At 50.8% G+C, this 456,220-nt stretch carries 410 protein-coding genes, 10 pseudogenes, 2 riboswitches and 1 other annotated feature (1 of these 423 only partly in view); of the genes and pseudogenes, 100 read left to right on the top strand and 320 right to left on the bottom strand.

Annotation, left to right across the window (positions count from 1 at the left end):
- From nagZ (M2108_RS01855) to M2108_RS01915, 13 genes are all read right to left on the bottom strand, one after another.
- Window positions 1–417 carry the 5' portion of a beta-N-acetylhexosaminidase gene (gene nagZ / locus M2108_RS01855; RefSeq protein ID WP_277467603.1) on the bottom strand. The gene continues 1,197 nt to the left of window position 1, outside the view, so only the first 417 of its 1,614 coding nucleotides appear in the window; the start codon lies at window positions 415–417; its stop codon lies beyond the left edge, outside the window.
- Between the two features lie 29 nt (window positions 418–446).
- Window positions 447–1,997 (bottom strand): glycoside hydrolase family 3 N-terminal domain-containing protein, encoded by a 1,551-nt coding sequence (locus tag M2108_RS01860; RefSeq protein ID WP_277467602.1) that lies wholly within the window; start codon window positions 1,995–1,997, stop codon window positions 447–449.
- Window positions 1,994–3,295 carry a 6-phospho-beta-glucosidase gene (locus M2108_RS01865; protein WP_277467601.1) on the bottom strand — a complete coding sequence of 434 codons (1,302 nt, stop codon included), beginning with the start codon at window positions 3,293–3,295 and terminating at the stop codon, window positions 1,994–1,996. The genes M2108_RS01860 and M2108_RS01865 overlap by 4 nt, the downstream gene beginning before the upstream one ends.
- The gene (locus tag M2108_RS01870; protein WP_277467599.1) at window positions 3,280–4,272 is read right to left on the bottom strand and encodes an N-acetylglucosamine kinase; all 993 of its coding nucleotides are present in this window, start codon (window positions 4,270–4,272) and stop codon (window positions 3,280–3,282) included. The genes M2108_RS01865 and M2108_RS01870 overlap by 16 nt, the downstream gene beginning before the upstream one ends.
- 24 nt (window positions 4,273–4,296) lie before the next feature.
- The gene (locus M2108_RS01875; RefSeq protein ID WP_277467598.1) at window positions 4,297–5,973 is read right to left on the bottom strand and encodes an extracellular solute-binding protein; all 1,677 of its coding nucleotides are present in this window, start codon (window positions 5,971–5,973) and stop codon (window positions 4,297–4,299) included.
- 24 nt (window positions 5,974–5,997) lie between these two features.
- Window positions 5,998–6,891, bottom strand: a complete 894-nt coding sequence (locus M2108_RS01880) for a carbohydrate ABC transporter permease (protein ID WP_277467597.1) — start codon at window positions 6,889–6,891, stop codon at window positions 5,998–6,000.
- A gap of 23 nt (window positions 6,892–6,914) precedes the next feature.
- Entirely contained in the window at window positions 6,915–7,778 is an 864-nt protein-coding gene (locus M2108_RS01885; protein ID WP_481856845.1) for an ABC transporter permease, read from the bottom strand.
- 169 nt (window positions 7,779–7,947) lie between these two features.
- Window positions 7,948–8,880, bottom strand: a complete 933-nt coding sequence (locus M2108_RS01890; protein WP_277467594.1) for an AraC family transcriptional regulator — start codon at window positions 8,878–8,880, stop codon at window positions 7,948–7,950.
- Window positions 8,881–9,109: 229 nt separating this feature from the next.
- Window positions 9,110–9,904, bottom strand: coding sequence for an ABC transporter permease subunit (locus M2108_RS01895; protein WP_277467592.1), 795 nt, complete (start codon window positions 9,902–9,904; stop codon window positions 9,110–9,112).
- A gap of 39 nt (window positions 9,905–9,943) precedes the next feature.
- Window positions 9,944–10,744 carry an ABC transporter permease subunit gene (locus M2108_RS01900; protein WP_277467591.1) on the bottom strand — a complete coding sequence of 267 codons (801 nt, stop codon included), beginning with the start codon at window positions 10,742–10,744 and terminating at the stop codon, window positions 9,944–9,946.
- Window positions 10,745–10,748: 4 nt separating this feature from the next.
- Window positions 10,749–11,630, bottom strand: a complete 882-nt coding sequence (locus tag M2108_RS01905) for an ABC transporter ATP-binding protein (RefSeq protein WP_277467590.1) — start codon at window positions 11,628–11,630, stop codon at window positions 10,749–10,751.
- A 26-nt stretch (window positions 11,631–11,656) separates the two neighbouring features.
- Window positions 11,657–12,271 carry a TetR/AcrR family transcriptional regulator gene (locus tag M2108_RS01910; protein ID WP_277467589.1) on the bottom strand — a complete coding sequence of 205 codons (615 nt, stop codon included), beginning with the start codon at window positions 12,269–12,271 and terminating at the stop codon, window positions 11,657–11,659.
- Between the two features lie 160 nt (window positions 12,272–12,431).
- Window positions 12,432–13,481: an NAD(P)-dependent alcohol dehydrogenase gene (locus M2108_RS01915; protein ID WP_277467588.1), complete on the bottom strand. Its 1,050-nt coding sequence runs from the start codon at window positions 13,479–13,481 to the stop codon at window positions 12,432–12,434.
- Window positions 13,482–13,629: 148 nt separating this feature from the next.
- Between M2108_RS01915 and M2108_RS01920 the strand changes: the two genes are divergently transcribed.
- Window positions 13,630–14,031 (top strand): MerR family transcriptional regulator, encoded by a 402-nt coding sequence (locus M2108_RS01920; protein ID WP_277467586.1) that lies wholly within the window; start codon window positions 13,630–13,632, stop codon window positions 14,029–14,031.
- Here the strand turns inward: M2108_RS01920 and ppsA are convergent.
- A complete protein-coding gene (ppsA, locus tag M2108_RS01925) occupies window positions 14,023–16,638 on the bottom strand; it encodes a phosphoenolpyruvate synthase (RefSeq protein ID WP_277467584.1) in 2,616 nt (871 codons plus the stop codon). The two genes, M2108_RS01920 and ppsA, sit on opposite strands and share 9 nt — an antisense overlap.
- A 523-nt stretch (window positions 16,639–17,161) precedes the next feature.
- On the opposite strand from ppsA, the gene M2108_RS01930 reads away from it, so the two are divergent.
- The gene (locus M2108_RS01930) at window positions 17,162–17,605 is read left to right on the top strand and encodes a hypothetical protein (RefSeq protein ID WP_277467583.1); all 444 of its coding nucleotides are present in this window, start codon (window positions 17,162–17,164) and stop codon (window positions 17,603–17,605) included.
- 179 nt (window positions 17,606–17,784) lie between these two features.
- Window positions 17,785–18,111, top strand: a complete 327-nt coding sequence (locus M2108_RS01935) for a hypothetical protein (RefSeq protein WP_277467582.1) — start codon at window positions 17,785–17,787, stop codon at window positions 18,109–18,111.
- Window positions 18,112–18,316: 205 nt separating this feature from the next.
- Here M2108_RS01935 and M2108_RS01940 read toward each other — a convergent pair whose 3' ends face one another.
- Both M2108_RS01940 and M2108_RS01945 read right to left on the bottom strand, forming a co-directional pair.
- Window positions 18,317–24,715, bottom strand: coding sequence for a rhamnogalacturonan lyase family protein (locus tag M2108_RS01940; RefSeq protein WP_277467581.1), 6,399 nt, complete (start codon window positions 24,713–24,715; stop codon window positions 18,317–18,319).
- A gap of 447 nt (window positions 24,716–25,162) precedes the next feature.
- Window positions 25,163–25,309: a lmo0937 family membrane protein gene (locus M2108_RS01945; RefSeq protein WP_139171896.1), complete on the bottom strand. Its 147-nt coding sequence runs from the start codon at window positions 25,307–25,309 to the stop codon at window positions 25,163–25,165.
- Window positions 25,310–25,513: 204 nt separating this feature from the next.
- Between M2108_RS01945 and M2108_RS01950 the strand changes: the two genes are divergently transcribed.
- Entirely contained in the window at window positions 25,514–27,226 is a 1,713-nt protein-coding gene (locus tag M2108_RS01950) for a glycoside hydrolase family 13 protein (protein WP_277467580.1), read from the top strand.
- 60 nt (window positions 27,227–27,286) lie between these two features.
- Here M2108_RS01950 and M2108_RS01955 read toward each other — a convergent pair whose 3' ends face one another.
- The 3 genes and pseudogenes from M2108_RS01955 to M2108_RS01965 all read right to left on the bottom strand — a co-directional run.
- On the bottom strand, window positions 27,287–28,003 hold the full coding sequence (locus M2108_RS01955) for a transglutaminase-like domain-containing protein (RefSeq protein ID WP_277467578.1): 717 nt from the start codon (window positions 28,001–28,003) through the stop codon (window positions 27,287–27,289).
- A 30-nt stretch (window positions 28,004–28,033) separates the two neighbouring features.
- Window positions 28,034–28,798, bottom strand: coding sequence for an AraC family transcriptional regulator (locus M2108_RS01960; RefSeq protein ID WP_277467576.1), 765 nt, complete (start codon window positions 28,796–28,798; stop codon window positions 28,034–28,036).
- A gap of 168 nt (window positions 28,799–28,966) precedes the next feature.
- Window positions 28,967–29,641: pseudogene (locus M2108_RS01965) on the bottom strand (aldo/keto reductase); the annotation flags it as partial.
- Window positions 29,642–29,795: 154 nt separating this feature from the next.
- On the opposite strand from M2108_RS01965, the gene M2108_RS01970 reads away from it, so the two are divergent.
- Both M2108_RS01970 and M2108_RS01975 read left to right on the top strand, forming a co-directional pair.
- The gene (locus M2108_RS01970; protein WP_277467575.1) at window positions 29,796–30,749 is read left to right on the top strand and encodes an AraC family transcriptional regulator; all 954 of its coding nucleotides are present in this window, start codon (window positions 29,796–29,798) and stop codon (window positions 30,747–30,749) included.
- Window positions 30,746–30,982, top strand: coding sequence for a hypothetical protein (locus M2108_RS01975; protein WP_277467574.1), 237 nt, complete (start codon window positions 30,746–30,748; stop codon window positions 30,980–30,982). The genes M2108_RS01970 and M2108_RS01975 overlap by 4 nt, the downstream gene beginning before the upstream one ends.
- A gap of 8 nt (window positions 30,983–30,990) precedes the next feature.
- Here M2108_RS01975 and M2108_RS01980 read toward each other — a convergent pair whose 3' ends face one another.
- The 3 genes from M2108_RS01980 to M2108_RS01990 all read right to left on the bottom strand — a co-directional run bounded on the left by M2108_RS01980 (window position 30,991) and on the right by M2108_RS01990 (window position 33,500).
- Window positions 30,991–31,710, bottom strand: coding sequence for a gamma-glutamyl-gamma-aminobutyrate hydrolase family protein (locus M2108_RS01980; RefSeq protein WP_277467572.1), 720 nt, complete (start codon window positions 31,708–31,710; stop codon window positions 30,991–30,993).
- A 169-nt stretch (window positions 31,711–31,879) separates the two neighbouring features.
- Window positions 31,880–32,518 carry a serine/threonine-protein kinase gene (locus tag M2108_RS01985; protein WP_277467571.1) on the bottom strand — a complete coding sequence of 213 codons (639 nt, stop codon included), beginning with the start codon at window positions 32,516–32,518 and terminating at the stop codon, window positions 31,880–31,882.
- Window positions 32,519–32,588: 70 nt separating this feature from the next.
- Entirely contained in the window at window positions 32,589–33,500 is a 912-nt protein-coding gene (locus tag M2108_RS01990; protein ID WP_277506075.1) for a glycerophosphodiester phosphodiesterase, read from the bottom strand.
- 277 nt (window positions 33,501–33,777) lie between these two features.
- Here M2108_RS01990 and M2108_RS01995 point away from each other — a divergent pair, with 277 nt between their 5' ends.
- Complete coding sequence (locus M2108_RS01995) at window positions 33,778–34,953, top strand: serine hydrolase domain-containing protein (protein ID WP_277467569.1); 1,176 nt, start codon at window positions 33,778–33,780, stop codon at window positions 34,951–34,953.
- A gap of 147 nt (window positions 34,954–35,100) precedes the next feature.
- A complete protein-coding gene (locus tag M2108_RS02000) occupies window positions 35,101–35,298 on the top strand; it encodes a hypothetical protein (RefSeq protein ID WP_277467567.1) in 198 nt (65 codons plus the stop codon).
- 103 nt (window positions 35,299–35,401) lie between these two features.
- Here M2108_RS02000 and M2108_RS02005 read toward each other — a convergent pair whose 3' ends face one another.
- Genes M2108_RS02005 through M2108_RS02055 form a run of 11 tightly spaced genes read right to left on the bottom strand, consistent with a single transcriptional unit; the run spans window position 35,402 to window position 47,883 of the window.
- A complete protein-coding gene (locus M2108_RS02005) occupies window positions 35,402–37,159 on the bottom strand; it encodes a M28 family peptidase (protein WP_277467565.1) in 1,758 nt (585 codons plus the stop codon).
- Complete coding sequence (locus M2108_RS02010; protein WP_277467563.1) at window positions 37,113–38,315, bottom strand: M20 family metallopeptidase; 1,203 nt, start codon at window positions 38,313–38,315, stop codon at window positions 37,113–37,115. The genes M2108_RS02005 and M2108_RS02010 overlap by 47 nt, the downstream gene beginning before the upstream one ends.
- A gap of 55 nt (window positions 38,316–38,370) precedes the next feature.
- Window positions 38,371–39,600: a M20 family metallopeptidase gene (locus tag M2108_RS02015; RefSeq protein WP_277467562.1), complete on the bottom strand. Its 1,230-nt coding sequence runs from the start codon at window positions 39,598–39,600 to the stop codon at window positions 38,371–38,373.
- An 18-nt stretch (window positions 39,601–39,618) separates the two neighbouring features.
- A complete protein-coding gene (locus M2108_RS02020; protein WP_277467561.1) occupies window positions 39,619–40,725 on the bottom strand; it encodes a CapA family protein in 1,107 nt (368 codons plus the stop codon).
- Between the two features lie 26 nt (window positions 40,726–40,751).
- Window positions 40,752–41,738, bottom strand: coding sequence for an ABC transporter ATP-binding protein (locus tag M2108_RS02025; RefSeq protein ID WP_277467560.1), 987 nt, complete (start codon window positions 41,736–41,738; stop codon window positions 40,752–40,754).
- A 13-nt stretch (window positions 41,739–41,751) separates the two neighbouring features.
- Window positions 41,752–42,717 carry an ABC transporter ATP-binding protein gene (locus M2108_RS02030; RefSeq protein WP_277467559.1) on the bottom strand — a complete coding sequence of 322 codons (966 nt, stop codon included), beginning with the start codon at window positions 42,715–42,717 and terminating at the stop codon, window positions 41,752–41,754.
- A gap of 50 nt (window positions 42,718–42,767) precedes the next feature.
- A complete protein-coding gene (locus tag M2108_RS02035; RefSeq protein WP_277467558.1) occupies window positions 42,768–43,670 on the bottom strand; it encodes an ABC transporter permease in 903 nt (300 codons plus the stop codon).
- A 12-nt stretch (window positions 43,671–43,682) separates the two neighbouring features.
- Window positions 43,683–44,627, bottom strand: a complete 945-nt coding sequence (locus tag M2108_RS02040; RefSeq protein WP_277467557.1) for an ABC transporter permease — start codon at window positions 44,625–44,627, stop codon at window positions 43,683–43,685.
- 24 nt (window positions 44,628–44,651) lie between these two features.
- Window positions 44,652–46,328, bottom strand: a complete 1,677-nt coding sequence (locus tag M2108_RS02045) for an ABC transporter substrate-binding protein (protein WP_277467556.1) — start codon at window positions 46,326–46,328, stop codon at window positions 44,652–44,654.
- A complete protein-coding gene (locus M2108_RS02050) occupies window positions 46,328–47,692 on the bottom strand; it encodes an amidase (protein ID WP_277467555.1) in 1,365 nt (454 codons plus the stop codon). Before M2108_RS02050 ends, M2108_RS02045 begins: the two co-directional genes overlap by 1 nt.
- A gap of 20 nt (window positions 47,693–47,712) precedes the next feature.
- Complete coding sequence (locus M2108_RS02055; RefSeq protein WP_277467554.1) at window positions 47,713–47,883, bottom strand: hypothetical protein; 171 nt, start codon at window positions 47,881–47,883, stop codon at window positions 47,713–47,715.
- Between the two features lie 457 nt (window positions 47,884–48,340).
- On the opposite strand from M2108_RS02055, the gene M2108_RS02060 reads away from it, so the two are divergent.
- The gene (locus M2108_RS02060) at window positions 48,341–49,660 is read left to right on the top strand and encodes a helix-turn-helix domain-containing protein (RefSeq protein ID WP_277467553.1); all 1,320 of its coding nucleotides are present in this window, start codon (window positions 48,341–48,343) and stop codon (window positions 49,658–49,660) included.
- Between the two features lie 201 nt (window positions 49,661–49,861).
- Here M2108_RS02060 and M2108_RS02065 read toward each other — a convergent pair whose 3' ends face one another.
- The 9 genes from M2108_RS02065 to zwf all read right to left on the bottom strand — a co-directional run bounded on the left by M2108_RS02065 (window position 49,862) and on the right by zwf (window position 58,063).
- Window positions 49,862–50,041 carry an S-layer homology domain-containing protein gene (locus M2108_RS02065; protein ID WP_277467552.1) on the bottom strand — a complete coding sequence of 60 codons (180 nt, stop codon included), beginning with the start codon at window positions 50,039–50,041 and terminating at the stop codon, window positions 49,862–49,864.
- A 231-nt stretch (window positions 50,042–50,272) separates the two neighbouring features.
- Window positions 50,273–50,728 carry a substrate-binding domain-containing protein gene (locus tag M2108_RS02070; protein ID WP_277467551.1) on the bottom strand — a complete coding sequence of 152 codons (456 nt, stop codon included), beginning with the start codon at window positions 50,726–50,728 and terminating at the stop codon, window positions 50,273–50,275.
- Window positions 50,729–50,744: 16 nt separating this feature from the next.
- On the bottom strand, window positions 50,745–51,260 hold the full coding sequence (gene paiA / locus M2108_RS02075) for a spermidine/spermine N(1)-acetyltransferase (RefSeq protein WP_277467550.1): 516 nt from the start codon (window positions 51,258–51,260) through the stop codon (window positions 50,745–50,747).
- Between the two features lie 29 nt (window positions 51,261–51,289).
- Window positions 51,290–51,742: a MarR family winged helix-turn-helix transcriptional regulator gene (locus tag M2108_RS02080; protein ID WP_277467549.1), complete on the bottom strand. Its 453-nt coding sequence runs from the start codon at window positions 51,740–51,742 to the stop codon at window positions 51,290–51,292.
- A gap of 187 nt (window positions 51,743–51,929) precedes the next feature.
- Complete coding sequence (locus M2108_RS02085; protein ID WP_277467548.1) at window positions 51,930–53,147, bottom strand: MFS transporter; 1,218 nt, start codon at window positions 53,145–53,147, stop codon at window positions 51,930–51,932.
- A 177-nt stretch (window positions 53,148–53,324) separates the two neighbouring features.
- Window positions 53,325–54,233, bottom strand: a complete 909-nt coding sequence (locus M2108_RS02090) for an ROK family transcriptional regulator (protein ID WP_277467547.1) — start codon at window positions 54,231–54,233, stop codon at window positions 53,325–53,327.
- Between the two features lie 130 nt (window positions 54,234–54,363).
- The gene (gndA, locus tag M2108_RS02095) at window positions 54,364–55,782 is read right to left on the bottom strand and encodes an NADP-dependent phosphogluconate dehydrogenase (RefSeq protein WP_277467546.1); all 1,419 of its coding nucleotides are present in this window, start codon (window positions 55,780–55,782) and stop codon (window positions 54,364–54,366) included.
- A gap of 34 nt (window positions 55,783–55,816) precedes the next feature.
- Window positions 55,817–56,485 carry a fructose-6-phosphate aldolase gene (gene fsa, locus M2108_RS02100; RefSeq protein WP_039873301.1) on the bottom strand — a complete coding sequence of 223 codons (669 nt, stop codon included), beginning with the start codon at window positions 56,483–56,485 and terminating at the stop codon, window positions 55,817–55,819.
- Between the two features lie 66 nt (window positions 56,486–56,551).
- Complete coding sequence (gene zwf / locus M2108_RS02105; RefSeq protein ID WP_277467544.1) at window positions 56,552–58,063, bottom strand: glucose-6-phosphate dehydrogenase; 1,512 nt, start codon at window positions 58,061–58,063, stop codon at window positions 56,552–56,554.
- 105 nt (window positions 58,064–58,168) lie between these two features.
- Here zwf and M2108_RS02110 point away from each other — a divergent pair, with 105 nt between their 5' ends.
- On the top strand, window positions 58,169–59,053 hold the full coding sequence (locus M2108_RS02110) for a LysR family transcriptional regulator (RefSeq protein ID WP_277467800.1): 885 nt from the start codon (window positions 58,169–58,171) through the stop codon (window positions 59,051–59,053).
- Window positions 59,054–59,156: 103 nt separating this feature from the next.
- On the opposite strand, the gene M2108_RS02115 is transcribed toward M2108_RS02110, so the two are convergent.
- From M2108_RS02115 to M2108_RS02160, 10 genes are all read right to left on the bottom strand, one after another.
- Window positions 59,157–60,197 (bottom strand): dienelactone hydrolase family protein, encoded by a 1,041-nt coding sequence (locus M2108_RS02115; RefSeq protein WP_277467543.1) that lies wholly within the window; start codon window positions 60,195–60,197, stop codon window positions 59,157–59,159.
- A gap of 58 nt (window positions 60,198–60,255) precedes the next feature.
- Window positions 60,256–61,611, bottom strand: a complete 1,356-nt coding sequence (locus M2108_RS02120) for a glycoside hydrolase family 28 protein (RefSeq protein WP_277467542.1) — start codon at window positions 61,609–61,611, stop codon at window positions 60,256–60,258.
- On the bottom strand, window positions 61,604–63,229 hold the full coding sequence (locus tag M2108_RS02125; RefSeq protein ID WP_280776881.1) for a glycoside hydrolase family 43 protein: 1,626 nt from the start codon (window positions 63,227–63,229) through the stop codon (window positions 61,604–61,606). The genes M2108_RS02120 and M2108_RS02125 overlap by 8 nt, the downstream gene beginning before the upstream one ends.
- A gap of 56 nt (window positions 63,230–63,285) precedes the next feature.
- The gene (locus tag M2108_RS02130; protein ID WP_277467540.1) at window positions 63,286–64,443 is read right to left on the bottom strand and encodes a glycoside hydrolase family 88 protein; all 1,158 of its coding nucleotides are present in this window, start codon (window positions 64,441–64,443) and stop codon (window positions 63,286–63,288) included.
- A 180-nt stretch (window positions 64,444–64,623) separates the two neighbouring features.
- Window positions 64,624–66,234, bottom strand: a complete 1,611-nt coding sequence (locus M2108_RS02135) for an ABC transporter substrate-binding protein (RefSeq protein WP_277467539.1) — start codon at window positions 66,232–66,234, stop codon at window positions 64,624–64,626.
- Window positions 66,235–66,298: 64 nt separating this feature from the next.
- Window positions 66,299–67,180: a carbohydrate ABC transporter permease gene (locus M2108_RS02140; RefSeq protein WP_277467538.1), complete on the bottom strand. Its 882-nt coding sequence runs from the start codon at window positions 67,178–67,180 to the stop codon at window positions 66,299–66,301.
- 21 nt (window positions 67,181–67,201) lie between these two features.
- Complete coding sequence (locus tag M2108_RS02145) at window positions 67,202–68,116, bottom strand: ABC transporter permease (RefSeq protein WP_277467799.1); 915 nt, start codon at window positions 68,114–68,116, stop codon at window positions 67,202–67,204.
- Between the two features lie 204 nt (window positions 68,117–68,320).
- Window positions 68,321–70,627, bottom strand: coding sequence for an AraC family transcriptional regulator (locus M2108_RS02150; RefSeq protein ID WP_277467536.1), 2,307 nt, complete (start codon window positions 70,625–70,627; stop codon window positions 68,321–68,323).
- 159 nt (window positions 70,628–70,786) lie between these two features.
- A complete protein-coding gene (locus tag M2108_RS02155) occupies window positions 70,787–74,212 on the bottom strand; it encodes a COG1470 family protein (protein WP_277467535.1) in 3,426 nt (1,141 codons plus the stop codon).
- Entirely contained in the window at window positions 74,209–77,388 is a 3,180-nt protein-coding gene (locus tag M2108_RS02160) for a heparinase II/III domain-containing protein (RefSeq protein ID WP_277467534.1), read from the bottom strand. Before M2108_RS02160 ends, M2108_RS02155 begins: the two co-directional genes overlap by 4 nt.
- 270 nt (window positions 77,389–77,658) lie before the next feature.
- Between M2108_RS02160 and M2108_RS02165 the strand changes: the two genes are divergently transcribed.
- Complete coding sequence (locus M2108_RS02165; RefSeq protein WP_277467533.1) at window positions 77,659–78,075, top strand: GNAT family N-acetyltransferase; 417 nt, start codon at window positions 77,659–77,661, stop codon at window positions 78,073–78,075.
- 332 nt (window positions 78,076–78,407) lie between these two features.
- Window positions 78,408–79,747 (top strand): annotated as a pseudogene (locus M2108_RS02170) (IS4 family transposase).
- 303 nt (window positions 79,748–80,050) lie between these two features.
- Here M2108_RS02170 and aldA read toward each other — a convergent pair.
- Window positions 80,051–81,496 carry an aldehyde dehydrogenase gene (gene aldA / locus M2108_RS02175; RefSeq protein ID WP_277467532.1) on the bottom strand — a complete coding sequence of 482 codons (1,446 nt, stop codon included), beginning with the start codon at window positions 81,494–81,496 and terminating at the stop codon, window positions 80,051–80,053.
- Between the two features lie 166 nt (window positions 81,497–81,662).
- Here aldA and M2108_RS02180 point away from each other — a divergent pair, with 166 nt between their 5' ends.
- The 5 genes from M2108_RS02180 (at window position 81,663) to M2108_RS02200 (ending at window position 87,316) form a co-directional block, all read left to right on the top strand.
- The gene (locus tag M2108_RS02180; RefSeq protein ID WP_277467531.1) at window positions 81,663–82,418 is read left to right on the top strand and encodes a (Fe-S)-binding protein; all 756 of its coding nucleotides are present in this window, start codon (window positions 81,663–81,665) and stop codon (window positions 82,416–82,418) included.
- Window positions 82,415–83,842, top strand: a complete 1,428-nt coding sequence (locus M2108_RS02185) for a LutB/LldF family L-lactate oxidation iron-sulfur protein (RefSeq protein WP_277467530.1) — start codon at window positions 82,415–82,417, stop codon at window positions 83,840–83,842. The genes M2108_RS02180 and M2108_RS02185 overlap by 4 nt, the downstream gene beginning before the upstream one ends.
- Window positions 83,839–84,522 (top strand): LutC/YkgG family protein, encoded by a 684-nt coding sequence (locus M2108_RS02190; protein ID WP_277467529.1) that lies wholly within the window; start codon window positions 83,839–83,841, stop codon window positions 84,520–84,522. The genes M2108_RS02185 and M2108_RS02190 overlap by 4 nt, the downstream gene beginning before the upstream one ends.
- Window positions 84,523–84,879: 357 nt before the next feature.
- Window positions 84,880–86,196: a hemolysin family protein gene (locus M2108_RS02195; RefSeq protein WP_277467528.1), complete on the top strand. Its 1,317-nt coding sequence runs from the start codon at window positions 84,880–84,882 to the stop codon at window positions 86,194–86,196.
- A gap of 52 nt (window positions 86,197–86,248) precedes the next feature.
- Window positions 86,249–87,316 (top strand): hemolysin family protein, encoded by a 1,068-nt coding sequence (locus M2108_RS02200; RefSeq protein WP_277467527.1) that lies wholly within the window; start codon window positions 86,249–86,251, stop codon window positions 87,314–87,316.
- Window positions 87,317–87,437: 121 nt separating this feature from the next.
- Here M2108_RS02200 and M2108_RS02205 read toward each other — a convergent pair whose 3' ends face one another.
- The 4 genes from M2108_RS02205 to M2108_RS02220 all read right to left on the bottom strand — a co-directional run bounded on the left by M2108_RS02205 (window position 87,438) and on the right by M2108_RS02220 (window position 91,432).
- Window positions 87,438–88,232, bottom strand: a complete 795-nt coding sequence (locus M2108_RS02205; RefSeq protein WP_277467526.1) for a DUF817 domain-containing protein — start codon at window positions 88,230–88,232, stop codon at window positions 87,438–87,440.
- 182 nt (window positions 88,233–88,414) lie between these two features.
- Window positions 88,415–89,566, bottom strand: coding sequence for an NAD(P)/FAD-dependent oxidoreductase (locus M2108_RS02210; protein WP_277467525.1), 1,152 nt, complete (start codon window positions 89,564–89,566; stop codon window positions 88,415–88,417).
- The gene (locus M2108_RS02215; protein WP_277467524.1) at window positions 89,563–90,288 is read right to left on the bottom strand and encodes a methyltransferase domain-containing protein; all 726 of its coding nucleotides are present in this window, start codon (window positions 90,286–90,288) and stop codon (window positions 89,563–89,565) included. The genes M2108_RS02210 and M2108_RS02215 overlap by 4 nt, the downstream gene beginning before the upstream one ends.
- A complete protein-coding gene (locus M2108_RS02220; protein ID WP_277467523.1) occupies window positions 90,275–91,432 on the bottom strand; it encodes a type III polyketide synthase in 1,158 nt (385 codons plus the stop codon). The genes M2108_RS02215 and M2108_RS02220 overlap by 14 nt, the downstream gene beginning before the upstream one ends.
- Before the next feature lie 98 nt (window positions 91,433–91,530).
- Here M2108_RS02220 and M2108_RS02225 point away from each other — a divergent pair, with 98 nt between their 5' ends.
- The gene (locus tag M2108_RS02225; RefSeq protein ID WP_277467798.1) at window positions 91,531–91,920 is read left to right on the top strand and encodes a TetR/AcrR family transcriptional regulator; all 390 of its coding nucleotides are present in this window, start codon (window positions 91,531–91,533) and stop codon (window positions 91,918–91,920) included.
- Between the two features lie 97 nt (window positions 91,921–92,017).
- On the opposite strand, the gene M2108_RS02230 is transcribed toward M2108_RS02225, so the two are convergent.
- Window positions 92,018–92,191, bottom strand: coding sequence for a hypothetical protein (locus M2108_RS02230; protein ID WP_167360643.1), 174 nt, complete (start codon window positions 92,189–92,191; stop codon window positions 92,018–92,020).
- A gap of 155 nt (window positions 92,192–92,346) precedes the next feature.
- On the opposite strand from M2108_RS02230, the gene M2108_RS02235 reads away from it, so the two are divergent.
- The 4 genes from M2108_RS02235 (at window position 92,347) to M2108_RS02250 (ending at window position 97,722) form a co-directional block, all read left to right on the top strand.
- A complete protein-coding gene (locus tag M2108_RS02235; RefSeq protein ID WP_277467522.1) occupies window positions 92,347–93,021 on the top strand; it encodes a response regulator transcription factor in 675 nt (224 codons plus the stop codon).
- A complete protein-coding gene (locus M2108_RS02240; RefSeq protein WP_277467520.1) occupies window positions 93,018–94,094 on the top strand; it encodes a HAMP domain-containing sensor histidine kinase in 1,077 nt (358 codons plus the stop codon). Before M2108_RS02235 ends, M2108_RS02240 begins: the two co-directional genes overlap by 4 nt.
- Before the next feature lie 116 nt (window positions 94,095–94,210).
- Window positions 94,211–95,962, top strand: a complete 1,752-nt coding sequence (locus tag M2108_RS02245) for an ABC transporter ATP-binding protein (RefSeq protein WP_277467519.1) — start codon at window positions 94,211–94,213, stop codon at window positions 95,960–95,962.
- Window positions 95,962–97,722 (top strand): ABC transporter ATP-binding protein, encoded by a 1,761-nt coding sequence (locus M2108_RS02250; protein ID WP_277467518.1) that lies wholly within the window; start codon window positions 95,962–95,964, stop codon window positions 97,720–97,722. The genes M2108_RS02245 and M2108_RS02250 overlap by 1 nt, the downstream gene beginning before the upstream one ends.
- A 57-nt stretch (window positions 97,723–97,779) precedes the next feature.
- On the opposite strand, the gene cls is transcribed toward M2108_RS02250, so the two are convergent.
- The 11 genes and pseudogenes from cls to M2108_RS02305 form a co-directional block, all read right to left on the bottom strand.
- Window positions 97,780–99,222, bottom strand: coding sequence for a cardiolipin synthase (gene cls / locus M2108_RS02255; protein ID WP_277467517.1), 1,443 nt, complete (start codon window positions 99,220–99,222; stop codon window positions 97,780–97,782).
- 267 nt (window positions 99,223–99,489) lie between these two features.
- A pseudogene (locus tag M2108_RS02260) lies at window positions 99,490–100,400 on the bottom strand (metal ABC transporter solute-binding protein, Zn/Mn family).
- On the bottom strand, window positions 100,397–101,239 hold the full coding sequence (locus tag M2108_RS02265) for a metal ABC transporter permease (protein WP_277467516.1): 843 nt from the start codon (window positions 101,237–101,239) through the stop codon (window positions 100,397–100,399). Before M2108_RS02265 ends, M2108_RS02260 begins: the two are co-directional and overlap by 4 nt.
- Window positions 101,232–101,975 (bottom strand): metal ABC transporter ATP-binding protein, encoded by a 744-nt coding sequence (locus tag M2108_RS02270; protein ID WP_277467797.1) that lies wholly within the window; start codon window positions 101,973–101,975, stop codon window positions 101,232–101,234. Before M2108_RS02270 ends, M2108_RS02265 begins: the two co-directional genes overlap by 8 nt.
- A 265-nt stretch (window positions 101,976–102,240) precedes the next feature.
- Window positions 102,241–103,281: an NAD(P)-dependent alcohol dehydrogenase gene (locus tag M2108_RS02275; RefSeq protein ID WP_277467515.1), complete on the bottom strand. Its 1,041-nt coding sequence runs from the start codon at window positions 103,279–103,281 to the stop codon at window positions 102,241–102,243.
- 28 nt (window positions 103,282–103,309) lie between these two features.
- A complete protein-coding gene (locus M2108_RS02280) occupies window positions 103,310–104,308 on the bottom strand; it encodes a sugar ABC transporter substrate-binding protein (RefSeq protein WP_277467514.1) in 999 nt (332 codons plus the stop codon).
- A gap of 51 nt (window positions 104,309–104,359) precedes the next feature.
- Entirely contained in the window at window positions 104,360–105,385 is a 1,026-nt protein-coding gene (locus tag M2108_RS02285; protein ID WP_277467513.1) for an ABC transporter permease, read from the bottom strand.
- 14 nt (window positions 105,386–105,399) lie between these two features.
- Window positions 105,400–106,899 carry a sugar ABC transporter ATP-binding protein gene (locus M2108_RS02290; RefSeq protein WP_277467511.1) on the bottom strand — a complete coding sequence of 500 codons (1,500 nt, stop codon included), beginning with the start codon at window positions 106,897–106,899 and terminating at the stop codon, window positions 105,400–105,402.
- A 307-nt stretch (window positions 106,900–107,206) separates the two neighbouring features.
- Window positions 107,207–108,334, bottom strand: coding sequence for an ROK family transcriptional regulator (locus M2108_RS02295; RefSeq protein WP_277467510.1), 1,128 nt, complete (start codon window positions 108,332–108,334; stop codon window positions 107,207–107,209).
- A gap of 410 nt (window positions 108,335–108,744) precedes the next feature.
- On the bottom strand, window positions 108,745–109,296 hold the full coding sequence (locus M2108_RS02300) for a GNAT family N-acetyltransferase (protein WP_277467509.1): 552 nt from the start codon (window positions 109,294–109,296) through the stop codon (window positions 108,745–108,747).
- 55 nt (window positions 109,297–109,351) lie between these two features.
- On the bottom strand, window positions 109,352–110,227 hold the full coding sequence (locus M2108_RS02305) for a LysR family transcriptional regulator (protein WP_277467508.1): 876 nt from the start codon (window positions 110,225–110,227) through the stop codon (window positions 109,352–109,354).
- A gap of 112 nt (window positions 110,228–110,339) precedes the next feature.
- Between M2108_RS02305 and M2108_RS02310 the strand changes: the two genes are divergently transcribed.
- On the top strand, window positions 110,340–111,716 hold the full coding sequence (locus M2108_RS02310) for an MFS transporter (RefSeq protein WP_277467507.1): 1,377 nt from the start codon (window positions 110,340–110,342) through the stop codon (window positions 111,714–111,716).
- Here M2108_RS02310 and M2108_RS02315 read toward each other — a convergent pair.
- The 7 genes from M2108_RS02315 to M2108_RS02345 all read right to left on the bottom strand — a co-directional run bounded on the left by M2108_RS02315 (window position 111,652) and on the right by M2108_RS02345 (window position 115,894).
- Window positions 111,652–111,990, bottom strand: coding sequence for a LysR family transcriptional regulator substrate-binding protein (locus tag M2108_RS02315; protein ID WP_277467506.1), 339 nt, complete (start codon window positions 111,988–111,990; stop codon window positions 111,652–111,654). The two genes, M2108_RS02310 and M2108_RS02315, sit on opposite strands and share 65 nt — an antisense overlap.
- A gap of 66 nt (window positions 111,991–112,056) precedes the next feature.
- Window positions 112,057–112,755, bottom strand: coding sequence for a bacillithiol biosynthesis deacetylase BshB2 (gene bshB2, locus M2108_RS02320; RefSeq protein WP_277467505.1), 699 nt, complete (start codon window positions 112,753–112,755; stop codon window positions 112,057–112,059).
- Window positions 112,752–113,099 carry a YojF family protein gene (locus M2108_RS02325; protein ID WP_277467503.1) on the bottom strand — a complete coding sequence of 116 codons (348 nt, stop codon included), beginning with the start codon at window positions 113,097–113,099 and terminating at the stop codon, window positions 112,752–112,754. Before M2108_RS02325 ends, bshB2 begins: the two co-directional genes overlap by 4 nt.
- A gap of 47 nt (window positions 113,100–113,146) precedes the next feature.
- Window positions 113,147–113,455, bottom strand: coding sequence for a hypothetical protein (locus M2108_RS02330; protein WP_068724345.1), 309 nt, complete (start codon window positions 113,453–113,455; stop codon window positions 113,147–113,149).
- A gap of 220 nt (window positions 113,456–113,675) precedes the next feature.
- Window positions 113,676–114,419, bottom strand: a complete 744-nt coding sequence (locus M2108_RS02335; RefSeq protein WP_481856834.1) for an amino acid ABC transporter ATP-binding protein — start codon at window positions 114,417–114,419, stop codon at window positions 113,676–113,678.
- A gap of 15 nt (window positions 114,420–114,434) precedes the next feature.
- Entirely contained in the window at window positions 114,435–115,094 is a 660-nt protein-coding gene (locus tag M2108_RS02340; RefSeq protein WP_277467501.1) for an amino acid ABC transporter permease, read from the bottom strand.
- A gap of 29 nt (window positions 115,095–115,123) precedes the next feature.
- The gene (locus M2108_RS02345; protein WP_277467500.1) at window positions 115,124–115,894 is read right to left on the bottom strand and encodes an amino acid ABC transporter substrate-binding protein; all 771 of its coding nucleotides are present in this window, start codon (window positions 115,892–115,894) and stop codon (window positions 115,124–115,126) included.
- Between the two features lie 269 nt (window positions 115,895–116,163).
- Here M2108_RS02345 and M2108_RS02350 point away from each other — a divergent pair, with 269 nt between their 5' ends.
- Entirely contained in the window at window positions 116,164–116,877 is a 714-nt protein-coding gene (locus tag M2108_RS02350) for a YwiC-like family protein (RefSeq protein WP_277467499.1), read from the top strand.
- A gap of 86 nt (window positions 116,878–116,963) precedes the next feature.
- Here the strand turns inward: M2108_RS02350 and M2108_RS31535 are convergent, their stop codons facing one another.
- From M2108_RS31535 to M2108_RS02410, 13 genes and pseudogenes are all read right to left on the bottom strand, one after another.
- Window positions 116,964–117,419: a thiamine pyrophosphate-dependent enzyme gene (locus M2108_RS31535; RefSeq protein ID WP_481857200.1), complete on the bottom strand. Its 456-nt coding sequence runs from the start codon at window positions 117,417–117,419 to the stop codon at window positions 116,964–116,966.
- A pseudogene (locus tag M2108_RS31540) lies at window positions 117,388–117,849 on the bottom strand (thiamine pyrophosphate-binding protein); the annotation flags it as partial. The pseudogene M2108_RS31540 and the gene M2108_RS31535, both read right to left, overlap by 32 nt.
- Before the next feature lie 100 nt (window positions 117,850–117,949).
- Complete coding sequence (gene moaA / locus M2108_RS02360) at window positions 117,950–118,966, bottom strand: GTP 3',8-cyclase MoaA (protein ID WP_277467498.1); 1,017 nt, start codon at window positions 118,964–118,966, stop codon at window positions 117,950–117,952.
- 27 nt (window positions 118,967–118,993) lie between these two features.
- Window positions 118,994–120,241, bottom strand: a complete 1,248-nt coding sequence (locus M2108_RS02365) for a molybdopterin molybdotransferase MoeA (RefSeq protein WP_481857201.1) — start codon at window positions 120,239–120,241, stop codon at window positions 118,994–118,996.
- 53 nt (window positions 120,242–120,294) lie between these two features.
- Window positions 120,295–121,785, bottom strand: a complete 1,491-nt coding sequence (locus M2108_RS02370) for a nitrate/nitrite transporter (RefSeq protein ID WP_277467495.1) — start codon at window positions 121,783–121,785, stop codon at window positions 120,295–120,297.
- 259 nt (window positions 121,786–122,044) lie between these two features.
- Window positions 122,045–122,173: a hypothetical protein gene (locus M2108_RS02375; protein WP_277467494.1), complete on the bottom strand. Its 129-nt coding sequence runs from the start codon at window positions 122,171–122,173 to the stop codon at window positions 122,045–122,047.
- Between the two features lie 29 nt (window positions 122,174–122,202).
- Window positions 122,203–122,850: a response regulator transcription factor gene (locus M2108_RS02380; protein ID WP_277467493.1), complete on the bottom strand. Its 648-nt coding sequence runs from the start codon at window positions 122,848–122,850 to the stop codon at window positions 122,203–122,205.
- Between the two features lie 8 nt (window positions 122,851–122,858).
- Window positions 122,859–123,890, bottom strand: a complete 1,032-nt coding sequence (locus M2108_RS02385; protein WP_277467795.1) for a sensor histidine kinase — start codon at window positions 123,888–123,890, stop codon at window positions 122,859–122,861.
- A 32-nt stretch (window positions 123,891–123,922) separates the two neighbouring features.
- Window positions 123,923–124,381 carry a GAF domain-containing protein gene (locus tag M2108_RS02390; RefSeq protein ID WP_277467491.1) on the bottom strand — a complete coding sequence of 153 codons (459 nt, stop codon included), beginning with the start codon at window positions 124,379–124,381 and terminating at the stop codon, window positions 123,923–123,925.
- 48 nt (window positions 124,382–124,429) lie between these two features.
- Window positions 124,430–125,116: a respiratory nitrate reductase subunit gamma gene (gene narI / locus M2108_RS02395; RefSeq protein ID WP_277467490.1), complete on the bottom strand. Its 687-nt coding sequence runs from the start codon at window positions 125,114–125,116 to the stop codon at window positions 124,430–124,432.
- Window positions 125,113–125,679: a nitrate reductase molybdenum cofactor assembly chaperone gene (narJ, locus tag M2108_RS02400; protein ID WP_277467488.1), complete on the bottom strand. Its 567-nt coding sequence runs from the start codon at window positions 125,677–125,679 to the stop codon at window positions 125,113–125,115. Before narJ ends, narI begins: the two co-directional genes overlap by 4 nt.
- The gene (narH, locus tag M2108_RS02405; protein ID WP_277467487.1) at window positions 125,672–127,249 is read right to left on the bottom strand and encodes a nitrate reductase subunit beta; all 1,578 of its coding nucleotides are present in this window, start codon (window positions 127,247–127,249) and stop codon (window positions 125,672–125,674) included. Before narH ends, narJ begins: the two co-directional genes overlap by 8 nt.
- Window positions 127,239–130,913 (bottom strand): nitrate reductase subunit alpha, encoded by a 3,675-nt coding sequence (locus tag M2108_RS02410; protein ID WP_277467486.1) that lies wholly within the window; start codon window positions 130,911–130,913, stop codon window positions 127,239–127,241. The genes narH and M2108_RS02410 overlap by 11 nt, the downstream gene beginning before the upstream one ends.
- A gap of 321 nt (window positions 130,914–131,234) precedes the next feature.
- On the opposite strand from M2108_RS02410, the gene M2108_RS02415 reads away from it, so the two are divergent.
- Window positions 131,235–131,654, top strand: coding sequence for a hemerythrin domain-containing protein (locus tag M2108_RS02415; protein WP_277467485.1), 420 nt, complete (start codon window positions 131,235–131,237; stop codon window positions 131,652–131,654).
- A gap of 232 nt (window positions 131,655–131,886) precedes the next feature.
- Complete coding sequence (locus M2108_RS02420) at window positions 131,887–132,423, top strand: flavin reductase family protein (RefSeq protein ID WP_277467484.1); 537 nt, start codon at window positions 131,887–131,889, stop codon at window positions 132,421–132,423.
- A 110-nt stretch (window positions 132,424–132,533) separates the two neighbouring features.
- On the opposite strand, the gene M2108_RS02425 is transcribed toward M2108_RS02420, so the two are convergent.
- From M2108_RS02425 to M2108_RS02435, 3 genes are all read right to left on the bottom strand, one after another.
- On the bottom strand, window positions 132,534–134,156 hold the full coding sequence (locus M2108_RS02425) for a glycoside hydrolase family 5 protein (protein WP_277467482.1): 1,623 nt from the start codon (window positions 134,154–134,156) through the stop codon (window positions 132,534–132,536).
- Between the two features lie 57 nt (window positions 134,157–134,213).
- A complete protein-coding gene (locus M2108_RS02430) occupies window positions 134,214–134,867 on the bottom strand; it encodes a hypothetical protein (protein ID WP_277467481.1) in 654 nt (217 codons plus the stop codon).
- Between the two features lie 132 nt (window positions 134,868–134,999).
- Window positions 135,000–136,757, bottom strand: coding sequence for a methyl-accepting chemotaxis protein (locus M2108_RS02435; protein WP_277467480.1), 1,758 nt, complete (start codon window positions 136,755–136,757; stop codon window positions 135,000–135,002).
- A 220-nt stretch (window positions 136,758–136,977) separates the two neighbouring features.
- Here M2108_RS02435 and M2108_RS02440 point away from each other — a divergent pair, with 220 nt between their 5' ends.
- Window positions 136,978–138,168 (top strand): ROK family protein, encoded by a 1,191-nt coding sequence (locus tag M2108_RS02440; RefSeq protein ID WP_277467479.1) that lies wholly within the window; start codon window positions 136,978–136,980, stop codon window positions 138,166–138,168.
- 147 nt (window positions 138,169–138,315) lie between these two features.
- Here the strand turns inward: M2108_RS02440 and M2108_RS02445 are convergent, their stop codons facing one another.
- From M2108_RS02445 to M2108_RS02460, 4 genes are all read right to left on the bottom strand, one after another.
- Window positions 138,316–139,191: a hypothetical protein gene (locus M2108_RS02445; RefSeq protein ID WP_277467478.1), complete on the bottom strand. Its 876-nt coding sequence runs from the start codon at window positions 139,189–139,191 to the stop codon at window positions 138,316–138,318.
- A 138-nt stretch (window positions 139,192–139,329) separates the two neighbouring features.
- The gene (locus tag M2108_RS02450) at window positions 139,330–142,137 is read right to left on the bottom strand and encodes a glycoside hydrolase family 2 TIM barrel-domain containing protein (RefSeq protein ID WP_277467793.1); all 2,808 of its coding nucleotides are present in this window, start codon (window positions 142,135–142,137) and stop codon (window positions 139,330–139,332) included.
- A 288-nt stretch (window positions 142,138–142,425) separates the two neighbouring features.
- Entirely contained in the window at window positions 142,426–143,421 is a 996-nt protein-coding gene (locus M2108_RS02455) for a Gfo/Idh/MocA family protein (RefSeq protein WP_277467477.1), read from the bottom strand.
- Window positions 143,421–144,440 (bottom strand): Gfo/Idh/MocA family oxidoreductase, encoded by a 1,020-nt coding sequence (locus M2108_RS02460; RefSeq protein WP_277467476.1) that lies wholly within the window; start codon window positions 144,438–144,440, stop codon window positions 143,421–143,423. Before M2108_RS02460 ends, M2108_RS02455 begins: the two co-directional genes overlap by 1 nt.
- Before the next feature lie 146 nt (window positions 144,441–144,586).
- Here M2108_RS02460 and M2108_RS02465 point away from each other — a divergent pair, with 146 nt between their 5' ends.
- A complete protein-coding gene (locus M2108_RS02465) occupies window positions 144,587–145,453 on the top strand; it encodes a MurR/RpiR family transcriptional regulator (protein WP_277467475.1) in 867 nt (288 codons plus the stop codon).
- Window positions 145,454–145,556: 103 nt separating this feature from the next.
- Here M2108_RS02465 and M2108_RS02470 read toward each other — a convergent pair whose 3' ends face one another.
- On the bottom strand, window positions 145,557–146,711 hold the full coding sequence (locus M2108_RS02470; RefSeq protein WP_277467474.1) for a PQQ-dependent sugar dehydrogenase: 1,155 nt from the start codon (window positions 146,709–146,711) through the stop codon (window positions 145,557–145,559).
- A gap of 116 nt (window positions 146,712–146,827) precedes the next feature.
- Window positions 146,828–147,184 (bottom strand): MmcQ/YjbR family DNA-binding protein, encoded by a 357-nt coding sequence (locus M2108_RS02475; protein ID WP_277467473.1) that lies wholly within the window; start codon window positions 147,182–147,184, stop codon window positions 146,828–146,830.
- Between the two features lie 154 nt (window positions 147,185–147,338).
- Between M2108_RS02475 and M2108_RS02480 the strand changes: the two genes are divergently transcribed.
- The gene (locus M2108_RS02480; protein ID WP_277467472.1) at window positions 147,339–149,000 is read left to right on the top strand and encodes a ribonuclease J; all 1,662 of its coding nucleotides are present in this window, start codon (window positions 147,339–147,341) and stop codon (window positions 148,998–149,000) included.
- Window positions 149,001–149,108: 108 nt separating this feature from the next.
- A complete protein-coding gene (locus M2108_RS02485) occupies window positions 149,109–149,744 on the top strand; it encodes a LysE family transporter (protein ID WP_277467792.1) in 636 nt (211 codons plus the stop codon).
- Here the strand turns inward: M2108_RS02485 and M2108_RS02490 are convergent.
- The 6 genes from M2108_RS02490 to M2108_RS02515 form a co-directional block, all read right to left on the bottom strand.
- Window positions 149,741–151,186 (bottom strand): amino acid permease, encoded by a 1,446-nt coding sequence (locus M2108_RS02490; RefSeq protein ID WP_277467471.1) that lies wholly within the window; start codon window positions 151,184–151,186, stop codon window positions 149,741–149,743. The genes M2108_RS02485 and M2108_RS02490 overlap by 4 nt on opposite strands.
- A gap of 88 nt (window positions 151,187–151,274) precedes the next feature.
- On the bottom strand, window positions 151,275–151,508 hold the full coding sequence (locus M2108_RS02495; RefSeq protein WP_277467469.1) for a DUF2188 domain-containing protein: 234 nt from the start codon (window positions 151,506–151,508) through the stop codon (window positions 151,275–151,277).
- A 129-nt stretch (window positions 151,509–151,637) separates the two neighbouring features.
- Window positions 151,638–152,123 carry a nitroreductase family protein gene (locus M2108_RS02500; RefSeq protein ID WP_277467467.1) on the bottom strand — a complete coding sequence of 162 codons (486 nt, stop codon included), beginning with the start codon at window positions 152,121–152,123 and terminating at the stop codon, window positions 151,638–151,640.
- Between the two features lie 27 nt (window positions 152,124–152,150).
- Window positions 152,151–153,281, bottom strand: coding sequence for an NAD(P)/FAD-dependent oxidoreductase (locus tag M2108_RS02505; protein ID WP_277467465.1), 1,131 nt, complete (start codon window positions 153,279–153,281; stop codon window positions 152,151–152,153).
- 44 nt (window positions 153,282–153,325) lie between these two features.
- A complete protein-coding gene (locus tag M2108_RS02510) occupies window positions 153,326–154,195 on the bottom strand; it encodes an amidohydrolase family protein (protein WP_277467463.1) in 870 nt (289 codons plus the stop codon).
- Between the two features lie 26 nt (window positions 154,196–154,221).
- Window positions 154,222–157,368 carry a GNAT family N-acetyltransferase gene (locus M2108_RS02515; protein WP_277467462.1) on the bottom strand — a complete coding sequence of 1,049 codons (3,147 nt, stop codon included), beginning with the start codon at window positions 157,366–157,368 and terminating at the stop codon, window positions 154,222–154,224.
- A 245-nt stretch (window positions 157,369–157,613) separates the two neighbouring features.
- Window positions 157,614–157,716: riboswitch (purine riboswitch) on the top strand.
- A 109-nt stretch (window positions 157,717–157,825) separates the two neighbouring features.
- Here M2108_RS02515 and M2108_RS02520 point away from each other — a divergent pair.
- Window positions 157,826–158,872, top strand: coding sequence for an aromatic ring-hydroxylating oxygenase subunit alpha (locus tag M2108_RS02520; protein WP_277467460.1), 1,047 nt, complete (start codon window positions 157,826–157,828; stop codon window positions 158,870–158,872).
- Between the two features lie 96 nt (window positions 158,873–158,968).
- Here M2108_RS02520 and M2108_RS02525 read toward each other — a convergent pair whose 3' ends face one another.
- From M2108_RS02525 to M2108_RS02580, 13 genes are all read right to left on the bottom strand, one after another.
- A complete protein-coding gene (locus M2108_RS02525) occupies window positions 158,969–160,255 on the bottom strand; it encodes a cellulase-like family protein (protein WP_277467458.1) in 1,287 nt (428 codons plus the stop codon).
- A 157-nt stretch (window positions 160,256–160,412) separates the two neighbouring features.
- Complete coding sequence (locus M2108_RS02530) at window positions 160,413–161,894, bottom strand: Lsa family ABC-F type ribosomal protection protein (RefSeq protein WP_277467457.1); 1,482 nt, start codon at window positions 161,892–161,894, stop codon at window positions 160,413–160,415.
- Window positions 161,895–162,195: 301 nt separating this feature from the next.
- Complete coding sequence (locus M2108_RS02535) at window positions 162,196–164,517, bottom strand: histidine kinase (protein WP_277467456.1); 2,322 nt, start codon at window positions 164,515–164,517, stop codon at window positions 162,196–162,198.
- A 73-nt stretch (window positions 164,518–164,590) separates the two neighbouring features.
- Complete coding sequence (kdpC, locus tag M2108_RS02540) at window positions 164,591–165,211, bottom strand: potassium-transporting ATPase subunit KdpC (protein WP_277467453.1); 621 nt, start codon at window positions 165,209–165,211, stop codon at window positions 164,591–164,593.
- A 40-nt stretch (window positions 165,212–165,251) separates the two neighbouring features.
- Entirely contained in the window at window positions 165,252–167,285 is a 2,034-nt protein-coding gene (gene kdpB / locus M2108_RS02545; protein WP_277467452.1) for a potassium-transporting ATPase subunit KdpB, read from the bottom strand.
- A gap of 18 nt (window positions 167,286–167,303) precedes the next feature.
- Complete coding sequence (gene kdpA / locus M2108_RS02550) at window positions 167,304–168,980, bottom strand: potassium-transporting ATPase subunit KdpA (RefSeq protein WP_277467451.1); 1,677 nt, start codon at window positions 168,978–168,980, stop codon at window positions 167,304–167,306.
- 35 nt (window positions 168,981–169,015) lie between these two features.
- Window positions 169,016–169,093: a K(+)-transporting ATPase subunit F gene (gene kdpF / locus M2108_RS31545; protein WP_481856844.1), complete on the bottom strand. Its 78-nt coding sequence runs from the start codon at window positions 169,091–169,093 to the stop codon at window positions 169,016–169,018.
- Window positions 169,094–169,307: 214 nt separating this feature from the next.
- Window positions 169,308–169,487 (bottom strand): hypothetical protein, encoded by a 180-nt coding sequence (locus M2108_RS02555; protein ID WP_280776850.1) that lies wholly within the window; start codon window positions 169,485–169,487, stop codon window positions 169,308–169,310.
- Between the two features lie 233 nt (window positions 169,488–169,720).
- Window positions 169,721–170,440 (bottom strand): response regulator, encoded by a 720-nt coding sequence (locus M2108_RS02560; RefSeq protein WP_277467449.1) that lies wholly within the window; start codon window positions 170,438–170,440, stop codon window positions 169,721–169,723.
- Entirely contained in the window at window positions 170,433–173,123 is a 2,691-nt protein-coding gene (locus M2108_RS02565; protein WP_277467448.1) for a sensor histidine kinase, read from the bottom strand. Before M2108_RS02565 ends, M2108_RS02560 begins: the two co-directional genes overlap by 8 nt.
- A 178-nt stretch (window positions 173,124–173,301) precedes the next feature.
- On the bottom strand, window positions 173,302–174,123 hold the full coding sequence (locus tag M2108_RS02570; protein WP_277467447.1) for a methyl-accepting chemotaxis protein: 822 nt from the start codon (window positions 174,121–174,123) through the stop codon (window positions 173,302–173,304).
- A 100-nt stretch (window positions 174,124–174,223) separates the two neighbouring features.
- Window positions 174,224–175,423, bottom strand: coding sequence for an MFS transporter (locus M2108_RS02575; RefSeq protein WP_277467446.1), 1,200 nt, complete (start codon window positions 175,421–175,423; stop codon window positions 174,224–174,226).
- A gap of 109 nt (window positions 175,424–175,532) precedes the next feature.
- Entirely contained in the window at window positions 175,533–175,775 is a 243-nt protein-coding gene (locus M2108_RS02580) for a hypothetical protein (protein WP_277547118.1), read from the bottom strand.
- 150 nt (window positions 175,776–175,925) lie between these two features.
- Between M2108_RS02580 and M2108_RS02585 the strand changes: the two genes are divergently transcribed.
- Together M2108_RS02585 and M2108_RS02590 are read left to right on the top strand one after the other, a co-directional pair.
- Window positions 175,926–176,783, top strand: coding sequence for a helix-turn-helix transcriptional regulator (locus tag M2108_RS02585; RefSeq protein ID WP_277467444.1), 858 nt, complete (start codon window positions 175,926–175,928; stop codon window positions 176,781–176,783).
- 8 nt (window positions 176,784–176,791) lie between these two features.
- Window positions 176,792–177,037: pseudogene (locus M2108_RS02590) on the top strand (C40 family peptidase); the annotation flags it as partial.
- 333 nt (window positions 177,038–177,370) lie between these two features.
- Here M2108_RS02590 and M2108_RS02595 read toward each other — a convergent pair.
- Both M2108_RS02595 and M2108_RS02600 read right to left on the bottom strand, forming a co-directional pair.
- The gene (locus M2108_RS02595) at window positions 177,371–178,828 is read right to left on the bottom strand and encodes a DUF4179 domain-containing protein (protein ID WP_277467442.1); all 1,458 of its coding nucleotides are present in this window, start codon (window positions 178,826–178,828) and stop codon (window positions 177,371–177,373) included.
- 13 nt (window positions 178,829–178,841) lie between these two features.
- Complete coding sequence (locus tag M2108_RS02600) at window positions 178,842–179,354, bottom strand: sigma-70 family RNA polymerase sigma factor (protein ID WP_277467441.1); 513 nt, start codon at window positions 179,352–179,354, stop codon at window positions 178,842–178,844.
- Between the two features lie 197 nt (window positions 179,355–179,551).
- Here M2108_RS02600 and M2108_RS02605 point away from each other — a divergent pair, with 197 nt between their 5' ends.
- Window positions 179,552–180,073 (top strand): hypothetical protein, encoded by a 522-nt coding sequence (locus tag M2108_RS02605; protein WP_277467440.1) that lies wholly within the window; start codon window positions 179,552–179,554, stop codon window positions 180,071–180,073.
- Between the two features lie 217 nt (window positions 180,074–180,290).
- Here M2108_RS02605 and hydF (M2108_RS02610) read toward each other — a convergent pair whose 3' ends face one another.
- From hydF (M2108_RS02610) to M2108_RS02675, 14 genes are all read right to left on the bottom strand, one after another.
- Window positions 180,291–181,571 (bottom strand): [FeFe] hydrogenase H-cluster maturation GTPase HydF, encoded by a 1,281-nt coding sequence (hydF, locus tag M2108_RS02610; RefSeq protein WP_277467439.1) that lies wholly within the window; start codon window positions 181,569–181,571, stop codon window positions 180,291–180,293.
- A 1-nt stretch (window position 181,572) separates the two neighbouring features.
- Window positions 181,573–182,991 carry an aspartate ammonia-lyase gene (locus M2108_RS02615; protein ID WP_277467437.1) on the bottom strand — a complete coding sequence of 473 codons (1,419 nt, stop codon included), beginning with the start codon at window positions 182,989–182,991 and terminating at the stop codon, window positions 181,573–181,575.
- Between the two features lie 12 nt (window positions 182,992–183,003).
- The gene (gene hydF, locus M2108_RS02620) at window positions 183,004–184,203 is read right to left on the bottom strand and encodes a [FeFe] hydrogenase H-cluster maturation GTPase HydF (RefSeq protein WP_277467436.1); all 1,200 of its coding nucleotides are present in this window, start codon (window positions 184,201–184,203) and stop codon (window positions 183,004–183,006) included.
- A 24-nt stretch (window positions 184,204–184,227) separates the two neighbouring features.
- Window positions 184,228–185,652 carry a [FeFe] hydrogenase H-cluster radical SAM maturase HydG gene (gene hydG, locus M2108_RS02625; protein ID WP_481857202.1) on the bottom strand — a complete coding sequence of 475 codons (1,425 nt, stop codon included), beginning with the start codon at window positions 185,650–185,652 and terminating at the stop codon, window positions 184,228–184,230.
- Between the two features lie 30 nt (window positions 185,653–185,682).
- Window positions 185,683–187,419 (bottom strand): NADH-dependent [FeFe] hydrogenase, group A6, encoded by a 1,737-nt coding sequence (locus tag M2108_RS02630; protein ID WP_280767941.1) that lies wholly within the window; start codon window positions 187,417–187,419, stop codon window positions 185,683–185,685.
- A 17-nt stretch (window positions 187,420–187,436) separates the two neighbouring features.
- Window positions 187,437–189,314: an NADH-quinone oxidoreductase subunit NuoF gene (nuoF, locus tag M2108_RS02635; RefSeq protein ID WP_277467434.1), complete on the bottom strand. Its 1,878-nt coding sequence runs from the start codon at window positions 189,312–189,314 to the stop codon at window positions 187,437–187,439.
- A gap of 41 nt (window positions 189,315–189,355) precedes the next feature.
- Window positions 189,356–189,856 carry an NADH-quinone oxidoreductase subunit NuoE gene (gene nuoE, locus M2108_RS02640; RefSeq protein ID WP_277467433.1) on the bottom strand — a complete coding sequence of 167 codons (501 nt, stop codon included), beginning with the start codon at window positions 189,854–189,856 and terminating at the stop codon, window positions 189,356–189,358.
- Between the two features lie 25 nt (window positions 189,857–189,881).
- Window positions 189,882–192,173 carry a thiamine pyrophosphate-dependent enzyme gene (locus M2108_RS02645; RefSeq protein ID WP_277467432.1) on the bottom strand — a complete coding sequence of 764 codons (2,292 nt, stop codon included), beginning with the start codon at window positions 192,171–192,173 and terminating at the stop codon, window positions 189,882–189,884.
- A 22-nt stretch (window positions 192,174–192,195) separates the two neighbouring features.
- Window positions 192,196–193,188: a 2-oxoacid:acceptor oxidoreductase family protein gene (locus M2108_RS02650; protein ID WP_277467431.1), complete on the bottom strand. Its 993-nt coding sequence runs from the start codon at window positions 193,186–193,188 to the stop codon at window positions 192,196–192,198.
- 312 nt (window positions 193,189–193,500) lie between these two features.
- Entirely contained in the window at window positions 193,501–194,550 is a 1,050-nt protein-coding gene (gene hydE / locus M2108_RS02655; protein WP_277467429.1) for a [FeFe] hydrogenase H-cluster radical SAM maturase HydE, read from the bottom strand.
- Window positions 194,551–194,884: 334 nt separating this feature from the next.
- Window positions 194,885–195,784, bottom strand: a complete 900-nt coding sequence (locus M2108_RS02660) for a fumarylacetoacetate hydrolase family protein (protein WP_277467427.1) — start codon at window positions 195,782–195,784, stop codon at window positions 194,885–194,887.
- A 159-nt stretch (window positions 195,785–195,943) separates the two neighbouring features.
- The gene (locus M2108_RS02665; RefSeq protein ID WP_277467426.1) at window positions 195,944–196,210 is read right to left on the bottom strand and encodes a hypothetical protein; all 267 of its coding nucleotides are present in this window, start codon (window positions 196,208–196,210) and stop codon (window positions 195,944–195,946) included.
- Window positions 196,211–196,714: 504 nt separating this feature from the next.
- Window positions 196,715–199,021: an amylo-alpha-1,6-glucosidase gene (locus tag M2108_RS02670; protein WP_277467425.1), complete on the bottom strand. Its 2,307-nt coding sequence runs from the start codon at window positions 199,019–199,021 to the stop codon at window positions 196,715–196,717.
- A gap of 31 nt (window positions 199,022–199,052) precedes the next feature.
- On the bottom strand, window positions 199,053–200,909 hold the full coding sequence (locus tag M2108_RS02675; protein WP_277467424.1) for a glycoside hydrolase family 13 protein: 1,857 nt from the start codon (window positions 200,907–200,909) through the stop codon (window positions 199,053–199,055).
- 419 nt (window positions 200,910–201,328) lie between these two features.
- Between M2108_RS02675 and M2108_RS02680 the strand changes: the two genes are divergently transcribed.
- A complete protein-coding gene (locus M2108_RS02680) occupies window positions 201,329–201,751 on the top strand; it encodes a VOC family protein (protein WP_277467423.1) in 423 nt (140 codons plus the stop codon).
- Between the two features lie 291 nt (window positions 201,752–202,042).
- Entirely contained in the window at window positions 202,043–202,525 is a 483-nt protein-coding gene (locus M2108_RS02685) for a helix-turn-helix domain-containing protein (protein ID WP_280776855.1), read from the top strand.
- Window positions 202,526–202,696: 171 nt separating this feature from the next.
- On the opposite strand, the pseudogene M2108_RS02690 reads toward M2108_RS02685, so the two are convergent.
- Together M2108_RS02690 and M2108_RS02695 are read right to left on the bottom strand one after the other, a co-directional pair.
- Window positions 202,697–202,953, bottom strand: a pseudogene (locus M2108_RS02690) (DUF1801 domain-containing protein); the annotation flags it as partial.
- 153 nt (window positions 202,954–203,106) lie between these two features.
- A complete protein-coding gene (locus tag M2108_RS02695; protein ID WP_277467421.1) occupies window positions 203,107–204,090 on the bottom strand; it encodes an LLM class flavin-dependent oxidoreductase in 984 nt (327 codons plus the stop codon).
- A gap of 264 nt (window positions 204,091–204,354) precedes the next feature.
- Here M2108_RS02695 and M2108_RS02700 point away from each other — a divergent pair, with 264 nt between their 5' ends.
- The 3 genes from M2108_RS02700 (at window position 204,355) to M2108_RS02710 (ending at window position 207,281) form a co-directional block, all read left to right on the top strand.
- Entirely contained in the window at window positions 204,355–205,404 is a 1,050-nt protein-coding gene (locus M2108_RS02700) for an ArsR/SmtB family transcription factor (RefSeq protein ID WP_277467420.1), read from the top strand.
- Between the two features lie 151 nt (window positions 205,405–205,555).
- Window positions 205,556–206,455 carry an ABC transporter transmembrane domain-containing protein gene (locus M2108_RS02705; RefSeq protein WP_277467419.1) on the top strand — a complete coding sequence of 300 codons (900 nt, stop codon included), beginning with the start codon at window positions 205,556–205,558 and terminating at the stop codon, window positions 206,453–206,455.
- Window positions 206,439–207,281, top strand: coding sequence for an ATP-binding cassette domain-containing protein (locus tag M2108_RS02710; RefSeq protein WP_277467418.1), 843 nt, complete (start codon window positions 206,439–206,441; stop codon window positions 207,279–207,281). The genes M2108_RS02705 and M2108_RS02710 overlap by 17 nt, the downstream gene beginning before the upstream one ends.
- Window positions 207,282–207,371: 90 nt before the next feature.
- Here M2108_RS02710 and M2108_RS02715 read toward each other — a convergent pair whose 3' ends face one another.
- Genes M2108_RS02715 through M2108_RS02725 form a run of 3 tightly spaced genes read right to left on the bottom strand, consistent with a single transcriptional unit; the run spans window position 207,372 to window position 209,279 of the window.
- Complete coding sequence (locus M2108_RS02715) at window positions 207,372–207,935, bottom strand: 5' nucleotidase, NT5C type (RefSeq protein ID WP_277467417.1); 564 nt, start codon at window positions 207,933–207,935, stop codon at window positions 207,372–207,374.
- Between the two features lie 26 nt (window positions 207,936–207,961).
- On the bottom strand, window positions 207,962–208,774 hold the full coding sequence (locus M2108_RS02720; protein ID WP_277467416.1) for a GNAT family N-acetyltransferase: 813 nt from the start codon (window positions 208,772–208,774) through the stop codon (window positions 207,962–207,964).
- A 19-nt stretch (window positions 208,775–208,793) separates the two neighbouring features.
- Window positions 208,794–209,279, bottom strand: a complete 486-nt coding sequence (locus M2108_RS02725; RefSeq protein WP_277467415.1) for a GNAT family N-acetyltransferase — start codon at window positions 209,277–209,279, stop codon at window positions 208,794–208,796.
- A gap of 130 nt (window positions 209,280–209,409) precedes the next feature.
- Here M2108_RS02725 and M2108_RS02730 point away from each other — a divergent pair, with 130 nt between their 5' ends.
- The 3 genes and pseudogenes from M2108_RS02730 to M2108_RS02740 all read left to right on the top strand — a co-directional run bounded on the left by M2108_RS02730 (window position 209,410) and on the right by M2108_RS02740 (window position 210,497).
- The gene (locus tag M2108_RS02730; RefSeq protein ID WP_277467414.1) at window positions 209,410–209,997 is read left to right on the top strand and encodes a P-loop nucleotide/nucleoside kinase family protein; all 588 of its coding nucleotides are present in this window, start codon (window positions 209,410–209,412) and stop codon (window positions 209,995–209,997) included.
- Between the two features lie 57 nt (window positions 209,998–210,054).
- A pseudogene (locus M2108_RS02735) lies at window positions 210,055–210,259 on the top strand (nitroreductase family protein); the annotation flags it as partial.
- Window position 210,260: 1 nt separating this feature from the next.
- Window positions 210,261–210,497 (top strand): MarR family winged helix-turn-helix transcriptional regulator, encoded by a 237-nt coding sequence (locus M2108_RS02740; RefSeq protein WP_277467413.1) that lies wholly within the window; start codon window positions 210,261–210,263, stop codon window positions 210,495–210,497.
- Here M2108_RS02740 and M2108_RS02745 read toward each other — a convergent pair whose 3' ends face one another.
- Both M2108_RS02745 and M2108_RS02750 read right to left on the bottom strand, forming a co-directional pair.
- Window positions 210,498–212,162, bottom strand: a complete 1,665-nt coding sequence (locus M2108_RS02745) for a DUF6138 family protein (RefSeq protein WP_277467412.1) — start codon at window positions 212,160–212,162, stop codon at window positions 210,498–210,500. It lies immediately after the preceding gene.
- Window positions 212,163–212,267: 105 nt separating this feature from the next.
- On the bottom strand, window positions 212,268–213,179 hold the full coding sequence (locus M2108_RS02750; protein ID WP_277467411.1) for an NAD(P)/FAD-dependent oxidoreductase: 912 nt from the start codon (window positions 213,177–213,179) through the stop codon (window positions 212,268–212,270).
- Window positions 213,180–213,336: 157 nt separating this feature from the next.
- Here M2108_RS02750 and M2108_RS02755 point away from each other — a divergent pair, with 157 nt between their 5' ends.
- Window positions 213,337–213,561: a DUF6199 family natural product biosynthesis protein gene (locus M2108_RS02755; protein ID WP_277467410.1), complete on the top strand. Its 225-nt coding sequence runs from the start codon at window positions 213,337–213,339 to the stop codon at window positions 213,559–213,561.
- A 59-nt stretch (window positions 213,562–213,620) separates the two neighbouring features.
- Here M2108_RS02755 and M2108_RS02760 read toward each other — a convergent pair whose 3' ends face one another.
- Window positions 213,621–214,445: an AraC family transcriptional regulator gene (locus M2108_RS02760; RefSeq protein ID WP_277467409.1), complete on the bottom strand. Its 825-nt coding sequence runs from the start codon at window positions 214,443–214,445 to the stop codon at window positions 213,621–213,623.
- Window positions 214,446–214,553: 108 nt separating this feature from the next.
- On the opposite strand from M2108_RS02760, the gene lacZ reads away from it, so the two are divergent.
- Window positions 214,554–217,667, top strand: coding sequence for a beta-galactosidase, LacZ type (lacZ, locus tag M2108_RS02765; RefSeq protein ID WP_277467408.1), 3,114 nt, complete (start codon window positions 214,554–214,556; stop codon window positions 217,665–217,667).
- 51 nt (window positions 217,668–217,718) lie between these two features.
- Here lacZ and M2108_RS02770 read toward each other — a convergent pair whose 3' ends face one another.
- Entirely contained in the window at window positions 217,719–219,500 is a 1,782-nt protein-coding gene (locus M2108_RS02770) for an ABC transporter substrate-binding protein (RefSeq protein ID WP_277467407.1), read from the bottom strand.
- A 114-nt stretch (window positions 219,501–219,614) separates the two neighbouring features.
- On the opposite strand from M2108_RS02770, the gene M2108_RS02775 reads away from it, so the two are divergent.
- The gene (locus M2108_RS02775) at window positions 219,615–220,856 is read left to right on the top strand and encodes an MFS transporter (protein ID WP_277467406.1); all 1,242 of its coding nucleotides are present in this window, start codon (window positions 219,615–219,617) and stop codon (window positions 220,854–220,856) included.
- Window positions 220,857–220,913: 57 nt separating this feature from the next.
- Here the strand turns inward: M2108_RS02775 and M2108_RS02780 are convergent, their stop codons facing one another.
- Together M2108_RS02780 and M2108_RS02785 are read right to left on the bottom strand one after the other, a co-directional pair.
- On the bottom strand, window positions 220,914–221,339 hold the full coding sequence (locus M2108_RS02780; RefSeq protein ID WP_277467405.1) for a VanZ family protein: 426 nt from the start codon (window positions 221,337–221,339) through the stop codon (window positions 220,914–220,916).
- 261 nt (window positions 221,340–221,600) lie between these two features.
- Window positions 221,601–222,977 carry a sedoheptulokinase gene (locus M2108_RS02785; protein WP_277467404.1) on the bottom strand — a complete coding sequence of 459 codons (1,377 nt, stop codon included), beginning with the start codon at window positions 222,975–222,977 and terminating at the stop codon, window positions 221,601–221,603.
- A 136-nt stretch (window positions 222,978–223,113) separates the two neighbouring features.
- On the opposite strand from M2108_RS02785, the pseudogene M2108_RS02790 reads away from it, so the two are divergent.
- Window positions 223,114–223,254 (top strand): annotated as a pseudogene (locus M2108_RS02790) (SDR family oxidoreductase); the annotation flags it as partial.
- A gap of 123 nt (window positions 223,255–223,377) precedes the next feature.
- Here the strand turns inward: M2108_RS02790 and M2108_RS02795 are convergent.
- The 7 genes from M2108_RS02795 to nirB form a co-directional block, all read right to left on the bottom strand.
- Window positions 223,378–224,055, bottom strand: a complete 678-nt coding sequence (locus tag M2108_RS02795; protein WP_277467402.1) for a DsbA family protein — start codon at window positions 224,053–224,055, stop codon at window positions 223,378–223,380.
- Window positions 224,056–224,073: 18 nt separating this feature from the next.
- Window positions 224,074–225,225, bottom strand: a complete 1,152-nt coding sequence (locus tag M2108_RS02800) for a stalk domain-containing protein (protein WP_277467400.1) — start codon at window positions 225,223–225,225, stop codon at window positions 224,074–224,076.
- Window positions 225,226–225,539: 314 nt separating this feature from the next.
- The gene (locus tag M2108_RS02805; protein WP_277467399.1) at window positions 225,540–225,869 is read right to left on the bottom strand and encodes an iron-sulfur cluster biosynthesis family protein; all 330 of its coding nucleotides are present in this window, start codon (window positions 225,867–225,869) and stop codon (window positions 225,540–225,542) included.
- Between the two features lie 99 nt (window positions 225,870–225,968).
- Window positions 225,969–226,748, bottom strand: a complete 780-nt coding sequence (gene cobA / locus M2108_RS02810; protein ID WP_277467397.1) for a uroporphyrinogen-III C-methyltransferase — start codon at window positions 226,746–226,748, stop codon at window positions 225,969–225,971.
- Window positions 226,745–227,620, bottom strand: a complete 876-nt coding sequence (locus M2108_RS02815) for a formate/nitrite transporter family protein (RefSeq protein ID WP_277467396.1) — start codon at window positions 227,618–227,620, stop codon at window positions 226,745–226,747. The genes cobA and M2108_RS02815 overlap by 4 nt, the downstream gene beginning before the upstream one ends.
- Window positions 227,621–227,650: 30 nt before the next feature.
- Window positions 227,651–227,962, bottom strand: a complete 312-nt coding sequence (nirD, locus tag M2108_RS02820) for a nitrite reductase small subunit NirD (RefSeq protein WP_221801661.1) — start codon at window positions 227,960–227,962, stop codon at window positions 227,651–227,653.
- 19 nt (window positions 227,963–227,981) lie between these two features.
- The gene (nirB, locus tag M2108_RS02825) at window positions 227,982–230,414 is read right to left on the bottom strand and encodes a nitrite reductase large subunit NirB (protein WP_277467395.1); all 2,433 of its coding nucleotides are present in this window, start codon (window positions 230,412–230,414) and stop codon (window positions 227,982–227,984) included.
- Between the two features lie 344 nt (window positions 230,415–230,758).
- Between nirB and M2108_RS02830 the strand changes: the two genes are divergently transcribed.
- Window positions 230,759–231,355: an ANTAR domain-containing response regulator gene (locus M2108_RS02830; protein WP_277467394.1), complete on the top strand. Its 597-nt coding sequence runs from the start codon at window positions 230,759–230,761 to the stop codon at window positions 231,353–231,355.
- 12 nt (window positions 231,356–231,367) lie between these two features.
- Entirely contained in the window at window positions 231,368–232,423 is a 1,056-nt protein-coding gene (locus M2108_RS02835) for an anthranilate phosphoribosyltransferase (protein WP_277467393.1), read from the top strand.
- Window positions 232,424–233,198: 775 nt separating this feature from the next.
- Here M2108_RS02835 and M2108_RS02840 read toward each other — a convergent pair.
- The 13 genes from M2108_RS02840 to M2108_RS02900 form a co-directional block, all read right to left on the bottom strand.
- On the bottom strand, window positions 233,199–233,702 hold the full coding sequence (locus M2108_RS02840; RefSeq protein ID WP_277467391.1) for a DMT family transporter: 504 nt from the start codon (window positions 233,700–233,702) through the stop codon (window positions 233,199–233,201).
- A gap of 22 nt (window positions 233,703–233,724) precedes the next feature.
- Window positions 233,725–234,150, bottom strand: a complete 426-nt coding sequence (locus tag M2108_RS02845) for a DMT family transporter (RefSeq protein WP_277467390.1) — start codon at window positions 234,148–234,150, stop codon at window positions 233,725–233,727.
- 168 nt (window positions 234,151–234,318) lie between these two features.
- Window positions 234,319–234,720, bottom strand: a complete 402-nt coding sequence (locus M2108_RS02850; protein ID WP_277467389.1) for an NUDIX hydrolase — start codon at window positions 234,718–234,720, stop codon at window positions 234,319–234,321.
- Between the two features lie 91 nt (window positions 234,721–234,811).
- Entirely contained in the window at window positions 234,812–236,776 is a 1,965-nt protein-coding gene (locus tag M2108_RS02855) for an elongation factor G (RefSeq protein WP_277467387.1), read from the bottom strand.
- Window positions 236,777–236,918: 142 nt separating this feature from the next.
- Window positions 236,919–237,098, bottom strand: coding sequence for a hypothetical protein (locus M2108_RS02860; protein WP_090714123.1), 180 nt, complete (start codon window positions 237,096–237,098; stop codon window positions 236,919–236,921).
- A gap of 103 nt (window positions 237,099–237,201) precedes the next feature.
- Window positions 237,202–238,011: a GNAT family N-acetyltransferase gene (locus M2108_RS02865; RefSeq protein WP_280776858.1), complete on the bottom strand. Its 810-nt coding sequence runs from the start codon at window positions 238,009–238,011 to the stop codon at window positions 237,202–237,204.
- Between the two features lie 20 nt (window positions 238,012–238,031).
- On the bottom strand, window positions 238,032–238,244 hold the full coding sequence (locus M2108_RS02870; protein WP_277467385.1) for a hypothetical protein: 213 nt from the start codon (window positions 238,242–238,244) through the stop codon (window positions 238,032–238,034).
- Between the two features lie 39 nt (window positions 238,245–238,283).
- On the bottom strand, window positions 238,284–239,150 hold the full coding sequence (gene sigJ / locus M2108_RS02875; RefSeq protein WP_277467788.1) for an RNA polymerase sigma factor SigJ: 867 nt from the start codon (window positions 239,148–239,150) through the stop codon (window positions 238,284–238,286).
- Between the two features lie 32 nt (window positions 239,151–239,182).
- On the bottom strand, window positions 239,183–240,370 hold the full coding sequence (locus M2108_RS02880; RefSeq protein ID WP_277467384.1) for an NAD(P)/FAD-dependent oxidoreductase: 1,188 nt from the start codon (window positions 240,368–240,370) through the stop codon (window positions 239,183–239,185).
- A gap of 198 nt (window positions 240,371–240,568) precedes the next feature.
- Window positions 240,569–241,849, bottom strand: a complete 1,281-nt coding sequence (locus M2108_RS02885) for a sensor histidine kinase (protein WP_280776860.1) — start codon at window positions 241,847–241,849, stop codon at window positions 240,569–240,571.
- Window positions 241,836–242,516 carry a response regulator transcription factor gene (locus tag M2108_RS02890; RefSeq protein WP_280767942.1) on the bottom strand — a complete coding sequence of 227 codons (681 nt, stop codon included), beginning with the start codon at window positions 242,514–242,516 and terminating at the stop codon, window positions 241,836–241,838. The genes M2108_RS02885 and M2108_RS02890 overlap by 14 nt, the downstream gene beginning before the upstream one ends.
- A 70-nt stretch (window positions 242,517–242,586) precedes the next feature.
- Complete coding sequence (locus M2108_RS02895; protein WP_277467380.1) at window positions 242,587–243,363, bottom strand: ABC transporter ATP-binding protein; 777 nt, start codon at window positions 243,361–243,363, stop codon at window positions 242,587–242,589.
- Window positions 243,364–243,380: 17 nt separating this feature from the next.
- Window positions 243,381–245,732 carry an ABC transporter permease gene (locus M2108_RS02900; protein ID WP_277467378.1) on the bottom strand — a complete coding sequence of 784 codons (2,352 nt, stop codon included), beginning with the start codon at window positions 245,730–245,732 and terminating at the stop codon, window positions 243,381–243,383.
- A gap of 83 nt (window positions 245,733–245,815) precedes the next feature.
- On the opposite strand from M2108_RS02900, the gene M2108_RS02905 reads away from it, so the two are divergent.
- On the top strand, window positions 245,816–246,340 hold the full coding sequence (locus tag M2108_RS02905; RefSeq protein WP_277467376.1) for a YfiT family bacillithiol transferase: 525 nt from the start codon (window positions 245,816–245,818) through the stop codon (window positions 246,338–246,340).
- Between the two features lie 81 nt (window positions 246,341–246,421).
- On the opposite strand, the gene M2108_RS02910 is transcribed toward M2108_RS02905, so the two are convergent.
- The 8 genes from M2108_RS02910 to M2108_RS02945 all read right to left on the bottom strand — a co-directional run bounded on the left by M2108_RS02910 (window position 246,422) and on the right by M2108_RS02945 (window position 252,786).
- A complete protein-coding gene (locus M2108_RS02910; RefSeq protein WP_277467374.1) occupies window positions 246,422–247,591 on the bottom strand; it encodes an alanyl-tRNA editing protein in 1,170 nt (389 codons plus the stop codon).
- On the bottom strand, window positions 247,584–248,042 hold the full coding sequence (locus tag M2108_RS02915) for a GNAT family N-acetyltransferase (protein ID WP_277467373.1): 459 nt from the start codon (window positions 248,040–248,042) through the stop codon (window positions 247,584–247,586). Before M2108_RS02915 ends, M2108_RS02910 begins: the two co-directional genes overlap by 8 nt.
- A 24-nt stretch (window positions 248,043–248,066) precedes the next feature.
- Window positions 248,067–248,831 carry a TSUP family transporter gene (locus M2108_RS02920; protein ID WP_277467372.1) on the bottom strand — a complete coding sequence of 255 codons (765 nt, stop codon included), beginning with the start codon at window positions 248,829–248,831 and terminating at the stop codon, window positions 248,067–248,069.
- A 65-nt stretch (window positions 248,832–248,896) separates the two neighbouring features.
- Window positions 248,897–249,331, bottom strand: coding sequence for an NUDIX hydrolase (locus tag M2108_RS02925; RefSeq protein ID WP_277467371.1), 435 nt, complete (start codon window positions 249,329–249,331; stop codon window positions 248,897–248,899).
- An 87-nt stretch (window positions 249,332–249,418) separates the two neighbouring features.
- Window positions 249,419–249,598, bottom strand: a complete 180-nt coding sequence (locus M2108_RS02930) for a hypothetical protein (protein ID WP_277467811.1) — start codon at window positions 249,596–249,598, stop codon at window positions 249,419–249,421.
- 62 nt (window positions 249,599–249,660) lie between these two features.
- Entirely contained in the window at window positions 249,661–250,377 is a 717-nt protein-coding gene (locus M2108_RS02935; protein ID WP_277467787.1) for a YebC/PmpR family DNA-binding transcriptional regulator, read from the bottom strand.
- A 92-nt stretch (window positions 250,378–250,469) separates the two neighbouring features.
- On the bottom strand, window positions 250,470–252,029 hold the full coding sequence (gene lysS, locus M2108_RS02940) for a lysine--tRNA ligase (protein WP_277467370.1): 1,560 nt from the start codon (window positions 252,027–252,029) through the stop codon (window positions 250,470–250,472).
- A 60-nt stretch (window positions 252,030–252,089) separates the two neighbouring features.
- Window positions 252,090–252,358 (bottom strand) — a binding site (T-box leader).
- Between the two features lie 71 nt (window positions 252,359–252,429).
- On the bottom strand, window positions 252,430–252,786 hold the full coding sequence (locus M2108_RS02945) for a hypothetical protein (protein ID WP_277467369.1): 357 nt from the start codon (window positions 252,784–252,786) through the stop codon (window positions 252,430–252,432).
- Between the two features lie 60 nt (window positions 252,787–252,846).
- Here M2108_RS02945 and M2108_RS02950 point away from each other — a divergent pair, with 60 nt between their 5' ends.
- Window positions 252,847–253,572: a thermonuclease family protein gene (locus tag M2108_RS02950; RefSeq protein ID WP_277467367.1), complete on the top strand. Its 726-nt coding sequence runs from the start codon at window positions 252,847–252,849 to the stop codon at window positions 253,570–253,572.
- A gap of 457 nt (window positions 253,573–254,029) precedes the next feature.
- Here M2108_RS02950 and M2108_RS02955 read toward each other — a convergent pair whose 3' ends face one another.
- The 11 genes from M2108_RS02955 to M2108_RS03005 all read right to left on the bottom strand — a co-directional run bounded on the left by M2108_RS02955 (window position 254,030) and on the right by M2108_RS03005 (window position 270,629).
- Window positions 254,030–255,148, bottom strand: coding sequence for a 5-methyltetrahydropteroyltriglutamate--homocysteine S-methyltransferase (locus M2108_RS02955; RefSeq protein WP_277467366.1), 1,119 nt, complete (start codon window positions 255,146–255,148; stop codon window positions 254,030–254,032).
- A 15-nt stretch (window positions 255,149–255,163) separates the two neighbouring features.
- Entirely contained in the window at window positions 255,164–256,096 is a 933-nt protein-coding gene (locus M2108_RS02960; protein WP_277467365.1) for a LysR family transcriptional regulator, read from the bottom strand.
- 84 nt (window positions 256,097–256,180) lie between these two features.
- Window positions 256,181–257,317: a phosphodiester glycosidase family protein gene (locus M2108_RS02965; RefSeq protein ID WP_280776862.1), complete on the bottom strand. Its 1,137-nt coding sequence runs from the start codon at window positions 257,315–257,317 to the stop codon at window positions 256,181–256,183.
- Between the two features lie 177 nt (window positions 257,318–257,494).
- Window positions 257,495–258,754, bottom strand: coding sequence for a TPM domain-containing protein (locus M2108_RS02970; RefSeq protein ID WP_277467364.1), 1,260 nt, complete (start codon window positions 258,752–258,754; stop codon window positions 257,495–257,497).
- Between the two features lie 539 nt (window positions 258,755–259,293).
- A complete protein-coding gene (locus tag M2108_RS02975) occupies window positions 259,294–263,775 on the bottom strand; it encodes a coiled-coil domain-containing protein (RefSeq protein WP_277467363.1) in 4,482 nt (1,493 codons plus the stop codon).
- Window positions 263,762–264,520, bottom strand: coding sequence for a DUF6063 family protein (locus M2108_RS02980; RefSeq protein ID WP_277467362.1), 759 nt, complete (start codon window positions 264,518–264,520; stop codon window positions 263,762–263,764). Before M2108_RS02980 ends, M2108_RS02975 begins: the two co-directional genes overlap by 14 nt.
- Before the next feature lie 11 nt (window positions 264,521–264,531).
- A complete protein-coding gene (locus tag M2108_RS02985) occupies window positions 264,532–266,040 on the bottom strand; it encodes a hypothetical protein (protein WP_277467361.1) in 1,509 nt (502 codons plus the stop codon).
- A gap of 218 nt (window positions 266,041–266,258) precedes the next feature.
- A complete protein-coding gene (locus M2108_RS02990; protein WP_277467358.1) occupies window positions 266,259–266,579 on the bottom strand; it encodes a hypothetical protein in 321 nt (106 codons plus the stop codon).
- Window positions 266,580–266,799: 220 nt separating this feature from the next.
- On the bottom strand, window positions 266,800–267,396 hold the full coding sequence (locus M2108_RS02995; protein ID WP_277467356.1) for a GNAT family N-acetyltransferase: 597 nt from the start codon (window positions 267,394–267,396) through the stop codon (window positions 266,800–266,802).
- A gap of 206 nt (window positions 267,397–267,602) precedes the next feature.
- Window positions 267,603–269,516, bottom strand: coding sequence for a threonine--tRNA ligase (thrS, locus tag M2108_RS03000; protein WP_277467355.1), 1,914 nt, complete (start codon window positions 269,514–269,516; stop codon window positions 267,603–267,605).
- Window positions 269,517–269,954: 438 nt separating this feature from the next.
- The gene (locus M2108_RS03005; RefSeq protein ID WP_277467354.1) at window positions 269,955–270,629 is read right to left on the bottom strand and encodes an HAD family hydrolase; all 675 of its coding nucleotides are present in this window, start codon (window positions 270,627–270,629) and stop codon (window positions 269,955–269,957) included.
- 142 nt (window positions 270,630–270,771) lie between these two features.
- Between M2108_RS03005 and M2108_RS03010 the strand changes: the two genes are divergently transcribed.
- Window positions 270,772–271,257: a DUF6803 family protein gene (locus M2108_RS03010; protein WP_221799945.1), complete on the top strand. Its 486-nt coding sequence runs from the start codon at window positions 270,772–270,774 to the stop codon at window positions 271,255–271,257.
- 103 nt (window positions 271,258–271,360) lie between these two features.
- On the opposite strand, the gene M2108_RS03015 is transcribed toward M2108_RS03010, so the two are convergent.
- The 7 genes from M2108_RS03015 to M2108_RS03045 form a co-directional block, all read right to left on the bottom strand.
- The gene (locus M2108_RS03015) at window positions 271,361–271,786 is read right to left on the bottom strand and encodes a MaoC family dehydratase (RefSeq protein WP_277467353.1); all 426 of its coding nucleotides are present in this window, start codon (window positions 271,784–271,786) and stop codon (window positions 271,361–271,363) included.
- Between the two features lie 76 nt (window positions 271,787–271,862).
- The gene (locus tag M2108_RS03020; RefSeq protein ID WP_277467352.1) at window positions 271,863–273,221 is read right to left on the bottom strand and encodes a glycoside hydrolase family 64 protein; all 1,359 of its coding nucleotides are present in this window, start codon (window positions 273,219–273,221) and stop codon (window positions 271,863–271,865) included.
- Between the two features lie 239 nt (window positions 273,222–273,460).
- Window positions 273,461–273,973 (bottom strand): peptide-methionine (S)-S-oxide reductase MsrA, encoded by a 513-nt coding sequence (gene msrA, locus M2108_RS03025; RefSeq protein WP_277467351.1) that lies wholly within the window; start codon window positions 273,971–273,973, stop codon window positions 273,461–273,463.
- An 82-nt stretch (window positions 273,974–274,055) separates the two neighbouring features.
- A complete protein-coding gene (locus tag M2108_RS03030) occupies window positions 274,056–275,090 on the bottom strand; it encodes a Gfo/Idh/MocA family protein (protein WP_277467350.1) in 1,035 nt (344 codons plus the stop codon).
- A 40-nt stretch (window positions 275,091–275,130) separates the two neighbouring features.
- The gene (locus tag M2108_RS03035) at window positions 275,131–276,219 is read right to left on the bottom strand and encodes a Gfo/Idh/MocA family protein (protein ID WP_277467349.1); all 1,089 of its coding nucleotides are present in this window, start codon (window positions 276,217–276,219) and stop codon (window positions 275,131–275,133) included.
- An 18-nt stretch (window positions 276,220–276,237) separates the two neighbouring features.
- The gene (locus M2108_RS03040; protein WP_277467348.1) at window positions 276,238–277,002 is read right to left on the bottom strand and encodes a sugar phosphate isomerase/epimerase family protein; all 765 of its coding nucleotides are present in this window, start codon (window positions 277,000–277,002) and stop codon (window positions 276,238–276,240) included.
- A 26-nt stretch (window positions 277,003–277,028) separates the two neighbouring features.
- A complete protein-coding gene (locus M2108_RS03045; protein WP_277467347.1) occupies window positions 277,029–278,192 on the bottom strand; it encodes a Gfo/Idh/MocA family protein in 1,164 nt (387 codons plus the stop codon).
- A 378-nt stretch (window positions 278,193–278,570) separates the two neighbouring features.
- On the opposite strand from M2108_RS03045, the gene M2108_RS03050 reads away from it, so the two are divergent.
- Complete coding sequence (locus M2108_RS03050) at window positions 278,571–279,503, top strand: helix-turn-helix domain-containing protein (protein ID WP_346780527.1); 933 nt, start codon at window positions 278,571–278,573, stop codon at window positions 279,501–279,503.
- 52 nt (window positions 279,504–279,555) lie between these two features.
- On the opposite strand, the gene M2108_RS03055 is transcribed toward M2108_RS03050, so the two are convergent.
- A complete protein-coding gene (locus M2108_RS03055; protein ID WP_277467784.1) occupies window positions 279,556–280,656 on the bottom strand; it encodes a YeiH family protein in 1,101 nt (366 codons plus the stop codon).
- Window positions 280,657–280,832: 176 nt separating this feature from the next.
- Between M2108_RS03055 and M2108_RS03060 the strand changes: the two genes are divergently transcribed.
- Window positions 280,833–281,720 carry a LysR family transcriptional regulator gene (locus M2108_RS03060; protein ID WP_277467783.1) on the top strand — a complete coding sequence of 296 codons (888 nt, stop codon included), beginning with the start codon at window positions 280,833–280,835 and terminating at the stop codon, window positions 281,718–281,720.
- Between the two features lie 36 nt (window positions 281,721–281,756).
- On the opposite strand, the gene M2108_RS03065 is transcribed toward M2108_RS03060, so the two are convergent.
- From M2108_RS03065 to M2108_RS03125, 13 genes are all read right to left on the bottom strand, one after another.
- Window positions 281,757–282,437 carry an ABC transporter ATP-binding protein gene (locus M2108_RS03065; RefSeq protein ID WP_277467345.1) on the bottom strand — a complete coding sequence of 227 codons (681 nt, stop codon included), beginning with the start codon at window positions 282,435–282,437 and terminating at the stop codon, window positions 281,757–281,759.
- Window positions 282,434–283,552: an ABC transporter permease gene (locus M2108_RS03070; RefSeq protein WP_280776865.1), complete on the bottom strand. Its 1,119-nt coding sequence runs from the start codon at window positions 283,550–283,552 to the stop codon at window positions 282,434–282,436. Before M2108_RS03070 ends, M2108_RS03065 begins: the two co-directional genes overlap by 4 nt.
- A 69-nt stretch (window positions 283,553–283,621) precedes the next feature.
- On the bottom strand, window positions 283,622–284,998 hold the full coding sequence (locus M2108_RS03075) for a sensor histidine kinase (protein ID WP_277467343.1): 1,377 nt from the start codon (window positions 284,996–284,998) through the stop codon (window positions 283,622–283,624).
- Window positions 284,995–285,672, bottom strand: coding sequence for a response regulator transcription factor (locus M2108_RS03080; protein ID WP_277467342.1), 678 nt, complete (start codon window positions 285,670–285,672; stop codon window positions 284,995–284,997). The genes M2108_RS03075 and M2108_RS03080 overlap by 4 nt, the downstream gene beginning before the upstream one ends.
- Before the next feature lie 93 nt (window positions 285,673–285,765).
- Window positions 285,766–286,584: an SDR family oxidoreductase gene (locus M2108_RS03085; protein ID WP_277467341.1), complete on the bottom strand. Its 819-nt coding sequence runs from the start codon at window positions 286,582–286,584 to the stop codon at window positions 285,766–285,768.
- Between the two features lie 105 nt (window positions 286,585–286,689).
- Window positions 286,690–287,139 (bottom strand): MarR family winged helix-turn-helix transcriptional regulator, encoded by a 450-nt coding sequence (locus tag M2108_RS03090; RefSeq protein WP_277467340.1) that lies wholly within the window; start codon window positions 287,137–287,139, stop codon window positions 286,690–286,692.
- Window positions 287,140–287,212: 73 nt separating this feature from the next.
- A complete protein-coding gene (locus M2108_RS03095) occupies window positions 287,213–287,455 on the bottom strand; it encodes a DUF3977 family protein (protein WP_277467339.1) in 243 nt (80 codons plus the stop codon).
- Between the two features lie 73 nt (window positions 287,456–287,528).
- Complete coding sequence (locus M2108_RS03100; RefSeq protein WP_277467338.1) at window positions 287,529–288,719, bottom strand: metallophosphoesterase; 1,191 nt, start codon at window positions 288,717–288,719, stop codon at window positions 287,529–287,531.
- Window positions 288,720–288,877: 158 nt separating this feature from the next.
- On the bottom strand, window positions 288,878–289,288 hold the full coding sequence (locus M2108_RS03105; RefSeq protein ID WP_221799914.1) for a bacteriohemerythrin: 411 nt from the start codon (window positions 289,286–289,288) through the stop codon (window positions 288,878–288,880).
- A gap of 254 nt (window positions 289,289–289,542) precedes the next feature.
- The gene (locus M2108_RS03110) at window positions 289,543–290,406 is read right to left on the bottom strand and encodes a TIGR02452 family protein (RefSeq protein WP_277467337.1); all 864 of its coding nucleotides are present in this window, start codon (window positions 290,404–290,406) and stop codon (window positions 289,543–289,545) included.
- A 19-nt stretch (window positions 290,407–290,425) separates the two neighbouring features.
- On the bottom strand, window positions 290,426–291,325 hold the full coding sequence (locus M2108_RS03115) for an NUDIX hydrolase (protein ID WP_277467335.1): 900 nt from the start codon (window positions 291,323–291,325) through the stop codon (window positions 290,426–290,428).
- Between the two features lie 171 nt (window positions 291,326–291,496).
- On the bottom strand, window positions 291,497–292,360 hold the full coding sequence (locus M2108_RS03120; RefSeq protein WP_277467334.1) for a cation diffusion facilitator family transporter: 864 nt from the start codon (window positions 292,358–292,360) through the stop codon (window positions 291,497–291,499).
- Between the two features lie 326 nt (window positions 292,361–292,686).
- Window positions 292,687–293,190, bottom strand: a complete 504-nt coding sequence (locus M2108_RS03125; protein ID WP_277467333.1) for a ferritin — start codon at window positions 293,188–293,190, stop codon at window positions 292,687–292,689.
- Between the two features lie 116 nt (window positions 293,191–293,306).
- Between M2108_RS03125 and nagZ (M2108_RS03130) the strand changes: the two genes are divergently transcribed.
- Entirely contained in the window at window positions 293,307–294,644 is a 1,338-nt protein-coding gene (gene nagZ, locus M2108_RS03130) for a beta-N-acetylhexosaminidase (protein WP_280776867.1), read from the top strand.
- Between the two features lie 77 nt (window positions 294,645–294,721).
- On the opposite strand, the gene M2108_RS03135 is transcribed toward nagZ (M2108_RS03130), so the two are convergent.
- The 5 genes from M2108_RS03135 to M2108_RS03155 form a co-directional block, all read right to left on the bottom strand.
- Window positions 294,722–295,819 carry an efflux RND transporter periplasmic adaptor subunit gene (locus M2108_RS03135; RefSeq protein ID WP_277467330.1) on the bottom strand — a complete coding sequence of 366 codons (1,098 nt, stop codon included), beginning with the start codon at window positions 295,817–295,819 and terminating at the stop codon, window positions 294,722–294,724.
- Between the two features lie 52 nt (window positions 295,820–295,871).
- A complete protein-coding gene (locus M2108_RS03140) occupies window positions 295,872–297,248 on the bottom strand; it encodes an ABC transporter permease (protein WP_277467329.1) in 1,377 nt (458 codons plus the stop codon).
- Window positions 297,245–297,958, bottom strand: a complete 714-nt coding sequence (locus tag M2108_RS03145) for an ABC transporter ATP-binding protein (RefSeq protein ID WP_277467328.1) — start codon at window positions 297,956–297,958, stop codon at window positions 297,245–297,247. The genes M2108_RS03140 and M2108_RS03145 overlap by 4 nt, the downstream gene beginning before the upstream one ends.
- A gap of 34 nt (window positions 297,959–297,992) precedes the next feature.
- Complete coding sequence (locus tag M2108_RS03150; RefSeq protein WP_277467327.1) at window positions 297,993–300,566, bottom strand: hypothetical protein; 2,574 nt, start codon at window positions 300,564–300,566, stop codon at window positions 297,993–297,995.
- A 183-nt stretch (window positions 300,567–300,749) separates the two neighbouring features.
- Window positions 300,750–301,583, bottom strand: coding sequence for a helix-turn-helix transcriptional regulator (locus M2108_RS03155; protein WP_277467326.1), 834 nt, complete (start codon window positions 301,581–301,583; stop codon window positions 300,750–300,752).
- 143 nt (window positions 301,584–301,726) lie between these two features.
- Here M2108_RS03155 and M2108_RS03160 point away from each other — a divergent pair, with 143 nt between their 5' ends.
- From M2108_RS03160 to M2108_RS03170, 3 genes are all read left to right on the top strand, one after another.
- Window positions 301,727–303,781: a beta-galactosidase gene (locus M2108_RS03160; protein WP_277467324.1), complete on the top strand. Its 2,055-nt coding sequence runs from the start codon at window positions 301,727–301,729 to the stop codon at window positions 303,779–303,781.
- A gap of 742 nt (window positions 303,782–304,523) precedes the next feature.
- Window positions 304,524–305,261, top strand: a complete 738-nt coding sequence (locus tag M2108_RS03165) for an AzlC family ABC transporter permease (RefSeq protein WP_277467322.1) — start codon at window positions 304,524–304,526, stop codon at window positions 305,259–305,261.
- The gene (locus M2108_RS03170; protein ID WP_277467321.1) at window positions 305,252–305,578 is read left to right on the top strand and encodes an AzlD domain-containing protein; all 327 of its coding nucleotides are present in this window, start codon (window positions 305,252–305,254) and stop codon (window positions 305,576–305,578) included. Before M2108_RS03165 ends, M2108_RS03170 begins: the two co-directional genes overlap by 10 nt.
- Window positions 305,579–305,635: 57 nt before the next feature.
- On the opposite strand, the gene M2108_RS03175 is transcribed toward M2108_RS03170, so the two are convergent.
- The 11 genes from M2108_RS03175 to M2108_RS03215 all read right to left on the bottom strand — a co-directional run bounded on the left by M2108_RS03175 (window position 305,636) and on the right by M2108_RS03215 (window position 312,089).
- The gene (locus M2108_RS03175; RefSeq protein WP_277467320.1) at window positions 305,636–306,979 is read right to left on the bottom strand and encodes a hypothetical protein; all 1,344 of its coding nucleotides are present in this window, start codon (window positions 306,977–306,979) and stop codon (window positions 305,636–305,638) included.
- Window positions 306,976–308,058, bottom strand: a complete 1,083-nt coding sequence (locus tag M2108_RS03180; RefSeq protein WP_277467319.1) for a DUF58 domain-containing protein — start codon at window positions 308,056–308,058, stop codon at window positions 306,976–306,978. Before M2108_RS03180 ends, M2108_RS03175 begins: the two co-directional genes overlap by 4 nt.
- A 3-nt stretch (window positions 308,059–308,061) precedes the next feature.
- A complete protein-coding gene (locus M2108_RS03185) occupies window positions 308,062–309,039 on the bottom strand; it encodes an AAA family ATPase (RefSeq protein ID WP_277467318.1) in 978 nt (325 codons plus the stop codon).
- Window positions 309,040–309,133: 94 nt separating this feature from the next.
- The gene (locus tag M2108_RS03190; RefSeq protein ID WP_277467317.1) at window positions 309,134–309,640 is read right to left on the bottom strand and encodes a GerAB/ArcD/ProY family transporter; all 507 of its coding nucleotides are present in this window, start codon (window positions 309,638–309,640) and stop codon (window positions 309,134–309,136) included.
- A 220-nt stretch (window positions 309,641–309,860) separates the two neighbouring features.
- Window positions 309,861–310,088, bottom strand: a complete 228-nt coding sequence (locus tag M2108_RS03195) for a hypothetical protein (RefSeq protein ID WP_277467316.1) — start codon at window positions 310,086–310,088, stop codon at window positions 309,861–309,863.
- 22 nt (window positions 310,089–310,110) lie between these two features.
- The gene (locus tag M2108_RS03200; protein ID WP_277467315.1) at window positions 310,111–310,422 is read right to left on the bottom strand and encodes a Ger(x)C family spore germination C-terminal domain-containing protein; all 312 of its coding nucleotides are present in this window, start codon (window positions 310,420–310,422) and stop codon (window positions 310,111–310,113) included.
- Between the two features lie 77 nt (window positions 310,423–310,499).
- Window positions 310,500–310,628: a hypothetical protein gene (locus M2108_RS03205; protein WP_280776869.1), complete on the bottom strand. Its 129-nt coding sequence runs from the start codon at window positions 310,626–310,628 to the stop codon at window positions 310,500–310,502.
- Complete coding sequence (locus tag M2108_RS31550; protein WP_277467782.1) at window positions 310,613–310,798, bottom strand: spore germination protein; 186 nt, start codon at window positions 310,796–310,798, stop codon at window positions 310,613–310,615. The genes M2108_RS03205 and M2108_RS31550 overlap by 16 nt, the downstream gene beginning before the upstream one ends.
- Window positions 310,765–310,938 carry a spore germination protein gene (locus M2108_RS31555; protein WP_280767944.1) on the bottom strand — a complete coding sequence of 58 codons (174 nt, stop codon included), beginning with the start codon at window positions 310,936–310,938 and terminating at the stop codon, window positions 310,765–310,767. Before M2108_RS31555 ends, M2108_RS31550 begins: the two co-directional genes overlap by 34 nt.
- Window positions 310,910–311,188: a hypothetical protein gene (locus M2108_RS03210; protein ID WP_277467314.1), complete on the bottom strand. Its 279-nt coding sequence runs from the start codon at window positions 311,186–311,188 to the stop codon at window positions 310,910–310,912. The genes M2108_RS31555 and M2108_RS03210 overlap by 29 nt, the downstream gene beginning before the upstream one ends.
- A gap of 37 nt (window positions 311,189–311,225) precedes the next feature.
- Complete coding sequence (locus tag M2108_RS03215; RefSeq protein ID WP_277467313.1) at window positions 311,226–312,089, bottom strand: DUF421 domain-containing protein; 864 nt, start codon at window positions 312,087–312,089, stop codon at window positions 311,226–311,228.
- Between the two features lie 217 nt (window positions 312,090–312,306).
- Between M2108_RS03215 and M2108_RS03220 the strand changes: the two genes are divergently transcribed.
- Complete coding sequence (locus M2108_RS03220; RefSeq protein WP_277467312.1) at window positions 312,307–312,513, top strand: DUF1657 domain-containing protein; 207 nt, start codon at window positions 312,307–312,309, stop codon at window positions 312,511–312,513.
- A gap of 100 nt (window positions 312,514–312,613) precedes the next feature.
- Here M2108_RS03220 and M2108_RS03225 read toward each other — a convergent pair whose 3' ends face one another.
- Together M2108_RS03225 and M2108_RS03230 are read right to left on the bottom strand one after the other, a co-directional pair.
- Complete coding sequence (locus M2108_RS03225; protein WP_277467311.1) at window positions 312,614–313,687, bottom strand: Gfo/Idh/MocA family protein; 1,074 nt, start codon at window positions 313,685–313,687, stop codon at window positions 312,614–312,616.
- Between the two features lie 12 nt (window positions 313,688–313,699).
- Complete coding sequence (locus M2108_RS03230; protein ID WP_277467310.1) at window positions 313,700–314,587, bottom strand: sugar phosphate isomerase/epimerase family protein; 888 nt, start codon at window positions 314,585–314,587, stop codon at window positions 313,700–313,702.
- A gap of 124 nt (window positions 314,588–314,711) precedes the next feature.
- Here M2108_RS03230 and M2108_RS03235 point away from each other — a divergent pair, with 124 nt between their 5' ends.
- Window positions 314,712–315,599 carry an AraC family transcriptional regulator gene (locus M2108_RS03235; protein ID WP_277467309.1) on the top strand — a complete coding sequence of 296 codons (888 nt, stop codon included), beginning with the start codon at window positions 314,712–314,714 and terminating at the stop codon, window positions 315,597–315,599.
- Window positions 315,600–315,673: 74 nt separating this feature from the next.
- Here the strand turns inward: M2108_RS03235 and M2108_RS03240 are convergent, their stop codons facing one another.
- From M2108_RS03240 to M2108_RS03250, 3 genes are all read right to left on the bottom strand, one after another.
- Window positions 315,674–316,456, bottom strand: a complete 783-nt coding sequence (locus M2108_RS03240; RefSeq protein WP_277467308.1) for a DUF3221 domain-containing protein — start codon at window positions 316,454–316,456, stop codon at window positions 315,674–315,676.
- Window positions 316,457–316,552: 96 nt separating this feature from the next.
- A complete protein-coding gene (locus tag M2108_RS03245) occupies window positions 316,553–317,713 on the bottom strand; it encodes a Gfo/Idh/MocA family protein (protein ID WP_277467307.1) in 1,161 nt (386 codons plus the stop codon).
- A gap of 74 nt (window positions 317,714–317,787) precedes the next feature.
- Complete coding sequence (locus tag M2108_RS03250) at window positions 317,788–318,666, bottom strand: LysR family transcriptional regulator (protein ID WP_277467306.1); 879 nt, start codon at window positions 318,664–318,666, stop codon at window positions 317,788–317,790.
- Between the two features lie 127 nt (window positions 318,667–318,793).
- On the opposite strand from M2108_RS03250, the gene M2108_RS03255 reads away from it, so the two are divergent.
- A complete protein-coding gene (locus M2108_RS03255) occupies window positions 318,794–319,696 on the top strand; it encodes a DMT family transporter (RefSeq protein WP_277467305.1) in 903 nt (300 codons plus the stop codon).
- A 77-nt stretch (window positions 319,697–319,773) separates the two neighbouring features.
- Here the strand turns inward: M2108_RS03255 and M2108_RS03260 are convergent, their stop codons facing one another.
- Window positions 319,774–320,541 (bottom strand): stalk domain-containing protein, encoded by a 768-nt coding sequence (locus M2108_RS03260; protein ID WP_277467303.1) that lies wholly within the window; start codon window positions 320,539–320,541, stop codon window positions 319,774–319,776.
- A gap of 235 nt (window positions 320,542–320,776) precedes the next feature.
- Here M2108_RS03260 and M2108_RS03265 point away from each other — a divergent pair, with 235 nt between their 5' ends.
- Entirely contained in the window at window positions 320,777–321,787 is a 1,011-nt protein-coding gene (locus M2108_RS03265; protein WP_277467301.1) for an ABC transporter substrate-binding protein, read from the top strand.
- Window positions 321,788–321,810: 23 nt separating this feature from the next.
- Here the strand turns inward: M2108_RS03265 and M2108_RS03270 are convergent, their stop codons facing one another.
- The 3 genes from M2108_RS03270 to M2108_RS03280 form a co-directional block, all read right to left on the bottom strand.
- The gene (locus M2108_RS03270) at window positions 321,811–322,581 is read right to left on the bottom strand and encodes a M15 family metallopeptidase (protein ID WP_277467300.1); all 771 of its coding nucleotides are present in this window, start codon (window positions 322,579–322,581) and stop codon (window positions 321,811–321,813) included.
- Between the two features lie 167 nt (window positions 322,582–322,748).
- The gene (locus M2108_RS03275) at window positions 322,749–324,203 is read right to left on the bottom strand and encodes a DHA2 family efflux MFS transporter permease subunit (protein ID WP_277467781.1); all 1,455 of its coding nucleotides are present in this window, start codon (window positions 324,201–324,203) and stop codon (window positions 322,749–322,751) included.
- Window positions 324,204–324,266: 63 nt separating this feature from the next.
- Window positions 324,267–324,836, bottom strand: coding sequence for a TetR/AcrR family transcriptional regulator (locus M2108_RS03280; RefSeq protein ID WP_277467780.1), 570 nt, complete (start codon window positions 324,834–324,836; stop codon window positions 324,267–324,269).
- A gap of 204 nt (window positions 324,837–325,040) precedes the next feature.
- Here M2108_RS03280 and M2108_RS03285 point away from each other — a divergent pair, with 204 nt between their 5' ends.
- Entirely contained in the window at window positions 325,041–325,484 is a 444-nt protein-coding gene (locus tag M2108_RS03285; protein ID WP_277467299.1) for a DUF4395 domain-containing protein, read from the top strand.
- Window positions 325,485–325,510: 26 nt separating this feature from the next.
- On the opposite strand, the gene M2108_RS03290 is transcribed toward M2108_RS03285, so the two are convergent.
- The 7 genes from M2108_RS03290 to M2108_RS03320 form a co-directional block, all read right to left on the bottom strand.
- A complete protein-coding gene (locus tag M2108_RS03290; RefSeq protein ID WP_277467298.1) occupies window positions 325,511–325,849 on the bottom strand; it encodes a DUF6054 family protein in 339 nt (112 codons plus the stop codon).
- Between the two features lie 49 nt (window positions 325,850–325,898).
- Window positions 325,899–326,435, bottom strand: coding sequence for a hypothetical protein (locus tag M2108_RS03295; RefSeq protein WP_277467297.1), 537 nt, complete (start codon window positions 326,433–326,435; stop codon window positions 325,899–325,901).
- A 79-nt stretch (window positions 326,436–326,514) separates the two neighbouring features.
- A complete protein-coding gene (locus M2108_RS03300) occupies window positions 326,515–327,486 on the bottom strand; it encodes an ROK family protein (RefSeq protein WP_277467296.1) in 972 nt (323 codons plus the stop codon).
- Window positions 327,487–327,685: 199 nt separating this feature from the next.
- Window positions 327,686–328,471, bottom strand: coding sequence for an ABC transporter permease (locus M2108_RS03305; protein WP_277467295.1), 786 nt, complete (start codon window positions 328,469–328,471; stop codon window positions 327,686–327,688).
- Window positions 328,472–328,475: 4 nt separating this feature from the next.
- Window positions 328,476–329,270, bottom strand: a complete 795-nt coding sequence (locus tag M2108_RS03310) for an ABC transporter permease (RefSeq protein ID WP_277467778.1) — start codon at window positions 329,268–329,270, stop codon at window positions 328,476–328,478.
- A gap of 43 nt (window positions 329,271–329,313) precedes the next feature.
- Complete coding sequence (locus M2108_RS03315; protein ID WP_277467294.1) at window positions 329,314–330,369, bottom strand: ABC transporter ATP-binding protein; 1,056 nt, start codon at window positions 330,367–330,369, stop codon at window positions 329,314–329,316.
- 75 nt (window positions 330,370–330,444) lie between these two features.
- Window positions 330,445–331,227 (bottom strand): GTP cyclohydrolase II, encoded by a 783-nt coding sequence (locus M2108_RS03320; RefSeq protein WP_277467292.1) that lies wholly within the window; start codon window positions 331,225–331,227, stop codon window positions 330,445–330,447.
- 161 nt (window positions 331,228–331,388) lie between these two features.
- On the opposite strand from M2108_RS03320, the gene M2108_RS03325 reads away from it, so the two are divergent.
- Window positions 331,389–331,715: a winged helix-turn-helix transcriptional regulator gene (locus M2108_RS03325; protein WP_090715774.1), complete on the top strand. Its 327-nt coding sequence runs from the start codon at window positions 331,389–331,391 to the stop codon at window positions 331,713–331,715.
- A gap of 199 nt (window positions 331,716–331,914) precedes the next feature.
- A complete protein-coding gene (locus M2108_RS03330) occupies window positions 331,915–332,127 on the top strand; it encodes a hypothetical protein (RefSeq protein WP_277467777.1) in 213 nt (70 codons plus the stop codon).
- A gap of 118 nt (window positions 332,128–332,245) precedes the next feature.
- Here M2108_RS03330 and M2108_RS03335 read toward each other — a convergent pair whose 3' ends face one another.
- Window positions 332,246–332,560 carry a hypothetical protein gene (locus M2108_RS03335; RefSeq protein ID WP_277467290.1) on the bottom strand — a complete coding sequence of 105 codons (315 nt, stop codon included), beginning with the start codon at window positions 332,558–332,560 and terminating at the stop codon, window positions 332,246–332,248.
- A 222-nt stretch (window positions 332,561–332,782) separates the two neighbouring features.
- Here M2108_RS03335 and M2108_RS03340 point away from each other — a divergent pair, with 222 nt between their 5' ends.
- Window positions 332,783–333,664: a glycosyltransferase family 2 protein gene (locus tag M2108_RS03340; RefSeq protein ID WP_277467289.1), complete on the top strand. Its 882-nt coding sequence runs from the start codon at window positions 332,783–332,785 to the stop codon at window positions 333,662–333,664.
- A 109-nt stretch (window positions 333,665–333,773) separates the two neighbouring features.
- Here M2108_RS03340 and nagE read toward each other — a convergent pair whose 3' ends face one another.
- From nagE to M2108_RS03365, 5 genes are all read right to left on the bottom strand, one after another.
- Window positions 333,774–335,234 carry an N-acetylglucosamine-specific PTS transporter subunit IIBC gene (nagE, locus tag M2108_RS03345; protein WP_277467288.1) on the bottom strand — a complete coding sequence of 487 codons (1,461 nt, stop codon included), beginning with the start codon at window positions 335,232–335,234 and terminating at the stop codon, window positions 333,774–333,776.
- Between the two features lie 47 nt (window positions 335,235–335,281).
- Window positions 335,282–335,788 (bottom strand): PTS sugar transporter subunit IIA, encoded by a 507-nt coding sequence (locus M2108_RS03350; protein ID WP_277467286.1) that lies wholly within the window; start codon window positions 335,786–335,788, stop codon window positions 335,282–335,284.
- A gap of 22 nt (window positions 335,789–335,810) precedes the next feature.
- Window positions 335,811–336,677, bottom strand: a complete 867-nt coding sequence (locus M2108_RS03355) for a PRD domain-containing protein (RefSeq protein WP_277467285.1) — start codon at window positions 336,675–336,677, stop codon at window positions 335,811–335,813.
- A gap of 186 nt (window positions 336,678–336,863) precedes the next feature.
- A complete protein-coding gene (locus M2108_RS03360) occupies window positions 336,864–339,644 on the bottom strand; it encodes a CHASE3 domain-containing protein (protein ID WP_277467283.1) in 2,781 nt (926 codons plus the stop codon).
- A gap of 130 nt (window positions 339,645–339,774) precedes the next feature.
- Window positions 339,775–340,158, bottom strand: a complete 384-nt coding sequence (locus M2108_RS03365; RefSeq protein WP_277467281.1) for a DivIVA domain-containing protein — start codon at window positions 340,156–340,158, stop codon at window positions 339,775–339,777.
- Window positions 340,159–340,346: 188 nt separating this feature from the next.
- On the opposite strand from M2108_RS03365, the gene M2108_RS03370 reads away from it, so the two are divergent.
- A complete protein-coding gene (locus M2108_RS03370; RefSeq protein WP_277467280.1) occupies window positions 340,347–340,910 on the top strand; it encodes a TraR/DksA C4-type zinc finger protein in 564 nt (187 codons plus the stop codon).
- Between the two features lie 2 nt (window positions 340,911–340,912).
- Here M2108_RS03370 and M2108_RS03375 read toward each other — a convergent pair whose 3' ends face one another.
- The 20 genes from M2108_RS03375 to M2108_RS03470 all read right to left on the bottom strand — a co-directional run bounded on the left by M2108_RS03375 (window position 340,913) and on the right by M2108_RS03470 (window position 365,094).
- Window positions 340,913–341,272, bottom strand: coding sequence for a replication termination protein (locus tag M2108_RS03375; RefSeq protein WP_277467279.1), 360 nt, complete (start codon window positions 341,270–341,272; stop codon window positions 340,913–340,915).
- Between the two features lie 643 nt (window positions 341,273–341,915).
- A complete protein-coding gene (locus tag M2108_RS03380) occupies window positions 341,916–342,575 on the bottom strand; it encodes a general stress protein (RefSeq protein WP_277467277.1) in 660 nt (219 codons plus the stop codon).
- A 461-nt stretch (window positions 342,576–343,036) separates the two neighbouring features.
- Window positions 343,037–345,532, bottom strand: a complete 2,496-nt coding sequence (hrpB, locus tag M2108_RS03385) for an ATP-dependent helicase HrpB (protein ID WP_277467275.1) — start codon at window positions 345,530–345,532, stop codon at window positions 343,037–343,039.
- A 347-nt stretch (window positions 345,533–345,879) separates the two neighbouring features.
- Complete coding sequence (locus M2108_RS03390) at window positions 345,880–346,269, bottom strand: DnaJ family domain-containing protein (RefSeq protein WP_277547114.1); 390 nt, start codon at window positions 346,267–346,269, stop codon at window positions 345,880–345,882.
- Between the two features lie 324 nt (window positions 346,270–346,593).
- On the bottom strand, window positions 346,594–347,403 hold the full coding sequence (locus M2108_RS03395) for an SDR family oxidoreductase (protein WP_277467271.1): 810 nt from the start codon (window positions 347,401–347,403) through the stop codon (window positions 346,594–346,596).
- A 564-nt stretch (window positions 347,404–347,967) separates the two neighbouring features.
- Entirely contained in the window at window positions 347,968–348,834 is an 867-nt protein-coding gene (locus M2108_RS03400) for a transglutaminase family protein (RefSeq protein WP_277467270.1), read from the bottom strand.
- Window positions 348,831–349,784 (bottom strand): alpha-E domain-containing protein, encoded by a 954-nt coding sequence (locus tag M2108_RS03405; RefSeq protein WP_277467269.1) that lies wholly within the window; start codon window positions 349,782–349,784, stop codon window positions 348,831–348,833. Before M2108_RS03405 ends, M2108_RS03400 begins: the two co-directional genes overlap by 4 nt.
- A gap of 72 nt (window positions 349,785–349,856) precedes the next feature.
- Window positions 349,857–351,320, bottom strand: a complete 1,464-nt coding sequence (locus tag M2108_RS03410; protein ID WP_277467268.1) for a circularly permuted type 2 ATP-grasp protein — start codon at window positions 351,318–351,320, stop codon at window positions 349,857–349,859.
- A 384-nt stretch (window positions 351,321–351,704) separates the two neighbouring features.
- Window positions 351,705–352,709: a signal recognition particle-docking protein FtsY gene (gene ftsY, locus M2108_RS03415; protein WP_277467267.1), complete on the bottom strand. Its 1,005-nt coding sequence runs from the start codon at window positions 352,707–352,709 to the stop codon at window positions 351,705–351,707.
- 29 nt (window positions 352,710–352,738) lie between these two features.
- Window positions 352,739–356,308, bottom strand: a complete 3,570-nt coding sequence (smc, locus tag M2108_RS03420) for a chromosome segregation protein SMC (RefSeq protein WP_277467265.1) — start codon at window positions 356,306–356,308, stop codon at window positions 352,739–352,741.
- Window positions 356,309–356,513: 205 nt separating this feature from the next.
- A complete protein-coding gene (rnc, locus tag M2108_RS03425) occupies window positions 356,514–357,218 on the bottom strand; it encodes a ribonuclease III (RefSeq protein ID WP_277467264.1) in 705 nt (234 codons plus the stop codon).
- A gap of 15 nt (window positions 357,219–357,233) precedes the next feature.
- Entirely contained in the window at window positions 357,234–358,472 is a 1,239-nt protein-coding gene (gene fabF, locus M2108_RS03430; protein WP_221799807.1) for a beta-ketoacyl-ACP synthase II, read from the bottom strand.
- A 223-nt stretch (window positions 358,473–358,695) separates the two neighbouring features.
- On the bottom strand, window positions 358,696–358,929 hold the full coding sequence (locus M2108_RS03435; protein ID WP_019911228.1) for an acyl carrier protein: 234 nt from the start codon (window positions 358,927–358,929) through the stop codon (window positions 358,696–358,698).
- Window positions 358,930–359,051: 122 nt separating this feature from the next.
- Complete coding sequence (gene fabG / locus M2108_RS03440) at window positions 359,052–359,801, bottom strand: 3-oxoacyl-[acyl-carrier-protein] reductase (protein ID WP_277467263.1); 750 nt, start codon at window positions 359,799–359,801, stop codon at window positions 359,052–359,054.
- A 41-nt stretch (window positions 359,802–359,842) separates the two neighbouring features.
- Window positions 359,843–360,766 carry an ACP S-malonyltransferase gene (gene fabD / locus M2108_RS03445; protein ID WP_277467262.1) on the bottom strand — a complete coding sequence of 308 codons (924 nt, stop codon included), beginning with the start codon at window positions 360,764–360,766 and terminating at the stop codon, window positions 359,843–359,845.
- Window positions 360,767–360,840: 74 nt separating this feature from the next.
- On the bottom strand, window positions 360,841–361,830 hold the full coding sequence (locus tag M2108_RS03450; protein WP_277467261.1) for a beta-ketoacyl-ACP synthase III: 990 nt from the start codon (window positions 361,828–361,830) through the stop codon (window positions 360,841–360,843).
- A gap of 8 nt (window positions 361,831–361,838) precedes the next feature.
- Window positions 361,839–362,828, bottom strand: a complete 990-nt coding sequence (gene plsX, locus M2108_RS03455; protein WP_277467260.1) for a phosphate acyltransferase PlsX — start codon at window positions 362,826–362,828, stop codon at window positions 361,839–361,841.
- Window positions 362,812–363,408: a transcription factor FapR gene (fapR, locus tag M2108_RS03460; protein ID WP_068725862.1), complete on the bottom strand. Its 597-nt coding sequence runs from the start codon at window positions 363,406–363,408 to the stop codon at window positions 362,812–362,814. Before fapR ends, plsX begins: the two co-directional genes overlap by 17 nt.
- Window positions 363,409–364,345: 937 nt before the next feature.
- Entirely contained in the window at window positions 364,346–364,519 is a 174-nt protein-coding gene (gene rpmF / locus M2108_RS03465; RefSeq protein ID WP_019911234.1) for a 50S ribosomal protein L32, read from the bottom strand.
- Between the two features lie 53 nt (window positions 364,520–364,572).
- On the bottom strand, window positions 364,573–365,094 hold the full coding sequence (locus M2108_RS03470; RefSeq protein ID WP_277467247.1) for a YceD family protein: 522 nt from the start codon (window positions 365,092–365,094) through the stop codon (window positions 364,573–364,575).
- Between the two features lie 150 nt (window positions 365,095–365,244).
- Between M2108_RS03470 and M2108_RS03475 the strand changes: the two genes are divergently transcribed.
- The gene (locus tag M2108_RS03475) at window positions 365,245–366,483 is read left to right on the top strand and encodes a nucleotidyltransferase (protein WP_277467245.1); all 1,239 of its coding nucleotides are present in this window, start codon (window positions 365,245–365,247) and stop codon (window positions 366,481–366,483) included.
- On the opposite strand, the gene M2108_RS03480 is transcribed toward M2108_RS03475, so the two are convergent.
- A complete protein-coding gene (locus M2108_RS03480; RefSeq protein WP_277467243.1) occupies window positions 366,461–367,510 on the bottom strand; it encodes a SepM family pheromone-processing serine protease in 1,050 nt (349 codons plus the stop codon). The two genes, M2108_RS03475 and M2108_RS03480, sit on opposite strands and share 23 nt — an antisense overlap.
- Window positions 367,511–367,647: 137 nt before the next feature.
- Here M2108_RS03480 and M2108_RS03485 point away from each other — a divergent pair, with 137 nt between their 5' ends.
- Window positions 367,648–368,877: a nucleoside recognition domain-containing protein gene (locus M2108_RS03485; protein ID WP_277467242.1), complete on the top strand. Its 1,230-nt coding sequence runs from the start codon at window positions 367,648–367,650 to the stop codon at window positions 368,875–368,877.
- Here M2108_RS03485 and coaD read toward each other — a convergent pair.
- The 12 genes and pseudogenes from coaD to M2108_RS03540 all read right to left on the bottom strand — a co-directional run bounded on the left by coaD (window position 368,849) and on the right by M2108_RS03540 (window position 376,655).
- Window positions 368,849–369,367, bottom strand: coding sequence for a pantetheine-phosphate adenylyltransferase (coaD, locus tag M2108_RS03490; protein WP_221799791.1), 519 nt, complete (start codon window positions 369,365–369,367; stop codon window positions 368,849–368,851). The genes M2108_RS03485 and coaD overlap by 29 nt on opposite strands.
- A pseudogene (rsmD, locus tag M2108_RS03495) lies at window positions 369,351–369,965 on the bottom strand (16S rRNA (guanine(966)-N(2))-methyltransferase RsmD); the annotation flags it as partial. The gene coaD and the pseudogene rsmD, both read right to left, overlap by 17 nt.
- Before the next feature lie 385 nt (window positions 369,966–370,350).
- The gene (locus M2108_RS03500; RefSeq protein WP_277467241.1) at window positions 370,351–371,031 is read right to left on the bottom strand and encodes a stalk domain-containing protein; all 681 of its coding nucleotides are present in this window, start codon (window positions 371,029–371,031) and stop codon (window positions 370,351–370,353) included.
- A gap of 91 nt (window positions 371,032–371,122) precedes the next feature.
- A complete protein-coding gene (locus tag M2108_RS03505) occupies window positions 371,123–371,509 on the bottom strand; it encodes a LytTR family transcriptional regulator DNA-binding domain-containing protein (protein WP_277467776.1) in 387 nt (128 codons plus the stop codon).
- Between the two features lie 26 nt (window positions 371,510–371,535).
- Window positions 371,536–371,697: a cyclic lactone autoinducer peptide gene (locus M2108_RS31560; protein WP_481857203.1), complete on the bottom strand. Its 162-nt coding sequence runs from the start codon at window positions 371,695–371,697 to the stop codon at window positions 371,536–371,538.
- Window positions 371,639–372,199: an accessory gene regulator ArgB-like protein gene (locus M2108_RS03510; RefSeq protein ID WP_277467240.1), complete on the bottom strand. Its 561-nt coding sequence runs from the start codon at window positions 372,197–372,199 to the stop codon at window positions 371,639–371,641. Before M2108_RS03510 ends, M2108_RS31560 begins: the two co-directional genes overlap by 59 nt.
- A complete protein-coding gene (locus M2108_RS03515; RefSeq protein ID WP_277467238.1) occupies window positions 372,192–372,704 on the bottom strand; it encodes a hypothetical protein in 513 nt (170 codons plus the stop codon). The genes M2108_RS03510 and M2108_RS03515 overlap by 8 nt, the downstream gene beginning before the upstream one ends.
- A gap of 241 nt (window positions 372,705–372,945) precedes the next feature.
- Window positions 372,946–374,655 carry an alpha/beta fold hydrolase gene (locus tag M2108_RS03520; protein ID WP_277467237.1) on the bottom strand — a complete coding sequence of 570 codons (1,710 nt, stop codon included), beginning with the start codon at window positions 374,653–374,655 and terminating at the stop codon, window positions 372,946–372,948.
- Window positions 374,656–374,913: 258 nt separating this feature from the next.
- Window positions 374,914–375,066 (bottom strand): hypothetical protein, encoded by a 153-nt coding sequence (locus M2108_RS03525; RefSeq protein ID WP_277467236.1) that lies wholly within the window; start codon window positions 375,064–375,066, stop codon window positions 374,914–374,916.
- Window positions 375,067–375,182: 116 nt separating this feature from the next.
- Window positions 375,183–375,491, bottom strand: coding sequence for a hypothetical protein (locus M2108_RS03530; RefSeq protein ID WP_277467235.1), 309 nt, complete (start codon window positions 375,489–375,491; stop codon window positions 375,183–375,185).
- 79 nt (window positions 375,492–375,570) lie between these two features.
- Window positions 375,571–375,852 (bottom strand): holin, encoded by a 282-nt coding sequence (locus M2108_RS03535; RefSeq protein ID WP_277467775.1) that lies wholly within the window; start codon window positions 375,850–375,852, stop codon window positions 375,571–375,573.
- Window positions 375,853–375,857: 5 nt separating this feature from the next.
- Entirely contained in the window at window positions 375,858–376,655 is a 798-nt protein-coding gene (locus M2108_RS03540; RefSeq protein ID WP_277467233.1) for a glycoside hydrolase family 73 protein, read from the bottom strand.
- A gap of 252 nt (window positions 376,656–376,907) precedes the next feature.
- Here M2108_RS03540 and M2108_RS03545 point away from each other — a divergent pair, with 252 nt between their 5' ends.
- Window positions 376,908–377,033: a hypothetical protein gene (locus tag M2108_RS03545; RefSeq protein WP_277467231.1), complete on the top strand. Its 126-nt coding sequence runs from the start codon at window positions 376,908–376,910 to the stop codon at window positions 377,031–377,033.
- A 121-nt stretch (window positions 377,034–377,154) separates the two neighbouring features.
- Here the strand turns inward: M2108_RS03545 and M2108_RS03550 are convergent, their stop codons facing one another.
- Window positions 377,155–378,786 carry a sensor domain-containing diguanylate cyclase gene (locus M2108_RS03550; protein ID WP_277467230.1) on the bottom strand — a complete coding sequence of 544 codons (1,632 nt, stop codon included), beginning with the start codon at window positions 378,784–378,786 and terminating at the stop codon, window positions 377,155–377,157.
- Window positions 378,787–378,996: 210 nt separating this feature from the next.
- Between M2108_RS03550 and M2108_RS03555 the strand changes: the two genes are divergently transcribed.
- A complete protein-coding gene (locus tag M2108_RS03555; protein ID WP_277467228.1) occupies window positions 378,997–379,281 on the top strand; it encodes a hypothetical protein in 285 nt (94 codons plus the stop codon).
- Window positions 379,282–379,370: 89 nt separating this feature from the next.
- Here the strand turns inward: M2108_RS03555 and M2108_RS03560 are convergent, their stop codons facing one another.
- A complete protein-coding gene (locus M2108_RS03560; RefSeq protein ID WP_277467227.1) occupies window positions 379,371–379,976 on the bottom strand; it encodes a pentapeptide repeat-containing protein in 606 nt (201 codons plus the stop codon).
- 126 nt (window positions 379,977–380,102) lie between these two features.
- Here M2108_RS03560 and M2108_RS03565 point away from each other — a divergent pair, with 126 nt between their 5' ends.
- Entirely contained in the window at window positions 380,103–380,480 is a 378-nt protein-coding gene (locus M2108_RS03565; RefSeq protein ID WP_280776875.1) for a PilZ domain-containing protein, read from the top strand.
- Window positions 380,481–380,564: 84 nt separating this feature from the next.
- Here the strand turns inward: M2108_RS03565 and M2108_RS03570 are convergent, their stop codons facing one another.
- Genes M2108_RS03570 through M2108_RS03590 form a run of 5 tightly spaced genes read right to left on the bottom strand, consistent with a single transcriptional unit; the run spans window position 380,565 to window position 384,090 of the window.
- Window positions 380,565–381,299, bottom strand: coding sequence for a hypothetical protein (locus M2108_RS03570; protein WP_277467225.1), 735 nt, complete (start codon window positions 381,297–381,299; stop codon window positions 380,565–380,567).
- Window positions 381,293–381,994 (bottom strand): ABC transporter ATP-binding protein, encoded by a 702-nt coding sequence (locus tag M2108_RS03575; protein ID WP_277467223.1) that lies wholly within the window; start codon window positions 381,992–381,994, stop codon window positions 381,293–381,295. Before M2108_RS03575 ends, M2108_RS03570 begins: the two co-directional genes overlap by 7 nt.
- A gap of 2 nt (window positions 381,995–381,996) precedes the next feature.
- Complete coding sequence (locus M2108_RS03580; protein ID WP_068725831.1) at window positions 381,997–382,377, bottom strand: GntR family transcriptional regulator; 381 nt, start codon at window positions 382,375–382,377, stop codon at window positions 381,997–381,999.
- Window positions 382,377–383,126, bottom strand: a complete 750-nt coding sequence (locus M2108_RS03585) for an ABC transporter permease (RefSeq protein ID WP_277467222.1) — start codon at window positions 383,124–383,126, stop codon at window positions 382,377–382,379. Before M2108_RS03585 ends, M2108_RS03580 begins: the two co-directional genes overlap by 1 nt.
- On the bottom strand, window positions 383,119–384,090 hold the full coding sequence (locus tag M2108_RS03590) for an ABC transporter ATP-binding protein (protein ID WP_277467221.1): 972 nt from the start codon (window positions 384,088–384,090) through the stop codon (window positions 383,119–383,121). Before M2108_RS03590 ends, M2108_RS03585 begins: the two co-directional genes overlap by 8 nt.
- A 212-nt stretch (window positions 384,091–384,302) precedes the next feature.
- Here M2108_RS03590 and M2108_RS03595 point away from each other — a divergent pair, with 212 nt between their 5' ends.
- Both M2108_RS03595 and M2108_RS03600 read left to right on the top strand, forming a co-directional pair.
- Complete coding sequence (locus M2108_RS03595; protein ID WP_277467220.1) at window positions 384,303–384,674, top strand: hypothetical protein; 372 nt, start codon at window positions 384,303–384,305, stop codon at window positions 384,672–384,674.
- A 100-nt stretch (window positions 384,675–384,774) separates the two neighbouring features.
- On the top strand, window positions 384,775–386,145 hold the full coding sequence (locus M2108_RS03600; RefSeq protein ID WP_277467219.1) for a cryptochrome/photolyase family protein: 1,371 nt from the start codon (window positions 384,775–384,777) through the stop codon (window positions 386,143–386,145).
- A 522-nt stretch (window positions 386,146–386,667) separates the two neighbouring features.
- Here M2108_RS03600 and M2108_RS03605 read toward each other — a convergent pair.
- Window positions 386,668–387,681, bottom strand: a complete 1,014-nt coding sequence (locus tag M2108_RS03605) for a phosphotransferase enzyme family protein (RefSeq protein WP_277467218.1) — start codon at window positions 387,679–387,681, stop codon at window positions 386,668–386,670.
- A gap of 230 nt (window positions 387,682–387,911) precedes the next feature.
- Between M2108_RS03605 and M2108_RS03610 the strand changes: the two genes are divergently transcribed.
- On the top strand, window positions 387,912–388,439 hold the full coding sequence (locus M2108_RS03610; RefSeq protein ID WP_277467217.1) for a hypothetical protein: 528 nt from the start codon (window positions 387,912–387,914) through the stop codon (window positions 388,437–388,439).
- An 85-nt stretch (window positions 388,440–388,524) separates the two neighbouring features.
- Window positions 388,525–389,415, top strand: coding sequence for a sulfurtransferase (locus M2108_RS03615; protein WP_277467216.1), 891 nt, complete (start codon window positions 388,525–388,527; stop codon window positions 389,413–389,415).
- A 467-nt stretch (window positions 389,416–389,882) separates the two neighbouring features.
- On the opposite strand, the gene M2108_RS03620 is transcribed toward M2108_RS03615, so the two are convergent.
- From M2108_RS03620 to M2108_RS03630, 3 genes are all read right to left on the bottom strand, one after another.
- Window positions 389,883–390,923: a serine/threonine protein kinase gene (locus tag M2108_RS03620; protein WP_277467774.1), complete on the bottom strand. Its 1,041-nt coding sequence runs from the start codon at window positions 390,921–390,923 to the stop codon at window positions 389,883–389,885.
- A 476-nt stretch (window positions 390,924–391,399) separates the two neighbouring features.
- Complete coding sequence (locus M2108_RS03625; RefSeq protein ID WP_277467215.1) at window positions 391,400–392,593, bottom strand: site-specific integrase; 1,194 nt, start codon at window positions 392,591–392,593, stop codon at window positions 391,400–391,402.
- Window positions 392,594–393,928: 1,335 nt separating this feature from the next.
- A complete protein-coding gene (locus tag M2108_RS03630; RefSeq protein ID WP_277467214.1) occupies window positions 393,929–394,954 on the bottom strand; it encodes an S-layer homology domain-containing protein in 1,026 nt (341 codons plus the stop codon).
- A 180-nt stretch (window positions 394,955–395,134) separates the two neighbouring features.
- Between M2108_RS03630 and M2108_RS03635 the strand changes: the two genes are divergently transcribed.
- Both M2108_RS03635 and M2108_RS03640 read left to right on the top strand, forming a co-directional pair.
- Window positions 395,135–395,830: a Crp/Fnr family transcriptional regulator gene (locus M2108_RS03635; RefSeq protein ID WP_277467773.1), complete on the top strand. Its 696-nt coding sequence runs from the start codon at window positions 395,135–395,137 to the stop codon at window positions 395,828–395,830.
- 441 nt (window positions 395,831–396,271) lie between these two features.
- A complete protein-coding gene (locus M2108_RS03640) occupies window positions 396,272–396,544 on the top strand; it encodes a hypothetical protein (RefSeq protein WP_277467213.1) in 273 nt (90 codons plus the stop codon).
- Window positions 396,545–397,174: 630 nt separating this feature from the next.
- Here the strand turns inward: M2108_RS03640 and M2108_RS03645 are convergent.
- From M2108_RS03645 to M2108_RS03665, 5 genes are all read right to left on the bottom strand, one after another.
- Window positions 397,175–399,346 (bottom strand): hypothetical protein, encoded by a 2,172-nt coding sequence (locus M2108_RS03645; protein ID WP_277467212.1) that lies wholly within the window; start codon window positions 399,344–399,346, stop codon window positions 397,175–397,177.
- A 12-nt stretch (window positions 399,347–399,358) separates the two neighbouring features.
- The gene (locus M2108_RS03650; RefSeq protein ID WP_277467210.1) at window positions 399,359–399,715 is read right to left on the bottom strand and encodes a hypothetical protein; all 357 of its coding nucleotides are present in this window, start codon (window positions 399,713–399,715) and stop codon (window positions 399,359–399,361) included.
- Between the two features lie 231 nt (window positions 399,716–399,946).
- Window positions 399,947–400,336: a hypothetical protein gene (locus M2108_RS03655; protein WP_277467209.1), complete on the bottom strand. Its 390-nt coding sequence runs from the start codon at window positions 400,334–400,336 to the stop codon at window positions 399,947–399,949.
- A gap of 267 nt (window positions 400,337–400,603) precedes the next feature.
- Window positions 400,604–401,164 (bottom strand): hypothetical protein, encoded by a 561-nt coding sequence (locus tag M2108_RS03660; RefSeq protein ID WP_277467208.1) that lies wholly within the window; start codon window positions 401,162–401,164, stop codon window positions 400,604–400,606.
- A gap of 132 nt (window positions 401,165–401,296) precedes the next feature.
- Window positions 401,297–401,605 (bottom strand): hypothetical protein, encoded by a 309-nt coding sequence (locus M2108_RS03665; protein ID WP_277467206.1) that lies wholly within the window; start codon window positions 401,603–401,605, stop codon window positions 401,297–401,299.
- 514 nt (window positions 401,606–402,119) lie between these two features.
- On the opposite strand from M2108_RS03665, the gene M2108_RS03670 reads away from it, so the two are divergent.
- Window positions 402,120–402,443, top strand: coding sequence for a hypothetical protein (locus tag M2108_RS03670; RefSeq protein WP_277467204.1), 324 nt, complete (start codon window positions 402,120–402,122; stop codon window positions 402,441–402,443).
- A 39-nt stretch (window positions 402,444–402,482) separates the two neighbouring features.
- Entirely contained in the window at window positions 402,483–403,169 is a 687-nt protein-coding gene (locus tag M2108_RS03675; RefSeq protein ID WP_346780530.1) for a sulfurtransferase, read from the top strand.
- 142 nt (window positions 403,170–403,311) lie between these two features.
- On the opposite strand, the gene M2108_RS03680 is transcribed toward M2108_RS03675, so the two are convergent.
- Entirely contained in the window at window positions 403,312–404,193 is an 882-nt protein-coding gene (locus M2108_RS03680; RefSeq protein ID WP_277467203.1) for an alpha/beta fold hydrolase, read from the bottom strand.
- Between the two features lie 16 nt (window positions 404,194–404,209).
- Window positions 404,210–404,872: a TetR/AcrR family transcriptional regulator gene (locus M2108_RS03685; protein WP_277467202.1), complete on the bottom strand. Its 663-nt coding sequence runs from the start codon at window positions 404,870–404,872 to the stop codon at window positions 404,210–404,212.
- Between the two features lie 86 nt (window positions 404,873–404,958).
- Here M2108_RS03685 and M2108_RS03690 point away from each other — a divergent pair.
- From M2108_RS03690 to M2108_RS03705, 4 genes and pseudogenes are all read left to right on the top strand, one after another.
- Window positions 404,959–405,108 (top strand): annotated as a pseudogene (locus M2108_RS03690) (sulfurtransferase); the annotation flags it as partial.
- Between the two features lie 497 nt (window positions 405,109–405,605).
- Window positions 405,606–405,830 (top strand): hypothetical protein, encoded by a 225-nt coding sequence (locus M2108_RS03695; RefSeq protein ID WP_277467200.1) that lies wholly within the window; start codon window positions 405,606–405,608, stop codon window positions 405,828–405,830.
- Between the two features lie 222 nt (window positions 405,831–406,052).
- Window positions 406,053–406,517, top strand: a complete 465-nt coding sequence (locus M2108_RS03700; protein ID WP_277467198.1) for a hypothetical protein — start codon at window positions 406,053–406,055, stop codon at window positions 406,515–406,517.
- Window positions 406,510–406,665, top strand: a complete 156-nt coding sequence (locus M2108_RS03705; protein WP_277467197.1) for a hypothetical protein — start codon at window positions 406,510–406,512, stop codon at window positions 406,663–406,665. Before M2108_RS03700 ends, M2108_RS03705 begins: the two co-directional genes overlap by 8 nt.
- Before the next feature lie 328 nt (window positions 406,666–406,993).
- On the opposite strand, the gene M2108_RS03710 is transcribed toward M2108_RS03705, so the two are convergent.
- From M2108_RS03710 to M2108_RS03725, 4 genes are read right to left on the bottom strand one after another with little or no spacing between them, the layout of a single operon-like run.
- Complete coding sequence (locus M2108_RS03710; protein ID WP_277467196.1) at window positions 406,994–408,091, bottom strand: GerAB/ArcD/ProY family transporter; 1,098 nt, start codon at window positions 408,089–408,091, stop codon at window positions 406,994–406,996.
- Between the two features lie 12 nt (window positions 408,092–408,103).
- A complete protein-coding gene (locus tag M2108_RS03715) occupies window positions 408,104–408,328 on the bottom strand; it encodes a hypothetical protein (protein WP_277467195.1) in 225 nt (74 codons plus the stop codon).
- Window positions 408,329–408,330: 2 nt separating this feature from the next.
- Complete coding sequence (locus M2108_RS03720) at window positions 408,331–409,575, bottom strand: Ger(x)C family spore germination protein (RefSeq protein ID WP_277467194.1); 1,245 nt, start codon at window positions 409,573–409,575, stop codon at window positions 408,331–408,333.
- Complete coding sequence (locus tag M2108_RS03725; protein ID WP_277467193.1) at window positions 409,559–411,154, bottom strand: spore germination protein; 1,596 nt, start codon at window positions 411,152–411,154, stop codon at window positions 409,559–409,561. Before M2108_RS03725 ends, M2108_RS03720 begins: the two co-directional genes overlap by 17 nt.
- A gap of 295 nt (window positions 411,155–411,449) precedes the next feature.
- Here M2108_RS03725 and M2108_RS03730 point away from each other — a divergent pair, with 295 nt between their 5' ends.
- From M2108_RS03730 to M2108_RS03740, 3 genes are all read left to right on the top strand, one after another.
- Entirely contained in the window at window positions 411,450–411,665 is a 216-nt protein-coding gene (locus M2108_RS03730; protein ID WP_277467192.1) for a hypothetical protein, read from the top strand.
- A gap of 229 nt (window positions 411,666–411,894) precedes the next feature.
- Window positions 411,895–412,101, top strand: a complete 207-nt coding sequence (locus M2108_RS03735; RefSeq protein ID WP_042176301.1) for a helix-turn-helix transcriptional regulator — start codon at window positions 411,895–411,897, stop codon at window positions 412,099–412,101.
- A gap of 37 nt (window positions 412,102–412,138) precedes the next feature.
- A complete protein-coding gene (locus M2108_RS03740; RefSeq protein WP_277467191.1) occupies window positions 412,139–414,424 on the top strand; it encodes a preprotein translocase subunit SecA in 2,286 nt (761 codons plus the stop codon).
- A 38-nt stretch (window positions 414,425–414,462) separates the two neighbouring features.
- Here the strand turns inward: M2108_RS03740 and M2108_RS03745 are convergent, their stop codons facing one another.
- From M2108_RS03745 to M2108_RS03755, 3 genes are read right to left on the bottom strand one after another with little or no spacing between them, the layout of a single operon-like run.
- A complete protein-coding gene (locus M2108_RS03745; RefSeq protein WP_277467190.1) occupies window positions 414,463–414,759 on the bottom strand; it encodes a hypothetical protein in 297 nt (98 codons plus the stop codon).
- A complete protein-coding gene (locus tag M2108_RS03750) occupies window positions 414,756–415,112 on the bottom strand; it encodes an amidohydrolase family protein (RefSeq protein WP_277467189.1) in 357 nt (118 codons plus the stop codon). Before M2108_RS03750 ends, M2108_RS03745 begins: the two co-directional genes overlap by 4 nt.
- Window positions 415,100–415,606 carry a hypothetical protein gene (locus M2108_RS03755; RefSeq protein ID WP_277467188.1) on the bottom strand — a complete coding sequence of 169 codons (507 nt, stop codon included), beginning with the start codon at window positions 415,604–415,606 and terminating at the stop codon, window positions 415,100–415,102. The genes M2108_RS03750 and M2108_RS03755 overlap by 13 nt, the downstream gene beginning before the upstream one ends.
- Window positions 415,607–415,827: 221 nt before the next feature.
- On the opposite strand from M2108_RS03755, the gene M2108_RS03760 reads away from it, so the two are divergent.
- From M2108_RS03760 to M2108_RS03770, 3 genes are all read left to right on the top strand, one after another.
- A complete protein-coding gene (locus M2108_RS03760; RefSeq protein ID WP_277467187.1) occupies window positions 415,828–417,174 on the top strand; it encodes an AAA family ATPase in 1,347 nt (448 codons plus the stop codon).
- Window positions 417,175–417,202: 28 nt separating this feature from the next.
- A complete protein-coding gene (locus M2108_RS03765; protein ID WP_280767950.1) occupies window positions 417,203–418,198 on the top strand; it encodes a 5-methylcytosine restriction system specificity protein McrC in 996 nt (331 codons plus the stop codon).
- A 115-nt stretch (window positions 418,199–418,313) separates the two neighbouring features.
- Window positions 418,314–419,075, top strand: coding sequence for a DUF975 family protein (locus M2108_RS03770; RefSeq protein WP_277467185.1), 762 nt, complete (start codon window positions 418,314–418,316; stop codon window positions 419,073–419,075).
- A gap of 84 nt (window positions 419,076–419,159) precedes the next feature.
- On the opposite strand, the gene M2108_RS03775 is transcribed toward M2108_RS03770, so the two are convergent.
- Entirely contained in the window at window positions 419,160–420,263 is a 1,104-nt protein-coding gene (locus M2108_RS03775; RefSeq protein ID WP_277467184.1) for a metallophosphoesterase, read from the bottom strand.
- Between the two features lie 266 nt (window positions 420,264–420,529).
- Here M2108_RS03775 and M2108_RS03780 point away from each other — a divergent pair, with 266 nt between their 5' ends.
- Entirely contained in the window at window positions 420,530–421,777 is a 1,248-nt protein-coding gene (locus M2108_RS03780; RefSeq protein WP_277467183.1) for an MFS transporter, read from the top strand.
- Window positions 421,778–421,885: 108 nt separating this feature from the next.
- On the opposite strand, the gene mnhG is transcribed toward M2108_RS03780, so the two are convergent.
- From mnhG to M2108_RS03815, 7 genes are all read right to left on the bottom strand, one after another.
- Entirely contained in the window at window positions 421,886–422,266 is a 381-nt protein-coding gene (gene mnhG, locus M2108_RS03785; RefSeq protein WP_221800025.1) for a monovalent cation/H(+) antiporter subunit G, read from the bottom strand.
- Window positions 422,241–422,534: a Na(+)/H(+) antiporter subunit F1 gene (locus tag M2108_RS03790; RefSeq protein ID WP_277467182.1), complete on the bottom strand. Its 294-nt coding sequence runs from the start codon at window positions 422,532–422,534 to the stop codon at window positions 422,241–422,243. Before M2108_RS03790 ends, mnhG begins: the two co-directional genes overlap by 26 nt.
- Window positions 422,531–423,010, bottom strand: coding sequence for a Na+/H+ antiporter subunit E (locus M2108_RS03795; RefSeq protein WP_277467181.1), 480 nt, complete (start codon window positions 423,008–423,010; stop codon window positions 422,531–422,533). The genes M2108_RS03790 and M2108_RS03795 overlap by 4 nt, the downstream gene beginning before the upstream one ends.
- A gap of 6 nt (window positions 423,011–423,016) precedes the next feature.
- A complete protein-coding gene (locus M2108_RS03800) occupies window positions 423,017–424,495 on the bottom strand; it encodes a Na+/H+ antiporter subunit D (protein WP_277467180.1) in 1,479 nt (492 codons plus the stop codon).
- Window positions 424,492–424,827, bottom strand: a complete 336-nt coding sequence (locus M2108_RS03805; RefSeq protein WP_277467179.1) for a Na(+)/H(+) antiporter subunit C — start codon at window positions 424,825–424,827, stop codon at window positions 424,492–424,494. Before M2108_RS03805 ends, M2108_RS03800 begins: the two co-directional genes overlap by 4 nt.
- Window positions 424,827–427,697 (bottom strand): Na+/H+ antiporter subunit A, encoded by a 2,871-nt coding sequence (locus M2108_RS03810; RefSeq protein WP_277467178.1) that lies wholly within the window; start codon window positions 427,695–427,697, stop codon window positions 424,827–424,829. Before M2108_RS03810 ends, M2108_RS03805 begins: the two co-directional genes overlap by 1 nt.
- A gap of 67 nt (window positions 427,698–427,764) precedes the next feature.
- Window positions 427,765–428,373: an adenine nucleotide alpha hydrolase family protein gene (locus M2108_RS03815; RefSeq protein ID WP_090719909.1), complete on the bottom strand. Its 609-nt coding sequence runs from the start codon at window positions 428,371–428,373 to the stop codon at window positions 427,765–427,767.
- Between the two features lie 193 nt (window positions 428,374–428,566).
- On the opposite strand from M2108_RS03815, the gene M2108_RS03820 reads away from it, so the two are divergent.
- Window positions 428,567–429,118: a DUF1697 domain-containing protein gene (locus M2108_RS03820; protein WP_277467176.1), complete on the top strand. Its 552-nt coding sequence runs from the start codon at window positions 428,567–428,569 to the stop codon at window positions 429,116–429,118.
- 100 nt (window positions 429,119–429,218) lie between these two features.
- Here the strand turns inward: M2108_RS03820 and M2108_RS03825 are convergent, their stop codons facing one another.
- Window positions 429,219–431,375 (bottom strand): M56 family metallopeptidase, encoded by a 2,157-nt coding sequence (locus M2108_RS03825; protein WP_277467175.1) that lies wholly within the window; start codon window positions 431,373–431,375, stop codon window positions 429,219–429,221.
- Window positions 431,376–431,377: 2 nt separating this feature from the next.
- Window positions 431,378–431,740, bottom strand: coding sequence for a BlaI/MecI/CopY family transcriptional regulator (locus tag M2108_RS03830; RefSeq protein ID WP_277467174.1), 363 nt, complete (start codon window positions 431,738–431,740; stop codon window positions 431,378–431,380).
- Between the two features lie 339 nt (window positions 431,741–432,079).
- Here M2108_RS03830 and M2108_RS03835 point away from each other — a divergent pair, with 339 nt between their 5' ends.
- The gene (locus M2108_RS03835) at window positions 432,080–432,949 is read left to right on the top strand and encodes a hypothetical protein (RefSeq protein WP_280776878.1); all 870 of its coding nucleotides are present in this window, start codon (window positions 432,080–432,082) and stop codon (window positions 432,947–432,949) included.
- Window positions 432,950–433,071: 122 nt separating this feature from the next.
- The gene (locus M2108_RS03840) at window positions 433,072–433,356 is read left to right on the top strand and encodes an alpha/beta fold hydrolase (RefSeq protein ID WP_277467172.1); all 285 of its coding nucleotides are present in this window, start codon (window positions 433,072–433,074) and stop codon (window positions 433,354–433,356) included.
- 69 nt (window positions 433,357–433,425) lie between these two features.
- Here M2108_RS03840 and M2108_RS03845 read toward each other — a convergent pair whose 3' ends face one another.
- From M2108_RS03845 to M2108_RS03875, 7 genes are all read right to left on the bottom strand, one after another.
- Complete coding sequence (locus M2108_RS03845; protein ID WP_277467171.1) at window positions 433,426–435,810, bottom strand: polyprenyl synthetase family protein; 2,385 nt, start codon at window positions 435,808–435,810, stop codon at window positions 433,426–433,428.
- Between the two features lie 188 nt (window positions 435,811–435,998).
- Window positions 435,999–436,358: an MDR/zinc-dependent alcohol dehydrogenase-like family protein gene (locus M2108_RS03850; RefSeq protein WP_068725772.1), complete on the bottom strand. Its 360-nt coding sequence runs from the start codon at window positions 436,356–436,358 to the stop codon at window positions 435,999–436,001.
- 134 nt (window positions 436,359–436,492) lie between these two features.
- The gene (locus M2108_RS03855) at window positions 436,493–437,260 is read right to left on the bottom strand and encodes an SDR family NAD(P)-dependent oxidoreductase (RefSeq protein WP_277467170.1); all 768 of its coding nucleotides are present in this window, start codon (window positions 437,258–437,260) and stop codon (window positions 436,493–436,495) included.
- Between the two features lie 313 nt (window positions 437,261–437,573).
- Window positions 437,574–438,533: an ABC transporter substrate-binding protein gene (locus M2108_RS03860; RefSeq protein ID WP_277467169.1), complete on the bottom strand. Its 960-nt coding sequence runs from the start codon at window positions 438,531–438,533 to the stop codon at window positions 437,574–437,576.
- 510 nt (window positions 438,534–439,043) lie between these two features.
- On the bottom strand, window positions 439,044–439,958 hold the full coding sequence (locus tag M2108_RS03865; protein ID WP_277467168.1) for a class I SAM-dependent methyltransferase: 915 nt from the start codon (window positions 439,956–439,958) through the stop codon (window positions 439,044–439,046).
- Window positions 439,959–440,406: 448 nt separating this feature from the next.
- Window positions 440,407–441,354 carry an EamA family transporter gene (locus M2108_RS03870; protein ID WP_277467772.1) on the bottom strand — a complete coding sequence of 316 codons (948 nt, stop codon included), beginning with the start codon at window positions 441,352–441,354 and terminating at the stop codon, window positions 440,407–440,409.
- 364 nt (window positions 441,355–441,718) lie between these two features.
- Window positions 441,719–443,191 carry a stalk domain-containing protein gene (locus tag M2108_RS03875; RefSeq protein WP_277467166.1) on the bottom strand — a complete coding sequence of 491 codons (1,473 nt, stop codon included), beginning with the start codon at window positions 443,189–443,191 and terminating at the stop codon, window positions 441,719–441,721.
- Window positions 443,192–443,456: 265 nt separating this feature from the next.
- Between M2108_RS03875 and M2108_RS03880 the strand changes: the two genes are divergently transcribed.
- Both M2108_RS03880 and gdhA read left to right on the top strand, forming a co-directional pair.
- Window positions 443,457–444,641, top strand: a complete 1,185-nt coding sequence (locus M2108_RS03880; protein ID WP_277467165.1) for an L-threonylcarbamoyladenylate synthase — start codon at window positions 443,457–443,459, stop codon at window positions 444,639–444,641.
- A 255-nt stretch (window positions 444,642–444,896) separates the two neighbouring features.
- Window positions 444,897–446,276: an NADP-specific glutamate dehydrogenase gene (gene gdhA, locus M2108_RS03885; protein ID WP_277467163.1), complete on the top strand. Its 1,380-nt coding sequence runs from the start codon at window positions 444,897–444,899 to the stop codon at window positions 446,274–446,276.
- A gap of 366 nt (window positions 446,277–446,642) precedes the next feature.
- Here the strand turns inward: gdhA and M2108_RS03890 are convergent, their stop codons facing one another.
- Window positions 446,643–447,626, bottom strand: a complete 984-nt coding sequence (locus M2108_RS03890; RefSeq protein WP_277467162.1) for a diaminopimelate dehydrogenase — start codon at window positions 447,624–447,626, stop codon at window positions 446,643–446,645.
- A gap of 236 nt (window positions 447,627–447,862) precedes the next feature.
- Between M2108_RS03890 and M2108_RS03895 the strand changes: the two genes are divergently transcribed.
- From M2108_RS03895 to M2108_RS03910, 4 genes are all read left to right on the top strand, one after another.
- The gene (locus tag M2108_RS03895; RefSeq protein WP_277467161.1) at window positions 447,863–448,714 is read left to right on the top strand and encodes an alpha/beta fold hydrolase; all 852 of its coding nucleotides are present in this window, start codon (window positions 447,863–447,865) and stop codon (window positions 448,712–448,714) included.
- A gap of 256 nt (window positions 448,715–448,970) precedes the next feature.
- A complete protein-coding gene (locus tag M2108_RS03900) occupies window positions 448,971–449,714 on the top strand; it encodes a hypothetical protein (RefSeq protein ID WP_277467160.1) in 744 nt (247 codons plus the stop codon).
- A 15-nt stretch (window positions 449,715–449,729) separates the two neighbouring features.
- Window positions 449,730–451,418 carry a VWA domain-containing protein gene (locus M2108_RS03905; RefSeq protein ID WP_277467159.1) on the top strand — a complete coding sequence of 563 codons (1,689 nt, stop codon included), beginning with the start codon at window positions 449,730–449,732 and terminating at the stop codon, window positions 451,416–451,418.
- Between the two features lie 28 nt (window positions 451,419–451,446).
- A complete protein-coding gene (locus M2108_RS03910; RefSeq protein WP_277467158.1) occupies window positions 451,447–452,586 on the top strand; it encodes a toxic anion resistance protein in 1,140 nt (379 codons plus the stop codon).
- Between the two features lie 217 nt (window positions 452,587–452,803).
- On the opposite strand, the gene M2108_RS03915 is transcribed toward M2108_RS03910, so the two are convergent.
- Complete coding sequence (locus tag M2108_RS03915) at window positions 452,804–453,802, bottom strand: ketoacyl-ACP synthase III (RefSeq protein WP_277467157.1); 999 nt, start codon at window positions 453,800–453,802, stop codon at window positions 452,804–452,806.
- A gap of 37 nt (window positions 453,803–453,839) precedes the next feature.
- Complete coding sequence (locus M2108_RS03920) at window positions 453,840–454,199, bottom strand: hypothetical protein (protein ID WP_277467156.1); 360 nt, start codon at window positions 454,197–454,199, stop codon at window positions 453,840–453,842.
- Between the two features lie 188 nt (window positions 454,200–454,387).
- A riboswitch (cyclic di-GMP riboswitch) is annotated at window positions 454,388–454,478 on the bottom strand.
- Between the two features lie 545 nt (window positions 454,479–455,023).
- Between M2108_RS03920 and trpS the strand changes: the two genes are divergently transcribed.
- Complete coding sequence (gene trpS, locus M2108_RS03925; RefSeq protein WP_277467155.1) at window positions 455,024–456,031, top strand: tryptophan--tRNA ligase; 1,008 nt, start codon at window positions 455,024–455,026, stop codon at window positions 456,029–456,031.
- Window positions 456,032–456,220 lie beyond the last annotated feature (189 nt).

Genomic DNA, 456,220 nt, shown 5'->3' on the forward strand with positions numbered 1-456,220 from the left:
GGCCGGATTGTTGTTCACATCGACACATGGCGCAAAGTTCATATTAATCCCCAGATGGCGCAGCTCTGCTCCGGCAATTGCCGCAGCCTGCCGGACTCCTTCCGGATTGCGGGTCGCCCCCAGTGCCATATTGCCGGGCATCAGCGTGACCCCGTCCTCAATCCGGGCAACCATGCCCCCTTCCTGATCGATGGCGATCAGCAGGGGCTCGGCTGCAGCCCGCTGCAGCGCCGCTGAACAGGCATAAACCTGCTCAACAGTTCCTATATTGCGCCGGAAATAGATAATGCCGCCAATGCGATATTCCTGAATCAGTGTCAAAATATCCTTGTTCGGGGATGTGTCCATAAATCCGCACATGAACATCTGTCCGACCTTATGGCGGATACGAAGCGTTTGGTCTTTTGCAGCATCCATTGATGAGCTACAGCTCCTTTGTTCTCGGGTTATAGTGTTGTTCCATTTGTCAGGACATCGGCCAGCGACTCCAACGAATAAAAAGAGGTTCCGCAGACCAGGATGACAGACGCAGAGGACGGCAACCGTCCAGCGTCATACGGATTGCGGAGAACGGCGGCAATTAGCGGCTTTTTGCGGTTAATGGCTCCGGCCAAATCCAGCTGTCCGCTGAAAATATGGGCATTCCAGGTGCCAAAGATGACTGTGTCGTATTCCTCAAGCCCGGCTATGATCTCATTAATCATACCGGAAGCAGGATTGTTGTGAATATACTGAACTGAAAGATTAAATCCCCGGTCTGCCAGAAGCGCCCCCAGCTCAAGCTCCTTGCTGTCAGTGTTATCCGCCAGGGTTAACCTCTCCGGCTGCGGCAGCAGCAGCAGGTACCGCAGCTCTGGGGAGAGCGGCAGCTGCTGCCGGGGATCGCGCTGCAGCTTCACTGTTGCGCGGGTCAGCTCAGCTGTCCTGCTGTCCCACTCTGCACGCGGCACCGGAGACGCGTGCCTGCTGTGCAGCTGCATTCGCTCCTGAAGCCGGTCAATCCGCTGCAGAGATTCATCAATTCTGGCCTCGGCTATCCGGCCTTTGTGGACTGCATCCCCAATCCCCCGGATGACCCGGTTCTGGAATTCAGGCGTATGACACATCAGGAGCATGTCATTGCCGGCAGTGACGGCCAGCTCGCCGATCAGCTCCGGCTCAAAGGTGTTCCGGATAGCTCCCATCTCTACATCATCTGTGCAGATGATACCCTGGAAACCCAGCTCATTACGCAGCAGGTCTGTAACAAAGTAAGGACTTAGAGAGGCCGGGAGGCCTACAGCCTGCGGGATTTCCGGGAAGACGATATGCGCCATCATGATTGCGTCGCAGTCTGCGGCTATGGCAGCCTTGAACGGAATAAGAGGTCCGCTCTTTAGCTCCTCCAGGGTCAGCCCGCATGCCGGAAGCTCGAGATGTGAATCGCCATCCACCTGTCCGTGGCCGGGAAAATGCTTGGCAGTAACGGCTATGCCTGCTTCATGCATCCCCTTGATAAATGCGGTGCCAAGCTCTGCTACCATAGCCGGCTCTTCACCATAAGAGCGGACACCGACTACGGGATTCAAGATATTCGTATTCACATCCAGCACCGGTGCCCAGCTCATCGGGATGCCCAGTGCGGCCAGCTGGCTGCCGATGAGTCGGCCCTGCAGAAAGGCGGCTGCGGGATCTCTGGTCAGGCCAACCGCCCGGTTGCCCGGCACATGCGGGTAAAACGCCTTGAGGTTGGCTAGGCTTCCCCCCTCTTCATCAATAGAGAGATAGTAGAGGGAACCAAGCCCCAGCCTCCCGGCAGTGTCTTTCATACCCCGGATAAGACAGCGCAGCTGGTCTTCGTGCTCTATGTTGTGCGGAAATAACCCCATTCCGCCCGCAGGCAAGGCTTTAAGCCTTACCTCAGTCTGCAGGTCTGCTTGCTTGGCTGGCAGACCGGTGACGCACATCCGGGCAATTTTTTGTTCCAGTGTCAGGGATGCTGTTCCGGATGGTTTCATGTATAGAACCCTGGAAGATACGCCTTATTCTGCTCCAGCATCTCATCCAGCATCGCCTCTGCAGCATTGACTGAAGGCACGAGCGGATGATGGGCAAGCGCCAGCAAGGCGGTAGCGCGGCTTCCGCTGACAGCAGCTTCAATGGCCAGCCCTTCATAGGTTTTGACCGCATGAATCAGACCCTTGGCCGCTTCCGGTACGACAGTAACCGGCATGGCAACTGGTCCATTCTTATGCACTTTGCAATTGACCTCAATGCAGGCATCGTCCGGAAGGAATCCGAGAATGCCCTGATTAGGTACATTCAGAGTCTGAATATCACCGGAATCATTATAGAGCGAATTCATCAGCCGGACTGCGGCTTCTGAATAATAGGCTCCACCCCGCTGCTCCAGCTGCTTCGGCTTTTCGGCCAGCTCCTCGTCCTTGTACAGCTCGAACAGCTCATCCTCAAGGCGCTGCACGGTTTCGGCCCGTGTCTCTCCCCGGGCTGCAGCTTCCTGCTGCTCCGCCAGAATTTCGCGGTGCAGATAGAAATACTTCAGATAATAGGAAGGAATCGCCTTAAGCGCTGACAGCAGCGTCGCATTCCAATCATACTGCGGAACATTGCGGGCAGAATAGCCGTCCCGGTTCGCCAGCAGCTCAGGCAGCTTGGATTCCCCGTCAATAGTAATGGTGCTGATCCAGTGCAAATGGTTCAGGCCGGCAAATTCACAGTATATCCGCTCAATCGGCACCTGGTACAGCTCCGACAGCCACTTATAGGCGGCTATAGGAGAATTGCACAGGCCGATGGATTTGATGCGGGAATGCTTGTGAATGGCTTCGGTTACCATACCTGCGGGATTCGTAAAGTTAAGCAACCAGGCATCCGGACAGAGCTGCTCCATGTCCCTGGCGACTTCCAGCAGTACCGGAATGGTGCGCAGCGCCTTCATCATCCCTCCCGGGCCGGTCGTTTCCTGACCGATCATCCCGTATTTCAGCGGAATGGTCTCATCCCAGCCGCGGGCTTCGAGCCTGCCGACACGCATCTGCGTAGTGACAAAGCTGGCATCCGTAAGTGCCGAGCACCGGTCCAGAGTGAGACTAAGCTCAATCGGCAGCCCGGATCTGGCAATCATCCGCCGGGCCAGCTCCCCGACGATGGACAGCTTGTGAAAGCCCTCCTGTATATCAACGAGAACAATTTCTGTTACCGGAAAAGTAGCGTAGTTCAGGATGAACCCCTCAATTAATTCCGGAGTATAGGAGGAGCCTCCCCCGATTACCGCCACTTTCAGTCGCTCTGCCATACTGCATTCGCCGCCTTTACGGATAAGGTATGTTGTAACTGCTCATAGACCGCTTCCTCCACCTGAATCCCTGATTTCTCCATTGCTATTAGCAGCGCTCCTGCTACCGGCTCTTGTGTCAGCATTTGCAGGGTACAGCCGGGAGCAACAAGGGATACTGTCTCTGCAATATAAGGGACTACATACCTACTCTCCCCGCGGGTCAAAATGCTGCCGGCCAGCACCAGATCGAAGGTCTCCTTCTGCATACCGAGCCTGCTGATCACCGCACTGGCTGCAAGCCCCAGCTCCTCTCCTTGCTTTTGCAGAATATTACGCGCGGTTTCATCCACTGCAGCGACCTCGAAGATCAGCTTGGCGATCTCATGCGGTACACGCAGTCCGTGATCGAGATAATAATGAAACATCGCTTCTTCAGAAGCGTAGCCAAGTTTGCCCAAGACTGCCTGGGCCAGCCGGGTAGGCCGGCCGCGTCCTTCCCAGGCGCGGATCACGCTGCGGAAGGCTTCCACTGCCAGATCCGAGCCTCCGCCGAAATCGCCGAACGTATACCCGAAGCCGCCAACCTGCAGCTCCTGCCCGCTGCGGTTGATACCGTAGCAGTTGGTTCCGGTCCCGCAGATCACCACGGCGCCGTAGGACTGCCGGGTCCCGGCCCGAAGGCCGATAACGGTATCGCATACGATAGAATGGGGTTCCAAGCCCATTCCCGCTATCATCGGACGCAGAATTTTAAAGTCAGCTTCCCGGTCAGCTCCAGCGAGTCCGAATACTGAATAGGTGACTTGCTCTTTGCGGAGGCCCGCTTGGAGGAGAGCTTCATCCACCGCTTCCCGGATGTTGACCTCGGCCCTTGCGGCCCCTGTCTGATGGTTACCGCATCCGCTTGCGCCGCGTCCGGCAATCCGGCCCGCGGCATCGGATATGACGGCCAGTGTTTTGCTGCCTCCGCCGTCAACGCCCAAGTAATAGTTCACAGTCTCCCGCTCCTGTAGATCAGTTTATTTTCCTAATTTGCTGCGGTTCTCCTGCCATTTTTCCGTTTTATATTTGAGCAGCTCACTGTATCCAACCTGCTGGGCATCCGCTTCAGCCTTATCCAGAATGGCCAGTACCTCAGCCTCATTTTTGGCATTTAGCACAGCCTGCGCTCTGGCTTTTTCGTAAATTTCGCCAACGCTTTGCGAGATGATCCCTTCCTGGGAGTCGCCTGCCGGAGCCAGGTTTACGAATTCGGTTGTATCATATTGCGTTTTCCACGTAATCTCGGACTGCCATTTGGTTTCCCAGCTCTTCTGGTCTTCCGGCAGCGTGGATTCGAATTTCATCTTGGATTTGTCTACATACACCGTGTTGCCGTTCCATTGCAGATTGACTGTAGCGTTCATCAGCTCATCGCGGCCTTTTGTATCCGTTGTGAAAGCCTCAGTGAACAGCGGAGCCCCTTCTTCATCTGTTCCGTCCCAGTACTTGCCTTCAGGTCCCCACATAATAATCCGCTGGCCTTCCGGTCCGGTGAACCAGTCGAGGAAAGCAAAAACAGCTTCCGGGTCTTTGGCCGCGGTGGTAATGACACTCACGTTCCAGCCAAGCTGATTATACGCACCCGGGAAGATCTTGTTCTTATCCAGGCCGGCCTTATGAATCGGCCAGACCATGATGTAGCCGGCTTCCGGGTCCTGCTCCTTCAGCAGCGAGTTGCCGATTGCACCGTATTCAGTTGGACTGGAAGCGGCGTATACCGCAATGTTGCCGGTAATGATCTTCTGCTCCACCTGCTCAAGATTCTGGGTGAATGCATCCTGGCTGATCAGTTTATCCCGGTACAGCTGATTCGCATACACCAGCGAGGAACGGAACGCATCGTCTTTGAATACGGAAGTCATTTCATTGCCGTTTGGAATCGCCATCATACTGAGGGCGCTGTACACATAAGGACGGTTCTCGGCAAAGGCTGACGACAGGACATCAATGCCTTCTGCGCCTTGTCCGACCTCAAACGGAACCACGTCAGGGTACTTCTCCTTGACCAGCTTCAGGTAGGCATACAGATCGTCGGTAGTCTCCAGCGGCGGTGTGCCCAGCTCATTATAGATTTTTTTGTTAACCAGATAACCGGTATTTCCATTCGGCTGAGTGGTGTACCAGTTTGGGAACTGGTATAGCTTGCCGTCGGAGGAGCGCAGCATATCAAGCGTCTCTTCGCCTGCCCATTCCTTCAGATTCGGGTATTTGTCGAGATAATCATCAAACGGTACCAGTGCTCCGGCAGCCCGCAGCTGCTCCACATCCGCTCCGCGTTCCATCCAGATGACATCCGGCAGCTCACCGGAGACGATCATGGTGCTGAGCTTTTGCTTGGCATTGCCTCCAGAGCTGACAGGCAAGACATTCACCTTTTTATTATCCTTAATCCATTTGGAGGAGAGATCCTCACCCCAGTTAGGCATTGTATACCAGTCATAATGGCCATAGAAGGAGAATTCCAGCGGTTGCTCACCAAGCACATATCCCCCGCCTCCGGCAGCATCCGGATTGTTACTTTCTGATGCATTAGCGTTGTTTGCGGAATTGGAAGGATTTGAAGGACTGTTGTTGCCGCCTGTACAGCCAGTTATACCAATCATAAGACTAAGAACAGCCGCCAAAGCGGACACCTTTGTTTTGCCTGAGATCATTGGTTAATTCCCCCTTGAGTTCCTTTATTCTTTTAGTGAACCGACCATAACGCCTTTAACAAAGTACTTTTGCAGGAAAGGATACACACATAGAATCGGAATGGTTGCGACCATCATTGTAGCCATGGACAAGGATTTGGTTGTGACAGCGCGCATTTTATTCATCCGGCTCTGTGCAGCCGCGTCCAGCTGGGCCATCTGTTCAGACATGATGTTAGAGTTGAGGATCTGCTGCAGCTTGGTCTGAATCGGCATTAAATCGACATTGCTGAGGTAGATGCTGGGTGTGAACCAGTCATTCCAGTGATAGACAGCGGTAAACAGCGACAAGGTAGCGAGTACCGGGCCTGATAACGGAAGCACAATACGAATCAGCACTCCCCAGTTGGAACAGCCGTCAATCCGCGCGGATTCCTCCAGCCCTGCCGGTATGCCTTTGAAGAAGGTCCGGAAAATAATCATGTTCCAGACACTGATCAGCCCGGGGATAACCATAACCCAGAAGGAGTTGAACATGCCCAGTTCGCGGATCAGCAGAAAGCTCGGAATCAGTCCGCCGCTGAAATACATCGTGATGATACAGAAAACCATATAAAACTTGCGCCCCATCAGCTCCGATTTGCTCATACCATAAGCAAAAATTGCAGTGGCGGCAATCGAGGCGAAGGTACCGATTACGGTCCGCAATACGGAGATCACGAAGCCGTTAATCAGACGGCTGTCCTGGAATACCACCGAATAATTCTCAAGTGAAAACTGTCTCGGCCAAAAAGTAACTCCGCCGCGCATTGTATCGGTACCGTTGTTAAAGGAAATAACTGTTGCGTTCCAGAAAGGATAAAAGGACAGAAAGGCTAGTATTGCTAGTAAAATGTAGATCACCGTTACGAGTACCCGGTCCCCTCCTGACAGCTTCATCTATATCTGCCCCCTTTCATGCTTCACCATAGGCTGTTTCCGGATTTGCGTGCGGCATAGTTCGCCCCGATCAGGAGGAACACGCCGATCAGCGATTTGAACAGGCCGGCTGCCGTAGCATAAGAGTAACGGTTGTTCTGGATACCGATCCGGTATACATAGGTGTCGAGGACATCGCCCACATCGCGCAGCACGGGATTTGCGCCGAGGAGCAGAATGTCCTCAAAGCCAGCGCTGAGCAGATTGCCGATTGCAAGAATCAGAAAGACGATAATGACCGGCAAAATGGACGGCAGTGTAATGGAAAACATCTGTCTCAGCTTGCCTGCACCATCTATTGAAGCCGCCTCGTGCATATGCGGATCAATTCCGGCAATTGCTGCGAGGTAGACGATGGAGGAAAAGCCGATTTCCTTCCAAACTCCGGTTGTGACGAGGATGGTCCAGAAATATTCCGGCAGTGACAGGAAGTTAACCGGGTCCTTGATCAGATTCAGCTGCTGGAGCAGCATGTTCACACTGCCGTTCTCTGTGGAGAGCATGGACATTACGAAGCCGGAGACAATGACCCAGGACAGAAAATGCGGCAGATAGCTGATGGTCTGCACAGTTCTTTTGAACACTCTGCTGCGGACCTCATTCAGCATCAATGCCAGCAGAATCGGTGCCGGAAAGCCGACCAGCAGCTTAAGTAGACTGATTACAATCGTATTGCGCATGACTGTCCAGAATTCAGGTGCGGCAAAAAACATTTCAAAATGCTTGAGCCCTACCCAGGGACTGCCTGTAAACCCCTTGAACAGGTTGTAATCCTGAAATGCCATCAGTACACCGTACATCGGAATGTAACTGAATACAAGAATAAAGAATAAGGCCGGCAGCACCATCAGCTGAAGATCCCACTGCCGGGCAAAGCGTTTGAAGGCATTTGGCTTCCGGGTCTCCTCTTTTGTCTTAATGTGATAGGCGATCTTCTGCATTTTAACCTCCTTTTCCATATACTTCTTGTTAATCCTAATAACTAATGCTGTTATATTTACTGACTTGATCATAACCCTATTCTGTTTCAGGCACTCCGCCTAATCGCTCAAATACTGATACTATCTTACTGTCGGGTAGGGTTTTCTGTGTGCGGACGTTCCGCGGCTCTGTTCCAATATGCCGTTTAAACAGCCGGTTGAAATTGGATAAGGTGCGGAAACCGCATTCCATGGCGATATCGAGGATTTTACGGTCCGTGGTCTGTAACAGGGTATAGGCGTTCTCCAGGCGCAATTGGATTAAATACAGCAGCGGGGACATGCCGGCTGTGCGGCGGAAGATATCACTGAAGCGTGAAGGGCTTAAATAGACAAGGGCCGCGAGCTCTTCAAGCGTCCAGGGGTAGGCAGGCTGCTCCTCCATGATGCGGGTGACCTGCCAGACTTTTTCGAGCTGGGTGGTAGTTACTGTCGATTTGCCGGGTTGCAAGGAGTCCATGCGGAAGTAGCGGTTCACATAAACAAAAAATTGCAGCAGAAGGGCATACACAACCGAGGTGTAAGACCTGCTTTCTGTCTCATGCTCCTCCTGAATCTGCAGCAGCAGTGCGCGCAGAGAGCCGATCTGCTCGTTCTCCCGGTCCAGCAGATTGCTGAAATGCAAGCCTATATCCTTAAAGGGGGCCAGCACATCCGGATCACAGCGCACCATGCCCATGAACCAGGCAGCATCGAACGTAATGACCTGCATAATCAGATTTCCGGTTTCATAAGCACAGTGCAGATCATTGGAGTTAATCAGCAGAATGTCCCCCTCCCGGAAATCATACCGCTCCCCGTTGATCATGTAATACCCGGTCCCTGATTTAATCATATTGATCTCAAGCGCATCATGGGCGTGCAGTCTTTGATAAGTTGAGGTGACTCCGACGGTATCGCCCAGGATGACGGGATATTGCCGGGAAAATACAACCTTTTCCCTGAGACTGTTCTGAACGCGCGGCTGCATCAGTTGGCCCCTCCTTATTTAAGCTGTGTGAATCCGGTGAAAACATACTGTATCTTGCTGGAATATAGGCAAAATTAACTTATATTTATCCTAGTAGAACCGGATTTAAGTGTCAATAATACTTACATCAATATTCTGATTTACATAGAAAAAGTGCAATTCAGGCTGACAAGCCCGAACTGCACCTTCGGTTCGATTATAGTATTTATGCCAAAAGATTTCGTTAACCTTAAAGCTTAAGCTCGCGCCTTCCGTACACGTAATAAGCCGATGCCGCCAATCCTGCGGCCAGCAGGACAGACAGGAGCAGAATCACGGCGTTTAGCCCGTCCCCCTCCACAATCCGGTTATAGCTGAAATATTTGAAGGGTGACAGTACATTCAGCACAGACAGCTGATCTGCCAGATCTGTTATTTTGGATATGATAAAGGAGGCAACCAATATACCCGCAGCAGCTGCACCCGAAGATTTCGGATTGCTTATTCCGGCTGCAAGCAAAGCGCCAAGCGTGAGAAAGAGCAGCTGTACGATGAACATGCTGATCAGGAACAGGACGATTTCACCCGAAATCTCCGTGCCCTTGTTATACGCAGAAACCATTATGATTGAGGAAATCAAAGTTACAAGATTAAGAACCACAATCTGAACCAGGGCAGCAAGAAGCTTGGCGGTCACTATGGCTGACCGTGAGACCGGCTTGGCAATCAGGAACTCGGCGGTCTTCTCCTTTTCCTCCTTGGCGATGATGCTGCTTCCCAACAGAACAGCGTGTATAGCGGCAGTCAGCTCAATATACAGAAACAGCATGGCATAAAATCCGCTCATGACCGTAACATCCAATGTGCCGATTCCTAGCAATGCCTTTACGGAAGACGGCATCTGGTTAAAGATGTCACTGCCTGCTCCTCCCGAGGAATAGGCGGTGTATTTGCCCATACCGCTGACGACTAGCAATAGCATACATATACTCCAGATGATTAATGCTTTACGGCCCGCCGTAAGCTCTCTGCAGAACATATTCATATACTGTCCTCCTTGGCGTTGAATCCATTATCCGCCCAATTACACTGCATGGACGTCTTTTTTGATATACACCTGGTAACTTACGGATACCGCAGCTGCAACAATAAGCGTGCCGGCAATCAGGTACTTCAGCTCAAAGGCGTTATTCTCGATGATATAGATACTGTCAAAATACTGGAACGGAGAGAGATAGCGTGCTATATCCCCCTCTGATCCCGCAGCAAGCAGGGCACCGGCCATATACAGCCCGAAAACGACGCCCAGCGTAAGAGGCAGCACATTTTTTAGCCTGCTGAAAAACACGGAAGCAGCCAGGCCCACCGCCAGAAAAATAAGCTGAATAAACAGCAAGGGCAGGTTGAGCATGAGGAACAGAGGAAGACTATAATTTGCAGTGGCCACGGCACCGGCTATAATCGCTGTTACTAAGAAGAAAACAAGATCGGTGACCAGGATCACCGTTAAGGCTGCGAGCAGCTTGGCGCTGACAATCCTTGCCCGTGAGACAGGCTTGACGAGGAGGAAATCTGCCGTACGCTCCCGTGCTTCCTTGGAAAGTATAGAAGCTCCAAGGTGCATAGCCTGAACACCTCCGCATAATGCAATATAAGCGAACACCATTGAATAGAAGCCCAGTATTGAGGTTATATACTCCAGATTAATGCCAAGCATGGCTCTTACAGAGGTGGGATAGCCTTCCAGCAGACTGGTGAAATTGGCTGAGTCGCTCACCATGCTGGGATAAAGGGACAGAAACAGCGCGGCGAGTGCGATCATGGCACAGGCCCAGCCTCCGCCTGATTTGCGGAGGGCTTTTAGCTCATGCAGATACATATTCATGCCGCTAATCCTCCTTCACATAATAATGCATGAAGATTTCCTCCAGGTCGGGTTCATCAATGGAGATGTTACGCAGCTCTGTTTCTGATAGCCTCTGCATAATGGTGTTGATGTTCCCTTTGAAAATAAAGGATGCCGCAGTTCCATTAACCTCCAGCCTGCTCACACCGCTGATATCGAAAGCTTCCTTACTGATGGTTGAGACCCCTTCGATATTGATCCGTTTGTAATTGTTCTCGTGCAGGGTGCTCATTTTTTCCAGCTTGATGATTTCCCCTTCTTTGATGAAGGCTACCCGGCTGCACATTTTCTGGACCTCGCTGAGGATGTGTGAGGAGAAGAAGACGGTAGCCCCTTTACGGTTCTCTTCCCTCAACAGATCAAAGAACTTCTGCTGCATCAGCGGGTCAAGCCCGCTTGTAGGCTCATCCAGGATGATCAGCTTCGGTTCATGGAGCAGTCCCTGCACAATGCCCACCTTCTTTTTGTTGCCGAAGGACAGATCGTCGATTCGCTTCTTCAGGTCAAGGTCCATGATCTCCGCCAGCTCCCGGATCCGTTTCGTGCAGTCCTTTTTGTAGAAGCTGGCTGAATATTTGAGCAGGTCGATCACCTTCATATTGTCATAATAAAATACCTCTGACGGCAGATAGCCAAGCTCCTTGCGGATTTCGGGATGCTCCGTGCAGTTCCGGCCAAAAATAGCGGCACTTCCGCTTGTCGGATAGATCAGTCCAAGCAGTGTGCGGATGGCTGTTGATTTTCCGGCACCGTTAGGTCCGATGAATCCGAAGATCTCCCCCTCCTCCACACTAAGGTTAATGTCCTTAATGCCGCGTGACTTGCCGTAATTTTTAGTCAGATGATTCATTTCAATGACACTCATAGTGGCACCCTCCCCAAGGTAGCTAATCAGAGATATTCCTCTTTATACAGATTATTTCTGAGCAGACGGATACACGCTTGAAACTCATTATTAATGACTTCCACGTCTACCGCAGCATGATTCGGCAGCTCATTGATATGCCCTTCCGTATACCTCTGCAGCAGCTTCATGACCAGCTGCGGATCAACGCCCTCCTTGAATTTATGAAGGTCTATTCCGTCATACGCCAGACTGCTTCTAAAGCCTTCTCCTGTTGCCAGAGCGGCTTTGATCTCCTGCTTCACTTCAGGGTCCTGTTCAAAATAGATACTGCTCAAAAAAGACAGGCTTGCCGGATGCTTCTCCATCGCCGATATTTTGATGCTGGCAGTCATGGTGATCCGGTCAAAAAAGTCCGTGACACTGTGGTCGAAGTTCTCCCGGATTTGGTTCATAATCAGACTGGTGCAGTAACCGATCAGATAAAGATACAATCCCTTTTTGGTGCCAAAATAATGAAATACCATCGCTTTGGAAATGCCGGCCGAGCCAGCAATGTCACTGACCGATGTTTTCTTGTAACCGTTCTGGCTGAAGGATGCCAATGCTCCATTGATAATCTTGCTCTGCTTCTCCTCCGGCAGGCCTGTGAACTTTTCCAAATCGTCACCTCTATCCTTTAGCGTCAACCGAATCGGTTTATGCCACCAGTATATTCCTGTAAACCGAATCGGTCAATAATAAAAAACACCTTCAAGAGAGAAGGTGCTTGCTCTGCGGCAAGGCCTCTTCACCTGAAGGTGTCTTGTGATAAGCTGATTATTATTCCTGGTTCATTGTGCTGATGTCAATTACGAACCGGTAGCGGACATCAGAAGCAAGCACACGCTCCCAGGCTTCATCAATCTGGCTGGCGGAAATAACCTCAATCTCGGAGGCAATGTTGTGTTCTGCACAGAAATCGAGCATTTCCTGTGTCTCACGGATGCCGCCGATCATAGATCCGGCGAACGAGCGGCGGTGGCCAATCAGCGAGAATGCGTTAACCGCCAACGGATCTGCAGGCGCACCGACATTGACAAGAGTTCCGTCCAGCGCAAGCAGTGAAAGGAAGGCATCAATATTAATCTGTGCACTTACAGTATTGATGATCAGGTCGAACGATCCGGCGAGCTGCTTGAAGGTCTCCTGATCGCTGGTAGCGTAATAGTGATCCGCTCCCAGCTGCAGGCCGTCCTCTTTTTTCTTCAAGGATTGTGAGAGTACGGTAACCTCAGCACCCATAGCGTGGGCGATCTTCACTGCCATATGTCCAAGCCCGCCCAGTCCTACTACGGCTACTTTTTTGCCAGGGCCGGCTTCCCAGTGGTGCAGCGGGGAGTAGGTGGTAATTCCGGCACACAGCAGCGGTGCTGCAGCATCCAGCGGAATGTTGTCCGGAATGCGGACTACAAAACTTTCTGTAACGACGATATGCGTGGAATATCCGCCTTGGGTATAGTGACCATAACGGTCAGTAGCTCCATAAGTGCCAGTATTTCCGTGCAGGCAATATTGCTCTTCCCCTTTATGGCAGCTGCTGCATTCTCCGCAGGAGTCAACCATACAGCCTACACCTACACGGTCGCCAACTGCATATTTGGTTACTTCTGCTCCAATCTGGCTGACAATCCCGGCAATTTCATGCCCTGGTACGAGCGGATATGTGACCGGTCCCCACTCTCCGCGGGCGGTGTGGATGTCAGAGTGGCAGATGCCTGCATATTTGATTTCAATAAGCACATCATGCGGCTGAAGCTCGCGGCGCTCGATCGTTGTCAGCTTGAACGGGCCTTCTGGATTGAATGTGGCGCGTGCATTAACTAGAATCATAAGTGTGAACCTCCTGAAATGTTAAGTTGTGATCCTTGGCTATAACCGTTTATAAAAAGCTTCCGGCATATCCGGCCTTTACAAAACCTATGTTATTACTTAGAGTTAACTCTAAGTCAAGAAGTAATTTGAACATAGGAGACAGAACATGAAAACCTATACCATTAACGAAGCAGCGAAGCATTTCAATCTGACCCCGCATACCCTGCGGTATTATGATAAAGAAGGTCTTATGCCCCATTTAGAGCGCACTACCGGCGGCAAACGGATTTTTAAAGATTCCGATCTCGAGGCGCTGAAGATCATTGAATGCCTGAAGGCTTCCGGAATGCCGATCAAGGAAATCAAACATTTCATAGAGTGGTGTTCAGAAGGTGATGCAACGCTGCAGCTAAGATATGATATGTTCCTGGAACGAAAGGCATCCGTAGAAGCACAGATGGAAGAATTGAAGAAAACCATGGAAGTCATTGAGCATAAGTGCCACTATTATGAGACAGCCCTTGAGTGCGGCACAGAGGATATTCACAAAAAGAAAAAACTACAATAACTCAATATACCCCTCTGTTCCATGTACACGAATCATCTGCCCGTCTTTAATCCGCTTAGTAGCCTGATCTACACCGACAACGGCAGGCAAGCCGTATTCACGGGCAATAACAGCTCCATGAGTCATCAGTCCTCCGACTTCGGTAACAAGGCCCTTAATGGATACAAATAAGGGTGTCCAGCTGGGGTCCGTGAACAGCGTGACCAGAATATCCCCCTCTTCGAGATCCGCATGCTCCATATTGAAGATGATGCGTGCCCGGCCCTCAATGACTCCGGAGGAAACCGGGAGGCCGACAAGGGCATCGGCCGGAAGATCATCGCGCTTATAGTCACCGTTAATCCGTTCGCCGTCAGAGGTAATGACCCGCGGCGGAGTAAGCTTTTCATACAGTCTGTAGTCTTCCCTTCGTTTCTCAATCATCCCGTAATCCAGCCGGCGTGTGCAGACCGCTTCGCGCAGTTCTTCAAACGTAAGATAGTAGATATCCTCGGTTTGCTTGATTATGCCAGCTTCAACGAGCTGTCCGGCTTCCCGAAGCAGGGCCTGCTTATAGATAAAGTAGCGGCTAATCATTCCGTATTTCGGATACTCCCGGTAACCGATGAAGCCCCGGAGCAGGCGGATGACCCGTTTCGTTTCTGCGGCTTTCTGTACGCCATCAGGAAGCTGCTCAAGGCGCTCCAGGAGCTCCCGCTCCTTAATTACGGCTTCCTGCCGGCCCTGTTCGAATTTCTGCCTGCTTGCGCCCCGGCTGAAATGCTTGATATGATTCAGAATCATCGGCACAAGGATTAGCGGGTTTTCGCTCCAACGGGTTCTGGTCAGATCAATTTCTCCGCTGCAGCGCATTCCGTACTGCTCCAGATAGGAATGGATAGCATCGCCGGCTTCCTGGCCCCCTTCTATTTTCATTAGCTCATCCAAAAAGTCGTCCTGTGCGACATGCTCTAAATACCGGATAACTTCATGATGTGGCCGGATAACATCTGCAACATCAAGCAGCGCCAGACCCATTTCAGAAGTGACGTTGTCCGCTACCGATTGAGAAAGCACATCGGCAGCATTTTTATCACCTAACCATTCGTTCATCCGGTCATTGATCCAGGAGGAAGCATCCATAGCAGTCATAATGACGGCCGAGCTCTGCGGATCAAAGAGCAGCTTCTTCAATTCCTGCATATCCTCGATAATAAAATCAAACAGAGCTGGTCCGGTTTGCGTCCGGATACGCAGCTTTAGTTCTTCAACGGATGCCTGATTACGCTTGATTAAGGCAGGTACAATTGCCGGGTCGAATTCGATCCGTGCGTTGAACACTCCGGGATCGGCATTTTCATTGTTTTTCAGTGAATAGGGAACTTTCGTGTTCTCTAGTGAAGGCTGGATGAAATCTCCGCGCTCTACAAGGGACATAAGGGCATTTTTAATCAGCGGATCGGATTTGCCGAGGGCGTTAACGACAGCTGTTCCGGTGTCCGGTGATGCCAGAAGGGGTGTCACATCGACAAACAGTCTTCCGCCGGCGGTACGCATAGGTGCAGGTGTTGTCAGCAGGTAAAAGGACAAGCCGAGCGGCTTCATGGCATCCGTCATCATCTGCTGGTGGCCAACGGACAAGTAGACACGGTTCACCTGGTCTCCCGCTTCAGGGGCCGGAAATAAGGTAGTGATTGGCCGGCTCTGGACAATATAAAAGACGCCGTCAGCCAGACACCATTCTATGTCCTGAGGGTAGCCGAACCGGGCTTCAATCCGCCTTCCGAGAGAGGACAAAGCTATAATCTGGAGATCGCTAAGCGTCTGGGTGGTCTGCTGTTCCGGGTCAAGCTCGCATGTAAACGTCCCGCCATCCTGGCGGCCATACATAGCCAGCTGTTTAGCGGTTATTTGTTTATTGATGATTACCCCGTCCCGGACTTTGTAGCTGTCGGGAGATACCAGGCCGGAAACCAGTGCTTCGCCCAGGCCAAAGCCGGCATCGACGGATACCACCTTCCGGCTGCCGGTAACCGGATCTGCAGTGAACATGATTCCGGAAGCCTGCGGCGTAACCATCCGCTGGATGATAACGGACAAAAGCACCTGAGTATGGTCAAAGCCATTTTGTATCCGGTAGATTACTGCACGGTCTGTAAAGAGCGAAGCCCAGCATTTGCTGATGTGCTCCAAAATGGATTTCGTCCCGCGTATATTTAGATAAGTGTCCTGCTGTCCGGCAAAGGAGGCATGCGGCAGATCTTCAGCGGTTGCACTGGAGCGGACCGCATAGGCATGCTCCTCTCCCAGCACGGAGAGATATTGAGTGACAGCCGAGGCAATGTCCGCAGGCATTTTCACAGCCAGAATGTGCTGGCGGATTTTCCCGCTGATCTCAGCGATCTGTTGCCGGTCTTCGGCTGTTAGTGTCTTCAACTGTTCCAGCAGACTCTGGTAAGTCAGGTTATGCGCAACAGCCTGCCGGAAGCCGTCGGTGGTCACACAGAAGCCATCGGGCACCAGTATCCCTTCAGCTCTGGATAATCTGGCCAGATTCAATGCTTTTCCGCCAACGAGACTAAGCTGCGTATCATCCATTTCCGCAAAGCCGAGAACCAAAAAAGGCATTCCATATCTCCCCTAACATTTGATTTGAGAAAAAAATATTTGACAAGAGCATTTCTGCGTGATAAATTAAAATATAAGATGAGATTTTTATGACCAATTTTTTATGAATAAATAAAGGTAGGCTGATTATATCACCGCTCCTGTACATATGCAATAAGAAAGAACCTGGCCTTTTGGTCAGGTTCTTTTATTTTCCTTCTATAAGTTTTGAGCTTCATATATTATTGATAATAAAGCATTAGACTGCCGCCGTTGTTGAATTATCGTTTCCTGTTAATTGAATAAGCACTCTTTCTTTAATACACAGTATCTTCGTACTGCGCAACAGTACTATGACTCGCGATAAAAACAAATCAAGCTTTTATGTAAATTGGTTAAATAACATATTTATACACGCTATTAGCTCAATCTAATTTTTCTATGACAAATTTCCTATTTCTATTCATTTATATTGTAAATCTAGTTAAAATATGAAATGATATTTACATATCATGGTTATATTAATTTTTATTGGATGTGAAACATGAAGTTGGCAAAATCTTTAACTTCAATACTTTTAACACTGGTACTTGTTTTTTCTTCATTTGACCTAATAGCTGCAGCAGAATCCGATGAACAAACTGGCACACACTTTGAATTGTTGAATCCTGATCTAGATAGTTTAAGTCCAGAAGGCGATCTCCTATTTCCACAAAGCTTCAATACAACTGAAATCAAATCTTGTGGTGCGAGTACATGGGGCTCTCTTGGACTCACAAATTTCATTTCACAAATGTCGATTACAAACACCTTATCTTGGGCATTAGTGCTTTCACCCACTGGAATAGCTGCTTTTGGGCCAACTGTTACAGTTAAAGCAGTTAATGGTTCTGTAACCTCTGCTGCCGGACTTACAAGTTTTATAAATGGCCCAAATATTTACCCACCTCACACACAGCCATCCACCTATCAATTCACGGAAGTATAACGACTTACCCTAGCAGCTTTGGGGGTACTGCGCACCTTCAATCAGGTGACACCGTAGGTATCAATTTTAGCATTGATAGCCCACGTGCTGGCGGGTTAGTGTCGGTTTCATGCTTAGTACCGTAAAACACTTTAATTGGCACTCTATAAATCACTTCTATTCGGCAAGGAGGCTATAACTTGAACACAGAAGAAAACAGAGAGGAATATTCTTCTCATTTCATAAGAGATGAAAATCAAAGAACGCACAAAAAAGATATACGCTGGTTTAAAGAAATGATCAATTTTGATACTTTGCGTGAGGCAGAACAATGGGTTTATAATGGTGATGCTTTCAATAAAATTAGGACTGAATTTGAGGGTTACATTACTGGAGACCCTAAACTTGCTTTTGCACTGCTTTACAATCTAACAAGAGAAAATACCCTTAATCAACGCTTTAACGGTATATTTGCTGATGAAGAGTACAAAGATGGACATACACTATATATGATTTGGGTTAATTAATAAACGGCTTTTCCTGGGTGAAGATATGAAGGTTAGGGAAATGCCCATAGAAGTGTTAAAAAGCATTCAATCGAGATTGGACAAATACTGCACATAACCCCGTTTGAACACCTGCACCTGTAAAAAAGCCCGATGAAACGGTTAAACCGTCTCCTCGGGCTGTGGAGCGTAAATTCAGTTTAGCTCCGCAAGCTGTCTCCCGTACTTATTTCCGTACCTTTACAGTCATCTTCACGGTCCGGGTTTCACCCGCAGCGTTGCTCAGCACCGCTTCGTATTCGTAAGTGCCAGCCGCTTTGCCGGAAATGGCCGTTACTGCCGACTGGGCACCAGGTGTACGGGCCTGAAGCGATTGCGTGTCAATCAACTTTCCATTTTCGTAAAGCTTGTATTCGGTAGCATTGGTTCCCCACCACAGATTCATTGTAACGTTAAAGCTGCCGTCTCCATCCCAGTTGTCGTTAGACAATACCGCTTGACCCGGAGCAGCATCGGTAACAGTCACAGTCAGTGGTGCACTCTTCGTTGTGCCCAGCGAGTTGATCAGTTCACCGGTATAAACGTAAGTTCCGTTCGGCTTGCCGGTAATGTCAATCTTCACGGATTGCGCAGACGGGGATTGGTCAGGCAGTAATACTTCTTTCACCAGCTTGCCGTCCTCGTACAGTCTGAACTTGGTGCCGTTATTTCCCCACCAGAGATTCATCGTAATTGTATAGTCTCCGTCTCTCAGGCCAGTGTCATGACCGTTATTATCGGACAACACCGGCGTGCCTGGGGCACTGCTCGCCAGCGGGGTCGCCTGGCTCAGCCATGCTGACCACTTAATCAGTGCATCTGCCTGCTCAGCCGTAAAGACTGTGTTTCTGGCTGTGTTGACATCATTACTATAAGCGTTCAGGAGCTGGCGGGCCTTCACACCATTATGTGCTGCTGCTGCCTGTTCAGCCTGCTGCAGCTTATCCGTAAGCTGACCGGAAACCGTTGGTGCACCAGGGTCCTCCGATCCGGCTGCGAAGATGCGGGTAAGCTCAGCCAGACTTGCAAAAGTAGCAGTAACGCCAAAGCTGTAGTCTAGAGTGGTTGTTTGGCCTGCGCGGTCATAGACCAGTGCAGTTACTGTATTCAATCCCGGTTCCAGCGTATAGGCCGGAGTGTTCAATATCTCTCCGGTCGGCTGTTCGACGCCAGAAACGGTATCGGCAGCGGAATAGCCAATGACAACCTGCTGGTCAATGGTGTATTCAGTCTGTCCCAGAATTTCAATGACCGGAGGCGCCAGATCGACCGGAACGGAAAGGATCTGTTCCGCCTCTTTGTTGCCGTCAACGTCAACGCTCCAGTAAGTAACGGTATGGTTGCCCTCTTCGCTAAGGGTCAGCTGCGTGCCGCTGACTGCTTCGCCGCCATCGACCTTGAAGTAGGTCGCTTCCACTTCCGAATCTTCATCTGTTGCCGTAAAAGTAACTTTTACAGGTGAGATATACCAGCCGTTATGTTGTTCGCCTTCAACCACTGCTGTCGTGTGCGGCGCTTTCTGGTCAGACGGCTCCTCTTCCAGGGTGACGAGTTCAGACAGAGGGATATTCAGCTCCTGTACCAGCTTAGCCACCATGCCGGATACCTTGATCGCACCGTTCATCTGCAGATGGGTATTGTCTTCGGTTGTCCCCACCCACATAAAGATCGATTTGGTGCCTTCCGGACCGAGCTCCTGGAAATACTCCCAGCTTGCCTGATTCAGATCGATCAGCAGCGTTCCTGTTTCCTGGGCTGTTTCCTTCATGGCCTGCACATATTCCGGGAAGCTCTTATTGAGGACTTCTCCGTTAAAGTCACGGCGGTTAACCGGTGTAACTAGAACCGGAGTTGCGCCTCTTTGTACTGTTCCGTTAATATAATCCTTCAGGTACACCTTGAATTGCTCCGGTGTTAGATAACGTTCCGGCCGCGAAGGTGTGGAATCGTTGTGGGACCATTGCATGAACAGGTAATCGCCTTCGTGAATGTTCAGCAGGATATTGTTCAGATAGCCGCCTACCAGGAAGGTTTTGCTGCTGAGCCCGCTGACCGCACGGTTGTCAATGCTGATCTTATCCAGATCAAAGTAGCTGCCCAGCTGCTCGCCCCATCCGGCCTGCGGACGGTAGCTTTCGGCATAATTGGCCACTGTGGAATCGCTCGCCAGATAAATGACCGGCTGTGTGCCGGCGCCGTTGTCAGGCAGCCGCTCGATGGTCAGCGCATTAATATTTGGTGTGCTGCCGGAGAACTCAAAGTTAAAGACGCCGTCAATCAGGGCGATATCGTAGGAGACCTCTTTGAATTCGCCTTTGGCTACAGTCGTAACCGGAAGCTTCGGCATTTGCTCTACAACCACGCCGGTATTGGTCGATTCCTGTGCATCACCGATGGTCATGGTTACTCTGTAATTGGCAGGCTTCATTTCTACCAGGAAGGAGGTGCCGTTCACGCGGGTGAAGTCTTCCTTCAGGAGATCACCGGTCTGCCGGTTTTCGTCCTGAACCAGCGCGGTGTCGGCAAAGCCGTATCCATTGCCTTCGATATAAGCCCGCTTGGCATTTACACCAATGAATCCTTCTGCGGCAGCACCGGAGCCGAAATCAAAGGAGTAGCTGCTGATCGCACCTGCCGGTTCCGCAGTTAATGAATCCTTGGCAACCGTCAGCATGTTAAACACATGATCGACCTGAGCCTGTGTCGCCTCCGTACCGAGGATTGCTTCAACAGCCGCCAATGCTTTGTTCAGCACAGCTTTGGAAGCTTCGGTGTAAGCTGACAGATCCAGTGCTTTCACTTCATTATGCAGGGTAATTAACGCCTTCTGATCGCCGGCAACCGGCGGCAGCTTCATGCCTTGAATCTTCACGTTATCAATCTGAGTAGTCCAGCTGAGTGTGCCGCCTCCCCCTTTTCTTGTTCCAAGGAAACGCAGTGCCCTTACATTATTGGTATAGGCGCCTGGATTCATCGGAATGTCCTTGGTGGTCTGCGTGAGGCTCGGGTCCGCCTTGCTCGTCAAAGTCAGGTCCATGGTCTTTTCAGCAAAATTAATGTTCACGTCCACATTGACCCACTGGTTCTTCAGCAGATTGGTGGCGATGCCGCCATCCGGTACTGCTGTAGTGCCTGTTCCATAATCCGGTGTATAAGGGCCAACGAAGTAATGGATTTTGTTGCCCGGATTTGCAGTACCGGTCTTGGTCAGCAGTGTGAGAATAATATTCTCGTTCGCATCAAGGATGGACAGATGTCCTTCCGAGGGGGAAGCGCTGACATTGCCGGAATGCCAGTCGAAGTTCACGTTGACAATATCGCCGTTCACGGCATCGAACAACCGGAAGGTCTTCGCACGGTTACCCGAGCCTGATCCGTTAACGGACAGCACTTTGTTACCGTTCTGGTCGACAACAGTTCCCGTCATTGTACCGGCGATTCCCGTAGAATTGACCATCGCATACTGGACGGCTGCAGGATCACCATCAAAGTTCTCCTCATACACCTGGATTTCCGGTTCCGGTTCAGGTTCGGTAATGTCAGGGTCAATCACATAAGGAGAGATACCTATTCCCATTTCTTTTACTGCTCCTGCAACCAATGCGGCAATGACCTGTGCGCCGTAGCTGCTGAAATGGGTGTTATCGTTCACCCCGTTAGGGTACTTCGGATATTCGCCCGGATTGGCATACAGGAAGACCTTTTCCGAAGCGCTGAGGCCGATTTTATCGTAATAAGCAATACTTAGCTGGCTGAGGTCAATCAGCTTGACATTCAGCTCTTCCGCTACCTCTTTGGCAGCCTGCACATATTCCGGAAAGCTTACGTTAAATTCTTGAGTGATGGTGTTAAAATCTCTGCGTCCAACTGGAGTAAGCAGGACTGGCTCAGCGCCGCGCTGTCTAGCGCCGTTGATGTAACGGGCCAGATAGGTTTTGTAATCCGCCGGTGACGCATACCGATCTGGAATACCAATGCTGGCATCATTATGGCCAAAGGAAATAAAGAAATAGTCGCCCGGCTTGATCCGCTGCAGGATAGAATCCAGGCGGCCGTCCACCATAAACGATTTGCTGCTTCTGCCGCCGATCGCATCATTCTGGACGACGACGCCATTAGCGAAGTAACGGCCGAACTGCTGGCCCCAGCCTTCCTGCGGTGCCTGCTGTTCACTGTAAGATTGCATAGTGGAGTCGCCGGCCATGTAGATTGTCGTGTGGTCACCTGTTGTCTTCTCCGGGTATTTCGAAATCGTGATTTCCTGAACATCAATGGCTGTTCCGGTGAAAATGAACTCGAGTTGACCGTCAACCAGTGCAACATCATAGGAATATTCACGGGATTCTCCGGCATTAACGCTGGTGACAGCCAGCTTCTGTACGAATTCCGATTTGACGCCTACGTTTGAGTTGCGGGCATCCTCCCCTACTTTAATCGTAACCTGATAGTTGGCGTTCGGCAGATCAACTGCGAACTTTGCATTTTCCGGCAGAGCCACATGGTTTGCGCCTACCGTAATTCCACTTGCGTCTTCAAAGCCGTAGCCGGTTCCCTGCGAATAAGGAGTGTCCTGAACAGCAGTTGCTCCTGCAGCAGGCTCCGTTCCGAATGCAAAATGATACACCTGCTCCGGCAGCTGCTGTGAGCCGGTCAGCGCCAGGTTCGCTTTCGGGAATGAGGTGGCTTCAGTACCGAGATAGAAGCCTGTGTGAGGCGGTTGATTGTAGCTTACATTCTGCCAGGCAATGCCCAGGCGGTATACTGGATCCTGCATCAGCGTTGGAATCTTGTACGCAGTAGGAATAGTCGTCGTATAGAGTCTGTACTCGCTGCTATCCTCACTGCGCAGCAGCAGCTCCTCGCGCCAGTCGCCCAGAATATCCGCCTGAAGGGCAGGAGTTCCCTTGGTGTGGTTATTGGTTAAGGTACCGGTTGCCCGGAAGATTTCCTTCAGCTGCTTATTTTCATAATCCCATTTGTAAACAAGCGGAATGCCTTTTGCTGTTGTGTTATTCCATTCATGGTCGAACAGTTCACGCTGAAGATCCCCGTCCCACCAGATTGCAAAGTTAGCACTCTTTGGCACTTCGTTCTGTTCATAAATGACGTCGCCGTTTGCCGCAAAACCCTTGGAGAGAGGGTCCATCTGACCGTCGGTAATCGTGGAGGCCCAGGATTCATATCCGGGATAAGTCGGATCAATATCTGCAGACATTCCGCGTCCTGTATCCTTACCTGTATATTGGCCCCAGAGAATATCACCTGTAGCGGCGTCGCGCATCTCCAGACCATACTCAGCGTTTGTGTGCTCATGCACGCTTACGACCTGATAACCGTCCCGGTTCGGGTCGAGCTTGCCGGCATGAATCGCATCGCCGTGGCCAAGTCCGGTGCTGTACATTAAGGTGCCGTTGTCATCAATTGCCAGAGCACCGTACATAATCTCATCTTTGCCGTCACCGTCGGCGTCAAGCACGCTGAGATTATGGTTACCCTGTCCTTCGTACTCTTTGCCTGCTTCGTTAGTATCAAAGGTCCAGCGCTGTACCAGCTGGCCGCCGGTGAAATCGTAGGCTGTCAGCACAGTACGTGTATAGTAACCGCGTGCCATCACCACGCTGGGCTTCACTCCGTCGAGATAGGCAATGCCTCCGAGGAAACGGTCCACGCGGTTGCCGTATCCGTCGCCCCATGCGGCAACATCGCCTCTAGGCGGGATGTAATTCACTGTGGATACAGCTGCTCCGGTCTCACCGTTGAACAGCGTCAGATATTCAGGACCTGTCAGGATATATCCGCCATCGTTGCGGTAATCCTTCGTGCCGTCACCAATTACGGTGCCTTGGCCGTCCTTGGTGCCGTCTGCTGTCTTAACCACAACCTCAGCTTTGCCGTTGCCGTCCAGGTCATAGACCATCAGCTGGGTATAGTGGGCCCCGGCCCGGATGTTCACGCCAAGGTCAATCCGCCACAGCTTCGTACCGTCAAGCTTAACTGCATCAATATAGACATTGCCGGTGTAACCGGCCTGGGAGTTATCCTTAGAGTTGCTCGGGCTCCATAAGAAAACGATTTCATATTCTCCGTCGCCATCGAGGTCCCCAACAGAGGCATCCCCTGCATAATAGGAATAGGTTCCGCCATCCTTAGTCCGGCCGTCATCCGGCTTATCCAGCGGGATCGGCAGGTAATTGTTATGCCATACCGATGCCGTTTCCGGCTGGATTACTTCTTTACCGGCAATAACAGTAGAAATCTGATACTGGGAGCTGTCTGCTCCTGTTATGTCCAAATAATTCGTAGAATTGCTAATAGGTGCGCTGTTTACTTTATATCCGTTTTTATATACATTGAAAGCGATTTCATCTGAATCCGTATTTAAGTATCTCCAGCTCAAATACACACCGCTGCTGGTCAGAACCGCTACCAGACCCCGGTCGAGATATTCTGCCTGCCGGGCAAGCGGACTGTCCGCTCTTGCTGTTGCAGCATACCCCGGAGCTGGAGGAACGACTAACGAAAGGATCATGAGAAATGACATAACGAATGCAAGCACCGATTTCCTGACGGAAACTCTTTTACCCATGTACTTAACTCCTCCTATTTGTCTAAAATCAATTTTTAGAAACCAGGGGAAATCTAAACTTGAACCCGGTATACCTGTAAAGCTTCAGTTCTCCAATCATAAACCTTGAATGTTGTTAGAATCATCACTCCCTTCAATACGGCGTTTATATAAGCGGGTTCTCCTATTGGACTCCAAATCTGCTGCAAAACTCGATCCCGCCACTAAATATGCACAAGTGTATCAAATTATGAGAGCGCATTCTTAGCAAAAAAATGCATATTAAGCTTAAAATCGACTATTTTACTTTTTAATATTTTTGAAATCCGCTCCAGCTAAAGCCCCAGCCCGCTTTTTCGGTATAACTGATGTTGCTGAAGATAAGTATGCAACCAGCGAAAAGAACCGCAGCCTCTCATTGACACGAGGCTGCGGTTCTTGATCAAAACACTCATGAATGAGTGCCGGCTAACTTCGGGAACGACCGCGGAACAGGTTAACGAGAAAGAGAACCACGGCGACAACGAGCAGCAGATGAATAAGATTGCCGACGACATTAAAGATAAAGCCGAACAGCCATAGTAGTACCACTAGACCGATTAAACCCCATAACATAATTATTACCGCCCTTCTCCTCAGGAGTATTTGTCTCTTTTTACCCGTATGGAAGGAGAATTAAACTTCCTTTATTTATGGATTATCTGAAGAATGGACTACGCCTGCTCCCAATGATAAACCGCTGATAGAGGACTTGTTAAGAAGTTTCATTTGCTATATTCGGGTAATGAACTACGAGAAAGATAGTGAAAGGAGCAGCTTATGTACAAAACCTACTGGAAAGAAAGCGTAGTATACGAAGTTTATTTGCGGAGCTTTAAGGACAGCGACGGGGACGGCATCGGCGATTTAAACGGCCTGATCTCCAAAGCGGACTACTTCTCTGAGCTTGGGGTCGATACCATCTGGCTGTCTCCGGTCTATGTGTCGCCAAATGTGGACAATGGTTATGATATTAAAGATTACTGCGCGATCCAGCATGAATACGGAACGATGGAACAATGGGAACAGCTGCTGGACGAGCTGCATAAACGGAAAATCAGGCTGATTATGGATCTGGTGCTCAATCACACCTCGGATGAGCATCCCTGGTTCGTAGAGGCCAAGTCCTCCAGGGACAGCAGGTACCGTGATTTTTATATTTGGCGTCCGGCTGCGGCGGATGGCGGCCCGCCCAACAACTGGACCTCTTATCTCGGTAAGCCGGCCTGGACCTATGATGAAGACAGCGGTGAATATTACTTGCATTTATATAACGCCAAGCAGCCGGACCTGAATTGGGATAACCCGGAGCTGCGGGCGGAGATGCACAAGATTATGACTTTCTGGCTGGATAAAGGGATTGACGGATTCCGGATGGATGCGATTAACTCGATCTCCAAGGATCAGAGGTTTCCTGATACGGATAAGACGAAACTGCAGGCGAACGGCGAGCCTTATACCAAAAACGGACCGCGGATTCATGAATATCTACGGGAGATGAATGATAAGGTGTTCTCCCGCTATGAGATTTTCACTGCAGGTGAGACCTCCAAGGTCAATGAAGATGATGTGCTTATGTACACCAGGCCGGAGCGGCGTGAGCTGAGTATGGTGTTGTCGGCTGAAGCCTCCAAGCTGGCGGATTGCGAGGAAGACCAGTGGCAGAGCAAGGAATGGGGCCTGGACGATCTGCGTGAGGTCATGAAGATGTGGCAAAAGGACGTCGGTGAACCGGGCGGCTGGTTCGGACTCTACCTTAGTAACCACGATCAGCCCCGCATGGTTGCGACCTTCGGGGACCAGGGCAAATACAGGGTGCAGTCTGCCAAAATGCTGGCAATTCTGCTGCATACGTTAAAAGGCACGCCATTCATCCTGCAGGGCGAGGAGCTGGGAATGACCAATCATCCGGGCTTGATCCGGATCGAAGATTTTAACGAACAGCAGACACACTCTTATTATGATGTAATGGTTAAAGAACGCGGTGAGCCGGAAGAGCTCATTATGGAGCGGATCAGACAGAAGTCGCGGGATCATGCCCGGACCCCTATGCAGTGGGACGACAGTCCGAATGCCGGTTTCACGGATGGCCAGCCCTGGTTACCCGTGCACCCTGATTACAAAGAGGTCAACTTAAAAGCACAGCTGGATGATCCGGATTCCATCTTTCATTTCTACAAAAAGCTGATACGCCTGCGCAAGGAGCATCCGGTTATGGTCTACGGCGATTTTGATCTCATGCTTGAAGATCATCAGCAAATCTTCGCTTACACACGCCATGATAAAGCTGAGGAATGGCTGATTCTGCTTAACTTTTCTAACGAAGAAGCCCATTGGAAGCTGCCGGAGCTGGAGGCCGAGCGGCTTATGGGGGCAGACTTTCTCTTCGGCAATTATCCGGGTGAGACTGAGCCGAAATGTCATCGTCAGGGCACGCTTAAGCCTTATGAAGGGCTGGTGTACCGGAGGTATCAGGATAACAGTACGGATTAAAACACCAAGGTTGCGCAGGCAAAAGCCCCTCAACAATTGAGGGGCTTTATTGGGGTTGTCTTACGCTCCAGACGCGGCAGTTCCCTGCCTTATCTTACTAACATTACGGTTCATCAGATGCCGCACAATATATACAAACACGGCTTCCCGTAGCGGGCCCAGCTTCTGGCGGTGTACAGCGAAAAACTCATCAGGGCTGTCAAAGATTCCGAAATCCTGAACAATGCCCTCCTTCTGAATATACGTATGTCCTTCGTCCCAGTAGACTTCAGGATTAGACAGATTATCTGTGGCAGCGCCATAGCCGCAAAACCCTTCGGGGCATGCTGCGAATTTTTCCTGCAGTCTGCTTAAGTATGGCATGTCAAGAATAAAGCCCTCGATATTCAGCCACTTGTCCTTGTACCAGACCTCCACCCAGCTGTGGATAATTTCCTGCGGGGAGAGCTGGTAATACCAGCCCTTCATCGCTCCCTTCTGCAGCTCCTTATCAATGGTGAAGCCATGCATCCGGCACGGAATGCCAGCTGCCCTGAGCAGTGTCATAAACAAAATGCCTTTAGTATTACATTGGCCATAGCCGTCCAGCAAGACTTCAGATGCCTGAATGACATCTGAGCGGTTATAACCGAACTGAATTTCATCACGGACGAAGTTGTAGATTTGCAGAATTTGCTCCTTAACGGGAAGCTGCACCCACTGCCGGTCACGTAGCAGCTGTTGAATCCCGGGATGAGAGTAGTTCATTAATTCTGTCTCTGATATAAGTACAGTCATGGTATGACACCTCCTGTACTTATTCTAAGGTTAATGCAGGCACGAAACTTTCAAAAAAACGCTATCCTTGCGGATTTCTCTTGCCGCCATTCCCAGCATCCGTTTGCTTGTAGCGGCAAAATGCGATGGGCTGTCAAAGCCGGCAGCCATCGCTGCATCAGTAATCGGGGTCCCATTAAAAATCAGGTAAACGGCTTTTTGCAGCTTATGCAGAACAATATAGCCGCTTAAGGAAGTTCCCGTGTGCTGCTTGAACAAGTGCGCCAGTCTGCTGCCCGAAAGTCCCAGCTGGTTAGCGTACATACCGACTGAGTGCTCAGAATCCCGGCAATCCTTCATAAGCTGAATCAAATCCCGTATTCTGGAATCCTCAAATGCAGCCTGCACTTCAAGCCGGAAGAGCTCCATCAGCTGCATAAAAAAGCTGCGGTAGCTGCTGCTGTCCTTAATGCTAGCGTAGTGTGCCTGAACGAATCCGGTTATAGTTTTGACTTGATCGGGCGGTAACTGACAGTACCCGGAATCGCCAATCCGTTGTCTGAAGCCGGCCGCAATGTCTGAGGTTCCGTCAATCAGCAGAAGCATCAGCGGCTTCCCCGTCCCGTCCAGGCGGTGGCGGATGTTGGAATCAATTGCGATCCCGCTGCAGCGCATACTCCTGCCTTCCAGCTCAATGTCCAGCTCACCTTCAAAAGCCAGGGTTATCTGTACAAAGGCATGGGTATGATCATCTGCATCAATGGTATCCGACAGCACAAGCAGGTGGTGCTCCGCCCCGTACAAATTCATCATCATTTATCTCCCCTTAAGTACCAGTCACTCTCCTATACCGGAACATTATATCAAAAAATAGCAAAAGAGCCTGCACGCGGCAGGCTCCCGGTATTAAATAAATACTCCATTCCAGACCTTTTTTACCGTAATCAGTCATAAATTCAACGGTCTGCGGGTCTTAATTACCCCTTATTGGGCTCCGACTACGCGGTGCGGGATGTACAGCTCTTCAAGAAAAGCAACCTCTTCCTCTGTCAGTTTCACGGATAGCGCTCCTACAGCATCTTCAAGCTGGGTTAGCTTGGTTGCCCCAATTATCGGAGCAGCTACCGTTTCCTTCTGCAGCAGCCAGGCAAGGGCGATATGAATACGCGGCACGCCGCGCTTGTCCGCAAGTGAGGCTACCCGCTCAATGATCAGCCTGTCGGCCTCTGCAGTCGCATCGTATTTGGATTTCTGGATGTGATCTGTTTCTGAGCGTAGCGTGGTTTCAGACCAGTCACGGATCAGTCTTCCGGATGCCAGCGGGCTGTATGGAGTCGATGCAATGTGCTGGTCTTTGAGGAGCGGTAGCATTTCACGTTCCTCTTCCCGGTAGATGAGATTTAGATGATTCTGCATCGAGACGAACCGGGTCCAGCCATTCTTTTCTGCGGTATACTGCGCCTTCTGGAATTGCCAGGCATACATTGCGGAAGCGCCGATATATCTGGCTTTTCCCGCCTTCACTATATCATGGAGTGCTTCCATCGTTTCCTCAATCGGCGTGTCATAATCCCAGCGGTGGATGATGTAAAGATCGACATAGTCGGTTTCCAGCCGCTTCAGGCTTTTGTCAATCTCACTCAGTATAGCTTTCCGGGATCAGACCAGACAAATCCGCGAGACATCCATTCCGGTATTGCCGAATTTAACATACTCCACTGTGTAATCCTCCATTTCTGTTATCGTAGGATTCTTGTTCCTCTACTTTATTATGCACCTGTACTAGCGGAAAGCGTTAACCTGATTATGCTGAATGCTTGCCTATTTCTGTCACAGAGCTTACTACAGTATCAAGCAGCAGCAAGAGCTGGCAAAGCTCATTCAGCAATTTTCACCAAAAGATAGAGTAGTTGAAACCGCAATCCCCCATTTATTTGTCATCCGCTATTCGGAAGTTTCCGAGCCGGACTACAGGGTGTACAAGCCTTCCTTTTGTGTCATTGCCCAAGGGGAAAAAGAGATTTTCCTGGCGCAGGAACGCTTTGAATACGGGTCGGCTGACTACCTGATAGCTTCAATGAATCTGCCTGTGGTCGGTCAGATCATCCGTGCTTCGGAGGAGCAGCCCTACCTGAGCATTAAACTGGAATTTACACATGATCAGATTCTGGAAGTCATTAACGATGCAAATGTACGTATTATTCCGAACGAGAACGCCAAACGCGCTATTTTTGTCGGGCAGACAGAGCACACTTTAATCGACGCGACTCTAAGACTGATGGAATTATTGCACCGGCCGGATGATATCCCATTTCTGGCACCTCTGTTTATAAAAGAGATTCTGTATACCCTGCTGAAGGGTCCATATGGTGTCACATTAAGCCAAATCGCCATGGAGGGCAGCCATACTTACCGGATCAGAGAAGCCATTGATCACCTGACTTCCTGTTTCGACCAGACCATCCGTGTAGAGCAGCTTGCTGAAGCAGCGAATATGAGTCTGTCTACCTTTCACCGGAACTTTAAGGAAGTAACTGGCATGACACCGATCCAGTTTCAGAAGCAGCTGAGGCTGCAGGAAGCCCGGCGCATCCTGTTATCCGAATCAGCCGAAGCAGCTGAGGTCGCATTCCGTGTAGGTTATGAGAGTGCTTCCCAGTTCAGCCGTGAATATTCGCGGATGTTCGGGTCCCCGCCGCGGTCCGATGTGAAGCAATTGAAGGAAATGTATGATCCCGCTAAAAGCATAGTCTTTCTGGGCGATTGAAAGGAAGATGCTGGATCGGGATTATCAGAGGTACCCCCATTTGGCTTGGGGTCTGGAGTGTACTGACGGGACTTGGCCTGGGCTGCGGACAGCCCATTTCCATGTTTGTTGCCTATCAGTCATCGCCTGCTTCCAGGACTGGTGAGGTGCTGGGGCTGATCACTGTCTTTTATGCCAGCAGCGTTTTTCTGCTGGGCGGGACACTGCTGATCAAGCCGCCGAGAAAGGAATAACGGACCGCTTAATTTGAATTATGACAGGCATTCACAAAGGCCGAAAAAAGCTTTCTGCTGTTGCTGTCCACTGTATAACTGAATTCCGGATGCCACTGTACAGCGAGAATGAAGCTTTTATTCTCCATTGTTACCGCCTCAACCAGCCCGTCCTCCGCAGCAGCCGCGGCTGTCAATGATGCCGCCAGTGTTTTGATCCCCTGATGATGATAGCTGTTCACTTCTATGTGTTCTGTCTGCAAAATGTTATGAAGCAGCGTGTCCTTACAGATATGTACGGAATGGGATGGCTCGGCATACGGCGGTTTCTGTTTATGGCTGACGGCAATCTCTGCTGCCATCTGGGCTGGTATATCCTGATACAGGCTCCCTCCGCTTATCACGTTAAACAATTGTAACCCGCGGCAGATTCCAAAAGCAGGCTTATCCAATTCTGCTGCCCGGTCAAACAGCAGCTTCTCCATCCCATCGCGTTCATCACACCATTCTCCGCAGAACTCTTCCGCTGTCTCCTTATACATTTTAGGATTGATATCATGGCCGCCGGTAAACAGGAATCCGTCAAACCTGTCTGCCAAGGCTGTAATGTTATCCTTATCGGTTGTCAGGGGCAGCATTACCGGAATTCCGCCTTCATTTTCTATTGCTTTCATATAACCCGGGAGCATCCAGTAGCTGTCTTTGCCGGAATCGTATAAAGGCAGGACTCCAATCATCGGTTTCTTCATTGCTGCACCTCCATCATTTATTGTCGTTTATTATAATAGGCGTTTGAAAATAACACCAGAGATTACATTACATTGTATGTCAAAGCACGAAGTGTATTTTCATTTCACATTGCAAATTATTACATAAAAAAAGCAGGACACTGTGTGTCTCTGCTCTATCGGATTTTGTCTAACGGCGGTTATTCCTTTTGCGCCACTTGTAGGCTTTCCGGATGATCTCCAGTATGCTCCGGGGAACCGGAAAAATCCACCGTGAGGCGATGGGCTTGTACAGCCGGTAATAGGCTTTCTTATAATCCTCCCACATGCTGCAGTCTTCCTGCTTGAGGAAGTCTGATACATCCACAATCAAGCCGCGGCCGTCCTTGATCATCACATTTTTGGCATGAACATCGTGCGGGTAGAGTCCCCGGGAACGGGCGTAGTCTAGTGCACTGTCAATATCGCGGACCGCCTGTTCTGTAATAAGGATCCCCTGCTTCATCGAGTCGTAAAAGGTAACCCCGCGCAGCCGGTCAAGAATAAGAAAGGTACTGCCGATATAATAGCACCGCGCGTATGCCGGATGGTGTCCAAGGAGCCTGTATACCTCCCCTTCCTCCTCCAGTCCGGGTCTTCCCGGGGCGTATATTTTTACCGCATAAGCTTCATAGTCAGGATGGCAAAAAACAGCGGCATAATTACCGCAGCCCAGCACGCTCCAGGGATATGGCACATTGCTGACTTGTACAGGCTCTTGGGGATCAATACTTACTATACTGGCTTTTAACATTAAATCATCAGTGATCAGTTCCCGCAGCTTCTCCATACCTGCTTCTCCCTGCAGCCTGTCCGGCATTTTGTTTCTATTAATATATCATACGTTCACCGGAATAATGCTACCACTGCCCGTTCTCCCTGTTGGTGTCAATGACCTCCTGAAAACGGTCGGGGTAATTCGTATAGACGCCATCCACGCCCCACAAATAAGCTTTATCCATGTTGACCTGGTAATTTACCGTATAAGGCATTACCTTGAGGCCGGCATTTTTCACCTGAGCCACATAAGCTGCTCCGATTCCCTGGAAGTTAGGGCTGATCCCGACCGCATAGGTCTTCACATTCTCAAGATAAGACACGGGGGCTCTAACAGCGGTGTAGTCATACCATACAAGCTGGTACAGCGGGATCTCAGGGTTGAGCGCATGAAGCTTTCGTAAGCTGGCACTGCTGAAGGAGTGAACAGAGACAACGTCCTCCAGTTTATATTTTTCTATCGCTTCGTTTAATAAGGCTTCGATCTGGCTGTTTACCCCAGGCTCTTTAATTTCAATCATATAACGGGTCTTGTCGCCGAACGTCTCAAAAACCTCATCCAGTGTCGGTATGGTAATACCGGCATACTGTTCCCTGGCAAACATCGGATAAGCCTCATTAAACCATGAGCCGGCATCAAGCTGCTTGATCTGCTCCAGGGTCATATTTTTCACATACCCCCTGCTGCCTGTAGTCCGGTTCACCGTCTCATCATGGATAACAACAGGAATCTTGTCCTTGGTCAAATGGATGTCGAGCTCAATATAATCGGCCTGCATTTCAATCGCCAGCTCTATTGCCGGGATGGTGTTCTCGGGAGCATATCCCGAAGCACCGCGGTGAGCAATCGTTAGTACCTTATCCGCCGGATTAATGATCTCTTTGACTTTCACCCGGATCCACGGAAAATAAGCATATAGTGCTGAAAACAAGAAGATAAACATTAAAACATGTACGCCAATAAAATAAGCCTTGTGTCTAAACATTTTCGTCATACATCTGCCCTCTTTACTTTTCTAATCCTTAATAGCATAAATAATATATTAACATGCCGGACGGGTTAAGCGTTACCCATTCCTTGGGGTCGCTGATATTTTTTTATTATATTCCGGTGAGAACCATATGCGAATATAAAAATATGCAAATTCTCGCAGAAGCCCGCCACAGCAAAACTACTATACAAGCTTCATAAAAGCGCTTAATATTTGATTAGTCAGGTGGTTAACATTTAATAGACTCAGAGAAAACCATTATAAAGGAGACAGACATACCATGCTGGAATCAGCCACAGCCTCACAGCTAAAAAAAACACTCAGAACCAGTATTGCAAACAAAGAAATTGCCGGGGCTAACTTTTTGGTGATTAAAAACGGCGAAGAAGTCTTTTATCATGAGGACGGTCTGGCTGATATGGAGACGGGGAGCCCCATTGCAAGGAACTCAATCTTCAGGCTTTACTCGATGAGCAAGCCGGTAACAGCAACCGCCGTTATGATGCTGCTGGAACGCGGAGAAGTAGATCTCTTTGATCCTGTAAGCCGTTACATACCCAAATTCCGTAATCAGATGGTCGAAAAAGACGGCGGACTGGCTGCCCCCGAACGCGAAGTTAACATCCATGACCTGCTGAACATGACATCAGGACTTGTATATGGCGGCCCTGGTCTGGCCGGACAGCATACCGAAAGCCTGCTCCAGGAGCTCGGTACCCGTCTGCATGGAGCAAATCCGATGACCACTATGGAATTTGCCGGCCGGCTGGGGCAAGGTCCGCTTGCTTTCGAGCCGGGGGCATCCTGGGAATACGGTACATCGGCTGATGTGCTTGGCGCTGTTGTGGAAGCAGTAAGCGGCATGCGGTTTGGGGAATTTCTGAAGACAGAAATTTTCGGGCCGCTCGGCATGGAGGATACCGGGTTCTGGCTGACTGAAGAACAGAGAAGCCGGCTCGCCACAACCTATCAGGATGACAGTGAAGGCGGTCTGAAGCTGTATGCGGACAGCCATCTGGGCATTAACCATCAGCTGGACCGTGAACCCGCCTTTGAGTCTGGCGGAGCAGGGCTGGCCTCCACTATTGACGATGCTGCCAGATTCACGACAATGCTCATGAAAGGCGGCACTCTGAACGGGGTTCAGCTGCTCAAGCGGAGAACTGTACAGTATATGACCTCGGCGGGTCTGACTCCACCTCAGCAGCAAAGCTTTGCCTTGTGGCAATCCCTGTGCGGGCACAGCTACGGCAACCAGATGCGGATCATGACTGAGCCGGGCCAGGCCGGACATATCGGCAGCAAAGGCGAATACGGCTGGGACGGCTGGCTTGGCGCCTACTTCATGAATAGTCCGCAGGATGCGCTGACTATACTGTTTATGGTACAGAAGAAAGACGCCGGTACCCTTCCTGTCACCCGCAAGCTGCGCAATATTGTGTTTAGCAGTTTGTAAGAGCAGCAGAACAAAACAAAAGCCCGTGTGATTCGTGTTTCCACATTCACGAACGATCACGGGCTTTTGTTCATTATTACTGTTAAGGTACTCTAAAACTTAGTAAAGCTTAATATTACAGGAATCATATTTTGTCTGCTCTATTTATTGACTGAAAATCTGTTTGTCGTTATCGGCATCCATTCTCTGATGAATGTGCAGCTGCTGGTATGGAACAGCAGTTTTACCGAAGTCAGCATCTATAGCACGATTATTTTCATGCTAATCATAGCCAAGGCCGGGAATGCGCCGATGCAGAAAATGCTTATCGCGTTCGTATTCGCGCTGGCCGGCACATCCCTGTAGGGCCCATGTATGCCGGGTGTACCATAAAAAGAGCCAGAGCTTCACTCTGACTCTTTTTATGAAAATTTTAGCATGGTTAACCAGCATCAGGTAACTTTGCTGATTAAAACTGTGCTATACGTCCCAATAACTCCTCTACTCCACGGCTGGCTTGCAGCAGCGTGTAGTTTATCCGGTTCACCCGTCGGCCAAGCAGCGTCCGGTATTGGTAATAGCTGTCGCTTCCCATGTCTGTTTCCGCCAATTGATATACTTCAGCCAGCGCCGGGATTGGTGCGGCTTTCATCGCGAGGTCATGGTCGAATATGCTTCCCCCGACATAATTCAGCGGGACCAGCAGCCGGGAAAGCTCCATATTATTGTCGTTAATCAGCGTGATCTGCGTTTCGCTGAGTTCATTCTTTAGAATGAAGGATTGAAGTTCAGCAATATTGCCGATCAACCTGTCAACACGGGCAAGGGATTCGCTTAAATCCAAACGGTCTTCCGCTGTATGCTGATAGGATAACAGATGGCCCTTGATCTCTTCGGCTGCCGCCAGTTGATTGACAGGCACCAGGGCATTGGCGCATGCGCGATAGACGGTTAGAACATAGACTTTGCAGTCACGGACCAGATTGACAGGGTCAATCTTATCAAGCGTATCCTCGGTAGTATGCCACCACCAGCCGAATCCGCCGGCGCGACCGCTGCCGAAGAGCAGGGAGAAAGCCTGCGATGCAGGCTCATTGCTGCGCTCTGCTTCGGACAGACCCATGAACAAGGATGGGGTCCCGGTTCCGAGGAAGGACTGATCCCCTGCCCGGCCGAAACGCGCGCCCTCAAATTCCTGGTCAGCTACCACGGCTATCGGACCCGCTGCCAGGTCTTTGGTTTCCGCCATGCAGTTCGCTTCCGTGAGGATGTCATTCCCCTTGCCGCCTACGGAATCCACATTAATGTGCAGGACGCAGTTCTCGTGCAGATCCTCCCAGTGCGTGTCGCAGTACCAGGCGGAGCCGGCGTAACGGCCGTGTGAATGTCCGGACCAGAAAGCAAGTCTGAGCGATCTGCGCAGTGCGCCGCGGTGCCGGGACAGTATTCGGGCAACCTCCAGCATCGTGGCATTCGCAGAGCCATTGTCCATGGCACCGTAGTGCCAGGAATCGATATGGCCGCTGAACATTACGAATTTCTCCGGCTCATGCGAGCCTTCAATTTCGGCAATCAGGGTAGGGATTTTACGCCAGCCCGTATCCATCTCTGTCTTCATCCAGGCGGAGCCTGTTTTGCCGTTCTCAAGAGCGGATTTCACACTTTCTCCGTCCGCATAGTTAATTGAAACTACAGGAAGCTGAGGCAGCAGGCCCGCTGTTTCCGGGATGGGATTACCCCACACCGGAGATACGATCATTTCATGCGTATAAGCTGCATTGATAAACACAGCGCCCAATGCACCATGGGCTTGTGCTATTTTCACAACAGCCGGTACGGCCAGTCCATCCAATAAGACAATTTTGCCCTGCACATCCTCCTGCGCGTAATCCTGGGGCATTCCATGACCGATATAGACAAGCTCACCCGTAATTCCCTGATCCCCTGTCGGCTGAGCCATAGAGTGGGTAATACAGGTGTAGGCCTTGCCATTGATCTCCAGCGCAGCCACTCCCGGCAAGCTGATGAAAGCATCACTTTCAAGCAGCTCGGTAGACAGGCCGAAGCCTTCAAGCGTTTCCTTTACATATTCAAAAGCGCGGTATTCCTCCTCAGAACCGGATAACCGGACTTCTCTGGCTACCTGCGCCGTAAATCCCATTAGATTCACTTCGCTGACTTCACTCAGCAGCTCCTGCTCCAAGCCGTTCTTGCTTGCGTCTCCCATGGCCTGTATCCCCCTTCATCTCATCCAGCTTTTCAATCAGATGTGCCACCAGGGCGCTCCGGACCGGCATCTGTGAAATGACCAGATGCTCATTCGCGGCATGTGCGCCATCTCCTACTGCACCCAGTCCGTCAATGGTCGGTGCAAGCGGGGCTGCGAAGTTCCCGTCGCTGGCCCCGCCGGTGGCGCCTTCGGCTAATTCAAAATTCAATTCCTCCAGGGCGATAACCCTGGCAATCTCATACATGGAGCCCACTTCTGCCGTCCGTTCCATTGGCGGCCGGTTCATTCCCCCGGTGACAACGATCTGAGTGCCTTCCGTTACAGGCTGGATGCCCATAATCAGCGGGATGACCCGGTCTGCTTCCGCCTGCGAAGTCACCCGAAGGTCAATATCAGCCGCAGCCTTTGCTGCAACTACATTGATCGTGCTTCCTCCGGAGATCACACCCACATTAACGGTTGTTCCAAGACTATAATCGGTTAAACTGTGCAGATAAGTGATCTGTCTGGCCAGTTCTTCTACCGCGCTCTTGCCTGCCTGATGGTCCGCTCCGGCATGCGAAGCGTTCCCAACAACCTCCAGGCGGAACATTCCGACACCCTTCCGGGATGTTTTCACAGCGTTCGTGCGCGCAATCGAAGGCTCAAGCACCAGCACATACTTGCTCTGCTGCGCCTCTTCTTCAATCAGCTTCCGCGAAGTGGGACTCCCAAGCTCCTCATCAGAAGTAAACAAGAACACAATTCTGCTCTTCAGCTTCTTCCCAAGGGCATGCAGCGCATGGATCGCATAAATACCTTGAACCAGGCCGCCCTTCATGTCAAATACCCCTGGTCCGGATAGGATATCCTGTTCAACCGCGATCAGAGGCTGTGGCCAGTCGCCCTTCTTCCATACGGTATCGAAATGGGCAAGCAGAAGAATCTGCTCTTCACCCTCGCCCCATTCCCCGCGAATATGGTCGCCGTACGTCTCGTTGGCAATTACAGCCGTCCGGCCTCCGGTCAGCTCTTCAAAAATCCGTACAAGCTGAACGCCCAAGGCGTCGACTGACAGCTTGTCCAACGTAGGGGATTCATGCTCCACTATATATTGTAAAGTCGCAAGCATATTGTCCTGCTTCTCTTTCAGGTAATCCAGAATATCGCTCATCCTTTTGTTCTCCTTGCTGCTGGGTTGTTTAAAGCCATGGATAAAGCCGACTTCATCAAACCACGACATTCTTCTGCAGCACGGTAAGGATCTTGGTGGTTTGAATCAGATCTTCCATATCCATGAACTCATCATAGCCATGAATATTGTTGTCGTTGGTGCCGGGTCCAAAATTGATGCCGGGGATCCCGTGCTTAACAAACCAGCGGGTGTCCGACTGTCCCAGCATCCCTACCACCGGGAGCTCCGCTCCGGTAACTTCACTTATCGCTGTCTGCAGCTCGGCAATTAACGGTGAATCCTCCCCGGTAATGGTCGGTTCCGTCTGAAATTCGGTGATGCGGTGAATACGGATATTCATCTGCGGATCCCGGCTCATAAGTCCCTGTATAACGGCTTCGACCCTAGTGTAGATGTCGTCCAGGCTATGCTCCGGAATGATCCGGAAATCCACTTCCAGCTCACAGTATCCAGGAACGACATTTACTTTGCTGCCTCCATGAATCAAGCCCATATTCAGACTGGTATACCGCATGCCGGGAACTGCCGAGGTCTCCCGCTCAAGCTCCCGCTGCAATCCGCTCAAGCCTTGAATCACAGCCGCCATCTTCTCCACGGCGTTGACTCCCTTCCACTTGAAAGCGGCATGGGCCGGCACCCCAATGGACTGGATGCGGAGCTGCATGACACCAGCCATGGCGCGGACGATTTGGTTGCTGTAGCCTTCCACAACGACCATATCCCCTTCGATCATTCCCTGCTCATTCACATAACCGGCTCCAAGCACGCCCCCGGTCTCTTCATCGCAGGTTGCGGCGATGGTGATATTTCCCCGGAACGGTATTCCCGAACGTTTCAGAGCTACAGCCGACATGATATATGCGGCCAAACGCCCTTTGGAATCGGTTGCGCCTCTTCCGTATATCTTCCCGTTCGCCCGTTCTCCCGAAAATGGCGGGTATGTCCACTCCGCAGGGTTGCCTGCAGGTACAGTATCCAGGTGAGCATTGAAAACAAGGCTCCTGCCTTGTCCGCTCCCCCGCATCGTGGCGATCACATTGATCCGCGGCGTGGGCAGGCCCTCCTGCTTGACACGTTCCTCCGGCACGTTCACCACTTGTACTTCAAAACCCAGCTCCAGCAGGGCTTTATGAAGAAATTCACTGATCGGTCCATATTCTCCGAGAGGATTCTCACTTGGAATTTGAATGAGATGCTGGAGAAATTCGAAAATCTCCTCCCGCATGCTCTCTACTGCATTGTCAATCTGGATTCGCATATCCATCGTTTCACTCCGCCCCGGTTACAGTTTGAGCTGGCCTACGCCGGCTTCGATTTCGACTTTTACATTAAAGGGCTTCGACAGTTGGTTTAAGCGTTCGAGAACCGTAACCGCAGCCGTCTCATCCATAAATACCGGATCACCCTGATTATTCAGCTGAATAGGCAGGAAACGGGCTTCTGCCAGTTTCTTGTCTTCTACGACCAGTTCCAGAATTACGGCTTCCAGCGCAATCCCTCTCATGACGCTTTCAAATTGATACGGAGGATAGGCAACCGGTGTATCCAGCACTTCACCTTCGCCGAAGGCATGGAACAGAAAATTCCCCAGATTGTAAGCGACGAGACCCTCCTTATATCTTTCCACAGGATGAACGACATGCGGATGTCCGCCTAGGATCACATCGGCCCCTGCGTCGATTAAGCCATGGGCTAGCGGTGTTTGATAATCAGCCAGCGGCCCTTGGAATGCGGCGCACCAGCCATGCGGGATCCCCCAATGAATATTGACAATAACGATATCCGCCTGCTTTTTGGCCTCCGCTACACGGCTGCAGGCATAGGCCAGGTCCTGCTCATTCACTCTTGTCTCCACCCACGGCGAAATGCCCGGCTGTTCATCAAGCGTCATATTATCGAGGAAAAAGCTGGAGTGGGCGCGAATGGGCGCGGTACCCGGGCGATCCGGCCCGGCGGCATAGCCTGTAGGCAGCGTGCTGGCAAATCCGAAAACGGCAAACCGGACGCCTTCCTTCTCGATGAATACCGGACTCGCCGCCTCTTCTAGGTTAATCCCGCCGCCGACAGTGGGAATATGGATCTCTTTCATGACATTTATCGTTTCCAGCAGACCTTCCGCTCCATAATCAAGCGCGTGGTTGTTGGCAATGGTCACAACGTCAATTCCCGATTCCGGAAAGGAGACGGCAATGGATGGGTCCGCTTTTATCGTAGCCGCTTTATCCGCGTGTGCGACGGCCTTGGTCAATGGAATTTCCAGATTGGCAATGGTCAAGTCGGATTGGCGCAAGTACTCCCAGATCTTATCTACTTCCGGTTTGCATTTAGTAATTTCGCGCGAAGGAGCAAAGTCTCCAACCGCAGTAACAGTCATCCGTTTCTTTTCCATTAAAGAGCACCTCTTCTTTAAGAATGTTAGGAATGCAGGGGCTGCGGTTCGTACAGATGGCAGGCTACCAAATGATCCTCAGCCACTTCCCTGAACTGCGGCCGGACTTCGCGGCAAATATCCATGGCATGCGGACAACGTGTATGGAACGCGCAGCCCTTGGGAGGATTAGCCGGACTCGGCACTTCCCCCTCCAGGATGATTCTTTCCTTCACAGCTCCGCGTTTGGCCTCGGGAGCCGCAGACAACAAAGCTACGGTGTACGGATGGAGCGGCTTCTGGTAAAGATCGACTTTGCCCGCCAGTTCGACCATATTACCCAGATACATGACGCCGACCCGATCACTGATATGGCGGACGACAGCCAGGTTATGAGAGATAAAAATATAGGAGAGGTTGAATTCCTTTTTGAGCTCAACCAGCAGATTCAGAATTTGCGATTGTATTGAGACATCCAGCGCGGATACCGCTTCATCCGCGACAATCAACTTCGGATTCAGGGCAAGTGCCCGGGCAATGCCAATCCGCTGGCGCTGCCCGCCCGAAAATTCATGAGGATAACGGTTTTTGACGCTTGGCCGCAGCCCTACCACATTCAGCAGATAGCTGACACGTTCTGCAATTTGGGCGCGGGTTAAGCCCCCTTTGACAATCAATGGTTCGGCAATGATTTCTTCAACGGAAATTTTGGGATTAAGAGAGGCGTACGGATCTTGAAACACCATCTGGAAGTCAGAGCGGATGCTCCGCAGCTTGTCTCCCGACAGTTTCGTAATATCCTGGCCTTCCATCAGAATCTGCCCATCCGTGGCATCCATAATCCTCATCACCAGCCGGCCCATCGTCGATTTGCCGCAGCCGGATTCTCCAACGATGCCGAGTGTTTCTCCGGCTCTTACCGTGAAGGATATCCCATCTACCGCTTTGACGTGTCCAACCGTTTTTTGCAGAAATCCGGACTTTATAGGAAAATACTTCTTTAGGTTATTTACTTCTAATAAATTACCGCCCATTTCCTCACCCCTTTCATGCGTAATCACAACGGACCAGATGACCAGGCCTTATTTCACGCAGTTCAGGCATAGCCTCTGTGCAGGAAGGCCGGGCAGTCGGGCATCTGTCGGCGAACCGGCAGCCTTTCGGGAATGCGGCGGCATCCGGAACTGTTCCCGGAATGGAGAAGAGGATCTCCTTGTCGTCGTTCAGCGATGGAATGGATTCCAGCAAGGCTTTGGTATACGGATGGGAAGGGTGATGGAACAGCTGATCACCACTGGCTGATTCTACAACCTGTCCCGCGTACATAACGACGACATGATCCGCCATTTCCGCCACCACACCCAGATCATGGGTAATAAAAATAATGGAGGTATCGTATTCGTCCCGCATCTTCTTCATCAACTCGAGCACTTGGGCTTGAATGGTCACATCCAGCGCCGTTGTCGGTTCATCGGCAATCAGAAGCTTCGGTTCGCACATCATGGCCATCGCAATCATGACCCGCTGCCTCATCCCACCAGACAGCTGGTGTGGATATTCATTGACAATCCGTTCAGCACGCGAAATTCCCACTTTCTGCAGCATCTCTACCGTTTTTGCTTTCGCTTCACGGCGGCTCCATTTCTGATGCCGCAGCAGCACCTCGGAGATTTGTCTGCCGATGGTCATTACCGGGTTCAAGGCCGTCATCGGTTCCTGGAATATCATGGAGATATTATTCCCGCGTCGCTTGGCCATTTGTTCCTCGCTGAGCTGAAGCAAATCTTCTCCATTGAAGCGAACTTCCCCGGAGACGATTTTGCCCTTGGGCTGCGGAACGAGCCGCATAATGGACAGGGAGGTCATGCTTTTGCCGGAACCGGATTCTCCCACCACACACACAATCTGCCGGGGGTATACTTCCAGATCGATGCCGTCGACGGCACGCACTTCTTTATTTTTACTAATAAAATAAGTTCTCAAATCCTTAATGGCCAATAGGGGTTCAGTCATTCCAAAACCTCCCTAAGAGATTGCTGCGGGCTTCCCTCGTCATAATGTCATCAACGATTATCCGACAAGGACACATCGAGAGCATCGCGCAGCGCATCCCCTGTCAAATTAAGCGCCAAAACCGTAATCGCAATGGCGGTTCCAGGTGCCAGTACGGCTACCGGAGCTAGAGTAATGAACGAACGGTTCTCCGCAAGCATGCCTCCCCATTCCGCTGTCGGCGGCTGTACTCCAAACCCCAGAAAGTTAAGCCCGGCAACGGCCAGCAGAACATAGCCGATGTTTAATGTCGCATTAACAATGATATAAGGAAGTATGGATTTCATGATGCCGTTCCACATGATTCGGAAGTTGGAAGCGCCGATCGTTCTGGCTGCTTCAATAAATTGCAGGTCGCGCACGCCCAGAGTTAATCCTCTGAGCAGCCGCACATAAAACGGGATGGTACTGATTGAAATGGATAAGGTGACATTGACCAGTCCCGGCCCCAGGGCTCCGACAATAACGATCGACAGCAGCAGGTAGGGAAAAGCCAGCATAATATCGATGAACCGCATCAGGATGCTGTCCATTTTACCGCCGTAATACCCGGTGGCGATCCCAACCGGAACCCCGATACCGATACCTACAGCGGTGGCGATTAAAGCGATCATCAAGGACAGCTGCCCGCCGTGGAGCAGGCGGCTCCAGACATCTCTGCCCAAGGAATCTGTCCCGAGCAGATGTCCCTCTGCCCCGGGAGGGAGGAAAGCTTTGCCCAAATTCTGCTGCACAGGATCAAAACTGCTCAGCAGGGGTGCAAATACGGCCGATATAACGACAAGTACTAATAGAACGGCTCCGATACTGCCAGCCGGATTGCGGATAAACTTGCTCCAGACGCTGGTCTTACTGGCCGGTTGAGCGGGTTCGACCAGTAAACCGAGATCTTTAGCGGAAGGCTGTGCTTCCATATTTAAGCCTCCTTAGCGAAGTCGAGGATCCAATGCCGCGCGGGTTAAATCAGCCGTTAGATTGATCAGGCTGTACAGCACGGTAAGCAATAATACAATGCCCTGTGTCAGGGGAAGGTCGCGGTTGGTTATGGAATTAATCAGCAGATTGCCAATGCCCGGCCAGGAAAAGACGACCTCGACCAGAGCTGTAGACGCAATCACGTAACCAATCTGCAGCCCGAACAGGTCGATGGTTGGAAGCAGCGCATTTTTCAAGGCATGCCTTGTTATCGCCACTCTTGTTAACAGGCCCTTGGAGCGCGCGGTCCGCACATAGTCCTTGCCGAGTTCCTCCAGCATACTGGAGCGCATCATTCTTGTAATAACTGTTAAAGGACTGGCTCCCAGAGCGATCGCGGGCAGAATGACATGCTTCAGCTGATCGCCGAATCCGCCCCCGCCTTCTATCTTTTGAAGTCCGCTCATCGGCAGCAGACCCCAGCTTACGGAGAAGACCATAATCAGAATCAAGCCCAGGTAAAATGGAGGAAAAGAAATGCCGAGCGTCGATACAAACAGAACGATTCGGTCGATCCATCTGCCGCGGTATACCGCGGAGATCACACCCAGCAGCGTTCCGAATACTGCAGCGAACAGGAAACTGCTTATCGTCAGGAAGGCCGTTGCCCACAATCTTGCGCCTATCTCGCTGGTGACGGGGCTTTTATAATAAATGGACTGCCCGAAATCCCCCTGCAGCGCATTCATCAGCCAGTTCCAATACTGCACATAAAACGGTTGATTCAGTCCCAAGGTCTCCCTCAGGATTTCAAGCTGTTCTGGCGAAGCCATCGGTCCAAGCATGGACTGGGCAGGATCGCCGGGAGCCAAATGTATCATCGAATATACGATGATCGAGGCTCCCAGCAATACCAGGATCATGGCTCCTAACCGGTTGACTAACGTTCGAACCATGTCATCACCTTCTTATTAAGCCTCTTATTTCAATTCAGCCTTGGCAAACGATAGATAGTTCATATTCGGATTAGGAGTCAGACCTTCAACCTTGGCGGACATGGCGAGAATGGACTTGGCATGGAACATGAAGAGCCATGGCGCATCTTGAGCCACCAGTACCTGTGCTTCTTTATAAAGCTCTGCACGTGCGGACTGATCAATGGTTTCCATCGCCTTAGTGAGCAATTCCGTTACTTTAGGATTGCTGTAATAACCATCGTTGAATCCGTTCGGCTTCTCCGGCGTACTGTTTCCTTGCAGGAAGAAGTTCACATAGCTGCCCGGATCATCCGACGTGCCCATCCAGGAGAACTGGGCCATATCGTAAGTGCCGCTCGGCTGGCTTAAGCCCGCTTGGATGGTGGACAGGTAGGTGTTCCAATCCTGTGTAGTAATCTCCACCTTGACGCCAATCTTGGCAAGATCGGACTGAATAACATTGGCAATCTGGGTAGGTGCAATCATACCTGAGCCGGAAGCGGGAACGATATATTTCAGTGTGAGGCCGTCCGGGTAACCGGCTTCAGCCAGCAGCTGCTTCGCCTTCTCCTGATCATAGGAATAAATCAGGGAATCCGGATTGTAGGACCATGTGTCAGGATAAGCGAAGCTGTTGGAAATAGTCACGGTATCCTGCAGCAAATTCTTGACCATATCTTCACGATTGATCGCATAGTTAAGCGCTTGGCGCACTTTCACGTCTTTCAGCGGACCTTCGTACGTGTTAAACACCATAAACCAGTTGTGCAGGCCGGGGCCGGATAGCACTTTCAGTGAATTTATTCCTTGGATGGCCTCCAGCAATTGCGGGCTGATCCCGGCAGCAACTTGAATTTCACCGGTCTGCAGCTGGGTCAGTCTGGCCGCATCCTCTTGAACAGGTTTGAAGATCAGGCGCTCAATCTTTGGAGAACCATCCCAGTAACCTTCATACGCCTTGGTTACTACTGAAGTGCCTTTATTCCATTCTATAATTTGGAACGGGCCTGTTCCGGCTCCATGCATCGCAAAATCTTTGCCGTAGGTCTTAAGCGCCTCGGGGCTCACAATCCCGAAAGTGCTCCACAACAGGTTTGGAAGAAACGTAGGATCCACCTGGGTCAATGTGAACTTGACCGTCGCTTCATCTACTACAGTGATTTCCTTGATGTTAGGCTCGAAGAAATTAGGGAATCCATAAGGGCCGTAGTGATATTCATTGTTGGGATCCAGAGCCCGGTCGAATGAGATTTTGACAGCCTCTGCATTAAAAGGGGTGCCATCCTGGAACTTGACGTTCTCTCTAAGCTTGAACGTATATTCCATTCCGTCTGCGGAAGGTTCCCAGCTGGTAGCCAAACCGGGAATGATATTCCCTGAATCATCCTGCTTAATCAGGGATTCATAAACATTGCTTAAGGTGCGGATCGTATGCGTACCGTAACCTGCGGCCGGGTCCAGGCTGTTAAGATCGTCTTCATTCGCCACCACAAGTGTTCCCGAAGGTGCTGCTCCTGCATCAGTATTGCCGGATGACGCGTCTGAAGGCGCTGCGCTGGATCCAGCCGGGACATTGTTGCCTCCCGAACAGCCTGTGAGTACGACTACAAATACTAGGATGAATAATAATCCCGATACGAACCTTTTCTGTATTGCCCAGTTATGATAATTCCCCATCATTAATTGGCCTCCTTATTCTGCAAGTGGATATTTCCGCCGGCCACCAGGCCGCTAAGTCCCGTAATCTCTTCACATGCCAGCGCTACCTGATACATCGTGGATTCCGTATAAGGCTTACCTACTACTTGTAATCCAAGCGGCATTCCCGATGCACTAACTCCGCAAGGCAGGGACATTGCCGAAAACCCGATGATATTGAACGGACAGGTATAACGCGTAATGTTACCCAGATCAACTTCATTGTCCTGGCGCGGGGCCGGAGCTCCGGTAGTAGGCGTAATGAGGATATCCATTTCATCCATCACCTGATGCGCGGCTGTTACGATCCGATTGCGGTACCGCTGGGCACGGATATAATCAATGGCAGGGATCAGACTGCCCGCTTCCAGGCGGTCACGGACAATCGGGTTATATTTCTCGGCGTTCTCCATCAGAAGCTCTTCGTGTGCAGCTGAAGCCTCGGCCATGAGGAGCGGCATGAGAATCCGCGAGCTGTCATCCAAAAAGGCGGTGTCCACACCAAACTTGACTTTTGCTCCAAGCTTTTGCAGCTCGGAGGCGATTGCGTTAACGGCGTTACGGACCTCATCCGTTACATCGTCGCCCATATCTATGATGCCAATCCGCAGGTTCCGAACACTCTTCTCGCTTCGAGCAAATGCTCCATAGTCAAAATCACTGATGATCCCGAGCATCGCCGCATTATCCATCACGCTTCGTGTCATCGGACCCGTGTTATCCATGCTCCAGGCCAGAGGAATTACACCTTCGCAGCTTACCAGTCCATAAGTGGGTTTCATTCCGACAAGACCGCAATAGGAGGAAGGGATACGGATACTGCCCGCGGTATCTGTACCAAGGCTTCCATAAGCCAGGCCGCTGGCCACCGAGGCTGCCGAACCGCTGCTTGATCCGCTAACGGTGTGTGCCAAATTCCATGGATTATTGACTATACCCATAGCCAGATTCGTTTCTCCATAAGCAAATTCCAGCATATTTGTTTTTCCTAGCAGGACGCCTCCGGCATTCAGAAGCAGGGGAACTACGGGCGCATCCACATCGGGAACATTGTCTTTCAGAATCGGTGATCCCGCTTGTGTGGAGATGCCTGCCGTAAGGATATTGTCCTTCAGGTTAAACGGAATGCCATGCAATGGTCCGCGGTCTACCCCCGCAAATATTTCTGACTCCGCCTTCTTCGCTTGTGAAATCGCCGACTCTGCGGTTATCGTCGTATAAGAATGAAGCTCCCCGTCCTTCTTCTTCGTTTCTTCCAGCAATACGCGGGTTACTTCAACCGGTGAAATATCCTTTTGCTTATACAGCTTGCTGAGCTGATTCATTGTCAGATGTAAAGGATTCACTTTTGATCCCCCCCTATTTATCATTTGGTGATTTTAAACAAACATACAGGCTCTTCGGTCAAACCCAGTGGGCGAAGCTGCTGCAGAGATTGTAATTGACCTGAGAGCAATGGGGTGATCTGCTTGATTCTTTCCTGGCTCAACTTCATTCCTGCTGCCTCGGCTAATGCCTGAACAATCTCTTCCTTCATAACGCCCCTCCTGCTTATTTTCGTTTTAGTAAGTTAAGGTTTAAGCGTGTTTCAAATTCCTTTTTTCAATTAATGCATTATTGCATTAAATTCAAACCCTATACAGCCGCTAAGCTGCGCCTGGTTCGATGGCCCCCTCCTGTTCTGCTAAGTTCGCATGTCTTTATTATTTCGGAATTATTTAGGACATGTCCTTAAAGTGGATTTTATATCAAATTCTTTGTATCTGTCAATAACCCTGACACATAAAATGATAATTTAGTCTATATTTCATCATTTTTATAAATTAACCTAATAAGTATCCGCTTTCATTTATATTCAACGTCATTTTATGTAATGTATAGTTACATTCTTACTATGCATAAGCATCTATTGCGAAATTATTAATTTCAATTTAGGGTATTTTTTGTATAATGAGAGGAATAACAGGTATAGTCCTTAATTCGGGAGGTTAATAATGGTTCAGAATAAAAAAATTCGGATAGGGATCATCGGTCCGGAAGATACTCTCCTGATCATCAAAAAAATCGCAGAACAATACACAGAATCAACCTGGAAATTTTATGATTATAAAGACCCGCATGAGGCACCCGCCATTGTCCGAAAGCATATGAAGACGGACGATGTGTTCATATTTACGGGGGAAGTCCCCTATTATATGGTCTTAACTCAAAATGAAGACATTCAGTGTCCGCTGCTGTATATTCCTCACGACGGGATTTCCTTGTATCGGACGATCTTTGAAATGACCTATCATCACAAGGTGTCCCTGGAGAGAATCAGCATCGATACGATATCCGAGGACCTCATCAAAGAGGTTTTCAGGGAACTCAGTATTCCCTATCCGGAGGTCTATTTGATTTCCGAGTTGTATCCAAAGAATGACCCGCTGGCCTGGGGCGATATCCATTTACGTTTATGGAAAGAGAACAAGGTCGACTCCATTATCACTACGACCCGTTCGACTTATAATTTTCTGGTTGAGAATAAGGCTCCGGTATATGGGGTCCGGCCGACCCAATCCGTCATTCGGGAATGTCTGGAAAAGGCCCAGCGTCTGGGGATGCTGCAATATGCGGAGAGCGGACAAGTCCTGATACAGCTCATCCTGATTGACCGTCTGTCCGAGCTCATTCATTATCACGGCTCCGAATATGAGGTGCAGAAGGTACGTTTGGAATTGTACAGACGTCTTTTAGATTATGCCCAGGAGATCGAGGGGGCCTTCACTCCGCTCGGCGATGACAGCTTTCTTCTCGTCACTACGCAAGGCGCCTATCAAAGGTACACTGGTGGGAAACTTTTGAATCCGATACCGGATTGGGTCCTGGAAAATATGCCGATCACCGTCAGCGCCGGAATCGGCGAAGGCCAGACCGGGAGCGAGGCTGAGGCGCATGCCCGCATCGCCCTTAAGTACGCCCAGCAGCATGGGGGCGGCTGCTCATTCCTGGTTACTACGACAGGCGATGTGAACGGACCTCTTACGGACGAGAAGCCGCGTTCCTTTGCTTACCAGTTGGATGGCAAACTGTTCGAGATCGCCAAACAAGCGAAGGTCAGCCCTGCAACGATCGGCAAATTATCGAGTGCCATCGACAAATTGCAGCGCAACCAGTTAACCGCCGTTGAATTATCGCAAGCGCTTAAGATAACGCCCCGTGCAACGAGAAGGATCCTGAGCCAGCTGGAGCAATCCCACGTTGTGGAACGGATCGGAGAAGAAAGCACCTCCAGCACCGGTCGCCCCCGGACCATTTATAAAATTAATATATAAAGACTGGTGAATAAGTTAGCCCTTGCCGCAGTTTGAATATTTTCCAGCGCGCAGCCCGCACGGAGCATATCAGCGATTGGAACAACGGTCCGTTTGCGGAGCGATACTTCTGATTAAACCCCTAATGGCCTTTGCACGTGGACACACTAATCAGCCTGTTGAGAGAGTAGCTCAACAGGCTGATTAGTGTTTTTAAGTTAATTACTCCATTTGCCCCAGCAGCCGGTAAATTACAACCGCTGCCTGTGCACGCGTAGCCTTACCTTGAGGATCTAAGCGGCCGTCAGGCAATCCGTTGATCAGTCCGGCGCTGCGTACTGCTTCTACTGCCTGCAGAGCATCCGGCTGAAGCTGCCTCGTGTCGGTAAACGAAGCTCCCACTCCCCGAACAGCTTATCTTCATCCTCCCCGTATCCCGCCTCCTGTAAATTTTGCGGATTCATGACCAGTTCATCAAATAGGGATCTTCCTGCAGGACAAGCGACTCTACCGCCCCCCTCCTGTTTAGAGCGATTCTGTACTTTTCATAGCCCAGTTTAGCCGTCACGTCATCACCTCTTTCGTATCTGCCGCTAATTTAAACGTTTAAATTGAATAAAAAGAAAAAATGATTCATTGTTCAGATCTTTCACAGAGCCGCTCAATCAGGCGGCATTCAGGCATCTTCAGCTGCTGCACCTGATTTCCGTTGATCATCTGGTACAGTGATTCCATTGCCTGAAAGCCCATCTCATGCAGCGGCAAGCCCATCGTCGTAATACTCGGTTGAAGATGGTCGCTGAATACGCGGTTATCGAAGCCGATGACCGAGAGGTCTCCGGGTATGCTGACGCCGCGCTCGCCTGCCATCTGCAGAACACCGACCACCATCACATCATTCATCGACAGGATGGACGTCGGCGGTTCAGGCAGGTCCAGCAGCTCGCCGGTCAGCCGGTAGCCGGATTCCCGCTCCCAATCCCCCATCTTGATCAGCACGGGATCGAACGGCAGCTCAAATTCTGTAACAGCTCTATAGTAACCCTTCAGCCGGTGTCTGGATGGATAGGTTATCCTGCGTATACCCATTACAGTAATTCCGGTTTTATAGCACCTTTTCCATAATAAAATCAGTCTGTGCTTCATCGCCCATCTGGAAGACATGTGTGCCAGTCTGTACAAACCCCATTTTTTGATAAAATCCGATCGCCGGCCCGTTCTTCTCCCATACTCCGAGCCAGATCCGGGTTTTGCTGTGCTTGACAGCGTTATTAAGGGCACAGTTTATCAAGTGTTTGCCAAGCCCCTTCCCATGATGCCTGCTGCTGACGTAGATTCTTTCGATTTCGAGAGCGTCCTTTCCCATAGCTTCGGATTGGGCATCATCTATGTTTAGCTTAAGATAGCCGGCCGGCACCCCGTTCACCATGGCAAAAAAGAATTCCGAACCCGCCCGTGTCAGCTCCTGCTCCAGCTTTTCGGCAGAAAAAGCCTTGTCCAGATAATCCTTCATAACTTCTTCAGAGTTCTGGTCTTTAAAGGTGGTATCGAAGGTTTCAATACTAAGGGCTTGAAGTTCCTTCAGATCGTCCAGGGCGCATTGTTTGATCGTAATATTCATTTCGTTAGCGGCTCCTTTACTTTGTTGAATCAATATTCGCGTTTATTGCCCTTCTTTACCGATTCCCAGTCCATTTCCACATTCTTTCTGACCCGCTGCAAAAGCTGGAACAAGACATCTGTCTCTGATTCGGATAATCCCGCCAGAGCAACATTGTCGGAATGCGCGTGTTCTCTCATAATAAAAGGAAAAACCTGCTCTCCCTTAGCTGTGGGAAAAAGACGGTTAATTTTCCGGTTATGCGGATCATCCCTCTTCTCAACCAGTCCGTTATGTTCAAGCTTCTGGATCGCCCGGGCAGCAGTAGTACGGTCTACCTTGAGCATTTCAGCCACCTTCTCCTGTATAATCCCCGGGTGCTCACAGATCCGTACGAGGTAGAGGTATTGCCCTTTTGTCAGGTCGAACTCTTTAAATTCTATATTGCTGATCGAATCAAGGGCTCTGGCAATCATCCCGATTTCGCGCAGAATTTCCTTCATGGCGGCTGCTCCAATCCTTATTAATATCATAAATAATATCTTTTGTTTGTTGTAAATACAACAATTTTTCAAGGTGGTTAACAGGATTAATTTAAACCACTCGCATCATTTAACGAAAAAAGTGCATCCGCCCTGTCAGCCTGTCGCCAACAATCCTGATGCACTTGCTCTCAGCTTCCTTTCCTCATTAAATTCCGGTCCGTTTGGCGCGGATTACCCGGTTCACATTTTCGGCACTCATAAACATCAGGCTCAGGAACAGCAGAACCGTGAACGGGAAAATGGCTACAGTACTCTTAGCGGCAATAAAACCAAATAACGGTGGAAGCAGCGTCGTTCCTGTATAGGCAACAGCCATCTGATAGCCCATGAGGCGGGTGGAATTTCCCTTGCCGAAGCGTGCCGGTGTCTCATGCAGCAGTCCCGGATAAATCGGTGCCAGCCCGAGGCCGATCAGGATCAGGCCAACCAGCAGAAAAGAATCCGGGAGCGGCAGCAGCAATAGTATACCTCCCGCCATAGCAATAAGCTGTCCCGAACGGATCAGTATTTTATTGTTCACCTTTAACGTAATGAATCCCGAGAGAAGACGTCCGATGGTAATCCCGCCGTAATACATGGAGATCCACGCGGCGGCAGTCTGTGCATCCAGTTCCCGGGTCCCTACCAGAAAGCTGGCTCCCCATAAGCCGACGGTCATCTCTACCCCGCAATAGAACAGAAAAGCGATCAGGGTCGTTTTCACCCCTTTTATCCCAAAGACATTGGTCTTGGCGGCTGTTTCTGTTTCACTGGCGACTTCCCCGGAATGCTTCAGCTCTGGCTCCTCGTCAGCCTTATTCTGTTCATGTACAGCAGCTATTTTGGACCATAACGGCAGCGTTACGAGCAAAATAACAACAAGTGCGAACTGGATTACCGCCACTGCCGCATAACCGCTGCGCCACGAGCCCTGACCGGCCATGTAAAAGGACATAATAATCGGGCCCATTGTGGCCCCTACTCCCCAGAAGCAATGCAGCCAGTTCATGTGATGTGCCTTGTAGTGGGCTGCAACATAGTTATTGAGCGCCGCATCAACTGAGCCTGCCCCGAGCCCTAACGGAATAGCCAGCAGCAGCAGCCACATCAGTGAAGGTGCCGCGGAGAAGCCTAGTAGCGCCGCAGCTGTCATAAAGCAGCTGTTTAATGTGACTTTACCGGTGCCCAGCCATTCAATCATCTTTCCGCTGGCCAGGCTGGACACTATGGTTCCCGCAGCGATAATCATGGCGATAAGACCTGCAGAATCTAATGAAGCGTTCAATTCAGGCTGCATGACCGGCCAGGCTGAGCCAAGCAGGGAATCGGGGAGCCCCAGGCTGATAAAGGCCAGATAAATAATGACAAGAAACCAGGTTGACATACAATCCCTCTTTCATTATTATGACTACTTTATAAAGTATCTTTATTTAATTTGCGCTACCATCCTCCCTTTGTCAATACAGTACTAAACTGGTACCGGCACAGGATCAAGCTTTTGCAAAGTCAGCATGCGCATCCCTGCTTCGTAATCCGCCTGAAAGGTATTACTTAGAATCACTTAAGGATAATGTGGCATCGGTTCCTGAGCCTGATAGCCGTTCCAGAAATCATTCCAGCGTTCACCGTCTGTCATCTCCTGATAGATCACGATTTGATCCGGGGCAAGAACGGCGTTAACGCTCTGAATAATCCGGCAGGCCGCCTCCAGTAACACTTCTTCCCTCATTTCAGCGTACCAGTCAATCCTTTGCGGGAGGAATTTAATCTCTCCGGCCATTCCGTTTTTGCCTCTGATGATATTGCCGTTCAAATAAATGCCCATACCAGGCGGGTACTTCTTCGGGAAGTAGATCCCCGTTATACATTGCCCGTCTGCTTCTCCCCGGGAGGCCTGATAGCCGAACACTGCAGCGTTGACATCATTCTCTACCATAACCGGAAGTTGGAACTGCTGCTCAAGCTCTTCAATCAACGGAGCTCCCTGCAACTCGTGGTGACTGGCCACGACGATTCTGCCGTTAACAATCTGCCCCGGAATGCCCATGCCGATCACTTTTACCTGGGGAGAGGCACTGAGAAATCCACGGATGATCTCTGCAATATAATGCTGTTCAAAGGAAGGCATTCCATACTCATTTTGACTGATGATCCGGTTTTCCAGATTGATTATAGCTGCAGAAGCAACGCGCTGCCCTTGATTCTCCTTCAAATAAATAACCAGAGCCTGGCTATGATCATAGTTGAACCGGTAGGTCAGGGCCGGTCTGCCTCCGCCGGATGCTGCTGTCTGGTCTTCAACAATCTCCTTTGATTCCAGCAGCTCCTTGACCAGGGAGTTAACGGTTACCACACTAAGCTTCGTCAGCGCAGCCAGTTGCGGCTTAGTTGCAGTCCCGGCACGCTTCATCACCTGGCGCACATTATTCAGATTGATTTCCTTCATCAGATTGGCATTTGCGTTCTTCATAATAACCTCTTCCTGGGTCGTAGTGGGTCGTAGTAACAAGATCATAGCATAAAATCGCTAATCAAGTCTTGATCCCCCTCAAAAGGAAAAAGCCCGGATCGAGAGACCCGGACTTCTTATATAGATCAGATTATTCGCCCTGGCTCATCCACTGGAAATGGAAGCTGCCCGGCTTGTCAACACGTTCAAAGGTATGTGCACCGAAGTAGTCGCGCTGAGCCTGCAGCAGGTTGGCAGGGAGTCTTTCGGAACGGTAGCTGTCATAGTATGCAAGACCGGAAGCAAATGCCGGAACTGGAATACCGCGTTTTACTGCAAGAGCCACTACTTCTCTCCAGGCATCCTGGTAATTATGGACAACATTGCTGAAATATTCATCGAGGAACAGGTTCTTCAGCTCTGGATCACGGTCATAGGCATCCTTGATATTCTGCAGGAAGCCGGCACGGATGATGCAGCCGCCGCGGAAGATCATAGCGATGCTGCCGTAGTTCAGGTTCCAGTTGTACTCGTCCGAAGCCACCCGCATCTGGGCGAAGCCCTGGGCGTAGGAGGCGATTTTGCTGGCGTACAGCGCTTTGCGGACAGCTTCAATAAATTCCTTGGCATCCCCGTCAAAGCTCTTCACCTCTGGTCCCTGCAGACGTTTGCTGGCCGCAACGCGCTCTTCCTTCATCGCTGACAGGAAGCGGGCAAATACGGATTCGGTGATGATGGACAGCGGCACGCCGAGATCCAGTGCGTTCTGGCTGGTCCATTTGCCTGTGCCCTTCTGGCCGGCGGAATCAAGGATGACATCAACCATCGGCTTGCCGGTTTCCGGGTCAGCTTTGGCAAAGATGTCGGCAGTAATCTCGATCAGATAGCTGCTCAGCTCGCCGCGGTTCCATTCGGCAAAGATTTCGTGCAGCTCGGCAGTGTCAAGCCCCAGCACATCCTTCAGCAGCTGGTAAGCTTCACCGATCAGCTGCATATCGCCGTACTCGATGCCGTTATGAACCATTTTGACATAGTGTCCGGCACCGTCCGGTCCGATGTAGGTCGAGCAAGGATCGCCGTCCACTTTTGCGGAAATAGCTGTCAGAATCGGTTCAACTAGCTCGTAGGCATCCTGCTGGCCGCCCGGCATAATCGCCGGCCCTTTCAGTGCGCCTTCCTCACCGCCCGATACACCGGCACCGATGAAGCGGAAACCCTGAGCCTGAAGCTCCTTGTTGCGGCGCTGTGTGTCAGGGAAAAAGGCATTCCCGCCGTCAATCAGAATGTCGCCCGGTGAAAGAAACGGGACCAGCTGCTGAATGGTATCATCAGTCGGCTTACCTGCTTTAACCATAATCATGATTTTGCGCGGCAGCTCCAGCGATTGCACGAACTCCTCAATGCTATATGCTCCAACGAAGTTTTTACCGGCTGCTTCAGCCAGCAGCTCATCCGTTTTCTCACTTGAACGGTTATATACCGCTACCGAAAAGCCCTTGCTCTCCATATTCATAGCCAGATTCTTGCCCATTACGGCCAAGCCGACCACGCCAATCTGCTGTTTACCCATCCTCAATAAGCCTCCCTTTGTATATTCCGGATTATTAAACCTGCGGTGCCTTCTTCCAGTCAGCTGCGAACTTCTCCAGGCCCTGATCAGTCAGCGGGTGCTTGGAAATTTGCTCAATTACGCTGAACGGAATGGTGGCGATATGCGCTCCGGCCATTGCAACACGGGTAACGTGGTCCGGATGACGGACGGAAGCGGCGATAATCTGGGCATCCAGCTTGTGAATGCGGAACAGCTCAGCTACCTTTACAATCAGCTGAACGCCATCCTCGGAGATATCATCGAGACGTCCCAGGAATGGCGATACATAAGTGGCTCCGGCACGGGCAGCCAGCAGCGCCTGGTTCACGGTGAAGATCAGGGTGACGTTGGTTTTAACGCCTTTTTGAGTCAGGTAACGGCAGGCTTCAAGGCCCGCAAGGGTCATCGGCAGCTTGATCGTAATATTTTTATCATAATTGTTGATCTTGATCAGCTCATCGGCTTCGGCAATCATCTGCTCTGCAGTTACAGCATCAGGTGTTACTTCAGCGGATACGGACTCCACTTCAGGCACAGTCTGGAGAATTTCGGCAATACGGTCTTCAAATTTTACGCCCTCTTTGGCAACGAGCGACGGATTGGTGGTAACCCCTGACAGGACTCCAATTTTGTACGCTTTTTTGATGTCTTCTACATTTGCTGTGTCGATGAAAAATTTCATTGTGGTAACCTCCAGTTTTTAGTTGAACTATAAAATACTTCAAGTTCATTTTTATCAATATTATATTTAAAAATTTGAAGCATCCGGCAGAGCAAGCTCGCTTTCCTCGTCAACTGGCGCATCCAGCCACCAGTGATGGCCATCCTGCGCTAGCAGCTGGTCAGACTCAGCCGGTCCGTGTGAACCTGCGGCATAGGAATACAATGGCACCGAATTGCTTGCAAAAGCGTTCAGGATCGGCTGCACCCATTTCCAGGACAGCTCTACCTCATTCCAGTGGGCAAAGAACGACGGGTCCCCGTGCAGCGCATCATAGATAAGGTTCTCATAAGCCTCCGGCACCTCAATGGAGCTGGTGTGGAAGTCGATGTGCACAGCCTTGAACTTGCCTTTGTTCCGCGGATCTCTGGCCTTGAGCTGCAAAGTAATGCCTTCATTCGGGCTGATCTCAAACACCAGCAGATTAGGGATATCATCCTCTTCTACGGTTGAGCTTTGCTTCAGCGGCTCTTTGAATTCGATCACGATCCGTGTCGATTTCTCCTTCATGCGCTTGCCTGTCCGGATATAAAAGGGAACGCCCTTCCAGAACGGATCATCAATCTGCAGTCTGGCGGCAATAAATGTATCGTTCATCGATCCGGCGGAAATACCCGCTTCCGAGCGGTAACCGGGAACTGGTTTGCCTTTAATAGCACCTGCGGTATATTGGCCCCGGATAATACTCGCTTCTATATTCGCTTCGTCCAGCGGCTCGAGGGCTTCCATCACTTCTCTCTTCTTGAAGCGGACCTCGTCAGCGGAGCTGTCCTTAGGCAGGCGGATCGCCAGCATCATCAGCAGCTGCAGCATATGATTCTGGAACATGTCTCTGAGTGCTCCTACATGATCATAGTAGCCGGCTCTTTCCTCGACTCCAACCGTTTCAGCAGCGGTGATCTGGACATTGGCAATATAGCGGTTGTTCCAGAGCGCATGCAGCACCGGGTTGGTCTGCTGGAATACGTCCAGCTCCTGTACCATCGGTTTGCCCAGATAATGATCAATCCGATAAATTTCTTCCTCGGTAAAAGCTTTGCTGAGCGTCAGATTCAGCTCCTGCGCAGACTGCAGATCATGCCCGAACGGCTTCTCGATAACTAGCCGTTTCCAGCCCTTGGCTGCCCCGAGTCCGCTAGCCTCAATGTTCAATGCAATCGGCTCGAAAAACTCCGGCCCCACTGACAAATAAAACATCCGGTTAGGGGTGCTGCCCATGCCTGTTTCAACCTGTTCAACCCGTTCTAGCAGCTTCACGTAATCTTCGGTGTGCCCGACATCCAGCACATTATATCGGAAGGCCTTGAGGAAGCTGCGTACGGACGCTGTGTCCTTCACTTCACGCCGGGAGAAGTCCCGGAGCGAACGCTCCACCATGGCCTGGTAAGCTTCATCAGTGACTTCTCTTCTGCCAAGACCAATTACAGCGAAGGAATCATGCAGCTTGCGGTCGAGAAACAGGTTGTAGAGTGCAGGATAAATTTTTCTGCGGGCCAGATCTCCTGTTGCTCCGAATAAAACAAATGTGGTCGCCTCCATCTCGATTCTCCTTCAGCTCTGGTTTATCTTTCCTTGTTACACTATAATACAAATACGAGCTATACAAGTAATTAATATATCGTACAGGAGCTATAGACTGTGTCTATGAATAATTTCGAATTATACAAGGTTTTTTATTGGGCTGCCAAAACAGGAAGCCTCTCTCAGGCCGCCAAAGTGCTATTTATCACCCAGCCGAGCGTCAGCCATGCCATTAAGCAGCTGGAGGACAGCTTCGGGCTTACCCTGTTCAACCGCAATTCCAAAGGCGTTGCCCTTACTCCGGAGGGAGCCACACTCTACTCCTACATTGAGCAGTCCCATATTCTGATCACCCAAGCGGAGAAGAAGATGGCCGAGCTCAAAAATCTCGACAACGGTGAGCTGCGCATCGGCGGCAGTGACTCCCTGTTCAAGCATTATCTGCTGCCTTTTATTGAAACTTTTCACCAGCGTTACCCCGGCATCCGGCTGCATCTCATCCATGGAACCACTCCGGAAGTCATCTCTTATCTAAAAGAGGGCCAGGTCGATCTGGGCGTCGTCCGCATTCCGATTGCCGATCCCCAGCTCGAGGTATGGCAGGGGCTGCAGTTGCAGGACTGCTTTGTCGCCGGCAGCAGCCATTATCCGGAGCTGAAGGATAAGGTGCTTACCATCGAAGAGCTGCTTCGTCATCCGATCATTCTTTTCTCCCGCAGAAGCCGCGCCCGTACGGCCGTAAGCGACCTGTTCCGGGGCTACGGCTATGAGCTGAAGCCGGAAATTGAGGTCGGCAGCGTCGGACTGCTGATCGAATTTGCCCGCAAAGGGCTCGGTATCTCCTTCGTCACCCGGGAGTTTGTCTCCAAGGAACTGGAGGAAGGCTCGCTGTTCGAGATTAAACTGGATGTCCAGCTGCCTCCGGCCCAGGTAGGCATCATGACCATGCGCAACATGCCGCTGACCACGGCGGCAAGCAAGTTTATTGAGATTACGGGGACGGTGTGAGGCGTTAGAGCTGCTTGCGGAATTAAATAAAGACTCAGCCTGGATTTGGCTGGGTCTTTATTGTGATTTCATGTGGAATGAAGCTGTGGGGCAAATCCAATAGCTAACCCTGATTTACAGCCTTAGTGGTCAGCATCCCGTACAACCATGGCACTGATACTCTGCCGGAGATTTCATGCTTGCCGGGATGAACATCATAGGACAGCCGGGACCCGGCATCCCGTGCCGAATAGATCTGCTGCAGCCGGGAAATGGCAGAATGCACGTGCTGCACAGGGAAGATCGGATCATGGACGCCCGATTCAATGAACAGTGGCCTGGGGACGATTAAACCAACCAGCTCCGGCTGCTCGGCAGCCTGCAAGATCCCGGGCAGGTAATTGTCGATACAGTGATGCATAGCCAGAATACTGCCGGCAAAGGTGTTCGTCCAGCCGCACAGTACAGCCGCTTTGATCCGTTCATCCAGCGCGGCGGCATAGGCGGCAATCAGACTGCCTCCGGAGAAGCCGAATATCCCGATCCGGGAAGAATCACTATCCGGCCGCATAGAGAGATAATCAACTGCCCGCATCGCTTCATAGACTCTCATTCCGGCAAGCGTCCTGCCGAATAACATTAGCTGTGAAACCAGGGTGTTGCAGGAGCTTGGACTGGAACCGTTCTTCATCTCCTCTGCCACCCGGCGCACCCCAAAGCCCAAGATCTCAGGGATCACGACGATCATCCCCTGCTTGACCAGCCGGACAGCAAACCGGTTGTGTATACCCGGCTCCTCTAATTCCCTGTAATCCGAATTCAGCCCCGCAGCATCAAGCTGTCCGTTGCCATGGCCATGGCAGGCCACTACAGCCGGCCACGGCCCGCTGCCAGTCTTGGGAACCAGCACGATAACGGGAACATGAAGCGCTTCCTCAGTGGAATAAGAAATACGCTCCAGAATAAAATCTTTGTATTCAACACGCTCCAGCAGCACAGGATTTAGTGGAGCTGAAGCCTCAGGCAGCTCTCCCAGTGATTGTTTCAATCTGCCCATGAGCCAGTGCCGCTGTTCTTCCTGTGTCAGGCAGGAATTCCGGCTACTTCTTGCCGCTTCAGTGCGTTGATACAAGCTCTTTATAAACTCATCTGTCGTATGATCCATCGAATCCTCATCTCTCTGCTTGCTGTTCTTGTTCTGCCCTGCAGCGGCCCTGTCACGGCTAATATTCCAAAATATCCAGCTTGAGCGTATTACTTCCTTCTATTATATAGGATTCCCGTGTATCCTCCCGCAGCGCATGGAATCTGATTCCGTCCAAGGTAAGCCGCTCCACATTACGGATATCCATGAAGGTGGTCCGGCTCCAGTCTGGATAGTAATTCTCGGCAACTGCCTCCGGATGCTCCAGCCGCATATCATGAACCAGCGGGTAAGCAGCAGGGATATCTGCTTGTTGTACGCCACCGGCGCAAGTATATATGATATTTCTGAGGGTCAGATCGCGGATCGGATGCTCCCTGCACGCATCAACACGGATACCGTTAAAGGACGGGCTGCCCATAATGTCATCTGTGAACCGGTAATGGGTCTTGTACATCTCTTCATCGTCGGTGGCTATGATATCTGACAGCATAATCCGTTCAAGCGAGCCGATCTCCGGCATGCGCTCAAGCCCGATGGAGGAGCCGATCTCTTCAAGCCTGTTATTCAGCAGGATAAAGACGGGACGGGATACATTCCGCATGACCAGACCGGAAGCCACGATATCCCTGATGCTACCTCCCTCTGTGCATTCAATTTTGATCCCTTCCCGCCAGACATTTTCGAAGGTGCAGTTATGGATCGTGACACTCGAAATGTCCCCGATGGACTTCAGCCCGATCCGGATGCCGGCGCAGATTGAAGTGAAATGGCAGTTGACGACATGCACATTTTTCATCGGATAATCCTTGCTGCTGGCTTGAAGACAGAGATTATCATCTGTACCGAGGATTTTGCAGCCCGAGATGAACACATTCCGGCAGCCGTCATAGTCCAATCCGTCACCGTTGTATTTTTTGTCATTCCTGATATCGAGATTTTCACACCAGATGTTCTCACTATCCAGAAAAGCGGTCGTCCAGGCAGTCGAGTTATAGAGTCTCAGTCCGGTGACATGAATGTTGCTGCAGCGCAGAAAACGCATCATCATCGGCCGGTAAATACTGCCCTCATTAGGGAATTTCTCGGCGTTGCCGTTAATCTCACCCTGGCCGGTAATGCTGACATTGACGACATCCTCTGCATAAATGAAGCATCTGTCCATATCCTTCTCATTAATATACCGGTTATAATGGGTGTCCTCCGCAAAATCGCGGATGTCCGGGCTGGCAAGCAGCACTGCGGAAGGATTGATCTGCAGGTTCACATTCGATTTGAGGAAAATCGTCCCCGAAACAAACGTTCCGCCGCTGAGCACGACAGATCCGCCGCCGGACTTATGGCATTCATCAACCGCCTGCTGGATCGCAAGGGTGTCCACCGTTACCCCATCGCCAGCGGCGCCGTACCGCTTCACATCAAAAATATCATTCATGGCCCTTAGCAGAGCCCGCGTGCACCCTGTTATAGTACTCAAAATAATCAAAATCGGCCGGCTGGCGGAAGCCGGTTAAATCCTGGCAGCAGATGCCGGCAAAGGACCCGGTGAACCAGCCCTCCTGGCAGGCTTCGTCAGACAAAGTACTTGCATCAAGCACTGGTCCGATAACCTCATAGCCGTCTTCACCATCTACAGAATAGGAGAACTGCAGCCTGTCATAATCGACCTCAGCCCGCAGCAGAATCCGCTTTGCGTTATCCGGCAGCAGTACATAGCCGGCCGGCTCCGAATAGCTGTTGTTAACAGCGGAGAGAATGCTGATGCACCGTCCCAGATCCTCATGATGCGTAACATGGAGGTAGTAATAGTTCTGGGTATCATAGATCAGGATCAGTCCGGCCATTTGCTTGAAGCTGGAGGGCTCGAATTCTAGGGCTGCCGCTGCCGTGAAACGATGCTCCTCCCAGCGCCGCGCTATCAGGCTCTGCCGGAACTTCGAGCCAAGCCCTTCGCGGCCGTACAGCCGCAGATAACCGGGACGTTCGCTCAGGGAATAGAAGGTGGCGTCAAGCGGAACCCGCAGGGACTGAAAGCTGATATCCAGCTCAGCACCGTCAAAATCATCCCTTGCCGGCTTCACCGGGAACGGGTGCAGCGGCAGGTCAGGAGCTTCTACCTCGGTATCAGGCAGCACCGAGCCGTTCGCCAGGCGAAGCCAGCCGTCTTCGGTCCACTCTACCTTTTGCAGCGCCGTTTCACGCCCGAGTGTATATTTACGTTCTCCTTTTTCCGTACGGTTCTCTAAGGGACGGCCGCATAAATGCACCATGTACCACTCCCCGTTCGGGGTTTCGACCAGATCACCGTGGCCCGCCTTCTGCAGCGGCAGATCGGGGTTGTCCCTGGAGGTCATCAGAGAATTGCCCTCGTAAGCTTCGTAAGGCCCGAACAGCTCTCTGGATCTCAGCATGCTCTGGCCGTGCCCCTCCCCTGTTCCGGTATCCGCAGCGAACAGGTAATAATAGCCGCCCCGCTTATATATATGCGGACCCTCCAGGTATGTATCATGGCTCGCATAGATTGTTACAGGCTCACCAATCATCTTCTGCTCCTCAGCGGAGTATTCTTGAATGACTAGATGACCTCTGTAGCGTTTCGTTACCCGGTGATCGGTTACCATGCTTACGATGTACTTCCGCCCGTCCTCATCATGAAACAGCGACGGATCGAACCCGTAGCTGTTCAGATAGACCGGTTCCGACCATTCCTCGCGGATATCGGTCGCCGTAACCAGATAATTGGGTGTGTCGTACATTTTGACATAAAAGGAATTTACTACGGTGTAGATGAGATAGAACGTACCGTTATCATAAGTCAGGCATGGGGCCCAGATTCCCTGGGAAGCGCCTATGCCGCGCAGATCCAGCTGAGAGACCCGGTTAAGCGGGCGGATAATCAGCTCCCAGTTGACCAGATCCCGGGAATGATGAATTTGCACACCCGGGAACCATTCGAAGGTGGAGGTGGCGATATAATAATCATCCCCGACCCGCAGGATGGACGGATCGGGATTGAAGCCCCGCAGGACCGGATTCTTGATCATGTGGCTCATCGTATAGATATCCTCGCTTTGCATTAGAGTCGGGTCAGCCCGCTTTGTCTGCTTTTCTACCACAAATACAGGTCATTCCCCTTCAGCTTGAATATGGCTTCCATGAAATAATAGTCCCCGTAAATAATCGCATGATGATGCTGGTTGCGCGGCTTGTGATAAGCCTCCGAGCCCCTCTGGATGATGCAGTCATTCTCGTCCGACCAGTCGGAACGTTCATCAAGTGTCCGCAGCAGCTTAAGTGCAGCATTCAGATACAGCTCACGCTCCAGCTCGCCGACAGCCTTGGCGATCTCAATCAATCCGCAGGCGGCAATGGCCGCAGCCGTATCATCCTCAAGCTTAGGCTCAGCCGGCTGGCGGAAATCGAGCGGAATGACACCGTCCTCCGGAATATTAGCCATGAAATAGTGGGCGATCCGCTTCGCGGTCTGGAGATATTCTTCTTTGCCGGTATGGATATAGCTCATCATGAAGCCATACAGCGCCCAGGTCTGCCCTCTGGTCCAGGAGGAGCCGTCAGCATAGCCTTGTCCGCCATATGTACGTACTACCCCGCCGTTAAAAGGATCGAACTCGACAATATGGTGCACGGAGCCGTCCGGCCGTACGAAGGTAGACATGACCGTATCGGCATGCCGCATGGCAATTTGTTTAAACCGGGGATCACCCGTCTCCTCGGTCGCCCAGTACAGCAGCGGAATGTTGAACATGCAGTCGATGATGGCCCAGCCTCTGGTATCGCCTTCGTCCAGGTCATTCCAGGCACGGATGAAGCCCCCTGCCAGATTAAACCGGCCGGCCAGCAGATTGGCGGCATGCAGCGCTCTTTTGCGGGAATCCGGATTCTTGGTCACCTTGTAGTTGGCAACACTGGTAGGCAGCCACATGAAGCCCACATCATGATGCAGACCGTAGAAATCCTGAAAACACTTGTCGAGCAGATCCTCGGATCTATTGGCGATTTCCTTGTATTTCTCATTGCCGGTCTCATGGTACATCAGCCACAGCATGCCGCCCCAGAAGCCGTTCGTCCACCAGCAGATGCCATCGGCATCGAAGCCGCTTACATTTTGGGTCGCCTTGTTATCATGCGTTCCGTTAACGGTGGTATAAGGAATTTTGTGTTTTGATTTTTCACTGACGGTATCCAGCTTGGCTGTGATTTTTCCGATTACGGAATCCACCCAATTGCGGTCTTTACTCTGTAGCATGTCTCTTTCCTACTTTCTCTGTATAGTATGCGGATTTGACTTCATTGTAGGATACCTGTTCCGGGATTGGTATGCGACTTTTTCAGGTTTTCTAGCTATTTTTTAAGGAGTTTCAGGTTAGACAGGGAGAGCAGCCGTCCGGCTGATATCCAGCCCGGCAGGCTGCTCTGGGTGCACTCCTTATTGACCGCCTGCATCCAGGTAGGCCTGGACCTGCGATTTGATTTCATTGCGGATCGTATCCAGCCCCAGGTTCTTCAGTTCCTTGTTAAGCGCAGCCGCTTCAGCCTCCCAGTTCTTCACCTGGCCGGCTTTCAGCGTCTGGATGAACGGATCTGCCTTGGACTGGACATTCGCGAACTCGCCTTTTACCGTTGAAGTATCAAAGGAGAATTTGGCGAGGACAGCGGCATAATACGTATCCGGCTTTGCAGAATACTCCAGATATTGCTTGGCTGTTTCGTCCAGATCGGCAGGTGTCCGGATCATCGTCGGATTCCAGGTAAATTCATAGCCCGGGAATACATAGTTTTCGGAGCCCTCAAGCAGCTTGAACTGGGTATCACCCACTGCCTCCCAGTGCACGCCGGGAATACCGTACTCGAACAGATCATGATTCTCGCGGCTTGCGAACATCCAGTCAAAGAACTTCATCGTCCGGTCAATATTTTTTGAGGATACTGGAATGGCAATCGAGTTATTTGCTTTGTAGTTGGTTGAAATCGCTTCCGGTTCCATATTGCGGATATGCTCCTTGAAGACGAAGAACTCCAGGTCGGCACCTGCAAGCGTCTGCTGCAGCATTTTCTTATCAGCGGCATACGACGACATCGTTCCGTAATAGGACGCGGCCTTACCGGACATGAAATACGCCTTCTGATCCTTCTGGCTGAGCACATCCTTCTCCAGGTATTTGCTCCACTCCGCCCACTCGTCATATTGCGCAAAAGCTGATTTCATCGTGCTGAACGGCTCCGGAAGCTTGGCCCATTCCGTTTCCGGGTCACCGAAGGCTACAACATCCTGCACCTGCTTGAGATCATCGGACAGATGAACATAGTAGATGATACCGCCCAGATTCAGCGGACGCACGGAATCCAGCTCCTTACGGTCAGGTGCGAACATTTCCTGGAAGCCGCCGTTGCCCTTTACAGCCAGCGGAGTAACACCCTGCTCAGATTCGAGCACCTTATCATAGAATTGCTGAAGCTCATCGTAGCTGGCAATCGGCTCGCTGAAGCCCAGCTTCTCACGGAGATCCTTGCGGATATACACTACCGGAATATCATAGAAATACTGGGTAAAAGGAATGGTGTACAAATGATCGTCATAACGTTTGTTCATGTCGACGAATTCAGGTGAAAAGGCCGCCTTGAGGCCCGGATACTCGTCATTATTGAAGTATTTATCCAGCTGCGCGTAAGCCCCCTGCGGAATGAGCTCCCGCAGATTCTGGAAGTCGGCATCGAAGACAAAATCAACCTCTTCCCCCGCCGCCATCATCAGCTTCACCTTCTGCTTATGGTCAGACACCGGATTCCACTGGATTTCAAGCTTAGTATTCAGCGTATCCTTGGTCTGCTTCTCAAACTCCTCCAGCACGAGCGGCAGATCCTTGGGCGCATCGCCGAACAGCATTCCCTTGAGCGTAACCGCTTTTGGCGGCTGACCGGCTGTACCTGCATTGTTACCAGAAGCGGGCGAACCTGTTTCATTGCCGTTACCGCATGCAGTCAAAGCAGCAGCCATCGTAATAGACAGTGCGGTGAGGACTAATTGTTTTGTTTTCATCTTTCTCGTACATCCCCTTTTCTTCCCTTTGCAGGGTCATATACTAAACTGCCGTGAAGCAGCATTAGCCTTTTACAGCGCCCACCATCAGGCCTTTAACGAAATATTTCTGCAGGAACGGATACAAAAAGATAATCGGGCCGATCGTCACTACCGTTGTAGCCAGCCGGACCGTCATTGCAGGAGCGATAAAATTCGGTATGCTGATATCCGACGAAATCTGGTTGATGTAATCGAGATTGTTCATAATGCGCTGGATCAGGTATTGAAGCGGGAACAGATCCTTGTCGTTAATGTACAGCACCGCGTCGAACCATTTGTTCCAGTAGCCCAGCGCATAGAAAAGCCCGATGGTAGCCAAGGCCGGAAGCGAGATCGGCAGGATGATCCGAAACAGGATATAGACATCATTAGCCCCGTCAATTTTGGCGGATTCAGCGATTGAATCATCAATGGAAGCGAAAAAGTTACGCAGCAGGAACATATTCCAGGCGCTGATCATCCCGGGAATAATGAGCACCCAGATCGTATCCTTCATATCCAGGTATTTCGAAATCAGCAGATAGGAAGCTACCAGACCGCCGTGAAACAGCATCGTAAAGTAAATGTAGAACGCCAGATGGTTGCGGTATTTGACCGATTTGACCGACAGGGTATAGGCCATTGCGCTTGTAAAAATCATGGACAGCACAGTGCCCACAGCCGTCACAAAGGTGGTAACCCCGTACGCCCGGTAGATCGTATTATCCTTAAAAATCATTTTGTAGGCATCGAGGCTGAAGTCGGACGGCCAGAACATATAACCGTTTTTCACCAGTGATGCCTCTGATGTAAAGGAGCTGGCGATTACGGACCAGAATGGCACCAGACAATAAACCGAGAACAATCCGATGCACAGATAGAACATGGTTTTCAGCAGCCGGTCCGCTTTGCTTTCTTTAATCATGTAATGAATTCACTTCCCCTTCTAGAAAATAGCAGACTCAGGTGCGACCTTTTTGGCAATCGAATTGACCGTCAGCACCAGAATAAATCCGACCAGTGACTGCATAAAGCCGATGGCTGCCGACATGCTCATATCCCCGAGATCCATCATGGCCCGGAACAGATACGTATCGATAACGTCCGTTGTCGGATACAGCAGCGGATTGCGCCCGATAATCGCGTAGATCATGCCGAAATCCCCGTTAAAAATCCCCCCGACCGCGAGAATCGTCAGCAGAATAACCGTCGGCTTCAGCAGCGGCAGTGTGATGTAGCGGATTTTCTGCAGCCGGCTGGCCCCGTCGATCGACGCCGATTCGTAAATATCGGGGTTGATGCCGGAGATCGTAGCCATATAGACAATCGATCCGAAGCCTGCGCCGTGCCAGATTTTGAGCAGCACAAGAATGAGCGGCCAGTATCCGGGTGAAGACAGCAGCTGAACCGTAGGCAACCCAAGCATCGACAGGATCTGGTTCACAAAGCCCCCGTCAGTTGCGACAAAAGCCATCACGAACATGGCCACGACGGTCCAGGACAGAAAATGCGGAAAGATCATGACTGATTGGGCGATTTTTTTGAACCATTTTCCCCCAAGCTCCGTGATCATAATAGCGATCAGCACTGCAGCGAGCGTATTAAAGGTAATGAACAGCACGTTCAGGAACACGGTGTTCGTCACAATTTTGATCCAGTCACCGGACTGGAAGAAGAACTGGAAATTTTTCAGTCCGACGAATTCGCTGCCGCCGATCCCTTTCATTGCTTTGAAATCCTGGAAGGCGATGATAATCCCGCCCATGGGCAAGTAAGCGAAGACGAAGAACCAGATTATCGCCGGCAGGGCCAGCAGGTACAGAAATTTGTTTTTGACCAGCTCCGCCAGGAACCCCCTGATTCTTCCCTGCGGCTTGTTCCGCGGATAAGTCTGTCCGGTGAGGCTGACTGTGTTGTTGCGCAATGTGAATCCTCCTTCAAGTTCGTTTGCCATTTCTTCCGGCCTGGCTTCACTTTAGCCTCCCTCAGCAATCCGGCATACCTCAAAATCCGCAGAAAAACCTATTTTCACCGCATAAACAGGGTTTAAAATCCGCTCATCCCCCTAATTTCTGCTTTTCCGGAAGTGATCCGGCGTTTTCCCGCTGTATTTCTTGAAGGAGATATAGAAGTATTTCGTATTGTTTATGCCTACCATCTCACCGATCCGGTTAGCCGGCAGGTCGGTTGTAAGCAGCAGCTCCTTCGCCTGCTCAAACCGGTAATCACTGATGTACTGGTTCAGGGAGACACAGGCGATATCCTTAAAAATCTTTCGCGTATAATTGACGGACAGTCCGGCAATCTCGGCCAGCACCTCTACGGAAAGATTCGGGTCCATGTAAGCCTGGCGGATATGCTGCCGTATTTTTTCCACAATCATCACGTTTTTCTCCGAGGACTGCTTGTCCCTCATGCTGATTGCTGATTCTGCGAGTCCCGCGAACCACTCCTCCGCCTGTTCAAGCGTTTCACATTTGTACAGCTGCTGGCCGAGTGCTCCTATGTCGGTGCTTAGCCCGTTTCTGTCCGCTCCCGCCATCGCTTTGGAGGTCCGGGCAACAGTAAACAGCAGCTGGTTCAGCAGAATCATCGTTTCGTCAAAAGGCGCGTCGCCCAGAATAGCAAAGTATTCTTTAAGCGCTTGAACCGTTCTGTTGTAATCGCCGAGCTTCATGCCATCGGACACTTGCTTCTCCATCGCAGCAGACAGGGTGACCGCAACCGGTTCACGGCTGTCCTCAATATCTGCAGGAATCAGAGATCGTCTGCCTGACTGCAGCCGGTAGCGCGAAGCGTTATAGGCACTCTGCCATGAAGCCGGAATCTGCTGAAGCTCAGCGGCGTGCCGGCCGGTTGATGCTGTAACAGACAGCTTAAGGAAACGTTCCGTGTTGTGCTGGATATCCGTTAACAATTTGGCAACAAGAGCATCCCGGCCTTCAGGCTTAATCAGCAGCAGGTTGATCCGGTCTTCCCCTCCGTCAAAGCTATACAGCGGAAAATGGACCAAACCAAGCTCACCCGCGATATTGCAGATTCCGTATTTCAGCAGCATCAGGTCGTTGCGTGTATAGGTCTCTGTCAGCTCACTGTAATCGTCAAGCCGCAGCATACAGATCTGGAAGCCGTCACCTGTCAGCGGGATGCCTGACCGCTCCAGCTTATTTCTCATTTGCGTATCCTGGCTCCAGCCCCCCGTAACCAGCTGATGAAGCAGGTCGTTCCGCTCCGCCTGATGATAACCGGCCATACTGTTCTGCAAATCCTGCACTCTGCTCTCCAGATACTGAAAGGCTCCGGATAATACGGCATATTCGCTAACCGGAGTGGTATGAGCGGCTGATGCCGGCAGTGGCGGGATATTTTTGACCAGTCTGTGGATCGGGCTGTAAATCATACGGGTAAAAAAGGCGCCGCTCAGCAAAACGGCCACCAATATTACCGCTGTAACGATCAGGATATAGCTTCTCAGCTCATTTACCTGACTAAGCAGGGTCATGTAATTCACATCGCCGATAAATACCCAGCCCAGGCTGTCGGATTTGATGTAAAACAGGCGGTGAGCAGTCCCGTCTAGCTCCGTTTCAATTACACCTCGGCCGGAATCCGACTGCAGAATGCGATTCACCGCCTCCGAGCCGGTCAGTCTTGAGCTGATCATGGAATGCTCGGAATGGGAAATGACTATGCCCTGCCGGTTCAGAATCATTGACTGGAAGGAGCTGCTTCCGGCACCGTTCATCATCATTTCCTGCAGCACCTGCTGGTCCAGATTGAGAATCATCGCTCCATTCGCTGTCTGGTCATCACGGGTGCTCATATAGGCCACTGAGATCAGATTGCCGCTGAACGGCTTCGTATCTGAGGTGAATGAGGTGGTTCTGGGGATAAAGATGCTGCCGCGCATGGCCCCGGGAGTACTAAGCAGCTCCAAAATCTGCCAGTCATAGAAATCAGCGAAGGACCTGGCTGTGGTCAGTGAGGAAAAAACCAGCTCATGCCGCGTATTGACCAGATAAACGGAGTGCACCAGCGGATTGCTGCTGACCAGATCGGTTAAGCTGTTGCCAATCCGCCCCATCATCCCGGTGTCAAACGCATTGGCATAAAAGCCTGCCTGGATATCAGCTGAGGCGTAAGCGTTTGCAAATTGCTGGTAGGCTGAGCTCAACAAAATATTCGCCGTATTGTAGGATTGCTCCAGCGACCGGTCCGTGGATTCAGTCAGCTCCTGCTTCAGGCTGTCCGATACTTTGGAGGTTATCGCTAAGGTCAGTGCTGCTATAATCAGCATTCCGACAAACAGATAGGACAGAATGATCCGGATCAACAAACTTTTCTTCAATAAAAAATGACGCATCCTGCTCATGGCTTCGCTCCTGTTCTGTTTTCTTGTACCCTTCATTATAGGTAAAGGCTGACATGGCTTGGTATGTGCTTTTTTAAGCTTCATATGTGGTTAATTTAAGATCAGGCTGCCGCCGGGGTAAATGAAAAGGCATGAAACGGCTGTTTCATGCCTTACAGTTTATACATTTGCGGCCAGCTCTTCACGGATCAGACTGCCGTTTCTGTATTCCTTAAGCTGCATTGTATTCTGCTGTGTTTTTATATCGTTCACACGGATTTCCTGTATCCGGCCATCGTTAAGCTCCACGCGCACACAATCTGCATCTTCCGCATACACGGACCGGATCATCTGCTCCGATTCATAAGGCTCAACGATGGTAATATAACGGGCTGACCGGCCATGTGTCCGGATGCCGTAGGTGATCCGCCGCTGAGCTTCGTCACCCGGGAAGGCATCCGCCCCGATCAGACCGGTAAAACGGACCGCCTGCAGTCCGTCAAGCGAGACCCGGATCAGCGCCTCCTGTTCATGATCGACCGGACTGGTTGGAACTGCATCCGGATATTCCGTGCCGATAATGGTTACACGTCCGCCCTCGTAATCCCTGCCGATCCCGCAGCCGCAGTCCACATTCACATACTCCGGGGATAAATCACTTAATTTAAGCGCCTGCCCATCGGCCGTATGGATGAGGGCTTCGCCCCAGAACAGGCCCTGCTTCGAGCGTACCGGGTAATTCTGTTCCGTATACAGCGGATGATTACGGACCCGCAGGGTCAGATTCTTCATTTCTTCCTTGAGAGCAAGGTCTACTCTGCCCTCACCCAGCAGCCAGGCGCCGAAGCTTCCCTCTGTAAGCACCTTCCCGTCAGCCTCCACTTTATAGTCCAGCGGAATGGTAATGCCGTGATACTCTGCCGCCCGGCCGGTCATCTGCACACTCTGCTGCGGCCAGGCGGTATGAACATCCAGCTTAAGCAGGCCGGGGGTATTGTAAGCAGTCCTTGTTCCCCGCAAATCTTCTCCCTCACCGAATACAGTCTCGAAGCGGGCAACGCTTGGACCCTCCGCATTATACCAGCGGCAATCGGTAATGAACTGTCCGTCCGACAGCGGATTGTCACACCATTGTCCGGTGTGCCTGAGCCTGGTCAGTGTTTCCGCCTGCAGCTCCTTGAAGCCTTTGATCTGGAACAGGCAGTCGAACTGATGCTCCTGCTCTCCTTCCAGGTAATCAAACAGGACGATGAAATCATCCGTTATCCCTATAATCCGCTTCTGGCGGATTGGCTCCGTGTAGCCAGACAGCTCGCCATACTGCGCACCCGGAGGCGTCTCCGGAAGGGAGCTGGCATTCATTCTGCAGCGCTCCTCCAGCGTTTCGCCGTCATTGTATACCATGCCGCCGTAAGGCGGGTAAGCCCAACGGGAGGTAACCTCCACAGCAGCGGCTTGCAGCGCATGTCCGCTGTAGAACAGCGTTCTCCTGGAATCCGCCGGTACCTGCAGCTTGCCGTCAACGGTCACCATATTTTTGGCCAGCGAATTCTGCACATAAAACTTATACATAAAATGGCCGTAGCCCCACCATACATGCTCGGGGTTGAAGAAGCTGCGACCATATCTCATTACAGAGAGCAGGCCGGTTTTGTCAAAATGGCCGTGTGCGTAACCGTGTGAGCCATATCTCAGCACGGCCTGAATCTGTTCCCGCTGCTCCCTTCCGGCAGCTCTGCTCCGCAGCATCGCAACACCCACATTATCGGAGCAGGCATTACTTCCGGTGTAAGAGGATTGGACATCCGGCAGCTCCGCGTGTCCGAATACCGGATCGGCCGATGCGTTCATCTTAATAACCGGAACATATTCAGGGTCTTGATAGTACGAGTAGGCCAGATCATAGGTTGATCCGAAATGGACACCCTCCAGCTTTTTCTCCTCGGAATCGCTGATCCCGAACAGCACGCCCCTATAATCAAGAAAAGGAAGTGTCGCATCAAACATATCTTTTATCCGGATATAGCCCTTCCTGTTGCCGCCCCAGCGCTTATTGTACATTCCGAAACGGAATGCGGCGTCCTTCCCTCCGAAAGTGCTGTTAACCTCATCATTAAAGGGAGCAGCGAAATGGGTGTGAAGGATATTAATACCGAACGGCAATAGCGCATGGGCCGTATGGAGGTACATGGAGGATACCCATGTGTTGTAGCTGACTGAGCATTCATGCCACCAGCCGTCATTGAACAGCCCGTATTTCAGCTGCTCGATTGAGCCGCCCGGACCGAACACGAACCGCAGCGCCCGCTCCATATCCTGAATAGCCAGCGCACAGTAGAACGCTCCCGTTATCTCTGACAGCAGCCAGTTGGAGATGTGCCCTCTGCGAATATGGTGATCGAGAATATCCATATAGCTGCGGAAGCATTCTTCGATTCCCCGGTGCTCCTCAGCTGTCAGCACACCGGCATCATGGATAATGTCATAAGGAATAGCGAGATGCTGAAAAAAATGCCCTTCCTGCACATAGCTCTGGCTGCAGCCCTTCAGCTTCTTAGGATAGCCGGTGTCCTTATCTATGAAATACCGGAAGAACCTTGCCACCTTCTCTGCATAACGGATTTCTCCGGTCAGTGCATACGCATATGCAGCAGACATGATGTAATGCTCTACCCGGGTATCATAGCAATAGTCGCGTTCATCTACAGGCACCGGCGGCACTACTGTCCAAGCCTCGGCATCCTCCAGTATTTGCTTATAGCCCGGCTGGAAGCATTCATGCTGGCCGATTAAGGCTCGGCGCTCCGCCCACTGCTGCTTATTCCAATATATATAAGGATGCTGCAGCTTCCGCAGCGTTTTCAGCTCCAGCTGTACTGCGCTTCCGCCGTCCCCGTTGGCTGTGAATGTCAGGACGGTATCCTCATAACCGCCGGGCACCATCCGTTCATGCACCTGAACGGTTGCGGTCACTTCCTGTGATGCGTATGGAGCCAGTTCAAAACCAGCAGGCACGATTCCCGCCTGCAGTGACTCCCAGCCGGTAAAATGCTGCTTCACGCCTACATGCTGCGGACGGTCCGTACAGTTATATACTCTCATTGTGTAGGCTACCTGCTCCCCGGCTTCCCCGGACTTGCCCTTTATCTTAGCCTGCACATGCAGCTTCTCTCCCTTAACGAGCCGTGCAGAGGCCAGCACTGCATTGCCGGCTAGCTCAAAGCTGCGGAGAAACCGCCAGATGTTTGCTTTGGCCGACTCTATGGCAAAATCCTGGAGGCGCACCTTTGTCTCATGAGTGCCTGCTCCGGCAAGCTTAACCTCTGCAATTACAGGTTCATGGCCTGCAAAGCCTGCCCGGATCGTGATTTCGGCTGGCTCATCTCCGGTGCGAAGTTCGAGAATCAGGCCGAACCAGTCCAGTGCATCCAGTGTACCGTGATGTCCCCGCTCAAAGCCGATCGGGTACCAGTCATCCAGAGCAGGATCTGCGGGATACTCCAGCAGAAGTGTGTTCTGCAGATTGTACACTGTTTCAGGAGAGCTATCTTCCGGAGTACTATCTGATATCCTCCATTCCTTAAGCAAATCTACATGAAATTTCATTGTTCCGCCGCACCCTTCGCTCCGGCTGTTACCAGCCGCACCCCATATTGTCCCTTTACCGACTCCAAGGTGAAATCATGCGTTTCTGTCAGCAGCGTATACTTCCCATTCTGCTTTTTGTTTACCTGAAGATGGCTTTGGCCGCTTTCCAGCGGATACAGGACAGTAAGAAATCCGTCTTTGGCATCTGCGGTTGCCCGGATGTAGTCCATCAGGGTTACGCCGCATTCGGTTCTGCCGAAGAATGCTGTAGACCGTCCCTGTTCGATCGCTAGTGACTGCTGGGGATGCAGAAATACGGTTTGCAGTTCCATGCCATACATCCCTTGGGAATACACGCTGCTGCCCTGGACAGTGCTTTGTTGTGCCGCCACCGGAAGACTGAATTGTACAAGACCCTCAAATTCCTCTATGGTGTCACGGATAATATAGAGCTGGGCCTGCTTATGGCAGGTTATATGGCGGATATGCCGGCCTTTTCCTTCAGGGTTGGCAATTTCGATTGTGATACTGTCTATATAAAGCCCAAGCTGCACCTCCAGCACTCTGCTGCTCCGCGGCACATCCGTCCAGCCTCGTTCCAGGCTGAACGTTCCGGCTGACAGATTGATAACACCTGTGTCATCCGCGCGCATTTCCGCCCTGGCGGTTGCGAACTGCAGACAGGCATGGGAATACGAGCTGATAAACCAGCTGGTGCTGCTGTCAAAATAACCTTCAATACCCGGGTCCATCACTAATGGGACTCCGTTCTTATACAGAATGAACGAGCCCTGATCCAGATGACCGTGGGCAACCGGCTCCGGACTGGACATGACAGCAAAATAGTTGTGCTCAGGCGTGCCGTAGCCGCTGCGGAACACATAGATGCCTGCATGCGGATATGCGGCCGTTGAGCTTAATTCAAGCGGTGATTCAGGGACATAACGGCTGCCTTGCGAGAGCAGGTTTTCGAGCACAATCCCTTCCCCCCACAGCTTTTTGAACGGTCTGCCCGCATTAGTCCAGGTGTGATACATCCGGTCTGCCAGCTTCTGGTCAACCTCGGCCACATCACTCAGATAGGTTGCGAAGCTGCCGAATTCGCCTCCCCCGCCAAGCGCATGATCGCCGAAGGGCGGTGTACCGATCCGTCCGCCGAAGTATTCATAGCCCGGTGTCTGCATCTCTATGGAATAACCGAACATCCGGGCGAGCGGAGTGGTATGGAACCAGTTGTCACCTGTAATGTTGCGGGATGCCTTGGCGTAGCCGGCGAACCGCTCCAGCGCCGCATGGTGATAGCGGATCGACTCCGGCCAGGAGTAGTCAGGGTTCACATTTAGCCTGAGCTGGGCCTTCAGAATCATGTCCGCATTATACAGCCAGGTGTAACGGTTCGGAAAATCGTTTAACACCATCATCATGAGTCCGGTGCCGGCGCACATATCTGTCTGCCAGTTGCTGCAGCCCTCCTGGGCAGCCAGGTCTGTCCATTCCGTCCGATCGCGCAGATCGAGCATGTAACGGAGCATATACTCTACCAGTGAATAGAAATGTTTCTTTTCTTCACTGGAAAAGATTCCGGCCTGCTTAATCATGGAATAGCTGACTGCTGCGCTGCTCAGGAGACGGCCGCCTTGCACCGCACCGTAGCTGTCGCTTCCTTCCGGACGAAGGTTTACCGCCATCCAATGCTCTGCTCCCTGGCAGAAGTCATGCAGGATATAAATAAGGGCATTTTTAACCTTTAAGGCATAGTTTATCTCTCCGGTTAGCGCATACTGGATAGCGTCACACTGCATCGCCAGCTGGTAACGGCCGCCCGGAACCGATGATTTGCGGTTGAAGCTGTAGGCGTATTCCCCTGCCGGCTGGCCGGCTTCATCCCGGAACGAAATGACTGCTTTCAGGCCGCTTTTCAGCTTGCCGTCCAGCTTCGCGTCGAAGGTCAAGGTGTAACGTCCCCCGCGCTCTACCGGGATTTGTTCGTTATAGGTCCATGCCCCTTCATCTTCTATCCCGGGATTACAGATATATAGGGAGCGGTGTACTGTTCCGGCTCTGTAACGGGGGCCGACCTCTGAAGAAGGGTTCGCCTCCCGGGGATGCTTGCGGTCACCGCCGCCGCAGTACGGATATCGGCTCTCCCATTGCATAGCCGGATTGCCTTTTCGGGCTTCCGGTGTCCAAAAATCCGGCGCTGAATGGCCTTCATCAAAGCCGGAATTATGGATCGTCAGGCTTGCACCGCTTGCCGACAGGATTTCCAGATTATCGATCCACACATGGCCGAGTCCCTGCTCCTCATTGTCCTCAGCTGGCAGAACAAAGGACAGGGTAGCTGTGGATGCATTATCCGGTGCCCGGAAGTTGGCGATTTTGTCTGTGGAGCTCCACAGGTAGAAATGATTGTTCAGCTCTTCATAAGCTGTATCTTTTTCAGCGATCAAGGATACGGCTAACTGAAGCTCCTCCAGACTAAATTGTCCGGAGATTGCGGCAATTTGCTCGTACTGCCCCCGGATCAGCGGATCTTCGGCGACAAGCTGCTGCAGCTGCCCAAGCTCCCGGCTGGTCACATACAATGAGGCTGCCGGATCGATATCGGTACGCAGCACCCGGGAATGACGGCATTCCCGGAGCCGGTTGAAGCAATCTACAACGGCGAGGGCTAGCGCTTCGCCGGATGTCTTTGGATCGAAGCTGGTTGCCGCCAGCTGTAGTGCTTTTGCTGAAGCTTGGAGCTTCCGGACAGCTTTAGGAGCATAGCAGCCGATTTCTTTTTCTATATGAGCATCTTTTAAAAGCTCAGCTGCTTTTTCCAGTGCCAGTTTTGCCTTGATTAGAAGCTGCTCTTTACCGCCGTAGAGCATATCCTGGGTCTCGAACCAGCCCAGCGCAGGTCCGAGCCCGTAGCAGGTATATACGCTGCCCGTTTTGTCGAAGGGCGGGACCATTGTAAATCTTTTGGCCGCAAAAAGTACCGCTTCCTCAGTCCGCGGAGTATAAAACTCCCGGTTACGCCTGAAGGGTACATTATCACCGTTGTCTAGCGCCTGATAGGCTGCCTCCATCATATCGGTTAATGCGAGCTTGGCGCCGTCCGTGTAAAATTGTCCTCTGGCTTCTAATATAGCCTCTGCTTTATCCAGCAGAGCCCGAAGCTTATCTCTGCTCTCAGTTGAACCATTCAACGTGATTTCCCCGCCTTTTCTGTTAAGTAAATTCGTTGTTTGCCCGAACATAATCGCAGAGAAACCTGAGGTTAACCAGCCCCAATATGTAACGATCGCCCCAATCTGAAATACACAGTCTACTGATTGGTTTGAATTTTGATGTTTTAGTTAGGTGAATGGTCTATGCGTTGTATATGGTGATATAAGATTAGATTAGAGGCGGCCGGCGTTAACCGGTCTGCAGCTCTTCCAGATTATGTTATAGTTAGGCAGAAGGAGTGAGCACACTTGAATATTGTAGAATTGGATGCAGTACACAATCAGCGGGAAATAACGAGGTTACTTGAAGAGCACCGCCATGGTGCAGATAGCAGCATTCCACCCTATGAGCGGACAATGCTCTCCCTTGCAGCTTACGAGAATGACTGCTTTGTGGGCGGGATCACTGGAGATGTGGCCTGGAACATCCTGAATGTGAACCTGCTGGCAGTAGATCCTGCCTATAGAGGGACCGGTCTAGGGGCTACCTTGCTTGCTGAGATTGAAAACCGGGCCCGGCAGCTCGGCTGCAAAGTAAGTGAGCTGACCACCATGAGCTGGCAGGCGCCTCATTTCTATCAAAAGCAGGGCTACGAGATTTTCGGAGAAATCAAGGATTGCCCGAATGAGGGGCATACGAAGTATTATCTGAAGAAGCGGCTATAGCGGGGGCTGTTGCGCAGAGTGGATGCATTGCCCCTTGTTTTGGCTATTTCGCCTGCCGCGGGCGAAATCAAGGGCATTTTTGCCATGCTTTATAATCGCTTAATGGGAGTTTTCCCCTTGTTCCCCGGCCCCCGCAATTTACTCCAATACTAAACCATACTATCTTCTATTTACTATTCACTCAACTTTCGCACCTAGAAAATTGGCTTAAACCCTTGAGGCTGTAAGAAGAATTCGCAACATTTAGCCGAATTGACAAAAAACAACACCTCACTAGTTTGGTATCATGGAAGTGTCGAGCAACCATGCCAACAAGAAAGGTGCGTAACCCTATGTTACAACAACATTCCCTGTCTGAACAGTCTCGCTTTTCCAAACTTTTTGCGACCCTTCATATCGGACAAACCTTGCGTCAAGTGGGCATTTCTAAATCGTTCGGTCTTTCAAGCCTAGCGATTTTTCAAATCGTGTTCTCCTTGGTCTTCGAAGGGAAGAACTGGTTTCACCTTCTGGAAAGTGACCGCGCTGCAGATCTTCCCGGCAAAGACGTCATCTACCGCTTTTTGAATCAAGCTTCTTTTGCTTGGCGACGTTTTTTGCAGGCCTTAAGTCTTCGCATCGTACGTCATTTCGAATCGCTCATTTCCTCTCAGCGCGTACGTGTGTTTATTATCGACGATTCCGTTTTGAGCCGAAACCGGAGCAAAAAAGCAGAGCTATTAGCACGGGTTTTTGACCATTCCACCGGCAAATTCATCAAAGGCTACACCATGCTAACTCTAGGGTGGTCGGACGGTTTTAGCTTTGCTCCACTTGATTTTGTCATGCTCTCTTCTGCCAAAATCACCAATCGGTTGTGTGAAATAGCTTCGAATCTGTCCAAACGAAGTCACGGCTACAAGCGTCGAATAGAGGCCTTTTCCCGGAAGCCCGATGCGGTTGTAGCTTTATTGGAACGGGCTTTGCATGCAGGATTCACCGCCGACTACGTGCTTATGGATTGCTGGTTTACGCAGACTCCACTCTTACGATTAATGGGCTTCCTGTGATTGGCATGGTGAAAGAAATGAAACAACGCTATCTGGTGCAGGGCAAGCGATTGACGCTGCGAGAAGTATTTCAAAGCCTTCCTGCCTCGAAGGCAAAAGATATGAAAGGCTCCATCATCGTGCAAACGGCTTGTGGGCTACCCGTGAAGCTTGTTTTTGTCCGTAACCGGAATAAAAAGAGAGAGTGGCTGGCCATTTTAAGTACGGATGTGACGGTAGACGCAGCTGAAATCGTAAGAATCTACGGCATGCGCTGGAGCATTGAGACTTTTTTTAAGGTCACCAAAAGCTATTTGAAACTGGGAACTGAATTCCAGGGCCGTTCCTTTGACGGGCTGATTAGCCATACGAAGATTGTATTCAGCCGGTATTTAGCCATGGAATACGAACGGCGTCAATCGAGTGATGACCGGACACTTGGAGGACTCTTCTTTCTCTTTGCGGACGAGGTTCGCGATCTGGACTACCAGTTTGCGCTTCAGCAGCTCATGAGTTTATTTCTTGAAATGTCCCAGGCGAAAACAAAGAACAAAACAGAAGTTTTTTGTCAACTACAGGAGTTGATTTCCGGTTTACCCAGTAATATCAAGGGTTTATTTGGAGATTTGAACTGCGAAAGTTGAGCTATTTACTTCTATTTACTATTTACTCCCTGCTAACTTCTGTCTACTATTAACTCCTTACTATCTACTCCTATTTTCTACTAACTACTCCCTACAGTTTACTATCTACTTTCTATCACCTTCCTATATCCCCTATCCTTACCTGAACGAAATACAGACCCCCGGAAAGCCCGGGAGCCTGTAGCTATAATAAGATTAGTGCACATCTTTAGTTATCCATGTTGCAGCATCGATCTAGTAACTTCCATCTGTTTTCAAACATCAGTGGGCATACAAACGCTTACATTCCTCATTCAACGTACGTCAGTTAACCGACTTATCATACTGCAGGTACACAACCTGAGTCTGCAGATACTCGTTCAAGCCATGTTTGCCGTCGGCACCGCCGATGCCGGATTTGCGCCAGCCGGCGTGGAAGCCCTGCATCGCTTCAAAGTTCTCGCGGTTGATGTACGTTTCCCCGTACTTCAGGCGTTTGATTACCTTCATCGCCACATTCAGGTTCTGCGTATACAGGGACGAAGTCAGGCCGAATTCGCTGTCATTGGCCAGCTCGATCGCTTCATCCAGGGTTGCGAATGTCACAATCGGGATAACCGGTCCAAAGATCTCTTCCTGCACGATCTCCATCTTGTTAGTAGCACCGGCAATGACGGTCGGCTCATAAAAGCTGCCAGTACCTTCAACTTTTTTACCGCCCAGCAGAACCTTTGCGCCTTCTTCAACTGCCCGGTCCACCTTCTGCTGTACAGAATCCTGCGCGGCCTTGTTGATCAGCGGTCCCATCTGGATGCCGGTATCGACCAGAGGATTGCCGTATTTCACTGCCTTCATGGCTTCAACCAGCCGGGCGGTGAATTCGTCCTTAATCGATTCGTGCACATACACGCGCTCGGCACAGTTACACACCTGGCCTGTATTGATGACGCGGGAATCAACGATCGCTTTAACCGCAAGATCCAGATCGGCATCAGCCATGACTATCGCCGGTGCTTTGCCGCCAAGCTCAAGGCTGACCTTGATAATGTTTTCGGCTGCGGCCTCCATCACCTTTTGTCCGGCCGGAACGCTGCCTGTCAGACTGACCATGCCGACCTTCGGGTTGCTGGCCAGCTCATTGCCGACCTCGCCGCCTCTGCCTGTCACCAGGTTGTATACACCCTTTGGCAGACCGACTTTATCTACAATTTTAGTAAAAGCAATCGCATTATTAGGTGACTCAACACTAGGTTTAACTACGATAGTATTCCCGGTAATCAGGGCCGGTGCCATTTTTCTGGCGATCAGGAAGAACGGGAAATTCCAGGGCAGAATCCCTGTTGTAACCCCGATGGCCCGCTTGAACACAAAAATATTCTCGTTATCGCGGTCACTCTGGACAATTTCACCCTCGTAGCGGCGTGCCCATTCAGCCATGTAATCCAGGTAGTCTGCCGTAAAATGGACTTCCACTGTGGATAGCTCCAGCGTTTTGCCTACTTCCTCGGAGATAAGTCTGGCAATACTGTCCGCCTGAGCACGGATTCCGTTTGCAATCGCATGCAGATACTTTCCTCTTTCTACTGCAGGGGTTTCTTCCCAGGCTGACTGTGCTGCATCGGCAGCATCAATGGCACGTGCGACATCATTTTTGGTCGCTTTAGGTACCTGTGAAATGACTTCATCGGTTGACGGGTTGGTGACATCCATCCACTCTTGGGTTTCTGATTCGGTAAATTGGCCGTTGATGTACATCAAATGCTTTTCCACTGTTACTCCCCCTCAAGAAAAATTATTCCATCACTTCCTCCCTAGTGTAAACGCTAACAACATTTTATGTCAACAACATACACATTTTTCGTGTGTTTTTATGTTGTTTTTCATTGACTTTTTGAGTTAAGCTATAAATACCAACGTTGCGATTGGAGGAACAGGAATGAAAGTAAGCATCTTTTCGACTTGTTTAGTAGACCTTATGACCCCGGCAGCGGGAAAAGCAATGGTTGAAGTCCTTGAAAGGCTTGGCTGTGAGCTTGATTTTCCGGCTTCGCAGGTCTGCTGCGGCCAGCCCACGTATAACAGCGGGTATCTGGAGGATTCCAAGCTGGCTATGAAAAATATGATGCTCGCCTTTGAGCATTCAGATTATGTAGTTGGTCCCTCAGGCTCCTGTATAGCCATGTTCCATGAGTACCCGAAGATATTTAAAGGTGATCCGGACTGGGAATTGAAAGCGGTTGCCTTAAAAGAGAAATCGTACGAATTCACCCAGTTCATCGTTAGAGTGCTGGGGACCACGGATGTCGGAGCCAGGCTTGAAGGGACGGCGACCTATCACCGGTCCTGTCATATGACGAGACTGCTTGGTGAAAAAGAAACCCCTTACCAGCTGCTGGAACAAGTACGCGGATTACAGCTGGAGCCGCTCAAGAACAGCGATAACTGCTGCGGCTTCGGCGGAACCTTCTCAGTGAAAATGCCGGAAATCTCCTGGCAGATGGTCGATGAAAAATGCGACAGTGTGATTGAAACCGGGGCGGATATACTGATCAGCGCGGATATGGGCTGCCTGCTCAATATCGGCGGCCGCCTGTCCCGTAAAGGAGCACCCGTCAAAATCATGCATATTGCTGAGGTGCTGAACCAGACCGGCGAGCCGGCAGCAGCAGCCAAAGGAGGCATCTCCTCATGAGCCTGAAAACAGATAATCGTGAGTTCGGCGAGCGGACGGCAGACGGCATTGGCAATACTTTTATGCGCAGTGCGGTAAGTTCCGCACAGGACAGCCTTAAGACCAGACGGCTTACTGCCGCTACTGCGCTCGGTGACTGGGAGGCATGGCGGCTTGTCGGCCAGACGATCCGCCAGCATACGCTTAAGAACCTGGATTTCTATCTAAACCAGCTGGCTGATAATATTGAGGCCAAAGGCGGTCATATCTATTTTGCCGCAACCAAGGAAGAGGCCAGCCGTTATATCCGGGACGTTGTCGTCTCGAAGCAGGCCCGGAGAATCGTCAAATCAAAGTCCATGGTCACTGAGGAAATTGAAATGAACAAGGTGCTGCTTGAAGCCGGCTGTGACCTGATCGAGACCGACCTTGGCGAATATATATTGCAGATCGATGACTGGGATCCGCCTTCACATATTGTGGCTCCTGCCCTGCATAAGGACCGCAACCAGATTAAGCGGGTATTCACAGAAAAGCTTGGCTACACAGGAGATGAAAGCCCTGAGAAGCTGGCCCGTCATGCCCGTGCAGTGCTGCGCCAGAAGTTTCTGGAGGCGGATGTCGGGATTACCGGCTGCAATTTTGCCGTAGCCAATATGGGCGCGATCAATCTGGTGACCAATGAAGGCAACGGTGATCTGACAGCCGCTATTCCCAAGACGCAGATCGCTGTAATGGGGATGGAACGGATCGTCCCGACCATTGAGGAAATGGAGGTGCTGGACAATCTGCTCTGCCGGAGTGCTGTCGGACAGAAGCTGACCAGTTACATCACTGTCATGGGGCCCAAGGCACCCGGAGAAAGCGATGGCCCTGATGAATTCCACCTCGTTGTCGTCGATAACGGCCGCTCCGAGATTCTGGGAAGTGAATTTAGCGAGGCCCTGCAGTGCATCCGCTGCGGCGCCTGCCTAAATGTCTGCCCGGTCTACCGGCATATCGGCGGTCATGCTTACGGCTCCATCTATCCCGGCCCGATCGGAGCGGTTATTACGCCACTGCTCGGCGGATATGATGATTACAAGGAGCTGCCCTTTGCCTCCAGTCTGTGCGGGGCTTGTACAGATGTCTGTCCGGTCAAAATTCCGCTGCACGAGCAGCTGATCATGCACCGGCAAAATATCGTGAAGGAGAAGCGGACCGGCGCTGCCGAACGCATCCAGATGAAAGCAGCAGGCCGCCTCCTCTCCTCCCCCTCTTTGTTCGGGAAGGTGCTGCGTCTGGCCAATCCGGGCAGCCGGATGATGAGCAAGCATGGCCGGATTGTCAGAGGACCCGGCCTGATCCAGGGCTGGGTCGGCGTCCGTGATCTTAATCAGCCGGTCAAGCAAGCGGACAGCTTCCGCACCTGGATGAAGGAACGTCAGGGAGGTACAAACCAATGACTGCCATTAACAAAAACAACAACAGGGAATCCTTTCTGAACCGGGTGGCTTCCAGTCTCGGCCGGGAGCGCGCATACAACGTTCAGCGTCCGGATATCAAGGGAATGATGCCCGATAGCTACGGGACGCTTACCAATGCCGATCTGATTGATATTTTGAAGGAGCAATGCTTCTTCATCCATACCCAGCTGATTGAATCCACACCTGAGATTCTGCAGCAGACGCTTGATGATCTGATTGACGCCAACGGCGGTGGATCAGTAATCACCTCGGGTGATCCGAGGTTTGCCCGCTACGGGCTGAGCTTTCCGGGTTCAACGGAATGGTCGGAGGCTTCCGGCCGCGAGGAGAATATCAGCCGTTCAGAAGCGGCTAATACCGTAGTCGTATTCGCAGATTATGTACTGGCTGAATCGGGAACTATAGTCGTGGAAAGCCGGCCGGATCAGGGGCGCGCCCTCCACTTTCTGCCTGAGCATTATATCGCCATAATTGAAAGAGAAAGGATCGTACTGCGTTCCACTCAGGCAGCGGCAGCATTGAACCGGCGGATTGAAGCGGGAGAGCAGGTCGGCTCCTCCATCAACTTCATCTCCGGACCTTCCAATTCGGCGGACATAGAAATGCAGCTGGTTGTCGGCGTACACGGCCCGTTGAGAGCCACCTATGTCCTTATCTGAATAATAACCTTTGTCTGGCAGTCAACAGGAAATAAGCAGAGCAGTGTTCTTCCGGAGCAGCGGAAGAAGGACTGCTCTGCTTTATTTTTACTGATGCTGATTATTGGGGAAAGCTTACTGTCATCGCCGGCAGAAAACCATAACGTGCTACTGGATGGTTTGGGTTGTAATATGTTATACTCTTTCGTATATCTTATGGAGGGGGGCGAACAATAATGGGAAGGCGATATTGCAAATGGATTGTGCTCCTACATTGATCCGCTTCTACGGCTGTATGAGTATCCCGGCGCTTACGTTTGATTCACAAATACGTCCTTAATTCAACTTGGAGGTGAATCCCTCATTTGAGGGAAAGGATTGGATTTAATAACCTTAACTAACCTAATGATCCTTGCAATATTAATAGTAATGACGGCTTTTTTTGTAGCTTCAGAATTTGCAGCTGTAAAAATGCGGATGTCACGGATTGAACAGCTGATCGATGAAGGCAACAAAAAGGCAGTATTAGCTAAAAAAGTGGTTGGAGACCTGGACTACTATCTGTCTGCCTGCCAGCTCGGGATTACAGTAACTGCACTCGGTCTCGGTGCCATCGGTAAGCCGGCGGTAGAACGTATTCTCTACCCTGTTTTTGATTATTTCAATGTATCTGAATCTTCTGCTTCTATAGCGTCTTATGCAATTGCATTTCTGTTTGTAACCTTTCTGCACGTAGTTGTCGGAGAGATGGCACCGAAGACACTGGCGATCCAGTTTTCTGAAAAGCTTACGCTTCTCCTCTCTCCGCCCCTCTACTGGTTCGGCAAAATCATGCACCCGTTTATCGTTGCGTTGAACGGAACTTCACGGGTCATCCTGCGCATGTTCGGCGTAAAGCCGGCAGGCCATGAGGACCATTATTCGGAGGAAGAGCTGCGGATTATTATGGCCCAGAGCTTTGAGGGCGGCGAGATTAATGAACAGAAGCTGGAGTATCTGGAAAATGTATTTTCCTTCGATGAGCGTATTGCCAAGGATATTATGATTCCGCGGACCAGTATGGTCGCCCTGGATTATGATATGTCGAATGAAGATATCGTCAGCATACTCGACATCAATAACTATACCCGCTATCCGGTCATCGAGACCGGTAATAAAGACCGTGTTCTGGGTGTGGTCAACGTGAAGAAGATGCTTCCGCACATTATCGCGGGCAGAGATCCTGATCTGAAGGAATTTGTACGGAGTCTCCCTACCGTATCTTCTGTAACGCCTATTAAGGAAGCCATGCTGAAAATGCAGCAGGAGCAGATGCACATGGCTCTGGTTATTGACGAATATGGCGGTACTGCCGGGATTCTCACCCTGGAGGATATCCTTGAGGAGCTGGTCGGCGAAATCCGGGATGAGTTCGATGCTGACGAGGTGTCGGAAATCCAGCGGATTGATGAGCAGACTTATATTATTAGCGGACGAGTGCTGCTGGAGGATATTGAAGAGCAATTTGGCCTGACGTTCGAGGACAGCGAGGAAATCGATACCATCGGGGGTTGGATTCAATTCCGTGAAGGTACATCTGTTGAAGCGGGATATGAATTCAAGGCCGGCGGACAAAACTGGACGATTATGGAAATAGATAATTTCCAGATCAAGCAGGTCATTCTGCACTACAAACAGCCGCAGTTACAGCAATAAGAATGTCTTATCTATTATTTTGGAGGTGAATCCCTCAAGCTGAGGGAAAACTTTGGACGGAGTTATTACGATAAATTTAATTATGATTGCGATCTTTATCGGTCTTACCGCTTTTTTTGTCGGAGCCGAGTTTGCGATTCTAAAAGTACGTATGTCACGGATTGATCAATTAATCAGTGAAGGCAACAAAAAAGCGGTCATCGCCAAAAAAGTGGCACATGATCTCGATTACTATTTATCCGCCTGTCAGCTTGGTATTACGATTACTGCCCTCGTGCTGGGGGCGCTCGGTGAGCCGACGGTTGAACGGATTCTGCATCCGCTGTTTGACCAGATGGGTGTACCGGCTGCGTTGTCAACGCTGCTCTCCTATCTGATTGCCCTGTCGATCATTACCTTCCTGCATGTGGTTATCGGTGAGCTTGCACCAAAGACACTGGCCATCCAGTTCGCCGAGAAGATGACCCTGCTGCTTGCCCCTTCGCTGTACTGGTTCGGTAAAATCACGTACCCGTTCATTGTAGCCCTGAACGGTTCCGCCCGCCTGCTGCTCCGCATCTTCGGGGTTAAGCCTGCCGGGCACGAAACAGTCCATTCTGAAGAAGAGCTGAAATGGATCGTTGACCAGAGCTACGAGAGCGGAGAAATCAACAAAACGGAGCTCGTCTACCTGAACAACATCTTTGCCTTTGATGAGCGCACACTTAGTGAGATCATCGTACCGGTATCGAATGTAGTTACATTACAGCATGATATGCCTGAAGAAAAGCTCATTGAAGTACTGGGTAGACATGATTATACACGTTACCCTGTAGTAGCAGCTGATGGCAGCGGCCGGTATACCGGTTACGTAAATACCAAAGAGATGCTTACGAGCATCGCCGCCGGCCGGATAGCCAGCTGGCAGACCTTTATCCACGATATTCCGAAGTATGCTGCCGGCAAGAACCTGCGCGATGTCCTGCTCCGGATGCAGCAGACCCGGGTACACATGGCTGCTGTTACGGACACGTCAGGAGCTATTATCGGGATTGTAACGATGGAAGACCTTCTGGAGGAGATCGTCGGCGACATCAGGGATGAGAGCCTTAACGTGAGTATGAACGTCTCCCCGAGTTAAATGAAAAGCTGCTTCTATAGGGCATAAAAGGAGCCTGCACATGCCGTGCAGGCTCCTTTTTCAATCCGGAATAATGATATTTGCAGCAGGGTACAGTCATCCGGTATGTATCTGAAGTGTTTTATAAGGACTGGCGGTAGCCCCTTCCTGCCTTCACATGCTTAAGCTGAGCAACGATAATGACGCTGATAATAACCAGCAGAAACCAGGAGCTGATTTTGCCGATGCCGACCATCTGCCACGTCTGATGCTGATCCGGATACTTCCAGGCGTTAAAGAACGTCGCGATGTTCTCGGCCAGCCAGATAAAAAAGCCGACAATTACAAACGCCAGTGTCAGCGGCATCCGGTATGTAGTATTCCGGACACGGTAGATGATCCAGGTCCGCCAGAATACAATGAGCACGAGCCCGGTCAGCCACCAACGGAAATCCGGAATGAAATGATGAGTAAAAAAGTTCAGGTAAATGGCTCCGCCCAGGAGACCTGCAGGAAGCAGCCCCGGCCAGCCGGTCATATCCATTCTCAGCCTGCGCCAGATCTGGCACATAAAGCTTGCGACACTGGCATACATAAATCCGCTGTACAGCGGTACGCCGAATATTTTGCTGAAGCCCGGTTCAGGGTAAGCCCATGACCCCATGCTTACTTTGTAAATCTCGAGCAGCAGGCCAATAACGTGAAAGACACAGATGACTTTGATCTCGTCCGGCGTTTCCAGCCCGCTGCGGTACATCAGATACTGGACGGTGAGCAGGACGAGCAGAATAGCATCATATCGGTGGATAAAAGGGAGATTTACCGCGCCGGACAAAGCAAGCGTGCCAAAGATAGCCACGGGGAAAATACAGCTCATCGCCTGATGATACCCGAAATGCAGCAGCTGGGTAAAAGCGTTTCTCACCTTTCTGTTCATTGCAGGGTTCACCCCGGATAATGAGTTCATTCTTAACACCTCATTTAACTGTCGTTGCCAGTATCATATCATGCGATTTATCGTTAAACAATAAATATGTATCTATTATAAATATATTAATATTGTAAAATTTTTATGTATATAAAAAATCCGCCATATAGGCGGCTTGAAGTGGCTGTTTGTTACCGGTTCATTCCGGTCTCCGACAATCGCGTTGCTTTGACAACATACCTGGCCAGCCCCGGAAAAACCCGTGCCAGACCGGGATACAGCCTGTTGGTTCTGGAAAAGGCCAATCTTTGAATTTTCCGTGCCCGCCTTAGAAGCCGGGTGAAGGTCTGGTCCGCTTCCGCCGAATATCCGGTTTGCCACTCCTCATAGCTGATCATTCCTCTAAGGTAGCGGTCAGTCCAGCCTGAGCAGATCAGCGCAGAACGCAGGGCAATCGACATTCCATCGCCGCAGAGCGGCGGGATCATCAGCATGGCATCACCGATATGCGGAAATTCCGACCACGGCTCGGGAGTGTCCGATAAGCGGACTGGTGCGACGGATACCTGGGTGCCGGCCACCGGAGTTCCTTCTGCCAGTCTGTCAGCCAGCCGGCGGTTACTCCGGGCGGCCGAATGCAGGATCTCCTGCACTGATTTTCCGCTGCCTTGAACGGAATCCAGGGTCAGGAGCGCCGCTATATTCACTTTCCCCGCTTCGATCGGGGAAATCCCGATGTAGCCTCCTTCACAGAAATACAGCTCCACCTGTTCCGGTATGGCGATACCGCTATAATGGGATTTGATTCCGATATAGACGGTATCATCTCTTTTATCTTCTGCTGGGGCAGCCACGCCCCGCGGTTTCCTGGTTCCGTAGGCGCCGATGACAGCGCGGGCCTGGTACGTGACCCTGCTGTCCCCCTGCCTGGTTTCCACCTCGTAACGGTTATCATCCAGCTTGCGGATCCCGGTAACCACAGCTTTGGTTACAATTTCTGCCCCTGCCGACTGTGCCTGCTGATGGAGAATCCGGTCGAGCTCATAGCGGCTTATTCCGGTTGCATTCCCAGGCAGCGGTGCCCCGATCTCCCCGCCATGGGACAGGATAATTAGGGTTTTGTCCATAATGCCCGGGGCCGGTGTATGCGCCCCGAGATTAATGCCCAGCACCTCCAGCATTTCTTTCGTCTCTGGGGACATGAACTCCCCGCAGGTTTTGTGCCGGGGGAATTCCTGCCGATCCAGAAGAATCGTACTGTGCCCGAGACGGGCCAACTGAAGGGCACTGCTGCTCCCGGCAATACCCGCCCCGGCTACTATTACATCCACCTGCTTCATCATCCGCTGATCACCTGCTTCGGGATTACTACTGAATAACGGAACAGCGGCTTCCAGGTATAGGTCATAGCATCGGCCTGAAGCCTTTGCTTCAGCTCCTGCCAGTCACTCCCCTTAAAGCCTTTGGCAACCGACAACGGCCCGTCGTGCCGGATATACCGGTTGCGCGAAATCATCCGGGTCATTACCCATACTGCAGTATACGATACCGGATGACGGTGGATATCATTGATCACCACACCGTACCTTGACACCCTCCGCATATGGTCCACCATTTCCACCAGCTGCTGGCCGTCAAAATGATGCACAAACTGGGAGCCGGTCACAATATCAGCCGAAGCATCAGCAAGCTCCTGCAGATCCGCCCGCAGCACACTCACTCGCGGCTCATGCCGGAAAAGCTTTCTTGCTTCTACACAGGCTTCCTCGGTCATATCGACCAGCGTAATCTCAAGCTCGATTCCTTTGCGGTCCGCCCACTCCAGCAGCTTGACGTTCACATCGCCTGAGCCTGCACCGACATCTAGAATACTGAGCTTCTGCGGCTGTCCGATTGCCTGCCAGAGCTTCTGTACCCCATCCCTTGTGGGGCCGGGTGCAGCAAAAATCCGGTTCAGCCGCCGCAGATGCTTCAAGGCTTCACTGAGCTCCTCGCCGCCCATGGAGAAGTCATCCATCAGCTCATCCTCTTTGGCACGCACCGACAAGGTTCTAAAAAACGGCATGGCCTGCCTCCTGATAGGAAGGTGAATACGCCGGAACATAAGTGAAGGACATCAGCTCGGCGGTCAGGCCCGGTCCGAAGGCCATTGCGACTCCTTCCTTCGTTTTTTCGTTACGGGCTTCCATGTCCCGTCGCATAGACTCAAGCACAAACAGAATGGTGGCGGAGGACAGATTGCCTGCGGTTCTCAGAATTTCCCTGCTGTACCGCGTCTGCTCATCACTTAGCTTCATAACCTCCTGTACAGAATCGACAATGCCCCGTCCGCCCGGATGAATGGCCCACAGCTCCGGAAGCGGGCTGTCTCCCAGCAGCTGGCCAAGCTCTGACTCCAGGTGGGTTCCCAGCAGCTTCGGGATCCGCGGAGATAAATATAGATCGAATCCGGTATTGCCTACCTCCCAGGTCATATCCTCTGTGGAATCCGGGAGCAATACCGAGTAACCCTTGCCCAGACTGAGGCAATGCTTATGGCTTACTCCCGGTTCACCTATCACACAGGAAGCAGAAGCATCGCCGAAAAAGGAGGCTGCTAACAAAGCCTCGCGTTCTTTTACCGGCTGAAAATGGAGCGTACACAGCTCAACGCAAACGACAAGCACCCTAGAGCCGGGAGCCCCAAGGACAACGTCACGGGCCATCTGGATTGCTTTTAGACCGGCCGCGCAGCCCTGAAACATTAACGGAAGCCGGTTCACACGCGGGGACAACCCAAGCTCTTTGATCAGCATGACATCCAGGCCCGGCAGATACTGGCCGGTACAGCTGACAGTAATCAGGTGCGTGATTTCACCGGGAGCCTGATTCGCGTCCTGCAGGGATCTTTTGGCAGCCTCCAGTGCCAGCGGAGGTGCCTCCTGCTGATATTTCTTCATCCGCTCCTCCGTTGTAGGGATATCCGTCCGTTCACCGGAGGGCAGGTAACGGCAGGTCTTTGCTGTCCCAAGATAGCTGTCATCGCAAGTATAACGGTTCTCGACTCCGCAGGATTTGAAGATTCTCCTGGCAAAGCGGGCCAGATCCGGATTGTCCTGCAGCGATGAAGCGATCAGCTCGGCTACATCTGCCTGTGCTATCGAATAAAGCGGCAGAGCGGTACCCATTCCGAGAATCGCTGCTCCGGTATTACTGTTCAGTTGTGTCATCTCTCAGCCTCCGTTAATGAGTTTTGGGTTGCATTTGAATTAACAATGTTTACCCTGATCAGGCCTTTTGTAATCCGGAATCATGCCGGACACTGTTTATCAGGGAAAGCTTTCTCAAAGTAAATGTAAAGGAAATATGCAGTCTGGCAGGAATAAGCCGGGTGACCTTCTATAAGCATTTTCAGTCCATCGACGAGCTGGTCTTTGAAGTGCAAATAGAAATACTGGAGAATATGACCGGATACGTCAAAGAAGCATCATCAGCCGGTATGAGCGGCAGGGTAATGCTTGTCTCCATGCTGAATGCATTTGAATATGGTACTGCGCATCCGGGCTGCATCCGGTTCATTCTACTGTTTGACCTGCATTACGAGGCTTATGAAGCGGGAACAGCACTGAAAACTCAATATGAGGCTTTTATCGGGCGCGAAAAGGAACAGCATTTCTTAATAAATGCGCTGGAAACTGGTTGCGGGGATACTGATTGAACACTTGAGTGCAGACTTTTAAAGTAACATCATCCAGCAAAACAGCTGCGTCCCGGACCTGTTCCCCGTCCTGGTCTGCAGCTGTTTTTTGGCAATTCTAGTACATCCGCTCTTCACCGGTAACCGGATTTTTGAAGGCCGATTCGATATCGCTGGTTGAAAGCTCGTCTGCAAACTCCGTTTCCTTCTTATTGGACGGAATGGCTGAGGCCGAAGCTGTCTTGTTCGGATTATCCTTGGTTACCGGTGTCGCTTTCGTCTGTTTTCCCATCGTATGCACATCTCCTTTGAGGCATCATTTTGCCCTTATAGGGTACTGCGGTTTCAGGTTTTTTATACAGCTGCTTGTTCAAAGCAAAATAAAGATGATACGATGGCTCTGAACCTTATAATCAGCTTAATCCCGATATGGAGTGAACCCGTGACATGATCAGCATTCTTGTAGTGGAAGATGACAAGCATGTCAGAAGACTGCTTGAAGCCGTGTTGAAGCGCGAAGGCTATGGCGTTTTTACGGCTGAGGACGGGCTTAAAGCCCTGGAAGTGCTTGATGAACAGCATATTGATCTGATTATTCTGGATATTATGATGCCGGGCATGGACGGCTATGAATTTGCCGCAGAAGTCAGAGCTGCGAACAGCCAGATTCCAATTCTGATGGCGACTGCCAAGCATCTTCCGGAGGATAAGAAGAAAGGCTTCCGGCTGGGAACCGATGATTATATGACCAAGCCGGTTGACACGGAAGAAATGCTGCTGCGGATTCAGGCCCTGCTGCGGCGTTCTCAGATTGCCACTGCCCGCAAGCTGGTGATCGGCAAGGTTATTCTTGATTATGAGGCACTCACAGTGACCCGCGAGGATGAGCGGCAAACGCTGCCGCAAAAGGAATTTTATCTGCTGTACAAGCTGCTGTCCTACCCTGACCGGATTTTTACGCGCATCCAGCTGATGGATGAAATCTGGGGCATGGATAATGAAAGTGTGGATACTACAGTAAATGTGCATATTAACCGGCTGCGGAAGCGTTTTGAAGCCTATCCCGAATTCGAGCTGGTATCGGTGCGCGGGCTCGGGTACAAGGCGGTGAAGAAGGCTTGAGCAAATTAGGCAGCAAATTAGGCAAAAAGGTCGGCAGCAGACTCAGCCTGCCCCTCCTCTTCTCGCTTGCGGTCTTCTTCATCTTTCTGATAACGGTGATTGTTACCGGACTGCTGTTCTATCTGGCCGATGTCTTCGGCCTGATCAATGAGGAGATCATCAGGGACGGAACCGTTGTCCCCCTGCTTATCCTGATCGCCTGCATCATCATCGGCACGGCTATATCGGCTGTAACCAGCCGCCGGATGGTCAAATCCATCCGCACCTTTATAGATGCAACAGACCGGCTGGCCGGCGGTGATTTCTCTATGCGGCTTCAGCTTACAAGGCCGCCGGAATTCCGGATTCTCTCCGAGAATTTCAACCGGATGGCTGAGGAGCTGGGCGGGATCGAAATTCTGCGCACTGATTTTGTAAATAATTTCTCACATGAATTCAAAACCCCGATCGTTTCGATCAAGGGCTTTGCCGAAATGCTCAAGCATGACGACCTTCCCAAGGAGGAACGGGACGAATACCTGGATATCGTCATTGAAGAATCCGCCAGACTGGCCTCACTCGCCTCAAACGTCCTGGAGCTGTCCAAGATCGAAACCCAGACCATTCTGACCGACAAAAAAAGCTTCAACGCCGGGGAGCAGCTCCGCCAGTCCGTGCTGCTGCTGACGGCCAAATTTGAGAAAAAGCAGCTTGCCCTGAATGTGGACCTGCATGATTATGAGCTCGAAGGCAATAAGGAGCTGCTCAATCAGGTCTGGCTGAACCTGCTTGATAATGCCATCAAGTTCACGCCGGAAGGCGGCGAAATTAGTATAAGCATGAGCAGACAGAGCGGCGGTATAGCTTTTGAATTCCGTGATAACGGCCCCGGCATTTCACCCGAGGCTCTGCCAAAAATATTCGATAAATTTTATCAGCAGAATACCTCTCATTCCACTGCGGGCAACGGCCTCGGCTTAACCATCGTCAGCAAGATCGTACAGCTGCACGGCGGAACCATTACATGTGATAGCCTCCCCTTCCAGGGAACAGAGTTTACCGTAACCTTGCCTGCAGGACACGTTCAGCCTTGAAACAACCGCCATGTTGTTTCAGGGCTTTTTGCTGTTCTCAGAAAAGTTAATGTTCAGTTTATCTTCCTCCGCTATGCTACTAGCAACATCCCATATCACCTAAAGGAGTCACGCTTATGATTAAACTGCTTAAAAATCTTGAGCCGAAGGAATGGGCATTATTCGCATTCAGCGTCCTGTTCATCATTGCACAGGTCTGGCTCGATCTGGAGCTGCCCGATTATATGAGCGATATCACCCGGCTAATCCAGACACCCGGAAGTGAGATGTCCGAGATTGCGGCCACAGGAGGCTGGATGCTGCTCTGTGCGCTGGGAAGTCTGGCCACCTCCATCATTGTAGCGGGAATTGCGGCGAAAATTGCGGCCAACTTCTCTGCCAGAGTCCGTTCCAGACTGTTTAACAAGGTGCAATCCTTCTCGATGGAGGAAATCAACAGCTTCTCAACCGCAAGTCTGATAACCCGTTCAACCAATGACATTACCCAGGTACAAATGCTGATTGTTATTGGCCTGCAGCTGCTGATCAAGGCTCCCCTGCTTGCCGTTTGGGCGATTCTCAAAATTACCGGGAAAAGCTGGCAGTGGTCGCTGGCCACAGGCACAGCCGTCGGTGTCCTGATCGTCATTGTCGGCATCTGTGTGGTACTGGTGCTGCCGAAATTCCAGAAGCTGCAGGTGCTGACGGATAATCTGAACCGTGTTACCAGAGAGAATCTTACAGGAATGCGGGTCATCCGTGCTTATAATGCCGAACAATATCAGGAGGACAAATTTGGCACAGCGAACGATGAGCTGACCCGGACCAATCTGTTCGCTAACAATGTATTATCTGCCATGATGCCGAGCATTACCCTGATTATGAGCGGCCTCAGTCTGGCGATATACTGGATCGGCGCAGAGATGATCCAATCTGCCGATGCCGGCGCCAAAATGGGCCTGTTCTCCGATATGATTGTCTTTTCCTCCTATGCGATGCAGGTCGTTATGGCCTTTATGATGCTGATCATCATCTTTATTCTCTTGCCCCGTGCACATGTCTCGGCCAAGCGGATTAACGAGGTACTGGAGACCCGGCCGAGCCTGACTGACGGTTCACTTACGGCCGCTCCTTCCAGTCACGCCGGCGAGGTGGAATTCCGGAATGTCAGCTTCAAATACCCGGATGCCGAAGATTATGTACTTAAGAACATCAGCTTTACAGCCAAGAAGGGCGAAACGGTAGCGTTTATCGGTTCAACCGGGTGCGGCAAAAGCACTGTCGTCAACCTGATTCCACGCTTCTACGATGCTACATCCGGTGAAGTGCTTGTCGGCGGCATCAATGTAAACCAGTATGAACAGAGTGCATTGCGCAACAAAATGGGCTATGTCTCGCAAAAAGCAATATTGTTCGGCGGTACAGTAACCTCCAATATCGCCTTCGGTGATAACGGGCGGGATCTGAATTCCGATGTGGTGGATGCGGTCTATACCTCACAGGCCGCAGATTTCGTAGAGAAAATGGACGGCAGCTATGATGCCCATATCGCCCAGGGCGGAACCAATCTGTCCGGCGGCCAGAAGCAGCGTCTGTCCATCGCCCGGGCCATCGCCCGCCGACCGGAAATCCTGATCTTTGACGATTCCTTCTCAGCACTGGATTACAAGACGGACCGTAAACTGCGCAGCGAGCTGAAGAAGGAATCCCGGGGCACAACCATGCTGATTGTGGCACAGCGGATCGGTACGATCAAGGATGCGGACAAGATCATTGTCTTGGAAGCCGGGCAAATCGCCGGTATGGGAACCCATGATGAACTGATGGAATCCTGCAGCATTTATCAGGAAATCGCTTATTCACAGCTGTCGAAGGAGGAGCTTGCCTAATGAAAAAGAAATCAGAGCAGCCTGGCACCTGGAGCCGGCTTCTCCACTATTGCCGGTCGCATATTCCTGTCATTCTGATCGCTGTTATAAGCGCTGCTGCGGGCACCATTCTCACTCTGCTTGGACCGGATCAGCTCTCGGAGCTGACCGATCTGATCATAGCAGGTATAGTTACTGGCATTGATCTGGATGCTGTTGCTTCAATCGGATTGTTCCTGATCTTCATTTATGCGCTTAGCGCTGTCCTGTCACTCGGTCAAGGCCTTATCATGTCAATGATCACGCAAAAAGTGTCCAGGAGCCTCAGAAGCGACCTGTCGCGCAAAATGAACCGTCTGCCGATCCCCTACTATAATAAGTCTGCAACCGGCGATATTCTGTCGCGGGTTACCAATGACGTGGATACCATCGGGCAGGCGCTGAACCAGAGCGTCGGCACCCTGGTTACGGCTATCGCCCTGTTCGCCGGCTCCATGATCATGATGTTCAAGACCAATGTGATTATGACCCTCACTGGGATTGCTGCTACACTGATCGGCTTTGGCCTGATGTCCGTCATTATGAAGAAATCACAGAAATATTTTCAGAGCCAGCAGGAATTCCTTGGTAAAATTAACGGGCATGTCGAGGAAGTCTATACCGGACATACCGTTGTAAAAGCCTACAATGGCGAAGCGCAGATGCGCGAAACCTTTGATTCCCTGAACCAGTCGCTGAAGCAGAGCGCCTTCAAAGCGCAGTTTCTTTCCGGTCTGATGATGCCGCTGATGACCTTTATCGGGAATCTCGGGTATGTGGCTGTCTGTGTGGTCGGCGCTGTACTGGCGATCAACGGTTCCATCTCCTTCGGCGTCATTGTCGCTTTCATTATGTACGTCCGTTTCTTTACCCAGCCGCTCGCCCAGATGGCGCAGGCCGCACAGAATCTGCAGGCCGCTTCCGCTGCCAGCCGGCGTGTTTTTGAATTTCTGGATGCAGAGGAAATGGATAATGAAGATCACAAGCAGACCAGGCTGGTTACCGCTGAGGGCCATGTTACCTTTGAGCATGTGCAGTTTGCTTATGAAGAAACAGACAATCTGGTTATTAAAGACTTCTCAACCGAGGTACAGCCCGGCCAGAAGATTGCCATCGTCGGTCCGACCGGCGCAGGCAAAACCACACTGATTAATCTTTTGATCCGCTTCAATGAGTTGACCGGCGGGGAAATCTACATCGACGGTTCTCCGATCAGCAGCCTGACCCGGGAGAACATTCACGATCTCTTCTGTATGGTGCTGCAGGATACCTGGATGTTTGAAGGAACGGTAAGAGAGAACCTGGTGTATAACAAAACAGGCGTCACCGATGCCGAAATCGAGGCCGCCTGCCGCTCTGTCGGCCTGCATCCTTTCATTCAGACCCTGAGCCACGGCTACGATACGGTGCTGAGCGATAAGGTCAATCTCTCTGCCGGCCAGAAGCAGCAGCTGACGATTGCCCGGGCGATGCTGAAAAACGCGCCGATGCTCATTCTAGATGAAGCTACCAGCTCGGTCGATACGCGGACAGAGCTGCTGATCCAGCAGGCGATGGATCAGCTGATGGAAGGCAGAACCTCCTTCGTTATAGCCCACCGCCTGTCAACGATCAAGAATGCCGACGTCATCCTGGTGCTGAAGGACGGCGATATACTGGAGAGCGGCAGCCACAGCGAGCTGCTTGCGAAGAACGGCTTCTATGCGGAGCTGTATAACAGCCAGTTTGAACAAGCCTCTTAATTCTTGGGTTTACGCACAAATAAAGGGTGTCCCGTCCGGGGACACCCTTTTGTTATGCTATAGAATCGGTGACAGCAGCCTCGCTACAGCCTCTTTAAACTTCAGCAGCTTCGGACGGACCTCATACCGCTCAAGCGTCAGCTCCGTACAGGACATGCTGTCCTTCAGGAACAGCTCATGGAGCTGGCTCGCAATCCCTTCATCGCAGACAAGCGCATTAACCTCGAAATTCAGACGGAAGCTGCGGGTGTCAATGTTCGTAGTACCGACCGAGGCAATTTCCTGGTCCACAACGATGGTTTTGGCGTGCATGAATCCCTTCTCATACTGAAGGATTTTGACCCCGTACGGCAGCAGTTCACCCGCATGAGACAGCGTGGCCGGATACACAAACATATGGTCAGGCTTGTTCGGGATCATTATGCGCACATCTACCCCGGAGAGCAGCGCTATTTTGCAGGCATCCATAAAGCTGGCATCAGGTATGAAATAGGGAGTCTGGATGTAGATGCTCTTTTTGGCAGAAGCAATCAGCTTGAGGTACATATTCTTGAGATGCTCTGTCTGTGAATTGGGTCCGCTGGAGATAATCTGTACCACACTGCTGCCTGTGTGTTTCTCCATCGGGAGCGGCAGCTGCTCGGATTCTTCCTCGCCCCGGGGAGCTGCCTTGTTCCAGTCCAGCAGAAACCGTCCGAGAATCTGATTGACCGCACTGCCCTTCATCCGGAAGTGAGTATCGCGCCAATAACCCATTTTCTTGTCCAGTCCCAGGTATTCATCCCCGACATTAAATCCGCCGATATAGGCAATCTCTCCGTCAATGATACAAAGCTTACGGTGGTTACGGTTATTGATCCGCAGATTGATCAGCCGGAACAGGGACGGGAAGAAGACTTCCACCTTGCCTCCATGCGCGATCAGATCCTTGAAAAAAGCTCTTGAGGTCTGCCGCGAGCCGATCTCATCATACAGCAGCCTTACCGTAACGCCTGCTTTGGCCTTGGCAGTCAGCTCGTCCCGCAGTCTGCGGCCCAGCGCATCCGGCTGAATGATATAATACTGCACATTAATTTCCTTAGTTGCATTCCGGATATCCTGGAACATGGCATTGAATTTGGCTTCTCCGTCATCGAAGATCTCAATTTCATTGTCGGATGTAATAAGTGCATTGGAGGAGCGCAGATTCATTTTGAGCAAATCTGCATATTTGGCAGTAAGCCCCCCCTGGTAATCAACAGACATGACCTGCTCATCAATGGCCGCCTGCAGATAAATCCGTTCTTCTGCGCTGAGCGCATAGAAGTTGCGCTTCTTGAGCTGTCTTCCGAAAAATACATAGAAGAGAAAGCCGCCTACCGGGATGAAAAACAAGACCATCAGCCAGGCCCAGGTAGACCCGATGTCCCTGCGCTCGATAAAGACGACGACTCCGGCCAGAATAATATTAAGTACGGTGATAATAGATAGAATTAGAGTGAAGATACTGCTCCAGTCCATTGCCGCCTGAACCCCTTTCTGCTGTATGTTGTGTCATTTCAAATTGTAGATATCATTGCTGTGCGGGTCAATAACATTTTGTGATAGCTATTAATAACCAAACAACCCCCCTGCTCTAAGCATCGGCCTGAGCAGGGGGGCTATAATGAAGGTTTGGTTTTCGTTTTAACGTATCCCCATCTTGGCGGCAAGTGTTTTATACATCTTCAGAAATCTGGTCACATAAAGCTCCGGGCTAAGGTTGCGGCGGATATGACCTGTCATTTGTTATTGCCCCGATAAACCTTCAACGACCTTGTCGATATTCCACCGCATCATCCCAAGATAAGTATCCCCTTCTTCCCCTTCCTTGGCGACCGAATCCGTGAAAATTCTGGAATGAATCGGCACTCCAGTCTCCGCAGAAACCGTCTCCATCGTCTTGGGATTCACGCTCGTTTCCAGGAACAGCGCCGGAATGCTATTGTCTTCGATAATCCCGATAATCCGGTTCATCTGCTCCGGTGTTCCCTGGCTGTCGGTGTTGATCTCCCAGATAAAAGCGGACTCCAGCCCGTAAGCCTGCGAAAAGTATTTAAATGCCCCTTCGCTCGTGACCAGAATACGCTTATCCTGCGGAATCTGTCCGACAGCCTCTTTTGCATACTGATCCAGCCCGTTCAGCTCGCTGATGTATTTCTCCTGATTTCCGAGATAATAGGCTTCGTTATCGGGATCTCTTGCAATTACCTGTTCGGTGATGATATCCACATATTTAACAGCATTCTGGATGTCCAGCCAGGCATGGGGATCAACCTGCGATTCCTTGCCTTTTTCGGTTAAATAGATCGGAGTCACTGCTTCGCTCAAGGCAAACGCAGCTTCGGTTTTATTCGTCACATCGAGCAGATCCTGGAACCAGCCCTTTCCTGTCTCCAGATTCAGACCGTTATAAAAAATCAGATCGGCCCCGGACACCTTGCCGGTATCGGCAGGCAGCGGATCATACATATGCGGATCGGTTCCGACAGGCACAAGGCTGTACACATCCGCCTTGTCGCCGGCAATATTCTTAGCCATATCCGCGATGATGGAATAATCTGCAGCTTATCCTCCCCCCCTCCTCCGGCGGTTGTATTGGAGCAGGCGGCAAGCAGCAGGAGCAGCAGAGAAAGCGGCAGCAGCATTCTTTTTTTCATCGTGTCTTAGGTCCTTTCCCGAGGAAATTGTTTTTGGGCGATAAGATAAAGGAAACCGTAAACAGGGCCATGCCCACCAGTACAATTGTGGCACTTGTCGGCAGATTATACCGGAAGCTCACGATGACACCTGCTATCCCGGATACGGCGCCAACCGCCGAGGCCAGCATAATCATCTGTAACAGCGTTTGGGTCCACAAATACGAGGTAGCTGCCGGGATAACCAGCATTGCAATAACCAGAACGATGCCGACCTGTGACAACGAGGATACGGTGACTACAGAGAGCAGCATCATCAGCAGATAGTGATAGAAGCCTGTCTTCAGCCCGTAAGCCTTGGCCACCACCGGATCAAATGAGCTGATCAGCAGCTCCTTGTATAACAAAGTGATAATGGCAATGACAACCAGCATGATGATAAAAGACTGGGTAAGCTCAGACTTCGGAACCGCCAGAATGTTGCCGAACAGAATATGCGTCAGGTCAAGCCCGCTCCGCGCAAAGGTAATCAGAATGATGCCGAGTGCGAAAAAAGAGCTGAGAATGATGCCGATGGATGTATCGCTTTTGATATTGCTGCGGCTGGTTATGAACTGAATCAATATGGCGGCCAGCAGGCCAAACAGAGATGCGCCCAGCAGAATGTTGATGCCCAGTATATACGATAGCGCGACCCCGGGCAGAACGGCATGGGATAAGGCATCGCCCATCAGCGACATTTTGCGGAGAACGATAAAGCTGCCCAGCGCCCCTGACACAATGCCAAGGATAACCGCCGACAGTCCGGCGTTAAGGGCATACATAGGAATGTCCAGCCAGAGGGATAAAAGATTAATCATGCGCTTCTTCCCCCGCTCCTCTGATGATCACGTTGCCCAAGGAAGCTCCATACGCTCTGCGGATATTTTCGGTGGTGAACGTATCGCCGATATCGCCGAAGGCTATCAGCTTTTTATTGAGAATGATGATTTTGTCAAAATAGTCCTCGACCTCATGCAGGTCATGATGAACGACAAGGATGGTCTTGCCCTCTGCCCGCAGCTGCTTGAGCAGCTTGACGATAATCGTCTCACTGACCAGATCAATGCCGACAAACGGCTCGTCGAGGAAAAAAACCTCCGCCTGCTGGGCCAGCGCCCTGGCTATAAACACACGCTGCAGCTGTCCCCCCGACAGATTACTGATCTGCCTCTTCGCCAGATCTGCGATATCCACCATTGCCATGCAGCGCTCAGCGGTTTCCTGCTCTTGTCTGCCTGGACGGCGGAACAGCTTAAGCCCCGGGTAGGTTCCGGTCAGCACCGTATCCCGCACGGTTATCGGGAAAGAAAGGTCGATGTCGTTCTTTTGCGGTACATAGGCGATGTTGCGCCTGTAACCGGATATCAGCCTGCCCTCCACCTTGACAGTACCACTGCGCTTTTTGACTACCTCCAGCAGCGCCTTGATAAAGGTTGATTTCCCTGCTCCGTTGGGCCCGATGATCCCGACCGAATGGCCAAAGGGGATGTCAAGATTGATGTTCTCCAGTACCGGATTGCCGAAATAGTCAACATTCAGGTCTTTAATTTCGATCACAGTGTTCTCTCCTGTCCGATGAACTTTTTCATGTGCAACTATTTTCTAATCGGTTAAAATAGTTTCTAGACTCATCTTTTGTTTCCTTTAGGAAACTTTTATTCTTAGGTACAATATATTTAACCCAGAGAAAATTGTCAATAATATTTTAAATTTTTCTGATCTCTGAGGATACCGTTATAGCTGCAGCGCAAAAAAAAGCCCAGCCCGTCAATTCGACGGACTAGGCTTACAGATGGTTCAAGAATTTATCAGTGCAGAGTTATCCCATCTTGATGACTGCCTTAACGACCTCTTCTTTGTTGTCGATGACGAAATCAAATGCCCGTTGGGACTCCTCGAAGCTGAACTCGTGGGTAACGATGCCTTTGACGTCGATTTTGCCGCCAGCGATCGCGCCGATTGCGGCCGGATACAGGTTGCGGTAACGGAAGACGGATTTGATCTCAGCCTCTTTGAACATAATCTGCATGAAATCGAAGTCAATAATATCCTTCGCCGCCAGGCCCACAAGTACAATGCTGCCGCCCCGTTTGACCAGATAAGCCGTCTGTTTGACCGTATGCTCACTGCCTGCCGTTTCAATTACTTTATCCATGCCTGCTCCATCCGTCAGTGCAGCGATTACCTCGAGCACATCTTCCTGTCTGGCATTGATAACCTGCGTAGCACCGAGGCGCTTGGCCGCTTCCAGCCGTTTCTCGATGATGTCGACCACTACGATGTCCGTTGCCCCGAAGGCTTTGCAGGCCAGCAGCGTGACAAGCCCGATACAGCCTGCACCCAGAATCACGACACGATCGCCCAGCTTGATGCCGCCTTGCGCTGCTGCATGCAGTCCTACCGAGAGCGGTTCAACCAGTGCGCCTTCTTCCGAGGTGACGTTGTCCGGCAGCTTGAATGCCATATTTTCCGGGAATGCGATATAATCTGTCAGACAGCCGTGATAAGGCGGGGTCGCGAGAAATTGTACATCCGGACACAGATTATACTTGCCGCTCTTGCAGAACTCGCATTGTCCGCAGGTAATTCCCGGCTCCAGCGCTACCCGGTCGCCGACCTGCAGATGCTTCACCCCGGAGCCAAGCTGAACCACCTTACCAGCACACTCATGACCCAGAATAAAATCCCCCTCGACCACAAAATCACCGATCCGGCCATGCTCCAGATAATGCACATCCGAGCCGCAGATCCCCACATATTCCAGCTTGACGATGACCTCGCCTGCAGCAGGCACCGGCATCTCTATTTCTCTCATTTCCATTTTCTTGAGTCCGGTCATATAATAAGCTCTGTTCTTCATTATGATCTCTCCTCCCGTTATTAGCCTGTTACTTCAAAGCCTCGGCTTTCTCAAGCAATGCGATATATTCATCAACGTTATCCTTCGTAATGAGCGGATTACCGATATCTGTATCCACCTGCTTTTCCGCTCCGGTTAGCAGCTTGCTGCTGGTATCCAGAAGCTTCTCGGCCAGTTCGAAAGCATTCTGCAGGCAGGTAGAGGTCATCTTGCCTTCTTTAATCAGCTGGAAAGCTTCAAGGGTTCCATCCACACCGTACGCAAGCATTCCGTCAAATTTGGAATTATCCTTAACGGCCTCGATTGCGCCCGCCGCCATGTTGTCGTTCATGGATATCACCGCATCAATCTTGTCGTTCGCCTGAACCCAGTCCTCCATGTATTTCATCGCCTCGTCCTTGTTCCAGTTGGCGATTTGCTCACCGACGATCTGTACATCGGGACGTTTGTCGAAGAACTCCTTCTGCCAGCTTTCTCTGCGCTTGTCGGCATGGAAGTTCCCGGATGGTCCATTGAGCACAACTACCTTGGCATTTTGCGGGATTTGATCCAGTGCGGCGCGGGCGTTCACACCGGCTTGCTCGTACGGATCGGCATCCACGGAGGAAGCGCCTTCAATTCCGCTAATCCGGGCGTTCGTGGTGACGGCGAATTTACCCGCTTTGATTACTTTTTCAACGTAAGGACGCTGTGCCTCACCGTTGTTCGGCTGCACGATAACGAGGTCAAACTTATTGGTAATGGCATTTTCAATCATGGAGTTTTCCTTGTCATCATTGGCCTGGCCGTCGAAGACCTCCAGCTTGATGTCCGGATATTTTTTCGCTTCCTCCTTCACCGCATTGGCCAGCCAAGCTGCGAACGAATCGGACTGGGCACGTGCGATATAAGCAATCTTATAGACCTTATCGCCGCCGTTTGCCTTCTCTCCGCCGTTCGCTGAGTTTGCCTTATCCGAATTGCCGCAGCCTGCCAGCATTCCCGTTACAAGCAGCATTGAAACCAGAGTTACGATTGTTTTTTTCATATGTCTTCCCCTTTTATTTATTTTAAACAGCATTGCTGTTTAATCCGGTGATCATTTATGGCTTTCTGTAATACCCTTCCCTTTTTTGCGGATGCCCTTGTCTTCGATCCGGCCCAATGTGCTTTTGGTTCTGCGGTTTTTGGAGCGGATATCATAGATAACCGCCAAGGCGATGATGGCGCCGCGGATAATCTGCTGCATATAGGAATCGACATTGGTCAGGTTCATGATGTTATCGAGAAAGCCGACGATAAAGGCCCCGGCCAGTGTACCGCCCGCCGAGCCGATGCCTCCCGAGAAGCTGGTGCCCCCGATGATCGCTGCAGTCAGTGCAGTAAATTCATAATTAATTGCACCGTTGGGAAGCCCGGCATTCACACGGGACATGAAGAGGATACCGGCCATGCCTACGAAAATCCCGTTGATGATAAAGGCGGTATATTTGACCTTGTGCACGTTAATGCCTGAGGCTACCGCGGCCTCTTCATTGCCGCCTACGGCAAACAGGGAACGGCCGAATTTGGTATGACGCAGGATATACCAGGTAATAACAGCGAAGACAATCAGGAACAGAACGGGGATCGGTACAAAACCGATGGAGCCTTGGCCCAGTACAGTGAAATCACCGAGCTGCAGAATGTTCTGGCCTTTCGTGAACAGGAGTGCTACCCCGCGGGCCATCGTCAGCATGGCAAGCGTAGCGATAAACGGAGGTGTCTTGAAGGTGCTGACCATAACCGCATTAAGCACGTTGCACACGATACCGGTCACAATGCCGGTAATAATAGCGACTGTGAAAGAACCGGTGGCTTTATAGGCCGATACTGCAAAAACACCGGAAAGTGCCAGCACGGAGCCCTGTGATAAGTCAAGCATCCCGCTGATAATCAGCAGCGTCTGGCCGAAGGCCAGAATCGTAGTTACCGCAAGCTGTGTGGAGATATTGGTCAGATTGTTAACCGATAAAAAGTTCGGATTGGCAAAAGAACAGACAATAAACAGGGCGAGCAGCACCAGATAAATGCTGTAGGTTTTTTTAAACGTGCTCCAGAATTGGCTCCAATTGATCTCTTTCAATTTCCTTCACCTCGTTAAGATGTAGTTGTTCCGGTGGCGTACTTCATGATTTGCTCCTGGGTGAACTCATGCCTGCTGAGCTCCCCGGTTATGGTTCCTTTGGCCATTACATAGATCCGGTCGCACATGCCGATTAACTCGGGCAGCTCGGAGGAGACCATGATGACCACTTTTCCTTCCTTTACCAGCTCGGTCATCAGTTTGTATATTTCGTATTTGGCACCTACGTCGATTCCGCGGGTGGGTTCATCCAGGATCAGGACGTCGGGATTGAGCAGCATCCATTTGGCGAGCACCACTTTCTGCTGATTGCCTCCGCTGAGCGATGCGATTACAGTCTCCATGGACGGCGTCTTTACCCGCATCTTACTAAACATTTCTGACACAAGCGCATGCTCGTTCTTTCGTTGATAGCGGAAGCCGAAGAATACTTTTTTCAGCGAAGATAACGTGGTATTCTCTCTGACCGACCGCATCGGGATGATTCCGTACCGCCGCCTGTCCTCGGATAACATGACCATGCCGTTTCTGATGCTCTGCTCTACACTCCGGATATTGACCTCTTGCCCTTTAATGTAGACATGCCCGGATACGACGGGATCAAGGCCGAACAATGAGCGCATAACCTCGGTTCTTCCCGCTCCGACCAGTCCGGCGAAGCCGACCATTTCCCCTTTACGTACATGGAAGCTGACATCTTTGTATCCACCGGCACCGCACAAGTTCTCCACCTTCAGCAGCGTATCACCGATCTCAACATCTTCCTTCGGGTATGTATTGGTAAGCTTGCGTCCTACCATGAGCGAAATGACTGTCTCAATGTCCAGCTTCTCTTTGGGGTGGCTCTCAACAACGGTCCCGTCACGGAACACCGTAATCTCATCGGCAATCTGAAATATTTCGTCCAGCTTGTGGGAGATATAGATGATGCAGACGCCGCGGGCTTTCAGCTCCCTGATCTTGATGAACAGCTTCTCTACTTCCTCGTGGGTAATCGCGGAGGTCGGTTCATCCATAATGATAATGTCGGATTTATTCGAAATCGCTTTCATAATCTCCAGCATCTGAATATCCGATACCGTCAAGTCCTTGAGCAGCGTCGTGGGTGAATACGGCAGATTTTCGGCTTTCAGCAGCTCCGTGGTCCGCCGTCTGACCTCCTTCCAGTCCACATTACCGAACCGTTTTCCCGGCAGATTTCCCAGGAACAGATTCTCTTCCACCGTCATCTCCGGCACATAATTTAATTCCTGAAAAATCATCGAGATGCCCAGATTACGCGCCTGAATGGGATTGCCAATCCTAACGGGCTGTTCTTCTATAAAGATCTGTCCGCCGTCCGGCTGATGAATGCCGTTGATGATTTTCATCAGGGTGGATTTGCCTGCACCGTTCTCGCCGCACAGCACATGCACCGTCCCTTTTTTCACCGTAAAGTCGATCTTGTCTAATGCCTTGACCCCCGGAAAGGACTTTTCAATCTGTGACACACGAAGCTTAATCTCTTGTTCCATTCCCTTCCCTCCATTGTTGAGATACATGTTGAAATACGTGTTGAGATACGTTTTGAGATACGGTTTTCACTTGCCTCAATCTTTTCTAATACACTTTTATAAAACGTCCTAAAGAAGATTATAGCCAGAATTGTTTTGCTGTCAACAGAAATCAATAAAAACTGTAAGCGGATTCATTTTTGTCACTTTAACAGACACAAAAAAGCCCCAACCAATAGCCGACCGCACCGTATTCCGGCGCATTTCCGCTATGTCAGGACTTGATTATAAATTACGTATACTGCAAACGAGGCTTGCCCTCGGCGCATCAGATGCTATCGATGAACCCGGCAACAAGCTCCAGCGCTGCGCCCACCGCGGTTGCCTCCAGCTTGTATTTGCAGACCCGCAGATAGGAGCCGTCGGCTTCGAAAGTATTCTTACCCGCTACGCGCTCTCGAAGAATGCCGATGTATTCCTCCATGTATGCTCCGGCATATCCGCCCAGGATCACATCGCAATCATAGAGCATCCGCAGATTGTTGATCGTCACCACGAGATAGGTAAGATACTCTTCCCAGAGTGATTTCTGCGGCTCTTCACCGGTGCGCAGCAGCCGGAAGAATTCAGAGATGCTGCCCTGTGTGCTGTCCGAGAGGATGCGGGCCGAGCAATAAGCATCGACACAGCCCTTCTGCCCACAGTAGCAGGTATGGCCACCGGGAACGATGGTCATATGGCCAAATTCCCCGCTGCGGTGATTCTGGCCGGTGTAAATCTGGTTATCGACGATAATGGAGCCGCCTACACTGTTGTTCAGCGAGAGGTAGACGACATTATTCAGGTCCTGCTCCCCCCACAATTCGGCGAATCCTGCTGCATTGGCATCGTTACTAAGGACGCAGGTGTACGGGATATACTCCGCGAACTGCCGGACATTGCCCCCTTTAAAATCGATGACCGTAGCATAGCTGACCGTCTGGCGGTCAGCCTCGAGAATCGCGGGCAGTGCTATGCCCACACCGAGGATTTTGCTGCTGTCTATGGCGCATTCAGCTACAAAATCGTCCACCAGCCTGCCCACTCCCTGAAAATAAGTCTCTGAATTGGCAAAAGGAAACTGGTGACGGACATTCTTCACCATTTTTCCGCTAAGGTCTATGGTAACTATTCCGACGTGATTCCGCGTTACATCCAGACCGATACTGTATTTAGCCACACTGTTGCAAGCCATGGCTTTTGCCTTCCGTCCTCCTGTAGATTCAAACAAACCGGTCTCTATAATCAGATCACGTTCCTGCAGTTCTTTGAGATTCTGGGTAACCGTCGGAAGGCTCAGATTAACTGCCGAAGCAATCTCCTGAATGGAAGTCGATGGATGGTAGTTCAGGTAACGGTAGATCGCGTTCCGGTTCATTTTTTTGACATCCATGCTGTTTAAGCGTTGTGCTGCCATTGTACAAATCCTCCGACTTTTATAAATGTATTTCTATAATGTGCTATATTCATCATAATCTATGTTCATCCGGATTTGCAATGATCTGGGGCTAATTTTGTGAATATTTTCACTATATATATTAGCAAACTCCTCCTCTTTTAATCTTAATTAAGTGGAAATCGTCAGCTAATTCTCTGAAGATTCCCACTTTTGGAGAGTTAGTTGGAAAACGGACACTTAATTCCACCCGAATAACGTTCAGGGCCAGACATGGCCTGAAATAGATATCTTATTTACACCTAATAGTTGTATCAGTGATAATTACCTGAAATCAGGTGATGAAAATCCATCTAATTCCAAAAGAGCAGAATGATCATCGTTATGCCGCCCCAAAATAGCCCCACCTGAGCCGGCAACCCCGGTCACTTTCAGTCCGCGGGATTTAATATAGCGAGCACCTGATGATCCTCCCACACGCCGTTGATTTTGACATTACGGAGGGCAAGGCCTTCCTTGTGAAATCCGGCCTTTTCCAGGACCCGGATCGAGCCGGGGTTCTTTGGTGAGGCCTCACCCGTAATCCGGTGAAACTTCAGCTCCTCGAAGGCATATTGCACGACTAATTTAACCGCTTCAGTCATGTATCCCCGGCCGTTAAACTCCTGATCCAGACTGTAGCCGATCATACAGCTCTGCAGTGCCCCTCTTACCACAAAAGACAGGCCAACAGTGCCAATAATCCGGCCGTCCTCCCGGTGGCATACTACAAAATCATACCTCCGGTCCGTTTCACGGTCTGACCTGTTGTTCGCTATCAGCTGACGCTGATATTCCTCTGTATAGAACTCGTCAATCGCTTTCGGTGAATATTTCTCAAAAAACGCCCGGTTACGCTTGTAAATATCTGTTAACGCTGCAGCATCCGCCTCCTGGGGGAACCGGACGTAAATCCGCTGATCCGCTTGCTCTGTCTTGTCCACTGTCTGCACCACCTTACAAAAATAATAATAGTTAACCTGACTCAGTGACATATACCTACTCATACCCGGCAAAATACCCGATCACAACCTCACGGAATTCGCAGGCGGCCGGTGAAAGATAACGCCCCTTGTTCCACAGCAGAGCAATTTCCCGAACCAGCTTATCATTATTCACCTGTAAATAGCTGACCGCTCCGAGTGAATCCTTCGCAGTACCGGGAATAAATGCAATGCCGATTTCAGCTTCCACCAGCTGGATCAGCCTGGAAGGCTCATCTCCCTCATACACATAATGCGGTGTAAATCCTTCTGCACTGCATACGGAATCAGCCAGATCACGGGTACCGTATCCCTTTTTGACACCCACAAACCATTCATCCTTCAGTTCAGACAAGTCAATAACGGAGCGGTCTGCCAGCCTGTGCCCTTTCGGCACTGCAACCAGAAGCGGGTCATTATATACAATCCGGGTTTCGATCTCCTCCGCTTCAAAGGATGGCGAAGACAGACAGAAGTCTACTTCTCCCCTTAGCAGGCAGTCAGTCATCTCTCTGGTTGCAAGCATCTGTACATGAAAATGAATATCCGGCCGTTTAGAACGGAAGACCCGCAGAATATTGGGGAGCGCGCTTGCTGCTGTTACCGCGAGCTCCAGCGTAGCGGGCTCCTGACCGGCAAGGTATTGCAGCTCCTGCCTGCCCTGGGCTAACTCAAATAAGACGCGCTCTGCACGCAGCAGAAATCTGCTGCCGTAATCATTCAGCTTCAGCCGCCTGCCGTTCCGGTCAAAGAGCGGAACACCCAGATCCTCCTCCAGCCGGGCAATAGTTCTGCTTAGCGAGGATTGCGTAACATGCAGGCTCTGCGCAGCTTCTGTTACATGCTCGAGCCGGGCTACTGTTACGAAATAATGTAGTTGCAGAAGCTCCATAGCGCCTCCCTTCATTCCTTATAGTCAATGAAATCATAACATAAAATGCATTGGAGTAAATATCGAATTTCCTTTACGATAACATTACTTTCATAACAAGGAGGACACCGAAATGAAAAACCACAACAGTTGGTTATTAATATCGGTAGGGTTGGGGGTCCTGCTGAATCCGTTGAATTCTTCCATGATTTCGATTGCTTTAACCAGACTTCAGGAAGTCTACCAGCTGGATTATACTGCTGTATCGTGGGTTGTTTTTGCTTTTTATATCGCCAGCAGTGTTGCCCAGCCAGTGATGGGCAAAGCCAGCGACCTGTTCGGCCGGCGTCGCATTTTTCTCGCCGGACTGGTAGTTGCCTTCGTTGCCTCCATGCTGGCTCCCTTTTCGCCGGGGTTTGGCTGGCTAATCGTTTGCCGTATTATCCAGTCCATCGGGACAAGCATGATGGTTGCGGTTGGTATGGCGATTGTGCGGATCCATATTAAGGAGAACCAGGCTGCTGCCCTGTCTGTACTGTCCGTCTTTTTATCAGGCGCTGCGGCAGTCGGACCTTTTATCGGAGCAGTTATTATTGGGTGGTGGGATTGGGAGGCGGTGTTTTGGGTCAATATTCCATTCACGGCTGCCGGCTTTGCGCTGGCCTGGAGGAGCATTCCTGCGGATCACCCGAAGGAGGCTGCGGCAAAAGGCAGGCCGATCATACAATGGCTGGAAATCATGGACGTCAAAGGGATTGTACTGTTTGCAGCAGGTCTGACATCCCTGCTTCTTGGTGTGCTGTCCTTTGAGTCCTCAGGAGCCACAGCGTCCTGGCAGATCCTTACGGCTCTAGGCGGACTTACGCTGCTTGCCGGTTTCGTAATGCATGAGCTGAGAACAGCTTCGCCCTTTATTCCCCTGCGCACCTTTGCCCGTTACCCCGCTATGACCCGGGTTAATGTAGAGTACATGCTGGTTAACGTGCTGTATTATGCGCTCTTCTTCGGGCTGCCCTCTTATCTGCAGGCAGTACGGCAAGTCAGTGTCTTTCAGACAGGCATTCTAATGCTGAGTCTCGGATTGTGTTCGCTAGCAGCAGCCCCGTTTGCAGGACGTTGGGTAGACCGCTCGGGTCCGGGGCCAGCCCTCATGCTGTCTGCTCTGCTGATGACCTTCGGCTCATTGTGGCTGGCAATGTGGAACGGGAGCTGGCCGGTTGCCAGCATATGCATAGCTTTGGCCGCCTTTGGAATAAGCAGCGGGCTAAGCGGTGTCGGCCTGCAGGCCGCCCTGTTTCAAAGCTCTCCCAAGGAAATCATCGGCGTTGCTTCAGGTGTGTTCAATACCTCAAGATATTTCGGGACCATCCTGTCCTCTTTGCTGACAGGCCTTGTTATGGGCGGGCAGCTCAGCTCCGGCGGCTTACGGCGGCTCGCCCTTGTTCTTACTGCAATCGGGCTTCTGCTGTTATTCCTGAACCGGCAGCGCCTGCGCGCAAGGTTTCGATAAAGTTCACCGCAGCTGTGCTGAGGAACGGCTGCTTCAGCCAGATAACGGCTGAGCTGGATACAGCATAGGGATCATCGATCCGGGAATAACGGAGGCTCCGGCCGGTATGCCTGCCAAGTGAAGTCTCAGGAAGAATCGACGCACCTAACCCGGAGGATACCAGCTCGATCAGCATTCCGATGTCAGAACATTCTCCAATGATAATCGGGGATAATCCGCGGGAACGGAAATGCTCCAACGGGCTGGTCGTTGGTGTCATAATGGCTTTGGTCATGGAGAACCTTGTACCCTGGAGCTAATTTGAGCCCAAGGTTTCCAGCCTGCCGGCATCCAAATAAGCTTAACTAAACCGGTAAGTCCAAAACTGTTCAGTGCCGTAACGGCTGCGGATTTCCTCATCGGCCAGAACCCGGCTGCCCACAAGCTCCGCTGCCTGGAACTGTGAACGGTGCGACTGAATGGACGCCATTTTGGAAGACAGGAATGCGGTAACATCTACGGTTACGTCCGCTTTCCCGATCATCTGCTCGTGATTGCTGGAGAATGCACTGCACAGGACAACCGGCCGTTCTTCAGCAGGAAGACGTCCTATGGTCCGTATGACAGCTGCCCCGGTTGCATCATGATCGGGGTGCACGCTGTAGCCGGGATAGAATGTAATTACGATCGAAGGTTTCAGCTCCTGCAGCATGTCCAGAATGGTTCCATCCAGCAGTTCCTGGTCCTCGAACTCTAACATCTTGTCATGGAAGCCAAGCATTCTGAGGTCCTGGATGCCGATTGCACGGCAGGAGTCTTCCAGCTCCCGCTTACGGATACCCGGAAGGGTAACCCGGTTAGCGAAGGGCGGGATGCCCATATTCCGGCCCATTTCGCCAAGAGTAAGGCAGGCAAAGGTCACCTGAGCGCCTCCTGCTATGTATTTGGCCAAAGTGCCCGCTGCAACAAAGGACTCGTCATCCGGATGCGGGAACACGGCCAGAATGCGCAAAGCATCAGTTTGATTATTGCTCATGTTCGTATCTTCCTCCATATTCATAAGAACGCCTCCAGACTCAGCTGCAGGGCGACAACCAGCTTGCCCATGCTGTCATGTCCGGCCAGAATAAGACGCTGAGTATCCTGCTCATCTATATGGGTAAGCCCTTCGGCGTAAATCCAGCCCTGTGCAGTCTTTAGCCCGACCCGGTACGGGCCGGTGCCGGAGATGGAGCCCTGGGTGTAACGGATAACCGCATTGCTGATAAAAGCGGAGGCCGGATGACGGCTGCTGTCCAGATGGTTGGCATACGCGCCTGAAGTAAGCTCAAGATGGAGATATAAATCCCGTCCGGATAATTCATTTATCCGTGACTGTATATGTTGTAGTTGTATCGGCTGCATAGTATACTCCTTCATTAGTTATAATGCCTCGGTGACTGCATTCATAATTATCCTTCTACAATATCCGCCTGAAGATCGGTGGCAATCTCAATCATTAAAGGAACGACCGCCTCTGCGGATACCGCCACATAGAGATCTCCGGAATACAGCCGGAAAGGAATTTCCGTTTCACCGTAAGTCCACATGAAGAAATCCCCCTCAATGGTCATAATGCTCTCAGGTCCTTTAACGGTAAAAGTCTGCGAATAAGCAAAATCAGCCCGCTGTGCGAAGTACTGCTTGCATTCCTCCAGAGTGATCGCCTGTGCCGCGTTGTCCTCCTGCATGGAACGGGTTATACGAAAACGCTGATTCATGTTATGCCTCCAAAAGAACAAATTTCTGCAGCGTTCGGGAAACGCATTGCATTCCCGCCAGCTGTCCCGAAATCCCATTTTCTCATTCCCTGTGCACTCTGTCAAAACAATGCATGTTCATTCATGCAGATAATGACAAATTACCCTCGCATATATACTTTCTGATATATCAAAAAAAGTGCATAGCCGCCGCTACACACTCTTCCAAATCCTCTTCTGTTTACTCCTGATTCAAGAAAGTCCGGGTCCGCTCCAGCTGCGGATTGCCGAAGATTTGCTCCGGTGTTCCGGATTCGGCTATCTCCCCGTTGTCCATAAAGAATACCCGGTCTGCCACATCACGGGCAAAGTTCATCTCATGGGTCACGATGATCATCGTCATATTCTCCTCGGCCAGCTGGCGGATTACCCTCAGCACCTCGCCGGTCAGCTCGGGATCGAGTGCCGATGTCGGCTCGTCAAACAGCAGAATGTCCGGATTCAGCATCAGTGCTCTGGCGATAGCCACCCGCTGCTTCTGCCCGCCGGACAGCATGGACGGATATACATCCGCCTTGTCAGCCAGACCGACCTTGGTCAGCAGCTCCATGCTTCTCGCAGCAATGACCTGGCTGCTCTCCCGCTTCAGCGTTCTGGGGGCCAGCTCCAAATTCCCCCGTACCGTCAGGTGCGGGAACAGGTTGAAGTGTTGGAATACCATGCCCATTGTTGAGGTAATGTCCCTGATCGCCGCGCTGCCGGCGTATTTCCCATTCTCGGCCAGCGTTTTACCGTGGATGAAGATGCTCCCGCCGGTAATCTCCTCCAGATGCACAAGACTGCGCAGCATGGTGCTTTTACCGGAGCCGGAAGGTCCGATGACGGCCACAACCTCGCCGGGTTTCACTTCAAAGGTAATTTGCTTCAGCACATCCAGGCTGCCGAAGGATTTCTGTAATTGTTTTACTTCTATAATACTGCTCATAATCGGACAGCCCTTCTACTCAAATTTGAAACGTTTCTCCAGCAGTTTGAAGAACAGCGTCAGCACAAGTGTCATCAGCAGATAGATGATGCCTGCCACAACAAACGGCGTCACCGTAAAGTCACGGTTCACTGCGGTCTTGGCATAATTCAGCAGCTCCGGTACGGCAACGGCATAGAGCAGCGCAGTGTCTTTGACCAGGGTGATCGACTCATTCGCTACTGCCGGCAGCGCCACCCGGAACATCTGGGCGAGAATCACCTTGCGCAGTGTCTGCCATTTGCTGAGTCCCAGCACCTTGGCAGCCTCATGCTGTCCTTTGTCAATGGACAGCAGGCCGCCGCGGAATATTTCCGCGAAGTAGGCTCCATAGTTCAGGATAAAGCCGAGGGCAGCGGCAGCAAAACGGTCCATGACCAGGTACTCTCCGATGACCGGAATCTGCGGCAGTCCAAAGCAGAAGAACAGCAGCTGCAGCAGCAGCGGAGTGCCGCGCATCACGTAAATATAGGTGTGGGCCAGCCAAGCTAACGGCTTAATCCGGCTTTTGGCCGCCAGGGTGACCAGCATCCCGAGCGGGATGGACAGGACGATGACAATCAGGAACAGCAGCACCGTTGTGCGTGCCCCCTCCAGCATCGGCCCGGCAATCTGGATAATATAATCAATACTCATTTCTGTAACCGACTCCTAAAGGAAGCTATCTAGTTCAATACTTTATTTTCGCCAAACCATTTGGTAGAAATTTCGGCGGCTGTGCCGTCACTGCTGAGTTCATCCAGCGCCTTCTGCAGCTCATCGAGCAAAGCCTGATTGTCCTTCTTGATGCCAACACCATATTGCTCAGGGGCGAGGGATTCATCCAGCAGCTTGTATGTGTTCTGCTCAATGGACATATAGTATCTGGCTACTACTTCATCAATAACTACGCCGTCAAGACGGCCCGATTTCAGGTCAGTCAGGGCCAGCACGTTATCCGGGAACTCGGATACACCGGCAACCTCAGCCTTGATCGGGCTTGCATCTAGTGCGTCAGCGGCGGACGACAGGCTCTGAAGTCCCAGCTCTTTGCCGGCAAGATCCGCAAGTGTGGCCAGCGGGGAATCGGCAAGCACGACTACCACCTGGCTGTTTTCCAGATAGGGTCTGGTGAACAGCACCTTTTCCTTGCGCTCATCAGTGATCGTGTATCCGTTCCAGATCATATCAATACGTCCGCTGTTCAGCTCAGACTCCTTAGCTGACCAGTCGATTGGCTGGAAAGTAACCTCTTTGCCCATTTTTTCGGCAGCAGCCTTGGCATAGTCAATGTCGAAGCCGACGATTTCATTGTTCTCGTCCCGGAAGCCCATCGGTGCAAACTTGTCATCAATCCCGATAACCAGCTTGTTATCATCATTTCCTGATCCGGAGCAGCCTGCAATCACTGCAATAATCATTACCGTTAAAAGAATCCATACTCCCTTGCGTCTCATCTCTCTAATCCCCCTAGTAAAATTAAAATGTCCACACGCGCTTTAGTTCGTTAACACGTTATCAGGCTATCATAATAACATAGGATGTGAATTGCGTCGATAAAGGAGTGATCGGTTTCGTTGTCAATGGATAAATTGCAAACAATTAATTACAGCAAAATACTCCTGTGTTCCCGGTCACCATAGCGCTATCATTTCAGCAGGTATAATGGGTTAAGGCTGATATTACTCGCCCTGACACGATAACTTGTTGTAGGAGGAGAAATACTATGAGGAAGTATATCCCCAACCAGCACGGCGCCTGGGCCATGCTGATCCTTCCCTTCCTGTTCGGAATTGCTTCATCTGCAGGAAAAGCCATACATATCCCGCTGTTCATCTGCTGGCTGCTGATCTATCTGTTCAGCTTCCCGCTGCTGCAAGGCGTGAAGACCGGGAAATTCCGGCGATACGCCAAGCCGCTCAAGCTGTACGGGCTTCTGCTGGTCCCGTTTGTTATCTATCTGATTATCGCCGAGCCTGATCTGATCTGGTTTGTGCTTCCGCTGCTGCCGCTCTTTGCAGTCAATCTCTATTTTGCCAAAACAAAAAATGAACGCGCATTGGTGAACGATATTTCAGCGATCATTGCTTTTTCCCTGATCATATATCCGGTCTTCTACGTCGGACAGGGAGAGAGCTGGAGGACAGCCACAGAGCTGTTCCTCTTGTCGGCCCTGTACTTTACCGGGACTGCCCTCTATGTCAAAACAATCATCCGCGAGCGGAACAATGCCCGGTATTATTGCATATCCGTCGCTTATCATCTGCTGTTTGCGGCAGCAGGCCTGATTCTCTTCCCTCCGCTGTTTGTGCCCCTGCTGATTCTGCTGCTCCGGGCAGCCATCCTGCCCAAGACGGGAATTACAGCCAAACGTACCGGCATCACAGAAATTGGTTTTTCGGTCATGTTATACGCTGCAGTGCTGATTCTTTACTTTTAGAGAGTACAGAAGAACAATGAAAAAGGATGCTTCCCTATCGGCCATTCGATAGAAAAACATCCTTTTTTAATGTAAGTATTCAAAGTCTATTCCACAATCATATCCTGATTGCTCAACCCCGGCGGAACGATCGGATACACATTTGTCTCCTCGGTAATGTCGAACTCCATAATCACAAGGCCATCTGTATGCAGCGCCAGATCAATCATCTGCTCCGCTTCATCCATTGTGCGTGCCCGGAAGCCGTGAGCGCCGAAGGATTTGGCCAAGGCAACGAAGTCCGGTGAGCTGATCTTAACTGAAGAGTAGCGCTTGCCGAGGAACAGCTGCTGCCACTGTCTTACCATCCCCAGATAGCCGTTTTTGAAAATGGCCACCTTGACATTCAGGCCCAGATCGTCTGCTGTCATCATTTCCTGCATGTTCATCTGAATGCTTCCGTCTCCTGTAATACAGACGACAGGGCGGTCGGGATACGCAACGGCTGCGCCGATTGCAGCCGGCAGGCCAAACCCCATCGGGCCGTCCTGTTGCCGCCACATAGAAGGCTTCGTGTATAATCCTCGGCAGGTCAGCGATTTCCCTTACAATATAATTATGTTTGGTGATCGGCATCGTCATCCCGTAAATATCCACTTCCTGAAAGCTGTCGAGACCGATGAGCTCCGTCGAAACCTGGCCGGTAAAGACAACTAGCGGAACGGAGTCCATAAACGCGGTGGCAATTCCGGTCACGGCATTGGTGGCGCCAGGTCCGCTGGTAACCAGCGCTACACCTGTCAGTCCGGTTGCCCGGGCGTAACCATCTGCGGCATGAACAGCCGCCTGCTCGTGCCGGACCAGAACATGCTGCAGCCTGTCACAATCATATAACGCATCATACAAGGGCAATACGGCTCCGCCCGGATATCCGAATATCGTCTCCACCTCTTTTTCGATCAGCATTTGAATCAGCAGCCGGGCTCCGTTCATAGGTACATTTCGTCTCCTGTCTCATTAATATGTTTTTTCGAATCTGCGAAAAAAGACCTGCAATCCTGCTCCATCAACAGCTGAACGCCCCGCTTAGAGCCTAGCCTCCGATATAGGACATGCCAATCTTCGTTCTGCTGCCCGCAGTCTGCTCTGTCCGCTCATCGGAATAACGGTCGCTCCGCTGTTCCCATACCGCCCGAATTGCCTTCAGTAGACTGGCGTCATCTGCCCCGCCCCGGAGTAAAGCTCTTAGATCCAGTCCGCTGGAAGCAAACAGACAGGTGTAGAATTTCCCGTCGGAGGACAGCCTTGCCCGCGTACAAGAGGAACAAAACGATTCCGAGACAGAGGTAATAAAGCCCACCTCTGCCCCGTTGTCCTTATATCTGTAACGTTCGGCAACTTCACCGAAGTAACAATGGCCAAGCGCCTCCATATCAAAGCTGCTGTGGAGGCGCTCCAGCATTTCTTTTTTGGTGACAACCTTTTTAAAGCTCCAGCCGTTGTCATTGCCTACATCCATGAACTCAATGAACCGCAGGGTGATCCGCTTTTCCTTGAAATATCGGGCCATCGGCTCAATCTCCGATTCATTGACTCCCCGCTGCACCACCATATTCACCTTAACCTCAAAGCCTGTGTTTACGGCATGGTCAATGTTCTGCAGGATAATCCCGGATTTTAAGCCGCGCCCGTTCATTTTCCCGAATAATTCCGGGTCCAGTGCATCCAGGCTGACATTGAGTCTGCGCAGCCCGGCAGCATATAACGGCTCCGCCTGCTGTCCCAGCAGCACTCCGTTCGTGGTCAACCCCATATCCTCTACGCCGCCCATTGCACTTATACCTTCAACAAGCACGGGAAGCTCACGTCTCAGAAGCGGTTCTCCGCCGGTAAGACGGATTTTGGTTACGCCTAAGGAGACGAACAGCCGGGTAAGCCGGCGGATTTCATCAAAGGTCAGCAGCTCACTGCCGGGAAGAAACGCATAATCATCCCCGAACAGCTCTTTGGGCATGCAGTAGGAGCACCTGAAATTGCACCGGTCTGTTACGGATATCCGTAAATCGCGCATTGGACGATGCAATTGATCTTGTATAGGTAATGTTCTCATCTGTCTGGTCCTCCCCTTTCTGCAAGCTTACAGCAGCCATTCATCCGTTCCTTCCTCGACGCCCAGAAGCAGTACATCTACAGCAGTACCTGCCGAATATCCCCTGGTCCCTCCCGGCAGCACAATCAGGGAATTCCCCCGTGCGATCGAGGATACGGCGTTGGATTTGTTAAATCCGGCCGGCCGCACCGAGAAGCCGTCGTACACCGCCCGGATAAACCGGGTGAACGGATTGGCCTTGGAGAAATCCTCAGCAAGCACTGCCTTGGTGTAAGGCAGATATACCTTATCTGCTCCGGTCATTTGCAGAAGTGCCGGCCGGACAAACAGCTCAAAGCCGGTAAAGCAGGCTGATGGATTACCAGAGAGGCCGAACAGGTATTTGTTACCAGAGACGGCAACCGTAGTTACGCTGCCCGGACGCATCGCGACCTTGTTGAACAGCACCTCAGCCCCGATCCGGGCATAGATTTCAGGCAGATAATCATAATCACCGACGGATACCCCTCCGGTAGTGATCAGGCAATCCGTTTCCGATAGTGCCTGCTGTACAATCAGAAGGCTTTCCTCCAGCTGATCTGCGGCAGTTTCGTACATTTTGAACGGAATGCCCATCCGGGCTAACTGGGCAGCGATCATCGGACCGTTGCTGTTGCGGATCTTGCCAGGTTCCAGCGGAGAAGCAACGTCAAGCAGCTCTGTTCCGGTGGACAGGATGCCGACAACCGGCCGCCTTGCCACCTTGACCTGCGCATAACCAAACGTGGCCAGCAGTGCTATCGTACCGGGCTGGATGAAGCTGCCTGCAGGGATTATCTGCTCCCCGGCCTGCATATCCTCACCCTTCAGAGACAGATTCTCTCCGGACGCAAAGGCTTTACGGATCGTGAATTCCAGCGGACCGGCTTCAGCCGTCTGCTCGAACATCACTACCGCATCCGCACCTGCCGGAAGCGCCGCTCCAGTCATCAGCCGGACTGCTTCATAAGCGCCGACTGTAACACTTGAGACCTGCCCTGCACCGATATGATCCACGACAGTGAATGTTACACGGTTGCCGCCGGATGCTTCAGCAGAATCAGCCGAACGGATCGCGTAGCCGTCATAGGGTGAGCGGGTGAAATGCGGCACATCATGAGTCGCAGTCAGCGGCTCCGCCAGAATGCGGCCATAGCTTTCGGCAAGCGGTACACTTTCCGTGCCTGTGCGGACGGCTTTTGCAATAACTCTGGCCACTGCTTCCGCCACACTGACCGGATTTCTCGTCTTCTCCACCTTCATCTGCTCCTAACTTCGCTATACTGGAATCCGGCACTTCTGCCGGCTAATTATTTATTCGTAATATCGCTGAATGTTCCCACATAACGCACATCCTCACCAGTCTCATCCTTCACAGCGCTGATATTGAGCCATTGCAGATACTCCTGACCGTTCTTGCGCTTATTCCAGATTTCGCCCTGCCACATCCCTTTAGCCTTGATTTCACTCCACATGGAGCCGTAGAATTCCTTGGATTGGCGGCCAGATTTCAGGATGCTCGGCTGCTTGCCGAGGACTTCCTCCTCCGTATAGCCTGTAAGCTTGGAGAATGCGGGATTAACTGACTTGATCAGTCCGGTTACATCTGTGACCATAATCCCTTGCCCGGTCGAATTGAAAACTTCTGAAGTAAGAGCCAGTTTGTCATTAAAATACAGCCATACCACCAGCACCAGACTGGCCAGCGCAACCTGGGAGAGCAGCATGAAGCCGATCGAATACTGGCCGGTTGCCGCATGGATGATGGACAGCATAATTGGAGGGAAGAATCCGCCCAGGCCGCCCATCATCGACACGATCCCGTTGGCAATCCCCGCCTGCTTGTTGAAATACAGCGGAACTAATTTGAAAATGACCCCGTTGCCGATCCCCGCACTTACAGCAATGGCCAGGCAGCCGACGGTATAAAGCCCCATGGAGGGCATGAACGCAAGGATGATTGCTGCTACCGTATAGATGCTGAACGTGCCGATCAGCAGAAACAGCGGCTGGAATTTGTCGGCAAGCCATCCGCCTACCGGACGGAAAAACGTTGCTACCGCGATGAAACCGGCGGTACGCATCCCTGCATCCACTTTTTCCAGTCCAAAGTTGGAAACAAGGAAGCCCGGGAGGTAGATCGTAAACGCTACAAAGGAACCAAAGGTAATGAAGTAGAACAGTGAGAACAACCAGAGCTTTTCATTTTTGGCCACCCTTTTGATCTGTTCAATAATCGGTGTCTTCAGCTTGGGCTCATGACGGTCCCCGAAGAAGAAATTCAGGGCTATGAAGATAAGCAGCAGAATCAGATACAGCTTCACCGCAGGTCCCCAGCCGATCTGTGCTGCGATCATCGGAGCCGAAAAAGTGGTGACCGCTGTTCCGAGATTGCCGATCCCGTAGATCCCGTTCACCAGCCCGTGTTTATCCTTGGTGTAATATTTGGGCAGCGAAGTTACTCCTACAGAGAATACCGCGCCCCCTATTCCAAGGAACGTTCCGCCGATAATCAGGTGCGCCATCGTGGTTGCTTCACTGATGAAGTAAACCGGGAACAAGAGTAGAATGAAGCTGAACATAAAAATGATGCGTGCCCCTAAAATGTTGGCATAATAACCAAGCGGTATCCGCAGGATCGAGCCGAGTACAACCGGTATGGCGGTGACCATGGCCAGTTTGCCTGACGGGATACTGATGTCCTCGGAAATAAAAGGCATCAGTGAAGAGATAATCACCCATACCATAAATCCGGTAACCAGGTTTAGTGTTTGAAGCGGTAACTGCATTTTTTTGATCATTTAATTCTCACCTTTTTCGCCAATTATTCTCCTGATTGTATATAGTGAATATTTCCTGTTCTTATTGTATCTGCCGATCCCCGGCTCAGATATAGGGGAGTACCCTGTCCCTGACAGGGTAAACCCTGAAAATAAAATGAGGCGGCACTTCTGTTGCCTCCCGGCAAGAAAACAGCCCCGTAAGTTAAGGGACTACTCGCATCTGTAACTTTAACCGCAAAAATAAAAACAGCTGCTCCGTTCAGGAACAGCTGTTAGCTCACGTGATCAGCGTATTCAGTTTACCGGACAGCCGCTCCCGGTCACGGGGGCTCAGCAGGGTCTCTGCCATCGGGAACACCACCGTCTCCTCTTCCTTCGCGGTATGCTTATTGAGCGCCTGTATCATTAGACACGGGCTCCCCCTCCATTCGCCGTTCAGAAATCCAGCATTTTTTTACGCAACGCATATTCAACCAGCTCGGGCCGGCTCTTCAGGTTCAGCTTCTCCATGATCTTGGCCTTATGCGCTTCGACTGTCTTTACGGAAATAAACAGCTTCTCGGCAATCTCCTTGTTACCATAGCCCTTCGCAATCAGCGGCAGAATCTCCAGCTCCCGCTTGGATAACAGCTCAAACAGATCCTCGGTTGTGACCGTCTTATCCTTCTTAATGAATTCACGGACAAGTGAGGTCGCCATCTTGGGATGAATATACGTGCCGCCTTCATGAATCGTCCGGATCGCCAGCAGCAGCTCCTCATCCGGAGCGCTTTTGAGCACATAGCCGGATGCCCCGTTCTTCAGCACATGAAACAGGTATTCCTCGTCATCATGCATGGTCAGGATCAGGATCCGCGTATCGGGATAATCCTCCTTGATCTTCCCGGTCGCGATCAGCCCGCTCTCCCCCGGAGGCATGCTCAGATCCATAATCAGAATGTCCGGCCGGTGCTTGGTAACCAGCGTATAGGCTTCCCTGCCGTCCGCCGCTGTGCCGATTACTTCAATATCGTCCTGAAAATTAAGGATCATCGCAAACCCGCTGCGTACGATAGCATGGTCGTCTGCAATAACAATCTTCATTCAGCCGCTCATTCCTTCCCTTGTAACTTTTCTGCAGGAACCAGCAGCAGAATTCTTGTCCCTCTGCCCCTCTGCGATTCTACGCTGAACGTGCCGCCGACCAGCTCTGCGCGTTCCTGCATGCCAAAGAGGCCCAGCCCGGTTCCGCCGGGCTCATCTCCGGGATGGAAGCCTATGCCTTCATCTTCAACCTGCAGGCGCAGGATGCCGTCCTTTTCGGTCAGTGTAACCTTGACCATGTCCACCTGGGCATATTTGAGCGCATTCAGCACAGCCTCCTGGCATACCCGGTAGACAACCGTTTCAATCTCGCTGCCATAACGCTTCTCGGACAGGCGGGAATCGAAATCAATCACAAGGCCATAGCTCTGCTCCATCCGCTTGAAGTGGGAACGGAAGGCAGCCTCCAGTCCGAAATCATCAAGCGCAGCCGGCCGCAGCTCTACCGAGAGATTGCGGATATCGCTGAGCAGCCGGGTCATGGAGACCTCGGTCTGCTTCACCTTCCGCAGCAGCTGCTCGTCATCTGTCATATATTTAAGCACACGCAGGTCAATGACCGCACTCATTAACTCCTGGGCCACACTGTCATGCAACTCGCGGGAGATCCGCTTGCGCTCATTCTCCTGGGCTTCAATTACATGCTTCATCATTTTGTTCTGATAGAACTTTTCCTGGGTTTTGAATTGCCGGGTCAAGTCCCTCAGCATAAAGACGCGGATTCCCTGCTCGGCATCAATGGTATGAAAAGTGGCTGCATAAGGGACGATTCCCTTATCCCTTGTTTCCAGATAAACCTGATAGGAGGTAAAATTATCCGTATCCGGAGTATTGAAATAGCAGTTCAGACAGGTGAGCAGCTCAGTTTCACTTGTGTAGCCCCTGCAGGTACCGCATAGTGCCAGGGGATTTCCCTGATACAGCTGGGCCAGAATATCCTGGTCAATAATATTCTCTGCCGACGGATTCATCGCAAGCGCCTTACCGTCCCGGTCAAAAAAGAACATGGCCTCTGAGCTGTTCTCAAACAGCCTGCTCATGAGCAGATTCGTCAGATCTTTTCCGGGTGTACTCAACTCAGCAACAATTCCTTCCCGTTCAAGTCTCCAATGCCCCTGCGCGCGGTTGCTTCCAGAGTCTGCACCATCTCAGGGGTAACCTGCCGTTCACCTCTGAATCCGCCCAGCAGCACACCGGCTACACGGGCATCACTCCAGATAGGTACAGCGGCGATGCTGCGCAGATTCTCCATTTTTGTTATAGGATAAGTAAATAAGGAATCAGGCTGTACGTCTTTCTCTACAGAAGGCAGCAGAAACGGTTTTCCGGTCTTGAACACGATTCCGGCTATCCCTCTGCCTGATTGCAGAACGATCCGTTTGTACCGTTCATTCGTGTTCCCCGAGGCGTATTTCCAGCGGATCACATAATCATATTCCGCTGGTTCAGCAAGCGCCAGTGAGATGAAGTCATAACCGAGCGCCATGCGGATCCGGTCAAGCTCCCCCTGGTAATCCACCTTCTTCTTCATCGTTCCCACTCCTAATTGAACAGGGAAAGAACCAGCGGCTTCTTTCCTTTAATTCGTTTTATTTCTTCTGTATAGAATATAACTTCTGCCTATATAATTCAACGGAACACTCCAGACATGGACCAGCCGCGTAAACGGCCAGAAGGCAAAGATAGCAAAGCCTGACAGGATATGCAGTTTGAACGAAAACGGCACATCCGCCATCAGCGCAGGATCGGGACGGAACATGAACAGTCCGCGGAACCAGACGGAAATCGTATCCCGGTAGTCGAACTCCGGCTGTACAGCATTCGTTACTATAGTGGAGTACATCCCCATAAACACTATAAATAGAAGCAACGAGTTGACAATCAGGTCAGATGCGCTGCTGAGCCTGCGGACGTTCCTGATCGTAAAGCGCCGCGCCGTAAGGATCAGCATACCGGCCAGAGTGGCGGCACCGAAAATTCCTCCGATGTAAACAGCACCGATATGGTAGAGATGATCACTGACACCCACTGCCTCCAGCCACGATTTGGGAACGGCAAGACCGCCGATATGGCCGAGAATAACCGGCATAATCCCGAGGTGGAACAGGATGCTGCCGAATTTCAGCTGCTTTTTCTCAATAAACTCACTGGATTTGGCCGTCCAGTTGAACTGGTCCCTGCGGTAACGGAAGATATGACCGAATATAAAAACCACCAGGCTCATATAGGGGAAAATGACCCAGAAAAACTGACCGTACATATTCATTGACTCAGGGCCTCCTGTTCAGCACAAGCTTTAAATGTTTCGCGCAGCCCCTTCACCAGATGGAAATAGGGACTGTTGTTTTTCTCAAGCGCCATGAGCAGATGGTACGTGCCATCCTCCAGAATCGCGATCAGCATCCGGAAGTTCTCCGGGGCATCCGGGTTATCCAGCCACTCTGCAGCATACAGAAATTCACACATCAGCGGCAAAAAATCGGGCAGCTCCCCTTCCGGCATTTCCAGCCCGAACATTTCATAGAGCAGCTTCAGCTTCGCCAGCATCTGCCCCCGTTCCTTAGCATCTTCGAATTTGAAGTAAGTCATATATAAGGCGCAATCCTTCTGAAAATCAAAGGTGGCCGCATAGCCCTCCTGAATCCCCTCCAGACTGTAACTCTGCATCTGTGTCCAGTACTGGTGCACATGGGTATAACCGGGATGATCCTTGCTGAACACCTCCTCCAAAAAAGCCGGATGAAAATCCAGCTTCTCGGGATACATGAGCTGCAGGGCGAAATATCCGAAGGACTCCTTGTAGCTGTACAATTTGGTCAGATTAATCACGCCAAATCCCTCCGTAGAAATTCTCCTCATACATGTCTTTGCCGGTCTTCAGGCTTTCTCCGATGGAGCTGGCTGCTCCGCAGCCGTCACAGCCGGAACCGGAGCCGGTACCCATATCCCCCATTGTATTGCCGTAGCCGGCCGAACCTTGGGCACGGTAAGGATTCATGTGCTGCTCTTTGTGTGAGGTCGGGATGACGAACCGGTCCTCATATTTGGCGATCGCCAGCAGCCGGTACATCTGCTCCATCTGCTGGGCGGTCATTCCGACACGGTCCAAACGGCTCTGATCAAATTCCTGGCCGGAGGATTGGGCACGCATGTAAGAGCGCATCATCGCCATCCGCTGCAGGGCTTCTTTGACGGTCTGCGTATCACCTGCAGTCAGCATATTCGCCAGATACTGGATCGGCGTGCGCATCTCTTCAATCGCCGGGAAAATCATATCCGGATTCTTCAATGAATCCTTGCCCTCGAAATAGTTCATGATCGGGCTAAGCGGCGGTACATACCAGACCATCGGCAGCGTCCGGTATTCCGGATGCAGCGGGAACGCCAGCTTGTGCTCAATCGCCAGCTTGTATACCGGTGAGTTCTGGGCGGCTTCCAGCCAGTCCTCGGAAATGCCGTCTTTTCTGGCCTGGGCAATGACCGCAGGATCATGCGGATTCATAAACAAATCGCATTGCGCCTTGTACAGGTCCTGCACATCAGGTGTCGAAGCTGCCTCAAGCACCTTGTCGGCATCATAGAGCAGAACGCCCAGATAACGGATGCGTCCGGTACAGGTCTCCGAGCAGACTGTCGGCAGCCCTGCCTCCACGCGCGGGAAGCAGAAGGTGCATTTCTCCGCCTTGTTGGTCTGCCAGTTGAAATAGACCTTCTTGTACGGACAGCCAGTCATGCAGTATCTCCAGCCGCGGCAGGCTTCCTGGTCAACCAGGACGATGCCGTCCTCTTCCCGTTTGTACATCGCTCCTGAAGGACAGGAGGCGACGCAACTCGGGTTCAGACAGTGCTCGCAGAGGCGGGGCAGATAGACCATAAACGATTTCTCGAAGTTGAATTTGATCTCTTCCTCGATTTTCTGGATGTTCGGGTCGAGCGGACCGGTGACATGGGCGCCTGCCAGATCGTCCTCCCAGTTCGGGCCCCATTCCAGATCCATCTTTTCGCCGGTTACTGCCGAATGCGCCCGTGCTACCGGTGAATGATTCTGTTCCCCTGCATTGGTCAGATGCTCATAGTTGTATGTCCACGGCTCGTAGTAATCCTTCATTTCCGGCATGTCCGGGTTATAAAAGATTTTACCGAGCGCGATCTTGGACAGCTTATTACCGGACTTCAGCTCAAGCTTGCCCTTGCGCAGTTGCCAGCCGCCCTTGTAAAGCTCCTGGTCCTCCCAGCGCTTCGGATAGCCGATGCCGGGCTTCGTTTCCACGTTGTTGAACCACATGTATTCCGCACCCTTGCGGTTCGTCCAGGTCGTTTTGCAGGTGACGCTGCAGGTATGACAGCCGATGCATTTATCCAGATTCATTACCATTGCATCTTGCGCTTTAATTTTCAAGCCAGTTAACCTCCTTCATTTTGCGTACGGCTACGTAGACATCACGCTGGTTGCCGATCGGGCCATAGTAGTTGAAACCGTAGCTTAGCTGTGCGTATCCGCCGACCATCTGGGTAGGCTTCAGATGAATCCGTGTAGGCGCATTATGGCTTCCGCCGCGGGTATCGGTAATCTCCGACCCCGGAACCTGAATATGTTTGTCCTGAGCATGGTACATGAACATGGTGCCTCTCGGCATCCGGTGGCTGACTACCGCCCGCGCGGTAACGACCCCGTTACGGTTGTATACTTCCAGCCAGTCATTATCCGCAATGTTATGGGCTGCAGCGTCTTCATTGTTAATCCATACGGTCGGACCTCCGCGGAACAGGGTCAGCATGTGCTGGTTATCCTGATAGGTGGAGTGAATGTTCCATTTGCCGTGAGGTGTCAAATATCTCAACACCAGCGAATCCTGGCCGCCCTTAACTGCCTTGTCACGCGGGCCGAAGACCATCGGCGGCAGTGTCGGCTTAAATACCGGCAGGGATTCCCCGTACTGCAGGAAAATTTCGTGATCTATATAGAAATGCTGTCTTCCGGTCAGCGTACGGAACGGCACAAGACGTTCGATGTTCGTAGTAAACGGAGAATACCGGCGTCCCTGCTTGTTCGAGCCGCTGAATACCGGCGTCGGTATGACCTCACGCGGCTGTGCAGTGATGCTCTGGAAGGTAATCTTCTCTGCTGCACGGTCTGCTGAAATATCCTTCAGCGGAACCCCGTGATCCTTCTCGGCTGACTCATAAGCCTTCTGGGATACACGGCCGTTGGTCGCCGAGGACAGATGGAGAATCGTATCCGCCGCCTGGCGGGCAGTCTGCAGCTTGGGCAGGCCGTTTTTGATCGATTCGTCAAAGTAAACGCCGCTAAGCTTCTTTAATTCCTCATATTCCTCGGCAACCGAGAAGCTGACGCCGTGTGCGCCGGCTTTGCCGACTGCCAGATTTGGCCCGAGCGAAATGTATTTATCATGAATTTTGCTATAATCACGTTCCACAATGCTCAGGTTCGGCATCGTTTTACCCGGAATGGCCTCCACTTCACCTTTGGCCCAGTCTTTGACCAGACCCATCGGCTGGGAGATTTCGCTGATCGAGTCATGACCGAGCGGTGAAGCAACGATGTCCTTGTATACGCCCGGCAGATGGGTTTTCGCCATTTCCGAGAATACCTCAGACAGCTGGCGGTAAATGTCCCAGTCCGAACGCGATTCCCACAGCGGATTGACCGCCGGGTTGAACGGGTGAACGAACGGATGCATGTCAGTGGACGAAAGGTCTGTTTTCTCGTACCAGGTTGCCGCTGGCAGCACAATGTCTGCATAGAGCGGAGTTGTGGTCATCCGGAAATCCATCGCTACCATCAGATCCAGCTTGCCTTCCACATCCTCGCGCCAGATGATTTCTTCCGGCTTCTGCTCCTCATTAGGCTCAGCAAGCAGGCCGTCCGAAGCGCCGAGCAGATGCTTCATGAAGTATTCCTGGCCTTTGGCTGAGCTTGAGATCAGATTGGAACGCCAGATAAAGAGCGAACGCGGGAAGTTCTCCGGTGCGCCCGGATCTTCCACCGCAAAGCGGGTTTTGCGCGATTTGATCTCCTCCAGCGCATGGCCGATGATCTCGCTGTTGGATTTCTTGCCTTCCCGGGCCGCTTCTTCCGCGAACAGCAGGCTGTTCTTGTTGAACTGCGGGAAGGACGGCAGCCAGCCGAGGCGTGCAGCCAGCACGTTGTAATCGGCCGGATGCTGGTAAGCAAGTTCTCCGCCGGTTGGGGATTTCAGCGAATCGGTTCCGCTCTCCTCGTACCGCCACTGCTCGGTGGCGAAATAGAAGAAGGAGGTCGCATTCTGCTGCCGCGCCGGACCCTGCCAGTCCTTGGCGAATGCCACGGTGGACCAGCCTTCAATCGGACGGCATTTCTCCTGGCCGACATAATGCGCCCAGCCGCCGCCGTTAACGCCTTGTGAAGCAGTCAGGACCACCAGGTTCAGAATGGAACGGTAGATGGTATCACTGTTGAACCAGTGATTAATTCCGGCTCCCATAATAATCATCGAGCGCCCGCCTGTATCAATGGCATTCTGGGCGAACTCGCGGGCGATCTGTACCACGACACTGGCTTTCACTGTCGTAATCTGCTCCTGCCATGCCGGAGTGTAATGAGATGCTTCGTCATAGTAGTCTTTGGCGTTATGCGGGCTGTCGGTACGGGCAATCCCGTACTGGCTAAGCATCAGATCGTAGACAGTAGCTACATAGCGCTCCGTTCCGTCAGCCAGCTGCATTTTGCGGGCCGGAATCATCCGCCGGAATGTGCCGTTGCCGGAGTTGTCAAAGAACGGGAATACGATTTCGGTCCATTCTCCGCCATGGCCTTCAATACTAAGTGCCGGCTCAACCTTGCTGCCGTCTTCATTCTCAAGAATCAGGTTCCACTTCTTGCCTTCTTCCCAGCGCTGGCCCATCGTGCCGTTAGGGACAATCACCTTACCGGCTGCCTCATCATAGATGACAGGCTTCCATTCCGAATGCGGCGTGCTGTCCCCGAGGTCGCTTGCCCGAAGGAAGCGTCCGCCCTTCCAGGCATCTTCATGCGGATCGAGCAAAATCAGGAACGGCATATCTGTATATTGCTTGGCATAGTTCAGGAACATCGGCTCCTGCCGTTCCTGGTAGAATTCATTCAGAATGACATGGGTCATGGCCTGGGCCACTGCCGCATCTGTTCCGGGATTCGGCGCCAGCCAGTTGTCGGCGAATTTCACATTCTCCGCAAGGTCAGGTGCAACAGAAACGACCTTGGTTCCCTTATAGCGGACCTCTGTCATGAAGTGCGCATCCGGTGTCCGTGTCAGCGGGACATTCGAGCCCCACATGATCAGATAGCCGGAATTGTACCAGTCTGAGGACTCCGGCACATCGGTCTGCTCACCCCAGATCTGCGGGGAAGCCGGCGGCAGATCGGCATACCAGTCATAGAAGCTCAGCATCTGGCCGCCGAGCAGCGAGATAAAGCGGGCGCCGGAAGCATAGCTGACCATCGACATGGCCGGAATCGGCGTAAAGCCGGCGATCCGGTCTGGTCCGTACTTGCGGATCGTATAGATCAGCTGAGCCGAAATCAGATGCAGCGCATCGTCCCAGGCTACGCGGATATGGCCGCCTTTGCCGCGCGCTTTTTTGTACTGGCTGGCTTTCTCGGGATCTTCCACAATGCTGGCCCAGGCATCGACATAATTGCCATGCTCCTGCAGGGCCGCCTGCCACAGCCGCCACAGCTTGCCGCGCACATACGGATATTTCACACGCAGCGGGCTGTACTCATACCAGGAGAAGGTCGCTCCACGCGGACAGCCGCGCGGTTCAAACTCCGGCATATCCGGTCCGCAGGAAGGGTAGTCAATTTGCTGGTTTTCCCAGGTGATGATTCCGTTCTTCACGAATACCTTCCAGCTGCAGGAGCCGGTACAGTTAACGCCATGAGTAGTGCGGACGACTTTATCGTGAGACCAGCGCTGGCGGTACATATTTTCCCAATCTCTATTTTTCTCTTCAAGAATGGACCATTTTCCGGAATAGCTCTCAATCGGTTTAAAAAAGTTAAGGCCGAATTTCTTCTTCATCGGTTACGTACACTCCTTTGCAGAATGAAGGACATGGTAGCGCGAATCTATTCAATCATTCAATTAATATCATTATGGAGCTGGACGCCGGCAGTTCCCATTAGGGAAACACCTATTGCGCTGCGGGAAATCCCTCGATCTGCTGAAACGGCAAAAACGCCTTCCCCAAAACCGGGAAAAGCGCTGCTACAGCCCTCTTTCTTCACTGCCGGAAGCCCGTACAAGGGAGTTCCCTCTTTGTTGTACGGGGAATACCTTACCGGGAATTTCACTACCAGCTGATATGCTATACTGATCAAAAATACGGAGAGGATGAACGACATGGGAGGACCTTCATTACGCCAGCGGCATGCCCATCATGCCATTCATGAGAGTGGTCTGTCGGGTGCAATCGGCATAACCGAGGAAGTAGAGGAGCTGCTTGAGGCAAAGGAATTCGAGGTGGCCCGTCAGGCAGCCGAGCATCTGCTTGAATACTGGGAAACACGGATTCTCAGTCACGCCGATGCGGAGGAAGACGGCTTCTATCAGGAGATGGAAGAGAAGCAGCCGGAGCTAAAGGACACTGTTATCCGGCTGACACGTGATCACGAATTACTGCGGACCATCGTCAGGGACACCCAGGCCCGGCTGACCCGGGAAGGGCTCACACCGGAAGTGCTCCATCAATTTCACGCCCTGCTGGTTGTTAATGCTATTCATAGCAGGGAGGAGGAGCGTCTGCTGTTCGGGGAGGCATAACCTGCTCCGGCTGCACCAGAAGAACCCGCAAATCATCTTTGTTATATGATCCGGGAACTGGTTACCCTCGGAATGAAGGAGATCAGATTCATAACCAGTACTTTGCTCCGGCTCTGCAATTACAGAACAGCTAGACCTGTGCGTCTGGTCACCCTTGCTCCTTTCCGGCTTGAGCTATCCTTTGGTATAGAAGCCGCTTTGAGCGGTATACATATTCAGGAGGATTGCTCAAATGGAAAAGGTAGCTGTAGATTATGAGAAAATGTACTACGGGTTCCCGGTTATCCTGGTCAGCTTTTATGATGCGGATGGTAAGCCGAACGTAACGCCTATCTCCTCTTCCTATTCACTGAAGGACATGATGATGCTGGGCTTCAGCAGCAAAGGCTATGCCGTTAACCAGATCAAGGCGGTGCGGGATTTCGTCATCAATATTCCCGGCCGTTCGTTGATGGACGTGATTACCTACTGCGGCGCGCATTCCGGACAAGAGTTCAGCAAATTTGACCACGTTGATCTGACGCATGAGCAGGCGCACACTGTCAATGCACCCGCTATCCGGGAATGCATGATTGCCATTGAATGTACTTTGATCCATGTTATTGAGCATGACCAGTTTAAGGGAATTACCAACATTCTGGCCAAGATCAAGGGCCGTTATGTTGCCGGAAAGGTGTTGAATGAGGAAGGCGGGCTGCAGGCCTCAGAGCTCGACAACATTCTCTATTTCGGAGACGGCCGGCACAAGAGCTTCCGTTTTATGCAATAGGCTGCCCATAAGCATGTACTTACAGCAGCTGCACCATATTTTAATGTAACGTTCCAGCGCACAGCAGCGCTTCCCCGGATGCCGGAGAAGCGCTGCTTGTTTGTTATTATTCATTTAAAAATAATCTCGTCCAGCCTCACTGTTCCTGAATGAACAGCAACTTTTAATTTGGAACTGCCGGCAGCCGCCAAGCCTACCGCCGGAGTAGTCTGCTTGTGCTCCCCAGACTGAAGCGTTAATGAAGCTATTTCCCGATCATCCTGAAAAAGAGCCACAACCGCCGGCCCATTACAACTATAGGTGAATGAGATACTGCTGTCCTCCCGCGTATTGTTGATCGTATAAGCGGCGAACTCTCCTGCCTCAAGCTCAAGCAGGAACCTGTCCCACAAAATATCGAAGAAGAATCGTTTAGTCAAGTCTCCCCTTGGTATCCCCTCTATTATATGCATGCCGGTTCCTGACCGGTATTTGAAAGGGTTCCCTTGATGGCGCAGCCCGCTGAATGACAGTCCTTTGCCGGGCAGCTGATCAAAATCCGTTGCCCGGACGGTACAGCCCGGTGTCCTGAATACTGCGTCCGTTACCTCAGTATTATACCGGCAGTTTTCAACCCTGATGTTCTCCAAATACTGCTCCAGAATTGCACCAGCCTGTTCATAACCGGGATGGACGCCCCCTCTGGTGTAATCCATGAGCAGATTCCAGCCTTCCGGCAGATTAACAGAATACGGAGAGTTGGTGTTGTCCATCTTTTTCCACGGCCACAGATTGTAGCCGATATTCAGTTCCGCAGCCAGCGGATAGATGGCGGTATACCATTCGTTCAAATTCTCACCGCTCTCCCCCAGCCAAAGCGGCGCATTCAATCTCGCGGACACCTCAAGGAATTCTGTGAAAGAACTAAGATCCGGGTAGCAGGCATACCTGTGGAAATGAATGATCATATTGTCATCATACTTTTTGTGAAAAATGCTGGTGTCCGTCGCCCAGTGATGCCCTTCAATAGAGAGCATATGCTTATCATCCACTGCCCGGATGGCCGCAACCGCTTCCTCATAAAACCGGACAAGCTGCGGAACCAGATAGTCAAAATCCTGTCCGGCAGAAGGAGTCTTGATCGGTTCGTTCAGCAGGTCATAGCCGCCGACAATCCAGCGGTCCTTGTACCGTTCAGCGAGCTGCCTCCACAGGGCAAGCCCCTTATTCCAGCTATCCTCATCCGTGAACAGCCGCGGCACATCATCAACAGAATCGTCGATATTTGCACCCGTCTGGCCACCCGGAGCACCGTGCAGATCCAGAAAGGCATATATCTTAAACTCCTCACACCAGTCCAGGCAGCGGTCAATGAGCCTAAACCCGTCCTCCTTCCAGACAATTCCCGGCTCATCCTCCATCAGAATACGCCAGTTGAACGGAATACGCACAGAATTGTATCCCTGCCCGGCCATCAGCCGGATGTCTTCCCTTGTGATGTAGCTGTTACGGAATGCCGTCCAGAACTGCTCCGCGAACGTTGTTCCTGTAAGTTCACGGAGCACAGCCTCAATCCTTGACGGCCGGTCAAACCGGCTGTTTCCGTCCGTAGTCCACATATACCCTTCCGGAAGCAGCCAGTTGCCAAGTCCCCAACCGCTAAGCAATACCTCTTCGCCCTTGCCGTTTACAACCGTTCTGCCTTCAGCCCTAAGAAATCCGCTAACCCTCGATCTGCTCATTTTCTCATTCATCTGTCCGGCCTCCTCCTGCAGTAATATATGAAGCGGTTACAATAATCACATCCGGGACTAATTTTCTATGTAATATGCGAATACTGTCTCAACAGGCTTGAAGTACAAATAACCGTCGTCTTCCCAGGGCTGAAAATGCAGATCCATCCGCGAATCTTCCCACGGGACCGGGGTTCCTGTGGTGCTCAGCCGCCCCGGAACTACAGGCTCTTCCACAACGGACGGAAATTCCTGATAGCCGAACAGCAGATTCTCGTGCATGGCGATAATATCGTATTTATTGCCGTGGAACGCCCGTTCCTCCTGCAGCTGGTAATGATAATAAATATAGCTGGCTACCTTTTCGCGCTTCAGTTGGGCCACTCTTCCCCCCCGCCGCTCTACTGCCGCTTTGCGCAGCCAGTGCTCATACCCGGCCGGTTCATTGAAATGAAAGACATCAATCATCTCTATCCACTTCCGCGGAGCCGCTTCGCCTTCCCAGTCAATCAGATATTGTCCGGCGGCACCGGCCAGATTCACGGGTTCAACCTGTTCGCTGATGCACTCGTAATAGAGAAAGACATTATTTAGCCAGGAAAAAGCTGCTGCAGTCATAAGCACCCCGTCCTGTACAAGCTGTTTAGCCCGGATGTCTTCCTGCAATGCCTGCAGGCCGGCTGCTGCCTGTCCCTCTTTCCAGATTCCCCTGTAAATCTTGCGTGAAATCATATCATGGTTTCCCCCTGTTATGCTTGTCCTTGTTTGCGATAAAGCGCTACAATACCTACTATAACATAGGGCTTAACGGTCAGAAAGAACCGGCTGCATTATCCTGTACATAGGATAATGCAGCCGGTTGTGTTAAACCCTGACCTGCAGGATTGCCTGACGCATATCGCTGGTACTCACACTGATTACTCTTGAGGCTTCGTATACCTCTCTTATCTTCTCCAGCTGTAGATCGGTAAGCTCGCGGATCTGGCGGGTCTGCTCGGTAACCCCGCCGGCAATCATAGCCATGCTGCCAACAGTGGCGGCTACCTCCTGTGAACCGGCAGACAGCTCCTCTGCTGTTGCAGATACATCTACGATCTGTTCCGCCACTTCCCGGAATGCGGCTGCTGCAAGCACCAGGGCTTCCTCTGCCCCGGTGGACATTCGAACACCTTCTCCTACCTCGCTTGAAGCCTCCGTCATCTGTGTACTTATACCGGAGGATATTGTTCCGATATGTATCAGCAAGTCTGCAACACGCTCCACTGCCGAAGCAGAGCCTTCCGCCAGCTTGCGTACCTCGCCGGCAACGACGGTGAATCCCCGTCCGTGTTCTCCTGCCCGGGCTGCTTCTATCGAAGCATTGAGCGCCAGAAGCTTCGTCTGGTCGGCGAACTGTCTGATTGCCGCCAGAGCACCCTCAATTTCAGCAGTGTAGCCCTGAAGAAGGACAGCCATATTCATCGTCTCGTCGGTTGATTCAGCAATGGATTCCATTTGCCGGCTCATCCGGGACATGGCGGTCTGGGAGGTATTTACCTTATCCAGCGCCTGAACGGCAGTCTCCGATACAGAAGCGGAGGCAGCCGAGATCCGGGCGATTCCCTGCGCCATCTCATCCATCGCCAGCGCACTGCTCTGCGCCCCTTCCGTCTGCGTGCTTGCTCCGGAGTAAATATCTCCGATCTTTACGTTCACCGTTTCACTCATCCGCAGCACATCATCCGCATTTCTGGCGAAGGTCTCTGAGGTGCCGTACAGGTAATCAGAGGCTGATGATACATTCGAGACCATTCCTTTTACCCGGATATTCAGTTCGCCTGACATTTTGAGCATAGCCTGATAGGCGGTTCCGATCTCATCCCGGGATTTGACCGGCCGTCCGTGCAGAATCCGGGAAGCCTCCGCCAGATCCCCGCCGGCCATCGCCCCCGCACCTGCAGTTATCGTATGCAGCGGACGCAAGGAACGGGTGATAAACCAGGCAATAACGCCAAGCGCAATCAGGGATACTGCAAGAATAATACTGTAGAGCGGCAGGCTCTGGAGCAGCACATCCCGGGTCAGTGAACTGACCACGGTGACATCCGTATCGATTCCCAGCGCCCCGATGAGCGCACCCTGTTCATTTTTGACAGGTACAAAGGCGGAAATGTAATCACCGTATTCAGGATTCTTGATCAGCTCAGAGCTGGCATTTTCCCCTGCGAGGACGGACTTGACTGCAGTATCCGGCATATCCGTCTCCTCATTGATCGGAGATGCCAGCGGGTCGCCAGGCGGTCTGCCGTCAATCATCAGCAGCGGCTGGCCGGCTTCATCGATTTTCACGAAATAGACATACCGGGCTCCGATGGATGTACGGAACTGGTCCAGTTCATCCCTCAGCGACCAGTAGAGTTCCGACTCCTGCGGATCTTCCAGAAACACACTGTAGCGTCCGGCATCGAGCTGTGTTACATAATGGCTTGCGATGTTCATGTTGTAGCTGCTGATGGTTCCTTGAACGGCTGACCCGGTATTCACCCATTGGATGGCGAGATTACCGGCCGTGATACCAAGGATAACTGCTGTGGTCACACAGAGAATCCGGGCTATTAGACTTTTTCGGATAAAAGCAAACATAGAAGCCTTCCCTTTCGCGCACATCAGTTGCGTTTGTTGTAGTGGGGATTTGCCGAATTGGCTATGACAAAAGTCCCTCTAACGGAAATTTTCGACAACTTTTATGAAAATCCTTTTTTTCCATTCATAATTTGCCGCATATACTCTGGAAAAAACGGAAAGCTGCCGCTATACTTAAAATAACCCGACTATTTGACTTGGAAATGGAGAATGAATACATATGATTACTCATTCAGCTCCTTCTATAAAAAAACAGGTATATGACCGGATTTTCGAGCATGGTACCGTTTCGAAGGCTGATTTATTGCAGTATTTTGCCGTGGCCAGCAGCAGTCTGACCCGGCTGCTGGAAGACATGATTTCACAGGGGCTGATTATCGTCTCCGGCTTCGGCAGCTCAACCGGCGGAAGGAAGCCTGTTCTGTTCCAGACCAACCCCAGCCACCGCTATCTGCTGGGGCTTGAAATATCCAGACTGTATTCCAAGCTGGGACTGTATGATCTGCATCTCAAGACTTTATCTCTGACACGCTGGGAGATGGATGCCGGGATGACCCCGGAACGTCTGGTGGACCTTGTCGGTAAAGCTGCGGATGCCTTTATGGCCAAGGAAGGGATATCATCACAGCAGGTGCTGGGGATCGGCGTTGGTGCGGTGGGTCCGCTGGATCAGAAGACCGGGGTGATTCTGGAGCCGGAGCTATTCCCCTCACCTTTCTGGAAGAACGTACCGGTAGGTGAGATGCTGACTGCGCGGCTGGGAATTCCGGCCAAGCTGGACAATGGCGCGAACACGGCGTTAATCGGCGAACACTGGGCCTTCCGCGGGGAAAATATCGAGCATGCGCTTTATGTCCATGCCGGGGCCAATATCCGTTCCGGACTAATGTCCGGCGGCAAAATCATCCGCGGTGCCGTTGACACAGAAGGAGCGGTCGGACAGATGATCATCCGGACCGAGGGGCCACGGCTGAGGGATAAGGGGAACTATGGTGCACTTGAAGCCTTTGTATCTGTACCTTCACTTGAGGAGCGGGTCCGCAGCCAGCTAAGCAGCGGTCGGAGCAGCCTCCTGTCGGCGCTTGCCCCGGAGCGCGTCAATTTCACCGTGCTGGTCGATGCCCTGACAAAGGGTGATCCGCTCGTTAAGGAGCAGTTTACCGAAACGGCCCGTTATCTGGGCATCGGACTGGCCAACCTGATCAATACCTTCCATCCCGAATATGTCATTCTCGGCGGTCCGCTGGTCAGTGCCGACCCGCTGGTCTTCCAGACAGCCGTAGAAGTTGCTAAGAAGAATACGTACCGATACCCGGAGTACAGTCCCGTCTTCACGCAGGGTGCACTCACCGATGAAGCAGTGGCGACCGGAGCGGCAATCATGCTGCTTCACGAATGGGAACTGAATTAAAAGCTGCGGTGACCTCCTCGACAACATCATAAATGGATTTGTGATTTCATTATTCGATGACGCTGCATAAAGAAACAGCCTGTACCGGATCAATAATCCGGTACAGGCTGTTTGGCGTAATTACCGGCGATTACACCGGGTTATGGGCTATTTAGTAAGTCTTTGCCTGATCAGCACAGCCAGCTCATCTGCCGTATCCCAGACGAGCGGACGGATGTCATGCAGCTGGACATCAAGCTGCGCGGCTCCGCTGCTGTGGACGGTCCAGATTACCGGAATGCCCAGCCCAAGCGCATAGCCTGCTGCGAAATAGACACCTGCTGAGCGGCCGGTTAAATCAGCAATGATCAATTTGCTCTCGGCAAGCTGCTCCAGCGGATACTGCCCGCTGACATTCACCGACGGCAGATAACCGTATTGGCCGACTGTGGACACTAAATCTTCCTGCCACATGGCGATATGCTCATCATTGGCGGGAAGAAGCACGGAGCAGGGCTTTAATTTCTTGCCGCCCGCACTGGCGGCGGCTTCATTCCATCCCTGCTGCGTGAGCTGAAAATTCATCCCTTCCCGGATGAGCAGCTGCTCGCTTCCAAGCTTGTCTATGATATATACCAATTCCTGCAGGTTAGGGGAATAGGTCAGGTTATAGCTGGCAGACAGCGGATGAATCGTAACAGGATCCCCCGGAGACTCAGAGTGCCGGTACAGGAACTGCAGCAGCCGGTTTCCTTTGTCCTCAATCGTTACCGGGGTTTTGGGACCCCCTGCTATGGCCTCCAGATCACCGGATGAAAGATGGACGTGCTCGCCACAATCCGTCTTTTCCCTGATGTAGCCTGAAACAACATGCAGCAGATCCCGTTTGGCAGCATGCGGCAGCGCATTAATCACATCATAGCTGTCCTTACGGAGGGAATAGAAGCCGCCTGGAGAGCAGGAGCAATCCAGATAACGGTCATATTCCCCTTCCCGTTCGATCGGAACAATAGCATCACAGAACAAACAGTGTTTCTTAGTCATACAACTTATCACCTCGTATCCATTGCTACCCTCTACCATAACACTATTTTGCCGGCAGAAGACTGGTAAATGGCACCAGGTCAATGAGAGCGGACTACAACACCTTTTCGAAACTGCATCATTGGAAGCTTCAGACGCTTATTGAATAATCCGCTGCAGCTCATCAATAGTTACCTCTACCTCCGGATTAAATGCCTCAGAGCGCATATAGCTGGTAAGACTGGACAGAAATTGTCTGCCCTCCGGAGTCTCAGCAGCCTTATCTGCATTAAGCGGACAAATCAGCAGCCTGCTGTCACCAACACGGCATTCCAGCAGGAAGCCCAGCTTATGATTACGCTCGAAGTTGTCGATGGTCTGGACAATCGGACTCCACTTTTGATCCGTCCCATCCAGAATCAGTGATTTGGAATGTTCGATAATGTTCCACCAAGGATAAGTGGAGTGCTCTTCACTCGGGAAGCTCCCGAGCGCAGGATGAGTATTATCAATCAGCAGCCCCATCGTGCCGACCGGCACAGGACGGTTCATACTCTCGGAGATGGAACGGAACATCGGATAACACCAGAAATCAGTGCTGTAAAAGCCTTGAACCGCATTCTTCAGCGAATCCGGGTCCGGCATCAGCAGGATGTCTGCTCCCTGCTCCAGCAGTGCCAGCGCTTCATCATCAAGCTTATGGTAAACATTCACTTCTTCAAGTCCGCTGCTGGCTGAATCGGGATAGATCCAAAGATCATAGCTCTTGCGGATATCTGTGCCGGTGATCTGCAGACTCAGCTTAACGGAGGTCATTGCCTTAACAGCCGGAAGGTTGAGCTTAAGACGGTATAGTTCAAAATAATTAGTACCTGCCGGAATCTCTGCTGCCGCAGTTCCTTCGCTTAGTGTTCCGCTTTCAGCGGTCAAGGACCAGCTGAGCTCAAGCGTATCCGGAGTGCTGCTGCGGAACCAGCTAAGCTCAATGTCCGCCTGGAACGGTTCCCCGGAAACGTAGTTATATTTAGGGAACCGCGCCAGCAGCACCGCATCACTGCAGAATGTGCGCCATTCCTCAGCGGTAATCATGCCCTTTGAGTCCATAAAAGCGTCCAATATCCCAACCAGCGCAGTGCCCTGTCCACTGAAATCCTGCAGATCCAGCAGCTGGAACCCGGCAAGCCGCTTGGTCCGGAAGGCAGCCTCCAGCTCTTCCTTGTAGCAGGCGGCCGCCAGCTTGCCGGAAGCTGCAAAATATTTGGCAGCAAGATGGCCGAGGCCGTTCTTTTCCAGACGTTCACGGAAGATTTCGAAATTTTTGGCCTTGAGCGGTCCGCTGTATTTGGCAATTTCCTCGAAATCAGGGTAGGTTGCATATTGCCCGATCTCATGCGAGATGACCGGAATGTGCGGAATCCATTCTCCGGAAGCATCATCAGCCTGTACGGTTTTGGCTTCGGTGCCGTACTGGATCTGAATTTCACCTCCGGTTTCTTCTCCTCCGTCCGCACCCGTTACCAGTGCAGGGGGTACGAACTGGTCGTCGTAGTCCTTCAGCGTTCCCGGCACAGCAGTCTGCACATGGCCAAGCGGCGCATCACACATCGCATAGGAGCCTCTGAACAGCCGGCTTCTGGAGAACCGCACTCCGCAGAAAAAGTCCTCGTGCTCCAGAATCTCCGGCACCCATTGGTGATTATTGGAGCCCTGTGTATAAAGCGGTCTGCTGTCAAATGCCTTGTATTCCTTTAGAATGGAATCTATTTTGGCCCTGCTGCCCCACAGCTCATTGCCGAGCGACATCATTACGAAGGACGGATGGTTGCCGAAAGCCTGCAGAATGGCATAGCCTTCGCTCACCAGATAATCCTGCTCCGCCTGATTATGGTTATCGTCGGTCGGTTCAGTGACGGTGCCCCAGAAGGGCAGCTCCGGCTCCATATAGATACCCAGCAAATCTGCAGCAGTAAAAGCCGCCTCCGGCGGACAGCAGGTGTGGAACCGGTAATGGTTGATGCCGTAGGATTTGGAAATACCGAGAATTCTGACCCATTCTTCCACATCGGTCGGCGCATAGCCGGTAAGCGGAAAGATCAGTCCGTCATGCTTGCCGCGCAGAAAGGTCTTCTGTCCGTTAATGGCAAATTTGTCGCCGTCCGCCTTGAACTCAAGCAAGCCGAAGACCAGCTCGTTGCGGTCTGCCGTAACGCCTTCCCCGGTGCTGAGAGCAAGGCTTACATTGTACAGATTGGGTGCGAATTCACTCCACAACAACGCTTCAGGGCCAAGGCTGTATTCTACGTCAAAGTCCCCCGGTGTGAGCACATACGTCTGTGCTGCCGCCACATGTCCGGCTGCATTCACAGCTTCACCGTTGAAGCTTGCAGCGGATACTGTCAGCACCGCTTCTGCACTGCCTTCAAGCTTGGCTGTGATCCAGAGCGAACGGTTGGCCACATCCGGAGTAAGCCGGATTCCGCTCAAATACGATTCAGCGAAGAACTGCAGCTCCATCCGGCCGGTGATGCCATTCCAGTTGGTCTGGGTATCCGGGGAGGTCATATGTCCCCCTTTGGTAGGATATCCGGTGTTGCTGACACAGACCGTAACGTTATGTCCGCCTGCCGGCAGGCGGCCCAAATCGTACACATGTGCAGTGTTCAGGCTGTCCCGGCTGCCGATTTCCTTTCCGTCAATATAAAGCGTTGTCATCCGCGTGCGCTCCAGATACAACCGGCATGACAAACCGGCCAGTTCCTCTGGAATATCAATCTCTCTGGAATACCAGGCTTGTCCTTCGAACAGATATTCATCAGTCAGCGCGCTGATCAGAACCTCCTCGTTCCTGGGTCCTTTACGGGCGTAAGATATCGTGCCCGGCAAATGGATAGTATCGGTGTAAGGCAATACAAGCCCTTGTTTGTCTCCATCCAGCTGCAGCTTCCATTCGCCTTCTAGCTTGATCATTGTCTGCAAGAATCCCACTCCCAATCGAATATTTCAGCTGATTGAATATAAATGATGAATAGTATAGTCCTGTTATTAATTATAGTCCTATATTTACATGTTATCAATTTATATAATATTTATAATAACAATAATAACAGATAGACAGGAATGTTAATAAGCCGTACGGTGATCCGTACGGCTTGCAATCCAAGGTTATTAATTTAGTTCTTGCCCTTAATACCACACTCATTTAACGTTAACTGCACTTCATACAACTATAACCGCTACTTTCTTCGTTCCGCTCCGTTACGCGCCACGCCGGTCGGCACCAAACACCAGCCCGGCCGATTGCTTCGCCTGTTCAACGACCTCCATAACCCGTCCGCTGTGCTCCAGCATCTTGTTCACTGTATCCAGGTCACCTTCCCGGATGATCCGTTCAAAAGCCTTGAATTCATCATACATCCGGTGAGGATGATTCTTCCGGTCTATCGTCACTGGCGGCTGTCTGCCCTGTACATATTCAAAGCTGTCCATCCCGTTCGCGGGCCCGGACATATGGATATATCCACGGGTTCCCTGTATGTTCACTCCATTCTGCCCGGTGCTGTCCTTGGCCCCGATACAGACGCATTTGAATTCACCGTAATCCAGCAGCAGGATGCCGGAGGTATCAATGCCGCGGTCCATATTGGCATGATAGAGCACCTTCTCCGGACTCCCGAAGCAGCCGACTGCAAAATGGATATTATAGATATTGATATCCATCAGCGCCCCTCCGGACAGCTCCGGATTAAAGGCAGGCAACACCTCTCCGGCCAGAAAGGCATCGTACCTCGACGAATATTGGGAGTAATTGCATTCTACGATTTTGAGCGGGCCCAGCTTGGGCAAATGCTCCTTCAGCAGCAGGTAATTGTTAAGATACTGGTTGGAAATAGCCTCGGCCAGAACCAGCCTGTTCTGAAGGGCTAGCTGCTGCAGCACCAGGAATTCATCCAGATTCGAGGTGAACGGCTTCTCGCAGATCACGTGTTTGCCTTTCAATAATGCCTCCCTGGCGTATGTGAAATGCAGATGATTCGGAAGACCGATGTAGACTGTATCCACATCCGTATCCGCCAGCATCGCTTCATAGCTGTGGTAGAGCTGCGGGACCCTGTGTTTCTTTTGCAGCAGAAGCAGCTTCTCCTGATGTTCGGGCTTGGAACAGATCGCCTGTATAGCAATCCCCTGTATTTCCTGCACAAAGCTGAGCAGATCCAGCACAATATTCCCCGCTCCGGCAATTCCGAGCTTCATCAGCTGCACCCCGCGATCCCGCGTTCCAGAATCTCCATGACGGCAACCGTTTCATCATCCCTGATTGTTTTTTCCCGTCCGTTCACAATCGCCTCATAGATGTCGTCATAGACCCGGGCATAATCCCCTCTGGCGGAAACAACCTTTTCTTCATGGTAGTTGCCCTCATCATCAAGATAAGTCAGCGTCCCGTAATGTTCAGGCGTATCCAATCCGAAATCGGCATGTCCCTGCGGCAGGTAAAATAATTTGAGGTGCTCTTCCTGGCGGTCAATCGAATGCTTGACGAATACCCCTTTTTTACCGTAGACCACAAAGCTCGGACGTGCCTTCAGACGGAAAAAGCTCGATTTGACCGATACCTTCAGCGTGGAATAATAAAAGTCCAGATCAAAATAATCATTCATTCTGCCTGATCCGAGCAGCTGCCGCACATCATAATGCACCCGGTCCGGCGTCCCGAAATAAGAGATCACCTGATCAATGGTATGAACGCCATGTCCGAACAGGTAGCTGCTATACCGCGAAAACTGCTTAACCGAATTCGGAGTCTCCGGCCGGTAATAGTCATAATTCATCTCAACCTCCAGCAGCTCGCCAAGCTTGCCCGAGTCGATTACCTGTTTCGTGGTAAGGAAGTCTGAATCATAACGTCTGTTCTGGTAACACTGGATAATCAGCTTCTTTTCCCGGGCATACTCAAAGATCGATTTTGCCTCTTCCGCGCTCATCATGAACGGTTTCTCTACCAGCACATGTTTGCCGTGGTCAAGCGCCAGCTTGGCATACGAATAATGCGAGTCGATATGCGTGCATACAACGACCAGCTGAATCTCGGCATCGTTCATTACTGCCTGAAGATCATCTGTATACAGAACGCCGGGAAGCTTGTCCCATTCTGCTTTGTGCGGATTGCGGGCGTAAATGGTTTTTACCTTCAGATAGTCCCGGTTCATGGCAAACGGCAGGTGATAGCGGTTGGTGCTTTTGCCGTTTCCGATATAAGCGATTGTCAGCATGTGCATTCCCCCTGTGGGCTTTTTCGTTTATTATAAAGGAACTTATTCAGGCGTAAAGAATCTGCGGGCAAAACGGTACAAACGACCAAATCACTGTACCATATGCCTTTCATGATTGAACAAAATGTTTATCGAGGTGAAAAGCTTTGAAGCTGCTGCGGCAATTATCAGAAATGCCCCATTTTACAACTAACGAGCAGAGCATCGCAGCCTATATCCTTCACCACAGGGAAAATATGCTGCAGCTTAACATACAGGAGCTTGCCAAAGCTACCTATACGTCCCACTCGGCAATCAACCGGCTGACCCGCAAGCTCGGTTTATCCGGATTTAAGGAGTTCACTCTCCAGCTTGCCCGCGAATTTCAGCAGCAAACCCAGATCCCCTCCAGTGTCGATCCGAACTATCCGTTTGGATATGGGGAAACCGCGCTCCAGGTAGCAGGGGAAATAGCCGGACTAATGAAAGAAACGGTCAGCAGGGCTTATGCCTATCTGGACGATGAAGTCCTTGCACAGACAGCAGGCATGCTGGATCAGGCGAAAAGAATCTTTATGTATGCCTTGGGGGATTCCCAGATCCGGGCCAGAAGCTTCCAGAACAAGCTGATCAAAATCAACAAGTATGCCGTCATTGCAACTGAGCTGCACGAATGGGCATACCATACCGTTAATCTGACGCCGGAGGACTGCGCGGTCTTTGTTACATACCACGGGAATTCAGCGGTTTATTTAAAAGCAGCCCGTCACCTCAGACAGCAGGGGGTTCCGATTATTACAATTACCGCCGCTGGTAACAGTGAACTGGCGAAGCTCAGTACGCATTGTATCTGTGTACCTGATGACGAAGTCAAACATGCCAAGATCGGAACCTTCTCCTCGCAGATGGCGTTTGAATATGTGCTGAATGTAATCTTTTCCTGTATCTATAAGATTTCCTACAAGCATAACAAAGAGTCTGCCGAGCAGTCGCTGAACAGCCGTTACATTAAAGAGCTAATGGACGGTGAGTAGCACGATTTCCGGCGTCCGCCCTATAAAGAAAACAGCAGCTTAGCGGCTGCTGTTTCTGTACAACAGGATGCTCAGCCTTATGCAGGCCGGGCAACCCTTAACCTTAATCCAACGCGGACAGGGAGACACGGTAAAGCTTGTCATCCTCCTCCTGAGGACTCCCCCGCCCGTCGGTATTATTGCTGACGAAATAAAGCATGCCATCTGCAATCAGCACATCACGGACCCGGCCATATCCGGTTACAACTTCCCGTTCCTCACCAGTTTCCAGATCAAATGCCAATATGGCACTGCCCCGTAAACCAGCTGCATACAGTCTGCCATCAGCATAAGCCATGCCGGACGGCGCCCAGGTCGTATCACTGCCTGATGTGAATAACGGCGTTACCATACCTTCCCGTTGTTCTTCCCCTTCGATAACCGGCCAGCCGTAGTTCAGACCTGGTTCAATTTCATTGATCTCATCATGACTGCGGTTGCCATGCTCACTTGCATACAATATACCGTCATCCGTCCAGGCCAGCCCCTGGGCATTCCGGTGACCGTAGCTGTAGACATAGGAATCTGCAAACGGATTATCCTCCGGCACTGACCCATCAAGGTTCAGCCGCAGAATTTTGCCGCCTAAACTTCCGCGCTCCTGGGCAATCTCCGCTTCACCGGCATCACCTGCTGTGGCATACAGCTTGCCGTCGGGTCCGATCCCCAGCCTTCCGCCATGATGCACAGAGCCGCTGGGAATCCTGTCAAGCAGCAGCTCTTCTTCCTTCCAGATATCTTTATCCAGTCTAAGTGTTACGATGCGGTTAAACAGGCCCGATCCGTCATTATAAGTGTAATAGGCATATGCCAGCCCGGACTCTGCAAAATCCGGTTTAAGCGCAAGTCCCAAGAGACCGGCCTCTGAAACGTCCGCCAGCTCCTTCTTCAGCTCAACCCGCTGCTTGACGGCAGTCCCGTTGTCGATTTTCACGATGCTGCCGGTCCGTTCTGTTATATACAAGATGTCGCCGGCTTGGGCCATTGACCAGGGCACTTCAAGATTAGCGGCAAGGACCTCCGGTTCCGGTACTGCGTCTGTTTCAGGTGCAACTGTCTGTGCAGGCAGCGCTGAAGCCTGCGGAGCTGAAGCCGGAGGCTGTTCCTGAACCGAATTCTCCTGCGCTGCCGGCGGGGACAGCGGCGGTTCATCTGCTGCGGACGAGCAACCGGCGGTTATAAAGGCTGTGAGCAACGATAATATACATATTTTTTTCAAGATAATGCACCTCTGCTCTCCTGTTTGTGGGCTGCCTCCTGTCTGCTGTCTGCATATGTATTTATAAACGGATGCAGGAGCCCTAACTCAGGAACTCTTGCAGAGCTGCCGGCATTCTATTCTTCCAAAAGGATATCGCGCTGGCTTCTGGGAAGCTTGGCGACAACCAGGCTATAGGAATGGTCTATCATGTCATAAATCTCAGCCAGTGATAAGGAACCGTCGACGATAACGGTATTCCAGTGCTTCTTGTTCATATGATAGCCCGGTTTGACGGCTTCGAGCTGCTCACGCAGGTTCCCGGCAATAATAGGGTCGCATTTCAGATTGATCCGGAATTCCTCCGCCGTTCCTTTAAAGATCAGTGCAAACATTTTACCTCCGACTTTAATCACTTCAGATTCAGGGCCAAAGGGTTGCTCCAACCCCGCGCCCCGCTTGCTCAGGCAGTACTCCGTAATCTTCTGTTTCATCTCAGTACCTCTCTCTTTAGCAGCATGCTGCTTAATGCTTCTAATTATAAGAACTGGCGTTCTGTCAGGCAAGCCCGGGAATTACGGGAGTAAGGATAATTATCAGCGCGGCTATACATAATACCAATAAACCTACAATAAGGAGGCACGTAAAATGCCAGAGGACCGGCTTTGGATTGGAGCACTGGGCGGTGTAACGGAGATCGGCAAAAATATGTATTTCATTCAATACGGTGATGATATTATCGTGGTTGACTGCGGCTCCAAGTTCCCCGACGAAAGTCTGCTGGGTATTGACCTGATCATTCCTGATATTTCATATCTGCTGGCTCATCCAGATAAAGTGAAGGGACTGATCGTCACCCATGGCCATGAGGATCATATCGGAGGCATTCCGTATCTGCTGAAGCAGCTCAATCTCCCGCTCTATGCCTCCAGTCTCACGCTCGGGTTAATTGAAAGCAAGCTTAAAGAACACGGGCTGCTTCGCCAGACCAGCCTGCACCGCATAGACTCGGAGTCTATTCTTGACTTTGGCAGCATTAAGGCGAGCTTTTTCAGAACCAACCACAGTATTCCGGATTGCCTTGGCGTTGTATTCGATACACCGGAAGGCACCGTTGTCCATACTGGCGACTTCAAGTTTGATATGACTCCTGTCAACAGACAGTATCCGGACATACATAAAATGGCCGACATTGGCAAAAAAGGCGTTCGTTTTCTGCTCTCTGAGAGCACCAATGCCGAACGGCCCGGGTTCACTCCGTCTGAGAGACTGGTGGGGACACACATTGAAGAAGCATTTCAAAAAGCAGACCGCAGAATCTTCATCTCCACCTTCGCCTCCAATGTCCACCGCCTGCAGCAGATCGTTGATGCCGCCAGCCTGACCGGACGAAAGCTCGCTCTGCTTGGACGGAGCATGGTGAACGTAGTAGGCGTATCCCAGGAGCTGGGATATTTGAATGTGCCGGAAGGGATGCTGGTCGAGCCTGCAGAAGCGGCCAAGCTGCCGCCTCATGAGATTGCCGTCCTGTGTACGGGCAGCCAAGGTGAGCCTATGGCCGCTCTGTCCCGGCTGGCGAATTCCAGCAACCGGCAGATGGAGATCAGCGCGGGGGATACCGTGCTGCTCGCAGCCAATCCGATTCCCGGCAATGAACGCAATGTAGCCCGGATCATTGATAACCTGTACGTTCTGGGCGCCAAGGTTATCTATGGTTCACGAAGTGAGCTGCATGTATCCGGACACGGCAGCCAGGAGGAGCTGAAGCTGATGCTGACACTGATGAAACCGGAATATTTCATCCCGATTCACGGGGAATACCGGATGCTCCATCATCACCGCCTGCTGGCTGAGGCTGTCGGGGTTGAAGAGGACAAGATTTTCCTGCTGAAGAATGGCGAGCTGGTCGAATCCGCCGGCGGCGTTGTCAGACAATCGGGCCGCGTTCCTGCAGGGCAAATCTATGTTGACGGGCTTGGCATCGGCGACATCGGCAACGTAGTTCTGCGGGACCGCCGCCAGTTATCAGCAGACGGCATTCTGATCACGGTGATCACCCTGAGCCAGTCGGACGGACGGCTGCTGAATGAACCGGATACCATTTCCCGCGGATTCATTTACGTCCGCAATTCGGACAAGCTGATTGAGGAGGTTAATCAACTGGTCATAGCCACCCTTGATAAACTGAACCAGTCTGACCTTGGCCAGTGGAATGTCATCAAACAGACGCTCAAAGAAGCCCTCGGGAAATTTCTGTACGAGAAAACCAAACGCCGTCCAATGATTCTGCCGATTATTATAGAAGTGTAGTCTACAGAAGGCCCGCGGAATCCCGCGGGCCTTCAAAATGGTTGTCCTACCTCCTTCTTTTTCTGAATAGGCTAGTACTGGCTAGTACCCTAAAAGGAGGAGAATATCATTCATTCTTTTGTCTCGTACATGCTTCTGGGTTTATCCCTTTCCGCACCCATCGGACCCATAAATGCGGCTCAGCTGGACAAGGGTCTGCGCGGGGGATTTCTTCATGCCTGGTCACTCGGGCTTGGTGCCGTGAGTGCTGACATTATCTATATGCTGCTCGTCTATTTCGGCATGATTCATTTACTGGATGCACCTTTTGTTAAAGCCTTCTTGTGGCTGTTCGGCTTCTTTGTCCTTGTGTATACGGGCGTAGACGGAATCAGAAGCTCAAGGGAAACAGCAACGGCCAGTTTGAGAGGCGGCGGGGACACCTCCCTGTTCAGATCCTTTCTGTCCGGCTTCCTGATGTCCTTGTTTAACCCCTTGTCCATCCTGTTCTGGCTCGGAATTTACGGCTCTGTGCTGGCCAAAGCAGCCAGCGAATTCCCCATGCAGCAGCTGCTCATTTACAGCGGAGGGATTGTACTCGGCATCCTGCTGTGGGATTTCTCGATGGCTGCCGCTTCAAGCGTATTCCGCAGATTGCTGACTCCAGGTGTGCTGGGGGCTATTTCAGTTTTATCCGGCCTGTCGCTTATTGGGTTCGGCCTCTATTTCGGAGTGCAGGCTGCCCGGCTGCTATTCCTGCACTAAACCTTGCTCTTGCGCAGCCGGATCCCCTTGATCCTGAATTCGGAGCCAGGGAGAGACTGGTGCCAGCCCATTTCAACGCCCTGCTGTTCCTGTTCTTGCTCAGCTGAGGAAGTCTCCTTCTTTCGCCTCACACGCTGGACTATAAAGTCACTAAACGCGATTAGAGCAACAATCAGCAGGCTGATGTAGAATCCCGGTCGGCTTACTTTATGGAAAAGAGTGCCCATAACCGCAGCTCCGATCAGAATAAGTCCGCTCCAGCGCTTCAGTCCGCTTAGCTGGCCAGATTTAAGCAGCTTTCCTGAAGACAGCAGAATCCAGGACCAGTTATACAGGATCATGAGGCCGGCAGCCGTCGTGATGTATTCATATACACTGTCCGGCAGCCACAGCGACATCATTATGGCCCCGGTTAATCCGGCCGCAATCAGGCAGAGTGCAAGAAACGGATACTTGTCCTTCCATTTCTGCGCGAACATCCGCGGAGCATCCCCTTCCTGGGCCAGGGTAATCATCATGGAGGTAATCGCATACAGGGATGCCGTCATGGTCGAGAAGCCGGCAATAATCAGTACCCCGTTAAAGACATGAGGGACAAAAGGCAGCCGGTCGCTGCTCAGCGCCAGCATAAACGGGCTTTCTTTAGGATTAAACGCACTAAGCGGAACCATAATGACGGCGAGACCGATGGATAGTACATAGACCGTTGCCAGCGACAGCAGCATGACCTTGCCGGCTTTGGGCGCTTCTTCGGGATTCTCCAGCCTGTACGCCATAATGCCCAGCACTTCGATGCCGCCATAAGCATAGAAGGCAAAAATAAAAGCAGACCACAGGCCGATTCCTCCGGAAGGAAGCCAGCCCTTGAAGCCGTTAGGCATGTCGGGACTATACTTGGCGCCTCCAATCCATCCGGCCAGAAAAGCCGCTGCCAGTATCAGAAACATCAGAATCGCTGACACTTTGATAACAGCCAGCACATTTTCCACCTGGTCAAACCCCTTGTTGCCAAAAAAGACTATGAGAAGACTGAGTACCGCATATCCCGCTGCGAACGTCCACATCGGCACCGCCGGGAACCAGAACCGGGAGAAAATGGACAGCGCCGTTAGCTGGCTCCCCATAATCAGCAGCTCGGAGAACCAGTATACCCAGCCGCTGCCGAATCCGGCCCAGCTCCCGAATGCCTTTTTGGCATAGGACCGAAAGGAGCCCTGTTCAGGATGCTGGGCAGTCATTTGCGCCAATGCATCAAAGACTACATATGTACCGGCAGCTGCCAGCAAATAAACGAGCAGCACGGCCGGGCCTCCAATGGAAATGGCCAGTCCTGAGCCGAGAAAATAACCTGTGCCGATCGTTCCGGCAACCCCAAGCATACTTAACTGCCACCATTTCAGTTTCTTCTGTTGTGCATTATCCTTGCCCGAAGCCTGATTCATGAATACCGTCCTCGTTTTCTCTTTAGAATTTGAGCGTTTCTTCAAATTCTAGAGTTCCCGTTCAGAGGCACATTCATGAAACCAATTATTATCCTTTAGGCGGATAAGGATCATTTCCGTAGCTGACCGAGTCTGAAATCTTGCCGTCTTTATTATGGATTTTCAGCTCCGTACGGGCTTTCTTCGCTTCCTCACGGCCGGCCTGCTCGGCCTCCTCTTTGGTTCGGTGATGGCTGAGCTTCCCGCCCCCGGCTGACTGAATATCCCAGCCTCCGTTAGGATTCGGTGTAGTATGAATGTTGTGTTTGCGCTGATCTGCCACTTGAAATCCTCCTTTGCTGATAAGTCTGCCAATCATTAACCGTATAAGGTCACCGGCAATCAGAGTCTGTGAAGTTCAAATAGCATCGCTTTACAATACAAAAGCCGCGCTATTGCGCGGCTGCTCTTTTTAAGGGCGGTAAGTGATTTTGGAGGTGACAGGCGTTCTCTGCTTGAGCTGCGGAAGTTCATCCGGATAGCCTATGCCAAAAACACCGATTACATCGTAATCCTCCGGTACACCGATAATAAGACGGTTATGAGGAAGAGCACCTAATGAGGCCCAATAGGCACCTGCGCCTGCCTCATGTGCGGCCAGCAGAAAATTCTGGGCAAAACAGGAGACCGCCATAACGTTCTCGTCACGCTCAAACGGGGTTGCAGCTGATTTGGATAATAACGCAAGGACAACCGGCGCTCCGCCAAAGTCCGTCTTATGCTTCAGCTCTGCCCTTGTTTCCGCTCCGATGATTACAATCTCCCACGGTTCATTCATCCGGTGGTTCGGCGCATAGCTCGCAGCCTCAAGCCAGGATAACAGGTCTGCTTCGCTGACAGGATCCGGCTTGAACTGCTTGACACTTCTCCGGGTTTTGATGACATCCACGATACTCATTGCTTAATCCCCTTCCTTGTTGTCGTTCTAAATCTGTTGCTCTATGGCTTTGCCAAGATCATAATCCAGCAGCTCTATGTCCGGGTTAAGTCCCAGTGCCAGCTTCGCCAGCTGGCTTCCGATAAACGGCCCCATCGTTAATCCTGAGGCTCCGAGCCCGTTGGCAGCAAGCAGTCCTTCCCAGCCCGGCACTGCACCGATCACCGGGAGAAAGCCGGGGGTGAACGGACGGAAGCCTACCCGTGCCTCTTGAACTGTACTGTCTGCCAGTCCGGGAGCCAGCTCCAGCCCTTTGTTAAGAACCTCCTGTATCCCGCCGGCTGTTACGCTTGTATCATAGCCTTCAATATCGTTTTCGTGTGTTGCTCCAATCACGATCCTGCCCCCGTCAAAGGACAGGAGGTACTGATCCGTAGGCGGGATAACTACGGGCCAGGAGCCTGTATCCGCTTGGTCCGCTACCTTTAGGTGCATGATCTGGCCCTTCTGATAGCTCACCTTAAGCCTGATACCGAGCGGCAGCATCAGCGGCCCTGCCCACGCTCCGGCACAGACGATTACAGTATCTGCGGCGAAAATCTGCCCGTCAGCGACCGCTCCCGTAACACGGTTTTCGGTAAATTGCAGAGACGCATCCCCGTTCAGCAGCCGGGCTCCGCTGCGCAGGGCAGACCGCAGCAGCGCATCGCGCAATGCCCGGCCGTCCACCCGCGCAGCGCCGCTGACCTGCAGGGAATGATAACCTTCAGCCAGCAGCGGAACCTGTTCACGTGTCTGCTGCCCAGTCAGCATGTTTAATTCGCCAATCTCCGGCGCATCCTCCAGCCGCTTTCTTGCACGCTCTTCCTGTTGCTTGAGCTTGTCCGTGTCCACATGGACACTAAGCGCACCCACCCGGGCATACCCGGTTTCGGTTTCCCCCTCCTGCTCAAGCTCGCTGATCAAACCGGGGTAAAAGCGGGCTCCCGCTCTGGCCAGCCTGTACCAGGCCTGATTACGCCGCTGTGATAGCCAGGGGCAGATGATCCCGGCAGCGGCATCTGTGGCCTGCCCCGGGTCCTTACGGTCGATAATCAGCACCTCTGCCCCCAGCTTCGCCAGCTGATATGCCGTTGAAGCACCTAGAATTCCTGCGCCGATGACGATGACTTTTCTCATGATGACTTTCCTCTCCCTGGCAGACTCTCCATAGAACTGCCGGATTATTTCAGTTTGTGGATCAGCTGCTCCAGCTTGGGAAAAACCCGCAGCGCATTTTTGTAGAAGACATCTTCCCAGTGTACTTCAGGAATGAGGTGTTTCACAAATGTAATATAGGCCTCCAGCGGAATAAGCGGCCAGTCGGTACCGAATACCAGCCGGTCATATTTCTCGGCAAAAACAATGGCGCGGCGGAAATGATCGGTATACGTCTGCTCGCCCAGCAGCCTGTTTACCTTGGCAGAATCACCGACAATCCAGCCGGACAGGTCGCTGTACAGGTTCGGATTTTTCTCCAGCAGTGCTGCGGTATCCATTACCCAGGGATCTCCAAGATGGCAGAGCATAAAAGTGAGCTCCCGGTGCTTCAGGAAGGTCTCCTCCATCGACAGCGGATGGGAATATTTAAGCAGCCCTTTATCCGCATAGGTAAGCCCTCCGTGAATGACGATGGGCATATTATATTGCGAAGCCAGCCTGTAGACAGGATCATAAATTTCGTCGCCGACATTGAAGTGATAGTAGCCCGCGTACAGCTTGATGCCTACAACATGCTCTTCGCGCAGAGACTGCTCCAGTGCTTCCAGCTGTCCGTCCAGGTGCAGTGTAAGCGGGTTAATGCCCACACAGGTATACAGATTGTCCGGCAGCGTATCCGCCAGATCAAGCCGCATCGGATTGAGGGCCTCAGAATCAGGAAAAGCTCCCGGCAGTGTCTCCGTCACGCCCATTCCCACACCTGCTATGACACCGGATCGCCGGAATTCTGCGAGCAGCCCCTTTTCCGAATAATCAATATTTGCCAGCGCCTGGGCCGTTTCGTGAAAAGCTTCAATATTGGAATAATGGACATGTGCATCAATGATTTTCATAGATAAGATAAGTCCTTTCCTGGAATCTACAGGTTGAATTTAATGTTTAACAGGTCCCGGAAGGCCTCTTCCGGAATATCCAGATCAGAGAGTATATAAAACTGCGGTGTGCTGAACATCGTATCTCCGTCTCTCAGGTGCAGCTGCTCTGTTATAAAAGAGGAAATAACATGCGTATTAACCAACAACTCAGGTGTTGCTTTGTCCGGACAGGAAACCTGGCTCATCCGCTGCTTCCGCTCATCTGAGCTGAATTGAATGATGCCGCTCGAGCTTATAGTTTCATTTTGAACTCTCCCGGCCTTGTATGTGATTCTTTCACCGGCCGCATTCTTCACCGTCCCCCTGCTGCTCTTCAGCACGTTGCCGGTTTTATAAAAACCTAGGGTGTGCAATGTCACGGGTTGAAGGGGTGCACCGGTATTCTGCACGATTTGAACCACAGATGCAAGCACCGGTACACCAGGCAGCAGCAGAAAGTAATGATTAAGCGTAAGCCCTTGTAATTTGCGGTTATGAGTAACCTTGATGCTAACCAGGATACCTGACCATCCATTGCCTTTGCTGTCAGTCAACCCGGCAAAAGCAGCTTCTCGCGGCTCCTCCTGAAGGCTAAGCCTGGATAGACCCTCAACTCCGGCTATTATACCGCCGGTCCACGGATTCCACCACGACTTGGGCTGTGGTAACGGATAGGAGGAGTCGAGCCATTCCTGGCCCTGATATTGCAGGGAAAACAGAGCCGGCGCAAAGCTGCTGTCAGCCTTAATCTGCAGCACTCCGTTGTCGGCAGTAAGTACCTCACCCTGTTCTGAGCGGCTCACCTGCCGCTTCACTTCATCCCCGGATACAGGGATCACCAGAAAGCTTTCTGTAGAATGATAGGTTTCCATATCAAGCTGCAGCTGAAGCATATCGGCCTCCCCCTGTCTGCCGGAAAGAAGCGGAAGACTGGTCTCTGCCAGCTGCTCAGCGGCACGAATCACCCGGCTATGCGGCACAATGCTGCCAGCCGCTGAAGACAAAGAGATATCCCCTTCCAGGAAGCTCATTTTCTGCTCCTGCAGCTGCAGCTCAGACGCCCCGCTGATAAACGGATTCCCTCCGTTCAAGCTAATCTTCAGCTGAGAGGACGTATCCGGTCTCCCGGAACGGGAATGCCCTTGCTGCAGCGCAAAGGAACGGAAATCTTGCCAATTGCTCCAAGTGCCCAGCGCGATCCGCAGCGCCCCAGTCTGTACCGTGCGGTCAGCCGCTATGTGTTCAATCGGATGCTCCACTGCATATAACCAGTGATCCCGTATTAAGGTGCGGTCAGCCGGCCAGACAATGCCCCGGGTCATTTTACCGTCATCTGCATACAGCCAGTTTTCCGTCAGCTTCTGCACATCCCAGTAGTCGGGGCTGGCTGCATGAACGCCCTGATTCAGGTCAATGTATTGACTGCAATAGGGAATGACGGCTCCTTCCAGGCTGAAGCCAAAGCTTTCCTTGAGATGGAGCGGTTCAGTAAAATCTGCACCCGACTGGTTATGAAGCTGGTGATACCGTTCAATAATACCGTTCCTGTGAAGCTTGATTACTGTCGTTAAAAGCAGACCTTCCCGTGTGGAATCCAGCTTATAACGGGCTTCCAGCACCATTGCTTCTCCATCCGGGTAAGTAGTCACCTGCTCCGCTGTCGACTTTTTGAATTCGTTCGTATACGGCAGGCCGAACTTCGGAAACATCAGCCCCAGCGCTTTTTGCCGGTCTTCATACAGCTCCAGTGTGTTACTGGATCTGTCCAGATGCGCCGAATACCGGCCGTTGCTGATAAGCCAGCCCTTGTCTGTCTTACCGCCGATGGCAACCTCCGTTCCGGGAAACACCAGACTAACCTCCTGCTCAATCACGGCAGCTTCCGGACTTCCACTATGGGCAGTAATGGCCAGCCTCGGATTCCAAATCCCATACTCCTTAAGTTGTGCGGATACGGTCAGAGTTTTGCGGGCTTTTGCCGGAACCGTGATCTGGACAGCAGGCTGATCAAATGCCAGTACGGCATCCTCCGGCAGGCTGAAGCTGAACAATGTCTCCGTAGCATATTCATTCTCGGCTGTTATATCCAGCTCAAAGGATTCGCCTTTATAAAGCATAGTGCGGTCAGGCAGCGTAAGTCTGAGTTTAACCGGATATTTCGGCTCGATCCCAAGCTTGAACACTGCGGACTGTCCATTAATGAGCAGTTCCGCTTCTACAACCGGGTGAGTCTGATAGGCATTCTGCTCTTCTTCCATCGGATGCACCCGGAATTGCCCCTCAACTCGCTCCGCCGCTTCAACAGACCTTGTCTCCTCCAGCTCAAAGCTGATATTAGGGTTGCTGATTCCCTTGATCTGCAGGGTGAGCGGCTTGCCACTTTTGTTCACAGCCTCATAGATTACCGGATAGCTGCTTCCAAAGGGAAGCTGATGCTGCAGCGGAATGGAGGCCTGAATCAGATAATCATCGGTTTCAATCAGCCGTAACCCGCGTCCCGTACGCTCATATTCCATTTTCAGCTTAAGCCCGTCTTTTTCCCAGGCATATGTAAAATAATCGAAGCCGTTCTCTCTGCGGCCGTCCGGCGAAACGGATATCTCCCGTACACTGTCTCTATACCAGTCCAGCTGTTCAAAGAACGGTTTCACCGCACCGGTCTGCAGAACAGACGGGATAAAGTTCATCAGATGCGTGGTATCATCGCGCTTTTCCCAGAAAAAACCACTTTTCTTATAAGCCGGCACAGCCTTCGTATTACCCGGCCAGGTATATAGGTCCAGACGGGGCCAGCCCCGTTTAATCGTTTCCTCCAATGCGCGGAGTATGAGCATCTTGCCGATTTTGCGGCCATGGTAATCGGGCCGGACATTCAGCAGCGGGATATATAAGGCCCCGGTGTCTTCCTTGTAATGGGAAAAGCTGCAGTATCCGATAACCTCGCCGCCGGCAACAGCAAGGAATAGCTTAAGGTGGGTTCCGTTCTGATGCTCCTCGATTACACTCTGTTCCGTCTGATACGAATTATCTCCTCCCCAGCTTTCATAACTTCTGTTCCACATTTCAGCGATCGATTTGGCGTGCCTGCGGGGTTCATATTCTTCGATCACAATTTCAGGGGCTTGCAGCATGTAGTAACGTACCTCCTTCAAGGGCTGTATACTCCTTGCTTTCAGGCAAGGGAATGGATAATCTTGTATATTCCAGTATATATCAGAAAGATCAGCAGGTGAAAGCGCGAGTCTTTTTATAATGAATATTTACTGTTTACTCTCCAGCCGTTTAAATTGCAGAAAGTCTGCCGGCTGCAGCAAGAACAATTGAATTCGTGTCACTAAATTTAACATTGACAAAGGCAAGTCCGATGATTTAGTATTATTTATATGATAAATGTCACATTAAATAACATTATCATTCTTGTATAAGCCCATTAATTGGAGTGGGCGTCTCGACCAGGCAACCGTAAATTGCCCCAGGCTACAAGAGGATGCATGAGCTGTTGCGGCTTGTATTTTGAACTTTTAAATACTGCCCTTCTTCCCTCTGCGCCTCTTTAACCTGGGGTTTATTGCATTTCCAACACCTACAACCAAAAGGAGAGAACCTACCATGACAAAAACCAATGCGCTTGCCGAATCTCAGATGCAGCTTCCCCGTGACTGTACTTTTACACCGGGTGACTGGCAGGTTCTGTCTAAGTACTGGTATCCGGTTGCCATTGCTGAAGAAATCAAAGATAAACCGGTATCCGTCAAGCTGCTGGATGTTAAGCTGGTCTGCTACCGCAGCCACGGCAAGGTTGTGATCGCCCGGGATCTTTGCTTCCACCGCGGGGCCCCGCTCAGTCTCGGCTGGGTCGAAAATGAAGAAATCGTCTGTCCGTATCACGGTTTCCGATACAACTGCGAGGGTGCCTGCACCTCTGTTCCGGCCCATCCCAGCGCCAAAATCTCCCCGAAACTGAAGCTTATCATGTACCCTGCAGTGGAGCGCTACGGGTTAATCTGGACCTCGCTGGCAGGAACGGAAGAGCAGCTTCCGGAATTCAGCGGCTGGGACGATCCGGACTTTATTAATATTTTGCCGCCCAGCTTCGATATTGCCGGCTCTTCCGGGCGCCAGATGGAAGGATTTCTCGATGTTTCCCATTTTGCCTACGTTCATGCTGATTCGTTTGCCGATCCCGACAACACGGAGGTCCCGCAGTATAAAGTCAGACGGGAAGGCAACGAGCTGTTCGCCGATTACTGGAGCACGGTCAGCAACTACGGTAAAGGCCAGGAGAATCCGGCGCCGGAAGGCTTCATGTGGCTGCGTGCCTTCCGGGTATTCGCTCCCTTTGCGGCATCGCTCACGGTTCATTTTCCGGATGACGGCAAGCTGATGATCTTAAACTGCGCTTCTCCCGTATCTGCCCGTTATACCCGGCTCTTCTGTCCGATCTCGCGGAATTTTGACAAATCTGTACCGGTGGAAGACACGATCAAATTCAATCTTCAGGTGTTCTCGGAGGACAGGGAGATGGTTGAAGCCCAGACTCCGGAGGATCTGCCGCTGGATCTGACCGCCGAGGCACATATTCCGGCAGACCGGACCTCTATCGCCTATAGACAGCTGTTGACTGAACTGGGTCTCGGCCGCGATTATACTTCATAAGACTCATATCCGCTTTTCTAAAACCACAAGGGCGGCTGCACATGTTCTTCTTTTACAGAACATGCGCAGCCGCCCTTTAACTTCACTGCCGTTATACTAACTTTCCAGAATAAACCGGTTCCACTTCTGCTGCCAGGCAATATCGTCCCAGAATGGATGATGCGGCGCGCAGTTGGAGCACAGCGTCATGCCCCAGAAGCCGAGTGCCATTCCTTTACGGATTGCGTATTCGGCGATAAATTTGCCTACGGGCCCTTCCTCGAAGCCGGCCAGTAGCGGCGTGTAGCCGACATAGCCTTCCCCGATAACAATCGGTACACCAGCCTGGTCTGCCCATTCATGAATTTCTTCAAAGGACTTGTCGGCCTTCTGGAGCATCGCGATCTTATGCGCCCCGTATCTGTCATACAGGAACAGATCCCACTTATCCGGGTCCGCCCAGTCGTGCAGGTAGATCAGCCGCATGCCTACCGGATTCCCTTCCATCCGCCATTCCTGGCCCGCAGGCAGGCTCCATTCCTCAAATGGCGGTGCATCCTCCCTGAGCAGAGACTGAACGAATTCTCCCGGGAAAGGTACATTATCATCATCAATACCGGCATTACGCATCAATTCATTCAACACGCCTTTGATATACAGGTGATAATGGCCTACCTGCATATTGCGGGCGACATAAGCTTTCGGATATTCTTCATTCACGGTATAGCTTGCCGTCATCAGCGTATCCGGATGCTGTTCGCGCAGATAGGCAACCGCTTCTTCAATATACGGCTGCATAATTCTGACGTTGGCAGGCACATTCTCAAACGCCACCCCCTGGGCTGCGCCAACGGCTGTCAGCTGACCGAATTCCACTTCGTTGTGCAGCTCCGCGTAGACAATCTGCTTGCCGTATCCCGCTTCTTTTACAAAACGGATCAGCTGGTTCATCGATTTGGCAAGTGCCATGAACCGGTCCTCAGGCGCAATGGCTGCCAGCTCATCGCGCAGCTGCGGATGTGCCAGAAAGCTCGGGCTCTGCTGATATTCCCAGGAAGACAGCATGATGTAACAGTTATGTGCTTCAGCCTGTCTGAACAGCTCCAGCAGATGGGCATGTCCGTCGAGCTCGGCACCGCCGATGCAATTGTACCATCTGGTCCGCTGGCCGACCTTGCCCAGGCTGCCGAACTTCAGCGGACCGGGCCGCAGGCCGTCAGCGGTAAACAGCAGGAACGGCATGGCGCAGATGCGGATCGTATTGTAGCCGCGCTCTACCGCTTCCGCGAACCGCGCAGCCAGATCATGATATGGCTCCCCGGGCTGAGTCATGGTATACCAGGAGAAATCCCACATGGTAATGGTCAGTTTAGCTGGAAGCTGATTATCCGGATTATAGGTCATATACGAATCCTTCCCTACTGCGAAATTGAATCACAGGGATGCCTTCCCGGTGATTATCCAGTAGAAGTCTACAGGATATGCGCCGGACTGGCAATTGAGGATAAACGGTTTATGATGGACGATATTCTTATTCCAGGAGGTATGCGGCTTTCTATTTTTAAAGCGCGATTGTCTTGGTGGCAATATTCCGGCAAAACTCCCGGTCATGCTCCACAAACAGCAGCGTCGGTGCGGACTCAAGCAGCAGCTCCTCGATTTGCATACGGGAGAGAATGTCAATGAAATTCAGCGGCTCATCCCAAATATACAAATGGGCCTGCTCACTGAGGCTCCGGGCGATCAGCACCTTTTTCTTCTGCCCTCCGCTGAAGGACGCCATATTCTTTTCAAACTGTACTCTGGAAAAATCAAGCTTGCGCAGAATCGCCTTAAACAGGCTTTCATCCACTTGATGTTCCCTGGCGTATTCCGTTAAGCTGCCTTGCAGAAATGAGGTGTCCTGCGATACATAGGATATTTTCAGCTGGCTTCCGCTCCGCAGCATTCCAGTATAGCTGATGTCCTCACCGGTCAGCAGCTTGAGCAGACTGGACTTGCCCGAACCATTTTTACCGGATAGCGCAATCCGCTCCCCCTGTCCTATATTGAAGCTGACATCACTGCATATGGTCCGTTCCCCATACTTGATAGAGATATGATCAAATTCAGCAAGCTGGTTTTTGTGATACGGAAGATCGGTGATTTTCAGGCTGTCTGAGCTCTCTATATTCTTCAGCAGCTTCGATTTGTCTTCTATCGCACTATGCTGCCGCTGCTCAATGGATTTGGAGCGCTTCATCATCTTGGCAGCCTTGTGTCCGACATAACCCTTGTCAAGCTTGGAGCCGGAGTTGCGAGTACCGTTTTTCGACTTTTCCACTTCATCCGACCAGTTGCCTGTACGCTTGGCAGCGTCTGACAGCCGCCTGATATCCGCTTTCAGCCTGTCATTCTCCGCGAGCTCATAGGCATCCTGCCGCTGTTTATTTTCCCACCATTCGGAAAAGCTGCCCTTTTGAATGTCGATGCCGGTTTTATTGATTGACAGGATATGATCGACACAGTTATCCAGAAACGCACGGTCATGGGAGACCAGGATGAAGCCCTTTTTAGTGTTGAGATATTCGCTGACGAGCTGCCTTGTCTCCATATCAAGATGATTGGTAGGTTCATCGATCAGCAGAAAGCGGTCTTCCTTCAAAAATAAAGCTGCCAGCAGCACCTTTGTCTGCTCTCCGCTGGACAATGAGTCAAACGGCCGGTAGAGCACCTCATCCGCTTCAACCTTCAGCAGGGATAATTCACGCACGAACTGCCACTGCTCCGCATCCGGACAGACATCCTCCAGAACGTCCATAGTTAAATATTCCGGATGTACAACCGTGAACGGAAAATATTCGAAGCCAACCTTTGCGGTAATGGTTCCGCTGTATTCATATTTGCCCAGCAGCAGATTCAGAAATGTTGTCTTGCCCCGGCCGTTCCTCCCTGTAAAACCCAGCTTCCAGTCCGTATCCAGCTGAAAGCTTGCTTTCTCAAATATATTATCGTAGCTGCCGTCGTAGGCAAATGTAAGATTCGACACATTGATTAATGACATGCAAGTAGCCTCCTGTACCAAATAAAATGAGCTGCAAGAAGGCAGGCCTCCGCAGCTCAAATAAATACAGCAAACCCGGCCCCTTGCATAAGGGGCGGATCAGGCTATTATTCTGAGTGAAAGGATGCAGAACCTTCTTGCACATAAAGCATAAAACACACAAAGCCCTGGCGGACCTGCGGAAAGCTGTTTTATTGATTTATATAAGCGCAAGAAATCCTACATTATCCTGTCAGCTCCTGTCATTAATATAGTCTTGTTTATTATACACAGTACCCTTAGCCTTGACCACCCTCCCGGCTCAGCGTCCGGGGACAGTCCCCTCCGCATCATAATCTGCCACGATCAGCATATCCATATGGCGGGCCCGGCGCAGCAGAAAATGGACAAGGCTTTCCTTGAACAGCATACGCCATAACGGTCTGCGCGACTGTCCGATGATCAGCTGGGTTGTATTCACCTCGTTCATCCGGGCCAGCAGCTGCTCATGCATGTGTATGCCTCTGCCGGCTTCAGCGGTTTCCAGCTTGCCGCCCAGCCGTTCGGTCAGCCTGCGCAGCATATCCAGCCGCTTTTGTCCTGTCTCAGTGAGCGGAACGCCGCAGTGCATATAATGTACGTACCATTCCGCCTTGAGCCGGTGGGCAATCCGGAAGCCCCGGCGGATTAGACGTTCCGCCAGCTCTCCCAGGTCCACACATACAAAGATTACCTCCTGCCTGCTCCACGGTCCGCGCAGCGAGGTATCCCGGTTCCACGCTTCCAGCCTCTCATCCACATCATCGGCAATCTCCCGCAGCGCCAGCTCGCGCAGGGCGATCAGATTCCCGATCCTGAAAAAAGATTCCAGCGCCTGTGTCACCTTCTCGGAGGCATAAATTTTGCCTTCCCGCATCCGCTGCTGAAGCATTTGCGGGGTGACATCAATCAGCTCAACCTCCCCTGCCATTCTCAGCAGGGCATCCGGTACAGTCTCCCGCACCCGCACCCCGGTCAGCTGGGCTACAGCATCATTTAAACTTTCAAGGTGCTGCACATTGACTGTAGTAATGACGGAAATGCCGTGCTCCAGCATCCGGATAACATCCTCATATCGTTTTGCCGTGCGGCTGCCGGGCACATTGGTATGGGCCAGCTCATCCACCAGCACTACCTCCGGGTGCCGTTCGATGATCGCAGCGGTATCCATTTCTTCCAGCCGGGTTGACTGATACAGGATTTGGGCTCTCGGAATCTGCGGCAGCCCCCCGGTTTGGGCCTGGGTGTCTTTTCTGCCGTGCGTTTCCAGCAGCCCGATAACCACATCAATTCCCCGGCTCCGCAGCAGGTTGCCCTCCTGCAGCATTTTGTAGGTTTTACCTACGCCGGGCGCGGCACCAATATAGACCTTCAGCGTCCCGCGCTTCATGGTTTCAATTCTGTGTTCCAGCTCCGGCCCGCTAAGGCGGTGAAACGGTTCACCGGCCGGAACAGGCTGCGATTTCACCGGCAGTATCCGCTCGCCATCCTGCTCCGCCCGGTCGGCCATCAGAAACACATCAATGTTGCGTGTCCTCCGCAATACCCGGTTGGCTATGGAGCCCTGCCAACGGCTTTTGGCGGAGTGTCCCATCACAATCCGGGTTACCTTGTTCTGCACTGCATACCTGACCAATACCGATGGCAGCTGGCGGAGCTGCTTCAGCGGGAGCTCCTCAAAGCTGCCGTCCACCCGCTCAACCAGTTGAATGATGGAGCGCTTGAAGGCCTGCTGCTCCCGGCTCAGCTTACGCCCGGGCAGGACAAAGGTCACCACCTTCAGATCACCGTTCAGGCGTTTGGCGATCTGCTGCCCGCGCCTGACATACAGGGAGCCGTTCCAGTGGTACTGGCTGGAGACCAAAATCCGCTCACTGGCCCCCGAGGGACCGGTGAGCCCGTGGGCTTCACGGTGCTTTTCAAGTGTTTCATTGACCCCCTCCGCTACCAGGCGAAGTGACAACTCCCGGAGCACACCAAGATTCCCCCGGCGGGACATGGCCGGATGGGCGGCATCCCCCAGGATCCCCTCCTCCATCCGCTTCAGGATCGTTTCCGGAGACACATCGATCAGCCTGACTTCATCCGCAAGCTCCAGGGTATCCAGCGGAACCGTCTCCGCAGCACGTATACCCGTTTTTTCATAAACAATCTCTCCAACACCGCCAAGCTCGTATACATTAACGGTCGTAATCACACTGATGCCATTGTCCATGAGATAGCGGATATCATCCAGCCTCGCCGGAAAAGCAGCCCCGCTGCGGTTGCGGTGTGCCAGACCATCAACCAGCACCACCTCCGGGTTGCGCTCAATCAGTGCCTCCAGCGGCAGATCCTTATACTCCCTGCCTTCCTGATGCCAGTGAATACTGGGTATCCGTTCCAGATCCGCTATCTTCTGCATCGTTTCCGGCCGTCCCATCGTGGAAACTGCACTGATCACCACATCGATGCCCTGCTGCTTCAGCAGCCTGCCTTCCTCCAGCATATGATAGGTTTTCCCTGAGCCGCTTACAGAGCCGATGATGATCTTTAGTCTGCCCCGGTGCAGCTTATAGATAGAATACAGAATTTCCTCCGGGGTTTTGCGTTTGTAAGGCGCCATTGCTGCGTCTCCTTTCGCCAAACCGGCAAATGCCCTGTCCGCAGCTTGCTCGGACAAGGCAATATATGCGGCATTATCTCTTTGTTAATTCAGATAAAGCAAGGTTGAGCTTCAGCACATTGACCCGCTCTTCCCCGAACAGGCCCAGATCGCGCCCCTCGGTCGCCTCCGTGACAAGCTTTCCGATCCGCTCTGCCGAAATGCCGGTCAGGCCGCTGATCCGCGGAATCTGGACACGGGCTGCCGCCGGTGAAATATGCGGGTCCAGACCTGACCCGGAGTTGGTAATCAGGTCTACCGGCAATTCGCTTACAGGAACATCCGGATTATCCTTTTGCCACTGGAGAATACTGTCTTTGGTCCGCTGCAGCATATCGGGATTGGACGGGCCGTAGTTATTGGAACCGGAAGCCTCAGCCTTATAGTCAATGCTTGATACCCGGCCATGGAACAACGCCGGATTGCTGAACGACTGCCCGATCAGCTCCGAGCCGACCGTCTCGCCGCTGCTGTTCTTCAGCAGGCTGCCATTAGCCTGGGAAGGCAGAAGCACCTGGGCCAGTGCTGTCGAAGCCAGCGGATACAGAATCCCGCAGAGAATAATCATCACGGCACTGAGCCGGAGTATGAAGAATATAGCGGAAGCTTGGGATACAGCCGTTTCCCGGCTGTCGTAGTCTGTTGTTCGCTCCATTTTTACAATACATCCTTTCGTAAAATCTTATTCCGATGCGTTAGATCCAGATGCTCACGATCAAATCAATCAGTTTAATACCGAGGAAAGGTACAATGATCCCGCCGAGCCCGTAGACCAGAATATTGCGGCGCAGCAGCCGGGTAGAGCTCATCGGCTTGTAGGATACACCTTTCATCGCCAGCGGGATCAGCAGCGGAATGATAATGGCATTAAAGATAAGGGCGGATATAATTGCCGAGCCTGGAGATCCCAGCCCCATAACATTCAGAACTTCCATCTCCGGGATCGCCAGTGTAAACATTGCAGGAATAATGGCAAAATATTTGGCAATATCATTTGCAATGCTGAAGGTGGTCAGCGCACCGCGCGTCATCAGCAGCTGCTTGCCGATGGCCACGACCTCGATAATCTTGGACGGATCGGAGTCCAGATCGACCATGTTGGCGGCTTCCTTGGCAGCAGACGTTCCGCTGTTCATTGCCAGACCTACATCTGCCTGGGCCAGTGCTGGAGCATCGTTGGTGCCGTCGCCGGTCATCGCTACCAGCTTGCCCTCCTGCTGTTCGCGGCGGATCACTTCGATTTTGTTCTCCGGTGTGCTCTCGGCAATAAACCCGTCTACTCCGGCTTCAGCTGCGATTGTAGCCGCGGTAAGCGGGTTGTCACCGGTACACATAATCGTTTTGATGCCCATTTTGCGCAGCTCCTCGAACCGCTCCTTCATCCCCGGCTTCACCGTATCCTTCAGGTAGATAAGCCCGTAGATCCGGTCGTCCACGGCCACAGCAAGCGGCGTTCCGCCTTTGCCGGCAATGCTGTTCGCACGCTGATCCAGATTATCAGGGAGTATACATCCCTGGGCGGCGACCCAGCGCTTGATGGAATCGACAGCTCCCTTGCGCACCTTCCTGCCGTCCTTCAGATCCATACCGCTCATCCGGGTCTCGGCCCGGAATTCAATAAACTCCGCATCTGCCGCCAGCGTGACATCATAAGTGAAGCCCAGCTTTTTGACAAGCTCAATAACGGACCGGCCTTCAGGCGTCTCATCCTTAAGAGAGCTGATTGCAGCCCACACGGCCAAGTCGCCGTCAGTTTCCTGGCCAACCGGAATAAACTCGCTCGCCATCCGGTTCCCGAAGGTAATGGTTCCGGTCTTGTCGAGAATCATGGTGTTAATATCACCTGCCGCCTCCACCGCCTTGCCGGACATGGCCAGTACGTTAAACTGGGTTACACGGTCCATTCCGGCAATCCCGATAGCAGAGAGCAGTCCTCCGATTGTTGTCGGAATCAGGCAGACCAGCAGCGCAATCAGAACAGGAATGTCCAGGTTCACCTCCAGATAGGCGGCGATGGGGCGCAGAGTCACCACAACAATCAGAAAGATAATCGTCAGGCTGATCAAAAGCGTATTCAGCGCAATTTCGTTCGGCGTTTTCTGCCGCTTCGCCCCTTCTACCAGCGAGATCATCCGGTCCAGAAAAGACTCCCCCGGCTCACTTGTTATCCGGACTTTAATTTCATCACTGACCACTCTCGTTCCGCCGGTAACGGAGTTGAAATCCCCGCCTGCTTCCTTGATGACCGGGGCGGACTCGCCCGTAATCGCCGATTCATCGACCGAGGCAAGCCCTTCAATGACTTCCCCGTCCCCGGGAATCAGCTCGCCCTGACGGACTACTACGACGTCACCTTTACGCAGCTCGGAGGAAGCAACGACCTTTATACTGCTGCCGGACAGCTTGTTCGCAGCAATGTCCTGTTTGGTTTTTTTCAGCGTGTCCGCCTGGGCCTTGCCCCGCCCCTCTGCCAGTGCTTCGGCAAAGTTGGCGAACAGCACGGTGACCAGCAGTATGAAAAAGACAGTGATATTGAAGCGGGTGGCATCAGCAGCGTTAAAATATCCCGGAAGCAGAACCATAAGCAGCACGATAAATGTCCCGATTTCGACGACGAACATTACCGGATTCTTGATCAGGGTGACCGGATTCAGCTTCACCAGACTATCTATGGCTGCCGCCCGGACCATAGGTCCGGTCAGCAGCTTTTTTTTCTGTACAGTACTCATGTATGTTCTTCCTCTCCCCTAGCGTAGAGTCAAATACTCGGCGACCGGCCCAAGCACGATTACCGGCAGGAATGTCAAAGCGCCGATAATCAGGACGGTGGCAATGAGAATACCTGTAAACAGGCTGTTGTCGGTGCGGAATGTCCCGATGGTTTCCGGAACAGGCTGCTTCCTGAGCAGCGAGCCGGCTACGGCCAGCAGGGCAATAATCGAAACATATCGCCCGAGCAGCATGACAGCCCCTGTCATTACGTTCCAGAAGGTGCTGTTATCGGCAAGCCCTTCAAAGCCCGAACCGTTATTCGCTGCCGAGGAGACATACTCATACAGCATCTGCGTCATTCCGTGGTAGCCGGGATTACTGATTGCCCCATGGCCAAGCTCCGTCAGGAATGAAGCAGCTGTCGGAACCAGAATGATCAGCGGGTGAATCAGGATGGCGACAGCAATCAGCTTCATTTCCCTGGCTTCAATTTTGCGTCCAAGGAATTCGGGCGTCCGGCCGACCATCAGCCCGCAGAGGAAGACCGCAAGGATGGCATACATCAGCATATTGATCAGGCCGACCCCCTTGCCGCCGAACACATTGTTCAGCATCATCAATGCCAGCGGCGTAATACTGCCCAGCGGAGTCTGGGTATCATGCATGTTGTTCACACTTCCTGTTGTCGCTGCAGTTGTAACTGTTGTGAACAAGGCGGACTGCGGGATGCCGAAGCGGACCTCTTTTCCTTCCATGCTTCCCTGCGAAGCATCGACTCCAAGTGCATTCACCGCCGGATTCCCGCTGCTCTCCGCATAGTAATTAAGCGACAGCAGCAGCACGAACAGTGTCATCATGGCGGCAAAGATGCCCCAGCCCTGCCGTTTATTTTTGGCAAACAGGCCATACATATAAGGAAGCGCTGCGGGCAGCACCCACATGGACAGAATTTCAATCACATTAGTAAGCGGTGAGGGGTTTTCGAACGGATGCGCCGAGTTGGCTCCGAAAAATCCGCCCCCGTTCGTCCCCAGATGCTTGATCGATTCCAGCGACGCTACAGGTCCGATTGCAATTTGCTGGAACTGACCTTCTATCGTTGTTACCTGTAGTGTAGGATGAAACGTCTGCGGTACCTGCAAAGAAACCAGAACCAGCGTCACCAGCAGGGCTAGGGGCAAAAACACCCGGACATGCGCTTTAACGAAGTCCTCAAAAAAGTTCCCGAGCGTAGCTCTGCCGGTAATCCCTCTTACAAAAGCAACGGCAACCGAAAAGCCGCTGGCTGCGGAGGTGAACATCAGCATCGTTATAACCGCCATCTGCGAGAAGTAGGACAGCCCGGTCTCCCCGCTGTAATGCTGCAGATTCGTATTGGTGATAAAGCTGATTACCGTATTGAACGTAAGCGATTGTTCCATTCCGGCAATGCCGTTCGGGTTCAGCGGCATTGCGGATTGCAGCCGCAGAATAAGATACCCGAAGGCCACCAGCACAACATTGGTAGTAAGAAAGCTTAACGCATAGGTTTTCCAGGACATACCCGGAGTTTTTTTCAATCCGCTTAATGCATAAATTCCCCGTTCTACTCTGCCGAAAATCCGGTCCGTCCGGTTCGGTTCGTTAGAAAACACATGATATAAATAAGTGCCTGCCGGTTTGACCAGCAGCAGCAGAATCGCTATGACTACAATAATCTGCACAATGCCCACGCAAATGACCCTCCTTCAGATCGCACATCTGTAATTTAGAATTTCTCGGGATGAATCAAGGCGTACACCAGATACAGGAACAACATAAGGACGGCTATCAGCACCACAGTCATGACCGGGCCCCCTCCTTGTCCTCTGCAACATGGCTGCACCACTTCACAAAAGCGTAGAACACTCCAAAAATGACAGCCAGCGCCCCGGCCATATACACGTCCATCATCGCTTCCGCTCCTCTCCATTAAGTTTTCTCTTTCTGTTCTGCTTACAGCGTAACATTTCAGCCATTAGGCCTGGGTTAGGGTTTCGTGCGGCTCAATTAATATGGCATTAAGATTTACCGGAAGTGAAAGCCTCTACCGCTTCTTCAGCTTTCCGGACAGCCTCATCGTCCTCCGCTTCGTCAAGCATTCGCAGGTCGCGCAGCTTGTAAAACCGTTCGGCGGAAATAAGCAGCACCAGGATCATCGCAGCAGCACCCGTTGTTTGCAAAACCTCATTCATCATCATTAGCTCCCCTTTAGCGTTAGTAACGTGAAGTAAACTTCATGTCTCCAGCGTACTACTCCTGCCGTTAGTTCTGGATTAGAGTAACCGCGGGAAAATATAGATTCCATTAAAAATGAACACGATTTCTCCCATTAGTCTGCCCCGCCTGCCCCGGACAATAACAAAAAAAACCATACTCAAATGAGTATGGCGTGTTGCTTTCCATTAGGGAAATAATTAAGTTCGTTATATTCTCAGCCCGATTTAATGTCCTCACCGCTCTGCAGCATCCTGTACCCTACGCCGATATGAGTCTGTATGATTTTGGCCTGTGCCGTCTGCGGCTTTTCGATCTTTTTGCGCAGGGTTGCCATAAACACACGCAGTGCCGGTACATCGTAGGTTAGACTGCCCCAGATCTCCCGCAGGATATAATTATGTGTCAGGACCTTCCCTGCATTCTTGGCTAGCAGGCAGAGCAGCTTATATTCAATCGGTGTCAGATGAATTTCTTCCTGGCCCATCCATACGCAGCCGGCTGCATAATCAATCTTCAGGCTTCCGTTGATAAAAACGGACGCATCCTTCTGCAGCTTCTCGCTGTCATAGCGGATCCGGCGCAGGCTGACCCGCAGTCTCGCCAGCAGCTCCTCTACACTAAACGGCTTGGTCAGATAATCGTCCGCCCCGGCATCCAGCGCATCGATCTTGTCCCTGTCCTCACTGCGGGCGCTCACGACGATGATCGGCAGGTTGGACCAAGTCCGTACTTTGCGGATAATGTCCACACCGTCCATATCCGGCAGCCCAAGATCCAGAATCATCAAATCAGGCTGATTCGAAACGGCCTCCAGGATAGAGGCCTCCCCGGTCTCCGCCGTGTGGTATTTGTAGCCCTGTGTTTCCAGTGTTGTTGTAATCAGCTTGCGGATTGGCTTGTCATCCTCAACGACAAGAATCAAAGGTTTATTCATGAACGTTCACCTCCTCAGCCTGCAGGGTAAAGGTGAAAACAGCCCCCTGCGGAATATTGTCCGTAACCTCAATCGTCCCTCCGTGGGCATGCACGATGGATTTGCATAAAGACAGCCCGAGACCCAAGCCCCGGCGTCCGTCACCGCGCAGATTATCAGCTGTATAGAACATATCGAACAGCTTGGTCTTGGCCTCCTCCGGTATGCCGGGGCCGTCGTCGGATACAGTGACCCGCACCAAATCCCGCTCCCGCTTCGCCGATACTGTAATGGTGGAGCCGGCTTGTGTATAGTTGATCGCATTGTCTACCAGGTTGATCAGCACCTGCATAATCAGCCGGGAATCCATCCGGGCCATCAGAAGCTCATCCTCGAGCTTTGTCCGGATATGATGCTCTGCGCTGCTGCGGTTTACATGCAGCAGGGCTTCAGCGATAACCTCCTCCAGCAGCTCAGCCTGAAAATACAGATACAGGCTGCCGTTATCGATCCTTGTAATGGACAGCAGATTCTCTACCAGATTGATCAGCCACATCGAATCATCGTAGATATCGGTGTAGAGCCCGATCTTCTGTGCTTCACTGAGGACACCCGGGTTCGCCAGCAGGATACCGGCATTTCCGGAGATGCTGGTGAGCGGTGTCCGCAGATCATGAGAGATGCCGCGAAGCAGATTCGCGCGCAGCTGCTCCTGCCTGATCTGGATCGAGATTTCCTTTTGCCTGCTGCTGAGCAGCTCCTTCTCCAGTGCAAGGGCACATTCGCCGAGCATGGCAATCATCAGGCTTTTCTCAAAGATGCCGAGCGGCTCTTCCCGGTCCATTACGATGCCGGCGACCGCGAACACCGTATCCCCTGCACGAACTGCGTGGTACAGGCAGCTGGCTGCAGAGAAGGTATCCGTAGTGGCTCCGGCCCGCTTGTTATTTTTGTAGACCCAGTCGGCGACCCCCCATTCATTCACACCGGTATACTCTGATGCCGCCACAGCGGCTTCAGGCTTGGAGTAGATCAGCGGATCTTCAAGACCCTCCGGACCGGCCGGATAAAAAATCACAGTCCGGTCCACGAGCTTGACCATCTGTACAGCGGTTTCCTTTATAATCGCCTCCGAGCCTTCTGCCTGCTGCAATTTGCGGCTTGTTTCCAGCAGAACTTCCGTCCGGTAGGCTTTTTGCGCAGACTGGCTAGCCTGTTCTTTGATCCGCATCGCAAGCGTACTGCTGATAAACGAAGCTGTCAGCATAACCAGAAACGTCACCGGATAACCGGTGTCCGCTGCAACCAGCGAGTAGTAAGGTTCTGTGAACAGATAGTTGAAGACGAGTACGCTCAAGATAGAATTTGCCGCGCTGTAGAGCCTTCCGCTTGTGACAATGGCATTCAGCAGAACTCCCAGAATATAAACGGTGATAATATTCGCTTCACGAAAACCGAGATGCCGGAACCAGAGGCCGATCAGTGTACAGGCTGCCAATATGATAAGTGATTTCAGGGCATCTTCCGTTGAGAAGCCTTTGGGCTTCAAGTAGGAAGGAAACTTGTTATACCGTGCAGGCTGGGTATCCGGAATAATATGAACATCAATATTCGGTGCCAGCTCTGTCAGTTTATCCACGATATTGGTTTTGGCTATCCATCTTTTTTTGCTGCTTCGCGGGCGGCCAATGACGATCTTGGTTACCCGGCTGGAGACGGCGTATTCGGCAATCTGTCCCGGTATATCGTCGCCGTAGACTGTCGCCGGCTGGGCACCCAGCTGTTCGGCCAGCCGCAGGTTTTCCCGGAGCTCTGTCTTGCTCTTATGAGTCAGCTCTTTGCTTCTAGGCGTTTCCACGTATAATGCTGTAAAAGCCCCCCGGAACGCCTCGGCCATTCTCGCGGCTGTCCGGATCACTTTTTTGCTGGAGGCTGCTGAGGAAATACAGACCAGAATATGGTCTTCCGTATGATAGGCCTCCTCTGCAGCCCTGTCACCGGATCGCCGGGTAATCCGTCCCAGCTGATCCGCAGTATAACGCAAGGCGATTTCCCGCAGGGCAATCAGCTTGCTTTTGACAAATACCTGTGCAAGGCTTTCGTGCTGCTCCTGCCCGTCTGTGACAAGCTTCCCCTTGTGCAGACGGTCCAGCAGATCATCCGGCGGAATATCAACCAGCTCAATCTGGTCGGCCCCTTCAAACACACTGTCGGGAATCCGCTCCTGCACGCTCAGGCCGGTGATGGCTGCGACAATGTCATGCAGACTTTCCAGGTGCTGCACATTAACCGTTGTATATACATTGATTCCTGCACGCAGCAGCTCCTCAATATCCTGGTACCGTTTCTTGTGCCGGCAGCCCGTACCGTTATGGTGGGCCAGCTCATCGACCAGGATCAGGTCAGGCCGCCTGTTCAGGGCTTTATCCAGATCAAATTCCCGGGAAGGAAATGTAAGCCTCGGCAGCAGTTCCAGTCCCTCCATCAGCGCCTCCGTCTCCGGACGCTTGTGCGTTTCAATGTATCCCGCAACGACGTCCTTCCCGTCTCTTTGCTCATCATGCGCAGCATTCAGCATGGCGTATGTCTTGCCGACCCCTTCCGCGTATCCGAAAAAGATTTTCAGTGTGCCGCGTTTTTTCCTCTGAGAGCTGTCTAAACCCTGCTCTTGGATTGGAACAACGCTGTTCCGGTGATGTGCCATATCGATTCCCTTTCCGGCATGTAGTTGCTGTTAGCTAGTATAGCATGTGCAAAATCAGCATAGTATTACAACTTCGGCCCCTGCATTAAGATTGCATTAAGATGGGGGCCACACACAAAAAAAGGATACCCTCAGCCAGCCTTTAAACGGCCCCGGGGTATCCCTTAATCTTATTCTGTTATTGAATAATAGAAGAAATAAATCTGGTCATTTCACCGCTGGTTTCGTTCAATCGTTCAATGACATCGCTAAACTGCGTGACAAGTTCAGCCTGCGCAGCGGAGGAGGCGGCGATAGCTTCAATCTCCTGCTCCATGTGACGGATCGAGCGCTGCACCAAAGCCAGTGAATCCTCAATCGTTTTGGTCGCTTCTCTAGTGTTGACGGACAGCTTGCGTACTTCGGTAGCCACTACGCCAAAGCCTGCCCCCTGCTCGCCGACCCGGGCGGCTTCAATAGCCGCATTCAATCCCAGCAGATTGGTCTGCTCGGAGATTTCCCGGATGAAGCCGGCGACCTTATTCACCTGCTTAGATTCCTCTACGGTCTGCCGTGAATTATCCAGAATCTGCGCCGTCGTTGCCGACAGCTCCTCAGACTGGGCTGCCACATTCTGTACCATATCGACCAGCTGTCCGCTGATTCTGTTAATGCTTTCTGTCAGCTGCTCCATCTTATCTTCATTTTCCAGTGTGTACGCAATTGCTAATGCGCCAATTATCTCGCCTTCCGGACTATATACCGGTATAGCCGAGGAGATGATAGTCGCTCCGTAAAGCTCGGCGGGCAGGCGGTTCGTTGTGGCACGTCCGGCAAGCGCGTTCCCGAGTGACGGGTCATCCGGCGGAACAGGACTTCCTTTGGTCAGGCCGAAATCCAGTACCTTGCTTGGTGCATAGTAATGAAAAATCTCTCTGTCTGTAACGCCAATCATAATATCCTGGGCATGAATCTGTTTGAACAGTGGTGCTGCCAATACTAATGCTGTAAGGTTATCCATGGCTCTCTCCTAATTGTGTATGATCTGTGTCTATCTATGTTATCGTCACTTTCTCCGGATTCATAAATAGATTCGACCAGGAAATCACCATCATCCTCAATCAGGCCGCTGCAGCCTGCGCTTTACGCGATACTGATTTCTGCTTTAGCCGGTAGCTGATTGCGGTAACCGCGAATGCAGCCACAGCTATTCCCGCTGCAGTCCATGATAAAGCGGCCAGCCCGCTTGTTCCCACAACCAGCCCGCCAAGTGCCGACCCGCCGGCGATGCCGGTATTGGCAGCAACCGGATTCAGTGAAGCTGCGAAATCCCTGGAGCCCGGCGAATGCTCAACCGCCAATTCGATCAGATACAGCTGGGCTGTTACGTTCAGTATATTGGATACACAGGCACTCAAAATCAGAAATAAGAGGCCCAGAACAGGAACAGGCGCTGCGAAGAAAAAGAGGACATAGATCGCTGCCTGGACCAGGAAGACCACTCTTAGTCTGCCCAGAGCATTGCCGGAAGCGACGATCCCGCCCAGCCAGGTGCTGAAAATGGTAGCAAGGCCGTAAACGAGCAGCACCCAGCTGACTGCAGTTGCGGGAACGTTCATCACTTGATCCATCAGCGGTCTAATATAAGTGTAGATGCTGAATACGGCCCCTGTCCCGAATACGGGTATCAGAAAAGCCAATATCATGCGCCGGTTAGCGAGCAGGCTGAGCTGATCCTTCAAGGAAGCTTTGGTGTTAGTCAGGTTAGAGGGAATAACAATCAGGTTAAGCACAAAAGCTGCGGCTCCCATCACAGCTGTCAGAACAAAGGCTGCCTGCCACTCGAAATGCTGTCCTACAAAAGTACCGATCGGCACGCCCAGGACATTCGCAATACCAAACCCGCCCAGAATGTAAGAGACGGCTTTCCCCTGTCTGGCCGGAGTAACAACCTCACTGACCGCCGAAAGTGAAAGCGAAATCGCCAGCCCGCATAAGACTGCTGTTGCTATCCTCGTAAACAACATTAATCCGTATGTGCCTGACACGGCACTGAACAGGTTAAACATCACAATGAGTGCAATGGTACCCAGAATAGTCTGCTTTTTGGGCAGCCTGCTGACTAATGTCATGAGTACCGGTGTCCCAAGCGCATAGGCAATCGCAAAACCGGAGACAAGACTGCCCGCAACGGCAAGCGTAATCTGCAGGGAAGCAGCGATCTCCGACAGAAGCCCGACAATAATATACTCCGTAGTTCCTAGCAGAAAGGCCATAAAGGTAAAAGAAAATACCAGGCCGCGTTCATATCCTTTTTTCATAGTTCCCCCCGGCTGCAGTTCAGATCCAAATCATCCAATCCTCACGCAAAAATGTTATATATATTGCTTGGCGCTTCCAACTCAGGCTCTGCCTCATTTGGTTCCGCTTTCAGCGGTTGCAAATCAGCCCGCAGTTACATAGAATTTCAGCTGCGGCGGCGTAAGCGGCAGACATGGAGCGGATATCCCATACAGACTGGTGGTGGCGCAAGAGCTCTGCCGGAACCCGGGTCACTGACTGGCGCCAGCCTACATACCTAAGCACATAGAATAACGGAACCGCCTTTGGTATCCTGACATACCCCTGCTGCTCCCATACCATACGAAGATTACCTGCACCAGATGCCTGCATATCGTCACATCCATTCACTTGAGCTCTGCCCTTCTACTGAGCTTCATTGTACAAATGAACCGGAAATGGAACAATAAAGGTTATTGTTGTGTTTCCAAAAAAGATGATATATCTTGTCATTAGAATACTTGGATGAAAGCAGGATAGGGTATGGACGATAACGATGATTTATTAATGGACCTGAACACCGGAGCTTTTAATGGCGAATTGATCTATGCCGGCAAAATGAGTGCCAACCCGGAATGGAAATTTGCGCTTCACAAGCATGAGGATTTGCACGAGGTCATTTATATCGAAGACGGAGTGGGCTCCTATGTTATCGACGGTAAAGCCTATACGGCCCAAAAAGGCGATGTGCTCATTTATAACAGGGGAACGCTGCATCAGGAGCAGTCTGACCCGAATCAGCCGTTGTCCACATACTACTTTAATTTTCGTTTTCTCCCCCCGGCAGACAGGCAGCGTGATTGGGTTGTCCCACCCGGATGGGAGCCGGTTATCCGCTCTAATGCATACACGGGTGAGCTGGCCATGCTGATTCAGGCCCTTTGCAATGAATTTTCGCTGCGTAACAGAGGCTATGAGCGGATCTCACAGCATCTGCTGGAAGCGATTCTGCTGCTGCTTGAACGGATGATTCTTGTACAGAACAGGACGGCCAAGGAAGAAAAGGCTTCACTCGCCAATCAGATCAAAGCGTATCTGGATACGAATTACCGGCGCAAGCTGACCCTTGCCGACCTGGCACAGCTTTTTCACATTGATTCCTATTACCTGGTACATATGTACAAAAATAATTTCGGCATCTCACCGATCAATTATTTAATCCAGCGCCGGATGGGTGAAGCGATGCGCCTGATGGCCATCACGGACAAAAAAATCTGGGAAATCGCCAAAATGGTCGGATACGACAATGCCAACTACTTCTCAATCCTGTTTACGAGAGTCATCGGCATCTCTCCCCGTAAGTTCCGTGAAGGCAATCAACGTGATTTGTATGAGGATTAATAAACTTAATCTTTGGCCAGCATGGAATAACGCTTTCCCGTTCGTCCAAGCAACAGTCAACGGACGGGACCTCCATTTCGAGAAACCAGCTGAAACCGGGTGACCTTGTGTTCTTCTATTCCCCCATTCACCACGTCGCAGTCTATATCGGCGATGGCAAAATCCTGCACACCTATGGGGAAGGCGGCGTAACGGTTACTGATCTGAACAGCGGCTGGTGGGATGAGCATTACACCTCTGCGCGAAGAGTATTACCCGCTGAAAGTCAAGATGCGAGCAAAGCAGACGCAGGATCAAAAGCAGACTCAAACAGCAGCCCAGCTGCTGGTGCAGCAGATAATACATCTGGCACGGCTAAACCGCAAACTGAAACAGACACCGTAACTAAAACCGCTCCTGACACAGACTCTGCAGCCGACAAATCAGATTCTTCCGGCAGTTCGTCCCGGGATCAATCCTCCGGTTTTGACTGGGGATGGTTCAGCAATTTCCGTTAAGCCGGGAAACATCACCATATCAAGCTAATGTAAACAAGCCGATTCTGCTAATAGCAGGATCGGCTTGTTTTTGTTGTGCTTTGATCAAATTTACTTTTGTGCAGGAATAAGTTCTATCGACTGCGTATCCAGCACCGGATTCCAGTAGCGCTCTATCTCTACAGTCAGCGGCTGCGGATAATCGATAGCCTGTAATCCGAAGTTGTAATCGTATTCCTCATCAAAGGTTTTGGCACCCCGGGACAGTGACTGTGTAAAGACCCCTTCTCCACCCGGCCTCGTATACACTTTTCCGTTAGCGTCCGTATAATTTTCTGCCAGACGCATATTGAAGCTGTCTTGTGTCTCAATGTCTTCCCGCTTATTCCGGAAAGTAATTACACCCGATTTTGCTGATTCCCCCTGAGCTTTTATCGAAAAGCCGTCTGGTGCTTCAACAATCCGCCGTTTTTTCAGATCGACAACGATTTTCATCTGATCCTTATCAACCGCTGCAATCCCGAAGGTTTTCAGAGACAGGTTGTCCAGATTGAGATAATCTTTACTGGTGTATACAAGCGTAAAATGGGACCGGTCCTTCCAGAGCGCTGAATTGTCTGCTGTAATAACGGTTGGATAATAGGATTTAATAATCCTGTCTCCGCTCTTGCCGATCAGCACAGGATTTATCAATCCGTTAACCTGCTTGGTATTACGCTCATCCGCTTCCAAATCCACGTAAGTGCTTAGCGGAGTAAACAGCACCTGGTTCACTTTAAGCTTTTGACCGGCTACCGTCAGATCCTGCTTGGCAGTCCAAAGCCGGTTGCGCGCCTTTAACATATCCGTATCCAGTTTAAACGACACATCCAGGCTTGTTCGGTATTTATTGCTGCTTGAGCTTAAGGCTTCATCCGAAGTCTGAGTCAGGACAACCTTATATTGTACGTCCTCCGGATAATCCATGTCAGGCGAGAGATTATTGGAATAGACAAAGTAAAGGGTTTGCCCCGCTTGGATCTGGCTGTTTGTACCCAGCATCTCCAAACTGGCACCGATGTCTGCCACTTCAAACGTTCCAAAATCAAGCCCAAAATCAGCATGGCTTACAGTCTGATCTGTGTTATTCTGCACACTGTATATAATAAACACCCGCCGCCCGTCACTTACAGCGCTCTTGATTTCCACTTTAAAGCCTGCTTTTTCCACCCCTTTGTTTACCGGCCGGAGCAGATTCTGATCCAGTGCATTCCGCAGAGTCTTGTCTCTGATCAATGAAGCATCGAACTGGCCGGAAGCTGTTCCGGTATTATCCGGAATTGCAGTCTGGACCGTGTATTCCACAGCTTTTTCAGGAGTATGAAAAAAAGTAAACAGCAGCAGGACAGCAGCGGCAGCAGCCACTGTGACCTTAACGCCTGACATCACCCGTTTTCTCACGGACTGCTTTTTCCCTTTTCGGATACCGGTCTGCATCGCCTGAACAATCCTCATCTCCGGCATGGCCTCCGTCTGCTTCTTCATTTCATCTGCATTCTGGTGCAGCAGTTGCTCTTCTATATCTTTCATCGTCTCGCCTCCCTTATTTCTGCAGATAGGAACGCATTTGCTTCAGTCCGTCGCGGAGCCAGGTTTTGACTGTACCTTCCGGCTTCTTCAGCACCTCAGCGATTTGCGCCACTGTCATGTCCTGATAATATTTCAGTACGATGGCATGCCGGTATTTCGGTTTCAGCTGGTGTATCGCCCGCTCCAGATCAATACGCTCGTTGCTTTGCATCTCCTGTGCAGCTTCCTCCGCAGGCTTTTCGGACGGGAAGACCCGTTTTTTGCGCCTGAGCTCGTCCATACAGCAATTGATGGTGATCCGGATCAGCCAGGGTGTGAAGGCCTGTCCGTCTTTCAGCTTTTTACGCTTGATCCATGCCCGGCAGGACGCTTCCTGTACCACTTCCAGCGCATCCGCTTCATTCCGCATATAACTGAAGGCAATTGCATACAATTTGCGGTGCTCGACATATAGCCGTTCGAAAAAAGCCTCCTCATCCAAATGCGCCAGGTCCGCAGAACGGACCTCGTTCATCGTGTGCTCCATCCTATCCCGCTCCCCCTCTCTTTTGGAAATACAGCTTCTATATAGGGGCCCCTATATTGTGTATCTATATGTAAGACGCCTTGTGCAGGAAAAACGATTGATTTCTGGCAACTTTTTCATAATATAAAGTTATGATAAACTGACATTGAGTGATTAAGCTATTCTAATAGAGTTCAATTTTAGCAAATGGAGGATTTATGCGTACGAAAAAAATGATTTGGAGCACCGCAATCGGATTGATCGCAGTGATCCTGACCGGTTGCTTGTTTATCCGGCCACAGATGTTGGCGTTGTCTATTGATCTCTCTGCAGAGTCGGTCGGAGGCGTGAAAATCGGGGAAAATATCAGCAGCAGCTCATTCACCGGCAAGTATCAACAGCCCCTGGATAAGCAAGATAATACGATGTACGACTATTATGAATGGGAAGGCGGATTAGCGACAGCTTCTATAAACAATGGACCAGATAAGGGTACCATCATGCGGCTGATCATCTCCGGTCCGGATAACCCGCTTACCACAGCTAAAGGCATACATATCGGTGATTCCAAAGAAAAGGTCCTGTCCCTCTACGGCAAAAAATATTACAAATCGGGTGAGCAGGGTGCTGATATTGTTGGCTACATTGACCGCAAACAGAACCTGACGCTGGAATTCTGGTGCGTGAACAGCAGCGGCGAGGTGGCAATGATTCGGCTGGATGATGCCGGAGTCAGGTGACTTGACTGGCTGAGCCCTGATAGGCTTGTGCTAAAGGCCATGGAACGGGCGAAATCAAAGGCATTTTTGCCTCTCATTTCGCGTATCCAGCCACTTTCGCCGAAATCAAAGGCATTTTTGCCGTTGATCGCCCCAACTTGAGTCTAAATAAACAAGACCAGCCCGGATTGGCGGGCTGGTCTTACTGTTTAGATAATGAGCGGCGGGGTAGCGATCACTATTCATCGGTAAGTGTTCTGTCCGCAGCACACTCCTCCTCCCAGGCGAGCCGGGCAAGCGGAAACGGAGAGATCGCCCGTTCCAGTATCCCCTGGACATGGGCAATGGCTACCCCATAATTCACAATAGGCACCCTGCTGGCTGCCGCCTGCTCCATCCGCCAGAGCATCTGCCGGCGGTTGATCATGCAGCCGCCGCAATGGACAATGAGTGCATAGTCCTGCACATTGTCGGGAAAGCTCATTCCATTCGCATGATGGAACTCAAGTGTCCGGCCGGTCGCCTGCCGGATCCAGCGGGGCAGCTTGACGCTGCCGATATCATCCGGCTGCGTATGGTGGGTACAAGGCTCGGCAATCAGCACCTTGTCACCGTCCCGCAGCCGGTCAATCGCCCTGGCTCCCCGGACCAGCTCCTCCAGATCGCCCTTATGGCGTGCAAACAAAATGGAAAAGGAGGTTAGCGGAACATCCGGCGGCGTATCCGCGGCTGCCTTCAGGAACACCTGGGAGTCAGTTACAACCATACGCGGCTTACGTCCGAGGCTCTCCAGCGTCAGCTTCAGCTCATGTTCCTTTGTCACAACGGCAACCGCATCGCTCTCCAGAATATCCCGGATGGTCTGCTGCTGGGGCAGGATCAGCCTGCCTTTGGGTGCCGCCTTGTCAATGGGCGTAACCAGCACAACCAAATCACCTGGCGACAGCAGATCGCCGATGATCCGGAATTTATCCTCCTCAGCAGGCACTGCAGCAGACAGAGCCTGTCTGAGCCGATTTATCCCCTTCTGTGCAGCAGACGATACAGGCATGAACCGGAATCCGAACTGCTCCCGGCATGTATCAGCCTGCACAGCAGAATCCCGGTCTGCATTTTCCGCCGGCAGCAAATCCGTTTTATTTAAAATCCCGATGACCGGGATATTCCGTTCCTTAAGCAAGCCGGCAATCTGCTCGTCATACGCTGTAACGCCTTCAAGTGCGTCAATCACAAGTAGAGCCACATCGGTTTTATACAGCACTTCCATCGTCTTCTTCTTCCGCTGCTCGCCAAGCTCGCCTTCATCATCCAGCCCTGCGGTATCAATTAACACCACCGGTCCGAGCGGCAGGAGCTCCATTGATTTATAGACCGGATCCGTTGTGGTCCCCTGAACAGGCGATACTACAGAGACCTCCTGTCTGGCCAGCGCGTTGATGAGGCTGGATTTGCCGGCGTTGCGCCTGCCGAATACGGCAATATGCAGACGGCTTGCCCGCGGTGATTCGTTCAGGCTCACTTTATTCACTCCTTCTTCCGGGTACACCGGGTGTAGTGAGCTGTTCGGGACGCAAAATTCCGTCAATTTGTTCCACAGAGAGCAGCCCTCTGTCCAGCAGCACCTGCCGGATCGACTTCCCTTCCGCCCTGGCCTGAATGGCAACCTCTGCACTGCGCTCATATCCGATAGGCCCGACAAAAGCGGCAGCGAGCCCCGTGGAATGCTCCAGCAGTTCCCTGCAGCGCGTTGCACTGATCCTGATTCCGTTTACACAACGCACGGTGAATAAACAGACTGCCTGATCCAGCAGCTCGAGGGAATCCAGCAGCGCATCAGCTATCTGCGGCATGAAGGCGTTCAGCTCCAGCTGCCCGCTGCTGGCAGCCAGTGTAACTGCCGCATCATTGGCGATCACCCGCATCGCTGCTGTGCTCAGCATTTCGGCCATCACCGGATTGACCTTGCCGGGCATAATGGAAGATCCGGCCTGCACTGCAGGCAGCTCCAGCTCACCAAAGCCGCCCGAAGGTCCGCTTGCCAGCAGCCGCAGATCGCCTGAGATTTTGAGCAGATTTACAGCCGCCGCCTTCAGCAGACCGGATACTTCCACGAAAACATCCATATTCTGCGTGGGGTCCATCGGATATTCGCTGCGGGCCAGCCCGTATCCGGTCAGTTCCTGCAGCAGTCCGGTGATATAAAAGGTATACCGGAGCGGCGCATTGATCCCCGTGCCGATTGCCGTTCCTCCGATATTAATCTCCCTGAGCCTTTCCTCCGCCTTATACAGGCGCCAGCGGTCACGCTGGATCGCTTTGGCATACGCCCCGAAGCCCTGGCCGGCAGTCATCGGAACAGCATCCATCAGCTCCGTGCGGCCCAGCTTCAGCACATCTGCGAACTCCAGCTCCTTCCTCTGGAGCGATTCCTGCAGGGACGCAAAAGCATCACTAAGCCTGCGGACCAGACCCACCGCAGCGATCCGCAGCGCTGTCGGGTAGACATCATTGGTGGACTGGCAGCAGTTCACGTGGTCCAGCGGGTGGACCACGGTATAATCCCCTCGTATTCCTCCCAGCAGCTCTATCGCCCGGTTCGCCAATACTTCATTGATGTTCATATTGGTTGACGTACCGGCCCCGCCCTGGAGTGCAGACACAGGGAAGTGGTCTGCGTATTCTCCAACGTGAATATCGTCACAAGCCTGCACAATCGCCATCGCGATCTCAGGCGGATAGCTGTTCAGCTTCAGGTGGGCCAGTGCTGCCGCTTTTTTCACCATTATCAGTGCCTTGATCAGATGAGGATTGACCCTCCGGCAGCCCACAGCAAAATTCTCCATCGCCCGGGCTGTATGGATGCCGTAATAAGCAGAGGCCGGCACCTCCAATGTTCCAAGCGCATCCCGTTCAAGGCGGAATCCGCCGTCTGTCTCCACAAAGATCTCCCCTTATGATTTCACTTGCATGATCTCCAGCACACGCGGCAGAATGCCTTTGAAGTATGCAAAGGCAATGCCGTAATTCGTGATCGGCACACCTTGGGCACCGGAATCCGCCAGCCTTGTCATCAGCTGCTTGCGGTTAAATATACAGCCGCCGCAATGTACAACCAGCTTATAGCCCGACAAATCTGCCGGGAAATCCGGGCCGACACTCGCTGTAATCTCCAGGCCGCCGCCAGCAGTCTCCTGCAGCTTCTTTTTTACCAGATCGCGGTCAATTTCACCGTTATGCGGATGATGGATACAGGCTTCGGACAGCAGTACCTTATCGCCCGGCTTCAGCGTAGAAATCGCTTCTGCGCCTTTTACGAAGGTGGTCAGATCCCCCTTAAATCGTGCCATCAGAATCGCAAAGGTAGTCAGCGGAACATTGGCCGGCAGAATCTCGTTTACACTGTCGTACACCTGGGAGTCCGTAATGACCAGATCGGGCATGCCCTTCAGATTCATCAGCAGCGTAGGCAGCTCCACCTCTGTAACGGACAGAGCCATCACATGGTGATCGAGCAGATCCCGCAGAATCTGCTGCTGGGAAGCCACCAGCCTGTATTTGGGTGCCGGAATCGTATCCGGCATGACCATTACGACGACTTCCCCCGGATGGACCAGATCGCCAAGGATGGTAGGCCGTTCAAATTCGGCAGGGGCAAATTCGCGGATCGCATGGCGCAGGCTGCCAAAGTTGATGTTTCTGCGGGAGCTGACCTTGACGAAGGGGATGTTCAGCGCGCTTTTCAACTGGTCGAGATCCACATAATGATCATCCACCTTGGCAATTATGCCGATGACCGGAATGTGGCGCTTGGCAAGCTCCTGATACCACTCCTTCTCCAGCTTATAATCATCCTCCTCACCGGAGAAAATCAGGAGGCTGAGATCGGTCAAATCCATAACCTCGCGGGTCTTCTGTACCCGGAAAGGTTCAGTATCTTTATCTTCATCAATGCCTGCGGTATCAATAATGATGACGGAGCCGATTTTGGGCAGCTCATAAGCCTGAAACACCGGTTCAGTCGTTGTGCCCGGCTGATCGCCGACCACCTGATAAGGGATGCCGGTCAGCGCATTAATCAGACTGGACTTCCCGGAGTTGCGCCGGCCGAAGACTGCGATGTGCATCTTGCCCGGCTGCGGTGTAGTTTGCATGGCCAATCTCTCCTTATGGGTCTATTAAAAGCGCAGATCCCGTTCCCCGTTCTCCAGCCGCTGCAGCCGTTCCCTGGTGATTTTGCGTGCAGCTTCCTTGGGTATGTCTTCAAGCCCTTTACGGATGATTTCTTCACCCAGGGCCCGGGTTTCAGCATCCGCGTAATCCAGCAGATACTCCTTGAAGGTCAAAAGCGAATTCGGCTGGCATACGTTATGGATCTGCCCCGATTTGGCCAGCCGCATAAACCGGTCGCCGGTACGCCCTTCCCGGTAACAGGCTGTGCAATAGCTGGGAACATAACCGTCCCTGCATAGCCCGCGGATAATTTCTTCCGGAGAACGGTGGTCGCCCACCTCGAATTGCGGTTTTTCTTTTGAAAAGCCTGCCGTGCCCTGTTTCGCTTCCATATATCCGCCGACCCCGGTGCTTGATCCGGCGCTGACCTGGGAAATGCCGAGCTGGATGACTTCATCCCGGAATGCCGGCTCCTCCCGTGTGGACAAAATCATCCCCGCATAGGGAACCGCCAGCCGCAGGACGGCAACCAGCTGCTTGAACTCGTCATCCTTAACCAGGTATGGATACGTTTTCAGACTTACATTCGCCGCTTCCCGCAGCCGCGGGACGGAGACGGTATGCGGGCCTACACCGAAACGTTCTTCCAGATGCTCTGCATGCATCAGCATGGCCACTGTATCGTATTTGTAGTCATACAATCCGTACAATACACCTACACCAACGTCATCAATTCCGCCGAGCTGTGCCCGGTCCATCGCGGTGGTATGCCAGTCATAGTCGTGTTTGGGCCCGTTCGGATGAAGCCCAGCATAAGTCGGCCTGTGATAGGTCTCCTGAAAAAGAATGTAAGTCCCGATCTCAGCATCCCTCAGCTTCCGGTAATCCTCGACTGAAGTTGCGGCAATGTTGATATTGACCCGGCGGATGCTGCCGTTATCCACTTTGACGGAATAGACCGTTCTGATGGCATCAACCACATAATCAATATCACATTGGATAGGATCTTCTCCCGCTTCGATCACCAGCCGTTTGTGACCCAGTTCCTGCAGTACCCGGACTTCATCCGCCAGTTCTTCTTTGCCCAGCTTCCGCCGCACAAAATCCTGATTCGAGTGCTTGTAGCCGCAATATTCGCAGTTATTGACACAGTAGTTGCTGATATACAGCGGTGCAAACAGGACGATGCGGTTGCCGTAGATTTTCTCCTTAATGACTTTTGCTGACTTGTAAATGTCCTGCAGTATATCCTCATCCATGACCTCCAGCAGCACTGCCGCTTCCCGGTGGCTTAACCCCTTGCAGGCTCTCGCTTTATCTAAAATTGACTGGACTACGCTCCTGTTCCCGGCCATCCGCCTGGCTTCCTGCAGGCTGGCTGTAATCTCCGCGTCGTCGATGAAGTCCGCCGGTTCCCAATCCTTGCGCAAATGTGCCATCCTCCTTAATCATCTAATTACTTAATACTTCGTCCGCGCCGTATAATGCGTGTGCAGCAGCTCATGGGCCAGATGGCTGTTCGGCTCGCCAAGGAACTCATCGTAGAGCTGCTTGATGAACGGATTATGATGGGATTTGCGGACGGTCTGGGCTTCATCCTCGGAATAAATCGCTTTGGCGCGCAGCGCTTTGACATCCAGCCGGCTGCTGTCCGCAGCGCTTAGAATCGGCTGGCCTCCGCCTGTAATGCAGCCGCCGGCACAGGCCATGACTTCCATGAAGTCATAGCTTTTCTCCCCTCGCTGCATCGCCTCCATTAATTTACGGGCATTGCCGAGCCCGTGGACAACAGCTGTCCGGATCTTGCGGCCGTCCGGAAGCTCGACCGTATTCTCCTTAATGCCATCCATACCGCGAACAACGGTATATTCAATCGTATCGAGCGGCTGGCCGGAGACCAGCTCATAAACAGTACGCAGAGCCGCTTCGGACACCCCGCCTGTCGCTCCGAAGATTGTACCGGCTCCAGAGCCTACACCGATCGGGTTATCGAATTCCTCATCCTTCAGATTAACAAAATCAATCCCGGCCTCCTTAATCATCGCGGCCAGCTCGCGGGTTGTAAGCACCCAGTCCACATCCTGCATATCTTTATTGGACAGCTCATCACGTGCGCCTTCAAACTTCTTGGCCGTGCAGGGCATGATGGAGACAACGGTTATCTTCTGCGGATCTATGCCAAGCTTGCCGGCAAAATAGGATTTAACCATCGCCCCTTCCATCTCATGCGGCGACTTGCAGGTAGACAGATTATCGAGCATATCTGGAAAGTTATGCTCCATGAACTTCACCCAGCCCGGGCAGCAGGAAGTCATCAAAGGGAGCTTCTGTCCGCTGGACAGCCGGGAGAGCAGCTCGGTGCCCTCCTCCATGATCGTCAGATCCGCCCCGAAGACGGTATCGAACACTTTGTCGAAGCCGAGCCGGCGCAGCGCGGCAACCATTTTGCCGGTTGTGCGGGTACCGACACGCAGGCCGAATTCTTCGCCAAGAGCTACCCTTACTGCAGGGGCCGTCTGCACAACGACATACTGGTCCGGGTCAGCGATGGCATCCCATACATCGCGGATATTCTCATGCTCGGTCAAAGCGCCAACCGGACAGGCCATAATACATTGGCCGCAGTTGACACAGGTAGATTCCGCCAGCGGACGGCCGAAGGCTGTAGAGATGACGGTGTCAAAGCCCCGCTTGGCAAAGCCGATAGCACCAACGGTCTGAACCGTCCCGCAGGCACCGACACAGCGGCCGCAAAGGATACATTTAGAGGCATCGCGTACAATTGCCGGAGACGAATAATCCTTTTCCCGGCTGGAATGCTCACCGGTATATGTCACTTTGCGGATGTTAAGCGAATTCGAAACACTCTGCAGCTCGCAATTGTCGCCGCGTGAGCAGCTGAGGCATTCCCGGTCATGATCGGAGAGCAGCAGCTGGGCCGATGTCCTCCGGGCATCGCGGACCTTCTTCGTATTCGTCTGAATCTTCATGCCTTCCTCGGCGATCAGCGTACAGGAGGCGATAAGCCGCGGTCCGACCTCGACCACACAGACACGGCAGCTGGAGGAATGATTAACTCCCTGCAGATAACAAAGAGAAGGAATATTTATACCTTGATCCCGGGCGGCTTCAAGCACCGTGGTGCCTTTGACGATTTCCGTCTCGATCCCGTCGATCATGATTTTGACCGTGTTCAAGCTGATCACTCCTATCGTCAGACTATCGCTACCGCCTTGAACTTGCATACATCGAAGCAGACGCCGCACTTGATGCAGGCCGCCTTATCAATCACATATGGCTCCTTCATCTTGCCGGAAATCGCGTCGCTCGGGCATTTCCGGGCACATAGGCTGCAGCCGCGGCACAGCTCGGCATCAATCTTATAGGAGATCAGCGCTTTGCAGACACCGGCCGGGCATTTGCTGTCCGTTATGTGAGCGAGATATTCCTCACGGAAATATTTTAAAGTCGACAGTACCGGGTTCGGAGCCGTCTGCCCCAGCGCACACAGGGATGCGTTCTTGATCTGCAGGGACAGCTGCTCCATATGTTCAAGATCCTCAAGCGTGCCTTTGCCGGAAGTGATTTTATCCAGCATCTCCAGCAAACGTTTGGTCCCGATCCTGCACGGGGTACATTTTCCGCACGATTCATCCCTGGTGAAATCTAGGTAAAAACGGGCGACATCGACCATGCAGGTATCCTCATCCATAATGATCATTCCGCCCGAGCCCATCATCGAGCCGAGGCTGGTCAGGGTATCGAAATCAATCGTGCAATCCAGATGCTCCTCGGTCAGACAGCCGCCGGACGGGCCGCCGGTCTGGACGGCTTTGAATTTTTTGCCGCCGGGAATACCGCCGCCGATCTCAAAGATAACCTCTCGCAGGGTGATGCCCATCGGTACCTCGACCAAGCCGGTGTTCACCACCTTGCCGCCAAGCGCGAACACTTTGGTACCTTTGGACTTTTCAGTACCAATTGCGGCATACCACTCTGCCCCGTTCAGAATAATCTGGCCGATGTTGGCAAGCGTCTCCACATTGTTGATAATGGTCGGCTGGCCCCACAGCCCTTCAACGGCGGGGAACGGCGGCTTCGGTGTCGGCATTCCCCGGTGCCCTTCTACCGAGTGGATCAGCGCGGTTTCTTCCCCGCAGACAAACGCGCCTGCACCAAGACGCACCTCAATGTTGAAAGCAAATCCCGTCCCGAAAATATCATCGCCCAGCAAGCCATATTCCCTGGCCTGATCCAGCGCTTTCGAGAACCGCTGGACCGCAATCGGATATTCTGCCCGCACATAGATGAATCCCTGGTTCGCACCTATGGCATATCCGGCTATTGCCATTGCCTCAATAACAGAATGCGGATTGCCCTCCAGAATCGAACGGTCCATAAATGCACCCGGATCGCCCTCATCGGCATTGCAGATCACATACTTCTGCGGCTTGTTCTGTCTGGCAGCGAACTCCCACTTCAGTCCCGTCAGGAAGCCGCCGCCGCCCCGGCCGCGCAGGCCGGACCTTTTTACAGTGTCAATGACCTGCTCGGCGCTCATCGTTGTAAGCACTTGGGCAAGCGCACGGTAGCCGTCACTCGCAATATACTCATCTATCACTTCAGGGTCGATCACACCGCAGTTGTGCAGCGCAATCCGTACCTGTTTTTTGTAGAAATCCGTTTCTTCAAAGCTCAGCAGCTCATCGCCCTGGCGGGTTTTCTCATAAATCTTCTTGTCATACGGCTTGCCGTTCACCAAATGCTGCTCGACCAGCGCCGGAATATCCTTGACCTCCACCCGGCTGTAAAAAATCCCCTCAGGATAGACGATCACAACCGGGCCCAGCTCACACAGCCCAAAACAGCCGGTGCGGACGATCTCCACCTGAGTCTGGATGCCTCGGCCGGCGACTTCCTGCTCCAGCGCAGCGATTATTTTATTCGAATCCGATGATGTGCAGCCAGTGCCGCCGCATACCATTACTGATCTGAACGAAACCGATTCTCCTGATGCACCGCTAATCCTACGGTTATCCAGCCGTCCCTGGGTAAGCGTGCGGATGGCATCAAGATCCGTTAACAGCTTCATGCCGATACCTCCCGTTAACAATTTGCGTGTACTGGCGGGAACTAATTAACTTCTTTAAGCATTTTAGGCACGGCGTTCGGCGTCAGGCGTCCATGCACCTTTTCCCCGATGGTCAGTACAGGAGCCAGCCCGCAGGCTCCGAGACAGCGCGTCGCTTCCAGCGTGAATTTATTGTCCTCTGTCGTTCCCTGAACCGGAACCTTCAGCTCTGTGCTGAGCCGGTCCAGAATGCCCTGAGCCCCCTTGATGTAACAGGCGGTGCCCATGCAGACATGGATAACATGCTCCCCTTTGGGAGTAAGCGAAAAGAAATGATAGAACGACGCAACGCCGTAGATTTCACTCATGGGCAAATCAAGCTCTGCCGACACCACCTGAAGCACAGGCTCGGGCAAAAACCCGTACACATCCTGAATCTCATGCAATATAGGAATTAATGCACCCTTCATCTGCTTGAACTGGTCGATGGCCAGCTTGATCTGCTCCAGCTTCCGGTCGGCTTCGGCAATGGTGCTATTGCTGCAAGGTTGATGTTGTTCCACTCAGACGGCTCCCTTCCATCCCGATTTAGAGCAGCTCATGCTCATGTCTTAGCTTCAGGCGGCTCCAGCGGCGTTCAATTTCATTTTCAAAATCTTGCAGCAGCTCCGCGTCCTTCACCAGGTGCTTTGTTTTGCCCATACGCTTCAGCCAGTCGACGGCAGGAATGCGTTTTCCTTTATCCTCAGGATTATAAGTAATGCGGGTGATGCCCTGTTCAATCTCATACAGCGGGAAAAAGCAGGAATCCACCGCCGCCTTCACCAGCTCATTGCCCTGATCATCCGGCGTTTTCCAGTTGAGCGGACAGGCGCACAGTATTTTTCCGTAGGCGGTTCCGACGTTGTTGGCGTACCACTGGGCTTTGGCCGCTTTTTGCAGCAGGTCCTGGGGATTGCTCTCCGCTCCGGTGAACACATATGGGATGTTGCAGGCAGCGAGAATTTGGGCGGTATCCTTGTGATGGCCTTTTTTGCCTTTTTGGGCTACGCCGACGCCTGAAGTGCTGGTCATGTGACCCACCGGTGTACTGTAGGACAGCTGCGATCCGGTATTCATATAGCCTTCGTTGTCATATTCCAGAATGATCATTCTGTGATTGCGCAGAGCCGCACCAACGGTGGCCCCCATCCCGATATCCATGCCGCCGTCCCCGGAGACCATGACAAAGGTGACATCATCAGCAACCTGGATCTCTCCGCGCCGCTTCAGTTCATAGAACGCATCCACCATACCGGCCAGCGTTGCTGCCCCGTTCTGGAACAGATTGTGTACGAAGGTCTGCTTATGCGAGGAATACGGATAGCTTGCAGTAACCACATAAGCGCAGCCGGTCTGGAAGAGCACCACCATATCCCCTTCGATTCCTTTAAAAAAGAGCTCCAGCGCAGACAGCGCACCGCAGCCGGGACACGCACCATGTCCGGGAGCGAGCCGGTGCGGCTTCACGGTCAATTGCCGCAGTGGCGGCAGCTTCACCTTAAGCAGTCCGGTGTCTTCACTCTGGGTGACCTGAATCAGACCTGTTTTGTAGGCATTCCCGTGCAGCGGCTCCATTACGGGGGCTAGAGCATCCTTTTCCTCACCCGGATAGTATCCATAGTAGTCAAAAGGCTTCTCTGCATAGCCCTTTGCGGCCGCATCGATTGCCAGCTGGAAAAAAGCTGCTGCATCATCGGCATAAAAATCCTTGCCGCCCAGTCCAAAGATACGGGAGAGGACAATCGTGCTGTTATCGGGATCAACCTGCAGCGCGGAGCGGATTTCATGGGTGAGATTCCCGCCTTGGGCACCGTAGGAATCGGCCCGTTCACCCACAAGCAGTGCTTTGACGTTCTTAAGTGCGCCGCGCAGCTGTTCTGCCGGGAACGGACGGATGATGTTTGGCCGGATCAGGCCAGCCTTAATGCCTTGGGCACGCAGCTGGTCAACGGTATCCTTCGCTGTCTCTCCGGCGGAATTCAGCAGGAATACAGCGTATTCAGCATCATCCATCCGGTACAGATCGAGCGCCTTGTATTCCCGGCCGGACAGCAGCGCATAATCTCTGGCAACCTCACTGTACACACCGCCAGCTTTCTCCAGGGCTTCAGACAGCTGATAATGGTTGTTCAGCAGATCATCGCCGCCCATGTGAGCCCCGATCGTTACCGGACGGGACGGATCAGACACATTCGGATAGCTGTGATTCGGGTTCGGTCCGACAAAGCCCTGAACGACGCTATTATCCTTAAAATATTTCACCTTGCGCTTCTGATGTGAGGTGAAAAAGCCGTCATACGCCACAATAACCGGCAGCCGTACCTCTGAGTGCTCGGCGATTCGCAGCGCCATAATGTTCATGTCATAGACCGCCTGCGGTGTACTTGCCGTCAGAATAACCCAGCCGGTGTTCAGGCCGTAGTACAGGTCGGAGTGGTCGCCGCGGATATCCAGCGGTCCGCTGACCGCACGAGTTACAAGGTTGAGCACCATCGGAAACCGGGTTCCCGACTGGGTGGGCAGCTGCTCCAGCATGTAGAGGAAGCCTTGTGAGCTGGTGGCGTTAATCACCCGTGCACCCGCCATCGCTGCCCCATAGCAGATTCCCGCGGAGCCATGCTCCCCGTCAGCAGCAACAAGCTGGATGTCATGCTGCCCGCGGGCTTTCATCTGGTCGAGATATTGGGCAACCTCGGTCGAGGGGGTAATCGGAAAATAGCCCATCATATGATAGTTAATTTGCGCAGCAGCGGTTGCCGCCATTTCATTGCCGGATTCAAAGCAGGTGACCTGCTCAGCCGGCACCGCTTCAGATAATTGATTTTCACTAACAGCCATTGGTCGGTTCCTCCCTCTTCAATTAACAGAACACTTGGGCAACACGGTGCTTTTCGGCATATCCCGGCTCTTCACGCAAGCTGGTCAGCGCATCGGTCGGGCATGCCTCAATGCATTTTAGGCAGCCCTTGCAGTACTGGTAATCAATGCCCTTCAATACCTGCTGCATGCGCCCGCGTTTATCGGCTTCCGCTTCCCACACGAAGCAGTAATCCGGGCAGACATTATCGCAGGCTGCGCAGCTGATGCATTTCTCAGTATGGAACTCCGGCAGCAGTCCGGCCCGTGAGCCGCCCAGATCCTTCAATATACTGTTGCCCTGTGCCGAAATTACGCCGCCGGGCAGCTGTGTTTGATATCCAAGCAGCGATTGCACCCGCTTAAAGGGCTTGATCTGTGAGCCCTCCGGCACCTCATAGGTTCTGAACTGCACCTCATTGTAGCCCCGGTCGAACGTGCGGAGATTGGGCTCCACGAGCTGCGGGTACTTTTTCTCAAAGGTCCGGCGGATAACGGTACGCATTGCTTCAGGATCAAGGAAATCACAGATACGGAACATGGCGCCGAGCATCGCGGTATTTATCTTGGTCTTCTCCTCCACTGCAATGCCCATCGCATCGATCAGCGCCACGGTACCGGATTCAACAGCAAGACTGGCCCGGACCTCATCAAAGCCGCGGGTGGTATTAACCAGAATCACCCCGTCCGGCTGCAGGCCGCTGGCTACATTCACGATCTTGTACAGTGCTTCATGAAAAACAGCAATCAGATGCGGCTGCTCAATCGGGCTGTGATCCCGGATCTCAATCTCCGGATCACAAAAACGGACAAAGGTTTTAACAGGCGAGCCCTTCTTCTCTGAACCGTAAGACGAGAAATTGGCGGCATTAAAGCCCAGCTCCAGCGCTCCGGTCTCGGCCAGCATTTTGCCGGCCAGATTGGCGCCAAGCCCGCCGATGGATTCCAGGCGGATTTCATAAAAGCCGAGTGCATTTTTCTTGGTCAAGGTAGACAACTGATTTCCTCCTTCGTTGTGACGGTAAGCTCATATTTCAAATTTAGAATGAACTGATCATATATCCTGGGATTGACCGTGACTCCAGAGAATGTTTGGACTTCCGGCCGCTGTTGTCTGCAGATTTCATGATTTAACCGCTGTTCGCGGTAGAAATCCGCAGACAGCATATGCTTCCGTAGCGAGCTTTTCTGCGAAAAGCTTTCAGACGGTCGCTATCGCTCCTCCAGTTCCAAAATTCCCCTCCGCCACTCTTCCCTTAATATAAGTTTTCAAATTCATTCTAAGTAGTGAAAATATTCACTTACTGTTTTATAGTTGTGCCTTATACCTGCAGTGATCCCCCCGGCTGAATTCCATCCGGTAGCCGGAGACGGCGATCCGCATTTCAAGGCAGCTGCGGCAATGCTCCGGTTCATCACCCATGCAGATTTTTTGCTCATACAGGGCGTATTTGCTGCGGATCTGCAGCGGTGACAGGATGGGCATGACGACATTTGCACCTGCCTGGATTGCTTTTTCCCGGCCGGACGGGTCCAATGTGCCCATTGCAGTTGTTGCAGGCATTAGGGCTTCCGGCACCATAAGTCTGGCCATCGCGATCATTACCAGCGTGTCTTCCACCGTCCCGCCGGCCGCTTGTTTAAGCGGTGTAGCGCTGTGCGGGATAAACGGGCCGATGCCGATCATCTCGGGCTGGAATTCTTTAAGAAACAACAGATCCTCGGCAAGGTGCCGGTGTGTCTGGCCGGGAAGCCCGACCATGAAGCCTGCCCCCACCTGATAGCCGATCTCCCGGAGGATGCGCAGGCAGTCCATGCGGTGATCGAACGACATGCCCGGATGCAGGGATTCATAGAACAGACGTGAAGCAGTCTCGTGGCGCAGCAGATAACGGTCGGCTCCAGCATCATACAATGCACGGTAGAAAACCTCACTACGCTCACCAAGCGATAATGTTATCGCCGCATCCGGAAAACGCAGCTTCAGCTTCCGGACAATAGAGGTCATTGCCTGCTCAGAATAATGGATGTCCTCTCCGCTCTGCAGCACGAACGACCGGTAGCCCAACTCATAGCCTTCCGCCGCACATTCGATAATCTCGTCCTCCGTGAGCCGGTAACGCTCCGCACTGGAATTGGAGCGGCGCAGTCCGCAGTACAGGCAGTCCCGCCTGCAGAAGCTGGAAAATTCAATCAATCCGCGAGCGTAAACGCTTACACTATAATGCTGCTTTCGGATTTCTGACGCCCGGCTGTAAAGCTGCTGCTTCAGATCAGGAGTCAGATGCCCGAGAAACCAGACGATCTCTTCCTCAGTTAATTCATGCTGTTCAGCTAATTTGTTAAGCAATGCTTCCATTGTTCAGTGGCCTCCGTCCTTGCGGCAGGCTTAAGCCCTAGCGGAATACTGTGCCTCTTGATTTCCTAAAATAATTTACTCGCTAAGAATACTCTAGACTATGCCGCAGCAGGTGCTTAAATGCCGGGTTTTGTCTGCAAGTTATGATCTTTTTGGGAATTGTTGAAAAGTGTATGCATAACGGGTATGCCGACAGGGTTTGTCGGAGATGTGTCATTCTCAGTCCAATTGAGAATCGTGGCGGATTGCCTCTACTAATATAGAGCACACCTAACCTAAAAAAACCGTAACCTCTGCTGAAGTGCAGGGATCACGGTTTAGCTCTGTAATAAATTTAAATAGCCGTCATCGTATTGGTCAGAATGCCGAGCTTTTCAATCTCAACCGTTACAACATCGCCAGCCTGCAGATATACCTGCTTCTCCGGTGGATACCCGAGAACTACACCCTCTGGTGTGCCAGTGAGAATGATGTCTCCCGGCTCCAGTGTCATATGCTGTGAGGCATAGCTGATGATTTCATCGCAGTGGAAGATCATATCCGACGTGTTGGATGATTGCCGCACCTCACCGTTCACACTGCACGATATCCGGAGTTTGTTCGGCTCTCGTACTTCATCTGCTGTGACCAGATATGGCCCCACAGGGGCAAACTTGTCACAGGTTTTGCCAAGCAGCCACTGCTGGGTCTTGAACTGCAGATCGCGGGCAGAGAGGTCGTTCGCGCAGCAATAGCCGAAAACGTAATTCAAAGCCTCTTCTTTGCTGACGTTGCTGGCTGTCCGGCCGATAACAATCGCCAGCTCTGCCTCATAGTCTACTTGCTGTGTCACTGCGGGCAGCGGCACCTCCTCCTGATGTCCGGCAAGGGCATTATTAAATTTGCTGAAAAGAATCGGGGTCTGCGGGATCGCCGATCCAGTCTCTACCGCATGCTTGCGGTAGTTGAGGCCGACACAGAGGATTTTAGCCGGTTGGGTCACTGCTGGCCCAAAGGTGAGTCCGGCTTCATCAAGCAGCAAATGGCTGTTGTCCGGGTTACCGGTAGCGAAACCGGCAAGGTTAAGCAGCTTATCGAGAACAGCATCTCCGCCTGAAATGGCCTGGTGGATATTTAGGCCCGCTAATTCCGCCTGACCGCTCGCCGTTGCAGCACCGGCAACGTCTACAACCCCCGCATCCGTATGTATACCAAGCCGGTAACCGCCATCCTGCACATAATTGAGCAGCTTCATCGTAATCTCTCCTCTCAGCATAGTGAAATTCCGCTTGCTTTTACTAGAATATCACATCCTCAGACATGTAACAGCACAATCTGGAACCAAAAGCCTTGGCCGTTCAACGCCGCATGATTTGAAGAATCCTCTGGGAAAATCAACCGTTTACAATGCCCTTTAGCTTGCGCTGGTGATACAGGTCCAGCAGCGCGCTTCTGGATTCACCCGGCTTACGCTCCCCCGGTGAGCAAAGCAGAATGTGATATCCGCCTGCTGCATCCCTACAAGCAGATGCATAAACAGCGGATGCCTAGTGTCCCCGATTGCAGCCAGCGTCATGCTGCACGCCTGGGCATCGACATGATAGTTCAGCTCTGCAATCGCGTGTAGCACCGCCTCCCGGGTCTGGGCGTTTACCCCGATGCCCGGTGTATCATTCAGCACAGCGGATACAACGCTGCGGGATACGCCCGCCAGCCTGGCTACGCCACCAGTTTGGCTACATCGTGGCTGGCCACTCTTTTTTTGCTCAATTCAGCACCTCGGCAAAGGTATAACACGTGTTAATAGATGTGCATTGACCATTTATGGGGCTAGAGGAATGCACATAGAGGCGGCGAACCAGCAGTCTAAGTGCCTAAGATGAGATCAAAGGGAAAAATCCCTTTGATTCAGCTCTTTCACCCCATGATGATCCTCACTAATGGGAAAAATCCCACTATTTCAGCACTTTCACCCCAAACTAAGCCTCATTAATGGGAAAAATCCCCTTATTCCAGCTCGGTCACCCCATACTGAGCCTCTTTAATGGGAAAAATCCCTTTATATCAGCATTTTCGCCCCAGGCAAGCCAATATAAAGGGACTTTTCCCTCTATGTCTCCAAGCAGATGTGCCTGCTCTAAATTATTGAGCTCCTCCAGCACTTACCCTGCCAACAAATATATATTTACTCCTCTGTCTTTCCATCCAACGCAGCTGTCTTTCTCTCCACCGCAGCTGTCTTTCTCTCCACCGCAGCTGTCCGCCGCTCCATCACCGGGTGCTCCGATAAAGCCAGCGGCTCTGCAAACTGTATGCCTGCAAAGATCCGGTCGCTTTGAAGCTGCTCCGCGGCTCTTTCAGCAGACATATCTGCTGCCAATTGTCCTGCGAGCTGCCCGTTCCCGTCCAGCAGCTCGCCCATCAGCTGCTCCCCGCTAATCCTGATCCGCAGCTCATTTCCGTCTGCCACAGGTATTTCCAGCAGCTCAAACGGCACGATATCGACTACGACAGCCAGCTCTACTCCCGCAAAGCGGTATACGTACAACTGCTCACCGCCAGAAGCAGCCGAGTAATCCATTTCAAGGCTTCCTTCCCCTGTCTTAACCCGAACCTGCACATCGCTCAGCTCCTGCGGCATCCGCGGAGCAAGCGTAATCTTCCCCATGATCAAATCGGGGCGGATACCCAGAAAATACTGATACCATACCCGCAGCTGCTCCGAGTTCGACCAGGCCTGCAGGTATGCACCGGTCAGCTTGGCGCGGCTTGCTCCCTCCTGCGGATAAGCATCCTGGTTTTCGCTGAGTCCGCCAACTACACCAAGCTCCAGCGCCTGCCGGTTCATATTGCTGAACAGCTCATAGGCCGTCTCCTCCTGCCCGGCTTCGATCATCCGCTGCATGGCAATGCCGTTCAGCCAGGTCCATACGGTACCGTTATGATAGGCTTCGTCCTTATGATACTGCTCCGTCAAATGAAACGGATGAAAGAACAGATGCCGCCGGTCCAGTGAGGCCGTGCCCCAGGGATAAACCAGCTCCTCCCAGGCTGTGCGGACAGCAGTATCCTTGAATTTCCGGTCATCGAACAGGTCAAAGGCAAACAGCTGATTCGGGCGCTGCGAGAATTCCGGCACGCCATCCTGATCCAGACGGTCAGCCAGATACGGATAGGCCGGATCACGGAAATCGGCAGCAAAATTCTTTTGTAACCTGTCAGCCACTCGTCCCCACCGCTCCGCTTTCTCCTGATCCTGCATATAGTCGGCAAAATAAACACCTGCCCGCAGCTGGCCGTACCACAACGCCTGAATATCATTGGCCCGGGTATCACGCGGAGAGTATGATTTCAGCTCAGCATCCCGCGCGTCCATCCACGTCTCATTATCATCATGAGTGAGGTAGCCCTTATCATCCACCCAATGCAGGATCGAGCCTTCGATACTGCTGCACACGGCCGGATACAGCTGTTCAATAAGCTCCGTGTCCCCGGAATATTTAACATAGTCCTGCAGCTGAATGATAAACCGCGGTGTGCCGTCGGTAGTGTGGTAATCGATGTTTTCAGGAGCCAGGATGTTCGGGACCCGCCCATAATATTTAGATTCAACATCCCTGTTCTGATATTCCGCAAAAGACAGCAGAATCTGCCTTGCCGTTTCGAACTGGCCGCTGACCAGCACTGCACCCGGTAGAGCAATGAACTGGTCACGCCCCCAATACTCGTTGAACCACGGCAGCCCGGCATAGATCCCCTCACCCTGCTGTCTGGTCACCAGCTGATCCATCGTCAGGCTGATCCAGTTCAAGGCTAGGGTCAGCTCCTTATTGCTGCTGCGCAGGTAGACATTATTCTGCAAAAATCCCTCCATACGCCGCACACGCTCTCCCTTTAAAGCAACAGCCTGCCACTCCGTATCCTCAATCAGCTTGACTGCTTCTTCAGCCGTCCGGGCACAAGCTATGAAAAAGCCTCCGGCCGCAGCCGTTGTCAGAAAGACCCCGTCCTTTTCACTAACCGGCTGATCTTTTCCGGGACGCAGGGCAACGATCCAATCCCCCTCCATCGCTTTGAACCATGCAGTGTTTCCTTCGAGCTTCAGATATTCCAGCGCTTCTCCCTTTAAGGAGATGCCTATCTCAGCACTAGCCCCTGTAACAATGACCTCCAGTACATTCCGGTAATCGAACAGCCACAGCTCCTCAGTCAATTTGTCATGAGTACGGACCATAGAATACGGACTGACCGTGACTTCAGCCAGTTCATTATCGAGCAACTGCTCGTCTGCATATAAGGTGTATCCGCCGAAAATCCGGTTTTTCGCCACATTCATCCCCTCAAAATAAGCATGCTCCGGATGATCATTCAGATGAGATTGCGTGTAATAATAGGCGGCTTCTTTATTGGTAAAAGAGACGGCCCGGTTGTCCTCACGGCTGACCCTTATCTTCATTTGCTCCAAAAGCTCTGGTACATTATCGACTGTCATAACATCTGCCTCCAACTGATATTCAACCTGTCTACTCTTCGCCTGCCAGCAACAGGAACGAATAAGGCTCCATGCGGATTTCCGAAGCGGTTGCCAGCTCCAGTCCGTTATACAAATCTCTTAAGCTCCGGTTTTGCAGCTGATCAGGCAGCTTAACAACAGCAGCATCGGCCGAGTTGTGAAGCAGCACGTACAGGGCAGCGCCGCCGGCGGATTTTTTATAAACCACTGTTTCTTCACTTTCCCCGGCAGACAGCCATTCCAGATCAATTTCCCTGAAAAGCGGGTTCTGCCGCCGGAGTCCGATCAGTCTGCGTACGGTATCATACAGATCAGGATTTTGCTCCTCCGGCTTCCACGGCATACACTGCCGGTTATGATGCTCATCGCCGCTTAGGCCGACTTCGCCGCCGTAGTAAATACTCGGAGAACCGCCGTACGTCAGCAGAAAAACATAAGTCAGCTTGACCAGCTCCGTGTTGTCTCCGCAAAAATGCAGAATCCGCGCCGTATCATGGCTGTCCAGCGGATTGAACATATTGCGGGCTACATGCTTGGGATAGCTGACGAGCAGCTGGTTAATGGCATACTTGAAATCCTGGGCAGAATACTGATCTTCCGCCTGGAGTGTGGTTCCGAAGAAACGGGTAACCGGCCAGGTAAATTCATAATTCATCACCGCATCGAACTGGTCGCCCTGAAGCCACGGATTGGAGTAGAGCCAGTTTTCCCCGAGGATATAGATATCACTGCGGATGGCCTTGATTCTTTTGCGGAATTCCCTCCAGAAATCATGGGATACCTCATTAGCCACATCGAGCCTCCAGCCGTCAATGTGATAACGCTCCGTCCAGTAGACGGCTGCACTGATCAGATATTCGCGCGCTGCCGGATTTCCGGTATTCCATTTGGGCATCATCTCTGTATAGGCAAACGTGCGGTAATTCAGGTGCTCCCCGAAATAATAGCCTTCCCTGGCGGCCAGCTCTGTGTCCGGAACAATCTCCTTATCTCCATCCAGTATATAAAAATAGTCATAATATGGTGAACGTCTGCCATTCTGCAGCACATCCTGCCAGAACGGATGCTCATAACCGCAGTGATTGAACACCGCATCCAGCATCACGCGAATGCCCCTCTTGTGCGCTTCTTTTACCATTGTACCGAAAGCCTCATTGTCGCCGAAGCTCGGATCAATCTTGAAATAATCCCTTGTATCATACTTGTGGGAGCTCGGTGAATCAAACAGCGGGGTAAAGTAGATTCCGGTGCAGCCGAGATCGCGGATATAGTCAAGCTTTTCGCTGATTCCCTGCAGATTACCGCCGAACTTTTTACCATTGCCGTCAAGCTGGTCACTGCCCCATTCCAGAATTTCTTCAGAAGGAGCAGCAGTGGCACTTCGGTTGAACCGGTCGGGAAAAATCTGATACCATACCGTATCCGGAACCCATTCCGGCGCTGCGTACAGGTCTTCCTCCAAAATGTATGGATAATTATAGTAGTTCGTATAGTCCTTAGGCGGAGCCCAGTCCCGTTCAAGCGTCGTAAAACGCTGGCAGCCTGCGAAGCAGCACTCAATGCCGTCATCCAGCACAAAAGCATATTTAATTCTTCTCCAGTTAAACCCGGTAAGCTCGGCAAACCAGCAGTCATGATAACGGGTTACATATTCCTTTTTCATCTCAACCCGCTGCATCATATCAACGGCAAATTCATAGACATGCGAATCCTTGGACACCGGCTTCCAGTTGAACGGGTCCATCGCCAGTACAGTGACTGACTTCAAGTCATCTTTTTTGGTTCTGATGCGGATATGCAGGGTTTCAGTGTCGTAGGCGTACGAGAATGGCCCTTTAGGCTCATGATAAAAGGATGCTAAATCCATGCGGCACACTCCTTAAAAGGGAATTATAACTTAACTTATACGTTTAAGTGATGTAAGTATATCGCTCACTCAAAGAGTCTGTCAATCAGCTTTCTGTTCTAGGAAAATAAAGTATAGACTCGAGTCATAAATCTAACAATGTTTTGAATTGGAGAATCGTCAGCAGTTGCACAATAAGTTTTAGACTAGTCCATTAAATGAAGCAGCGGCAGAACAAGACTTGATAAATAAAGTCTTAGACTGCCGCTTGTTGTTCAACTAACGTTTCCCGTTAGTTGAACAAGCACGCTTTCTTTTATTACAGAACTTCTTCGTACTGCGCAACTTCTAAGGTCAAATTAGTAAAAATATCCACTTCCAAATATGATAGGATAATAAAGAACACTAAATGTATTCTGGTATTGGAGGATGACTAGAAAATGATTCAATCGATTGTACATATCGCTTTGGTCGTCAAAGATTATGATGAAGCGATAGAATTCTATACGAAAGTTTTGAACTTTACATTAGTTGAAGATATTTATCAACCTGAGCAAGATAAAAGATGGGTAGTCGTTTCCCCTCCTGGTTCAGTCGGTACTACAATCTTACTTGCTAGAGCTTCAAAACCTGAACAAGAGCCATTTGTTGGCAACCAAGCTGGTGGTCGAGTATTCTTATTTCTAAACACCGACAACTTTTGGAGAGATTATAATGAAATGATTTCCAGGGGGGTAGAATTCGTTAGAGAACCCAAAGAGCAATCTTACGGAATAGTAGCTGTATTTAAAGATTTGTACGGAAATTTGTGGGACCTTCTGGAAATGAATGAAGATCATCCAATTGCCAAACGAGTTAAGTAATTCTTCAAGAGTCAATCGTCAGTTCAATAAACCAACAGTAGTCAAGGACTTTCCAGTTTTAGATGAATGTTGGTTTTATATTGAAATCCTCAAAACGGACTCTCTTGGAATTCGTTAGTGAACAGTTTGCGTCAAATGCGACATAAAATCTCCACTTATCTTGTTAACTAAATATCCTGCCCTTTAATTGAACAAAAGCAGCCGATCACATGGATCAGCTACTTTCTTGGTATTATTGAGCTATCGTTTCCCCTGTCTTCACCTCGCCCTCTCCAAATGACTCAGGAAGAATTGCTGGAACGCGCGAGAAAACAAACTAAATTAGGTCGTCATTTAGAAGAACTTAGATTAAAAAACAATTTGTCTTATAGAAGAGCTGAAGAGTTAACTGATATTAGTCATTCCTATATTCGAAATGTGGAGAACGGTATTGATCCGCGAACTAAAAAAGCAATCTACCCTACTCCGGATATTCTTGAAAAATTCGCTATTGCTTACAATGTCTCTTTAGAATCTTTACTCGAAGCAGCCAATATCATTGAACATGAGCCGCTCCATGATGAGATGGACGTACAAGTAAAAGAAGAGCGTGATAAGCTTTTTCGCATACGGCTTACAAATCTTATTGAGCAGTCTGGACTCTCCATCTCCGAAATCACTAGAAAAACAGAGATCCCCTTAGAGCGAATTAACGACTTAGAAAATGGAACTTTCGAGCCAAAAGTTGAAGAAATCCAAATCCCTTTGAGATTGCTGAACGAGAGGGAATTATGATACTTAATCTGGACTTGCCCGACTCGATCTCAGGAGTTTCTGTCCACCGCGCATCGAATCGTTACATACTACTTAATCTATTTCTGAAGGAGATACACGAATAATTATTTCCTATAGACTCGGGGTACCTCTATTTCTTCTGGGTTTCTATGAACATCCTTTGCTTGGCAAATACAAGCTGATCTTCGCTTTCCGGGGGGGAATCCCGTGAGCGGCGCGTCGCCCTCATGTCCGGACTCGTATTTATAATGATAAGACCCGAAGCCGATGATGCTCGGCCCCCACATCTTCGCTTCATACCCTGTCGTTTCCGTAAAAAGATCAAGCAGCTGGAAAGCGTCATCGCGTTTGCTCGGATGATCGATATTCTCAATAAACTCCAGCACACTGATGTTCGTTTCGGTTGACTTCTGCTTGTACACCGTCATGTCCCCTCCTTGCGTTATAAGTCTACAGCCCTTTTACGAAAAAAACTTCTCCGATCTCCCCCTCATTGATCCCGCGTGCCCGTTGTTCTCTCCCAACCGTTTCGGCAGAAAAGTCCTATGACCAAAGTCCGTGCGCAGCCAGCAAAAAAAGGGTCACGCCTGCCCCATTACCTCAGCGAGCAGCTCATACATCCGGCATTTATGTCCAAAATCCGGCGATACCGTAGCCAGCATAATCTCATCGGCATTGTACCGGTCCGCCAGCCGGACCAGCTGGCGCTTCATCCGTTCCGGGTCGCCGACAAGCATCCGTCCGCGTCCGGCCGCCATGATCTGCCGCTGCTCCGGCGTATACCCTCTGGCAGCGACAGTCTCGATGGACGGAACCCTCAGCAGTCCGCCGCCTTCCCGGATGTTCAGCAGATAATCGTCGAACACGCCGGCCAGCATCTCCGCCTGCTCGTCCGTCTCCCCGCAGACAGCAAAAGCGGTCACCAGCACCTGCGGTTTCCCGCCGGGAGCTGCAGGAACAAATTGCTCCCGGTATGCCTTCACGGCCTCCGGTCCCCCTTGCCCGTTGATGAAATGGCCGAACGCAAGGCCCATCCCGTGCCGCGCGGCAGATTCAGCGCTGCCGGAGCTGGAGCCCAGCAGCCATAAGTCCGGCGGCTCCGCGGGTAACGGCCTTGGCAAGGGCTGACCGCCGGAGCGGTTGACATATCCGGCCAGCCGGGCAATCTGATCCGGATAGTGCCGGAACGAGCCGCTGCGCCCATCCAGCAGCACTCGCGATACATCCGCCGGGCCTCCGGTAGAGCGGCCAATGCCGAGGTCGATCCTCCCCGGATAAAGTGCGGCCAGCACCGCGAAGCTTTCGGCCACCTTGAACGGGCTGTGCATCGGCAGCATGACGCCGCCGGATCCGGTCCGGATCCGGCCGGTGCCGGCAGCAATAGCCCCTGCGAGAATTTCCGGCGCAGAGCCTGCCAGCACATCGTTGCCGTGATGCTCTGATACCCAATACCGGTGATACCCCCACCCCTCCGCAAGCCGGGCCAGCCGGACGGAATGGGCCAAAGCCTGTTCGGGAGTCTCCCCGTCGGCAATTTCCGAATAATCCAGGATCGACAACCTCATCTATAATACCTCCTATGACAACAGGCGCCTTCTTTCCGACGCGCCGGTGCTCATTGATTTTCTTCATTCCTATTTAGTTTAACCATGTTATACCCAGGCGTCCAACTGGAAGTCTAACACTTTATTTTCCAATTTAGAACTTTATTTTCTTTTGACACTTTCTCCGTAGCAGTGTCCGTGTCACCCCCGCTACCTTGCCAATCCAATTACACCACAATATAATTAATTAGATGAGTACCAAACCACTGAATTGACGGAGGCGCTATGAAACTGCATATTCATGAACAGTTCGACCCGGTTTTTGAAACGATGGGATTATTATATGTAAGCTATCAGCCGTCTTACCGGAAAATAATGGTCGAAGACCTTGAACAATTTGGCCTGGATGGCGAAGCTTTTTACAACAAGCACTTAAAAATCATGGAAAAATACATCGGCAGCTTCGCCAAACACAGGAAAACGGATGATACCGCCGTATTCTTTTTTAATGATGATACGACAGACTTCTTCTTACTTCTGCAGGTATTGCTTAGTGAAAATCCGGAGTGGCTTACTTCACTGGAAGGTATTGCGGAGACGGCCGTTCAGGATAAAATACTAAAGACGATTAACGAAATGCAAGCGATGCAGAGTCATTCTCCCCGTGAACTGGAGCTGTCGTCCATTCAGTCACTTCCGGAAATGATCCGCTTTCTTAACGAAAGTCCGCTGAAGGAAGCAACCAAATGGAAGCTGATGACACTACTGCACCAGCCGCGCGAACACCTTCGTACCCTTATAGAAATTGTAAAAATAAATCTGCCGGCTTTTGAAAAAGCCCGCCGGGAGATTGAGAAGCAGGTCAGCAAGCTAATCCCTGCATACGTTCAGTCCATTCAACGGCAACAGGATGAGCAGTTTATTAAGTTTGTAGACATGCTGGAGGATGAGAATCCGGAGGTTTATCCTACCCTCATCCTGCCGCTCGGCCAGATGGTTTTATCCGGCAAACACTATTACGGGTTATACGTAGATATGCTGCCGATCGCCAGCAAGCAGCATTCTGATTCCAGAGAGCTTTTGCTGCTACGGATGAAGGCGCTGGCCGATAACAGTAAATTACAAATTCTTGCCTCACTTAAGGTAAGTCCCAAATACAATCTGGAGATCGCCGACCAGCTGGGACTCACAGCAGCAACGATGTCTCATCATATGAATGTCCTGCTTGCCTGCGGAATGGTCCGGGTCGAGAAAAACAACGGCAGAGTATATTATCATCTCCATACAGAAAACATGCAGGCGCTGATCGAAGATCTGCAACAGTTTCTTTTATAATGGATGAATGGCTTCCCGCACCCATAATGCGGGGAGTTTTTTTATATCCTCATATTCGATTTCAATCTAATTTATTCGACTTAATTGTAATTCGTGTGTTATCTTCATCTTACAAATTATGTATAAATCTAATTATGGAGCTGATGTAGAGATGAAACACACTTTGATACGCAACAAGCTGCTGTTGGCTGTAACTTTACTGTCCGGTATGATTGCCGCTGCCGTCGGTGTGCTGATTGCTCTTGTGCTGCAAAAAGTAATTGATGCCGCTCTCCGGGGAGATTTGCAGCTTTTCCAGCGCATTCTGCTGGTGACCATTATTTATGTGCTGATGCTTTGCCTGACCAGTTTCATCCATTCTTTATGCAGTAAGGCTCTTGTACGCAATGTTACTGTGTCGATCAGGGAACGGATATTCCGCGGTGTGCTCTACCAAAAAACAGCTGACTTCAAAGCGGCCAATACCGCAGATTATCTGTCAGCACTGACCAATGACATCAAGCTGGTTATCGAAAATGTTCTTCAGCCTCTCCTGCATACCTTTCAAAATACCGTAATTTTTATATCCTCCCTTATTGTTCTCCTCGCATTAAGCCCGCTGATTACACTTATTCTCGTGATCGGCATGATTCTGATGTTCACAATCCCTTCGCTGTTCGGAAGGCTGCTGCAACGCAGGCTCAATGCCGTATCTTCTGAGATGTCCCGGTTCACTGCACAAATCAAAGATCTTCTGGCCGGATATGAAGTGATCCGATCCTTTGGCCTTAAAAAGCAAAGTGAACAGGGATTTCAGCAGGCCAATCAAACTGCCGCGAGTGTCAGCTTTGCTGCGGACCGGTTATTTGCTGCGAATGAAAGCATATCGGAGGCATTAGCTATATTCAGCCAGCTTACCGTCATGTTCGTTGCCGCCTACCTGAATCATCACCGGCCACATTTCCGCAGGCAGTCTTGTTGCACTGGTCCAGCTAAGCGGCGGACTGGTCGGCCCTGTGCTCGTCATCATGCAGAATGTTCCCAAGATCAGAAGCATGAAGCCGATCCTTGAGCGCATTGAACAGCTCGCTGGCGAAGCTGGGCAGCCTTCAAAATCAGAACAGCCTGAACCTGTGTTTGAACATTCTTTAGAGGTGCGCCGGCTCAGCTTTAGCTATCAGCAGGGACAACCCGTCCTCAAGGATATTCATTTCAGGCTGCACAGAGGACAAAAAATCGCCTTAATCGGACCAAGCGGCTGCGGCAAATCAACGCTCGTTAAGCTGCTAAGTGGGTATTACGAAGATTATGACGGTTCTGTCTCTTTGGACGGTGTCGAGCTATCAGCGCTAGACAGCGAATCCATGCTTCTTATAACATCAATGATTCATCAGAATGTTTTTCTGTTCGACTCAGATATCAAGCACAACATCTGTCTGGACGAACCGTTTCCGGAAACGGTACTGGAAGCGGCACTCCGCAGCAGCAGCCTGTATTCCTATGTCCAGCAGCTGCCGGAAGGACTATCCACTACAGTCGGCGAAAATGGCTCCCGGCTCTCAGGCGGCCAGCGCCAGCGGGTTGCTGTGGCCCGGGCACTGATCCGCAGCAAGCCGATCCTGATTCTGGATGAAGGAACGTCTGCAGTTGACAGGCAGACTGCCTATGAGATTGAGAGCAGCCTGCTCGCCCTGCCGGATCTTACACTAATCACGATTACGCACAATCTGAATGATGAGCTGCTTGAGCAGTATGACGAAATTTGGTTTATGGAGGACGGCAGAATTACTGAGAGTGGCAATCTAAGCGAGATGCGGGATTACGGAGGCAGCTTCAGCCGCTTTTATCAGAAAAAAGAACCTGATCTTCAAACGGCTGGCAGCTTGCCAGTCTATTAATCTCTGTATACAAAAAACTCCTCCGTAACTGGCTGCCCGTTGAATACAGGCAGTCAGTCGGAGGAGTTCCTTAGATTTTGGGTCAGCGGATTAACGCTCCATCAGCAGCAGCCCATCAATTCGCTCCTTCGCACCCTTCCAGGAGGTCATCAGCGGAAATGCATACTCCTCACGTGCCCTTAGATTCCACGGATGCGGGATGCACAGCACCTTTTTACCTTCCTGAACAGCAGGCAGCAGATTATGCGGCCCGTCGTCGATCAGCAGATCAAAATTAATCAGATGCTTCCGCTTGGCCGTAAAGAAATTTTCTGCCGGAATGAACGGCATATGCTTCTGCAGCCAGTTCCATTTTTCGGTGACAGACTTGGGTGCAGCCGCAGTAACGATTATGACATCATAGGCGTTGTGCAGCTTTTCCATTTCCTCCACCACGTGCTCGTCAAACAGCTCCAGCTCCTCATACAAGCCCGGACGGCCGAAAAAGAGCTCCTGTGTACTGTCGGGATGTCGCAAATGATCCGTGTTCCAATCGATCATCTCCTCATAGCGGAGGAGATGCGTCGGGAAATCATTGTTGTTATGGTAAATAGCCCGTTTGACCAGATGACAGATGGTATCATCCATATCTACGGCGATGACCGGTTTTCTCATAGGCAGCTCCTATTCATGCTTGTATATTAGATAAGACTCCAGATTGCGCGCGTCCAGGCGATCCGGAAGCCTGTGCGTTCCATATTGTTCTGGCTTACCGATCCGAAGGCGGCTTGTGCAGCAACTAACCGGCAGCCAGTCTTGTGGGCGGTGTACAATCTCTGCCGAAGCAGTGCAGTCTGTATGCCCCGGTTGCGGAAATCAGGTGCTGTCGCTGCCAGCGCGCATGAAGCAACGGTACTACCGATATGCATTGCCGCTACTCCGGCAGGTACATTATCAAGAAGTGCCAGGAACAGCATCCATCCATTCCTGTTCAGCAATCCGATGTTATTGTTAATAAAATGAGGCTTGGCAGACAGCGGCATACCCGAGCCGAGACAGTGTATTTCAGCATATGCGTCAAATTGTGACTGTTCCCGGATTTCAATGATTTCAATATTGGACGGCGGGGTTGGCGGTTCTGTTAGAGGCAACCCGTATAATACAGAATGAAATCCAGTCTGGCCCAGACCGTTAGCTCTTAACGCTGCAAGCAGTCTGGGACTGCAATGATACGGATCAACATCAACCTGGAAGTCCCGTTCCCTTTCACGATAGAACCGGACCCATTCCTCTATCTGATCCTCTTCATCATCTGTTAACCCTTTTACCGAATTAAATATGCTCCAGGGCATAGTCCTTATGTAATAAGCAGTCGCTTTACCAAAACTTCTGATCTCAACCCCCTCCGGGTTTCCTTCCCGTTCAGCAATGGACTGTATTCTGGAAGTCAGGAAGTCTATTTCGGATTGCCGGATTTGGGCAATAACCTTGTCATTGACAACCGGAAATTGCATGCTGAACGCCTCCCTCTTGCTAGTTATGTTTTTCAAGCTCTTTAATATACCAGGCATCACAGGCAAAATGCTCAGATCCGGCCAGCGGCTCAGCGAGCATAGTGAAGCCGTGCTTCTGATAGAACCTGTTAGCTGCCCCCATCGTCTGCAGGGTTTCCAGATAACATTGCTTATAATGCTGAGCAGCAAAATCTAGCGCAGTCTTCAGCAGCTCAGCCGCAATACCGGTTCCTCTGGTTGCGCCGGCAAGATACATCTTTTGCAGCTCACACACCTCATCCGACTCTGCAAAAGGTGCAATTCCGCAGCCGCCCAGCACCCGGCCGTCTTCCTCAACAATCCAGTATGCCCGGTTATCAGCAGAGTTGTAATAGCTGTAGAGATCATGCATGCTGTCATCAGCCCAGGCGAGGCCTTCACGGTTGCCGCCAAATTCGATCAGACATTCTCTGATGATTTGCTCAATGAAACGGTTGTCCGTTTTTTCTATCTGTCTAATCTTCATTTGCCCCTTGCCTCCATCTTGTACGATTTACTTTTGTAATTATACAAGATAACCGGGCAATGAACTATACTGGTAAAAGACCAGAAACCGGTAACTATTCACTTATGACAATAATAAAGGAGATTCGATGATGAACAAGCTTGTCTTTTTTCTCGGTCCTGGCGGCGCCGGCAAAACAACACTGGCCAAAGCTGTAGCTTCCCGCCGTAAGGCAGCTGTGCTGGATATGGATATCCTGTTACGCCCTGCTGCCACGGCAATAATGACGATGCACGGACTTGACCCGGATGACCGGGATTCGGAGGAATATAAGAAGCTCTGCCGCGATTTGGGTTACCGGATTACTATGGATGCCGCACTTGATAACATTGGACTCTCCGCCGATCTTTATGTTGTTGGCCCCTTCACCAAGGAGGCTGCCGATCCGGACTGGATTGAGGCTGAGCTGGCGCGAATCGGCATGACCTTGCAGGAGGTTGAAGTGAAGGTGGTGCTGGTCACCTTGAAGGACGAAGAGCTGTTTCGTGAACGGATTGCCGGCCGTAACTCTCCGCTCGACGGCTGGAAGTTCCGGAACTGGGAGCAGTTCCGCTCCGCCTTCAGCCCCCGAACAGTCGCCTGGCCGCTGCCCGAAGTAAGTGTGACGGTCATTGACAATTCGAGTCCTGAGCTGGATGAGACTGCGGGCAAAGTGGAGCAGTTTATCTACGGGGAATGAAGATTTTTTCGGATCAAATAAAAATATATACTTCAAGGAGAGAACCAGCATGATGGCAAAGCGGTGGAGCTCGGCTATATGCCCCAGGAAGTAAAAGATTATCAGCTGAATGCCTTTAAGCCGCTGTATTCACAGATTAGCGATAAAGATATGCGCGATATTATTCGCCTTCAGATTGGACAAGGAACGCTATTTGCCGGTCATGCTGCTGACCATCGGTAAAGCAGCCAGTGAAGGCTTCAATAAGGAGGGAACACCATGAATTGTTCAATCACCTGAAGCAGCTTGAGGCGGAAGGCATGGTGACCAGAAGACGCAATCCGGATGATCAGCGGGTGACTTTTGTCCGGCTGACTGAGGAATGCCGGAGCCTTATTGTTACCTTTAACAAGGAACGGACCGAATTCATCCGGCAGCTGCTTAACGGCTTCAGCGAGCAGGAGATCAATCTGATGACCGACATGCTCACCAGGATGCATCATAATCTGAAGGATCTTTAGTTAGCCGCGTCTGCAGGCTTGCATCAGCTCTTCAAGATTCTGCTTCTTCTCCCCTTCAGCCTTGTCAGCAAGCTTCTTCAGCTTGTCCTTACCGCCCCAAATAAGGTACACAAGATGCTCCACCTGGTAGTACTGGAGACCGCGTACCTGATTGAGCAGCAGTCTGAGCAGCTGTTCATCCTCGATCTCTTTCATCATCTTTAGCTTTAATGAATCCGTACTGTACAGCAAACACGTAACTAGAATAGAAAGAGTCTCCGTGTTAATGCCGAAATGTCCATATAATGCTGCTGTGAACCCATTCTGGACCGACTGATGTTCAACGTCTACCTTTTCCATGTATTCTCCGACCAACGGGAAATATTCCCGGTCTGTCAGACCAAGCCCAAAGACTGCATAGCTGCCAGGCATGCAGCACTTCTCCCCTTCCGTATCCGTATACCATTCGAAGGTTTCCATGGCAGCCCTGGCGTACTCTACCAGCAACGGGTGGACCTCCGGATACTCAAGCGCATTCGCAAAAAAACGGTGCGTGCCCGACTTAGCCAGTCCTTTGATCGGCAGCCAGCTTTTAACTGCGGATTTCAGCTTAATCTGATAGCTTTTGGGAAAGCCACGCTCAAGCAGCGTAATCAGGAACCGGAGCGCCTGACCGTAGCTCTCCCCTGACTCCTGCTTCATATGGATACTTACCTCAGCAAACACATCATTAGCTATACATTCCACCAGTTCAGCCTTCAGCCTGGTAACATCCTTAGCCAAGGCTCCGCTGCCCTCCCGGATTAGCCGGTCAGCCCGGGTGCTGCCGAGTGCGGTCACGCAATTCAGGAAGGTGAGTCCGGTACTTCTGCTGTAGGAAGGCTCATATCTGAGGATGCTTACTGCACTATAGATCACCAGCTCCACAGCTTCTTGTCCGCTCCCGCTCTGCGCCAGCACGGCACCGCTCTTCTTCGTATATTCCTTCTGCCACCCGCTGCCTGTGTTCTCAAAGTATCGGGGCAGCCACTGCTCCTCAACCCAATTCCTTAGGGCCACAGTCAGTGTATTGCGGTGCTCCGGAAGATGCTTGCTCCCCTTATTCAGCTCTTGTATTCGCTCATACACGCCAATGATTCTCCCGGAATCCAAGACGGGAAACAGTTCTTCATCCAGCAGATGCCGGGCTAAGAAAAAAGTTTCTAGCGGTTTGGTCGGATATTTGCCGGCTTCAAGCTTGCTGGAGATATAGAGGCTGATCCGGTCCAGCAGCAGCTTCTTCTTCGCCTCGTCAACATATTCGAGAATGGGCACTTTGACAAAGCCGCCGCTTACCTGGAAGTTTCCTTCAAACTTAAACCGATAATCCAGCACTGCCGGAGGGAGTGCCTTTAATCTATGCTGCATATAACGGGCAAGCTCAGGAACGATCTGCTCCCGCACCTGCTCCTCTGTCAGCCCGCCGCTGGTACTCAGCCTGCTTTTGCCCGGTACAGATAAATCCAGCAGATTATCTGTTAAATCTGCTCTGCTTCCATCATATTTGAGGAGCGCGTACCCGTGAATGCCTGCTTGAAGCGTAGTACGCTTTACAATTTTATCTGCATCCTTATCGTTGATGTATGCGATCCACTTGTCTATTTCCTGCTTCATTTCATCAATAATAGGTTCCAGTGAATAATCCATAGCATTACCTGCTCCTTTACACAGCAATATCGGCAGTGAGGCTGCCCGGTCTACTCTATTAATAATTACATTAAATAGTACAGTATCCTCATATACTGTTCAAATTCAACTCGCATCCCAGGCCTCCCCGTTCAGCTCCCCATTTATCATAATAGCCGTCAGAGCGCCGGAAGCGGCCGCAGCTATTGCCTGATACTTTTCAGAGGCAGCATCACCGGCAGAGAAGACTCCGGGGATGTTGGTTTTGCCGTATTCATCTGTAAGTATACTGCCCGCATCATTTATTTCGCAGCCTATTGTTTGAGGGAGCTCCGAGCCCTTTGTCAGGCTGGGAGCGAAGAATATCCCTTCACATGGAAGTCTGGTTCCATCCTCTAAAACCACCTGCTGCACCATTCCTGCCTCCGATTCAATTGCTCTTATTGCTGCTTCATGCACCAGCACCCCATGACGCGCCAGCTCCCCTCGATCTTCATCCGTCAATTCCGCCGGCCCGTTGGTACAAATGCTGTAATCTTTCGTCCAGCCGGAGATTACTTTAGCCAGGTGCAGTGCGTGGGTTCCATCCACAATAAGGATAAGCTTTTTGTCCCGGAGCTCCCAGCCGTCACAATACGGGCAGACAAAGGCGCTTTTGCCATAGACCTCAGCGAGTCCGTCAACAGACAGCGGAAGATCTTTTTTTCCAACAGCAAAAAGCAGCTTCTTACTAGAATACATCGCGCCTGAGACCGTCGTAATTTCAAAATCATCCTCGTTCTTCGTAACCGCTGCAGCGGTATCACTGACACGGCTCACTGATGGATAAGCCTCCAGCTCTTCATGCGCCGCCTTGCGGAACTCTCTTGGACTTACTCCATCCCTTGTAAGGAAGCCATGTGTCTCACGGGTAACAATATTCCTCGGCTGCAGATCGTCAATGACAATGACAGATTTCCGGGCCCGGCCCAGAACTAACGCTGCATTTAGACCCGCCGGACCTCCGCCGATAATAACCACATCTACTTTAGTATTCATATTAAACACCCTTCCCGGAGTTATAATGTCCACGATTTTAAAAAGCTATTGCAGACTCTTTATATCTACGATAACCGGAACAGGTATTTAAAGCAAGTCTTTTTGTTGCATCGTAGTGTATAATTTATCCATATAACCGTTAAAAGGAGCTGATGGTATGGCACTTGGAATAATATTGCTTATCTTTGGCATTGGATCGATCGTATTTGGCTTATATATCCGCAAGCACCCTGACTATGCCTGGAAAATGAGTGAAGCCTGGAAGGTAAAAGGGGATTCCGAGCCCAGCAGCAGTTATATCAGTCTTATGACCTTCAGGGGCACGGTAGGTATCTCGATCGGAGCATTATTCATATTATTCGGCCTGCTTCAGTTTCTCTAGCATCCTAAGGCACGCTCTGCTGTCCACCCCGGACGATGCGGAACGTGCCTTTCCTCCTATTACCCTTTATCCAGCCCGTGCAGCTGTTTGAACTGCTCTGGCTGCATCCCGGTCAACCGTTTGAATACAGCACAGAAGTAGCTGGCATTCTCGAAGCCGGTCAGCTGGGCAATCTCATACAGCTTTTTCTCCCGCTGCTGGAACATCAGCTGCTTGCTGCGGTTAATGCGCTGCTTGTTGATATAGGTCACCGGCCGGTCATGGACCGTCCGCTGAAACAGCCGGCACAGGTATTGCGGCGAAACCGAAATCACCTCTGCCAGCTCCTTCAAGGGCAGCGCCCGATGCAGATGCTGCTCAATATGCTCCAGCACCGGCTTGATCCGCACCAGCTCATCCTCCTCGCTGGCAGGCGGGAGATTCCGCTTCAGGTCGAGCAGCATCGCATACAGCAGCTTGGAGCGCTCCAGATTATTGTCCAGATCGTTGGCATCCGGCAGCTGAAGCAGCTCATGAAACGGAACCAGCAGCTCAATATCCCTCAATTTCCGGACTCCCGATTCCCGGATACCTGCATAAGAAAGCATACCTCCCGCCTCTCTTCCGTTAAACGATATCCACGCCAGCTCCCATTCCCGGCTGATGGGTGTGTAGGCATGAGGAATATCCGGGAAGGTGAAGAATATCTCTCCGGGTCCGATCACATACCGCTTTTCCCCGACGGTCAGCTCCCCTTTGCCGCTCAGCACCTGATGCAGCTGGTAATCGGGAAATCCGGCAGGACGGGCGGTTTCTCCCTGATGCTCCCAGTATCCAATTGTTGTAGCATACAGCGGCAGCTGAATCGTATCATCCACCGCACAGAACACCATCATGCTCTCCATAATTGTCCACCTGTTTCATATTTTATTATAAGACACTAATATCCTTTTATATCCTATAGCCTTTTGGCGTTCTATAATATGAATATAACAATACAAGGAGATGTTAATGTGCGCAAGAAGCTAGACTACCAACCACCAGCCAACGGTTATCCCGAATGGAATAACAATCCCGAAATCTTTCAGCTGAACCGCCTGCCGGCTCATGCATCCATGATCTCCTATACAACTGTAGAGCAGGCACTTCAAGGCGAGTTCGCAGCGTCCCCGAACTATCATTCCCTTAACGGCAGCTGGAAGTTTGCTTTTGCAGAGACTCCGGAGCAGCGGATTAAGGATTTCTATACCCTGGATTATGATAACAGCAGCTGGGCCGAGATTCCGGTGCCTTCGCATTGGCAGCTCCAGGGCTATGACTACCCTCAATATACCAATGTCCGTTACCCGTGGGCCGTCTCCGAGCCGGACTTGAAGCCGCCGTTTGCACCTACAAAGTACAATCCGGTCGGCTCTTATACACGCACTTTTACTGTGCCTGAAGGCTGGGCAGGACAGCCAGTATTCATCAGCTTCCAGGGGGTCGAAGCGGCCTTTTATGTATGGGTGAACGGTGAGCTGGTCGGATACGGCGAGGACACCTTTACTCCGTCGGAATATGATATTACCGCTTATCTGCGGGAAGGCGAGAACAAGCTGGCTGTAGAAGTCTACCGCTGGTGTGATGCAAGCTGGCTGGAGGATCAGGATTTCTGGCGGCTGAGCGGGATTTTCCGCGACGTCTACTTGTATACTACACCGCAGGTTCATCTTATTGACTTCTCTGTAGTAACGGAGCTGGACGCTGCATTTACCGATGCCGAGCTGAGGGTGAAGCTCCAGCTGGAGAATTATTTTAACAGCGGAATGAATCCTTATTCGGTTGAAGTACAGCTCTATGATGCGCAAAAGCAGGCGCTTTGGGAACAGCCGCTGTCGGCCGCTGTTACTTTTAACGGAACAGATGTTCAAGAGATTCAGCTGAGCCGTCATATCGCAAATCCGGAAAAATGGAGCGCTGAGAAGCCATACCTGTACACGGCAGTTATCAGCGTTATTGACGATCAGCAGCAGGTACAGGAATTTATCAGCACCAGAGTGGGCTTCCGCACCTTTGAAATCAAAGACGGCCTGATGAAAATCAACGGCAAACGCATTGTCTTGAAGGGAACCAACCGTCATGAATTCTCCTGCGACACCGGACGCGCCCTCTCCAAAGCGGATATGATCCGTGACGTCCAGCTGATGAAGTCGCATAATATCAATGCCGTACGTACCTCCCACTACCCGAACCAGTCCATCTGGTACGAGCTGTGTGATGAATATGGCTTGTATGTCATCGACGAGACCAATCTGGAGACCCATGGCTCCTGGCAATACGGTCAGGAAGAGCTCGTTGAGACGAACGTTCCGGCAAGCAGACCGGAGTGGCTGGCCAACGTTATCGACCGCTGTAATTCCATGATGCAGCGCGACAAGAACCATCCGTCGGTCATCATCTGGTCACTGGGCAATGAGTCCTTCGGCGGCGATAACTTTATTGCCATGCATGACTATCTGAGAGAAGCAGATCCGACCCGTCCGGTGCATTATGAAGGCATTTTCCATTACAGACCTTCCGAGGCAGCCAGCGATATCGAGTCCACGATGTACATCAGACCGCATGAAGTTGAGCACTATGCCAAAAACAATCCGAAAAAGCCGTACATTCTCTGCGAGTACAGCCATGCAATGGGTAATTCCTGCGGCGGGCTGCACCTCTACACAGAGCTGTTCGATCAATATGACATCATTCAGGGCGGATTCATCTGGGACTGGGTGGATCAGGCGATCCGGACCAAAACCGCAGATGGAGTGGAATATCTGGCCTACGGCGGCGATTTCGGTGAAAACCCGCATGACGGAAATTTCAGCGGGAATGGACTGCTCTTCGCTGACCGTGCCGTGACTCCGAAGCTGCTTGAGGTCAAAAAATGCTACCAGTACATCAAGCTCACTGCCCTTGACCTGCAAAAAGGCAGCTTCCAGATCAAGAACAACTACCTGTTCACCGACCTGAGCGAATATCAGCTGCAGTGGAATGTATCCCTGAACGGTGAAACGGCACAGGAAGGCTCTCTGCAGGTATCTGCAGCACCGGGTGAAACCATTGAAGTCGCCATTCCTTATGAAGCAAGCGATCTGCTGAACGATAAGGAAGCTGTACTGACCCTCTCCTTCACCCAGGCTGAAGCTACAGAATGGTCTGAAGCCGGGCATGTTATTGCGTGGGAGCAGTTCGTTCTGGTGCCATGGATTGCCGCCAGCTGCCCTGCCATTGGCAGCGGATCGCTTCAGGTGACCGAGCAGGAAGATACTGTAACTGTTTCCGGAGAAGCGTTCTCCGTTTCGTTTGATACAACAAGCGGTGAGCTTTACTCCTATGTGGCAAACGGTAAAGAACAGCTCCTGCAGCCGGCCAGAACCAATTTCTGGAGAGCGGTGACCGATAACGACCTGGGTAATGGCCTCGACAAACGCAGCGCTGTATGGAAAGAAGCTTCAAGCAGCCAGAGTCTGATCAGCTTCAGCTTTGAGGCTTTAGACAACCGCTGCACGATCTCTGCAGACTATGTATTATTCACTGGTCCGGATTCTATCCTGCGCGTGAAATACGATGTCCGCAGTAACGGCTCCGTTGAGATCAGCCAGGAGCTGAATCCGGGCAGCAGCAGTCTGCCTGAGCTTCCGGAATTCGGCATGATGTTTGTGCTGGACAGCGGACTTGATACCATCTCCTGGTACGGCCGCGGCCCGCATGAGAACCATTGGGACCGTAACACCAGTGCAGCTGTCGGCAGCTACTGCGGTAAGGTCAGTGACCAGTTCACCCCTTACCTGCGTCCGCAGGAATCCGGCAACAAAACCGATGTCAGGTTCGCTTCACTGACAAACGGTGCTGACGGCCATGGCTTCATGATTGATGCTCCTTCCCTGTTCGAGCTTAATGCAATGCCATGGACACCGGATGAGCTTGAAGCAAGCGACCATGTATATAAGCTGCCTGCCTCAGACAAAACCGTACTGCGCGTGAACTACAAGCAGATGGGTGTCGGCGGCGATGACAGCTGGGGAGCGCCGATTCACAAGGAATTTATGCTGCCTGCTAACCGGCCGTACTTCTTCCGGTTTACCCTTTCACCTAAATAAACTTTAAGCAAATAAACATCCCGGGAGTATTTTCCGGGATGTTTTTCAGGTTTATTTTACCCAGACATCCTTATAGTTGATCTTCCCCCACGCATTTAGAGATATGCCGTGAAGAGAGCGGTCGTAGCCGACTTCCTGCACACTATGGTATATAAACAGCACATTCAGCTGCTGCTTCATCTCCTCTTCAACTGCTCTAAGCATATTCAGCTGCTCGTCCTCACCTGTTTCAATCAAGGCATCAGCGAGTATGGCATCTATTTTAGCCCTGAGCGGGGCGTGCAGATGATTGCGGATATACCCGTTTTTCGAGCGGTACATTTCAATTAGAGTGATGGCAGGCTGATCCCCCAGCACCTCTCCGGCATAGATCATATCCGCCTGCAGGATCACCTCTTCCTGTGATAATTCACGGATTGGCAGGATGGTGAGTTCGATCTGGACTCCTATTTGGCTGCATGCTGCCATAATCCAGCGGGCATCCTCCTCATTGCTGAAATATTCATACGTATAGAGCTGCAGCGTTTCTCCGTTATAAGAGGATTGTTCTATGCTTTTTTTTGCTGCTGCTATTGATATATCCCTTCCATAATCAGCATTGTAATAGCCGGGATGAAATCCTGATGAGGGCTTGTTTCTTCTTCCTTTAAGCTCACGGATCATATGCTCTCGGCTGAGCGCCAAATGTATAGCATGTCGCAGACTATAATCCTGAACTACACCCGGTTTAGAGAGGTTGAAGGTAAGCACAGTGCTGCCCAATTCCAGCTGATTTAGTCTTTCTTCGGCTTCCCCCTTATCCATCGCTTCAAAATACAGCAGCTGCGTTTGTCCGGACGGCTGTGTATGCCGCAGCTCCTCCTCATAATCAGGCCAGACCCACATTTCAATAACATCTAAATAGGGACGTCCGGCAAAGTAATGCTCATTAGCGTCCATGATCAGCATCGACTCAGTATTACTCCGCATACTAAATGGTCCGGTGCCTGCCGGCAGCCGTGCAAAGTTGCGTCTGGCATCCAGCTGCTCCAGATCATCCGGTACAATGGAGAAACGTTCAGTAGCAATAAAATGTGCAAAAAGCGCATTGCTTTCCTTCAGCTCGAAGCAAACACTGTATGTACTGGTAACTTCTATGGCCTGCACACTATTAATCAGCCAGTCTTCTCCGTTCCACTCCCTAATCCTATTGAATGTGTATTGTACGTCCTTAGCCTTAAACGGTTTGCCGTGATGAAACAGCACACCTTTGCGGAGATAAAAGGTCCAGCGTCTGTACGTCCCATCATGCTCCCAGTGATGAGCCAGTCCAGGCTTCAGTTTTTTGCTGAACGGATCAAATCGTGTCAAAGTGTCGAACAGCTGGCTGATTAGATGCGCTTCTGTACGCCGCACGACCTTCATCGGGTCCAGATCCGGGACAGGCCGGTAGAACGGATAGCGCAGGATATCCTCCTCAGTCCGCTCCTTCTGCACACCGAACCGGTTCCCCAGCCATGTATGAAATTCAGCTTGAACCGCTTCCCGTTCACTTGCCTGTATGCATGCAAAAGCTTCACTTAGCTGTCCATTTACACTTAAGCTTTGAGCTCTGGCGAGAATTAATTCATCTATGTTGCGCAGCAGGGCCAGCTGGGATGAATTGCCCCTGCCCAGTCCGGATTTCCAGCCGATGAAATGTTGCTCTTTCAGCTTTTGAATCAGAAATTGCGCATTACGGCGGGTGCAGTCAAAGACTAACGCGAGTTCGTTTATTGTGACCGGAAACCACTCGCCGTCAGCTTGTGCAGTGTAATGGTTTTTTAGCTGCAGATAATATTCCTCTATGTCCACTTCTACTCCTCCTCTAAAAGGCGAAAGGATGCAAACGATCTTTCTATTTTTGTTCTACTTTTGTAAAAGTATAATTTGAGGCAACCCGTTAGTAAAGAGGAGCGTGTGATTAAAATGATCAAAACAACAATACAGACGGAACCCGCAGGCCCTTCAATCTGGCGCAGCCCGGCCTTTATGGTTCTGCTTGGCGCCGGAGCCGTTATGGCGTTGGGAAACAAAATTTACGAACTTGCGCTCCCCCTCATACTCTATGACTTCACGAAATCCTCGGTAGTCATGTCCGCGATGCGCGGGATTGAGTTTCTGCCGAACCTGCTGCTGGCGATGTTCATCGGTGTAATTGTGGACAGGGTACAGAAGAAAAGATGGTCTCTAACAGCTATTCTGCTGCAGATTGTAATTCTGGCTGCACTTTATCTGACGATTGAGCGGGGGTATCATTCTGGTCCAATGTTCTATGTGGCCGGCTTTATGCTAATGACATTCGGCTATGCCTATTCCAATGCCCGGGTAGCTATGGTCAAGCATTCCCTTCCTCACTCGATGTTAACACCCGCGAATGCATCCTATACCTTCGTCACTACCTTTATCAGCATTGCCGGTCCGGTATTGAGCGGACTGCTGCTGATGCTGCCCAAAATGCACGAAGCCCTGCTGCTTACAGCAGTTGCCTTCAGTCTGGCGTTCGTAACCTTAAGCTTTATCAGAACCAATGAGCCTGTAAGGACTGCAGCCGGCAGCAGAGAGGGCTTCTGGAGAGAGCTGCAGGCAGGCTGGGCCGAGCTGCGCAGCAATCGCCTGCTGCTGTCCATGAGCATTGCCGTGGTGTTTCTGAACAGTACATCGGGCATGGTGGATACGACTATTATTTTCTTTGCCAAAGATGAGCTTGTGCTGAGCAACCTTGAACTCGGGATTGTATTCTCGGCTGCCGGGCTTGGCGGACTGGCCGGAAGCCTGCTCATCGTTAAATTGCGGAATCTGTTTCCGGTTGGGCGCTTAATCACGCTGTCGTGCTTATTAACCGGACTGACAGGGATTCTGTTCTATATGTCACATTCAGCGTATCTGCTCGCCGGAGGACTGTTTCTGTATGGCTGCTTCGAGACCGTAAGCACAGTCAGCATCTGGACATTCCGTCAGGAGACAACACCTTATCATCTGATCGGCCGGGTAAGCGGGATCACCGGTTCTATTTTTAAGCTGGGTATGCCGTTTGCGATCATAGCTTCCGGCTGGATCTCAGAGCTGTCAGGCCCGCGTACCGTGTTCCTGATTACCATTGCGGCTAATCTGCTGATTTTCACAGGCTGCCGGCTTAGTCCACTATGGAGACAACGCCAATCTAGTTAAAAGAAAACGACGCCCATTCTGTTTCTTAGAATGAACGCCGTCTTTTCACACAAATGATTACCTGCGTCTTGCCTGTAGCCCGGCAGCACCGGTCCACCTTTTAACCACTGCTATAAGAATGATACCGGCGACGATTCCCGCAGAGTCATTGACCATGTCGTAAATTCTCCCGTCCCGCCCGAAATAAAGCTGGAAAATTTCTGTGGACACAGCGAACGCTATGGACCAGACGATACTTTTTATGTAGCTTTTATTTATCCGGTAGAGCAGCATTCCGAAGATTGCAAACCCTATAAAATGGCCAATTTTGCGGGTGATGAAGAGTTCAGTGTACTTGATGTCCATCTGGAGCAGGTTATGAAAATCCGGGTTCGGGGTCAGGTGAAAATAAGGCATTACCCCCTTGCTCCAAAAGCTTGAATCAGCGGCACAGGTGAAAATAAACAGGACAATTCCCCAAAGGAACAACATTACGGCTTTCATAGTAATCCTACTTTCTGGTGCGGGTTGGAAAAGATATAGTAGCTATTATAGCCTTCCGCCCCGTACGATTGCAATTAAGCTGCATTCTATATCGGACACGAAACTGCCGATGCTCCCGCGCAGGACGGCAATTTTTTCGAGATAAAGTCCATTCCTGAGAGCAAGTACCTATTGGATAACCGTATAGCCATTGCATCGCAAAAAAGGCCAGCCTTCAAGGATCGCCCTTTTCATCCTCATGCAGCAGGGGTACCGAACAGATCATTCCGGCTGATCCAGCCCGATGTATTGCCCGGCTTCACGGAAGCCGGTTATGAAGCCGCCCCCTGCAGCAGCACATAATGCCGCGCCGACAGCCGCTTCCTCAATGGACAAGCTGAATGCAAACGGCAGCCCAAAGTCGGTACGTACCTTCTCACGCAAAACATTGTTAAGCCGCAGCGCATTGCCTGATCCGATGAGGATTGTATACACATTACCGGTTACCCGGGTCAGAGCCTCATAAAAAGCATACAGCTCATCCACTATCCCCTGAAGAAACCCGTGCGCCAGATTAGCGGGAGTGAAATTATCCAGTGAGATCTGCCCGATGCTGCCGCGCAGCTCCGGATGAGCCCGGGTCCCAAGAAACCGGGTAGTAACCTTTAAGCCTTGGGCTGACGGGAGGCTGTTAGCAAGCAGCCGCTCCATAAAGCTGTACATTTCCCCCGGTTCCTCCCCGGTATAATTACGGATGACTTCCCGGTAAAATTGCTCAAGCAGCGCATACGATTTCCCTCCGCTTAGCGCTGCACCGACAGCCAGTCTGCCGCCGCCGGGAAAAGGCCGTGTCTCCATCCCTTCAATATTGTATTCACCGTCCGGTAACAATGCGGACAGCTGACTTCCGGTACCGATGTTAATCAGCACCGACTGCTCAGGAGACGGAACACTTCCAAGGAAGCTGGCCTGATTATCCCCGAGCGAGCAGTAAACCGGCAATCCGCCTGGAGTATGCCCAACAAGCGTTCCGGAAGGTACAACCTTGGGCAGCATTTCCGCCATGATCCCCGCCCGTTCAATGGCAGGATAATCAAAGTCTTCCAGTGTAAAGCTGTAGCCTCCGATGGCTGCAGCCTGAGTGGCATCGACAACAGGCATGATGCCGCCAGTCAGGCGGAGGGCAACATAGTCGGCAATGGTGCAGAAGCTGACGGCTACGGCCGGAACCAGATCCTGCTGCAGATTATAGTAATGGGTGGCTAACCCGTATCCGGGAGGAACAGAATAGCCTGTCAACATTCTAAGTTTTTCAGCATATGTAATCCCGTCGCCACAAGGTAACGCTGCCCTGCCATCCTGCCATGTATATAGCGGACTGACATGCTGCCCATTGCCATCTGTATAGACGATGCCGTGCATCTGGCCAGTCAGGCCGATTCCCATAACATCCTCCTCCGTCTGAAGCAGCTCCTCCAGCATACGGCCGATACTTTCACAGATCACTTCAGGGTCCTGGAGTCTTTCCCATTCCTGGTGGTCTCCAGGAACAGCTGTGTCGCATTCTTCTGTAATACTGCAGAGTACCATTTTATGCTCCAGCGAATACACGAGCCCCGTAATGGAGGTAGTCCCGATATCGAGTCCGATAAACTTCATCTGCGATCCTCTTCTCCTCAAAAGTAACTCTAGTATATACAACAATGGTAAGACGGTTCAATTTTGCCGGAATCTGCAGCTAGTCTCTGATATTAATGCAGACGCGGCAAAAGAAACCGTGGACCAGATCAAAGCCGGAATGGGCCGTATTCAAGCTGGACTGGCGCTTTATCCCCGTAAAGGCAAGCCGGAGGAAATCGCAGGACTAGCCTTGTTCCTGGCATCTGATGAACCCAGCTTTGTGAATGGTATAGTCGTTACAGCTGACGGCGGGTGAACGGCTTATTAAGGCTTCTTAGCAAGAAAAAACAGCAGTTCTCCCTTTGAGAGGAGCTGCTGTTTATTTTTCTTTTAACAATCCGTTATTTTTCTTTTAACAATCCGTTATTTTTCTTTGAACTCAATTTAATTCTGATTGAATTGCAGCCTCCAATTGATCTACGTCAGTTTTAACTCCGTTAACAATAAAACTCGGTGTACCATATACCCCATTGGCAGCTGCGATTTTAAAATCCTCTTTAACTTCAAACAGATAGGTATGATTCTGCAGATCCTTTTTAAATTGGTCGTAATCGATATCATCAATATTATCATGAACAAAATTCAGCAGAAACTTCTCCGTGGCCCATATCGTTTTTTCTTGACCCTGATTTTGAAATAGCTTCTGCATAAAATCCCAATACTTATCCGGGCTTTGCTTAAATATTGATTCGGCAGCAACTCCTGCTTCAATCGAATCCGGCCCGAGAAACGGAAAATTAATCATATAAAACTGAACTTTACCTGTTTTAATGTATTCCTCGTTTAGAATTGCAAAATTAGCTTCTTCCCAAGCTTTACAGGACGGACATTTGAAATCAACAAACTCTATAACTTTGACTGGGGCATTTGGGTCTCCCAATAAAGGCTGCTTTTCAAGCTTAAAGTCACCAACTTTCAGCTCAATCTTACCCGAGGCATCCATTAACGCAGGTAATTTTTCAAGTTCACTTTTTTGGCTCGCTACGATTACACCTAGAGTGGTTAAAGATGCAATTACTACAATTGCTAAAATAACTAACCATCTGTATTTTTTCAAAAGCAACCCTCTTTCTCCTTATTGCGCAGATAAATAATTTTTAATTTTACTTATTTCTACTGTGAATTCTGTATCCTTAGCGCCCTGTAAATAACTGAAATAAGAAAACGTTAATATGCTGCCTTTAACTGAGATCAAATGCAAATTATCTCCATAATGCATATCTGCAGGATCCGTATTTTTTTCAATGGATGACTGCTCATCAACGCTTAAAATAGCTTTATAGAGTAAAGCACTTTGCTTTGTATGTGTATCAAGAATCCATAATACCTTTTTTGTTTCAGACCGGACCAGGACCAAATCACCTGCAAATCCATCAATAGAGTACTGATCATTGCCTATTAAATCTCTAAAGTTATAGCTCTGGACAGCCTTTCCGTTATCGTCAACATACTTCATACTGTGGCTGTCAGCAAATACCCAGTAACCGTTTATCTTTGATGTTTGTAGTGCTTCCTCATCACCAAAAACTGCAGACTGAAGTATCTCATTGTTCTTTATGAATACTTTTAGAGATGTGTTAATCAGCAGCGGTTCACCTGAAAATGTGTTAACTACGATTACAAACGAACCTGTAGTCGTAATAGGCGTAATTTGTATTTTTGAATACCTCTGCTCATTAAAAGTAACATCCAGCTTTCCAATTAATTGGGGGGTACTATTCTTAACCATACTGTATAATTCCCCGGCCGTACTGAACCAGAATGAGTTCGAGCCCGATTCTCCATAAACATACTGATTGCCGTTGCTTATATTGATGGATTTACCTTGTAATTTTAATGAAGAACCAGTGATCTGAGCCAGTCTTTTCGTAGTAATTAAGGTTATTCCATTTTTCACTATGATATCATTCGGTGAGCCGGGGTATACTTTACCATTCACTTTAGACTCCCCAGTTGATGTCTTTATTTCAATGGTTCTACCCGGCATAAACAAGTTTACCGTGCGATTTAACTGAAGCCATTCCACATGGTAGCCTAACTGTCTGACAGCCGTTTTTAAAGGAATATAATTAGTGCCCTTAATTAATACTACTTCACTGATTTGTTCATTTTCATTAATTGAAATCTTGTAAGAAGTTGCGGCATTGACAGTGTTAAATAAATGAAGTGAAACAAGCATACTCAGAACAATGCATAAACTAATTCTCAATTTGATCGATAACTTCATACTATTACACCATTTAACCTTAATATTTGGAGGTATTTACTTCTATTGCTGCTGAGCTACCTGAGACCGTTACTTTTGCTCCATCTTCAACAGTAGTTGTGGATAGATTCCTCTATTAAAATTACTTTATTTGTAATTCTTATCCTTCCGAGAACAAATATTACTCTCAGTCCCCATTTATTACAATATTTTTATTTTGGAATATATATTTTTTATGGGTTTTTATGTATATTAAATCAATGTAATTGCATAAACATCAAAACCCATTTTCCAAATTGAATTGGAGAATGGGTTTTGGTTTTATTAATCAAGTATTAACAGTGAATTTTGCGTACATCTTTTATTCTGACATTGCTGCCATACAGTGTGGAATCACTGGTCACCTTGTAAGACGGATAGTTCTCCTCCGCCTGAATCCGCATAACCTCATCGAATAACGATTCCTGCTGGCGGTCAACGATAAAGGTGAACGGCTGCTGCTCATATACAATGTCAGTGGCGTTCGGCCCGTCTACGATCTGCACAACCAGAACACCGTTACAACCGCAATCCTCGGTGTCATAAAACAGCTTGAAGGCGCCGGGTTGTCCGGCCAGGCTTGCCTGCAGCCGCTCTGTAGTGAGTGCATCCAGTTGAACTTGCATAGGTGATTACCTCCTTAGTACTGCGCAAAATGTATATAAAGTATATCACAAAAGAACCCCACAAAGTGGGGTCTTGACATTGATGCTGATCCTATGAGCTCAGCCAGTCCGGTAGCGGGCCGCATGCTGCTGCAGACTGAATACCTGATCTCTTATATTAACCACTTCGCCAATGATAATCATCGCCGGATTGCTGATTTTCATCACAGCTGCAAGCTTTACGATGTTCGCGAGCGTCCCTGTAACGGTCCGTTCATCGGCCGTCGTGCCTTTTTCAATCAGAGCAACCGGGGTCTGCGGGTCTTTGCCATGCCTGATCAGCTGCTCTGTAATCTCCCCCAGCTGGCTCATTCCCATGTAGATAGCCAAGGTATCGACACTGTGAGCCAGGGCATCCCAACGGACTGGATCAGCTGCGTCATTACAGCGGCTGCCGGTTACTACAGCGAACGAAGTAGCTACCCCGCGGTGAGTCAGCGGGATTCCGGCCGAGGCGGCTGCACCGACCGCTGAGGTGATCCCCGGAATGACCTCGAAGGGAATTCCGGCATCTGCGGCAGCAAGCAGCTCTTCACCGCCTCTGCCAAAGACAAAAGGATCTCCGCCCTTCAGCCGGACCACCCTGCTTCCAGCGGCCGCGTGCATAATCATCAGCCGCTCGATCGATTCCTGCGGCATGGAATGCTGGCCCGGTGCTTTGCCGCAATAAATGCGGAGGGCCTTTACCGGTGCATAATCAAGCAGCTCCTCGTTTACCAGCCGGTCATAGAGAATAACGTCCGCCGCCTGGATGCGGTGCATAGCCTTTACCGTGATTAGCTCCGGATCTCCCGGACCTGCACCGACAATTGAGATGATCCCTTCTCTGCCCTCTCTCATAGGCTTTTCTCCAGGGTAGCTGTCTTGGCAATGGCGCCTTCGCCATGACCGGTTGGCATTGCAACGGTGGTTGCGGCACGGCCTGACCGGAAACCGTTCTGGGCGAGATAAATCAGCAGACCGGTGAACAGCACGCCGCCGACCAGATTGCCCAGCAGCACAGGGATTCCGTTCCAGATCCACCAGTCAGCGAAGCTGACGTTAGCCCCGAGCATCATTCCGGCCGGAATGACAAACATATTGACAACCGTATGCTCAAAGCCCTGGGCAAAAAAGGTCAGGATCGGCAGCCACATCGCGGCTATTTTGCCGGCGGTGGATTTGGAGGTCATCGCCAGTACAGCGCCGAGGGTGACCATCCAGTTACAGAGGATCGCCTTAATGAAAGCCAGGCCCATTCCGTCTGCGCCCATGCTTTTATAAGCAGTGGTCTTGGCTTCACTGGTTGTTATCAGGGTCTGGATCATCGGATTGGACATGTCCGTACCCATCTTGGTGATCGTCAGTCCATACAGCGCAGCATACACTGCGCAGCCGATCAGATGCCCGATGATGACCCAGAAGAAATTGTTCAGCATCCGCGCAGCGTTCGTCTTTTTCTCCAGAACCGCCAGAGGGATTAGAGCAAAGCTGCCGGTAACCAGCTCGAAGCCGAGCAGAATAATCATCACAAAGCCTACCGGGAACAAAAGCGCACCGATCATCGGAAGCTTGGTCTGCGCTGCTGCTGTATAAGCAAGGGTTGTCGCACAGGCAAGGATTGCCCCGCCGAGTCCGCCGCGCACAATCAGCTGCAGAATGGACAGCTCTGCTTTGGTTTTTCCGGCTTCAATCATGGAAGACAGCACTTCATTCGGTTTCACATAATCCATAACGGTTCCCCCTGTATAATGTAATCAGAATCAGATCGTCAGATAAATCTGTCCGCTGGCCGGGTCCACTTCCACTTCATAGGTCTTCACATGTCCGGTATCCGGAGCAAGCACATTTCCGCTGTGCAGATCAATCCGGGAATCATGAAGCGGACAGTGGACCTTGGAACCACACACCATACCTTCCGATAAGGCGCCGCCTTTATGAGGGCATTTATTTTCAATAGCTAGAACTTCTCCGCTTGTTAGACGAAATATTGCGATTTCAGTACCCGCCATTTGCAGCTTGCGTGAGCCTTTAATATCGATATCCTTTACATTGCCTACCAGCACTTTGGTCATTGTCATGGATAGGACCTCCTTATACCGTTTCAGGTTCTGTGATCGGGGTGAAATTTTTGCGCAGCTCCGGCTCATTGACAATCTGCTTCCACGGGTCGGTTGTCAGAGCCAGCGTTGCTTCAATCCGCTCCTTCAGGGCAAGCCGCTCCTCGCGGTTTTCGAGCGCTTGCTTGATGCTTTCCAGTCCAACCCGCTCTACCCAGGTGGAGGTGCGCTCGTTCCAGACGGCATTTTCACGGTAATATTGCAGGAAAGCACTCGCCCATTCCAGTACCTCGTCATCTGTTTTCACGACACAGAGCAGATCCGTCGCCCGGACATGAACCCCGCCGTTGCCGCCGATATGCAGCTCCCAGCCTCCGTCAATCGCCACGACGCCAAAATCCTTGATCGTCGCTTCCGCACAGTTACGCGGGCAGCCGGATACAGCCAGCTTCACCTTGGACGGTGCGTTCAGCCGCTCAAAAGCTTTTTCCAGCCGGATTCCCATCCCGATCGCATCCTGGGTCCCAAAGCGGCAGAAGGTCGAGCCGACACAGGTCTTAACCGTACGCAGCGTCTTGCCGTAGGCATGGCCGGAAGGCATATCCAGCTCCTCCCACATCTTCGGGAGATCCTCTTTTTTGACACCAAGCAGATCCAGTCTCTGGCCGCCCGTGAACTTGACCATCGGAACATCGAACTTGACGGCAACCTCGGCAATTTTGATCAGATCCGCCGGAGTTGTTATTCCGCCGTAAATGCGCGGCACAACGGAATAGGTTCCGTCCTTCTGAATGTTGGCATGATAGCGCTCGTTGGTAAACCGTGACTCTTTTTCATCGATATACTCTTCCGGCCACAGCATCCCCAGATAATAGTTCAGGGAAGGACGGCATTTGGTGCAGCCTTCTTCGTTGTTCCAGTCCAGTACATGCATAACTTCCTTGACGGTCATCAGCTTCATCCGTTTGATCTCGGCCACAATCTCATCGCGTCCGAGAGTGGTGCAGCCGCAAATGCCTTCTTTCACCTTAACAGCCTTATCTCCGGCATACAGCTGAAGCAGACCTTCCACCATCGGCTTACAGCCGCCGCAGGAGGCAGAAGCTTTCGTGCAGGCTTTAATGTCACCAACACTGGTGCAGCCGCCGGACTGGATCGCCTCGGCAATCGCTCCTTTGGAGACCCCGTTACAGCCGCAGATAATCTCATCGTCAGCCATCGCTTCCAGGCGGTCATTTCCTTTCTGTGAACCCAGTGCGTCAGAGGAGATGCCGAGCAGCAGCTCTTTCTCCTTGCCTTTGATATTCTCACCGTTCTTAATAATGGAGAACAGCGGCGCACCGTCACTGGTATCCCCGAACAAAACCGCGCCGATCAGCTTATCTTCCTGTATCACCAGCTTTTTATAGACTCCCTCGATCTCGTCCTGATACCGGAGGGCTCTGGAGCCGGGCTGCTCAATGAACTGGCCTGCCGAGAAAACGTCAACCCCGGATACCTTCAGCTTGGTTGAGGTAACGGAACCGGCATAGCCTTCCGTTTGTGCTCCGCCCAGTCTTTTGGCGAGAACGGCTCCCTGCTCATACAGCGGGGCCACAAGCCCGTAGGCAATTCCCCGGTGCTCTGCACATTCCCCTACAGCATAGATGCCGGGAATATTCGTCTCCATGTAATCATTGACGATAATACCACGGTTCACGTGTATGCCGCTTCCGCGGGCCAGCTCCACATTCGGCTTGATGCCGACAGCCATAACGATCAGATCCGTTTCAGCGACCTCGCCGTCTGCGAACAGCAGGCCTTTGACTCTTTTTTTGCCGAGAATCGCTTCGGATTGCTTCTTCAGCAGAAACTTCATGCCTTGCGCTTCCAGCTCCTTCTGCAGCATGATTGCAGCAGCCTCATCCAGCTGGCGTTCCATTATATATTCGTTGATATGAACAACCGAGACCTCCATCCCCAGATGCAGCAGCCCCCTGGCCGCCTCCAGACCCAGCAGACCTCCGCCGATAACCAGCGCTTTGCGGTGGGTCTTGGCTGTTTCCTGCATAATCTGCGTGTCCTTGATGTCGCGGAAGGCAATTACGCCCTCTTTGTCTGCACCGGGCAGCGGAAGCATAAACGGATTGGACCCGGTTGCCAGAATGAGCTCATCGTAGCCGGCTTCCACTCCTTTATCGGTGTGAACTTTCCGGTTCACCGTATCAATGGAAGTTACAGTATGTCCGGTATAGAGCCTGATGCCGTTACTGCGGTACCATTCCAGGTCATTAATGATGATGTCGTTCATATCCGCTCCGCCCGCCAGGACAGATGACAACATGATCCGGTTGTAGTTGGGGTGAGGCTCAGAACCAAAAATCGTAATTTCATAAGCATCCGGTGCCAGCTTGAGCAAATGCTCAATGGCTCTGACCCCCGCCATCCCGTTTCCGACTAATACCAGTTTTTTGCGTACATCTGACATATGTTTCTCTCCTCTCTATATGCACACCAGAAATCAACAGAAATAGCCCGCTTCACTCCGCCCGGAAACATAACATTCCCGTTGCGATAAAAGTGATAGCAGGCGCCGTTGCCGCTAAAGCCGGATACACCATTGTATCCGTTCATTTGATGAATTTGTTAAATCGACTATACTACAGCCAATCCCAAAACGTCAACAATTATGACATATAAATTTTAAATAATTTAATTCATCGACAAACCAACCTAATACGTGTTATATAATATTACATAGTATTTAATGTGGCAGTGGTTTATTTCTAATATGAATGAGATCTTGAAGATCCTGTAAAGGAGCGTCTGGCTATGCATTCCCTGCTCTTGATTCAGAACGGCAGAACAGAGAACGACACAGAGGCGCGCTCCGAGCATAGTCCCGAGCGTATTCTTGAAGCTTGCGGATATGTGACCTGGACGGCAACTGGTGAAGAGCAAGCTTCTGTATTAATCCGGGACGCCGATGCTACCCTTCTATGTATGCCGGTCACCGAAATTGAGCTCTGGAGACAAAAGCTGCTCAAGCACAAAACCGCCCCCGTCCTCTGGTGGTGTACCTCAGCTACTGCTAACCTGTCTGTCTCCGCCTGCGGCGACAATATTATTGTAGACGGAATTCTCTCCCCTTACATGCATGAGCAGGAGATCCACTGGATTCTTCATTTCAGCTCCAGACAATGCTTCGAGCGCCAGCAGTGGCACAAGGAGAAGGAGCAGCTGCTCGCGCGGATTGAGGAACGCAAATGGATCGACATGGCCAAGGGGATTCTGTCCAAAGCCAAAAACATCAGTGAATCCGAAGCTTATGACCTACTGCGCAAGCAGGCGATGAATGAACGCAAACGGATGGTGGATGTAGCCACCTCGATCGTCAAGGTCTACCAGCTGCTCCAGGATCAAACTTAAGGAGAATCCGATATGATCAACCTGTTAAAAGAAGTAGCCAGAGGCAAGCGCGGTGCCCGGGACTTGAGTTATGACGAAGCCCTGACGGCAGCTGAGGCGATTCTCTGCCAGACCGCCTCGCCCGTGCAGATCGGCGCCTTCCTGATTGCCGAGCGGATCAAGCTGGAGAGCATCGAGGAGCTGGAGGCGTTTGTTGCCGTGTGCCGCAAATATGCACGCCGTGAGCCTGTGCAGCAGGGTCTGGACTGCGCAGGCCCGTATGACGGCCGGAGGAATTCCTTCATTGCTACCTTTCCGACCGCATTTGTGCTTGCGGCAGCAGGTATTCCTGTTACACTGCATGGTGCAGCGCCGCTTCCGCCAAAATGGGGCATAACGCTGCAGGATATCATTGAGGCTGCAGGCGTCCGTGTTGCCGGGCTCTCCCGGGATGACGCCATTGCAGCGGCGGCAGAGAGCGGTGTACTGTTCGCCCAGGCGGATCAGTGGTGTCCGCCGCTCGGTGAGCTCCGGCCGTTAAGAGAGGATATCGGCATGCGGACCATTCTGAATACTGCCGAGAAGCTGATCGACTACTCTTGCTCCCCCTACATTGTTTTTGGCATCTACCATAATACCGTATTTGACCGGATTTCCAGACTGATCATCAAGCTTGGTTACCAAAAAGGCCTGGTTGTGCAGGGTGTTGAAGGGTCTGAGGATCTATTCATCGACCGGCCAAACCGCGTGTATACAATAGCTGACGGCCAGGCCCAGCTTGATATTATCGACCCCGAGTCGCTGGGACTTGAAACCGAGGTGCCGGAGCTGGACTGGACACCGGAGCTTCAGCTGCAGACCGCAGAAGCGGTGTTGCAGGGCGGTGGGCATATGGCCTTCTATAACCAGACCCTGCTGAACGGCGGGGCCAGACTGCATCTGGCCGGCAAAGCCGGCTCGCTGGAGGAAGGCGTGTATACCTGCAAGCATCTGCTCGACAACGGCAGCGCCTGGGCGGTATATGAGCAGTGGAGAAACGCGCTGCTTGGCAGCAGAACGCCTTCATTGGGCCAGGTCGGCCGGGTTTAGGCCGGGTTTGGTGGTGGGCTGCCGGAGCTAGGCCGGAGCATGGTCGGAGTGAGCCGGAGCTAGGCTGGAGCATGGCCGGAGTGGGGCCGAAGCAAGGCCGGAGCATGGACTGAGCATGGACTGAGCATGGACGGAGCGGGGACAGAGCATGGCCGGAGGGCCGGAGCTAGGTCGGAGTGGGCCGGAGCACGGACGAAGCATGGACGAAGCATGGACGGAGTGGGCCGGAGCACGGTCGGAGCGGGGCCTGAGGGCGTGGGGATACGGCGGGGCGTAGAGGGATTTTTCCCTCTATTTTGATCATCTCAGCCTACTTTTGCCTAGATAAGGGGATTTTTCCCTCTATTTTGATCATTACAGCCTACTTTTGGCTATGATAAGGGGATTTTTCCCTTTATTTAGATCATTACAGCCTACTTTTGCTAAAATAAGGGGATTTTTCCCTCTATCTTGATCATCCCGGCCTACTTTTGCCAAGATAAGGGGATTTTTCCCTTTATTTAGATCATTACAGCCTACTTTCGGCTATGATAAGAGGATTTTTCCCTCTATTTTAATCATTCCGGCCTACTTTTGGCTATGATAAGGGGATTTTTCCCTCTATTTTAATCACCCCGCCCTCTTTCGGCCGAGACAAGAATTTTCCCCCTATACTCCGATTACACTAGCCCGCCTTATTGCCAACTTATCCGCCCCGCCCACAGCTACACAACTAGCCAACCAAACAGCAACGAAAAGGCCGAAGCTCCCCTCCCAGGAAGCTCCGGCCTTTCAGTTATTTCGTGACCAGCGCAGTCTGGCGCTTCTTATCCGCCGCAGCAGTTTCCTGCCCGTCCTTTTCTCCTCTTCCGCCCAGTTTAAAGACGAGAATACCGCCGACGATGACCAGTACACCGAGCAGCTGATTCAGGTTAAACGGAACCTTTTCCAGCCCCATCCAGCCAAGGGAATCCCATAGAAGCGCGAATCCCAGCTGCGAGGTCAGTACGATTGCAATCGCAAAAGTCGCACCAAGCAGCTTCGTTGCCTGCACCAGACAGATAACTACGCCGACGCCGATCACTCCGCTGAACCAGTACCACGGCTGCATGTGCTGGAGTGTAAACATTCCGGTCCCCTGAGTAATCAGCCCCATAACCAGTGAAGCGATAAAGCCCATGCCGAGTACTAGCGTCGTGGTCGACCAGGAGCCTGTATGCTCATTAACTTTAATGTTAAAAATATTCTGCAGGCCCACAAGCGCCCCGGCCACTAGTGCCAATATAATGCCGATTATCATAAAAATTATCCCCTTCTTTGCATTAAAGTTTAAGAATCAGCACGCCGGCAATCATCATTCCGATTCCGATGAACTGCGGCAGACGCATTTTTTGCTTCATAACTCCAAACCAGCCGTTACTGTCAATCATGAAGGTCATGAACAGCTGGGCGATCAGGAGTGCGGATATAGTCAAAGTAACTCCGACATGTTGTATTGAGGTTACCTCACTGAAAATAATGAACGCAGCCAGCGCGCCCCCGCTCAGGTACAGCGGATTTACTTTTTTGAAGCCTTGCTTCTTCCCGTCGCGTACGAACAGCAGAATCGCCAAAGCCATAATAAAACCGGTTAATTGTGTAATTGTTGCTGCCTGCCAAGTGCCGATATCCTGGCTGATCCGTGCGTTTGCAACCCCCTGCAGCGTAATGCACGCCCCGCCTATAAAGGCAAAAATGATCCCCTTCATGTCTTCTCTCTCCTCTTTGTGATCTCTGTCTTAATTAAATGACATCCGGTGTCATCCGTGAAGGACATATGTCCTAAATTATTATTTCCCCTTAGCATTGCACCAAAAAGCCCGCTTCAATCCTCATTTCAAGAGGCTGAAACGGGCCATTTATAAGCATAAACTCAATTAAGATAACAGCTTCATCTCATGCAGCCGGTCAAAAATCAGCCTGCTGACCGCCGACACCCGCTCCCTGTCTGCAAACGAAAGCCAGGCCAGTTCAGCAATTTCCGCTGCCGGGGCAAGGGTACCGTTGTATTCTGCAGTCAGGCAGGTCATCTGTACCTGCACACCAGCTTCTTTACCATGTGCTTCTGCTTCAAATGTGCCAAAATGCCGGATACTCTCCGGAATAATCCGTACCGTTAATTCCTCTTCAATCTCGCGGATCAGCGTTTCGTTGTCCGACTCGCCAGCTTCCCGTTTGCCTCCGGGGAAATAATAGGTATCTTTACCATGTGAACGAGCTCCAAGTACCTTCCCGTCTACAATATGAATCCAGGCAATCTTATCTATCACTGTGGTCATTTGTTATCCTCCCTTCGCTTTTATTCATTAAAAGCTATCTTCCTTGCTCCTTAAAGGACAGATGTCCTACACAGTTGCTCAGGTAAATGTCTCAATACTCCAGCTTAACATGCATATGCATAGCCGCCTCATCCCACGGAACAGAATAAGCCTGTCCTTTTGCACAAAAAATCGAAGCCGACTGGTAGGCGGGATCGGCATTTTTATCGTATTGCTTCATGCCGATGATCTGTCCGGCCTGATGGCAGACCTGGTATCCGCCCGCCCGTAGGGACAGAGCCCCTTTACCTTGTGTCATAGAAGCCAGTCTTACCGGATAATTCATGAAGGTGGCAACCGGCACTGTTCCGGTGAGGATAGCCGTTTCACCATTTATTTCGGGCGCGGCAAAGCTGCCGCTGGCCTGCTGAATATCGGACATCACCTTGCCTACATGATCGGCATGAATTCTGATTTTGAAATCATAAAACGGCTCCAGCAGCACATTCGCCGCCTGCTCCAGCCCCTGGCGCAATGCCCGCAGAGCAGCCTCCCGGAAATCTCCGCCTGACGTATGCTTATTATGGGCCCTGCCGCTCAGCAGCGTAATCTGCACATCGGTCAGCGGAGAGCCTGTCAGCAGGCCGTGATGGCCTTTGTCCAGCAGCACCTGAACAATCTGATTCTGGTAGCCCACAGCCAGATGATCGGGGTGACACTTATTATGTACCGTTACACCGCTCCCGCGTTCACCCGGTTCAAGCTTCAGATGAACCTCGGCGTAATGGCCGAGCGGCTCAAAATGGCCACAGCCATAGGCTATTGATTCGATCGTCTCCATATACAAAATCTCCGGGTTCCCAAAGGTTACCGGTATATGGAATCGCTCCCGGAGCACCTGCTCCAGCACCTCCAGCTGGATCTGCCCCATGACCTGAATTTGCAGCTCCTGAAGCATTTCATCCCAGCTTACATTCAGCGAAGGGTCTTCCGCATCAAGCTGCTGAAACGCCTGCAGCACCTCTTTCAGGTGAACAGGCGGTTCGAAGCAGACTTTGGATTTTAACGCAGGAACGAGTCCGCTGCCTACGTTATCTACTAGCTCTCCGACGCCTTCGCCCGGCCCGGCAGCTGTGAGGCCGGTAACGGCAAACAATTCACCCGCCGCAGCCCAGTCAGCTGCTGCCGTCTTCGCCCCGTTAATCCGGCGGATACCGGTAATACGTTCAGAGATCCGCTCTACTACAGGACCGCAGGTTAACTCTTCCCTTACCTTGAGCACACCCTGCAGCGCTTTAATATAAGTGATTCTTGTGCCCTTGTCATCGTAGCGGACCTTGTAGACTCTTCCGGCAAAAGGCAGACGGTAATCATATTCCGTTACCGCAAGTGCATCCAGATTACGGAGGAAGCTGCCGATCCCTTCATCCAGCAGAGCGGAGCCTGCCATGCAAGGAAAGACTTTGCCTTGCCGTACCAGCTTAACCAGTGCATCCTTCCAGGCCGGCTCGTCCAGACTTCCATCGAGATAAGCCTCAAACAGCGCTTCATCCCGTTCCGCCAAAAAAGAGCGCAGCTCCTCATCCACACCGCCAGCCTCAAGCTCCGGCAGCATAACGGCATCTCCGCTGAGCAGCTGGCGAATCTCGCTAAGCACACGCTGCGGGTCGGCGCCGGTCCGGTCTGTTTTATTGATAAAAAAGAAGGTTGGAACCCCATGGGAACGCAGCAGCTGCCATACCGTCTCCGTATGACCCTCCACACCTTCAACTGCGCTGACAATCACAACTGCATAATCGAGAATCTGCAGTACCCGCTCCATCTCCGGCGAAAAATCGACGTGGCCGGGAGTATCCAGCAAAAAGTAGTGTGAGTCGCCGTAGCTGAATTCCGCCTGATCGGCGAAAACAGTGATTCCGCGCGCTTTTTCAATCTCATGGGTATCCAAAAAAGTATCCTTATGGTCCACTCTGCCTCTGCTGCGGATCGCTTCCGTATGGTAGAGCAGCTGCTCGGCGAAGGTTGTCTTTCCGGCATCGACGTGGGCAAGCAGACCGATTGTTATATTCTTTGTCATTCTTGCTGGTAGTACACCTCCAAAAGTATGGTTCGATTCCTTCATATACACATTTATGTACCTCATACAAAATACACGGCAAACCATCCCTTCTCATTATGGGCGGTTTGCCGTGTATGATCAATCCTATGAAACGTATTATCTATCCCTGCCTGGAACGGTTACGTCCCTCCTGATAAACAGCCAGCGCCCAGACCAGAACAAACAAAGGAATAAAAATATACCAGGGAAGGGTAACAGTATCACCGATTATAAACGAAATAAGAAGTAGGACCGCTATGACAATAATCGAATACAGCACGCCTCGTCCAAAAGTTCTCATTTTTCCCGCCTCCACTTCATTCAGGTATATCCAATATTACCCAAACTGGAGGAAATAACTCTAATTAGCGGGATTTCTGTGTCATATCCCTGGGTTACAGATGTTAATTATACAATTCAAAAGTAAAGACCGGGTACTGTTCTGCCGGGAGAAATCCGAGCTTTAAGGCGAGCCGTTGTGAGGCCAGATTGTCCTGTGTTGTCTCCCATAAAGGAATCATATCCAGTTCCAGATAATAGCCAATCAGTGCTGCTGCCGCTTGTGTCCCGTAGCCCTTGTTCCGCTCAGCCTTTTCGTAGGTATCCGCATCAACAAAATATTCATTGCCCACAGAAAACCCGTTATTTCTGCAGAAAGACACGGTTACTCCTCCTGCCTTCACAGACGCTCCAAACGTTTTCTTTTCCAAAAAATAACGGTCAGCATGTGACGACGTACTCTTATCTTCAGCGACAATCGGGTACTGTGCAATATCAATCTCAAATTCAGCAGCATCAGCCCGAAGGAAGTCCTGTAATGTTCTAAACCGCCCTGTCTCCAGCTCATACACTGTTTCAAAATGCTTATCTGCCCTCACCCCCGCTACCCCGCCCAGAAACAGCCTATCCCAGTCTTCCGTGTCATCGGCATAAATCTCAAACCATCCGGCACTCCTGCTGACGCAATCCGGTATAACAATATTTTGCAAAAATAGCCTGATCAGCGCTTTGCTCCGTTCAGACCTTACATCTCCAGCCGCATACATCCATCTGCCGGTAACCCAGACAATCGCCAGCCCCGGACTCACTGCGTTATCTACAAACACACGTCCCGGGTACAACCTCCGCAAAACGGATAGCGCGGGAATGTGCTGTTTTTTCCGGTTAAAAAAGGGCTCTGCCGCCTTAAAATCCTCAGCAAATATTTCTAACAATTCTTTCACCATTCTCCTCTTCATACCTTTCTTTTCTTGAGGAAGATATACAATAGAAAAACTGCCGCCAATACAACAATAGCTAACATTACTAGTGTAGGATAACTGATGGAAAAGCCAACGTCACCTTGAAACATTGTGTCTTTTGGAGGATCAGGTTTAACAGATAGACCATACTTATCTATTAACTCAGCCTTCTTGTCTTCCGAAAGATTATTAACTGCAGTTGCCATACCATCTTCCTCTCAACAATTTGACTTAGACGTTAGAACTCAGGAATGTTCAAAATGTCTGAGTTTATCCGGATTTCGGATCAGATAAATGTCACGGATTAAATGTCCGCTGCTATGAAATAGAGCCACAGAATCGACATGCTCTCCCACACGGAAGATGACCCCGGTCTGGCCGTTGATCATGCTGATCTCGATCTGCACTCCCTCTTGCTGATACAATTTATGGAAAGAACCAAAAAGAAATTTGGACACGGCATCGCGCTGGGAGATCGGGCGGACGGCGGCGAATACTTTGCCTCCCCCATCGGAAATGAGCACGACATCATCAGCGAGCATGGAAATGATCTGCTCTATGTTATCCTGCGCAAGTGCGGAGAGGAAGCGGCGAACCCACATCTCTTTATCCGCCTCGGCAACATCCGGCTCACCTGCCCCGATACCCATTTTCCCCTTTGCACGGCTAAACAGCTTCCGGCAGTTTATCTCACTTTTACCAATGATCTCGGCGATTCCACCGTACTCGATGCCGAGAGCCTCGCGCAATACGAATACCGCACGTTCTGCCGGTGACAGCTTCTCCAGCATTACCAGGACTGCATAGGACAGCAGCTCATCACGGATTATGAAATGGAGCGGATCCGACTCCGCAGTGGGGATGGGTTCGGGAAGCCACTCACCGGTATAATATTCCCTTCGCCTGCGAGCCGATTTATACAGGTCCCGGCAGCGGTTTACGACCATTTTACACAAATACGCCTTCGGCTCTTCGGCCAGGCCAGCCGGGTTCACATTGTATACTTTGAGAAAAACGTCCTGTACGGCGTCTTCCGCATCGGACCATGTACCCGTCATTTGATAAGCCAGCGTAAGCATTAATGTTTTGTACTGACTGTATAATTCCTCTATCTCCACCACCCCCTTTTCTGAACTCATACCTGTTAAGTCGTCAACATGCTCGCTGTATCCCAGGTATACTTTTTAATCTTCCAGCTCAATTTCCCTGTGATCACAAAATCGAGTCCCCATTTATTCACCCAGGTTAATCCTTTATCGGGACCTAGTCCGATGCAGAACAAATTCATATAGCTTTCATGGACCGGCGCCTGGTGCCCCTCGAGATCTGCCAGTATGATTTTGGCAAGCCGCGCCGCTTGGGGAATCGCTTCCTTACAAGTCTTGCCGTCGACATGGCCGTTGACCGGGTCTATGATTCTGGCGCAGTCACCGATACTGTATACACCCGGCATATCTGCTACCCTATAGCTGTCGTCAACCTGTACATACCCTTCGGAGGTTACTGGCAAGCCGATCGCTGACAGAATCGGATTAGGCTGCAGCCCGAGCGTCCAGATGCATAGACCTGCAGGCCGGCTCTCACCACTTGATAACCATAATACCCCATCCGCTTCTTTGATTACACGTTTATTATGCAGAGTATTTATACCGATGTCCTGGAGGAGATGTTCCAGTCTCAATCCTACTTTGACCGGACCGTCTATAAAGAGACGCTCATGTGCATTGTACAGGTCGATTGTTACGGCTTTGGGGTTAAGTCCCAGCCGCTCCGCATCCTTGCGGGCGTAGTAAGCCAGCTCTGCCGCAGTCTCCATACCACTAATTCCAGCTCCCGCAATGACAATTTGCAGCAACCGCTCGCGTTCGCTTGGCTCATTTTCAGCAGCGGCTTGTTCCAGATTAGAAAGCCATCTGCTGCGGATTTTCTGAGCATTTTCCAGTGAAGTGAGCGGAATTCCGCCCTGTCCAGGATCAGGCTGCCGGATCACGCTGCCCGCTGCTACAATGAGCACATCGTAGCTCATCTCATGCTCCACTCCCGAAGGATTCACATACATCAGTTTCTTTTCTTCCGCGTTGATGTTGGATGCGATGCCCTGCACTAATTCAACACCGTCCGGAAACAGTCTAGTCAGTGGAATTCGTATTTCTTCATTCGTAACGGCTGGTCTAAACATTAATACTTTACGCAGATGGAAATCATTTTTATCAATCATGACGAGCCGCAGCGGATACTTCCCTGCCTGATCCTTGAACATTCTCATGATTTCCTTCACAGCATGAATCCCCGCATACCCGGCACCGATAACAACACACGTCAATGTTTTCATGCAATCTACTCCTTCTGTAGTTTGCATATAGAACGAGGCAGCCGCCTTTTTTGTGACACAAGATCTTTATAAATTGAACTAAAGATTTGTATGCCTTAACTTAAACTTTCAAGTTCAATTTAGATAGAAAGTATTAGAAACGTCATAAAAAAGAGCCTTACAAACTCCAAGGCTCTCTGCTTACTCTCTATTATCATCTCAGTACCGCAGCACCAGCACAAACCGCATCCCTTCCTCATACGCCTCACCGTAAATATCCCCGTCCATCTTGCGCATCAGCTGGCGGCAGATGAACAGGCCCAGGCCGTTGCCCTGCCTGCCGGCGCTGTTCGAGCCGCGCCAGAAGCTGGCGAAGATATGCGGCAGCTCGGTTGCCGGAACGGGATCGCCGGAGTTCTCAACAATGATCAGCTGGCGGTAATCCTCTTCCCCGAAGCTGATCCTGATCAATGCGCCATCCCCGTATTTGATCGCATTCTCCAGCAGGTTGTCCATCACCTCCAGCAGCTTATCCGGGTCCCCAAGCAGCAGCTTGTTGTCAGGTACAGCCACTTCAAAACGGATTTTGAGCAGTTCAAGACGTTCCTTGTAATGATCCGTCACTCGTCTGATCCAGTCTTTCAGGTAAAATTCCGCTACGTGCACCTCTGTCTCCTGCAGGGAGGACACGGATGCAGCGATGATGCTGCTGATCATCTCCTCAATCTGTCCGGCCTTTTGGCCGATCAGGCTGGCGGATGCCCTGCGCTTGTCTTCGTTGTCATAGAGCCCTTCCGCCAGCGCACTGGAGTACAATTTTATCGCTGCGACCGGTGTTTTGAGCTCATGTGACAGGGAAGCGATCAAGGTCTGGCGGTCTTTTTCCAGCCGCAGATTGGTCTGCTTCTGCCGGTCCAGCGTTTCGCGCAGCAGGTTTAGCCCCCAGACAAATTTGCCGAAAAACCTGCTCTTGCTCTCCTTCATGTCCAGAGTCAGATTGCCTTTGGATAATGCATAAGGAAGCTCCTCAATCGTATGGAACGGCCTGATGATCTGCTTGCGGATGTACATAAGCAGGCCGAATACGGCAGCAAGTACTGCACCAAGCAGTATGACCGTCACCAGAAGCAGCGGCGAACGGCTTGTACCTGCCCCATACTCCAGCCTCAAATAACCTGCCGGATCATCTCCACGGTATATAGGCTTAACGGAATACTCAGCATTGTTGTGCACACCTGTACCGTTAAAAAATCCGCGTACGGCCTCCGGCTCTGCATCCCATTCCAGCCAGGCAGCATTTCGCACATAAGTGTATTTCTCCAGCTTGAGTTCACCGGGCTCACGCCCGTCACTTACCTCCCGGATAATCCGGTTGACCTCAATCCGGTATGCTTTGTCTCCTGAGTCACCTGTCAGCTTGAAGCCATAGGCGGTAAACAAGGCAATTACCGCGAGCCCGATACTCATCGTGCAGAGAATCAGCCGGTCAAACCGCTTCATACTTGTAGCCAACTCCCCACACCGTTACTATCCGTTGCGGCTGCTTCGGATTGAGCTCAATCTTTTCCCGCAGCTTGTTAATATGTACGGTTAGCGTAGACGGTTCGCTGAAGCTGTCCGCTCCCCACACCTGCTCGAAGAGCCACTCCTTGCGCAGCGCCTTGCCCCGGTTATTCAGCAGCAGCACCAGCAGCTCATATTCCTTCATCGTCATGGACACCGGAGCTTCCGCCAGAAACACCTGCATGGAGGAGCGGTTGACCAGCAGGTCGCCGTCTGTCAGCAGCTGCCTGTTGTCATTCATCTCATAGCTCCGGCGCATATGTGCCTTTACTTTGGCGATCAGCAGCTGAATGGTAAACGGCTTTTCCAGATAATCGTCTGCCCCCAGCTCCAGCCCGATGATCTTGTTGTCATCTCCGTGCCGGGCACTCATGATGAGAATCGGCAGATTGTATTTTTCCCTGGCAAGCCTGCACACGGCAAAGCCGTCGATCCCGGGCAGCATAATATCGAGCAGCAGCAGCTTTACCGCCTGGCTGTCCATAAGCTCAAGTCCCTCTTCGGCACTGGAAGCAGATGCTACAGAGTACCCCTCCGCCTCCAAAAAATCCCGTATAACCGCAGACAGCTCCAGATTATCCTCAATGACCAAAATATCAGCCAATGCCATCCCTCCTGTATCTTTCTATCTCTATAAGGCAGGGCGGCAATTAGCCTGTATCACTTTCCCCCGCCTACCAGCCCTGCTCCATCAGCCACTCATTCAGCCGGCGCTCCCGTTCTCTGACGCCCTCAGCCTCAGCGAATTTGCCAAGCTTCAGCTCGCCCTGGATGTTGCCGTCCACCATATAGAGAACCTTATCGGTCTGCGCGGCTACCTTCACATCATGGGTGACGATCATGATCGTCGTACCCTCCCGGTTGATCCGGCACAGCTCCTCCATCACTTCCTTGGCGGCTTTGGAGTTCAGCGCCCCGGTCGGCTCATCGGCAAACAGCATCCGGGGTGCGTTGATCAACGCCCGGCAGATGCAGGCCCGCTGCAGCTGTCCCCCCGACACCTCGGCAATATCATGTCCGGCAATTTCAATGATCCCGAGCTTCCGCATCAGCTTGTCGGCATGCTCGTTAATGTCACCGCGGCTGCGGTTATCTCCTTTGCCCTTAATCGCCTGATAGCCAGATAATATGATATTATCATAGACCGACAGGTTGCCGAGCATATACATTTGCTGAAAAATAAAACCCATCTCATGCAGTCGGACCTCTGCGATCTCATTCTGCGACAGCTGTGACAGCTGCTTCCGGTTAAACAGCACCTCTCCCGCAGTCAGGCGGTCCATCCCGCTGACCGTATAGAGCAGTGTAGATTTGCCGGAGCCGGAAGGTCCCATGATCGATACAAACTCTCCCTCATGCAGGGTGAAGTTAATATTCCGCAGCACATTATGCTGGCTTTTGTTCACGATATAGGTTTTGCAGAGATTGGTAACTTCAAGTATGGTACTCATCGCTTCATTCCTCCTGATTATTCTTTATTCATATTCCAGACGTGAATGTGTTTGATTTGTCCGCAGCTGGTATATACCGCCGTTACCACTACAGCCAGAATAATCAGCGGGTACAGCACGTAAACCTGCAGCGGTATAATCTGAAAGTGAAGCTCGGTAAGCCCGAACATCCGGAAGACGAAACCGAACAGCCGCTCACCGAGAATATTGGCTCCGAGCACTCCTATAATCAGCGAACCTGTCAGCAGAATCATAATCCGCAGCACCTGCCACAGCCGGATCAGACCGTCTGTAAAGCCAAGGCTTTTCATAACGGCAATGCCCTGGATCTCCTTGCTGATGAGCAGCCGTACAAACAGGCTTGTAATAAAAAAGATAATCAGACACACAATGACCGTAAGCAGGCTGATGACGCTTTTCAGCTGACCGATAAAGCCGCCGGTGACCTCCTTCAGCATTTCATCAGCAGTCTTAATTTCGTACTGGCTGAATAACTGCTTCATCTCTGCCGTTATTGCAGCCTTGTCCTGATCCGGTGCATTAATCATGCCGGTAATCATATAAGACGTTGTCATTTGCGGATAGAATTCCCCGGCCAGCCGGACCATATAGCCTTCATTTGAGATGGCCTGAAAAATACCGGTGATCAGGAAGGAATGCTGCTGACCGTCTATTTCAAATACAATATAATCACCAAGATTTTTGTGATAGACCTCTGACATAATGCTTGTAATCGCTATTTCATTAGCCAGCTCAGGAGCAGTTCCCTGCAGATACTCAAGATTGGCCGCAGGCTCGTTTTTCGTTCCGGAAATACTTCTGTTACTCTCGCCATCATCGGATATATACTTTGTCAATGCCGTGTATTCCAATGAAAGCTGCACATCGAACTTCTGATCCTTAAACTGCTGCTCTACCTTCGACAGCTCCTCGCGGATCTCATTCAACGGTATATCAGCCACGACGGCTTTCGTATAGAAATCCGCTTCCGTTGTTCCCAGATAGCTTATGAATTTCGGTGTGAGAATCGTATTGGTCAGATTGATAGGGATAATGATGATAGCTGCGCTAAGAATAAAGGTGATAATCAGCGTGGTATAGCTTTTCAGACGGCTCACAACATCGCTCATTGCCAGAAACAGCATCGGATGCAGCCGCTTGCTGCGGTAAAGATGGAACCTTCTTGAAGGCTTGAACCTTTCGCCGGTGTGGCCCTGTCTGATCGCGTCGATCGCAGAGGCTTTATTAATTTTGCGCATGCACAGGACACAGAACAGCAAGGTCAGCAGAACAATTGCTATTGCGCTGATAATGGAAATGATGATGTTGGTTATGCCGCCGGGCAGGATAATATATTCTGCCGTTTTGCGGGACATCAGGGCACTTAGCGGAAAGCTGGCAATCAGCCCGACAGCTCCCCCAATAACTGCAAGGCCTGAATATTTGGCCAGGTACAGTCCCTTGATCGATCCGTTCTTGAAGCCGATGGCCTTCATAACGCCGATCTCCCGGTATTCATCCTGCAGCGTAGACACAATGGTAAATCTCAGCGTCATAAAAGCAATAAAAATCAAGAAAAGGCTGATTACAAACAGCATGGCGGAAATAATCTGATCGGTCAGGAAGGAGGTCTTTACAAGCCCCTTGTCGACCTGAAAATTCGCCTGCAGATCCTCCTTGGCAAAAGCTGCCGTTACCGCTGAAGACTCCACTCCTCTAGCTGCCACAAAACTATACTGCACCGAGATGGCTTCCTCAGGTAATGCGCTCTGAATGTCAGCAAAATCCTGCTCTGAAAGGATCAGCCGTTTCAGCCCCATCAGGTCGGCTCCCAAAAAGGCGTCTTTGAAAAATTCTGTTACTTTAAAGCTTTTGGAGATACCGTCAAAAGTCATAGTGATGTCGTCGCCAAGCTCCATGCCTGTAGCATTTCTGATGCTTACCGGTATGCCGATCTCGCCTGCATTCAGCTTGAACAGCTGATCGTCCTGGCTGAAGATCAGATTAACCTTGTCTGGCACCGCCGCCAGTGTAAGCACCAGATTGCTTGAAAAGCCGTTGCGGCCGGCCGGCAGCTTAATCTGCTGGCTGGTTACACTGATCTGCGGCTCGGAGTATACCTCACCGACGATAGCCTGATTATGGGCCCAGTCTTTAATCTTCTGCCTGTTCTCCGCCGTATCGGGAATGGTGACACTATGGTCCGCGACATTGCTCTTGTCAATAAAATACCCGATGGCCGATGAGGTGGTGTACATCAGGTTTGTTCCGCTCGCCACCAGGGCTGTTGCCAGTGTGATCAGCACGAGCAGTACGATATTCATCGTTTTTTTGCGGCGCAGATCCTTTTTCAGAATGTTCAGAAACACGCTTCGTTCCCCTTTCTCATATCCTCTGAAGTGATTATAATGGGGAAGTTATTAAATAATCCTTAACTGGGGGGATTTTGTCTATGGAGACGGATTTGAGGTACCCGATTGGCACTTTTGAGTATGCCGGTGAGATTACCGCTGGTGTTACCACCGCGTGGATCAAGGAGATTGAAGAATTACCGGGACTATTGCGGGAGGCTGTAAAAGAGTTGAATGATGAACAGCTGGATACTCCGTATCGTCCGGGCGGATGGTCGGTGCGGCAGGTTATCCATCATGTTGCTGATAGTCATATGAATGCTTATGTACGGTTTAAGCTGGCTCTGACAGAAGACAAGCCGGTAATTAAGCCTTATGAGGAGGCAGAGTGGGCCAAGCTGCCGGATTATGCCTTGCCGGTTGAGCCCTCTCTTCTCCTCATTGAAAACCTGCATCAGCGCTGGGTTACTGTTTTGCGTGAACTGACTCCTGCCGATATGGACAAAACCTTTATCCATCCGGAATCCGGTGTAGTTTCATTAGGCAGAAACATCGGCATTTATGCCTGGCACGGCAAACATCATCTTGCCCATATTACCTCGCTGTGCAGCCGCATGGGCTGGTAAAACAACCCCAATATAGCTAAAAAACCTGCCAGGGAAAAAAGACCATCATTCTGAATCTTCTCCCGTGGCAGGCTATATGTGCTACTGCTGTTTTACAAATTCATAAAATGCCAGGGCCTGCTTCCAGTCTGTGAAGCCGGCCTGGGCCAGCTTATCACTGCCGCCCCCTTTGCCTCCGAAGCCGCCGAGGTGCTCCTTAAAGAACGCACCGCAGGATAGCCCGGCATTTCCGCTCTGTGCGAACACCAGCTTATTCTCGGCTGCTGACAGCAGCAGCACCGGCAGATCGGTCAAGGCAGTCAGCTTGGCAGCAAGGCTCTGCAGATCCTTGAGTGATTTCTGTTCATAAGTCTGCGCGATAATCCGGCTGCCTTGCTCCTGCGCCGCCAGCAGTTCTCCCGCTGCATAGCCGTCATTCTGCTCTTTAAGCGCTGTAAGCTCGGCCTGAAGCTGCTTTTGCTCCTGTTCGATTTTTTCAATCCGGTCCATAATCTCGTCCTTGCCGGTATTGAATTTGGCGGACAAGGCGCCCAGAATACGCACATTATCATTGAACTCGTCCAGTGCGCGGCCGCCGCATTTGAAGGTCACCCGGATGTTGCCCTTCTGCTTGTCCGCTCTCAGCAGCTTGATCATGCCGATGGCCCCCGTTGATGTGACATGAGTACCTCCGCAGGCGTTATATTCAATTCCCTCGATTTCCACGATCCGGATATTCTCGGTTACTGTAGGCTGCTTCACTAGCGGCAGGCGTGCAAGCTCTTCCCCGCTGACAAAATAGCTGGTGATCCTGCGGTTCAGAACAATCTGCCGGTTAACCTCGGCCTCCACTTCCAGCATTCTGGCCGGTGACAGCTCTGTCAGCTCAACATCGATTGTTGCATAATCGGTTCCGAGGTGGAAGCTTAACGTCATCGCACCGCACAGCTCACGAAATACTGCCGACAGCAGATGCTGCCCGCTGTGCTGCTGCATATGATCAAATCTCCGCTCCCAGCCGATTTTGCAGCTAACTTCGGCAGCTCCGGGCAGGCTCTCCACTTTGTGGAACACTTCGCCCTCCTCAAGAATGACATCCAGCACGGGAATGCTGCTGATGGTGCCGGTATCGCACGGCTGCCCGCCGCCATGCGGATAGAAGGCGGTCTGCTCCAGGACAAGATACAGCCCGTCTGCTTTTTCCTCAATCCGGCTGACTTTTGTTTCCCAATCCTGTATATAAGCTGATTCATAATATAATTTATCAGTCATTGGTCTGCTCCGCTCCGTTTCTGTCTACAGCTCCGGCTTCGGCTGGTCCGAAGAACCGTTCCATAATGATATAATCTTTACCGCCCTTTGTGAACGACTGCCCCGTTGCAGCCAGTGCAAACTTCTGATAGAAAGAGGCTTTATTGCTACGTGCATTGCAGTAGATTCTGCAGACTCCGCGCTGCTCCGCCGCCTCAAGCACATGCTGCAGCAGCCTGCTGCCATAGCCTTTGCCCTGCTCCGATTCAAGAGTGGCGAACTTGCGGAACTGCGCTTCATCACCTTCAATGAATAAAGATACTGCAGAGATTAGCCGCCCACCCTCGAACAGCCCGTAATGCTCCCCGGAATCGTCATCAGTCAGCTTCACATAATCCAGCTCACGCTCCGGCCACATGACCTCATGTCTTAACTGCCATGCCTGTTCCTTCGGTATGAACCTTATGTCCATATTCCCACCTCTATCACGATCTGTTTAGTGCATCGTATCCCATATCTGTTTGCCGATCAAGATCACCGTTACCGCAATGAACAAAGGACGGATATACCCCGCTCCCTTGCGGATCGCCACCTTGGAGCCGAGTATTGCGCCGATAACCATCGGCACCCCAAGCACCAGGCCGTAGGAGTAGCTGACCGAGCCCAGCGCAACAAACGTAAGCAGACTGGAGATGTTGCTGGCAAAATTCAGCACCTTGGCATTGCCGGCTGCCGTTACGAACTCAAAGCCCAGCATCAGAAAGGCAAAGATCAGGAATGATCCCGTGCCCGGACCGAAAAAACCGTCATAAAACCCGATAATCAGGGCGACCAGCATGCCGGTCAGCCGTGTTTTTTTGCTGCTGCCGGAGAAGGTGGACACATCACCCCAGGATTTTTTGAACAATGTATATAGCGTAATTACCACCAGCATCACGATGACCAGCGGCTTCAGGAACTCGGAAGGCACTTGCCGGACAGCAAAGGAGCCAGCGACCGCCCCGGCTATAGAGAAAGGTATTAACAGCCTGATGAGCTGAAAGTTAATTTTACCGGATTTAATAAAGGAAGCCGTACTGGTAAAAGAGCACATCGTGCCTGCCAGCTTGTTCGTTCCAAGCAGCAGATGCAGCGGTATACCCGCCGACAGCAGCGCCGGAATCGAGATCAGTCCGCCGCCGCCCACTACAGAATCGATAAATCCGGCCAGAAAGCCGCAAACCACCAAAACAATTATCATTCCTGTACTAATATGATCCATCTCAGGCCTCCTGCTATGTAAACAATGAGTATATTAAATCTGTAATCTGGAAGGCTTGTGTAAGCTTAATCCCAGCCGTATTCCATAAACCATTCCCCTTGGCTAAAGGTATCCACAGCATCCTTCATGAATGGCAGAGCATTGTCCGGGAGCTTGTCCATGTTAAACCAGCTTAGCTCATCACATTTGTCCGGCTCTATATTACTCACTTCACCCGACCATTCCTCAGCCCGGAAGAAAAAATCAATCCGTTCCGCACCCGCTGTCTTGATATGCATTGTCCCCAGCATATGCAAATGTGCCGGATCAATCCGGACCCCGGTTTCCTCCCGAGCTTCACGGATTGCTGCCATTTGCAGCGTTTCCCCGCCGTCCAGCTTTCCGCCCGGAAAACCATAATAACCGTCCATATGTCCTGTATTATATCGTCTAAGCAGCAGGACCTGGCCGCTCTGGACCAGCATGATATGTACAACACTGAGCACCCGGAATTCCGCCATATTGCTTCTATCCCTCCCCCGTAAAATAAAAAAAAGAGCAGCAGGATCATCTCCTGCCGCTCCCTTAAATCCGTATTGATGCAGTAATTACTTATAAGAATTCTGTTCATTCTTCTTATAAGTTGTCTTGTCATCGCTAAGGGACTCCTTGCGGATGTCGAGCTTCTTCTGCTCCATCTGCTGTGCCTGCTGGCTGGTAACCGCCACATGATCCAGCTCATCCACAGTGTTCATCAGGTTCTTATCCGGTTTGGCGTGATCTGTCACTGCGCTGCCTCCTTAAGGTAACTAAAATCGGTTCACCTTATTGTGGCAATGAACAGCCCGGATTATTCGGAATCCACGTTGTGATAGACCTGCTGCACATCGTCGAGCTCTTCAAGAGCATCGATCAGCTTCTCGAATTGGGCCTGCGCATCTTCAGGAAGCTCCACATAGTTCTGCGGAAGCATGGTAAGCTCGGCTACGGTAAAGTCGGTGATTCCGGCTCCGCGCAGCGTCTCCTGTACGGCATGGAACTGGTCAGGCTCAGCGTATACGATGACCGCCTCGTCCTCTTCCAGTACATCGCGCACGTCAACGTCGGCTTCAATCAGCAGCTCCATTACTTCTTCAGCGGATTTGCCTTCTACACCGATAACCGCGGTCGGATCAAACATATACGTTACTGATCCGCTGACACCCATGTTCCCGCCGTTTTTACTGAAGGCGGAACGAACAAGCGGAGCCGTACGGTTCACGTTATTGGTCAATGCATCAATGATGATCATCGAGCCGCTGGGGCCGAAGCCTTCGTAACGCAGCTCCACATAGTTTTCGTCGCCGCTGCCTTTAGCTTTTTCCAGGGCACGGTCGATAATAGCCTTTGGTACATTATAAGTTTTGGCGCGTTCCAGAACGACCTTCAGCGCACGGTTCGATTCCGGGTCCGGTTCGCCTTTCTTCGCTGCTACATAAATCTCAACGCCGAATTTGGCGTAGACCTTACTTGTATTGGCATCCTTGGATGCTTTCTTCTCTTTAATATTATTCCATTTACGGCCCATAGTGTTCGACTCACTTTCCAACATAAGTTATAAACAGTCCGTTATATTATACCTCTCTTGGGACGATCCCGTAAAGGGCACTGGAGCTCTGTTTAGAAGTCCAGCAGCGCCAGCACCCGCTCTTTGCCCAGTGCCTGAACGAGTACAGGAACCCTTGGGCCCTCCGGCTGCTGCAGAATAAGCTGATAAAGGATAGTAAACAGCCGCTTCTGATTGCTTCTCATCGTCTTTTTGTCAGCATCGTGACAAATGGCATACACCTGCTGCATGAACTCTGTTTCCTCGGAAAATCCGGTACGGAGCAAGCCGCAGAATGCGATAACCCGCTCCTGTTCGTCAGCTTCCAGTGATTGATACAGTACCCGGTCCGGGCTGCTGTTCACTGTTACCAGCTTGTGCGGGGCATACTGTCTGATCCAGTGCTCAGCCCGTTCTGCGGTTTGCCGGAATAATTCCTCTCCGCCGGCTTGCACGCCATCCTGGTTAAGCAGTCTTTGCAGCAGACCGCTGTCCCAGTTTAACAGCGGCAGCAGGGCCGCAATCTGGCTGAAGCCCGGTATTTCAGGGTCTGGGGGATTTCGCAGCGCCAGCTCAAGAGCCGCCCGGATCTCCTCACTCTCCAGCTGCCCCGCGGTATATGCTTTGCGGAACCGCTCGAATTCCGTATAGTTCCGCAGTACATCCTCATCCAGGCCGATACTAAAGGCCGCATCCGACTGATATTTGGCGAACATGAACAGGATCGGCTCCGGCCCGTATACCTTCAGCAGATCATCCGGTGTATAGCCCCGGCCGGACGAGCTGGACATTTTGGCTTGGCTGCCCTTGATGCTGATGAACTCATAAGGAACGTAATACGGCGGCTGATTACCGAATATGTTCTCCGCAATGACCTTGGCAACATTATAGCTCCCCGTCTCGGAGGAATGGTCCCGGCCGCCCGGCTCGAACACGACCTGCTCCATCCCCCAGCGCATCGGCCAGTCTATTTTCCAGTGGAGCTTGATATTTGCGGCCTGCGGAACGTGCAGCGTATTATAACAGCCGCATTTGCAGCTATAGATAATGTCCTCCGACTCCCCGTCAAAAGCGTGGACACAGGTCGTATCTTTTCCGCAACGCTCGCAATAGACCTGAATCGGATAAAAGGCTGCCCGCTGCTCCTCAGTAGCTTTGCCCGTTTTGAACATCATCAGAATGTCGTAGATTTCCCCTCTGCTGCGCAGGGCGTGAAGTATAGCCTGGTTATACCGGCCTGACTGATATTCACGGCTCTGGTAGATGAATTCAGGTAGGATGCCAAAAACGCTCAGCGCTTGTTCAAATTCCTGCTCGTAGTGCTCAGCATATGAAGTATGGCTGCCGCATGGACATGGGACCTTTGTATAAGGTAAGCCGATATACTGCTCATAAGAAGCGTCCAGCTGTGCGGGAACCTTGCGGAACCGGTCGAAATCATCCCACGAAAAAATAAAACGAACCTCTTTCCCGGCTCTCTGCAGCGCTTGAGTGACGAAATAGGTGGTGACAATCTCGCGGAAATTGCCGATATGAACCGAGCCCGACGGACTGATGCCCGATGCGCATACAAAGGTCTGGCGGTCCGGGTGGTTGCTGATCAAGTCATTTGCGATTTTTTGTGCCCAATGCATATTAATATTCTCCTCTGCCCTTTAATAAAAACAAAAAAGCCCCCGCCTCAAGATTGTCATCTTGAGGACGGGAGCTGTCGTAAGCACCGTGGTACCACCTCTGTTCGCGAACATGTTTCCAGGCCCGCCTCTTCGGGTACGGCCATCACGCTTATACCCTAGCTCTGTAACGGGAGCTCCCGTCATACCATCCTTGGGCGTTCAGTACGCCTAATTCCGTATGCAGCTCAGAGACTTTATTCGTCAAGCACATTGCTGCTCCATTTCACCGGACTGGAGCTCTCTGGGAACAACGTTTGCTCAACTACTCTTCTCATCATCGCTTTTCTTATCCAATTAAAACTATTTAAACATGATTTGCGGTGCTTTTTCAAGTTTAAATTTCAGGCTACATTTCAACCTACAACTCAATGAAAAAGATTTTGAATACGCCTAAGTAACGTTTCTTCGCTGTGATGTCTCCAATAAAGGTGCTGCTGTCCTGAATGTTTGGCAGACTGAAAACGGAAAAAATAATGTAATTATCCCTTTCAGCCAGACTCTTCACCAGCGGCCGGACCACAGCCTGATTAAGGCCCACAGGCAGCGACGTGCCCAGTATTTCCTGCAGGTCATCAGCAGCATAGTCCGCGAAATCCTCAGTGGATGGATTAAGCCACGCAAGCACTCCCAACAAAATCAATAGCACGAGGAGCATATTTCTGATTCTTCCCGGCCTGGCCCTGCGCTCAACCTGCCGCTCAGTATATGGATCCATGTCATCCCTCCTCCTGTAACCATAACCCATTTGGGTATATATGTAAACGATGTTCAATTTGTGATTAAAGCTTACTTTGCTGATGGCTATGTGCAGGTATTCAATGATGCTATTTTCTGCTACACTGGCAACATTATTGTTTACAGAGGAGCCTTTCGGATGTTATCAAATGAATCACGGAAATCCCGCAAGCGTATAAATAAAATCCTGTTAATCACAGGAGCTGTAATTTTTGTTCTATTGATTTTGACCGCACCTGGAACTTCACTTGTTGAGAAGGCTGCTTTAATCCTGGAGTCTATCAATGATACCGAAGTAATCGACACTTATAAATATACCTCCAAAACAATGGAAGCCGAAGTCACCTCTGTCATCGACGGAGACACCTTCCGAATCCGCACAGAAGAAGGTAATACTGATAAAGTACGACTGCTGCTGATTGACACGCCGGAGATTGGAGACAAGCCAGAGCCCTATGCTCTGGAAGCGCGTGATTATACAGAGGTGCTTCTTGCAGGACAGACAGTTCATCTAGAATGTGACGAATCGGAGCGCGATCAGTACGGCAGGCTGTTGGCATATGCTTATGTGGATGATCAGATGGTTAATGAGCTGCTGCTGGAGCAGGGGCTGGCCAGAGTGGCTGTTTTCCCTCCAGATACCAGGTACGTAGATGACTTTAGGGAGATTGAAACGAAGGCGCGGGAATCCCGGCTCAGGGTCTGGAGTATTGACAACTATGTGACTAACAGGGGATTTAATGCAGATGCGGCTGCTCAAAAATAGCAGTAAATAACAGCAGGCAGGCATAGCATTAAAAACCCCTTGTCTGATAGAGAATTTGAAGGCTGGTTTCCAGTTGAGCTGATGGGAGCGCCGCCGCTGAGCAACCTCCGTTCAGCAATCCACACCCACACGATAACTGCACTTTATACAACTAAAATCCCAGTTTTTCTCCGGATTACGCGTATAAGTGTACTCTGTACAATTAAAAATTTCGAAATATGCTCATTCTGGTTATTTCGGGCACAAATAGTTGTACAAACTACAGTTAAACGCTGCAATCGCAGGCTTAAGGGCTTTTTTAGTGTACAGAGTGCAGCTATTCCACTCCGTTGAGCTTCCAACAACAGCAAACTTAGCCCGGTACCGGCAAAATAACAAAACAGGGATGTCCCGCAGCCGCTCAGGCAGACCGGAACATCCCTATTCTTTTTCCCTGTCCTAACTTGCTATAGTGGTCCTACACCCATACCTCATTCGCGGTCTCAATAACGAGCCGGATTTTGTCCCACTGCTCTTCCTCCGTAAGAATATTCCCTTCCTCGGACGATGCGAAGCCGCATTGCGGGCTTAGGCACAGCTTGTCGATATCCACATACTCCGCCGCTTCGGCAATTCGCAGCTTCAGCTGCTCCTTGTTCTCCAGCCCGCCATGCTTGGTAGTAACAAGGCCCAGCACCACGAACTGGTCTTTGATGTACCGCAGCGGCGCGAAGTCCCCCGAACGCTCGTTATCGTATTCCAGGAAAAAGGCATCCACCTGCGCCCCGCCGAACAGTGTCTCCGCAACCGGCTCATAGCCGCCGGCCGCGAACCAGGTTGAACGCAGATTGCCGCGGCATACATGCAGGGCGATGGTCATATCCTCAGGCTTGTCTGCTATACTCTCGTTGATTAGCGACACGTAGTCCCGGGCCAATTGATCCGGATCGATGCCTCTGCTCCGCAGATGCGCCCGGTGTCTGCCGCTCGACAGCGTTCCCCACGTCGTATCATCCATCTGCAGATAGCGGCAGCCTGCATCATAAAAAGCCCGGATAGCCGCACGGTACACCGTAATTATATCCTGGAACAGCTGATCCCGGTCAGGATAAATTTCATTTCCATTGTAATCCTGTACGAAGTGGAACAGGGACGGGGCAGGTATTGTCATTTTGACCATCGTATCACCGGCCATTTGCTGCAGCCTGGTGAAATGGGCCAACATCGGGTGATCGCCGAATGATATTTTTCCGGTAATCTTAAAGCTTTCAGCCCGTTGCGCGTTTTCCTTGGCCGAACCATTGGCTTGATTAAGAATGATTTTGTGTGTGCCTGTTATTCCCAGAAAAAAATCCAGATGCCACCACGAACGGCGGAATTCGCCGTCAGTAACGGCCTTGAGGCCCAGTGCTTTTTCCTGCTTGAGCAGTTCAGCAATCTCTCTGTCCTCAATTTCCTGAAGCTGTGCAGCTGTTATCTCTCCCTGTTCGGATAAGCTGCGCGCTGTCTTGATGCCCTCACTGCGCAGAAAGCTGCCCACGATGTCATAGCGAAAGGGAGGGGCAGTTCTGGCGGAACCCGTAATTGGACTGATCATACGACCCTCCTGCTGTTATAGTAAGAACTGATTCATGTCAAAATAGCTGCTGGCGACCAGATCGTTCAGCAGATCAATATAAGCGGACATAATATCACTCGGCTTACGGTCTTTATGGGCAATCCAGCCGACAGTAAAAACTTCATTACTCTCATAAGGAATGGTCACCACCCCGTTGCCGTTCAGATCGGAGGCCATAATGCCGGTCCCGATCGTGTAAGCGTCGCTCCCCAGCAGCAGATTAGACAGAGTGGCCCTGTCCGTTACTTTGATGTTCTTCTCAATCTGGGTGAAGCTAAGCATTTCTTCCGAGAAATGCAGTGAATTGTTATCTCCCTGCTCAAACGTAATGTACGGAAACGGCAAAATATCTTCGAGTATAATAGACTCTTTGCCAGCCAAAGTGTGCCCCATTCTCACATACACATGCGGATTGGTATTAAACAGCGGTGTGAATTTGAGATTCCCGTCACTGAACAGCTTGTTCATCACTTTATAATTGCTCTCATTGATGTACAGAATGCCTAGATCGCTGCGCAATGTCCGCACATCCTCAATAATTTCAAAGGTCTGTGTCTCCCGCAGGCTGAAATTATATTCTGCAAGCTCCCGCTCCTTCATCAGACGCACAAAAGCATCTACAACAAAGGCGTAATGCTGGGTGGATACGGAAAAATAAACCGGACTGCGCTTCTTGCCGGTGTACCGGTTCTCCATGAACTCGGTCTGCTCGATAATCTGCCGGGCATAACCAAGAAACTCCATGCCTTCGGCCGATATGCTGATTCCCCGGTTAGTCCGTTCAAAAATAATAATGCCCAGCTCGTTCTCCAGTTCCTTGATCGCATTGGATAGACTGGGCTGCGACACAAAAAGCCGTTTGGCCGCTTCGTTCATCGAGCCGCTGTTCGCAATCTCAATTGCGTAGCGGAGCTGCTGCAATGTCAAACCTGTTCCCCCTCTTACCTCAGGCTGATGCCTTCGCGAATCTGGCTTATAACAAGTAGCATACCTTTAATTCCCGTCCGGTGTCTACTGGGTCCGCTTCTTGGCAGCGTCAATCTGGGAGGGATCCAGACCTTCCCAGATATTATCAATCTGCACCTGCTCCGGATGCTCGAATACCAGAAAAGCCGTCGGTAAATAACGTTCGCCGTATTGCGAGGATGGTTTGTTGACAATTTCATTATCTTTGACCAGAACGGTAGATGAACCTCCGTCCAGATTGGCAGCAATCACAGCGCCGTGCTTTAGCATAATCTGCTGGACATCATACAGATTGGCCCCGATGCTGTAGCCCGGCTGTCGGCCGTCAATGACAACAAACAGCAGCGCACCGTCAGCACGCTGGCCCATGGCCGTTCTCGGGGCGATGCCCCAGCCTTCGGCTGCATTTTTGATCAGCCCTTTGCCGTTCACGATGATCCGCGGCTGAAAAGAAACGGCCTCCTGAACCCCAAGCTTGCTTAGCTCTTCAAGCGAGTAATTGCCGGCAATCATTTTCCCTTGTTTATCTAACCCGACTATTTGTGTTGAAGTCTTCCCCCCGAGCCCGTTATAAAAAAGCTTACCCTGGGAGATCACAAGCCCGATTGGCTTAAATCCGTTACCCTTCCAGTTCGGGTCGGCGAAGCCTCCGCCGTTAACTCCGGCAATAGCACCGGTTCGCGCTACCATACTGGATACCTTTTCGCCGGAGCCTGCCTTATTCGGAATGCCCAGCCGCACTTTGGTAGGATCATTAACTGTCATCACATAACCGGCATAGCCGGTTCCGCTGACCTTTTCAACTTCCACCAGCGGCTTCTCTGCCGGAGCTTCAGTATCAGCTTCAGGTGCGGGAGTGGCAATGGTATGCGTATCTACCTCGTCCCCCATGTGATCAAAGCGCTGGTTATACTCCGCCACTCTGTTCTTCAGTTCATCTTCCCCGATAATATACTTTGCCATGTAACGGTGCTGTGTTGTTATTAGTGTGTCAGCTATCAAGTAACGAAAATTGTTGGCAGAGGGTGCAAAATACAGCCAGCCCATTCCAATGGTCAGCAGCAATAAGCAGAACATAAACATTCTGGTGAATTTTCGGAAAAAGCTCACTTTTTTGCGTTTCTTCCTGACGGGCTTCTTCTTGCGGGCGCCTGAACGCTGGGGTAATGATGAAGTGCTCACTGCTAAGTCCTCCCTGGTCATTCATCTCATGCAAAATGTGATAGTCTCATATTCTCCCATGATAGACGATCTTGTGCCGGCAAAGGTTTCAGAATTTTCACAATATCATTCCATAATTTGTAACAACAAAAAAGCCCTCCCTATGAAGAGGGCTTAACATTATAGTATATCTACAATCTACCCATGCCTGCTTTTTCCGCCTCTACGATTCGAGCGGCCGCCTTGACCAGCCCCCCGGAAGCGGCGCCGGCTATGCTCCGGTTCCATTCCCCGGTATGGGGCGGACCGTGCAGATTGACGGTAGCGGTATGATGCTGCCACAGTGATCAAAGCAACAATACTCAGGAGCAGAACTGTCAATACCAGCCCTTTACTTCTTGGAGCAGGTTCCTTGACTCTATCAATACCTTCGCCGGGCTTAGTCTCTTGCTTAGCTGTTAGTTGAACGGGTTTAACATTTGCTGCTTCTGTTGATGCTGTAGCAGATGTTCCGGAGGCTTCCCCGGCTGCAGCCGGATTGCTCTCAGCTCTGGTCAAAAAATAATGGTAGAAGTCATTCGCCGCTGCGGTAACACCAGCCGCATACTTTTTGACGGCAAATTGCGGCTCCAGCGACTTATTGAGGATATCCCCGATCAGCTCATTCGTCAAGGTGGTATCCACATCCCTGCCCTGCAGCACATGATAGTTGTCCCCTTCAATATCGAGCACCACCATAACATCTCTGGTGCCGGCTCCGACCGAGGCATATTTGGCATATGTGTAATCCTGCAGCGTTTTCCTGCCGGGATTATTCACTGTTACAAAATAAATGCCGCTGCCGGTCGTTGTTTTGTAACGGTTGCTGGACTGGTTAAGATATAATCTTGTAACCTGCGGAAGGACTCCGGCATTGTCGGCAACAAAATTCTGCATTCCGAGCGGCTCCGTCCATACCCCGCCCAGGCTTTTAATCAAAGCACCGTAGGTCTTGCGTGCCCCGGCAGCATACTCTTTGCGGGCGAAATCCGGCTCCAGTGACTCGGCGAGAAGCTGCGCCAGCATGCTGTCAGTCAGAGAGTTCTTCAGACCGTTACCCTGCAGCACCCAGTAATTGTCATCCTTGATCGAGAGCAGCAGCAGGACCCCTTTTTCTTTGTCGGATGAACCGATTCCCCAGGTGTCGAACAGTGTTCTGGCGTATTCCTCCATTGATGCTCCTCCGGTTGAATCCACTGTTACAAGAACCACCTGCGCTCCCGTCTCCTGATGGAGCTTCACACCATAGTTGACCATATAATTCTCGGCTTTCAGGTCGATAACTCCCGCATAATCATTCACATAAAAAGCATCCGTATGATCCGGAACCGCCGGCTTGGCCAAGCTTACAGTCGGCGGCAACAGCATAACACTCAACAGCACTGCAATTAGCGTGAAAAAGATCCCTTTGCGCTTCATCCGAATCCCCCTGCTTGTCTATTCTGGCTTTAACTAACATTGGACTCACTTGGTTTAATACATTTTTACTCGACAATAACTGTTGTGAATGCTACGTTTAATACTTGTTACAGTTAAAAAATGGTTATTAGGGGAGTTGCGATAATGAAAAGTAATGTAAATATGCTCTATTGTTTACTGGGAAGCTTTGTACTGGCCCTTTTAAATCATCCCGTGCTCAGTTCTGCAAGACTTGGAATATTCCCCTCGGGTTACGGTGCGAGTCTGTTTGGCGTGATATTTGTATGGATAACTGATATTCTCGCATTTGCTGGCTATCTGCTACTAATTATATGCAGCATCCTATTATTCATTACTAATATTAATCCAGGGAAAAATAAGAATAGAAGGTAGGTACTCAAAAGTTATTGAAGGTTTGCCGCAAGGCAAAAATCAAAGGCATTTTTACCCTTGGTATCCTATCCTTCCCTCTCACTATCTCCCCCACAAAAAATAAGACCCGCCCGGCATTTGCCAGACGGGTCTTATTTAAGTTATTGCTAGAATAGCGACGCCGGGATCATCTTCCTGCCGCCTTTTACCAGAGTAGACTCCAGCATTTCTCCTTTATCTCCGCCAAAATAGAGCTGCCAGTAGACGCCAAAGCGCACACTGACATCATTCTTCACCAGCTCCGGCGGCGTCACGATCAGCCACTGGAACCTTAGCGCCTTGGAAATCTCAAAGACGGGATCAAGCACATTGTTGGAGACCATTTCCCCGAACGGGTTGTCGTAGAGGAAGACGGTCCAGCCCTTGTTCTCGCGGTTAACCCGCTTATGGGTCATGATCATCATCGCCACAAGCAGCTGTACCGACTGGCGCTGGCCGCCGCTGCCGACAGCTTCGTCTAATGCACCGCGGTTGATGACTTCCCAGTCGGAGTAGTGGAATTCTTCCGGTGCCGCATATAGGAAGTAATTCTCTGTAACCGGCTTGTATACCTGAAGCACAGGGAAGCGGTTCTGCATGGCTGCGTAGACGAGTTTACCGTCATTGATCAGCTCCTTAACCGCTGCCGCCGGCACCTGCTCGATCTTCGGATATTTCTCCAGCAGACTGCTGATGCAGCGGTTGAAATAGTCGCTGACCAGCGGCTCGATATCATCTGTTGTCTTGGGCACGGTGATATGTTTATAATTCAGCCGCACCAGCGGAAAAGCGTGGCCGTTCTCGTTGTGAATAATCATCCGCCGCTCCATGCGCTTCAGGATATCCGTAATCTGCACGACCCGCTTGGCCGCACGTCCGACCCACAGCTTGCGCGAGAGCTCCATGCTCTCTTTATCGCTGCGGATACTCTCAATCTGGTCGCGTGAGCTCTGCAGCATCGAATCCAGCACCTGCCCGGCAATGGCGAAATCCTCCCAGTGAACGGTGTTCAGCCGCTCCTGGATTTTGGTCTCCAGCTCACTGTTCCAGCCGCACTTTGCCAGCTTGGCGCTCAAGTCATTTTTCTCTTCCTTCACTTTACGGGTAAGCTCCGTCTGCTGGGCACGGCTTTCTTTACTCTGAAGCAGCCAGTCAGCAACCGTTCGTTCACAGCTTTCCCTCACCTGCAGCTGTACATCCTCCGGTACATCACGGAGCTGAACACGGCCCTCAACATGCGTGTCCAGAATCTGTCGCTGATTGCCCAGTGTCTGCAGCCATTGATCCACAGCAGAGAGCCGTTGTTTGCACAAATTTAACTGCCGTTCATTCTCACGGGTATCCTCCGTAATCTCCTGCTCCTTGACAGAGAGCGTGTCAGTCCATATTTCAACAGGCCGTTCATGCTTCTCCTTGATCGTCTTTTCCGTTTTGCGCAGTTCCTTCTGCAGGTTCTCAAGAATCGTCTGGCAGCGGATGTAGGATTCACGTACGTTCTGGTAATCCTCCTCCAGATATACCGTCTCATTCTTTTGCCGCGCCCGCGCTGCAGCTATTGCTTCAGGTGAATCCTGCGGCTCGGGAGCTTTTTGCCAGTCACGGTCAATCTGATAGACAGCAGTTTCAAGCTCACTAAGCTGTTCGCCTGCACGCTTGATGTTCCCCTGCCGCGTACGGATTTCCAGCTCATTATGGGTCAGCGATTGCTGCAGGCTCTCCACTGTACTTAACAGCTGCAGCATTTTATTCTGAGCATCAGGATTCAGGCCAACCTCTTCCATACCCGCTTCAATCTGAAGTTCATTAGGAAAAACAAGCTCCGGGAACCAGCTCTGCAGCCTGGGGAACAGCGAATAACGGGTGTCCCCAATCCAGTGCTCCCGCTGCTGTGCGGTGCTGTCCATTTCCGCTTTCAGCTGAACAAGACCCTGGTCTTTAACGGAGATTTCCTTATTCAGCGTCTGCCTGCGGTCAACTGCTCTCTGCTTGTCCTTGTAATCCTGCTCCTGCTTACGGGTTCGTTCCTCCCACTGCCGCAGGGCCTGGGCTCTTTGCTCCAGTCCGGTCTTTTCCCGCTCGTATTCATTAAGCTCCTTCTGTATGGAAGCAAGCAATTCCTCATTCTCACTGATCTCTGTCTTTAGACCGGCCACCGCTGTATCAAGCTCATTTACAACCAGCTCCAGCTCACGGATCTTAGCTTTTAAGCTTACCGTATGCTCACTCTGGAACAGCCGCTCAAACTCCTGCCGGGCTGTCTTCAGCTTCGACAGATAATTCTCCGCGTCCTGAAGCTCTTCTTCCCGCTCCTTCAGCCGGGTGGCAATTCCGCGCTTCCAATCCTGGAACTGCTCCGGCTGCAGAACCATCTGCGGTCCCTGATTTGCAAGCAGCAGGAACGGCTCTACGGCAGCTAGGCCCATTTCCTCGCGGATAAAGACCGGCACAGCCGATTTGAGGATGATATTCCCCAGTGCATCCGGCGGAATTTTGTCTGCTTCACGCTGAGTGACAATCAGCCCGTAAGGGAGCAGCGGATGACGTCCGAGCTCTTCTTCACGGTGCAGATAATTCAGATCATTCAGGTAAGAGCTGCCGGGCATGGAGCTGATTTTGAGCGCATCCAGTCTGTCCTTAACTATAATTACATCTGCATTAGGCAGCCAATAAGCTTCCTGCTGCAGCTCTACGTCAAGCTGCTGATGATAAAACTCCCTGCGCAGCCGCTTGGTCTGCTGCTCTGTATCTTCCAGCCTGCGGATGAACCGCTCATGGATCAATGCTTTTGCTTCAAAGAGTGCTGTTGCCCCCAGCACCTGATGCTCTTCGTACAGCTCAAGCAGTACGACAAGCTGTGACCACAGCTGTGATTCCCGGCCCATCTGCGCTTCCAGCTGATTATGCAGCTCATCGCTTTGGCAGCGTTCGCCGGCAAGCTTCACCTGAAGCTCCGCCAGTTTAGTGCGCAGGCTCAGCTTACGCGCTTCCCCCTGACCACGCAGAGCAGTGCGTTCTGCAATTGAATCATCAATAGTATTGGCAGCCAGAAGTGTCCTCTGCAGCGCCGGTCCCGGCGCACTGGCCGCCTCCTGTCCATGCCGCGAAGCAAATACGCCCGCTTCCTCGCTAAATTGTCGGATGTAGCCGGTAAGCTCATTGATCCGGCTCTCCAGTCCGCCCAGCTCCAGAACATAGCTCTCCCGCTCTTTACGCAGCCCGGCTTCTTCAGCCGAGAGCGCCTGCTGACGGCCAGCGAAGCCGGAAAGCTGCTGCTGCCACAGCCGGAAGACCTGATCCCACTGCTGGCGCAGCTCCTCCTTGGCACTCAGGATAACCTCCTGGCGCTCCTTCATTTCAAGCGAACCTTCGATCGCTTCAATTTCCTTCTGCCATTGACCGATTTCCCGCTTATGCACCTGGCGTTTGGCCAGATATTGCGCCACTTCCAGACGTTTTTCCTGTTCTTTGGACTCATCAAGCCGCGAACGCGCCCGTCCCTGATTATCACTGATGGCTTTGAACTCTTCCTGCTTCGTATCGTGCTCCTCTTTGCTGCGCAGGTAACTCAGGTTATCCGCCTCGAAGCGAAGCTGCCGGGCTTCGGACTGCAGCCGGACCAGCTCGTCGGCTTGTCTGCCCCGGTTATCTTCAGCTGCTCTCAGCTCGTCATAAATGACCGTATAAATCCGACGGCCTAGCAGCTCTGTCTCCTGAAAGCTCCGCTCCGCTTCTGCCCCCTGCTTGACCAGCTCATGCAGCGGAGCAGCGAGCGCCGTGAACTCGGCAAAAGCTTTCTCACGCTGCTCCAGCATCGGAAGCCGCTGAGCAACCGTTGCTGTGTCGGTGAACATCCGCTGAAGCGAGCCGTCCTCCTCACGCGACCCGTCATTCAGGCTGGAGCCGATCTCCGGAATAATCAGCTTTTCGAACAGATTATGGTTCGTGAAGGCATCATTTTTCTGAAAATAGCCTTTGATCCCGCCCTCTTCACCGTTAATCTTCTTCATATTGCGCCATTCGCCAATGTGTATATCCCGTTCCGCCAGGAAGGTGTAATACTTCTTGAGCTCGGAATGACTGCTTCCATAATAGATGATCTCGTTGCGCCGTTCCCGTACAAACTGCTGAATCGCCTCAAAGCTTGCAGGGCCGCCTTCATCGGGAAGATACAGCGGCAGCGTCGACAGGGTTAGCTCCGATTGCTCCTCATATTCCAACAAGGCATAGAGCAGATAATCGACCTTGATCTCCAGCTGATCCGCCGAGCTGTGGGCAGTCATGGCAATTCCGGTAGTGATATACTTACTGCGGTCGCCGGAGTCCAGCTTCCATTCAATGGCTACGTGGAAGGTGTAAGGCTTCAGCTGTTTTTTATGATTATGGAAAAAAGCCTCAACCTGATTCTCATTGTCCTTCCCCCATGAAGTCTTCGGAATCAGCAGCTGAAAAATCGACTGCAGCAGCACCCCTTTTCCGCCGCCGTTCATCAGGGTAATCAGGGTATTGGCCGGACCTTCCTCGTTGCACAGGTCAAGTATCATATCGTCGTATTTCTTGAGCATTTTCTCATATTTCAGACCGGCGATCCGGATCCGTTCAATGCGCGGCATGGGCGTCACCCTCCTTCTCAGCCAGTGTACTGCCAATAAGGGCTTTCAGTTCCTTGTAACGGTCTACATCATGGTACAGATAGCGCATCCGTTCGTACAATTCTTCCCGCGGAAAAATCCGTTTTTCACTCTCGGAAATGAATACCAGATGCTCGTCCTCCAGCAGCTTCATCCCTTCATGGATTAAGCCGATCCGGGAACCGGAGCTTCTGGAAAGAGTGTCGGCATCCTCCTGGCTTTTGGTCTGCATATACAGGCTGGCCCATACTTTGTACATCGCCTGAATGTCGAGCCGCCACTTCTTGCTGAACTTGCCCTCTTCATCCATTTCATACCAGGCCTTCAAAACGGCCGATACTTGATCAGCCAGCTGGATGTAGGAAATACTGTCCTGTCCCGGTTTAAAGTGCTGATCATCCTGGTCCATTTCTGCCAAAAAAACCAGGATCACAACGTTAATGATATGTAAATGCGTCTTGCGCTCAATCCGCGAATATTTACTCTTCAGCTGTGTGAAGTTGGTTGCAAAGCCCGAGCCGAGCGGATTAACCAGCAAATGCAGGCGGTGACCGGAGTTCATGATCCGGCAGCCTCCTTCTTTGGCCAGATATTGCAATGCATCATAAGCGCCAGTGTCCTGCAGACACTCCGCTGCAGCCGGATCATCCAGCGAAATGACTTTCCGCCGCAGCAGGTCAAAAAACAGCCGTGACGCCTGCTGCAGTTGTTCCAATGTATAACTCATGTTCGGACCACTCATCTTTCTTCTATAATAATAGTGTACGGACTCATCTCAAGCCCCGGCCATCTGACTGCCGGCTGCTGCCCGGTACCGTTAATTATTGTTCTTAGCACCTTTCCCCGCAGAACTTCAAGTACAGGATGACTGTCCAGCAGGTATTGAATAAGCCTCTGGCATTCATCCGTTCCAGCCGGGCTCTCCGCACCAGACTCCTGTACCTTCACTTCCGTATGAAAAAACTGTGCCCACAGGTCCACCGCATTCGGGTTATTAGCCCAGCCGAGTTTTTCTTCTTCGGTAAAAGCTTCTGCAGCAAAGGTGAACCTTCCGTCCGCCGCAAGCCCCGTAAATACGGGAAGCCATAGCCCGGCAACTTCTGCCCAGGGTATCGTCTTTGGAATATAGGATACTTCCGGTTCTTCCCCGGTATCATCAGGTTCATCCAGCCATTCTTCGGGCATAAATCCGGTTTCCTGCTCTTCCCACGCCCAGGCGAGGGGATAAATGAAGTCCTGCTGCGGTGTGAACAAGCCGCCTACCAGCAGCTCAAGACTGTCCCCTGAGGACAGTCCGTCGCTTTTCACCCATTCCTCCCATACATTGGTCCGAAAGTTAAAGCCCGCAGCCCCCCAAAACAGCTCCGGGAAATTCAGCCGCAGATTGGTTTCAGCCTCAAAAATGCTCAAGACTACCTCAGCCAGCTCATCATGAACTTTGCGCGACAGCTCTACCCGTTCAGAGAGCAGACGTAACTCGTTAAAATCAATAACATCCTTTTCATCGTTGGCCAGTCTGGCCAGTGAGCGGTGAATGTTATCAAAGTGCCTGCGTTCTTCATCAAACTGCAAGTGAATTTCCTCCAGGCGCTGATGACGCATAACCCCGAATTCGCTAAAAATATGTTTTGGATTGCGACGCAGCGCATTGCGGTACTCCTGCTGCTGCTGGGTCATTTTCCGAACTCTTGAGATCAGCTCGTTCACATCCTGCAGCGCCCGCGTTACCCGGCCATGCTTGATATGCATCTGAATCTCCAGCAGCTTGATGCTGATTTGGAACTCCTCGATGATCTCATGGCTCATAAAGATCAGCTCCAGCGCATATTCGGAGAGCCGATAGATCGTTCTTCCGCTCTCTTCCCAGCTGCTGCGGGTCGCATCCTCGTCCACGGTAAAATACTTATATTTCTGCACATTCATCTGCTGAGTATGATCATCAAAGTAAAAAGCTTCAAAATCTCCGCCGTTTCCGCTCCAGAGCAGCCCGTCCACCAGCCGCTCCACCGATTCGGCTGTTCCCAGCCCGTTAATATTGAATCGTTCCAGGGAGCTCCATGCCAAACCAACAATATCCTCCTTGGACCGCTGATCGTTCGATTCCAGCTCCATATAGTAAACCTGCAGCAGTACGCTCAGTGCGATCATTTCCTTATACGGCTGCAGCTCTCCAAGATTCATCCCGGCACCAAGACTCCACAGCGGGTTAAGCCGTTTGTTCCGTTCCCCAAAATCCGACCAGTTCATCTATTAAGCCAACCTCACCATCACTTCGTAATTTAAAACTTCCTGTGGAATACGTTTGTCCGATTGTAACAGCCTCTGAATACAGCCCGTCAGCTCCGGCTTTATGGTAGTCTCACCGAGGACAATATTCAGATGCTCCTGCAGGCAGGCTCTTTGCTCCTTCGCATAGTCATAATCTTTCAAAGCCTTTCCGGCCATCAGCTCATATACAGACAGCGCTAACTTGATCTGCAGATCAGGATACCTGAGTTTAAGCGCCCCATAGATACTAGCGTCAGTGTTGAGGTCGTCTCGGGCAGCCAATAGGCTGCAGCAATACGGGTTGTCCCATATAACCGGCTTTTGGTAAGCTTTATGAAGTATCCTTCCTTCAAGAGCTGTTCCACAGCAGCTGCAAATACCGTTAAACCATCATAATCAGAGCGGTATTCATAGGTGCTGATCACCGCTTCCTCAAGCTGATCCAGAGAAACCCTCCGCCGGGTTCTGCGCACTAGACCATATCTGGATTCTATCACGCCCATAATTCTATATTTCATTACATCACCCTCATAAAATAGCTTAAACCCATATCAGCCCCTGATAGGGAAATATGGGTTAGCAATCACAGATAACTAACATTTTCCTTGCGAATATATGTTTCTATTATAGCAATGAAATAAAGAGTTGGCTATGATCCTTGCGGAGGATTCCGCTATGACGTTAAAAAGGACTCCGCTGGAAGCAGAGTCCGTAGCAACCGCCACTAGATTAATAATTTCAGTTATATTTCCCCTGCAAAAGATACTGCAAATTGGCCTTTACCCCCGGCCATTCCTCATCAATAATGCTGTACAGCACATTGTCCACTGGGATACCTTCCGAGGTAATCCGGTGTTTGCGCAGAAGGCCTTCTTTTGTGGCACCTAAGCGTTCAATCGCTTTTTGCGATCTAAGGTTGCCGCCAACAATCGTAAAATTCACCCGGATCAGTCCAAGCTCTTCGAAGCAGTGCTGCAGCAGCAGGGCTTTGCCTTCTGTATTCACCGGTGTTCTCCAGTATTCAGGCGCAATCCAGGTGCAGCCGATTTCTGCATTACGGTGAGTGTGGTCAATGTGCATAATCCGCGAGGTCCCGGCAATCCGTCCGGTAGACCGGTCCAGCATGACAAACGGCAGATCATGGCCTTTTTCTTTGTTCGTTAGCGCTGTATCAATTAGCTGCTCTACCTGTGCGGCGGAGGTGATTTTTCTCCAGGTAAATTCCCAGATTAACGGGTTGCTAAGAATCGCTGTCAATCCCGCCCTATGCGCTGCTTCCATGGGAACCATTTGAATGTACGTGCCGTTTAATGGTCTGATGTTCTCCGAGATCACACAACTGCCTCCTAAAATGCGGATAGGTTTAAAGCGCGCTGCACAACTAAACGCCGATCTCCTGTTAAAGACCAGCTTCCTCTAAATTGTAAACGATCTGCCTGTCCTCTGTCTGTATGGTTTTGATAAAAAAACAGCCCCGTTTGTGTAAAAACGGAGCTGTTTCCTGGCATGTCTATTTTGCTTGCATATTAATGAAGGAACTTTTATTTCCGCTCTGCAATTTCAGCGGCAATCTGCCGGGCCAGCTCCTCTATACTCATCGGACCAGCATCTGCGCCGTCCCGCTTTCGCACCGAGATAGTGCCGGAACTACGCTCATTGTCACCGAGCACGAGCATGTAGGGAACCTTTTCCAGCTGGGCTTCACGGATCTTCAGGCCAAGCTTCTCATTCCGCACATCCGCCTCAACCCGGATTCCAGCAGCTGCCAGCGCCTGCTTCACCTCAAAGGCATAGTCCGCATGATTCACCGATACCGGCAGCAGCTTCACCTGAACCGGAGACAGCCACACCGGAAAACCACCGCTGAAATGCTCTGTGAGAATCCCGATGAACCGGTCGATTGAGCCGTATACTGCGCGGTGAATAACTACCGGATGGTGCTTCTGGCCGTCTTCGCCCACATAAGTCAGGTCGAATTTCTGCGGCATCTGGAAGTCCAGCTGTACTGTACCGCACTGCCAGCTCCGTTTCAGCGCGTCGAGGATGTGGAAGTCAATCTTCGGCCCGTAAAAAGCGCCGTCTCCCGCATTGATCCGGTACGGCAGGCCTCGGTTTTGCAGCACCTTTTCCAGCGCTGCCTCCGCCTGGTCCCAGAGCGATACTTCACCCATGTAATCTGCCGGACGAGTGGACAGCTCCACCTTATATTCAAAGCCGAACACATTGTAGATATGGTCGATCAGATCCAGTACCTGGCCGATTTCTGCTTCGATTTGCTCCGGCAGCACGAACAGATGGGCATCATCCTGGCAAAAAGTGCGGACACGCATCATTCCGTTCAACGAGCCGGAGGACTCGTTGCGGTGCACCTGCCCGAATTCCGCAAGGCGGATCGGCAGTTCCCGGTAAGAGTGCAGGCTGTTTTTGAAAATTAGCATATGCCCGGGACAGTTCATCGGCTTCAGTGCAAACTTTGCTTCGTCCGCCTGTGTGAAATACATATCGTCCTTGTAGTGGTCATAGTGTCCGGATTGCTCCCACAGCCGGTTGTTCATCATCAGCGGTGTGCGGACCTCACTGTAAGCCCGCTCGCGCTGCAGTCCGCGGCTGAAATCCTCCAGCTCAGTGCGGATAATCATCCCTTTGGGCAGATAAAACGGCATGCCGGGTGATTCCTCGGAGAACATGAACAGCTCCAGTTCCTTGCCGAGCTTGCGGTGATCGCGTTTTTTCGCTTCTTCCAGCATAAACAGATGCTCATCGAGCTGGGCTTTTTTCAGGAAGGCTACGCCATAAATCCGCTGCAGCATCTTGTTGTTTGAATCCCCGCGCCAGTACGCTCCGGCTACACTCATGAGCTTGAACACCTTGATTTGTCCTGTGGAAGCGAGATGCGGCCCCCGGCATAGATCGGAGAATTCACCCTGATCGTAAATGCTGATGACAGCATCCTCCGGCAGATCACGGATCAGCTCCAGCTTAAGCGGCTCCTCCAGGTCTGCAAACAGGTTAACGGCCTCTTCGCGGCTGACTTCCCGGCGGAGGATCGGCAGATTTTCTTTAACAATGGCATTCATCTCCTGCTCGATTGCCGCGAGATCCTCGCTCGATAAAGGCTGTTCAATATCGATATCGTAGTAGAAGCCGTCTTCAATGACCGGCCCGATGCCCAGCTTCACCTTTTTGCCGCCGTAGATCCGTTTAATGGCCTGGGCCATCAGATGTGCAGTGCTGTGCCGGTGTACGTCCTGTCCTTCCTTGCTGTCCAGTGTCACAATCTCAACCCGGCTGTCCTTAACAAGCGGATGATGCAGGTCTACCAGCTTGCCGTCTACTTTGCCTGCTACTGCATTTTTCTTCAGGCTGGGACTTATCGATTGTGCTACTGCACTAATATCAGTGTTATACGAATACCCTTTTATTTGTCCATCCGGTAAAGTTACTTTGATCTCCATGATTATAGCCTCCGTCTCTTCAAGGTAATTGAACAATTGAACGCAAAAAAACGCATCTCTCCCGGAAAGGGACGAGTGCGCTTAAGCTCGTGGTTCCACCCTAATTTGACCTGCGCTGTAACAACCCTCTGCTGTCAGACGGAAGCTAAGTCACATGATCCTCATGGTATCCGGTATCGGGGATAAGACGGTGGCATTTACAGCCGCCCTGACAGCAGGGAGGGTTCAGTGCCACGGCTGCAAAGGGGTAACATCCGGCCGGTCTCTGTAAGAAGCTCTCACCACTCACTTCTCTCTCTGGTCAGTCCTTGGAGGATATCATGTCTTTGGTCATTGCCTTGGTTATGATGTTGCTTGGTGTTGCTGGTTACATATTACTCAATGACAATCTTATAAGTCAATAGCCAAAGTAAAAAATAATTCAAACGCCCGGTAAGTTTAACCGGCAGCCGCTACACTTATCCGTGTAATAATCTCGCCGATTTCCTCAACGGTGGAAGCGATATAATCCGCGCCGCTGGCGGATAATTCCGCTTCTGAACCATAACCGATCAGTACGCCGATTGAGGTTATGCCGCAGGCTTTTGCCCCGATAATGTCATGCTCCCTGTCACCGATCATTACGGATTCCTCAGGCGCAATTCCACCCTGCTCCAGCACATACCGGATTACCTCCGCCTTTTTGGAGCGGGTACCATCCAGATTACTGCCGGCTACATGCCGGAAATACCCGTCCAGCCCGTAATGCCGGAGAATTTCCTCCGCGAACACCGTAGGTTTGGACGTAGCCACAAATAAGGAATATCCCTTGGCCTGCAGCGCCTCCAGCAGCTCGGGAATCCCGGGAATAACTGCATTTTCAAACATCCCCACTGTACTGTAACGTTCACGGTAATGCACCACGGCTTGCGCTGCATGCTCCTCCGGTAAACCCTGAATCTGCACAAAAGAATCATACAGCGGAGGCCCGATATAGGGCAGCAGCAGGTCCGGATGCTTCACCGTTATTCCTAACTTGTTCAGTGCATATTCCACACACCGGGTAATCCCCTCTTTCGGATCGGTCAGTGTACCGTCCAGGTCAAACAAAATATGCTTCAGCTCTCCATTCATCTCTCTCTGCTCCTCCCGCAATATGTATTAACCGGTGCTTGGCCGCACAACTTGTTCCATCATACCCCTGTTTCTACATACTTTCCACACACTCATCTATTAATATTTCGATGTAAGTTAATTTGCTATTGGAGGAAGTAACATGACAATGACACATTACATGTCTCTGCTAGCGGATAATCAGCCATGGAACCTGATACTTTTTATGGCGATTCCCGTTATTTTTGCAGAGACGATTACGGTCACCGAATTTTTTATTCTGTTCACCAAAAACCTGAAGGGCCCGCTCAGAACATTTAACCGCATATGCAGTATTCTTGCAGGTTTTTATTTTACTGGTATCTTCCTGTACTTGTTCCCCACTGCGTTTGTACCGCTCACTGTGAACGGTGAATGGCATACCTGGGTTGACGTCGTTGCTGTAGGCTTTTACCTGAGCGGAGTTCTGTTCCTGCTGCCGCTGGCACTGCTTGACCTTGGCCTGATTGCACGCAAACGATCGGAAGAGGAGAAGCTGAAGCTGCATTTCCTGCTGGTCAGCGGTTTTCTGGTCGTTGCGCATATCGCCATGATCTTCGGTATGATCAATCCGGAAATTGTGAGCGGCATGGCTGGAATGAATCATTGATTATATAAAAAAGGGGCAGACCGATCTGAAAGATCCGGTCTGCCCTTTTTATTGTTGGCTCAGCAGAAATAAAACGGTCTGCATGTTCAGTTTCTCCCGGTACCTACTTCTGCACCAGCACCGTCAGCTCGCCCTCGAACACCTTAATCTCCGCCTGATTGAACGTTGACAGCCTTACCGTCACAAGACCGGTTTCATTTTTCTTCTCGGCCAAATCTATTACTTCCACAATGCAATATAATTCATCTCCCGGTAACACGGGCTTCATAAACCGGATATTATTCATCGCGGTTCCGGCGATTATATCCTCACCGTAACTGCCGGTTTCAACCCACAGCTTAAAGGAAACGGCCAAGGTCTGAATGCCTGATGCGATGATTCCGCCGAATCTCCCCTGCTTCGCTCTTTCTTCGTCCAGATGCATATACTGCGGATCGAATTCAGCAGCAAAGCTTTTAACGTTCTCGGGAGTTATGCTTAATGATTTCGTTCGAAAGGTCTGGCCGGTACTAAATTCATGAAACTTCATTCTTCCACCTCTTGGTTGTCTGTGTATGTAACTATATTAGTTCAAGGTGATAGAATGAATCAATAGAGCAGCAAACTTACCAGGCTACGCGGATAATCAGGCCTTTCGGATTGCCGACCTCCAGATAAGCCGCCTGGCCGTTGACATCATCGTACGGGAAGCCGTAAGCCAGTCCGTTAATGCTGTGGTCATGCCAGAATTTAGCATAGTAGTTGGCCGGAGCCGCATTATAGTAATTCGCCACGTTATTCCAGTTGCTGGTGGTATAGACATGGCGGTTGATCGCAGCAGCAGTAGCCGCATCAGTGAGAGCACCGTCACAGCGGAGAATATCCTGAGTGCTGTAGCTGGAATATCCGGCAAAATAATTGGCGTTCGCACCCCCGGCTGCAAAAGAACCGTAAATCGGTGCTACAATCCGGTATGGAGCCTGGAGGGTGGCCAGCGGCTTAAATGCCGCCGGCACTTCATTTTGATACTTCGTGAAGATTCCAGCCCGTGTCTCTGACTCGAGTTCACCGACAGTCTGGTCGAAAGAACCGGTTGTATTGACCAGCCGGTGCTGAATCGGGAATCCGAAGGCATCCACACGGGTTGTGTTCCCGTGATAACCGGCATCGTCAACAGTAAACTCTATGAAATCAAAGTAGATGCTGCGGTTCGGATCAGTAGGATTGTTAATATCCGGGCCGGCAAAGCCGTCATCATAGGTTGTGATATAGAGCGGGGTGCCGACGCTGAGAAATATCCGCCCGGAGGTGATTTTCGGCAGGTTAACCCAGGAAGCCTGGCTGACGGTATGATAAATGTTGGCATAGTTAACACCGTTTTTGGTCAAGTGGCCGGCAGCATCATTAAGCGCAGTGGAGATCGGCAGCAGATTGCCGCTCAGATCCAGATAGCTCCATTTGCCGTTCACCGGATTGATTCCGATGATTCCCCAGTAAATCTGGCTGTCGGAATAAGCACCGCCCGTTCCGTTCATTACTTTGAGGGACATCGAGCCGTTTGGTGCAGTTGGTATGGAAGATGCGGTGATGGAATAGATGGAATTCGAAGAATTAGGCGGTGTGGTCGGTGTTGTGCCTGAGGCAGTGTAGCTAAACCAGCCTGTATCATATGCCGGAGTGCCATTGTTGTATGTGAAAAAATAGCTGATCGCTGTACCGGCGGTCACGCCGGTTACAGCCTGCTCATAGCGGGCTGAGCTGCTGTTATACGTCATCCGGTAATTTAACTGTGTGCCGTTGTTGACCTTATAATGCACATCAACCCATGAAGTGCTGACAGTTGACTTGAACCAGATCGTTGCTGTCGTTCCTGAGAGGCTGACCCCTTGGGTGTAATCGGCAGCAGCGGCTTTGGAACCGAACATCGGCAGGCAGGAGAGCAGGAGCACAAGCGCGAGCGTTAGCATGGACCCTTTTTTCCTCATCGCAATTCCCTCCATTTATTGGTTTAAAATCAATCACGCACCATTTATGGTTGCGCTTTCAACACTGATTATAGTCTTGGTCAGGCCTGTTTAGTAGGCGCAGAATTTCGGATTTCACACCCAAAATTTGGGGTGAAACGTTTTTATGCAGGATGCTTTCTGGCGGTTTGCTGCAAAAAAACCAAAAAGCCTTATTTCTCCAGAAGTCAGGAGAGATAAGGCTTCGCCGTTTTGTAGAATTACCAGTGCTTTGAAATAAACGTATCACGCCCGGATTGCTCACGGTCCTCTTTGTAATGCTTCGGATTCTTTTTGTGATAATCCTGATGATATTCTTCAGCCCGGTAGAATACCGGAGCCGGCAGAATTTCGGTTACGACCGGTCCCTCAAATCTGCCGCTTAACGCAACCTGCTCCCTGGACGCTTCAGCCGCCTGCCGCTGACTGTCGTTATAGTAGAATATGGCTGTCCGGTACTGGCTCCCGCGGTCCTGAAACTGTCCGCCGTCATCGGTCGGATCGATCTGCGGCCAGAACAGCTCCAGCAGCCGCTCATACGGAAAAACCTCCGGATCAAAGGTAATCTGTACGACCTCGTAATGTCCGGTTGTTCCTGTCTTGACCTGTTCGTATGTCGGATTCTCCACGGTCCCTCCTGCATACCCGGATATTATCCCGTGAATTCCCGGCAGCTCCTCAAACGGGGTTACCATACACCAGAAGCAGCCGCCTGCAAACATTGCCTGTTCCATATATTTATTCTCTCTCCCTATCTCACTCATCTACAGATCTTAATAGCACATGTTATGAAGATAAGGCCAAATAAAAGGAAAGTCAATTCAGGTGATTCCCGCTGGCGGTTACAAGCGTGCTCCGGCGGTCTGATGAACGGTAGATCCCGGCAATGATCTCCAGTGCCTTTATTCCTTCCCGGCCGTCCAGCCAGAACCTCCGGCCCTCCCGGAGATGAGTGTAAAAATCATGGATCAGCCACTGGTGTCCGCTTCCCCAATAGGACTTGCCTCCACTAGCAACCGTACCCGGCTCACACAGCAGCTGTTCGCGGCCATCCTGCCACAGATAGAGGCAGTCACGCCGCTGGAGCAGTGTACCCTGCTCAAATACCAGCTCCAGCTCAACAGGTGAATTGACCGGATATGCATTTGTCCCGTAGAACAAGCCTCTGGCCTTATTGGCAAAAGTGATGCAGGCATGGGCGCTGTCCTCTACCTCGATAACGCCATCCAGTACATCTGTGCTCACAGAGCCGCTGACGGCAGTGATTTCCCCGCCAAACCAATGCAGCAGATCAAGGGTATGAATCGTCTGATTAATCAGCACGCCTCCGCCTTCAGTGGCCCATTTGCCCCGCCACTCGCTCTCCGAGTAATATTGTTCACTGCGGTGCCAGGTTACTACACCCTTCATGCAGAGCAGCCGCCCCAGCTGGCCGCTGTCGATCACCTGCCTGATCCTCCGCGAGGGTTCATTATAGCGGTTCTGGAATACTACACCGAGCTGTCCCTTACTGTGGTCAGCCGCATCAATAATCCGCCGGGCAGACGGAACATCGGCAGCCAGCGGCTTTTCAGTTAGGACATGTTTACCGGCATTCAGGAAATCGATGGCCATCTGGGCATGCAGATAGTGGGGGGTGCACAAATGAACCACATCAATATCCTTCCTTTCCAGAAGCTCCCGGTAATCCTGCACAATATCACATCCATATTGGCTGCCAAAAGCGGCTGCCTGGCCCGGATGAATATCTGCAGCCGCCAGCAGCTGTGCTCCTTCCATTGATGCAATCGCCTGGGCGTGCAGCGGAGCAATGGCTCCGCAGCCGATGATTGCTGCTCCAAGAGAAGTCATGTTAACACCTTCCGTTCTTTATCCGCTTTTGTTCCATTAGCTATTTCAGGCTATCCGGTGTAAGATTCAGCGCTGAAGCCTGGGCAATCAGGCACAGCTCCGCTGCTTTGAACACATGCTCCTGGGTCATTGCATGTTCTGTCCGCTGAATGCAGTCCAGAATCAGTTCGCCGAAGAAGGGATATCCGACTTTGCCGGCAACATGCTCGTAATGCTCTCCCTCGCTGTCTACCCAATAGACATGATCTGATTCCGTGGAGCGGCTGATATCAATGTATTTCCGCAGCTCGATGTATCCTTCGGTCCCCAGGATAACAGTGCGTCCGTCGCCCCAGGTTCCGAGCCCCTCCGGAGTAAACCAGTCTACACGGAAATATTGCGTAGCCCCGTTATCCCCGACCAGGGTAACATCCCCGAAATCCTCAAGCTCCGGATACTCGGGATTATTATAGTTAGCGACCTTGCTGTGCAGCACCTTGGCATCACGGCAGTCTGCATAATAAAGAAACTGTTCAATCTGATGGCTGCCGATATCACAGATAATTCCGCCGTATTTATCGCGCTGGAAGAACCAGTCCGGCCGGCTTGGCGCATTGAGACGGTGCGGCCCGGTGCCCATTACCTGGATGACACGGCCAATGGCCCCCTGTTTAACCAGTTGCCCGGCGTATACTGCACTTTCCACATGCAGCCGCTCGCTGAAATAAGTCATATACTTGCGCTTTGTCTTCTCAACCTGTGCACGTGCGGCGGCAAGCTGATCGAGCGAGGTGAACGGAGCCTTGTCTGTGAAATAATCTTTGCCATGCTCCATGACTTTGATTCCCAGTCCTGCCCGTTCGGAAGGAACCGCAGCCGCAGCTACAAGCTTGACCTCCGGGTCCCCGAGAATCTCCTCGGCACTGGCTGCTACTCTGACTCCCGGATACACACCGGTAAACGCCTTAACCTTGGCTTCATCCGGATCATATACCCACTTGAGCTCTGCTCCTGCCTCAATCAGCCCGTTGCACATGCCATAGATATGTCCGTGATCCAGCGCGATAGCGGCAAAGGTGAATTCTCCCGGCTGGACTACCGGACGTGCTTCATATTTGGGTGCGTACATCATTCCGTCTTTGCGGTTCATCTTCTGTTCTCCCTCCGGCTACAAGAGCTTTTTTAGATAATTGAAGCTGATGGCCAAGCTTTCAAACGGATCACGCCGGCAGACATCCTGTTCAACCACATACCATTCCACCCCGGTCTCACGGCAGGCTTCAATAATATCCGGATAGTTCATATTTCCTTCGCCTATTTCGGCAAAAGCCGGCTTCCGTTCAACAATCGCCATATCTTTAAGATGGACCACCTGCATTCTTCCCTCTACCTTGCGCACCCAATTCACCGGACTGCCGCCGCCGGCCTGAACCCAGTATAAATCCAGCTCAAATCCTACGGCAGCGGCATCACTTTCGTTAATCAGCACATCCATTCCGGTTATGCCGTCAAAGCGTTCAAATTCAAAATCATGATTATGATAAATGAACTGCAGCCCGTGCTGCTGCTTCAGTATGCGGGCTATTTCCGAAGCCTGACGGACAAAGCTGCTGTAGCCTTCCTGGTTGGTCTGATACTCTGCAGGCAGTGAGCCTAAACCGATGTACTTGCAGTTCCACAGCTTATGTTCAGCGGCAAGCGCTTCCAGATCATTCACCAAACGGTTCCAAGGGACATGGGTCGCACAGATCGCAAGCCCGGATTCATCTGCGTATTCCTTGACCAGCTGAGGATCTATGGGACCGATACCTGATATCTGTACAGCCTTATAGCCTATTTCCTTCAGCTTCTGAAAGGATTCTCTCAAGCCCTCCGGTGTTTTGGTAAATTCGCGGAGTGTGTACATTTGCGCAGCTATGGCAGATAAGTTCATATTACTGGATCGCTCCTTATTGTAGTTTAGTGGGTTCCTGTTACATCCAGCGCTTTGCCCTGGCTTGCTTCCTTCTTGAATGTGGAGCTCTGGACCTTCTCCATCAAGTGTTCATGGAATAGATCAGCATCAATCGGCAGCTCTACCCAGTTATCGGTCCAGGCGGATAAATACATCGCGTTAGACAGCGTCAAGCCGCGTATTCCCTCTTCACCCGGAGCAATCAAAGGCTCGTCATTCAGAATAGCATTCGTGAAGTTACGCAGAATTCCCTGATGACTGCCTCCGTTACTCTTATCTACAGGGATTTCACATTTCCAGCATTCCGGCTGGCCGAATCCCCCTGTATACGTGGCATTAAACTCAGGCTCCGGTGTACGCAGCCGCCAGAACGTCAGACTGCCGTCTTCCACAACGATTTTGCCGTTGTCTCCGGTAATTTCAAAACGGTTGGTTCCCGGCGCTTCACCGGTAGTTGTAATGAACAGGCCGGTCGCACCGTTCTCGTACTCTACATAAGCCGTTACATCATCCTCTACCTCAATGTTGCGGTACTTGCCAAAATGGCAAAAGGCCCGGACCCGCTTTGGCATCATCCCGGTTGTCCACTGCCACAGATCGAGCTGATGCGGGTCCTGATTCAGCAGCACCCCGCCGCCTTCACCAGCCCAGGTAGCGCGCCAGCCGCCGGAATTGTAATAGCTCTGCGAACGGTACCAGTCCGTAATAATCCAGTTGGTGCGGCGAATCTCGCCAAGCTCTCCAGAGGCAATAAGCTCCTTCAGCTTCTTGTAGAGCGGATTCGTCCGTTGATTGTACATAATGCCGAATTTGCGGTCACTCTGCGCGGCGGCATCGTTCATGTCCTGTACGGCCTTGGTGAATACACCAGCCGGCTTCTCGATCAGCACATGCAGGCCGTGCTTCAGGGCTTCAATGGCCAGCGGCGGATGGTCATAATGCGGCGTTGATATCAGGACGGCATCAATGCTTCCCGATGTAAACAGCTCCTCCGCTGTACTGAACCGCAAAACCTGCTCAGGAAGCTGCTCCGCTGCCCATTCCAGCCGCTCGGGGCTGATATCACAGACTGCGGTTAATTCAGCGCCCTTCACTTCATTCAACAGACTGAATGCATGGGCCCGGCCCATATTGCCGACCCCGATAATGCCATAGCGAACCTTATTCATCTGGAAAATCACTCCTGTATTTGTTTATGAAATGAGAATAACCTTAATCCCGGCGGAATGACATGAGCGGAATTAAGGTGTTTTTGTATATAATTAAGATGTAATGAACAAATGAAAGCGGTATAATGGATGATGAATCAGCGTTGAACAATACACCCACTACTAGGCGTTGTCCGCAGACTCCAGGGAATGTTTGGACTTCCGGCCGCTGTTGTCTGCAGATTTCTTGATCTGTACCGCTATTAGCGGTTGAAATCCGCAGACAAAGGCGATCGCTAACGCTCCTACAGTTCCAAACTTCCCCTCCGCTGCTTTCGCCTTCCGTTAATAAATTGTTAAACCCAAATTCTAAATCCATTAAGGAGAGAGGAGCAGAAAATGAACCCTTCCGGCGAGGTGAACGGAAAGCTGAGAGGTAAGACAAAAGCTAAGCCAAACAGCGCTGCCCCTATATTGAACGGAAACATGAACAGCCGGCTGAACGGAACCCACACAGGCAATCTGACCGGAAGGCTGCTGCAGAATCTGACGGTGCGGGTGACGCACGCTCAGCTAAGCAGCAAATATCCAGGCTGGGACCGCAGCAACGAGACCCCCTCGTTCAACCGGCTGTATTTCATAGACAGCGGAGAAGGCAAGGTGATCATTAACGGTGAGACCCATTATCCGCATGCCGGCCATTTGATGATTATGCCTGCGGGGACGACGCAAACTTCTTTGACGTATCCGCACAATTCGTATGTCCGCTATTATTGCCATTTTGATGCACAAATCGGGGAATGGCCTTTGTTCCACAATGCGGGCAAGCTCTATATCTGTGAAGCGGCTGACCCTGATGCGGTCCGTGCGATCTTTACAGAGCTGATCGCTTTATTTCAGGATGACAGTTTCTTATCTACGCTGCGCAGGCAGGCCAGCCTGCTGCAGCTGCTGGCCATCTGTCTGGAGGGGGGCGGTTATGCCAATTTTCTGGACGATGTGGCGCATACCGGGGATCATGGCAAGCTCGCCAGTGTGCTGGGTTACATTGAAGAGCATCTTCATGAGCCTATGGAGGTGGAGGATCTGGCCGGGCTGGTGCATCTTCACCCGAACTATTTTATTCCCTACTTTAAGAAGTTCATGGGGATGCCTCCGATGCATTATGTGCAGTACAAGCGGATGGAGCAAGCCAAACGCCAGCTGTCAGGCACCAAATCCAGCATCGGCGATATTGCCGAGCAGGTGGGCATGGAGCTGGCCCACTTTTCCAAGGTATTCAAAAAAACAACAGGCGTATCGCCGTCAGCCTACCGCAGCAGTACCCGGTAACGGATATATCTGCAGGTACTGATTCATCTGCACTTACTGATACCACTTACGGTTACTTCAATCCCATTACATGAATAAGCACGTATCCAAGCAGGGATAGCAGCAATGATCCTGCCAATCCGGCTGCAAAGGGCTTGCGGCCTAACCGGCCGAAGGTTGTCAGGTCAATACCCAGTCCGAGGCCTGCCATCGCCATGGCAAGCAGCAGATAAGCCAGCACCAGCAAATCAGCTGTTAGCTTGTCGGGAAGGAATCCCAGGGTGTTCACTCCGCTCATCACTAGAAATCCGCCGATAAACCAAGGCACAGGGAAGTTGCGACGTGTGTTCTTTGCGTCGCTGCTCTGGATGTCCTTACGATACTCCGCAGCGGACTGTTTACGCAGCCTGCGGTTTTCCCATAACCCTAATCCCAGCGCTACCGGTGCAAGCAGAGCTACCCTGGTCAGCTTGACAATAACAGCCAGATCGGCCGCCTGCTGCCCTACTGGAGCCGAAGCAGCGAGTACATGCGCGACCTCATGAAGCGTTGCTCCGGCAAATATGCCATATCCTGCTTCACTAAGTCCGAGCAGCGGATAGGCGGCAATGTAGACCAGTGTGAAAATAGTGCCCAGAACAGCAACCGTCGCAGCACTTACCGCTATTTCGTTATCGTCTGCCTTGATCTGCGGGGCAACCGCCGCTACGGCAGCCGCTCCGCAAATGGCGGTTCCGCAAGCGGTCAGGATACCGAGCCTCCGGTCAATGTTCATAGCTCTGCCCAGCAGATACACCGTGATCAGCGTGAATACAATATGAATTACAGCAATGGCCAGCACTTTAGGTCCGGCTTGTATGATGTCGTTTATATTAAGTCTCAAGCCCAGCAGGATAATACCGGCTCTGAGCAGCTTTTTTGAGGAAAATTGAATACCCGGTGCCGCTCTTTCCGGTACACCAGCTGCTGCACGCAGTATAATCCCAAGCAGAATAGCAAGCACCAGCTGACCCATCACGCCCAGTAAGGGCAACATCGCTAAATATTTCGCTCCGGCTGCAAGCGCCAGTGTAAGCAGCAGCCCTTCAGCGAACCCGCGGAATCCTGCAGTCTTCCAACCCTGTTTCTTTCCCTGCTCAAGCTTGCTTAGCTGCTGTAACAAATGAATATGCATAGCTTTCACTCCCTGTCCGCCTTATCACAAGAGCGGTTTCTCTGCCCCAACTATACGTCCGGACAGCAGGAAATGGAAATACCGGTTTGCTATCTCAATCATTACAAATCCTTATGATTGAATGGAATCTCTATGTTATTATTGAACTACTTCATCTTTATGAGCGGGGGATAATCATGATTGTCGATGCATTGCGGGTATTTGTAACGGTCGCGGAGCAGCGGCATTTCTCCAGAGCCGGAGAGCTGCTGAACCTTTCACAGCCCGGCGTCAGCCTGCATATCCGTAACCTGGAGAATGAGCTGGGCAGCAAGCTGCTGCACCGTTCTCCTAAGGCAGTACGGCTAACAGAGGCCGGCTCCGTGCTCTATAAACACGCCAAGCAGATTCTTGCCCATTATGAGGAGGCAGCGCAGGAAATCCGGCTGCTGCGGGATGAGGTTACAGGCAGTCTTATACTAGGGGCCAGCTTTACAATTGGAGAGTATCTTTTACCGGGAAGACTGGCCGAATTCGCCAGGCAATATCCGCAGGTGAACCTGCAGGTTACGATTGGCAATACCGAGGAAATTATTGCAGCCGTAAAAGGCAATCAGCTGGATATCGGATTCATCGAAGGCGAAACAACCGACACGGAGTTGGACATTATCCCCTATATGAAGGATGAGATGATCATAACTGCTGCAGCGGGCCATCCGCTTGCCGGGGAGTTGATTGTGGATAGCAGAATGCTGCAGAATCAGATCTGGGTGCTGCGGGAGACAGGTTCCGGCACGCGGGCATACAGTGATCATTTTCTGCAGGAAGGGCAGCTCACCGTTAAACGCTCTTATGTGTTTAACAGCAGCCAGGGAGTCAAGGAAGCGGTAGCCGCCGGTCTGGGGCTTTCCCTGTTATCCCGCTGGATTGTGCGCAAAGAGCTGGCCAGCGGGGAAATGGTCGAGCTCCGGACCAGACAGAAGCTGCCGGAAAGGGATTTCCTAATCATCCGCCGCAAAGAACATCAGACCGCAATGGCAATCCGCGTCTTTCTGGAAAAGCTGCTGACAGCGGAAAAAGCCTGATCCCTGCATACTAAGGGATCAGGCTTATGATCAGATTTACTTATGCTCCACTAGAGCACCGTTCTCCAGATGCAGCACGCGGCTGCACCATTCCAGCATCCGTTCGTCGTGGGTGACCATGACTGCAGCTTTGCCTTCGCTCCGCACCTCATCTGCGATCATCCGTACGACCTCCCGGCCGCGCTCGAAATCCAGACTCGCCGTCGGCTCGTCCGCGAACAGGATCGCCGGCTTGTTCATCCAGGCCCTGGCAATCGCCACACGCTGCTTCTCACCCCCGGACAGCTTCTCGGGATAGTGGCTGCGGCGATCCCAGATGCCAAGCCGCTGCATCAGATGGGCTGCCCGCAACTTTGCCTCCTTCGGCTCAAGCTTCGCCAGCCTGGCAACATACAGAAGCTGTTCCTCCACTTTCAGGTAAGGCAGCAGCTGCGCGCTCTGGAACATAAAGCCGATTTTTTGCAGCCTGAGCGCTGTCAGCTCCTTTTTATCCTTATTGTTAAGGGACTCTCCGTCAATGTAGATTTCACCGCTGGTTGGCGTCAAAAGTGCTCCCGCTGCAGAGAGGAAGGTGCTTTTGCCGGAACCGGAAGGTCCCAGAACGGCCACGAACTCCCCTACGTGAACCGTAAGATCGAGATTGTCCAGTACAGACATCGTCTGTCCGCCGTCCCCGTAAGTCTGGGTAACCTGCTTCATCATCAACATGGCACTCATGCTCCAGCCCTCCCTATCGCTTCCAAGGCATCTACCTTTGCTACTCTCGCTACCGAAAACAGCGCTCCCAGCAGTGACATACCGACAAACAAAACGCTGGTCAACAGAATGGTCGAGCCTTCCAGCTGGAACGGCATCGAATCCGGAAGCCCCATATTCATCCCGAAGGTCAGCAGCAGGCTGGCAGCCAGGCTCACTATGGACAGAATCAGCACTTGGCCGACGACACTCCAGGCAAGATAGGACATTTTGGTCCCCATCGCCTTCAGAATACCGAACTGGCTCGTCTTTTGGATAGTGATAACATAAAAGAACACAGCGAGTACAAAAGCCGCAATGACAAACAGGAAGGCAATCATCATCTGCAGGGAATTCTGTTCTGCGGCATAGCCTGGAATACTCTTGATCGCCTGCTTTTGCGTAATCGTCTCCACATGATCCAGCTTGCCCGCAATCTCGGCCGCCTGGGCCGAAGATGCTTTCAACGCAATGACATTATAAGGAACCGACTGCTGATCAGAGCCCGGCGGTACATTACCGCTCTTCATCGTCTGCCAGTCAGCCGTTGTAATATAGACGACCGGCATGTGGCTATAGGAGCTGTTTTCTACAACCCCTTGTACTATGAAGCTCATCCCTGATGCCTGATCAGTAATCGTACTGCCGACGGTTATTCCCGACTCTGTAAGCTTCGAATCAACAACAGCGCCGCCCTGCGAAGTATTGGTTAAGGAGCTTCCTTGCACGACCTCAGGCGCGAGCATCCCGTCCATATCTACCGCAAAAAAAGTGATATCCGCCTTCGCATCAGCAGCCTCCGCTGTAACTGTGCTTGTCTGAACGGCAAGCGCAGCTGCATTTTCTGTGCCGGCAATGGACTGTGCTGTACTCAGATCTGTCCCGCTTAACTGGGAACGTCTGAAGGTATGCTCAGCATCGTCCTGTAACGCAAAGTAGTTCGCCGGCATATTTTCCACAGCAGAAATATTGGCATATGCAAGTCCGCGGGCCAGTCCGGTTACGAACAGCACCAGAAACGAAACCAGCAGCATAATTACCATAATGAGACTGTATCTTGCCTTGGAGTGCCTCATCTCCCTCAAAGCCAAAAACATATTACCACTCCCTCATCTCTGTATGACAACAGTGTAGAGGGCGAAAATGAACGGAGTATGAATAAACCATTACAGATGCGGCAGTGTCACCGTAAAAGCAGTACCTGCGCCAACGGTACTTTCCACCTCGATGGTGCCGTTATGCGCCATGACAATCTTTTGGGCGATCGAAAGACCAAGGCCGGTGCTGTTGCTGCCCGAGGTGCGCGCCTTATCCCTTTTATAGAAACGGTCAAAAATCATCGGCAGTTCGGCAGCGGGAATCCCCTCTCCTGTGTCCGCTACTATTACTGTACAAACTCCGTTAGCCGCCGATGCAGAGATGGTGATGGTCCCGCCCGCAGGCGTATATTTGACCGCATTGGATACGAGGTTCATCCACACCTGGTATAGCAGATTGGAATCGGCCGTAAGGGTAATCTCCTCCATATGCAGTCGTACCGCCAGCTCCTGCTCGGTCAGCCGCCATTCCATAATCTGAAGGACCTGGCGCAGCTGTGCCCGGAGATCGACCTTCTGCTTCTGCAGCGCGTTTTCGTCATAGTCCAGTGAGGAGAGCGTCAGCAGCTGTTTGCTCAGCACGGACAGGCGGCGGCTCTCCTGGTCAATAATATCCAGATACTCCATTCGCTGCTCCCCGGACAATCCGGTATCTTTTAGTGCATGGGCGAAGCCCTGTATCGAGGTCAGCGGGGATTCAATCTCATGCGAGACGTTGGCGACGAAGTCCTGCCGGGCCCGGTTGGTCCGCTCCAGCTCCCTGCTCATGATCATAAAATGGGATGCCAGCTGCCCGATCTCATCGCGCCGCCTTGTATTCAGCCGGATGTCATATCTGCCTTTGGAGATACGCTGAGTGGCCGCGGTAAGCCGGGTAATCGGTTTTACGACATGCAGCACGGCAACAACGACAAACCATAAACTGAACAGAATGCTGAACCCGATCAGCATGGCAAAAAACATCCGCAGCTCGCCGAACTGCACCTGCGCATCCGGACGCATAAACAGCGCATAGTTCAGCCCGTTCAATTGGACCGGAACGCCGATGGTATTGGTAAGCTGATTATCAAAAAAACCGGTAATAAACGCGCTGCCCGGAAACTCCGCAACGCCATGATAGACACCGCCGCCCAGCACCAGCTGCAGCTTCTCCTCCGGCAAATCCTTTTCCCGGAAAGGCAGACCATAAGCCCGTTCGTCCCCTTCCCCATTGGTCAGATAGAGCTTATAGCCTAGCGAAGCCGTACTCAGCAGATATTCCCCGGCACTGTCTGGATGATCCTGGATAAACTGCTGGAGACCGATGGCCATTTTGGTAAGCTTTGCATCGTTCTGCGGCTTGATCCGGGCCTGATAATACAGATTGGACACAAGAAAGCCGAGCACACTGCTCATGACGATCATGGAACAGAACAGCAGGCACATTCTTATATAAAGGGATTTCATCCGTTCACCATATCCACTTTATAGCCGATTCCGCGCACAGTCCGGATCACAAAATCATTCTGGTAATCCGCAAACCGCTGGCGCAGCCGCTTGATGTGCACATCCACGGTCCGCTCATCCCCCTCGTAATCCGCTCCCCAGACCAGCTCAATCAGCTCACTGCGCGAAAACAACCGCCCCGGATACTGCGCAAGCTGTGCGAGCAGCTCGAACTCTTTTACCGGCAGCAGCAGCACCTCGTTACCGTCACTGATCTCGTAATTTTTACGGTCAATCAGGATGGAGTTGAGGCGGATTTTATCATCCGAAGCGATCGAATAGCGGCGGAACAGCGCCTTGATCCGGAACACCAGCTCCTCCGGCTCGAACGGCTTGGTCACATAATCATCTGTCCCCCGCAGATACCCCTGCTCCTTGTCGCTTAGCTGCTGGCGGGCAGTAAGCAGAATAATGGGAATATCGTAAGTTTCCCGTATATATTGGCACAGCTCCAGCCCGTCCATCTGCGGCATCATCACATCCACAACCGCCAAGTCCACTGTGCTCGCTTTCATCAGTTCCGCCGCCTGAAGCCCGTTTTCTGCCTCTGTAACAGCATAGCCCTCCCGCAGCAGCACATGCCGCAGCAGCGTGCGGATATTCATATCGTCGTCGGCAACCAGTATCCTTTTCATCGGCAATCCACTCCTGTATCCAAATCTAGCTGTCCTATATCGTAGCAACAATGCTTACTGATGACAACCGGGCGATCTCTCTGTTAGATATGTCTATTTCTGCTCTGCCTTAATAAAATCCGCTATGCTCTCCTTCAGCGGAGTAACGGGCCTTCCCATCCACTTCTCCAGATCACCTGTTGTAGAGGCGGTGTTTATGCCAGCGAGATAGTTGTAAATCCAGTGGCGAATTCCGGGGTCTTCACGGTGAACAACCGTTGTACCGGCCAGTTCGGTAAGAGCCTCAGCCAGCTCATGAAAGGTCCAGGCCTGCGGGGCCGTTAACTCATAACTTGGCTGATCATGCTGGGCACTGAGAAGAATTGCAGCTGTTGCCCGTGCCAGATCGCGGCGAGTAACCGAGTTGAAACGCCATTCTCCGGGCGGTGTGAGCAGCACACCGCTGCTGATTGCCTCCTGTAAGCCGAGCACATTCACGAAATCCAAATATAGCGCATTACGCAAAAAAGTGTATCTAAGTCCGCTATCCCTAATTGCCCGCTCGGTAAGGGTATGAACATTGTCCGGGCTGCCCTGATGTGAAAAAGCAAAGCCGGTATAAAAGATATGCTCCACACCGGCTCTGCGGGCAGCATCAATTACCTGCTTATGCTGGACAAGCCGGACGGCATCATCCTGGTGCGGGCTGGAGATGAGCAGCAGCCGGGAAATATTGCGGAAAGCTGAATCAAGCAATTCCGGAACGTCATAATCCGCCATTCGTATTTCCACACCGGACTGCTGCAGCTCAGCAGCTTGATCCGGAGTGCGCACACCTGCAATGAGCTGTCCTGCCGGAATCTTTTGCAGCAGCTCCATCATAATCAACCTTCCAAGCTGACCTGTTGCCCCGGTAATCATTATTGTCATCATTTCTCTTTCCCTTCTACAAAAAGATTGCTTTTTAGTTAACCCCTTAACTATCTGCACAAAAAAGTCAGGTAAACCATAAGCGACGTAATAGCATAGACGCCAGGTCTAGGCCTGTTTCAGCTTGCCCATCAGTACCATCAGCTGACGAAGCTCCTGCTCATCGAGCCGGCTCATCCGCTCTGCAACCGCAAGCCGGTTATCCGGCAAATGCTTCAGCAGCAGCGCTTCTCCTTGCTCCGTGATCGTAATAACCGTTTTACGGCCGTCCTCAGCATGACCGGTACGGACGATATAGCTTTCCTTCTCTAAGGGTGCGAGCAGTAAGGTAATATTGGCTTTGGTTACGCCGATTTTCTCAGCCAATTCAGAAGGCAGCATACTGCCGCCATGCTTCGCAATTTCCACCAGTATCCGGACTCTGGCTCCGTTCAGCCCATGAGTCTGCCAATATTTTTCCGATACAGCTACTACACTCGCCGTCGTTTCAACCAGTGCAAAAAAAGCCTCAGTCGTGAACGGCTGCTCCAGCACCAGCTTGTGTAATTCATCCTTCACCGAAATCCAGCTCCATTTAGTTAATAACTTAACTACTTCAATATACGTTCAACTGCCTCCGTTGTCAAAAGAATTAATCTATGAAGCTGCCGATGCCGAAGATGAGCTTAGATGCCTTCCGGCTTTTCCGGGTTCTTTTAAAGCCTGATCTCACATCAAAAATATATACCGTTCTTCCCGCCCAGCATCTCAGGTATGCGGAATGCAGCTTTACCGGCCCGATGATTCCCCGCTCCTCAAATTCAGTACCGTCGGCAAGCTCCGTCTCTGTACGGATCAGCCAGCGGTTTCCGAGACCAAACTCAATGTACTTCAATCTATCCGCTCCCTGAACATGATTAACCCCCCGCACTCCCGTAAGATTGCAGGAGGTCTGTTTAAAACGAACCCTACACCAGCACTGTCTTAGCTGACAGCGACTCTTCCTGATAGCTCTTGCTGCCTTCAAGCAGCACCTCCAGCCTGATCAGCTCCGAGCGGCTGGCCAGACGGATTGGCGGTCCCCAGGTACCATATCCGGATGACACGATAACATGCAGCTTATCTTTGAGCAGATAGCCCCAATCCAGCTCAAACAGGCGTCTCGTAATCCAGTGGTTCGGCGCGATCTGGCCGCGGTGGGTATGACCGGATAACAGCACATCCACTCCCGCCTTCGCCGCAATGTCAAAACCGGTCGGCTGATGATCCATCATCAGGATCGGACGCGAATGATCAAGACCCTCAAGCAGTGCGGACACACTCATCCGGCCGCCTTGCATCGACTCTGCCGTTTTGTCTTTTCGTCCGGCAATATACACCCCTCCAGCTTCCACCACTTCATCCTGCAGCACCTTGATGCCGATGCCTGCCATCAATTCAGTGTACTGGGCTATAGAACCGCCGTAATACTCGTGATTTCCTAGAACGGCGTAAACACCATAACGTGCCTTAAGCTGCTTCATCTGCAGACTCATATTGTTTCGGATAAACGGCTCTATGCTGTCATCCAGCACATCACCCGCCAGCAGGATAATATCCGGCTTCATCCGGTTGATCTCAGCCACCATTTTGCGCAGATGGCGGTTGCCTACAATGTTACCGAGGTGCAGATCGGATGCCACAGCAACTGTGAGCGGTACACTGGTCCCGATGGATTTATCAATCCGGACCGGATGGGTCCGTACGACTGTACTCCAGGCATTGCGCGAGCCCCAAATCAGGAACACAGCCAGCAGCACCACCAGCGTTATCCCGGCATCGGCTGTAAATGCGTTACGGTCAAAGCCCATCAGACCCAGCACCCAGTAGAGCAGATCGGTCAGCGGCAGCGTAATAACAGCGAATTCCATGCAGGCCAGATAATAAGAGCCGATTACCTTGAACAACCTGGCGCCAGGCTTTACTGCCTTAGGCCAAGGAATCATTCCGATCATGTAAGCAAAGGCTATAAGCATAAATACCGTCCAGTACACACCTGCCAGGATACCCGGCAGCACATCCTTCAGCAAAACCCAGAGATGGTAGCCAATGTAGAAATTAACCAGTCCCAACACCAGCAGCATCACGGCACCAGACAGCAGCATACGCAGATTTTTCATTATTTCACTCCTTTAGCGTACAGCTTTTCTATACGTTCTACCTCAAATCATAACACAGAATATTTGCCGGATAATAATTCTGCCCGCTGACTCTGATAAACCCCGGTCTGAGCACAAAAAGAAGATGCCCTGCGGCATCCTCATATTCCATTATGCAGTTATACCGCTTTGCCTTTGGCAGCAATACAATCGCCGATCAGCTGATCGCATTTGCTGATGTGATTAAGCAGCCAGTCTGTAAGCGTACGATTGAGCTTGATCGTTGAAAGGACCGACACGCCTTTGGTCTTCACCGTCTCCTCCAGCTCCAGAACAGTCTGCACAAACTCTGCATGTGTCTTCTGATGCTCGGCCAGCTCAGGGAAGTCAATGTCCACCATAAGCTGCTCTTCACTGCTGAAGTGCTCCAGCGTATACTCTTTAAGGAATCTCAGTGTCTCTTCGATTTGTTCTTTGCCCTTCTGATTGGTGCATGCCTCAAAAAATTCATTAAGCTTCACCAGCAGCTGTCTGTGCTGGCAATCGATTGTCTCCACACCGATGTCATACGATTCCTTCCAGTCGATCATAACTCACCTTGCCCTTTTCCAAATTTTCCAAGTAGTCAAATACACCCTTTATTTTCTACTTTTCCGGACAAAGGTTCTGTGAACAACATCACAACCTTCAGACAGGGATTTACAATTTCATACAAAAAACGCAAGAGCAGCGCTTGCGCTTGTTAGTCTATTGAAGTTTAGGCTCTTTTGATCAATACTCTGGTTAGTAGAGCTTTTGCATATCTTATAATCTTCGGATAGCTGTACCAATACCTCCGTTCACCTTATAGCAGTTTAAGCCGGAAAGCGTTAAAAGATGCCTGTTCCGGTGACCGGTCAAGAATAGCAAATACGATGTGTTTAAAAAGTGTCCGGTAGCCTTCCTCCACCAGCACCTGCCGGAAGTATCCTGCAACCTCAGCCGGGTCATTGCGGAACACCCCGCAGCCAAATGCCCCGAGCACAATCACTCGGTGACCCTGATCTGCTGCAACGGTTAAAATATAGCGTATCCGCTCCAGCATCACTTCGGCAATCAGCGGTACTTCCTGCGGCTCCCGTTCCTTGACCACACCTGCGTTAACAGCAGGGGCAGTAATCATGGACACGGTATAAGGTTTATCCAACAGCAGATCACGGCTGTCGCGGAATACGGGAACACCCGGAGAATGAATCATATAGTGGGAATAAAGGCCGGATTTGCGGCTACGGTTGTAATCGTACATCTCCTTCATTTGAGAGATCGCTGGATAAAGGGCGGATGCACGTGCAAGGCTCTCTTCCTGGGCTTGGCTGCCGCCAAGGAAGCCGCCGCCCGGATTTTTGGCAGAAGCAAAATTCAGGCATACGGTGTGTTCATGATCTTCCCGTTCCACCAGACGCTGCGCCGCTTCCAGTGTGGACTCAGCCGTTACTGAGATGTTTGGCTTATCCGCAGGGTGATTGCGGAGCTGCTGTGCTGTGCGTTCATTCAGCATCTTGAGCTCCTCGGGTCTATATAACTGTGAACCGGAAATGGCCGCGCTGATAGCTTCGGCAATATCTGCTTGCTGTCCGGATCTGTTGATATAATGGCCTGCAGCAATAATATCTAAAGTTTCTTGAGCAACTAATGCCCGTTTATTTCTTCCATTATTGGAGTTATTCATCACTCTCAGCCCCGATCAGTTATTCTTTATTAACGTTATACCGGTACAGCCTGGAAGGGCGGTGACCGGCGTCTTTGGTATATTCATCCGTCTCCGTCACACTATCAGCGATCTTTCTGCGGAAGGCTGCGGCCAGCAGCTCTTTGCCAAGGATTATTTCGTAGACCCGCTGAAGCTCTGATAGAGTAAATAACGGCGGCATCAGATTAAAAATAATGTCCGTGTACTCGACCTTGCCGCGCAGCCGTTCGATTGCATACTGCACCATCAGCAGATGATCAAATGCGAGTCCTTCGCTCTCGATAATCCGGCTGTGTGCTTTACGGACATGCCCTTGGACAGTCTCGGTATGCCTGACTGTACCTGTAAGTGAGGTTTGCTCATTATGCAGCGTTATCCGGATTATTTTCTCCAGCTCATAACCCTGTTCCAGCTCTGTTCGGTTTGTTTCAACTAATTGATGCGTTACCTCGAACCAGGCGGCATCAGCCGCATCATCGCCTGCCTGCACATTCAGCGTTGTCCGGTCAACCAGTGCCATATAGGAGCAGCTGATTACACGCATGCGCGGATCACGCTCCACTTCACCCCAAGTGTACAGCTGCTCCATGTAGATGTTGTCGATATTGGTCTCTGTATATAGCTCTCTTCTGGCGGCGTCCTCAATACTCTCGTTAATGGAAACGAAGCCTCCCGGCAGTGCCCATTGTCCAAGGTAAGGGTGCTGGCCCCGCTTGATCAGCAGAAGCTGAAGTGACTTCTCGGACAGCTTCCGGTAGTTATTCTGCTCCTGTTCCATCACGGTAAAAATCAGCATATCCACGGTCACGGACGGGCGTTCATACACTCCCGCATCATAGTTCTGCAGAAACTGCTCTTCTGTCAGCCCCTGGGCATCGGTTATGGGTTGCTTATTCATATAACGCTCCTTCATCTATTTTAGACGTCACAAATAACTTATTGTTCAATTGTTATTAACATAATGATATTATATGCACAGGGGTTATGGTAATGTCAAGCTTCTATTGTTTATTTATGGAAAACAAAAAAGCCTGATTGCTCAGGCTTTCCGCTTAAACCGCACTTCCATTTACACCGGCTCGATATGCACCAGCACATCAGAAACCCGGTGCCGGCCTTTCAGCTGATCTTCGATCTCTTCCGTAATATCGTGGCTTTGTACGACATTGAGACTGGATTTGACTAGTACCGTTGTATCAACCAGCACGTTGTTGCCGTGCACTCTCGCTTTGATGTCTTTGATGGATTCCACACCGGCAATTTCTGCCACCGTCTGCTTCATCAGCTCGAGCTGCCCTGCATCGAAGCCGTCAGTCAGGTCATGGGTAGCTTTGCGGAAGATGTCCCAGGCCGTTTTGCAGATCAGCAGGCCGACGATAACTGCCGTTACCGGATCGAGCCAGGGCAGGCCAAATTGCGATCCGATGATCCCGATAAAAGCCCCGATGCTGACAAGCGCATCCGAACGGTTATCCTGAGCCACTGCCTGCATGGCATTACTGTTAAGTCTGCGGGCCAGCTTGATGTTATACAGATATACAACCATCATGACCACGGCACATGCGGCTGCGGTCCAGGCGGCAATCAGATCAGGCGTCTCCAGCACCGGCTGGACGAACTTGTTCACGCCCTGGTACAGAACTTGAAACCCTACAGCAATCATGATGAAGGAAGCAATCAATGCGGCAACCGTCTCCGCTCTGAAATGCCCGTAGCTGTGATTGGAATCCGGGGGTCTTCTCGAAATTTTGAGACCGATCAGAATGGCAATGGATGCAATAATATCGGTGCTGTTGTTAAGCCCGTCGGCAAGCAGCGCCTGTGAGCCCGAGAAGTTCCCGATCAGCAGTTTGACAGCAGATAACACTATGTATGCCAGCAGACTGAGCCAGGCCCCTTTTTCACTTTGTTTGATATCGCTGTAGTTTTCCAAAACAAAAGAACCTCCAAAACAATAGTATTGTTCCATACTACATGCTGGCATCCGGGTGGGTCTAGAGAAACAGTGTTGCCGGCCGGCGCAATAGTTAACCTCTCTAAATAGAGTTGGATACCCGGAAGTCTGTTGCTGCATGCAACAACCTTTGCATTAGTTCAACTTTTAACGATCAGACTGGCTGCCGGATACACTTACTAAGGCTGTACTGTAACTTTTTCATCTTTGCTGCGTCAATTACTTATGTAAAAAAACGGGACGTATTCTGTTAAAGAATACATCCCGCATTTGGCTATAGTATGGCGAAGATCCGGTTCTGCAGCTTATTCCGCAGGCGGCGTGAAGGAACGGGCGGCAAATTCAGCATCCAGCATGTAGAAGGCGTTGCTGTCCGTCTCAATCCGTTTGAGCTTGGCGATAATATTGCTGAACAGCGCTTCTTCCTCCACCTGCTCATCAATGAACCATTTCAGGAAATAGATGGTTGCATGCTCGCGTGCATCCAACGCCAGGTCAGCCAGATGATAGAATTTCTTGGTATTCTGCTGCTCATGGGCAAAGGCATGCTCAAAAGCATCCAGCATGGAGGTGTAGTTGTTGTTAGGCTCCGGCATAGCTGCCAGTGTGGCGCGGTAATCACGGTCATTGAGGAATTTGTAGATCTTCATGGCATGGAACCGTTCCTCCTCGGCCTGTACCAGGAAAAAATTGGCGAAGCCGTCCAGGCTCTCACCGGAACAATATGCAGCCATTGCCAGATAGACATGAGCGGAATAAAACTCAAAATTCATCTGTTCATTAAGTGTCTTCATCAAATCTTCCTTCATGAACACGTCACCTCATCCTTGTAAAATGAATTACTTGTTAAGCCTATGTACTGCTTATTCTTATACATCTTATCATCCCGGGATGTGAATCTGCAAACGAAAGGAAGGCCACTTATATGATCAATTTCGGCCGAAACACCTGGATTATCACAGCTATAGCCTTGATGCTGCTAACCGGCTGCAGTTCAGAGAACAGCGCCGCGGACAGCCCTCCTCCGTCACCAGCTTCTGCCTCACCTGCAACTGCTGCTGGCAGCGGTTCAGCGCCTGCAAATTCCTCTACGCCGCAGCCAGCCGCTCCTGAATCCCCGGCAGCTCCAGCAGTTACACCGCCCGCAGGATCTGACAGCAGCAAGGACACCCTTGTAACAATGATTGCCGGGATGTCCCTGGAGCAAAAAATCGGACAGATGCTGCTGGCCGGTATTGACGGTACCCAGCTGGACAGTGAAGCCAAGCGGATGATTGCGGAAGACGAGATCGGCGGGATCATCCTCTATAAAGACAATATCAGCAGTCTTACAAGCATGATCTCCCTGATCAACGCACTGAAGCAGAGCAATAGCGCAAACAAAGTTCCGCTGTTTATGAGCGTCGATCAGGAAGGCGGCAAGGTGAGCCGGATGCCTGAAGAATATGCTGCTATTCCGGCAAACAGTAGGGTCGGAATCACAAACCAAAAGGAAAGTGCAGCGGTGATGGGCAGTCTGCTGGCCAGGGAAGTCCTGTCAGCCGGCTTTAATATGAATTTCGCCCCTGTGCTGGACATCAACAGCAATCCGGATAATCCGGTCATCGGTGAGCGTTCCTTCGGGAATAATGCTGAGCTTGTATCCCGTCTTGGTATAGCCGAGATGAAAGGTATTGCTTCAGAAGGCGCCATACCGGTGATCAAGCATTTTCCAGGTCATGGTGATACCTCTGTGGACTCTCACCTTGAGCTGCCCGTCGTGAACAAAAGCGCCGCAGGGCTTGCGAAGCTGGAATGGCTGCCGTTTCAGGCCGCGGTCAAGGAAGGTGCGGATGCTGTAATGGTGGCCCATATTCTTTATCCGCAGCTTGATCCGGACAAGCCGGCCTCCCTCTCTGCTGAAATTATTAGCGGGCTGCTCCGGGAGCAGATGGGCTTCGGCGGGGTTGTCATTACGGACGATCTGACAATGGGAGCCATCACGGATCACTATACGCTGCCTGCGGCGGCAGTAGATACTGTCCTTGCCGGCAGTGACATCCTGCTGATTGCCCACGAATATTCTAATGAACGGAAGGTGCGGGCCGCGCTGCTGGAGAGTGTCCGCAGCGGCGTGATCCCGGAATCACGGATTGACGAAAGCGTGTACCGTATACTGGCACTCAAAGAAAAATATAAGCTTACCGATAAGCCGGTTGCCGTCCCCGATCTGACAGAACTGAACAGTGATATCAAGGCATGGCGCAAGACTCTGGTAAAGTAAGTCCGTCAAAGGATAAACAGGGTAACAGCAAAGGGAGCTCCGGCATCAACAGCCGCAGCTCCCTTTTGTATTGGAATCTATTGCAGAACGACCGTATCCCCGGCCTTCAGTCCGCTCAGAACCTCCGTTTTATCCGAAGTCTCCAGCCCGATCTTGATCTCCTGGCGTTCGTAAACCCCGTCACCTTTATCCAGCATAACAAAGCTCTGTTCGCCTTCATGTATTACTGCCATACTGGAAACCACTACCGCATTCTCCCGGCGCGAGGTCTCGATATCCCCGCTCAGGCTTAAACCGCCGATCAGGTGCTCGTTAGGCTGCAGCGAAATGACCACATCAAATTGCGGAACCTGGCCGGCCGAATTCTGCCCGGTCGTGTTGGTCGCAAACTTGGAGACCTCCGTCACTTCTCCGCTCAGAATCAGATCCTTCATTGCCGTCATTTTCACATTAACTTTCATTCCCTGCTTGATCTTGAAAATGTCCTGCTCCCCGACTGAAGCAATGAACTCCAGCTTGTTCAGATCGACAATTTTGCCGATATACTGGTTGTCTGTCACCGTCTGCGGGCGTTCGGTGCTGCTGTCATACAGGAAAATCCCTGTAGCTGGCGCATGATATACAGCAGTGTTCAGCTTAGCCTTCTTATCCTTGAGCTCCTGCTGCTGGATTTCTGCGTTGACCTGATTCAGCTCATTATTCAGCCGGGCAGCCTCTTCTGCAGCCAACGCCTTGAGGCGTTCTGCCTCTGTACCGATCGGAGCCGCGCTCTCATCCTCCTGCTGGCTGACAAAAGCGTTAAGCTCCGCCTCGAGCTCAGCCTTGCGGATCGCCGCCTCCGTCTGTGCAATCTCGTTCTTGAGTGTAGACTGGTCAAGGGTAAACAGCACATCGCCCTTCTTGACCTGTCCGCCGTTCTCCACCTTCCAACCGGTTACCTTGGAGGCAAACGGTGCATAGACCAGCGTCTCCTCCTGGTACTGGGATTTCCCCTTGACCTGCACCGAGCTGGTCACTGTTTCCTGGGTCACAGGGAAGCTGATTACCTGCGGAGGCTCCATCACCATTTCCGCTTCCTCGCCCTTAAACAATTTGCCGTACAGCATATAACCTGCGCCTATAATGATTGCTGCGATAATAATCCATTTCAGGCTCCGCTTGATTATCCTTTTCATTTTCGGGCTTCCTTTCAACTTGAATTACATTTACTATAGCTTGAGCCAACGGCTAATCCCGTTTAATCGCTGTAAGCGCGTCGGTTCTGGATGCACTGATTGCCGGGTAAATCCCTGACAGCACGCCAGTCATGATGGCAAAGGCCAGTCCTACCGGAATGGTCGTTAACGGGATGAAGAAGTTCAGGCTGTCCCCCGCTGTACCAACCAGCTTATTAAGCCCCATGATAATCAGATATGAGAACAGTACACCCAGCAGCCCTCCGAGAAGTCCGAGCAGCGCCGCTTCCGTAATGAACATATTGCGGATTTGCCCCATGTTGGCGCCCAGCACCTTCATAATACCGATCTGCCGTCTGCGCTGATGCGTGGACATCGTCATGGCTACAATAATTGAGATGGATGCAATGACCAGGATGAATACCCCGATGCCGAGCGCAGCCATTTTTATCATATCGAACTGCTCCTTGAGCATCTCCTGCTGATACAGATTATCCATGGCACTCAGATTCAGCTTTTGGATCATGGCCTCCACCGATTTGATGTTGTCTGTGCTGTCCACCTTTACCGTAACGGTTTTGTAGCTGTTTTCCTCTACATTCGGGGTCATGCCGTTATTATTGCCGAAAGACAATTGCTCGGTCAGCATAGCAGCTGTTTCAAGCGAAACGTACATGATTTTTTCATAAGAGGCCCGCAGGTCATCTGTTCCTTCCGCCGTAGCCAGAATACCGCCCACCTGGAGCGCCGAGCTGAGCTTGACTTTACCCTCCGTGGTTGAATAATCCGTTGCCTGAAGCTGCACCTGCTGCCTGTACATCTCTGAAGGAAGCACAGACAAGCTGTTGTACTGGTTCATGAGGTCCGAATTGAACGGGTCAGCCCCCATCTGCTCATACAGCTTTTGCCGGGTCTCATTGTCAATCAGACCGAGTGTCGCCCCGTAATTGAGCACTACCATGCCCGGAAGATCGGTAACACCGCCCTGCTTGAACTTAAAGCCGAACTCCTTAAGGGCCCGCAGGTCTGTTGCTTTAACTTGAACATCGGCAATTTTGTTATCAACCGTCAGCATCTGCATATAACCGGCGTCTTCAAAAGGTGCAGCTGCCACAACATGATTCAGACTCTTTATAATCTCCAGCTTCTGGGCCGTGAGCTTGCCTGGGTCGAGGTTTTCATTGTTCTGCGCAGCACCTCCACCGCTGGGCTGCGATGGAATGCCGCCGCCTGGAGTAACGGTGATTTCATCCATTTTAAAATTCCGGTTCACTTCGTCTGTTACATAAGTCTGGGCGGACTGGCCGATGCTGAGCGCAACAATGATGGCCGCACAGCCGATGGAGATCCCAGTCATGCACAGGCCGGTAACCACCTTCCGCCGTTTGACCTGATCCCAGGCCATCCGTGAAATATCCCTGATCTTCATCCCGTACCTCCTTGTGCGGACTCTGCATCTGCTGATGAAGGAGGATTGTTGATCAGATAGCCGTCACGCAGGGAAAATGTGCGCTGCATCTGCTCTGCAACCTCCAGTTCATGTGTGACAACAATAAAAGTTGTCTTCAGGGACTGGTTCAGCTTCAGCAGAATCGCGATAATCTCTTCCTCTGTCCGGGTATCCAGATTACCGGTCGGCTCATCCGCGAATATAACGGAGGGCTCGGTAATCAGTGAACGGGCGATACTGACCCGCTGCTGCTGACCGCCTGAGAGCTGGGACGGGAACAAATCCGCTTTGTCCGGGATGCCGACCTGCTCCAGCAGCGCCAGCGCTTTTTGCTTGCGCACTGAGGGGGACACAGACTGGAATACGAGCGGTAGCTCAACATTTTCACGCACCGTAAGGCTTGTAATCAGCTCATAAGCCTGAAAGATAAAGCCGATGTGCTTGCGGCGGAATTCGGCCAGTTTATTCTCGCCCATCTGGACGATATCATGGCCGGCAATGTAAATATGGCCTTCCGTCGGCTTCATCAGCCCGGCCATCAGGTTCAGCATGGTGGATTTACCAGAGCCGGAGCTGCCGAGCAGCGCGACCATCTCACCTTTGTTGACTGTAAAATTAATGTCGTGCAGAACCGGTGTCCATTCATTGCCGGTTTTGAACGAATGCTTGATATTTTCAACTCGCAACATGGAAGCTGCTCCTTTGTGGACTTAGAATAGATCGTTATTTCTCTGTCGCTTTCTCATCATCTGCCGGCTTAGGCAGCGGAATAAAACGCATGGTGAAGGTTTGGCCGCCCAGCTCCTGGCGTTCACCCTGGAACTCATCGAAAAATGTCAGCCTGTAAGTACCGCCGGTTATCTGCCTGTAGAGCATATTTGAAAAGGATACTGCATAGCTATGGTTGCTTCCCTCCGTCAAATCCGTACCAAACGCCAGCACCTTGTCCTGGGATTGGCCGAAGGGGTCGGTAATTCTCAGCACCAGCTTATGTTCAGATTCTCCGGCATCATAGGCATTTTCCCGCTTCAGGTTGTATGTAATATTCAATGATACCGTATCACTGGCTTCCACATGGCTTGCGTCTGTGGTAATCACATTTAAGGTATACGGATAAAGGACAATATTTTGCAGATTGGCTGCCGGAACAACAGCCCGTGGAGTAAGCGGAAGCGAAGCTACATTGATAAATCCGGTCGGTTGTTCTCCACTCTCACTGAGCTTGCTGCCTGTCACACCTGATCCCAGATATGCCGCCACCTCTGCTGTAGCAACTGTTTTGGGCAGCTTGGCCCACAGTGTGATCAGCTGCTTACCGCCCGGTGTCGCCAGGTTGTCTGACTGGTTCACCTTGGCTTCGTAGAATTGTCCGTCCGCTGTTTTGAAATATGCCTGCAGGCGGGCCATCTTGCTCTGCCGCTTCTCGGCGCTGCTCATCAGAACCTCGGTGTACAGGATGTTGAAATTACTGCCTTCATAGACTGTCGTTTTGTTTTCCTGAACGGCAGCATTTTTGCCTTTGCCGGTAATAACATAGCTGTCTCCGCGTTTAAGCTGGTTCACACTGCTTATGAAGCTGGTTGTGCTGAAGTCCAGGAACGGAATACTCTCGGTTTCCGATTTGACAGACAGATTAACCCGCACATTGTCGAACTCATCCGTATACGGAATTTTGGTCAGCAAGGAAATGTCCGTATATTGACCCGGTGCAAGCACCGCCGCTTCCTTGTCCATCAGCAGGTCGGTTGTTGCCGCCAGATTGTCGTTATCCAGCTTCAGTGCGCCTTTGAGATCAGGTATGGTGAGATTAACGGACTGGTTATTGGTAATTCTCACTTTGGCCAGGACAATATCATCATCTTTCCATGGGTAACGCTGTAGCGACTGCAGGCTGTAGGAGAATGTTCCGTACTGGTTCGTTGTTCCGTACTCCTGACCGCTGCGCACATCGGCCCGCAGGGTATACGGAATTGTAAAATAGGCAACCGGAAACACAAGCTTTGCAGATGTATCGCCAGCCGCCTCACCTGCCCCTGAGCCACCGGTATCATTACCGGCAGAGGCGGTTACTGCTTCAATCATTTGCAGCTGCAGAGAGGACTGCTCCACCTGAAGCGGAATTTCCGCAGTCAGCGGAACGACCTTGGTCTCCAGCGGCTTAAGGGTAAGACCGCTCAGACCCTTGGCATTAACCGGGAATGCTGTACCCTTGGCCGATTTGACTGACAATTCGTAAGCAGGCAGGGTCACCGCCTTGTTGCCGGTATTTTTGAGCTGCAGCTGGAAGGACCAGACTGCCTTGTCATCCTCTGCATAGACAGCGGCTCCGGTAAGCTTTGTATCCACTGTGTTGCTGTTTACGAGCATTTTTTTGACAGCACCGCTAGCCACTACAAGATCCGGAGTGGTAGCGGCCGGCAGCTTGAAGGAAGATTTGGCCAGTTCAAGCTTAAGTGTTTCATCCTTCTGGGTGAACTGCAGCTTCATATTCGCCGTATTCAGGTAAGCAGGGATTTCGGTCAGATAAAAAATGGTCCTTTTCTCCTGCGGCTGTATCTTATAGCCAGTCTGGGAGCTGTTCAAGGCAAGCTCAAAGGAAGTTCCGCTTGCTGTAACCAGATATGCCGAGTAGCCCGGATCTCCGAGTACGTTGCTGCCCTTATTGGTAATGTTGATGCCAACCATGGCGTATACTTTGCCGCCGTACTTATAAAGCTGCAGGGAGTCGGCGCTTGCCGAGACCGGAATATCGTTCATCTTGGTATTGATGCTTTTGCCCAATCCCGCTGTTGTGGAATAAGCAGCCGGAATAGCGAAGGAACCGGTATGCTTCAGGTATCCCTTGCTCTTCGTGTCCCACACATACATGGCAATCTTGACACCTGAGAGGGACTTCGTCTGGCCGATATTCACATAGTATGTAATACTCATGCTGTTCTTGGCAGCGATCTTTTTCTTCGTCGCATCTGCGGTCACCGGATTACCCGGAATGATTGAACCGCCCGGTGTGACGACACGGGAAAAATAACGCTGCAGATTCACAGTCGAGCTGCTGTTATTGGTAACTTTCAGGGTGTAGGTCAAAATATTACCGCCCGACTGCGTCCAAATGTTCACATCTTCAATCGCTGCGGTTACTCCTGCTGACATTGTAATCGGACTTATCTTGACTGCTGCTGCGGCTGACGTTTGGGTACCCGCCGCCTGAACTGCAGGCACCGCCAGGCTTCCTGCCAGCTGGGCAACGGTCAGGGTGCCCAGGAGCAGGGCAACCGATCTTTTTCTGAACTGTCTCATTAATTTCCTCCCAGAAATATTTGCTAGAGTTATTATAGTTGCTATCACACAGGGAATTGTATCCAATTTGTAACTCTTCCTGTCACGTTGTAACCTTTTCCCCACCAACATCCTGCTAAACAGCGTGGTCATCGACGTTTAAAGAACAGGCGTTGTTAACATTTCTCTTCCCTTCTACCAAACCTATGAACGGAAAGAGCGGCGGTATTGGCTGGGAGGCAGGCCTTCTGCTTCTTTGAATACCTTGATAAAATAGCTGGACTGCTGGAAGCCGCTCTGGAGCGCGATTCTCTCGACCGGAAATTCCGTAGAGACCAGCAGCAGCTTGGCTCTGGCCAGCCGGCATTCGCTCAAATAACGGTTAGGCGTCTTTCCCATGGTGGAGCGGAACAGCCGCAGAAAATGATAGCTGCTGTATCCTGCAAGCCGCGACATGCTTTCCAGTGTCCATGGCCGTTCACATTCGTTATGGATAATATCAGCTGAGCGGCGGATGGAATGGCGGATTTCCAGCGGAACCGATCCGTGCAGAGGCTCGGAGTTCTGCAGCAGGGTGACAAGAATTTCATACAGCACTGCTGACAAGCGGGGCTCGTTCTGTGTCTCGTAGGCTGCACTGAGGCGGTACATCTCCTCAAACAGGTGTTCAAGACCGGCATTCAGGTCAAATGTGAAAAAGTATCCCTGCGACTGGTCAGCTTCCTCCAATAATGGCAGGGATAACGAAGTGCTGAAGTGGACCCAGCGCACCTCCCATGGCTGCACGGGATCTGAGCCATACTGCTGATAAGCACCCCGGGGATAGAGAAAACCTCTGCCCATACCCATAGGTATCCTAATTCCATTCTGAAACACATACCCCGAACCGTCAAAAACCAGATGCAGATTGTAGCTGTTCAGCATCCCTTCGCTCCTGCGCTCCGCATGTTGCGGGAAATCGCTGTAATGCCCGATAAACTCCGGATAACAGACATAATGGGCATAAGCCGGAGCCGGAAGCACACGTTGTTTCATCATTGCCTTTCTCCTTTTCCTTTTGGATCTTCAGCACGCAATATAATCATATAATAGCAAGATTATGTTATATAAGACATCTCAGTGCGGCTATTACAATAGATTTATAGATTGTATAAAGCATCTTTTTACATTTGGAGGTTATGATGAAGAAACCTGTTGCTGACCAGAAGTTTGAGCTTGGCGTTTGTTATTATCCGGAGCACTGGCCGGAGGAAATGTGGGATGACGATTACCGCCGCATGGTAGAGACAGGCTTTACCATTGTCCGGATGGGCGAGTTTGCCTGGTCCATTTTTGAACCGGAGGAAGGCCGCTTTCAGTTCGGGCTGTTCGACAAAGCCATTGATCTGGCGCATAGCCATGGACTCAAGGTGATCCTTGGAACACCAACGGCTACACCTCCTGCCTGGCTGACAGAAAAATATCCTGAAGTGCTTAACGTAACTCAAGAAGGCGTAACCCTGCAGCATGGCATGCGCCGGCATTATAATTACAGCAGTCCGAAGTACCGTGAGCTGTGTGCCCGGATCGTGACTCAAATGGCCGAGCGTTACAGCAGCCACCCCGGTGTTGCCGGCTGGCAGATTGACAATGAACTGAATTGTGAGATTAACGTATTCTACTCTGAAAGCGATCACACTGCTTTCCGTGAATGGCTGCAGCGGAAATATGGCACGCTGGATAAGCTGAACGAAGCCTGGGGCACGGTTTTCTGGAACCAGAGCTATACCAGCTGGTCCCAGGTTTTCCTGCCACGTCCTACGCCAGTTCCCGGGCAGCCCAATCCGCATCAGGCACTGGACGAGAAGCGTTTTATCTCCGACAATTCCATTTCGTTTGCCAAAGTACAGGCTGACATCCTCCGGGAAAAGGCTCCTGGACAATGGGTGACAACCAACGGCTTATTCGGTCATCTCGACAGCCATGAGCTGAGCGATGAAATGCTCGACTTCTTCAGCTATGATTCCTATCCGCAGTTCTCCAGCATCTCTAATGATCTGAATGAGCGGAATCCGCTTGCTGACCGCAGCTGGAGCTTATCGTTATCGGTAGTGCGTTCGATCAGCCCTAACTATTGCATCATGGAGCAACAATCCGGACCGGGAGGCTGGGTTAACCGGATGGATATGCCATCCCCTAAACCGGGACAGATGCGTCTTTGGACATACCAGTCCATTGCCCACGGCGCCGATATGGTACTCTACTTCCGCTGGAGAACAGCTACCATGGGCAACGAGATTTACTGGCACGGTATCAATGACTATCACAATCTGCCGAACCGCAGAGTACGGGAAGCTGCAGAGATCGGCAAGGAGCTCGGCGCGGCAGGCAAAACTATTATCGGCACAACGGCCAAGGCATCCATTGCCATCGTGCGCGATTACGATAATGAATGGGACGGCGAATACGACATCTGGCACGGGCCGTTCATGTGGCAGAGCAACAAAGAGTGGTTCAAGGCGCTGCAGCATAAGCACATTCCAACAGACATAGTGTATATACGAAGCAAGACAACCGCTGAGGAATTGTCCCGCTATGAGGTGCTGGTCTATCCGCATCCCGCCATCATGACTGATGAAACGGCAGCTCTGCTGGATGAGTACGTGCAGCAGGGCGGCAAGCTGATCTTCGGCTGCCGGACCGGTTATAAGGATTCCCGGGGCCATTGCTATATGCGTGCATTCCCGGGAGCAGCCAAAGAGCTGTGCGGTATTACTGTTGAAGAATTCACTATGGTCAAAGGCAGACGCCTTCCGACAACCATTAAGTGGGCCCATGGAAGTGATGAGCTGACCGGCGCGGATTCCTTCAATGATATTCTGCATGTGGAAGCCGATACTGTAGAGGTGATGGGTACCTACGCCAGCGATTATTACGCCGGCAAGCCCGCGGTTACACGGAACAAACGCGGCCTCGGCGAGGTATGGTATTACGGGGCTGTATTCAATGAGGAAGCAGCCGTGAGAATAATAGACAGTCTGGAGCTGGCTTCTCCTGCTGCCGGATGGCTGGAGCTGCCGGCCGAGGTGGAGCTGCAGATCCGCAGCAGCGAGTCCGCCAGCCTGACCTTCCTGCTTAACTATAACGAGCTGCCTGTGGAAATTCTGCTCAAGGAGGCCCGTACAGATTTACTGACAGGCCGAATACTGGAAGGTAAGTTCATTATGGACGGATTTGGCGTGCTGGTGCTTCAATAGGCGGATGTCCATACCGGGAGGCTGTAACTTAGAGCCAATCAACCGTAACATTAAACCGATCAGAACAAAATAATGAACCTCTCAGCCACAGTGCTCTTTACTTAAAATCGCACTGTGGCTGAGAGGCCTTCACGTTTAGGCTGCTGAGTGGCTTACACATTTAGGCTCGACCATGGCTCCCACATTTACGCTGCACAGTGGCTTCCTCATTTACGCTGCACAGTTACTCCAACATGTAAGCTCCATCATTTAGTTGGATTTTCAACACTTAAAATCATCAAATCTCAGTATTTCAAATGTTTTGTTGGAAAATCAACACTTAGTTAGCACGAAATGTCTTCTTTGGTTCGAAAATAGCAAAAATAAGTGTTGTTTTTCCAATTAGATTTTCCTTCCCGGTCATTTTCCAAGGAAATAGATGATGAATTTCCACTTAGATTATATTTGGAAAGCCAAGTATCCCCCGAATAGCACTTCCCATCCTTGAGCAGATCAGCATAACTGTATCGTTACACCTAAACAGGCGAACCCGCAGTTAGTTGCAGATCCCATTAGCCGCAGATCACGCAAATATATTAAAGGTCCCGTCCGCATGAAACAATGCGGCGGGACTTTTTTACATTTTGCTTTGATTAGCCCGTGAAGATTTCCCTTGCCAATCCGCGCAATTTATAAGATATTAAGATAATGCGTTTTTCCTGCAAAGCGTTAAATAAAGACAGGCTGAAAGGAGGCCGTTCTCATGAAAACCGATACTGTACAGGCGGAACTTGCTGCTGCTCCAGACGACAACGAAGAAAGCTTCCTTCAGGGAGTCAAGGATTGTATCCCTACTCTGCTGGGTTATCTGAGCATCGGCTTTGCAGCCGGTGTTGTCGAGAAAACCGCCGGACTCTCTCTGGCCGAAATCGCCTTGATTTCCATTATTCTGTACGCCGGGTCCGCCCAGTTTATTGCTGCCGGAATGATTGCTGCCGGCAGCACGGCGACCAGCATTATTATTACAATCCTGCTGGTCAATCTCCGGCATCTGCTGCTCAGTGCAGCCATCTCGCCGTACTTCCGCCATCTGACACCGCTGCGCAATTTGCTGATCGGCACACTGCTGACAGATGAAACCTTTGGTGTTGCTATTCAGAGAAGTGCACGCAAGAAGGCAATCAGTGAGAAATGGATGCACGGCCTGAATATTACCGCTTATCTTAACTGGATCATTGCCAATCTGGCCGGTGCGGTGCTTGGGCAATGGATTTCGAGTCCGGAGGAATGGGGCCTGGACTTTGCCCTTCCGGCCATGTTCATCGGACTGCTGGTGCTTACGCTTATCAGCAGAAGCAAATATGCCCTTGATATTACGGTCGGCCTCATTGCGATGATTATTGCAGTTGGCCTGTCCATCCTCTGGTCCCCCAGTATCGGGGTCATAGCAGCAGCAGTTATAGCCTCAACGATAGGAGCTGTGATGGAAAAATGGAAGTAAGACCTGATATATTCCTGATTATACTGGGAGCGGCGCTGGTTACATTTATTCCTCGCGTGCTACCGCTGATGCTGCTCAGCCGGATAACCATCCCCGAATGGGGGATGCGCTGGCTGAATTACATGCCGATCGCCGTCATGTCCGCACTGGTCGCCCAGGAGCTGTTCACCCACGGCGGGCAGTTCTCGGCTCTGAACACGAATGTGGAGCTGATCGCCGCCCTGCCGGCTTTCTGGGTTGCCATCAAAACCCGCAGCCTGCTGGGCACCGTCCTAACTGGCGTATTGGCGCTGATGCTGCTCAGGCTGTTGTTCTGATCCTGCTTCAATCGAAAGTCCTCAGCCCCGGAAGCGCTCAATGCTGCTCCGGGGCTTTTAGAGCTTCAGCTGTTTTTTGAGCTGGTCCAGCTGTCCGGGCTCCCTGCCGGAGGCCGAAGACCGAGACTGTCCATATCTGGCCTCATTATACAATTGCAGCAGTTCTGCAGCCTGCGCTTCACTCCCGCTGCGTTCCCCCTTACGGGCCTGCTTCCGGTCCCCGGTCCATTCCGCCACATCCGCTCCCGTCTCTTGGGGGGTCAGATGGCTCTTGATCTGATATCCCTCAGCAGCTCTGGCCTTCAGCCAGTGGCGGTAGAGCCAGCGTACACGCTCACTGCTGCCGTCCATAGCCTCCCAGCGGTCGCCCCTCCCCCCCGGCTTCAGCCGGTTTATTACAAATTTCCGTAGACTTTCCATGGTCTGCTCCCAGGCAAAAACGCTCTCCTCTTCATCCTTGAATCCAGTCTGTTCCCGGGCGTTCTCCCTCCGCAATATAGACAGGATAGAATCGACTGCACGGCGGAAGATGCCGCTGCTGTTTCTGTATAGCCAGCGCGCACCGAAATAGAGTACGGCAAGCGCAATACCCGCCGCAAGTCCATAAAAGACCACATCAAGAATCGCAGACAACAGTCCCGGCTCTTTCATTTCGGTCGGCAGGAATTCCTGAGATGCCGGCATGTCCTGCCGACTAATGGGTACGTCTTCTGATTTGGAGAACAGCCTGGAAAGGAAACCAAACAGCAGGTAGAATGCGCTCATTATCAGGGTTGCAATGGCCTTGACCGCACCTGATGCAAGTAAGGCTGCTGCGGCAACAAACAGCACCAGGGACAGCCGGTTATACCGCTTCATCCCGAAGGGCAGCCGTTCAGCTCCGGCTGCAAAGGAATTGTAACGCAGAAAACTGAGGTTGGAATTCAGCAGGGCAAGGATAAGGCACCCGCAGCCGCACCAGGTCAGCAGAGTCAGGCTATGCTGAAGCTCGGGAACCCGTGCATATATAATGACCGCTGCGAAATAAACCGTAAGACCAATAGCATAGGTCTTAATTCCAAGCTCGCGGTCTGCCGCATTCATTCCCAGATAGGCGAACAAGGCGCAGACCAGCATCATCGGTATTGTATTAAACTCTGCTCCCAGCAGAATGAATCCGGCCGCAGCTCCAATGGGCAGTGAAGCAAGGATCTGCATCCACCTGCGATTGACCCTATGCCGCAATAGCACCCCCGACAGGGATATTACAGGCAGAATTAAATACCACGGAAACGGAGCCTGCGCTGGCTGTAAATAAACCTCAAGTACAATCCATAGCGGTAGAAACAGCAATCCCTCAATTAGACACGCCATCCACAACCCAAGAGAAAACTTCAGCCGCTTGCCGAAACTGCTGCTCATGCGCTGTCCCTCCCTTCTCCGGGAATATCCAGCCAGGCCACACCATTGCCGAGCAGCCGCAATTCCTCTGCCGCATGCATAAGCTCGGCTCCGCGGTGGCAGCTGATAATCAGGTAATCCCTATCAGACGGGCTGTTCTCGGCCTCAAGCTCCAAGAGCCGCGACATTGGCAGGGTGCGGTCCAGCTGCAGGCGTGCAAGCAGGCCAAGCATTTCCAGCAGGCTTCCCGCCTGGGCGGCGTTCACCGCATCCGTCTCACCGTCCAGTCTTCCATTAGACATTAGTCCGATTTCAAGGCCGTGTCCGTCTGCATATTCCGCCACTGTTGCCGCATAACGGATGCCCAGCTCAATCCGCTCCGTATCTGTAATATTGCGCCACATGTTGTCACTGTTCTCCACGTTCAGGCAGATGATCAGCCTGACATCAGCAGTGTGATCCTTTTGATGTACCTGCATCACTCCGGTCCGGGCGGTGGCTTTCCAGTTCATGGCGCCGAGCGAGTCGCCCGGCCTGTATTCCCGGGTGCCTGCGGTCAGGAACGGGTCCTCCACAATCCAGCGTTTGACCGGAAGCTCTCCGAGCCAGCTGTGGACTGGCAGCGGCAGCTCGTAGATATCCATCATCTGGGGATATACCAGCAGCTCCAGCTGCAGCGGGAACTGCTTGCTGTTCCGGCTCATCCCGAACAGATCACCGGTCGTCATCGTTACCGATTCCAGGCGGAACAGGCCCCGCTGCGTACAGCGGATCTGATGCCGGCGCCTGATATGCCGGTATGACCGCAGATAGAACAGGCTGATATGGTTCTGGTAAATCTCGCCGCTGCTGACACCAAGATTGTCCTGGCTGGCGAACTCAAGCCCCCGGGCAAGGCTGGATTCCAGCCTCAGCCAGGGGAGCGGCAGCAGCTTGCGGTTGACAATCTCCTCTACCATCTCTATCTGCTCACCCTGATAGACGGCAGAAGCGGAAAAATAACGGGAATAGCTGAGTTTTTTTAGCGCATTACGCTGGTAAATCACAGAGACAAGCACCAGCAGCGAAAGTGTGCTGATAATAAACCAGGGAAGGGACATGGGCTACGCTCCCCTTCCGCCTCTTGCCGCCGGGACAGGTTCGGCCGGAACCTCCACTTCGCGCAGGATTTGCTGCACTGTTTCCGCAGCCTGACCCTCCCGCGCCCCCGGACCGCGCTGAAGTACCAGCCGGTGTGCCAGCACCGGCCCGGCCACTGCCTTAATATCATCAGGGATTACATAATCCCTGCCCTGGATTAAGGCATAGCCCTGAGACGCACGCAGCAGCGCGAAGCCGGCACGCGGACTGGCACCGAGCTTGACGGCCGGCGCCTTGCGGGTTGCTTCCACAATCTGCATCAGGTAGGCAAGCAGATCGTCGCTGATGTTCACTGCTGCCGCCAGGCGCTGTGCCTCCTGAATTTGCCGGGCATCCGCAATTGCAGCCGTGTCCTCCAGCGGATTGTTCAGGCGGAAACGCTGCAGAATCCGTACCCCTTCCTCAAAAGCCGGATAACCCGTCGTTATCCGCAGCAGGAACCGGTCCAGCTGGGCTTCCGGGAGCGGGAACGTTCCCTGGCTGTCAACCGGATTCTGTGTTGCAATTACCAGAAAAGGCGCTTCCAGCCCATGGGTCACACCGTCGATGGTAATCTGGCGCTCCTCCATACATTCCAGCAGGCTGGACTGCGTCCGCGGAGTAGCACGGTTGATCTCGTCGGCCAGCAGAATGCTGGCAAATATTGGCCCCGGCCGGAATTCAAACTCTCCCGTTTTCTGATTATAGTAATTGATGCCGCTCAGATCGGAGGGCAATAAATCCGGGGTGAACTGGATCCGTTTGAACGGGCAGTCCAGGGAACGGGCTAGTGTCTTGGCCAGAAGGGTTTTTCCCGTACCGGGGACATCCTCCAGCAGCACGTGGCCGTTTGCCAGCAGCGCTGTTAGCAGCAGGTCTACTCCGGCCTCTTTTCCGACTATCACCTTTGAGAGATTGTTACGGATTGAGCTTATGAGCTCGCCAGCCTCTTGAATATTCATGAAGCATTCCACCATCCTATCGTCTATAAGGTATGTACTAAAGCTTAATCATACCAGAAAGCGCATCCAAATTATAATAAATAAGTCGCAGCGTTCAGCCTGCGGGCTTATTTATCTTGGATTTAAAGAACGCTGTCACAGAGTAATAGACGGGAATGCATTCCACAACCAGCCAAACCCCCACTGCATTATATGAACTGAAATCATAGTAGTATCTGGAGATGCTGATAGAATAGAGAAAGGCGATGAGAACCGAACACAGGGTAAGGAACGGAACCATCAGCTTCTTCCCCTTCTGTCTGGTCAGATATAAGGCGCATTTGCTGGCCACATAGATCATAAATGAGCTGTGAATGAACATGGAAGCGGACCAGATGCCAATCAGAATGGGGTCCAGATTTCCCAGAATATCGTCATGCGACGAACTGCGCACCATATCAAGGTAAGGATACTGCAGATCTTTTCCCATATGCGGCCCGAAATTCAGCATGGTGAGCGCCCACCCGGCCAGCACAAATACAGTCAGAACCAGCTCGGAGAGCAAAACTTTTTTCAGCATATTCGTATTTATTTTGAGCTCCGGGGCGACAAACAGGAACACGACTCATTCGGAAAACCATGAGCTGACTGCAAAGGAATCTTTAATCATGGTACCCGGGTCGAAGTAGTGGATAAACGCAGGAAGCATCTGAAAATTGGAATTGGGTAAAAACAGATACAACGAAAAGCATGTGGTGACGATCAGCAGCAGAAAACACCCTCTGCCATATACACTAATGTAGTTAAACCCTTGGCCGCTGTATATGCAATGACTGTGCCGATTACCAGGTGTACTGCTCCCCGAATTGGATCCAGGGCTGCCCAGGCTTAAGCTTCCCTACATGAATCATACTAAACAGAAGGATGATCGATAATGCGCTGCCAATCAAAATCGTGGTCCAGCCCTGATATCCCGAGTCTGAAACGATGATGGGAATCAGAAAAATGGAGGTTTGGGAGTTGAAATAGACCAGGCTGAAACGGAACATCTGCCAGTTAGTTGTACGCATAGGTCCTCCTTTGCCTGATCCTTTATTTGCTTGCCCCAAAATCTACAATGCGTATATCCGACGTCACAATGATCTCTGCCTGATCAGCATAATAATCACTCCAGTGTTCTTTTAGCTTCTTCCATTCCCTTGGATGGTTCCATTCGAGCAGCATCCCAAGCTGCAGGACGTCGGCTCTTGCCTCCTGAGTATGCTCTATTGCTTTCTTTAGTTCTAAAGTGATTCTCTCCTCAAGCTTGTGCCGGATCAGACGGCTGTGATCCACTGCCTCGTCTGTATTATTGTCATCAAAAAGAGTGCTCGCCTTTCCTTTGCTTTCCTGCTCGTTCCACATTACAGTGTACATGGGAAGCGTCAGATGCCCGGACAGGTCTCCGGCGGCCCAGGAAAGCGCCCTGCACTCATCGCTGTTTAGGTTCCTGTCATTTTCATGCCGTTGAAGAGCATCCCCCCCTGTACACCTGCCCATTTCACCGGCTCGCCCTGGTCCTTCTCCTCCGCCTTCTCGCCAAACGAAAGAAAGTTCATGGCATATCCCATATTGTTGGACTCCGCCAGCAGACAATCCCGTATGGTGCTATGTAGCTGATGCCAAGTGCGCCGTCCATATTCAGATTAACCAGAACCTCCTCTATTTCAGCGAGAATTTCCGGCTTGTACAGGCCTTCGATATAGATCAGGTACACGTCGGTCTTAGTATATTTTCCGATATAAAAAAATGCTTGGTCTTCAGGTCAGCATGCTTGATCTTGTGGCGCAGCAGAGACAGATTGGTGGCCACATCCTCAATTAAGGCCTCCTGGGGACCGATAACAACCAGCTCATTCTGTGATTCGGAGACTGCTCTCATAAACCTTGATATAGGGAATGGCAAAGGCTGAACCGTGATCCAGACGCTTTAGAAAGCCGGACCAGTCCGGCTCTCCGTTGGCCTCGGACTTCAGCGGGGAAGCGACAAATTCCTGGAGGCTGAGGGTATCCACGATAGACGGGATATAGTTCAGCATGCAGGGGTGCCCGTGAATATTAATTGACTGGTATACAGCATCGCTGCAGCCTTGCAGCTGCTCCTGTATAGCATCCAGAACACTTTCGGCCATTTCTTCCCGCCTCCTCCGGCTGAATGGTGAATCTGACTTAATTTGTCTGAATATAGGGCTTTAATTCCTGCAGCAGCTTCTGCAGTCTGGCCGAGCTGTCCCCGTACATCTGCTTCGCCTCCTCATTGCTGGTGGACAGGCTGAACAGCTCCAGATCCGCTTCGCATTTTTTGAGGAGGGCATAGAGCTGGGGTTTGTCCTGGGGCTGCGGCACCTGCACCTTATCGGCATACAGATCAACCGTCAGCTCCCCGTAGGAATCCACCTGCCCGAGAAAAACATTCTCCACCGTAAGCCCCTGCTTTTCAAGCTCACCATTCAGCCAGCTGCGTGACAAGTTCAGCGTATCCAGGGGTTCATCCAGTATTTTGCCGTCCATGATGACAGCCTGCGTCTCCTTTTCGGGCGCCACCTTAATCCCCAGATCCTTGGGTGTCAGCGGCAAATTTTCCTTTTTGAGCAAAACATTAATGGCACCGTCCGACTCCATAATGGCAAACTCAACATCGGCCATTTTAAAAACATCCTTCTTGCGCAGCTCTTCAAGGAGTTCATCTGTAGTCAGCCTTTCTTTACGCATCGTATCCTCCATAATCTTGCCGTCCTTGATCAGTACGCTTGATTTGAAATCAATAAAATCACGGGCCTTTTTGCTTTTAAGCTGCAGATATTCGATTCCCAGAGAGAAGAGCACCCAGACAAGCAGCGCAATAATCCCCAGATGCCATGTCTTGTCCGTATCCAGCGAAATATATGCAGCCACACTCCCTATGGTAATTCCTGTTATATACTCAAAAAAAGAAAGCTGTGAAACCTGTCTTTTGCCAAGCAGCTTGGTTAAAAAGAACAAGACCACAACAGCAAATATAGTTCGTACAATGACCTCTAGCCATTCAGGCATGCTAATCCCCCCGTAAATTACAGTTATGTTCGTGCTAATGCCTTATTCATTATTGGTCAAAAGAGGGGGGAATTACTCGTGTCCCTAAAATTCTGATGTTTCATAACCATATCCATCTTAGCAGCTGGTTGGATTTACCAGGATTACCTGAAGCTAAACAGTCAATACTGATGATAGTCAGCCAGCTGTTAATTAAGAATGTGGAGGGAATCAAGTTATGACTGTTGCTTCGCAAGTAAAAACCTGCCTGTCTTCGTTAAAAGGCGCCCAGGCCAGCCTCGAGCAGTTCGCATTGGAAACCCAGAATGAGGAAGCCAAAACTCTGTTTACCAGTGCAGCTGAACAGACCCAGCAGATTGTTACACAGGTGGAAAGCCGTGTAACCCAGCTGGAGAAGGAAGAGCCCCAGTATAGAGGTTTCTAGGCTTTTAAGTTTTTAGGTTTTTCGGGTGTAAAAAAGAGGCCGTCCCCTACTGCAGCTTCTGCAGAACGCGGGACAGCCTCTTTGTCATTATCATTTTCGCCTAAATTCCGGCTTCCTGCCGCAGCACTTGACCGGAGAAGTTCAATAAGCTGGCGATTTCCAGCTTACGGCCTGTCCTGGCACTCTCCAGTGCACCGAAGACCATAGCCATACTGTAAATATTGTCGCGGCAGTCTGTTTCAGCCGGGCGCTGCTCACTGAGCGACTGGAACATTTCGCGGAGGCAGCCGTGATGGAAGGTTTCTTCCATCGGTACCTGAGCTCCTTCGAGCCGCTCGTATTCACGCAGAAACTGTTCATTGTTTGCATTGTCCCGGATCACCTCGGCATAAGGCATTCCCGTACCATCCCACATGATTGCGCCCTGCTCACCCTGTACCCGCCATGATGCTTCCCAGGAGGTAGGCGCACCTTCCGCACACCACGAGCCCTGATAGCAGAATACGGAGCCGTCCGACATCTCAAAGATACAGACAGCCGCGGCATTGCCGGCATACCAGGAGCCTGGAGGGTTAAACTCCTGGCAGTACACGGTAACCGGGTCTGCTCCGCTGATGAACCGTGCCTGATCAAAGGTATGAATTGCCATATCCAGCAGCAGCGGGCTGTCCATGGCATCCCGGAAGCCGCCGAAATGCGGGGCCAGGAAAAAGCTTGCACCCACATAGCCAATCCGGCCGATTGTACCGGCTTCAACCAGCCCTCTAAGCGAGCGGATGCGGGGGTCATAGCGGCGGTTCTGCATTACCGCATGTGAGCGGCCGGTCCGTCCGGCTAACGTTACAATCTCATTGCACTGCTCCAGCGATTCCGCCAGAGGCTTCTCACTGAATACGTTGCAGCCCAGCTCAAGCGCTTCAGTAGCAATATGATAATGACTTGAGGGAACGGTCACATCAAATACCAGGTTTGCCCCAGTCTCCTTGATTGCCTGCTTAATATCCGTAAACGCAGCCGCGGCAAGGCCGTGCTTGCCGGCCATTGCTTCAGCCGCCTCCAGCCGGATATCGACCAGGGCTACAATTTCTGTATCCGGCCGCTTTAAGGCATAACTGATCCATTCATTAGACATTGCTCCGCAGCCGGCCACAGCTACACGATATTGTGCTGTCATGTTAAACCTCCTCTAGACCGGATTGGGGACAAAGCTGCCGCCCCGGCACGATTTCAGATAGTTCAGCGCATGAACCTGCCCGGTCATTTCCAGATGATCGCGGTAAACCGGGTCATGCCAGCCTTCAATGTCAATGGTACCCTTGTATCCCGCCTGGCGGAGGATGCTGATCACATCGGTCCAGTTGGTATCCCCAAAGCCCGGAGTACGGTGCCACACATAGTCCTTGGGTCCGTGGATGCCATATTCCTTCACGATGTCCCAGGCAATCGTTGCGTCTTTGCCGTGTACATGGAATATCTTATCCGTCCATTTGCGCAGCTGCGGAATGGGATCAATCAGCTGCACCATCTGATGACAAGGCTCCCACTCCAGACCGATATTATCAGCCGGAACGGCATTGAACATCTTCTCCCAGGCAGTCGGGTTGTGCGCGATGTTCCAGTCTCCGCTCTTCCAGCTGCCGTCCATGGAGCAGTTTTCAAAAGCGATTCGCACTCCTTTGTCAGCTGCTCTTTTCGACAGCTCCCCGAACACCTCGGCAAATTTGGGCAGCGATTCATCTATCGACAAGCCGGTCAGCCGTCCGGTGAAACCGTTTACGATATCGGTCCCGAATAAATGGGCGTGATCAATCAGCCGTTCCCAGCTTGCCAGTGTATCTGCATTATCACCGGCGCCGGTTAGCGGATTGCCGAACACCCCGACCGCTGAAATGACAAACTGGTGCTCCTCGGCCAGCTCCCGCACCCGCGCTGCCGTGTCTGCCAGATCCGTCTTGCCTGTAGTCTGCCAGAAGGTCAGGCTGTAGGATTCAAAACCGTGACGTGCAATCTGCGGAATCACTCGTACCGCGTCCCCTCCTCCGACCAGTGTACCGATTCTCAATGTATCTTCCATCTTGTGTACCACTCCAATATTGGTTTATAGTTAACTGAATAAACCAAGTATAAGGCTCATTTTAAGCAAAAGCTCTCCTTATCTTGTGCTAATATAGCTGAATCTTGTGGGAGTTGATACCGGCGTGTCCTATCCGAAAGAGCTTAAGGAATACCCCCAGCTTGAAGAAAAAACCTATCCCTTCCGCGTATTCTTCAACGGGTGCAGGGAGGCCCGGCCGGAGCAGAATATCCTGTTCCTGCACTGGCATGAGCATTTTGAAATTATTGTTATGCAAAAAGGCAGCGCTATCTTTCATGTAGACAGCAAGCCTTATCATGCTTCGGCGGGCGACGTCATTATTGTGCCATCAGGCGGGCTTCATGTCGGCTATAGTCTCACTGGCGGAGATATTGCCTTTGTATCCATCGTGTTCCATGCCTCGCTGTTCAAGGACAGGAACCAGGACTCCCAGCATGAGCAGTTTGTGGCTCCTTACCTGAATAACCGCTACCAGTTTCCTGTAAAGCCGGCAGACAATCTTTCTGCCTGCGCTGCCTACTATACGCTGCTGGAATCGGTGATTCATGAAGTGCAGCTCAAGGGTCCGGCTTTTCAACTGGTGGTTAAAAACCAGCTGCATTTGTTCTTTACCCTGCTGGCCCGCTCCTTTCCTCCGCAGCAGGTGGAGGGCAGGCTGCAGAGTGAACGCTACTCGGTCAACCGGGAGCGCTTCAAGCCGCTGCTGGAGTATCTGGACAGCCATTATGACGAGAAAATCAGCATCGAATTTGCAGCAAAGTTCGTAAATCATAACCCCTACCATTTCTGCAAAACATTCAAAAAGCTGACCGGCCGCACCTTCATTGACTACGTGAACCTGTGCAGGGTAAATGAGGCTGAACGTCTGCTGCTGGAGACGGATGCTACCGTTACTGAAATTGCCGGCAAAGTAGGCTGCGACAATCCCAATTACTTTACAAAGCTGTACAAACAATATAAAGGGATAACGCCTTCTGCGGCGAGAAAATAATTGATTTCCGCATACGTAAAAAGAGCACCGTCCAGCTATTATGAACGGTGCTCTTACTTATTGCCGGTGTGCAGCTACTCTATCAGTTCAATCCTCCGCACAGTGGCCTGTGCAGGCAGCGACTCCAGAACGGTTCCCGTCCCCCAGATATGCACCTGCTGTCCCTTTTTCAATCCGGTGAACTCTATTTTCTGCCCGGCAGCATCATAAAGCTCAGAGCGGTCATTGAAGGAGAACCAGTAAGTCGGTGCCTCTTTTCCCGGTTCCAGGATCAGAATACGGTCCACAGTCTCTGACTTCACTTCAACAATGGTTCCGGTTACGCTCGGCTCCCCCAGCTCCTGCACCTCAAAGCGCAGCATTCCGGGATCAATCAGCTTATTCAGAGTCTGTTCGGCAGCCTCCAGATAATCGTCGGGTACGGTAACGCCAAGCTTGTTCTCCCTGACATCAACCCATGAGCCGTATAGGTTAAGCTGCTTGTGCAGATCTTGGTCTGCCAGAAGTTTCTGAGCCGCATCGAGCTCAGCTGCAGAATATTTTACATCGTGCAAAATATAGCTGCCGGAAGTGAATTTATCGGCAAAACGCTGCTCAAGCCCGCTGTCGAGTCCCACAATATTAATATGGACCAGATTGTCCTCCAGATAAATATCCCCGTTGAGTATGCTTTCCTCTGTCAGGAAGAGCTGTACCTTCTCCGGATCAGCCGCAAGCTGTCCGGCGGATGGAGACACGGCCTGAGAAGAGCTTGCTGCAGGTGAAGCTGTACTGGTCACATCCTCTGCATCTGCGCAGCCTGCAAGCAGCAGGCCTAACATACCAAAGCTGATTCCTGCTGTTTTCCATCTGAACATATTCAGCCGCCTTTCCATGATTTCTACTTCTCTAAACGCGCTGAACCATGGAAAGGTTGCTGTTAATAAACGCTGAACTGTCCGGCAGTCTGCTGTCTACATCTCAGATACCTGAACCCAGCGCCGTTCCTCAATAGAACGCTCTACTGCTTCCAGCACTGCCTGACATTTCACACCGTCATGAAAATTCGGCTCCGGCTGGCGGTCTTCGGCAATGGCCGAGGACAGCTCCAGCATCTCATGGATGAACGTATGCTCGAAGCCGATCGTATGGCCCGGCGGCCACCAGGCCTCCGCATAATCATGCGCCGGATCCGTAGCGAGCACACGGCGGAAGCCCTGTACATCTTCAGCGTCAGAAGTAAGATAAACCTCCAGCTCATTCATCCGCTCGAAGTCAAACTTCACGCTGCCGAGGCTGCCGTTGATTTCAAAAGCATTCGTCGAACGATGCCCTGCAGCAAACCGAGTTGCCTCAAAACTCCCGATAGCTCCGCCGGTAAAACGGGCAAGAAACAGTGTCGCATCATCTACAGTGACAGGGCCTCTCGGCGCATCCTTGCCGGCTCTCGCGCTGAGTCCGGTCATCTCTGAGGCCAACGGGCGCTCCTTGACGAACGTTTCGCTCATCCCGATTACCTCCTGAACATCACCAACCAGGAAATGAGCCAGATCAATGAGATGGGCGCCCAGATCTCCGTGCGAACCGGAGCCGGCTACCTCCTTCTGCAGCCTCCAGACGAGCGGAAATTCCGGATCAAGAATCCAGTCCTGCAAGAACCAGGCGCGGAAATGATAGATTTGCCCGAGCCGTCCGCTCTCGATCAGCCTCTTCGCCAGCCGTACTGCAGGCGAGAAGCGGTAGTTGAAGCCAATCATATGTTTAATTCCCGCTGCATTAGCAGCTTCCAGCATTTCGCGTGAATCTGTTAGATTCAGCGCCAGCGGTTTTTCACAGAAAATATGCTTGCCCGCCTTCGCAGCCGCAAGTGCGATTTCCTTATGGGCGTTGCTTGGCGCATTAATATCAATAAGATCAATATCCTCTCTCCCGACCAGCTCCTTCCAGTCAGTCACGCTCTCGGACCAGCCCAGCTGGCCGGCTGCCGCCGACACTGCCTCTTCATTTCGTCCGCAGATGACCGCCATCTCCGGCTTCAGCGCCTGCGGGAAAAACATCGGCAAACTGCGGTACGCATTACTGTGCGCCTTGCCCATAAACTTGTAACCGATCATTCCAATGCGAAGCTGTTTCATCTAACTCCTCCTTGAATGAATTCGCTTTCATATGAAACTTTTTATATTGTACCATAATTAGTCTGTCACTATCATCATCCCGGTTCCTGCCCTAGCCACTCCTGAGCATGCTTAAGAAATCTGCGTGTGGCAGGCGACGCATATTTCAGTGAATGTACCGCTATTCCCAGCGAACGAAAGCTGCGCTCCTCCAGCTCCAGCATGGCTACATTATGGTTCTGGCGGGTTATTATCATTTCCGGCAGAATGCTGATGCCCAGCCCGTTCTCCACCATGGCAATAATCGCCGAATCGTCGCCTACGGTAAATTTAATATTGGGCTTAATTCCCGCCTTGTCCAGCACCCGTCTCGCATCATAGTCGGAGCCCGGCTTCTGGATGATAAAGTCCTCATGAGCGATCTGCGCAAGCGGCATGTAGGGAGCATTCGACAGCGGGTGCTCCCTGGAGAGAATCGCGAGCATGCGGTCCTGCTTCAGCGGTAATACCTCGAATTTGTCCCGCGTCGGCAAAGAAATGAATCCGCAATCAATCATTCCCGACTCGATCCACTGTTCAATTTCGTAGTACCCTCCTTCCATCAGCTTGAACTCAATATATGGATATTCCTTGCGGAATTCCTTAATCATACCCGGCAGCCAATATACAGACACGCTGGTGAAGGTGCCGATCGTAATCGTTCCGGTCTCAAGCCCGTGAATATCGGCAACCTGCTGCTTAAGCTGCTCATTCCACTTGAGGATTTCCCGTATCGCCGGAACCACCTGCTCCCCATTAACTGTCAGCCTTACACCGGAACGGCTTCTGAGCAGCAAAGGGAAACCAAACTCATTTTCCAGGCTGCTGATGGTGTGGCTGATTCCTGACTGCGTAAAACCCAGCACTTCAGCCGCTCTCGTTAAACTCCCCAGCTCCACTACACTCAAGAACACCTCATATTTGTTAAGACTCATAAACATCAGCTCCTGTACCATCTATGAATATCTCTCATGTATCCCATGATAAACATTCAGTTAACTTATGTATTTGGCAGTATTATACTATACTCACATGATAAGAAAAAGGATGCTGATGATACGAATGAAGCCGCTTAAGGCCGAGCTGCTGCTCATAATGGTAACGCTGTTCTGGGGTTCCTCCTACATTTTTATGAAAATGGGCCTTGATTCTATGGGAGAGTTTAATCTGATCGCTCTGCGGTTTGGTCTCGCCTTTATACTGGCGGTAATTCTGTTTCATAAACGGCTGCGCGGCATCAATCTGCAGACGTTAAAATACGGGGCATTATTAGGGTTGCTGCTGCTCGGCGTGTTCACCTGCATCACCTTCGGTCTCCAGACAACCACAACCTCCAATGCCGGTTTTCTGGTTGCGCTGACCGTAGTGTTTGTGCCGCTGTTAGAAGTCCTTGTCTTCCGCAAAAAAGTCGCCCCGCCGCAGATTTTCGGCGCAGTTCTTGCCATCGCAGGCATCGGGCTGCTCACGCTGAACGGCTCACTGCATATCCAGCCCGGTGATTTCCTCTGCATTCTGGCCGCCCTGTTCTATGCCGTGCAGATTCTGGTCACGGCCAAAGCCGTTAAGCGCTGCGACTCCCTGAATATAGGTATTCTGCAGCTTGGATTTGCAGGCGGTTATGCACTTGTATTATCCGCTATATTTGAAGCGCCTGCTCTGCCTTCCTCCATGCCCGGCTGGATTGCTGTTCTGGCTCTCGGTATTCTCTGCAGCGCCTGCGGCTTCATCCTGCAGCCCGTTGCCCAGCAGTACACGACTCCGACACGCACCGGACTAATCTTTTCACTGGAGCCGGTATTCGCCGCTTTCTTCGGTTACTGGTTCGCGGGAGAACAGCTCTCGATGCAGGGCTATGCCGGTGCTGCCCTGGTAATGCTCGGTATAGTCGCTTCCGAGCTCCTGGGCAAAATGCCTGCAGCACCTCACCCGCTGCGCAGCTTCAAGAAGCGCAGGGCAGATTTATGAATTGTTACACGAACAGCCCCGGTAGGAAACCTCCGGGGCTGTTTTCTTAATATCCTATTCGATCAGAGAATGTGCACTTACTGCTGATCTGCCACAGCCTTCTCAGCCGCCGGCGCAAGCTTCAGACCGGTTAATTTACCGGTACTGTCTACAATCAGCGTCAATACAGCCTCTGACGCAGAGAAGGTCAGTGTGCTTTGAATAATAAATGTACCCTCTTTCCACTCACTGACAGCAGATTTAACCCCGAGATAATTCCCCGCAACGCCAGCAACCTGCTCCCAGTTCTGCCGGATCACCGGCAGGGCAAGAGCCTGACTGCTGCTGCCTCCGATATACCTTTTTTGCAGCTCCTCATACTGGCCTGTTGCAAGCAACGTAGTCACTGCTCCAGCTGTTACTTCAGGCGAATATATCTCTGCCCGATTATCTATAGGATTGTATCCGGCAACCAGTCCGATTGAGGTCAGAAAGGACAGCGGCACATACAGCCGTCCCTGTCTGGTTTCAATAGAGCCTTCATAAGATACCTTTTGCTTGTCGGCCAGTAAGATTTCCCGGCTGCTTAGCTTAAATTCGATCACTTCGTTTACACGGCTTAACTTTACCGTACCTGTACTTCCTTCATAAGTGATTTTGTACTTCAGCGCCTCAGCGACTTCCCTCAAGGGTACCCATACATTCGCACCGTTCTTGTAAGTAGACGAATCTGCCAGCTGCAGGGCTTGTCCGTTAACAACAACACTCAGGCTTCCTGCTGCTTTTGCCTCATTTACCGTCCATATCCCTGTTCCTGCTGCCAATAACAGAATACTAAGGATAACGGCTGCGACTCTGCTCTTCATCCCGATCACACCTCTCCTGTATTAGAATTATTATGCACGCTGCCTGCAGGGAATAGTCTTATAGTTAACAATAACCGATTCCCCGGCAGTAGTAACCTGTTTCGTGTAAAACAAGCTCAGGTAGAGTATTAAAATTCTATTCTTTAAGGGCGAGTGTATTGTGCAGAAGGGATAGATATGATAAATTCTTTACAAGTGATAATGATTATCATTATTAAATAGAAAGGGGTTCATCATGTCTACTTTGAAAAGGTACAGTTCATTGCTGTGCACCGCGATTCTCATTGTATTGCTGCTGGCCGCCTGCGGCAGCAACACCAATAACAGCTCGGAGGCTGCTAATGCACTGGCTACAGCAAATCCGGCACAAACCGCTGAACCTGCCCAGGCAACCGCAGCCCAGACTGCCGGCACCGGCGAAACCCGGAGCTTTACGGATGCCAAGGACCGCCAACTTGAGATTCCGGCCGGGCCGCAGCGTATAGTCTATATCGGCAGTGATCCCGGTGATCTGCTCGCCCTGGATGTGAAACCGGCCGGAGCCAGTCTCAGTGTTATCGGGACACAGGTCGCCTACCCGGATCTGCTCGAAGGGATCGAGGATGTCGGTTATCCCCCGTCACTTGAGAAAATAGTGGCTTTGAATCCTGACCTGATCCTTTTTAATGACTGGGATGAATCGGCTATTGAATCGGTTTCCGCTATTGCTCCGACGGTAGTAATCGGTGAAGGAGACACTTTTGAACGGCTGCGGCAGATTGCTGATGCACTGGGCAGACAGGATCTGGCTGAGCAGAAAATAACCGAATATGAAACCAAGGCAGCGGAGGTCAAGGATCAGCTGAAGCTGGATCTCGGCTCCGGAGACACGGCTACAATCTATCTTCAGCTCGGCAAGACGCTCTATGTTATGGGTCATCAGGGAATTTCAGTATCGCTGTATGATATGCTGGGCTTCAAGCCGTCCCCTAAAGTTCAGGAGTTGATTGACAAAGACGAACGGTTTGCGGAAATATCGGCTGAGGTTCTGGGTGAATATGCCGGAGACGAGGTGTTTGTACTCGGTGATGAGACGGCGGAAACTTCCGCCGCCCTAAAGGAATTAATGGATGGTCCGATCTGGAAGACCATTCCGGCGGTGAAGAAAGGACATGTGTACGTTACAGACAGTAAATGGAACTTTGATGACCTGATAACCCGGACACACCTGCTCGAGGAGCTGCCCGTGTTGATGGCAAAACAATAATCCTGCTGAATATCTAAGGAGTTCTACTCCACATTAAAATCAAAATAGGTAGCCGGATAAGGCTCATTAATCAGTGTAAAATGCCACCATTCCTTGGCATACGGCTTAAATCCCTGCCTGACCATAGCATCCTTCAGGATTTTGCGGTTCTGATGCTGGGCGGTATTGACCAATGAGGTATTATAATAAGAAATATCTCCAAAGAAATCATACGGGCTGCCCATATCCACTAGGCTGCCCGTTTTTTTGTCGGCCAGCGTCAGATCGATGGTACTGCCCCTCGAATGCCCCGATTTCTTGGAAATGAACCCCAGCTTGAACAGATTACGCTTATCAAGCTCAGGATAATACAGGGCCTTATTCTTAATATCTGAAGTATCAAGGGACCAGGCAACAAAACGGTTTACTGCCTTTTGCGGACGGTAGGCATCATAGATTCTTAGAATGTAACCTTTCGCGGAAAGATCATTACTTACCTTTTTCAGGGCATTTGCAGCTTTGGAGGTAGAGATAGCTAATGGTGCTTTATATCCGCTGACCGGTGCGCCGGTAAAATTATATTTGCCGTAATAGCGGATTTGATATTGCGCTTCCGGAATGACCTCATCGAGGTAGACGAATCCGGATGGCAGCTTGTCCTTCTTGACGACATTGTTGATTGCCGGTTTCCAAGCTGTATCCTGGCCGGTTGCGGCTTGTGCCGATGCCTGATTCGTAGTCAAAACGGTCAGCAAGGCTGCAAAGACAATCGGGCTTAACATAGTAAGCTTGTTCCTGTAAAATATCTGCTTCATGCCTTATGTTGCCCCTTCCTTTAACCTGTTGTGGCACTTCTAGGGCTAATCCCGTAACTGTAACTAGCATACGATTTCATTATAAAGTTGGTCATTTAAAAAAGACATATCCATTTAAGGATATGTCTTTAAAATTTGATTATTTTTAGTTACTTGCAAAAAGACGATTAGTGCATCGGTGCCTGAGTCTTATGTTGTACAACGACACGTTTAATGAAGAATGCTACGATCAGGCCGATAACTGCCATCACCATTCCGAATACAAAAGCATTTTGCACCCCATGGGTGAAAGCAGCCAGCGCATTCAGCGGATTCGTAGTGTCTGTTACTGTCTCCATGTAGCTCTTCGTACTGGAAGTCATGATGCTGACAGCGAGCGCAGTACCGATTGCACCGGCTACCTGCTGCAGCGTGTTCATGATCGCCGTGCCGTGAGGATAGTACTCCAGCGGCAACTGATTGATGCCGTTTGTCTGTGCGGGCATCATGATCATCGAAATCCCGATCATCAGCGCACTGTGCAGCACGATTACGAAAATAACGGTCGATGTAGCGGTAATGCTGGAGAAGAACCACAGCGATACTGCCACAACTACTAGCCCCGGAATGACAAGCCATTTCGGTCCGTATTTATCGAACAGACGGCCCATAATCGGTGACATCAGACCGTTGATAATACCGCCCGGCAAGAGCAGAAGACCTGCCTTAAACGCCGAGTAGCCCTGACCTTGCTGAAGATACATCGGAAGAATCAGCATGGCAGACAGAATGATCATCATACAAATAAAGATCATCAGTACCGCTACTGTAAACATCGGGTATTTAAAAGCGCGCAGGTTGATCATCGGCTGCTTCATTGTCAGCTGGCGGATCACGAACAGAACAAGGGCAATCACGCCGATGGCAATTGCAGCAATAACCTTGGTGCTGCCCCAGCCGCCTTCTTCACCGGCGCTGCTGAATCCGAATACGATACCGCCGAAACCGGCGGAGGAAAGAATAATGGACAGTACATCAATCTTTGGCTTGGTAACCTCAGAGACGTTCTGCATGAAGAGAATTCCGCTGATCAGAGACATTGCAAGGAACGGAAGTGACAGCCAAAAAATCCAGTGCCAGGTCAGGTTGGAGATCAGCAGACCGGCAATCGTAGGGCCAATCGCTGGTGCAACCATGATGACGAGACCGATGAGTCCCATCGCTCCTCCTCTTTTTTCAGGCGGGATAATGACCAGGATCGTGTTGAACATCAGCGGCAGCAGCAGGGCTGTACCCATCGCCTGCACCACACGTGCAAGCAGCAGGATCTCAAAAGACGGTGCCATAGCCGCAATAAAGGTTCCCACGATCGAGAAGCTGACCGCAGCTACAAATAGCTGTCTCGTTGTAAACCATTGCAGCAGCATCCCTGAAATCGGAACAAGGATGCCCAGGGTCAGCAGATAGGCGGTTGTCAGCCATTGTGCAGTTGATGCTGTAATTTGCAGAATATTCATTAAGTCTGATAGTGCGACATTCAGCGCCGTTTCACTGAACATGCCGATGAATCCGGCGAGCAATAAGGAAACAAGAATCGGAATTGTTTTGAACTTCTTTACCTCTGGTTGTTGCTTGCCTTGCATTGTTGCTTCCACTCTTGTATCCTCCTGATTTGTAAAGTTTCTCTCTGTCTGTCTTTCTGTTTGTTATCCCAGTATGGCGGGAATAACCTGTACCGCTGCAAGCAGCGGTTGTGTGCTCTTGTAAGTCAGCGCCTGAAGCAGCGCACCTTCATACAGCGAAACGACGACAGAAGCCTTGTCCGAGGCAAGCTGCTCATCGACGCCTTCTTTCAGCAGACTGTGCATAATCACATCCTGCCAGTCTTTAAAGACTGATTGACAGGCCGAGCGCAGCTCGTCACTGACACATGAGGTTTCTACGGCGACCCAGAAGCTGAACGGAACAAACCCTTCAAAAGAAGTCTCCTCAGCCTTCCTGGCCAATTCCAGTATGAAACCCTGTATCATCGCGGTTGTACTCGATTGTGTTTCTGCATAATGACTTAACAGCTGGGCAACAAATACACTTGTCCGGCTGATGCAGGTCAAAGCCAGCTCCTCTTTCCCGCGGGGAAAATAATAATAAAGCGATCCCTTGGGTGAGTCACTGTCTTTAATAATCTGATTCAGGCCGGTCGCGTGATAGCCTTGTGTAAAAAACAATCTTGAAGCGGTGTCCACAATCGCCTCACGCGTATTGTGCTTGTTCGACAGGCTCAACACTTCCTTTACCTTTTATAACAATCGGTCTATATAATAAACCATAAATTTAAACGATCTGTCAACAGCAAAAAGCTTCAATATTTAAATTTAACTGTACGTTTACATACTATCCAGAGGTTCAGTAGGATTTACATTGCCAGTTGAGGATTGATCAAGTATAATTTTATTATTCCTATACGAAAGGTGTGTAATAAAGTGGCAGAAACCGCTAAGCCCCGAGGAATTCCCAGACCTTTAGTCAAAACCAATCAGGCTTTTATCGTTATTTCCGTACTATTGACCTGGTTTACAGGCGCTCACTGGATTCTTGCATTGCCTCTGATTGCCGGCCTGTCCGGTTTATTGTTTGGATATAATCCGGTCATCAAGCTGGCCGGGACCTTTCTCCGGAAAGAACGTTCTTCATATCTGCAGGAGGATTGGGATCAGCAGCAGTTCAACCAGAGTATTGCGGTCTTCTGTCTGGCGGGCGGACTTATCAGTTACCTGGCCGGCTGGACTATCGCTGCTTATATCTTTACAGCAATGGTAGCAACTGCCGCAACAGTTGCCTTTCTCGGCTTTTGCATTGGCTGCTTCATCCATTATCAATGGAAGATGTACACGTACAGACGCAAACAGGCAGCATCGCACAAATAAATCCGTGCTCATGCTGCCTGTCTTTTTTATTCAACCGTATAATCGGACAAAAGCTTCGCTACGGATGCAGCGAAGCTTTTGCCTGCGCCCCAGTCCACTTTAAGGATCATACTGTTCGAGCTCCCCGCCGGTATAAGCCGGATGTTGCATATGCCCTGCAGATTATCGGCAATAATCACCATTGCCGCCTGGTTGCCGGAGCGGAAGTAATATCGTTCATACACCAGCGTTCCAATCATCCGCCCGTCACCTAAGTTGTTCAGCTCTTCATGCAGCAGCTCGGCGTCCGGACCCATCCCATCCTTTATGAGTGCCATAGCAACAGCCGGATTTACTGTTACATTTAATTGAAATTTATCCGCCACTTCTGATCACTCTCCAGGAAGTAATCTGGTTATGAACTGTCTTAGCTTGCTACTCTTCCCGCTCGGCTCCGGCCACATCCCAGCGGTGGCTGTACTTCGTTAGGCGCGGGTGAAGCTGCTGAGGTTCCGCTGACAGGATCAGGCGCAGTTTGACAATCCACTCCTCAAAAGATGAATACGAGGCAAACTGATTAGCAGTTTCAGGTGTCAGATACAAAAAGTACGGCGGCGGATACACATCGCTGATATGTCGGAGCGCTGTATCGAGCGGGGTGTACTTTTTCCGTTTGCCTTCGAGTGTCTCAATGGTGATATAGGTGCGACCCTGATCTCTTTTCCACTCGTGCAGCCGGTCTTCACGCTTGTAGTAGGAACGGACCGGCTCTTTGCTCATCCGTCTCACCGTCTCCTCATGCAGCGGGTACAGCACCAGCTTGGTGAACTTGCGTTCTGCCGCTGTATTAGCCGCTTCCTCAAGCTCCTGATCGGAGATATGCTCAAATGAATCGTAGAAAATCAAAGTCCCTTTGCGTTCCTTGGCCGGCGGCTCGTAGCCGTAAGGCACATGCTGAATGTCCCGTTTCATGATTACCCTCCTGCATATTCGTTGCCTACAGCATACCATGCCGGGGCTTTGATTCAAAAATGGCTATGCTGTGATTCTTTTATTCTCCGCCCATCCGCTGCTGCGCATACGCCGCAGCACCTAAAGTACCGGCCCGGCTGCCCAGCTCAGCCAGAACAATGTCACAGCAGCCGCCGGACAGCTTCAGGGCATGAGCATTTACGGTCTCCCTAACCGTGCTAAGCAGCCGGTCACCGGCCGCTGCCATACCTCCGCCGATGATGATCCGCTGCGGGTTGAGCAGATTAATAACATTGGCCAGCCCGAAGCCCAGCAGCTCTCCCGTCTCGTGCATAACCTCTACTGCCAGCGGATCATGAAGGTCATACGCTTCCGAAATCATTTTAGCCGTAATAGCTGCCTCATCACCGCCCGTCCATTCCTGAATGATACTCCCTCTTCCGGCCGCCAGCTTTTCTTTAAAAGTATTCGCCATCCCTACTGCGGAGACGTAACGCCCCAGACAGCCGGAGCTGCCGCAGCGGCAAGGGCGCCCTTGTCTGTACATATTCATATGCCCGATTTCACCGGCGCTAAAGGTTGTTCCGTACAGAACTTTGCCGTCATGCACAATACCGGAGCCAAGCCCTGTCCCCAGTGTAAGCAGCACCAGATTGCTGCAGTCCCGCCCGGCTCCATGCAGCCATTCCCCGTACAAATTGACCCGTACATCATTGTCGATAAAGACCGGGAAGCTGTAGTGCTGCTTCATTTCATTTACAATATGCACCTGCTCCCATCCGGGAAAGTTCGGGGAGAAAATGGACAACCCCTCCTGCGGGTCCAGCAGGCCGGGAATTCCCATACCCATACCGCGAATCTCCTGGAGTGAAATGCTGTTATCAACTGTAAGCATGTTCACTCCCAGCCTGATCCGTTCAAGGACATGCGCCGGCCCTTGAGCCGCTTCTGTTAATATAGATAATTCCTTGACTGGTGTAAATTCAGTATCATATAAACCAGCCTTGATATTTGTTCCGCCCAAATCAACACCTATGATATAACTGTTCATCTCAGATCAGCCCGTCCTTTTTAGCATAATGTCATAATTATGTATTACATACTTTATTATGGGCTTTAACTTTTACTGCAGTTAGTATTTTTATCGCATCCCGGTAGTATGATCTGATGATTTTATATAGAGAATTTTGTGCATGCAAAAAAAGCAGACGGATGATTTCTCATCCGCCTGCCTCAAAGAAGATTTTGTATTAGGAGCCTGCTCCTTTATACCGCTTAACTCCGTAATTCCAGCATACAAGCCCAATGCAAAGGAATACGGCCCCGACAACCGGCGTCAGAATAGCCATCCCCCTCATCTCATCCCGCTGCAGGAACAGGGCTGCAGGATAAATTCCGACAAAAGCAAAAGGAATAATCCAGGTAAGCAGCACCTGAATCGCCCGGTTGTAGATGGTCACTGGATAACGTCCGTAGTTCTGGATGTTATACATCAGCGGTAGAATGCCGGTCGGCGCATCCGAATAAAACGACAAAGACGTCAGTGCCGTATAAATACCGGTATAAATCGCTACCGCACTCAGCGTAAGCACCAGCAGCGCCGGAATCGTCCACCACTCAAATGGCAGTCCGAGATTAGCCCCGCTGATCGCCATAATGACCAGTCCGATGAACGAGCCAATCAGGGACGGCGGGTCTACATTTTCCAGCAGGATCTGAAACAGGTTGTGCGCCGGACGTGTCAGGACACGGTCCATCTCGCCTTTAACGATGTAACGCTCACTGAAATTCCACATATTCACGAAGCAGCTGAAGACGCCGTAAGGAACCATAAAGAAGCCATAGACAAAGACAACTTCATTCTGATTCCAGCCGCCCAGACTTTCCGTATGCATAAAGATGACCATGATAAAGATAAAGTTCGTCGCCTGGAACAGCAAATCCGAGATAACCTCTACCCAGAAATCAGCGCGGTAGGTTAACCGGGTTTTCATATAATTTTTGATATATTCCCATAACAAGCCTAAATGATACATCTGCTTAGCCCCCCTGCACGAACAGCCGCTTGCGCGCCGCATAATAAAGCCAGACAATCGGAATCAGCAGCACCAGGAACCAGAAGACCTGAATACCGAGTACATTCCAGATGCCCACCCCTTGTACGCGTCCTGTAAAAACAGAGCCCGGAAGGTATGTAATCGCCTGAAACGGCAATACATTCAGCACAGAGGACAACCAGCCCGGAAACAGGCTGATCGGAACGATCAGACCGGAGAAGAGATCGACAATGACCCGCTTCATCCGCATTACACCCTCATTATTTTCCACAAAAAAAGCGCTCAGCCCGGTGATCACATTAATCTGTGAACTGATCAGGAAGCTGAAGAAGAGCATGACCAGAAACCCAATCCAAGCGGCTGGATCTGTCGGGAGCTCAACCGGAAAGAGCAGAATCGCCACAACCATTCCCGGAATCATCAGCATCAGGAAGCGGAACAGGCCTTCCCCGAGCCCCTGCATCATTTTGACGAGCACATAGTTATACGGACGGATGAACTGGATCGCGATGCTCCCGTCACGGATATCTGATGAAATCTCCCGGTCAAGGTTATTGAAATAGAAGGCTCTCGCCATCCAGGAGACGGCGACATAGGTGGTCATCTGCGCGCTGGTAAAGCCGCCCAAGGATTCACCCCCGCCGTAAATGGCCTTCCAGGTGAAGTAATTGACTCCGATATTTAACGTATAGATCAGGATACCTGAATAATAATTAACGCGGTAAGCAAGCATGGTCAAAAAACGGATGCGGATAAAATCAAAATAGGCTCCCAGCAGCAGCAGTTTCCCGTTCTCCTGCGTACTGCCGGCCTCTAGAGATTTAGACATGTGCCGCCTCTTTCTCTTCCTGCAATGCCGCGATTTTGTCCTCCGGTTTGTCTGCAGAGCCGGACTGATAGATACTGCGTACAATCTCATCCGTATTGGTCTCGATAATTTTGATGTCTGTAATATCCGCTGCTCCGACCACACGGGCCAGCACATCCGAAACGTTCAGCTCAAGCGGAATCCACACCTTGGCACCCAGATCGTTCTCCGCAGTCCAGGTGACAGGCATTCCCTCTGTCCATTGTACGAGCTGAGCCAGCCTGGTAGCTGCGCCGAACTGGAACTGCACCTCACGTCCGGTTCCCCAGCGCTGCTTCAGCTCCTCAAGACCGCCGTCATAAATAATCCGTCCGTCATCCAGCATAATGACCCGTGAGCAAAGGGCTTCTATATCCTGCAGATCATGGGTTGTCAGCAGAATTGTGGTGCCGTGCTCGCGGTTCATATCCTTGAGGAAATCGCGGATTTCCGACTTCACGACGATATCCAGGCCAATGGTCGGCTCGTCCAGAAACAGAATGGACGGGTTATGCAAAAGCGCAGCGACCAGCTCGCAGCGCATCCGCTGTCCAAGACTCAGCTTGCGGACCGGCCGGTTGAGCAGCTCCTGCAGCTCCAGCCGCTCGACAAGCTCATCCAGCCGCTTTTTAAAATCATGCTCCGATACTCTGTATACTTTACGCAGCAGCTGAAAGGATTCAATAACGCCGATGTCCCACCAAAGCTGGCTGCGCTGGCCAAATACAACGCCGATGTTCTGAACAAACTTCTCGCGTTCCATATAAGGAACAAATCCGCCTACTGTCACTTGGCCTGAAGTCGGGACAAGAATGCCCGTGAGCATCTTGATCGTCGTCGACTTGCCTGCCCCGTTCTCCCCGATGTAGCCGCAGATTTCACCCTCGGGAATCTTGAAAGAAATATCTTTAACAGCGGTAACCTCGGAATACTGCCGTTTAAACAAATCAGCGAAGGCCCCTTTGAGGCCCTCGCGGTTTTTTTGGACTTTAAATGTTTTGCGCAAGTCCTGCACTTCAATTGCGTTCATAGAGTACCTCGCTAAGCTATAAGTTGGGTTCAGTTCTCCATTATAATGGACAGAGCCGAAAAGCACTACCCCTCATTATTTAGCGACTCTTCCTTCAAAAAAATCAGCCGTCTTCAATGCCTCCAGATGCCCGGAACGGGTTACCTTGGTCCGCAGGTACTTTTCGTTAAAGACGGACACATCTCCCCACAGCGGAATCCGTTTACCGGTATTCATTCCGGCCGCCTTCAAAGCCTCAAGCTTCTTCGGATTGTTCGTGATCAAAGTGACCGGTTTGCTGCGCAGGTGCTGCAGAACGCTGATCGCATCGCTGTAATCACGTGAATCATCGGCAAAGCCCAATTCCAGGTTAGCTTCTACTGTATCATAGCCTTCCTCCTGAAGAATGTAGGCCATTGCTTTGCTGAACAGCCCGATGCCTCTGCCTTCATGGTTAGCCAAATAGAACAGCGCCCCGGAGCCGTGCTGTGCGATCATCTTCATCGATTGGCGCAGCTGGAATCCGCAGTCGCAGCGCTTGCTTCCGAAAATATCCCCGGTATGGCAGATGCTGTGCATCCGGATCAGGGCCTCGTCCGAATCTTCAAAATCACCATATACAAGCACACTCGACTGCTGCGCATCAGCAAGCTTAAGCGAGGACAGCCGGGAGATCAGCATCTCTGTTGCTTCCTTCGTATCGCCCTGCTGGAGATCTTCATCAGTTGCATTCAGCCAGCTGTACCATTTAAAAGTAACCGTCTCTCCGTCCAGATTGACAGGCAAGGTAATCGGTCCGACCAGAATGTTGGTATTGTCATTGTTAGTAATCCACTTGATTTTATTCTGCAATATAGAAATGATATCCGGTTTAATCATAATTGCACCGTCCTAAAATTTAATTATTAAAATTCGCTGTAGTAACTATTTGTAAGTTAGTTTATCATTGTAATATAACTTCGTCAAGTTATAATATATATTTAAATATTTATAATTACTTATTGTAAGTTTATGATATAATGAATGCAGAGGTGAGCTAAATGAATGAGTTCGAGATGTGTCCCCGCTTTGAGAAGGCGGTAGATGTTCTAAGCAAACGCTGGGTCGCACTGATCGTATTTGTATTAATGCAGGGCCCCCGCCGGTTTGGTGAAATTGAGGGTTGCCTGTCTAATCTCAGCGGTAAGGTATTATCTGACCGACTGAAGGAAATGGAGAATGAAGGAATCATTCAGCGGACAGTATATCCCGAAATGCCGGTGCGCATTGAATATTCCCTGACTGCCAAAGGCAATGCCCTGGCTCCGATTCTGGGAGAGATCAGCAGCTGGTCCTCTGAATGGATTGAGCTTGGAGTCAAGCAGTGAGCCCCGCTTTTGAAGCAGATAAGCGCCCTTTTTGAACCGGATTCCGGCTCAAAAGGGCGCTTGTTTATGTAATCATGCATTTATCTCAGTCAGCAGCAAACTGTACATAGCGGTATTAAGTATCCCCATAAATGCAATCTGCAAGGTCTGAATATTCATATTTGTGCAAACCATTAAACTAGGAAAGGTGGAAACCGCAATGGAAAAAATGTGTATGGAAATGATGATGAACATGTGTATGGAAGACATGATGGCCAAGATGAACACAATGAAGTTGTGCATGGAAAAGATGTCAGAAATGAACATGATGGACATGGATATGGACATGATGATGAAGAAAATGCAGGACTGCGATGAAATGATGACAATGTGTATGACAATGATGCGTGAAGGAATGCAAATGTCTAAATAAGCATTGAACATGGTTTGTACGGCTGAAGTGAATCCGCTGCATTCACTTGACCTGAATATTCGTAAGTCCTGGCAGAGCAGACTAACTGCATGCCGTTTTTTTATTTATACCTGATTGTTTATCTAATCTTGATATAACGCTCCTGGATCTGCTTGGCCAGGGTAATCCGCTCCAGCTTCAGCTCCCAAATCTGTTCTTTCCAGCGGTAGCTGTCCCCCGACGCTTCATCCTCCCTTAGCTTATCGAACAATTCCAGCAGCTGCAGATTAATATGATCGAACCGGCTCCACAGCTCACGAACGTGCTCTTCTGTTGTCTGCGCTTCAGAGGCTGCGTTAAAATTCTTAATTCTTTCAATAATGTCAGCCTGCCACTGCCCATCGTTAATTGACTTGGCGTAGTTTAGCAGATCCAGATAATCATCAATTGACATGGGTACCGACTCCTTAATCCTTATATACCAAGTATTATACTCGGTATTATAGATATTGCAATAGCTCTGACTAAAAAAGCAGGGCCAGCTCTGATTTGTTCATTTATGAATGGTATAAGAAAACAAGACCTTTGGGGAAATGCCTTTTTTGATTCCTCCTATCGCATCCCGGTGTTCCTCATCATAGTGTAATCCGAGACAAGTTTTTAGGAGGAATGCCAGGTGCCCAGAGTTTCAGTAATTATGCCTGTCTATAATAATGTTATGTATTTACAGGATGCTGTTAATTCAATCTTGCTACAAACGTTGAGTGATCTTGAGCTGATCATTATTGATGACGGATCAACTGACGGATCAGCGGGCATCATTCATGAAATAAAAGATGCCAGAGTAAAAAAGATATTTCATTCTGTAAATATGGGAATAGTCACTTCTCTGAATCAAGGGCTCGACCTGGCCCGGGGAGAATATATTGCCCGTATGGATAGCGATGATGTTGCAGCCCTAAACCGCTTGGAGGTTCAGGCTTATTTCATGGACCAGAATCCCCACATCGATATTTGCGGGACCGGATACACAACCAATTACCTCGGGCCAGTCAAGTTAAATCCTCAGCGCCACGAAGAGATTAAGGTCTGGCTATTATTTTATTCCTGCCTGCTTCACCCTTCCGTGATGATGCAGCAAAGTTCAATAGACCGTCTAGGAATAAGGTATGATCATGATTATCCTCATGCAGAGGATTATGAATTGTGGAACAGGCTTTCCTCAACCGCGCAGCTCGCAAATGTTCCTCATAATTTAATGTTCTATCGGCCACATGAAGGCCAAATATCCAATAAACACCGCATTGTACAAAACAATTCTGCACGAAGAATCCGTCTTAAAACCATTTCTCAGCTGGGTATTCAATTATCGGATGAGGAATACGAACAATTGGCCAAACTGGCCGAGTTTAGAGTAAATTTTGAAGACTATGAGGAGTATCGGACAGCAGCAGGATTTGCAAACTGGCTGATTGATCAAAATCGGCAGTACCGGGTATTCGATCAGGAGCTATTTCAAATGGCTCTATCCAGATGCATATCAAGAGTTCCATACTAAAAACATCAGATCTGATAATAATAACCCGCCGGGCATAAGCCTGACGGGTTATTATATGGCCCCGGAAACAGCAGGGCCGGTATTATTTATCTTCCCTGCTGTACTTCTATTACATCAGCTTTTTAATATCATCCTTAATCTGCTCGGATTGCGGACCGAATACAATCTGTACCGCACCCTGGCCGAGCCGCATAACCCCTGAAGCTCCCAGCTGTTTCAAGGCTGCATCTTTAACCGCCTTGTCATCATTAACATTCAGCCGCAGCCGGGTAATACAAGCATCAATTGTACGGATGTTGGAAGGCCCGCCGATATTCTCCAGAATCTTTGCTGCCCTGGAAGATGCCGACACAGTACCTCTTCCGCTTCCGGCAGCAACCTCCTGCAGATCATCTTCCAGATCATCTTCACGTCCCGGTGTCTTCAGGTTAAACTTAACAATGATGAAGCGGAACAGCACATAGTAGAGCACGAAGAAGGCAAGCCCTACCGGAATAAGGATCCAGGCGTTAGTAGACTGCTTCATATTCACCAGGTAGTCGATCAGACCGGCGGAGAAACCGAAGCCCAGCTTAACGTCGAGCACATACATCAGAAGTCCGGAGAGACCGGTCAATACCGCATGCACTACGTACAGGACCGGTGCAACGAACATGAATGAAAATTCCAGCGGCTCAGTAATCCCTGTCAGGAAGGACGCAATTGCCGAACCGATGAAGATGGAAGCGACAACCTTGCGCTTTTCCGGCTTGGCAGTATGAATAAAGGCCAGTGCCGCACCCGGTAGGGCAAACATCATAATAGGGAAGAATCCTGTCATGAACATTCCGGCTGTTTTGTCTCCGGCAAAGAAGCGGGTAAGGTCACCATGCACAATTTCTCCTGCCGCATTGGTGAAGTCACCGATCTGGAACCAGGCAATGGTATTGATGACATGATGCAGGCCGATAGGGATCAGCAGCCGGTTCGCAGTACCGAAGACGAATGCGCCAATTGCCCCCAGGCTGACTACCCAGTTCCCGAAGTCACTGATTACATCCTGGACCGGGCTCCAGATCATACCGATGAATACGGCAAGCACCATCGTGGAAGCCGCAGTGATGATCGGTACAAACCGCTTGCCGGCGAAGAAGCCGAGCCAGTCGGGCATTTTTACATTATGATATCTCTTGTACAGGAAGGCAGCCCAGGCACCGGCAAATATCCCGCCCAGCACCCCCATGTTCAATACGACATCATCATTAATGAAGGAGAACTGCAAAGGTACAATAGCCAGCACTTTGGTAAGCACCATATAGGCAATCAATGCCGACAGCGCAGCAACAGCATCACCGGCAAAACCGATCGCAACCCCGATGGCAAAGATGAGAGCCAGATTACCGAAGATCGCACCTGCGCCGGCGTTCAGGAAGGGAGCTACATACTGGTTCAAAAACCCTCCGACCACACTGCCAAACGGCAGATCCTTTTCATAATTAATCAGCCCGAACCCCTGCAGAATCGCAGCCGCCGGCATTGTCGCAACCGGTAGCATCAGAGACTTGCCTAACTTCTGTAGAAAAGCCAACATAATACAATCATCCCCTTAGATCATAGTTGCTATTGCTCTATATGTCGTTACTGTGCTGCTACTTTCAAAATCAGGTCTTTCCCCGCTGTAACCTGTCCGTGCAGGCACTCTACTGCCGGCGGTGTCTCCTCCATGCTGGTGACAATCACCGGAGAAATCGTAGCAAGGCCGGCTGCACGGATTGCTTCAAGATCAAACTCGATTAATAATTGTCCGGCTTTTACATGGTCGCCTGTAGCAGTATGACTCTGAAAACCGCTGCCCTTAAGGCTGACCGTATCAATTCCGATATGTAGCAGTAGCTGCAGACCGGAAGCGTGTTCAATAATCAGCGCATGTCCGGATTTCACGATATGGGCAATTTTTCCGTCAAAAGGTGCATACAGCTTGCCTTCCGCAGGCTCAATCGCAATCCCGTTGCCCATATGTCCGCCGGCAAAGGTATCATCCGGTACCTGACTCAGGTCAACCGCCTGCCCGCTCAGCGGGGCATTAATTTCTATGAATTGCACAGTACGCTGCTCTTCTTTTTTGGATCTCCATCTGGAAAACATCCGCACCACTCCTCTCATGCTGTTATTTATTTTTCTCTATGGTCTGGAACAGCCGGTGCAGGTGCATCGCCAGGAAGCATAGCTCTTCTTCGGGAACCTGTACCTCCAGCCTGCTCTGGATAACTTTCCCCAGCTTTTGCGCCAGCTTGTATTCCGTTCTGTATTCTTTCTTAATATGCTTGACGAACGGATTGTCAATTAACGAGCCCTGCAGGATCCGTTCCAGTGAAAACCGCAGATGGATCATCAGCCGCACATGATTCATGCTGCCGTGCTCGAAGGTGATTTTTTGTTCGGTCCTGATCTGCTCCAGCAGCTCATTAACCATATTCGATACCTTCACCAGCTGTCCGACCGGTACATTGCTGACCGCTGAATAGACATGATAAGTCAGAAAGCCGACTTCATCCTCCGGAATCTGTACATTGAACTCGGCACTGATTTTACCCGCTGCTTTGAAAGCGATCTCAAATTCCTTGGGGAACGTCATTTTGGTTTCCTGCAAGAAGGGATTGATGATATCCATACCGCTGCGCAGACGGTAGATGGTAAACTGGATATGGCTCGGGAGCGCCAAATAAATCTTGTCGTTTAACTTGCCGGGAAACTGACTGGTGATATCTCCGATAATCTCATCGGTAATCTTCATTACTTTTGGATCGATATCTTCCAGCAAAATCTGATACTGGCTCCATTCCTCCCGGTCTTCCAGGCGGAACAGCTTCTCAATCCGCTGATCATTAACCTCAATCGCTCCGGTATCCTTGACTGCGAAACCGATGCCTTTGCCGATAATGACATATTCCTTGCCGTTCTTGCTTCCCTGCACCATAACAACATTGTTCCCGATTACCCGCTGCACTAGAAAGGTTTCGATTTCCCGCGACAAGTTCTCCCTCCTTCCCCTAATCTTCAGAAATTTGGCAACAAAAAAAGCCAAGAACCGCCTCATATAAAATGAAGACAATCCTTGGCTCATGCCCTTAGCAGGTAACACGCCGTTTGTTATAAATGATCATTTATGAGCTAATCATAAATCATAGTCCATATTCCGTCAATGGTAATTTTAGAAAAGTCAAGCCGGGCCGCCGGGCTGTATATCCCCGGGATTAATCAGCCTGCACATCCGTGTGACAGCATCCTGTATCAAAATCGGTTTGCTTATGAAATCGGATGCTCCTGCTGCAAGGCATCTCTCCCGGTCTTCCTTCATGGTCCTGGCCGAGACCGCAATGATTGGAAGCTCCCTGAGCAGCAGCTCCTCACGGATAATGGACAGCGTATCATAGCCATCGAGGTTCGGCATCATAATATCCAGCATGACAATATCAACCTCAGGCTGATCTCTGACGATCTGCAGGCATTCATAGCCGTTCTGTGCCGTCAGGATGTTCATCTCATATGGAAGCAAGCCATTCTCAAGGGCATAAATATTACGCAGATCATCATCGACGATCAGCACCGTCCGGCCATGCAGCTTCTCATATTCTCTTTCAAATAACATGCTGTCATTCAGAACCTGCTCCTGTGCGCGGGAATGGGTTGTATTCCTCTCACTCGCGGCTGCTGCGGGATAACATGCTCCAACCGGTTTTTGTACATTATCAGACTCCTCCTGAAGGTATGGAAGATACAGGGTAAATGTGCTGCCCTTCCCTTCCTCACTCTGCAGAGTAATATATCCGCCAAGCAGCTTAGCGAGCTGAAGGGAAATGGATAAGCCCAGTCCAGTACCGCCGAATTTTCGTGCAGTAGTGCCGTCTGCCTGCCTGAATGCTTCAAAGATAAGCTCCCGGTTAGCTTCCGATATTCCGATCCCGCTGTCGGTAACTGCAAAGGCCAGCATCTCCACCGGACCGCTGTCCGGTTCATCTGGCCGGTATTCGGTACAGCTGATTTCTACCCGGACAAAGCCTTGCTCTGTGAATTTGAAGGCGTTGGAGAGCAAATTTCGCAGAATCTGATGCATGCGCATTTCATCCGTAAAGAACAGATCAGGCACATTGTCATCCAGGTGCACCGTAAACTCCAGCTGATGCTGGGCGGCCGTTTTTTCAAAATAACCGGTAAGGAGCGCTGGCAATTCGGTCAGATTAACCGCATCCATTTCAACCATCATTTTACCTGCCTCCACCTTGGAGAGGTCAAGAATATCGTTGATCATGGCCAGCAGATCACTGCCGGAGGAATGGATAACCGAAGCATACTCCAGTTCCTCTTCCGTTAAAGAATTGTTGCGGTTCTCAACGAGCAGCTGGGACAGGATCAGCATACTGTTAAGCGGCGTGCGAAGCTCGTGGGACATATTGGCCAGAAATTCACTTTTGTAACGCGAACTGAGCTCCAGCTGCTTGGTGTATTTTTCCAGATCAACTGCAGCATTCTCGGCTACAGATTTCTGGTTTTCCAGCTCTCTGTTGAGATCCATCAGTTCACTGGTGTGATTCTGCAGTTCTACCGTCTGTACTTGAAGCTCCTCCGACTGCACCTGAAGTTCCTCGGACTGCACTTGAAGCTCCTCGTTCATACTCTGGGAATCCTGGTATAGTGACTGTATTTCCATTCGGGTCATAACGGAATTTAGCGATACACCCAGGGCATTCAGCAGCTCATACAACAGCTCCACATGATGGGAAGGCCATTTGGTTAAGGAAGCGAACTCTACCACTGCAAGGGTCTTATTCTCAAAAACAACCGGGGCAATCACTGCAAACCTTGGTGCAGTCCGGCCCAGCCCGGAGTTAATGCTGATATAATCTTCAGGAAGATCTCCAATGAACATAACCTCCCTGTCAACAGCGCACTGTCCGATAAGTCCTTCACCGGCTTGTATCTGTAAAGCTCCGTAAGGGGTGTCCGCATCTGCACTTCCCGCGTAGGAATACATCCTTTTGTAAACCGCCCTCTTGTTTTCTTTCTCCTTATTCAGGATATAAATGGCCCCGTACTGAATCTCAAAGGCCGTTGCCAGTTTGTTGACAAAAGTTCTGCTCATAACTGAAAGGTCCGTTGTTTCCTGTAGAATGATAGAGGTTGAAGCAATCTGCTCCGTACACCATTGGTCAACCTGTACCTTGTCGAGCAGTCTGTTCGTAGCTTCGCCAAGATCATAGACTTCATCCATGGTTTTGACTTTGAGCCTCTCGGACATATTGCCCCCGTCAGCGATACTGTTGATTGCCTGAATGACATGCTGCAGCGGCCTCACGATACTCACAGAGAGCAAGGAGGTAATAAGTACGGCCAGCAGCGCCACAAGTGCCCATAAAATATACATTGTGGTAATCAGCTTGTGATTACTTTCTTTAAGTATATCAATCCGTTCACTGGTCAGCTTGCGCTCATTATCACGAAAATAATCTGACTGGATGCGGATAGAGTCAACCACCGACTTGCCGGAATCATTCTGAAAATACTCCGCAACTTCCTCATCCCGGCCGAGCTGCTTCAGATGTACCACATATTGCCCGGCTTCCTGAATCCATTTTTCAATATCGCGTTTAATATTTTCGAGGTTCTCTATCTGATTTGGGTTATCGGTTATAAGGGCTTTAAGCATTGAATAATTTACAGTCCATTCAGACAACCCGCTGTTAAAAGGCTCCAGATAGCTGGCGTTCCCTGTGAGTGCAAAACCTCTTTGTCCCGTTTCCATATCCAGTACATTTTTTTCAATCTGGTATGTAAGCTCGTGTACTTCAATATCATGATCACTTAAATAAACGGTCTCCTGTTCCAGATCGGTGATCCGGCTGGAAACGATCACAAGGAACAGACCCAGCATTACAAGAATCACAATATAACCGAGGGCTATTTTACCGCGGATATTTAAACTCCTAGTCTGCTTAGTAAGCAAGAGTTCAACCTCCATCTGGCAGGATATAAATCTCTCTACCTATTAGTATACGCCGGAAGCAGCGTCAAGCAAGCTAACGCCTGCTGACGCCGATATTGCATGTAAAGGATTGTATGTGAAAACACAGCGCCTACAAGTATTTCTCTGTACGGGGGAGCTTATCCTTTAACATGCGCAGGTTGCCCTCAAGTCTGGCCACAATATCTTCGAGATCCTGCGGGTCTACTCCTCGGATGACAGGTGGCGTTGCTGCTGCTGCCTTGCTCTGCTCCTTCAATTCACGCAGCTCCAGCTGCTGCTCCTGCCATTTATCCATCAAATCAGCGATGGTTGCATAAAACCGTTCGTAGTCCTTGATCACACTATCTAAAAAAGTGTCCACCTCTTCGGCATCGTAACCGCGCAGCTTCATGCTGAATTCCTTTTCATGTATGGTGAGTGCATCGAGCGTAATACCAAGTTGGCTGAACAGCTTTCTTTGTTTATCCAGTCTGCGTTTCATATGTTCGTCCATTGCTGTGACCTCCATGCTTTGTCTATGTTCTTTTAGCAGTAATTATTATAACAGGCTGAAAGCGGTATGAATATATCACTAAAGTTGCAGTTTCTGCTCTCTTTCTCCAGCTGATTGCCTGCCTAGTGAATAGGGTAAGGAAGATTACACAATAACACTACTCTAAACGCCGAAAGGAAGATGGAACCATGAGTCACTTAACAGATCAGCAGCTGGCTGCACTGAAGAATGCACTGGATGAGCGCAGACAGGAGCTGGAGCAGCATTTCAAAGATAATGATGAAGAAAACAGCCTGCTTGGAGACTCGCTTAGGGTATCAACCGGAGAATTGTCAACTGTAGACAATCATCCTGCGGATGCAGGCACCGAAACCTTTGAACGAAGCCGTGATCTCGGCATTAATAACGCGCTCAGGGATGAGCTGGAAGATATCGAAGCTGCCCTTATGCGCATGGAAGAGGGCACATATGGGATCTGTGTCATCAGTAAAGAGGAAATCCCATATGAACGCCTTGAGGCCATTCCTTATACACCTTATGCAGTAGAGCATGTACCCGGCCGGGAATCTGCGGACGAGCGTCCTGTTGAAGAACAGGTGATGACCCCGCCTCCTTCCGGAGCAGGCCAGAGCCGTCAGGAGCATAGCGGCAGGTTCGATGATGCCGACGCCTGGGATTCTGTAGAGGATTACGGGAGCGCAAGCTCACCAGTACCGCTTCCCGGCCATGATAAGGATGATCAGGATTCCTGACACTAATAATTATCTGCAACCGCTTTGTTCAGAATACCAAGGCAGCGGTCCAAATCTGTTTTAACCTGTTTTTTGTAAAGCCGGGCTTTCTCCTCCCCGTCAGCCGTAAAATGATAAAGGACGATTTCCTGAAAATCGACCTTGGGATCATTCCCCTTGAGCTGCTTGGTACGGTACAGTATTCCTTGCTGCACGAGCTCATGCAGGGCGCGGTATACCTCACTCTGGGGAGGCGAATAGCCATAGGCTTTGAAATCCCTCCGCATATCCTCAAGCATCTGATAACCGTATCCCTTATGCTGCTCAACCATCGTAATTAGATACACCTTGATAAATGCCCGCTGGGCTATCATAAAAGCCATGTTATCCCTCCTGTTCTTCTCCCGCCAGCCGTTATCCGTCAGCGGAAAATATTAGCTCTAGTATATCGCCTATTTATCTAATTTCATAATCTGAAAGAATCAGTGTTGCGGTTAGAATCACAAGTTAATAAAGGCGGCATTGTCACCCCCTTCACGAATGAATGGTACACCATTTGGGTGATACGGGTTCACTTTTTACGGGTTTGCTGTTTCTAGGGTGAGGGAAGAGGATTGGATTTGGATGGCAGGTGTAGGGAGTAGATTTTTTTTTGATTGTTGTATTGTGAATTTTTCATATGTTGCAATATTGGAATCGATAATAAAAAGGCATCGGGTTATACCCTTTAATTCGCGTTACATCATTTAACTAGCTGAATTCTTCAATATGACGCTTGTGAGCGGGTTCCAGCCCTAAAGCCACCTCAATCTGGTTCGCATCATATTGGTTCGTATCATATGTCGTTTAATTTTTAAGAGCTAATGTCTATCTAGTGTGAATTTTTCATATGTTTAAATTATGTAATTAGAATACAAAAAAACTGCACCCCGGATAAGATCCGGAAGATGCAGTCTTGGTTATCTGTTATTCATTTTGCCGGATTGGCTACTCCGGTCTGGTCTTGCCATTCAGGCAAGATCCCGGTTACAGCCGGTTACGGTTGTAGAGATCCGGGTCGCTGCCGGCATTCATTGAACCTCTATTGCCGAGCGTGTTCCCTACTGTGGTATCATCCGGAGTAAGGTCAGGGTTGGTGGCCCCTCTGTCCGCCAGTGTGTCTGAGGTAGTATCCGTATTGTAAACAGAGTCATACCGGCTGGAGTTCAATGAACGGTTACCGCGGAAGACATCATGGATTGCATTCCCTCTTCCGTTGTCATCGACAAGAACCAGGATTTTCCCGCTGTCGACATAACCTTCATATTCACGCGCTTCGTCCTCAGGAATGCCCAGGCCAATCAAGCCGCCGACAAGTCCGCCCGCGCCTGCACCGATAGCTGCACCCGTCAGTGTAGCCACAATCGGTCCGGCTGCGAGAATCGGTCCGATGCCCGGTATGGCAAGCGCCCCGATTCCGGCAAGCAGTCCGGCAACCCCGCCGACTACACCGCCTGTGGCTGCTCCGGTTGCTACACCTTCCGGCGCCATGGTGCCTGTATCTTCAGAAATACTTTGTAATTCATCACGGTCTCTGGTAATGATGGATATTTCATCGTTTCTGATGCCCTTGCTCTGCAGATCTTCAATTGCTCTGGTTGCTTCTTGTTCCGTATCAAAGATTCCTACGATTTTTTGGGTAGTCACTTGAAGCCCTCCTTCGTAATTGTCGTTCGCTACATTATTACCCCATAATCGTTCAATCAAACAGGGCACGGTACGGAGATAACCATTAGAAAGAGGAACAGACATCAAGTGCAATCTATTTAGTTGGATTTTCGCTGCTTAATTCCGGTGTTAATCCATTTCTGCGAACAATAGTTGGAAAAACGTCATCTAATTCAGGCCATTTCTCGCTCTGAGAGCAATTCCGGCGAAAATAAGTGGCGTTTTTCCAACTAGTTTCTCCGCTAACAGGATTTCTCGGAGAATTAGATGACGAATTTGCACGTAGTATATTGATTCGATTGCTTTTTAGCTGTGGGGGATGGCTGTGACTCCAAAAATAGCTTAAACTACCAGCTGCTGTCCTGCTCTTTCGCAGCTTGATCATTCACAGCTGTTTCAGCAGAACTCGGCAGAAGCTATTGCTTAGGAATCTATACAGATCATTTATTGCCCGGCCGGGTCCGGCTGGTAGCCACCGCCTGCAGCGGATCATCCGGCCAATAGTGCTTGGGATAACGTCCCTTCAAGTCCTTTTTCACCTCAAAGTAGGTACTGCGCCAAAAGCTCCCCAGATCTGCGGTCACCTGCATCGGCCGCCTTGCCGGCGAGAGCAGGTGCAGGAGTACGGGAACCTGTCCCATCCCGATCCGCGGCGTATCCACCTGGCCGAACATTTCCTGCAGCCTAACCGCCAGAACAGGAGTTTCCGGGTTGCTGTAATCCAGCGGCACACGTGACCCGCTGGGCACCGTGATGTGAGTGGGGGCTTCCCGGTCGAGCGTCTGCCGATCATTCCAGTCCAGCATCCCTTCCAGCGCTTTGGACAGCGGCAGACGCTGCAGATCCCGCAAATTGCGCATGCCCTGCAGATAGTGGCGGAGCCAGTCCCCTAATGTATTTAGCAATGCTTCATCCGAGACATCCGGCCAGTCTTTTCTGACCGAGTGCATAAAAGCCATCCGCTGACGCAGCTGAGCCGTACCTTTGTCCCACGGCAGCATATCCAGCCCCTCTGCAGCAATTACGGACAGCAGTACCTCCTCAATCTCCTCTGCATCCGGGCGCTCATGCGTCGTTTCCTTTAATACGAGTGCGCCGAACATCGTCCGCCGGTGTGCCTTCACGCTGCCGCTCTCTTTGTCCCAGAAGACAGCCCGTTCCTCGGTCAGGCTGTCTGCGTGATGCAAGAGCAGCTCTGCTTCGGACAGCTCCGCAGCCAGTAGTATCCGTCCCTGCCCGGCGCGGTCATCCACGCCGGCGGCAACGATGAAGGCTGAGCGGGCCAGCGGCTGCCCCTCGCGCATCGCCGCTCCCCGGCCGCCGGACAGCAGAAACGCGCCGTCACCGCGTTTCTGGCCTACCCGGTCAGGGTAGGCGAACGACAACAGCAGGCCTATGCGGCTGAGGTCGCCGGGCATTGTCTCTGGCGCAACCTTCAGCTGCGCCAGGAGACTCTGGCTCTCGCGCTGCACCGCGCGCAGAGCCGCCGGGTCCGCGCTCCCGCTTACGCCGGAGCGCTCAAAAGCAAGCAGCGCCTCCACGCGGAGCGTGATGTCGCTGCCCTGATCCGCGGGACCCTTGAACAGGTCCCGCTCCTGCAGCAGCGCCGCCAGCCGGCAGGCGAGCGGCGCTTCGCCAAGCAGAGCCGCGCGCAGCAGCATATGCGCGGCGCGCGGGTGTGCGCCGAGCGCGGCCATGCTGCGGCCGTGCGGCGTAATGGCGCCGCCGGCGTCCAGCGCGCCGAGCTGGCGAAGCAGCGCCGTGCCCTGCGCGTAAGGCGCAGCGGGCGGCGGGTCCAGCCAGGGCAGCGCGGCAGGACCCGGCACGCCCCACAGCGCCAGCTCCAGGGCGAGCTGCGCCAGGTCGGTCTCAAGCATTTCCGGCACGTTGTCCTCCGGAAGCCGGGCATGCTCCTCCCTGCTCCAGAGCCTGTAGCAGACTCCGGGTGCCGTCCGGCCTGCCCGGCCGCGCCGCTGGTCAGCCGATGCCTTGGATACCGGCACGGTAGTGAGCCGCGGCATCCCGGTGCGCGGCGAAAACACCTGGGTGCGCCGCAGACCGGTATCAATTACCGTGCGCACCCCTTCGATCGTCAGGCTTGTCTCGGCGATCGATGTCGCCAGCACCACCTTGCGTTGTCCGGGCACAGCGGCAGCCACCGCAGCATCCTGCTGCGCCTGCGGAAGCTGGCCGTATAGCGGCCGCAGAACCGTGCCCGCAGGAAGGCTGCCGCCGGCAAGCTCGCGCTGCGTCCGGCGGATCTCCCGCTCCCCGGGCAGGAACACCAGCACATCGCCCGGCTGTTCCGCCAGGGCGCGACGTACCGCGGAAGCTGCAGATAGTTCCAGCACAGCGTCATTTCCCGCGGGTGCATAGATTGTCTCCACCGGAAAGGTCCGCCCGGGACAATCGACGATGGCTGCTCCGCCGAGCAGAGCTGAAACCCGCTCTGCATCCAGGGTAGCCGACATGATCAGAATCCGCAGATCTTCTCGCAGCACGGACTGCGCCTCAAGCGCCAGCGCCAGGCCAAGATCAGCATGGAGGCTGCGCTCATGGAATTCGTCAAATATGACCAGTCCGACATCACCAAGCGAGGGGTCACTCTGCAGCATCCGTGTCAGGACGCCTTCGGTAACAACCGTAATACGTGTATGTCTGCTTACTTTGCTGTCCATCCGCATCCGGTAACCGACGGTCTGCCCCACTTGCTCCCCGAGGCAGGCAGCCATGTATACAGCGGCTGAACGGGCCGCCAGTCTTCTCGGCTCCAGCATTAATATCGTTTTGCCCGCCATCCACGGCTCGTCCAGAAAAGCCGGCGGCGTTCCAGTGGTCTTACCCGCACCAGGTTCAGCGATAAGCACGGCAGCTGTGCTAGCGGACAATATTTTTTTCAGGTCAGGAAGTACCTGCATAATCGGAAGCTGTTTCATTCTGTATCTCCATAACTGTGTCTGTCTTATGAGCACTCTGATTGAATCACCAGACGCCTCCTATAGCATGGGCGAAACGGTCCGGGATTTCAAGCGGTTCCAGAGTAATTCTCAGGTTTTGTACCGCAAGCCATCACAAAAGTCATCATCACGTAAGCATCCGGGGAGCTGTCCAAATTCTCGCATGCCTGCTTCAGCTGAATATATTCACTCTCATTGAATGAACAAACAACAGACTCGCTGCAGCAAAATCATATGTATGTCAGGAAGCCCGGTCTCATAGACCGAGCTTGTACAAAAGTCGGCCTGGTGCACACAACCCTGTGAACCGTGCGCACGGTATGCTATTATTCCTGATCTGACAGCCGCTGACGGATCTGATCCCCGTATTCCGTAAAAATACTGCTGTTTTCCAGACCCCGCTCACGCAGGAGCTGCTGCAGGCGCAATCTTTTTAAAGTCAACTTGGACTCAAGGGATTTCTGCTCAGATGAGTTAGCATTGCCGCTGTTGCGGCAGGCTGCCAGTAATTGTTCCAAGGTCACGCATTCCGCCCGCAAAGTCAGCTCTTCCGGCAAAATCCCGGCATTTTTCATAATCTTAAACGACATCCGCAGCTCTTCGGGAACGCCTGACAGGTCTTCGAGCTCCAGCGGCTTACCATGCCCCGGCAAATCTGCAAATTCCCCGTTTCTCATTGCCTCCTGAATCCGTTGCTCCGCCAGCCATGACAGCATCGGCCCATCCCCTCCCATTGTATACTTACAGTTCAGCAAAAGCCTGCTTCAGCAGACCGGCAAACACCTCGTAATCCACCTGCTTCCCCTACAGCAGCTTGGCTGTTAACCGTTCCGGCTTTCTTGGCTCGAATACCCACTTGGGCACTTCAAGAGTAACTTCCTGTTACATAGGAACCTCCTTCAGATTCATAGTATGCACAGATTTTACCATACCCTGCTTACTTTACAACCCTGCACATCACAAGCAGCCGTACCCCGGTTATATCTGCCCGAAGTACGGCTGCCGCTTAAACCTTATCTTTTCCAGCTTGCTTTACTGTCTTAGCTTAACAGTGATTCTGCTCCATCAATGACAATCTGCGCTCCGGTAATATGAATGGATTCATCAGAAGCGAGGAAGGAGACTAGATCGGCTACATTCTCCGGCTTACCTGGGCCATCAGCCAGCGGCTGGGCTCCTTGCGGGAATTCAATCGGGATGATGATTTCTTCTACCTCTTCATTGAATTCGGTTGATTCATCAATATTGGTAGAGATCGCCCCCGGACAGATAACGTTGACACGGATTTTGAATTTGGCCAGCTCCAGCGCAGCCATTTTGGCAAAAGCCACCTGACCCGCCTTGGTCGTGCTGTAAGGTGACCAGCCAAAGCTCGTAAACCGTGTATTTCCGTTAATGGAGCTTGTAATAATGATACTGCCCTTACCTTTTTCCTTGAGATGCGGAATCGTATATTTGAGTGTCAGGAACGTTCCGGTCAGGTTGACGTTGATCGTATTCTGCCAATCCGTCAGGCTCAGCTCCTCGATCGGCCCGACCACTCCGTTAATTCCCGCGTTGGCAAAAACAATATCCAGGCTGCCGAAATGCTCAATCGTTCTGCGTACCGCTTCCTCCATCCGTTCAGCATCAGAAGTATCGACATCAATAGCCAGTGCGCAATCCTTGCGCAGCTTGTTCAGCTTCTGCTCCAGCACCGATGTACGTTCATTAACCAGGTCAAAAAGAGCTACATTGGCGCCTTCGCGCGCCATCTGGATCGCTGCCGCTCTGCCGATCCCGGAGCCCGCACCTGTAATAATGGCTGTTTTACCGATAAACCGCTGTTTTTTAGCTATATTTGGGCTCATATGCACACTCTCCTTCCACATCATCCATATTCGTGATTCTGTTTCAAGATTACCCAATTGCGGCTCAATTATAATCACCCTTGTGCAAATTTTGCACAAACTTTGTGCAACCGTGCCAAAGCAGGCACCTATTCCTGGTTTAGTACCCTGTTACAAACTGTTCATTTCGGCCAATCCGCCTAATCCGGCGAAATCAAGGGCATTTTTGCCTTTCATTTCCTTCACCCTGCTCCTACCCCGCTATAATATTTACTAATCAACAGTACCGCTAGCGTAAATACAAAAGCCCCACAACGTGGGGCTTTTGGACTTAACCATATTAGGGGGCTACATGAGCAGTCTACTTAAGCGGTCTACTTAAGCGGTCTTCAGTAGCTTTCAGCAGCTCTTCTGTAGCTCTCAAGTTTCTTTCCAGTAGCTAACATGAGCTCCACAGTAACCCAGCGTCACTATAGCTCCTGGTCAGCTCAACTTTTTTACAACAGTATCCTTTTTAATCATATCTATTTACATCACATCTATTTACATTCTATCCATTATCAGCTTCTTGGCAGCCTCTTTCCCTCAGTTGTCCAGCTTACGTACATCCACTTTGACGCTAAGTGTCCCGGCTCCGCCGCGGTATACACCTTTTACCGGTACAATATCCTTGTAATCCCGGCCATGGCCCAGCTTGATGTAGCGCCAGTTCACTTCCGCATTATTGGTAGGGTCAAAGCCAAGCCAGCCTGTTCCGGGGATATGCGTTTCCACCCAGGCGTGTGAGGCCTGCTCAAAGTCGGCGTTACCGCCCTGCAGATCACCGACAAAATGGTATCCGCTGACATACCGTGAAGGAAGCCCGACACTCCGGCAGACGGCAATCATCAGATGGGCATAGTCCTGACAGACGCCGCGCTTGAGCTTGAGCGCTTTTTTGACCGTAGTATTTACACTTGTCGCTTCGGGATCATAGGTAAACTGCTCATAGATCGTCGAGGACAGCTTTTTGGTCCAGGCATACATATCATCTGCCGCATCAAAAGGGTGCTGTGACGCAAACTCGACCAGCTCCGGCGTAACCTCCGTGTAACGGGTCGGCAGAATGAATTCAATATACCGGTTCTGGAACTTTTCGTCATTCAGCAGCTTAACCTGATCCGCGAGCGGGATATGCGGGAGGTCGGCACCCTGTGCTTTATCAAGTGTCACGACAGTCGCCTTGGTATGAATCACCATCTCTGTATGCGGCTTGTTCACCGAATAGGCATGCACCCGGTTGCCGAAAAAATCCTCATACGTTAAAAGATTCGCCGCCGGAGTCACCTCCACCTCATGATGGTAGCAGGACTGCCGGTAATTAGTGCGCGGGGTCAGCCGGATTTCATTGACACTGTCCGTAACCGGCTCCGGATATGAATAGGTCGTTGTGTGGTTGATCTGAATTTTCATACATAGGCTCCTTCGCGGCGAAAAAAGGCGCCCTCCATCGTCTTCCCTAACCGCTGGCACGAGATCATCAGGGAATGCAGGACATCAAGGGCGAGATCGCCGGACATCTCCTCTTTTTCCATATAATCCAGCTCGGCCTTAATCTTCCCTGCCTGACGGATCACCTTCTCATGCCCAGAGCCCTTTTCTGAAGAATCCAGCTCCAGTCTGGCCAGATGCTCCTCCAGCTTGTGGAACGAGAAGCGCACTGAACGCGGAAAACGTGCATTAACGATCAGAAATTCCAGGATGCACTCCGGTGACATATCATCGGCATAATAACGGCGGAAGGCCTGATAGCCGCTTACCGATTTCAATACAGCCTGCAGCTGGGTATAGATGGTACTGTTCTCTTTGGATTTGCATGATACTGTAACGGCCTGCAGAATCCGTGTCGTATTCTCGGCCCGTTCCAGAAACCGTCCGCTTTCAATAAAATGCCATTCATTTCCCCGCAGCATTACGGACTGCTCCGCGCCGAGAAACATAGCCGCACGCTCTTTGACCTGCTGGTAGAACTGATGCGGACCGCTCATAATATCCGCTACGGACTGCTCCGCGAGCCAGAGATTAAAGCCGTTAACGATATCCCACAGCTCGCTAGGCAGATGCTGGCGCAGTGTACGCAAGTTATTCCTCGCCTGGTGCACACACGAGAATAAAGAATTGGCATTACCCAGATCCAGTGTGATAAAAGACAGCACATCCTGCTCGGAAAAGCTCTCAAACTGCTTGAGATACTCATTTCTGACCCCTAATGCATCAATCAGCCTTGACCATTTATGCCCTTCCGACTGAAAATCCTCTTCCTGCTGAATATGATAATGGACATCGATCAGCCGTGCATGGTTCTCCGCCCGTTCAATATATCGTCCGATCCAAAACAAAGCTTCCGCGTTGCGATTCAGCATCGTCACCACTCCTCCGCTCCCACATTTTGATGCCGCACTTTGTCTTTCAACAGCCTGCTGCCTTGTTACGCATCAGGCCATAACCCAGGTATCCTTAACTCCGCCGCCCTGTGAAGAGTTTACGACGAGAGAGTTTTCTTTCATTGCTACCCGGGTCAGCCCGCCCGGGATAACATGTGGTTTGCGGTCCGCACCCATCAGCACAAATGCCCGCAGGTCGATATGGCGCGGTACCATTTCTGCCCCGGATAATACCGGCGCACGTGACAGAGACATGATCGGCTGGGCTATATAACGGGCCGGGTCAGCAAGAATCTTAAGCCTGAAGTCCATCAGCTCTTCCTTCGTCGCTTCGCTGCCGATCAGCATCCCGTAGCCGCCGGAGAGCGATGTCTCCTTGACTACCATTTCCGATAAATGATCCAGTACATACTGGCGTTCCTGCGGCCGTGACAGCAGATAGGTCGGCACATTGCCAAGGATCGGCTCTTCGTTCAGGTAATAACGGATCATATCCGGAACATAAACATACATGGCTTTGTCATCAGCCACTCCGGTTCCGGGAGCATTAGCGATTGCTATATTGCCTGCCCGGTAAGCATTCATCAGACCGGCGACTCCCAGCAGAGAATTCGGCTGAAACGCGAGCGGATCAATATAATCATCGTCCAGGCGGCGGTATAGCACATCAACCCTGCGCAGGCTGTTCATTTCCCGCAAATAAATTTTATGGTCCTGGGCTACCAGATCCCGTCCTTCCACCAGATGAATGCCCATTTGCTGCGCCAGAAAAGCATGTTCATAATAAGCAGAATTGTATTGCCCGGGGGTCAACAGGGCTATAACAGGATCTTTTGTTCTGGACGGAGACAGGCTGCGCAATACCGAAAGAAACCGGTTGAGGCTGTGGTCTACATCCCTGACGCGGCTGGCAAAGGCCAGTTCAGGGAACAGCTGGTTCATCAGTGATCTGCCTTTGAACAGGTACGAAAAACCGGAGGGAGTACGCAGATTATCTTCCAGCACATAATACTCCCCGTCATGATGACGGATCAGGTCAATCCCTGAAGTAGTCACGTACGATCCGCCGGGCACCCTGAGCCCGGACATCTCGGGCCGGAAATAAACATTGCTGATGATCATGCGCCGCGGTACGATCCCGTCTTTTACAATGTATTGTTCATGGTAGATGTCATGAATGAATAAGTTCAGTGCGGTAATCCGCTGAATGATCCCGGCCTCCAGCCGCTCCCATTCCCCCTTCGGGATAATCCGCGGAATCATATCGAAGGGAATCGTCCGCTCCATCGGCTGATCCTGGGCCGGATTATACAGTGTAAAGGTAATTCCTTCTTCCATCATCCTGCGCTGCATCAGTTTCTGCTTGGCATGCAGCTCTTCGTGGCTCATCCCGGAAAACATGCGGCTCACATGTCTGTAATGAGGCCGGATACTCCGTTCATCAGCATACATTTCATCGTAAAAATGCTCCAGCGGATACGGAGAAATACCGGGCAAAGGATCTAATTTGGACATGAGCCCGACTCCTTTCGGATATTCAGATGTGTTAAGTTTGTTTACAAAACGTTTAAAATGAATAGATTGAACCACGGAAAACTTTGATTCTACTCTCATAATACGTAAATGATATTCTTGATGTCAATATATATAACAGCAAAATGGAGTTTATGAACCATTCCGCATAAATGGAATCGCTTCCTTTCTCCTGAGTGTATTTTCCGGATGCTGTAACGTTAAGGATACAATGAATTGTATGCGGGAGCACTGACAAGCAGTACTATTATGAATTTTTCATATGTTGATATTTAGGTATAGTGTCTGTAAAAAAGAACCCGTTCTCCAGCCTCTGCCGGTAAACGGGTTCTTTCCGATCTTGTCAGATCAAAATCTATTATACTCTTATTCCTGCTCTTCTCCGGACTCAGCCGCTTCCTCGCTAATCAGTCCGGCAAACAGGGCATGGACGAACTGGCTGGAATCAAAGGTCTGCAGATCCTCCATCTTTTCACCAAGGCCGACCAGCTTCACCGGCAGATTCATTTCCTGACGGATCGCCACAACGATACCGCCCTTGGCTGTACCGTCCAGCTTGGTCAGTACAAGTCCGGTAACACCGCTTTTTTCACCGAACAGCTTGGCCTGGCTAAGCGCGTTCTGCCCGGTCGTTGCATCCAGCACCATGAGCACTTCGTGCGGCGCGCTTGGAATCTCACGCTGAATGACCCGAAAAATCTTATTCAGCTCTTCCATCAGATTGCTCTTGTTCTGCAGACGGCCTGCTGTATCACAGATCAGCACATCCACATTCCGCTGCTTCGCTGCCTGTACGGCATCGAACATCACCGCTGCAGGATCAGAGCCCGCCTGCTGCTTGATTACATCCACTCCGGCCCGTTGCCCCCATACCTCAAGCTGCTCAATCGCTCCGGCACGGAAGGTATCCCCTGCAGCCAGGAGAACCTTTTTGCCTTCCTGCTTGTAGCGGTGAGCCAGCTTGCCGATTGTCGTAGTCTTCCCGACCCCGTTGACGCCGACAAACAGAATGACGGTTATGCCGTCCGGGTTCTCCTTCAGGCTGTTGTCATCATCGCCGCGCAGCAGCTCCATCAGCTTGCGGGAAAGAATCGGCTGCAGCTCCGAAGCGTCCTCAATGCGCTTCTGTTTCACTTCAGCGCGCAGCTCCTCAACCAGCGTCATGACTGTGTTAACGCCTACGTCAGCTCCGATCAGGATTTCTTCCAGTTCCTCGTAGAACTCCTCATCGATCTTTTTGCGGCGGATAATCAGGTCGGAGACCTTTTCAACGAAGCCTTTACGCGTTTTTTCCAGCCCGTCGCGGAAGCTTTTGGTTACACTTTCCGTTTTGCCGGAAATCGTTTCTTTTAATTTCTTAAAAAAGCTCATTATGGTCCCCCTCTAAGTTAAAATCACTATTATGCGATTATCGCTTCCTCATCCTCCAGCTTCACGGAGACGAGCTTGGAGACGCCGCCTTCCTCCATGGTGACGCCATACAGCACATCCGCTTCCTCCATCGTGCCTTTACGGTGGGTAACAACGATAAATTGGGTCTGCTCCGAGAATTCGCGCAGGTATTGGGCAAACCGGACAACGTTGGCCTCATCCAGCGCGGCCTCAACCTCATCCAGCACGCAGAACGGCACGGGCTTCACCTGCAGGATGGCAAACAGCAGCGCCATTGCCGTCAGAGCACGTTCCCCGCCGGAGAGCAGCTGCAGATTCTGCAGCTTTTTGCCGGGCGGCTGCGCAACGATATCGATGCCTGTCTCCAGCATATTCTCCGGATCAAGCAGCTGCAGATCGGCCCGCCCGCCGCCGAACAACTTCGAGAACACCGTCCCGAATTCACGGCGGATGGCATCAAAGGTCTGTTTGAAGCGTTTGGACATTTCTTCTTCCATCTCATGTATGACATGATACAGGGTTGTTTTGGCTTCAACCAGATCATCCTTCTGGCTGCTGAGGAAGGTATAACGTTCATGCACACGCTGATATTCTTCAATCGCACCCAGACTGACTTCACCGAGTGCGGAAATACTGCGTTTCAGCCGCTGAACTTCCATTTGGGCTGCCGGCACATCCTCCGGTACCGGATAGCGCTGTTTGGCCAGCTCATAGCTCAGCTCGTAATCTTCACTAAGCTTGCGCAAAATATTGTCCAGCTCCACATCAAGCCGTCCGACAGACACCTCGGTTGTACGAAGCTTGTCCTCAACCGTGCGAAGGGCCTGCCGCTGGTCTTTGGTCTCCCCTTCGGCAAGCTCAAGCCTGCGTGTCAGGGCAGCGCGGTCTGCCCGGGCAAGATCAAGCGCTGCCGCGCTTTCATCCCGCTTCAGCCGGTAGCTGTTCAGGTTCTCCTGCTGCTTCACTGCTTCGCGGACGTTCTCTTCCAGATCCTGCTCCATCGTCATGAGGAGACTGCGGCTCTGGCGCAGCTCTTTGTCCTGTGATCCGGCATCCTGACGCATCCGGCGCAGCTGCTCTTCCAGCGAAAAAATCTCCTGGTCCAGCTTGCCTTCCGTTACCTTCATGCCGGTCAGTTTGCTCTGCAGCTCCTCCTTGACCGATTCGCTCGCTTTGCGTTCTGACTCGGCATTGCGGATCGCCTCATGGGCTGCCTGCTCTTCCTGTTCCAGCCGGGCCAGCTCAGCTACCGCCTGTGCCCGGCTTTCCTCCAGCGCCTTCACTTCAGCTTCAAAGCCGCTGCGCTCCGCACCGGCTCCATCCACCTGCTCCTGCACGTGGCGCAGCTCCTGCTCAAGCTGCTTCAGATCGCCGGCAACACGCTGCTCCTCCAGACGTTTCTCATCCCCGTCATGGCGAAGCTGCTCCAGCTTGCGTGAAGCACTCTCCTGCTCTTCCTTCAGCCGGCCGATGCCCTGCTTCAGCTTGGCGATCTGACGCTCGCTCTCTTCAATCTCTTCGAATAACTGATCCATCTGCCGTTTGCGGCTCAGCAGGCTGTTGTTCTTCTTGTGCTGGCTGCCTCCGGTCATCGAACCGCCGGCGTTTACGACATCCCCTTCAAGGGTTACAACCCGGTAGCGGTACTGGCATCTGGCAGCAATCTTATTGGCCTGCTCCAGGTTCCCGGCGATCACTACGTTACCCAGCAGGCTTCCTACGATGCTGCTGTATTTGTCTTCGAAGCCAACCAGCTCGGCACCGATGCCGACAAAGCCGTCCGCCCCTTCAATCATGCTGCGGTCACTGCCGTTAATCTGGCGCGGCCGGATGACATCCAGCGGAAGGAAGGTGGCCCGTCCCAGCTGACGCTGCTTCAGGAAGGCTATTGCCTGGCGCGATACTGCTTCATTCTCCATAACCACATGCTGCACCGAAGCACCCAGTGCAGTTTCCACTGCCATTTCCAGCCGCTCCGGTACGGAAATGAGCTCTGCCACAGCGCCGTGAACGCCGCTAAGCTGCCCTTTGCGGGCCCCCTTCAGCACTTCCTTGACTCCGAGCATAAAGCCGTCGTAGTCGTCCTGCATTTCTTTCATCGTCTCATGCCTGGACACCTGCGCTTCACGCTTTTGCTCCCATTTGCGCAGACCTGACTGGGTTTCTTCAATCAGCTTATGGCGTTTGTTGGTCTGCTCGCTCTCGGTAATATAGCTGTTGCGCAGCTTGGAGATCTCATTGCCAAGCTGCGCAATTTTGTCCTTCAGCGTTTTTTGCGAAAGGGACAGCTCCTCGAGACGGGCAGTCCATTTGCCGCTTTCTTCTCTGCTCCGGCTCATCCGCCGCTCCAGGCTTTCTTTCTGCTGGTCCGCATAGCGGATCTCATTGCGGGCTTGGGCCATCAGGTTCATCAGTTCAAGCAATGCACTTTTGAGCTGCTCTTCCTTACTTTGGCTGATGCCGCCGGCGACGCCCTCCAGCCTGCTCTCTTCCTCGGCAATCTGCCTCCGGAGATCGTCCAGCGCCTGACGGGCCTGCTGCAGCTTCAGCTCCAGCTCAGCCAGCTCACGCTGCCGGTCTGCCGAACGCTCACCTACGGAACCGAGCGTGGACAGCAGCTGCTCACGGTTGGCTTCCAGGTTCTTTTTGCGCTCCTTGAGCACTTCGCCATAGCCTTCGCTCTTTTCATAAGCTTCACTGTAACGGAGCAGCTGCTCCTGCAGCTTCTCCACCTGCTCCTCTAATGTCCGCAGCTCAGCCCGTCCGCTTTCCAGCTTGGCATCATGCGCAGACACTATGGTAGATAGCTCCAGCTGTTCCTTATTTAGCACCTCAAGCCGTGCATTACCTTCCTTCCAGGCAGTATGAATCCCTTCGATCTGATGAACATAGACCGATATTTCCTGCTGTTTGAGCGCTTCCCGCAGCTCCTTATATCGGATCGCCTTCTCGGACTGTTCCTTGAGCGGACCGATCTGGTCCTCCAGCTCACTGAGCAGATCATGAATACGCAGCAGGTTCTGCTCCGTCTCATCCAGCTTGCGCCCGGCGTCTTTTTTACGCGATTTATATTTAACAATCCCTGAGGCCTCTTCAAAAATCCCGCGCCGGTCTTCGGAACGGGTACTGAGAATTTCTTCAATCCGGCCCTGGCCGATAATGGAATACGCTTCACGCCCGATACCGGTATCCATAAACAGCTCTGTAATATCCTTCAGCCGGCACGATTGCTTATTGATCAGATATTCACTTTCACCGCTGCGGTGCACTCTCCGGGTCACTGTTACCTCGCTGAAATCCAGCGGCAGCACGTGATCCTCATTATCCAGGGTCAGCGAAACCTCGCCATAGTTCACCGCTTTGCGGGCATCGCTGCCGGCAAAGATAATATCCTCCATCTTGCCGCCGCGCAGTGATTTTGCGCTCTGCTCACCAAGCACCCAGCGGATCCCGTCGGATATATTGCTTTTGCCGCTGCCGTTTGGCCCTACTACAGCGGTGATGCCGCGCACAAACTCCATTTCGGTTTTGTCGGCAAAAGATTTAAAGCCAGCCAATTCGATCCGTTTCAAAAACATAACTCGCCTATCACCTCTGACCTATTATAACATAGCGTTTCTGAAATAACCCCACAAAGTAGGGCCTATACTGGATGCTGTACCCTAAAACGAAAAAGAGCAGCAAAGGTCTGACCTCCGCCTAGACGCCGGCATTCAGACCATTGCTGCTCTCCTCCGCTAATTGCTTGAGGTAGCCTTATCTTGTACGATTGCAACTACAGCTTCAAGCACCGTCTTCCTTCAGCCGCAAAAGCGCCGCTGCCGCAGCCTGCTGTTCCGCTTCTTTCTTGGAACGGCCGTTGCCTCTGCCGAGTGACTGGCTGGCCATATACACCTCAGAAACAAATTCACGCTCATGCGCCGGTCCACGCTCTTCAATAATCCGATATTCCAGCGTACCTAAACCGTGATGCTGTATCAGCTCCTGAAGCTCTGTCTTGAAATCGCTCATCTGCATTTGCAGCTTGCCGTCCGTCTCCACCAGCGGGAAAACATGATTATCCAGAAAGCAGCGCACTGTCTCCAGGCCCTGATCGAGATAAAGCGCTCCCACGAAGGATTCAAACACATCGGCCAGCAAGGCCGGGCGGGTACGTCCGCCCGTAAGTTCTTCCCCTTTGCCCAGCAGCACAAACCGGCCGAAGCCCAGGCTCTCGGCAAACTTGACCAGAGAAGGCTCGCAGACAATTGCGGCTCTCAGCTTGGTCAATTCTCCCTCAGGCCTGTCCGGCAGCAGGTTGTACAAATATTCGGAAACCGTAAGCTCCAGCACGGCATCGCCCAGAAACTCCAGACGCTCATTGTCCTGATGCTGGTTGAAACGGTGTTCGTTCACATAGGATGCATGGGTAAAGGCCTGCTTCAGAAGTACAGGATCGTGAAATTGGATTTGAAGTTGGCTTTGTAACTGCTTCAGGTCTCCTTTCACTGCACTGTTCTCCCCTTACTGTTTGTATTTTTTGAGAATAACGGTAGCGTTATGTCCCCCGAATCCGAATGAGTTGGACATAACAATATTTAGATCAGCTTCACGAGGAACGTTCGGAACATAATCCAGGTCACATTCCGGGTCCTGGTTGTCCAGGTTGATCGTAGGTGCAATCCTATTCTTCTGCAGGGAAAGACCGCAGATGATCGCTTCGACGCCGCCGGCTGCACCCAGCAAATGCCCGGTCATCGACTTGGTCGAGCTGATTGCAACCTTGTACGCATGGTCTCCAAGCGCCTTCTTCACGGCTGTCGTTTCGGACTTGTCACCGGCAGGCGTGGATGTTCCGTGCGCGTTGATATAATCGATATCCTCCGGATTAATTCCGGCGTCACGGATGGCCATCTTCATGCAGCGTGCTGCACCGTCAGGATCCGGGTCCGTCATATGGTGGGCATCCGCGCTCAGGCCGTAGCCGATAACTTCGGCATAGATCTTCGCCCCGCGCTTCTCGGCATGCTCCAGCGATTCCAGAATCAGAATGCCGGCGCCTTCACCCATTACAAAACCGTCGCGGTCTACATCAAACGGGCGGCTTGCCTTCTCAGGCTCATCGTTACGGGTGGACATTGCTCTCATTGCACAGAAGCCGGCCATACCTGTCGGGCGGATTGTCGCTTCGGAACCGCCGCAGATCATCGCATCCGCATCTCCACGCTGGATCAGCCGGAATGATTCACCGATGGAATGGCTTCCTGTTGCACAGGCGGTAACGGTTGTTGTATTAGGACCTTTGGCGCCGAGGTTAATCGACAGCTGTCCGGAACCCATATTGGCAATCATCATCGGGATAAAGAACGGACTCACACGCTTGGGCCCTTTTTCAAGCAGCAGGTTGTGATTGTCTTCCCATGTTCCCAGACCGCCGATGCCGGAGCCAACGGATACGCCGATCCGCTCTGCATCAATATCTTCACCGATCTTAAGTCCGCTGTCTCTCAGCGCATCCTCACCGGCTGCTACTGCAAACTGCACAAAACGGTCCATCTTGCGGGCTTCCTTGCGGCCGAAACGCTCCTCCGCATCAAAATCCTTAACAGAAGCTGCAATCTTGGTGGTGTAGTCACTTACATCAAATGAATCCACCGTTGATACTCCGGACTTGCCGTTCATCAGGCTATCCCAGAATGTATCCAAATCCTTCCCCAGGGACGTTATAACGCCCATACCGGTAACAACCACTCTATGACTCAAACGCAATCACCCCATCTGTAGGCTGTATACTTCATCTCTAACGAAGCACTGCTCTCTGAAATCTCTATATAAACTGCAATCCCCGCAATAGCATGTCCTGCCTGCGGTTCTGTAATTTCCCCCGGATAAAGGTGCGCCCTCGGCAGCCTTTGGACTTGCAAATGATGTGTAAAATGAGGAGAAGTCCCGTCCCCAGGGGGGCGGGACCCTCAATCATATGACTCTAGGTATGAGATTGTATGTACTTCACAACTTCACCCACGGTCGTAATCTTCTCTGCATCTTCATCAGAGATTTCCATGTCGAATTCATCTTCCAATTCCATAACCAATTCTACTACATCAAGAGAATCAGCACCCAAATCATCTTTGAAAGACGCTTCTAATGTTACCTCCGCTTCATCGGCACCCAAGCGGTCGATGACAATGCGTTTTACACGCTCCAATACATCGGACATCCGGTTCACCTCCTCTTTTGGTATTATACGAGATATGAAGTCAAAATACCATAGAGCATAAAAAACGCTTTCCGGCCGCCTCTTCCCGTTCCCTCCATAGCTGTTCCAAGCTTTCTTCAGGCTTACATGTACATGCCGCCGTCCACATGAAGTGTCTGGCCTGTCATATAAGCTGCCCCCTGCGAGGCTAAAAATACAGCCGTGTTAGCAATGTCCTCCGGCCGCCCAAGCTGGGCAAGGGGAATCCCCTTCAGCAGCTCGCTGCGGACTTCATCGGACAGCTCACGGGTCATGTCAGTATCAATGAACCCCGGAGCGATGCAATTCACGGTAATTCCGCGGGAAGCCAGCTCCCGCGCCGCCGATTTGGTCATACCGATTACGCCTGCCTTGGCAGCCGTATAGTTGACCTGGCCGGGATTTCCGGTTACGCCCACGACGGAGGAAATATTGATGATCCGGCCGTAGCGCTGCTTCATCATCGGACGTGTAACGGCCTTCAGGCAGTTAAACACACCTTTGAGATTGGTTTCGATGACCTGATCGAATTCTTCTTCCTTCATGCGCATAATCAGATTGTCCCGGGTAATACCGGCGTTGTTAACCAGAATATCGATTCTGCCCCAGGTGTTGATAACCTCTTTAACAAGATTCTCCGCCTGTTCGCTGCTGCCTACATTCCCTTTGAGCGCGATGCCCTCAGAGCCCAGCTCGGCAATACGTGCTACAGTCTCCTGCGCTGCAGCCTCGCTTCCGGAATAGTTCACGGCCACCTTCACGCCATACTCCGCCAGCGCCAGCGCAATGCTGCGTCCGATTCCGCGGGAGCCGCCGGTGACCAGGGCCGTCTGGCCTTGTAATGCTGAGAACATTCTATATCCCCTTTCCATGTGCCCCGTATAAGTTCTGGCAGTTACAGTTCAGCCTGCACACTTTCCAGACTGTTAATGCCTATTACCTTAGCCGTTTTGTCGATTTTGCGGATCAGGCCGGCCAGCACGCTGCCGGAGCCGATCTCTACAAAGGTGTCCACACCGTTAGCAATCAGCCATTCCACGCTGTCCTGCCAGAGCACCGGTGAGTATACCTGACGCACAAGCAGCTCACGGATCTCTTCGGGATCGGTAACGGGTGAGGCCGTTACATTAACTACGACAGGAACTGCAGGAGGGTTAAAGGTTACGCGCTGCAGTTCGGCAGCCAGGCGCTCAGCAGCCTCCATCATCATGGAGGAATGGAACGGTCCGCTGACTTCAAGCGGAATCGCCCGCTTGCCGCCGGCTTCCTTAACACGCTCTACAACAGTGCTAACGCCCGCCTGAGAGCCGGAGACGACGATCTGCCCCGGACAGTTCACATTAGCCAGCTCGACAGTATTGCCTTCCTCGGAAATACTGCGGCACAGCCCGGCAAGCGCCTCGCGTTCTGCCCCCAGTACTGCAGCCATTGCCCCTTGTCCGCCAGGTACCGCTTCTTCCATGAAACGTCCGCGCAGCCGTACAAGCTGCACTGCATCCTCGAAGGAAAGCACGCCGGCGGCTACCAGGGCGCTGTATTCACCAAGGCTGTGTCCGGCAACATAATCCGGCTTCAGTCCCTTGCCGGCAAGCGCTTCAAGGTACGCTACACTTGTTGTAACAAGAGCAGGCTGCGTATTTACAGTCTGTTTCAGATCGCTGTCCGGCCCCTCAAATACAAGCCGGCTCAAGGAAAATCCGAGCACCTCGTCGCCTTTATCAAATACGGCACGGCTCTGCGGCAGTGCGTCATATACATCCTTACCCATCCCGACTGCCTGCGCACCCTGCCCGGGAAAGACAAATGCAATTTTACCCATTGTACAGACTCCTTCACATAACCCGTGCACTGTCCCGCCGCTATCCAGCGGATGGTACGGGGTCCATTATTCGTTTACCAGATCAATACGGAAGCTCCCCACGTAAGTCCGCCGCCGAAGCCAACCATCAGTACGGTATCGCCTTCCTTCATCCGGCCTTCCTCTGCCGCCTCTACCAGCGCAAGCGGAATCGAAGCTGCGGAGGTGTTGGCATAACGGTCTACATTGACGACCACCTTCTCTTCCGGCAGATCCAGACGCTGCATAGCCGACTGGATGATCCGGATGTTCGCCTGGTGCGGTACAAACAGATCAATATTTTCCTTGCCGAGTCCCGCCTTGGACAGAACGCGTTCTGTGGCTGTACCCATTACACGTACGGCGAACTTGAACACTTCACGGCCGTTCATATAAATGAAATGCTTCTTGTCTTCAATAGTCTGGGCGGATGCCGGCAGGCGCGAGCCCCCTGCTTCCAGCTTCAGCAGAGTGCCGCCAGCACCCTCGGCTCCGAGGTCAAACGACTGGAATCCACGTCCTTCCGGAACCTCACCGAGAATTACCGCTCCTGCACCGTCACCAAACAGGACGCAGGTGTTACGGTCGGTATAATCAGTAATGCGCGATAGCGTGTCGGCACCGATAACCAGGGCATTGTTATACATTCCGGTCTTAATAAAGCTAGTAGCTGTAGCAAGACTGTAAACAAAGCCGGAGCATGCTGCCGACAAGTCAAACGCCGCTGCACTCTTCGCGCCCAGCTTATCCTGCAGAATACAGGCTGTGGAAGGGAACGACGTGTCAGGTGTAATAGTAGCAATAATAATAAGCTCCAGATCTTCGGCCTTCATCCCTGCAGATTCCAGCGCCTTCAGCGCGGCTTCATAGGCAAGATCCGAGGTGGCCTCATGCGGTGCCGCAATATGCCGTTCCCGGATGCCCGTGCGGCTGACAATCCATTCATCATTTGTTTCGACTATCTTCTCAAGATCGCTGTTAGTCAATATCTTCTCAGGCACATATTTTCCTGTCCCGATTATCCCTACCGAACGCAACTGATTCATCTCGTCACTCACTTCCCGCTAATTTCCTTCGATATGCTGGACACAAGGCCCGCCTGCAGCGCAATCCGCGCCTGTCTGACCGCATTCTTCACCGCATTGCCGTCCGAAGAGCCGTGGCCCTTTACAACCAGGCCGCTAAGGCCGAGCAGCGGGGCGCCGCCGTGCTCCTTATAATCCATTTTGCCTTTGAGGCTTCTCAGCTCAGGCATCAGAATCGCTGCGCCGAGCTTTGTTTTGAGGGATTTGCTGAATTGCTCCTTAAGGAGGGAAAACATCGCTCCGGCCGTCCCCTCAAGTGTCTTAAGCAGAATATTTCCGGCAAAGCCGTCGCAGACAAGCACGTCACATGCGCCTGTAAGCACATCGCGCGCTTCTACGTTGCCGACAAAATGAATGCCCGGCAGCGCTTCAAGCAGCGGATAGGCTTCTTTGGTCAGCTCATTGCCTTTGCCCGGCTCTGTGCCCACATTCAGGAGGCCGACCCGGGGCCGCGCAATCCCATGCACCTTGCTGCGGTATATACTGCCCATCAGTGCATACTGGGCCAGGTGCTGCGGTTTGGCGTCCATATTGGCTCCAAGATCCAGCGCCAGCACGCCGACATCATCAAGAGTCGGAATCATCGGGGCCAGTGCGGGGCGTTCTATACCGTCCATCCTTCCTACAACCAGCAGCCCGGTAGTCATCAGCGCTCCGGTATTCCCGGAAGAAATCATGGCATCGGCTTCACCCTCACGCACCATCCTTCCCGCTACGACCATGGATGAATCCTTTTTGCGGCGGACCGCCTTTACAGGCTCCTCATCGGAACCGATTACTTCCCCCGCATGACGCACCGTCACGTTCGAAGGCTTATTCTTCAGCAGCGGCTCAAGTCTGGCTTGGTCGCCGACCAGCACCAGCTGGGTATCGCCCCATTCTGCGGCCGCAGACAAAGCACCTTCCACATTACATTCAGGTGCGTTATCTCCGCCCATGGCATCAATGGCGATCAGCATTGCGGTTTCCCCCTTCGCTGTATTCTTCAACTGCAGAGCGGTACACTACGAAATGACCCTGAAACACAAGTTCTTCACCGACATATGTAAACACGTCCACTTCGGCCTTGCCGCCCCGGCCGGCAAGTGAACGCACCTGCGCTTTGGCAATACATTTCTCTCCGAGCCGCACCATCCGTACAAACCGGATATCGGCGGAAGCCGTCAGTGCGATCTCATCGTTGATCACAGCCACTGCCAGCGAATTCGCCTGACCAAACACATAATGGCCGCGGGCGATCCCGTTTCTGGAGAAAACATGCTCTTCACGGATCTCAAAGATGGAAATACCGCTCTTGTCCAGCTGCAGATCTACAATGTCACCGACCACTTCATCAGGCGGCAGTGAACGCACCTGATCATAGGAGTGCTCTGCCATCTGCTTCATCCGTTCGCGCAGTTCCGGTATTCCCAGCTCCAGCCTGTCCAGCCGGATCGTCTGGATGCTCACCTTGAGCTGCCGGGTCAGCTCCCGGTCTGTCACAAACGGATTGCCGTCGATGATCTGAAGCAGCTTCTGCTGGCGCTCTTTCTTGGACATCCGCTCTATGGCGGCTCACCTCCTGGCACATGCTCAGGCATAAAAAACGGCTCAACCATCCGGAAGCGGACGGTTTGCCGTAATCAGCCTGTAATATAAGGATGATGTATGGCGTTACGCCTATAGTATTCTTATATCTGAACAAAGCATCCGGCCGCGGAAAGGCCGCTGTCATCACTTACGTTATGGTTAAAATTTCATTTTAGAACCAGGTACTAATATGTAGTATAAAGCATCAGCCGCCAAAAATAAAGCATTGACATGAAAGTTACATTCACAAGGTATCCTCTGCGGGGGCGGTAAGCTCTGTGCCGGGATTCCGGCAAGTTTATTTCCCCGAAAAGGATCAAGCTCTAGTCCCGCCTGATGTTCCACCAGAGAGCAACGGACCGGGCGGCCCTTATTGGTGCTTGCAGCCCCTTTCCAGTAAGCTAACGGACACCAGCGACGTTAAATACTGACATTGACCTGAAAAACGGCTTCAGGATAGGCAATAAGCGCAATAGGGTCCGTTAGGCGGAAAATAGCCCTCTTTTTAAGAAAATAAAGGCGCTGGTGTCCGTTAGGATGTTGTGTAATCGAGCTACCTGAAAAATAATCAACTAAGTCTTGGACGAATACGCTGAAAGGATGTTAGACGAATACAGTGGCCGTTTTTATTTGGATAAACGTCACTTGATTCCACTATTTTATGGTGAAAATGGCTTTCCGGGTTAAAATAAGCAGCTATTCTACAACCAATCCTTCGAAGTCAGGCAAAATCGTGAAATGAAGTGACGAAAATCCAATGAATTCTTAAGGGCCTATAGCAGACAACCTCAAATATCCCCCCTTAGTCTCAAGTCCCCGGCACCTGCCATGCAGCAAGCCTAAAATACTTCAGCCCATAAAAAAATAGCACCCCACCTTAAGATGAAGTGCTATCTCTTATCACAAACTATTGTTTGATGATTTCTCTAGCTTTGTAAGTTCCGCAAACTTTGCATACGTGGTGAGCCAGTTTTAGCTCTCCGCATTGTTCACATTTCACCATACCTGGTACTACCAGTTTGAAGTGAGTGCGACGTTTGTCGCGGCGAGTCTTGGACGTTCTGCGTTGTGGTACTGCCATGATTATCAACCTCCTGAATTTGTTGTTGACCCGTTATAACCCGGGATTTGTTCTTAGTCATCTTGCTTGGTAAAGAATCCTTTCAACGCAGCAAGCCGGGGATCGACTACTGTGTTGTCGCAACTGCAGGTGCCTTCGTTCAAATTTTGTCCACATGTCTGACAAAGACCAAGACAGTCTGCCTTGCACAATACCGAATCCGGTAAGTGCAGTACGAAGTTTTCTTCCACGTAAGGAACAAGATCCACAATCTCGTCCGGGGCGTAGATGAGTTCGTCATCTTCGTCTTCTGGAAGAAGCGGCTGCTTAAGCCATTTGAAAGTCTCAGCAAAAGGAATGTTCAATTTGCTGTTAACCTCGCTGAGGCAACGTGCACATAACATGTCCACATTCCCTTCCAATGTTCCCACCACGTTCACACTATCGGTTCCCGCGGGCAGCGCTTTAAGGTTCACTGTAAGCGGTGCAACAGAAAGTATATCCTTCCGCCCTTTGACAAGCTCGCTGACATCCAGTGTCTCATGGAGGTGCAGTGGCTCGTCGGCATTTGCCAATTTGCGAAAGTGAATCTTCATATTCATCACTCCAAACAAACAAAAATTATTATACCTAGAATTACCGAAGTTTGTCAACCATTTTTCCTTTATGTTGTTTCGGTAACCGGGACAACTTATGATATAACTATTAACCCAATATATCAAATACGATTTGGAGTGACACGACCCGTGACCACAGTCGGCATAATCGCTGAATACAATCCTTTACATAACGGCCATGTCCATCATTTTAATGAAGCCAAAAGACTGACCGGCGCGGACACGTCCATCGTCGTGATGAGCGGGCCGTTCACCCAGCGCGGCGAGCCGGCGGCGGTGAGCAAGCAGGCCCGCACGGAGATGGCGCTGCATATGGGCGCCGACCTCGTGCTTGAACTGCCGGTCGGCTATGCCCTGCAGCCGGCCGAGTGGTTCGCCTTCGGAGCAGTCTCACTGCTGGAGGCGACCGGGGCCGTCGACAGCCTGTGCTTCGGCTCGGAAGCAGGCCGTTTAAGCGAGCTGCTCGGGCTGGCGGAGTTCCTGGCCGATGAGAGCAGCGAGCTTCGAGGCGAGCTCCACCGCCGCCTGGCGCTCGGAGCGAGCTTCCCGGCCGCCTTCAGCGCTGCTGCGGCGGCCGTATGGTCCCAGGCTCCCGGCGGGCACGGGAGTCCGCATGAGGCCGAGGCGCTGCTGCGGCAGCCCAACAACAGCCTCGGCCTGCACTACCTGATCGCGCTGCGCCGGCTCGGCAGCGCGATCAGGCCCTTCACCGTGCCGCGCACCGGCGCGGGGTTCCACGACCCGCTGGAGCGCGGGTCGTCCATTGCCAGCGCAACGGCGATCCGCCGGCTGCTGCTGGAAGGGGGGGCTCCGGCGGCATACATGCCGGAATATAGCATGTCCATTCTGGAAAGGGAGCATGCGGCAGGCAGAGGCCCGGTGAGTCTGGAGGACTTCCGCAGCCAGCTGCGCCATGTCCTCATTACCCGGACCGCTGAAGAGCTGCGGGAGCTCCAGGATATGAATGAAGGGCTGGAGAACCGGCTGCTCAAAGTTATGCCGCTGCTGGATCAATTTACAGTCAGCGGGCTGCTGGAAGCGCTAAAAAGCAAGCGCTACACGCATACCCGCCTGCAGCGCCTGCTTGTCCATGCCTTATTGAATCACAGCAAGGCTGAATTGAACCCGTCCGCATTAGCCGGCGGACCCGGATACATCCGCGTGTTAGGCTTCCGCGAGAGCGGGCGCACACTGCTCAAGAAGATGAAGCAGACGGCAGCCTGGCCTGTTGTTCTCTCACCAGCGCAGTTCACCCATCCCGGATTGGACCGTGACCTCCGGGCAGCTGCCGCCTACGCCGGAGCATTCAATGAGCCCCGACGGGCTGACCTGTACGCTGACTATCTCAAGCCGCCGGTGAGGATATAGCCGGCAGCTTCTCCATATAATCCAGCGCCTCACCCAGCGTTGATACAGGCACCAGCTTCATCGAGGTGCCTATTTCGTCTGCCTTCGCTTTGGCTTCATCATAGTTCTTGACTGGCACGAAGAACACCTCTGCCCGCTCACGGTCCGCAGCAACAATTTTATGCTTGACCCCGCCGATCGCTCCTACAGTGCCTTCAGCAGTAATAGTGCCAGTCCCCGCGATTCTATGCCCTCCGGTCAAATCCCCCGGTGTAAGCTGGTTATAGATTTCCATAGTAAACATAAGGCCAGCTGAGGGGCCGCCGACATCGGTATCCGTGAAGCTGACCGCCTTGCCCGCAACCTTGGGCTCGACCTTCTGGACAGCTCCGATAACTACGCCTAATCCCGGTTTTCCTTTTCCGGTATCCGCATCTATTACCTCAACCAATGCCACCTGCTCTGTAATTTCCTTCCCGTCCCGCTGCAGCACCGCCTCAACCCGGTCTCCAATTTGTCTGGATGACAGCAGCGCAGACAGAGCCTGCGGATCAGGGATATGCTGTCCCTCTACGCTGACTATCCGGTCTCCCGGACGGAACTGACCAGGATTAGCCGTACCCGGCACAGAGAACACATACAGGTAGTCCACTACGTCTTCATAAGGGATACCCGCAGCATGATAAGCTGCCTGCACGGCGAAAGACTGCGAGCTGTTCATATAATAAACCTGCTCTGCCGCGTATTCCTGTTCTGTTTTGTTTCCAAGCCGTGCCTCCTTCAGCACAACCTCACTGTTGGAATTAAAGGCTGAAGCGATAAGCAGCGCCACATTGGCATAGCTTGCTGACACGGTGGTCATCATGAAGGTGCCCTTCTCGTCCTTGTCTGCATTCTCCACCTTGATCATCGGCGCCACCTCAGAGGCTCTCCCCGGCTGATACACAATATAAGGAGTATTCATAAAAACAGTAACATAGAGTATAACCACAAAAGTAAACAAGTAGGCGATCGCACGGAATCCTACCCGGCGTTTATGCTGCCTCAATGCTATTCCCTTCTTTCCTGCGGCTCTCTGCCTGCTTCAGGCGGCTTGTGACAGCTATGGCATGATGGTTGTCTGCTGTGCATAAATTGATAACAGTCGTATGCCATGTCTTAACCTATGAAGAGGTGAAGCTCAAAATGAATAACGTTAAAATACAGAGAATAACTTCAGCTTCGGCACCTTTTCTGACCGGAGCAGCGGCCATCCTGCTTGCAGCGGCCATAATCTCATCGCCGGAATCGTCCTTTGCGGCTTCACTGCAAGGCCTCAAGCTCTGGTGGACGCTGATTTTCCCGGCGCTGCTGCCGTTCCTCATCCTCTCGGAAATGCTGACAGCCTCAGGCTTCGTACACGGCTTGGGTGTATTGCTGGGGCCGCTCATGACCCGAGTGTTCCGGCTGCCGGGCGCCGGAGGCTGGACGCTGGCTCTCGGCATGACCGCCGGGTTCCCCGCAGGGGCAGGCGGTGTGCAGCAGCTTCATAAGCAGGGCGGCATTTCGGACAAGGATGCCGGCCGCCTCGCTTCACTGGCCCATTTTGCCAGCCCTGTAACTGTAGTAATTGTAGTCGGTGCAGCTTTCCTGCACAGCCCGGCAGCAGGCTATGCCCTGTTAGCCATTCACTGGCTATCCGGCCTAGCCGCAGGATTCACGGCAGCACTGTTATCTGGCAGAAACCGTACAGTAGCCGGCAGCCCCGAACATCCGGCTGTCAAGCCGGCATCCTTGATGTCAAGGGTCCGCCAGGCCATGCTTCAGGCACGTGAACAGGACGGGCGCAGCTTTGGCAGACTGCTGGGCGAATCAGTATCTGCCGCAGTGCAGAGCCTGATGGTAATCGGAGGCTATATGATCATGTTCTCCGTTGTTATCAACATTATCACCGCCAGGCTCCCGCAGCTGTCGCCGGGATTTGCCGCCAGTGTACTCGAGCTTCATCTTGGCGCCAATGCCGTGACTTCACAGGTTGCAGAACCGTTTGCCTTTGGAGCAATAGGTGTAACCAGCCTTGCACTCCTGTCCGCAGTGCTCGGGTGGAGCGGAATCTGCGGGCAGCTTCAGGCACTGACTGCCCTGAAGCAGGCCAAAGCCCGGTTTCTTCCATACGCTGCCGGACGTCTGCTGCACAGCCTCTATGCCTTCGGCTTGACCTTTGTGCTCTGGCAGCCGCTGAAGCATGTGCCTGCCCCTGTTCTTCCAGTCATCAGCAGCACAGAAACGGCAGGCGATGCCGGAATAACCGGTCCGCTTGCCGTCTGGAATATAGTTCCACAGCTGCTGAGCCTGCAGACTTTTCTTTTGCTGCTATTATCTGCCTTGTCAGCAGTAGTATATATGGTTACCTGGTTCCGGCGTCCAGCTGGCTGAATTTGAGCTTCATCGCCTGCTCGACCTCGGGGGTGACAAATTCGGATACATTCCCGCCGAAATGGGCCAGCTCCTTCACTACACTTGAGCTTAGGTAGGAATATTTGGGGTTGGTCATCATGAAGATGGTTTCCACTTCAGGGTCCAGGCTGTGATTGATCGAAGCGGTCTGCAGCTCATATTCGAAGTCGGTAACTGTACGGATTCCGCGTACGATGACCTGGGCGTTCTTTTGGCGGAGATAATTCACCAGCAGATCCCGGAAGCTGTCCACCTCCACATTAGGAAGATCCGCCGTTGCCTGCCGCAGCAGCTCTGTGCGCTCTTCCACGGTAAACATCGGTTTTTTGCTGAGATTATTCAGCACGGTAACTATAAGCCTGTCAAACTGTTTGGCAGCGCGCCGGATAATATCGATATGCCCCATTGTAACCGGATCAAAGCTTCCCGGATAGATGGCAACACGTTCTTTTCTAATTTGCAGACTCATCGTTACCCTCCCTGCCACTCTCAACAGCTTCTTCAGAAGCAGCTTCGTACTGATAGATGGAAATCGCCGTCTCACCATATGTAGCCTGCCTTGTCCGGTAGAACCCCGGAATCTCTTCAGGGTAAGCGTAGCCTGATTCATGTTCCAGTACAATGACCGCATTAGGGTTAAGTAAACCTTTGCCGGCCAAGGCCAGCATTAACTCATCGCCGTGCTTCATCCGGTAAGGCGGGTCCAGAAACACAAGATCAAAAGCCCGTCCCCGCTTCTCCAGCGCACCAAGAGCCCGTCCGGCATCGTTACGGTATACCTCTGCCTGCTCCTCCAGCTTTGCCGCCTTCAGATTAGCCCGCACCGTATCAATGCTTTTCTGCTCCATATCTACAAACACCGCGCGTTCCATCCCTCTGCTCAGCGCTTCAATTCCAAGACCGCCGGTGCCAGCGAACAAATCCAGCGCATTGCCGCCTTCAAAATAAGGGCCAATCATGCTGAACAGCGCTTCCTTCACCTTATCGGTCGTTGGACGCGTCCCGTTACCTGGTACACTTTTCAGGGGTCTCCCCTTGGCACTTCCCGATACAACTCTCACCGATTCACCTGCTCTATGTCTCTGTTTATTATGCCGTTAGGGGCATAAGTCCAAGCCTATAGTACCACAATTAATCGGTTAAATAAAAAGTTTGTCTATTGGTGTACGTTTGGAGTAAAGCAAAAAAATAATCAAACACCATGTATAGAACCATTCAATCCCGGACATCATGTAACTATCGACATCACAAAATGTCGTAGACAACCGCGGAGCAGGCTTACGTTTCCCCATAAGCTCTTCGTCCGGTTTCTCCTCTCCCATGAAAGAGGCCCTAGCAATAGGGCCTCGATTTTTTTGTGTATTCGCAGAAGGAACTTGTTTGTCCAACAGAAAAAGGCCACCCTTTAGAGTAGCCTGCCTTCAAGCATTCATACAATTTGGATAGTGCACCTTATTTATAATAGGAAGTAGTCAATGGAATAAACACGGTCGTTCCGTCTTCAACCTGGCCGGTTACGTAAATTTTGCTTACTCCGGCAATGTTGGCCTCAACGGTAACGAGCCCCTGCTCGGCTGTAATGGTCTGTTTTTTCAGAACGGTATCCGTATCGCTGTCCTGAATGGTAAAGTCTTTAATGTCGCCGCCGATAGCTGCCACCTGGATGTACAGCTTCTGATATTTTTTATCCGGATACAGCATGAAGGAGCTGCCGCGTGTGCCGCTGCCGTTATCGAAATGAACATCCTTGTAGTCCTTATCCAGATAGACCGTTTTATCAGGATCTTTAGTGTGATAGTTTGAGTCAAAACCTGCGGCAATGGATACGCCTTCAATCTGTTCGCCTAAAGAAATGGTGCTGGACGCAGCATCAAAATTAACGGTTACCCCCAGCAGATCGGAGATGGCTCTTACCGGAAGGTAGGTAGTATTGTTATATGTTATTGGGGCTACTACCGCGCCGCTGCTGTTCTTCAGCTGGACAGGCTGACCGTCCACTTTAAATTTGATACCCGGATTCAGAAATGCCTTAATCGTCTGCAGGTTAGCACCGGCTGCAACCCCTGCACCCATCCCGCCCAGAACAGCAAAAGCCGTTAATGCAGCTGTCATTTTCTTTTTCACCTTGTTCATTTCCCTCCATGTATTTCAAATTTTAAGTGCTACCATGGAGTATAAAGAATCATCGCGCGGCATGCAATATTTTCCTGTGCAAAAAAAAGAACTACCAAAGCGGCAGCTCAATAAACGTAATATTCGGCTGCGCGATTCTGACTTCCTTAACGACTTCCTTGTAGCCCTTTTCGGACAGGAAGCACTTCTGCTCTATGCCCTTGCGGTTCTCGCCGAAATAGGCGACATGGAAGGTTTTGTCCAGCTGGGTGATGTTAGTGACATTGATCAGGGTATTGCGGTCTGCCAGAACAAATTTGTAGCCGGAGCTCTTCAGGGTGGTTACCCAATATTTGAGGGTCCCGACTGTGTAAAACACTTCATCTTTGGTATGGATCACAATCCGGTACAGACTGCGTTCAAACTCCATATACGTGATTTCCGTGATTTCGAGGGCAATTAATCCGGAATCCCCCTTGGCGTCACGGGTTACTGACATACTGCTCAATAAAACCAGCTCCAATACTATTTCAGTAATTCTTCCGGAATCTCCGGCTGGTGGATGTAAAGTATACTAGGCACTGCCTCTGCTATAAAAGCAGCAACGGCCAACAGGATTGACGCCAGCTTATAAACGGCCTTGTGCTGAAATGTTCTGATGATTCCCGCTCCCCTTTCTCCAAGCAAATACCAAGCTTATGGACTGGGCTGTAAAAGCAGCCGCAATAACCGGAGATGCTATATAGAAATTAACAGTTACGAGCATAGCCGCAATGATCTTGAGCCTCGGCCAGTACCGCCGCGGGATCCGGGTCTGTTTGTCGATTCCGACAGGGGCAAGCAGCAGGACGAGCAGCAGGCTTAGTCCGTTCATGATCTGTACGCAGAGCTGCCCGGCCTGTACATAGGATAATGCGGTAAACAAAGCAGTTGTAAAAAGCACACAGGCTATGCCTGACTTCAGATGGACTCCGCCGGAGACCTGCCGCAGCAGCGCAAAAAAAATCAGAATCAGCACAGCTTCCGCCGTATGGCCGGTAGCCAGCGAAACCAGCAAAGTACAGCTTATTACGAGTACAACATTAAAAAGCACTGCAAGAGCAAACTTGAGAACTGCATACGATGCCGGATGTTCCGGGACAATCTGTTTGATTCTGGCCGCAGACCATCCTGCCATTCGTTCAAGCATCCTCTTGCTCCTTCTTAGTGGAATAGTACAGTAGAAATACTGACATCACGATGAAGAACACAATATTAAATAGAAGGTTATTATAAAATAGAACCACAGAGATCGCCAGCAGGAATACGATGATCATCACAGTAAGCACAATATCCTCAAGCTTGAACCTGAGTTTGTCCAGATCAAAGGTGAAACCTCTGCCTTTACGGTAGAGGAACCAGAAGCTGGTTACTACTACTGCTGCGGTAGCGGATTGAAGCAAATATCCGCTCGACAGATCCGCATTTACAGCCTCAAGTGATCCGAACAGGATAAAGACCAGCACTGTCTGAATGGCGGCAAAAATGACATACCCCGACACCGTAGCCATAACCGCCAGCACTACCGGCATCCGGACAACTGCAGCAAACAGCAGGATAAATACAATGACCGTTATCAGCGGGGAGAGATTATCCATATTCAGCTCATTGCGCAGCAGATAGCTCTGGATATTATTAAGCAGAATGATAACCATGGCGGGCCATAGATACCCTCTCCATTTAAAACGGAATAAACACATAATTAAATAATACAGGGATAAACCTTCAATGGTTGAAAAAAACATGAATTCTGCAACTTCCAACACATACACCGCCCGGCCCCATTATCATTACTAAAAAGATCAACTCTATAATATAACTTTAGTCCTATATTCGTATAGATGATAATTGCGAAAAATTTAAAACAATCAAAATCTAAATAAAACGCTGCGTGTACTACTTCTGCCTGCCGATCCATGCTCCTATATCTGTGATTACCTGATCATTCACTCTCCCGGGTACATAATATTCCTCCAGCGTTCCAGCGCCTTTCCCGTCATAATCGACAAAAAAGTGATTCAGCCCCGGATACAGCTTAAACTCTGCCGACGGATTATGCTTCAGCACCTCTTTCCACTGCACAAAATCCTTCTCCGCATATACCTGAAAATCATCCTCTCCCTGCAGCACCAGTACCGGCTTGGTCAGCTTCCCGGCGAGCTCTGCCGTATCCTGCTGTTGCATTTCAAACAGATAGGACGCCGGCAACCCGAATACGGGCTCTGCCTGAGCAGCCTGTTGAGCGGACATGGAAGCCAGAGCTTTGGCCTTTTGAAGCTCGGCGTCGACAAGCGCAGCATTCTGCGCTTTGCGCGGATCACTGTCATTCATAGCCTGTATACCCGCCATGTTCTGGTCATAGACGATCTCCCATAGCTTGCGCGGAGAACCGGCCAGCAGAATGAGTCCGGCAACATTACCGCCTGCGGCATCAATCCGCGGTGCCAGCATGCCGCCCAGGCTGTGCCCGGCCAGATATACCCGCTCAGGATCCAGACGCGCATCCTGCTTCAGCAGCTTGGCCGCCAGCACAGCATCCTCTACCGTTTCTTCCTTGACCGTCAGGCCTGCTGACGCTTCCCCGGCATATTGCTGCGCATAAGTATAGGTTCTTTTGTCATATCGCAGAACTGCAATTCCCTGTTTGGCAAGCCCCCAGGCCAAATCGCGGAAGGTTTTATAACCAAAGGCGGTTTCATCCCGGTCAAACGCGCCTGATCCGTGTACCAGCACGACCGACGGGAGAAGGCCTGAAGTATGCTCGGGTAATGTCAACGTTCCCTTTAAGGGATGTGCAGTCCCGGCACCGACAATCGTCTCCTCTTCCTTTAATCCCGCCGGAAGCTCCATATCATCTGATGCTGCCATTGGCTTAAACAATAAACCGGCCAGGCGGCCGGAGCCGTCAACCGTAAGGGACATTTCCAGGCTGCTTTGTGCAAATACAACAGGTGCGTGAATCACAGTGTATCCGTCAGCAGACGATGCTGTGGCGGCATCCAGCCGGACAAATGCACCGTAGGTTCCGACCAGCATCTCCCAGACAGACTGCATTTTTAATACCGGAAGCGCCTGCTGGACCTCTTTATTGAACACTGACTGCCACAGCTCCATGTATTTCCCTGTGCTGAGCAGGTCTGCTACATGGTCCGCGTACTTTTGCGGAGTGCTGGCAGCAGCCAGATTCGCAGCGGAATCATACGATGTTATCATTCCAAGTGCGCTGAAGTATGCTAACGGAACATAAATACGGTCTCTTTTCAGAACAGCCTTGCCGTCAATAACCAGCTTGTCTTTGCCGTCAACAGTAACTGTGCTTTCTTCCAGCTTCAAAACGTAGGTGTGTTCATTACCTGTCAGCTGCAGACTATTCTGCGCTTTTATGTAGCGTACTTCATAACCAAGGCCTTCTCCTGTCAGCCGGACGGGCATCATCACTATTTTCCCTTCAAGATAAGGCCGTACCTCATCATTAATTTTGAGGGTCACATTATTGAGTATAACAGCAGGCTGCTTAGCCGCCCCGTATACCGATTCCGGACTTATTCCTCCGTATTCAAGCAGCAGGAGACTGCAGATGAGCACAGTTACGATTTTTTTGCACATAGATGATCTCTCCTTTAGTGGTCTAGTTCTCTTGTCCGCCTCAGCATGTTCCTGCACAGTATTCACCTCTTCTCAGATAAGCTTCTACTTTTAATTGTCTGATGATCATTAGCCCCTCCTTATATACCATCCATTATTCTCCATTATAACTCAACATTGCGTTTAATCCCTGCCTACGTACCAAGAAAACATAAATACCGAAGCAGCCAAAAAAGGCATGCTCCCGGCTTCGCCGGAAACACGCCTGAGGAACCCCCTCTAGATGAAGCAGGCACTCAAGATAATAACAAGCAGGATATAAAGAACCAGAATCGCACTAGTGGAAGTCCAAGGACCTACAGGACCTACAGGACCTACAGGACCTACATTAGCGCCGCCAACATTACCGCCGTATCCGCAATCTGCACCCATGAGATAACCTCCTTCAAGATAATGACTACAGAATAGAATATGAGAGGATACACTGCACAGTTTGGGCAGAACGGACTTTTTTTAGGCTGGAAAGTGATATGTCATCTTACCTTGCATTAGTCTGAAACCAGTATGCCGTCGAAGCTTTCCGGACCCACACGTATCGTACCGGGCAGATTGGATGATACAAAGGCTGTATAAGTCAGTGTTCCTCTTACGATCGTAACGGTTACCCCTACCAGCGCAAGCGGCAGCTGTACCGAGATTGTTCCTTTTAATAGCAGACGCAGGTTGGTCGTAACCCCCTCACTTAACAAGCCGATCTGGCCGAACAGCTGGGGCGTATTGATGAGCAGAATCGGAATCGCAATAGAGTTCGCTGTACTGGCATTCTGAGAGGTTCTGGCATCTACGTAGTTCATCATTTTAGCTGCATCCGGCCATTATTTAATCATATTACCTGCAGGCAGGAGCATATCCTTGCAGCTTGGTCTCCTGCGTATGCTATTTGTCCTTTGTGTGCCCGTCCCGCCTGTTAAAAGCAAGCTCAAACAGTCCGGTAGCCGACAGCCCGGCCAGACCTCCGGCCCACAGCCGGAGCACAAGCGTCATATCGGTGAAGGGGTAAGAAACCGCTCCGACTATAAGGCCGATTGCCAGACCAACCGCCGGAACAAGCTGCTTCGGAAGATTTACACTGTTTTTCACCAGCTGGACAAGCGCCATGACAAATACAGCGAGTACGGATGCGAAGGCGAGTACATTGCTCAGCGCCTCGTTAACCATCATAATCACCTCCCGGTCACCAGCAGTCCAGCCCGTTGAAGCACTGTAAGCAGACGGTAAAAGTCATAGCTTCCCCCCGTCGGCGTATCCAGCAGGCCTGCAGCCACAGCCGCATTGACCGCCGGCTCCGCCCAGGCAGGAACATTCATAACCGCCCGGCCTTCAATGACGCCAAGCCGGTCTGTGACATTTTTGACCGTCTGGCCCTGCTCCTGCATCCCGGTTTTGAGAGTATCCCGGCTGGCCGTAAGTCCGGCCAGCAGTACACGCAGATCTTTAAGTTCCGCCTCCAGATTCGCGAGCTTCTGTCTATCCTCTGCCGACATCTCATCATCCTCCTTGATCTCGTCATATTGGTACAGATCGAAGGTATCCATAATCTGTATCAGCTTGGCTGTATAATTAGGGTCAGAGGCATATCCGGCAGCAGCAATTTCCCTGGCGGCGGTCTGTCCGTCCACACCGATAACCTTGCTGTACAGATTACGGTTCCATGAGACGCCCCCGACGATAAGCGCAGAATGGTCCGCTACGGATTCACCCCAGTCAATATAAGCGCGAAAGGCTGCAGTTACCTGAACCGGATTGCCGTTTAAGTATTCCGTTGTCCGGGCAGCAATGCTTCCTGCCGGTCCGCTGCCTTTGATGCCGAACAGGTTATTGGCCTTTACCGTTAATCCGCTGTTCCCCCAGCCCGACTCCAACGCAGCCTGGGCTATGATAAGTGAAGCGGGAATGTGGCTGCGCTGCATATCCGCTATTGCAAAGGGCACAATCCGCGCGATAAACTCCGCATTGGTCATGCTCTCACATCCTTTCTCTATATTAAATGCACCTTCTGCTGAAAGGCTTGTGCTTATCCCTAAAGGCCCCGGCAGCATGCACTTTTTACTGCAGCGCAAACAAACGCCAGAGCGATGCTCCCGGCGTCCCCTATACAAAATCACTACAATTTTAATATTATTTTTTAGGTTTTTTTTCGGCTTGTCTTGTTAAATCCAATATTTAGGCGTATTATATAGTAAAATATAACTAGAAGGAGGGTATATTAGACTATGCCTTCATATTATTTTAAAGAGGTGTGGACACCTCTGAAGTGGGTTGGAATCAAGTTCTTTCATGACGACGAAAACAATCTGTGGATCAAATGGTGGTCTAACCCGCGTAAAAGGCTGCGTTAATCGTTTCTAGCAGTTTACATATTACTCCATTTACATAAAAAAGCTCTTTTGAGCTGCAGGCGTTTATAACGCTACAGGCCAAAAGAGCTTTCTTATTTTCAGAACGGCAGGGCGAAGAGCATCAGCTTGCAGCCTCAAAGGTTATCCGGTTTTTACCACTGCGCTTGGAAATATAGAGCGCCTCATCTGCCAGCCGCATCGCTTCGGCCGGCTCCCCCGCATCCGGATACCATACCGCTGCACCTACACTGCAGCCGACATGAAGACTCTCGCCTCCAATCAGGAACGGAAGATTAATTTTGCTGATGATACGCGTAGCCACAATTTCCGACTCCTGCATCGGCTTGCCGGCGGAGGTATGTAGAATGACAACGAACTCATCCCCTCCCAGCCTGGCAACGATTTCGTGATCACGCGTGGAGTCCAGCAGTCTGCCCGCAACCTGCTGGAGCAGTACATCGCCTGTCGCATGGCCGTATGTATCGTTCACCCTTTTGAATCCGTCTAAATCCAGATACAGAATGCTGAGTGTAGTCTGATTCTGCTTGGCCTTACTAACCGCATGAGTCATAAATTCATCCAGTGCCGCACGGTTTGGCAGCCCGGTCAGTGAATCATGCATGGCCATATCAGACATATAGCTTAGCTCGCTCTCTGTCTTGGTCAGGTTATCCACTAAGTTCTGCAGAGAGGCGGAGAGAATCGTCACATCCGTGATTCTGGCCGAAGTCGGAATGTCCACACAGGCGCCGGAGCTGAGCAAATCCGCTGCCCTGGAAATGGCATTCAGCGGCCGGGAAATCCATCCCGCCAGGAACCAGCCGATCACACCGAACACAACAGCAGCAGCCAGGCCGCTCAGAATAATGAACCGCTCCAACTGATGAACCGAAGCAAAGGCAATTTCCGCAGGTTGGCGGATAATGACAGACCAGCCAAGACCGGGATAATTCAGATAACCGTCACCATAAGCATATCCTGTCAGGTATGTATTACTGCCGTCCGCACGCTCTACCATCCAGGAATTCTGCCCCGCCTTTACCTTCTCCAGCACTTGATCTGTAAACTTGGTTCCGGTAAGATTGTCAGGTCCAAGCAGTATAGTGTCATCTTTCCGGCTGACTACCAGCACCTCGATACCGCTCATCCGCTCTTTAAGGGGATCGACAATGGATTTCTCCACCTCACGTGACCACTCCCAGCTGAGATGTGCTGCCAACACTCCTGTGGTCTTACCCTGTTTATTGTAAACAGGCAGGCTCACATCAACAAACTGCAGCTCTTCTCCGCCGGGATTCGGCAGCAGCTTGGACAACAGTACGGCATCGTGGACATCCCCGATGAACAAGCCTTTTATTCCTTCCTGAAAAACAGGACGCTGGCTGATATTTTGGCCCGCCAGAATATTATCCGTGGACGACAGTACATTACCATGCGGATCCAGAAATCCCACCCAGGTGAACACAGGCAGGCTGCTCTTCAGCTCATTTAGCAGACCGCTGATTTCCGCCTTATCATAAGGCTCCTGAAAAGCGGCAAGTTTGCTGAGCACCTGAACTTCACCGGAGCGTGACCACATGAAATGATCGAGTTTCTCTGCCATCTGTTTCGCTTCCCCGGCAAGCGAGCCACCAATGCTCCGTTCCACTGATTTCGTTGATTCGCTGCCGATGATCCAGATCAGCAGGGCTGTAAGCAGAATAATAATGACAGCGAATGCGCCTGAAAAAAAGGTGCGCAGGTTAAATGACATACACATGTCCCCTTGTCGAAGTAAGTCGATAATTATATATCGGACAGAACCGTAGTGATAATAAGCAAACCTGCGATTATGTAATTTCTTGATTAAGCTGATATGTTATATCAAAATAATACTGAGTTCTTCCACGGCTAGTGATCCCGCAGGGATGCTGTAGTATACTCTGCTCAGCAGCACATGCCCAAACCAAGGAGTGGTAGTCCCGTGAGCGAACAATTCGAAATGTATGATGACCCTTTCAAAATGCTGATTCTTCTGGCAACACTGGTCTGCGAGAAACAGGGTACCGAGCTTAACTATGAGCAAGTCCCATCTTTCGAGAATGACACCTTTTCAATCCGGCATGAGAGATTTGTTTATAAAAAAGACGGCACTGAAATTACGTGGTTCGAGTTCCTTGGCCGCGATATAGCCTCAACTCATGACCTTACCCGTTCGGGGTACAACAAAATGTTTGTTGACTGCATGGCTTCGCTCTACCAGCTCTGATCCGTTAACAGAAGATGACCGTCCGCACAAAAAAAAGCAGCTCCGCCTCTTCATAAGAGCGGGGCTGCAGCCCTGTTCCGGCCTATCCTTCAGCCTACTTTGGCCCCCAGTGAGCGGGCCAGCAGCACAGCCTGTTCCACGTCAATCCTTACGTTCTTCAGGTCAAGGCTCTTCAGATCAATCCCCTCCAGCTTTGCATCCCGCAGATCAGCTCCCTCAAGCTTGCACTGGCTTAGCCGCACACGGCTCAGATCCGCACCGCGCAGGTCACATTTCTGCAGATTGCAGCCCAGCATGTCCGCCTCTGTAAACCGGATGCCCCGCAAATCCTGGCGCGCCAGGTTAATATGCCGCAGATTTGTATATGACCAGTCCCCGCCGTCCAGTGTAATGCCGTCCATGGCAGCATTGGCAAAATCAGAACCTGTCATTTTACAGTCCTCAAATTTCGCAACAAACAGATTGGCTCCCGTAAATTTGCAGTTCGTAAAGGCTGCTCCCCGGTGCAGCGATGCATTCAGCTGTGCCCCTGAAAAATCGCAGTCGATGAATCTGCAGCAGCTGGAGTTCATCTCCTCCATCGACGCCCCCCTGAACGAGCAGCGTTCAAAGGTACAGCCGTTCAGCTCTCCGTCCTGCAGAGATGCGTAATCAAATTTCTGCTCCAGAAAGCTTTTATTATCATACTGATACAAGACCTGCACGCCCCTTTTATCCCCTGCTAAAATAAATAAATGATTATTTCTCTTAAAAATGGCACTATAGTAGATTGTTCTCATCCTGTCATTCCGCTATAATAGCAAAAAAACAGGCGGAGGTAAATGATGGACGACTCCAGCAGAAAAGAACCATTCCGATATGTAATGAACCAGCCGATCGAATGCTGGCTTGAAGTTCCTGCAGGCAATACCGGTCCTGGCGCCGGTAAATTAACCGAGGGTGTGCTGCTTGATCTCAGCCGCTCGGGCTGTAAGGTGCGCACTTCGCTGAACCTCCGCTTTACCTCAGGTGATACCAAGCTGATCATCCATTTCCGGCTGGCCGAACAGAATCTGCAGTTTGAGGGCAGCGTGCGCTGGGGCTGGATGTTTGGTATAGGACAATTCCAATATGGAATCAGGCTTGAGCTGAACGAACAGGAAGATGAGCAGCTGGTACGCGAACTGGAATTGTGGACAAATACGCGCACGGCGCTGTAATGTCACCAGGTATAATATTATACCCCATGAAGACAAAGAAGCAGAGCTGCCGGACAGCTCTGCTTTTGTGACCGTTTTATGTGTTTAAATTTCCGTTCTTGTCCTGATCAGCAAGGTCATCGCATAGACCAGCAGTACAGCAACCCCGGCTTCAAAAACCAGCACCCCGATCAAATCCGAGCCGGTATAGACAAGCTCTAGCCCGCTGGAGAGATCTGAGGCTTTTGTAATTTCGAACCGGAACGCATTGTCAAGCCCGATAAAATAGTTGTTAAACAGCAGCTTCTCGAGGTAAGCCACCCCATTTTCTATAGCGAAGAGAACAGCAAGTGTAATCCAAACCTTCCCTTTTAACGGAATACTGCGTGCCACCGTGCAAGCGAACATTACCATCAGCAGGATTAATCCTGCAGACCAAGTGCACTGTAATGTGCTGCGTATCACAACGGGCCAAAAGTTCGCGGGTAGGAAATCAGCTGAGTAGACCAGGACATACAATCCCAGATGAATCAGTCCGATCAGCAGCAGAGACAGCAGAAGCAGCCAGTACAGCAGGAGCGGCGATAGTACGGTATATATTGCATTTACAGGAATCAGCCTGCGCGGATAGGATTTCAGGTTACGGTTGTAGCTGAAGGCGGCAAAGAACAGGAAGATGGTTCCTACCACAAAATAGACGATTAAATGTATAGAGACTGTCTCTTCAATCGTTGTACCGGAAGATAACCAGACCCCGATTTGAAACAGGATCATAATTACCAGTACCGCAAGTATGCGGTCACGGCTGCGCCGGAAATCGTAAGAAATCAGCTTCAGCATTCCGCATACACCTCTCTGAACAGCTCATCAATGCTCTTACCGCGCTGCAGCCGCAATTCCTCAACATCACTATGCAAGAATATTTCCCCTTCTTTAATAAAGATCACCTCATCAAAAATCCGTTCAATATCCGATACCAGATGGGTAGAGATCAGAATCGTACTGTCCTCCTCATAAAACTCCATCAGGGCATTGAGGATTTTGGTCCGGGCCACCGGATCAACGCCGCCAATCGGCTCATCCAGCATATACAGCCTGGCCCTGCGGGACAGGGCAAGCGTAAGCTGCAGGCGCTCGTTCATCCCTTTGGACAGCGAGGATACTTTACTTTTTTCACTGAGCTTCATGAAGTCCAGCATGCGGCGGGCTTTTTCCGGGTCAAAATCAGGGTAGAAGTCACGCATAAATTTCAGTGCATCGCCAACCTTCATCCATTTTTCTGTTAGCGGACGGTCCGGCATGAAGGATACAAGTAGCTTGCTTTCTTCCCCTACGGGTGTGTTCAGCACGGAAATGCTGCCGGCGGACGGCTGGGCAAGCCCTGATATCAGCTTCATCAGCGTGGTTTTTCCGCTTCCGTTGCTGCCGAGCAGCCCGGCGATTTTACCGGCGCCCAGTTCAAAAGAAACATTGTGCAGCACCTGCCTGGAGCCGTATGCTTTGGATACCTGCTGAACCTTAAGTATGCTGTCCACCCTTACATCCCCCTGCTTTCTTTTGCCGCAATATTGTCAGCCACAGCCTTTACAATCTCTTCACTCTGGAAACCAAGCTCCTGCATGCCGCGGACGAACCGCTCAAGAATGTCCTGGGCCATTTCCCGTTTGATCTTCATAATGGTCTCTTCCCTCCCTGTTACGTATCTCCCCATGCCGCGCCGCGTCTCCACGATCTCTTCACGCTCCAGTTCCTGAAAGGTTCTTTGCACTGTATTCGGATTAATCTGCAGTTCCGCAGCAAGCTCGCGTACAGAGGGGATTTTGTCACCGGGCTTCAGCTTGCCTGTGATGATCTCGCCTTTGAGATAGTTCATTATCTGTAAATAAATCGGCTGGTTGTTGTCAAATTCAATCGTCATCAAGCAACGTCCCTTCGTCTGAACACCAGAAAGCCCGCCAGCAGAAATACGGTCATATAAACAGCCAGAACTACAATCGAAAAGCCGACCGTCATGCCTGGCAGCGGAGCCTGCTGACCGCTTCCGTACACGGACAAATCAAGGTTGGGGAACAGGAAATACTTATAGAAGCTGCGCGAAATCACCATTTTATCCATTGTTAACAGGAACATTGAAAGACCGATAGCAACACCTGTCGAATGGGTCAGCACACCCAGCATAAACGCAAGAGTCACATATACAAAAGAATATATGCATCCGTACAACAGCGATAGCAGTATATCTGCTATTCCCGTGTCTCCGCCTCCTGTCTGAAACCATATCATGCCGCTAAGGAAAATACCTGCCGCCGCAACGGCAGTCAGACTCAGAACATAGAGCAGAACGGTCACATATTTGGATGCCAGAATGGCTGTACGGCTGCGGGCGCGGATCAGCAGGAACTTGATGGTCCCGCGGCTATGCTCCTTGGCGACAATCCCCGCGGTACCGATGATCGACAGAATTGTCATCACCTGGCCCATTCCGGTCGGCAGCAGCATTTCCCTCGTAAAACCCGCTGCTGAAGCAAAGGAGCCGGGCGACACAGAATGGAAAATATATCCCAAAAGCTGCGGGAACAGCATAAGAATCAGATAAGGTACAACAAAGGAGCGTATCTTGGCCATCTTCACCCATTCATTGACTACCAGCAAATTAAATTTACGCAATCCGGTTCCCTCCAGTCCATTTCAGGAAATCATCTTCGAGGCTCTGTTTATGCTCAGTAATCCGGTAGATACCGACTTTGGCCGCACTGAACGAGGCAACCAGCTCAGGCACTTTACGGTCGTGCAGGCTGATAATCAGCTCGGAATGTTGTTCATCTGTGGCAGTCAACCGTACTCCCTCTTCCGCCTGAATCACAGCTGCCGCCGCTGTAAGATTATCAACCCTGATGCTCAGGGATACTTCATTCTCTGTGCTGTCTTGTGCTCCAAGCCGGGTAACTTTGACTAACGTGCCGTTCTGGATGACGACCGCCTGGTGGCAGATCTGCTCGATTTCGCCCAGCATATGGCTGGAGATCAGGATGGAGATCCCTTCCACCTCGGCGATTTTTCGCATATACCCCCGCATCTCACGGATACCCGCCGGATCAAGTCCATTGGTCGGCTCATCCAGAATCAGCAGCTTCGGCGAGTGTAGCAGGGCCTGGGCAATACCAAGCCGCTGGCGCATGCCCAGTGAGTAGGCTTTAACCTTTTTATCCAGCGCATTCTGCAGTCCTACCAGTTCTACTACCTCAGCTATCCGCGATTCAGCAATCCCGTCGCTCATCCGCACATATTGCTTCAGATTATCAAGTCCGCTCATATGGGAATAAAACTCAGGGTTCTCGATAATGGCCCCGATATGGGCGATAGCCTGCTGAAAATCATGGCGGATACTGTGGCCGTGAATCAGGACATCACCCTCTGTCATTCTGATCAGTCCGGTCATCAGGCGGATCGCCGTCGTCTTGCCCGCACCATTTGGCCCAAGCAGCCCTACAACCTCCCCTTTACGGATTTCAAAAGACAGCTGGTTGACGATCGCCTTCCCTTTAATCATCTTTGTAACATTTTTCATTTGCAGAACCGGCAGATCGCCTGCGGCCGCTGACTGTGGCCGGTTAACTGAAGTCCGCTCCATTTCCGTTGTACCCCCTGTACTGGTGTGTTAGTTACATAGTACACTAGGATAATGGTAAAGTAAAGCCTGAACTTCCGGATTATTTTGACTCCGGTTCGTGTTCCCTGTTGGGGTGCCCTATTAACGGACTGCTAGTTTATCAACCACACCAAAATATGGACAGTACATAAAATAGAATTGCATCAGAGTTGACAACCTTAGGAGGAATGATGATGAAGCCAGACGTTCATGTATCCCAGACTTACCCCCGCCTGAGAGTCTATGAGGAAGAAAATTACCTGGGCCGCAGAAGAACCTATACCGGTAACCTGGGCATCCGCAATACCGATAATATCCTTGATGGTATTGAGAGCCTGCGTTTCTTCTCTACCAGCAGCAATGCAACCCTGGTTCTGTTCAGCAGAACCCGGTTTAGAGGCAGCTTCCGCGTGCTCCGCGGAAATCATAACATCCGTGATCTGGATGACTTTATCCGCGGCAATGATGTAGAATCCATTATATCAACCAATCAGCGCCTTACCCTCGCGCAAATCCGGGAAATCCGCAGAACCGGCGACCTGCCTTCTGGGTACAGGCTAATCTAGCTGTACGGATAATAATCATTTATTCGCTGCCATAGTTCATTGCCCGGTTCACAGTTTAATAATGAGTAAACCTTTTTGTCTGTGAAAGGAAGCTGCCCATATGATTCTATTCATCCACCGCAAGGATCTGCGGACTTATGATCTGCCGGCATTTGACCTCATTCAAGCTGCCGGAGATCGTTCGCTGCATGTACTGATCCTCGAACCTTTTCTTCTGCGCAATGGTCGCCATCTTGAACACAGCGGCATCAACTTCCTTACACATGTAGCCAGGTTACAGGAGGAGTATGCCCGGGAAGGCAAGCTGCTTCACATACTGTACGGCGAGCCTGAGGTCATTGTGGGCAAGCTGTCCCAGATCCACCCGATTGATCTCGTAATAACCCATACCGACTATACTCCTTACGCGTTAAAAAGAGATAGCCTGCTGAGCGACACCGCGGCAGGCCTTGGCCTCCGCTTTCTCTCCTGCCAGGACAGTATGCTCTGTGACCACAATGATTTTATGGAGTGGAGCGGCCGGAACGAACCGTTCAAGGTGTTCACTCCCTTTTACCGCCGCTGGCGCAGCTTTCTCGCTGAACGCTTCCGCCCGCCCTACTCTGCCCGCCTGCAGCAGCTGGATACCGCATCACTCGATGCTGATGCTGTCTCTGAATTCAGGCTTCCCGAGGAAATCACCCGTCAGCTGTCTCAGCTGACCTTATCGGCACGCAGCATGAGTCCCGGCCTTATCCTGGATGATTTCCTGCAGACCGAGCTGCAGTACTACCAGGTCGCACGCGACAAATATGCACAGCAGGGAACCAGCATGATCAGCCGACATCTCAACACCGGAGCCATCTCGGTGCGGACGGTTTACAGCCGGCTGACGGAGGACGGCAGAAGCGGGGAAGACTGGCTGAGGCAGCTGGGCTGGAGGGATTTTTACCTGTATCAGGCCCGGATGGACCCTGATTTCTTCAGCTATGAAAAGGTTTATGACCTGTCAGCGCTTAGTACGGATCATTTTGCAGCCTGGTCCAGCGGCAATACCGGCATTCCGGTAATAGATGCAGCAATGCGTCAGCTGAACGAGACCGGCTGGATGCCGAACAGGCTGCGGATGATTACCGCCATGTTCCTGACCAAAAACCTGGGCTGTCCGTTTATTTACGGGGAACGGTACTTCCGCCTGAAGCTGAAGGATTACGATAATGTGCTGAACCGCGGCGGCTGGCTATGGAGCTCCTCTCTTGGATACGATGCCTCCCCGTACTTCAGGGTGATGAATCCGGTCACGCAGTCGCAGACCCATGATCCGGACGGCAGCTATATCCGGGCATGGATGCCGGAGCTGTCCGGTCTGTCCGACAAAGAGATCCATCTGCCCCGCCCGGAGGCCATTGTCGACCTGAAGCGTTCACGGGCCTTGGCGATTGAGACTTATAAGGAAATACTAAGAGGCACGCCGGATGTGATTAGCGGGTAAATCAAACAGCTGCAGCAAGAACCCTGGACTTATTGCCAGGGGTTCCATGCTGCAGCTGTTTGGTTTGTTGAGAGAGTAGTCAGAGCTTCCTCAACGACAGACTTATTGAGATCACGCTGAGGCTCCAAAACATTTAGTTGGATTTTTGCTGCTTAATCTCATACAAGCTCAACTTTTCCGGTAATTAGTTGCGAAATCGCTACTTAATTAAGGCTGCAACCCTCATTATGGGCAAAAAGCGGATCATTAAGTGCCGTTTTTCCAACTAGATTTCTCAAACCTTCAGTTTACCAGGTATTAGATGGCGATTTCCACTTAGTTCGCTCAAGAATCTCCATTCTGTGCAATTAAAATGCTTGCAAAAGATCGTTTTACTTAAAAAGGATTTAGCAGCACAAAATACACGTATATCGTACCCATGCAGCTTTACACGGGTTTTAAATGCACAGAGTGCAGCTATTCTCCTGCTAACAACACTTGTATGATAACCTTTTCCGCATATTCATGCCGCCTATCCCCGTGCTAACCCCTGTCGGATCTATCCTGCTCTTCCCGCAAAAGCTCCACAATCCCTGCTGTTCCTGCCGACAGCTGGATCAGATCAGCGGATAGCAGCCGCGTCTGCTCATGAAGCACGCTGATTGGATCCGTCCCTTCCAGATAACGGGAGGCAAAATGCAGAAACACATCAATTTTGCGCAGCAGCATCAAGACCGGAATCGCTGTCAGCTCTTCGGCAGTCAGCGTTACGCTCCGGCTGAAGCCTCTGCAGAAATCACGGACTGCCTGTTGCTGCTCCGGATGGCCCAGCAGCCCCGACAGAATGACTGCAGGGTCCATGGCCCGCAAATCATAGGTGCAGAATTCAAAATCAAGAAGTGCCGCAACCCGGCTGTAATCATCCGTATCCACCAGCAGATTAGAAGCATTGAGATCTCCGTGGATCAGCTGATGCGGGAGCGTTTCCAGTTCCTTTAGCGAATCTGCAATATTGACATAGGCCTCATATATCCTGCCAAGCTTCACCTTCAGCTCAGCCAGCGCCTTCGGCGGATTCATGCACAGCTCCCGGACCGTCTCATCAGTACATAGCGGATATGCCTGGCGGAGCTCGTAATAGGGACGGTAAACCGGCTTCGGGCCGGGAGCTAATTCAGACAGAACGGACGACAGCTGTCCTGCAGACGCGCCGAACGACTCATAGTAACCGGTAACCTCTTCCCCGGGGGAATCACCGTCAATATACCTGAACAAGCAGGCAAATTTGCCCTTTCCCTCTTCAAGCTGCACCAGTGTGTCACCATATACGGTTTGAACCGGCAGCGGTGTACTAAACGGTAATGACAGCTTACTCAGCTCAAGCAGCACATAATGTTCGAATTCTATTTTTCCCCTGTCGCGATGGGTATCATAAATGCGCAGAACGCCCTTCCGGCCGCTTCCGTTTACTATATAGGTTGTATTGTTCCAGCCTCCGCTGCGCTTCTTTAGCGTTCCGACCCATTCCGGCCAATGCTCCCTCACTATTGTTTCCACAGACTCATGCCTCTCTCTCAAAAATATCGATACCACTTAGTTCAAAAGCAATACTATAGCTGTCACCCCAGTGTGTCAAACCCCTTTTCCAAAATGACTATTGAAATATTGCAGCAGGATAAGATAGACGGGTATCTCTATATTTTTCACGGTAAACGTTTTATTTTGTTTATTCCAAATATTTCTTGATGTGATAGTATGAGTTAATCATTAAGATTGGAGGACTATCATTGAAAATCCGCGCGATACTATCCCTTCTTCTCAGCCTTGTGCTGTTAACTATGGCAGGATGCGGCAACAAAGATAACCCCGGCGAAGGTAAAACCGACGAGCAAATTGCAGCCGATTATGTTCAAACCCTCGGTTATACGATTGTAGCTCATGAAGGAGAGCCCACCAAATATACATTGGAGCAGAAAATGCTTGAGAATCTCGATTATATGCAGCTTTGGGGGGTTCAGAAGCAGGAACCTGACGCCTATTTCGGAAAAGAGATCGTCACCTATCCATTCATCGTGAAGGATCACCCCTTGGAACAGCAATACAGTCCGGACGATTACAGGATTTCTGTCTCCGTTATGATTGTTGACAGCAAGGTCATTGGCGGAATTTCAGGTCCACTAAGCAAAGTAAAGAACCTCGTCATGGCGGGAGGAGCATACTCAATTGAAGGAAAAACACTGAAACAGATAAAGGGTATGGATTATCCGGAGTGGCTGGAGCACTGGAAGAAAACGTACGGCAAGGCAACAGAATAAATGGATTAGGACCGTGTATGCGTCCCTGTATTTTTTCCGTTATAATAATGCAATACATATCATAGCGCAAAGGATGGGATTTATTATGGACGCAACTGTATCCAAACGCTGGCTGCTAGCCAGATTGTATGACCCGGAGCAGACGATTGTGGACTGCAGGTTCACATTAGGCAAACCTCAGGCTGGCCGGGAAAGCTATGAGCAGGAGCATATTCCGGGAGCGGTCTATCTCGACCTGGAGCTGGACTTGTCCAGCCCGGTCACAGAACACGGCGGACGCCATCCGCTGCCCGACCCGCAGGTGCTTGCAGCCCGGCTCTCCCGGCTTGGGATCAGCAATGATACACGCATTGTAGCCTATGATGACGAAAGCGGCATGAACGCGGCCCGTCTCTGGTGGCTGCTGCGCTATCTGGGGCACGAGCAGGTGTTTATTCTGGAAGACAGCTTCAGTACCTGGAAAGAAGCGAAATATCCGGTGACGGATCATCAGCCGGTGCGGGTGCCGAGTACATTCACTGCTAATGTGCAGCCGCAGATGCTGGCTGGTGTGGATGAAGTGCGGGCGGTATCGGAAAAGACAGCTGCGGCTAAGGCTGACGCTGTTGATAATGGCTCATCAGAACCTCTATCTGACCTGCCGATCCTGATCGATTCCCGTGCGGGCGACCGCTTCCAGGGCCAGAACGAAACCATGGACAAGAAAGCAGGTCATATCCCCGGCGCAGTCAATTACTTCTGGAAAAACACGCAGAACGCTGATGGCAGCTACAAGAGCGCCGAACAGCTTGCGGAGCATTTCACTGGCCTTGACAAGGACCGCGAGATCATCGTCTACTGTGGCTCCGGCGTAACCGCCTGCCCGAATGTACTGGCGCTGGAGAAGGCCGGGTTCAAAAATGTGCGGCTGTATGCGGGAAGCTGGAGTGACTGGATTTCTTACGAGGACAACCCTATAGCTTCTGGGGAAGAGTAAGAACAGAGAAGTAGTTTGTTAAGCAGCCAAAGGGACTGGACCGAGTGATGAATATGCATCCCGGTTCAATCCTTTTGGCGTTCGATTGCAAACAAACTGCAAACGCAATATAGCGACTCTTTTATCTTTAGAATTATATTCTGAGGTTTTAAGAATCTCATTCACAACTTTATTTCCGCCCACAATGCATTAAATAGACTTAAATGATACAAAAAGTTAGTTCTATCGCAATAATATTATTTGAAAGGTTCTAAATCTTAAAATCAAAATATATAATTATGTTAAATTTTCATTTAAATTAGAGGTTGAACTCTCATTTTTATACAGACTATTAAATAAACATAGTTAATTATATCATCTTCTATATTATTGAACTGACTTATGTTAATGGAAAAGATCATCTTGGAATTTGTTATCTCCTAAATAAACTATTTAATTCAAGAAAATCAGATTTTTAACTCAATATTCTATGTTTCTTCACTTGTAATTTTCAAATCGGTTATACCTTCAAGGATTAATTCAATACTTTCCGAAAGGATCTCGGAAAAATCTGGAAAAGTAAATTTTGTTGGTGTTTTAGCGTTTATTTCAAGTTCAGTAATTTCATTAACTTTTTCTTTTTGAGCATCGGATAGCAAATGAAAATTCCCTTCCATTGTAAACTTCCTTTGTATCTGATCGGCAAGCTTATCGTTGATTTCCCACAAACTGCATCTTTTGTTTGGTTCTTTATCTAACAACTTAAGTAGTTGCTCTGAGAGATCTTGGGGAATAATGTCTGAAACAAAATGAGGCGCAGTAGGATTATCATTTAAATGAGCGTACATTAAAGCTGCCCCACTGTTTTTTTCAAAAGGTGGTTTCCCTGTAAAAAGATGATATAAAGTACAACCCAGCTGATAAATATCTGTTTCTTTAGTGGCTTTTTCTCCCTTCCATTGTTCTGGTGCTGTATAAGAAGGTGTTCCTAAATCCCAAACTGTATGAGATCTTGTCACTGCTTCAATAAATCTAGCTAAGCCAAAATCCCCAACCTTAATTAAGCCGAATTTTGATAAAAAAATATTAAGCGGCTTAATATCACGATGCAAAATCCCCTTGCGATGAGCATATGCAACTGCTCTGCAAACTTCAAGGGCTATAAACAATGATATATTGTAATAAGTAGTTTTATCAATCAAAGGCTTATACTCTTCTATCCACCTATTAACATTTATACCATCAACAAGTTCCATAACTATAAAGTAATTAAGGACATTGGATATTTGGAAAGAACCAAAATCAATGATAGAAACTACATTCGGATGTCCTAGTAAACTTGCTCCCGCTTTTGCCTCATCAAGTAGAATATCAGCAGCACTTGGATTTTGTTTGAGATAATTTCCATTCACCATTTTAATAGCAATATTCCTTGTGAGTGTGTGATCTATAGCCTTCCAAACCTCACCCATTCCTCCTGGAGCAATAAATTCAATTAATTCATACCTTTCATTAATCTTAGAGCCCACTGTTAACAAATAGATCGCCTCATTTTTAAAGTTTACATTACAAGAAAATTTTACCTCACAAAAAGACAAGGTACAATATTTTTATTATCATCTTGTATCTTATAGATTCTTTCAATGGAAAACTCGAAAATTGTGAGAATAATTAAAGGATTTATATTTGAAAATAACAATGAGTATGTGCGACTGTATGCAAGGAGCTGAAGTGCTTGTAGTGATTATAAAAATATGCGACGGAGCAGGATTGAAAAGTGAAAGAATTGGGATAAGCAGGTTTGTGGATTGAACCGGTTGTTGATTTGTAAGCTACCTAGTTCAGTCCTTTCGGCGTTCAGTTGCAAACAATCTGCAAACAGGGACGCGGAGAATTTAGTTTCTAGGCACCTGGAATCAAACAAAACCTGACGGCATCAACTCTCCGTTGTCGAATGACTGAGCATACACAACCCCCTAGCCAGAATACTCTAGGGGGTCAGGAATTACTGCAATAAAAATCCATCACTCTGGTGAACAGCTACTGGTATAGGAATTGAAGATTTGTCTGCAGCTTTCATAAGGTCATCCAGCTTCTCTGCCGCCTCCTGTTGCATCGTTGGGAACAAGTGCGAATAACGATCCAGCGTAATAGTGATGCTTGAATGTCCCAGCCGCTCAGTAACAACTTTCGGATGCACTCCGGCCTTCAGCAAAAGACTTGCATGTGTATGCCTAAGGTCGTGAAACCTTATACGTGGCAAACCGGAATTTCTTATAAAATCAAGCCAACGGGATTCCAAATAATAAGGATTTACCGGATAGCCGTTCTTTGTCTGTGCAACCAGTCCATAATCATTATACTCTGTCCCCTTCTTTGTCGCTTTCTTTCGATCATCTTCGAGTAAAAGCCGCTGTTTCTTCAGTGCATCTGTGGTTTGTTGTGGAAGAACGATGGAGCGAATACCGGCTTTAGTCTTTGGCTCTTGAAAGATATGGCCAACAACTCCACGAGTGTATGATCTTCGTACAGTCACTTTGCCTGCCTTGAGGTCAACATCCTCCCACCGTAGAGCAAGCACTTCTCCACGCCTCATACCTGTTGTAGCAGCCAGCAGAAAGATGATATAGTAGCGGCTGTCCTTCGTAAATTCAAGAAACTCCATTAATTCTTCTTCGTTCCATACCTTAGTTTCTGCTTTTGGTATCTTCGGAGGTTTTACAAGCTCTGAGACGTTCCGGGTTAGCAGTCCCCACTGCACTGCCGTCTTCAAGGCATCGTGGAGCACCTTATGAACATGGTTGATTGTCTGCGGAGAAAGCTTCTTCTCGCCGCCCTGCATTCTTTCGTACATGCTCACTAAATGTTGCGGCAAGAGATTAGCCACCTTCAGTTGACCTAGCTGTGGAATAATGTGATAATTCACCAACCAACGGTATGTCTTGTATGTTCCAGGCCTAATTGTCATCTTTTTCTGTGCCAGCCAAGTCGTAATAAAAGTTGTTACATCATCCTTTGTTGTCTCTATGAACGTATCTGTGTTCATCTCGTGCAAAACTTTACTCAAGGCCTTCTCTGCCTCAACTTTTGTCGCAAATCCACTTTTGCTCTTTTGTCTTCTTTTACCAGTTTCTGGATGTCGCCCATACTCAACCACGTAGCACCATTTATTCCCACGTTTGCTAACACAACCTCTCATTTAATCCCTCCTATATTTTTATCACAACGCAAAAAAGGCGCCCATTCGCATATGGGCGAACAGCCGCTTTCCTCTTTGGTTTGTCTATTGCACTGCATCTCTTTTTAACCTCATGCCAAGCTTATCAATAGACATGTTAATCTTAACAGTAGAAATATCAATTCAACAATTATTGCACCCGAACAGCCTTCTTCCCATGTACAATCTTTCATCACTACTTCACTTCCCCCGCCAAACGCAACAAGCTCTAACCTGCTCCCTCTCACTCAGCCAACCTCAGCTCTCCTTTCACCCTCTCACTTCTTCAATTCTCAATCCTATCGCCTACCTTCACTTCGTCTCCAACCCCAAACCCAACCGTAGAACTCTCCTATCTCCCAACACTCAATTCCAGCTCATCCCGATTCAATCCCACTGAAATAACCACAACCATAATTCCACAACACAACAATATCTCGATCAATACATATGGAGTTTACATGCCAAGGCAATCTCATTCCAACGACATTCTTAACCTCCATAAACCGAAGATGATTGATATCACTCGTATTCTTTAGCGAGGCTGGAGACGAAATCCTACTTATTTGCAAGTTATGAGCACTTTAATATTTGCCCATTTCCTTTCGTAAAATAAGTTAATCCTGCTCATAGGGCCAATTACCAAAAACAACATTGCAGCTTTTCTTAACATTTCCGACTTTGTCGTAAACGCTCTTACTTCATTATTGAATTCTATACTGTTCTTAAACAATACAGTAAGTCTAAGTCCTCGTTCTTCGTTTTACCTGTGTAGTTGGTTGCATCGTATCAACCTCAAGTGAATCAGCGCCGTGAATTTCCATATAACGATTCTCTCTACGACCAATCTGCCTTTGAGTAATCCCAGAGTATTTCCTGTTCTTAAGAGCAATATTGGGGATATCAAAACAAAATCAAAAGACGTCTGGAAATTATACAAGCCTCTGACGTCTTTTCACTGTTGAATCTATGCCCTCGTATAAGCTTAGCTCCTTGCCCCCAGTGAACTGTATGCGGACCACAACTGCTTGAATTTCTTAACGGTGCTTGCTGCTCTCAATTTGGGGATTCTCTCGAGCCCTCCAAAAAGTTGCGTGAGAAGCTGCTTTGGTGTTCTGGTGCGCCCGCCAATTTGCACTGGACCAACCTTGCTGAAGGCTCCCAACCTTCACACTATCAAGTCCTTATTGCTTTAGCTGGAAAGAAGCCCCGCCTCTGTAAAAGGAGGACGGGGCTTCTTCGTTGTGTGAAGGCAGGCATAAAGCAGCCCCTGACTTATGATTAGGTCAGGGGCTGTTATGAGCTATTTGAGATGACCTAGTCAACGTAGATTACAACGCGACCGTACGAAACTGCCAAAACTTCAAGAGTTAGGCCCCCCGACTTGATAGTAGTGCTATCTTCTGTTAGGGCTTTGACGATTGCAGCTTTGACATCGGCCCCGTTAGGGAGCCCAACAGCACCCATTGCCGCGAGTACTGCGTTCAAGCGAGGCTGAGAGATGGTATCTGTTGCAACATCTGCCATACCACTCATCGAAACGACTTGAGTACCGCCACTAGCGGAGCTGTCACTGTACGACATAATAATTGATCCGTTAGAGTCGCGGATAAAAGCAGCTTCCTGGGGAGCATTATATCCAGTGGTGAAACCATACTTCTTAACGGCTGGCTCCATTAGTTTAGCGTAAGTCTCCAACAGCTTATCGTATCCATCAATGACGTCAATGGTTCCTTTCGGAACTTCTTCCTCACCGAGTTCCACTGTGCTGCTTGGAGCGGTTGGACGAACTTGCAAATCATGTGTGCTGGAGTTGTCGATTACTTTCTTAATGAAAGTTACCGCTTCAGCCCGGGTCAAGGTATCATCGCCTTCAAAGCCAGCCACTGTGTTTGAGGTTTTACCTCCAGCAAGGCCGTTCAACAGGAGGAACTTAATTGCGTTGTCTCCGGAGAAGTTTTTACCTTGTGTTCCCGCGATGATTTCAGCTACGGCCTGACGGGTAATCTTTGCGTTCCGGTTAGAACCGGTTGGATAGTTATTTGCTTTTGCGATCTTGTAGTACGGGTCCGACCAACGTTCGCCAGCGCTTGCTACCTTGGTTCCTTCATATGTCCGAATCAACATCGAGAGGAATTCTTCTTGGGTCACTTCTTTTTGTGGCTTAAATGTTCCATCCTCATAGCCAGAAACAATCTTTTCTCCTACTCCCCACTCTACCGTAGAATAAGCCCAGTGACTTTCTCCAACATCTTTGAATGATGCTGCAAACATAGTATTTGGCCCTATGAGAGTTGCTGTCAACAATACACCTACCAATATCTTCTTATAATTATTGCTCAAAAGACTCCCCCCAAACTAAATTTTATGGCATTATAACGTTATCAATATCAATTGAACAAGTTATCTATCTACAGTTCTTACCTATGTATTTCGAAATAATCGACTTAGATCACATTTAAGGAAGAAGTGAACTTTGTGTTTCAGTCTGTTTTAGACGTACCCCTATTCAAAGATATTACTGTGACCAATCCAGAATATGTATTGTCCAAATTCACAGAACGTTTCTACCATAAGGATAAGGTTCTTTTTCTACAGGGAGATCCAGGATTGGAAATGTTTGTGATAAAATCAGGCTCGCTTAAGATCTTCCGCGAGTCGGAAGGAAAAGAACTTATTCTTGGACATCAATTTCCAGGGGAGTCGATTGGCGAGCTTGAGGCAATCTACAGCAGCAGCACACGATTGGCTTCTGTATCAACCCTTGAGATGACAGTTCTATGGGCAATCCATAAATCCGATCTGGAAGATTTGATGGATCACTATCCACAAATCTTGCGTAAACTTTTCTACGTAGTTAGCGAACGACTTGACCAAGCGGATCGCAAATTGGAATATCTGGCATTTCTATCAAGTAAAATCCGAATCGCCAATCTTCTGCTCGATCTACACTCCAACTTTGGAATAGAGTCTCAGGAAGGATATCTGATCGACTGGAAATGCACCCACCAGCACATGGCTCATATGATTGGTATAAGCCGCGAATCTATGACGATAGGTTTGCAGGAGCTGCAGGCTGCACAAATTATCTCTGTACATAATAAATACATAACGATTACCAATCTATCCGCACTCAAACTATTGGCGAATGATGAGGAAGCTTCTACAAACGACCGTGAATGGCACCCCTCTTCGTCCTACAAGTACAATACCATTTAATGGAGTTAACTTCTGTGTTCCAGCTAACAAAACACAAGCAACATCAGTCACAGCGCAATCCCTGAGTTAAGATTTCCGCCCCTCCTCAGGGTAAGTTCTCAGCTGCGACCAATGGTCAGCGGCTTCTTTGCTTTTTCGCGAAACTCACTGCTTGTTCAGGCAGCAAAGAACTATTGGGCTTGCCGGAGAAATATGTTGAATGCACAAGAATCGTAGAGAAGGAGCTGGAAGTCCTTGAGCCGCTGAACACTTTCCACTAAGCGTTAGAAACAACTCTGATCTAAAAGCTGCCTACGAGGCCTCTGTACAAAGGATCTTTGATTCCCCACTTTGATATCATAGAATTCCATGAGACATAGATTCGTGTAAACACAGGGATTGTGTGCTTAGATTTCCCTGTGGTAGAATCTGCTAACGTTAGCAATTAGGGGGGAGTTAGAAGTGGAAAAAGAATTGTTTGAATTGGGCGAAATAGTAGTGACGCCTGGAGCTACTGAACTGATCACTCAATTCGGTGTTCTCTTTGTACTAAACTGCCATGTGAGTGGAAACTACGGAAACGTAAGCGAGATGGATTGGAAACTCAACCAGTGGGCAATCAGTCACGGGGAGCGAATCGTCAGTACGTACTCTGGAATTTGGGAGAAGGCGGTGTTTGTTGTGACAGAGCGAGACAGAAGCGTGACAACAGTGCTGCTGGGGGAGGAGTACTAAGGAAGGAAGTAACAGTCAGGAGCACAGCAAAGTTGACGCTACTCAACCCTCCACTGTGTAGCAGAGCTCCAGCCCCCCCCCCATGGGCGTGGAAAGGAAACAAGAATCTTAACGAGGATGACTAGCGTAGGCGAATCGCATGAACTGCCACCGGCTGCCACTGCTGCCATCAAAGTGGCGGAGTACTTCGTGAGCGCCGCGAGGGAGTCAGAGGCGATGGAAACAGTATACAACTGTCACCTGTCACCTTAAAGTCTGATACTTCCCCTTTCGCCCCCTCCTCCTCTACGTATAGGGGGAGGGGGATTAATACTAAGGAGATATTCTTTCAGTGGCAGGTGGCAGTTAAGGGGTGTTCCCATTACTTCAGAACCCTTACGAGCGATCGTAGATTCGACGGCCACCATACAAAAGAAAGTGGCGGTTGGTGGCAGTCACTTACCCAATCACATATACAATTCTTAATGAAGGACAACTTTAAGAGCCCTATCTTTAAGATTCCGTGCTTTTACTTAGGCTTTTCATGATACCACTATTGGCCATGCTCCTTCTCCACCTGTGTGGCCCGTGGCAGAGTACAAAATAAAGCACCCTGAATTTTAACAGGGTGCTAATAAGGAAAGAATATGCTCAATTGGCTATCGAATATCCTCCATACTGCTTCTCCTTAGCCTCTTTTTCATCGTCAGCTTGTTTTTCAATGTAACTGAAATACTCTTTTACCTGCTCCCAGTTAAACGCTGTGTAACGTTTTGAAGATGAGGCCCGATATCCATCCGGAGCCAGGACAAGTCCAGTACCATTATTCTTCTTAGTTTTCTCAAACTCATTGGCAATTATTGGCTTCAACATTTGTTCATGATGCTTATTTTTACAACGATCTCCAATAGTTTTCACTGCATCAGCTATGTTGATCAAAAGTACTTTTCTCCCTTGTACAAAAGCTGGCCTTTTATCTTTCCCATACTCGTCTGCCTTGCTCTCTGATGGTTGGTATAATCTTACGCTGTAATCATCACCGAACAACTTACCATGCGCATTTCCATGAGTTTCAATAAACCAATTTAAGTCTTCAAAGAATAATCGAAGTTCATCTTTCTTTTCACCAACAACAGTTGTAACCTGGTCACCCAGTGTGGAGATGTTGTAATCAATGTCTTGAACAGTATAACCACAATCAAGGTTGTATTCTTCTGCTAGTTTCTTAAACATGTATAAACCAAGTGGAACAATGGCATAGTTTTTTGCTTCACGAATCTTCATCTTAGGAAACTTGATCTTCAGTGTATCAATATAGTCTTTCCAGATTTTGATCACATCATCAGGGTCTTGTCTAGCTGCCCATATCAAGAATCCTGTCCAATAATTCTTATTTTGTGAATCGTTCAATAAATCATGAATATCCCTGGCCCGTTGACCTTCAACTGTTAGGACCTCTTCATTAATAAAATTTGAATTAATGAAGATCATTATCATCCGCTCAATTAGCGAAGGGTCAGAAGGAGCCTGTTGTCCAGTAATGAGCAGTGGATTCTTGCTGGGATAGGTATTAATGTCCATGTATTTCGTTCCCTTATCCTCACTCTTCTTACCGAAAGAATCGCGGATAAAATTATTTCGTTCATTTCGGACTGCTTCTTTCCAATCGCTTGGTCGATATTCATCTTTGACAGTTGGTATATGGTAACTAGTAGATACAGAAGCTAAGTCACCAAATTGAGTAGTAAAACTCGGCAAAGTTGTATTGCCGCCATAACCGAAATAAGGCATAAGTGTTGCAGCTATAGCAGATTTACCTCCACCATTAACTCCCACAAGAAAAGCGTGTGAGAATCCCTCTGTATTTCCTTTCTTTCTTATTATTGTTTCAAAACCAATTGCAGTTAGCCAGCCAATTATACTGAGCATAGTGGTGCGTTCATGCAAATATACTGCGTTCTGAATAAATAATGGAATAACTTCCGTTCTCCATGAATTTGGATCATACTCTAAGCCCGTTAATTTAGTTACTACATTAGGTGGAGTAGTCGCATCTCGGTGGTATACTATATCTGGACGAATTTTTCCATTCAAATCATAAGTGTGATTTGGTGTAACAACGACTTTTTCTTTTTCGACCTCTACGATACCAAGTAGACTAACACCTTTCTTCTTTTCACATTTCACTTCAGTAAAGAGGTATTCCCCTAACTTTGACACCATTCGATCCGTTCCATAAATAAATGCTGAACCAACATTACGTTTTTGTAATTCTTCCTTAAGTACCATAGCACTCCTAAAATCATAACTTTGAAGTTCTACTATCGACTGGATAGATTTATCATTTTCCTGTGGGACGATTATAGTGAACTCAGCATAAGTATCAGTGGATGTACGATCATTAGTCGATACCCTGTCAGTGTATACCCGATAATTAGGATAAATAATAAAGTTAGTAATCTGCCCCATACCATTGAGTGAATCACAATACATTCCATCATGGCATTCCATAACAGTCGAAGATTTCTGCGCTCTCATAGCTTGTTGTTTGCGTGCCTCTTCATCAATTTGTGCTCGCAATTCTTTCACTTTCATATTATGTTCCCTAGCATCTATAATCCCTAGCTCTCTCAAACGTAAAACCAACTCTTGAATCTTCAAATGACGCTTGGATCTGTCTGTCAACTTGGAAATTTCTTCAATGAGATATTGGAGTGTAATTGTGTCTGAAATATGACTATATGATTTGATATTCTCCTCAAGAGTATTCTCAGTTACTATTTGCTCCTGCTCCATTTCTTCAACTATACCCTCAAAACTCATTAATATCTCCTCCTATTGGAATCTTATGTTGAAAAAATCATCTAAACTTTCAGGCCAGTTTCCTAAATATACATTCTCAAATCTAAAGTTATTGATGTTCCCATCTTTATAACGGATCTGTTTTTCCAGCAGTATTTGAACGCCATATTTCTCCCATAACACAAGTAGATGAGCAGGGACAAAGATGTATTCTTCCCCAATAAATTCCTCCTGCATTATGAATGCTGGAAAACCATCAAGATCAAATATTTCCACTGGCTTGCCCGAAGGATCAATTACACTAAGCCCTCTAACCTTGTAACCTAAGCTATTTGCTTTACATGCATTTTGGTGTAATTGCCCAATTTCAAATGATATGATTTTCTTCAAGACCGTTGTTCTCTCCTCCTGTAGGTTGCTCCAAATTAACAGTCCGCTTGGCTCTGGCGTTCTGTGAGACCTATGTTACATGTCTTATCATTTATTTTCGAATCCCCTGTGGGAAACTCCCTTTTAAGGCTATTCTCTCGTGCGTGCCCTCCGCGCTTTTCTTTTGTTCTTGACAACATCCGCTTCCATTTTCCTAGCTTATACTCTTTCATACTCTCTCTGTCGCAGTTTTCAAATTTTCTCTGCGTAAAACTTGGTTCTTTCATCCTTTTGCTCCAGAAACCATTGCTTAGCAGTTCTCCGATTGATCCATACCGATCCATCAGTTAACTTCTCTGCTGGTAATCCTCGCTGTCTCCATATTGCTATCAGACGAGTGCTGACGCCTAGCTTCTGAGCAAACTTACTTTGCTGTAGAGCGTTTGTAGGGATTTGTTTCTTCATCACCACGTTGCGGTGAGTGTCCCACCATTCTTGGCACGCATCAGTATTAAACTCAAAGGTTCCGATATCGCTAAGCCAATTGAATGGAAAATCTTCATGTTTGCTTATAATTCTACGCACAGTAATTGGGCTGCACCCCAGTACCTTTGCTATTCTATTCACTCCATATACCAGCATAGTGAAATCCTCCAATGAGATAAGATTCTATTATTGATAAGGAATCTTATCCCATGTATGGAGAGTTCGACAAGAAATGCGGCACAATCATTCAGAAAATCAGATAGAAGAACCTCTACTTTGCTCTGTTTCTATTAACTCCAATAACTAGATCCTTTCACTAATCCTTTGACGAGATTATTCCCATACTTATCCATTGCACTTTTTATCATTGCATTATTCAAATGATCAAGTGTCCCTGCCCCGAGAAGCCCTGAAGCATAGGTTTTAAAGTCGGGGGGGGGGCTTGTTTTGTGCGTGCTTTATACTACGGAGGTAAAGCCCGTATAGGCGTGCTTCCAATCCAACCAGTAGTGTTTTCAACTTGTCGCCTTCGTGTTTAAGTGCTTCCAGAGCGTTATAACCTAATAATCCTCCTGCTGCTTCGAACCATCGATCTCTTTTGTGTCCTTTGAGAAAGCCGCACCGTAAGTCTTCGAATTCCGCTTTTTCTACTGCTGTTTTGACCTGTACTGGCATATTCGGATACAAATAGTCCCGAAGGAATTCAGGTTCAGCTTGTTCAATAGTGATTTGTGACTTTTGGCTTGGCTTCTCTGGATAGCCAATAAAAAGTTCGATTCCTTCAACAACATTCTGTACTCTTTCATCAATCCAAACATTAGCTTTATCTAGATCAACACGCCAGTTTTGTGGTCTATAGTCATAAACAGCCAAATTCACTCCACAAACTTGCACAACAGGGAAACCAGATACCGTTATCCAATCTTCAAGAACCACCTTTGATACGCGATTAATCTTGCAAGTTTGATTAATTGTTATTTGCATGTGAGATCCTCCATTTTGTTTGTATTGTCACCAAGTCTCATTGAGGCTCGGTGGCAGAATTACTTAACCATGTACCCCACTAACGTCCATGAATATAAATTTCTTGCCACCTGCTCAGCGCCTTTATAATAATCAATATTCTTCTGGCAATATAAAATTAATCCGCAACGCTTCTGCTGTGGTATCACGATAATCATCAACAATAATCCAAAAGTCCTCAGATAAGTCATTCACTAGCTTCATCGGGCTAAAGGGTAAGCTATTTCCATATCCATCTGTTACTACAACCAAGTCTTTGAGCCCCTTCCTCACAACAGTGAAATAATCACTATTGTTTTCGAGAAATCTCTCAATTGCTTGTGAGGCTAGTTCTCGAAACTCATCAGCTGTAACTTGATTGTTGGTGTAACCGTTTGATTCACAAGTCTGAATTCTTATCATTGGTGCATACCTCTCTCACAGATTTCTATGGTATTACTCCAGTTCGTCGGGCCCGTACGTCCTGATAGCACTAGCATAATACATAGAAATGAAACTTGCTTCAGCTGGGATTCCAATCCATTTTCTCCCTCGTTTTCTCATTTAAAACGAGTGGTCAACCGACACTGCCCGCGGGGGAGTTCATAGGGGTATTGACAAAGTCGGGGTAGATTTTCGAAGGAGTTTCCAAATGCAATTTCCGCATAAATCGTCGTTTTGTCTGAATAACACCCTATTTACTCACTATTTCGCACTTTATTATCTACATACTATTTCCATGGTATTATTTTACATTTTTATTACATTATATTGGTAGCATGATTCAACAAGCTGCAAACAATAGAGCTTGCAGTGCTCAACAGCATCTCGCACCTAAAAGTTCAAGAGGATTTAACAAAATTTTAAAAGCTAATTGACCAGAAATTTTTGACCTGATAAAATAAAATTTTCCAAATCGAGAAAGGGGATTGGTGATATGGATTTAAAGTTAAAAGCGGGAGAGAGTTGGGACGAATTCATCGCCCAAACTATTGAAAGAAAAGACCGTAATTTGGTTGAAGTAATCGAGTTAGTCGCTTTGGATAACAAATTAACAAATGTAGATTTCAATAAGTCGATTGCTTTAGCTGACAAAAATGAGCTATTTGTCTATATTACTTATGATAATGGCCAGTTGTTTGAAGCAACTTATCCTAAGGATCAACCGAAAATAAAAAATATACTTGATCGGGCTAGCAGAATAATTGCAGATAACATGCGCGATTGTGTAGAACGTCTACGGCTTATAGATCCATATTAATAGAACGGACCGGTCAGTGAACACGGCGGACGCCATCCGCTGCCTGACCCGCAGGTGCTTGCAGCCCGTCTCTCTAGGCTGGGCATCAGCAATGATACACGCATTGTTGCCTATGATGACGAGAGCGGTATGAACGCGGCCCGTCTCTGGTGGCTGCTGCGTTACCTGGGGCATGAGCAGGTCTTTATTCTGGAGGACAGCTTCAGTACCTGGAAGGCGGAAAAATATCCGGTAACGGATCATCAGCCGATTCGTGTACCGAGTACATTTGTGGCAAATGTGCAGCCGCAGATGCTCGCTGGTGTGGATGAAGTGCGGGTGGTATCCGAAAAGACTGTTGCAGCTATGGGTGATACGGCGGACGGTGACTCCCCGGCATCCCTCTCCCCCCTACCGATCCTGATTGATTCCCGTGCGGGCGACCGCTTCCAGGGCCAAAACGAAACCATGGACAAGAAAGCAGGACATATCCCCGGTGCACTTAACTACTTCTGGAAAAACACGCAGAATGCTGACGGCAGCTACAAGAGCGCCGACGAGTTGCAAGAGCATTTCACTGGCCTTGAGAAGGACCGCGAGATCATTGTCTATTGCGGCTCCGGTGTAACCGCCTGCCCGAACGTGCTGGCGCTGGAGAAAGCGGGATACAAGAAGGTGCGGCTGTATGCGGGAAGCTGGAGTGACTGGATTAGTTATGAGGGGAATGCTATCGCCACCAGTGAGTAGTCGAGGGGAGTGTCAGTATGAAAAGCCCGCGTCCACCGACGCGAGCTTTTGTTAATTTCTATTTAAATTAGAGGGTAAATTTACCCTGCGGGAAGTATATTGTACTCAGTTTTTCGTATACATTGCCCCGGGCTCTGATAGATCAGGAACTGAGAAAATCCAGCATCAACCTGTTCAATATTACCGGTTTTTCTAGTGGAAGCCCATGCCCGGTATTGGGAATGACAGTGATTTCAATCCCATTTATCAGCTTTCGGGCCCGCTTAACGGCTTTATCAACGTTATATTGAATGTCCTGATCACCTATGAGCAGCAAAACCGGAGCTTTAATTAACTTTAAATCATCATCCTTTATGTATGAAACGAATAATTTGGTTCGCGGAAGCGCATTTTGCATGCCGGTTATGAATTGATTTTTGATGGTCTGATTTATGTTGTTTCCCTTACCTGTCATAAAATCCATTAATTTATTTATTCTTGATGTCGTGGGCATCATGCCTGCAAACAAACACCGGATAAAGAACTCTTTACTCTGCGGCTGCAGGCTCGCTCCTGGGGCTAAAATAATTATCTTTCGTATACGCGAGGATACGCGGGTAGCGAGAACCAAAGCAACGAATCCGCCAAAAGAATGTCCGCAAACATGCGCCTTATCTACATGAAGGCCATTCAGCAACTCAGTAAACCATGCCGCACAATCCGTTTTGTTTTTGATTGGTTTTACCGAACGGCTCTTATTGATGTCCCCCGGAAAATCCACAGCAAATACCCGGTAACACCGGCTCAGCGCTTCAATATTGTCTAACCAAACCGTCGAACTGAATCCAAAGCCATGCAGCAGCACTAACGGTTCGGCATCTTCGGGTCCGGCAATAAGAATATGTATTTGACCAAACGATGTGGGTACATATACAGATTCAACAGGCACCTTCCACAACCGGAGTGTATTATCATAAGCCTCCATGACCTGATCCGGTTTTCCACCCTTCCTGTATATCGAAATCATACGTTGTTCCTCAATCAATCTGTATTTCACCCCTCTATTCCTTTAACCGAAACATACTTAGAAAAAAATGAATATGCTCCACCATCATTTGTTCAACACCCGCTGTATCCAATCCATCAAGCCTTCTCAAAATATACGAATTAACCATTTGAAACAATGGATACTGGTAATTAATAGAAAGCATTCCGGGATCATGCGACTGAAGTTGACCAAGCGCAATATACTTCTCAAACACAATTGCTATACAATCACATATACCTGCCACGATATCGTTTAGATAAATTGCTCTCGCAGCTTGGTCCCTTACTTGTTCCAAATAGATAATCCGCCATATCTTTTCCATCTGTGGATGTTGAATATGATCCAGGAAGTTCTGAAAACCCTGTGTCAAAAACATTTCAATATTTATGGCGGTTACAATGGTATCAAGGCGATCCAGCTGTGGTATGATTTTGGCTATGTCCATTCGAAAATTGAAATAAATTGTTTCTAATATTACTGCCTTACTTTTAAAATGATTATACAAAGAACTCTCTTTTATGCCGACCTCTCTAGTAATATCTCTGATTGAGACAGCGTTATAGCCATATTGAGAAAAGAGATCTATGGCGACCTTGAGTATCCTAATTTTATTATCATTCTGGATCAACAATCCATTTGCATCAAAAAACTCCCCCATATCACTGACAGTTTCCATATCATGAATACTCCTTTCAGAACATTAATAGATTTTATATTATATTCTGATTATAGCTAACGATCGTTAGTTAGTAAAGAGGTTTGGTATGCTGCTTTTGCGGCTCCGGCGTAACCGCCTGCCCGAATATTCTGGCGCTGGAGAAGGCCGGATTCAAGAACGTGCGGCTGTATGCAGGGAGCTGGAGTGACTGGATTTCTTACGAGGAGAACCCTATAGCTTCTGGAGAAAAGTAACCCAAAGAGCCTGCGCCTGGCGCGGGCTCTTTGGGTTAGAAACTACATATAAGAATAATTAATTCATCTGAAAATTATTATAATGGATTGAGGAGGGGTATTAAATGAGAATCATCAAGCTATCCAAGCTCAGTGGCTGTAAACAATAACATGTATGGTTTATCTAACACAACTTTAAAAATTCAAGATATCGGTGAAGAAATCGGCCTGATTGAGAAGATATCACATCCTATGCCGACAAAAAACGGTGAATCCAATGAGGTCCCTGTGGGAAGCACGTTATACATGATTAATGGAGTCAATATGGATGAAGCTATAGCGGTCAAAGTATGTGCAGAATGTCCGTGGTTACGAGGCCATGGTATTATGCGTTATCCATTATAATCAAGAATGATACCCCGCCTTATGCTACCCTTTCGTTACCTCATCCCCCTCCCCTTTCCCTGCCGCTTATCCCGCACTACTCCTGACATTCCTTTCCTTGTCCATCCGGTTCCGTGCTGGCTATTCTGCTTGCCGCCCAGCTGCTAACGCCGGGCAGAACTTTCGCAGCTTACAAAACCCAGCAGCTGCCGGAGCCGGAATGGAGCTACAAACTGCCCGAAGGCTACACCATGTTTAACTCCATTTACAGCTTACAGAGCAAGGACCGGGTGTTTTTCCAGCTGCGCAAGAAAGTGACGGTTTCATCCGCCAAGACCAAGTACACCACTTTTACCTAAGCGTCCGTAGACCGCAGCAAGGGTACAACCAACTGGGTCTATGACTACTATGACATCGCCAACGACAAACCTTTCAGCGGCTCGGACCCTTATTACAGCAAGGACGGCAACAGCTATTTTTATAAAAGAAACGACAACGGAACGAAAATACTCCTCTCCGCAGTCAATACGAACGGCAAGCTGAAATGGACCAAAACATTCCATAACCCGTTCACGCTGGTTGTGCTGGACACCGGTAATATTCTGCTGTATTACAACGCCTACAACTCTTCGACTAAAACCTCTAACCGCTATTTTGAAGAGTTCAGCAGTGACAGGAAGCAGGTCCGAAAACTGGCTATAACCAAAGGCGCATTAATCACAGGGACTTTGGAGATGCTCCCGAACGGTTATATTGTGCATAATCCCGACCAGTCCAGCGTTAACGTCTACCGGAGTCTGGCTGCACTGAAAACGCCTTTCGTCAGATACACAGCCCCCAAAGAACTGGTTGGCGTCAATGTGGGTGTACAACCCTTCAGTGGAGGGTCTATACTAGTCTCCTTATACAGCAAGACTGACTACAAACTATTCGGATTTGGTACAGACGGCAAAAAGAACTGGGTGCGCACGCTTAACCCTAAAGACCATGTCGTCGGCATTACCGGCAATAACTATCTGGGCCAGAGAAGATTTCTACGTGCTTGATCCGGGGAATCTGCAGATTAACTACCATCTCTCCACACTGTGGAACGACTATAACGCCGGACATCAATATATCTATGCGGGAAAAGGCGAGCTCTATGTGACAGACAACTGGTTCAGTAATACTGTGACAAAATACATTTTGAAATAGTGCAGGACGGTAATGCTTTCGCGTTCGACAATCTAATGACTTGTGCTAAACCGGTTTGGAGCGACGTTCCTTTGACCTTAAGCCATTACACAGGAACAACTGGGCAGCATCGAGCAGGTCGTCGAATTATCCAGACAGCTCAGCCAAATCTCCCGGCAGCTGGAGAATGAGCTAAAGCAGTTCAAGGTGGCATGACGGGGCGGCATTCTTGTCATACTAAACAGCGCTGTATTATAAATACAAAAACGACGTTCAGCCTGCATCAGCGATTGAACGTCGTTTTTCACACTTTCCTGATTGTTTCCAGCACTTCTTGTACCGGGTTGTTTCAGATTCCACCTCCATTCCCCCGGATAGACGAACGAATCGAATCCACAACAAGATATATGATAGGCACGCAAGTCGGAAACAGCAGAAACGAGGCTTCTACCCTGCTTGTAATCTCATCCAGCTGTGCCGAATTCAGATTCATGTATACGGTCATGAAGATCATCGCCGCTGTCATTAGATAAGAGAATGGCTTATGATCCTTCAAGCCAATCATATGGGTCAGCCCCATGACTGCAATCAGCAGAAACATGGCAATTTTGAAGAACATACTGTACAGCCAAAATACAATAAATAAAGGGTCCAGATTCTCAAAAATTGCGCTGGAGTGAATATAACGTACGATCTCAAGCGCCGGATACTGAAAGTTCCCTGTTAACTCGACACCAAACAATAAAACAGAGGTCATCATATTAGCAATTGTAATGACAGCTGCGGTTAACGAAGCCCAGATTACCGGCTTCATTGCAGCCTTTTCTTTTTGAATTAAAGGAAATATATATACGATGAACGCAGCCTCACTGAACAGGGAAGCAATCATGACAGCTCCATTCCAGGAACCGGGCAGATCCAGGTTGGTAATAAAGGCAATAGCCATGTCGTAATTTAACTGGGAAGTGACAAACAAAGGAAAAGACACCGCACTCACAATGCTGATCAGGAACAATCCCTGGGCGGAGCGGAACATAGTCGGTGCACCTGCCCGGACACCTTGACTAATGCAAATCCCAAACAGCAACGCAATCGCCCAAAAAGGAGTGCCGAGCAGATAATTCTGCACCAGAAATGCAACGAGCTGCCGCAGGATAAAGGCTGCAATGAACATATTCACAAAAATTGTCGCAGTGAACAGGGGGTAGTGAATCCAGCGGCCCAGAATCTCCCGTCCGTATTGTCCCAGAAAGCGTTCCGGCCTGCGTATACTCAGCAGATAAGAGAAATAAGTAATCAGCAAACCGATCCCCGTTCCAAGCAAAATAGACACCCACACTGTGAATCCGGCCTCTCTGACAAGCGGACTAAGGAAGAATCCAATCGTCGTCGAAAACAGGAATTGGGCAAAAAACATATATAGCTGCGTCAAAGTAATGGATCTCATGTCATCCGCCTTTCAGGTCTCAAGAAACAACAGTTTTTGTAAACCGTAAAATACATGCTTCACCATGATCGCAACACTCATCTGTTCCCGGGTTAAATATATTGCCTCCACCATGATTAGCAGCAGAACCGTAATCGTCCACATGAGCCGCCTCGCCCGCGAAGAGCGGTTATACTTCTTCATGTACCTCCGCTCATACCAGCCGATTGCCAGAAAGGAAAGGGCAATGATCATCATACTTACTCCTCCGCTGAACCGGATATATCTTGATCCCAGTTGTGTTTTTTAGCTGCTCCGTTCCAATCCACAGTGATTTCAAATTGAGGCTTGACAGTCACATCAGAAGCTATCCGTTGCCGCCAATCAGGCTGCAGCTTTTTCCACACGCCGGGATAATGCCACTTTAAAAGCGAACCTAATCCCACAGGATCAGTCTGCAATGCGCGAAACTGTTCAAAAGCCCGTTGCACCTGATCCTCCAGCTCACTGTTAATCTCCTGTTCCAGATTGTGAAGCTGACCTGGATTATCAAAATCAATTGAGGAATCACTGGAGAGCACTCCTGCGCTAATCGTGCAGTGCAAAAGAAAACGGATATCATCTCCATGAACAGCAGGCTTAATCTTCCTCTTACCGCTAGATAGAAGCAGGCTTACCTTCTTGCCGTCCGTAGGCGAAGTGATGTTATAGTTAAGCTCACTCTCCTTCTGATACAGCCATATCATAGCCTGAGTTTGCTTTTCACTCAGCATCCCATTCATTTTCCCCTGCGAAAATACGCCGGCACCTCCCGTTCCCAGCCAATTGGAACCTGGTTTACTATTGTTTGACTCTTTATCTACGGTTGTAATCTCTTCGAAAGTCAGCTCGGGCAGAAGAAAATCACCCCCTGCATATAAAGCAATCAGCATGTCTTTTATTGTTACAATAAGCGTGTTTTTTTGCTTTGCGTAGTTCGCCAGTATGACGGAAGGGAACCGCTCAAAGATCGCTGGAATTTTGGCAAAATGACTTGCCTGGCTCTGTGTCATAAACAGGCTGGCATTGATATGGATGAGCGGCTCCCTCACCAGAAAATCGGACAATGCCAGCATATCGCCTTTTGACTCTGCAAATTGTTTGCCGATAATGATATTCCGGAGCTGGCCGAAGGTAATCTTCCTCGATAAATCCGCTTGTAAATTGCGGTAAGCTTCGCCGATACTGGGAGCGGTCTTGGAAGTATAGGTATACACCTGAGAGTTGCTTCCTCCTGAACTGCCGCTTGTACCACCGGAAGGGATCTGGTTGGGTAAAGGGAAGCCCAGCGTAACTTCAATTCCTTTATCCGTCCGGTCCAGCATCATGACCCTGACAAATGCACGATGGTTAAGTTCAATGGAAGACCAGCAGCCGGTGAGGGCGATCATCATGGCGAAAGGCAATAACACACGGGCTGCCCAAAGAAATATGAGTTGTTTCTTCCCATTATTCTTCATTCCCATCCCCGTTATCCCACCCTCTCGCATCCTGCCGTTCTCTTGTCCGGTTACCTTGGGCGTATAAAGGCCTCATCCGCATTTTCCACCATGGAGCACGTATTACCGTATCCTTTAATCCATCTATTTCAAGCGGCGCGAACGGGGCCATATAAGGATAACCAAAGGATTGCAGCTCGGTCAGATGAAGATACAGCAGCAACATTCCGCAGGCAATGCCGAACATCCCGAACACCCCGCCCAAAATCATAATGGGAAAACGCAGCAGCCGGAAAGCCAATCCCAAATCAAAGTGGGGAATAATGAACGAAGCAATTCCCGTCATCGATACGATGATTACCATCGACGCAGATACTATCCCGGCCTGTACTGCCGCAGTGCCTATAATTAGTGCACCGATTATAGATACAGATTGCCCGATAGCCTTCGGTATGCGCACGGTAGCTTCCCTGAGCGCTTCAAAGGAAAGCTCCATGATCATGGCCTCAACCAAAGCCGGAAATGGAACAATCTCACGGGCAGAGGCTACTGTAATCAGCAGATTTTCGGGTATCATATCCGGATGGAAGGTCGTGATGGCCACATAGACGGAAGGAAGCAGCAGTGATATAAATGCAAACAAATAGCGGATCAATCTGATCCAGCTCGCCGATACATAACGTTGGTAGTAGTCTTCAGATGCCTGCATCAGCATCGTTATGTTAATCGGAGCCATCAGGGCAATTGGCGTTCCGTCTACGATTAACCCGATCCGTCCTTCCAGTACCGCCGCGCACATGACATCCGGACGTTCGGTATATTGCAGCTGCGGAAATGGCGAATAAGGATTATCTTCAATCAGCTCCTCCAGGTAACTTGAGCCCAGGACTGCATCCAGCTTAACTGCCGAAAGCCGCCGCTTCATCTCGCTAACCAAACCTGGGCTGCATATCCCTTCGAGAAATACGATTGCCACATTTGTCTGACTTATTGTACCGATACTCATACTCTCGATCTTAAGTGCAGGAGTCTTCAGCTTGCGGCGAAGCAGCGTAAGATTAGTTGCCAGATCCTCAATGAATGCTTCGCGTGGACCGCGCACCGTCGATTCGTTCGGAGCTTCCTGCACGGCGCGTTTTTCAAGATGAATGGCCTGAATGGATATCATTCTAGCTTCACCATCCAGCAGGAAGACAACCTTACCCGATAAAATATCCTTCAGAACATCCTGCAGCGATTCACGGATTTGCTGCTCCAGCGCTGGCAGCTGCTTTTGTACGAAAATCCGGTTAGCGAATATTTCATGATCTGCAGAAGCTGCCATAGACATTATGGGCGACAGCACCTGTTTTTCTACGGTAGGCTGATCTATCATGCCGTTTAGAAACACCAGGGAACAGCTTATCCCCGGGCCTGGGGTAAAACCATGAATAACCAGGTCTGTCCGGTTTGAAAGCTGATCCTGCAGCCAATCGAGCGGTTTGGCAAACTTAGATGTCCCTGCGTGATTTAGAGTGGACTGCAGCTTGCCATGACTTACACCCTTGTTCATTCCGGACAACGAATTCCGCTGGAGTGCTTTTTTGACTCTGTGCAAGATATTCAAAGTCTTGACCTCCATGAATGGTTTGGCTTTATTTTTCCAAGTTCGGTAAATATCATGCATCTGCCAGCATACCGGAGCATATGGGCGTACTTCTACGGAGAGGTCCGCTGAGGTCTTCTGTTCTCGTCTCTGCTGCACTCACCCTCTATGAATACGGCTCATACAAATTGGGTACCTCCAGGCTTTCCTGTATAATGATAAACATTACGCCGGGTGTTATGTTAAACATGCTGATCACCAACTATACAGGCTCAATCAGGAGTCTGCACTCTTAAACCTGAAAGGATGAAGTGCATTGGGTTACACGGAACTGCTGGAGCGAAAAGGCGAACTTCTTAAAAAGACAGTCGAAAACTGGGTTTTGAAAGAAAACCGTGATGGTCTGAACCATCAGGAGGCCCATATTTATCGTAATATGCTCAAGGAATTTCACCAGAATGAGTATGAGTTGAATGCGGTACGCGATGAGGAAGCAATCAAGCGTCAGGAATCCGGTTCTACGGAAAAGTAGAATAGCTAAACGGACCATTAAAAGCACGCCAGCCGGACTGGACTTTCGAACAAGGTCAGTCCGGCTTTTACATATAATACACCCGTAAATCCCCCCGCAATAAGAGATAGAATCCATTCTCCTACCCGTAAATGTATAATAAACCTTCCAAAATGCAATATATCATTTACATTCCTCTCTAAGAAGGCTACAATTACTCCTAATACATTATCTGGAAAGGAACTGCTTCATGCTTGCTAATAACGTTCGTGAACTCAGGGCACGCTTCAGATGGTCACAGCAGGACCTGGCAGACGCAATTGGAGCCACACGTCAGACCATAGGGCTGATTGAAAAGGGAGACTACTCCCCTTCCGTTACCCTCGCTCTAAAAATTGCCGCCGCCTTCCATCTGAATGTCGAGGATGTATTTTATTTGAAAGAAGAAGCTGAATAAAATCTAGCGATTTTCGGCCGAGAGGGGATTGAATCCAATGAATATAGCCGGCAGATTACTCCGTTCCTTTAAAAACTATGATAACCACAATAAACTGAAGGGACTTGAGCAGAGGGCAGAGCTTATCAGAGCCAGAAATCTGGCAGACTGGGATGACAGACAGCTGCAGAAGGAATCTCTCAGGCTGCGGACAGCAGCGAAGTCCGGTACCGCTCTGAACGAGCTGCTGGTCGATGCTTATGCTTTAGTGTGCGAGGCTGCGAAGCGGACACTCGGATTACAGCCCTACAAGGTCCAGATTATGGCCGCCATTGCCCTGCATGATCGTTATTTGGTCGAACAGCACACCGGAGAAGGCAAAACACTGTCTGCCGTTATGCCTGCTTATCTGAACGCACTTACCGGAGAAGGCGTTCATGTGCTGACTTTTAATGATTATCTGGCCAGCCGGGACGCAGAATGGATGGGACCGGCCTATCGATTTCTTGGGTTATCAGTAAGCGCTGTTCAGGCAGGCATGAGTCTGCCGCTGAAACGGGAAGCGTACGCCAGCGATATCACCTATGTTACGGCAAAAGAAGCGGGCTTCGATTATTTGCGGGATTCCATCGTTTTAACCGAAGCTGACACAGTCCATCGCCCTTTCCACTTTGTGATTGTAGACGAAGCGGATTCACTGCTGCTCGACGAAGCGCGGGTGCCGTTAGTCATCAGCGGCGATACAAGCGCTTCAACAAGCGAAGGTCAGCAATTCGCAGAGGTAGCCCGCCAGCTGCAGCAGGCGGAGCATTACGAATTCGACGATTTCAAGCGCAACGTCTATCTGAATGAAGCAGGCGCTGTACAGGCAGAGCTGCTGCTGGGATGCGGCAATTTGTACGACAGCCATAACGCCCATTTGTTAACATCGCTGAACTGCGCGCTGCATGTAGAAGCCTTGATGAATAGAGACGTCGATTATATTGTCCGGGACGGTAAAATAGAGCTGATCGAAGAATATACCGGACGTGTGGCGGAGAACCGGTATTTACCGGAAGGTCTGCAGGCTGCGCTTGTTGCCAAAGAAGGGCTGAGATCCTTTGCCGGCGGAAAAATCCTCGGCACGATCACGGTTCAGCACTTTATCAGCCTGTATCCGAAGATTTGCGGAATGACGGCTACCGCCCGTGCATCTGCCATGGAATTTGAAAAGCTCTACAGTCTGCAGGTCGTGCAAATCCCACCAAACCGTTCTAACATACGGATTGATCATCCTTACAGGGTATATACACATAAAGAAGCCAAGCTTCATGCGCTTGTAAAGGACATTTCGTCAGTGCATACCACAGGACGCCCCATTCTCATCGGGACATCAAGCGTCGAGGAATCAGACCAGCTGGCAGAGGCACTGACAGCCGCCGGTGTACCCTGCCATGTGCTAAATGCCAAGAATGACGCAGAAGAAGCCGGAATTATCGCAAAAGCGGGAGTGCTCGGTGCCGTGACCGTATCTACGAATATGGCAGGACGCGGTGTCGATATCCGACTCGGCGGCGGCGATCCCGGGCAAGCTGAAGTTGTTGCCAGGCTAGGGGGTTTATATGTGATCGGTACACATGTGAATGAAAGTGTGCGGATTGACAATCAGCTGCGCGGGCGTTCCGGGCGGCAGGGCGACCCGGGGTCCTCTGTATTTTATGTAAGCCTGGAGGATGAGGTCATGCTTCGTTTCGGCAACATTACAAGTCCTACAGCCAGACAAGACGAGGCTCTTGCTGATCCGGCACTCTGCAGCACAATCACGCATATTCAGCGCGTTATTATGGGCCAGAACTTCGAAATCCACCAGGAGCTGAACGGTTATTCAGATATGGTTGAGGATCAGAGGCGGATTTTGTATAGTGAACGGCTGGATATCCTGAGAGGCAAGCAGAAGCTAAGCCCTTCGGAGCAGCGGGTCCGTCTCTTTTATATCGATGAGTTCTGGGCTGACCACTTGGCCTTCATCTCTTACCTCCGCGAAAGCATTCATCTGGAGAGCCTTGCCAGCCGCAATCCGATTGATGAATTCCATGGTCAGATTACCCAAGCCTACGAGCAGCTTCACTCCAAAATCGACAATGCGGCAACGGACATGCTGGCAAGACTCGGGGGCTCAAATGATCCGGCGGACTGGGAAAAGCTCGGCCTGATGAGCCCGCCTTCCACACGGACTTATATTATCAACGACCAGTACATTTCGGATAAGCGCAGCTCATGGACCGCCGCAACCGTAATGTCTTACTGGCTACGCAAGCCTTTAAAATGGATATTATCCCCGGTTGTAAAGCTGCCAAAGTATTGATGTAGTCTTGCCATGTATTCATAGAAGATACTCTGCTTTCATCGCTTACCAGCCTGAGCAAGTATTTTTCCTGCTTCCAGCTTGCTCAGGTTGTCCCCGTATGACTTGCCGGTGCTCTTCTCCAGTTCACTAACCGCTTTCAGCTGTGTCTCTGTCGCCGGTTGCGCCTGGATCAGGCTCATGAGGTTATCCCGGCTGATCTTTCTGGCTGTCTCCGGGTCATCAATCAGATACAGCATCCTGTACATGGCCTCAATTGCCTTCCATTCGCCGCCGTCGAGCCCATATCCAGAATCTGTGCTTAGCATAAAGCGGTCAGCATATTTTTTAATCACTGGTACGAATATTTCCGGCTGCAGTCCCCCCTCAGGGTTATAAACAGAGAAAACGCAAAAAAATCCGCGTAGAGATTCAGATATTTGCCGATCAAACGGTCTATCTCTTCAGGTGTATTGTAGGCATTTATATGTGCAAAAATGAAAGTGGTGTCCGGGTGCTCACTTAAGGCTTGTTCCAGCTTGGCTAGAGGCTCTCCGTTCGGAGGATCGATATGTAATAGAATGGGAGCTTTGTATTTCACAATCAGGTCATATATTTCAGGAAAGTACCCGTCCATAGGATCGCTGGCTTTCCAGGCGACATTTGCGAGTGCAGGGGAATAACTTGAAGCCGCTGCTATCTCGCCCAAACCGAATAACCTTTTTCCAGATTGTCTTTGATTACATTCACACATTCCGGATCATGAAGATCAAAGCCTAAAAAATACGGTATGTAGAGGTCCAGATTGCTCTGATAAGCGTCCCAGCTAAAGAAATCCGTCATAATGGCACTGTGATCGGAAGCGTCTCCAAAAAGCACGATATTGCGAACCTTATAGCGCGACCAGCTTTCTTCCATTCTTTGATACTGCTTACCCGATGCATCATGGTTATGTGCGTCAACCAGCCCCAGACCCCCGTATATAACCACTAACTGAGCAAAGTCCGGCAGGTCCGCCGACCTTTCCGTAGCCGGAGCTTCTGTGCTAGCTGTAGGTTCAGGCGTTGCTGCTTCGGCAGTAGCAGTAGCTGCTGTTTCTTTTTCTAACTCATTGTCAGATTGTTCTGCATTGCAACCCGGTGCAGTCACTACAGCACAACATACGGCTATAATCAACAAGGATTTTTTATAGAACCCCAACATCCACAACCTCTCATAATTAATATATATTTCATATACATTGTATCATGGAAGGTGCTGTCCGGAACTTTTCCAGGCAGCTTTTTGAGTTACGTCTATTACTTTAGGAATTGGAATGCTGAACAACACTCCCTACTAAGTCTATCGTTAATATGGTAAATTATATAAAAGGTAGATTTAGGTTAAAAGCCAATACTTATAGCAGATCATTGGGGGGCGTTCAAGTGGGCAGTTTTATTTTTATGGATAAACGAAATGAAAGCATGATCAATAGAGTCGTAAATGAAGATAAAAAAGATGGACAACGATGGTGGTGGCATAATGACAATACGGATAATTTCAAAATTTTAAAGGAACGTTTTGACCATGGTGATACGGGTTTTTATTGCTTTTGTGTGAATAGTAAGCCACAAATCTTAAGCAGGATTATATCTGTCAAAAATTATGAACAGTATGAAAAAGAATACGATACACATAAGGTCACTCCGCCAAAAGGGGAGTATGACAAAGTAGGGTTTGCAACGATTGAGAATTATACAAAAGCATGTGATTTCATCGTAAATTACATAAATGAGGATGAATATCAAGGGTATGTTCAAAATAATAAACATGCCATCCTCGACTTCGATCTGGAAGGCTATGAAGCAAAAATGGCTGAATTAAAACTAAAGCCAATTAAAATTAACGACTTCTACACCAAAGATCATTTGCTGAAAGAAGCCTTTTTCTCCGAAGCTACATTTGACCGGATGGTTCAGCTCCTCAATCACAAGAAGAACCTAATCTTACAAGGCCCGCCGGGGGTCGGAAAAACCTTTATCGCCAAACGGTTAGCTTTTCAGCAGATAGGGTACCGTGATCCTGAACGCGTGCAGATGATCCAGTTCCATCAGTCCTATTCCTACGAGGATTTCATTCAGGGATACAAACCGACTGAGGATGGAAGGTTTACGCTTAAAGAAGGTACATTCTATCAGTTTTGTAAAAGGGCACAGAACGACCCTCATCACACCTATTACTTTATTATCGATGAAATCAATCGCGGGAATTTGAGCAAAATCTTCGGTGAACTGATGATGCTGATCGAAGGGGATAAACGTGGAGAAGACTTCGCCATCCCGCTCACCTATTCCCGTAAAGGCGAGACGTTTTATTTACCGGACAACCTGTACTTGATTGGCTTGATGAATACGGCGGACCGTTCGCTTGCTGTAGTCGATTATGCCTTGCGGCGGAGGTTTGCTTTTGTGGATTTGGAGCCCTCTCTAGGTGAGAAGTTTATTAGCTATTTGACGGAAAATAACGTTCCGGGTAGTTTTGCTAACAGCCTGAAGCGCAAGCTTGATGAAATCAACTTCACTATCAAAGCAGACCCCGGCTTAGGTAAGGGATTTATGATCGGGCAAAGCTACTTTTGTTCCGTTCCGGAAGACGATCATGCTGAGTGGTATCGGAGAATTATTGAGAACGAAGTGGGCCCTATGCTGGAAGAATATTGGTTCGATGATCCGGATACAGCTTTTGAACATACTGACTCCCTTCTTAGCATTTTAAAAGAACATCATGAGTAATAAAATCCCTATTCAGAACATCTATTATATGCTTTGTTATTGCTCCGATATTTTACCTGATAAAGAAATCATGGACCGCCAAGTCATCGACTCGGTTGATTTATTGGAATTGTTCGCAGGCAGCTTGGCCAGAAAGCTGGGCAGATTAGTCAAAAAAGGGCTTTATCAGGAATACATACCGGTCCAGGAGAATACGGGAAACCTCAAAGGGAAAATTCTGTTTGATGAAAGCATCAAGCAAGTCACTTTTATTAATGCGAAACTTTTCTGCAGCTATGATGAGCTGTCACACGATATCGTTCATAACCAGATCATTAAATCTATACTCTACAGATTAATTAAGCACGATTCGGTACATGAACAGACGAAGACGCAGCTCAAAATGATATACCGTTATTTTAATGAAATCCGGCTGGTGAAATTGGACATGAAAATGTTTAACCAAGCCCGGATCCACCGCAATAATCAGCAATATAAAAACATTTTGAGCATCTGCCGCATTATAGCAGAGAACTGGTTAGTCGATGAAACGGAAGGCCCTCTTCCTTATGACGCTTTTGACCGGGACAGCAAAAGAATGTGGGAGCTGTTTGAAGGGTTTGTGCGGAACTTTTACAAAGAAGAACTGAATAATGTATATCATACGCGCAGAGAACGCATGAAATGGGACATTCATGAAATAATCCTGGGGTCAGAACAGTACATTCCAGGGATGGAGACAGACATTACACTGAGCAATAGCCGGAGAAAAATAATTATTGATACGAAATTTCACAAGGATGTCTTCAGCGAAACAAAGTCAGGAGAACGAAAAATCAAACCTGCTAATCTGTATCAATTGTATGCGTATCTGTCTAATTCACCTAAAAAAGATGAAATGGTCGGCATGCTGCTGTATCCGCAAACAGATATACATGTCGATCTCGCTTACCGGATGAATGGATACACGATCAAATGCGCAACCGTTAACCTGAATCAGCATTGGAAGGGAATTAAAGAACGGCTTATCGAATTGGTGGTATGACTAACAAATCCAAAAAAAGTATCTGTTAGATTGTCATGAATAGTTAGTCTTATGGCATATTTTATGGTATCAATTGTAAGACAGAGAACAAAATACATATGAAAGAGGTTTTATTATGTGGGAACGCGGAGAACTGAAACGAAGGGCCAAAGAGGTGCTCCGGACCTCGTATTGGAAGGCTTTTGTAGTCAGCTTAATCCTGGTCATTCTCGGGGAAGGTGCGGGCATTCCAAGTTTTAACCGAAACTTCGGATCATCGGGGCGGACAGAAATGACAAACTCCGGTATTGTCTCCGATTGGGGCGTTTTAGGGCCTCTTCTTTTTATTGCAGTATTTATAGGCTTGTTCATCGTATTGTTAGGAATTGCTTTTCATATTCTGATTGGCTCACCTCTTATCGTTGGCTCCCAGCGTTATTTCAAGCAGTCTGCCGAGGGTGAAGTCAGTATGCGGCATATCGGCTACTCGTTCAGAAAAGACCGGTATTGGTCTATAGTGGGAACTATGCTCTGGAGAAATTTTTTGCTATTCTTATGGTTTCTGCTTCTGATCATTCCGGGTATCATAAAATCTTACTCCTACAGCCAGGTACCGTTCATTCTTGCGGACAATCCGAACATCGGCTACCAACGTGCAGTGGAGTTAAGCAGACAAATGACACACGGCCAAAAATTCCGGATCTTTGTGCTGGATTTGAGCTTTATCGGCTGGATTCTGCTGGGTCTGCTGGCACTCGGCATTGGCGTTTTGTTTGTGCAGCCTTATGTCAACGCGACGAAGGCAGAGCTTTACCTGGACTTGCGCCGGAATGCGCTAGCCGCAGGTTTGACAAATGAGTATGAGCTCCGTTTGATGGAACCCCCTTTCTATAAATAAAGGAATCTTCGCGAAATGAACACAGGAGGCAGCCCTCAGGCTGCCTCCTGTGTTTTCTTATTTGTGACATTTTGTAACAACCCTTCAGTCAGCAAACGTCACCTGTATAGACACAATCTCCGACCGCGATCCGATGCGGATCGGCGGTCCCCAGAAGCCGTATCCGGAGGAGACGATGGAGTGCATCTGCCCTTTTTGCAGATAACCCCAGTCATTTTCAAAAATCCGTGAGGTTATCAGATTAGCAGGCGCGATCTGCCCGCGGTGGGTATGGCCGGACAGCATCAGATCAATGCCCTGCTCTTCTGCGGTAGCGAATTCAACCGGCTGATGCTCCAGCATCACAACCGGCTTGGTGAGGTCTGTATCTTTCATAAGATCAGCCAGCCCCTCCCTCTCTTTGTCGCTGTAATCCTTCCGCCCCACCAGTGTCAGCCAGTCTCCAATCTGGACTGTCTCGTCATACAGCACCTGCATTCCGCTCTCCTCCAGCAGGCTGATCAGCTCCTGTGTCTCCCCTTCGAACCGGTCATGGTTCCCCAAGGAGGCATACACACCCAGCGGCGCTTCTATTCCGGATAAAATGATCCCGATCCCCTTATTTTTGTAAGGCATAATGTCATCATCCACTATATCCCCTGGAAGCAGCACGATATCGGGTTTAAGTGCGTTGATCTCTTTAACCATCCGAACTGCATGGCTTTTGCCGGACAGGTAACCAAAATGCATATCCGATGCCATCACAATATGCAGCTTGCCGCTCTCCGGGCCGGGCTTGTCGATCCTGATGTCATAGGAGCGTGTAACCGGGCTGAAAGCATTAAAACTGCCGAACCCGATCAGACCAGCCAGCAGCAGCAAAGTGATAATTCCTGACCATTTCTGGACGGCATGGCGCGGCAGCCGAGACAGCTTCGTTAACCAGACGATCAGATGGATAACAGGCAGCACCAGCACAGATAAGCTGAACAGGGCCAGCCAATAGCTGCCGATTACACTCAGGACAGCTGATCCGGCAACAACTCTGGACAGAATCAGCGAGCTTGCCAGAAAAACAAGCAGAATGATATAGACCAGACGGAATCTGGCCGATACCGCAGGCTTAATCCAGCTCCAGCCGCTCCAGCCGATATAGAATACAATTGCAGCGTATAACACAATAAATACGAGTCCGAGAATTATAAACATGTTTACCACCTTGTTAGTTGGAGTGAGCTCAGCATTTAATTATCGTTTCGGAGGTTCTGCTGTTGCTATAACCTAGTCTACTGTAACTTCAAACCCCGCTGCAACTTCCGCGGTTACCGCACCAGGCACGAGTTCTATATAGAAGCGGTTTCTTCCACAGCCGGGTATCTGCACCCTCTAGCAGCCCTTATATTGACATTATCTTATAATTATCATTTAATAGTTTGGACTTCATAATCTCTTACTACTATCCGGAGGACTTCTTCATGGCAAAAAACCTTTTTCCACGGCTGCAGGGAAACAGTCGGGGCTGCCTGACCTTTGAGCCTTTTTTCCTGATTCCGTACAGCATGTTCTCCACCTACGCTACCCTGTACATGTACGAGCTTGGACTGACCGAGCTGAACATCGGCTGGATTACAACCATCGGTCTGATTGTGCAGGTATTCTCCTCTTTGCTGAGCGGATATTTAACCGACCGCATGGGCCGCAAACGGGCGATCCTGTATTTTGACCTGCTCAGCTGGAGTCTGGCTACCTTGTTATGGGCCTTTTCGCAAAACCTGTGGTTTTTTGTCGCGGCTGCCATCATCAACGGCTTCCAGCGTGTGCCGCATATCGCATTTTATTGTCTGATTGTTGAGGATACCCGTCCCTCTGACCGGACTTATGTCTTCACCCTGCTGCAGATCATCGGTGTGATCGGCGGATTATTCGCACCGCTGGGCGGCCTCCTGGTGAATCAGTACGGTATGGTCACAGGCATGCGGATTATGTATGTGATCGCCTTTCTGTTCATGACCTTTCAGTTTGTCGGCCGCCAGCTGACAACACGCGAGACAGAGGCAGGGATCAGGAAGCGCCAGGAGACCCGTGAGCTGGGACTCAAAGAGAGCATGATCGAATATGGCGGCGCTTTCCGGGAGCTGGGGACGGACCGCAATCTGCTGCTGATATTCGGCGTATACATCCTGTTCAATTTCCAGGCAACGCTGAAGACGACTTATCTTTCGCTATACATGGCAGACTACTTACGGATTGACAGCGGCATCATCTCGCTTTTCCCGGCGGTCTCCTCGGTCATTATGCTGGTTACCCTTTGGCTGCTGATGCCCAAGATTCCCGATCAGGCTGCCCATAACGCCATGATGGCCGGATTTGGACTGTCTGCAGTCTCGAATGTCATGCTGGTGATCTACCCTTCCTCCAGCCTGCTGTGGATCGGACTCAGCACTATTCTGGCAGCTGTAGGACTGATGATCAGCTCGCCATATCTGGAAGCTGCCGTACAGAACGCCATTGATGATGACAAACGGGCCAAGGTATTTTCCATGCTGTCCGTGCTAATCCTGCTGTTCACCGCACCTGCGGGCATCATCGGCGGCTGGGCTTACAAGCTGGACCCGCGGATTCCGTTATGGCTTGTAGCTGCAGCATTTGTCCTCTCATACTTCATGCTGTATGTATACCGCAGACGTACTGCTCAGCATAGCAGTGTTCCGCAAACGGATTAATGGCATCTTCTCTAACCGTAAGAAACGGCAACACAGCATTTAACCATAAAAACAGGGATGCTTCTCAGCCAGCCATGGCCAGAAGACATCCCTGTTTCAATTCTGAGGCTATGCAGTCGGGTCAGACTTGATCCGCTCCTTCTCCAAGACCTCTTTCAAATCGTCCTGGATACGCCGGTTCCACAGCGGAACGCCGGTCCGGTATGCAGCACGCCCGGTCAGATGAGCCGACAAAGGCGAGGTCATGAATACGAACACAATCCCCAGCAGCAGCTTCGCGCTGATGAAATCAAGAAAAAAGGCAAAGTAGAGAAATGCACCGCTCAGCACACACAAGACACCAAGCGTGGCGCTTTTGGCTGCGGCATGTGATCTCAGATACACATCGGGCAGACGGATCAGTCCAAACGAACTAACCGCGCTTAGCAGCGCCCCTGTCAGAATAAGCAGTGCAAACAGCAGCTCAACTATCGTTTTGATCACTTCCATGTTCAAACACCACTCTCCTTTCGATATATCTGGCAAAGGCCATCGTTCCGATAAAAGAGAGAATTCCGATCAGCAGAATATATTCAATGAAGGATTGGGTCTTAAAGAGCACCGAGAGTACAGCCACCATTGCCAGCAGATTAATGCCGATTGTATCCAATGCGGCAATCCGGTCAGGCAGTGACGGCCCCTTCACCAGTCTCCAGGCACAAATGGCGATGGAGATTACCATAATGGAAACCGACAGCATGAGTATAAAGTGGATCATGAACGGGACACCTCCAGAATCGCGCGTTCAAACGTATTGCGGATATTGGCTCTGAACTGCTCGGCATCTTCGATATCCATAGCATGAATATATAAGGTCCGGTTATCTTTGGATACCTCCAGGACAACCGATCCCGGAGTCAGACAGAGCAGGGTAATCAGCACGGCAATCTCCCAGTCTGACTTCAGCTCCGTAGTGTACATGAGAATGGCCGGACGGATATTAAGATTGGGTCTCAGCACCGCCTTTACCACCACATAACTGGATACGACCAGCTCCCGGAGAAACAGTATAGCCAGTTTTACTACAGCCCATCCTCTGTCAATATACAAGCGGCCGTTAAAGAACCGTCGTAATCCAAACAGAACAACAATACCGAGCACATAGCCGACAATGAAACCGGATGCCGTCCAGTTATTATTCAGGAACATCCACAGGAACGTTATCATGAAATTTAACAATATTTGAAAAGCCATCCGCATCTACTCCTTCATGACAGCGTTAATGTATTGTGCCGGATCAGCCAGCACAGCTCCGGCCTGGAGAACATATTCGTTCACCGTCTCGGCACCGATACCCATCAGAATCAGAAGGACAAACAGTACAGCAGAAGGTGCCATCATCGCCTTGTAACGCAGTGGGCGGATCTCCTCATCGCTTCTCTCACCGCCCCAGAATACCTCCTGGAACACTTTGATCAGCGAATACAGGACAACGAAGCTTGACGCCAGCGCAATCAGTGAAAGGGCTACATGCAATTCACCAAATCCGCTGCGGATCATCATAACCTTTCCGGCAAAGCCGCTAAGCGGGGGTACACCCACCAGGGCAAGCGTTAGAATAAAGAACATCCACCCTGTATAGGGGTATCTGCGGATAAGCCCGCCCATCTGTTTCAGCTGCTCTGTTCCGGAAGCGGCCAGAATCATTCCGCCCAGGAAGAACAGCAGCGCCTTGGCAATCATGTCATGCATCAGATAGAATACAGCCCCGCTGAGCGAATCCTGGGTCAGGACCGAAATACCAAAAGCAATAAAACCTATGCTGATTACTATGTTATAGTTAAAAATCCGGCTCAGATCATTGTACGCAAGTGCTCCGATCGCCCCCAGAATCATCGTTGCTCCAGCCATCCAGGCCATTAGTGAATGCGTCAGATCCGGATTGTGGATAAAGATCAGCGTAAACACGCGGGTGATAGCATACAGTCCTACTTTGGTCAGCAATGCGCCGAACAATGCCCTTACCGCCAGCGGAGGAGCGCTGTAGGAATCCGGAAGCCAGAAAAACAGCAGCAGACCGGCCTTGAGCGAGAATACAAGCAGCAGCAGCACGGCGATAACATTCATGACGCCGCCCTGTCCTGCCTCTGCTACACGCATAGCCAGATGCGCCATATTAAGCGTCCCTGTCGCTCCATACAGATAGGCAATTGCTGCCACAAACAGAGCAGAGGAAATGACATTGACCAGTATATATTTGAGCGTTTCGCGCAATTGGACTCTCGTTCCGCCTAGCACGATCAAGGAATAGGAGGCGACAAGCAGTACCTCAAAGCAGACGAACAGGTTAAACAGATCTCCGGTCAGGAAGGATCCGTACACTCCCGTCAGCAGGAAATGGAAAAACGTGTAGTAGTAAAACCGCTCCCGCTCCTCCCCGATACTGGCAAAGGAAAAGAAGAGACAGGCTGCACCCACGACCGCCGTCACCAGGACGAGCAGGGCCGCAAACATGTCAGCGACAAAGACAATGCCGTAAGGCGGAATCCATCCTCCCATATGCAGCGTTTGAATCCCGTCTGTTTTGACCTGGTATACAATCGTTACAGCAACTGCAATATTCAGAAACACACTGACTGCACTAATGATACGCTGCAGGCCAATCTGCTCTTTCAGGAAAATCAGGATCACTGCCGTAAAAGCAGGAATCAGCAGAGGCAGCACCAGCAGATTGTTCATGATCTCTCCCCCTTGTTGCCTTCCACATCATCCATCCCTGCCGAGCGGTATGCGCGGTAAGCAAGAACGATGAAGAAAGCCGACACCCCGAAGCTGATTACAATCGAGGTGAGGATAAGCGCCTGCGGCAGGGGATCGACATAAGATTCCGCCTTTTCGCCAAGCAGCGGTGCAGCGCCGGTCTTGAGTCCGGCCATGGTCAGCAGCAGCAGATGAACCCCGTGTGTTATCAGTGTCGTACCCAGCAGGATACGCAGCAGGCTTTTGGAGAGAACCAGATATACACCTACAGTAAACAAGACACCGATCGCCAGGGCAATAAGGAGCTCCATCAGTTATCCCTCCCGATCGTAAAGATAATATTCATAGTGACTCCGATAACCGACAGGTAGACGCCCAGATCGAACAGCATCGCTGTGGTCAGCTCGGTTGTACCCAATACCGGCAGTTCGTAATAGCCGAAGGCCTGGCTGAGGAAGGGTGCATCGAATATAAACGACCCTATACCGGTTAAGAAAGCCAGGATGATGCCAACTGCAATCAGCATGCGGTAATTGACCGGAAGTACTTTTTCCACAAAATCAATGCCGAACGCAATCGCCAGCAGAACGAGCGCGGCCGCAGCCATCAGGGCTCCGATAAAGCCGCCGCCGGGATTATTATGACCTGCAAAGAACAGATACAGGGAGAACGTAATGATAATGACAAACGCCACCTTCGCTACCGATTGAAGCAGCACGTCATTGCTGCGGGAGTAAAGGGGCTTTGCATCGTCAAACATGCTCTTGACTGCTGCAGGCTTATTGTCCGGTTCCACCTTCAGCTTGATCATGGAATAAATGGCCAGCGAGGCCAGTCCCAATACGGTAAGTTCAAACATCGTATCAAAGCCGCGGAAATCCACCAGCAGGACGTTGACAATGTTTTTTCCGCCGCCTAGCTCGTAGCTGTTCTCCGTATAGAAGCTTGAAATCGATTCGAACGGGCTGCTGTCAAGCGCCGCCAGTGCGACCAGCGTCATGGTTGCACCGAATCCGATGGATATCATCAGCTTCGGCAGCTTCAGCTTGAATTTGATCTTCTCCCGCCCAAGCCTCGGCAGATGCCGGAAGCAGAGCAGGAACAGCGTTACAGACACTACCTCGACAATCATCTGGGTAAGTGCCAGATCGGGAGCACGGAACAGGATAAAGAGCAGCGTCACCATATAGCCCACCATGCCTGTCAGCAGAATCGCCGAAACCCTGGACTTGGCAAACGGAATAGCCAGTGTACCGGTCAGCATGACCAGCACGGCAACCCCTTCAAAGAAGGAAATCGGGGCATATTCCCCTTGCCCCAGGGTAATGCCGTCTGTATACAGCATGGCCCCGCCAACAACCACAATGATCAATGTAAAAATATACATCAGATAATGGCGCATGGAGCCTGTCATATACAGCCCGGTAATTGAGCGTGAGGTCCGCTCGACCAGCCGGATGCTGCCGTCATAAACCTGGTTAAGCGTGAAGCCTCTGCCTCTGCCCCATTCTTTATCGACGAGGCTCAGCCCGCCATAGATCCGGTACACGACTATTCCCAGAATAATAACACCAAGCGTCATCCAGACTTCGGTAGTGAAGCCGTGCCAGAAATAAATATTGACGTAAAAAGGGGAGCCCGCAGCTATCTGCGGATGGATCGCATTCATTCCAGGTACAATCAGCGTTTTGGACAGCATATTCGGGAACAGGCCGGTAACGACTGCCAGCAAAGCCAGCAGGATCGGCGACAGCAGCAGCCCGAACGGCGCCTCATGCGGTTTTTTATCCAGCTTCTCCGGCTGGTATTTGCCGAAAAAGGTATGAAAAACCATAATCATGCTGTATGCAAAGGTAAAGATGCTTGCAATCCAGGCTACAACCGGAACGATTGTAAACAGGGATTGCACACTCAAGATATCGAGCTCCCGGATATTCAGAACTGCAGTGAAGAACATTTCCTTACTGAGGAATCCGGCAAACGGCGGCAGACCGGCCATAGAGAAGCTGCCGATCAGCGCGACTGTAAAGGTCACCGGCATCAGTGATACCAGCCCGCCCAGCTTGCGCAGATCACGGGTATTAGTCTCATGGTCGACGATTCCGACAACCATAAACAATGAGCCTTTAAATATGGCATGGTTAAACAAATGGAACAGCGCTGCCGTTGTTGCGGCGGTATAGTATACAGCTTCTTCTCCCGTATAGAATGAAGCTGCCGATCCCATACCGAGTAATCCCATAATCAGTCCGAGCTGACTGATTGTGGAGTAGGCTAACAGAGCCTTCAGGTCCGTCTGCTTCATCGCCTGGATCGATCCATAGATCAAGGTGATCAGGCCGACACCCGACACAATCCAAAACCACTCATGTTGCCCCGCAAAGACCGGGCTGAAACGCGCCACCAGATACAGGCCGGCTTTGACCATGGTTGCCGAATGCAGGTAAGCACTGACCGGAGTCGGCGCTTCCATTGCATCAGGAAGCCAGATGTGAAACGGAAACTGGGCTGACTTGGTAAAGGCACCCAGCAGAATAAGCAGCATCGCAGGAATAAATAGCGTTTGTCCGCTAATATCGCCAGCCTGGCTCCAGATTTCCCGGATGCTGAATGTCCCGGTCATGACATACAGCATCAGGAAGCCTGCGAACATCGCCAGACCGCCGAAGACGGTAATCAGCATCGACTTAAGCGCACCGTAACGCGACTTCTGTCTGCGGTGCCAAAAAGCAATCAGCAGGAATGAGGAGACACTGGTCAGCTCCCAGAAGCCGTAGAGCACCATCAAATTATCGGACAGCACGACTCCAAGCATAGCCCCCATAAATAACAGCAAATACACATAAAACGGGGTCAGCTCTTCCTTGCGTTTGTCCAGATAGTAAATGGAATAGAGGATGACAAGTGTCCCCATCCCTGTAATCAGCAATGCAAACAGCAAACTTAATCCATCCAGGTGGAATACCAGATCAATGCCAAGTGACGGAATCCATGATACAGTCTCGTATCCGGAGTCCCCTCCCTTGATGACCGGTATGCGGGTCAAAAAATAAACGAACAACGCCAGCGGTCCGGCAAGCACCATCCACCCTCTATGGAGTTTCGGCAGGTTCCCGCGAAGAAGCGCTATCATTAGGGCCAGCAGAAACGGAACAAGAACGGTTATATGAAGCAAAGGCAAGCCTCCTTTTCCACCCTGTATTTTTAAGTTGTGAACAATGGTACTTACTCCCAGAAGCAAAACCCGGCTACAGCGGGTCTGTCAAAATCCCCTCGCAGATATGCAAATATCTCGCCTTACCATCTTGCTCAATTCTGAACAAGCCATTCTCGAATTCGGTATGCAATTCATGAAAAAATTTTCCTTTAATAAAATCTGTTCCCTCCGGCTCATCACTAAGCTGATAAACACCGCCGTTTTTGACCAGATAAGAAACAACGCCCTCTTCATGCGTTTCCTCAAGACCCGCGCGCATCCGCTGGACAGCCACAACATGCAGATCCATCATCTTCATTTTGCTAATCAGCTCATTGACAAAATTACGCTTGGTCAGCTCCTGCCACAGCGTCTGTGCGGATTGTCCGATAATGATCTGGGTTACTTCTTTTTCTTCAGCTGCTTCAACGATAACATCTGTAGTCTTGCGGCCCCGGCGTTTGCGGACCATGAACTCAGCCCCGGCTTCCTCGGCCAGACGTTTCCAGACAGCCATAAACATTTCCTTACTCTGATTGTATTCATCCGTGTCCGAACTTTCGACATTAAGCACATACAGCGGTGCCCCGATAAGCTCGGACAGCTGGACACCGCGCCGGATTAAACGCTCTCCGTGGGGACCATAATGAACACATACCATAATCTTTTCCTTGTGAATGACCTTCGCCCTCCTGTTTGAAATGGGCAAGAAATACAAAAGGAGCCTACTGGCGTAAGGCCCCTTTCTGTTGTTCTGTACCCTTAAATGTTATATTTAAAGTATATCGATTAAGATACTATTTGTAAAGTTTACGGACATAGAAAAGTCAAGATTACAGGAAGCAGGGATTAGGATGATCTATGTTGCACTACTAAGAGGGATCAATGTGGGCGGTAACAACATTATTAATATGAAGCTGCTCAAACAGACTTTTGAACAGGCCGGCATGACCTCCGTAACCACCTATATCAATTCCGGGAATATCATCTTTGCTGCTGACCATCCGCGGGAGGATTTGCCGAAACTGCTCGAAATGACGATCCAGAAAGACTTCAGCCTTAACATTAAAGTTCTGATCCGGAGCCTGGATGAGATTCGCACAGTCATGGAAGCCCTTCCTGACTCCTGGAGCAACGACGACAAGCTCAGAAGCGATGTCATGTTCCTGTGGGATGAAGCAGATGATGAATCCGTACTGGACAAGCTGCCGTTGAAGCCCGGAATCGGTACCCTCCTGTATGTTCCCGGCGCCGTATTGTATTCCGTGGAGCGCGAGAATGTTATTAAAAGTGCAATGGCCAAGCTCATCGGCAGCACGGTGTACAAGCTAATGACCGTGCGTAATGTGAATACGACCCGCAAGATTTACCAGCTAATGCTGGCGGCAGAAGCGCAGCAGGCATAAAAACCCTGCACCTCCTGAATCCGCACCGGCTGCACTGAAACATCAAAGCCGCACCTAAGGCTTATAGCTGTAAGCTCTCAGGTACGGCTTCATTTTAACGCTACGGCAAATATCTTTCGGCTATCCGGATTACCTTGCCATCCTGCGTTGTTACGGTGCACAGCATCCCGGAGTCGGACATTATATCAAGCCGCTCTATAAATTCCGCCCTGCTGACTGCTTTGGGTGAAGCGCCGTCCATAATATTAAACTCCGCTTCGTCCGACAGCTCCAACGGGTCCTTGATGGCAAGCTTATTCAGGACGTAGAAGCCTCCCGGCATATCACGCTCCGGGTCAATGCCCAGCCTCCGCAGCCGGGCCGGTTCTTCGTCCTCCGTCAGCCACTCCGCATTATCGAATTTAAATCCGGGCTCCGTCAGAGTTATACCGCTAACATAGCCCAAGAGCTCGCTTACGGGAGATATAGTGAAGTCTGCAGATGTTGCGGGAATTTGCAGCTCAATCTGCTCCCTGGTAAGGTTCCAGCCCAGCTCATCCTGTACGAATGCAGCCGCTGCCTGTGCAGGGTCCAGCAGCTCAGCTGCCTGCTGCCCCTGGTCTGCCGCTGCCTGCAGACCGGCAAAATACTCTGCGGAAGGTAAGGAGGTATCCGGTGTCTCGTAATACTCATAACCGTTGCCATCCTTCCAGCGTTCGACAACCCAAATACCGGAATCGCCCTGTACTGTGGGCTGGGACAGCAGCAGATGGGCAGAGGTTCCATCCGACATCACAAACTTCGCAATCGCATGATTTCCGCTGTACGTCTCATGTTCCAGCATCCCTTTGCGCTCCAAGAAGACCTGCAGTGCCGTTTCCCGTCCGGCCGGTGTGCCCAGATCGTATTCCGCGCTCCAGATTACGCCTTCATAACGTGGAGTATCTCCTTCATAAGCAAACACCAGCAACGGTTTCCCCCTACTGCTGTCTTCCGTAATCTTACCGTCAACCGCGTTCATACCGCCAGCCAGCGGCAGCTTGCTGAGGTCATCCGGCTCCAGCCGGTACTCGAGCCGCCACAGCTCAAGCGGCTCCGGGAGCAGACCCTCTACCCGGCCAGCCTGCTCAAACACGGTCATTTCGCTGTCTACAATGACAGCGCCGCTTACCCCGTTCTCTATCCCGGCTATCTGGTCCGCTATATATTGCTTGGCATAATCTGCTTCGGTCAGCTTTTGAGAGCGCATATTCCCCGTTAAACCGGCAACTGCAACAGTTATAATGACTAATGCTGCCGCAGATGTAACCGCCCAGAAGGACGGCTTCCGGTAATTCAGAATATTTTTAATCCGCCCTTTCGTACTGTTCTCACCGAAGGCAAGCGGAGTACGGCCTGTAAAGGTTCTGCCGGTGGACAGCGAGAGCAGCGAGGCAGAATAGTCCTTCTTGATGCCACTGCCCAGCTTCCGGATCACCGCCTCATCGCAGGATTTCTCCATATCCTCATCCATGAGGCGGACAGCAAGCCAGATCAGCGGATTGAACCAGTGCAGACAGAGCGCGGCAAAAGCAGCAAGCTTCACCATGTGGTCAAGCCTGCTGATATGAACCTGCTCGTGCCGGATGATATAGCCGCGTTCATGTTCTCCAAGCCCTGCAGGCATAATGATGCGGGGCTTCAGCAGGCCGAACACGAACGGAGTCTTCGCCCCGCCCCACTCGTAGATGTTTCCACTTTGATGCCGTGCTCCCTTCAATTTCCTGTTTAACCGAATGGCTGAGACAAGGCCGCCGGCCAGCATAACTGACATTCCGCCGAGCCAGACATACCCCGCCACAGTCTGCCAGCGTTCTGCGGATGATAATGTGGCGGCTGCAGCTATCACAGGCATTGTTCCAGCCGTTCCCGTTGCAGCAGAACCCGCCGCCACGCGGTCCTCATCCGCAGTGATACCGCCAGTCGTACCTCCTTCCGTACCTCCTGCCGTACCGCCTGCCGGTGTTGAAGGCTCTGGCGCTGAATCCAGTGGCGGCTGAACTATAGTCTGTGTACCGACTACGGCAGCCTGCAGATTGCCCCTTCCCAGTTCAGGCAACAGACTGTAGGGCGTCTCAAAGGATAAAGGACAGAGTAGACGAAACAGCACCGCGAACCAGAGGATATAAGAGAGCAGCTTAGGTGCCTTTCTTAGCATGAACCTGGCAACCAGTACGAGCAGGATGACGTAGCTTCCGGCAACGCTCATCTGCAGCACGGTCTGAAAAACAGCCGTCATGACTATTCCTCCTCCTTCTCGTTAATCAGCTTCAGCAGCTCGTCAATCTCCTTCTCTTCCAGCTTCCGGCTGCGTGTGAACGCAGCGAGAAACCGCGGCAGCGATCCCCCGAACGTCTCTTCCACGAACTGCTTGCTTCTCTCAGCATGGAAATCCTCCTTGCTGATCAGTGACACCACCGTGCCGTCTCCGTTATGAAACAGCCCTTTAGCCTCCAGCCGTTTCAGCATGGTATAGGTAGTCGATTTCTTCCAGCCCAGCTTGGCTTCGCACAGCTTCACCAGCTCCCCGGAGGGCAGCGGCTCACCCTTCCAGATCAGCTCTGCCAGCCTGGCCTCTGTTTCAGTCAGCCTTACTGCTTTCAATATATTCAGCCCCTTACGGTTTACAATTTGTAGACCTCCTGTTTTATCAGTTTACAACTTGTAGACCGATTTGTCGATACACACGCACATAAAAAGGCAGCGGGCGCACCTTAGCTGCTTGCTTCGATCTCCTCAAGTTATTATTACTATGAAGGTATTGTTAAATCTTCTATATTACAGAGGTTTGTTTTATAATTTCATTAGAAGTAACTATAAGGAGGCGCAGGAAAAATCAGCACAACATTTGAAGTGTACCCGGGGATCCCTGAAGTTCCAACTGTAACAGCATTGCTGGAGCTTGCTAACAGGAAGCTGAGCTGCTTTTTAGAGGGATATGAAGTGAAGCAGATGCCGCAAATACATGTCCGGCTGGATGAAACCATCCTTTTGCCTAGCGATACAAGTCTCCAAACTGCAGATTGGAATACAGAGTATGCTTGGTTTTATGTTGAACCGAGTCATGGCGGAGGAACGGATGCTTATTACTGTAAGGTGGATGAGCTCACCTTGGAGATTTGGGATAGTTTCAGAGAGTATGGCGATACATACCTTAACGTGTTCGACTCTTTGTCTATCGGGCATTACTGGTCGTTCCGCAGATCTGCGGGGCAGCCTGCAATTATCAATCTGGCTTATGGCCTCATTGCCTCTGCCTTGGCTGAACTGACAAAAGGATATATTTATTCTGATGACGGGGCCTGGTATGGCAGACCTGTACGAGCGGAAAAGTTTGATTCTCTCTACTTTGTTGCAGAAAAAGCTGACACTATAGGGAATGCCTTATGGTACGAGAATTGTTTGGAGAACATCGTTACTGAGTACACCGGCAAGCCGCTAGACCTCAAGTATCAGCAATTTGAATTTAATGAACTATCCATGGAGCAGCGTTTAGTATATTATCCTTCGGGGAGGCTATTTAGCAAAGGTCCGGCTGAGGAGGACAGATTGTTTATGATGTTAAGCCCCTGTAGTGATTTCCCTTATTTCATTATTCTTTATACTGACCTTGCAGCAGACAAAGAAGCGTTACTACAGCAAATGCAGCTGCTTGATATAAAAAACGGACACCGTTTAACAAATCATCCTGTTACAGCATTTATGGCTGAGTACAAGAACCTTAAAATACTTCTTGAGCGTCCGGATGTAGACTTTTGGGCGAATCCGTTATGCATTGAGGATGCAGAAGTGTTGAAGCGGCAGCTTACCTGAACACCTATCCCTTTCAGATTGATGGCCGGATCACCGCTCTCTCAGAGCAGCTGATCGGGAGCAGGCCCGGCAGGGTTCAGCCTGCCGAGGTCTATGCTGATCACAGGCGTGAGGACTTTACGATGCAGGCGGGCCGGACCATACTTGCAGAGGGCAGGAATTTCCTCCGGGATCTGAAGGGACTGCTGGACGAGCCGGTTCAGCTCGGCAGTATCCCCTTGACGATCATCTCCGGCACCCATATTTCGCGGATGGAGAAGAAGACCAGACCTGCGCTGCTTGAAGCCCACCGAAAAACGGCGGCAGGCCACCCGGGCAGCAGGCTCGTCGAGGCCAGACGTTCCGGGCATATGATCATGTATACAGAGCCCCAGCTGATTGTGGACGAAATCAAGCGGATGATTTGATCACCCGGAAGCTCATCAAGAAGCACAAAAAAGCCTGCAAAGAATGCGGGCTTTTTATAGCATACTCATTTACCGCTCCCGGTTCACCACATAATTAAGCAGATGCTTCAGGAAAGGGATATTGCGGGGAATTTCTTGCAGCGCGTCACTTGCCAGACAGTAATGCTGCCACATTTCCTTTCCGGCACCATCCTGCCCGAGAATCGAGACGAAATTCGACTGGTTATTGAGTACATCGTTGCCGGCGGGCTTGCCGAGCACATGGGCTTCCCCTTCCACATCCAGCAGATCATCCCTGATCTGAAAAGCAATCCCCATATGGTAAGCAAACCGCTTCAGTGCTTCAATCTCCGCTTCTTCCGCTTCAGCCAGAATCGCCGGCATCACCAGACAAGCCTCAAAAGCGACTCCTGTCTTGTAAAAGCATATCCTGTCCAGCTGCTCCAAGGTCAGAGCTTTACCTTTGGAATCGAGATCCATCATCTGTCCCATGCACATATCTGCTGCCTTTTGCGCCGAATAACGGATCAGAGCCAATACGGTCTCCGGCTTGAAGCGGTTCAGTGACGCCTGCTGAAAGGTCGCCTGCTGGATCAGGTACAGTCCGGTTAATTCGGCTACCGCGCTGCTCTGAACCTGGTGCAGGGTCTCACGTCCTCTGCGGGTCGGGGCATTGTCCTGCGAAGGCAAATCATCAAAGATCAGCGATGCCGTATGCATATACTCCAGCGACCGCAGCAGAGGCATAATCGCCGGTGCGTCCAGCCCGTATCCGTTCACCCCCATAACCCAGGTCAGGATGGGACGCAGCCGCTTCCCGTCCCCTTCCAGACTATAATTGGCGGCATGGACCAGCCGTTCCTGCATAGCCGGAAGGCTCTGCGGACTGCTGAACTTCAGTTCATTGTTAATCAGGGAACGGACATTTTGCAAGGTGCCGGAGAATTCCTCCTGCTCCCGGGCATCCTGTTTGAGCTGATCGATTAAACCGTCACGCAGCAGCTTGTCAAAAAAGTCCACGTCATCCGCCTTGCTGACCATTTTTTGCAGTAAACGGCCCAACTCCCCTAAGCCGCCGGCAAAAAGCTTCATCGTCTCATTGTATTTGACGGCTCCCGCACGTTCTCTGTAACGTTTAAGCCCGTTGACCGCCCGGTCCAGTATCACTTCTCGCGCTTTGGAATCAGAATGGTAGACACTGTGAATCAGGTTGGCTACAACCGCCCAGTAGACTTCAAAAGGATTGATCAGATCAGGCCTTTCCTGATGATACTTTAAATAATAAGTATACGGGGTGACAGCCCCGTCTTTCAGGTCTTGCTCCATATCGGCAAAATCATCTGCCAGCTGATTGTAAATGCCGAAGTAAAAAGTCCGCTCCTCAAAGCCTTCATCCGGGGGAGCACTGATCACTGAACGGGCAATCAGCCGGGATGAGGACGATTTCAGAATGACGGGGATATACAGCTCCTCATTGGTGTATCCCTTATAGGAAAGAAGCTTGACACGGTCAATATCCTGAGCCTGAAAAAAGACATGGGACTGGGCAAAAAAGGTCTGCCGGCTGTCCGCATTCTGATGATCCCTGATATAGACAAATGCTTCTGTAAGCTCCTTATGGATATACTGAATCAGCTGCCTGTTCTGACCGGACCATACGTCCAGCTCCGGCACTTCCCCTGACAGCAGTGCGCTGCCGATGAATGCGGAATACTGCTCCTTCTCATGGGGAGTCAGAATACTCGAATCCAGCAGATCATCCACAAACGGATAGGTCAGGCCGTAGGAATAACCGAGCCTCACTGCGGCGTCCAGTCTGCGGGAGCGCTCCGCCGGCGCTGCATCCTCCCCCATTTCCTCAATGACATGCAGGACAACCCCTATAATAATCTTAATCAGCTTACGCTGGGCATGCTCTGCGCTCATTCCCTCTGGAATTTGGGCAGCTACGGCCCGCAGCTTCTTGAACAGCCAGATGATTGCCGTTTCTATGCCTTCTTTCCGGGCCCAGCGGTACACCTCCGCCAGATTCATAAACTCCGGTCCCGTCGTCCCGTTCCTGCCGGGGGGGCTTGACAGAAGCCGGCTCATATCATCAGCCGTCCGCTGTATCCGCCGCTGTGTCTCCGGGGCATTCAAATCCTTGCCTAAATCTCTCATGTACATATAGGAGATGCTGCGGTTCAGGTATTCTGTCAGTTTCCCTGTAACTTTAAGCCACTGAATGTAGCGGTAAAAATCCCGGGTATCCGGTTTGCGGCCTGCTCTGGAGAATACGGATAATCCGCTGAAGCGCCGGAGGTGATTTTTTTTCCATATCTGAATGTCTTCAGTCAGGACCTGGATTTGCGATTTGTTGATAACCTGGTTATGGAGTGCCGTGAAGTATCTGAGCGCCTTCTGTTCCGCATTGCCGTACTCCTCTGTTGCTGTCTTCCTGAAGTTTTCTTTCATTCGATGCACAACCCTTGACTCTTATTTGTACTGTACACAGCTGGATTTGTCCTGTTGAACAAACACGGTGCAGGCTTTTTCTCCTCCTTATACGGACTGTGGGCAGGAAGGTTACGCTCAATCTATACTGCATCTATACTTATGAATAAAAAAAAGGCCCCGAAGGGCCTTTCCTGTAATGCTGCACCTTATTTCTTCAGGCTTAGCAGGTATGCATCAGCTTCCTCATAAGTCGGATAGTGTACAGCAAAGCTTCCGAACAGTCTCTTCATCTGCATTTTCCAGATTGGAGAGTTAGCGACATATACCCAGCCGCCAAGGCCGTTGGCAACAGCCATTTCGCCTGTAGGAGCCAGCATTGCAGCAACCTCAGGGGACAGAATGGTCGGGGAACCAGTTACATCAGTAATCCCGGTGAAGCCCGGTTTGAGCTGTTTCATTGCTTTTTCGAAATCAGAGATGTAAGAAGGCACATCTGCTTCTGTAAGACCCATTGCTTTTACAACCACTTGATTTTTTGCCGTGTTAACTTCCATTGTGTAAGGCATGCTGATTCCTCCAAGTATAATATTAAATCATATGTATATATGATTTATATCGGTTTTTGTTTAAGCTTTGTTGAGAGAAAAAGGAATATAATTAATGTATTTAATAATATTCAGTTCCCTGATAGGAAGAGCTGTTATTTGGTAGCTGAATAGCCACCGTCAATCAGATGAACAGTACCTGTAATGAAACCGGCCTCTTCACTCAGCAGGAAGCAGACAAAGTTCGCTACTTCTTCCGGAGTCCCATACCGCTTAAGTGCTGTACCCGAGGCAATTGCCGACTGCAGACCTTCCACATCATCGGACAGCAGACGCTCATAACGGCCCATCATCACAGTCGGAACCGGTCCCGGTGCAAGCACATTTGCACGAATGTTAAGGTGACCCACTTCAGCTGCTACAGATTTGGTCAAGCCGATAATGGCGTGCTTACTTGCGGAGTATGCAGCATCGCCGGCCATGCCGATTGTACCATGCAGGGAAGCGCAGTTCAGAATCGATGAACCTGATGTCATGTGCGGAAGCGCATATTTCATCATCATGAATTGGCTGTAGAGATTTGTTTCGATAACGCGGTTGAACGTTTCGAGCGGATAGTCTACTACAAGCGTGTTGTCACCGGTGATGGCTGCGTTGTTATACAGGCAGTCAATTTTACCGTAGCGTTCGATGGTTTCTTGGATAACGCCCTGTACAACAGGCTCTTTAGAAACGTCGCCCTGGATAAAAAGCGCCTCTCCGCCCTGTTCAGTGATTTCACGGACCGTAGCTTTTCCCGATTCGGAAATGGTCACACAGACTACTGATGCACCTTCACTGGCAAGCTTGAGAGCTGTAGCCCGTCCGATACCGCTTCCTGCTCCAGTTACGATCGCTACTTTCCCATTAAATCTGCTACTCATCTAAACACCGCTTTCTTGTTGTAATTTGCTGGCTTTGCCGTTTGAATCCATGGAATAACCAGCCGGGCAATGGCCCGGGAGGCATACACAGGGAATCCGGTAATGAAGCGGCAGCATCCCCGCTCTGTTACAATCCGCCCTTATGCGAGCTTTTTCGACAAATTAGTTAAATTGTACCATAGAAACACTTAATCGAATACTCCTTTTTGTAAAATAATACACTGTTATCTGATTTTTTTATTTGTAACCGTAAAAAAAGGAGAGCCGTTTAGCGGCTCCCTGCATTTTTATGAAAATTATATGTGAATTCTCTTTATTTGCCTGTGTACAGCTTGGTCTTCATCAATGCTTCAAGGAAGGAGAATTTGCTGTAGGCTGTTCCGCCTTGAGCGAGCGGGTCTACCAGATTAACATAGACATTTCCGCTCTTCACAGCTTTGAGGCTCTTCCAGATCGCGTTCTTCTGCAGCTCTTCCAGTGCCTTAGGGTTGTCTGCATTCTCATCCTTTGAGAATTGCACAAACAGGTAGTCCGGATTGATCGCAGCGAAGGCTTCCAGTGAAATATTCTGCTGTGCCTTTACCGACTGTACTTCTTTCGGCACGGCTGCGCCGAGATCCGCATACAGGGAACGGTTAAAGAAGACATCCTTAGGATACAGGAACAGGTTGCCGCTGCGGATACGCACCGCGACTACTGTCTTATCTTTAAATTTAGGGGCAAGCTTGGCCTTGGCCACCTTCAGCTCATTCTGGTATTTAACGATGGCCTGGGTGGATTCCTTCTGCTTACCGGTCAGCGCAGCCAGCAGCTTCAGGTTGTTCATCCAGTCTGTCGCAATATGGGATACAGGAATGGTTGTCGCAATTTTCGCCAGCTTTTCATTGGTTTCGGCCGGGAATTTGGTGCTGCTGAGAATAACGGCAGGCTTGATCTTCAGAATGGCCTCGAAGTCAGGCTCTGTTTTTTCGCCGATTCCCTTAACCCCGGTTGAAATGTTAGAGAACAATGCAGGGAATTTACCCCCGACTGTAATCATGCCTTTTGGTTTAAAATTCAATACCAGCGCGTCTTCCATTGCTTCCAGCGCCCCGGTAATGACGATATTATCTGTCTTGGCCGGTACGGTATATACCTTGCCTTTATAAGTGATCTTTTGCGTGGCCGTTGTAGCTTTTGCAACGTTGACTGGAGCTGCACTCACGCTTGCTGCAGAAGCGATACCCAGTGCCATAACCCCGGCAAGTACCATACCCATAATTCTCTTTTTCATAGCCTGCTACCACTCTCCAAAATATGATTTTGTTAATAATGATAATCATTATCATAGTAGTTATGATAGAGAAATCCGCAGGCTTTGAACATGGACTTTTCGGGCAAATAACATGGACGAACTGCTAAAGGTGTTTGTTGAACATAAATAATTTAAATATACAATGAAACTATTTTTTCTCGAATATCAGTACTGTTTTAGGATTTGTCATGTATCCTACGGAAGATTCCAAAAAGTCGGATACAAAGCGCACAGGTACAAATATACTGTTATTCTTTAGCAACAACGGTGCATCAACGGATTCTTTCAGATCCAAATAGTTGTCGCTTAGTTGCAGGAAGCTTAAATATGCCCGGTGTCATAATAATGAGTGAATGTAAGGTTGCGAATAGGTTCTAAATTCCATACCCGGTTGTTTTCTAAGTATAAGACATCAAGAAATTCAAGGGATACTTCAGTTAACAGTTTCATTCATTTCCATTTAAAACGATTTTTACGAAGCATCATTAATTACCTTTTTACTGCCAGACAATAGTTCACATTATCAAAAGCGCTAAGAGGATGTTCTGGCTGCTTGTCATTGTAAGCCTGAAACAGCTCCCTGGTTATTTCCGGCGGTATAAGGTGCCTATAGATCAGAAGCCCGCAATCCTCCAGCAGCTGTTCCAGCTCCGGATAAGTATAGCTTGCCTGCATCGGCTCGCCTGACTGTGCGGCCATCATAACCTGCTTCTGTGTCCGTTCTCCGGCTTCCGAAGTAAATGTAAATCCGTCGGGATAATCAAAAGCGAAGCTGCTCCCGGCAGGAAGCATATCTGCAAGCACAGACAGCAGCTGCTTAAACTCGGTCTTGGTCAAATAGTAGCTGATGCCAAGCAGGCTGCTGAAGCTAATGCGGGACGGATCAAATTCCGGAGCCGCCAGGAGGAGCTTCTCCCACCCGGCTTCTGTCAAATCGGCAGGCACCTCATGTACATTGGCAGGCTGGCCGGGAAAAAGAACGGCCGTCCGTAGCCGCTTGTCCTCTGCAGTTGCAGGATGATCGATTTCGTAAATCTGCAGGTGTCCTGCCCACTCCGGCTGGCGGTAAGCAAACGTGTCATATCCGGCCGCAAGGATCAGATACTGGCCTGCTCCCAGCATGACCGCATTATGCAGTGCCTGCTCGGTAAAGGCTGCCCGGCCGAGCGGAGTCGGAGACAGCTGGAAGTCAACAACTGCCCGCAGCGCTTCCTCCTGTGAACCCTTGAATTCCGGCAAAAAGAACCCGATTCCTTGAGACATTTGAACTCCGATGTTAGAATACTCTTCATCCGTCAGTATTGCCCGGGCAAGACTGTCTTTAAATACGGGATACTGATTATGCTCTGCATGATAGGCTCTGGCAAACGCGCTGACCAGAGCAGTTAAGCTTCTATTTTTCATCTTTTATCACCTCACTCCAGTTGTATCATACGGCCATCCGGGCAAACAATACTTGATTTTTTTGTTATTTTATGGTATAATAAAGGTGTAAACTTTATAAGTTTCACATTTTCGCCATATATAAGGCGTTTTTTTTATGTAAAAAGGACTGAACACTTCCCCTCCGGGATGCTGTTCAATCCTTTTTTGGCTGCTTTTATCCCCTTATTACCCGTTCTAAATCCTTTGCTTTCAATAGATCCGGTTCTTCCAGTAAAGATGTCAGATCAGAGATTTGTATAGCGGTCTAACACCTGCTCCAGACAAGCTTAAATCTCCTCAGTATGCTTGTTACAGGAAGCATATAGGTGGAGCAGTAAGCAGTAAATATTGCCCAAACTAGCAAAAAGAGGTGTCCCAATCCGCCGGTAGCGGCTTTTGAGACACCTCTTGTTTTATCGGCCGCCGCCTAAGAAGCAACGGCCTCCGAATTGCTCCAGCGCAGCTTATACAGCTCTGGCAGTACAACTCCCAGAAGGACCACTACAACCCCGATCCACTGCAGGCCGCTGACATGCTCATTCAGCACGAAGGAAGACATCAGAACGGCTACCGGCAGCTCGGCTGCACCCAGTATTCCGGCCATCCCTCCGCCGATATGCGGCACCCCGATCGCGAACATAACCGGCGGAATGAACGCGCCGAACAATCCCAGCAGAAAGCCGAACAGCAGCAGCGGCCCCCACAGAAGCCCGTTAAAGAGGAAGTGCGGCGGGAACATAATGAACAGCAGTACCATGCCGCCGGTGACCATCCATGCGCTGCGGTATGCCGGATGCGCTGCCGGAACGGCTTTGCCGCTGAAAATAATGAACAGGGAATAGCTGACGGCTGACAACAGCCCGAGTGCGACCCCCAGCAGGTTGAACCGGGAGGTTCCCTGGCCCAGAATCCCTGCTGCCAGCAGGGTGCCGCCGAACAGCAGCAGCAGAGTCAGCATGGTGATTTTATCCGGACGCTGCCGTTTGCTGACAGACTGGATCAGCACACTGATCCAGGTGAACTGGAACAGCAGAATGATCGCCAGCGATGCCGGAATGTAGCGCAGGGACTGATAGTAGAGCAGGCCTGTAACTACAGTCGGTGCCCCGGCCAGCATCAGCAGCAGCCGGTGCTTCCAGGTAAGCGCCTGAAATGCGGGTGTATCCGCTGGCTGTGTACTTCCGCCGCTGCTCAGCTTCCGGCTTGCTCTCACCTTGGTGAAGGCAGCCAGCAGCCAGGCCAGTATGCAGCCGGTCAGCAGTTGTGTTCCTACCACTTCACCAAGCTTGTAACCCTGGCCGTATGCCAGTACAACAATGGTTGACAGGATACCGTAGCTCATCGCTCCGATCAGCACGGAAATCAGGTATTTCATATCTTTCATGTTAAATAGGCCTCCTGAATCTTCTGAACTTCTAAATCTGTGAATGGCCGCAGCACGCAAAAAATCCTAACTCCGTGATAAGGACCGACTAACCGGTCTTTAACATCGTAGTTAGGAAGAATAGGCTTCCTGTAGAAACCCCCGCCCTATCCATGCCTTAACGGCTGCGGGGTTATACGAGAAATATTGAAGTTATTAGCATGACGACTTTTCATATGTTACACGGCAAGTCAGGTGGTGTCAACCCTTAAATGATTTAAATTTAAGCAAAACTTCTAATTCACTGTATATGTGACAGCTTGTATTGTCGGTTATAAAAGAGCATGACAGCGAACAAGGGATTCTTTTGAACAGATCAGCCCTCCAGCCGCACTTCACCGGTTGCCGGATTCCAGTTCACACGTATACCGAGCAGTTCACTGAGCTGCTGTAGCGGGAAGAGGGTGGTGTCAGCATATTTATGCAGCGTAACCGCCTGTCCTGACTTGTTGCCGTTAATGAACAGCAGTGCCGGATCAGTAGTTTTGATGTGCACGGTGGTATCACCATAGACAAACGACCATACGGTAAACCGGTAGTTGTTGTATTTCGGATCAGGATTGGACAGGCTCATATTCGCCTTCACTCCAAGGGCTTTAAACACACTGGTATAAGGGACATACAGCTTGCCTCCGATCACAGCCGAAGTTCCGTAAAAATCAACGGCTTGCCCGTTTACCGAATATTGGAGCGGTTGCTGAACCGGTATGGCTGCTATGGTATCGTCATTGGTTACAGTACCGCTGCCCGTTGCCAGACCGCCGTAAAACCCTTCCCCCCAGCCCAGCAGCGTGCCGTCCTTGCGCTGGGCAAAGCCGAAGGTTCCCGTTGTGCCCCATACTTCAGTGATGCTCTGGGCATTATTAACCTGAAATGGCTTGGCTGCCCCCCCGGCATTGTAATTCCACTGCCAGAGCGTCCCGTTCGTCCGCACCGCAAACAGCTTGTTGCTGCCTGTCTGAAGCTTATAGGTACTGCCCAGACCTGAAACCGCAGACGGTGCCTGCAGCGTCCGGTTCCAGCGCAGCACCTGTCCGTCTGTGCGCAGCAGAAAGGCATCATTGTCACCCGAGGCGGCGATTTGTCTGATCCCCGAATCGGCAAGTGTGTTTACGGTGACGGGATCACTGGCCCAGCGGACTCTGCCGTATACGCTGTTATAGATGCTCAGCTGTTTTACAGCGCCGTCTCCGGTAAGAAACAGCGCATCGGTACCGGCTATAACGGCCGATTTGATGCCGGATACACCGGGCAGCGGCAGGTAACGCACGATCATTCGCATCGGACTGTTATCAGCTGATTCGTAAGACGGGTACCACATCGTTGCTGTGCCGTCCTTTTTTACCGCCAGGCCCGTATAACCATTCGTGACAATAGAAGCCACATTCTGCAGCCCCTCAAGCTTGAGCGGACCGCCCTTTTGGACAGGTGACAATGGATCAAGACTCATATATGTCCCGTAGGTTGAGCCCCAGCCCCATACTTCCCCTGCTGCGCTCAGAGCAAAGGAATTGTTGGTTCCGGCGGCCACTTGAACGATACCGGCGAGTCCGGAAATTTTTCGCGGGATGTATTGATCAATTGTGGTTCCGTCACCAACCTGGCCGAACTTGTTATACCCCCAGCCGGTAACCGTTCCGTCGCTCCATGCGGCCAATGCGTGGGCTGTTCCTCCCGCCACACTGACCGCACGAAGCCCGGCCGCAGCTTCAATTTCCCGTGCACCAGCAGGTACAAATAAAACTGCGGTCATAATGACTGCCATAAACCGTACTACCATTTTGCGCATATCCACGTCTCCTCCCGTTGTCACTAGCTTCTTGCGAAGTTCATACCCTGCAGAATCATTTCTCTAATCTTCCATATAAAGTAATATACCCCCTTTCAGGACCTGTGCCTAATCTGACGGCTAATCTGTTTCTGCTGCAGCTGTGAGAACGCCGGTTATCCCTGTAAATTCACGAACAGGTATGTTACTATTTACAGGATCAGCTGAATCCCCATATCAGTCAGCTGCATAGAAATTACAACAGAAAGTTCGTGATGCAACTATGATGTCCGACCCTTTTTCCTTTGCTGTCCAGCACAGGACACAACCATACAGCGAAACCCGTTACTGGCGGCTGGAGCCTGCCGGAAGCAGTACTGCTGAGCGGCAATATTCCGCTGCAGACCAGCAGTCGCTTGCCGAAGCTGCCGCTATCCTGGCCGGCGGGGGAACGGTCGCTTTTCCGACGGAAACCGTCTACGGCCTTGGCGCGGATGCGCGGAATACCGCTGCCGTTGAGGCCGTATTCGCCGCCAAGGGCCGTCCCTCCGACAATCCGCTGATTGTTCATATCGCCCGGCGGGAGCAGCTCGGCGAGCTTGTCTCAGACATCCATCCGGCCGCCGCTGCCCTGATGGATGCCTTCTGGCCCGGCCCGCTGTCCCTGGTGCTGCCGGTACGACCCGGTGTCCTGTCCCCGCGTGTAACAGCGGGACTGGACACCGTTGCCGTGCGCATGCCGGATCACCCGGCAGCGCTGGCCCTGCTTGAGCGCTCCGGCTGCCCCGTGGCAGCGCCGAGCGCCAACCGCTCCGGGCGGCCGAGCCCCACGGCGGCCGCCCATGTAATGGAGGACCTCGCCGGCTACATCGGCGGGGTCCTCGATGACGGGCCTACCGGAGTCGGCGTCGAATCGACGGTAGTCCAGGTACAGCCGGACGGGACCGCCGTCATCCTCCGTCCGGGCGGGATTACTGCCGAGCAGCTGTCGGCAGTAGCCGGTGCCGTTGCTGCCCCGCCTTCCGGGGAAGCCGGCGGGGCAGCGCAGGCCGGCGGGGCTGACGCCGGCGGGGACAGCAGCCCGGCGCCACGCTCGCCGGGCATGAAATACACGCATTATGCGCCGCAGGGCTCGCTCTCCATTGTAAGCGGCACATCGCCGCAGCGGGCGGCGGACACTGCAGCCGCGCTGCTGCTGGAAGCGCGCGGACGCGGCGAGAAGACCGGATTGCTGCTGTTCGAGGAGCACCGCGCCTTGTATTCTGACGATGCCGCAGATTATATTGTTTCACTCGGCCCGTTAGCCGCACTGGAAGAAGGGGCGCGGATTCTCTATAGCGCCTTGCGTTACTTTGATGAAGTTTCGGCAGATTACATCATTGCCGAGGCTTGTCCGGACTCCGGACTGGGCTCTGCTATTATGAACCGGCTGCGCAAAGCTGCCGGCGGATCGGTTGTCCGCACGGACTGACTAATCACTTAACCCGGAAATAAAGAGATATTCCATACGCCTGAGCAGGCGTTTTGGGATATCTTTTTTGTTTTCCATTGCATAAATATAACACTGTTTGTTAGTTTTATAGAATTTATTAATTAGCCATCAAAAAAGAATTGATTGGTAATTTCATGTCAGGTTTTAGTAAAATTCTTTTAAATTCTTAATAATATCGTGCCGTCCGCAGCAAGCTAACTTTACAAACTACATAAACAGGGAGTGTTGGTTCAAGTGTCTACGATTTCATCAACAGCATCAGCAACAGCTTTAGCTGAAGAATATGTGCAACGCGTATACAGTGAGGTTACCCGCCGTGACCCGCTGGAGCAGGAATTTCATCAGGCGGTAAAAGAGATTCTGGAATGTCTGGTACCTGTGCTGGCACGCCATCCGCAATATCAGGCGAATGCCGTTCTGGAGCGGCTTGTCGAACCGGAACGCACCATCTCCTTCCGGGTGCCCTGGACAGATGATGCCGGAGCGGTCAAGGTCAACCGCGGCTACCGGGTGCAGTTTAACAGTGCTATCGGCCCCTATAAAGGCGGCCTCCGCTTCCACCCTTCCGTCTACTCGGGAATCATCAAATTTCTCGGCTTTGAGCAAATTTTCAAAAATGCCCTGACCGGACTGCCGATCGGCGGCGGTAAAGGCGGTTCAGATTTTGACCCCAAGGGTAAATCCGACCGCGAAGTAATGGCGTTTACCCAGAGCTTTATGACCGAGCTCTACCGCCATATCGGCCAGGATACCGATATTCCGGCAGGAGATATTGGTGTAGGGGCCCGGGAGATCGGCTACATGTTCGGACAGTACAAGCGCATCCACGGCGGCCATGAGGCCGGAGTGCTGACCGGCAAAGGCCTGCTGTACGGAGGAAGCCTGGCACGCAAGGAAGCAACCGGCTATGGCCTGGTCTATTTCGTCCAGGAGATGCTGGCGGTACAGGGACAGGATTTCGAAGGCCAGACCGTCGTTGTCTCCGGCTCGGGAAATGTGTCTATCTATGCCATCGAGAAGCTCCAGCAGCTCGGGGCGCTGGTTGTGGCCTGCAGTGATTCCGGCGGTTATATCTATGATCCGCAGGGTATTAATCTGGATACAGTGAAGCGGCTGAAGGAGCAGGAGCGCGCACGGATCAGCGAATATGTTACGGCGCATCCGCATGCTGAATATACGGAAGGCAGCACGGGAATCTGGACAATCCCCTGCCGGATTGCCCTCCCCTGCGCCACGCAGAATGAGCTCGATGAGGATGCAGCGCGTGCCCTTGTGTCCGGCGGCGTAATCGCGGTCGGAGAAGGCGCCAATATGCCTTCCACCCTGCCTGCCATCAATTACTTCCTGCAGCAGGGAATCCTCTTTGCACCGGCTAAGGCTGCTAATGCCGGCGGCGTCGCGGTCTCGGGACTGGAAATGAGCCAGAACGGGATGAGGCTCTCCTGGTCGTTCGAAGAGGTGGATGAGCGTCTGCGGATGATTATGAAGAACATTTACCGCAGCAGCGTCCGGGCTGCCGAGGAGTACGATATGCCAGGCAATCTTGTTGCAGGCTCGAACATCGCAGGCTTCCTGAAGGTCGCGGATGCCATGCTGGCCCAGGGTGTAGTCTAAAGCCTAACGCCTCATACTTGTTGAAATCTATGATTTCTGCACGACCGAGAAATGCTGCTGTTCAAGCTAAATGGAAAAACGCCATCTATTTCGATGATCAGCCGCCCGTTAGAGCCCGCTAGTTGGAAAAATGCCACTTAATTCCACTGTTTTTGCCTCCAATGGGGTTAACCGGCTAATATAAGTGTTGTTTTTCCATCTAATGATTAGAACAAATGAAATTTCATTAAAATAGATGTGCAAAATCCAACTAAATGCCGTGGACAGCCTGGGCTGCTCCTAAACGGAACTTCAACATTAAAAACGCACCTCAGTGTAACTGACGGCGCGTTTTTTTGTCGCTATTTGTATTCAGCTGTTAAGCTCCTACAGCAGGTCCCGGCGCAGCTCCTCCGGCGATTTCGGCGAAAGAAGCCCTAGCGGAATATCAAATACTGTTTTGGCACCGGCAGCTCCTTCCGCGCTGAGCCGGGCAGCTGCTCTGGTGTAGGCGATGAGTACGCTGGCGGTGAATTCAGGATTGCTGTCCAGCTTCAGCCCGAATTCGGCGATCTGTCTGTTGCCGTTGCCGGTCACCCCGCTGCGGATAACGAATCCGCCATGCGGCATTCCGGAATGCTCGCTGGCCAGCTCCTCATCCGTAATAAACGTCACCGTCGTATCGTAATCGGCAAAATAATCAGGCATGTTAACAATGGTTTCGCGGATCGCAGCCTGATCAGCACCTGCTTCAGCCACGACATAACAGTTGCGGCGGTGCTTCTCACGGGTTGCCAGCTCCGGCGTTTCACCGGAACGGATGCGCTCAATGACCTCCTCAACCGGAACAGTGTACTGCACACCGCCTTTCACTCCCGGTACCCGGCGGATTGCATCGGAATGCCCCTGGCTGACTCCCTTACCCCAGAAGGTGTAATCATGTCCTTCCGCCAGCACGGACTGCATCAGCAGGCGGTTCATGGAGAACAGGCCCGGGTCCCACCCGGTTGAAATAACGCTGACCTTGCCGCCTTCCAGCGCAGCTGCGTTCACTTTTTCATAAAACTCAGGAATCTTGGCATGGGTATCAAAGCTGTCAACGGTATTAAACAGCTTAGCCAGCTGCGGAGTCTGCTCGGGCAGATCAGTGGCCGAACCGCCGCACAGAATCATTACATCAATCTTATCTATGTATTCCTTGGCATCAGCCAGACGCTCCACCTTAAGGCCTGTCTCCTTGGCAAGACCGTCCGGATCTCTGCGTGTAAATACAGCAACCAGCTCCATATCCGGATTCTGCTTAACCGCCTGCTGTACTCCCTTACCCAAGTTTCCGTAACCTGCAATCCCTACTCTAATACGACTGTTCATGTTGTTCCTCCCTGGCCGGAAGCTTCCGGTTAATTGTGGTGTCTTAAATTATAAGTATATATACATCACATGAAATGTAAACATTTTTTAATGAAAACCCGCCAGTATATTCGCAAAATAACTTAAGCTATACTGTTCATATTCGCAACATTAAAAAAACATATGTTCCTATACTCCTTCAAATGGTATATTATCCCATGTAGTACTTAATAAACAATTTGGAGGGTATACATAAAATGAAAATTCACGATACTCAGGACATCCCCGTTCCGAGGATTCACAGGAATATTGCCAGGCTTACGGAGCTCGATATGTTTTATCTCGATACACAGACAATTGGACCTGTTATTGTATGTCTGCACGGCAGATGGGGGCGGGCAGAGACCTGGATTGACTTTATGGAACATTACGGGAACCAGTTCCGGATTATTGCACCGGATCAGCGGGGGCACGGGCTGAGCAGCAAACCGGTGTCCAAATATACCGCGGAAGAAATGGCGGCAGATGTTATTGCGCTGCTTGATTATTTAAATATCACAGAGGTTATACTGGTAGGTCACTCTATGGGCGGACAAGTAGCCGGATATACTGCTGCAAGGTATCCTGCATACATACAGTCATTAGCCATTCTCGATAAGTCTCCGTCAGGCCCTGAACAGCGCTGCAGCCTTCCGCTTGAACAGCTGGAGCTACATGATCCGGTAACCAGAGACTGGCCTCAGCCCTTTTCCAGCCTTAAGGAGGCCATAGCCTGCATCCGGCAGGCTACGGATTCGGAGCTGAGTTACCAGTACTTTATGAACAGTCTGACCGAAACAGCGCAAGGGTATCAGATGTTATTCTGTCCGCAGGCCATGGGTGCTAATATTGCATATAACATGAGCTGGTACCATCTGCTTCCGGACATTAAGTGCAAGACCTTAATTATCAGGGCACGAAATAGTGAAGCTGTCCCTGATGAGGCTTTCCTAAAAATGCAGAAGCTGCTGACCAAATGCTCTGCCTATGATATGTCCCACCCTCACCATAATGTTCATCTGTCAAATCCCGTGGAATTCTACAACTGCTTTGATCTGTTTTTGAGATAACCTCTTAGGTCCGCTTCAGGATCGTTTCCCGCTGCATAAGACAGTCTGGAATGATCCTTTTTTTATATGATTAACGCATTGCGAGCAAATATTACGAAACATTCTCTCTTCTGCCAACGTAATGAAAATTAAGTACGCTTAAATGAACGTAGATTTTTGGCGGTTTTGGTAATATTATGGAGCCTTCCCGATTGTTCTCTGGTAAAATGAATCAAAAGGTACGACAGCCAAATATACTCATATGAGGGAGGTGTAAATGCTGAAATCAAACAGACCCTTTAAGCTACTCGGCGTTATAGCAGGGGTTGTCATTCTTAACATTGCTGTTTTGTCACCCGGACTACTCTCAGTGGATATCGGCGGCGATAGCGCTTTGGAAACAGCCGCAGGCGTCACTCTGCTGTTCATCAGTCTGCTCATTGTGCTTTATGCCAGTTATACTTTACTGCTTACGCCTCCTTCCGCCCGAACCACCCGTCCCTTAGCTTCTCCTGACGATTATGCAACCCGGCTTGAGCAGTACCAAAAGGTGAAATTACTAAAGAGCGACTCTGCCCTCGCCCTTGACCAGCTGGAGCGGATGGAGAAGAAGAAAGCCGTCCTGTCCCGTGTACTTGGCCAAAGATTCAATCCGGAGGAGCTTAGCTACCGGAAATTCAGCAATGTCATTGCCGAAGTTGAAAAGCTTTTGTTCCTAAATATCAGGGGACTTCTTAATAAGCTGAGTTTATTCGATTCCGATGAATTCTCCCTTTTTACGGGCTCCCGCCAGCCATCCCAATTCTCCGAGAAGCTTATTCAAAAGAAAACCGCGCATTATAATGAATTTTTTGCTTCGATAAAGGGATACCTTGGCGCCAATGAAGAAATTCTGCTCAAGCTGGATCAGCTGCTGCTGGAAATCTCTGAACTGGACGGCACCAGTGATCAGCCGGTTGAAGATATCCCCTGCATGCAGGAGCTCAGCGCTCTGATCGCCCAGACTAAACTCTATCAATAAAGGAGGAAGCCGCCTATGGCCAGGAAAGGCAAAACGTTTATGATACTGGCGGTCATTACCGTAGCTGTTTTTGCTTTAGTCTACTTCGGCATTACCCTGACTGCTAATCTCGGCAAATCGACAGGAGAAATTACCGCGGAGGATGCGGACAAGAAGCTGGGTAAGCTCTATAAGGAAATTAGTGTGAACCAGGCGGAGCCTGTGAAGGGGCAGATCGATCTTGATCCGGCGGACGTTGGAGAGGCGCTGCCTGATATTGCTAAATTTCCGGTTTCTGTAGAAAACACGACCGGCAGCTATGTTGAAATCTTCTCCTCTACAGAAAAATCCGGCACCGGCAATGACGGCTGGCTGAATGAGGTGGCTTCGGCTTTTAATGAAGCAAATATCGAGGTGGACGGAGCAGCTGTATCGGTAAAAATCCGCAATATCGCCTCCGGTACTGCGGCCGATTACATAAGATCGGGCAAGTATATTCCGGATGCTTATACCCCGTCCAACGAGCTATGGGGCGAAATGGTGAAAGCAGGCGGAATCCGGACTGATCTTGTTACCGACCGTCTTGCCGGAAATGTCGCAGGCGTGGTCACAGCCAAAAAGAAATACGACGAGCTGATTGCAAAATACGGTGCCCTGAACGTCAAAACGATTACGGATGCCATTTCCGCCAATGAGCTGTCGATGGGCTATACCGACCCTTTTGCCAGCTCGACCGGCCTTAACTTTCTGATCACTGCGCTCGGAACGTTCGACAGCTCGGATCTGCTGGGTGATAAGGCGGTACAGGGCTTTGAGAAATTTCAGGCGAATGTACCTTTTACCGCGTCAACCACCCTGCAAATGCGGGATGCGGCCAAGTCGGGCATGCTTGATGCTTTTGTGCTGGAGTATCAGACCTTTGTTAATGCTGCCGAATTCAAAAGCGGCTATGTCTTCACACCGTTCGGCGTAAGACATGACAGCCCCCTGTATGCGCTCGGCGAACTGCCCGAGGAAAAGCGGGAGATTCTGCGGAAATTCGCTGAATTCGCCGCACAGGACAGTAACCAGCAGCTGGCGTCAGCTAAAGGCTTCAACGGGCTGGATGATTATGTATCCGAGCTGGCTCCGCCAGACGGCACACTTCTCACCTCTGCCCAGAAGCTGTGGAAGGAAAAGAAAAACGGCAGCACCCCGCTCGCGGCAGTGTTTGTTGCCGATGTCTCGGGCAGCATGGCCGGAGAGCCGCTGAACCGGCTGAAGGAATCGCTTTTGAAGGGCCAGAAGAATCTCGGAAAAGACAACAGCATCGGCTTTGTCTCCTACTCCAGTGACGTTACGATCAACCTGCCCATCGGAAAGTACGATACGAATCAGCAGTCTATGTTCGTAGGGGCGGTCAACAGCCTGCAGGCTGCCGGAGGTACGGCGACTTTTGACGGAATGGTGGTCGCGATGAAAATGCTCCAGGATGAGCTGGCCGCAAACCCCGGGGTAAAGCCGGTCATGTTCCTGCTCAGCGACGGGGAGACCAATGAGGGCCATTCCCTTGATGATATCCGCAGTCTGATTGAAACCTACAAAATCCCCGTCTACACCATCGGCTACAACGCCAATATCAAAGCGCTGGAGAGCATTTCCGGCATCAACGAGGCAGCGAGCATCAATGCGGATACGGACGATGTGGTCTACAAAATCAGCAATCTGCTGAACGTTCAGATGTAAGGAAGACAACTTCAAAAGGAGGTCTGTTATGTCTTTTACCATGGAAATTCCGAGTACTGAGAAGCTTAGATCTGTTATTGCCGAGGAGGTAAAGCCTGAGCCTGAAGAGATTATCCAATTGAAGGAGCTGGCCAGGAGCAATGTCTCCAGCATTCTGGAGCTTGATCTGGAATCTCTTGAGAAGCGCAAGGCGGTACTGCAATCCATAGACAGCTTCGGAATGGGCACCATGCGTTCATCCTCTGACAAGAACGCCCTCCTCCAGGTATCTGTAGGCAATCTCTCCAAAACCGGCGATGAAGGCGGCCAGGTCGCCAAAGGCTTGACAGAGCTGCATATGCAGCTGAAGGACCTCGATCCAAGTGCCGTTGATTTTGCCAAAAGCGGGCTGTTAGGCAAATTTTTTAATCCGCTGCGCCATTATTTTGCCAAATACCAGAAGGCTGACGCAGTCATCTCCGATATTATTGTGTCGCTGGACAAAGGCAAAACCATCCTGAAAAACGATAATACGACACTGCAAATCGAGCAGCAGACGCTGCGTGAGCTGACCAAACGGCTGCAAAAAGAAATTCAGCTCGGCCTGCTGATGGACCAGGAGATCGAAACGCAGATTGAAGCAGCCAAGGTGCGCGGAGAAGATGAGGAGAAGATCCGCTTTATTACCGAGGAAGTGCTGTTCCCTCTCCGCCAGCGGGTGATGGATCTGCAGCAGATGCTGGTCGTAAACCAGCAAGGTATCATGGCGATCGAAGTTGTTATCCGCAATAATAAGGAGCTCATCCGCGGCGTGGACAGAGCCAGAAACGTGACTGTCTCGGCGCTGAAAATCTCTGTTACGGTTGCCAGTGCCCTATACAACCAGAAGATTGTCCTGAAAAAGATTGAGCTGCTGAACCAGACCACCGACAACCTGATCAGCGGCACTTCACGAATGCTAAAGGAACAAGGCGCGGCCATTCACAAGCAGTCGCTGGAAACGAGCATCTCCGCCGATACGCTGAAGCAGGCGTTCACTGATGTATTATCTGCCCTTGATTCCATCAGCACCTATAAGCAGGAGGCTCTGCCCAAGATGCGTGAGACGATCAACCAGTTCCGCGAACTGGCTGACAGCGGGGAGCAGCAGATTCTCCGGCTGGAAAAAGGCTCGACTCTCGGCTTATAATGCATTCTTTCAGCGATTCCTCCCTGCCTCCTTCCGGCATTCCGGTAACTCCGGATGCAGGCGTCTGCTGAAGCTGATGAAGCAGCTCGAACCTGAGCGTTCCCCCGCGATTGCGATCGGAACCGCAGACTGATCACTGTGCGGCCGGGAGCAAAATACAAAGCCTGCGCAGACTGCGCAGGCTTTGTAATGATTTTAACTATAATTAAACCGGGGGCTAAAGCCTCCAAAGTGTAGCACAGCTTGTAATCCCTGCACCGACCGACCACATGAAGAACAAATCACCAGGTACAAGTGTCCCGTCCTTGATGGCATGATGCAGGGTAATGAACGGGCTGCTGGTCCCTGTATACCCGTAAACATCACCGATATAAGGGAATTTGACTTCATCCTCATTCAGCTTGCCGGCAATTTCTTTGATCACTGAAAGGTTCAGCTGGCTGAGAATGTAGTGCTTGACCTCTCTTTTGGCATATCTGTGTTTATGGAGCAGGTTTTCAATATTGGTCACCGCTGTAGGGAATGCTACATTGACATTATACTCCGGGTGCAGGTAAATCTTTTTCTCCTCAAGCGTAAGATGCTCGCCGAACATCTGGGTCATACCTGCAGACGGATACAGCATGTCTTCCGCCTTTTGCGTATTGGTGTAATAAGCGGAATCAATCAGGCCGCAGTCCCCTTCCTCTACCCTCTTCAGCAGAACCGCGCAGGCAGCATCCCCGCAGAGTCCTTTTGAAGCCAGATCCCCTTCTTTATAAAAGCGGGCGATCTGCTCAGAGCCGACAATCAGCGCATACCGCAATTCGGGATTGGTCATCATCGAGCGGGCTGCCTGGTCTGCGGCGACTACCATTCCCACGCAGTTCGCATTGCTGTCGTATACAATACAGGACTGCTTTCCCCCGATTGCCTGGTGCAGCAGGGCAGCGTCTGTCGGCGCACTGTATTCATGCGTGCCCGAGGAGACAACGATCATATCAAGATCCTCTCCGCTAAGGCCACTGCTCGCAAGCAGCGCTTTGGAGGCTTGAATGGCCATATACAGTGTGCTTTCTTCATAGGTGGTTGCATAATAACGATCCTTACGGCCAAAATGCTTCCAAATACCAATAAGCTTGTCTGCAGCTTCGCCAGCCTGTTCAGCCAATTGTTCATTGCTAACTTTGAATGGCGGATGGTACACTTCAGTTCCTGCAATCCTTACGTTAACCATATCGGCCCACCTTTGTTAGTGTATTTGGTGCCTTAAGCTACCCTTTTACAATAGCCCACGCTTCGTCCACCGTATCTACAAAATGGCCGGTGAAGCCCGCTTTTGGCGCTACACGCTGCAATTGCGACTTAGCCACAACTTTGACCGGATTGACAAGGACGGCATGCTTGAAGCTGTTATACATCACGTAGCAGCGTTCCAGCACCGGCAGAATTTCTGGTTTGAAGGGTGCCATATCCGTGCAGTCTATGATCAGCGACATCTCCTTCAGCGGCAGATGCGGCATCTGGGCTTCGAAAATATCCACCTCTTTAACGGTCTCCTCGAGGTCGGCAAACCCGTGCAGGCTGATAAAAATGGTATTCGTTTCAGGGTGCATTGTTGTTTCTGCTATCATTTAAGGACATCTCCAGTTCTGTTTGTTTGATAAGTAGAAGCAAAGATATGAATCTTTCAGAATGTGTTCAACAGTTTTCAACTGTGATCAAAACAGGTCCAAGCGCTCCTGCCGGGCAGGCTGATTCTGTGTTACAGCATGATTGCAACTCTCCCTTGTTGTATTTAGACAACAAAAAACCAAACTATATGAGCGTCCCCGCTGTCATGCCGCTGTTTATGCGGTTTAGACCGGTGGCTTTGCGTCTTCCGCCTTTCAGCGGAGTTGCCTTTGTTCATCAGCTGGTGCCTCTGAATTACAAACATATTTGGTATTTAGTGTCTAGCTTTATTTATAATTCTACATTCAAATTCCCTATTCCTGCTTGTAATAACCGAAAAATCCCCAGAGAAACAGATTGACTCCCCCTGCTCTTTAAGTTAATATTATCCACAATATCAGTAACAACGTCGACAAAGGGTAAGTAGCCCTGTATTTAGGACTTCAGAGAGCCGGTGGCCGCTGCGAACCGGTGTCCGGCACAGGTGTGAATGGACTTTGTAGTTGCTTTTCCGAACCGTCCGCAAGGATGAAGTAGGGAAACGCCGGGAATCCCGCCGTTATCACGGGAACGGTATCGAGCTTCACATCATTTGTGGACTCCGCACCGTATTAACCAGACCGGGTACCTGCGGATCAAGCAGCGAATCGGTTAATTAAGGTGGCATAACGATAACTTCGTCCTTAGCGGACGGAGTTTTTTTATTTGCTGAAGGGGGTGATGGCCATGGAGGATGGCTGGTGGTGGCGACGGATTATTATAAAAAATATCAGGAGGAATTGTAATGAACAAAGAACGTATGCTGACAGGAGACCGTGTTACCGGCAAGCTCCACCTTGGCCATTACTGTGGCAGTCTCAAAAACAGGGTAATGCTGCAGGATCAATATGAATCGTTTGTATTTTTAGCGGATGTGCAGGCGCTGACGACCCATTTTGAGCGGCCGGACTATATACGCCGCCATATCAAGGAAATTACTCTCGATTATCTGGCCGCAGGAATCGATCCACAGCGGACTACCCTTTATATCCAGTCGCTGATCCCGGAAATTGCCGAGCTGACTATCTTTTTTTCCATGTTCGTTACAGTAAATCTGCTGCGGCATAACCCGACTCTGAAGGCGGAGGCGAAAAGCGGCCAATTTGATGAGATGTATTACGGCTTTCTTGGTTATCCTGTCAGCCAGGCGGCGGATATTACATTTTGCAAGGCAACCGTCATACCGGTCGGGGAGGATCAGATGCCGCATCTGGAGCTCACACGCAAAATCGTACGCCGCTTCAATGAGCTGTATAAGCCTGTATTTGCCGAGCCGCAAGCGTTGCTGAGCGAAACCCCGCGGCTGATCGGTACGGACGGCAACGCTAAAATGAGCAAAAGCCTCGGCAATGCCATTGCCCTCGATTCATCTACTGAAGAAGTCATACGGACGATCAAACGAGCGGTGACCGATCCGGCCCGTTTACGCAAAAATGATCCCGGCCATCCGGACATCTGCCCGATTTATGCTTATCATCAGGCCTTTAACCCGCTGGAATCGGCGGAGATCCGGGAAGCCTGTGAACGCGGAAGCATCGGCTGTGCCGCCTGTAAGGAGCGGATCACCGCAAGTCTAGAGGAGCTGTTCACGCCGATGCGGGAACGCCGCGCTTATTATGCAGCCAGACCCAAGCTGGTGGATGAGATTCTGATCAGCGGAACAGAGCGGACACGGGCCATTGCCAGGGAAACCATGCGTGAAGTACGGGCTGCGATGAGTCTGAATTATTTTGAGAAAAACTCAACTATTTAATTGGATTTTCGCCATCTATTTTTGCTTATTCTCTACTTTTCTAATCATTAGTTGGATAATCGACACTTAATGTGGAACGTTCAACCTATTTGGGGATGGCGTAAAATAAGTTGTGTACCAAGATTTGGAGCCTAGCAGGCAACAAAAAAGTAGGGTATTCTCGGGATTACCACACCACCGAGAAGGAGC

The sequence above is a fragment of the Paenibacillus sp. PastM-3 genome (genome assembly GCF_029893965.1).
Taxonomy (GTDB): domain Bacteria; phylum Bacillota; class Bacilli; order Paenibacillales; family Paenibacillaceae; genus Paenibacillus_AQ.

Coding starts and splice junctions, on each gene's coding strand:
- M2108_RS01960 (WP_277467576.1), bottom strand. CDS start 28,798: ATGATGATGAATTTGTACGGGGCGGAGCACCACCTGCTTGTGCTGTCG.
- M2108_RS03590 (WP_277467221.1), bottom strand. CDS start 384,090: ATGGAGCGGACTTCAGTTAACCGGCCACAGTCAGCGGCCGCAGGCGAT.
- M2108_RS02830 (WP_277467394.1), top strand. CDS start 230,759: ATGCATTCCCTGCTCTTGATTCAGAACGGCAGAACAGAGAACGACACA.
- fabD (WP_277467262.1), bottom strand. CDS start 360,766: ATGGGTAAAATTGCATTTGTCTTTCCCGGGCAGGGTGCGCAGGCAGTC.
- M2108_RS02980 (WP_277467362.1), bottom strand. CDS start 264,520: ATGAGTTATACATTGGAACAACTGCAGCAGGCGTCACGGCTGTTTTTT.
- M2108_RS03485 (WP_277467242.1), top strand. CDS start 367,648: ATGAATAACGTTAAAATACAGAGAATAACTTCAGCTTCGGCACCTTTT.
- M2108_RS02040 (WP_277467557.1), bottom strand. CDS start 44,627: ATGGTTCGAACGTTAGTCAACCGGTTAGGAGCCATGATCCTGGTATTG.
- M2108_RS02680 (WP_277467423.1), top strand. CDS start 201,329: ATGATTCAATCGATTGTACATATCGCTTTGGTCGTCAAAGATTATGAT.
- M2108_RS02440 (WP_277467479.1), top strand. CDS start 136,978: ATGATTACTCATTCAGCTCCTTCTATAAAAAAACAGGTATATGACCGG.
- narI (WP_277467490.1), bottom strand. CDS start 125,116: ATGAATATGTACGGTCAGTTTTTCTGGGTCATTTTCCCCTATATGAGC.
- M2108_RS03600 (WP_277467219.1), top strand. CDS start 384,775: ATGATTCTATTCATCCACCGCAAGGATCTGCGGACTTATGATCTGCCG.
- M2108_RS03685 (WP_277467202.1), bottom strand. CDS start 404,872: ATGGAAACTGTCAGTGATATGGGGGAGTTTTTTGATGCAAATGGATTG.
- M2108_RS03865 (WP_277467168.1), bottom strand. CDS start 439,958: ATGAAAAATAGAAGCTTAACTGCTCTGGTCAGCGCGTTTGCCAGAGCC.
- M2108_RS02575 (WP_277467446.1), bottom strand. CDS start 175,423: ATGAAAAAAGGATATGAACGCGGCCTGGTATTTTCTTTTACCTTTATG.
- M2108_RS02530 (WP_277467457.1), bottom strand. CDS start 161,894: ATGTCATTAATCAATGTGTCGAATCTTACATTTGCCTACGACGGCAGC.
- M2108_RS02090 (WP_277467547.1), bottom strand. CDS start 54,233: ATGAAGAACGCAAATGCCAATCTGATGAAGGAAATCAATCTGAATAAT.
- M2108_RS01955 (WP_277467578.1), bottom strand. CDS start 28,003: ATGACTGTACTTATATCAGAGACAGAATTAATGAACTACTCTCATCCC.
- M2108_RS03075 (WP_277467343.1), bottom strand. CDS start 284,998: ATGAAATCCCTTTATATAAGAATGTGCCTGCTGTTCTGTTCCATGATC.
- M2108_RS02500 (WP_277467467.1), bottom strand. CDS start 152,123: ATGAGTATCGTGGATGTCATCAAAACCCGGAGAAGTGTCAAGCAGTTC.
- M2108_RS02045 (WP_277467556.1), bottom strand. CDS start 46,328: ATGATGGGGAATTATCATAACTGGGCAATACAGAAAAGGTTCGTATCG.
- M2108_RS03505 (WP_277467776.1), bottom strand. CDS start 371,509: ATGTCAGTAACCCGTGACGCCAAGGGGGATTCCGGATTAATTGCCCTC.
- ftsY (WP_277467267.1), bottom strand. CDS start 352,709: ATGAGCTTTTTTAAGAAATTAAAAGAAACGATTTCCGGCAAAACGGAA.
- M2108_RS02230 (WP_167360643.1), bottom strand. CDS start 92,191: ATGGGAAAACAGACGAAAGCGACACCGGTAACCAAGGATAATCCGAAC.
- M2108_RS02460 (WP_277467476.1), bottom strand. CDS start 144,440: ATGCTGACAATCGCTTATATCGGAAACGGCAAAAGCACCAACCGCTAT.
- M2108_RS01890 (WP_277467594.1), bottom strand. CDS start 8,880: ATGCAGCCGCGCGTTCAGAACAGTCTCAGGGAAAAGGTTGTATTTTCC.
- M2108_RS02705 (WP_277467419.1), top strand. CDS start 205,556: ATGAAACACACTTTGATACGCAACAAGCTGCTGTTGGCTGTAACTTTA.
- M2108_RS02010 (WP_277467563.1), bottom strand. CDS start 38,315: ATGAGCGATATTCTGGATTACCTGAAAGAGAAGCAGGACAATATGCTT.
- M2108_RS03330 (WP_277467777.1), top strand. CDS start 331,915: ATGGAAAAAATGTGTATGGAAATGATGATGAACATGTGTATGGAAGAC.
- M2108_RS02115 (WP_277467543.1), bottom strand. CDS start 60,197: ATGGATCATACGACAGATGAGTTTATAAAGAGCTTGTATCAACGCACT.
- M2108_RS01915 (WP_277467588.1), bottom strand. CDS start 13,481: ATGATTCTAGTTAATGCACGCGCCACATTCAATCCAGAAGGCCCGTTC.
- M2108_RS03910 (WP_277467158.1), top strand. CDS start 451,447: ATGTCTTTTACCATGGAAATTCCGAGTACTGAGAAGCTTAGATCTGTT.
- M2108_RS03535 (WP_277467775.1), bottom strand. CDS start 375,852: ATGGTTAACGAGGCGCTGAGCAATGTACTCGCCTTCGCATCCGTACTC.
- M2108_RS02775 (WP_277467406.1), top strand. CDS start 219,615: ATGATCAAAACAACAATACAGACGGAACCCGCAGGCCCTTCAATCTGG.
- M2108_RS02730 (WP_277467414.1), top strand. CDS start 209,410: ATGAACAAGCTTGTCTTTTTTCTCGGTCCTGGCGGCGCCGGCAAAACA.
- cls (WP_277467517.1), bottom strand. CDS start 99,222: ATGGACTGGAGCAGTATCTTCACTCTAATTCTATCTATTATCACCGTA.
- M2108_RS03395 (WP_277467271.1), bottom strand. CDS start 347,403: ATGAGCCCAAATATAGCTAAAAAACAGCGGTTTATCGGTAAAACAGCC.
- M2108_RS02710 (WP_277467418.1), top strand. CDS start 206,439: ATGAAGCCGATCCTTGAGCGCATTGAACAGCTCGCTGGCGAAGCTGGG.
- M2108_RS02305 (WP_277467508.1), bottom strand. CDS start 110,227: ATGGAGCTTCTGCAACTACATTATTTCGTAACAGTAGCCCGGCTCGAG.
- M2108_RS03870 (WP_277467772.1), bottom strand. CDS start 441,354: ATGAAATACCTGATTTCCGTGCTGATCGGAGCGATGAGCTACGGTATC.
- M2108_RS02805 (WP_277467399.1), bottom strand. CDS start 225,869: ATGCAAGTTCAACTGGATGCACTCACTACAGAGCGGCTGCAGGCAAGC.
- rpmF (WP_019911234.1), bottom strand. CDS start 364,519: ATGGCAGTACCACAACGCAGAACGTCCAAGACTCGCCGCGACAAACGT.
- M2108_RS02190 (WP_277467529.1), top strand. CDS start 83,839: ATGACTGCCATTAACAAAAACAACAACAGGGAATCCTTTCTGAACCGG.
- M2108_RS02520 (WP_277467460.1), top strand. CDS start 157,826: ATGACAAAAACCAATGCGCTTGCCGAATCTCAGATGCAGCTTCCCCGT.
- cobA (WP_277467397.1), bottom strand. CDS start 226,748: ATGAGAGAGGGCAGAGAAGGGATCATCTCAATTGTCGGTGCAGGTCCG.
- M2108_RS02370 (WP_277467495.1), bottom strand. CDS start 121,785: ATGATCAAAAAAATGCAGTTACCGCTTCAAACACTAAACCTGGTTACC.
- M2108_RS03775 (WP_277467184.1), bottom strand. CDS start 420,263: ATGTTTATAATTCTCGGACTCGTATTTATTGTGTTATACGCTGCAATT.
- M2108_RS03580 (WP_068725831.1), bottom strand. CDS start 382,377: ATGACGATTGAATTTGACAACAACCAGCCGATTTATTTACAGATAATG.
- M2108_RS31555 (WP_280767944.1), bottom strand. CDS start 310,938: ATGAGAGCAGTCTCCGAATCACAGAATGAGCTGGTTGTTATCGGTCCC.
- M2108_RS01995 (WP_277467569.1), top strand. CDS start 33,778: ATGCTGGAATCAGCCACAGCCTCACAGCTAAAAAAAACACTCAGAACC.
- M2108_RS03805 (WP_277467179.1), bottom strand. CDS start 424,827: ATGGAGCTCCTTATTGCCCTGGCGATCGGTGTCTTGTTTACTGTAGGT.
- hydE (WP_277467429.1), bottom strand. CDS start 194,550: ATGGAAGCATTGCTTAACAAATTAGCTGAACAGCATGAATTAACTGAG.
- M2108_RS02295 (WP_277467510.1), bottom strand. CDS start 108,334: ATGGCAGCACAACGCTTAAACAGCATGGATGTCAAAAAAATGAACCGG.
- zwf (WP_277467544.1), bottom strand. CDS start 58,063: ATGGAGGCGACCACATTTGTTTTATTCGGAGCAACAGGAGATCTGGCC.
- M2108_RS02595 (WP_277467442.1), bottom strand. CDS start 178,828: ATGAAAGATATAGAAGAGCAACTGCTGCACCAGAATGCAGATGAAATG.
- M2108_RS02220 (WP_277467523.1), bottom strand. CDS start 91,432: ATGACACAACTGAACAGTAATACCGGAGCAGCGATTCTCGGAATGGGT.
- M2108_RS02910 (WP_277467374.1), bottom strand. CDS start 247,591: ATGACTGATAAATTATATTATGAATCAGCTTATATACAGGATTGGGAA.
- M2108_RS02215 (WP_277467524.1), bottom strand. CDS start 90,288: ATGCCGTTTTTTAGAACCTTGTCGGTGCGTGCCAAAGAGGATGAGCTG.
- M2108_RS03570 (WP_277467225.1), bottom strand. CDS start 381,299: ATGCTGAAGCTGATTTCTTACGATTTCCGGCGCAGCCGTGACCGCATA.
- M2108_RS02580 (WP_277547118.1), bottom strand. CDS start 175,775: ATGCAGGCATCTGGTGCAGGTAATCTTCGTATGGTATGGGAGCAGCAG.
- M2108_RS02785 (WP_277467404.1), bottom strand. CDS start 222,977: ATGAAGTTTATCGGACTCGATATCGGGACTACCTCCATTACGGGGCTC.
- M2108_RS03165 (WP_277467322.1), top strand. CDS start 304,524: ATGAAAACCGATACTGTACAGGCGGAACTTGCTGCTGCTCCAGACGAC.
- M2108_RS03070 (WP_280776865.1), bottom strand. CDS start 283,552: ATGTTTTTGGCTTTGAGGGAGATGAGGCACTCCAAGGCAAGATACAGT.
- M2108_RS03270 (WP_277467300.1), bottom strand. CDS start 322,581: ATGAAGCAGATATTTTACAGGAACAAGCTTACTATGTTAAGCCCGATT.
- M2108_RS03820 (WP_277467176.1), top strand. CDS start 428,567: ATGATCTATGTTGCACTACTAAGAGGGATCAATGTGGGCGGTAACAAC.
- M2108_RS03595 (WP_277467220.1), top strand. CDS start 384,303: ATGAAGCCAGACGTTCATGTATCCCAGACTTACCCCCGCCTGAGAGTC.
- M2108_RS03195 (WP_277467316.1), bottom strand. CDS start 310,088: ATGCGTACAACTAACTGGCAGATGTTCCGTTTCAGCCTGGTCTATTTC.
- M2108_RS03665 (WP_277467206.1), bottom strand. CDS start 401,605: ATGATAAGAATTCAGACTTGTGAATCAAACGGTTACACCAACAATCAA.
- M2108_RS02315 (WP_277467506.1), bottom strand. CDS start 111,990: ATGACCAAAGCCATTATGACACCAACGACCAGCCCGTTGGAGCATTTC.
- M2108_RS03240 (WP_277467308.1), bottom strand. CDS start 316,456: ATGTTCAGATGGAAAACAGCAGGAATCAGCTTTGGTATGTTAGGCCTG.
- M2108_RS02345 (WP_277467500.1), bottom strand. CDS start 115,894: ATGAGACGCAAGGGAGTATGGATTCTTTTAACGGTAATGATTATTGCA.
- M2108_RS02535 (WP_277467456.1), bottom strand. CDS start 164,517: ATGGCGCCTTACAAACGCAAAACCCCGGAGGAAATTCTGTATTCTATC.
- M2108_RS03060 (WP_277467783.1), top strand. CDS start 280,833: ATGATTGTCGATGCATTGCGGGTATTTGTAACGGTCGCGGAGCAGCGG.
- kdpB (WP_277467452.1), bottom strand. CDS start 167,285: ATGAGTACTGTACAGAAAAAAAAGCTGCTGACCGGACCTATGGTCCGG.
- M2108_RS03155 (WP_277467326.1), bottom strand. CDS start 301,583: ATGATGAAACAACGTGTGCTTCCGGCTCCGGCTTATGCCCATTATGTC.
- M2108_RS03735 (WP_042176301.1), top strand. CDS start 411,895: ATGCTTGCTAATAACGTTCGTGAACTCAGGGCACGCTTCAGATGGTCA.
- M2108_RS03150 (WP_277467327.1), bottom strand. CDS start 300,566: ATGAGACAGTTCAGAAAAAGATCGGTTGCCCTGCTCCTGGGCACCCTG.
- M2108_RS02310 (WP_277467507.1), top strand. CDS start 110,340: ATGAAAAACCACAACAGTTGGTTATTAATATCGGTAGGGTTGGGGGTC.
- M2108_RS02030 (WP_277467559.1), bottom strand. CDS start 42,717: ATGACTGAACCCCTATTGGCCATTAAGGATTTGAGAACTTATTTTATT.
- M2108_RS02745 (WP_277467412.1), bottom strand. CDS start 212,162: ATGGATTATTCACTGGAACCTATTATTGATGAAATGAAGCAGGAAATA.
- M2108_RS03520 (WP_277467237.1), bottom strand. CDS start 374,655: ATGTGCAAAAAAATCGTAACTGTGCTCATCTGCAGTCTCCTGCTGCTT.
- M2108_RS02290 (WP_277467511.1), bottom strand. CDS start 106,899: ATGGAACAAGAGATTAAGCTTCGTGTGTCACAGATTGAAAAGTCCTTT.
- M2108_RS03545 (WP_277467231.1), top strand. CDS start 376,908: ATGCCTTCATATTATTTTAAAGAGGTGTGGACACCTCTGAAGTGGGTT.
- M2108_RS03125 (WP_277467333.1), bottom strand. CDS start 293,190: ATGAAGGAAGATTTGATGAAGACACTTAATGAACAGATGAATTTTGAG.
- M2108_RS02840 (WP_277467391.1), bottom strand. CDS start 233,702: ATGATAATCGGCATTATATTGGCACTAGTGGCCGGGGCGCTTGTGGGC.
- M2108_RS03655 (WP_277467209.1), bottom strand. CDS start 400,336: ATGCTGGTATATGGAGTGAATAGAATAGCAAAGGTACTGGGGTGCAGC.
- M2108_RS03670 (WP_277467204.1), top strand. CDS start 402,120: ATGGATTTAAAGTTAAAAGCGGGAGAGAGTTGGGACGAATTCATCGCC.
- M2108_RS02070 (WP_277467551.1), bottom strand. CDS start 50,728: ATGGGTATACGCAGGATAACCTATCCATCCAGACACCGGCTGAAGGGT.
- M2108_RS03900 (WP_277467160.1), top strand. CDS start 448,971: ATGCTGAAATCAAACAGACCCTTTAAGCTACTCGGCGTTATAGCAGGG.
- M2108_RS03185 (WP_277467318.1), bottom strand. CDS start 309,039: ATGAATATTCAAGAGGCTGGCGAGCTCATAAGCTCAATCCGTAACAAT.
- M2108_RS02955 (WP_277467366.1), bottom strand. CDS start 255,148: ATGATCAGTCCAATTACGGGTTCCGCCAGAACTGCCCCTCCCTTTCGC.
- M2108_RS03755 (WP_277467188.1), bottom strand. CDS start 415,606: ATGTTGGGGTTCTATAAAAAATCCTTGTTGATTATAGCCGTATGTTGT.
- M2108_RS02660 (WP_277467427.1), bottom strand. CDS start 195,784: ATGAAGCTGCTCAATTATGTGCAGGATGGCGGTTACCGGCTTGGTATA.
- M2108_RS03825 (WP_277467175.1), bottom strand. CDS start 431,375: ATGACGGCTGTTTTTCAGACCGTGCTGCAGATGAGCGTTGCCGGAAGC.
- M2108_RS02750 (WP_277467411.1), bottom strand. CDS start 213,179: ATGAATACTAAAGTAGATGTGGTTATTATCGGCGGAGGTCCGGCGGGT.
- M2108_RS02885 (WP_280776860.1), bottom strand. CDS start 241,849: ATGAAGCGGTTTGACCGGCTGATTCTCTGCACGATGAGTATCGGGCTC.
- M2108_RS02985 (WP_277467361.1), bottom strand. CDS start 266,040: ATGAACTGGTCGGATTTTGGGGAACGGAACAAACGGCTTAACCCGCTG.
- M2108_RS02420 (WP_277467484.1), top strand. CDS start 131,887: ATGGAAAAGGTAGCTGTAGATTATGAGAAAATGTACTACGGGTTCCCG.
- M2108_RS02020 (WP_277467561.1), bottom strand. CDS start 40,725: ATGGAAAAGAAACGGATGACTGTTACTGCGGTTGGAGACTTTGCTCCT.
- M2108_RS03230 (WP_277467310.1), bottom strand. CDS start 314,587: ATGGAAGATACATTGAGAATCGGTACACTGGTCGGAGGAGGGGACGCG.
- M2108_RS03115 (WP_277467335.1), bottom strand. CDS start 291,325: ATGAATAAGCAACCCATAACCGATGCCCAGGGGCTGACAGAAGAGCAG.
- M2108_RS02445 (WP_277467478.1), bottom strand. CDS start 139,191: ATGACTAAGAAACACTGTTTGTTCTGTGATGCTATTGTTCCGATCGAA.
- M2108_RS02210 (WP_277467525.1), bottom strand. CDS start 89,566: ATGATGAAGCAGGTGGATGTAATAGTAGCCGGGGCGGGTATTGCCGGG.
- M2108_RS02280 (WP_277467514.1), bottom strand. CDS start 104,308: ATGAAAAAAACAATCGTAACTCTGGTTTCAATGCTGCTTGTAACGGGA.
- M2108_RS02015 (WP_277467562.1), bottom strand. CDS start 39,600: ATGGATATGCGAATCCAGATTGACAATGCAGTAGAGAGCATGCGGGAG.
- mnhG (WP_221800025.1), bottom strand. CDS start 422,266: ATGGAAGTGATCAAAACGATAGTTGAGCTGCTGTTTGCACTGCTTATT.
- M2108_RS03110 (WP_277467337.1), bottom strand. CDS start 290,406: ATGAATAACTCCAATAATGGAAGAAATAAACGGGCATTAGTTGCTCAA.
- M2108_RS03875 (WP_277467166.1), bottom strand. CDS start 443,191: ATGCGCAAAATGGTAGTACGGTTTATGGCAGTCATTATGACCGCAGTT.
- M2108_RS03065 (WP_277467345.1), bottom strand. CDS start 282,437: ATGAGTGCCATGTTGATGATGAAGCAGGTTACCCAGACTTACGGGGAC.
- M2108_RS03325 (WP_090715774.1), top strand. CDS start 331,389: ATGAATGAGTTCGAGATGTGTCCCCGCTTTGAGAAGGCGGTAGATGTT.
- fabG (WP_277467263.1), bottom strand. CDS start 359,801: ATGTTCTCAGCATTACAAGGCCAGACGGCCCTGGTCACCGGCGGCTCC.
- M2108_RS03880 (WP_277467165.1), top strand. CDS start 443,457: ATGTCCGACCCTTTTTCCTTTGCTGTCCAGCACAGGACACAACCATAC.
- M2108_RS03615 (WP_277467216.1), top strand. CDS start 388,525: ATGGACGCAACTGTATCCAAACGCTGGCTGCTAGCCAGATTGTATGAC.
- M2108_RS02265 (WP_277467516.1), bottom strand. CDS start 101,239: ATGATTAATCTTTTATCCCTCTGGCTGGACATTCCTATGTATGCCCTT.
- M2108_RS02435 (WP_277467480.1), bottom strand. CDS start 136,757: ATGTTTGCTTTTATCCGAAAAAGTCTAATAGCCCGGATTCTCTGTGTG.
- nirB (WP_277467395.1), bottom strand. CDS start 230,414: ATGTCAGATGTACGCAAAAAACTGGTATTAGTCGGAAACGGGATGGCG.
- M2108_RS03905 (WP_277467159.1), top strand. CDS start 449,730: ATGGCCAGGAAAGGCAAAACGTTTATGATACTGGCGGTCATTACCGTA.
- M2108_RS03135 (WP_277467330.1), bottom strand. CDS start 295,819: ATGAAAAGGATAATCAAGCGGAGCCTGAAATGGATTATTATCGCAGCA.
- hrpB (WP_277467275.1), bottom strand. CDS start 345,532: ATGAAACAGCTTCCGATTATGCAGGTACTTCCTGACCTGAAAAAAATA.
- M2108_RS02135 (WP_277467539.1), bottom strand. CDS start 66,234: ATGAAAACAAAACAATTAGTCCTCACCGCACTGTCTATTACGATGGCT.
- M2108_RS02390 (WP_277467491.1), bottom strand. CDS start 124,381: ATGAAGAAGAAGGTGGATTACCAGGGGGAGCTTGACCGGATCCGCATG.
- nagE (WP_277467288.1), bottom strand. CDS start 335,234: ATGTTGGCTTTTCTACAGAAGTTAGGCAAGTCTCTGATGCTACCGGTT.
- M2108_RS03780 (WP_277467183.1), top strand. CDS start 420,530: ATGGCAAAAAACCTTTTTCCACGGCTGCAGGGAAACAGTCGGGGCTGC.
- M2108_RS03245 (WP_277467307.1), bottom strand. CDS start 317,713: ATGAAACAGCTTCGCATTGGAATGATCGGTTACAAGTTTATGGGCAAG.
- paiA (WP_277467550.1), bottom strand. CDS start 51,260: ATGAATATTACGATCAAACAATGCGCCCTGGACGATCTGAAGGAACTT.
- M2108_RS03710 (WP_277467196.1), bottom strand. CDS start 408,091: ATGAGATCCATTACTTTGACGCAGCTATATATGTTTTTTGCCCAATTC.
- M2108_RS31535 (WP_481857200.1), bottom strand. CDS start 117,419: ATGTGGCGGCAACAGGACGGCCCGATGGGGTTTGGCCTGCCGGCTGCA.
- M2108_RS03720 (WP_277467194.1), bottom strand. CDS start 409,575: ATGGGAATGAAGAATAATGGGAAGAAACAACTCATATTTCTTTGGGCA.
- M2108_RS03050 (WP_346780527.1), top strand. CDS start 278,571: ATGAACCCTTCCGGCGAGGTGAACGGAAAGCTGAGAGGTAAGACAAAA.
- M2108_RS02140 (WP_277467538.1), bottom strand. CDS start 67,180: ATGATTAAAGAAAGCAAAGCGGACCGGCTGCTGAAAACCATGTTCTAT.
- M2108_RS03565 (WP_280776875.1), top strand. CDS start 380,103: ATGATGGACGACTCCAGCAGAAAAGAACCATTCCGATATGTAATGAAC.
- M2108_RS02880 (WP_277467384.1), bottom strand. CDS start 240,370: ATGAAAACATTGACGTGTGTTGTTATCGGTGCCGGGTATGCGGGGATT.
- M2108_RS03365 (WP_277467281.1), bottom strand. CDS start 340,158: ATGGACGAACATATGAAACGCAGACTGGATAAACAAAGAAAGCTGTTC.
- M2108_RS02245 (WP_277467519.1), top strand. CDS start 94,211: ATGATTAAACTGCTTAAAAATCTTGAGCCGAAGGAATGGGCATTATTC.
- M2108_RS03320 (WP_277467292.1), bottom strand. CDS start 331,227: ATGATTAAACCGGATATCATTTCTATATTGCAGAATAAAATCAAGTGG.
- M2108_RS03770 (WP_277467185.1), top strand. CDS start 418,314: ATGTGGGAACGCGGAGAACTGAAACGAAGGGCCAAAGAGGTGCTCCGG.
- M2108_RS02560 (WP_277467449.1), bottom strand. CDS start 170,440: ATGAATAAACCTTTGATTCTTGTCGTTGAGGATGACAAGCCAATCCGC.
- gndA (WP_277467546.1), bottom strand. CDS start 55,782: ATGGGTAAACAGCAGATTGGCGTGGTCGGCTTGGCCGTAATGGGCAAG.
- M2108_RS02180 (WP_277467531.1), top strand. CDS start 81,663: ATGAAAGTAAGCATCTTTTCGACTTGTTTAGTAGACCTTATGACCCCG.
- M2108_RS02675 (WP_277467424.1), bottom strand. CDS start 200,909: ATGGATTTAGCATCCTTTTATCATGAGCCTAAAGGGCCATTCTCGTAC.
- M2108_RS02060 (WP_277467553.1), top strand. CDS start 48,341: ATGGTTCAGAATAAAAAAATTCGGATAGGGATCATCGGTCCGGAAGAT.
- nuoF (WP_277467434.1), bottom strand. CDS start 189,314: ATGAAGCTGTTAACGGATCTTGATGCCATCCGCACGCTTACCCAGGGA.
- M2108_RS03020 (WP_277467352.1), bottom strand. CDS start 273,221: ATGAGGAAAAAAGGGTCCATGCTAACGCTCGCGCTTGTGCTCCTGCTC.
- M2108_RS02600 (WP_277467441.1), bottom strand. CDS start 179,354: ATGGAGCACACGATGAACGAGGTCCGTTCTGCGGACCTGGCGCATTTG.
- M2108_RS01860 (WP_277467602.1), bottom strand. CDS start 1,997: ATGAAACCATCCGGAACAGCATCCCTGACACTGGAACAAAAAATTGCC.
- M2108_RS03275 (WP_277467781.1), bottom strand. CDS start 324,203: ATGCAAGGCAAGCAACAACCAGAGGTAAAGAAGTTCAAAACAATTCCG.
- kdpF (WP_481856844.1), bottom strand. CDS start 169,093: ATGACTGTGGTGCTGATAGCCGTCCTTATGTTGTTCCTGTATCTGGTG.
- M2108_RS02120 (WP_277467542.1), bottom strand. CDS start 61,611: ATGAATGATATTTTTGATGTGAAGCGGTACGGCGCCGCTGGCGATGGG.
- M2108_RS03895 (WP_277467161.1), top strand. CDS start 447,863: ATGAAAATTCACGATACTCAGGACATCCCCGTTCCGAGGATTCACAGG.
- smc (WP_277467265.1), bottom strand. CDS start 356,308: ATGTTTTTGAAACGGATCGAATTGGCTGGCTTTAAATCTTTTGCCGAC.
- M2108_RS03055 (WP_277467784.1), bottom strand. CDS start 280,656: ATGCATATTCATTTGTTACAGCAGCTAAGCAAGCTTGAGCAGGGAAAG.
- M2108_RS02905 (WP_277467376.1), top strand. CDS start 245,816: ATGGAGACGGATTTGAGGTACCCGATTGGCACTTTTGAGTATGCCGGT.
- M2108_RS03105 (WP_221799914.1), bottom strand. CDS start 289,288: ATGATCGACTGGAAGGAATCGTATGACATCGGTGTGGAGACAATCGAT.
- thrS (WP_277467355.1), bottom strand. CDS start 269,516: ATGGAGATCAAAGTAACTTTACCGGATGGACAAATAAAAGGGTATTCG.
- M2108_RS02455 (WP_277467477.1), bottom strand. CDS start 143,421: ATGAAGCTCGGAATTGCCGGAGCGGGGAATATTGTGCTGGATCTGCTC.
- M2108_RS02970 (WP_277467364.1), bottom strand. CDS start 258,754: ATGAAGCGCAAAGGGATCTTTTTCACGCTAATTGCAGTGCTGTTGAGT.
- M2108_RS03300 (WP_277467296.1), bottom strand. CDS start 327,486: ATGAACAGTTATATCATAGGTGTTGATTTGGGCGGAACAAATATCAAG.
- M2108_RS03170 (WP_277467321.1), top strand. CDS start 305,252: ATGGAAGTAAGACCTGATATATTCCTGATTATACTGGGAGCGGCGCTG.
- M2108_RS03765 (WP_280767950.1), top strand. CDS start 417,203: ATGCTTTGTTATTGCTCCGATATTTTACCTGATAAAGAAATCATGGAC.
- M2108_RS03370 (WP_277467280.1), top strand. CDS start 340,347: ATGAGTCACTTAACAGATCAGCAGCTGGCTGCACTGAAGAATGCACTG.
- M2108_RS02835 (WP_277467393.1), top strand. CDS start 231,368: ATGATCAACCTGTTAAAAGAAGTAGCCAGAGGCAAGCGCGGTGCCCGG.
- M2108_RS03625 (WP_277467215.1), bottom strand. CDS start 392,593: ATGAGAGGTTGTGTTAGCAAACGTGGGAATAAATGGTGCTACGTGGTT.
- M2108_RS03795 (WP_277467181.1), bottom strand. CDS start 423,010: ATGGCTTTTCAAATATTGTTAAATTTCATGATAACGTTCCTGTGGATG.
- M2108_RS02585 (WP_277467444.1), top strand. CDS start 175,926: ATGGACGATAACGATGATTTATTAATGGACCTGAACACCGGAGCTTTT.
- M2108_RS02525 (WP_277467458.1), bottom strand. CDS start 160,255: ATGACCTATAATCCGGATAATCAGCTTCCAGCTAAACTGACCATTACC.
- M2108_RS02925 (WP_277467371.1), bottom strand. CDS start 249,331: ATGGCGGAATTCCGGGTGCTCAGTGTTGTACATATCATGCTGGTCCAG.
- M2108_RS03715 (WP_277467195.1), bottom strand. CDS start 408,328: ATGATGATCATTGCCCTTTCCTTTCTGGCAATCGGCTGGTATGAGCGG.
- M2108_RS03225 (WP_277467311.1), bottom strand. CDS start 313,687: ATGACAGCACAATATCGTGTAGCTGTGGCCGGCTGCGGAGCAATGTCT.
- M2108_RS03800 (WP_277467180.1), bottom strand. CDS start 424,495: ATGAACAATCTGCTGGTGCTGCCTCTGCTGATTCCTGCTTTTACGGCA.
- M2108_RS02335 (WP_481856834.1), bottom strand. CDS start 114,419: ATGAGCAGTATTATAGAAGTAAAACAATTACAGAAATCCTTCGGCAGC.
- M2108_RS02055 (WP_277467554.1), bottom strand. CDS start 47,883: ATGAAGGAAGAGATTGTTCAGGCATTAGCCGAGGCAGCAGGAATGAAG.
- M2108_RS02720 (WP_277467416.1), bottom strand. CDS start 208,774: ATGCAATTTCCGGTTGTCAATGACAAGGTTATTGCCCAAATCCGGCAA.
- hydF (WP_277467436.1), bottom strand. CDS start 184,203: ATGCAAACTACACCGCAGCCGGGCAAGATGCACATCGCAGTCTTCGGC.
- M2108_RS02480 (WP_277467472.1), top strand. CDS start 147,339: ATGCCAGAGGACCGGCTTTGGATTGGAGCACTGGGCGGTGTAACGGAG.
- M2108_RS01880 (WP_277467597.1), bottom strand. CDS start 6,891: ATGAAGCTGTCAGGAGGGGACCGGGTACTCGTAACGGTGATCTACATT.
- M2108_RS01990 (WP_277506075.1), bottom strand. CDS start 33,500: ATGACGAAAATGTTTAGACACAAGGCTTATTTTATTGGCGTACATGTT.
- M2108_RS01970 (WP_277467575.1), top strand. CDS start 29,796: ATGCTTGCCTATTTCTGTCACAGAGCTTACTACAGTATCAAGCAGCAG.
- M2108_RS03085 (WP_277467341.1), bottom strand. CDS start 286,584: ATGATGACAATAATGATTACCGGGGCAACAGGTCAGCTTGGAAGGTTG.
- M2108_RS02380 (WP_277467493.1), bottom strand. CDS start 122,850: ATGAAGATTGTTATTGCAGACGACCATGCTATCGTACGCAGCGGGTTT.
- M2108_RS02375 (WP_277467494.1), bottom strand. CDS start 122,173: ATGATACAGGCGCTCAATAAGCATACCGCGAAGGAAGAGGAGACGGTG.
- M2108_RS03450 (WP_277467261.1), bottom strand. CDS start 361,830: ATGAATCAGTTGCGTTCGGTAGGGATAATCGGGACAGGAAAATATGTG.
- M2108_RS02815 (WP_277467396.1), bottom strand. CDS start 227,620: ATGGATTATGTGAAACCGAATGAAGTGCTGTCTTCCATGATTGAAGCC.
- M2108_RS02505 (WP_277467465.1), bottom strand. CDS start 153,281: ATGAGAAAAGTCATCGTCATCGGCGCAGGAATTCTAGGTGCTTCAACG.
- M2108_RS03180 (WP_277467319.1), bottom strand. CDS start 308,058: ATGTCCCTTCCCTGGTTTATTATCAGCACACTTTCGCTGCTGGTGCTT.
- M2108_RS03100 (WP_277467338.1), bottom strand. CDS start 288,719: ATGAAAAATCTGCGTATGCTGCTGTCTGGTGCCGTGATGCTGCTGGTG.
- M2108_RS03305 (WP_277467295.1), bottom strand. CDS start 328,471: ATGTATCATTTAGGCTTGTTATGGGAATATATCAAAAATTATATGAAA.
- M2108_RS02035 (WP_277467558.1), bottom strand. CDS start 43,670: ATGGAAGCACAGCCTTCCGCTAAAGATCTCGGTTTACTGGTCGAACCC.
- M2108_RS03435 (WP_019911228.1), bottom strand. CDS start 358,929: ATGTCCGATGTATTGGAGCGTGTAAAACGCATTGTCATCGACCGCTTG.
- M2108_RS02410 (WP_277467486.1), bottom strand. CDS start 130,913: ATGAAGAAGAAATTCGGCCTTAACTTTTTTAAACCGATTGAGAGCTAT.
- M2108_RS03140 (WP_277467329.1), bottom strand. CDS start 297,248: ATGAAGATCAGGGATATTTCACGGATGGCCTGGGATCAGGTCAAACGG.
- M2108_RS02510 (WP_277467463.1), bottom strand. CDS start 154,195: ATGAAAATCATTGATGCACATGTCCATTATTCCAATATTGAAGCTTTT.
- M2108_RS03850 (WP_068725772.1), bottom strand. CDS start 436,358: ATGCCTTACACAATGGAAGTTAACACGGCAAAAAATCAAGTGGTTGTA.
- M2108_RS03315 (WP_277467294.1), bottom strand. CDS start 330,369: ATGAACGCAATTGAAGTGCAGGACTTGCGCAAAACATTTAAAGTCCAA.
- M2108_RS03400 (WP_277467270.1), bottom strand. CDS start 348,834: ATGAAAATTCAGATCAACCACACAACGACCTATTCATATCCGGAGCCG.
- M2108_RS03350 (WP_277467286.1), bottom strand. CDS start 335,788: ATGTTTTCCAGATGGAGATCCAAAAAAGAAGAGCAGCGTACTGTGCAA.
- M2108_RS03550 (WP_277467230.1), bottom strand. CDS start 378,786: ATGTCATTTAACCTGCGCACCTTTTTTTCAGGCGCATTCGCTGTCATT.
- M2108_RS01920 (WP_277467586.1), top strand. CDS start 13,630: ATGAAAACCTATACCATTAACGAAGCAGCGAAGCATTTCAATCTGACC.
- M2108_RS03040 (WP_277467348.1), bottom strand. CDS start 277,002: ATGAACTTATCTGCCATAGCTGCGCAAATGTACACACTCCGCGAATTT.
- M2108_RS03010 (WP_221799945.1), top strand. CDS start 270,772: ATGACAATGACACATTACATGTCTCTGCTAGCGGATAATCAGCCATGG.
- M2108_RS03030 (WP_277467350.1), bottom strand. CDS start 275,090: ATGACTTCTCTTGGAGCAGCAATCATCGGCTGCGGAGCCATTGCTCCG.
- M2108_RS02490 (WP_277467471.1), bottom strand. CDS start 151,186: ATGAATCAGGCTTCGGGCAAGGATAATGCACAACAGAAGAAACTGAAA.
- M2108_RS03840 (WP_277467172.1), top strand. CDS start 433,072: ATGCAGGCGGGCCGGACCATACTTGCAGAGGGCAGGAATTTCCTCCGG.
- M2108_RS02330 (WP_068724345.1), bottom strand. CDS start 113,455: ATGAATCAGCGTTTTCGTATAACCCGTTCCATGCAGGAGGACAACGCG.
- M2108_RS03510 (WP_277467240.1), bottom strand. CDS start 372,199: ATGCTTGAACGAATGGCAGGATGGTCTGCGGCCAGAATCAAACAGATT.
- M2108_RS03255 (WP_277467305.1), top strand. CDS start 318,794: ATGAAGCCGCTTAAGGCCGAGCTGCTGCTCATAATGGTAACGCTGTTC.
- M2108_RS02350 (WP_277467499.1), top strand. CDS start 116,164: ATGAGGAAGTATATCCCCAACCAGCACGGCGCCTGGGCCATGCTGATC.
- M2108_RS03740 (WP_277467191.1), top strand. CDS start 412,139: ATGAATATAGCCGGCAGATTACTCCGTTCCTTTAAAAACTATGATAAC.
- M2108_RS03080 (WP_277467342.1), bottom strand. CDS start 285,672: ATGAAAAGGATACTGGTTGCCGACGACGATATGAATATCCGCACGCTG.
- M2108_RS03500 (WP_277467241.1), bottom strand. CDS start 371,031: ATGAACAAGGTGAAAAAGAAAATGACAGCTGCATTAACGGCTTTTGCT.
- M2108_RS03530 (WP_277467235.1), bottom strand. CDS start 375,491: ATGATGAACTACGTAGATGCCAGAACCTCTCAGAATGCCAGTACAGCG.
- M2108_RS02425 (WP_277467482.1), bottom strand. CDS start 134,156: ATGAATGAGAAAATGAGCAGATCGAGGGTTAGCGGATTTCTTAGGGCT.
- M2108_RS03645 (WP_277467212.1), bottom strand. CDS start 399,346: ATGAGTTTTGAGGGTATAGTTGAAGAAATGGAGCAGGAGCAAATAGTA.
- M2108_RS02850 (WP_277467389.1), bottom strand. CDS start 234,720: ATGACCACAGTGATAGATAAGATTGCCTGGATTCATATTGTAGACGGG.
- M2108_RS02760 (WP_277467409.1), bottom strand. CDS start 214,445: ATGGAGAGCATGATGGTGTTCTGTGCGGTGGATGATACGATTCAGCTG.
- M2108_RS02780 (WP_277467405.1), bottom strand. CDS start 221,339: ATGAAAGCCGTAATGTTGTTCCTTTGGGGAATTGTCCTGTTTATTTTC.
- M2108_RS02085 (WP_277467548.1), bottom strand. CDS start 53,147: ATGTCAACCTGGTTTCTTGTCATTATTTATCTGGCCTTTATCAGCCTG.
- M2108_RS01895 (WP_277467592.1), bottom strand. CDS start 9,904: ATGAATATGTTCTGCAGAGAGCTTACGGCGGGCCGTAAAGCATTAATC.
- plsX (WP_277467260.1), bottom strand. CDS start 362,828: ATGCTGATCGCCATTGATGCCATGGGCGGAGATAACGCACCTGAATGT.
- M2108_RS03210 (WP_277467314.1), bottom strand. CDS start 311,188: ATGGCCGAAAGTGTTCTGGATGCTATACAGGAGCAGCTGCAAGGCTGC.
- M2108_RS03405 (WP_277467269.1), bottom strand. CDS start 349,784: ATGCTGAATCGCAACGCGGAAGCTTTGTTTTGGATCGGACGATATATT.
- M2108_RS02125 (WP_280776881.1), bottom strand. CDS start 63,229: ATGAGCCACATGATCAAGAATCCGGTCCTGCGGGGCTTCAATCCCGAT.
- M2108_RS02430 (WP_277467481.1), bottom strand. CDS start 134,867: ATGATTTCACGCAAGATTTACAGGGGAATCTGGAAAGAGGGACAGGCA.
- M2108_RS02870 (WP_277467385.1), bottom strand. CDS start 238,244: ATGGCAACTGCAGTTAATAATCTTTCGGAAGACAAGAAGGCTGAGTTA.
- M2108_RS02645 (WP_277467432.1), bottom strand. CDS start 192,173: ATGGCTGTTAGTGAAAATCAATTATCTGAAGCGGTGCCGGCTGAGCAG.
- M2108_RS01930 (WP_277467583.1), top strand. CDS start 17,162: ATGAAGTTGGCAAAATCTTTAACTTCAATACTTTTAACACTGGTACTT.
- M2108_RS03220 (WP_277467312.1), top strand. CDS start 312,307: ATGACTGTTGCTTCGCAAGTAAAAACCTGCCTGTCTTCGTTAAAAGGC.
- M2108_RS02920 (WP_277467372.1), bottom strand. CDS start 248,831: ATGGATCATATTAGTACAGGAATGATAATTGTTTTGGTGGTTTGCGGC.
- fsa (WP_039873301.1), bottom strand. CDS start 56,485: ATGAAATTTTTCATCGACACAGCAAATGTAGAAGACATCAAAAAAGCG.
- M2108_RS02715 (WP_277467417.1), bottom strand. CDS start 207,935: ATGAGAAAACCGGTCATCGCCGTAGATATGGATGATACCATCTGTCAT.
- M2108_RS02725 (WP_277467415.1), bottom strand. CDS start 209,279: ATGAAGATTAGACAGATAGAAAAAACGGACAACCGTTTCATTGAGCAA.
- M2108_RS03855 (WP_277467170.1), bottom strand. CDS start 437,260: ATGAGTAGCAGATTTAATGGGAAAGTAGCGATCGTAACTGGAGCAGGA.
- fapR (WP_068725862.1), bottom strand. CDS start 363,408: ATGTCCAAGAAAGAGCGCCAGCAGAAGCTGCTTCAGATCATCGACGGC.
- M2108_RS02990 (WP_277467358.1), bottom strand. CDS start 266,579: ATGAAATATAGAATTATGGGCGTGATAGAATCCAGATATGGTCTAGTG.
- M2108_RS02325 (WP_277467503.1), bottom strand. CDS start 113,099: ATGCAGCCGATACAACTACAACATATACAGTCACGGATAAATGAATTA.
- M2108_RS01875 (WP_277467598.1), bottom strand. CDS start 5,973: ATGATCTCAGGCAAAACAAAGGTGTCCGCTTTGGCGGCTGTTCTTAGT.
- M2108_RS01985 (WP_277467571.1), bottom strand. CDS start 32,518: ATGGAGAAGCTGCGGGAACTGATCACTGATGATTTAATGTTAAAAGCC.
- M2108_RS02450 (WP_277467793.1), bottom strand. CDS start 142,137: ATGATCAAGCTAGAAGGCGAATGGAAGCTGCAGCTGGATGGAGACAAA.
- M2108_RS02570 (WP_277467447.1), bottom strand. CDS start 174,123: ATGGATAACCTTACAGCATTAGTATTGGCAGCACCACTGTTCAAACAG.
- M2108_RS01885 (WP_481856845.1), bottom strand. CDS start 7,778: ATGGTGCTGCCGGCCTTATTCTTTATTCTTGTATTCAGTTACATTCCG.
- M2108_RS02860 (WP_090714123.1), bottom strand. CDS start 237,098: ATGAGAACTTTTGGACGAGGCGTGCTGTATTCGATTATTGTCATAGCG.
- M2108_RS03045 (WP_277467347.1), bottom strand. CDS start 278,192: ATGAATAAGGTTCGCTATGGCATTATCGGGGTCGGCAATATGGGCCGG.
- M2108_RS03295 (WP_277467297.1), bottom strand. CDS start 326,435: ATGAAACGGGACATTCAGCATGTGCCTTACGGCTACGAGCCGCCGGCC.
- M2108_RS02800 (WP_277467400.1), bottom strand. CDS start 225,225: ATGAAGTTATCGATCAAATTGAGAATTAGTTTATGCATTGTTCTGAGT.
- lysS (WP_277467370.1), bottom strand. CDS start 252,029: ATGCATTGGGCACAAAAAATCGCAAATGACTTGATCAGCAACCACCCG.
- M2108_RS02250 (WP_277467518.1), top strand. CDS start 95,962: ATGAAAAAGAAATCAGAGCAGCCTGGCACCTGGAGCCGGCTTCTCCAC.
- M2108_RS01865 (WP_277467601.1), bottom strand. CDS start 3,295: ATGGCAGAGCGACTGAAAGTGGCGGTAATCGGGGGAGGCTCCTCCTAT.
- kdpC (WP_277467453.1), bottom strand. CDS start 165,211: ATGGAGCGAACAACAGACTACGACAGCCGGGAAACGGCTGTATCCCAA.
- coaD (WP_221799791.1), bottom strand. CDS start 369,367: ATGAGTCTGCAAATTAGAAAAGAACGTGTTGCCATCTATCCGGGAAGC.
- M2108_RS03160 (WP_277467324.1), top strand. CDS start 301,727: ATGAAGAAACCTGTTGCTGACCAGAAGTTTGAGCTTGGCGTTTGTTAT.
- M2108_RS02895 (WP_277467380.1), bottom strand. CDS start 243,363: ATGAGTACCATACTTGAAGTTACCAATCTCTGCAAAACCTATATCGTG.
- M2108_RS02205 (WP_277467526.1), bottom strand. CDS start 88,232: ATGAACAGAAAGGTGAGAAACGCTTTTACCCAGCTGCTGCATTTCGGG.
- M2108_RS02695 (WP_277467421.1), bottom strand. CDS start 204,090: ATGAGGTTGTCGATCCTGGATTATTCGGAAATTGCCGACGGGGAGACT.
- M2108_RS03790 (WP_277467182.1), bottom strand. CDS start 422,534: ATGATCCACTTTATACTCATGCTGTCGGTTTCCATTATGGTAATCTCC.
- M2108_RS03005 (WP_277467354.1), bottom strand. CDS start 270,629: ATGAATGGAGAGCTGAAGCATATTTTGTTTGACCTGGACGGTACACTG.
- msrA (WP_277467351.1), bottom strand. CDS start 273,973: ATGGAACAGGCAATGTTTGCAGGCGGCTGCTTCTGGTGTATGGTAACC.
- M2108_RS03265 (WP_277467301.1), top strand. CDS start 320,777: ATGTCTACTTTGAAAAGGTACAGTTCATTGCTGTGCACCGCGATTCTC.
- M2108_RS03815 (WP_090719909.1), bottom strand. CDS start 428,373: ATGGTATGTGTTCATTATGGTCCCCACGGAGAGCGTTTAATCCGGCGC.
- M2108_RS02605 (WP_277467440.1), top strand. CDS start 179,552: ATGCGTACGAAAAAAATGATTTGGAGCACCGCAATCGGATTGATCGCA.
- M2108_RS03470 (WP_277467247.1), bottom strand. CDS start 365,094: ATGAAGATTCACTTTCGCAAATTGGCAAATGCCGACGAGCCACTGCAC.
- M2108_RS02415 (WP_277467485.1), top strand. CDS start 131,235: ATGGGAGGACCTTCATTACGCCAGCGGCATGCCCATCATGCCATTCAT.
- M2108_RS02185 (WP_277467530.1), top strand. CDS start 82,415: ATGAGCCTGAAAACAGATAATCGTGAGTTCGGCGAGCGGACGGCAGAC.
- M2108_RS03540 (WP_277467233.1), bottom strand. CDS start 376,655: ATGACCAATGCGGAGTTTATCGCGCGGATTGTGCCCTTTGCAATAGCG.
- M2108_RS03035 (WP_277467349.1), bottom strand. CDS start 276,219: ATGAACCGCAAAGACGGAATGATGTACGCACCCAAATATGAAGCACGT.
- M2108_RS03205 (WP_280776869.1), bottom strand. CDS start 310,628: ATGGGATATGCCATGAACTTTCTTTCGTTTGGCGAGAAGGCGGAGGAG.
- M2108_RS01945 (WP_139171896.1), bottom strand. CDS start 25,309: ATGTTATGGGGTTTAATCGGTCTAGTGGTACTACTATGGCTGTTCGGC.
- nirD (WP_221801661.1), bottom strand. CDS start 227,962: ATGACCAAAGTGCTGGTAGGCAATGTAAAGGATATCGATATTAAAGGC.
- M2108_RS01980 (WP_277467572.1), bottom strand. CDS start 31,710: ATGAAGAAACCGATGATTGGAGTCCTGCCTTTATACGATTCCGGCAAA.
- M2108_RS01940 (WP_277467581.1), bottom strand. CDS start 24,715: ATGGGTAAAAGAGTTTCCGTCAGGAAATCGGTGCTTGCATTCGTTATG.
- M2108_RS03525 (WP_277467236.1), bottom strand. CDS start 375,066: ATGGGTGCAGATTGCGGATACGGCGGTAATGTTGGCGGCGCTAATGTA.
- M2108_RS02670 (WP_277467425.1), bottom strand. CDS start 199,021: ATGACAGTCGATAATGTACCAGAGCTTTTGGAGCAAATGAAGATAAGG.
- M2108_RS03860 (WP_277467169.1), bottom strand. CDS start 438,533: ATGAAAAAGAGAATTATGGGTATGGTACTTGCCGGGGTTATGGCACTG.
- M2108_RS03200 (WP_277467315.1), bottom strand. CDS start 310,422: ATGTGGAACGAGCAGGAAAGCAAAGGAAAGGCGAGCACTCTTTTTGAT.
- M2108_RS03660 (WP_277467208.1), bottom strand. CDS start 401,164: ATGCAAATAACAATTAATCAAACTTGCAAGATTAATCGCGTATCAAAG.
- M2108_RS02150 (WP_277467536.1), bottom strand. CDS start 70,627: ATGAGCAGGATGCGTCATTTTTTATTGAAGAAAAGTTTGTTGATCCGG.
- M2108_RS02855 (WP_277467387.1), bottom strand. CDS start 236,776: ATGACAAAGAATATAACAATCGGTCTGCTTGCCCACGTCGATGCCGGA.
- M2108_RS03260 (WP_277467303.1), bottom strand. CDS start 320,541: ATGAAGAGCAGAGTCGCAGCCGTTATCCTTAGTATTCTGTTATTGGCA.
- M2108_RS02385 (WP_277467795.1), bottom strand. CDS start 123,890: ATGAGCAGGCTGTTTGAGAACAGCTCAGAGGCCATGTTCTTTTTTGAC.
- trpS (WP_277467155.1), top strand. CDS start 455,024: ATGAACAAAGAACGTATGCTGACAGGAGACCGTGTTACCGGCAAGCTC.
- M2108_RS03890 (WP_277467162.1), bottom strand. CDS start 447,626: ATGAACAGTCGTATTAGAGTAGGGATTGCAGGTTACGGAAACTTGGGT.
- M2108_RS03410 (WP_277467268.1), bottom strand. CDS start 351,320: ATGTCCAAATTAGATCCTTTGCCCGGTATTTCTCCGTATCCGCTGGAG.
- M2108_RS02915 (WP_277467373.1), bottom strand. CDS start 248,042: ATGGACATAAGGTTCATACCGAAGGAACAGGCATGGCAGTTAAGACAT.
- M2108_RS02945 (WP_277467369.1), bottom strand. CDS start 252,786: ATGGATCCATATACTGAGCGGCAGGTTGAGCGCAGGGCCAGGCCGGGA.
- M2108_RS03375 (WP_277467279.1), bottom strand. CDS start 341,272: ATGGCTTTTATGATAGCCCAGCGGGCATTTATCAAGGTGTATCTAATT.
- M2108_RS02275 (WP_277467515.1), bottom strand. CDS start 103,281: ATGAAGAACAGAGCTTATTATATGACCGGACTCAAGAAAATGGAAATG.
- M2108_RS02935 (WP_277467787.1), bottom strand. CDS start 250,377: ATGGGCCGTAAATGGAATAATATTAAAGAGAAGAAAGCATCCAAGGAT.
- M2108_RS02565 (WP_277467448.1), bottom strand. CDS start 173,123: ATGGCACATCACCGGAACAGCGTTGTTCCAATCCAAGAGCAGGGTTTA.
- M2108_RS02130 (WP_277467540.1), bottom strand. CDS start 64,443: ATGCTACAGAGTAAAGACCGCAATTGGGTGGATTCCGTAATCGGAAAA.
- nagZ (WP_280776867.1), top strand. CDS start 293,307: ATGATCAATTTCGGCCGAAACACCTGGATTATCACAGCTATAGCCTTG.
- M2108_RS03215 (WP_277467313.1), bottom strand. CDS start 312,089: ATGCCTGAATGGCTAGAGGTCATTGTACGAACTATATTTGCTGTTGTG.
- M2108_RS02110 (WP_277467800.1), top strand. CDS start 58,169: ATGAATAATTTCGAATTATACAAGGTTTTTTATTGGGCTGCCAAAACA.
- M2108_RS02340 (WP_277467501.1), bottom strand. CDS start 115,094: ATGAGTATTGATTATATTATCCAGATTGCCGGGCCGATGCTGGAGGGG.
- M2108_RS02755 (WP_277467410.1), top strand. CDS start 213,337: ATGGCACTTGGAATAATATTGCTTATCTTTGGCATTGGATCGATCGTA.
- M2108_RS02235 (WP_277467522.1), top strand. CDS start 92,347: ATGATCAGCATTCTTGTAGTGGAAGATGACAAGCATGTCAGAAGACTG.
- M2108_RS03915 (WP_277467157.1), bottom strand. CDS start 453,802: ATGGTTAACGTAAGGATTGCAGGAACTGAAGTGTACCATCCGCCATTC.
- M2108_RS03175 (WP_277467320.1), bottom strand. CDS start 306,979: ATGAGCAGCAGTTTCGGCAAGCGGCTGAAGTTTTCTCTTGGGTTGTGG.
- M2108_RS03515 (WP_277467238.1), bottom strand. CDS start 372,704: ATGGTTATCATTCTGCTTAATAATATCCAGAGCTATCTGCTGCGCAAT.
- M2108_RS01905 (WP_277467590.1), bottom strand. CDS start 11,630: ATGAGTGTCATTGAAATGAATCATCTGACTAAAAATTACGGCAAGTCA.
- M2108_RS02005 (WP_277467565.1), bottom strand. CDS start 37,159: ATGGGAGACGCAAGCAAGAACGGCTTGGAGCAGGAGCTGCTGAGTGAA.
- ppsA (WP_277467584.1), bottom strand. CDS start 16,638: ATGCCTTTTTTGGTTCTCGGCTTTGCGGAAATGGATGATACGCAGCTT.
- M2108_RS02555 (WP_280776850.1), bottom strand. CDS start 169,487: ATGATGATGAATGAGGTTTTGCAAACAACGGGTGCTGCTGCGATGATC.
- M2108_RS03335 (WP_277467290.1), bottom strand. CDS start 332,560: ATGTCAATTGATGATTATCTGGATCTGCTAAACTACGCCAAGTCAATT.
- M2108_RS02475 (WP_277467473.1), bottom strand. CDS start 147,184: ATGAAACAGAAGATTACGGAGTACTGCCTGAGCAAGCGGGGCGCGGGG.
- M2108_RS02845 (WP_277467390.1), bottom strand. CDS start 234,150: ATGAAGGGGATCATTTTTGCCTTTATAGGCGGGGCGTGCATTACGCTG.
- M2108_RS02025 (WP_277467560.1), bottom strand. CDS start 41,738: ATGGGCGGTAATTTATTAGAAGTAAATAACCTAAAGAAGTATTTTCCT.
- M2108_RS01900 (WP_277467591.1), bottom strand. CDS start 10,744: ATGAATATGTATCTGCATGAGCTAAAAGCCCTCCGCAAATCAGGCGGA.
- M2108_RS03390 (WP_277547114.1), bottom strand. CDS start 346,269: ATGCTGTCATGGCTGGCGGAGCAACGGATTCAGGAGGCAATGAGAAAC.
- M2108_RS03250 (WP_277467306.1), bottom strand. CDS start 318,666: ATGAGTCTTAACAAATATGAGGTGTTCTTGAGTGTAGTGGAGCTGGGG.
- M2108_RS01950 (WP_277467580.1), top strand. CDS start 25,514: ATGTACAAAACCTACTGGAAAGAAAGCGTAGTATACGAAGTTTATTTG.
- bshB2 (WP_277467505.1), bottom strand. CDS start 112,755: ATGAATATGGAGGAAGATACGAACATGAGCAATAATCAAACTGATGCT.
- moaA (WP_277467498.1), bottom strand. CDS start 118,966: ATGAGAACATTACCTATACAAGATCAATTGCATCGTCCAATGCGCGAT.
- M2108_RS02975 (WP_277467363.1), bottom strand. CDS start 263,775: ATGCCGCGCATTGAACGGATCCGGATCGCCGGTCTGAAATATGAGAAA.
- M2108_RS03015 (WP_277467353.1), bottom strand. CDS start 271,786: ATGAAGTTTCATGAATTTAGTACCGGCCAGACCTTTCGAACGAAATCA.
- M2108_RS03145 (WP_277467328.1), bottom strand. CDS start 297,958: ATGTTGCGAGTTGAAAATATCAAGCATTCGTTCAAAACCGGCAATGAA.
- M2108_RS02155 (WP_277467535.1), bottom strand. CDS start 74,212: ATGAAATTTCATGTAGATTTGCTTAAGGAATGGAGGATATCAGATAGT.
- M2108_RS02700 (WP_277467420.1), top strand. CDS start 204,355: ATGAAACTGCATATTCATGAACAGTTCGACCCGGTTTTTGAAACGATG.
- M2108_RS03845 (WP_277467171.1), bottom strand. CDS start 435,810: ATGAAAGAAAACTTCAGGAAGACAGCAACAGAGGAGTACGGCAATGCG.
- M2108_RS02080 (WP_277467549.1), bottom strand. CDS start 51,742: ATGAAGGAAATTCTGCGCGAAATCGGGATGATTGCCAGAGCCCTTGAT.
- M2108_RS03920 (WP_277467156.1), bottom strand. CDS start 454,199: ATGATAGCAGAAACAACAATGCACCCTGAAACGAATACCATTTTTATC.